The sequence below is a fragment of the Microbacterium sp. X-17 genome, assembly GCF_039615055.1.
The window spans coordinates 1,073,670-1,524,742 of sequence record NZ_JBDHNI010000001.1 but is presented as its reverse complement, the minus strand read 5'-3'; the positions used below and the strand labels follow the sequence as shown (position 1 = coordinate 1,524,742).

The following is a 451,073-nucleotide window of genomic DNA, read 5'->3' as shown; positions in this document are numbered from 1 at the left end:
CATGGGCGGGGACATCATCCCGGACTTCGTGTCGCGCAACGAAGCGGCCGTCTACGACTTCAACAACAACGACGTGCCGGGTTCGACCGACCGCGACCGCTACTACTGGCGCGACGTGGGGACGATCGACTCGTTCTTCGAGGCCCACCAGGACCTCATCTCGGCGCTCCCGGTGTTCAACCTGTACAACGCGGAGTGGCCGATCTTCAGCCAGGTGCTCAACTCGCCGCCGGCGAAGATCGTCCGCGACGGCCGCGGAGCCCTCGGCACCACGATCGACTCGATCGTCTCGCTCGGCTCGGTCATCTCCGGGGCGCACCTGGAGCGCAGCGTGCTCGGCCCGTGGGCCACCGTCGCCTCCGGCGCCAAGGTGATCGACTCGGTCGTGTTCGACCGCGCGCTGATCGAGCCGAACGCGTTCGTCGGCCGGGCCATCCTCGACAAGGACGTGGTCGTGGCGGAGGGCGCGCGGATCGGCGTGGACCCGGAGCGCGACCGCGCCCGCGGCTTCACGGTCACCGAGTCCGGAATCACCGTCGTCGGCAAGGGAGTGCACGTCGTCCCATGACGCACGGACATCCACACGACGGCACCCGTCCCTCGGAGCGTGCCGCCCGCTTCCTCGTCGTCCTCGACGCCGACTCCACCCTGATCCATGACGAGGTGATCGAGCTGCTCGCCGAGGAGGCCGGCTCGCGCACCGAGGTCGCGGAGATCACCGAGCGCGCCATGCGCGGCGAGCTCGACTTCGAGGAGAGCCTGCGCGAGCGGGTCCGGACCCTGGAGGGCCTGCCTGTCTCGGTCTTCGAGCGCGTCGGGGAGCGCATCCGCGTCACCGACGGCGTGCCGGAGCTCATCGCCGGCGTGCAGGCCGCGGGCGGCGAGGTCGGCGTGGTCTCCGGCGGCTTCCACGAGCTGCTCGACCCGCTCGGGGAGCGGCTCGGCCTCGACCACTGGCGGGCCAACCGGCTCGCCGTCGCCGACGGCGTCCTGACCGGCGAGGTGGACGGCCCCGTCGTCGATGCGGCCGCGAAGGCGCAGGCCCTGCTGTTCTGGGCCGCGGAGTCCGGCGTGCACCTGCGTCAGACCGTCGCGATCGGCGACGGCGCCAACGACCTGCGGATGATGGCGGAGGCCGGCCTCGCGGTGGCGTTCAACGCCAAGCCGCGCGTGCGCGAGGAGGCCGACCTCGTGATCGACCGCCAGGACCTGGCGCAGGTGCTGCCGCTGCTCGGCCTCCGCGGCTGAGCCTCGGCCTAGTGGCCCATCCCGAGGCCGCCGTCGACCGGGATGACGGCGCCGGACACATAGCCCGCGTCGTCCCCGGCGACCCAGGTCACCACGCGCGCCACCTCGTTCGGCGAGGCGAAGCGGCCGGCCGGGATGTTGCGCTTGTACTCGGCCTGCTGCGCCTCCGGGAGGGCGGCCGTCATGTCGGTCTCGATGAAGCCGGGGGCGACCACGTTGGCGGTGATCCCGCGGCCGCCGAGCTCGCGCGTGATCGAGCGCGCCATGCCGACGAGGCCGGCCTTGCTGGCGGCGTAGTTGACCTGGCCTGCGGAACCGTACAGGCCCACGACGCTCGAGATGAGCACGATGCGGCCCCAGCGCGCCTTCAGCATGCCCTTGGAGGCGCGCTTGACGACGCGGAACGCGCCGCCCAGGTTGGTCTCCACGACCGAGTCGAACTCCTCGTCGCTCATGCGCATGAGCAGGGTGTCCTTGGTGATGCCGGCGTTCGCCACGACGACCTCGACCGGGCCGAGCTCGGCCTCCACCTGGGTGAAGGCGGCGTCCACGGAGGCCGCGTCGGTGACGTCGGCGCGCACCGTGAGCGCGCCGGCCGGGCCCTCGCCCGAACGCGCCGTCACCGCCACCCTGTGCCCCTGAGCGAGGAACTCCTCGGCGATCGCGTAGCCGATCCCCCGGTTCCCTCCGGTGACGAGCACAGTGCGTGGCGTGGTCATGCAGACGATCCCTTCAATCGAGTTCGGCCCGTGGCGGACCGGTACCAGTTTATGGACGTACTCTGGAGTCAACGCACATGAAGCAGCCACGCCCGTCCATCACCAATCTCCCGCTCTCCCCGGACGAGGAGCGCAAGCGGCGGATGATCAAGTACTCCGTCGCCATGGGGGTCCGTATCGTCTGCCTCATCGTCGCGATCTTCGTCGGCTGGCCGTGGGGTGCGATCCCGCTGATCGGCGCCGTGTTCCTGCCGTACTTCGCTGTGGTGATCGCCAACGTCGGCGCGGAGCCGCATGAAGCGGAAGCACAGCGTCCGGGCAATATCCTGCCGATGGCGCCTCCAGCAGGGGGAGGCCGCCAGGAGTCGGGCGAGCAGCCCACGGACGGGCCGCAGGCGGATACGCACGGCCCGAACGCGCACGAGGAGGATGAGTGATCGGACTGGGCGAACCGGAGGCACTCACCTGCTCCCGCGCCGGCTGCCGTGAGACCGCGTCCTGGCGGATCGAGTGGCGCAACCCGCGCATCCACACCGCCGACCGGGTGAAGGTGTGGCTGGCCTGCGACGAGCACGTGGACTACCTGCGCGACTTCCTCGCGGCGCGGGAGTTCCCGGTCGCTGTCGTGCCCGTCGAGAGGACGACCGCGTGACCGCCGAGCCGTCGACGCCGCAGAAGAAGCCGGTCGGGTGGAGCTTCGCGTTCTCCCGCCGCTGGTTCGGCTACCTGGCGTTCGCGATCGTCTTCGCCATCGCCTGCGGCTTCCTCTCCAACTGGCAGCTCGCGCGCAGCAAGGAGGCCGCGGCCGCCAACGCGCTCATCTCCGCCAACTTCTACTCGCACCCCGTTCCGCTCGACCAGGAGCTGCCGTCGCTGACCGCCTACTCCCCCTCGCAGGAGTGGACGCGCGTCACCGTGACGGGCACCTACGAGAAGGACAAGGAGATCCTGGCGCGCAACCGCCCGTTCAACGGCAGCCCCGGGTTCGAGGTGCTCACCCCGCTGCGGACGGCCGACGGCTCGCTGTTCATCGTGGACCGCGGCTGGGTGCCCACCGGCAACAACACCGACTCCCCCGACCACGTGCCCGCCGCGCCCTCCGGGACCGTGACCGTGATCGCGCGGCTGAAGGCCAGCGAGCCGGCCATCCAGGGCCGCACCGGCGTCGGGATGCAGGTCGGCACCATCCAGCTCTCGGTCGTCAAGCAGAAGCTCGACGGCGCCGACGTCTACACCGGCGCGTACGGGCTGCTCGCGTCGCAGAAGCCGAGCCCCGCGAGCGCGCCGACGCCGACGGTCACCGACCCGCCGACGCAGGACGAGGGGCTGCACTGGTCGTACATGATCCAGTGGATCATCTTCGCCCTGATCGGCTTCTTCGGCCTCGGCTACGCGCTGCGCACCGAGTACCGCAAGCGCAACGAGCACGACCCGGCCGAGCAGGCCCGCGCCGCCGAGCGCGCCCGCCGCCGCGCGCTCAAGCGCAGCGACTCCGACGTGGAGGACGAGCTGCTCGACGCGCGCTGACCCGCGCGGCTACGCCAGGGAGATCAGGTCCAGGTAGTCGCGGTTCCAGTGGTCCTCGACGCCGTCGGGGAGGATGAGGACGCGCTCGGGGTTCAGCGCCTCCACGGCTCCCTCGTCGTGGCTCACGAGCACGACGGCGCCCTCGTAGTGCGCGAGCGCGTCGAGGATCTCCTCGCGGCTGGCCGGGTCGAGGTTGTTCGTCGGCTCGTCCAGCAGCAGCACGTTCGCGCCGGAGACCACGATCATCGCCAGCGCGAGGCGGGTCTTCTCGCCGCCGGAGAGCACGCCGGCCGGCTTGTGCGCGTCGTCGCCGGTGAACAGGAACGAGCCGAGGACTTTCCGGGCCTCGGTCTCGGTGAGCGACGGCGACGACGACACCATGTTCTGCAGCACCGAGCGCTCGACGTCGATCGTCTCGTGCTCCTGCGCGTAGTAGCCGATCCGGAGGCCGTGGCCGGGCTCCACCTGGCCGGTGTCCGGCCGGTCGACGCCCGCGAGCATCCGCAGCAGCGTGGTCTTGCCCGCGCCGTTCAGCCCGAGCACCACCACCTTCGAACCGCGGTCGATCGCGAGGTCCACCGCCGTGAAGATCTCCAGCGAGCCGTAGCTCTTCGACAGGTCGGAGGCCTGCAGCGGCGTCCGTCCGCACGCGGCGGGGGTCGGGAAGCGCAGCTTCGCCACCCGGTCGACCTGACGCACCTCGTCCAGGCCGGCGAGCAGCTTCTCGGCGCGCGCGACCATCTGGTGCGCAGCCGCCGCCTTGGTCGCCTTGGCGCCGAACTTGGCGGCCTGGAGCTGGAGGGCGGACGCCTTCTTCTCGGCGTTGACGCGCTCCTTCTTGCGGCGCTCCTCGTCCGCCGCGCGCTGGCGCTGGTAGTTCTTCCAGCCCATGTTGTAGATGTCGATGACCTGGCGGTTGGCGTCCAGGTAGAAGACGCGGTTGACGGTCTCGCCGACCAGCTCGACGTCGTGCGAGATGACGATGAAGCCGCCGGAGTAGTTCTTGAGGAAGTCCCGCAGCCAGACGATGGAGTCGGCGTCGAGGTGGTTGGTCGGCTCGTCCAGGATCATCGTGCGCGCGTCCGAGAACAGGATGCGCGCCAGCTCGATGCGGCGGCGCTGACCACCCGAGAGGGTCTTCAGCGGCTGGTCGAGGATGCGATCGGGCAGGTTGAGGTTGGAGGCGATGGAGGCCGCCTCGGCCTCGGCGGCGTACCCGCCGTGCATGTGGAACTGCTCCTCCAGCCGGCCGTACTTCTTCATGGCCGCCGCGGAGACCTCCGCGTCGTCGCTCGCCATGTCGTGCGTGGCCTGCTGCATGCCGAGGACGATCGAGCCGAGGCCGCGGGCGTCCAGGATGCGCGTGCGCGCGAGGTCGTCCAGGTTGCCCGAGCGCGGGTCCTGCGGGAGGTAGCCGAGCTCGCCGGAGCGGTCGACCTTGCCGGAGCTCGGCAGCAGGTCGCCGGCGAGCACCTTGGTGAGGGTGGTCTTGCCGGCGCCGTTGCGGCCGACGAGCCCGATCTTGTCGCCGTCGGCCACGCGGAAGCTGACGTCCTCCATCAGCAGGCGGGCGCCGACGCGCAGTTCGAGGTCGTGCACGGCGAGCACAGTGGTGGTCCTAACGTTCGGTGGTCAGACAGAAGTCCCGGCACTCACGTGCCGGGACCTCATCGTCGGAAATCAGATGGCGAAGCCGAGGGCGCGCATCATGTCGCGGCCGTCGTCGGTGATCCGCTCCGGACCCCACGGCGGCATCCACACCCAGTTGATGCGGAACGCCTCCACGATGCCGTCCAGGCTCTCGGCGGTCTGCTCTTCGAGCACGTCGGTGAGCGGGCAACCGGCGCTCGTGAGGGTCATGGAGATGATGAGGGCGTTGTTCTCCTCATCCCAGGCCAGGTCGTAGATGAGGCCCAGGTCGACGACATTGATCCCGAGCTCGGGGTCCATGACGTTCTTGAGCGCCTCTTCGACCTGGTCGAAGAGCGCGGGGCTCAGCGTTTCGGGCATGGTCGGATTCTACGCTTCGGCCAGGTCGACGGCGTCGGCCTTGGCGGGCTCGGGGGCGTCCACGAAGCGGTCGTAGCCCTCCTCCTCCAGGCGCTCGGCGAGCTCGGGGCCGCCCTCCTCGGCCACCCGGCCGGCGACGAAGACGTGTACGAAGTCGGGCTTGATGTAGCGGAGGATGCGCGTGTAGTGCGTGATCAGCATGATGCCGAGGCCGGTGTTGGCCTTGGCGCGGTTCACGCCCTCCGACACGACCTTGAGCGCATCGACGTCGAGGCCGGAGTCGGTCTCGTCCAGCACCGCGAACTTCGGCTTGAGGAGTTCGAGCTGCAGGATCTCGTTGCGCTTCTTCTCGCCGCCCGAGAAGCCCTCGTTGACGTTGCGCTCGGCGAAGGAGGAGTCCATGCGGAGCTGCCCCATCGTCTCGCGGACGTCCTTCACCCAGGTGCGAATGGCAGGAGCCTGGCCGTCGATCGCGGTCTTGGCGGTGCGGAGGAAGTTGGTGTTGGTCACACCGGGGATCTCCACCGGGTACTGCATGGCGAGGAACAGGCCCGCGCGGGCGCGCTCGTCGACAGTCATCGCGAGGACGTCCTCGCCGTCGAGCGTGATGGTGCCGGAGGTGACCGTGTACTTCGGGTGGCCGGCGATCGTGTACGCCAGGGTGGACTTGCCCGAGCCGTTGGGGCCCATGATGGCGTGGATCTCACCCTCGCGGATGGTCAGGTCGACACCGTTGAGGATGGGCTTGGTGCCCTGGTCCGTCTCGACGGTGACGTGCAGGTCGCGGATCTCGAGGACTGACATGTGCTTACTGAATCTCTTTCGTGACGGTCGGGTCGATGTAGACGTCTCCGTCGATGACCTCGACCTGGAAGACGGGGACCGGCTCGTAGGCCGGGAGGTTGAGCGGCTTGCCGGTGATGAGCGAGAACTGGGAGCCGTGCGCCCAGCACTCCAGCGTCTCGCCCTCGATGAAGCCCTCGGCGAGGGAGATCTCGCCGTGCGTGCAGGTATCGCCGATGGCGTGGATGTCGCCGGCCGAGTCCTTGACGACCGCGATCGGCACGCCGTCGACCACCACGCGGGTGGCCTGGTTCTCGACCAGCTCGGCCGCCGAGGCGACGCGGGTGCCCGCCATCAGCTCGCCGCCGTGACGGAGACGGCGAGCTCGGCCTCGATCGCGGCCTGCAGGCGCTCCTGGAGCGCGGGCGAGCCGATCTGCTGGACGATCTCGAACAGGAAGCCGCGGACGACCAGGCGACGGGCCTCGTCCTCCGGGATGCCGCGCGACTGCAGGTAGAAGAGCTGCTCGTCGTCGAAGCGTCCCGTGGCGCTGGCGTGGCCGGCGCCGACGATGTCGCCGGTCTCGATCTCCAGGTTCGGCACCGAGTCGGCGCGGGCGCCGTCGGTGAGCACGAGGTTGCGGTTCTGCTCGTAGGTGTCGGTTCCGACGGCCTTCGGGCCGATCAGCACGTCGCCGATCCACACCGTGCGCGCGCCCTCGCCCTGCAGCGCGCCCTTGTAGGTGACGCGGCTGCGGGTCTCGGGACCGTCGTGGTGCACGTAGACCTGCTGCTCCAGGTGCTGGGAGGCGTCGGCGAAGTAGGCTCCGAGCAGCTCGGCGTCGGCCCGCGCGCCGGCGAGGTGCGCCGACGGGTTGAGCCGGACCACGCCGCCGCCGAGCGTGACGACGACGTGCTTGATGCGCGCGCCCTCGGCCAGCTCGGCGAAGTGCGCCGCGACGTGCAGCGCGTCGTCGTCCCACTCCTGCACCGACACGACCGTGAGATTCGCGTTCGCGCCGAGCAGGAACTCGACGTTCTCGGTCAGGTGTGCCGCGCCGCTGTTCTGCAGGATCAGCGTGGCGTGGGCGCCGGGGGCGACCTCCACCACGGTGTGCGCCGCGCGGGCGGAGCCGCCGAGCGCCGAGCGAGTGAGGGTGGCCTCCTTGACGTCGTCGCCCGTGATGGAGACGAGCAGCGCCTGCTCGAAGTTCGTCCAGGCGTTCGCCGAGGCGCGGTCCTCCGGGATGCCGGCGGCGCCCACCCGGGCGTCGTCGCGGGCGACCCACTCGGCCGTCACGCCGGGAGCGGGGGTCAGGTCGACGACGTACGGCGCGCCGTCCAGCTCACCCGAGATGAGCTCGGCGAGGCGGGCGACCGGCGTGTGCTTCCACATGACCTCGCGGCCGGTCACGTCCGGGAAGTCGGCGACCTGGGTGGAGGTGAACCGCTCGGAGCGGGTCTGGACCGGGACGGGCGCGCGCAGGTGCCGCGGCGCCGGCGCTGGGGTGTCCTGGGTCTGCGTCGGGGTGGTGGGGGTCGTCATATCAGCCGACAGAGCCTTCCATGCCCATCTCGATGAGCTTGTTGAGTTCGAGTGCGTATTCCATCGGGAGCTCGCGAGCGATCGGCTCGATGAAGCCGCGGACGATCATCGCCATGGCCTCGTCCTCCGGGAGCCCCCGGGACATCAGGTAGAACAGCTGCTCCTCGCTCACGCGCGAGACCGTGGCCTCGTGGCCGAGCTGCACGTCGTCCACCCGGATGTCGATCGCCGGGTAGGTGTCGGAGCGCGAGATGGTGTCGACCAGCAGCGCGTCGCAGCGCACCGTGTTGGCGGCGTGGTGGGCGTTGGCGTCCACCCGCACCTCGCCGCGGTAGCCTGCGCGGCCGCCGCCGCGGGCGATCGACTTGGAGACGATCGAGGACTGCGTGTACGGCGCCATGTGGATCATCTTCGCGCCGGCGTCCTGGTGCTGGCCCGGGCCGGCGAAGGCGACGGAGAGCGTCTCGCCCTTGGCGTGCTCGCCCATCAGGTAGATCGACGGGTACTTCATCGTCACCTTGGAGCCGATGTTGCCGTCGATCCACTCCATCGTCGCGCCCTCGGCGGCTGTGGCGCGCTTGGTGACGAGGTTGTAGACGTTGTTCGACCAGTTCTGGATGGTCGTGTAGCGCACGCGGGCGTTCTTCTTGACGATGATCTCGACCACGGCGGAGTGCAGCGAGTCGGACTTGTAGATCGGGGCCGTGCAGCCCTCGATGTAGTGCACGTAGCTGCCCTCGTCGGCGATGATCAGCGTGCGCTCGAACTGGCCCATGTTCTCGGTGTTGATCCGGAAGTAGGCCTGCAGCGGGATCTCGACGTGGACGCCCTTGGGGACGTACACGAACGAGCCGCCGGACCAGACGGCCGTGTTGAGCGCGGCGAACTTGTTGTCGCCGGCCGGGATGACGGTGCCGAAGTACTCCTCGAAGATCTCGGGGTGCTCGCGCAGCGCGGTGTCGGTGTCAAGGAAGATGACGCCCTGCTCCTCCAGGTCCTCGCGGATCTGGTGGTAGACGACCTCGGACTCGTACTGGGCGGCGACCCCGGCGACGAGGCGCTGGCGCTCCGCCTCGGGGATGCCGAGCTTCTCGTAGGTGTTGCGGATGTCCTCCGGCAGGTCCTCCCAGCTCTGGGCCTGCTTCTCGGTGGAGCGGACGAAGTACTTGATGTTGTCGAAGTCGATCTCGGAGAGATCGGCGCCCCAGGTGGGCATCGGCTTGCGCTCGAAGAGCTGGAGGGCCTTGAGGCGGCGCTGCAGCATCCACTCCGGCTCGTTCTTGAGAGCGGAGATGTCCTTGACCACCTCCGGTCCGAGCCCGCGACGCGCGGAAGCGCCTGCCGCATCGGAGTCCGCCCAGCCGAACTCGTACTGCCCGAGGCTCGCGAGTTCCGGTCGGTCGATCAGGATGTCTGACATATCTACCTCTGTTTCCTTCCACTCTCAACCGGATATCAGTCCGGCTCATTCCCCTCGCGGCGCGTGTCTGCCCTGCGCCGAGAGCGTCCTGATTGTGCGGGTGGCTGTGCTGCGACCAGCGCAGCACGTACCTAGACTGATCGAGGACAGGGGCGGCAGTGCCCCGGCCGCAGGCGAGGAAACGCTTGCGGGCACGCGCACTTTCACGCGCGTTTCTCGAACCCACCAATTCTACAGGTGCGGAGCGGTAATAGTAGAGACGCGCCTGCACGTTGGCCGAGTATCGAACAGATCTGAGGAACCCAGGAACTATGAAGCGCATCATCGCGTGGCTGCCCGACCGTGTCGAACGGCGCACCAGGGTCGTCGCCTGGCTGTACCTCGCGGCTCAGGTCCTGCTGGTCACCACGGGCGGAGCGGTGCGGCTCACGGGGAGCGGGCTCGGCTGCCCGACCTGGCCCAAGTGCACGGCGGACTCGATCGTGAACACGCCGGAGATGGGCATTCACGGCGTCATCGAGTTCGGCAACCGGATGCTCGGCGGCGTGCTCGCGATCCTCGCGATCCTCGCCTTCCTGATGGTGGTCAAGCTCCTCCGCACGCGGCGCGACCTGTTCTGGCTCGCCTTCGCCGCGGGCCTCGGCGTGCCGTTCCAGGCCGTCCTCGGCGGGATCACGGTGCTCATCAAGCTCACCTGGTGGGTCGTCGGCCTGCACTTCATCACCTCCATCGTGCTGGTCGCGCTCACGACGGTTTTCCTCGTCCGGGTGTACGCCGTGCCCGGCCCGCGCGTCCGCGCCGTCCCCGGCTGGTACGCGGTCACCGCCTACGTCACGAGCGTGTTCGTCGGCATCACGATCGTCCTCGGAATCGTCACGACCGGCACCGGCCCGCACGCGGGCGACCCGAACACGCCGCGCACCGGCCTGAACCCGGAGCTGATCGAGCACGTCCACTCGTTCCCGGCGTACGCGACCTTCGCCCTGACGCTCGTCCTGGTGGTCGGCGCCTGGCGGATCACCGCGACGCCCGTGCACCGCCTGACGCTCCTGCTGCTCGGGGTGGAGCTCGTGCAGATCGCCGTGGGGCTGATCCAGTCCAACACCGGCCTGCCCGGGATCCTCGTCGGCATCCACATGACCCTGGCGGCAACGCTCGCTTCGGTGATGACCGCGGTGGTCATGTCGCTCACGGCCGCCCGGCGGCCCGAGCCGGTCGAGACCGGCTCAGCGGCGGACGTCGTCGCGGCGTAGCACGCCGGTCAGCGCCTCCCGCTGCTCGTCGCGGAAGTCCACGGCGTGCGGCTGCGCGCCGGCGAAGTCGAAGCCGACCGCGTCGGCCAGTCTCCTACTGGCGTCGTTACCCGGCAGGTACTCCCAGCGCAGCTGGTCGAGGCCGAAGCCGTCCGGCGACAGCGCGTAGTCGCAGACGGCCGTCAGCGCCTCGGTCATCACTCCCCTGCGCCGCGCAGACGGCGTCAGCCAGCAGCCGAGGGAGGCCGATCCCGCCGCCTCGTCCCTGCGCACCTCCACGGCGCCGACGAGCGGGGCGTTATCGCCCTCCCGGATCGCCCACACCGTGAACCGGCCGCTGGCCAGCCCGTGCGGGCAGTAGGAGCGCACGAAGAACTCGGCGTTCTCGATCGTGTACGGCTCCGGCAGCGGCACCCAGCGCAGCAGCTCGGGATCGCGGCACGCCTCCAGGACGGCGGGGATGTCGCTCTCCCGCGGCGCATCGAGGACGAGCCGTTCCGTCCTCAGCGCCTGCACGCTCAAAACGCTAGCAGCGCCACCCACATTCGTCACGAATGGCGTGAAAGTGGCGCCGATTCGCGCCATTCGGCACGAATCGCCAGTGGGTCAGAACCAGAGCAGCGGGTCGATCGCGACGGCGAGGAAAATGAGCGTCAGGTAGGCGATGGAGCCGTGGAACACGCGCATCGGCGAGACATGCTCGTGGCGGATCGCCAGGTTGTAGAGCCGGTGCGACTCGTAGAGGAACCAGCCGCCGGCGCCCAGGGCGACGACGGTGTAGACCAGCCCCATGTGCGCGACCGGGATCAGCAGCAGCGAGCACGCGACCATCGCCCACGCGTACAGGATGACCTGGAGGCCCACGACCGTGCGGCCGCGGACGACGGCGAGCATCGGCACGCCGGCCTCCTTGTAGTCCTCGCGGTACTTCATCGACAGCGGCCAGTAGTGCGGCGGCGTCCAGAGGAAGATGATCCCGAACAGGATGACCGGCGCCCAGGCCAGCGAGCCGGTGACCGCGGCCCAGCCGATGAGCACGGGCATGCAGCCGGCGACGCCGCCCCAGACGATGTTCTGGGCGGTGCGGCGCTTGAGGATGAGCGTGTAGAAGACGACGTACAGCAGGATCGCGCCGACCGACAGCGCCGCCGCCAGCCAGTTCGTGAAGAAGCCGAGCACCAGCACGGAGGCGATGCCGAGCACCCACGCGAAAACGAGGGCCTCGCGGTCGCTCAGCTCGCCGGTGACCAGGGGCCGGCGCTTGGTGCGGCGCATCACGCGGTCGATGTCGCGGTCGATGTAGCAGTTGAACGCGCCGGCGGAGCCCGCCGACATGTAGCCGCCGACCACCGTGGCCAGCACGAGCCAGAGGTTCGGGATGCCGTGCGCGGCGAGGATCATCGTGGGGACGGTCGTGACCAGCAGCAGCTCGACCACGCGCGGCTTGGTGAGGGCGAGGTACGCCTTGGCCTTGCGCGCGACACCGATGCGGGCCGCCGGTTCGACACGGCTCTCTACAGCGACGTCCATTGCTCCTCGGTATTACTGGGATCGTGCGGCCGCGGGACGCCGGTCTCACGAGGTGTCCCGGCGACTGTGCGGATTGTTACAGACCGCGACCAGTCTACGACACCGGTGCAGTTCCGCAGTCTTCCGCGGCGGGCCGCCGCGTGGTAGCGCACAGACCTGCGGGAACACCCCAGGTTTCGTGCGTGTTACCTATACTTGGAGATGCTCGCCAGCCGGGACCCCTTTCCCTCGAAGCCTGTTTGTAGGACTGTGACGGAAGACGTGACCGGCGCCGATGACGTCCACGGCGCGCACTACCTCAACCGGTGCGGGTTACACGACGACCCCACCACCTCTAGGAAGGGTCAGTTTTCACGTGGCAGCTCTGCAGTGGGATCCCATTGACAACAAGGCAGTAGACACGGTCCGCGTCCTCGCGGCCGACGCGGTGGAGAAGGTGGGCAACGGGCATCCCGGCACCGCGATGAGCCTCGCCCCCGCCGCGTACCTGCTCTTCCAGAAGGTCATGCGCCGCGATCCTCACGACGAGCACTGGCTCGGCCGCGACCGCTTCATCCTGTCCGCAGGCCACAGCTCGCTGACCCAGTACATCCAGCTCTACCTCGGCGGCTACGGCCTCGAGCTCGACGACCTCAAGGCGCTCCGCACCTGGGGCTCGCTCACCCCGGGCCACCCCGAGTACCGCCACACCAAGGGCGTCGAGATCACCACCGGCCCGCTCGGCCAGGGCATCTCCTCCTCGGTCGGCTTCGCCTACGCGCAGCGCTTCGAGCGCGGCCTGTTCGACCCGGAGGCCGAGGCGGGCACGAGCCCGTTCGACCACTTCGTCTACGTCATCGCGAGCGACGGCGACCTGGAGGAGGGCATCAGCTCGGAGGCGTCCAGCCTCGCCGGCCACCAGCAGCTCGGCAACCTGATCGCCATCTACGACGCCAACCAGATCTCGATCGAGGACGACACCAACATCGCCTTCACCGAGGACGTCAAGGCGCGCTACGAGGCCTACCACTGGCACGTCCAGGTGGTCGACTGGAAGAAGACCGGCGTCTACGAGGAGGACGTGCAGGAGCTGCACCAGGCCATCGTCAACGCGCAGGAGGTCACCGACAAGCCGTCCCTGATCGTCCTCAAGACGATCATCGGCTGGCCGGCCCCCAAGAAGCAGAACACCGGCAAGATCCACGGGTCCGCCCTGGGCGCCGACGAGCTGCGCGCGGTCAAGGAGGTGCTCGGCTTCGACCCCGACCAGACCTTCGAGGTCGCCGAGGACGTCATCGACCACACCCGCAAGGCCGTCGAGCGCGGCGCGGAGGAGCACGCCGAGTGGCAGAAGGGCTTCGACGCCTGGGCCGCCGCCAACCCGGAGCGCAAGGAGCTCCTCGACCGCCTGCTCTCCGGCGACGTGCCCGCGGGCTTCGAGGAGGCCCTCCCGGTGTTCGAGGCCGGCAAGGACGTCTCGACCCGGGCCGCGAGCGGCAAGGTCATCAACGCCATCGCCGGCGTCATGCCCGAGCTGTGGGGCGGCTCGGCCGACCTCGCCGAGTCCAACAACACCACCATCGAGGGCGCAGCGTCGTTCGTGCCCACCGTGCACTCCACGCACGAGTGGACGGGCAACCCGTACGGCCGCGTGCTGCACTTCGGCATCCGCGAGCACGCCATGGCCGCGATCCTCAACGGCATCGTGCTGCACGGCCCGACCCGGCCGTTCGGCGGCACGTTCCTGATCTTCAGCGACTACCAGCGCCCGGCGATCCGCCTGGCCGCGCTCATGCAGGTGCCGTCGATCTTCGTCTGGACGCACGACTCCGTCGCCCTCGGCGAGGACGGCCCGACGCACCAGCCGATCGAGCAGCTCTCGACCCTCCGCGCCATCCCGCACCTCGACGTCGTCCGCCCGGGCGACGCCAACGAGGTCGCCTACGCGTGGAAGACCATCCTGGAGCGCCGCGGCGGCCCGGCCGGCATCGCGCTGACCCGCCAGAACATCCCGGTGTTCGAGCGCGGCGACGGCGAGGCCACCGGCGACACGCTGGCGTCCGCCAAGAATGTCGCCAAGGGTGCGTACATCCTGGCCGAGGCCCCGGGCGGCACCCCCGACGTGCTGTTCATCGCGACCGGCTCCGAGGTCCAGATCGCGCTGGAGGCCCGCGAGGTCCTCCGCGGCGAGGGCATCAACGCCCGCGTCGTCTCGGCCCCCTGCCTGGAGTGGTTCCACGAGCAGGACGCCGCCTACCAGGAGAAGGTGCTGCCGAAGGACCTCAAGGCCCGCGTCTCCATCGAGGCCGGCCTGGCGCTCGCCTGGGACAAGATCGTCGGCGACCACGGCCGCAGCGTCTCGATCGAGCACTTCGGCGCCTCGGCCGACTACAAGACGCTGTTCCGCGAGTTCGGCATGACCACCGAGCACGCCGTCGCCGCAGCCAAGGAATCGCTCGCGTCGCTCTGAGCGCGGGCACGGAAGAAGAGAAGAAGAAACCACGATGACCGACACCACTTCCACCACCTCCTCCCCCACGGCCGAGCTGTCCGCCGCCGGCGTCAGCATCTGGCTGGACGACCTGTCCCGTGAGCGCATCGCCACGGGCGGCCTCCAGAAGCTGATCGCCGAGCGCAACGTCGTCGGCGTGACCACCAACCCGACGATCTTCGCCGCGGCCCTCTCCAAGGGCGAGGCGTACGACGCCCAGGTGAAGCAGCTCGCCGCCGCCGGTACGAGCGTCGAGGACGCGATCTTCGAGATCACGACCGACGACGTCGCCGACGCCAGCGACATCTTCCACGACGTGTTCGAGGCCAGCAACGGCGTCGACGGCCGCGTCTCCATCGAGGTGGAGCCCGGCCTGGCGCACGACGCGCACGGCACCATCGAGGCGGCCAAGAAGCTCGCCGCCAAGGTGAACAAGCCCAACGTGCTCATCAAGATCCCGGCGACGGTCGAGGGCCTGGAGGCCATCACCGAGACCATCGCGGCGGGCATCAGCGTCAACGTCACGCTGATCTTCAGCCTGGAGCGCTACCGCCAGGTGATCGACGCCTACCTGACCGGCCTGGAGAAGGCCAAGGCCGCGGGCATCGACCTCTCCGGCATCCAGTCGGTCGCGTCGTTCTTCGTGTCCCGCGTGGACACCGAGGTCGACAAGCGCCTGACGGCGATCGGCTCGGATGAGGCCCACGCGCTCAAGAGCAAGGCCGGCGTCGCGAACGCCCGCCTCGCCTACGAGCTGTACGAGCAGGAGTTCGCCACCGACCGCGCCAAGGCCCTCGTGGCCGCGGGCGCGAACGAGCAGCGCCCGCTCTGGGCCTCCACCGGCGTGAAGGACCCGAGCCTGCCCGACACCCTCTACGTCACCGAGCTGGTCGCGCCGAACACGGTCAACACCATGCCCGAGAAGACGCTGGAGGCGACCTTCGACCACGGCCAGATCGCCGGCGACACCGTCACCGGCAACTACGCCGACGCGAAGGCCGTCCTGGACGCGCTGGCCGGCCTCGGCATCTCGTACGACGACGTGACCGCCACCCTCGAGCGCGAGGGCGTCGACAAGTTCAACGTGTCGTGGGGCGAGCTCGTCGAGACCGTCACCAACGCTCTGGAGGCCGCCAAGTGACCTTCCGCATCCACGTGACCGGCGCGGCGGCCGAGGCCGTCGCGTCGGTCGTGCCGCAGCTCGTCGCCGACCGGGTCGCCTCCGGCATCACGGCCCAGGACCCGGCCCTCTGGGGCCCGGCCGCCGAGCCGGAGGCCGCCAAGCGCCTCGGCTGGACCGAGGCCGTCGCGATCTCCCGCCCGCTGGTCGCCGAGATCGTCGCGCTGCGCGAGCAGCTGCACGCCAAGGGCGTCAACCACATCGTCCTCGGCGGCATGGGCGGCTCCTCGCTCGCGCCCGAGGTCATCACCCGCACCGCGGAGGCCGAGCTCACGGTCCTCGACTCGACCGACCCCGGTCAGGTGCTCTCGGCCCTGCGCGACCGCCTGCAGGCGACCGCCGTCGTCATCTCCTCCAAGTCGGGCTCGACCCTGGAGACCGACAGCCAGAAGCGCGTCTACGAGAAGTGGTTCCGCGACGCCGGGATCGACCCGACCGAGCGCATCGTCGTCGTCACCGACCCGGGCTCGCCGCTCGACCAGTCGGCGCGCGAGGCGGGCTACCGCGTCTTCAACGCCGACCCCAACGTGGGCGGCCGCTACTCGGCCCTGACCGCGTTCGGGCTGGTCCCGTCCGGCCTCGCCGGCGTGGACATCTCCGAGCTGCTGGACGAGGCGGAGGCGACGCTCATCGAGCTCGCCGTCGACAACGACGCCAACCCGGGCCTGGTGCTCGGCGCGGCCATCGCCGGCACCAACCCGCTGAAGGACAAGCTGGGCATCGTCGCGGACGGCACCCACATCGTCGGGTTCGCCGACTGGGCCGAGCAGCTCATCGCGGAGTCCACCGGCAAGGAGGGCACCGGCCTGCTCCCCGTCGTGCTCGACACGCTCGCCCCGGAGCTCACGTCGAAGCCGGCGGACCTCCAGGTCGTGCGGCTCGTCGCCAACGCCGAGGCCCGCCACCTGTTCCCGGCCGACCGGCACGAGGGCGAGATCCTCGTCTCCGGCAGCCTGGGCGCGCAGCTCATCGTCTGGGAGTACGCCACCGCCGTCGCGGGCCGGCTGCTCGGGATCAACCCGTTCGACCAGCCCGACGTGGAGGCCGCCAAGGTCGCCGCGCGCGCCCTGCTGGAGAACCGCCCGGAGACCGCCGCGCCCGCCTTCACCGCGGGCGGCGTCGAGGTGCGCACCACCGGGTCGTTCCTCGGCGACGCCTCGACGCTCGACGGCGCGGTGGACGCCCTTCTCGCGCAGCTCGGACCGGACGGCTACGTCTCGGTGCAGGCCTACGTCGACCGCCTGGCGCTGCCGCAGCTCGCGGGCATCCGCGACCTGCTCGCCGCCAAGGCCGGCCGCCCCGTCACGTTCGGCTGGGGCCCGCGCTTCCTGCACTCGACCGGCCAGTTCCACAAGGGCGGCCCGGCCGTCGGCGTGTTCCTGCAGCTCACCGCCGCAGCGCCGGAGGACCTGGAGATCCCGGACCGTCCGTTCACGTTCGGCCAGCTCATCCAGGCCCAGGCCGCCGGCGACGCGAGCGTGCTCGGCGAGCACGGCCGCCCGGTGCTGACCCTGACCCTCTCGAACCCCGAGGCCGATGTGGTCGCGCTGTTCGAGGCCGTCAACTAGAGGAGCCAGATGTCACCGGTGGAGATCACCCCGGAGTTCAACCCCCTGCGGTTGCCCTCCGATCGTCGCCTCAACCGCATCGCGGGGCCGAGCAGCCTCATCATCTTCGGCGTGACGGGTGACCTGTCGCGCAAGAAGCTGATGCCGGCCGTCTACGACCTGGCGAACCGCGGCCTCCTGCCGCCCGGCTTCTCGCTCGTCGGGTTCGCCCGCCGCGACTGGGAGGACCAGGACTTCGAGAAGGTCGTCTACGACGCGGTCAAGCAGTACGCGCGCACCCCGTTCGACGACGACGTCTGGAAGCAGCTCGCCCAGGGCATCCGCTTCGTCTCCGGCGAGTTCGACGACGCCGAGGCGTTCCAGCGGCTCAAGGAGACCGTCGAGAAGCTGGACGTCGAGCGCGGCACGATGGGCAACCACGCGTTCTACCTGTCCATCCCGCCGAAGGCGTTCCCGCTCGTCACCGAGCAGCTCAAGAAGTCGGGGCTGGCCGACCAGTCGGGCACCGGCTGGCGCCGCGTCGTCATCGAGAAGCCCTTCGGCAGCGACCTGAAGACCGCGCGCGAGCTCAACCACGTGGTCGAGTCGGTCTTCCCGCCCGACTCGGTCTTCCGCATCGACCACTACCTCGGCAAGGAGACGGTCCAGAACATCCTGGCGCTGCGCTTCGCGAACGAGCTGTACGAGCCGATCTGGAACGCCAACTACGTCGACCACGTGCAGATCACGATGGCCGAGGACATCGGCGTGGGCGGCCGGGCCGGCTACTACGACGGCATCGGTGCGGCGCGCGACGTCATCCAGAACCACCTGCTGCAGCTCCTCGCCCTCACGGCGATGGAGGAGCCCATCTCGTTCGACGCCGCGGACCTGCGCGCCGAGAAGGAGAAGGTGCTCGCGGCCGTGCGGCTGCCGGAAGACCTGGCGAAGTCGACCGCGCGCGGTCAGTACGGCAGCGGCTGGCAGGGCGGCGAGAAGGTCGTCGGCTTCCTGGAGGAGGACGGGATGAACCCCGAGTCCACCACGGAGACCTACGCGGCCATCAAGCTCGACATCGGCACCCGCCGCTGGGCCGGCGTCCCGTTCTACCTGCGCGCGGGCAAGCGCCTGGGCCGCCGGGTCACCGAGATCGCGGTCGTGTTCAAGCGGGCGCCGCAGCAGCTCTTCGCGGAGTCGCAGACCAGCGCGCTCGGCCAGAACGCGCTCGTCATCCGCGTGCAGCCCGACGAGGGCGTGACCATCCGCTTCGGCTCGAAGGTCCCCGGCGCCGGCATGCAGGTGCGCGACGTGAGCATGGACTTCGGCTACGGCCACGCCTTCACCGAGGCGAGCCCCGAGGCCTACGAGCGACTCATCCTCGACGTCCTGCTGGGCGACCCGCCGCTGTTCCCGCGGCACGAGGAGGTCGAGCTGTCCTGGAAGATCCTCGACCCGATCGAGGAGTTCTGGGCCACGCAGGGCCAGCCCGAGCAGTACCGCCCCGGAACCTGGGGCCCGACTTCCGCCGACGAGCTCCTCGCCCGCGACGGCCGCGTCTGGAGGCGTCCATGATCGTCGATCTGCCCGACACCACGACGAGCAACATCTCGAAGGCGCTCGTCAAGATCCGCGAGGAGGGCGGCGCCGTCGCCCTCGGCCGCGTGCTGACGCTCATCATCGCGACCCACCTCGGCCAGGAGGAGGAGGCCATCGAGGCCGCCAACGACGCCTCCCGCGAGCATCCGATGCGCGTCATCGTGGTCTCGACCGAGGAGGACCGCAGCCACACGGACTCCGGGCGTCTCGACGCCCAGATCCGCGTCGGCGGCGACGCGGGCGCCAGCGAGGTCATCGTGCTCCGCGCCTACGGCGAGACCGCGAGCGACGAGGAGGGGCTGGTCACCGGCCTCCTGCTCCCCGACGCCCCCGTCGTCGTCTGGTGGCCGGGGATCGCGCCCGCGAAGGCGTCGACCTCCCCGCTCGGCCGGATCGCCACGATCCGGATCACCGACGCGTCGGCGCAGCCGAACCCGCAGGAGGCGCTGTTCCACCTCTCGGAGACGTACGCCCCCGGCGACACGGACTTCGCCTGGACGCGGCTCACCCTGTGGCGCGCTCAGCTCGCGGCGGTGCTCGACCAGCCGCCGTACGAGCCGATCACCGCGGTGGATGTCGCCGGCGCTGCCGACTCGCCCTCCACGCTCCTGCTCGCCGCCTGGCTGCGCCTGCAGCTCCAGGTGCCGGTGAAGTACGACCTCGCGTCGCGCGCGATCGGCTCCGGCGGCATCCACGGCGTGAAGATGGAGCGCGCGACCGGCACCATCGAGCTGGAGCGTGAGGTCCCGAACATCGCGCGGCTGTCCCAGCCCGGCCAGCCGACGCACGACCTGTCGCTGCCGCGCCGCAGCCTCCGGGACTGTCTCGCCGAGGAACTGCGTAGGCTGGACCCCGACGACCTGTACGGTGAGGTCATCACGAAGGGTCTCGGGCTGCTCGAGGCCTCCGACGAAGGAGCGGGCGCGACAGCATGACGAACGAACGGCGGGTGCTCGTCCACCCCGACAAGGAAGCACTCGCCGCGTCGGTGGCCGCGCGCTTCCTCACCAAGACGATCGACATCCTCGACGACCTGGGCGCGGCGAACGTCGCGCTGACGGGCGGAACGATGGGCATCGCCGTGCTGGAGGCCGTCAACGGCTCCCCCGCGCGCGACACCATCGACTGGTCGAAGGTGCACTTCTGGTGGTGCGATGAGCGGTTCGTCGAGAAGTCGAGCGAGGAGCGCAACGAGCGCCAGGCGCGCGAGGCGCTCCTCGACCACCTCCCGGTCCCGCCGGAGAACATCCACCCGTTCCCGGCCTCGGACGAGATCCCGGACATCGAGGAGGCCGCGCGCGTCTACGCCGCCGAGCTGGAGGCGTTCGCCCCGGAGGGTGCGGCCTTCCCGAAGTTCGACATCACCTTCCTCGGCGTCGGGCCGGACGGCCACATCGCGTCGCTGTTCCCCGACCGCGCCGGCATCCGCGAGACGGAGGCCACCGTGATCGTGGAGCGCGAGTCGCCGAAGCCGCCGCCGCAGCGGCTCAGCCTCACCCGGCCGGTGCTCAACGCCTCGGACCGGATCTGGCTGGTGCTGTCGGGCAGCGACAAGGCGAGCGCCCTCGGCCTCGCCCTCGCGGGCGCGAGCTACACCGAGGTGCCGGTCGCCGGCGCCAAGGGCCGCAAGCGCACCGTGTTCTTCGTGGACAAGGACGCCTCGGTCGACGTGCCGGAGAACCTCATCGCTCCGAGCTACTGACCACGCAGACACGAAGAAGCCCCGCCGGTCATCGACCGGCGGGGCTTCTTCGTAGGCTCTAGTTGCTGGTGGGCTTGCCGCGGCGGGCGCGGAGCTGGTTGAGGGCGTCTTCGAGCAGCTGCTCCGCCTCCTCCTCCGAGCGGCGCTCCTTCACGTAGGCCAGGTGCGTCTTGTAGGGCTCGGTCTTCGCGACCGACGGCGGGTTCTCCTTGTCGCGACCGGCCGGGAGGCCGGTGGACGGCGAGTCGATCACATCGGGGATCTCCTCGTCGGGCAGGTTCGCCGCGAAATAACGGACGGTCTCGTTGCCGAGGGCGTCCCAGTACGAGACGGCCACGCGCTCGGCGTGGAAACCGCGGTCCTGTTCGCCCATCGGGCCCGCGCCGACGCGCGAGCCACGGATGGCGCTTCCTCCGGATGCCATGCTTCTCCTCTGGTGAAGGCGCGCCGGTTAGGCGCTGAACTTGGTGATGAGCCCGAGGACGACGATGCAGGTGATCCAGATGAGCCCGAGAATGACGGTGATCCTGTTGAGGTTGCGCTCTGCGACGCCCGACGCGCCCAGGTTGGACGTGACACCGCCGCCGAACATGTCGGAGAGGCCGCCGCCGCGTCCCTTGTGCAACAGGATGAGGAGGGTCAGCAGGAGGCTGGTGATCCCCAGCAGTACCTGGAGGATGACCGTGAGAATCTGCACGCTTGACCTTTCGATGCGACCGGGCCGACGCCCGGCAAAACCAACGACCAGTATAACCGCCGAAGGGCGCGGCGGCTCACCGGCGTTCCGGGGAGCCGCCGCGCGCCGTCAGAGTCCGACGTGCTTCTGGTAGCGGATGATGGCCGAGAACTCGGCCACGTCCAGGCTCGCACCGCCGACGAGCGCGCCGTCGACGTTCGGCTCGCGCATGAAGCCGGCGATGTTGCCGGACTTCACCGAGCCGCCGTAGAGGATGCGCGTCTTGGCCGCGACCTCCTCGCCGAGCGTCTCGACGATGACCGCGCGCAGCGCCGCCGCGACCTGCTCGGCCTGCTCCGGCGTCGCCGCCTGACCGGACCCGATGGCCCAGACCGGCTCGTACGCGACCACGAAGTCGGCGGCCGAGTCGACCGACGCCAGGGCGGCGCGCAGCTGGGCGACGGGGACGGCGCTCGCGCCGTGCGTCTCCAGGTCCTCCGCGGTCTCGCCGACGCAGATGATTGGCGCGATGTTGTTCTTGATGGCCTGCGCGACCTTCGCCGCGACCTGCTCGTCGGTCTCGTTGTGCAGCGTGCGCCGCTCCGAGTGGCCGATGATCACGTAGCGCGACTCCAGGGCGGCGAGGAACGACGCCGCGACCTCGCCCGTGTAGGCGCCCGAGTCGTGCTCGGAGACGTCCTGGCCGCCGAACGCGATCGGCAGCTTGTCGGCCGAGATGAGCGTCTGCACGCTGCGCAGGTCGGTGAACGGCGGGAACACGGCGACCTCGACGGCCGAGTAGTCGTGCCCGGCGTCCTTGAGGGTCCACGCCAGCTTCTGGACGACCGCGATCGCCTGCAGGTGGTCGAGGTTCATCTTCCAGTTGCCCGCGATCAGCGGGACCCGCCGCACGGACTCGTTCACTGCTGCCATCCCAGGACCTCCAGACCCGGCAGGTGCTTGCCCTCGAGGAACTCGAGGCTCGCACCGCCGCCGGTAGAAATGTGACCGAACTGATCGTCGGCGAAACCGAGCGCGCGCACGGCGGCCGCGGAGTCTCCCCCGCCGACCACGCTGAGGCCGTCCACCTCGGTGAGCGCCTGCGCGATCGCCTTCGTGCCCGCCGCGAACGGCGCCAGTTCGAAGACGCCCATCGGGCCGTTCCAGAACACCGTGCGGGCGCCGCGGATGTACTCCGAGAACAGCTCGCCGGTCTCCGGGCCGATGTCGAGGCCGAGCCCGGAGGCGCCCCAGTCGGTGTCCTCGATGCCGTCGACCGGGCGCACCACGTGCTCCGCGTCGGCGCCGAACTTCGAGGCCACGACCACGTCGCGCGGCAGGACGATCTGCACGCCGAGCTCCTCGGCTTTCGCCAGGTAGCCCTTCACGGTGTCGAGCTGGTCGGCCTCCAGCAGGCTGGAGCCCACCTTGTGGCCGAGCGCCGCGAGGAAGGTGAAGAGCATGCCGCCGCCGATGAGCAGCGAGTCCACGCGCGGCAGCAGGTGGCCGATCACGCCGAGCTTGTCGGACACCTTGGAGCCGCCCAGCACGACCGCGTACGGCCGCTCGGGGTTCTCGGTGAGCCGGTCGAGCACGTCGAGCTCGGCCGCGATGAGCGTGCCCGCGGCGCTCGGGAGCGCCTTCGCGAGCTCGTACACGCTGGCCTGCTTGCGGTGGACCACGCCGAAGCCGTCCGACACGAAGGCGTCGCCGAACGCGGCGAGCTTGGCGGCGAACGCCGTGCGCTCCGCCTCGTCCTTCGCGGTCTCCCCCGGGTTGAACCGGAGGTTCTCCAGCAGGGCGACGTCGCCGTCCTGCAGGCCGGCGACCGCGGACTCGGCGCCAGCGCCGACGGTGTCCTGCGCGAAGGTCACCGGCTTGCCCAGCAGCTCCGAGAGCCGCTGGGCCACCGGCGCCAGGCTGTACTTCGAGTCGGGCGCGCCCTCCGGGCGGCCCAGGTGGGAGATCACGACCACCTTGGCGCCCTGATTGATCAGGGCGTCCAGGGTGGGAATCGACGCTCGCACGCGGCCGTCGTCCGTGATCTTCCCGTCCTGGAGGGGGACGTTCAGATCACAGCGGACGACGACGCGTTTTCCGGCGAGCGAACCGAGTGAGTCGAGGGTGCGGAGCGTCACGTCGGTTCCGGCCCTTACAGACGCTCGGCGACGTACTCGGTCAGGTCGACCAGACGGTTGGAGTAGCCCCACTCGTTGTCGTACCAGCTGGAGAGCTTGACCTGGTCGCCGATGACGCGCAGCAGACCCGAGTCGAAGATCGACGAGTGCGGGTCGGAGACGATGTCGGAGGAGACGATCTCGTCCTCGGTGTACTTGAGGATGCCCTTGAGCGGACCCTCGGCGGCCTTCTTGTACGCGGCCTTGACCTCGTCGACGGTGACCGGGCGCGAGGCGGTAACGGTCAGGTCGGTGATCGAGCCGGTGGGGACCGGCACGCGCAGCGCGAAGCCGTCGAGCTTGCCCTTGAGCTCCGGGAGGACCAGGCCGATCGCCTTGGCGGCGCCGGTGGAGGTCGGCACGATGTTGATCGCGGCGGCGCGGGCGCGGCGGAGGTCGCTGTGCGGGCCGTCCTGCAGGTTCTGGTCGGCGGTGTAGGCGTGGACCGTGGTCATCAGACCGCGCTCGATGCCGAACTCGTCGTTGAAGACCTTGGCCAGCGGCGCGAGGCAGTTGGTGGTGCACGACGCGTTGGAGATGATGTTGTGCTTCTCCGGGTCGTACAGGTGCTCGTTCACGCCGATGACGAACGTGGCGTCCTCGTCGGTGGCCGGAGCGGAGATGATGACCTTCTTGGCGCCGGCCTCGAGGTGCTTCTTGGCGTCGGCGGCCTTGGTGAAGCGCCCGGTGGACTCGATGACGATGTCCACGCCCAGGTCGCCCCACGGGAGGTTGGCCGGGTCGCGCTCCTCCAGGACCTTGATCGGCTTGCCGTTGACGACGATGCTGTCGCCCTCCAGCTCCACCGTGGCGTCCAGGCGGCCCGTGATCGAGTCGTACTTGAGCAGGTGGGCGAGCGTCTTGTTGTCGGTGAGGTCGTTCACCGCGACGATCTCCAGGTCGCTTCCCTTGGCGAGGGCCGCGCGCAGGTAGTTGCGACCAATGCGACCGAACCCGTTGATTCCGATCTTTACGGACACAGATGTCTCCCGTTGCTTCGTGGGGGCGCCGGGCGGCGCCATGTGGGTGTATTCAGGCGGACGGCGGCGTCCCGGGAAGGCTCTCCCTCCCGGGACGCCCACCCGCTACGACAGTAGCAGCAGACCCGAGGTCTTCTCGCGGGCCTTCACGAACCGGTCGGACACGTCTGCCCAGTTGGTGATGTTCCAGAACGCCTTGACGTAATCCGCCTTGACATTCACGTAGTCGAGGTAGAAGGCGTGCTCCCACATGTCGAGCAGCAGCAGCGGGATGGTGGCCGCAGCGAGGTTGCCCTGGTGGTCGTAGAGCTGCTCGATGATGAGCTTCTGGCCGAGCGAGTCCCACGCGAGGATCGACCAGCCGGAGCCCTGGATGCCGAGCGCCGAGGCGGTGAAGTGGGCGCGGAACTTGTCGAACGAGCCGAAGAACTCGTCGATCGCCGCCGCCAGCTCGCCGGTCGGCTTGTCGCCGCCCTCCGGGGAGAGGTTGTTCCAGAACACGGTGTGGTTGACGTGGCCGGCGAGGTTGAACGCCAGGTCCTTCTGCAGCTTGTTGACGTAGGTCAGGTCGTCGGCGTCGCGCGCCTCCTGCAGCTTGGCGATCGCGGTGTTGGCGCCGTCCACGTACGCCTTGTGGTGCTTGTCGTGGTGCAGCTCCATGATCCGGCCGCTGATGTTCGGCTCCAGGGCCGAGTAGTCGTACGGAAGTTCGGCGAGCGTGTAGTCAGCCATTACTCATCTCCACAGTTGTTCTTCTTCGAGACCCGATTCGGGCGACTTCTTCAGTCTAGTGAGCGCAACCCGGCCGGCTTCGTGTCTCTTCCCGGCCGCAGGCCCATCCGGAAACTACACCTCATCCAGGTCGGCGGGGAGGTTCGCGTCGGTGCCGGGGATGTCCAGCTCGGAGGCCTTCTTGTCGGCCATCGCCAGGAGCCGGCGGATGCGGCCCGCCACGGCGTCCTTCGTCATGGGCGGGTCGGCGTGGTGGCCGAGCTCGTCCAGGCTCGCGTCGCGGTGCGCCAGGCGCAGCTCGCCGGCGTAGCGCAGGTGCTCCGGGACGTCCGGGCCGAGGATCTCCAGGGCGCGCTCGACGCGGGAGCAGGCGGCGACGGCGGCCTGGGCGGAGCGGCGCAGGTTGGCGTCGTCGAAGTTGACCAGGCGGTTGGCGGTCGCGCGCACCTCGCGGCGCTGGCGGAGCTCCTCCCAGTTGGCGACGGTGTCCACCGCGCCCATCACGACCAGCATGGCGCTGATCGCCTCGCCGTCGCGGATGACGACGCGGTGCACGCCGCGCACCTCGCGGGCCTTGGCCGACACGCCGAGGCGGCCCGCGGCGCCGACGAGGGCCATCGCGGCCTCGTTGCCCGGGCAGGTGACCTCCAGTGCGGCGGAGCGGCCCGGGTCGGTCAGCGAGCCGTGCGCGAGGAACGCGCCGCGCCAGACGGCCGCGAGCTCCTCGCGGGAGCCCGTGGTGAGCCGGTTCGGGAGGCCGCGGATCGGGCGGCGGCGGGCGTCCAGCAGGCCGGTCTGGCGGGCGAGCGTCTCGCCGCCCTCCAGCACGCGCACGAGGTACTGGCTGGCGCGGCGGACGCCGGAGGCCGAGATCACGGACACGTCGCTGCGGACGCCGTACAGCTCGGCGAGGTCCTTGCGCACGCGGCGGGCGAGCTCAGGCGTGTCCAGCTCGCTCTCGACCGCGATCCGGCCGCCGATCAGGTGCAGTCCACCGGAGAACCGCAGGATGGTCGCGAGCTCCGCGGCGCGGACGGTCGTCTTGCTGACTTCGACCTTCGTGAGTTCGTCTTTGACGTCGGCGGTGAGAGCCAATCGGATTCCTAACTGTGAAAGACGGCGCGGGTCACGCCGTGAAGTGGGCGGCCGGCATCATTCACGGCCCAGGTCGCGGTGCTTGGTGTTGACCGCGACGCCGGGGAAGCCCCTCAACCGGGTCGCGAGCTCTTCGGCTATCGCGACGGACCGGTGCTTCCCTCCCGTGCAGCCTATCGCGATCATCGCGTGCCGCTTGTTCTCCCGCTGATAGCCGGCGAAGATCGGGCGCATCGCGGCGACGTAGCCGGCGATGAACTCCTCGGCCCCGTCCTGCTGGAGCACGTACTCGCGGACGATCTCGTCCAGCCCGGTGTGCGGGCGCAGTTCGGGGTTCCAGAACGGGTTCGGCAGGAACCGCGCGTCGGCCACCAGGTCGGCGTCCGGCGGGAGGCCGTACTTGAAGCCGAAGCTCATCACCGTCACCTGCACGCCGGCGGTGTCCTCCGCGGCGAAGGTGTCGGTGATGTTGGTGGCGAGCTGGTGGATGTTCAGGTCCGTGGTGTCGACGATGATGTCGCTCGCCTCGCGGATCTCGCGCAGCCGCGCGCGCTCCGCGTCGATGCCGTCGAGGATGGTGCCGTTGCCCTGCAGCGGGTGCGGGCGGCGCACCTGCTCGAAGCGGCGCACGAGCACGGCGTCGGAGGCCTCCAGGAACAGCACGCGCACCTTGGTGCCCTCGCGCAGGCTCTGGATCATCGACTGCAGGTCTTCGAAGAAGTTGCGGCCGCGGACGTCGACCACCGCGGCGATGCGCGGCAGCCCCGACTCGGCGCGGTTCGCCAGCTCGATCAGCGGCCGGAGCATCTGCGGCGGGAGGTTATCGACCACGTACCAGTCGAGGTCTTCGAGGGCGTTGGCGACCGTCGACCGGCCCGCCCCCGACATCCCGGTCACGATCAGCACTTCCTGCTGCTCGGTGTTCGTGTCGACGTCGCTCGCCACGTTGTCTCCTTCTCTGACCGGGTGCGACCAGCCTACCGACTGACCCGCCGGGCCGAGGCGGTTTCCGCCGAACGGTGCGCGTCTGCGCGCACCCCTCCTTCGGGGCGGGTGCGCGTTCAGCCGGCGGCGAGGCGCTCGTGCACGGCCGCCGCAATCGTCGGGCCGACCCCGCGCACCTCCGCGATCTGCTCGGGCGTCGCCTGCCGGAGCTGCGCCACCGAGCCGAAGTGCTTGAGCAGCTCCTTCACGCGCGCAGGCCCCAGGCCCGGGATCTCGCCGAGGACAGTGGAGATGTCGCGCTTGCGCCGGGCCCGCTGGTACGTGATCGCGAAGCGGTGCGCCTCGTCGCGGAGGCGCTGCACCAGGAAGAGCGCGTCGCTGTTGCGCGGCAGGATGACCGGGAAGTCGGAGTCCGGCAGCCAGATCTCCTCCAGCCGCTTGGCGATGCCGGCGAGCTGGATGCCGGTGACGCCGGACTCGTCCAGCGCGCGCTGCGCGGCCGCGACCTGCGGCTGGCCGCCGTCGACGATGAGCAGGTTCGGCGGGTAGGAGAACTTGCGGCGGCGGCGCTCGGCGGCCTCCGCGAGCTCGGCGTCCACGTCGATCCGCGGGTCGTCGCCGTCGCCGTCGCGCTGCTCGATGTCGGGCTGCTCGATGTCGGGCTGTTCGGCGACGTCCGCCTGATCGGCATCGTCCCTGAGGTACGCCAGCCGGCGCGAGATGACCTGGTAGATCGACTCGGTGTCGTCCGTCGACTCGGGGATGCTGAAGCGGCGGTACTGGTCCTTGCGCGGCAGGCCGTCCTCGAACACCACCATCGACGCGACGATGTTCGTGCCGCTGAGGTGCGAGACGTCGAAGCACTCCATGCGCAGCGGGGCCTCCCCCATGCCGAGGGCGTCCTGGATGTCGTTGAGCGCCTTCGACCGGGCGACGAAGTCGGAGCTGCGGCGGGTCTTGTAGAGGATGAGCGCGTTCTTCGCGTTCATCTCCGCGGTCTGCGCCAGCGCGGCCTTGTCGCCGCGCTGGGCGACCCGCAGCTCGACCCGGCCGGTCGACTTGGGGCCGCGACGGACCGGGCCGGCCTCGTCGGCCTCCACGCGGCGCGCCATCAGCCACTGCTCCAGCTCGGTCGCGTCGTCCGGCAGCTCGGGCACGATGATCTCGCGGGGCGGGGCGTCCGTGCCCTCGTAAGCGTTCTGGAGCACGGTCTCGACCAGCTCGCCGAGCGTGATGTCGAGCTCCTTGTCGACCACCCAGGAGCGCACACCGCGGATGCGGCCGCCGCGGACGATGAACTGCTGCACAGCGGCGGCGAGCTCGTCGTGCGCGATGCCGAACGCGTCGAGGTCGACGTTCTCCTGGAGGACGACGGCGCTCTTGCCCATCGCGGCCTCCAGTGCGCCGATCGCGTCGCGATGCCGCGCCGCGGCCTCGTAGTCGAGGGTGCTCGCGGCCTGCTTCATCTTCTCGGTGAGGTCGCGGATGTACTTGGTGTCGTTGCCCGCCATGAACGAGACGAAGTCCTCGGCGAGCTCGCGGTGGTCCTCCGGGCTGATCCGGCCGACGCAGGGTGCGGCGCACTTGCCGATGTCGCCGAGCAGGCAGGGCCTCCCGGTCAGCTCGGCGCGGCGGTAGACGCCGTCCGAGCAGCTCCGCACCGGGAACGCCTTCAGCATGAGGTCGACCGTGTCGCGGATCGCCCAGACCTTCGTGTACGGGCCGAAGTAGCGCGCGTCCTTCAGGTTGCGGTTGCGGGTGACCATGACGCGCGGGATGCGCTCCCCCAGCGTCACCGCCAGGTACGGGTACGACTTGTCGTCGCGGAACTGCACGTTGAACGGCGGGTTGAACTCCTTGATCCAGGTGTATTCGAGCTGGAGGGCCTCGAACTCGCTGGCGACCACCGTCCACTCGACGCTGGCCGCCGTGGTGACCATGCGCCGGGTGCGCTCGTGGAGGCTGCGCAGCGGCTGGAAGTAGTTGCTCAGCCGCGCGCGGAGGTTCTTCGCCTTGCCGACGTAGAGCACCCGCCGGTTCTTGTCGCGGAACCGGTAGACGCCCGGCTGCGTGGGGATCTCGCCGGCCTTGGGGCGGTAGCCGACCGTGTCCGTACTCACAGCGCGATCCTACGCGGCGCCGCGGACACGCTCGCTGCCGAGGGCGCCCTCCCCCTGGAGGATCTCCTTGAGGAAGTAGCCCGTGTGGCTCCCCGGCGTCTCGGCCACCTGCTCGGGCGTCCCGGTCGCGATGACCGTCCCGCCGCCTGCGCCGCCCTCCGGGCCCATGTCGATGATCCAGTCCGCCGACTTGATGACGTCGAGGTTGTGCTCGATGACGATGACCGTGTTGCCCTTGTCGAGCAGGCCGTTCAGCACCAGCAGCAGCTTGCGGACGTCCTCGAAGTGCAGGCCGGTGGTCGGCTCGTCGAGCACGTAGACGCTGCGGCCGTTCGACCGGCGCTGCAGCTCGGTCGCGAGCTTCACGCGCTGCGCCTCGCCGCCGGACAGGGTCGTCGCACTCTGGCCGAGCCGGACGTAGCCGAGGCCGACGTCCACGAGCGTCTGCAGGTAGCGGTGGATCGCCGAGATCGGCCGGAAGAACTCCGCCGCCTCGCTGATCGGCATGTCGAGCACCTCGGCGATGTTCTTGCCCTTGTAGTGCACGGTCAGGGTGTCGCGGTTGTACCGCGCTCCCCCGCAGACCTCGCACGCGACGTAGACGTCGGGCAGGAAGTTCATCTCGATCTTGATCGTGCCGTCACCGGAGCACGCCTCGCAGCGGCCGCCCTTGACGTTGAAGCTGAACCGGCCGGGCAGGTAGCCGCGGGCCTTGGCCTCCGGCGTCTCGGCGAACAGCGTGCGGATGCGGTCGAACACGCCGGTGTAGGTCGCCGGGTTGGAGCGCGGCGTGCGCCCGATCGGCGCCTGGTCGACGTGCACGACCTTGTCGAGGTTCTCCAGGCCGGTCACCGTGCGGTGCTTGCCCGGCAGCTTGCGGGCGCCGTTGAGCTTGTTGGCGAGCACGCGGTACAGGATGTCGTTGACCAGCGAGGACTTGCCCGAGCCGGACACACCGGTGACCGCCACGAACGCGCCGAGCGGGAAGTCGACAGAGACCTTCTTGAGGTTGTTGGCCTCCGCGTCCACCACCCGGATCACGCGCTTCTTGTCGATCTTGCGGCGCTTCTCGGGAATGACGATCTCGCGCCGGCCGGCCAGGTAGTCGCCGGTCAGCGACTCGGTGTTGGCGAGCAGCTCGTCGTAGGAGCCGGAGTGCACGACGTGTCCGCCGTTGACGCCGGCGCCCGGGCCGATGTCGACGATCCAGTCGGCGGTGCGGATGGTGTCCTCGTCGTGCTCGACCACGATCAGCGTGTTGCCGAGGTCGCGCAGCGCGACGAGCGTGTCGATCAGCCGGCGGTTGTCGCGCTGGTGCAAGCCGATGCTCGGCTCGTCCAGCACGTAGAGCACGCCGGTGAGGCCGGACCCGATCTGGGTCGCGAGCCGGATGCGCTGCGCCTCGCCGCCGGACAGCGTCGCCGCGGCCCTGGCGAGGTCGAGGTAGCTCAGGCCGACCTGGATGAGGAAGTCGAGCCGGATCTTGATCTCGCGCAGCACCTGCGCGCCGATCTTCTGCTCGCGCTCGGTCAGGTGCAGCTTCTCCATGAACGCGCGCGCGTCGGAGAGGCTGAGCAGGGACGCGTCCGCGATCGACGCGCCGTGGACGAGCACCGAGAGCACCTCGGGCTTCAGCCGCTTGCCCTGGCAGACCGGGCACGGCACCTCGCGTAGATACTCGGCCCAGCGGGCGCGCTGGGTGTCGGTCTCGGCCTGCATGTACTGGCGCTCGATGTAGGGCACGACGCCCTCGAAGCCGGACGTGTACGACATCTCGCGGCCGTAGCGGTTCTTCCACCGCACCTTGACCTCGAAGTTGTCGCCGCGCAGCACGGCCTCCCTGACGTTCTGCGGGAGCTTCTTCCACGGCGTGCTCAGCGAGAAGCCGAGGTCGCGCGCGAGGCCGTCGAGCAGCTTCTCGTAGTAGTTGAAGAGACCCTTGCCCTGCGTCGTCCACGGGACGATGACGCCCTCGGCGATGCTGAGCGAGTCGTCGCCGAGCAGGAGGTCTTCGTCCACCGACATGCGCGTGCCGAGGCCGGAGCACTCCGGGCAGGCGCCGAACGGCGCGTTGAACGAGAAGGTGCGCGGCTCGATCTCGGTGAGCTGGATGGGGTGGCCGTTGGGGCAGGACAGCTTCTCGCTGAACGACTGCCACGCCGCCGGGCCCTCGCGATCCACGAAGTTGACCTGCACCAGCCCGTCGGTGAGCCGCAGCGCGGTCTCCAGCGAGTCGGTGAGCCGGCTGAGGATGTCCGGCCCCGCCACGAGGCGGTCGACCACGACGGAGATGTCGTGCTTGTACTGCTTCTTGAGCGTCGGCGGCTCGCTGAGCTGGATCTGCTCGCCGTCCACGAGCGCGCGCGAGTAGCCGCTCGCCGCGAGCTCCTTGAAGAGGTCGACGAACTCGCCCTTCTTCTGGGAGATGACGGGGCTGACGACCATGTAGCGCGTGCCCGGCTCCAGCTCCATGAGTTGGTCGGCGATCTGCTGCACCGTCTGGCGCTGGATCTTCTCGCCGCAGACCGGGCAGTGCGGGACGCCAATGCGCGCCCAGAGCAGGCGCATGTAGTCGTAGATCTCGGTGATCGTGCCGACCGTCGACCGCGGGTTGCGGTTGGTGGACTTCTGGTCGATCGACACCGCCGGGCTCAGGCCCTCGATGAAGTCGACGTCCGGCCGGTCGACCTGGCCGAGGAACTGCCGCGCGTACGCCGAGAGCGACTCGACGTAGCGGCGCTGTCCTTCGGCGAAGATCGTGTCGAACGCGAGCGACGACTTGCCCGAGCCGGACAGGCCGGTGAAGACGACCAGGGAGTCGCGCGGGATCTCCAGGTCGACGTTGTGGAGGTTGTGCACCCGAGCCCCGCGGACGCTGAGGTGCGACCCCACGACCTTGCTCGGATTGCCTGCCGAACTCCTGCTACTCAGAGTGCTCACTCGTTCCATTCTCCGCTATTCGCCGTCGCCCCACCCGCGTGTTCGCCCACCGCGCACCGGCACGGTTCCCCCGTCGGAGGCCCTGCCGGCGGGTTCGAAGCTTTGTTCGATTCTAGCAACCCGGACAGGGGATGTGCGACCACGCGCGAGCGTACGCCGGACCACCGACATTCGTACCGGGGGGCGGTGCTCACGCCCGCGGCCGGGCGAGCAGGAGCGACGCGAGCAGCACCACCAGCCCGACGATCGCGCCCCCCGACACCACCGCCAGCCAGGGCGCCGCCGCCGGCCGGGCGACCAGCAGCAGCACGATCGCGACGGCCTGAACCGGGACCTGGATGAGGATCACGCGCCGCAGCGACGGCAGCAGCACCGAGGGCTGCACGCGGGCGGTCGCGGGCAGGACGAGCATCCACGCCGCGAGGACGTGCAGGACGTGCACCGCGGCGATGACGGCGAGCAGCCGGAGGGTGAGCGTCCCCGGCTCCAGGAGCGTGGAGAACGCGAGCACGGCGATGAGGACCCAGGCGACCCGCCACCGCGGGACGGCGAGGGCGACCGCGGTGAGGAGGACGGCCACGCCGGGCCACGGGCCGCTGGGGGCGGTGGTGACGGCGAGCGGGACGGCGACGACGGCGAAGGCGACGCGGAGGGACCAGGCCGGGACGGTGAGGCCGAGGTCGGGGGTGGGAGGGGCCTCGACGCCGCTCATCCCCGCCTCCGAGGCGTCGCCAGCCGCCGCAGCATCGCGTCGCGCTCCGGCGACGTCCACTCCAGCAGCTCCGCTCCCGCCGCGCGCAGCCGGTCCAGGCGCAGCCCGCGCTCAAGGTCCACGACCCGCAGCGCCAGCCGTTCCCGGGCCGGGAGCTCGTCCACGGCGCGCGGCGGCAGCACGTCGACCGCCACCACCCGGTGTCCCGCCGCGCGCCAGGTGAGCGCCAGGCGCATGGCCTGGTCGTCCAGGAACGTGGACATCACGAACACGACCGCTCCCTGCGCGAGCCGCGGCGCCCGGGCGCGCTCGGTCGCCGACCCGTGCGCGGTGGTCAGTTCGACCGCCCGCAGAACCCGGTGCAGGTGTCGTGCGCCGGCGCGCGGCGGCAGCGCACGGCGGGCGTCGGAGAGGTCGTCGAAGCCGACCCGGTCGGACGCGGCGGCGTACGCGCCCGCCAGCGAGACCGCGGCCTCCCGCGCGACGTCGAGGGAGGTCGCCCCCGGCCGCTGGTAGGGCGCCGCCCAGCCGGCGACCGCGCCCGGGACGTCGTCGCGCGCGTCCAGCACGAGCTGCACCGCCGCGTCGGAGGTCGCCGTGGTCCGCCGCACGTAGAGCTCGCCCGGACGCTGCGCGAGGCGGGCGGTCGCCTTCCAGTCGATCCGGCGCAGCCGGTCGCCGGGACGGAAGCGGTCGATGTCCCGGAACTCGCCGCCGTCGCCCGGCCGCGCGGACACGTGGCCGCCGGTCAGTCCGAGCAGGCGCGCGGGCAGCGGGAGGCTGCGGATCCGCTGCGCGGCCGGCCGCACCACGCGCTCCGCGACGGCGGGGACGCCGGGGTGGCCGGTCCACGCGGCGTCCGGACCGATCCCGCGCGCCGCGAGCGACAGGATGCGCTGCGGGCCGGAGTGCGAGACGGCGACGCGGAAGCGCAGCCGGGCAGCCTCCCGGGGCGTCACCACCGCGTCCTCCGGGTGCCGGTCGGTCCGGTGGATGCGCAGGTGCACGCCGTCCAGCCGACCATCCGCCTCCGCGACCGCGTCGACGCGCACGCGGCCGTCCTGGTCGTCGCCGGCGATGGTCACGCGGGCGCGCGCGGCAGCCGAGTCCGGCCGGGACGACCAGCCGAGCACCGCCGTCAGCAGCAGCGGGGCCGCCACCAGCACCAGCTCCAGGCGCGACAGCACGAACGCCGCGACCAGGCACACGGCCGCGACGATCGCGGCCGCGGTCACCGCCGGGCTCAGCGCCCACCCGGAACCGCCGGCCGGCGCCTCCGCCCGCTCGCGTGGGCCGGGCATGCGCGCCCGCGACCACAGCGACATCAGTCCGCGGCCTCCCGTTCGCGAGTCCCGACCGCGGGAGGTCCGGGCACCGAGGACACGACCTCCAGGACCACCTGCGCGGCGCTCACGCCGCTGGTCCACGCCTGAACGGTCAGCGTCAGCCGGTGCGCGAGGACCGGCACGGCGACGCGCTTCACGTCGTCGGGGATGACGAAGTCCCGGCCGGCGAGCACCGCCAGCGCCCGCGCGACCAGGAGGAGGCCCTGCGACCCGCGCGGCGAGGCGCCGACCTCCACGGAACGGTGCCGGCGGGTGGCGGCGGCGAGGCGCACGCAGTACGCGGCGATGTCGGGGTCCACGTCCACGCTCTCCACCCCGGCCTGCATGGCCAGGAGGGTCGCCGCGTCCGTGACCGGCTCGACCGTGGCGACCTCGTGCCGCCGGGCGACACGGGCCAGGAGGACCTGCGTCTCGCCGTCCGCGTCCGGGTAGCCGACGCCGAGCCGCACCATGAACCGGTCGAGCTGCGCCTCCGGGAGGGCGTAGGTCCCCTCCGACTCGATCGGGTTCGCGGTCGCGACGACGTGGAACGGCCGCGGCAGGGGGAAGCTGCGCCCCTCCACGGACACCTGCCCCTCGGCCATCGCCTCCAGCAGCGCCGACTGCGTCTTCGGCGAGGTGCGGTTGATCTCGTCCGCGAGGAACAGCCCCGTGAACACCGGCCCCGGCCGGAACTCGAACTCGGCGGTGGACGGCACGTAGACGAACGAGCCGGTGATGTCGGACGGCAGCAGGTCGGGCGTGCACTGCAGCCGCCGGAAGTCCAGGCCGACGGCGCTCGCGATGCTGCGCGCGGCGAGGGTCTTGCCGAGGCCGGGGACGTCCTCGAACAGCACGTGGCCGCCGGCGAGGACGGTGGCGAGCGCGATGTGCAGGGGCTCGCGCATGCCGACGACGACGGACTCGACCCGGTTCAGGACCTCGGCGCCGAGCCGGGCGACCTCGGTGACGGGGAGCGGGGCTGGGGCGGTGGCGGTGGTGGGCGAGGCGGTGGTGGAGGTTGTGGTGCTGGACGTCGCGGTGCTGGACGTGTCCGGGATCATACGGCTCCTGTCGTGTCTGCGGTAAGCGGGTCGGCGGGGCGAGCGCCGGCGAGCCGTTCGATGCTTTTCGGGTCGTGGGCGGTGGAGGCGCGGGTGGGGTGGCCGTCCGCCACTGAACCGACCGCGGCCAGCGTCTCCAGCCGCGCCAGCGACGCCGCGAACTCCTTCGGGCGCGGGGCCGCAGCGCTGCCCTTGCGCAGCATCGCGGCGGTCCCCTCCCCCAGCAGCCGGACGACCTCCGGCTGGGCGACAGGGTCGTCGAGCCGAACCCCGTACCGGTCGAGCACCTCGGCGGCGAGCCCGCGGAGGCGACGGACCGCCTCGGGCGACACCCTCCCGCCGCGCGCGCCGAGCGACCAGCCGAGCTGCACGACGTCCCGCCGCGCGCCCGCCCGCGGCTGCGGCGACGGGACCGGCCAGGTCACCTCGGCCTGTTCGCCGAGGAGCGACAGCATGGCGCCGAGCGCGAAGACCACGAACCCGAGGCCGACGGAATGCGGCGCGTCCATCCCGAAGAACCAGGCCGCCACCCCGACGATCACGGCCGCGAGCACGCAGCCCACGGCGCGCCGGACCATCCGCGCCCGGGTCATCGGGGCACCCCACCGGCCGCGGCGGTCCCCCACGAGGCGCGCAACGCCTCGATCGCAGCGCGGGCCGCGTCGACGTCTGCCGCGGTCACGGGCGCTTCGCTGAACCGGGCGCGCAGGTACAGATCGAGAAGGTCACCCGCGGCATCCCGGTCGGAGGCGACCCTGGCGAGGACCCGGCGGACGAACTCCCCCGGCGTCTCGGCCGGGAGCCGGTGGACGCCGCTGTCCGCTGCACCCTCCTCCAGCCCGAGCCACGCCCGCTCGATGGCGTCCCGCGGCTCCCGCCCCTCGCCGAGCAGATCGAGGGCGCGGTCGAGGCCGCGGCGCACGCGCTCGGGTCGCGGGTGCGCGGGCGGCTCCGGCGCGACGGAGCCCTCGGTGGAGCCGTCGACGTCGCCGTCGAGGCCGGGGTACTCGGGACGCAGCCTCCGCCGCAGGTACCGGTAGAGCAGCGCGAGCAGGACGACGACGATCAGCGCGATGACGGCGTAAGTCACCCAGGTCAGGTCGATGCGGGTCTCATGCGGGACGTCCTGCGGCGCGGGGGTGCCGGTGGCCCGCTGCTGCTCCCCCGGGTGCGGCTGGAGGTCCGCGGCCGGCGGGGTGAACCGGAGGCCGGTGAACACGGGAGCGCCCTGGAACGCGAGCGCGAGGCCGGAGAGGGCGAGCAGGAGGCCGGCGGCGGTGACCATGCCCCACCGCTGCCGCGTCCGCGTCGCCTTCGAGCCCACTCTGCCACCGTAGCGCGGAGGGAGTAAGAGTGCGCGGAGGGATACCGGTGCGCGTACGCAAACAATCCATTGCGATTCAACCGATCGACCGATACCTTCAACTGCGCCGAGAATGTGCGCCAGGTTCAGCTCAAGGAGGAGCCATGACCGCTGTCCCACCCGCACCACGCCCGTTCCCGGTTCGCGGCCGCGCGGTCGGCATCGTCGGCCTCGTCGGCGCTCTGCTCTTCGGGTTCTACTTCTTCGTGCCGACGCTGTTCCCGAGGATGGAGGCCGTCGTCTACGCGGCCCGGCCCTCCACGTCGGAGATCGTCGCCGTGGGCGCGCAGTATCAGCAGCTGGTCACCTTCGGCACCTGGCTGCAGGCCACCGGTGCCGCCCTGTGCGTCGTGTTCTTCATCGGCGTCCTGTTCCTCACCGCCGCCAATGGGACCGCCCCGGCCTACGTGGTCCTCTTCGGCGGGAGCGTCCTCGTCGCGCTCGTGCTCCTGGAAGGGGTGTTCACCCTGACCTGGGTGAGCGCCTCCACCGCGGGCATCGCCACCAGCGCCCGGGTCGGCTTCGACCTGATGTCGCGGTTCATCCAGGTGTTCCCGCTCGTCCCGGCGCCGGCCGTGTACCTGCCGCTGGGCTACCTCCTGCTCCGCAGCGGCCTGCTGCCACGGTGGCTCGCCTGGGTGGCGGCCGGACTCGGCGCGGCCTTCCTGCTGGTGGGCCTGCTCGAAGTGTTCCTCCCGTTCGCCCAGGCCTTCGCCGCCGGGCTCGCCGGACTCCAGGCGTTCTGGATCATTACGGCGGGCATCGTGCTCATCGCCCGCGGCGAGGCCCGCACGCCACACCCCTCGGCCGCCTCCGCGATCCCGGAGCAGTGACGTCCGGCGGGATGCCGGACCTCAGCCCAGGTGCCCCGCCTTCTCCATCTGCCGCAGGTCCCGCTTCAGGTCCGACAGCTCGTCGCGGAGGCGCGCCGCAAGCTCGAACTTCAGCTCGCCCGCCGCGGCGAGCATCTGCCCGTTCAGGTCGGAGATCAGCGACTCCAGCTCGGCGGCGCCCTGGGCGGCGATGCCGCCGTTGCGCAGGTTCGGCGTCGGGCTCTTGCGGCGCTGCTCCCGGCCGGCGAGCACGCGGGCGGTGTCGGCCTCCTCGCGGGCCAGCACGTCGGTGATGTCGGCGATGCGCTTGCGGAGGGGCGTGGGGTCGATGCCGTTGGCGCGGTTGTACTCGAGCTGGAGCTCGCGGCGGCGGTCGGTCTCCTCGATCGCGTTCTTCATCGAATCCGTCAGCACGTCGGCGTACATGTGCACCTCGCCCGAGACGTTGCGGGCGGCACGGCCGATGGTCTGGATGAGCGACGTCGAGGAGCGGAGGAAGCCCTCCTTGTCGGCGTCGAGGATCGCGACCAGCGACACCTCCGGCAGGTCCAGGCCCTCGCGGAGCAGGTTGATGCCGACCAGCACGTCGTAGACGCCGGCGCGCAGCTCGGTGAGCAGCTCGACGCGGCGGAGGGTGTCGACGTCGGAGTGCAGGTAGCGGACCTTCACGCCGGCCTCGGCGAGGAAGTCGGTGAGCTCCTCCGCCATCTTCTTGGTCAGCGTGGTGACCAGGATGCGCTCGTCGCGTTCGACGCGGACGCGGATCTCCTCAAGCAGGTCGTCGATCTGGCCCTTCGTCGGCTTGACGACGATCTGCGGGTCGACCAGGCCGGTCGGGCGGATGATCTGCTCGACCACGCCGTCCGCGATGTCCATCTCGTACTTGCCGGGCGTCGCCGACAGATACACGGTCTGACCCACCCGGTCCTTGAACTCGTTCCACCGCAGCGGGCGGTTGTCCATGGCGCTCGGGAGCCGGAAGCCGTGCTCCACCAGGGTGCGCTTGCGGGAGGCGTCGCCCTCGTACATCGCGCCGATCTGCGGAACGGTCACGTGGGACTCGTCGATGACGACGAGGAAGTCGTCCGGGAAGTAGTCGAGCAGGCAGTTCGGCGCCTCGCCGGGCTGCCGGCCGTCGATGTGCCGCGAGTAGTTCTCGATGCCGGAGCAGAAGCCGATCTGCTCCATCATCTCCAGGTCGAACTGGGTGCGCATCCGCAGCCGCTGCGCCTCCAGCAGCTTGCCCTCGCGCTCCAGCTCCTGCAGCCGCTCGCGCAGCTCCTCCTGGATGGTGCCGATGGCGCGCTGCATCGTCGCCGGGCTGGCGGCGTAGTGCGTCGCCGGGAACACCGACACCGCGTCCATCTTCTGCAGCACCTCGCCGGTCAGCGGGTGCAGCGAGTACAGCGCCTCGATCTCGTCGCCGAACAGCTCGACGCGGACCGCGTGCTCCTCGTACATCGGGATGATCTCGATGGTGTCGCCGCGCACGCGGAACTTGCCGCGCGAGAAGTCGACGTCGTTGCGCTCGTACTGCATCGCGACGAACCGGCGGATGAGCTGGTCGCGGCCGACGTTCTGGCCGACCTGGAGGGCGACCATCGCCTCCAGGTACTCCTCGGCCGCACCGAGGCCGTAGATGCAGGAGACCGTGGAGACCACGACCACGTCGCGCCGGCTGAGCAGCGAGTTGGTGGTGGAGTGCCGCAGCCGCTCGACCTCCGCGTTGACCGACGAGTCCTTCTCGATGAAGGTGTCCGTCTGCGGGACGTACGCCTCGGGCTGGTAGTAGTCGTAGTACGAGACGAAGTACTCGACCGCGTTGTTGGGCAGCAGCTCGCGGAACTCGTTGGCGAGCTGCGCCGCGAGGGTCTTGTTGTGGGCGAGGACGAGCGTCGGGCGCTGCACCTGCTCGACCAGCCAGGCGGTCGTCGCCGACTTGCCGGTTCCGGTGGCGCCGAGGAGGACGACGTCGGTCTCGCCCGCGTTGATGCGGCCGGCGAGTTCGGCGATGGCTTTGGGCTGGTCGCCGCTGGGCGCGTATTCGCTGACGACCTCGAACGGACGGACGAGACGCGTGGCTTGCATGAGTCCAGTCTAGGAAGGACCACCGACATCGCGGCCCGCTCTCGCTGAGAGCGGAACGGCCGGGCGCGGAACCCGGCGGTCAGGACCGCAGGCTCTCCCAGAGCTCGTCCACCTGCTCGCGGGTCCGGTCGAGCGAGCCGTCGGTGTCGATCACCACGTCCGCGACGGCCAGCCGCTCCTCGTCGGAGGCCTGCGACCCGATCCGGCGCTCGGCCTCCGCCGCGTCCATCCCGCGCAGCCGCACGAGCCGGTCGATGCGGGTGGCGGCGTCCGCGTGCGCGACGACCACGAGGTCGAACGGGTACTCGTTGGCGGACTCGACCAGCAGCGGCACGTCGTACACGACGATCGCCGCGGGATCGGCGGCTCCCGCGGCCTCGAACCGCGCGGTGGACGCCGCGAGCACGGCCGGGTGGGTGATCCCGTTGAGCTTCTGGAGGGCGTCCGCGTCGCCGAACACGATCGCGCCGAGCGCGGGCCGGTCGAGGCTGCCGTCCGCGGCGATGACGCCGTCGCCGAAGGTCCGGGCGATCTCGGCCAGTGCGGGAGTGCCCGGCTCGACGACCTCCCGTGCGATGCGGTCGGCGTCCACGACGACGGCGCCGAGCTCGGCGAGACGGGAGGCGATGGTCGATTTTCCGGAGGCGATCCCGCCCGTGAGTCCGATCAGCTGCACGGCGTCCAGCCTATGCGCACCGGGAGGGCGGCCGTTAACGCCGGAACGGCCGGCCCCCGAAGGGACCGGCCGCTCACGGATGAGACGGGTCTCAGTTGTTGGAGCTGAGCTTCTCGCGCAGGGCGGCGAGGGACTCGTCGTCGGCGAGGGTTCCGCCGTTGCCGGTCTCGCTCGAGTAGGACGAGGAACCGCTGTCGGCGGCCGCCTCCTCGATGCCCTTCGCGACCTGGCGCTTGTGCGCCTCCCAACGAGCCTGGGCGGCGGCGTACTGCTGCTCCCACTCGTCGCGCTGGGTCTCGAAGCCTTCCTTCCACTCGTTGGTCTCCGGGTCGAAGCCCTCGGGGTACTTGTAGTTCCCCTGCTCGTCGTACTCGGTGACCATGCCGTAGAGGGCCGGGTCGAACTCGGTGCCCTCGGGGTCGACGCCCTCGTTCGCCTGCTTGAGGCTGAGCGAGATGCGGCGGCGCTCCAGGTCGATGTCGATGACCTTGACGAAGACCTCTTCGCCGACCGACACGACCTGCTCCGCGAGCTCGACGTGCTTGCCGGAGAGCTCGGAGATGTGCACCAGGCCCTCGATGCCGTCCGCGACGCGGACGAAGGCACCGAACGGAACCAGCTTCGTGACCTTGCCCGGGGCGACCTGACCGATCGCGTGGGTGCGGGCGAAGACCTGCCACGGGTCCTCCTGGGTCGCCTTGAGCGACAGCGAGACGCGCTCGCGGTCCAGGTCGACCTCGAGGATCTCGACGGTGACCTCCTGGCCGACCTCGACGACCTCGGAGGCGTGCTCGATGTGCTTCCACGAGAGCTCGGAGACGTGCACGAGGCCGTCCACGCCGCCCAGGTCGACGAACGCGCCGAAGTTGACGATCGAGGACACGACGCCCTTGCGGACCTGGCCCTTGTGCAGGTTGTTGAGGAACGTGGTGCGGGACTCCGACTGGGTCTGCTCCAGCAGCGCGCGACGCGACAGGACCACGTTGTTGCGGTTCTTGTCGAGCTCGAGGATCTTCGCCTCGATCTCCTGGCCCAGGTACGGGGTCAGGTCGCGGACGCGGCGCAGCTCGATGAGCGACGCCGGGAGGAAGCCGCGGAGGCCGATGTCGACGATCAGGCCGCCCTTGACGACCTCGATCACCGTACCGGTGACCACGCCGTCGGCTTCCTTGATCTTCTCCACGTCGCCCCACGCGCGCTCGTACTGCGCACGCTTCTTGGACAGGATGAGGCGGCCTTCCTTGTCCTCCTTCTGGAGAACGAGCGCCTCGACGGTGTCGCCGACCTCGACGACCTCGCTGGGGTCGACGTCGTGCTTGATGGAAAGCTCGCGGGAGGGGATGACACCCTCGGTCTTGTAGCCGACGTCGAGGAGGACCTCGTCGCGGTCGATCTTGACGACGGTGCCTTCGATCAGGTCTCCGTCGTTGAAGAACTTCAGCGTCTTTTCGACCGCGGCAAGAAAGTCTTCAGCAGAACCGATGTCGTTGACTGCGACCTGCTTCGGTGCCTTGTCGGTCGTTGCGGTTGTCATGTAGTGGATGCTCCGTTATGGACATAAATCAGGCCGAGCGCGAACCTCTGTGGGTGTCTTCCGCGAACGGCAGGCGGATGTGGATGTCACACAAGTGACGGTCTAGTCTACCGACTGGCCTGCGAAAGGGGCAACTCGCGGCCGGCGACGATGTCGCGGAGGGCGGGCTCCAGGTCGGGGAAGGCGAACTCGTAGCCCGCGGCGAGCAGCCGCTCCGGCATCACCCAGCGGCTCTTCAGCACCAGCTCGGTCTCGGTGCGGAGGACCGCGGTGCCGAGCTCCAGCATCCAGCGGAACGCCGGGAGCCCGGCCGGGACGCGCAGCACACGGCGCAGGGTCGCCATCAGGGTGCGGCTGTCCGACGGGTTCGGCGCGGCGATGTTGACCGCGCCGTCGAGCTCGGGATGCTCCCGGAGGAACTCGATCGAGCCGAGCACGTCGGCGATGTGCACCCAGCTGAACCGCTGCCGGCCGCCGCGCGCGCGGAACTCGTGGAAGGTCCCGGCGTTGCGGCGCGCGGTGGTCGCGAACCAGCGGCCGTCGAGCTGCGGTCCGCCGAGGCCCCACTGCGTCAGCCGGATCAGCGGGGTCAGCGCGGAGCCGTCGCCGAGCACGATCGCCATGCGCAGCGCGACGCGGCGCGTGCCGGGCAGCTCTCCCTCCAAGAACTCGGCCTCCCAGGCGCGCGCGACGTTCACCGAGAAGCCGGTGCCGAGCTCGCCGGTGGACTCCGTCATCGGCCGGTCCTCGGCGTGCCGGTAGATCGTGGCGGTGGAGGCGTTGAACCAGACCGGAGGCGGGGCGTCGGAGGCGGCCACGGCCTCCCGCAGCGCCCGCGTGGTCTCCAGCCGCGAGCGGAAGATCTCGGCGCGGTTCGCGTCGCCGTAGCGGCAGTTGACGCTCTTGCCGGCCAGATTGATCAGCACGTCCGCGCCGGTGACGACCCGCCGCAGGGCCTCGGCGTCGCCCCAGCGCGCGTCGGCGCCGTCGCGGCCGACCAGCAGGACCGTCGCGCCGCGGGCGCGGTAGTGCTCCGCCAGATAGCGTCCGATGAAGCCGGACGCGCCGGCGATGACGATGCGCTCGCTCACTCACTCCCCCGATGCGACGGCGGCGCTCCCGACCTGGTATCGGAACGTCCCCGCGTACTGGTACACCCTACCGATCAGCGGGACGCGCACCACGATCGAGACCGCCTGCGCGTCGCGCTCGTCGTCGTACCGCTCGGTGAGCGCGACGACCGGGGCGACCGCGCGCGGGAGGACGAGCCGCAGCCTGCCCAGCCGCACCGCGACCCGGCGGGAGGTCAGCCGCAGGGCGCCGCCGATCACGCGGGCGGAGAACCAGGCTTCGGCGAGCACCGGCGACCCGAGGCGGTCCACGACCATCCAGCCGTCGACGCCGATCTCGTCGCGCATGTCGAACACGCGCCCGCGCAGCTCGAACCGCCGCACCGCGCGCACCGCCGGGCCGCCGTCGTCCGCCAGCACGGGCACGTTCTCGACCGTGAACGGCACGTCCCGCTCCCACACCGGGAACATCACGTGCGCCCGGCCGAACACCGCCAGCACCGGCCACAGCCAGCGCCGGGGCGTGCCGACGGTGTCGAACACGCCCCGGCCCGTGCCGGTGGACCCGGCCGGGATGGCGTCGAAGTAGGCGCGCAGCCGCGGATGGAGCTCCTCGAACGCCGGGCCGAGCACCGCACGGTACGGGGAGGTCATCGCGGCTGCGCGCTCTGGCACTGGTCGCTCAGTCGAGCAGTGCCGACTTCAGCGTGTCCAGGCCGACGCCGCCGATGTCGAGCGCCTTCTTGTGGAACGCCTTGATGTCGAACGCGGCGCCCTCGCGGCGCGCGTACTCGTCGCGGAGCTGCTCCCAGATCCGCTGGCCGATCTTGTACGACGGCGCCTGCCCGGGCCAGCCGAGGTAGCGGTTCACCTCGAACCGGACGAAGCCCTCGTTCATGTTGACGTTGTCGGCCAGGAAGCCGAACGCGTACTCGCCGGTCCACGGGCCGGAGCCGTCCGGGAGCTGCTTCTCCAGGTGCACGCCGATGTCGAGGACGACGCGGGCGGCGCGCATCCGCTGGCCGTCGAGCATCCCGAGCCGGTCGGCCGGGTCGTCCAGGTAGCCGAGCTGCTCCATCAGGCGCTCCGCGTAGAGCGCCCAGCCCTCGGCGTGGCCCGAGGTGCCGGCGATGCGGCGCCAGGAGTTGAGCTGCGCCTTGTTGTAGGTGGCCTGGGCGATCTGGAGGTGGTGGCCGGGGACGCCCTCGTGGTACACGGTGGTCAGCTCGCGCCAGGTGTCGAACTCGGTGACGCCCTCGGGGACGCTCCACCACATCCGGCCGGCGCGCGCGAAGTCATCGCTCGGGCCGGTGTAGTAGATGCCGCCCTCCTGCGTGGGCGCGATCATGCACTCCAGGCGGCGGATCTCCGCGGGGATGTCGAAGTGCGTCTTGCCGAGCTCCTCGATGGCGCGGTCGCTGGTCTCCTGCATCCAGCGCTGAAGGGCGTCGGTGCCGTGCAGCTTGCGGGAGGCGTCGCCGTCCAGGAACGCGATGGCCTCGTGGACCGTCGCGCCGGGCTTGATCTCGCGGGCGATCGACTCCTGCTCGGCGACCATGCGGGCGAGCTCCTCGATGCCCCACTCGTAGGTCTCGTCCAGGTCGACGGTCGCACCGAGGAAGTCGCGCGAGGCGAGGGCGTACAGCTCGCGGCCGACGGCGTCCTTCTCGGGCGCGTGCGCGGCCAGCTCGTCCTGCAGGAAGGCGGCGAGCGTGGCGTAGGCCGCCGCCGACTCCGTGGCGCCCTGGGCCAGGTCGGACTTCAGCGACGCGGGCAGCTCGCCGTTCAGCGGGCGGGCTGAGCCGGTGAAGTCGAAGAAGAAGCCGGTGTCCGCGATTTGCTTCTTGGCCTGCGCGAGCACCTCGCGCACCTGGCGGATCGCGGGGACGTTGCCGGCCGCGATGCCGCTGCGCAGCGTCTCGATGTAGCCGTCCATCGCCGCGGGGAGGTTGTGCAGCCGCTTCGCGACGTTCGCCCAGTCCTCCTCGGTGTCGGTGGGAACGAGGTCGAAGATGTCGCGGAGCTCCTGCGCCGGGGAGGCGATCACGTTGAGGTCGCGCTGGTTGAAGCCCGCCTCGTGCTTCTCGATGGTGAGCTCCAGCTCGCGGGACAGGTCCATCTTGGTGACCCGGTCGATGTCGTCCACCGGCTCGGCGGCCTGGATTTTGGCCAGCGCCTCCCGCACCTTGCCGACGGCCTGCTCGGCGCCGGCCGGCGAGTAGTCCGAGTACTCGCCCTCGCGGCCGGGACGGCCGAGCCAGACGTGGTACTCGGGGTGGAGCTCCAACTGGGTGTCGACCCACTCGTCAGCGATCGTGTCGATCGGAGTCGGTTCGCGCTTCTCTGCGTTCGTCATGGTTCGACCCTATCGAGGGGCCGACTTCCGCTGAAAGATGCGGCGTTCGGCGCGCCCGTTCCTCGCGGCGGTCGAGCTCGTCCTGGAGGGCGACGAAGAAGCGGTGGATCTCGCCGAGGCGCCGGGTGTAGAGCAACACGTCCGCGCCCGGCACCTTCCCGGCCGCGTCGAACTCGATTCGCGTGTGCGTCGCGTCGACGGGCAGGAACCGCAGCTTCGCGTCGAAGAGGAACCACCCGGACGCGAGCTGCGCGAAGGGGTCGAGGAGACTCGTCCCCGTGAGCGCGTCCCGGATGAAGTCCGGGACCTCCTCCACCGGGACGGGAACGACTTCGCTCGGCATCCGGCGCGCCTGGACGGCCTTCTTCGCGTGCCTCCGCGGCTCCAGCTCGCTCATGTCGTGAAGCGTAGTCCGGCGCGCCGCGGCCATCAGTGCGCGGCGGCCTCCCAGTTCGGGCCGCGGCCGATCTGCACGTCCAGCGGGACGCGGAGGGCGGCGGCGCCGGCCATCCGGGTGCGCACGATGGATTCGAGCGCGTCCCACTCGCCGGGAGCGACCTCGAAGATGAGCTCATCGTGCACCTGGAGGAGCATGCGCGAGTTCAGCTTCTGGTCGATCAGGTCGCCGGCGATCCCGAGCATCGCGATCTTCATGATGTCGGCGGCCGAGCCCTGGATGGGCGCGTTGAGCGCCTGGCGCTCGGCGTTCTCGCGCAGCACGCGGTTGGTGGAGGTCAGGTCGGCGAACGGGCGGCGGCGGCCGAAGATCGTCTCGGTGTAGCCGTCGACCCGGGCGATCTCCACGACGCTGCGCAGGTAGTCGCGCACCGCGCCGAAGCGCTCGAAGTAGCCGGCCATCAGGTCGCGCGCCTCCTTCGTCTCGATGCGGAGCTGCTTGGACAGGCCGAAGGGGCTGAGGCCGTAGGCGAGGCCGTACGACATCGCCTTGACCTTGGTGCGCATGAGCGGGGTGACGTCCTCCGGCGCGACGCCGAAGACGCGCGCGCCGACGAAGCGGTGCAGGTCCTCCCCCGCGTTGAATGCCTCGATCAGTCCCGGGTCCTCGGAGAGGTGCGCCATGATGCGCATCTCGATCTGCGAGTAGTCGGCGGTCAGCAGCGTCTCGTAGCCCTCGGCGCTGCGGAACGCCGAGCGGATCTCCCGGCCCTCCTCGGTGCGGATCGGGATGTTCTGGAGGTTGGGATCGTTGGACGAGATGCGGCCGGTGCTGGTGCCGGTCTGGTCGTAGGTGGTGTGGATGCGCTCGTCCCCGTTGACCGAGCGCTCCAGCGTCTCCACGATCTGCTTGAGCTTGGTCGCGTCGCGGTGCTGGAGCAGCAGGTCGAGGAACGGGTGCGGGTTGCTCTCCTGCAGGTCGGCGAGCGACTGCGCGTCGGTGGAGTAGCCGGTCTTGGTGGAGCGGGTCTTCGGCATCCCGAGCTCGTCGAACAGCACCTGCTGGAGCTGCTTCGGCGAGCCGAGGTTCAACTCGTGGCCGACCTCGGCGTAGGCGCGGGCGGCGTAGTCGTTGGCCTTGTCGGTGAGCTGGCCGCGCAGGCGGCGCAGCACCTCGGTGTCGATCGAGACGCCGTCGAGCTCCATCTCGGCCAGGACAGCGACGAGCGGGAGCTCGATGTCGTCCAGCACGGCGCGGGTGCCGGCGTCGAGGGCGATCATCTGGCCCTCGGCTACGCGGCGGATGTACCAGGCCTCGGTCGCCGGGCTCACCGCGTCGTTGATCGGCACGAGCTGGTTCGGGTCGGAGACCGGGAGGGTCTCGCCCAGGACCTCGTAGACCTGCTCGGCCAGCGACTGCGGCGCGGCGCCGGGCTTGACGAGCCAGGAGGCGATCCGGGTGTCGAAGGCGAGGCCGTCGACCACGAAGCCGGCCCGGGCCAGCGCCTTGAACTGCGGCTTGGCGTGGAAGAAGTACTTGGGCGCGCTGCTCGCGAGCCACTCCTCCAGCGCCGTGTAGTCGGGACGGCCGGCGGCCCACGGGACGTAGACGGTGTCGTCGGCGGCGGCGAGGCCGAAGCCGGTGATGCCGGCCGGGCCGGTCTCCAGCTGCACGGCGACCGCGGCGCCGTCGGCGGAGGCCTTCTCCAGCCAGTTGGCGAGCTCCTCGTCCACGAGGGTGCGGACGACCGGGGCGCTCACGGCCCCGACGTCGCCCTCCGAAGGGGCGGCTCCGGCGCCGGTGAAAGTGCCGTCCTCGGCCGCGGCCTTCAGCAGCCGGTCGAGCAGGGTCTTGAACTGGAGGCGCGCGAAGATGTCGCGGACGGCGTTCTCGTTGAGCGGCTTGCGCTCCAGGTCGGCCGGGGCGACCTCCAGCTCCACGTCGTCCAGGAGCTTGTTGAGCCGGCGGTTGCGGAGGGCGTTCTCCTGCTGGTCGCGGAGGTTCTGCCCGACAACGCCCTTGATCTCGTCGGCGTGGGCGACGATGTTCTCGACGGTGCCGTACTGCTGCACCCACTTGACCGCGGTCTTCTCGCCGACCTTGTCGATGCCGATCAGGTTGTCGCTGGTCTCGCCGACCAGCGCCGCGATCTCCGGGTACTGGTGCGGCTCGACGCCGTAGCGCTCCCGCACGGCGGCGGGGTCGTAGATCTTGAGCTCGGAGACGCCGCGGACGTTCGGGTAGAGCAGCGTCACGTCGTCGTTGACGAGCTGGATGGTGTCGCGGTCGCCGGAGACGAGGAGGACGCGGTAGCCCTGCTCGCTGCCCTGGCGCGCGAGCGTGGCGAGGATGTCGTCGGCCTCGAAGTCCTCCTTGGCGATGGTGGTGATGTTCATCGCGTGGAGGGCCTCCTGCAGCAGCGGGATCTGGCCCACGAACTCGGAGGGGGTCTCGTTGCGGGTGCCCTTGTACTCCGGGTACTCGCGCGTGCGGAACGAGTATCGGGAGATGTCGAACGCGACCGCGAGGTGGGTCGGGCGCTGCTGCTGGAGCAGGTTGATCAGCATCGCGATGAAGCCGTGGATGCCGTTCGTGTGCTGCCCTTCGCGGTTGACGAAACTGTCCACGGGGAGCGCGTAGAAGGCCCGGAATGCCAGCGAATGGCCGTCGATGACGAGAAGGGTAGGCTTTTCGGAGTCTGACACCAGGCAAGCCTACAAGGGGCCGGTGACAGTCCAGGACGACGGCCGACGAGGGCGGAGAGGCAGTGAAATGACCGAGGACGCGCTCGCGTACGTGAAGCAGCGGGGGCTCGGCGCCCTCGCCGACAAGATGGGCATCGAGATCGTCGAGTTCACGATCGAGCGGGCCGTGGCGACCATGCCCGTGCTCGGCAACACACAGCCCGCGGACCTGCTGCACGGCGGCGCCTACGTCGTGCTCGGCGAGTCGCTCGGCTCCATGTCGGCGAACCTCTACGCCGGCGAGGGACGGCTGGCGGTGGGCATCGAGATCAACGCCTCGCACACGCGCGCGGCGGTCGACGGCTACGTGACCGGCGTCTGCACGCCCATCCACCTCGGCCGCACGCTGACGACGCACGAGATCGCCGTGACCGACGACCGCGGCCGCCGCTGCTCGACCATCCGCATCACGAACCTTATTAAGGACCTCTAGACAATTCGTGCCGAATGGCGCGAATGCGCCGCCGATTCGCGCCATTCGGCACGAATCGGGGACGTTACTTCTTGGGGGCGAGCTGCTCGATGATCGCCTGGGCGACGTCGTGCATGGTGAGGCGGCGGTCCATCGACGCCTTCTGGATCCAGCGGAACGCGTCCGGCTCGCTGAGGCCCATCTTCTCGTTGAGGAGGCCCTTGGCACGGTCGACCAGCTTGCGGGTCTCGAAGCGCTGCACCATGTCGGAGACCTCGGCCTCCAGCGCGATGATCTGCTGGTAGCGGGCCAGTGCGATCTCGATCGCCGGCAGGAGGTCGTTCGGGGTGAACGGCTTCACCACGTAGGCGAGGGCGCCCGCCTCGGTCGCGCGCTCCACGAGCTCCTTCTGGCTGAACGCGGTCAGCAGCACGACGGGCGCGATGTGGTTCTTGGAGAGGCGCTCGGCCGCCGAGATGCCGTCGAGCTGGGGCATCTTGACGTCCATGATGACCAGGTCGGGGCGCAGCTCGGTGGCCAGCGCGACCGCGGTCTCGCCGTCTCCGGCCTCGCCGACGACCTCGAAACCGTTGTCGCGCAGGGTCTCGACGATGTCGAGCCGGATGAGCGACTCGTCCTCCGCAACGACGACTCGGCGGGGTGCGGTGGGGGTGGTCTCCTGGTCAGTCACGGACAAAAGCCTACGGTATTGTTCAGGTGTTGTTGTGCGCCGCTGTGGCGGAATGGCAGACGCGGAGCACTCAAAATGCTTTGTCCGGAAGGGCGTGTGGGTTCGAGTCCCACCAGCGGCACGCACGCTGGCTACACGCGCGCCCTTTTGTCGGTCCCATCATCTCGAAGGCCGTGCATCTCAGTGAAGTACTGCCAGCACACGCCGGGAAGATCAGGGGCATCCAGCATCGGAGCCACCGCCGCGACCGCATCGGTCAAAGCTCTCCGCGTGCGATCCAGTTCGACGGTGAAATCACTGAGCCGCGGCTCCCACCCTTTCTTCGCAACCGGTTCAGCCGCCCCGACAGCCATGTACGCGCGCCCTCGGTCGGACATCGCGAAGAAGACGGTGTCCGACGAGAGATCGCCGAAGTCGAGCGACCACAGAACGGGAGTCCGTTCCGCGCTCCATGTGGGGACCATCGCCTCCACGAGGTAATTCGTCGCGTATCTCACCGGCTCCATCAACCCGTGAAGGAAGCCATCCGGGCCGTCGTCCTCCCAGAAATCCCACCCCGGGTCGTCCACAGCAAGGGAGTAGGTCCATCCGTGCTCGTTGTGGAACCTGGACATCGGCTGCTCGAGGAACTCCTGGGAACGGATGACGGAGAGGGCGGCCCGCAAAGCATCCGTCCTACCGACGCGCTTCGCCGGCTTGTCCTCCTCGTCGAGGACGGAGACGAGTTCCATCCCGGTGCGCGCGTGAGAACGAGCGAGCACTCGCATCGCGTCCGCGTAGTTGGTGCTTGCTTCGAACTGCGCCCGCTTCACCGCTTCCAGCATCCGCTCGCGATCCCTGATCTTCATCGCGCGCCTCCCCTGACGTACCAGGTCTACGCCCCGGGATTCGCTGAGGCCAGGCCGGGTGCGGAGGCCGTAGGCGCCGTCACCCCGCTCGGCGCAGCCGCAGGGCCAGCACGGGGCACAGCGCCACGGCGTCCTCCGCGGCGTCCAGCTGGTCGCTTCTGACCGGGATGTCGGAGCGCGAGGAGGCCGGCTGACCGACCGCGAACGGGTAGCCCCACTCGTCGCGCGCGATCGTCCCCTCCAGCAACTCGGCGCACAGCCCGCGGCCGTCGCAGCGCGTCCAGTCCACGTGGAGGGTGTGGCGCGCGGTCATCGTGCGCTCCTCAGGCAGCGGCCCTCGGCGTGGGCGTGGATGTCGCGGGCGAAGACGCGCAGAGCGCTGCGGACGAGGCGCGCGGCCCCGTCGGGATGGTGGCACGAGCCGCGGCCGTCGACCGCCTCCGCGAGCCGGGCGAGCTCGGCCGCCGCCTGCGGGGCGAGCCGGCCGGCGGCCAGCTCGGCGAACCGGTCGGCCATCGCCGAGAGCCCGAACAGGCACGGCCCGCACTGCCGGGCGGAGGCCGCGGCCAGCTCCTGGACGATCGCCGCGGTCACCGCCAGACCGCAGCGCTGGGGGCCGAGCACGTGCACGACGCCGGCTCCCGCGGACTCCCCCGGCGCCGCGCCGGTCTCGGAGGGCGCGATCCAGCGACCGTGATACCCGCCGAGGAGCACGCCCGCGGCGAGCCTCGCCTCCCCGCCGGCCCGGGCGACGATGTCCAGCACGGTAGCGTCGGTCGGCACTTCGAACACGCCCTCGGCGGCCACGTCCCCGGTCACCGTGACCAGCCGGGTCCCCGGTCGCTCCGGGTCGCCGACGCTGCGGAACCAGTCGCCGCCGTAGCGGTCCACGAGCGCGAGCTGCGCGAGCGTCTCGACGTTGTGCAGCAGGGTCGGCCGCCCGTCGAGCCCGGACTCCGACAGCCGCCGCGTCCGGTCGAGCGGCACGGCGCGGCCGGTCTGGAGGGCGTTCACCACCGCGCTCGCCTCGCCCGCGACGAAGCCGTCCGCTGCCTCGATCAGCTCGACGCGCCCGGCGTCCGAGCGCTCGGCGACGGCGGCCGCGACCGGGGCGACGGCGGCCGCGTGGAGGTACAGCACGGTCCGCGCGGCGCCGAGGGCCTCCGACGCGGTCAGGAGGCCGTCGAGGACGAGGTGCGGCGCGTTGGCGAGCAGGACGGCGTCCTTCCAGCTCCACGGCTCGCCCTCGGAGCCGTTGCCGATCACGACCGGGGCGCGGCGCCCGGTCGTCGCCGCCAGCTTGCGGAACGCGGGGAACGCGGCGCCGCCACGGCCGGTCAGGCCCGACCGCTCCAGCTCGCGTTCGAGGTCGGCGCGGCGCAGGCCGCGGCGCGGCCCGAACGCGGAGAGGTGGGCGAGGGCGTCGGCCGAATGCCCGGCCGCGAGAAGCCGCGGCGGCGTGGCGGCGGGGTCGGAGACCGGCTGGACGTTGTCGGCGGTCATGGTCATGACGGTCCCCTTCTGCTGAGTGCGGACTCCGTGCGTCGTGCCGCGGCCGTCTCCAGGAACCCGGCGGACACCCGCCAGAGGACCGCCACGAGCACGAACAGCACCGACGCGCCGGCGAGCAGCAGCATCCAGCCGGACATGCCGTCCGTGCCGTCGCCGATCGTGTGCGCCAGCGCCACCGGCCACAGCGCGTAGCTCAGCCAGTGCACGGCCTTGAAGACGCGCAGCCCGAGCCGCCGGCGCAGCAGCGCGGTGATCGTCACCGCGATCAGGAGGTCGACGGCGACGGTGCCGAGGCCGAGCCAGAACGGCAGGTGCGCACCGAGGAACGGCACCAGGATGTCGGTGAGGGTGAGCTTCGCGTAGGAGTCGAGCAGCAGCGTCCCGATGTGGAGGACGAGGAACACGACCGCGAGCAACGACACGTTGCGATGCAGGAGCGTGACGGAGAAGCGCGGCATCCCGGGCAGCGGGCGGCCGGAGCGGGTCACGATCCCGAGCCAGAGCGAGACGGTGAGCAGGAGGAGCGCGACGACGCCGGAGGCCCGGCCGACCGCCCAGAGGACCTCATCCATCAGTTCGCCCCGTCCCGGTCGGCAGGTCGGCGGGCCAGCGCCCGGTGGTGACGATCGAGCCGTCCCTGGCCACCAGCCGCGCGTCGGCGCCGAGGCCGCGCAGCCAGGCGGGAGCCGTCAGCCCGCGCACGACCGACGCCGTGCTCAGCGCGTTGGCGCGGACGCAGGTCGTCGCGGCGACGGTGACCGACCTCCACACGTCGTCGGCCGGGAGCCCGAAGCGCGGGTCGAGGATGTGGTGCCTGGCCTGCCCGTCGCTGCGCCAGCGCCGCTTCTGCGTGCTCGACGTGGCGACGCCGACGCCGTCCGGGATCGCGATCTGCTGGGCCGGGTCGGACGGGAGGTCCTGGACGAGCACCTCCCAGAGCCGACCGGAGGCGCCCGCGGTCGCGATGTCGCCGCCGAGCGAGACCAGGGTGTCCGCTCCCGTCTCCTGCGCGATGCGGCGGGCGATGCGATCGGCCGCGTGCGCCTTCGCGGTCGCGCCGAGGTCGAGGCGGAGGTCGGCGGGGAGGCTCAGCGTGCGCCCGTCGAGCGCGATGCGCTGCCAGCCGGGGCGGCGCGGGCGGGTGACGGTCAGGGTGACGCCGTCTGCGGGGAGCGCCGCGAAGTCACGGTCGTAGCCGAGGCGGTCGAGGTCGCCGCCGAGGGTGGGGTCCACGTCGCCGTCGGTGTCGGCGGCTGCGGCGAGCGCGACCGCGACGAACTCGGCCAGCAGCGGGCTCAGCTCGACGCCGCCGGCGGGACGGTCGCCGCTGTTGAGCCGCGAGAGCTCACTGTCCGCCTCGAACCGGCTGGCCGCCGCGGTGACGGCGGCGAGTTCCGCGTCGGCGATCCCGCGCGCCTGACGGAGCGCCTCCGGGTCGGAGACCACGATGCGGGCCTCGACTCCCCAGATGGCGAAATCGTCGTGGACGAGGTCAGGAGCCGCTGGACTGGCCACTGAACCCACCGCCCTGGCTCTGCTGGATGCCGCTCCCGGAGTTGCTGGAGGAGCCGGAGTCGTCGCTGCTGCTGCCGCTGCCGGACGAGTCGGAGCTGGACGACCCGGAGCCGGAGCCGGACAAGCTGGAGCCCGAGCCGCTCGATCCCGAACTGCCGGTGCCCGAGGTGCTCGTCCCCGTCGTGCCCACGGTCGAGGTCCCGGCGAACAGGAACCCGGAGAGGATGCCCGTCACTGCGAGGCTGGAGATGCCGATCGCGGTGGTGATCCCGACGGCTGTGCGCCGTCCCGCCGAGCGAATGTCCATGTCAGGCCCTCCATCCGGTCCCCGCCCGCCGTCTGCGATGCGGCGTCCCGGGACTGATCACCAGCCTGCGCTCGGTTTCTTTCCGGAACCTTATTCGGGGTGGGAACGGGATATCGGGTCGCTATGAATCAGCTTCGAGCGTGAATCAGCTTCGAGCGCTCAGGGCCGTACTCCCACCACGGCCTGCGCGAACCGCCGCACCCGCTCGCCGAGCCCGGCAATCTGGTCCTCGATCACGCGCGCGGCGTCGAAGCCGACGAACTGCGGAGGCGGCGTGCGCCGCACGTTCTCGGTGCACTCGAACGAGGCGCAGACCAGCGCGCCCACGGTGTCGCCCCGCCTCCCGGCATCCCCCGCCCTGCGTGCCGACCAGAAGTAGACGTCGCGCCGGACGTGAACGTCCTGGCACCAGCCGCACATGGTGGGCGCGTGCGAGCGCATCGAGGCCTCGGACGCGCGCAGCACGATGCCGACCGGTCCGCTCCCGGTCGGGACGACGATGTAGCCGCGCTGCGGGAGCCGGGGATCGCGCCAGCCGAGGTACTCGCGGCGGGCCCAGTCCACCTCGTGCATCCCGGGCGGCAGCGGCAGGTCGGCGGCGTCGGCGCGCGAGCAGTTCACGAACGAGTCGCGGAGTTCCTGCGGGGTCAGGGTGTCCATGTCCACCTCCTGCGTCCCATGCTCGCACAGGTGCTTGACCTTGACCCCGGGGGCACGGCTTAGCCTCCCGGCATGAGCACTCTTGACAGCGTCACCGACGCCTCCTTCGCCTCCGATGTCCTGGAGGCGGAGGGCACCACCCTCGTCGAGTTCTGGGCGCCCTGGTGCGGCCCCTGCCGGGCGGTCACGCCGATCCTGGAGCGGATCGCCGACGAGCACCGCGACGACCTCCGGATCGTGCGCATCAACGCCGACGAGAACCCGCGCTCGTCCGCCGAGTACCACGCGCTCTCGCTGCCGATGATGAAGGTGTTCCAGGGCGGGGAGGTCGTCAAGACCATCGTGGGCGCCAAGCCGAAGCCCGCGATGGAGTTCGAGCTCGCGCCGTACCTGAGCTGACCCGGCCTGGCTTGACGCCGCTCAGGTCAGGTGGTCGAACGCGCCGCTGACCCAGCCGATGTACCGCTCCGCCGACCGCCGCACGGCCTCCCGCGCGTCCTCCGGGATGACGTTGCCCAGGTTGCCGTACATCCGGTCGAACGGCCGGTCGCAGACCAGGTCGGCGACGCGCCGCACCACCGCGGCCGACAGTGGGATGTCGTTGGGGAAGCTCCGCTGGAAGGTCACCCACTTCTGCGACGGCCCGGGGAAGACCGTGTCGCCGCTGAGCACGACCCCGCGGTCCCAGTGCACGATCGCACTGCCGGGGAAGTGCCCGCCGACCGTGCGCAGCAGCACACCGGGCAGCACCTCCTCCTCGCCGCTCCACTCCCGGATGGCCGGGTCCTCCCGCTGCACCCAGTGCCGGTCCGCCGCGTTGACCAGCACCGGCACGCCGCCGAGCAGCCGCGACCAGGAGGTCTGCGCACCGAACATGTGCGGGTGGCTGGTGGCGATCACGGCGGCGCCGCCGAGGTCCTGGACGGCCGTGGCGGTGGCGTCGTCGACGTATCCGGTGGGGTCCCAGAGCAGGTTGCCGTCCGGCGTGCACAGCAGCAGGCCGCGCTGCCCGATGCCGACCCGCGGCTCGCTGCTCAGCCCGTAGAGCCCGGGCTCCAGCTCCGTCACGGTCACGCGCTCGCCCTCGCGCTGGAGGCGCTGCAGGGTGGTCCAGCGCTGGCCGCTCGGCGGGACGTACTGCCGCTCGTCCTCGCAGATCGGGCAGGAGGCCGGTGGCTGCTCCCCCGCGTCCGTCACGATCGGTGTCGTCTCCACAGCGCACGCCGCGCACAACCAGTCCGCCATGCCGGTCAGGTTACCCGCCGTCGCGCCCGCAGGCAGGGACTGGTGGCGGGCTCCGCTGCGCAATAACCTGTGCGCCATGGCGAATCAACCCGTGCTCTTCATCCACGGCCTCTGGCTCCACGCGAGCAGCTGGCAGCCCTGGATCGACCTCTTCACGGCGGAGGGCTACGCCCCCGTCGCTCCCCTGTGGCCCGGCGAGAAGGACACTGTGGAGGCCACCCGCGCGAACCCCGACGACGTCGCCAACTTCGGCATCGACGAGGTCACGGCCCACTTCGCCAAGATCATCGAGGCGATGGACGTCCCTCCGGTCATCATCGGCCACTCCTTCGGGGGCCTGGTCACCGAGAAGCTGATCGGGCAGGGCTACGGCAACGCGGGCGTCGGGATCGACCCGGCCCAGATCAAGGGTGTGCTGCCGCTGCCGTTCCGTCAGTTGAAGGCGTCGTTCCCCGTGCTGGACAACCCGGCCAACATCCACAAGCCGGTCGCCCTCACCGAGGAGCAGTTCAAGTTCGGCTTCGGGAACCAGCTCACCGACGAGGAGTCGAAGGAGCTGTTCGACCGCTGGACCGTCCCCTCGACCGTCCGCCCGATCTTCCAGGCGGCGGCGGCCAACTTCAGCGTCCACTCGCAGGCCGCGGTCGACACCAAGAACGAGGACCGCGGGCCGCTGCTCCTCATCGCGGGCGGCGAGGACAACACGGTCCCGGAGGTGACCGTGGACGCGACCCTCAAGCAGTACCGCGACTCCAACGCCGTGACCGAGCTGATCACCTTCCGCGACCGCGGCCACTCGCTCGTGATCGACCACGGCTGGCGCGACGTGGCCACGGAGATCCTGGTCTGGCTCGGGCAGCAGGGGCTGGAGGACTGAGCCGGTCCGGAATACCGCGCCGGCCGGACGGCTTGCCCTCACTGTGAAACGCATCGGCTTCCTCAGCTTCGGCCACTACCAGGCCGTCCCCGGCTCCGTCGTGCGGACGGCGGCCGACGCCCTCCTGCAGACGGTGGAGCTCGCGGTCGCCGCGGAGGAGGTGGGGGCCGACGGCGCGTTCGTCCGGGTGCACCACTTCGCCCCGCAGCTCGCCTCCCCGTTCCCGCTGCTCGCCGCGATCGGCGCGCGCACCTCGCGCATCGAGATCGGCACCGGCGTCATCGACATGCGGTACGAGAACCCGCTGTACATGGCGGAGTCCGCCGCGGCCGCCGACCTGATCAGCGGGGAGCGCCTCCAGCTCGGCGTCAGCCGCGGATCACCGGAGACCGCGCTCGCCGGCTACGAGTCGTTCGGCTACGTGCCGGGCGAGGGCGAGTCCGACGCCGACATGGCCCGGCGGCACACCGCGATCTTCCGCGCCGCCATCGCGGGCGAGGGGATGGCGAACGCCGACCCGCGGATGACGGGCCAGAGCGGCGGCCTGTCCGTCCAGCCGCTCTCGCCGACCCTCCCGGACCGGATCTGGTGGGGCGCCGGAACCCGGGCGACCGCCGAGTGGACGGCCGAGCAGGGCATGAACCTGATGTCCTCCACCCTGCTCACGGAGGACACCGGCGAGGCGTTCGACAAGCTCCAGGCCGAGCAGATCCAGCGCTACCGCGACACCTGGGCCGAGATGGGCTGGGAGCGCGAGCCGCGTGTGAGCGTCAGCCGCAGCGTCATCCCGATCGTCGACGACGAGTCCCGCCGCTACTTCGGCGCGCGGGCGCAGGTGGAGGGCCGCGACCAGGTCGGCCACCTGGACGGCGGGATCGCGCGCTTCGGCCGCTCCTACATCGGCGAGCCGGAGAAGCTGGTCGCCGAGCTGGCGCAGGACGAGGCGGTGCGGATGGCCGACACCGTGCTCGTGACCGTGCCGAACCAGCTCGGGGTGGACTTCAACGCGCGGCTGCTGGAGGCCGTGGTCGGTGTCGGGCGCGAGCTGGGGTGGCGCGACTGAGACCCGTGTACCCCGAATGCGGCCCTGTGCGATTTTCGGGCACATGAGAGGATCGCTGTGCGGTACACCCGAATTCCGCAGCACAGGCCGTGACGGAATCGTCCGGTCCCATGGAAGGGGTGTGCTTTGCGAACTCGACGATCGGGTGCAGGATTCATCGCGGCCGGGCTGGCGCTCGCCCTCGGCGCGGTCGGGATCGGGGCGGCCGGGCTCGCCTCCGCTCCGGCGAAGGCCGTGACGCTGACCGACGCGTCCACGCCGTCCGCCATCACGGGCATGTGGGCGTGGGGCAACCCGATCGACCCATCCGTGGATGCGCGTGGCGACGGGGAGCCGGCGTTCGAGCCGAAGGCGCTGGCCGCGTTCGCCTCCGCACACAAGCTGCGCACCGTCTACCTCTCCGTGCCGTGGGCGGCCGACCAGGGCCCGTTCGGCGCGTGGCTGCGCTCGGCGGTCACCGCGCTGCACCGCGCCGGCGTGACCACGGTCGGCGCGCTCGGCGGCGACCCGGCGTGGGCGCAGCAGCCCGACCTCGCCGCAACCTGGACCACCGCGGCGCTGAAGGCGGCGCCGTTCGACGCGGTGCAGTTCGACGTCGAGCCGTGGGTGAACGCCACCGACGACCAACTGCCCGGCATCGTGGACCAGCTCGCGACCATGTACGACACCGCCAGAAGCGCCGCCGGGTCCGTCCCGGTGGGTGCAGACCTGCCCTGGTGGCTGGAGGCCAAGCCCACGGCGGACGGCAGCAGCACGCTGTTCCGGACGCTGCTCCCCCACGTGAAGTCGGTCGCCATCGTCGCGTTCTCCGACCACGCCGCCGGCGACGACGGGATCGTCGCGCTGGCCCGGCCGGCGGCGACGGCGGCGGCGAGTGCACGGGTGCCGTTCAGCGTCGGCGTCGAGACGGACTCCCCGGACGTGGCCGGAGGCCCGGCTGCGACGTTCGGGGACGACTCGGCGAGCGTGCTGGAGTCGCAGACGGCGCTGGTGCGCTCGGCGCTCGGCGGCCTCCAGGGCTACAAGGGCGTCACCGTCGAGCACCTGCTCGCCTGGCAGGCGCTGATCGCGCGGGGCTGAGGCCCGCTCAGGCCGCGTCGGCCGCCGCGTACAGCGCGGCGATGTCGATCTTGCCCATGGTGAGCATCGCCGCGTTCGCGCGTCCCGCGCGCTCGCGGTCGGGGTCCTGCTGCAGCTCCAGCAGCGCGCGCGGCACGATCTGCCAGCTCAGGCCCCAGCGGTCCTTCAGCCAGCCGCACGGACCCGGCTCGCCGCCGTCCGCCGTCAGGCCGTCCCAGAGCCGGTCGACCTCCGCCTGGTCCTCGCAGACGACCATGATGGAGGCCGCCTCGGTGAAGGAGTACAGCGGGCCGCCGTCGAGCGCGAGGTACTCGATCCCGCCAAGCTCGAACGTGACGAGGACCGTGCTGCCGTCCTCGCCGAGCCGGTCGACCCGGAGGACACGGGAGTCCGGGATCAGCGAGGCGTAGAACTCCGTCGCCTCCTCGGCCGCGCCGTCGAACCAGAGGAACGTCCTGACCTTCTGCATGCGGGTCATGCTACGCGCGGGCGGTAGCGTAGCGGGATGGGCTACTCCAGTTTCATCGCGATCGGCGACAGCTTCACGGAGGGGGTCGGCGACGACCTCCCGGACGGCCGGCAGCGCGGCTGGGCGGACTTCGTCGCCCTCGGGCTGGCGCTCGCGTCGCCGGAGCCGGTGCGCTACGCGAACCTGGCCATCCGCGGCCGCAAGCTCACCCCGATCCTCACCGAGCAGCTCGATCCGGCCATCGCCCAGCGCCCCGAGCTCGTGAGCCTCAACGGCGGCGGCAACGACATCATGCGCCCCCGGGTCACGATCGCGTCGGTGGCGAAGCAGCTCATCGACGCCGCCGACCGGGTGGCGGCCTCCGGCAGCACGATGCTGCTGCTCAGCGGCGCCAACCCGAGCCGGCACCTCCCGATGGGCGGGCTGCTGCGCAAGCGCGGCGACGAGCTGGCGGTCGCGGTGCGGGCGCTACTGCCGCGCGACGGGGTGCTCTTCGTGGACAACTGGGCCGACGAGTCGCTGGAGGACATCCGCTACTGGTCGGCGGACCGTCTGCACCTCAACGCGCTCGGCCACGCGAAGGTCGCGAGCAACGTGCTGACCGCGCTCGATGTGCCGGTGCCGGCCGAGTGGGGCGTGGACGCGGTGGAGACCGCGGCTCCCGGCGAGCCGTCCCGGCGCACCGCCGACTACTACCGGCGCTACGTGCTGCCGTGGATCGGCCGCCGCCTCACCGGACGCTCGTCCGGGGACGGCCGCGTCGCGAAGATCGCGGAGCTCACCGTGGTGGACCCCACCTCCGCCCACCCGCTCTAGCCCGCGCCGAGGGGCACGTAAACGCCCCTAAAACCGCGTTTTAGGGGCGTTTACGTGCCCTTCGACGGGATGTCAGTCGTTGTCGCCGCCCGTGGTGTCGATGCGGGACGTGCGTGCGCTGCCGCCCCAGCGCCACTCCGCGACGGCCGGGATGTCCTCCCCGTGGTCGCGCGTGTACTGCCGCGCGTGCAGGCGCGCATCCACCATCTCCTGCCGGAACGCCGCCTCCCGCGCCGCCAGCCCCGGCACCCGGTCGAGGACGTCGATCACCAGGTGGTAGCGGTCGAGGTCGTTGAGCATCACCATGTCGAACGGCGTGGTGGTCGTGCCCTCCTCCTTGTAGCCGCGGACGTGGAGGTTGTCGTGCCCGGCCCGGCGGTAGGTGAGGCGGTGGATCAGCCACGGGTAGCCGTGGTAGGCGAAGATCACGGGCTTGTCCGTCGTGAACAGCGCGTCGTACTCGCGGTCGCTCAGCCCGTGCGGGTGCTCGCCCTCGCTCTGCAGCCGCATCAGGTCCACGACGTTCACGACACGCACCGCCAGGTCGGGCAGCCGGCGGCGCAGGATGTCGGCCGCGGCCAGCACCTCCAGCGTCGGGATGTCGCCCGCGCAGCCCAGCACCACGTCCGGCTCCTCGCCCTCCCGCTCGGTCCCGGCCCAGTCGAAGACGCCGATGCCGCGCGTGCAGTGCGCGATCGCGTCCGGCATGCTCAGCCAGTTCGGCGACGGCTGCTTTCCCGCCACCACCACGTTCACGTAGTCGACCGAGCGGAGGCAGTGGTCGTACGTCGACAGCAGCGTGTTGGCGTCGAACGGCAGGTACACCCGGACGATGTCGGCCTTCTTGTTGACGACGTGGTCGATGAAGCCGGGATCCTGGTGCGACGCGCCGTTGTGGTCCTGCCGCCAGACGTGCGAGCTGAGCAGGTAGTTGAGCGACGCGATCGGCCGCCGCCACGGGATGGCGCGCGAGCCCTTCAGCCACTTGGCGTGCTGGTTGAACATCGAGTCGACGATGTGGATGAACGCCTCGTAGGAGGTCAGCACGCCGTGGCGTCCGGTCAGCAGGTAGCCTTCGAGCCAGCCCTGGCACTGGTGCTCGCTCAGCACCTCCATCACGCGGCCGCTCGGCGCGAGGTGGTTGTCGGAGTCGATCGGCCAGTACTCGGCGTTCCACTGCTTGCCGGTGACCTCGTAGACGTCCTGGAGGCGGTTGGAGGCCGTCTCGTCGGGCCCGAACAGCCGGAAGTCGTCCGGGTTCTCGGCCATCACATCCCGAAGCCAGCCGCCGAGCACCTTCGTGGCCTCCGCGACGGTCTCCCCCGGCGCCGGAACGTCCACGGCGTAGTCGCGGAAGTCGGGCAGCCGCAGATCCTGGCGGAGCAGGCCGCCGTTCGCGACCGGGTTGGCGCTCATCCGGCGCCCGCTCTCCGGCGCGTGCGAGGCGATCAGCGGGACGGGCGCACCGGAGGCGTCGAACAGCTCCTCCGGGCGGTACGACAGCAGCCAGTCCTCCAGCAGCCGGGTGTGCGCCTCGGTGTCGCGGGCGTCGGCGAGCGGGACCTGGTGCGAGCGCCAGTTGTTCTCCGCCGGGTGGCCGTCGATCTCCGTCGGGCAGGTCCAGCCCTTGGGCGTGCGGAGGATGAGCATCGGCCAGGCGGGACGGTCGACCAGGTCGCCGGACTCCGCCGCCGCCTTGATCTCGGCGATGCGGTCGAGGATCTCGTCCAGCGTCGCCGCCATCCGCTTGTGCACCTCACGCGGGTCCTCGCCGTCGAACCCGCCGGAGACGAGGTACGGCGTGTAGCCGTAGCCGCGCATCAGCTCCAGCAACTCGGCCTCCGGGATGCGCGCCAGAACCGTCGGGTTGGCGATCTTGTAGCCGTTGAGGTGCAGGATCGGGAGGACGACTCCGTCGGCCTTCGGGTTGAGGAACTTGTTCGAGTGCCAGGCGGTCGCGAGCGGCCCGGTCTCGGCCTCCCCGTCGCCGACCACGGCCGCGACCAGCAGCTTCGGATTGTCGAACGCGGCCCCGTAGGCGTGCGAGAGCGCGTAGCCGAGCTCGCCGCCCTCGTGGATGCTGCCCGGCGTCTCCGGCGCCGCGTGCGACGGGATTCCGCCGGGGAACGAGAACTGCCGGAACAGCTTCCGCAGCCCGTCCTCGCTCCAGTCGATGCCGCTGTAGACCTCGCTGTAGGTGCCGTCCAGGTACGCGGACGCCACGACGCCCGGGCCGCCGTGACCGGGGCCGGCGACGAAGATCGTGTCGAGGTCGCGCTGCCGGATCGCCCGGTTCAGGTGCGCGTAGAGGAAGTTGAGGCCCGGGGTGGTCCCCCAGTGCCCGAGCAGGCGCGGCTTGATGTCGTCGCGCGAGAGCGGACGGCGCAGGAGCGGGTTGTCGAGGAGGTAGATCTGGCCGACCGAGAGGTAGTTGGCCGCGCGCCACCAGGCGTCGAGCTGATCGAGGTCGAAGTCGGAGAGGGCGGATGCTGACACGTTCGAGGAGTCGCTCACGCGGGAATCCTACGAGCGGTCCGCTCCGAAGAACAGGTGTGGAAACCTCCCTCATCGACACCGCCCTCGGACCCGTGACCGTGCGCCACACGCGGGTCGTCTCGGGGACGGCCACCATCCTGCTGCACGGAGCGGCCGGATCGTGGACCACCTGGCTGCCCGCGATCGAGGCGGCGGGCGGCGCGGAGGCGGCCGACGACCTGGTGGTGCCCGACCTCCCGGGCTGGGGCGACTCGCCCGCCGTGACGGCCGAGCTGAACTCGGAGTCGCTCGCCCGGGCGGTCGCGGCGGTCGCCCGGGCGCTCGGCTATCGCCGCTGGCGCGTGGTGGGTCACTCGATGGGCGGCTTCATCGCGCTCGAGCTGGCGGTCCTGGAGCCGAAGGCGACCGTGTCGGTGCTGCTGGTCTCCGCGACGACGCTGGGCGGACGGGGCGACCGGCTGGGGCGCGCCGGACTCGTGGGCGCGGCGCCGTCGCTCGCCCTCATGCTCGCCGGGATGCGGCTGCTCGCGGCGGCCGGAGCGACGGCCGCCCCGTTCGTCCGCTGGCTCGACCGGCGCCGGCTGCTCGGGCTGCTGCTCGCGCCGCTGTTCGCCGGACGCCAGCCGGGTGCCGTGCACGAACTCGCCAGGGATCTCCGGCCCGCCGCGTTCGTGCGCGCCGTGGAGTGCCTGCGCCGCTATCCGGCCGGGGAGCGCTGGTCGACGATCGCGTGCCCCGTCCTGGCCGTGCACGGCGACCACGACCTGTTCTCGCCCGCGGAGGACGACGCGCGCCTCGCGGGGATCATCCCGCGGTTCTCCGCGTTCACGCTCCCCGCGACCGGTCACTTCGGGCACGTGGAGCGGCCGGGGGTCCTCGCCGGTGTCCTCCGCTCGCGCTAGGTTCGTGAGCATGACGGACGAAGTGGTCACGGAATCGGTCGACGCGTCGACCTGGAACGAGCTGGAGACGGTGTTCGGCACCAAGGGCGACCCGGCGGGCTGCTGGTGCCAGTGGTTCAAGCTGAGCCGGGCCGACTGGGACGCCGCGACGCGCGAGGAGACCCGGGACCTGCTGCACGCTCAGGTGGAGGCCGGCTCCCCGGGCGTCATCGCCCGCATCGACGGCGAGCCGGTCGGCTGGGCGGCGGTCGAGCCGTTCTCCGCGTACCCGGCGCTCGGCCGGTCGCCGATCACGCGGCGCCAGGAGGGCGACCCGGAGGATGTCTGGGCGGTCACCTGCTTCGTCGTCCGGCTCGAATACCGCAAGCGCGGCGTCGCCCGCGCGCTGCTGGCCGGCGCGCTCGAACACGCCCGCGAGCGCGGCGCTACCGTCGTGGAGGGCTACCCGGTCGATCCGGAGGTGCGGCCCTCCCTCACCGCCGCTGAGCGCTACCACGGCACGGTGTCGCTGTTCCGCGACGGCGGCTTCGAGGAGGTCCGCCGGCCGAGCGCGACCCGCGCGATCATGCGGAGGACGCTGACCTCCTGACCGCCCGCAGCCGCCCGCCCGGGGAACTAAGCTCGGTCGGGTGAGTTCGCAGCGCAACCGGGTCGTCGTCGGGGCAGGCACCCAGGTCGCCACCGAGGTCAGCATCAACTTCGGGTCCTCGGTCGCGGGGCTGCTCATCCCGATCGTCGGCTCGCTCGTGGTGGTCGCCGTGCGTCAGCTCGTCACGGCGGTCTGCGTCCTCCCCTTCTACCGGCCGAAGCGCGCCGAGCTGACCTGGACCCGGCTCTGGCCGGCGCTCGCGCTCGGCGTGGTGCTGGCCGCGATGAACCTCAGCTTCTACGAGGCGGTCGGCCGGCTCGGGCTCGGGATCGCGGCGACGATCGAGTTCCTCGGCCCGTTCGCACTCGCGCTGGCGGGCTCCCGCCGGTTGCTCGACGCCGGCTGCGCCGTGGCGGCGGCGGGCGGCGTGCTGCTGCTGACGGCGACGGAGGGTGCCGTCGACCCGATCGGCGTCGTGCTCGCGCTGACGGCCGCGGCCTCCTGGGCGGCGTACATCCTGCTGACCAGGCGCGTCGCCACCCGGCTGCCCGGGCTGGAGGGCCTCAGCGTGGCCAGCGTGGTCGCGACGGTGCTCACCGTGCCGCTCGCGCTGATCGTGGTCGACTACAGCCGCATCGACTGGCGCGTCGCCGGCCTGCTGCTCACCGCCGGCATCCTGTCGTCGGCCGTGCCCTACAGCCTGGACACGTTCATCCTCCGGCGGATCACCCCGCGGCTCTACGCGGTCATCACCGCGTTCGGCCCGGTGATCGCGACGATCTTCGGGGTCATCGTGCTGGGCGAGCACTTCGCGTTCGTGCAGCTCATCGGCATCGTCATCGTGTGTCTGGCGGCCGGCATCACGATCGCGACCCAGCGCGACCACCCGCGCTCCGACCTGGAGTCGACCGCCGAGACGATCCCCTGACGCCATCTATCTGACAGGACACGCCGTCTCGCGGGCACGTCAGGCGGCGTGTCCTGTCAGGTAGATCGTCAGGAGAGGACGTCCTTGGTCAGGAACCGGCCGACCGCGAGGGCGCCGAAGACCGCGACGTAGCCGGCCTGCAGCCACAGGTTGGACACGAACGAGTCCCACACCAGGGGCGCGCGCAGGAAGTCGGCGAAGCCGAGCCAGTAGTGGCTGAACAGCCACGGGTGGATGGCGTCGAGCTGCGGGAGCTGGTCCAGCACCTGCGACACCACCGCCAGCACCGCGGTCGCGGCCATCGCGCCGACCGGGACGTCGGTCAGCGTGGACAGGAACAGCCCGATCGCGCACATCCCGAGGAGCGACACCACGATGTAGAGCCCGATCAGCAGCATCCGCACTGCCGCGTCGCCGACACTCACGACCGTTCCCGAGAGCAGTGTCACCGGCCCGATCGGGAACAGCAGCGCGCCGATCAGCGCCCCCGCCAGCGCGACGATCAGCGCCGCGGCGACGCAGAACACGGCGCAGCCGGCGAACTTCACCGCGAGCAGCCGCAGGCGGCCGGCCGGGGCGATCACGAGGTAGCGCAGCGTGCCGTGGCTCGCCTCCCCCGCGATCGTGTCGCCAGCGACGACGCCGATGGTGAGCGGCAGGAACAGCGGGACACACACCACGAGCGCCGTGAACGCGACGAAGAGGCCGTTGCTGGTGATCTGTTCGAGGAAGGCCGGTCCCCTGCCGCCTCCCCGCAACCGCACGGCCACCGCGATGAGGATGGGGACGGCCGCCAGCGCGCCGAGCATCGCCCAGGTGCGCCAGCGCCGGAACATCACCGACAGCTCGGAGCCCAGCAGAGCCCAGCCCGCGGACGGCCGGGCGCGGCGCGCGCCGAGCGACGCCACCGCCGGTGCGGCCGGCGTGGTCGCGACCTCCCCGACCGGGACCGCCTCACTGCTCGACATCGAAGCCCTCCCCGGTCAGCTCCACGAAGCGCTCCTCCAGGCTGGATGACCGGACGACGAAGCCGCGGAGCCGAACGCCCGCTCCGACCAGGCTCGCGGCGAGCTCCTCGACGGCCGGCGAGCCCTCGGTGAGCGCCGCCTCCACGCCGTCGCCGCCGGTCTCCGGCGCGAGCCCGAAGCGGGTGAGCACCTCGGCGGCCGCGGCGCGATCCGGCGTCGTCACGCTCACCCGCGGACCGGAGGCGCTGCGCAGCTCGTCCAGCGAGCCCTGCGCGACCAGCCGGCCGGTGCGCATGATCGCCGCGTGCGTGCAGATCTGCTCGATCTCCGCCAGCAGGTGGCTGGAGACGAACACCGTCGTGCCCTCGTCGGCGAGCGAGCGGACGAGGTTGCGCACCTCCCTCGTGCCCTGCGGGTCCAGGCCGTTGGTCGGCTCGTCCAGCACCAGGAGGTCGCGGTCGGTGAGCAGGGCGCCCGCGATGCCGAGGCGCTGCTTCATGCCGAGCGAGTAAGCGCGGACATGCTTGCCCGCGGCGTGCGTGAGCCCGACGCGGTCGAGCGCGGCGGCAACGCGCGCCGACCGGGTCGCGCCCGGCGCGTACCGGTCGGCGGTGTCGCGCCGGACGAGGTTGGCGGTCCCGGACAGGTAGGGGGCGAACGACGGACCCTCCACCAGCGCGCCGACGCGCGGCAGCACGGTCGCGCCGCGGTCGGGCATCGCCTCCCCGAGGAGGTCGATGGACCCGGCGGACGGCGAGATCAGCCCCAGCAGCATCCGGATGGTCGTGGTCTTGCCCGAGCCGTTCGGCCCGAGGAAGCCGAAGACCGAGCCCTGCGGCACCGACAGGCTGAGCCCGTCCACCACCGCGCGCCCGCGGAAGCGCTTGGTCAGCCCGGTCGTCGCGATGGCGGCGGCGTCGCTCACCGGTCGTCGCTCACTGAGCGGCGGCCTGGAGCGCGGAGACCGGGACGGCGCCCGCGAGCAGCCGGCCGTCCGACGTCACCAGGACCGACACCAGCGAGGTCGACAACGCGCGGCCTCCCCCGACGGATTGCGTGAGCTGGGCGACCAGCGGATCCGCCAGCGCCTGCGCAGGCACCGTGCCGGCGGGGAGGCTGACGATCGTGGCCCAACCGGTGCCCGTGACCGTCGGCTTCGGCCGGTTCGTCCCCGTCGCGTGCTCGCCCGTCTTCGGCGTCTGCTCGGTGACCGTCGCGCCCTTCGGCGGCGTGAACGAGAAGACGCTCGCGTCGGGAGCGCCCGGCGTGAAGTCGCTGAACCCGGCCTGGAACGCCGGCGAGGACGCGCCGCGCGCGGTCACCTGGACCTGAAGCGGGAGGCCGGTCTGGCCGTCCACCGCGATGGACACCGAACCCACCAGGGTGGCGTCGGTGCGCGGCGTCAGCACCAGGTCGTAGGCGTCGCGGTTCGCGACCTTCGTGTTCGCGCCGAGGGTGACCTTCGTGGACGGGTCGACCGCGGCGAGGAACTTCTCGGCCAGCGCCTGTGGCGTCGTGGCCATGGCGCCGGGCGTGGCCGTCGGAGCCGGCGTCGAGCCGCTCTTCTCGTGCGCCGGGATGGTCGCGTGGGTGACCGACTGGTCGCTCGACTGGTAGAGCCAGACGTCCGAGCCGTTCCGGATCACGTCGCGCTCGGCGAGCTGGTCGAGGAGCTGCACGCGCGCCTTGGTCGGGCCGTCGACGTAGACCTTGGCGGTGTGGTCGCCCATCAGCAGCGAGAGCGTGCTGGCGATGGAGCTGTCCGTGCTGGAGGACCCGCCGCCCATCTTCGGGATGCTCGGCAGCCCGAGGTCGGACGTCTGCTCGACCGTGCCGGAGAACGCCTTCGTGTCGCTCGACGCGACCAGCCGGAGGACGTCCTCCGGCGACTTCACGGGCAGGTCCGCCGCACCCGCGGCGAGCGGGATCGCGATCGCGCCCGCGGCGATGGCGGCGGGGACGACGATGGCCGGGAGCCAGCGGATCAGGCGGTGCTTCATAGTGCCGAGGATACGCTCGCGACCCCTCCGCCGACCCTCCGGATTCCATGGGAGAAGCGGAAATCATCCCCTGGTATGACACGCGTGACGACACGCAGAAGGCCCCGCCGAAGCGGGGCCTTCCTCATCCGCCCTAGAGGACGTCGCCTACCTTGTGGACGCGGATGTCGTTGGTGGTTCCGGGGATCCCGGGAGGGGAGCCGGAGATGATGATGACCTTGTCGCCGTTCCCGGCGAGGCCGCCCGACTTCAGGGCCTCGTCCACCTGGGCGACCATCTGGTCGGTGTGGGTGACGCGGTCCACGACGAACGACTCGACGCCCCAGAACAGCGACATCCGGCGGCGCACCGACTCCTCGGGCGTGAACGCCAGGATCGGGATCTTGTTCCGCAGGCGGGCCATCCGGCGGGCCGACTCGCCCGACTCGGTGAACACGCAGAGGTACTTGGCCTCCACGAAGTCGGCGACCTCGACGGCGGCCAGCGTGATCGCGCCCGACTGGGTCCGCGGGCGGGTGCCGAGCGGGAGGATGCGGTCGAGGCCGTGCTCCTCGGTCGAGGTGACGATGCGGGCCATGGTGGCGACGGTGATCGCCGGGTACTCGCCGACGCTCGTCTCGCCCGAGAGCATCACCGCGTCGGCGCCGTCGAGGACGGCGTTGGCGACGTCGGAGGTCTCCGCGCGGGTCGGGACCGGGCTGGAGATCATCGACTCGAGCATCTGGGTGGCGACGATGACCGGCTTGGCCGCGCGGCGGGCCAGCTCGACCGCGCGCTTCTGCACGATCGGGACGGCCTCCAGCGGCAGCTCCACACCGAGGTCGCCGCGGGCGACCATGATGGCGTCGAACGCCTCGATGATCTCCTCCAGCGCCTCGACGGCCTGCGGCTTCTCGATCTTGGCGACGACCGGGACCTTGCGGCCCTCCTCCGCCATGATCTCGTGCACGCGCTCGATGTCGGCGGCGTTGCGCACGAACGAGAGCGCGATGATGTCCGCGCCGAGCTTGAGGCCCCAGCGCAGGTCCGCCTCGTCCTTCTCGGACAGCGCGGGCACGTTGACCGCGACGCCCGGGAGGTTGATGCCCTTGTTGTTGGAGACCGGGCCGGCGACGATGACCTCGGTGGTCACGACGTTGCCCTCGACCTCGACGACGCGCACGCGCACCTTGCCGTCGTCGATCAGCAGGAAGTCGCCCGGCTTGACGTCGTTGGGCAGGCCCTTGAACGTCGTGGAGGAGATCTCCTTGGTGCCGATGATGTCGTCGGTGGTGATCTTGAAGATGTCGCCCTCGGCGAGATCGTAGGGACCCGCCTCGAACTTGCCGAGACGGATCTTGGGACCCTGGAGGTCGACCAGGACCGCGACCGGCTTCCCCGCGTCGTCGGCGGCCTTGCGCACGTTGGCGTAGACCCCTTCGTGCACGTCGTAGCTGCCGTGGCTCAGATTCATCCGAGCGACGTCAACGCCCGCGTCGATGATCGCGCGGATGTTGTCGTAGCTGGAGGTCGCCGGACCGAGGGTCGCGACGATTTTCGCCCTTCTCATGGGTTTCTCAATGCTCCGTGATTCTCGCACCCCTGACGGCGCGTCTCGTGGTGGAGGGGATCAGACGAGGATGCCGCGATCCGTGGGGCGGACCGGCGACGGCAATTCCGTCTCCCCTTCAAGATACCGGTCGACGGCGGCTGCCGCTGCCCGGCCCTCTGCGATGGCCCAGACGATCAGCGACTGCCCGCGGCCCGCGTCGCCGGCGACGAACACGCCGGCCTCGCTGGTCTGGTAGTCGCCGTCGCGGGCCACGTTACCCCGGTCGTCGAACGGGAGGCCGAGCTGGGCGCCCAGGTCCTCCTGCTCCGGACCGGTGAATCCGAGCGCGAGCAGGACGAGGTCCGCGGGGATCTCGCGCTCCGTGCCCGCCTTCGGCACACGGCGGCCGTCGAGGTACTCGGTCTCCGCGACGCGGAGGGCCCTGACCTCGCCGAACTCGTTCGCGAGGAACTCGACGGTGGACGCGAGGTACTCGCGTGCGCCGCCCTCCTCGTGCGCGCTCTGCACCTCGAACAGCGTCGGCGTCATCGGCCACGGCTGGTGCGCCGGGCGCTCCGACGGCGGCTGCTTGCCGATCGCGAGGTTGGTCACGCTCGCAGCGCCCTGACGGTGCGCGGTGCCGATGCAGTCGGCGCCGGTGTCGCCGCCGCCGAGCACGATGACGTGCTTGCCGTCCGCGGTGATCTGGCCGGCGACCTGGTCGCCCGCGCCCGCCTTGTTCTGCTGGACGAGGTACTCCATCGCGTAGTGCACGCCCGCGAGGTCGCGGCCCGGGATCGGGAGGTCGCGCGGCACCATCGCGCCGGTGGCGACCACGACCGCGTCGTAGCGCGCGCGGAGGTCGTCCCAGGCGATGTCGACGCCGATGTTGACGCCGGCGCGGAAGCGGGTGCCCTCGGCCATCATCTGGTTCAGTCGCGCCTCCAGGTGCTTCTTCTCCATCTTGAAGTCCGGGATGCCGTAGCGCAGCAGGCCGCCGATGCGGTCGTCGCGCTCGTACACGGCGACGGTGTGACCGGCGCGGGTGAGCTGCTGGGCCGCGGCGAGCCCGGCGGGGCCGGAGCCGACGACCGCGACGGTCTTGCCGGTGAGGCGCTCCGGCGGGTGCGGCTGCACCCAGCCGTTCTGCCAGGCCTGGTCGATGATCGACACCTCGACCTGCTTGATGGTGACGGCGGGCTGGTTGATGCCGAGCACGCACGACGACTCGCACGGGGCCGGGCAGAGCCGGCCGGTGAACTCCGGGAAGTTGTTGGTCGCGTGCAGGCGCTCGATGGCCTGGCGACCCTCCCCGCGCCACATCAGGTCGTTCCACTCCGGGATGAGGTTGCCGAGCGGGCAGCCCTGGTGGCAGAACGGGATGCCGCAGTCCATGCAGCGCCCGGCCTGGCGGCGGAGCTGGGCCGGGTCGCCGGCCTCGTAGACCTCTTTCCAGTCCATGAGGCGGACGGAGACGGGACGGCGCTTCGGCAGTTCCCGCTCCGTTGTCTTCAAAAAGCCTTTGGGGTCAGCCACCGGTCACCTCCAGAATCCGATTCCACACAACATCGCCGTCGGGGTCGAGTCCCTCGTCGACGGCCTCCTGACGCATCTGCAGCACGGCCGCGTAGTCGCGCGGCAGCACCTTGACGAACTTCGCCACCGTGGCGTCGAAGTCGGCGAGCATCCGCTCGGCCAGAGCCGAGCCGGTCTCGGCGCGGTGCTTCTCCAGCAGGTCGCGAACGATCTCGATGTCGGCGCTGCCGAGCGGCAGCAGCTCCAGCTCGCCGGTCGCCAGCGCCTCGCGGTTGACGCGCTCGCGCTTCAGGTCGTACACGTAGGCCGTGCCGCCGGACATGCCCGCGCCCAGGTTGCGGCCCGTGCCGCCCAGGATGACCGCGAGGCCGCCCGTCATGTACTCCAGCGCGTGGTCGCCCACGCCCTCCACGACCGCCGTCGCGCCCGAGTTGCGGACCAGGAAGCGCTCGCCCACGATGCCGCGGATGAACATGCTGCCCTGCGTCGCGCCGTAGCCGATCACGTTGCCCGCGATGACGTTGCGCTCGGCCGGGAAGACGCTGCCCTGCGGCGGCCGCACGACGATCTGCCCGCCGGACAGGCCCTTGCCGACGTAGTCGTTGGAGTCGCCCTCCAGCCGCAGCGTGATGCCCGCGGGGAGGAACGCGCCCAGCGACTGGCCGGCGGAGCCCGTCAGCGTGATGTCGATCGTGCCGGTCGGGAGGCCGTTCTCGCCGTGGCGGGCCGTGACCTCGTGGCCGAGCATGGTGCCGACGGCGCGCTCGGTGTTGCGGATCGGCAGCGACAGCGAGAGCGACGCGCCCTCCGAGCCGGGGTGAGCGGAGGACAGCACGTCGTGCGCGGCCTGGATGAGCTGGTTGTCGAAGTGCTCGTCCAGCTCGTGGTCCTGGGCGCGGCCGTTCTTGCGCGGCGCGGACTCCGGGAACTCCGGCCCGCGCAGGATCGGCGTGAGGTCGAGGCCGGCCGCCTTCCAGTGCTCGATCGCGCGATCGGCGTCGAGCAGCTCGGCGTGGCCGATCGCCTCGTCCAGGCTGCGGAAGCCGAGCTCGGCGAGGTACTCGCGCACCTCCTGGGCGATGAACTCGAAGAAGTTGACGACGAACTCCGGCTTGCCCGAGAACCGCGAGCGCAGCTCCGGGTTCTGGGTGGCGACGCCGACCGGGCAGGTGTCCAGATGGCAGACGCGCATCATGACGCAGCCGGAGACCACCAGCGGGGCCGTCGCGAAGCCGAACTCCTCGGCCCCCAGGAGCGCGCCGACGATGACGTCGCGGCCGGTCTTGAGCTGGCCGTCCACCTGCACGACGACGCGCTCGCGCATGCCGTTGAGCATGAGCGTCTGCTGCGTCTCGGCGAGGCCCAGCTCCCACGGCGTGCCCGCGTGCTTGAGCGAGTTGACCGGGGACGCGCCCGTGCCGCCGTCGTGGCCGGAGACCAGGATGACGTCGGCCAGTGCCTTCGCCGTCCCGGCCGCGACCGCTCCGATGCCGGACTCGCTCACCAGCTTCACGTGCACCCGCGCCTGCGGGTTCGCGCGCTTCAGGTCGAAGATGAGCTGCTTGAGGTCCTCGATCGAGTAGATGTCGTGGTGCGGCGGCGGCGAGATGAGCCCGACGCCCGCAGTGGCGTGCCGGGTGCGCGCGACCCACGGGTAGACCTTGGTCGGCGGCAGCTGGCCGCCCTCGCCGGGCTTGGCGCCCTGCGCGAGCTTGATCTGGATGTCGTCCGCGTGGGTCAGGTACATCGACGTGACGCCGAACCGGCCGGAGGCGACCTGCTTGATCGCGCTGCGCCGCTCCGGGTCGAGCAGGCGGTCGAGGTCCTCGCCGCCCTCGCCGGTGTTCGACTTCGCGCCGAGGCGGTTCATCGCGATGGCGAGGGTCTCGTGCGCCTCCTTGGAGATGGAGCCGTAGCTCATCGCCCCGGTGGAGAAGCGCTTGACGATGGACTCGACCGGCTCGACCTCGTCGATCGGGACCGCAGGGCGCTCGCCGGTGCGCAGCGCGAACATCCCGCGCAGCGTCATCAGCGACTCGGCCTGGTCGTCCACGAGCTTGGTGTACTCGCGGAAGACGTCGTACCGGCGCGTGCGCGTCGAGTGCTGCAGACGGAACACCGTCTCCGGGTTGAACAGGTGCGGCGAGCCGTCGCGGCGCCACTGGTACTCGCCGCCGGTCTCCAGCCGCTCGTGCGCGAGGATCGCGCCCTCCGGCGGGTAGGCCGCCGTGTGCCGCGCCAGGTTCTCTGCCGCGATGACGTCGATGCCGACGCCGCCGAGCTTGCTCGTGGTGCCCGTGAAGTACTGGTCGACGAACTCCTGGCTGAGGCCGACGGCCTCGAACGCCTGGGCGCCCGCGTACGACGACACGGTGGAGATGCCCATCTTGGACATGATCTTCAGCACGCCCTTGCCGAGCGCCTTGATCACGTTCTTGACGGCCTTCTCCGGCGTGACGTTGGTGATCATCCCGCTGCGGACGAGCTCCTCGCAGGTCTCCATCGCCAGGTACGGGTTGATCGCCGAGGCGCCGTAGCCGATCAGGAGCGCGACGTGGTGCACCTCGCGGACGTCGCCCGCCTCCACGATCAGACCGCACTTCATGCGGTTCTCCGCGCGGATCAGGTGATGGTGCACGGCCGCGAGCATGAGCAGCGACGGGATGGGCGCGAGGTCCTTGGTGGAGTCGCGGTCGCTCAGCACGATGAACTGGGCGCCGGCCTCGATGGCCTCGTCCACCTCGTCGCACATCTCGGCGAGGCGCGCCTGCATGGCGTCGGGCCCGGCGTCGGACCGGTACAGGCCGCGCAGGGTCGTCGTCAGCCGGCTGCCCGGCCGCGGGTCGATGTGCTGGATCTTGGCCAGCTCGTCGTTGTCGATCACCGGGAAGTCGAGGACGACCTGGCGCGCGTGCTCCGGGCCGGCGCTGAGCAGGTTGCGCTCCGGGCCGAGGCCGAGCGCGAGGGAGGTCACGACCTCCTCGCGGATGGAGTCGAGCGGCGGGTTGGTGACCTGCGCGAACTGCTGCGTGAAGTAGTCGAACAGCAGCCGCGGGCGCTCGGAGAGCACGGCGACCGGGGTGTCCGAGCCCATCGCGCCGAGCGGCTCCGCGCCCGTCGTCGCCATCGGCCGGAGCAGGACGCGCACCTCCTCCTCGGTGTAGCCGAAGGTGCGCTGGCGGCGCGTGACGGAGGCCGGGGTGTGCACGATGTGCTCGCGCTCCGGCAGGTCCTTCAGGTTGATCCGGCCCTCGGACAGCCACTCGCCGTACGGGGCCCCGGAGGCGAGCTCCGACTTGATCTCGTCGTCCTCGATCAGGCGGCCGGCGACGGTGTCCACCAGGAACATCCGGCCGGGGCGCAGGCGGCCCTTGCGCACGACGCGGCTCGGCTCGATGTCGAGCACGCCGATCTCGGAGGCCAGCACCACCAGGCCGTCGTTGGTGACGACGTAGCGGCCGGGACGGAGCCCGTTGCGGTCGAGCGTCGCGCCGACGAGCGAGCCGTCCGTGAACACGATCGCGGCCGGGCCGTCCCACGGCTCCATGAGCATCGAGTGGTACTCGTAGAAGTCCCGGCGGACCGGGTCGATCTCGGTCTGGTTCTCCCAGGCCTCCGGCACCATCATCATCACGGCGTGCGGCAGCGACCGCCCGGTGAGCGAGATGAGCTCCACGACCTCGTCGAACGACGCCGAGTCGGAGGCGCCGGGCGTCACGATCGGCAGCACGGGCGACAGGTCGCCGAGGAGTTCGCTCTCCAGCTGCGACTGCCGGGCGCGCATCCAGTTGCGGTTGCCGGAAACCGTGTTGATCTCGCCGTTGTGCGCGATCATCCGGAACGGCTGCGCGAGCGGCCACGACGGGAACGTGTTGGTGGAGTACCGCGAGTGCACCAGGGCGAGCTTGGACGCGAAGCGCTGGTCGGAGAGGTCGGGGTAGAAGGGCTCCAGCTGGAGCGTCGTGACCATGCCCTTGTAGACCATCGTGCGGCTGGACAGCGACGAGAAGTACAGGTCGAGCTCGCGCTCGGCGCGCTTGCGCAGGAAGAACGTCAGCCGGTCCAGCGCTATGCCGGCGACCGGCTCGCCGCGCTCGTCCGTGCGGGTGCTCGCGACGAACAGCTGCTCGATGACGGGCATCGCGTCGCGCGCCAGCGTGCCGAGCTCCTCCGGGCGCACCGGCACCGGACGCCAGCCCAGCACCGTCAGGTCGTGCTCCACGGCGATGGCCTCGACGGCCGCCTTCACGCTCTCGCGGGCGCCGGCCTCGGTCGGCAGGAACGCGTTGCCCACCGCGTAGCGGCCGGCTCCGGGCAGCTCCAGCCCGGAGACCGCGCGCAGGAACGCGTCGGGGATCTGGGTGATGATGCCCGCGCCGTCGCCGGTGCCGGCGTCGGAGCCGACAGCGCCGCGGTGTTCCAGGTGGCGCAGCGCTTCGAGCGCCGCGTCGATGATGTCGTGACCGGCGGTGCCGCGCAGCGTGGCGACCATGGCGAGGCCGCACGCGTCCTTCTCGGCGGCGGGGTCGTAGAGACCCTGTTTGCCGGGAACCGTGCTGAACCGGGAGTGGGGAGGCGTGACCGCCATATTTCGACCGTCCTCACAGTGTCGTGGATGTGGGGAGTGGAGTGCGGGGACGCCTTCGGCCCGATGCTGGGAGGTTCCGCCGCAACTGCGCCGGGCTTGTGTGCGGCCCGGGGGTCGGTGCGGTCAGGTAGTGCTTACGGGATCAGCCTCTACGGGGTGGGTTGTTCTGAGCCGGCGGAGGTCATCCGCGCGACGGGCTTGTGGCCTTGGCTCCGGCGGACGCGGTGGGCTCTCCGTCGCCATCGACGAAGTCCTCGTCGTCCGAGTCCGTGTCGTCAGAGTCTACCTCAGCATCAGGGCGAACCCATTCACGGCCCGTGTGGTACACGCTCGGCTCGAGTCCGGGGTGGCGCCGCGACTGGACGATGAAGATCACGACGCCGAGCACGACCGCGGCGAAGGCGGCCCACACGTTGCTCGGGATGCCGAGGAACGTGAACTCGCTCGGGTCGATGCGGATCGACTCCAGGTAGGAGCGGCCGACGCCGTACCAGATGAGGTAGACGGCGAGCGTCTTGCCCCACTGCAGCCGGAACTTGCGCTCCAGGAACAGGATGACGATGACGCCGATGACGTTCCAGATGATCTCGTAGAGGAACAGCGGCTGGAACAGCGTGTTGTCGGGCAGGCCGACCGGGATGGCCTTGTTGCCCGAGTCGATCTGCAGGCCCCAGGGCAGGTTGGTCGGCAGGCCGAACAGCTCCTGGTTGAAGTAGTTGCCGAGGCGGCCGATCGCCTGGGCCAGCAGCAGCGCAGGCGCCAGGGCGTCGGCGACGCTCCAGAACCGCAGGCCGCTGATGCGGCACGCGATCCAGATGCCGATCGCGCCGCCGATGAGCGCGCCGAAGATGGCGTTGCCGCCCTCCCAGATCGCCCAGACGCTGCCCGGCTGGAACGGGTTCCAGGTGTTGTGCCCCGCGGCGAAGTAGTCGCTGGGGTGCGTGACGACGTGGTAGAGGCGGGCTCCGATGATGCCGAGCACGACGGCCCAGAGCAGGATGTCGAGGATGACGCCCGGCTCCGCGCCGCGCTTGGTGAGGCGGCGGGAGGTCCACATGGCCGCGATCACGATGCCGATCAGGATCATGATCGCGTAGGTCTGAATGCGCCAGTGCAGCCCGAAGATGTCGATCGGGATCTGCTGCCACTCGGGTCCAGGGCTCGGGATGCTGGCGACCCAGCTGCTCATCGTCGCGACCACGCGATGACTACCTTTCGTTTCCGATGGAGTCCGGCGCCGAGTGGCGCACGGCCTCCAGTCTAAGTGGTGGTCGGGGATGCCCCCGACGCGGTCGGATCAGGCCGTCGCGCCCTGGCGCACCGTGCCGCGCGCGAGCTCCGCTGCGACCCGTCCGGCCTCTGCGACTCCCCCGTCGGCCAGGGCCTTCACGAGGGCGGAGCCCACGATCGCGCCGTCCGCGTACTCCAGGACCTCGGCGACCTGCGCCGCGCTGGAGATGCCGAGGCCGACGCAGGTGCTGGTGGCCCCGGCGTCGCGCAGGCGGCCGACCAGCGTGCGGGCCGCGGCGTCGACGTCGGTGCGTGCGCCGGTGATTCCCATCGTGGAGACGGCGTAGACGAAGCCGCGGCTGTGCTCGACGGTCGAACGCAGGCGGGCGTCCGTCGAGGAGGGCGCCGCCAGGAAGACGCGGTCGAGCCCTGCGCGGTCGGAGGCGGCCAGCCAGGCCGCTCCCTCGTCCGGGATCAGGTCGGGCGTGATCAGCCCGGCGCCGCCCGCGGCGACCAGGTCGTCCGCGAACCGGTCGACGCCGTACTGCAGCACCGGGTTCCAGTAGGTCATCACCAGGACCGGCACGTCCACGCGCTGCGTGATCTCGCGCACGGCCGTGAAGCCGTCGCGCAGCCGGAAGCCGTTCGACAGCGCCTGCTGCGTCGCCGCCTGGATGACCGCGCCGTCCATGACGGGGTCGGAGTACGGCAGGCCGAGCTCGATGACGTCGACGCCGTTCTCGGCGAGGGCCACGGCGGCGTCGACGCTGGTCTGCAGGTCGGGGAAGCCGGCCGGGAGGTAGCCGATCAGGGCGCCTGCGGCCTCGGCGTTGCGGCGAGCGATGGTGTCTGCCACGCGGCTCACGACTGCACGGCTCCTTCGTCGATCAGGCCGAAGTAGCGTCCGGCGGTCTCCATGTCCTTGTCGCCGCGGCCGCTCAGGTTCACGAGCACGATGCCGTCCGGGCCGAGCTGCTTGCCGAGCTCCAGGGCGCCGGCCAGCGCGTGCGCCGACTCGATGGCCGGGATGATGCCTTCGGTGCGGCTGAGCAGGCGCAGAGCCTCCATCGCGGCCGCATCCGTCACCGGGCGGTACTCTGCGCGGCCGATCGACGCGAGCCACGAGTGCTCCGGGCCGACTCCGGGGTAGTCGAGCCCGGCGGAGATCGAGTGCGACTCGATGGTCTGGCCGTCCTCGTCCTGCAGCAGCATGCTGCGCGCGCCGTGCAGGACGCCGGGGCGCCCCTTGGTGATGGTCGCGGCGTGCCGCGGGGTCTCCGCGCCCTCGCCGCCGGCCTCGAAGCCGACCAGGCGCACGTCCTCGTCGTCCAGGAACGCGTGGAAGATGCCCATCGCGTTCGAGCCGCCGCCGACGCACGCCGCGACGGCGTCGGGCAGGCGGCCGGTGAGCGCCAACACCTGCTCGCGGGCCTCCTCGCCGATGATCTTCTGAAGGTCGCGCACCATCTCAGGGAACGGGTGCGGGCCCGCGACAGTGCCGAAGATGTAGTTGGTGTCCTCGACGTTCGTCACCCAGTCGCGCATCGCGTCGTTGATCGCGTCCTTGAGAGTGCGCGAGCCGGTCTTGACCGCGATGACCTCGGCGCCGAGCAGGCGCATGCGAGCAACGTTCAGCGCCTGGCGCTCGGTGTCGACCTCGCCCATGTAGATGGTGCAGCTCAGGCCGAACAGAGCCGCGGCCGTCGCGGTCGCGACACCGTGCTGGCCCGCGCCGGTCTCGGCGATCACGCGGGTCTTGCCGATCCGCTTGGTGAGGATGGCCTGGCCGAGCACGTTGTTGATCTTGTGCGAGCCGGTGTGGTTCAGGTCTTCGCGCTTGAGGATGACGCGTGCGCCGCCCGCGTGCTCCGCGAAGCGCGGCACCTCCGTGATGATGCTGGGCCGCCCGGTGTAGCTGCGGTGCAGCTCGTCGAGCTCCGCGTGGAACGCAGGGTCGGCCTTCGCCGCCTCCCACGCCACGGTGAGCTCGTCGAGGGCGGCGACGAGGGACTCGGGCACGAAGCGCCCGCCGAAGTCGCCGAAGTAGGGTCCGTGTTCAGAACGAAGGGACATCAGGCTCCAAGGAACTGGCCGAGCGTGGCGATCGGGTCGCTCGTGACGAGCGCCTCGCCGACGAGCACGACATCCGCGCCCGCCGCCCGGTAGTGCGCGACATCGGCGGCCGACTTCACGGCCGACTCCGCCACGCGGATGACGCCGGACGGGTACCGGTCGGCCAGGCGGCCGAACAGGTCGGGGTCCAGCTCGAACGTCGAGAGGTTGCGCGCGTTGACGCCCACCAGCTTCGCGCCGGTGTCGAACGCGCGGCTCAGCTCGTCCTCGGTGTGCGCCTCCACGAGCGCGGTCATGCCGAGGTCGGTGATGAGGTCGTGGAGCTCCACGAGCCGCTGCTGATCGAGCGCGGCGACGATGAGCAGCACGAGGTCGGCCCCGGCGGCGCGCGCCTCGAGCACCTGGTAGGGCTCGGCGACGAACTCCTTGCGGAGCACCGGGAGGGTCACCGCGGCGCGGACGGCTTCGAGATCCTCGAGCGATCCCTTGAACCGGCGCTCCTCGGTGAGGACGCTGATCGCGCTCGCTCCCCCGGTCTCGTACAGGGAGGCGAGGGCGGCGGGGTCCGGGATCGCGGCGAGGTCGCCGCGCGACGGGCTCGCACGCTTGACCTCGGCGATGATCTTGACCCGCTCGGCGGGCGCGAGCGCCGCGAGCGCGTCGATGGCGGGCTCACGCGCGGCAGCAGCGGCCTCCACGACCGCGAGGGGTCGCTCGGCGCGTCGCCGCTCCGCATCCTCCAGCGCGCCGGCGACGAGGTCGGCGAGCACGGGCTAGTGGCCCTTCGGGGTGTACTTGGAGCCGCCCACTCCATAGCCCGCGCGCTTCATGATCCAGCCGACGATCAGTCCGACGATCGCCAGACCGGCGGAGGCCCACACCACGATCGGCGCGTCGTAGAAGAACGCGATGGCGCCGATGGTGAAGGCGATAAGCATGATGATCACGGCCGTCCACGCCGCCGGCGAATGACCGTGGCCTGGCTCGACTGACTCGGTGCTCATGGGACTCCTGCACGTCGGGTGCGCGTCTCGGCTGCTGTTCAGCCGGCACAGCCCGGAGGCTGCACCACGGCGCGCACGGATTGGTGGATCTGGACCAGTCTAGTGGCTCAGCGGGTGGGGTCGTCGCCGCGACTCAGCTCGTCCCAGCTGTCGATCGCGGAGTCCCGGTCGAGGGAGGTGGGCTCCTCCGGCGCGTCGGATTCGGCGACGGCGCGGGCCTCGCGCTCGTCGCCCTCCTCCGCCTCCGGCTCTCCGGCGTCGCCGTCCAGCCCGGCGAGCGTCTCCTCTGCCGACCGGCCGTCCTCGCCCGCGAACCGGGCCTGGTACTTGCGCGACGGGCCGGGCCAGGCGCGCAGGAAGACGAGGGCCAGCACGCCGGACAGCGCGACCAGCACACCGCCGATGACCGCGAGCCACGGCCAGAACTCGGTGGACGTGCTCTGCACCAGCTTGCGCAGCGAGGCCTCCCCGGCGACGCCCGTCGCGGACGTGATCGCGGCGCTGGCGGCCTGCAGCGGGTCGCCGAGCACGGCGAGGGCCGAGTAGACGAGGGAGACGCCCAGCAGGACGCCGAGCAGCGCCAGCACGATCCGGAACGCCGGGCCGGCGATGGCGAGCGCAGCCGTCAGCGCAAGGCCGGCGAGCGAGAGCGCCGTCAGCGCGGGCGCCGCGGCCGACCCGGCGACGGTGACCGTCCCGGCGTGGTTGGCCACGTCCCGCACCTGGATGGTGAACCAGGTCTGCGTCGCGGAGAGCAGTCCGAGGCCGCTCCCGACCAGGAGGGCGAGGAGCGTCAGGTACTTGATCCGGCGGTTCTCAGTCCGCACCGTGCACCCGTCTCATCCCGTTGGCCACCGCGACCGCGCGCAGCGGCGCCGCGGCCTTGTTCTGCGACTCCTGGAACTCCAGGCGCGGCACCGAGTCGGCGACGAGGCCGCCGCCCGCCTGCACGCGCGCGACGCCGCCCAGGATGGTCGCCGTGCGGATCGCGATGGCAAGATCGGCATCGCCCGCGAAGTCGAAGTAGCCGATCACTCCCCCGTACACGCCGCGCTGCGCGGGCTCCAGCTCGTCGATGATCCGCAGCGCCATCGGCTTCGGGGCGCCGGACAGAGTCCCGGCCGGGAAGGTCGCCCGGAAGACGTCGATCGCGCCGGAGTCCGGCAGCAGGTCGCCCTCCACCGACGAGACGATGTGCATGATGTGGCTGAACCGCTCCACACGCATGAACTCGGTCACCTCGACGCTGCCGGCCTCGCACACCTTCAGGAGGTCGTTGCGGGCCAGGTCGACGAGCATCAGGTGCTCGGCGCGCTCCTTGTCGTCGGCGAGGAGGGAGGCCTCCAGGTCGAGGTCCTCCTCCGGCGTCGCGCCGCGCGGCCGCGAGCCGGCGATGGGGTGCGTGAAGGCGCGGCCCTCCTGCACCTTGACCAGCGCCTCCGGCGAGGAGCCGACGATCTGGTAGGGCTCGCCGTCCGGTCGCTCCAGTGACAGCAGGTACATGTACGGGCTGGGGTTCAGCGCCCGCAGGACGCGGTAGACGTCGAGCGCGGAGGCGGTGCACTCCAGCTCGAAGCGCTGCGAGATGACCACCTGGAAGATGTCGCCGGCCACGATGCGCTCCTTGGCCGTCACGACCGACGCGAGAAAGTCCTCCTCGCGGGTGCGCGACACCGGCTGCGCCGGGGTGCCGAGGTCGACCTCGGCCAGCCACGCCTCGGACGGCTGCGCGAGCTGCCGCTGCATGCGGTCGAGGCGCTGCTGCGCGTCGGTCCAGAGCGCGTCGGCGTCCTGCTCGCCGTCGGCCAGCGCGTTCGCGATGAGCTTGACGGTGCCCGAGCGGTGGTCGATCACCACGAGGTCGGCGGCGAAGGCCATCGCCTGGCCCGGGATGTCGTAGTCCGCGGGCGGGCGCTGCGGCAGCCGCTCCAGCTGGCGCACCGCCTCCCAGCCGATGAAGCCGACGAGCCCGCCGGTCAGCGGAGGCAGGCCGGGGATGCGCGGCGACGACCAGCGCTCGTGCAGCGCCGCGAGGGCGTCGAGCGGCCCGGTCGGCACGGCGGCTCCCAGGGCGCGCTCGGCGGACAGGCCGTAGTCGAGCCAGCGCACGTCGTCGCCGTCCTGCGTGAGCATGCCGAACGACGCGGCGCCCACGAACGAGAAGCGCGACCAGATGCCGCCCTGCTCGGCGGACTCCAGCAGGAAGGTGCCCGGGCGCCCGGCGGCGAGCTTGCGGTAGATGCCGACCGGGGTCTCGCCGTCGGCGAAGAGCTCGCGGACCACGGGCACGACGCGGTGCTCGGCGGCCAGCGCGGCGAACTCGTCGCGCCCCGTCGTGCCGTCTGCGGTCGCGATCACAGGTCGGACCCCATCTCCTTGACCAGCTCGTCGGTCTCCGCCCCGCCCACGACGGGCGCGAGCACGTCGGCGTCGAAGCAGGTGCGGGTGCCGGTGTGGCAGGCCGCGCCCACCTGGTCGACGGTCACGAGCAGGGTGTCGCCGTCGCAGTCGAGCGCGGCGCCCTTGACGTACTGGACGTGCCCGGACGTGTCGCCCTTGCGCCAGTACTCCTGCCGGGAGCGCGACCAGAAGGTGACGCGGCCCTCGGTGAGCGTGCGGCGCACGGCCTCCGCGTCCATCCAGCCCATCATGAGCACCTCGCGGGAGTCCCACTGCTGGATGACGGCGGGCACCAGCCCGGCGTCGGTGAAGCGGATCCGTCCGATCACGTCGTCCATGCCGGTCATGAGCGCACCTCCAAGCCTGCGTGGCGCAGTTCCTGTTTCACGTCCCCGATGGTCAGCTCGCCCGAGTGGAACACGCTGGCGGCGAGCACGGCGTCGGCGCCGGCTTCGATCGCCGGCACGAAGTCCGCCAGGGAGCCCGCGCCGCCCGACGCGATCACCGGGACGGTGCTGATCGCGCGCATCTCCCGGACCAGCTCCAGGTCGAAGCCCTCCTTGGTGCCGTCGGCGTCGATCGAGTTGACCAGCAGCTCACCGGCGCCGAGCTCGATGGCGCGCTCCGCCCAGGCCAGTGCGTCGATCCCGGTCTCGGTGCGGCCGCCGTGCGTGGTCACCACGAAGCCGGAGGGCGTCGCCGCCGAGCGCTTGACGTCGAGCGAGAGCACGAGCACCTGCGCGCCGAAGCGCCGGGCGATCTCCGCCACCAGCTCCGGGCGCGCGATCGCGGCCGAGTTGACGCCGACCTTGTCCGCGCCGCTGCCCAGCAGCTTCGCGACGTCCTCGGTGCTGCGCACCCCGCCGCCGACGGTGAGCGGGATGAAGACCTGCTCGGCCGTCGCGCGCACCACGTCGTAGGTGGTCGCCCGGTCGTCGACCGTGGCCGTGACATCCAGGAAGGTCAGCTCGTCGGCGCCCTGCTCGAAGTACCGGCGCGCCAGCTCGACGGGGTCGCCCTGATCGCGGAGGTTCTGGAAGTTGACGCCCTTGACGACGCGTCCGGCGGCCACGTCGAGACAGGGGATGACCCGGACCGCGACGCTCATCAGATCCGCGCCGCGTGGATCGAGGTGACCAGGATGGCCCGGGCGCCGAGCTCGTAGAGGTCGTCCATCACGTGGTTGGTGCTGTCGCGCTTGATCATCACGCGCACCGCCACCCAGTCGGGCTCGCCGAGCGGCGACACGGTGGGCGACTCCACGCCGGGCGTGAGCGCGACGGCCTGCTCCAGGAGGGCGACCGGGAGGTTGTAGTCGACCAGCACGTACTGACGGGCGACCATCACGCCCTGCAGGCGGCGGAGCAGGGTGTCGACGCCCGCGGCGGGCGAGGGCGAGGAGACCAGCACGGCCTCGGACTCCAGGATGACCGGGCCGAAGATCTCCAGGCCCTGCTTGCGCAGCGTCGAGCCGGTCTCGACCACGTCGGCCACGGCGTCCGCGACGCCGAGCCGCACCGCGGACTCCACGGCGCCGTCGAGCTTGATCAGCGCAGCATCCACGCCGTTCTCGTTGAGGAAGCCGCCGACCAGGCCGGGGTAGCTCGTGGCGACGCGCTTGCCGTCGAGGTCCGCGAGGTCGGTGTATGTGCCGGCTGGGCCGGCGAAGCGGAACGTGGAGGCGGCGAAGTCGAGCGCCGCGATCTCGGCGGCGGGCGATCCCGAGTCGATCAGGAGGTCCCGGCCGGTGATGCCGACGTCGAGCGCGCCGGAGCCGACGTAGGTGGCGATGTCGCGCGGCCGGAGGTAGAAGAACTCCACCCCGTTGCGCGGGTCGGCGACGATGAGCTCCTTGGGGTCGCGACGGCCGTTGTAGCCGGCCTCGTGGAGCATCTGCGCCGCGGTCTCGGAGAGGGAGCCCTTGTTGGGGACGGCGATCTTCAGCATGTGATGTGACTTTCGTGACGTGGGTGACGGAGGAAGGGGTCGTTCGTCACAGATGTCGGTACACGTCGGCCGGAGTCAGGCCTTTCGCGAGCAGCAGCACCTGGAGGTGGTAGAGGAGCTGGGAGATCTCCTCGGCCGTGGCCTCGTCGGACTCGTACTCGGCGGCCATCCAGACCTCGGCGGCCTCCTCCACGATCTTCTTTCCGATGGCGTGCACGCCCGCGTCCAGCTCGCGAACCGTCCCGGATCCCTCCGGGCGGGTCTCGGCCTTCTCGCTGAGCTCGGCGAAGAGGTCGTCGAAGGTTTTCACCGTTACAGCGTACCGGTCGTGGAGCGCGGGTCGGTCCGCGTGACGACTCCGGCGCCCGCGGCGCGAGCGACCGATGTGCTAATGTCAACGGGTTTACGCTGACATATCCCATCTCGATGAGGAGATCCCCATGGTTTCGACCACCTCCCCGCCCACCCGCCGCGCCGGGTTCTGGCCCCTGCTGCTGTGCTGGGTGATCGTCGCGCTCGACGGCTTCGACCTGGTGGTGCTCGGCACCGTCATCCCCACCCTGCTCAGCACGAAGGACCTCGGTTTCGACCCGGCCGCCGCCACGGCGGTCGCCACGGCCGGGCTGGTCGGCGTCGGCGTCGGCGCGCTCACCGTCGGCCCGCTCGCCGACCGCTACGGCAGGAGGCTGTGCCTGCTGCTCTGCGTGACGGTGTTCTCGCTGCTCACCCTCGCCATCGTGATCGCGCCGAACGTGTTCGTGTTCGGGCTGCTCCGCGTGCTCGCCGGCCTGGCGCTGGGCGCGTGCCTGCCGGTGGCCATCGCCTACGTCACCGATCTCATGCCGAGCGAGCGCGCGGGCAAGGCGACGACCCTCACGATGACCGGCTACCATGCCGGCGCCGTCCTCACCGCCCTCCTCGCCATCGCGGTCATCCCGGAGTGGCGCGTGCTGTTCGTCATCGGCGGCGTCGCCGGGCTGGTCACCGTTCCGCTGATCCGCCTCGCCCTGCCCGAGGCCCGTAGGGAGCGCACGGCCGCCCCGCGCCCGACGGTCCGCCGGCTGGTCGAGCGGCGCTACGTCACGATCAGCATCGGCGTCTGGGTGGCGTCCTTCATGGGGCTGCTGCTGGTCTACGGGCTCAACACCTGGCTGCCGCAGCTCATGCGCGACGCCGGCTACGGCTCCACCGACTCGCTCGGGCTGCTGCTGACCCTGAACGCGGGCGCGGTCACCGGCCTGATCGTGGCGGGCATCGTGGCGGACAAGGCCGGCACCAAGCGCGTGGCGGTGACCTGGTTCGCGATCGCGGCCGCGCTGCTGGCCGTCCTCAGCGTGCGGATGGACGAGGTGACGATGCTCTACGCGGCGGTGTTCGTCACGGGCGTGTTCGTGTTCTCGGCGCAGGTGCTGGTCTACGCGTTCATCACCCAGCTCTACCCGCCGGAGATCCGCGGCACCGCGCTCGGCTTCGCCGCGGGCATCGGCCGGCTCGGCGCGATCCTCGGCCCGGCGGTGACCGGCACGCTCGTCACGCTCGGCCTGGCCTACCCCGGCGGGTTCTACGTGTTCGCCGCGACGGCGCTGCTCGGCGCCGCGGCACTGTCGTTCATCCCGGCCCGGGCTCCCGCACCGGCGACGGAGGCCGCACCCGCGCAGGTCTGACCGGTCGGCGGCGCCGCCCTCAGTGGGTGTGCGCCGCCACCGCGGCCCGCAGGCCCGCGATCCGCTCGGCCGGCTCGCCGCGGAAGACGCTCGACCCGGCCACGAACGTGTCGGCGCCGTTCTCGGCCGCGGTCACGATGGTCTCCTCGGTGATCCCACCGTCCACCTGCAGCCAGACGTCGAGGCCGCGGGCCTCCACCGCCTCCCGCAGCGACCGCAGCTTGGGCATGGTCTCGACCATGAACGACTGGCCGCCGAAGCCGGGCTCCACGGTCATCACCAGCACCTGGTCGAACTCCGGCAGCAGGTCGAGGTAGCCGTCGGCGGAGGTGCCGGGCTTGAGCGCGATCCCGGCGCGGGCCCCGATCGCGCGCAGGCGGCGCGCGAGCGCGACCGGATCGGCGGCGGCCTCGGCGTGGAAGGTCACCGAGTAGGCGCCGAGCTCGGCGTAGCCGGGGGCCCAGCGGTCGGGGTCGTCGATCATCAGGTGCACGTCGAGCGGGATCGGGCTGACGTCCTGGATGCGGCCCACCATCTGCGGCCCGAACGTGAGGTTCGGCACGAAGTGGTTGTCCATGACGTCCACGTGCACCAGGTCGGCCGTGGCGATCGTGCCGAGGTCCCGCTCCAGGTTCACGAAGTCGGCCGCCAGGATGCTGGGGTTGATGCGCGTCGCCATGCCTCCAGCCTAGGGTGCGGAGGCGTCGCCGCCCGCCTTCTCCAGCACGGCGATGAACATCGCGTCGGTCAGGTGGCGGTGCGGCCAGAGCTGGACGAGGTCGGGGTCGCCCGCGAGGTCGAGGCGCTCCTCGGCGACGGACTGCACGATGTCGGCCGTGCCCACCGGGCGCAGGGCGCCGCGGTGCCGGTCGAGCGCGTCGGCCACGATCGCACGGGTCTCCGCGACATGCGGCGAGCAGGTGATGTACGCCAGCAGGCCGCCCGGCTTGAGCGCCGCCACCGCGGAGTCCAGGAGCCGCGTCTGCAGGGCGGTCAGCTCGGCCACGTCGCGCGGGGTCTTGCGCCAGCGGGCCTCCGGGCGGCGTCGCAGCGCGCCGAGACCGGTGCACGGCGCGTCGAGCAGGATGCGGTCGAACGACTCCGGCTCCTCCGCGCCGATGCCGACGCCGTCGCGCTCCCAGACCGGGACGTCGAGCGGCACGGCGGCGAGGGCGCGGCGGACCAGCTCGGCCCGGGCGGGCACGACCTCGTTCGCGACCAGGGTCGCACCGCCCGCGAGCGCCTCGGCCGCGAGCAGCGCCGCCTTGCCGCCCGGGCCGGCGCAGAGGTCGAGCCAGCGCTCGCCCGGCTCGACCGGCCGGGCGCGCGTGAGCGCGAGGGCGGCGAGCTGGGAGCCCTCGTCCTGCACGCGCAGCCGGCCCTCCGCCTCGGTGACGAGCCCCTGCGGGTCTCCCCCGCCCGCGGTGAAGCCGACGGGCGAGAACCGGTCCGGGCGTGCGCCCTCCGGCGGGTCGGCGAGGCCGGGGAGCGCCACCAGGTTGACGCGGGGCGCGGTGTTGTCGGCCTCCAGCAGCGCCTCCAGCTCGTCGCCGCGGCCCTCGGACTCCAGCGCGCGGTGGAACGCGCGCACGATCCAGGCCGGGTGCGAGCTGAGCGCGGCGTAGCGCTCGTCCTCGTTCTTCGCGTCGGCGAGGACGCGCGCACGCCACTCTTCGGGCGTCGAGCGGCCGATCTCGCGGAGCACGCCGTTGACGAAGCCGGTGCCGGACCTGCTGCCGACCTGGCGGGCGAGCGCGACCGACTCGTTGACGGCCGCGTGCGACGCCACCCGGGTCGACAGCAGCTGATGCGCGCCGAGCCGCAGCACGTCGAGCAGCGGCGGGTCGATCTTGTCGACGGTGCGGCCGGCGGCGCGGGCGATCACCCGGTCGTAGTAGCCCTGCATGCGCAGGGTTCCGTAGGTCAGCTCGGTGGCGAGCGCGGCGTCGGCCGGCGACAGTCCGGCCCGGGCGATTCGGCCGGGCAGCAGGAGGTTGGCGTAGGCGTCCGACTCGCGGACGGCGGAGATGACGTCGAGAGCGACTGTGCGGGACGGCTGGACGCGGGTGCGCTCGGCGGCGCTGCGGCCGGGCTGGTTGCGGTTGCGGTCGTTGCGGTTGCGATCGTTGCGGTGGCGGTCGTTCATGCCAGCACCGCCTCCCCTCCGGCGCCGCGCCACCAGTCGGCGGCGTCCATGGCGCGCTTGCCCGAGGGCTGCACGGTGAGGAGCTCGAGCGGGGTCGTCCCGGTGCCCACCTCGATGCGCCCCTCCCTCGCGGCGACGACTCCGGCCGGGAGCGACAGCCCGGCGGCCGGGCGCGCGGCGTGGATCTTGAACCGCTCGCCGTCGAGGAGCGCCCAGGCGCCCGGCTCCGGGGTCACGCCGAGCAGTCGGGCGTAGACCTCCTCCACCGGCCGGGTGAGGTCGAGGCGGGCGTCGTCGATCGTGAGCTTCGGCGCGAGCACCGGCTCGCCCGACTGCGGCACGGCCTCGGCGGTGCCGTCCGCCAGGGCGGCGACGGTGTCCACGAGCAGGGGCGCGCCCTCCTGGGCCAGGGCGTCGAGCAGCTCGCCCGCCGTCGCGTCGGCCGGGATCGGGCGGCGGAGCTCCGCGAACACGTCGCCCGCGTCCAGCCCGGCGACGAGCTGGAAGACCGCGGCGCCGGTCTCGGCGTCGCCGGCCATGACGGCGCGCTGGACGGGCGCGGCGCCGCGCCAGCGCGGGAGGAGCGAGAAGTGCAGGTTGACCCAGCCGAGCCGCGGGGTCGAGAGCAGCGGCTCGCGGACCAGGCCGCCGTAGGCGACGATCACGCCGAGGTCGGCCTCCAGGCGGGCGACCTGGTCGGTCACGCCGTCGTCCAGGCGGTTGGCCTTGATGACCGGGAGGTCGAGGGCGGCGGCGGCGTCGGCTACCGGCGACGGGGTCAGCACGCGCTTGCGGCCGAGCGGCGCGTCCTCGCGGGTGATCACGGCGGCGATGTCGAACCGCTCGGCGAGGGCGGTCAGGGAGGGGACGGCGACGGCGGGCGTGCCGGCGAAGACGAGTCGCATGTCAAGGTTCTTTCGGTCTGGTCCAGCCCCCGAGTCTACCCGCGCCCCACACACCCCACCCGTCCGCCGAGGGGCACGTTGTTGTCACTTCCGGGCGCGAAAAGTGACAACAACGTGCCCTTCGCGCGCTCTCTCTTCCGCGCGCACGAGCCGAGGGGCACGTAGACGCCCCTACGCGCGCGGTTTAGGGGCGTTTACGTGCCCCTCGGCGATGAAGAGGTGGGGGTTAGAGGATTTCGGGGTCGTCGAAGCGGACGCGGAGCGTCGGGGCCGGGCGGTAGCCGGGGCGGCCTCCCGGCGCCCGGCGGCGCTGCGTCGCGTTGCGGACGACCGTCGCCCGCACCGCCGCGGCCACGTCGGCGCCCTTCGCGTACTCGAAGCGCAGGATGGCCCTGACCGTCTTCTCGTCCACGCCGGCCGGGCCGAGCACGTCGATCAGCAGGTCCGGGTCGACGGCCTTCAGCACGCTGTCGACCGACTCAGCGGCCCCGGTCACCGAGGCCAGCCGCACCGCGGGCGGGAACCGGAGCTGGCGTCGGTCGGCCAGCTCCTCGCGGGCGAAGTCGACCAGGCGGCCGGTCGCGAAGTCGCGGGCCAGGTCGCCGGAGACGCCGACGAGCACGGTCGGCGCGCCCGCAGCGGCCAGCACCGCGGCGCTCGTCCACCAGCGCAGGCAGTCCTCGGCGACATGCAGGTTCTCCCTGGCCAGCATCCGCTCGCCGTCGAGGAGCAGCACCGCCTGGTAGCCGCCCTCCGCGATCGGCTCGGCGCCGCGCGTGGCGACCACGAGCGCGGGAGCGGGGCCGACGCGCTGCACCGGGTGGTCTCCGTCCGCGAGGATCACGCGCGTGCCCGGGAAGGCGCGGCCCAGCTCCTCGGCCGTCCGGCCGGAGCCCGGTGTCACCATCCGCAGCTTCGTCTGCTCGCAGCGCGTGCAGTGCCAGTCCGTCGCCAGTGCGCCGCACCAGCCGCAGGAGGGCGTCGCCCCCGCCCTGCGCTGCCCGAGCGGACCGGTGCAGCGGGCGCAGCGCGCCGCCTGACCGCAGTTGGCGCAGGACAGCACGGGCAGGTAGCCGGGCCGGGCGACCTGGACAAGCACGGGGCCGCGCGGCCTCCCGCTCTCGCCGCTCAGCGCCTCCCTGGCGGCCCGCCACGCGGACGACGGGATGCGCGCGGCGCGGGCGGCCGGCTCGTCGGCGCTCTGGTTCGCGGTCAGCACGACCTTGCCGGTATAGGCGCGCTCCGGCCCGAGGTCGCGCAGCCAGCCGAGGTCGACCAGCCGCTGCGCCTCGACGCTGCGGACCAGCCCGCTCAGCACGAGCGCGCCGCCCTCCAGCTCCTGCCGGACCAGCGCGGCGTCGCGCGCGTGCACATACGGGCTGAGCGGCTCCGCGAACAGCGGGTCGCTGTCCTCCCACACCGCGACCAGGCCGAGCCGGGCGGCGGGGGCGTAGACCACCGACCGGTTGCCGATGACGATGCGCGGGCCGGACAGCGCGGCGAGGAAGCCCTTGTACCGCTCCGGATTCGACTGGGAGGCGTCGGCGCGGACCACCGCCGACGGCGGCGCGATCGCGGTCAGGGCGGCCGCGAGCTGCTCCAGGTCGCGGTGGTCGGGCACGGCGACGATGGCGGTGCTGCCCGCGCGCCAGGTGGCGGTCGCGAGCGCGGCCAGCGTGACCGCCCACTCCCCGACCCAGGTGCCGTCCGGGAGCCGGCTCAGCCGCGGGATCGGCCGCAGGGCGATGCGCTCCCCCGCCGCGACGGCGGCCTCCAGCACGCCGGCGCCGTAGCCGCGCACCGGGAACGCCGCGGGCTGCGCCTCGGTCGGCGCGGGAGCGGAAGCGCCCGCCTCCCGCGCCGCCAGCCACGCCTTCTCCACGCGCACCATCCGCGGAGGCACGGCGAGCCGGAGGATGTCGCTCGCCGTCCCCGCGCTGCGGTCGGCGAGCCTGCGGGCGAGCCGCCACACCGGCTCGGTGAGCACCGGCACCGGCGACACCACGGCCTCCAGCGGGCTCAGTGCGCCGGAGAAGGCCTCATCGGGCTCGGCGAGCTCCACCAGGTAGCCGTCGGCCACCCGTCCCGCCGAGCGCAGCGGTACGCGCACGCGCACGCCGGGGACCGCCTGCTCCGCGAGCTCGTCGGGGACGCTGTAGTCGAACAGGTGGTCGAGCTGCGGGAGCGGCGAGTCCAGGGCCACCCGGGCGACCGTGGCGGCCGCCGGCACGGCTACAGCCCCGCGGCGGAGCGCAGGTCGTCGACGCGGTCCAGCCGCTCCCAGGTGAAGTCGGGGAGGTCGCGGCCGAAGTGGCCGTAGGTCGCCGTCTGCGCGTAGATCGGCCGGAGCAGGTCGAGGTCGCGCACGATCGCGGCCGGACGCAGGTCGAACACCTCGCGGATGGCGCGGATGATCTTCTCGTCCGAGACGGTGCCGGTGCCGAACGACTCCACATAGAGCCCGACCGGGGCGGCCTTGCCGATCGCGTACGCGATCTGCACTTCGAGGCGGTCGGCGAGGCCCGCCGCGACGGCGTTCTTCGCGACCCAGCGCATCGCGTACGCGGCCGAGCGGTCGACCTTCGACGGGTCCTTGCCGGAGAACGCGCCGCCGCCGTGCCGGCTGGCGCCGCCGTAGGTGTCGACGATGATCTTGCGCCCGGTGAGCCCGGCGTCGCCCTTCGGGCCGCCGATCTCGAACCGGCCGGTCGGGTTGATGAGCGTGCGGATGTGCGTGGTCTCCAGGCCCGCGGCGTGCATGACCGGGGCGATGACCTCCTCCACGACCTCGGCCTGGAGCTGCTCGCTGGAGACGTGCGGCGCGTGCTGCGTCGAGAGCACGACGGTCTCCACGGTGCGCGGCGTGTGGCCCTCGTAGCCGATCGTGACCTGCGTCTTGCCGTCCGGGCGGAGGTAGTCGAGGGTGCCGTCCTTGCGCACGGCAGCGAGGCGCTCGGCGAGCCGGTGCGCCAGCCAGATCGGCAGCGGCATGTACTGCGGCGTCTCGGTGGTGGCGAAGCCGAACATGATGCCCTGGTCGCCCGCGCCCTGCCGGTCGAGGTCGTCCGTGCTCTGCTCGGTGCGCGACTCGAAGGCGTTGTCGACGCCCTGGGCGATGTCCGGCGACTGCGCCCCGATGGAGACGGACACGCCGCACTGGGTGCCGTCGAAGCTCACGTCGGAGGAGTCGTAGCCGATCTCGACGATCTTCTCGCGCACCAGAGCCGGGATCTCGACATAGCCCTTCGTCGTCACCTCGCCGGCCACGTGGACCAGCCCGGTGGTGACCAGCGTCTCGACGGCGACGCGGCTGTGCGGGTCGACCGCGAGGAGCGCGTCCAGGATGCTGTCGGAGATCTGGTCGCAGATCTTGTCGGGGTGTCCTTCGGTGACCGACTCCGACGTGAAGAGGCGCAGATCTGCCATTGTTCTCCTTGATCGCGGCATGGCGGCACGGCCAGGGATGCCGTGGCCCTGGTCGACGACTAGACGACGACGTCCAAGATACGGTCGGCCACCGACAGCTTGCTCCCCGAGGCCTCCATCACTATATCGCCGCCCCTGCGGAGGACCACGACCTCGTTGCTCTCCGTTGCGAAGCCCTGCTCCCAGCCGACCTGGTTGAGGACGAGGAAGTCGCTGCCCTTGGCGGCGAGCTTGGTCCGGCCCAGCTCGATGAGCGTCGACGGGTCGGGCTCGGTCTCGGCGGCGAAGCCGACGACGACCTGGCCCTCGCGCTTGGCGGCGGAGAGCCCGGCGAGGATGTCCGGGTTGGCGACCAGCTCCAGCGTGAGGGTCTGGCCCGCCTCGGACTTCTTGATCTTGGAGTCGCGCGTGACGGCGGGCCGGTAGTCGGCGACCGCGGCGGTCATCACGACCAGGTCCGCGGAGCGCGCCGCCTCGGTGACGGCCTCCTGCAGCTCCAGCGCGGTCTGCACCTGGACCAGCTCGACGCCCTCCGGCGGCTCGACCTCCAGGTGCGCGGCGATGAGCACCACCTCGGCGCCTCGGGCCTGGGCCGCCGCGGCGACGGCGACCCCCTGCCGTCCGCTCGACCGGTTGCCGAGGAAGCGCACGGGATCCAGCGGCTCGCGGGTGCCGCCCGCGGTCACGACGACGCGCTTGCCCGCGAGGTCGACGCCGCCGCGCGGCCGGCGGGAGGCCTCGTTGGCGCGGCGCCGCTCGGAGAGCACCACGACGTCCGCGACCGGCTCCGGCACGGCGGAGACGGCCAGGCGCGGCGAGATGCCGGCGGCGCGTAGCGCGGCGCGCACGATGACGTCCGGCTCCTCCATGCGGCCCGGGCCGGAGTCGGCGCCCGTCAGCTGGCCGGAGGCCGGCCCCACGACGGTGACGCCGCGGCTGCGCAGGGTGGCGACGTTGGCGACGGTGGCGGGATTGCGCCACATCTCGGTGTGCATCGCCGGGGCGACCACGAGCGGGGCCGTGGAGGCCAGCACGGTGTTGCCGAGAAGGTCGTCCGCGATGCCCGCTGCGAGCTTCGCCAGGGTGTTCGCCGTCGCCGGGGCGATGACGATGAGGTCGGCGGACTGGCCGATGGCCACGTGCCGCACCTCGGCGACGCCCTCGTAGAGGTCGGTCGCGACGGGGTTGCGGCTGATCGCCTCCAGGGTCGGACGGCCCACGAACCGCAGCGCGGCCTCCGTCGCCACCACGTGCACCGAGTGCCCTTCGAGCACCAACGCACGGATGACTCCGACCGCTTTATACGCGGCGATGCCGCCGGTCACTCCGACGACGACGGTCAATCGTGGGCTCACGGCGGCATCTCCTCCAGCCAGCGGGACACGGTCCCGGCTGCGGTCGTTCTGTTGCGCTCGGTCGGCGGCTCTCTGTCTGCCGGTGGTGCCGGGAGGTTACTCCGCGGCCAGCGGCTTGATGACGAGCTTGTCCTCGTTGATCTCGTGCAGCGCGACCGAGAGGGGCTTGTCGTCGACGGAGGAGTCGACCAGCGGGCCGACGTTGTCGAACAGGCTGCCCTCGTGCAGGTCGGCGTAGTAGTCGTTGATCTGGCGGGCGCGCTTGGAGGCGAAGATGACCAGCGCGTACTTGGACTCGACGCGGGCCAGGAGGTCGTCGATGGGCGGGTCGATGATGCCGTTGTTGGTGGTCGCCATGTGCGGTAACCCTCTCTGTTGTGCTTCCGCGCCTCGCGGTGTCGAGACGTGGAGAAACTGCGGTAGAGCGCCGGTGCCGGCGCTAACGATTCCGATCTACGGGCGCGACGGCGCCGCGCGGACCTTCATCAAGTCTACGACCTCCCGGGCGGCCTCAGCGACCGTGTGGTTGACCACACGGTAGTCGAACTCGTCCTGGGCGGCCAGTTCCACCTTGGCGGTCTCCAGCCGGCGCTGCTGCTCGGCTGCCTCCTCGGTGCCGCGGCCGATCAGGCGCCTGACCAGCTCATCCCAGGTCGGCGGCAGCAGGAAGATGAGCCGCGCCTCGGGCATGGTCTCGCGCACCTGGCGGGCGCCCTGCAGGTCGATCTCCAGCAGCACGCTCCTGCCCTGCTCCAGCGCCGCCTCGATCGGACCGCGCGGCGTGCCGTAGCGGTAGGCGTTGTGCACGGTGGCGTGCTCCAGGAGCTCGCCCTGCTCGATCATCCGGTCGAACTCGGTGTCGTCGACGAAGTAGTAGTTCACGCCGTCGGCCTCCCCGGGCCGCGGCGCGCGCGTGGTCGCGGAGACCGACAGCAGCACCTCCGGGTAGTTCTCCCGGATGTAGGTGGAGACGGTGCCCTTGCCGACCGCGGTCGGCCCGGCCAGCACGACGAGCTGGTTGCGGCGCCGGCCGGCCTTGTTCTCGCGCTCGATCAGGAACTCGCGGAGCTTCAGCCGCTGGTGCCTGCCGAGGCCGCCGAGCCGCTTCGCGGGCGAGATGGCCAGGCGCTCCAGGGCGTCCTGCATCTTCGTCGTGCCGATCGCGGGCACGCTCAGCAGGAACTCGGTGACCCGCAGCCGGCCCTCCACGCCCTCGGGCGCGGCGGTCGCGTGGTCGAGGACGACCAGCGGCGAGACCTCGCGGGCGGCGATGGCGTTCTTGACGGCGGCTCGCGCGCGGCGAGCGGCGACGGCGGCGGCGGAGGCGGCAGTCCGGTCGACCTCCGGCGGCGCCGGGCGGCGGGAGGCGGTGGTCGGCTCAGCCATGACTGGCGCGCACCTCCTCGGCGCGACGGGAGACGGCCTCGGCCAACCCGTCGGGGCCGGCGGTCAGCAACCCGCGGGACTCGCTCACGATCACCCCGGGCGCGAACGCCCCGAAGAGCGCGCGCACGTCGGACACCCGCGCGCCCTGGTGGCCGAACCCGGGCGCGAGCACCGGGACGGTCGGTGCGACCGAGGTCGCGGTGTCGATCCCGTAGTCCCCCAGCGCGACGGTGGCGCCGAGCACCAGGCCGACCGTGCCGAACGGATGCGGAGGCTGCTCCTGGTTGAACGCGTGCACGTCTTCGATGATCGCACGGGCGACCGTCATCCCGGCACGGGGGCCGCCCTGGAGCACTGCCTGCTGACCCGCTGCCGCCTCCGGGTTGGAGGTCGCGGCGAGCACGAAGAGCCCCTTGTTGGTGAGTTCCGCCAGCTCCATCGATTCGGCCAGCGAACCGACGCCCTGGAACGCCGAGACCGTGAGAGCGTCGGACTCCAGCGGCGATCCGGGCACGAACCAGGACTCCGTGTACGCGGCGACGCTGGTGCCGATGTCACCGCGCTTGGCGTCGGCGATCACCAGCAGCCCGGCGGCGCGGGCGGTGGCGATCACCTCTTCGAGCGCGGCGTACCCCGCCGACCCGTAGAGCTCGAAGAACGCGACCTGCGGCTTGACGATCCCGACCCGGCCGATGGCGGCGTCGACCACGCGCAGCCCGAACTCCCTGGCACCCTCCGCAGTGAAGTCCAAGCCCCACTCCCCGAGGAGCGCCTGGTGCGGGTCGATGCCGACGCACAGGCGGCCGTGCGCGTCGAACGCCGCGGCCAGCCTGTCGCCGAACGACACCGAGGTCCCCGTCACGCGCGCTCGGCCCTCTGCAGCGCGTACTCCTGCAGCGACGTCACCTCGAAGCCCTCGCGCACCGCGTCGAGCGATGCGACAGCGGCGCTCAGCTCCGCGATGGTCGTGAACAGCGGCTTGTCGCCGGCCACCGCCGCCGCGCGGATCTCGTACCCGTCGGCGCGGGCGGAGCGGCCGCTCGGCGTGTTGATGACGACGTCCACCTCGTTGCGCGTGATGAGCCCGACGACCGAGTCCTCCTCCGGCGCCTCGCTGAACTTGCGCACGATCCGCGCCTCGATGCCGTTGCGGTTGAGCACCTCCGCGGTGCCCTCGGTGGCGACGATGTCGTAGCCGAGCTGCTTCAGCCGCAGCACCGGGAGGACGATCGCGCGCTTGTCGCGGTCGGACACCGAGACGAAGACCGTGCCCTCCAGCGGCATGCCGCCGTAGGCCGCGGCCTGGCTCTTGGCGAACGCGGTCGGGAAGTCGCGGTCGATGCCCATGACCTCGCCGGTCGAGCGCATCTCCGGTCCGAGCACCGAGTCCACGATCTTGCCCTCGCGGGTGCGGAACCGCTTGAACGGCAGCACCGCCTCCTTCACGGCGACGGGCGAGTCCATCGGGATGACCGAGCCGTCGGACTCCGGCAGCAGGCCCTCCTCGATCAGGCCGGTGACGGTGTCGCCGACCATGATCCGCGAGGCGGCCTTGGCGAGCGGGATGCCGAGCGCTTTGGAGACGAACGGGACCGTCCGCGACGCCCGCGGGTTGGCTTCCAGCACGTAGAGCACGCCGGCGCCGATCGCGAACTGCACGTTCAGCAGCCCGCGGACGCCGATGCCTTCGGCGATCTTCAGCGTCGCCTCGCGCACCCGGTCGATCTCGCGGCGGCCCAGCGTGATCGGCGGGAGGGTGCAGCTGGAGTCGCCCGAGTGGATGCCGGCCTCCTCGATGTGCTCCATGACGCCGCCGATGTAGAGCCGCTCGCCGTCGTACAGCGCGTCGACATCGATCTCGATCGCGTCGTCCAGGAACCGGTCGACCAGCAGCGGGTGCGCCGGCCCGACGATGCCCTGACCCGCGACCCGCTCGAAGTAGTCCGCGAGCGAGGCGGTGTCGTAGACGATCTCCATGCCGCGGCCGCCGAGCACGAAGCTGGGGCGGACGAGCACCGGGTAGCCGATCTGCTCCGCGGCGTGCGCGGCGCTCGGGAAGTCGATCGCCGTGCCGTTGCGCGGGGCCAGCAGCCCGGCGTTCTCCAGGATGCCGGCGAACAGGCCGCGCTCCTCCGCCAGGTCGATGGCCTCCGGCGTGGTGCCGAGGATCGGGACGCCCGCCGCCTCCAGGCCCTTGGCGAGGCCGAGGGCGGTCTGGCCGCCGAGCTGCACGACGACGCCGACCAGCTCGCCGGTCTGCGACTCGGCGTGGATGACCTCCAGCACGTCCTCCAGCGTCAGCGGCTCGAAGTACAGGCGGTCGGAGGTGTCGTAGTCGGTCGAGACCGTCTCCGGGTTGCAGTTGATCATGATCGTCTCAAACCCGGCGTCGTGCAGCGCGAAGGACGCGTGCACGCAGGAGTAGTCGAACTCGACGCCCTGGCCGATGCGGTTCGGGCCGGAGCCGAGGATGACGACCTTGCGGGTGTCGCTCGGGGCGACCTCCGTCTCCTCGTCGTAGCTGGAGTAGTGGTACGGCGTCAGCGCGGGGAACTCGCCCGCGCAGGTGTCCACCGTCTTGTAGACCGGGCGGACGCCGAGGATGTGCCGCACCTCGCGCACGTCGGCCTCGCCGAAGCCGCGCAGCTCGCCGATCTGGGCGTCCGAGAAGCCGTGGTCCTTCGCGTAGCGGAGGGTGTCGGTGTCGAGCGTCTCGGCGTCGCGCAGCTGCTCGGCGACCTCGTTGATCAGGACGATCTGGTCGATGAACCAGGGGTCGATCTTGGTGGCCTCGAAGACCTGCTCGGGCGTCGCGCCCAGGCGCAGGGCCTGCTGCACGTCCACGATCCGGCCGTCGGTCGGGGTCGCAATCGACTCCAGCAGCTCCTCGACGGTGCGGGACTCCGCGCCCCAGTGGAACGACGAGCCGCGCTTCTCCAGCGAGCGGAGCGCCTTCTGCAGAGCGCTCGTGAAGCTGCGGCCGATCGCCATCGCCTCGCCCACCGACTTCATGGTGGTGGTCAGCGTCGGGTCGGCGGCCGGGAACTTCTCGAACGCGAACCGAGGCACCTTGACCACGACGTAGTCGAGCGTCGGCTCGAAGCTCGCCGGGGTCACCCTGGTGATGTCGTTGGGGATCTCGTCCAGCCGGTAGCCGATGGCGAGCTTCGCGGCGATCTTCGCGATCGGGAAGCCGGTGGCCTTGGACGCGAGCGCCGACGAGCGGGAGACGCGCGGGTTCATCTCGATGACGATGATCCGGCCGTTCTCCGGGTTCACCGCGAACTGGATGTTGCAGCCGCCGGTGTCGACGCCCACCGCGCGGATGATGTCGATGCCGATGTCCCGCAGCTTCTGGTACTCGCGGTCGGTCAGCGTCAGCGCGGGAGCGACCGTGATCGAGTCGCCGGTGTGCACGCCGACCGGGTCGACGTTCTCGATCGAGCAGACGACCACCGTGTTGTCGGAGGTGTCGCGCATCAGCTCGAGCTCGTACTCCTTCCAGCCGAGGATGGACTCCTCCAGGAGCACCTCGCTGGTCGGGCTCTGGTGGATGCCGTCGCCGGCGATGCGGCGCAGGTCCTCCGGCGTGTACGCGAAGCCCGAGCCGAGGCCGCCCATCGTGAACGAGGGACGGACGACGAGCGGGTAGCCGAGGTCCTCGGCGAACTCCAGCGCCTCCTCGACGGTGTGCGCGATGTGCGAGCGCGCCACCTCGGCGCCGGCCTCGACCACGAGCTCCTTGAAGATCTGGCGGTCCTCGCCCTTCTGGATCGCCTCGAACTTGGCGCCGATCAGCTCGACGCCGTACTTCTCCAGGATGCCGTGCTCGTGGAGCTGCATTGCAGCGTTGAGCGCGGTCTGGCCGCCGAGGGTCGGCAGGATCGCGTCCGGCTTCTCCTTGGCGATGATGGTCTCGATGACCTCCCAGGTGATCGGCTCGACGTAGGTGGCGTCGGCGAAGTCCGGGTCGGTCATGATCGTGGCCGGGTTGGAGTTGACCAGGATGACGCGCACGCCCTCCTGCTTGAGCACGCGGCACGCCTGGGTGCCGGAGTAGTCGAACTCGCAGGCCTGGCCGATGACGATCGGGCCGGACCCGATGACCAGGACGGAGTGGATGTCGTCGCGTTTGGGCATCAGTCGGTGCCTTCCTGGGTCTCGTCGGTCGAGCCGGCCTCGCGCTTCTCGATCATCTCGATGAACCGGTCGAACAGATAGTTGGCGTCGTGCGGGCCGGCCGCGGCCTCCGGGTGATACTGGACGCTGAACGCGTCGATGTCGAGGCAGTTGAGGCCCTCCACGACGTTGTCGTTGAGGCTGAAGTGGCTGACCTCCACCGTGCCGAAGCCGGCCGGCGAGTCGAAGGTCGCGTCGATCGGCGCCTTGACCGCGAAGCCGTGGTTCTGCGCGGTGATCTCCACCCGTCCGGTGCGCTTGTCGAGCACCGGCTGGTTGATCCCGCGGTGGCCGAACGGCAGCTTGTAGGTGGTGAGGCCGAGCGCGCGGCCGAGGAGCTGGTTGCCGAAGCAGATGCCGAAGTAGGGCAGACCGGCGCGCAGCGTCTCCTGGAGGAGCGCGACGTGCTTGTCGGAGGCCTGCGGGTCGCCCGGGCCGTTCGAGAAGAACAGCGCGGACGGGTTCAGGCTCAGCACGTGCTCGGCGGTGACCTGCTGCGGGAGGACGTGGACGTCGAGCCCGCGCGCGGCGAGGTTGTCGAGCGTGGACTTCTTGACGCCCAGGTCGAGGACCGCGACCGAGCCGACGCGCTCGCCGACCGCGGGAACCGTGTACGGCTCGACCGTGGAGACCTCGGCCGACAGGTTGCGGCCGGACATCTTCGCGCCGGAGAGCACGAGCTCCAGCTGCTCGGAGTCGCTCAGCCCGAAGTCGTCGCCGGAGAAGATCCCGGCGCGCATCGCGCCCGCCGAGCGGATGTGGCGGGTGACGGCGCGCGTGTCGATGCCGCTGATGCCGACGACGCCCTGCTCCACGAGGTCGTCGTCGAGGCTGCGCTGGGCACGGAAATTGGACACGACCCGGCTGGGCTCGCGGACGACGAAGCCGTCCACCCAGATCCGGCGGGACTCCATGTCCTCGTCGTTCGTGCCGGTGTTGCCGATGTGCGGCGCCGTCATCAGGACGATCTGGCCCGCGTACGACGGGTCGGTGAGGGTCTCCTGGTAGCCGGTCATGCCGGTGGCGAAGACCGCCTCCCCGAGCGTCCGCCCGCGGGACCCGTAGGCCCGGCCCACGTAGCGCTTCCCGTCTTCGAGGACGAGCACGGCAGGTTCTGCTGCGGCCACGTCACACCTCCCAATCTTCGGGGTTAGTACTGTCATTGGTCTCTGCGGGCGTGCCGCCCGGGAGGATGTCTTCGACGGCCGCGGTCAGCAGACCGCGCCCGGCCGGGTCCACGACCCGGAAGTAGCTGTCGGCGGACGCGCCGCCGCTGGTGGTCCAGCCGAGCCGGAGCAGGCCGTCCCGCTCCACGACCCGGTCGATGGTGACCGTCGCCGCGCCGACGCCGGTGAGCGCCGTCGCCGGGATGAACACGGGCGGCTCCCCCGTGACGCGCAGTTGCACGCCGTCCCCGGAGACCTCCACGGTGCCCCGGCCGCGGTACGACAGCCCGGGCAGCGCCAGCCGCTCCAGCGGCTCGCCGGCCTTGGTCGTGGCGACGTAGAGCACCTCGGAGGAGGCCGTCACGGCCGCCACGGTCTCCGGCGCCGGGTAGCCGCCGCCCGCGGGGGCGTCGCGCCGGACGCGACGGCGCCAGCCGACCAGCGCGAGGGCGAGCACGACGATGACGACGAGGAGGATGCCGATGGCCGGCAGGAGCTTATCCACGGGCGGCCTCCAGCTCCTCGACCACGGTGCCGTCGAGCACGGTCGCGTAGCCGCGGTGGAAGGTCGCCACCACCCGGCCCGGCAGCGTCATCGACAGGTAGGGCGAGTTGACGCCCTTGCCCGCGAGGTCGCCGGTCGAGAACTCGCGCGAGGCGGCCGGGTCGTAGAGGAACAGCTCGGCCGGCGCACCGGTCTCCAGCGGGAGGCCGTGGCCGTCCAGCCGGCCGATCCTGGCCGGGGTGGCGGACAGCACGCGGGCGATGTCGGTCCAGCCGAGGAGGCCGTTGTCGACCACCGAGGCCTGCACGACCGAGAGCGCGGACTCCAGCCCGACCATCCCGAACGCGGCGGCGTCCCACTCGCAGTCCTTCGACTCGACGGGGTGCGGCGCGTGGTCGGTCGCGACGATGTCGATCGTCCCGTCCGCCAGTCCCGCGCGCAGCGCCTCCACGTCCTCCGCACGGCGCAGCGGCGGGTTGACCTTGTAGCGGGCGTCGTAGCCGGAGGCCAGCTCCTCGGTCAGCAGCAGGTGGTGCGGCGTCACCTCGGCCGTGACGTCCACGCCCCGGGCCTTGGCCCAGCGGATGACGTCCACCGAGCCGGCGGTCGACACGTGGCAAACGTGCAGGCGTGAGCCGACGTGCTCGGCGAGGAGCACGTCGCGGGCGATGATCGACTCCTCGGCGACGGCCGGCCAGCCGGTCAGGCCCAGCTCGCCGGACAGCGCTCCCTCGTTCATCTGGGCGCCCTCGGTGAGCCGCGGCTCCTGCGCGTGCTGCGCGATCACGCCGCCGAACGCCTTGACGTACTCCAGCGCCCGGCGCATCAGCAGCGGGTCGGAGACGCACTTGCCGTCGTCGGAGAAGACCCGGACCCTGGCGCGGGAGTCGGCCATCGCGCCGAGCTCGGCCAGCCGCTCCCCCGCGAGCCCGACCGTGACGGCGCCGATCGGCTGGACGGTCGCGTAGCCCGCGGCCTCGCCGAGCCGGAGCACCTGCTCCACGACGCCCGCGGTGTCGGCGACCGGGGAGGTGTTCGCCATCGGGAAGACCGCGGTGAAGCCTCCCGCCGCGGCGGCGCGCGTGCCGGTCAGGACCGTCTCGCTCTGCTCGTAGCCGGGCTCGCGCAGGTGCGTGTGCAGGTCGACCAGACCCGGGAGGGCGATCAGGCCGTCCGCGTCGATCACGGTCGCGCCCGCGTCGCCCGCGGCGCTGCCGGTCGCGGCGATCCGGCCGTCGGAGAGCAGGAGGTCGGTTCGCGTGCCGTCGGCCAGAGTCGCGCCGCGGATCAGGTACTTCTGGGTCATCACGCTCTCACTCATCGCACACCGTCATTCGTCTGCTGGTCATCCCTGTCGCCACCGGAGAGCAGCAGATACAGTGCCGCCATTCGCACGGACACGCCGTTGGCGACCTGCTCCCGCACCGTCGACCGCGGCGAGTCGGCGGCGGCCGCCGAGATCTCCAGCCCGCGGTTCATCGGTCCCGGGTGCATCACAATGCTATCGGCCCCGAGCCGGCCCAGCCGTTCGTCGTCCAGCCCCCAGCGCCGCGCGTACTCGCGCTCGGAGGGGAAGTAGGCCGCGTGCATCCGCTCGCCCTGGATGCGCAGCATCATCACGACGTCCGGCCCGGCGTCGATCGCCGCGTCCAGGTCGTAGCCGATCGCAGCCGGCCAGCTCGACACGTCGACCGGCAGCAGCGTAGGCGGCGCGACCAGCGTCACCTGCGCGCCGAGGGTCTGGAGCAGCCAGACGTTGGAGCGGGCGACCCGGGAGTGCAGGATGTCGCCGACGATCGTCACGCTCACGCCGTCGAGGTCGCGCCCGCGCGACGCCTGTCCGTGCAGCCGGCGCCGCATCGTGAAGGCGTCGAGGAGCGCCTGGGTCGGGTGCTCGTGGGTGCCGTCGCCGGCGTTGAGCACTCCCGCGTCGATCCAGCCGCTGGTCGCGAGCGTCTGCGGCGCCCCGGATGCGCTGTGCCGCACGACGACCGCGTCCGCGCCCATCGCCGCGAGCGTCTGCGCGGTGTCCTTCAGGCTCTCGCCCTTGGAGACGCTGGAGCCCTTGGCGGAGAAGTTGATCACGTCCGCCGAGAGCCGCTTCGCCGCCGCCTCGAACGAGATGCGGGTGCGGGTGGAGTCCTCGAAGAAGAGGTTGACGACCGTCTTGCCACGCAGGGTCGGCAGCTTTTTGACCTCGCGCTCCTGCACGTCGGCCATGTCCTCCGCGACGTCGAGCAGGGTGATCGCGTCGTCCCGCGAGAGCGTCTTGGTGCTGAGCAGGTGCCTCATGCCCCGGCCTCCTCGATCGTCACCGACTCCTCGCCGTCGACCTCGTCCAGCCGCACGAAGATGCGCTCGGAGGCCGCCGACGGCAGGTTCTTGCCGACGAAGTCCGCCCGGATCGGCAGCTCGCGGTGCCCGCGGTCGACCAGGACGGCGAGCCGGACGGCCCGCGGCCGACCGAGGTCGCTGAGCGCGTCGAGCGCGGCGCGGATCGTGCGGCCCGAGAAGAGCACATCGTCCACCAGGACGACGGTCCGCCCGTCGATCGACCCCGGCAGCGAGGTCGGCTGCGGCGCCCGGGTGGGATGCCGGGACAGGTCGTCGCGGTACATCGTCACGTCGAGGGCGCCGACGATGTCGTCGGGCGACGCGACCGAGTCCGGCTCGATCCGCTGGATGTTCGCGGCGATCCGCCGGGCGAGGACGACGCCGCGCGTCGGGATGCCCAGGATCACCAGGTCGTTCGTTCCCCGGTTGGACTCCAGGATCTCGTGGGAGATCCGAGTCAACGCCCGGGCGATGTCAGCCTGTTGCAGCACGGTGCGCGCTGTCATGCCGACCTCCTTCCCCGCCTCACAGGACGGCTATTAAAGGATGCCAATTGGATCGAGCCTAGCAGGGACTCCGGCGCTCACCGACCGAGGAAGCTCGCGAACTCCTTCTCGTCGCTGATCGAGCCGGTGTACTGCTTGCCATTCACGAGCACCGTCGGCGTGCCCTGGATATTGTCCAGGACCTTCTTCCCGTCGACCTTTATCGGCCCTGACTGCGACTGCGCTGTGTTCGCCTGCGCCCACGCCTGGTACGGCCCGCTGCGGTCGAGGCAGCCCGAGATGTCGGTGATGCCGTGGTCCGTCGCGAGCTTCGCGAGCTGCTTGTCGGTCAGGCCGCTGGAGTTCTCCTCCGGCTGGTCCGCGAACAGTGCTTGGTAGTACTCCAGCGTGCGCTCCGGGTCGTGCACGGCGACGCAGACCAGCGCCGCCGACGCCCGGGTGGAGTACCCGGTGCCGTTGGACGCGCGGTCCAGGAAGGTCAGCGGGTGCAGGCGGAGCGTGATCGAGCCGTCCTTCACCGCGTTCGCCAGCGTCGTGCCGTTCGACTTCTCGAACGCGCCGCAGACCGGGCACATCGGGTCGAACCACAGGTCGACCTTCTTCGGGCCGGAGCCGGCGGACACGTAGCCGCCGTCGAAGTTCGCGGCGCCGTCGGTGCCCGTGGCGGGCTTCGCCGTCGCGACCGGAACGTTCGAGTTGCCGCCGAGCAGCGAGCAGGACGCGACGCCCGCGGTCACCGCGACCGCGAGCACGGTGGCGGCGACGATCCGGCGGAGCCGGCGCGGCGCGGTCATGCGCGCTGCGGGCGGTTCTGCGCGATCTTCGCGAGCAGGCCGTTCACGAAGCCGGCCGAGTCGTCCGTCGAGAGCACGGTCGCCGCCTCGACGGCCTCCGAGATGGCGACGCCGTCCGGCACCTCGTCGTTGAACAGCAGCTCCCACACGCCGATGCGCAGGATGGCGCGGTCCACGGCGGGCATGCGCGCCAGGGTCCAGCCCTGGGCGTACGTCTCGATCTGCTCGTCGATCTCGTCCTGGTGGTCGATCACGCCGTCCACGATCTCGCGCGCGTACAGCCAGGAGGCCTCACGCGTCGGCTCGTTGGCCGCGCGCTCCGCCTCCGCCGCCAGCGCCTGCGGCAGGGTCAGCTGCCGCAGGTCGGCGCTGAACAGCACATCGAGGGCGCGCTTGCGCGCCTTGGTCCGGGCGCTCACTAGTCGTTGACGCGGCCGAGGTAGTCGCCGGTGCGGGTGTCGACCTTGACCTTGGTGCCGGTCTCCAGGAACAGCGGGACCTGGATCTGGTAGCCGGTCTCCACGGTCGCGGGCTTGGTGCCGCCGGTGGAGCGGTCGCCCTGCAGGCCCGGCTCGGTGTAGGTGATCTCCAGCACGACGGAGGCCGGGAGCTCCACGTAGAGCGGCGAGCCCTCGTGCAGCGCGACGGTCACGTTCTGGTTCTCCAGCATGAAGTTGGCGGCGTCCGCGACGACCGGGCCGGGGATGGTGAGCTGGTCGTAGTCGCTGGTGTCCATGAAGACGAAGTCGGCGCCATCCTGGTACAGGTACTGGTACTCGCGGCGGTCGACGTTGGTGATCTCGATCTTCGCGCCCGCGTTGTAGGTGCGGTCGACGGTCTTGCCGGTCGTGACGTTCTTCAGCTTCGTGCGGACGAACGCTCCACCCTTGCCCGGCTTGACGTGCTGGAACTCGATGACGCTCCAGAGCTGTCCGTCGATGTTGAGGACGATGCCGTTCTTGATGTCAGCGGTCGATGCCATGCGGGAGTTCCATTCGGTTTGCGGAAGTTTCGGGTGGAATCGGCGCCCCTCGCCGTCCACGACAGGCCCCGGCGTACGGAGCCCCAGAAGATTCTAGACGTCAGCGCGCGTTTCGGCGAATGAACGCCAGCGCGAGACGGTACGACTCGAAGCCGAACCCGGCGATCACGCCGGTGGAGACGGCGCTGATGACGCTGGTGTGCCGGAACTCCTCGCGCGCGTGCGGGTTCGACAGGTGCACCTCCACGACGGTGCCCCCGGCCTTCGTCACGAGCGAGACGGCGTCCCGCAGCGCGTACGAGTAATGCGTCCACGCCCCGGCGTTGAGGATGACCGGAGCGCCGGAGTCGGCGGCCTCGTGCAGCCAGCGCAGCAGCTCGCCCTCGACGTCGGTCTGACGGAGGTCGATGTCCAGTTCCGCGGCGTCCGCGGCCAGTTGGGCGCGGAGGTCGGCGAGCGTCCCCGCGCCGTACACGTCCGGCTCGCGGGTGCCGAGCCGGCCGAGGTTGGGACCGTTCAGGACGAGGACGGAAGTCATGCCGCTCACCCTACCGGCGCCTCGCCGTCCGCGAGCGGACGGACGCGCACCGCCGACCAGACATCGTCGACGGCCACGTTGCTGATCGGCCGCCAGCCGAACGCGCCGGCCTCCCGGATGAAGGTGTCGCGGTTGAAGTCGGCCCTGCCGCCCTTCGGGTACAGGAACCAGACGGCGCGGGCGCGGGAGAGCGCGGGCAGCTCGGTGCGGAACTGCGACATCAGCTCGTCGCGCGTGCGCACGAACGTCACGGAGACGGCGGCCTCCTCCGGCGCCACCTCGGTCACGCCGTCCCGCAGAGCGCCGATCACCGCGCGCTCCTCCGCGCCGGCGCCCACGAGGCTCAGGGCGTCGCCCTCCTTGAGGAGCAGCTTCTGCGCGATCGTCTTGGCCATCAGGATCCCACCTCCTGGTAGGCGGCGAACAGCAGGCTCTGGTCGGGACCGGCGAGCACGGTCGGCCGGCCGATGTCGTCCAGCACGATGAACCGGAGCAGGCTGCCGCGCGCCTTCTTGTCGCGCTGCATGCTCGCCAGCAGCGTCTGCCAGCGGCCGAGCGGGTAGCTGATCGGGAGGGTGAGCGACTCCAGGATGCGGCGGTGCCGGTCCACGGCCTCGTCGCTCAGGCGCCCGCTCAGCCGGCCGAGCTCGGCGGCGTACACCATGCCGACGGAGACGGCCGCGCCGTGCCGCCACTGGTAGCGTTCGGCGTGCTCGATCGCGTGGCCCAGCGTGTGGCCGTAGTTGAGGATCTCGCGCAGGCCCTGCTCGGTGAAGTCCTCGCCGACCACCCGCGCCTTGATGCCGATCGACAGCTCGACCAGGCGGCGGAACTCCGGCGACTCCGGGTCGGTGGCGACGTCGACGTCCCGCTCGATGATGTCCAGGATCTCCGGCTCGGCGATGAAGCCGTACTTGACGATCTCGGCGAAGCCCGCGAGCAGCTCGTTCCGGCCGAGGGAGGTGAGCGTGTCGAGGTCGCAGACCACCGCGGTCGGCGCGTAGAAGGCGCCAACGAGGTTCTTGCCCTCTGCGGTGTTGATGCCGGTCTTGCCGCCCACCGCCGCGTCGACCATCCCGAGCACGGTCGTGGGCACCTGGATCAGCTTCACGCCGCGCAGCCAGGTCGCGGCGACGAAGCCGGCCAGGTCGGTGACGGCGCCGCCGCCGAAGCCGATCACCGCGTCCGAGCGGGTGAAGTCGGCCTGGCCCATGATCCCCCAGAGGAAGGAGGCGACCTCGACGCGCTTGGCGGCCTCCGCGTCCGGGACCTCGGCGAGCAGCACCTCGTACGGCCCGAGCAGCGACTCCCGCAGCTCGGCCGCCGCGGCGCCGAGCGTCGGCGGGTGGACGACGAGCACCTTGCTCACCCCGGTGCCGAGGTGCGCGGCGAGGTCGAACCGGAGGCCGCGGCCGATGACGACCGGGTACTGCTCGGACCCGGCGACGAGGATCTCGGTGGGCTGGTCGGTCATTTCTCTCCTTCTTCCACCCAGCGCGCGATCTCCTCCACGATGGTCTCGATCGGCCGGGTGGACGTGTCCGCGGTGTAGTCCGCGAGCGACTGGTACAGCGGGGTGCGGGCCTCGACGAGCCGCGTCCACGACTCCAGGTCGGTGACCAGCGGGCGCTTGCGGTTGGTGATCCGGGCGGCGATGGCCTCGGGCCGCACGGTCAGCAGGACGACGCGGGTCGCGGCCAGGTCGGCCTGCGTGTCCGGGTCGAGCACCGCTCCCCCGCCCAGCGAGACGATGCCGGGCCGGGCGACGGCCTCCGCGACCGCGGCGCGCTCCAGCGCGCGGAAGTACGGCTCGCCGTGCTCCGCGAAGATCTCCGCGATGGCGCCGTGCCCGGCGACCACGACCGCGTCGGTGTCCACGAACGGGAGGCCGAGCCGCTTGGCCAGGCGCTTGCCCAGCCGGGTCTTGCCCGCCGCCGGCGGGCCGATCAGGACGATCGTCACGGTGCTCAGGCGTAGGGCGCGCTGGCGCGCTCCGTCGCCAGGTTCTGCGGGATGGCGTCGAGGTAGCCGTGGAGGTTGCGCGCCGTCTCGGTGACGGAGTCGCCGCCGAACTTCTCCAGCATCGCGTTCGCGAGCACCAGCGCGACCATCGCCTCCGCGACCACGCCGGCCGCGGGGACCGCACAGACGTCGGAGCGCTGGTGGTGTGCAGGGGCGGCCTCGCTCGTGGCGATGTCGATGGTGCGCAGCGCGTGCGGGACGGTCGCGATCGGCTTCATGCCCGCGCGCACGCGCAGCACGCCGCCGGTGCTCATGCCGCCCTCGGTGCCGCCGGCCTTGTCGCTGGTGCGCTGGATGGCGCCCTCCTCGGCCACGAGCTCGTCGTGCGCCTGCGAGCCGCGGCGGGTGGTCGTCAGGAAGCCGTCGCCGACCTCCACGCCCTTGATCGCCTGGATGCCCATGAGCGCGGCCGCGAGCTGCGCGTCGAGGCGGCGGTCCCAGTGCACGTGCGAGCCGAGCCCCGGCGGCAGGCCGTAGGCGAGCACCTCCACGACACCGCCGAGGGTGTCGCCCTCCTTGTGGGCGTCGTCCACCTCGGCGACCATCCGCTCGGAGGTGGCCGGGTCGAAGCAGCGCAGCGGGTCGGCGTCGAGCGTCGCGACGTCGGCGGGCGTGGGCAGCACGGCGTCCTCCGGAACCCGGACCGGGCCGATCGACAGCGTGTGGCTGACCAGTGTGACGCCGAGCTCGGCGAGGAACGAGCGCGCGACGGCGCCGAGCGCGACGCGGGCCGCGGTCTCCCGGGCGCTCGCGCGCTCCAGGACCGGACGGGCCTCGTCGAAGCCGTACTTCTGCATGCCGACGAGGTCGGCGTGGCCAGGGCGGGGACGCGTCAGCGCGGCGCCGCGGCCGGTGGCGAGCTTCTCCGGGTCGACCGGCTCCGGGCTCATCACGTCGACCCACTTGGGCCACTCGGTGTTGCCGATGCGCAGCGCGATCGGGCTGCCGAGGCTCAGACCGTGGCGGACGCCGCCGGAGACCTCCAGCGCGTCCTGCTCGAACTTCATCCGCGCGCCGCGGCCATAGCCCAGCTTGCGGCGGGCGAGATCGGCGCGGACGGCGTCCAGGGAGACGGGGACCCCCGCGGGGAGCCCCTCCAGGACGGCGATGAGTTCGGGGCCGTGGGATTCCCCGGCCGTGAGCCAACGAAGCATGCTTCGATTCTGGCACAGCGGCAAGGGGCCTCCTCCCGGCGTTACGGCCGGCGGCGGCCTCCGGCTACTCCGATTCGCCCTCCACGGAGCCGTCACCCACCGGCGACCCCTCCGCGTCGATGCCGACCGCCGCGAGCATGGCCTCCAGCACGCCCTCCTCGTCCGGCAGCGGCTGCAGCACGTCGCCGGAGACGAAGATGCGCACCTGCAGCAGCGCCTGCTGCGCGAGCATGGCGAGCCCCGAGACGACCCGGCCGCCGACGGCCTGCCAGGCGGTCGCGAGCACGCTCGGCCACGGGTCGTAGGCGACGTCGAGCAGCACGGCCGCGCGGCGCGTCGAGTCGGTGTAGATCGCCTCGGTGGAGGCGCCGCCCGGCAGCGTGCTGATCACGAGCTGCGGCACGTCCAGCGACCGGTCGGCCTGCGCGAACGACCGGATGCGGATCATCAGCCCGAGCTGGTGGGCCAGCGGCTCCAGCCACACGCTCTTCTGCAGGTCACGCACGTGGACGTCGACCCGCTCTGCGCCGAGCTCGGCCGCGGCGACCAGCGCGGAGGCGGCGGTCGCTCCCCCGCCCAGGACGTGCACGTAGCGCGCCTCCTGGAGGCCGGCGGCGGACAGCGCCCGGACGATGCCCGCGACGTCGGTGTTGAAGCCGCTGATGTCATCGCCGTCCAGCAGGACGGTGTTGGCCACGCCGGTCTGGTCCGCGACCCGGTCGGTCTCGGTCAGCAGCGGGATGACGGACTGCTTGAGCGGCATGGTCAGCGACAGGCCGCGCCACTCCTCGCCCAGGCCGTCGAGGAAGGCGGACAGGCCGGCCTCGCTGACGTCCAGCTGGTCGTAGGACCAGTCCAGGCCGAGCGCGGCGTAGGCGGCACGGTGCAGGGCGGGCGACTTCGAGTGGCCGATCGGCGAGCCGAGGACGGCGAGGCGACGGGAGGCGGTGGGGGTGGCAGCAGGCTCCTCCTGCGCGGGCTCCTCCTGCGCGGGTTCCTCCTGCGCAGGCTCCTCCTCCGCAGACGGCTCGTCCGCGGGCTCCTCGTCCTCCAGCGGCTCCTCCTCGTCGGCGGCCCGCTCGGCCTCCGCGATCGCCGCCTCCTCGGCCTCTGCCTCGCGCTCAGCCTCCACCAGCTCCGCGATCAGCTCCTCGGCGGACGCCTCCGACACCCCGTTCTCGACGGCGTCGAGCGACTCCTCCGCAGTCTCGGCCTTCGCCGGCTTCGATCGAGGCGCGCGCGACTTCGCGGCGGGCCGGGGCTTCGGTGCGTCACTCATAGCCGGGGTTGTCCTTCATCCATTGCTGCCATTTCGCGACCGCCGCTTCGTGCTCCGCCTGGGTCGTCGAAAAGATCGTCTCGCCGGTCTTGAGGTTCCAGGTCACGAAGTACATCCACGTCCCGTCCGCCGGGTGGGTCACCGCGTTGAGCGCGAGGTCGCCCGGGTTCGAGATCGGGCCGACCGGAAGGCCGGCGTGCACGTAGGTGTTGTACGGGTTGGCCGCGTCCGCACGCTCGGCGTCGGTGGTCGTGACCCGGTCGGTGTGCCCGGTGCCGTACGCGACGGTCGCGTCGGACTGCAGGTCCCAGCCCTGCGCGAGCCGGTTGAGGAACACGCGCGCGACCTTCGGGTAGTCGTCCTTCAGGCCCGCCTCGCGCTGCACGATCGAGGCGAGGATCACGTCGTTCCAACGGTCGGCGACCGGCACGCCCGCCTGGTCGAGCGCCTGGAAGGACCGGTCGACCATCGTCTTGATCGCATCGTGCGCGGTGATGCCCGGCGGGAAGGTGTAGGTCGCCGGGAACAGGAAGCCCTCCAGCGTCTTCGCCTGGGCCGGCAGCCCGAAGTCGGCCGGGTTGGCGGCGGCCTGCTGCAACTGGGCGAGCGGGATCTTCGTGGCGGTCGCCACGGTCTGCAGCGCGTCCTTCTCCGCCGTGCCCTCGGGGATCACGGCGGTGTTCTGCAACCGGGAGGACGGGTCCTGCAGCGCCGCGAGGGCGGCCTTCGCGCTCATCTGCTTCGCCAGCTTGAAGACGCCGGGCTGCCAGACGATCTGCGGCTCCTGATGCAGCAGCAGCGAGTAGAACGCGGTGTAGCTCTTGGTCACGCCCGCCTTCTGCAGGTTGGTCGCGATCGCGCTGCCGTCGTCGCCCGACTTGATCGTGAACGTCACCGAGCCGGTGCCGTTGCCCGTGTAGTCGTTGTTCTGCGGCATGACCTTCGCCACGAGCGCGGCGACCTGCGGCTGGAACGCCATGAAGCCTCCGGCCGCGAGCCCGCCGAGGACCAGGATGACGACCAGCGTGATGACGAGCCGCTTCAGCCAGCGCCGCTTGCGCTTGGGCGGCTCGTGCGAGAAGTAGTTCTGCTGGCGCCACGCGAGGGGCGAGTCGCCGCGTCCACCGCCGGACGCGTCCGGGCTGTCGGCGCTGTCATCGGCCAGCGACGCGAAGATCGCGTGCGCCGAGTCGTCGAACCGGCCGTGGTCGCCTGCCGCCGCGCCGTGGGCGGCCTCGTGGCGGGCGGACGCGCCGACCGGCTCCCGCTCCGAGCGCGCGGCGTCGACCGGCACGGGACCGGTCACGACAGAGTCGAAGTCCAGCCCGTCCAGGGTCTCGCGGTTCGACGAGGTCTCGGCGGGAGGCGGCGTCCACGGCCCGGGGGTCTGCGGATTGCGGGTGTCGACGACCGACGCCGGCAGGTCCGCGGGAGGCTGCTGAGCCTGCGCCTGCTGCGGGGCCGGCGCCTGCTGCTGGGCCTGCGCAGCCTGGGCCTCCTCGGCCTCCCTGGCCTGGCGCGCCTCGCGCCGGGTCAGCGGCTGCTGCCGGTTCACGGCGGGGAAGACGGGGGGCTCCGGCTTCTCCTGCGGGTTCTGGGACAAACTATGGTCCAATGCTCGGTTCGACGGGGTGGCCCGGCGGACGGCCTGAAGCGCGCTCCGCGTCGAGGGCGTGCTGCAAAATTATCGTGGCGGCCACCTGATCCACCACCGGACGCGCGCTTTTCGAGTTCTTGCCCGACGCCCGGAGCGCCGAGTGGGCCGAGACGGTCGAGAGCCGTTCGTCCACCAATCGCACCGGGACGTCCACCTGGGCGTCGAGCGCTTCCGCGAAGGCGACGGCATCCGCCGTCGACGCGGTGTGCGCACCCGAGAGCGCCAGAGGCAACCCGACGATAATCTCGAAAACTCCGAGTTCGGTCACAATCTCCGCGATCCGGCGCCGATCCGCAGCATCCTCGGAGCGTGCGACCGTCTCCACCGGGGTCGCCAGCATCCCGTGGAGGTCGGACCGGCTCACGCCGATCCGCACCTTCCCGACGTCGATGCCGAGCCGCACGCCGCTGCGCACGCGCTAGCCGATCGCCGAGACCACCGCGGACAGCGCGGCCGGGATCGCCTCGGCGTCCGTGCCGCCGCCCTGGGCGAGGTCGGCCTTGCCGCCGCCCCCTCCGCCGAGCACGCCGGACGCCGTCTTCGCGAGCGCTCCCGCGTTCACGCCGGCGTCCCGCGCGGCCTGGTTGGTCGCCACGATCACGACGGGCTTGCCTGCCGCGCGCGCCGCGAGCGCGACGGCCGCCGCGTCCGAGCCGAGCCGCTCGCGGACGGTCGTCGCCAGCAGGCGGAGGTCGTCGGCGGAGTTGAGGGTGCCCGCATCCTCCGCGACCACGGTCACCGCGCCGCGACGGGTGGCGGAGTCCAGCAGGGCCGGCACCTTGTCGAGCACCGCGCGGGCCTCGAACGCCTGGATGCGCTTCTCGGCCGCCTTGAGGTTCGCCATCAGGTCGGCGATCTTCTCGGGCAGCTGCTCGCGCGGCGTCTTGAGCGCGCCGGAGAGCTGGGACACGATGGTGCGCTCGACCGCGAGGTCCTGGAAGGCCTCCAGGCCGACCAGCGACTCGACACGGCGGTTCGTGGAGCCGACGGACGACTCGCTGACCAGGTTGATCATGCCGATCTCCGCGCTCGTCGCCACGTGCGTGCCCGCGCAGAGCTCGCGCGACCACGGGCCGCCGATGTCGACCACGCGCACGACGTCGCCGTACTTCTCGCCGAACAGCGCCATCGCGCCGAGCGCCTTGGCCTCCGCCAGCGGCAGCTCGCGCGTCGTCACCTGCAGGTTGTCGCGGATCGCGTTGTTGGAGATCTCCTCGATCTCGCTGCGGGTCTCCGGGGACAGCGCCTGGTTCCAGGAGAAGTCGAGGCGCAGGTAGCCGGCCTTGTTGAACGAGCCGGACTGGTGCGCGTTGGGGCCGAGCACCTGGCGCAGCGCCGCGTGGATGATGTGCGTGCCGGAGTGCGCCTGCTTGGCCCCGCGCCGGTACTCCGCGTCCACGAGGCTGGTCGCCGGAGCGCCGACGCCGACCTCGCCGCTGCGGACGAGCACGTTGTGGCTGATCAGGCCCTTCACGGGCTTCTGCACGTCGAGGACGTCGAGCTCGTAGCCCGGGCCGACGATGGTGCCCGCGTCGGCGTCCTGACCGCCGGACTCCGCGTAGAGGGAGGTCGCACCGAGGATGATCTCAGCGACCTGGCCCTCGCGCGCCACGTTCACGGACTGGCCGTCGACGATGAGGCCGAGCACGCTCGACTCCGTCTCCAGGTCGGTGTACCCGGTGAAGACCGTCTCGCCCTGCGCGCGGAACGCGCTGTAGACCGACAGGTCGGCCAGCGCGGTCTTCTTCGCCTTGGCGTCCGCCTTCGCGCGGGCGCGCTGGTCGGCCATGAGCGTGTCGAACGCGGCGCGGTCGACGCTGAGGCCGGCCTCCTCCGCCATCTCCAGGGTCAGGTCGATCGGGAAGCCGTAGGTGTCGTGCAGGAGGAACGCGGTGTCGCCCGCGAGCTGGTCGTTGCCCGAGCCCTTGGTGTTCGCGACGGCCGTGTCGAGGATGCTCGTGCCGGACGCGAGGGTGCGCAGGAAGGTCTCCTCCTCCGCGTAGGCGAGCTGCGACGTGCGCGCGAACTCGGCCTCCACCTCGGGGTACGCCGCCTTCATGGCGTCGCGGGAGGCGGGGAAGAGCTCGGGGAACGTCGCGGTCTCCACGCCCAGCAGGCGCATCGCGCGCACCGTGCGCCGCAGCAGGCGGCGCAGCACGTAGCCGCGGCCCTCGTTGGACGGCGTCACGCCGTCGGTCATCAGCATGAGCGCGCTGCGGACGTGGTCGGCGACCACGCGCAGGCGGACGTCGTCCTCGAGCGCCTCGTTTCCGTACGGCTTGCCGGCCAGCTCCGCCGCGCGGTCGAGGACCGGGCGCACCTGGTCGATCTCGTACATGTTGTCGACGCCCTGCTTGATGAACGCGACGCGCTCGAGGCCCAGGCCGGTGTCGATGTTCTTCTTCGGCAGGTCGCCGAGGATCTCGAAGTCCTTTTTGCCGGCGCCCTCGCCGCGCAGGTACTGCATGAAGACGAGGTTCCAGATCTCGACGTAGCGGTCGTCGTCCGTCGCCGGGCCGCCGTCGATGCCGTACGCGGGGCCGCGGTCGAAGAAGATCTCCGAGCAGGGGCCCGCGGGGCCGGGCTGGCCGGTCGACCAGTAGTTGGTGTCCTTGCCGAGGCCCTGGATGCGCTCGGCGGGGAGGCCGGCGACGCGGGTCCAGATCTCGCGGGCCTCGTCGTCCTCCTCGTACACGGTGACCCACAGGTCCTTCGGGTCGAAGCCGAGGCCGCCCTCGTCCTCGGACAGGGTGAGGAGGTCCCAGGCGAACGTGATCGCCTGCTCCTTGAAGTAGTCGCCGAACGAGAAGTTGCCGCACATCTGGAAGAACGTGCCGTGCCGCGGGGTCTTGCCGACCTCCTCGATGTCCAGCGTGCGGATGCACTTCTGGACGCTGGTCGCGCGCGGGAACGGCGCGGGGACGACGCCCGTCAGATACGGGACGAACGGCACCATCCCGGCCACCGTGAACAGCAGCGACGGGTCGTCGCTGACGAGCGAGGCGGACGGGACGACGGTGTGACCGCGCGTGGCGAAGAAGTCGAGCCAGCGGCGGTGGATTTCAGCAGTCTGCATGGTTTCCGGTCGATCGAGTGTGGAGCGGGGAGACGAGTGTCGGAAGAGGCGTGGGGAGGTCAGTCGCCGTCGATGGCCGAGCGGAGCTCCGCCTCACGCTGACGGTAGCCGTCCGAGACGGCCTCGCCGAAGTCGCGCGCCTTCTTGTCGAGCGTGCCGAAGAACTCGCGACCCTTGGGGGTCTCGTTGACCTTGTGGGCGACGACGAAGCCGACGGCCACGCCGATCAGGAGCCACAGGAAACTCTTCATTGCCGGATCTTCCCTCCCTGGTTGCGCGCGCTCAGCGCACTCGCGCAAGTCTAGTCCGCCTGGCGCCGGGAACGCCGGGAGGCCCCGGGCACCCGGAGGGCGGCGCGGACGGCGGCGCTGAAGCCCGCCAACTTGATCAGCGGACCGCCGACCGTGGCGGCGAACAGCGCCACCAGCGCGGACACGTTGCCCGTGACGTCCGCGACGTTCTTGGTGATCGTGTCGACCCGCGCGAGCTGCTTGTTCGTCTCCTGCAGTGTGGTCGCCGTCTCCTCCAGGATCGGCGTGATGCCGTCGCTGGCCTCCTTGATGGCGTCGCGCGTGGAGTCGAGCACACGGCCGAGCTTCAGCAGCGGAACGGCGATGAATCCGACCAGGACGGCGAACACGGCCGCCGCGATCAGTCCTGCGATGTCGCCTCCGGACATGACGGCCCCCTCCATTCCGTGACGGGCATACGACCCCCAGCGTACGGGAAACCGGTGCCGGATGGACCCGGGAGAACGAGAAACGGGGCCGCGGCCGAAGCCGCGACCCCGTTCTGCGGGAGTCTGTCGCTCGCCTTAGCGGGCGGCGTAGTACTCGACGACGAGCTGCACGTCACACGTGACGGGGACCTCGGCGCGCTTCGGGCGACGCACGAGGCGGGCCTGGAGCTTGTCGATCTCGACATCGAGGTAGGCCGGAACCTTGGGCAGGACGTCGACGTGACCGCCGGCGGCCGCGACCTGGAAGGGCTCGGTGCCCTCGGAGCGGGCCTTGACGTGGATGAGCTGACCCGGCTTCACGCGGAAGGACGGGCGGTCGACGATCTTGCCGTCGACGAGGATGTGGCGGTGAACCACGAACTGGCGGGCCTGCGAGATGGTGCGGGCGAAGCCGGCGCGGAGCACCAGGGCGTCGAGGCGCATCTCGAGGAGCTCGACCAGGTTCTCACCGGTCAGGCCCTGCGTGCGGCGGGCCTCTTCGAACGCGATGCGGATCTGCTTCTCGAGGATGCCGTACTGGGCGCGCAGACGCTGCTTCTCGCGCAGACGAACGGCGTAGTCGGAGTCGGCCTTGCGCTTGGTGCGGCCGTGCTCACCGGGAGCGTACGGGCGCTTCTCCATGTAGCGGGCCGCCTTCGGGGTCAGGGCGATGCCCAGGGCGCGCGACTCGCGGGTCTTGCTGCGGGAACGTGAAGACACGATTTCCTTTCGGTTTTCTCTCTACGAATGTTGGTCGCAGGGCGCTCAGGGGCGCACTGCGCAGGGTCTTTCACCTGCAAGAGAGAGGGATTGACGCCAGGGACGCCCGGCTAAAGGGCCTGTCCCGTCGAAAGCGTGTCCCGGGCAGCCGCACCCTGAACACGCTTCTAGGCCAGACGATTCTAGCAGACCGCGGTCAGCGTCCGCGCACGATGCGGCGCAGCTTCGCCAGGCGCGCGGCGACGTCCCGCTCGTTGCCGTGCTCGGTCGGCGCGTAGTAGGTGGTGTCGGCCAGTTCGTCGGGCAGGTACTGCTGCTGCAGCACGCCGAGCGCGTCGTCGTGCGGGTACTTGTAGCCCTTGCCGTGACCGAGCCGCTTGGCGCCGGGATAGTGCGCGTCGCGGAGGTGCTTGGGCACCCTCCCGATCTTGCCGGCACGCACGTCGGCAATGGCCGCGTCGAGCGCCATGTACGCGGCGTTCGACTTGGGGGCGGTGGCGAGGTGGACGACGGCCTGCGCGAGCGGGATACGTCCCTCCGGCATGCCGATGTACTGCACCGCGTCGGCAGCGGCGATCGCGACGACGAGGGCCTGCGGGTCCGCCATCCCGATGTCCTCCGACGCCGAGACGATGATTCTGCGGGCGATGAATCGCGGGTCCTCCCCCGCCTCGATCATCCGCGCCAGGTAGTGCAGCGCGGCGTCGACGTCCGACCCGCGGACCGACTTGATGAAGGCGCTGATGACGTCGTAGTGCTCGTCGCCGTTGCGGTCGTAGCGCAGCAGGGCGCGGTCGACCGCCTGCGCCACCAGCTCGGCGGTGATGACCGGCTTCTTCTTCGAGGTCGCGGGCGTCACCGACGCGGCGGTGACCGACGCGGCCTCCAGCGCGGTGAGCGCCCGCCTGGCGTCGCCGGACGCGAGCCGGATGAGGGCGGCGCGCGCCTCGTCGTCCACCGTGTACTGGCCGCCGAGCCCACGGTCGTCGGACACCGCCCGGTCGACGACGACGCCGAGGTCCTCGTCGCTCAGCGTCTCCAGCGTGAGCAGGAGCGAGCGCGACAGCAGCGGGGAGATGACGGAGAACGACGGGTTCTCGGTGGTGGCGGCGACCAGGATGACCCAGCCGTTCTCGACGCCGGGCAGGAGGGCGTCCTGCTGCGCCTTGGTGAAGCGGTGGATCTCGTCCAGGAAGAGGACGGTCGAGACGCCGTAGAGGTCGCGGGTGGAGAGCGCCTCGTCCATCACCAGGCGCACGTCCTTCACGCCTGCGGTAACAGCGGACAGCTCCACGAAGCGCCGGCCGGACGAGTGCGCGATGGCCTGCGCCAGCGTGGTCTTGCCGGTGCCGGGAGGACCCCACAGGATGACCGAGACGGAGCCGGACTGCCCGTCCTTGTCGGAGGCCAGCGCGACCAGCGGCGACCCGGGACGCAGCAGATGGCGCTGCCCGGCGACTTCGTCAAGCGACTTCGGCCGCATGCGCACGGCGAGAGGCGTCGCTCCCGTCCGGAGCCCAGGTTGCACGTCGACCACCCGACAAGAGTAGTCGCCGCCACCGACATCGGTGTCCGTCCCGGCGGGGCCGCCACCGGCGCGTGGGTTTGGGCGCTCATAGCCGCGCCGGATAGGGTTCGTGCAGCATCCATCCCGCCGCGCGGCATCCCGTCGGCGCGGTGGCATCAATCCCCCGCTCGACGGCGCCCCCGGAGGACAGACGTGGCACCCAGCAAGCAGAACGACCGCGACGCGCGACAGGCTCGCGAGCGCCTCCGCGCCTACCAGGCGCGGCAGACGGTGCACGAGGAGAAGGTCAAGCGCCGCAAGCGGGACAACTGGGTCGCCGGGATCGCCGTGCTCGTGATCGTCCTGCTCGCGGTCGGCACGCAGCTCCTCTTCTTCGCGAAGCCGTCCGCCACGAGCGCGTCCGCGTCGCCGTCGCCCTCCTCGTCCGCCGTGGCCGGCGTGCCGTCCAAGAGCATCGCCGAGGGCCGCACCTGGACGGGCGACCTCACGATCAACGGCATCAAGCTCGGCGTCTCGCTCGACGGCGCCGCCGCGCCGCAGGCGGTCTCCTCGACCATCTCGCTGGCACAGAAGAAGTTCTACGACGGGCTCACCTGCCACCGCCTCACCAACGGCGGCTTCTACGTGCTGCAGTGCGGCGACCCGAACGGCGACGGCAGCGGAGGCCCCGGCTACTCCTACGGCCCCATCGAGAACGCGCCGAAGGACGACAAGTACCCGGCAGGCACCATCGCGATGGCGCGCCAGAGCGGCAACGCGAACAGCCAGGGCAGCCAGTTCTTCATCGTCTACAAGGACACCACCATCCCGTCCGACTCCGCCGGCGGCTACACCGTCATCGGGAAGATCACCAGCGGTCTGCCCACCCTGATCAGCGACGTCACCGATAAGGGCGTCCAGGGCGGCAGCACCGACGGCAAGCCCGCCGTCGCGACGAAGATCGACAGCTTCACGCTGCAGTGATCCCGGCGTGTGCAATAGGCTGATTCCCAACGTGGCACCGCAAGCAAGGTGAGGCTCTTGGCTACTTCTGAACAGCACCCCTGGGGTCGCGTCGATGAGACCGGCACCGTGTACGTCCGTGAGGGCGATGGCGAGCGCGCCGTCGGCGAGTACCCGGACGGCACTCCCGAGGAGGCGATCTCCTACTTCGAGCGCAAGTACAACGACCTCGCCGGTCAGGTCGGCCTCCTGGAGCAGCGCGCCCGCCGCGGCGCCCCGGCGGCCGACGTCGCCAAGTCGGTCGCGAGCCTGCGCACGTCGGTCGAGGGCGCGAACGCCGTGGGCGACCTCGCGTCGCTGATCACGCGGCTGGACGCCCTCGGCGGCACCGTCGAAGAGCTCACCGAGCAGCAGAGCGCGGAGGCCAAGGCCGCGCTGGAGCAGGCCATCGCCGACCGCACCGCCATCGTGGAGCAGGCGGAGGCCCTCGCCGCCCAGGACCCGGCCCGCACGCAGTGGAAGCAGACCACCGCCGAGCTCGACGCGCTCTTCGCGAGCTGGCAGGCCCACCAGCACGACGGCCCGCGCCTGCCGAAGAACGAGGCCAACGAGCTGTGGAAGCGGTTCCGCGCCGCGCGCTCGACCATCGAGCACAACCGCAAGGCGTTCTTCGCCGACTTGGACAACCAGCACCGCGACGTCCGCGCCCGCAAGAACGCGCTCATCGAGCAGGCCGAGCGCCTCGTGCCGCTCGGCGCCGACGGGGTGCCGGAGTACCGCCGGCTGCTCGACCAGTGGAAGCTGGCCGGCCGCGCAGGCAAGAAGAACGACGACGCCCTGTGGGCGCGGTTCAAGGCGGCGGGCGACGCGATCTACTCGGCCAAGGCCGAGGTCGACGCGCGCGACAACGTCGAGTACGAGGAGAACCTCACGCTCAAGCTCGCCCTGCTGGAGGAGGCGGAGCCGCTTCTGAAGGAGAAGGACCGCGAGACCGCGCGTACCAAGCTGCTCTCCATCCAGGAGCGCTGGGACGCCATCGGCCGCGTGCCGCGCGACCAGGTCCGTCCCATCGAGGACCGCCTGCGCAAGGTCGAGGCGGCCGTGCGCCGGCTGGACGAGGAGCACTGGGAGCGCAACAACCCGGAGAAGAAGGCGCGCTCCGAGGGGCTGGCCAGCCAGCTCAACGCGGCCATCGCCAAGCTGGAGCAGGAGCTCGAAGAGGCCAAGGCCAGCGGCGACTCCGCCAAGGTCAAGGCCGCCCAGGAGGCCCTCGACGCCCGCAAGGTGTGGCTGGACGCGCTCGGCTGACTCCCCGTCGCGGCGGGTTTGTTCTCCACAGCCCGCGTGATCGGATGAGTACTCCACGGATTCGCCGACGGCGCTCCACGAGGCTTGCGGCCGGCGGAGGCTGGACGCATGACAACAGCACTCCCACTCCTCCTCGACCGTGACGTCCTCCCGCTCGCCGAGCTCTTCTCACTCGTGCTCGACGGGCAGCTCTACCGGGTCGGCGACGCGTTCGCCGCGACGGACATCCCCGACACCCCCTCGCTGCGCGCGCACGCGTTCGCGGGGCACCGGCCGGGAAGCGCGGTCGCCGATCGCGGCACCGCGGCCTGGATCCACGGCACCCGTTCGGCGCCGCCGTTGCGACCCCAGGTGTGCGTCGACCGCCGGCGCCGCGGTCGCCTCCCACCCGACTTCGACGCGCACCAGCACCGGCTGGGAGACAGCGAGGTCGTGGAGCTGAGCGGCGTGCGGGTGACGGCGCCGCTGCGCACGGCGGCCGACCTGATGCTGACACTCCCCCGGTTCGGGCCTCCGGAGGCCCTGGAGGTGCGGCATCTGCTCGAACTCGGGCGCGCCTCGCCCGACCGGCTCGCCGCTCACCTCGCCCGGTCGCGGCGGCACGGAGCGACCAGGGCGCTCACCCGGTTGCCCGTTGTCGAGCGGACGGAGCTCCCGGCACCGGTCAGCCGGCGCTGACCCGATACACGTCGTAGACGCCGTCGATCCGGCGCACGGCGTTGAGCACGCGGTCGAGGTGGGTGGTGTCGCCCATCTCGAATACGAAGCGGCTCAGCGCCAGCCGGTTGCTCGACGTCGTGACCGTCGCAGAAAGGATGTTGACATGATGCTCGGACAGCACGCGCGTGACGTCGGAGAGCAGCCCGGAGCGGTCCAGGGCCTCCACCTGGATCTGTACCAGGAAGACGCTCTTCGAGCTCGGCGCCCACTCCACGTCGATCATGCGGTCGGGCTCCTGCAGCAGCGACTGCACGTTGTGGCAGTTCGCCTGGTGCACGGAGACGCCCTGGCCGCGCGTCACGAAGCCGACGATCGGGTCGCCGGGCACCGGCGTGCAGCACTTCGCAAGCTTCACCAGGATGTCGGGCGCACCGCGCACGAGCACGCCGGAGTCGCTGTTGCGCAGCTGCTTGGGCCGGCCCTTGACCGGGATGTCCAGCTCGCCGTCGGACTCGACCTCGCTCTGCAGCGAGGCGACGATCTTCTCGATCACCGACTGCGTCGAGATGTGGCCCTCGCCGACGGAGGCGTACAGCGACGAGACGTCCGGGTGCTTGAGCGAGGACGCGACCTCCACGAGGGCATCCTGCGTCATCAGCTTCTGCAGCGGCAGGTTCTGCTTGCGCATCGCGCGGGCGATGGCGTCCTTGCCCTGCTCGATCGCCTCGTCCCGGCGCTCCTTGGTGAACCACTGGCGGATCTTGTTGCGCGCCCGCGGGCTCTTGACGAAGTTCAGCCAGTCCTGGCTGGGGCCGGAGTCCGGGTTCTTGGAGGTGAAGATCTCCACCACGTCGCCGGTCGAGAGGGTGCTCTCCAACGGCACCAGGCGGCCGTTCACCTTGGCGCCCATCGTGCGGTGGCCGACCTCGGTGTGCACGGCGTACGCGAAGTCGACCGGGGTCGCGCCGGCCGGCAGGCCGATCACACGGCCCTTCGGCGTGAAGACGTAGACCTCTTTCGCGCCGATCTCGAAGCGCAGCGAGTCCAGGAACTCCGACGGGTCGGCCGTCTCGGCCTGCCAGTCGGAGATGTGCGCCAGCCAGGCGAGGTCGGTGTCCACCTTGCCGGGGCCGCCGGTGCTCTTGCCGGTGGTCTGCTCCTTGTACTTCCAGTGCGCGGCGACACCGAACTCGGCCCGCTGGTGCATCTCCTCGGTGCGGATCTGGATCTCGACCGGGCGCCCCTGCGGACCGATCACCGTTGTGTGCAGCGACTGGTACAGGTTGAACTTCGGGGTGGCGATGTAGTCCTTGAAGCGGCCGGGCATCGGCGTCCAGCGCGCGTGGATGGAGCCGAGCACGGCGTAGCAGTCGCGGACCGTGTTGACGAGCACGCGGATGCCGACGAGGTCGTAGATGTCGTCGAACTCGCGGCCGCGCACGACCATCTTCTGGTAGATCGAGTAGTACTGCTTGGGCCGGCCGACCACCTTGCCGCGGATCTTCGCGGTCTTGAGGTCGTCGTTGATCGCGTCGATCACCTGCTGCACGAGCCGCTCGCGCTCGGGGGTGCGCTGCTTCACCAGGCTCTCGATCTCGGCGTAGAGCTTGGGGTACAGCACGGCGAACGAGAGGTCCTCCAGCTCCCACTTGATCGTCTGGATGCCGAGCCGGTGCGCGAGGGGCGCGTAGATCTCCAGCGTCTCCGTCGCCTTGCGGGTGGCGTTGGCCGCCGGGACGAAGCCCCAGGTGCGTGCGTTGTGCAGGCGGTCGGCGAGCTTGATGATCAGTACGCGGATGTCCTTCGACATCGCGACGATCATTTTGCGGACGGTCTCGGCCTGCGCGCTGTCGCCGTACTTGACCTTGTCGAGCTTGGTGACGCCGTCGACCAGCATCGCGATCTCGTCGCCGAACTGGTCGCGGAGCTCGTCCAGCGTGTAGGCCGTGTCCTCCACCGTGTCGTGCAGCAGCGCGGCGGCGATGGTCTTGGCGCCGATCCCGAGGTCCGCGATGATCTGCGCGACGGCGACGGGGTGCGTGATGTACGGCTCGCCGGAGCGGCGCTTCTGGCCGTCGTGGGCGCGCTCGGCGACCGCGTACGCACGCTCGATGAGCGACAGGTCGGCCTTGGGGTGGTGCATGCGCACCGTGCGGATCAGGGTGTCGACGGCGCCGGCGGGCTGGGCGCGGGAGAAGATCCGCGGCACGAGACGGCGCAGCGAGGCGGACTGCGGTGTCGTCGTGTCAACCATCTGCTCGCCTCCTGTCGTCCATTATCGCCGCTGTTCGCGCCTTCCCGTTCACGGGGGCGCGACCGGCGGTCAGGCGGACGCTCCCGGGGGTCGGCCGGGGTCGGAGACCGGGCCGCCGGACGCCTGCCAGGCGAGCATCCCGCCCGCGACGTTCGCCGCGGGATAGTCGGCCTGCAGCAGCGCGTCTGTCACCATGCGCGACCGGCCGCCGACGGCGCAGATCACCAGGATCTGCTCGTCCTCCGGCAGCTCATGCTGTCGCTCGCCGAGCTCGCCCATCGGGATGTGGTGGGCGGCCGGGGCGTGCCCGGACTCCCACTCGTGGTCCTCGCGGACGTCGAGCAGCCAGGCAGCCCCGGCGTCCACGAGCTCGCGCGCACGCACGGCACTCACCTCATCCTCCGACAGGTAGCGACCGCTCATGCGCCGACGCTACTCCGCCGCGACGGCCTCGGTCGCGGCGACCTTGGCCTTCGGGCGCACCGCGCGGACCTTCTGGTCGTGCTTCTTGATCGCGGCCTCGCCCTCGCGGAACTGCGAGTACATCGGCGCGGCCAGGAAGATTGTCGAGTACGTGCCGACGATGATGCCGATGAGCAGCGCGAGCGAGATGTCGCGGAGCGTCGCGGCGCCGAAGGCGTACGCGCCGATGAACAGGATCGACGCCACCGGCAGCACGGCCACGACGGCCGTATTGATCGAGCGGACGAGGGTCTGGTTCACCGCCAGGTTCACCGCCTCCGGGAATGTGCGGCGGGTGAGCTCCAGCTCCTCGCGCGTGTTCTCCCGGATCTTGTCGAACACCACGACCGTGTCGTACAGCGAGTAGCCGAGGATCGTCAGGAAGCCGATCATCGTCGCGGGCGACACCTCGAAGCCGACCAGGGCGTAGATGCCCGCGGTGATGATGAGGTCGTGGAAGAGCGAGATGATCGCGGACGCCGACATCTTCCAGGTGCGGAAGTACAGCGCCATCGCGATGAACGCCAGCAGCAGGAACACCACGAGGCCCTGGATGGACTGCTGCGTCACGTCCGCGCCCCACGAGGGGCCGATGAAGGTCGAGGAGACCTCCGACGACGGGACGCCGTAAGCCGTGGCCAGTGCGTCGGCGACGGCCTTGGTCTGGGTGTCGGAGAGCTGGTCGGTCTGCACCTGGATGGCGTTGTTGCCGACGACGCTGACGTGCGAGACCGCGTTGGGCACGACGCCCGCGACGGCGTTCTGTGCCTTGGTCGTGTCGGTGCTCTGCACCTGGCTGATCTGGAACTGCGATCCGCCGCGGAACTCGATCGAGAAGTTGAACCCGCCCTTGACGATCGGGATCAGGATCGAGAGCGCGACCATCACGATCGCGATGGTGTACCAGATCTTGCGCTTGCCGACGAAGTCGAACGAGCGCGCCCCGGTGTAGAGGTCGTTACCGAACGTGGTGAGGCGGCTGGCCATCAGTTGTCCTTCCCCTCGGTCGATCGATCCGACGACGAGGAGGTCGAGGCGGAGGCGAGCTCCGCCGCCTTGCGCTCGGCGATCGTCTGGCGGCGCGCCGCCTCCCCGCTGGCGCGGGAGGCCTTGCCCGCGCCCACGAGCTCGGGCTGGGGCGCGCGGAACCGGGCGGCGCCGCGGTACACGGCGCCCAGGGCGTCCGGGTCGAGGCCGGAGAGCGGGTGGCCGCTGCTGAAGAAGCGGGTCTTGGCCAGGAGCTGGAGCGTCGGGTGAGTGAACAGCAACACCACGATCACGTCGATGATGGTCGTGAGACCCAGCGTGAACGCGAAGCCGCGCACATTGGCCGCGGCCAGCACGTACAGCACGACGGCCGCGAGGAGGTTGGTCGCCTTGGACGCGTAGATCGTGCGGCGAGCACGGCCCCAGCCGGCCTCCACGGCGGATTCGAGACTGCGCCCGTCGCGCAACTCGTCTCGTATTCGCTCGAAGTAGACGATGAAGGAGTCCGCTGTGAAGCCGATCGCCACGATCAGACCGGCGACGCCCGCGAGCGAGAGCCGGTAGTCGTAGTGCCACGACATCAGCGAGATGGTGAGCCAGGTCAGCGTGCCGGCCACGACGAGCGAGACGATCGTCACGAGGCCGAGCAGGCGGTACTGGAAGAACGTGTAGATCGCGACCAGGATGAGACCGATCAGACCGGCGATCAGGCCGCTGATCAGCTGCGAGGTTCCGAGCGTGGCCGAGATGTCGTCCTGGCTCTGCACCTTGAAGCTGAACGGCAGCGCGCCGAACTTGAGCTGGTCGGCGAGGGTCTTGGCGCTCTGCTCGGTGAAGTTGCCCGAGATCTGCGGCTTGCCGTCGGTGATCACCGCGTTGGTCGTCGGCGCCGAGATGACGCGGCCGTCCAGGACGATCGCGAACTGGTTCTGCGCGCCCTGGAGGGCGTTCAGGCGGGTCGTGACCGCGGCGAACTGCTTGGTGCCGGTGGCGTCGAAGACGATGTTGACCGCCCACTGGCCGGTCGTGACGCCCTGCGAGCTCTGCATCAGGCCGGCGCTCGCGTCGGAGATGTTCTGGCCCTTCACCTCGACCGGGCCGAGCAGGTACTTGACCGTGTTGTTGTCGTCGCAGGTGATCAGCGGCTTGTCCGTCGGAGCGGCGCTGAGGTCCTTGTTCTTGTTCGCCGCGCACGAGAAGGCGTCGTACTCGGCCTGGAGCGCCGGGGTCACCCAGGCCAGGTCACTGCCGTTCGTCGGCGACGTGGACGGCGTCGACTGGAGGCCGGGGGCCGGGGTCGGCGCCGGGGTCGACTTGCCGTCGGCGCCCACGACCTCGTTGGTCGGGCCGCCGGTGAGCAGCACCGGCCGGAAGTCCAGCCGCGCGCTCGCCTTGACGCGGTCGAGCGTCTGCTGGTCGGGCTTGCCCGGCAGCGAGACGACGATGTTGCGCGAGCCCTCGGTGGAGATCTGCGCCTCGGACACGCCGGACGCGTCGATGCGCTGCCGGATGATCGAGACCGCCTGGTCGAGCTGCTGCTGCTGCACCGACTGACCGTTCTCGACCTGCGGCGCGAGGATGATCTGGGTGCCGCCCTCGAGATCGAGGGCGAGCTTGGGCAGCCACGTCGCGTTGCTGAACAGGACGCCGGCCGTGAGGGTCCCGAGGAGGACCACCACGATCACACCGAGCCACGTCAACGAACGCCAGGCCTTTTTGACCGGAGTCGACTTTGCCACCTAGGAACTCAGCTTTCTACGAGCGATCCGCCCACCCTCTCGGTGCGCGGAGCACAGGGATGCTATCAGTCGTCGCTCTTCGCGCCGGGCTTCTTCGGCGCGTCGTCGAGCCGCTCGCCGAATTCCGGAGCGGAGGAGTCGGCCGGGATGGCGTGGTCCTCGTTGAGTTCCGGGCCCGCGACCTCGGTGTCGTCGGTCTCCGCGGTCTTGGGCTCGACCACGCGGGAGAGCACCTGGCGGTGCACCTTCACGACGTGGCCGGGGCTGGTCTCGATGATGGCGGTGTTGTCGTCCTCGTCGACGGACAGCAGGGTGCCGTACAGGCCGAAGTTGGTCATCACCTCGGCGCCGGGCACCATCTTCGAACGGGTCTCCGCCTGCTCCTTCTGCCGCTTGCGGCTGTTGCGGAACATGAAGAAGACGAGGGCCGCCAGAATGACGACCATCACAATGGTCAACGGATCCATGAAGTAAGCCGAACCTTCCGGTGAAGTCAAGGGGGTGTGTGGCGAGTGGCCAGCTTGAATTATAGGTCATCCATCAGGGACGGTTGCTGTGAGTGGCCTTGCGGTACACCCCCAGGTCGCGGGCCGGTCAGCCCGAAGTGCCGCCAGGCCGCAGCTGTCGCGACCCGTCCGCGCGGCGTGCGCGACAGCAGGCCGATGCGGACCAGGAACGGCTCGACTACGGATTCGATGGTCTCCGCCTCCTCGCCGACCGACACCGCGAGGGTGTTGAGCCCGACCGGCCCACCCTCGAAGCGCTCCAGGATGGCGTGCAGGACGGCGCGGTCGAGGCGGTCGAGGCCGAGCGGGTCGACGTCGTACAGCTCCAGCGCGGCCTGCACCGCCGCCACGTCGCCGCGGCCGCCGTGCACGAGCGCGTAGTCGCGGACGCGGCGCAGCAGCCGGTTGGCGATGCGCGGGGTGCCCCGGCAGCGGCCGGCGATCTCTGCCAGCGCCTCGCGGTCGACCTCGAAGTCGAGCATCGTCGCGGCGCGGGTGAGCACCTGTGTCAGCTCGCCCTCGTCGTAGAACTCCAGGTGGGCGGTGAAACCGAAGCGGTCGCGCAGCGGGTTCGGCAGCAGCCCGGAGCGGGTGGTCGCGCCGACGAGGGTGAACGGCGCGAGGTCGAGCGGGATGGACGTGGCGCCCGCGCCCTTGCCGACCATGATGTCGATGCGGAAGTCCTCCATCGCGAGGTAGAGCATCTCCTCCGCCGAGCGCGCCATCCGGTGGATCTCGTCGATGAACAGCACCTCCCCCGGCGTCAGCGAGGACAGCAGCGCGGCGAGGTCGCCGGCGTGCTGGATGGCGGGGCCGCTGGAGAGCCGCAGCGGCCGCTCGCTCTCGTGCGCGACGATCATCGCGAGCGTGGTCTTGCCGAGTCCGGGAGGGCCTGCGAGCAGGATGTGGTCGGCCGTGCGGTCCTGCATCTTCGCGGCCGTCAGCAGGAGCTGGAGCTGGCCCCGGACCTTCGCCTGCCCGACGAACTCCGACAGCGTGCGCGGGCGCAGCGCGCCCTCGAAGGCGAGCTCCGACTCCGACTCCAGCTCCGGCGCGGTGAGGTCGTCGCTCATCGGGCCGCTCCGCTCGCCGCGCCGGCCGGGCCGAGGCGCGCGAGCGAGAGCCGCAGCAGGGCCTGGACGGAGTCGCGCGCGCTCTCGTCGGTCTCGGCGACCACGTCGGACACCGCCTCCGCGGCGATCTTCTCGGGCCAGCCGAGGCCGACCAGGGCGACGATCACGCTGTCGGGGACGGCGGAGGGCGTCCCCGTCGCCTTCACCGCGCGTGCGGGCGCGCGCCGGGCGGCGGCGAGCTTGCCGGTGAGCGAGACGACGATGAGCTTGGCGGTCTTGGGACCGATGCCGGACACCTTGCGGAACGGCGCGTCGTCGTCGGCCGCCACGGCGTCGGCGACCTGGTCGGGGCTGAGCACCGCCAGCACACCGATCGCGGACTTCGGGCCGACTCCGGAGACCCCGTTGAGCAGCTCGAAGACCTGGAGCTGCTCGCTGTCCGCGAAGCCGAACAGCTGGAGGGCGTCCTCCCGGACGATGAGCGAGGTGAAGACGAACGCCTCGTCGCCGACGCGCAGCGAGAGCGCGTGGTCGGGGGTGAGCTGCACGGCGAAGCCGACGCCGCCCACCTCGATCACGGCGGTGCCGCCGCTCGCTGAGAGGACGATGCCGCGGAGGGAGGAGATCACCTGGCCAGCCTACGGGGAACGCCCGACGTCCGGGCGGAGCGCTCGGCGGCGAGCCACGCGGCCTGCGCCGGGGTCTGCGCGGCGCCTCCGGCCGCCGCACCGCCTGCTCCCCCGTCGGCGGCGGGCGAGCCGCGCCAGGCGTGGCAGATCGCGATGGCGAGGGCGTCGGCGGCGTCCGCGGGCTTCGGCGCCTCCGCGAGCCCGAGGATGCGCGCGACCATCGCCTGCACCTGCTTCTTGTCGGCGGAGCCGTACCCGGTGATCGCCGCCTTGACCTCGCTCGGCGTGTGCAGCGCGACGCGGAGGCCACGGCGCGCGGCGGCATGCAGCGCCACCCCGCTCACCTGCGCGACGCCCATCACCGTGCGGAGGTTGTGCTGCGCGAAGACGCGTTCGATCGCCACCACGTCCGGGCGGTGGGCGTCGAGCAGCTCGTCGATCCCGGTGCCGACCGCCAGCAGCCGCTGCTCCAGCGGCATGTCGGCGGGCGTGCGGATGACCGTGACCTCCACCAGGGCGGCCTTGCGGTCGGGACGGACGTCCACGACGCCGACGCCGCAGCGCGTCAGACCCGGGTCGATGCCGAGCACCCGGATCGTCACCGCGGCGCCTTACTCGTCGTCTTCGAGCTGCGCCTGCACCTCGGGCGTGAGGTCGAGGTTCGTGTAGACGTTCTGCACGTCGTCCGAGTCCTCCAGGGCGTCGATGAGGCGGAAGACCTTGCGGGCGAGCTCGGCGTCGGCCTCCACGTTGACCGTGGCGACGAACTCGGCGTCGGCCGAGTCGTAGTCGATGCCGGCCTCCTGCAGCGCGGTGCGCGCGCCGACCAGGTCGGTGGCCTCGGTCAGGACCTCGAAGCTCTCGCCGCGGTCGGTGACCTCCTCGGCTCCCGCGTCGAGGACCGCGGTGAGGACCGTGTCCTCGTCCACGCCGTCCGCGTGCGGGACGACGATGACGCCCTTGCGGTGGAAGTTGTACGCCACGCTGCCGGGGTCGGCCATGGTGCCGCCGTTGCGGGTCATCGCGGTGCGGACCTCGGCGGCGGCGCGGTTCTTGTTGTCGGTGAGGCACTCGATCATGAGGGCGACGCCGCCCGGGCCGTAGCCCTCGTACATGATGGTCGTGTACTCGATCGACTCGCCGGTGAGGCCGGCGCCGCGCTTGATCGCGCGGTCGATGTTGTCGTTGGGGACCGAGGTCTTCTTGGCCTTCTGGACCGCGTCCACCAGGGTCGGGTTGCCGGACAGGTCGGCGCCGCCGGTCTTCGCCGCCACCTCGATGTTCTTGATGAGCTTGGCGAACGACTTCGCGCGGCGGGCGTCGATGACCGCCTTCTTGTGCTTGGTCGTTGCCCACTTGGAATGCCCGGACACTGGTGCTCCCTCGAGTTGCGTTTGAACCTGTCCATAATAATGCCTCGTCGGGAGGCCTCCCGAAGGCGCGACGGCGGGAGGGTTACTGCGCGGCGAGCGCCCGGTGCACCGACGCGACGGCGCTGGCGCCCTCCCCGACCGCCGCGGCGATGCGCTTCATCGAGCCGTGCCGGACGTCTCCCGCGGCGAAGACGCCGGCCAGGCTCGTCTCGAACGGCAGCGGCCCGCGACGGGCGTCGGCGACGGCGGGGAGGTCGACGTCCGTCAGCAGGAAGCCGCTGGCGTCCACCGCCGCGCCGCTCAGCCACGACGCCCGCGGCTCCGCGCCGACGAAGCAGAACAGCGCCGCGGCGGGGACCCGCTCGCTCGCTCCGGTGGCGGACGAGGTGAGCGTGACGGCCTCCAGCTGGTCGCCGCCGTGCAGCGCCGTCGCGTCCGACGAGGCGTGCACCGTGATCCGCTCGTGCGACCGCACCCGGTCGACCAGGTAGCTGGACATCTTGGCCGCGATATCCGGACCGCGCACGACCAGGGCGACGTCGCTGCCCAGCTCGGCGAGGTAGAGCGCGGCCTGCCCGGCGGAGTTCGCGCCGCCCACGACGACCGCGGGCCGGCGCGCGACGGTCCTGGCCTCCAGCTCGGTCGTCGCGAAGAAGATGCTGCCGCCCTCGAAGTCGGCCCAGCGCTCCAGCGGGAGGCGGCGGTAGCGGGCTCCCGTGGCGACGACGATCGTGCGCGCCCGGATGGCGTCGCCCTCCGCCAGCGTCAGCTCGTGGCCGCCCTCCCGCGGCGACAGCGCCGTGACCTCCGCAGGCGCCGACAACCGCACCCCGAACTTCAGCGCCTGCACCAGGCCCAGCTCGGTGATCTCGGCGCCGGAGACGCCGGACGGGAAGCCGAGGTAGTTCTCGATCCGGGAGCTGGCCGCGGCCTGGCCGCCGGGCGCGAGGGCGTCGAGCACCAGGGTCCGCAGGCCCTCGGAGGCGCCGTAGATGCCGGCCGCGAGCCCGGCCGGCCCCGCGCCGACGACGACCAGGTCGAACTCGTCCCCGTCGCGGTAGCGGTACGCCAGGCCGACCGCCTCCGCGAGGGCTAGCGGGGTCGCCGCGGCGAGCACCGCGCCGCGGGACACCACGAGCGGGAGGTCGAGACCGGCGTGCTCGGAGGCCTCCAGCGCGGCGCGGCCCGGCTCGGTCGAGACGTCGATCCAACGGTGCGGCAACTCCATCCGCGCGGCGTAGCGGCGCAGCGCCAGGGCCGCGGCGGAGCCCTCCGTCCCGAAGATCTGGGTCGTCCGGTCGGCGGCGGCCATCAGCAGGCGCCGCCGGGCGCGGAACGCCGCGAGCAGGATCTCCGACAGCTCGCCGTCGTTCGACATGAGCTGCTTGAACGCCGCGTTCGGGATGCGTCGCACGCGGCTCGGCTCGACGATCCGTGCGGTGAGCAGGGAGGCCTGCCCGGTCAGCATGCTCAGCTCGCCGAGGAACTCGCCGGCCTGCCACTCGGCGACGACGCGCGCCCGCGAGTCCGCGGTCGCCTCCCGGACGATGTCGACCCGCCCGGACTCCATGACGAAGAAGTCGAGCCCCTCGTCCCCGGCGAGGAACAGCGTGTCGCCGACGGCGAACTCCTCCGACTCGCCGAGCGCCATCAGCCGGGCGAGGACATCCTGCTCCAGGACGGGGTTGGCCGCGGTGCCGACCGGGACCCGGAACGGCGGCCGCTCGGCAGGAGGCGTCGGCACGCCGCGATCATAGGGGAACGCGGCGTTGCGGTGCCATCCTCAGACCGCCGCGTCCACTGTCAGGCTGCGCTCCGCCACAGCGTGCCCCTTTCGCGCCAATCAGGGGCCGCACCCAGGTGGGCGACGGGAACGGCGCTCACAGCGGGGAAGGTCTTCAGCACCGCCGGAAGCAGCGTCCGCCGGCCGAGCTGGAGTCGGTCGAGGAGGAACTGGACGAGCGTGAGCTGTCCGAAGGTCCGACTCCAATTGCATGCTGCCGCGTCGAGGTCGGGATGGCGTCCGATCCGCGGCAACTTGGGAGAGAGCGTGTGGACGCGGTTGAACAGTCGACCGTGGTGCGCGCAGGTGTTCCGCAGCAGATTGAGGGCCTTGAGCCAGCTCGTCAGCTGCGGACCGGTCAAGCCGCACCGATCGGCGATGTTCTCCTGCGCCTGCCGCGGCGCGAAGCCGTACAGGTAGGTCAGGCTGCCCCAGTCGAGAAGCTCCACCGCGGCCCAGACAGGCAGCCGGCCGCCGTACCTGCGGCGGTGATGAGCGGTGAAATCCTCTCGCGACTGGGAGAGTTCTGCCTCGTAGCCGCGAAGCCAGCGCAGGTACTGATCGCCTCGACGCGCGGTGGGGCCGAGCTTGTTCGGCTCGAGGTGCGCGCACGGGTCGACGCGCCCGAGCTCGTGCCCGAGCATGGCTCGGATCGCCAGTTCGATGCGTGCCAATTCAGCGAAAGTCGCGGCTCGAAGGCGCGCGTCGAATTCGTACAGCGCGACGATGTCGCTCAATCGCGTCCCGGCGCAGAAGTCGTCGTGACGGACGCCAGCGTGGACACGGCGAAACGGGTACCAATAGCCACTGAGTCGGTAGTAGTTGACGCGCCGCAGCAAGGCTGCCGCGGCATCCCGATCCCCGACGTCCATTCCGCGCTCGCGAAGCAATTCGAGCTGCGAATCGTAGGACCGGAACGCCTTCACCTCTTCGCGCAACCGCACCGCCTTAAAAGTGAGGACCGGCCCTGGACCTACCGAGGTAGGCGGAACCGGTCTTGGTGATGCCAGCCTAGTGCAGAACCTCTGAACTGTGCAAGGTGAAATCTGACCGTCTCATGCCTCACTCAGACCGCCGCGTCCACCCGCCCGTTCACCCGCCCGTTCACCCGCGCCCGCACCTTCGCGAGGAAGTACGCATGGAACCGCGTGTCCCCCGTGATCTCCGGGTGGAACGACGTCCCGAGGAGGTCGCCCTGCTCCACCGCCACGACGCGCCCGTCCGGCACGCGGGCGAGCACGGTCGCGCGCTCCCCCACGCTCTCCACGATCGGCGCGCGGATGAACACCGCGTGCACCGGCTCGTCGCCGAGCTGCGGGATGTCGAGGTCGGTCTCGAAGGAGTCCACCTGGGAGCCGAAGGCGTTGCGGCGCACCGCGACGTCGAGGCCGCCGAGGCTCTGCTGGCCGGCGATGCCGTCGACGATCTCGTCCGCGAGCATGATCAGGCCGGCGCAGGTGCCGTACACCGGCAGCCCGGCGGCGATGGCGGCCTTCAGCGGCTCGGCGACGCCGAACGCCCGCGACAGCTTGTCCATGACGCTGGACTCGCCGCCCGGGATGACCAGGCCGTCGATGCTCTCCAGCTCCTCCGCCCGGCGCACGGGGACGGCGTCGGCGCCGAGGCCCCGCAGGACCGCGAGGTGCTCGCGGAAGTCTCCCTGCAGGGCCAGGACGCCGACGCGGGGGCCGGCGGCTGCGTTACCAGCCACGCTCGGCGAGGCGGTGCGGCGCGGCGAGGTCGGAGACGTTGATGCCGACCATCGCCTCGCCGAGGCCGCGGGAGACCTCGGCGATGACCTGCGGGTCGTCGTAGAACGTGGTCGCCTTGACGATCGCGGCGGCGCGCTGCTCCGGGTTGCCGGACTTGAAGATGCCCGAGCCGACGAAGACGCCGTCCGCGCCGAGCTGCATCATCATCGCGGCGTCGGCCGGGGTGGCCACGCCGCCCGCGGTGAACAGCACGACCGGGAGCTTGCCGGTCTCGGCGATCTCGGCGACCAGCTCGTACGGGGCCTGGAGGTCCTTGGCGGCGACGTAGAGCTCGTCGCGGGTCATCGACTTCAGCGCGTTGATCTCGGAGGTGATCTTGCGGATGTGCTTGGTGGCCTCCGAGACGTCGCCGGTGCCGGCCTCGCCCTTCGAGCGGATCATGGCCGCGCCCTCGTTGATGCGGCGCAGCGCCTCACCGAGGTTGGTGGCGCCGCAGACGAACGGCACGGTGAACTGCCACTTGTCGATGTGGTTGACGTAGTCGGCGGGCGAGAGCACCTCGGACTCGTCGATGTAGTCCACGTCGAGCGCCTGCAGCACCTGTGCCTCGACGAAGTGGCCGATGCGGGCCTTCGCCATGACCGGGATGGAGACCTCCGCGATGATCGCCTCGATCAGGTCCGGGTCGCTCATGCGGGCGACGCCGCCCTGTGCGCGGATGTCGGCGGGGACGCGCTCCAGCGCCATGACGGCGACGGCTCCGGCGTCCTCGGCGATGCGGGCCTGCTCCGGCGTGACGACGTCCATGATGACGCCGCCCTTCAGCATCTCGGCCAGGCCGCGCTTGACCCGGCTCGACCCCGTGGCGGTGCCCTGTTCTGTGACTGTCATGATCGCCCTCTCGTGCGGTACGAAAAAAGTTTTGGCCTATGCCGAAGATATCATCACTCGGAGGGCTGGTTAGACTCGACCCCGGGGAGTGGAAGTGGACGAACAGGTCATCACGGGCACGACCGCGGCGGAGATCGCGGCGAGCGTGCGCGCACTGCATGAGCGCGGTGCGCTGCGCCGTGGCGACGCCCTCCCGCCGGTGCGCGAGCTGGCCGCCCGGCTCCAGGTCAACCGCAACACGGCCGTCGCCGCGTACCGGCTGCTGGCGCAGGCGGGCGTGGTCGTGGCGCGCGGACGGGCCGGCACGGTCATCGCGGGCGTGGAGGCCGTCGCGCAGGAGGGCTACGCGGCCGACAGCGTCCTCCGTGACGTCGGAACGGGCAATCCCGATCCCGGCCGCATCCCCGACCTCTCGTCCGCCCTGGCCCGCGCGACCGGGCGGCCGGTGCTCTACGGCGAGCCGGTGATCGACCCGGCACTGGAGGCCATCGCACTCGCCTGGGTGCGGGAGGACCTACCCGACCCCGACCTCCGGATCACCGTGACCAACGGCGCGGTCGACGCCGTCGAGCGACTGCTCGCGCAGGCCCTGCTGCGGGACGACGCGGTCGCGCTGGAGGATCCGTGCTTCCTGGCCAGCATCCACACGGTCCGCCACGGCGGCTACCGCGCGGTGCCCGTGCCGGTGGACGCCGAGGGAATGACCGTGGACGGCCTCCGCGCGGCGCTCGACGCCGGCGTGCGCGCGATCATCTGCACGCCGCGCGCGCAGAACCCGACCGGCGCGACTCTCTCCCCTGCGCGCGCCGCCGCCCTGCGCGCGCTGCTGGCCGATCATCCGTACGTGCTCATCATCGAGGACGACCACTTCTCCATGCTGTCGCAGCGGCCGTACGAGACCCTGATCGGGCCGGGCCACCGCCGCTTCGCGCTGGTCCGCTCGGTCTCGAAGTTCCTCGGTCCGGACATGTGCCTCGCGATCGCCGCGACCGACGCGGAGACCGCCGACCGGCTCGCGTTCCGGTTGAGCCCGGGCACCACCTGGGTTAGTCACATCCTCCAGCGGCTCGTGCTCGCGCAGCTCACCGACGACACGGTGCTGAGCGAGGTCGCGGAGGCCGGGCGGCACTACGCCGCGCGGAACGCGGCGTTCGCGGCACAGCTCAGCTCGCGCGGCCTGCCGACCGAGGCGGCCGACGGGCTCAACCTGTGGGTGGAGCTGCCGGTCGAGGCGCGGATCGTGGCGGAGCGGCTGATGCGGCGCGGCTGGCTGGCGCGGACCGGGGACGAGTTCCTGCTGGGCGGGCGGCCGGCGGCGTCGCACCACCTGCGGTTGACGGTGCACGACCTCAGCGAGGAGGAGGCGGGGCGGCTGGTGGACGATCTGGTGGAGGCTGCGGAGCGCGCAGCGCCCCGGCTCTGATCTGCAAGGATCGAAGGATGCGTATCCTCTCCATCCAGTCCGCTGTCGCCTACGGCCACGTCGGCAACTCCGCCGCCGTGTTCCCGCTCCAGCGAATCGGCGTGAAGGTCCTCCCCGTCTACACCGTGAACTTCTCCAACCACACGGGCTACGGCGCGTGGCGCGGGCCGTTGATCGCGCCGGACGACGTGCGTGCGGTGATCACCGGGATCGAGGAACGCGGCGTTCTCGGGAGCATCGACGCCGTCCTGTCCGGGTATCAGGGCGGCGAGGGCATCGGCGACGTGATCGTGGACGCCGTCGCCCGCGTCAAGGCAGCCAACCCGAACGCCGTGTACGCGTGCGACCCCGTGATGGGCAACGCGAAGTCCGGGTGCTTCGTCGCGCCGGCCATCCCGGAGCTGCTGCGCGACCGCGTCGTGCCGGTCGCCGACATCATCACGCCGAACCAGTTCGAGCTCGGCTACCTGACCGGGACCGAGCCGGGCGACCTGGAGTCCACCCTCGCCTCGGTGGACGCGGCGCGGGCGATGGGGCCGAGAACCGTGCTCGTCACCAGCGTGGAGCGGCCGGACCAGCCGGAGGACACGATCGAGATGCTCGCGGTGGACGACGCGGGCGCGTGGATCGTGCAGACGCCGCGGCTGGGGCTGAAGGCGAACGGGTCGGGCGACGTCACGGCGGCGCTGTTCACGGCGCACTACGTCGCGTCCGGTGACGCGGCCTCCGCGCTCAGCAAGACCGTCTCCAGTGTCTACGACCTGCTCGCGAACACGCTCGCGTCGGGTGAGCGCGAGCTCCGGCTCGTGGAGTCGCAGGAGTCGTACGCGCACCCGCGCGAGCAGTTCACGATCACGCAGGTGCGCTGACCGCGCGCACATTCGTGCCGAATGGCGCGTTTCGCGGCGGCAAATACGCCATTCGGCACGAATCGCGCGCGTCAGTCGGCGTCGTGCGGCCACGCGTTCGCGATGGCGGCGCGCACATCTCCGAGGAGCTGCGGCAGCGCCTTCGTCCGGGCGATGATCGGGAAGAAGTTCGCGTCCTGCGCCCAGCGCGGCACGATGTGCTGGTGGAGGTGCGCGGAGATCCCGGCGCCGGCGACCGCGCCCTGGTTCATCCCGATGTTGAAGCCGTCGTTCCTGGACACGTCGCGGATGACGCGCATCGCCGTCTGCGTGATGCTGCCGATCTCGGCGACCTCCTCCGGCGTCGCCTCATCGTAGAGCGCGATGTGACGGTACGGGCAGACGAGCAGGTGGCCGCTGTTGTACGGGAACAGGTTGAGCAGCGCGTACGCGTGCCGGCCGCGGGCGACGATGAGGGCGTCCTCGTCGCTCAGCGTGGGGGCCACGCAGAACGGGCAGTCGTCGTGGCCCGGGTCGCCCTGCTGGATGTAGACCATCCGGTGCGGCGTCCACAGCCGCTGGAACTCATCGGGCACGCCGACCAGGTAGGAGGGGTCGTCGACGCGGACGGGACCGTCGGTCCCGTCCGCGCCGGCTTCCGGAGCGGAGTCGCTCAGTCGAGCCATGCCGTCTCGACCAGCTCGTGGCTCTCGATGCTCGCGACGATCCGCTCGATCGCCTCGTCCACGGTCACGCCGTTGCGCTGGCTGCCGTCGCGGAAGCGGAAGCTGACCGTCGAGGCCGAGGCGTCCTCCTCGCCGACGATGAGCTGGAAGGGCACCTTGGCCTTGGTGTGGTTGCGGATCTTCTTCTGCATGCGGTCGTCGGAGTGGTCCACCTCGGCGCGCACTCCCCTGGCCTTCAGCCGCGCGATCACGTCGTCCAGGAACGGGCCGTAGGCGTCGGCGACCGGGATGCCGACCACCTGGACCGGCGACAGCCAGACCGGGAAGGCGCCCGCGTAGTGCTCCAGCAGGATCGCGAAGAACCGCTCGATGGACCCGAGCAGCGCCCGGTGGATCATCGCCGGCTGCTTCCGCGTGCCGTCGGCCGCGTTGTACTCCAGCTGGAACAGCTCCGGCTGGTTGAAGTCGAGCTGGACCGTCGAGAGCTGCCAGGTGCGGCCGATCGCGTCGCGCGCCTGCACGGAGATCTTCGGGCCGTAGAACGCCGCTCCGCCCGGGTCGTCCACGAGCTCCAGGCCGGACTCGATCGCCACCTCGCGGAGGGTCTCGGTCGCCGTCTCCCAGCTCTCGTCGCTCCCGACGTACTTCTCCGGATCCTTGGTGGAAAGCTCCAGGTAGAAGTCGGTGAGGCCGTAGCCGCGCAGGGTCTCCAGCACGAACTCCAGCTGGCGCGCGACCTCGTCCTTGATCTGGTCGTCCGTGACGTAGATGTGCGCGTCGTCCTGCGTCAGGCCGCGTACGCGGGTCAGGCCGGAGAGCGTGCCGGACTTCTCGTAGCGGTACACGGTGCCGAACTCCGCGAGCCGCAGCGGCAGCTCGCGGTAGCTGCGCCCGCGCGCCCGGAAGATCAGGTTGTGCATCGGGCAGTTCATCGGCTTGAGGTAGTAGTCCTGCCCCTGCCTGGTGATGTTGCCCTCGGCGTCGCGCTCCTCGTCCAGGTGCATGGGCGGGAACATGCCGTCCTTGTACCAGTTGAGGTGCTGGCTGATCTCGTAGAGGTGCGCCTTGGTGATGTGCGGCGTGTTCACGAGCTCGTAGTCGTTCGCGATGAGCCGCTCGCGCATGAAGTTCTCGATCTCGTTGCGGATGATCCCGCCCTTGGGGTGGAACACCGCCAGGCCCGAGCCGATCTCGTCGGGGAAGCTGAACAGGTCGAGCTCCGCGCCGAGCTTGCGGTGGTCGCGCTTGGCGGCCTCCTCCATGCGGGTCAGGTACGCGCGCAGCTCGTCCTTGCTGGGCCACGCGGTGCCGTAGACGCGTTGCAGCTGCGGGTTCTTCTCCGAGCCGCGCCAGTACGCGGCGGCGACGCGGGTGAGCGCCCAGCCGTTGCCGAGCATGCGGGTGCTCGGGACGTGCGGGCCGCGGCAGAGGTCCTTCCAGACCGTCTCGCCGGTCTTCGGGTCGACGTTGTCGTAGATGGTCAGCTCGCCGGAGCCGACCTCCACGGACTCGTCGCCGCCGCCGGACTCGGCGCCGGAGCCCTTGAGCCCGATCAGCTCCAGCTTGTACGGCTCGCCGGCGAGCTCGGCGCGCGCCTCGTCGTCGGTGACCACCCGACGCATGAAGCGCTGGCCCGCGCGCACGATCCGCGCCATCTCCTTGTCGAGGGCCTTGAGGTCCTCAGGCGTGAACGGCTCGGCGACGTCGAAGTCGTAGTAGAAGCCGTCGGTGATGGGCGGCCCGATGCCGAGCTTGGCCTCCGGGTTGATCGCCTGCACGGCCTGCGCGAGGACGTGCGCGGTGGAGTGGCGGAGGATGTTGAGGCCGTCGGGCGAGTCGATGGTGACCGGCTCGACGGTGTCGGTGGTCGTGACGGTCGTCGCGAGATCCTTCAGCTCACCGTTGACGCGCATCGCGACAACGGAACGGTCGGTGAAGAGCTCGAAGCCGTCGGCCACCTGTCCACTCCTTGAGTCGTATTCCAATGGGATGCGTCAAGCCTAGTCGGCACGAGTGCCCCCTCCCGTCCGGGAGGGGGCACTCGGCACTGCGATGGACGCGCTACTTCGTGATCGCCGCGAAGAAGGAGGCGCCGTTCGGCGTCCCCACCCCGGTGGCGGTGTCGTAGCCCTTGGTGCTGTGGAGCGTCTGGCTCGGCGTCTCCTGCGTCCGCAGGCTGTAGCTGAGGCCGCCCGCGGCGCTCTCGCTGTCGACGTAGTTGACCCGGAGGACGCTCGGCAGCGCCGAGCCGAACATGTCCTTCTGGTCGACGTCGTAGTAGGCCGAGCCTCCGGCCGAGTACGCCCCGTAGATGCGCGGGTTCAGGAACCCGAGCGGAGCGCCGGCGAGCTGGTTGGCGACGGCCGCCATCCCCGCGGTCAGCGGAGCGGCGACGGAGGTGCCGCCGATGCGGTACTCGTCGTAGTACGTCCCGTTGCTGAACGTCTGGGTCTGACCGACGAGCAGGCCCGTGTTCGGGTCGGCCAGGGCGCTGATGTCGGGCACCAGCCTCCCGGACGCCGAGCCGACCGCCGCGGCCTGGTACGACGGCTGCGCGAAGATCTTGCTCACGCCTCCACCGCCACCGCCGTTGAAGTTGCCGGGCAGGGCCGCCGCGAACGTGCCGTCCAGCTCGTACGGCGCGCTCGTGATGTGGTCGGTCGCGGTGGGCTTCACCGCGTCCAGGCCGGTCTGCCAGCCCACCTCGAACGAGCGCTTCCAGCCGTTCTGGTTGAGGGCGGAGGACGGGTCGTCGACCGAGCCGTAGCCGAGGCCGGCCGGAGCGGCGCCGGTCGGGACGACGGAGGCGGACGAGCCGCCGACCGCAGTCACCCACGGGCTGTCGGCGTAGAAATCGACCTGCGGCGAACCGAAGTTGCCGACCTCGTCACCGCTGTCGCCGCTGGAGACGAAGACGCCGATACCGGTCGCCGCCGCCTGGATGAACGTGTTGTTCAGGCTGTTGATGAAGCCCTGCGGCACGGCCTCCCCGGCGAACCCGTAGGAGATGGAGAGGATGCTCGCCAGGTGCTTGTCGACGATGTGGTTGACCGAGGCGTCGAAGTCCTGCCGCGCGTTCGAGGACGCGACGTAGAGCAGGCTCGCGTCCGGCGCCATCGAGTGGATGGCCTCGGCGTCCAGCGTCTCCTCGCCGTAGAAGTCGCCCGGCGTCTGCTTGGGCGTGTCGGGGAGCTTGTAGACCCCCGGTGCCACGATCTGGGTGATCTTCGGGGCGGGCAGGTTGTGCAGGCTGCTGTACTTGGTCACGTCCTGCACGATCGTCGGGCTCGCGGTGGCGCCGACGAAGGCGACCGTCTGGCCGGCTCCCGTCGCGGCGACGGAGTCGAGGCCGTAGAGGCCGCGCACCTGGGCCGGGGTGTAGCCGCACGGGGCGATCGGCTTGCTGCTGGTGCCGTACGCGGGGGCGTTCGGCATCGCGACCGTCTTCTCGCCGTACCAGAGCGAGCACGGCTGGCCGGCGCGGAATCCCGCGGACGGCGCGCCGTGGACCTGGTTCGGGCCGTTGCCGTTCGTGTTGCTCGGCGCGATCAGGTCGGCGCCCTGGTCGAGGCCCGCCACGCTCTCCACGATCCCGTTGAGGGAGGCCGGGATGGTGACCGCGGACTCCGGTGCGCGCAGCGTGGTGCCGTACGCGTCGTACTCCCCGAGAGTGACGCCGAACGCGTTCTGCGCCTGGGCGACGGTGCCCTCGGCGGAGACGTACCGGTTGTTGGACGGCGTGTCCACGATGTTGAAGCCGGCGGACCGCAGGAACTGCTGCACCGCGACCACGCTGGACTGCGCGGGGGCGAACTGCTGGCGGAACTGCTGCGGGGTCAGGTAGTGCCGATAGCTCGCCGAGCCGGGTGTGGACACGGCGAGCGCCGTCGCCGCCGCCTGCGCCTGGTTCTGCCAGGGCAGGTACACCCGCAGGTCGACCGTGTCGGTCGCGGGCGCCGCGGAGCGGAGCGCTTTCGCGTTCGCCCAGGCCGGCTGGCTGCCGGGAAGGGCGTTCCTCCCCGGAGACGCGACGGCGGGTGACGCCGCCACCGCGGCAAAGAGAAGGGCCGCGCCGGTCGTGACGGCTGCGGCCCTGAGGGTTCTGGTTGTCGTGCGCATGGATGTCCTTTCACCAATGCGATGGAAGCGCTGGTAGGCGCACGGCTATCCAACCCCTGTGAACGGGGGTAGACCAAGTATGGTTTTCTGAGAATCCGTTCAGGAAAGGATGGCGGCGTCCGGGACGCTCTCACCCCGGGTCGCGGGCGAGCGGGCGAGCAGCACGAAACCGGGCGCGGCCAGCCCGACGCCGAGCGGCAGCAGCAGGAGGAAGGTCAGGAGGCCTCCCGCGCCGGACACCAGCAGCAGGAGGGTGCCGGCGCCGAGCACGATCGGCATCCACACCGGGAGCCGGCGCGCGAGGATCAGCCCGATGGCGATCAGCACCACGCCGACCGGGAACAGGTAGAAGGCCTGCCACTCCCAGGTCGCCGCCGGCGCGTCCCCGGCCAGCCGGATCACCTGGGCCGCGAGGCCGGGGTGCGCGGGCAGCAGCGAGCCGAGCACCATCCCGAACATCGCGTTGCCTGCGCCGGCGCCCACGGCCCCGATCGTGGCGAGCGCGGCGCCGATGGTGACGAGCGCTCCCCCGCGGGCCGGCGCGAAGCGCATCATGCCGACGAAGGAGAGCGGGAGGAGCAGCACGCCGAACGCGATCATGATCGTGGAGAGCACGTACACGGTCGGCTTGGCGCTGATGTCGCGCAGGAGGGCGGCGGTGGGCTCGTCGGCCGGGACCGTGAGGAGGTGCCCGAGCAGGAGGAGCGCGGGCGTGACGATCATCGTCGTCCCGAGGAGGATGCGGCGGGCGGCGCTGACGCCGGTGCCGCGCGTGTCGGTCATGGTGGTCCCTTCGATGTGGTCGCGCCGGGTGCGCGACGGTGCCGATCCTGCTCCGGGGCGCGTTCCGTCCCCACCGCCCGCAGTCGCGGCGTGGCCCGCCGCCGGACGGACTCACGCCACGCGGTGACGCGGCGGCCGGGTGCGACCCGGGTGGGAGGCCGACCTCGACCTCCGGGGGATCCGGCGGCCCCGCGCCCGGCCTACACTGTTGCCGTGTTCGCCTCAGAGGGGGCCGCACGGCAGGCGACGGTGCCGATGCGGGTACGCGGATCGGTCGCACGCACGGTCGCGCTGGACGGCGCGCTCGCCGCCGTCCTGTCCGCCGGGTCGGTCGTGGAGGTGCTGACCCTCTCAGACAACGTCTACGCGTCCACCGCGAGCCTCCCCGTGCAGCTGGCCGCCGTGGTCCTCGCGGCGGCCCCCCTCGCCATCCGGCGCGTGCGCCCGTTCACGGCGCTGCTCGCGGTCACCGGGATCATGGCGGCCTGCCGCGTCCTCCTGGACACCCCGGTGGTGCTCTGGAGCCTCGCCGTGATCCTGGTCGCGGTCTACAGCGCCGCCCGGCACGCCCGCGACCCGTTGCAGTGGTGGAGCGTCGCCCCTCCGCTCGCGCTGATCGGCGTCTACTCCCTCGTCATCCCGGGCTTCGTCAACGTCAACGATCTGGAGGTGGACCTCACCGTCATCCTCGCGGCCTGGGGCGTCGGCCTGGTGCTGCGGTCGTGGGCGCGCACCCGGCACGCGCTGCGGGAGAGCCTGGCGGAGGTGGAGGCCGCCGAGTCGGCGCGGACGGCGAGCGCGCTGCAGGCCGAGCGCGACCGCATCGCCCGCGAGCTGCACGATGTGGTGGCCCACTGCGTGACCGTGATGGTCGTGCAGTCCGGGTCGGCTCGGCTGTCGCTGCGCGAGGACCCGGCGGCGAGCGAGGAGGCGCTGCGTGCGGTGGAGGCCACGGGACGCGAGGCGCTGGCCGAGATGCGGCGCATGGTGGGCCTGCTGAGCGACGAGCCGGAGCTGCTGGACCCGCAGCCGTCGCTGGCCCAGGCCGCGCGCCTGGTCGCGCGGTTCGCCGAGGCCGGGATGCCGGTCGCCTACGCGGTCGAGGGGATGCCGCGTCCGCTGCCGCCGGGCGTGGACGTGTCCGCGTACCGCATCCTGCAGGAGGGCCTGACGAACGCGGCGGCCCACGCGGCGTCCGCGCCCGTGGCGGCGCTCGTGCGGTACCGGGCCGATGCGGTCGAGGTGGAGGTGGCGAACGGCCCCGGCACGTCCTCGGGGCGCGGGAGCGGCCGGCACGGGCTGGTCGGGATGCGCGAGCGCGCACGGCTGTTCGGCGGGACGCTGGAGGCGGGGCCGACCGCGGACGGCGGGTTCCGGGTGTCCGCGAGCCTGCCCGCCGCCGACGACGGGGTCGCGAGATGAGCTCGCCGGAGGCTGTGCCGGACGGTGAGGACGCCCGCCCCATCCGCGTCCTCATCGTCGACGACCAGGGCCTGGTGCGTGGCGGCCTCCACTCGATCCTGCAGAGCCAGCCCGACATCGCGGTCGTCGGCGAGGCCGCGGACGGCGACCAGGCGATCGAGCAGGTCCGCGCGCACGACCCCGACGTCGTGCTGATGGACCTGCGGATGCCCGTCCTCGACGGCATCGAGGCGACCCGCCGGATCGTCGCCTCCAGCCACGCGCAGGTCGTCGCGCTGACCACCTTCGAGACCGACGAGTACGTGTACGGCGCGCTCCGTGCGGGCGCCGCGGGCTTCCTGCTGAAGGACTCCCCCGCCGAGAGCCTGGCCGACGCGGTCCGGACGGTCCACCGCGGCCAGGCGCTGCTCTCCCCGGCGATCACGCGCCGACTGATGGACGCCTACGCCGCCGCGCCCTCCCCCGCCCTGGTCTCGGAGCTGGACGTGCTGACGCCGCGCGAGCGGGAGGTCCTGATCGCGATCGCCCAGGGCAAGTCGAACGCGGAGACCGCCCGCGCGCTGTTCGTCGGCGAGGCGACGGTGAAGTCGCATGTGACCGGCATCCTCGCCAAGCTGGGGCTGCGCGACCGGGTGCAGGCGGTGGTGTTCGCGTACGAGGCCGGCCTGGTGCGGCCGGGCGGGTGACGGTCGCGTTCACTCCAGCGGGATGTGCCGCCACGTCGGCTCGGCATGGTCCGCGATCGGCAGCTCGCGCAGCACCGGGCGGTCGCCGTACCAGATGAGCGCCCAGAGCGTCCCCTCCCGGCGGTGCCCCTGGGTCGGGTCGTGGAACACGATGGCCCGGCCGCCGGCCCAGGCGACGCCGAGCGCGATCCTGCCCGGCGCGACGTATCTGAGCTTCGCGTAACAGGCGGCGACGGAGCGGCACGTCGCCGGCATCGTCGCCAGTTGCGCGCCGACGGTGAAGGCGAGGAGATCGCGGGTCGGCCCGGAGCGCGCGGTGGAGAGGTGGGCGACTCCGACGCCGAGGGACCAGGCGGTGAGCTGGACGCTGTGCGAGCCGTCGCGGTCCTGCCGGAACAGCGCGGTGCGACCGGTGGGGTCGTGTGCCAGCACGACGCGGTATCCGGCCGGCGCGAACGTCGGTGCGCTCTCGCTGAGCCACGGGCTGCCGGCGGTGATCCGGACGGGGAAGGCCCCGGCGAGGTCGGTCAGCCACAACTCGCCCGGCCGGTCCCCGGTCTGCATCGTGTAGATGACGTGGTGGCCGTCCGGCGCCCACACCGGGTGGGTCGCGCCGTCGGGAGCGAGCCGGCTGCCGTGGTCGAGGCGTCGTTCACCGCGGCCGTCGAGCCCGATGACCCGCACCTCGAAACGGAGGGTCTTGGTCGCACGGCCGAACAGCACATAGCGGCCGTCCGGTGACACGCGGGGGCCGTAGTCGACCGAGAGGTCGGGCGGGTGCGTCAGCTGGCGGACGCGGTGGCTGGCGAAGTCGTAGACGGCGACGTGGGTGGTGGTGCCGGAGTCGCTGACCCGCGACCACACGTACACCCCGACCCCGCGGGTGCTCGCGGACGCGGACCTCGGTGCTCGCAGGGCGGCGACCAGCAGCGCCGCGGCCAGCAGCGCGGCGACGAGGAGGGCGGTGCCGAGCACGGCGGCCAGCATGCTGACCCGCCGCCGGACGACACCACCCCTCCCGCCGCTGTGGCGCATGACTCATCGCAGGCGATCCCCCGCGACCGCCTGGCTCCACACCGGCCGTGGCCGGCTCACGGTTCGGGCCGCGACCCTGACGCACGTCTCCACGAGCAATCACCTGCCCGGGCACCGGAAGCCGATGCCCTGGCACCCGCCGCCCGCATGCACACCCTGCCTCAGGAGGACGGGTCGCGGCAAGCTCTCCGCGCGGGCTGGATGGCAGGTGCGGGATCCGGATGGGTCCGCACGGTGAGGGCGGTTACGGTGGAGCGCATGACCACGATCGAGATCGACGTCCCGACCGCCCTCGACAGCGCCGACCTGGACGCAATCCGCCGGCTGCTCCCCCAGCTCTCCCGCTCCTCCACGTTCGACGAGGAGCGGCTCGTGGCGATGCTGGGCCACCCGGGCACCGACCTCCTGGTCGCCCGCGTGGACGGCGAGGTGGCCGGGATGGCCACGCTGGCGTCGTTCCCCCTCGCGACCGGCTGGCGGGGTCATGTGGACGACGTGGTGGTGGACGACGCGCACCGCGGCCGGGGCATCGCCCGGAGGCTGCTGGAGGCGATCATCCGGCTCGCCGAGGAGCGCGGGTTGCGGACGCTGGACCTGACGTCGCGACCGAGCCGGCAGGCGGCCATCGCGCTGTACGAGTCGGTGGGGTTCGTGCGGCGGGAGTCGACGTTGATGCGGTATGCGGGGGTGCGGGACGAGGCCGGCCCGCATGACGAGGTCCGACACCCGGACCGCTCCGTCTGAAAGCATGCCGGTATGACTCGATCCCTCCACGCCGGCCCTGACGGCATCCCGCACACGGCTCCCTACGACGCGATCGCCGCGGGCTACGCGGAGCTCAACGCGACCAGCCTGCTGAACGAGTTCTACAACCGGCCCGCGCTCGTGGAGCTCGCGGGCGACGTCGCCGGCCGCCGGATCCTGGACGTCGGCTGCGGCTCCGGCCCTATCCTGGCCGACCTCCGCGACCGCGGTGCGACCGTCACCGGCGTGGACGCGAGCGCCGGGATGCTCGAACAGGCACGAGCCAGGCTCGGCACCGGAGCCGACCTGCGCGTCGCCGACCTGGCGGAGCCGCTGCCGTTCGACGACGACACCTTCGACGACGTCATCGCGTCGCAGGTCCTCCACTACCTGAAGGACTGGGGGCCGGCCCTCGCCGAGCTGCATCGCGTCCTGAAGCCAGGCGGACGCCTGATCGTCTCCGAGGAGCATCCCACTGCCCTCTTCCTCGCGGACCGACTGTCCGGCGGCGACCGCGAGTACTTCGGCGTCCACGAGCGGACCGAGGAGTGGACGCTGGGCGGCCGGACCGCCGAACTCACCTTCTGGGACCGCCCGCTGCACGCGATGACCGACGCGTTCGCCGCCGCCGGCTTCCGGATCGCGGCGATCAGCGAGCCGGCTCCCGCACCGGACGCGTTCGACCGCTTCCCGGAGGTCGGGAGGCGCGAGAGCGGGCGCTTCCTCGCGTTCCTGCTCTTCGTGCTGGTGGCGGAGCCGCAGCGATGACGCTGGACGCTTTCGCCGTCATCGCCCTCTTCGCACCGATCGACGTCGGGACGTCCATCGCCCGTTCGGCGTGGCCCGCGCATGTGACGCTGGTCTCGAACTTCGCCGCCGATGCGTCGCCGGGACGGGTGATCGAGGTCGTCCGTGACGCGCTGGTGGATGGCCCACCCGTCTCGGCCCGAATCGCCGGCCGCGCGCTGTTCGGCCCGTCCGGCGACATCCCGGTCCAGCTCGTGGAGCCCGATACCTTCCCGGGCGTGCACGAGGCACTCGCGGAGGCCGTCGAACGCCTCCCGGGCTTCGTCGCCGACGAGCCCGACTATTGGCACGAGGGCTACCGCGAGCACATCACCCTCGGCTTCGCGCCGGACCTGCGGGAGGGCGACACGTTGCCGGTGCGGTGCGTCGCGACGGTGCGGCTCACGGACGAGTACGGGACGATCATCGATGTGGTGGAGGCGGTGCCGGAGTCAGCTCGATGAGAAACGTCCCCCCACCCAGTTCGATCACGACCTCCCGATCCGGGGACGTCCTCGCCGACCGGACGGTGTCGCCCTGCAGGGCCACGATCGCCTGGCGGAAGCCCGGGTCGCCGAAGTGGAGCACGCGGGTCCCGACCACGACGGTCGGCCATTCGGGGATGGTGACGATCGCCCGTCGCTCGCCGAGGAACACCAGCTGCGGGTCGTCCACGTCGAACGTCACACGTTCGAAGGTGGAGCCGTGCAGCTGCTCGATGAGGCGGGCGCTGCCGGCCGACCAGGCCTGGGCGCGTGCCTTGTGGACCGCGTCGCGCCGGGCGAGGCGTCGCGCGACCAGCACGCCGCCGGCGACCAGGGCCGCGCACACGAAGAAGATCGACGCGCCCAACACCCCGTATCCCACGGTCAGAGGGTAGCGCGACGCGCCGCCTCCAGAACGTGGTCTGCCGCGGCGCGGGCGCTGACCGACGCGTCGAATCGCGTCTCCGACACGAAGTCCAGCGGCTGCCAGCCGTGATACCAGCCGCTCATCTCGTCTGCCGTGAACGCCTCCGCCTTGGCCCGCATCGCGTGCCGCCGGACGGTCTCCTCCAACGGGAGGTCCCAGGCGAAGAAGTGCGAACGCGACGCGATCGTGGCGAGCCGTTCGAGCGCGCGCTGGTAGCGCCCGGCGTTCATGATGCCCTCCACCACCACCACGAGTCCGCGGGCGAGCCCCCAGGCGGCGATCGTCCGGAGCAGGTCGATGGTGTCCGCCTCCGCCCTGTCGGCTTCGTTCAGGAGCTGCCTCCGCACGACGTCCTGAGGCACCACGAGGCACTCGCCGGGCTCGAACTCCGCCTGCACCAGGGCCGCAACGGTGGACTTCCCCGAGCCGGAGTTGCCGCGGAGGACGATGAGGACGCCCGCGGGGGTCTCCACGGCCGTCATGCCTGCGCCCCCGCCGCCGCTGCGACCGCCCGCTGCATCCGGGCCGCGACCGCCTGCGCGTCGTCAGCACTGGTGTCGACCACATCACCCTCGATGCCCGCGGAGTCGAGGATCGCCGTCAGCTCCGCCGCGCGAGCGAGGTGCCACGCCAATCCGTCGGGATCGTTCGCGTGCCGCGCGCGCAGCCGACGCTCGATGACCGCGGCGTCGGCGGTCAGCCGCACGAAGGTCGCGCGACCGCCGACCGCGCGCCGGAACCGCTCCGCGTCCTCCCGGGACTCGATGACCCCGGCGACCACGACGAGCTGCGCACCGGCCGCACCGAAGTTCGCCACCAGGGCCGTGAGGTTCGCGAGCTGCAACTCCAGGTTGAACGGGTCGCCGGCCGCGGCGGGACGGAACCGGCGGATCCCGTCGAGGTCGACCACGGCGTGCGGACACGCCTCCCGTTCGCTGATCGCGTCGGCGACGGAGGTCTTGCCGACACCGACCGTGCCGTTCAGGAACACTGCGTGCATCCCGCGATTCTCGCAGGCCGGGAGGCACGCCTCCTCCCGCGCACCTCATTGCGGGCGTGACCGGGCCGGAGATACGAAAAACCCCCGGTCTCCCGGGGGTTTCTGTTGGTGGGCGATACTGGGATCGAACCAGTGACCTCTTCCGTGTCAGGGAAGCGCGCTACCGCTGCGCCAATCGCCCAGAGCCTGAGTGCTCAGGTTCGAGGTGGATACGGGATTCGAACCCGTGTATACGGCTTTGCAGGCCGCTGCCTCGCCTCTCGGCCAATCCACCGAAGCCACAACACGGAAGAACCGTACCGTATTCGAGAGGCCTGGAATCCGAGGAAACCAGGCCGACTCGAGCGGATGACGAGACTCGAACTCGCGACCCTCACCTTGGCAAGGTGATGCGCTACCAACTGCGCTACATCCGCATTTCGCACCCCGGTCTCCCGCGGCACTTGAATGACTTTAGCCGATCCCCGCGCCGATGACCAAACCGGACGCGCCTTCCGGGTGTGTCGCGCACCACCACGCCCGGCGCGCGGGGCCGATGTGCAATCCGGTGCCGCGGTCGGCTAGTATCGAGTCTCGCAGCCGGAATCCCCGGCCGCGAACGCACGGGCGATTGGCGCAGTTGGTAGCGCGCTTCCTTCACACGGAAGAGGTCATCAGTTCGAGTCTGGTATCGCCCACCATCGATGGAACCCCGGTCACGGCCGGGGTTTTCGCGTTCACGGCGTGAACCAGGGGCCCTCGCCGTGCGAGAGCACCGCGATGAGGTACCCCCACGCCAGTCCGATCAGGAGGGCGACCGGGACCCTGACGGCCCGGCGGCGGACCCACGGGATGAACAGCAACGGGATCGCCAGGGCGCCCGCCGCGACGCAGCAGGCGACGATCGCCATCCAGGTGTCGTCGAGGTTCCGGCCCCAGCCTCCACCGGAGCAGCCGCTGATCCCGCACCAGGAGAGCGCGGCGACGATGAACGGGACGACGCAGAACGCGACGACCGCGGGGACGACCCAGACCAGGTGCAGCGCAGGACGCCGCCGCTGACGCTCGGACATCGGGCGCTCAGTACCCGACGACCCCGCTGAAGTCCGGCGTGCCGTCCGGTCGGGCCGGGAGCGGGGTGCCGTTGACGTAGCGGGGCCACTCCAGGCGGTAGCCGCCGGCGGGCGTCAGCACGTTCGGGTACGGGGACGACGGCGCGGGGGCGGCGGCGGGCGCGTACGCGGCGGGCGCCGGAGCAGCGGCCGCGACGGGTGCAGCCGCAGCCGCACGCGGCGCACCCTTCGCCGCCTTCGGCCCGAACAGCGTGTACGTCAACGGGATCAGAATCGTCCCCAGCGCGTCCAGGATCGCGATGGTCGCCACGAGCCGCCAGTACGTGTCCGAGAACGTCGTGTGGTCGAACACCAGCGGCGCGGCGAGCCCCAGCGTGAGCGCGCCGACCAGCACCAGCGTGCACACGGTCACCTTGAACATGATCGGGCCGGTGAAGCGGCGCTGGGTGTTCAGCACCAGGTGGACGTGCAGGAGGCCGAGCCGCACCACGGCGACGAGCGCGATCCAGCCGAAGACGCCCCACGAGGACGTGCCGGGGCCGTCCTCCGGCGGGTAGGAGGGGCTCCCGTCGAACGCCGGCGCCCAGAGCTTCACCAGGCCGTCGAGCAGCAGGAACGCCGACAGGATCACCGACACGGCGCCGAACCACGGCGCTCGGCGGGCGGACACGTCGGCGTCGTACCAGGACACCAGCGAGAAGAACACCAGCAGCGCGATCGTGCCGATCAGCCGCCAGCACGTCTCGTCCCAGGTCCCGATGATCACGGCGTAGACGCCGACCAGCGCTGCGGCGATCAGCGCGCCGACGACGATCCGCGGCAGGAGCTTGCGCACCCAGGCGAAGCGGTCGGTGTCGGGAGGGAGGGCGGCGCCGGTCACATCGGTCATGGCTCGAACGCTAGCGACGGGGCGCCGGGCGCAGAATCCGTGCCAGTACGGTATTCGCGCCGGGCGACGTACAGGACCCCGGTGCGCGCCGGCAGCGAGGGGCCGACGGCCTCCGCCTCGTCCCTCAGCTCGTCCGCGTACTCGTCGCCGAACGTTTCGCGCACCTCGTCCAGGTTCTCCAGCCAGAGCTCGTACATCCGTGCCAGTCGTTCCCGCCACCGGGGTATCTCGATGCGCGACACCACCTGAAGGCCGCCCGCCTCGATGATCGGCCGCCAGTCCGGGACGGAGCGTGGCCGGCCGTCGTCCGCCTCGTCGGCGGTGAACGCGTAGCGGCCTCCCGGTCGCAGGAGGCGGGCGGCCTCCCGCACCGCGGCGATCCGGTCGGACGCGAAGAAGATCGCGTCGGCGCAGAGCACGGCGTCCGCGCAGCCGTCGGGCAGGCCCGTGTCCACCAGGTCGCCGACCAGGAAGCGCGCCCGCCCCTCGCCGACCCACCCGGCCGCGCGTCCGGTCGCCGCGGCGACTCCGACCGGCGACCAGTCGACGCCGATCAGGTCGGCTCCCGTCTCGCGTGCCAGCCAGAGGCTCACCCCGGCCCGCCCGCAGGCGACGTCCACGAGCGTCCCTCCCGCGGGGACCTCCAGCTCCGTCGCGAAGGTCCGGAGCGTCCACAGGGTCGACATCCCGTACGGCTCGACGCCCTCCAGGTAGTCCTCGCCGTCGACCTCGCGCATGATGCGCTCCAGGACGGAGCCGGACGTCGCGACCCGGTAGCCCAGGTCGAACCCGTCCGCGGTGATCTCCGCGGGGATCGGGACGTTCGCCCCCGCGATCTCCGCCTGCCCGGCCATGCGCGCACCTCCTACCGCGGCGGGGATGCGCCCTGGCTCGGATGCGGCAGGTCCCCCACCCGGGCCTGCTCCCGCAGCATCGCCGCCGTCAGCTCGTCCCGCACCCCGGCATACTCCGGCTCCCCGTACACATTGTGCAACTCCTCCGGGTCGCGCTCCAGGTCGTAGAGCTCCCACTCCGGCGGGTACGTGAAGTGGCCCGTCCCCGGAAGTCCGAGGCCGTCGTTGTAGTAGTAGATGAGCTTGTGCGTGCGGGTCCGGTAGCCGTAGTGCGCGGGCGCGCGATGCGAGGCGTCGTCGTGCTCCCAGTAGCGGTAGTACATGCCCTGCGCGGGAGGCGACGACGGGGAGGCCACCAGGTCGCCCCAGAAGCTCCTCCCCTGCATCCGCTGCACGGGCTCCACGCCTGCCGCTTCGAGGATGGACTGCGCCCAGTCGACGTTCGTCACGATCCCGTCGTGCACGGCGCCGGCCTCCACCCGCGACGGGAGGCTGAGCAGCAGCGGCATCCGCAGCGACTCCTCATACATCAGCCGCTTGTCGAACCAGCCGTGGTCGCCGAGGAAGAAGCCCTGGTCGGAGGCGTACATCAGCAGGGTGCCGTCGAACGCGCCGCGCGCATCGAGCCAGTCGATGACGCGGCCGACGTTCTCGTCCACCGCCTGCACGCAGTCGAGGTAGTCCTCCATGAACCGCTGGTACTTCCAGACCGCGGCGTCCTCGTAGCCGAGGCCGTCCGGCGGGGTCGCCTTCAGGTCCTCCAGGGCGAGGTGCTCGGCGATCCGCATGGCGGCCCTCCGCGCCGACGCCGACCGGGTGGCGTAGTCGTCGTCGAAGGTCGCCGGCAGCGGCACGGCCTCGGCGCGGGGACGCGAGCCCTCCCGCGGCTCCCACGGCCGGTGCGGCGCTTTGTGGTAGATCAGCACGCACCACGGGTCGTCGCCCTCCAGCGACTCCAGCCAGTCCAGCGCCAGGTCGGTGATGATGTCGGTCGCGTACCCCGGCACGGTCCGCTCGCCCGCCGCCGACAGGAACAGCGGGTCCCAGTACTCCCCCTGGCCCTCCGAGCCGACCAGCACGTCCCAGTAGTCGAAGCCTTCGGGGTCGTGGCCCGGCCCGTGGCCCATGTGCCACTTGCCGACGATGGCGGTACGGTAGCCCGCCGCCTTCAGCTGCGAGACGAACGTCGGCTGGGAGGCGTCGATCGGCGTCTCCAGGGTGGTCACGCCGTTCACGTGGCTGTACGTGCCGGTCAGGATGCTCGCGCGGCTCGGCGAGCACAGTGAGTTCGTGACGAAGCAGTTGCGGAACAGCACCCCGCGCCGCGCGATCTCGTCGATGCGCGGCGTGGAGTTCACCACCGATCCGTACGCCCCGATCGCGTGGGAGGCGTGATCGTCGGTGAGGATCATCACCACATTCGGCCGGCGCTCGCTCATCGGACCGGGTAACTGCTCTCGTCCAGGCCGCTCATGCTCGGATCGTAACGGACTCCCCCCACGTCGTACATCGACGTCATCCAGTGGTAGAAGTTGTCCCCGCGCTCGACCAGCGCCGTGTAGAGCCGGTGCATCATCCTGGCGCGGACCTCCTCGAACTCGGGATGCTCGTAGCGGTTGTGCAGCTCGTCCGGGTCGGCCTCCAGGTCGTAGAGCTCGTTGACCGACTCCGGGTTCACCACCAGCTTGTAGCGCCGGTCGCGCAGCATCCGCTGCGGGTACGGGAAGTGGTGGCCGTGGAACTCGCACAGCACGTCCTGCTGCCAGTCCACGTCCTCCCCGCCGACCAGCGGCAGCAGGTTGCGGGAGTCCAGCGCGGGGCGCGTGTCGGCCCCGGCGAGCGCGAGGATGGTCGCCGTCGCGTCCGTGAGCGTCACGAACTCGTCGCTGACCTGCCCGGGCGGCATCCCCGGAACGCGGATGATGCCGGCGGTGCGGTAGATGTCCTCGTACATCGCCGGCCCCTTGTCGTGGAGGCGGTGCGCGCCGGTGAACTCGCCGTGGTCGCTGGAGAAGAACACCGCGGTGTCGTCGGCCAGCCCGAGCTCGTCCAGCACGTCGAGCACCCGGCCGAGCTGCCGGTCGATGAGCGTCACGTAGCCCCAGTAGACCGCGATCAGCTTGCGGCTGGTCTCGATCGGGATGGTGTCGAACGTCCAGTGCTTGCTGTAGTTGCGCTGCACCGGCGGCTTGCCGAGGAAGTCCTCCTGCACGGAGGCGGGCAGCTCGATCTGCGCCGGGTCGTACATGTCGAAGAACTCGTCCGGCAGCAGGTACGGCAGGTGCGGCCCGAAGTAGTGTAGCCCCAGGAAGAATGGCGTCCCCTCGGTTCGCTTGCCGTCGGCGAAGTCGCGCAGCATCGCGATCGCCTTCTCGGCGAGGTAGTACTCGAAGGTGGCCTCCTCCGGCTGGTGCAGCCGGGCGGCGAGCAGGTTTCCCGGGCTCCCGTTCGGCAGCACGCCGCGGATCCGGTCGTCGATCGCGTACGGCGGGTAGCCGTGCTGCGCCAGGTAGGCGAGGTAGTCCGGGCTGTCGACCGGGTTGTGCCAGCCGGGCAGCGTCGGGCCCTCGAAGCCGTAGTCCGCCGCGGTCTTGTTCGTGCCGACGTGCCACTTGCCGACCAGCCCGGTGCGGTACCCCTCATCCTGGAGGGCCTGCGCGAAGGTGAACTGACCCTCGCGCAGGTCCTCCAGGTACCCGACGTTCCGCTCGTAGTTGGCGAGCAGACGGTGCCGGAACGGCGCCTGACCGGTCAGCAGGCTCGCGCGCGCCGGGGTGCAGATCGCCGTCGGGGTGTACCACCGGTCGAACCGCGTGCCCGTGGCCGCCAGGCGGTCGAGGGCCGGGGTGCTGATCCGGGTGTTGCCGTAGCAGCCGAGTGTGTCGACCCGGTGCTGGTCGGTCAGCAGGAACAGGATGTTCCGGCGCTGGCCGTCGTGCTGTGGGGCGGTGGAGGTCAATGTCCCGCCTTGGCGTAGAGGTCGGAGGTGTAGTAGTCCTTCGCGCTGCCCGGCTGCTGGAGCGTGCCGGTCGTCGTGAAGTACGTGCCGAAGGTGTCGAGCCACTTGTCGACGTCACCGGACTTGGTGGAGGCCTCCAGCGACGCCGACGAGACGAGCTGGTCGAAGCTGGCGTCCGTGGTCACCTGGGCGACCGGGACGTTGGTCATCTGCGACACGAGGTTGATGGCCTCGGTGCGGTGCGCGAGGCGGTAGTCGTTGGCCTCCTTGAGCACGGCGAGGACGGAGGAGACCAGCTTCGGGTTCTGCGTCGGCAGGTTCTCCCGGGCGACGAACGCGGTGACGAAACGCATGGAGCTGGAGAAGTCGGAGTCCTTGGCCAGCTCGATGATGCCCGGCTGCTGCTTCTTCACGGTGGTGAGCTGCGGGTAGCCGAAGCCGGCCGCGTCGAACTGTCCGGCGGAGAGCGCGGAGGTCAGCGTCGAGTAGTCGAGCGGCGTCGCGTCGATGTCGCTCATGCTCATGCCCGCCTTCTTGAGACCCAGGCGCAGGATCATCTCGCCCGAGGTGCCCTTGGGGTAGGCGACCTTCTTGCCCTTGAGGTCCTTGATCGTCTTGATGCCCTTGCCGGGGAGCGCGACGATGCGGTCCGCGTTGGTGAAGGTGTCGATCGCGACGATCTTGGCCTTGCCGGAGGCGGGCAGCCAGAGCGCGCCGGGGCCGATGTAGCCGAAGTCGAGGCTCCCGGAGGCCATCGCCGTGATCTGCAGCGGGCCGTTGGTGAAGACCTGCGGGTTCACGTTCAGGCAGTGGGCGGCCCACAGGTTCTTGGCCTTGGCGATCGCGAGGAGGCTGGTGCCGTTGAAGTCGCCGATGTAGCCGAAGTTGACGTTCTGGGTGGTCGAGCAGGAGGTCGCGCTCGCGCTGGAGCCGGAGCCGGCGGAGGCCGATCCGGTGCTGCAGGCGGCGAGGGACAGGACGAGCGCTCCGGCGGCGAGGGCGGCGATGCCCAGGCGTGCGGGGATTTTTGGCATGGCGAGACTGCTTTCTGTGAGTCGGGTGGTGCTGGGGTGTGTGTTGGTGCGGTACGGGGCGAGGTCAGCGCTGCGCGGCGACGCTCGCGGTCTCCAGGGCCGGCTGGTGGTACACCGCCCGCCAGACGCGGTTCTTGATCTCCGCGAACTCGGGCGACAACCGGGTCTCCTCTGTGCGGTTCGGCGGGAGGTCGACGTCGATGACCTCGAAGATCCGGCCCGGACGGGCGGCCATGACGACCACGCGGGAGGCCAGGTACACGGCCTCCTCGACGTCGTGCGTCACGAAGAGGACGGTGCGCCGCTCCTCCTGCCAGGTTCGCAGGAGCTGGTCCTGGAGGTTGACCCTGGTCAGCGCGTCCAGGGCGCCGAACGGCTCGTCCATCAGCAGGAGCTGCGGGTTCACGGCATACGCCCGGGCGAGCGCAGTGCGCTGCTTCATGCCGCCCGAGAGCGCCTTGGGGAGCTGGTCGGCGTGCGTCGTCAGTCCGACCAGGTCGATGAAGTGCTGCGCGCGCTCGCGTCGCTCCTCGGCGGGCACTCCCGAGACGCGGAGGCCGAACTCCACGTTCTTGCGGACCGTCAGCCAGGGGAACAGCGCGTACTGCTGGAAGATCACGCCGCGCTCCGGGCCCGGCCCGTCGACCGGCTCACCGTCCACCAGGACCGTGCCGGAGGTCGGCGTCTCCAGCCCGGCGACGATGTTCATCAGGGTGGACTTGCCGCAGCCGGACGGACCGACCAGGGTGACGAACTCGCCGTCCGCGACATCCAGGTCGACCCCGCCGAGCGCGGTGAACTCGCCGCTGCCGAGCGGGAAGACCTTCCGGAGGTCCGTGACGCTGATCTTGGGGGTCATCGGCGTTCCTGCCACGAGGTCACTCTCCGTTCGATGGCCATCAGCAGGCGGTCCATGAGCAGACCGAGCAGGCCGATGAAGATGATGGATACGAAAATCGTCGGCAGGTCGAAGTAGAGCTGCGCCTGCTGCATGCGGAAGCCGAGGCCCTGTTGGGCCGCGATCAGCTCGGAGGCGACGAGCGTCGCCCACGACGAGCCGAGGCCGACGCGCATGCCGACGAAGATGAAGGGCGAGGAGGCCGGGACGATGACGCGCGCGAAGATCGTGCCGTCCTTCGCGCCGAGCACCCGAGCCGCGTTCACCAGCGTGCGGTCGACGCTGACGACGCCCTGATAGGTCGCGACGATCGCGGCGAGGAACGACGCCAGGAAGATGACGAACACCCGCGCGACCTCGCCCGTGCCGAGCACGACGATCGAGAGCGGCAGGATCGCCAGCGGCGGGATCATGCGCACGAACTGCACCCACGGGTGCAGCAGGCCGCGCGCGGTGGTGTACCAGCCCATCAGGAAGCCGACCGGGACGGCCAGCAGCGTCCCGAGCAGGAAGCCGACCAGCACCCGGGCCAGGCTCGCCCCGATGTCGGTGAACAGGATGCCGTTCGACGCCAGGTCGACCGTCTTGGCGACGACCGCCGGCGGGCTGGGCAGGATCGTGAAGAACGACAGCGCCCAGAACACGCCGATGCCGGCGACGATCGAGATTGTCGTCCACGCCCAGGTGGGCACGCGCCTGCGCCTGCCGGGGCGCGCGGGCGGCGCACCGCCCTCCTCCACGGGGAGGCTCTCGGTCGCGAGGGTCGTCATGGTTCTCCTTGCTCGGGGTGCTGGGTCGAGGGTCGGGTGTCAGGCCTGGCGGCGCTCGGCGTCGGCGGGGTCGGGGTCGGGGAGGGCGGCCAGGCTCGCGTAGCCGACCAGGAGGGAGGAACGGTGGAAGGCCGCGGCGATCGCGCCGAGCGCCCCGGCCTCGTCGCGGAGGGTGGAGACCCGCAGCCGGGCGCCGCCTCCGACGAGGAGGGTCTCGCGCGCGAAGGCGTCGCGCGCCGCGTCGAGGAAGCCGGGGAACCGGAGGACGTCCCCGGCGATCACGATGTCGCGCGGGTCCACGACGACCGAGGCCGCCGCGAGCGCGCGCCCGGTCGCCTCCCCCGCCGCGCGAACCACCGCCTCCGCCGCGCTCCCGTCGGGGTCGCCGTCCGCGCGGGCCGCCGCGAGACGCTCCTGGATCGCGGGCACCGAGGCGACCGTCTCCAGGCAGCCGGTCTTACCGCACCAGCACGGGAGGCCATCCGGCTCGACGGTCACGTGGCCGACCTCCCCGGCCGAGCCGGACCCGCCGGAGACCAGCCGACCGGAGACCACGAGGCCGCCGCCGACGCCGTCGCCGAGGCGGGCGTAGAGGAGGCTGTCCGCGTCGTCGGCGCGCCCCCAGACGGCTTCGCCGAGGCCCGCGAGCCGGGTGTTGTTGTCGAGGGTGAGCGGAGCGGAGAAGCGACCGGCGAACCGGCCGCGGATCAGGTCGAGCAGCTCGTCCCTGCCCTGGCCGCGCCAGCGCGGCGGCGTGCGCTGCTCGCCGCGGAAGGCCGTGCTGAGCGGGCCGGGGACGCCGACGCCGATGCCCTCCAGCGCCTGGAGGCCGACCTCCTCGTCGCGGGCCAGGCCTTCGATCAGCGCGAAGGTGGCGTCGATCCGTTCCGACCACGTGGTGTCCCGGTCGTAGGCGCGCTCGCCGGAGACGATGATCTCGTTGGAGGCGTTCACCACGACGACGTGCACGCGGCGGTGGCCGAGGTCGACGCCGAGGAACTGCCCGGACGCGGGGTCGAGCGCCAGCTTGGCGGCGGGCCGGCCGCGACCGCGGGTCTCCTCGTGCGTCGTCCGCTCGACCAGGACGCCGCGGCGCAGCAGCGCAGCCGTGATGTCCGAGAGGGTCGTGCGCGACAGCCCGACGCGCTTCTCCAGCTCCGCACGGGTCAGCGGGCCGTTCTCGCGCAGGGTCGCGAGAATCCGCTCTTCGTGGGTGCGCCGGATCAGCTGCGGCACGTCGTTGGGCTTGTGCACAATCGCAACTGTAAAGACCGTGAATTTTTCCGTCAACGCAACGGCATAAATCAATTTTCACAACATCCTTGACACCGGTCACCACCCGGGAAACCCGGGCGGAAGGAGCCGGAGATATCTATTCGACCGCCCGGTTTCCGGAAGAATTCGCCGGATTTAGCATGTGGCAGCGCCGAGCCTCGGCGCTCTCCGGCGCAGAGTCGCGCCGCTCCTGAACCCGCAGTCCGGGCTCTGCCTGGACGACCCGGGCGGGAGCGTCACCCCGGGGACGCAGCTGCAGATCTACACCTGCAACGGCCTCCCGGCGCAGCAGTTCCCGATCCACTGACGACATTCCACGGGTCTCCGGGCGGCGGACAACCGCCCCCGGGGACCCTGGATGTCACCGACCGGCGCGCGGGAGGTCGCGCAGCGCCGCCACCAGCTGCTCGGTGTCCGGCATCCCGCGCAGCCCTGCCGGCGTCGGGTAGATGCGGCAGGCCAGCTCCCCGATGGGCTCCGCCGGGAAGAGGTCGGCGCCGTCGACCACGATCGTCGGCGAGCCGGCGAACACCGTCCCGGCCAGGTCTGCGGGATCCTCCAGCAGCCGGTACTCCACCGCCGCGTCGATCCCGGCCTCGGCGAGCGCGATCTGCAGCCGCGCGCCGGCCTCCCGCCAGCTCGGGCACTCCTCGATGTGCAGCACCTCGACGCGCACGGCCCTCCGATCCACGTTCTTTCGTCCTTACCTTACGTTCCGTGACGCGACCGGATGCGCTCCGGGCCGCAGTGCCTCATCCTTGGGCGATGAGCTTCGCACCGGCCCGACCCCTGGAGCAGCTCTTCGCGTCCCGGTCGAGCATCAAGTGGCGCCGCTATCCCGCGGACGTCCTTCCGGTCTTCGTCGCCGAGATGGACTTCGACGTCGAGCCGGCCATCCTCGACCGCGTCGCCGAGACGCTCCGCAACTCGGACACCGGCTACCTCGACTCGGCCGGTCCGCTGGCGCCGGCCTTCGCGGACTTCGCCTGGAGCTCGTGGGCGTGGGGCGTCGACCCGGAGTGGGTGCACCTGGCCACCGATGTGACGGTGGGCGTGGTCGAGACCCTGCGGCTGGTGCTGCCGGAGGCCGGTGGCCGCGTGGTGTTGACGCCTCCGGTCTATCCGCCGTTCTTCGAGATGATCGAGGAAGCCGACGCCGTCGCGATCACCGTCCCGCTGCGCGAGGACGCCGGCTGGACGCTCGACCTCGACGGCCTGGAGGCCGCCTTCGCCGCGGGCGCCGACTCCATGCTGCTCTGCAACCCGCAGAACCCGACCGGCCGATGTCACAGCCGCCGCACCCTGGAGGCGCTCGCCCGCCTCGCCGCCCGCTACGGGGTGTTCGTCGTCAGCGACGAGGTGCACGCCCCGCTCGCCCACCCGGGCGCCCGCTTCACGCCGTTCGCGCCCGTCGCCCGGGCCGCCGGCGCCCGCGCCGTCACGGTGACCTCCGCCAGCAAGGCGTGGAACCTCGCCGGGCTCAAGTGCGCGGTCATCGTCGCCGCCGAGCCGGCCACCGCCGACCTGCTCACCCGGCTCCCGGAGGAGCTCGCGGCGCGCACCAGCATCCTCGGCCTCCACGCCAACGTCGCGGCGCTGTCGTGCCTGCGTTGGCGCGACGGCCTGCTCGACCAGCTCGTGACGAACCTCCAGCTGCTGGAGGCCGAACTGGCGGTGCACGCGCCGTCGGTGCGGGTGGTCCGGCCCGACGCCGGCTACCTCGCCTGGCTGGACTTCCGCGAGACCGGGCTCGGTGACGACCCCGCCCGGGTCCTGATCGACACCGGCCGGGTCGCCCTCAACTCCGGTCTCGCGTTCGGCGAGCAGGGCCGCGGCTTCGCCCGGATCAACCTGGCGTGCGACCCGAGCACGGTGGTGGAGGCCGTCCGCCGCATCGCCGCGACCGTCGCCGCCGCGAGCGCGGCGCTGGCGCCCCTCCCCGCGTAATCGCCCTCGCGATTCGGCACGAATGGCGCGAAACCGCGGCGCATTCGCGCCATTCGGCACGAATGTCGCGCGGCGCTACGCCTCGAGCGCGCGCTGGAGGTCCGCGATGATGTCGCGGGGGCTCTCGATCCCGATCGACAACCGCACGAGGCCCGGCGTGATCCCCGCCTCCAGCCGCTCCTCCTCGGTGAGCTTCGCGTGAATGGTGCTGCCCAGGTGGATGGCCAGCGTGCGTACATCCCCGATGTGCGTCATCGGGCTGACCAGCTCCAGCGCGTCGAGGAACCGCTGTGCGGCCTCCCGGCCGCCCGCCAGGTCGATCGAGACGATGGAGCCCGCCCCCTTCGGCAGGTACTTCGCCGCGAGCGCGTGGAACGGGTCGTCCGCCAGTCCCGGATAGAACACCCGCGCCACCTCCGGCCGCCCGGCCAGGAACTCCGCCACCGCCTGCGCGTTCGCCACGTGCCGGTCCATCCGCACCGACAGCGTCTCGATGCCGTGCAGCAGCAGGAACGTGCTCAGCGGCGGCACCGTCGGCCCGTACTCCAGCACGATCACCGCGCGCAGATACGCCAGGTACGCCCCCGCGCCGAACCGCTCCACGAAGGAGGCCACCCCGGGCCGCGGCGGCGCGGTGAGCTGCGGGAAGCGGTCGGCGTGCGCCGCCCAGTCGAACCGGCCGCCGTCGACCACCGCGCCGCCGATCACCGACCCGTGGCCGGACAGCCATTTGGAGGTCGAGTGCACGACGATGTCGGCGCCGTCCTCGATCGGCCGCCAGAGGTACGGCGTCGGCACGGTGTTGTCGACGACCAGCGGGACACCGGCCGCGTGCGCGATCCCGGCCAGCCGCTCGATGTCGACCACCTGGTTGAGCGGGTTCGGCAGCGTCTCCGTGTAGACGGCCTTCGTGTTCGGCCGGAACCGCGCCGCCCACTCCGCGTCGGACGCGTCGTCGGCCACGTACTCGAACGCGATCCCCTGCCGCTTCAGGATGCCGCGGAACATCTCCCGCGTGCCCTCGTACAGCGACCGGGTGGCGAGGATGTGGTCGCCCGCCTCGGCGAGCGCGTTGATCGCCGCGGCGATGGCGGCCTGCCCGCTGGAGACCACGATCCCGTCGACGCCGCCCTCCAGGTCGGCGATGCGCCGCCCCGCGACCGCGTTGGTCGGGTTGTCGTTGCGCGAGTAGGCGCGGTAGCGGCTGCGGCCGGCGAAGCGCTCCTCGCCGTCGTCGAAGTCGTCGAAGACGTACCCGGCGGTCTGGTAGATCGGGGTGACGCGGGCGCGGGTCTCGGCGTCGACCACCGCTCCGGCGTGGATCTGCCGGGTCTCGAAGTCGAGCGGGCGCGAACAGTCGTCAGGCATGCCGACACTGTAGTGACGAAGACCGGGAGGCGTGCACTCGGCGTTCACCGTTCGTCACGGACGCCGCTCAGCTCCAGCCGTACAGCGTGCGCAGCGCGGTGCGGACGGTCGCGAACCGTCGCGCGTCGAGGGCGGCGGCCTCCCGGCGCATCCCGGTCCGGTGCACGCGGAACACCCGGTCGAGCCGGACGAAGCTCGCCCGCCCCTGGCCGTCCCACTCGCCCGCGCCGATCGCCAGGTACTCGGGACGCCCGGGATGCGCCTGGCTGGTCAGCGCGACCGCGATCAGGGCGCCGGAGGGCTCCGCCGCCACCACGAGCACCGGGCGGTCCTTGCCGCGGCCGTCGTTCTCCTCGTACGGCACCCAGGTCCAGACGATCTCGCCCGGGTCGGGCTCGCCGTCCGTCTTCGGGTTGTAGGAGGTGCGCAGGCCCTTCAGCCGGCGCGGGTCGACCTGGACCGTCGCGTCCACGCCCCCACGCCCCGGCTCGACCCCGGCCACGCGCCCGGAGCGCGCAGGCGCGAACCGGGAGGCCGGCCGTTCAGTCTTCCGCGGTACCGGCCGGAACAGTCGTGCGATCGCGTCGAGGAGTCGGCTCACTCGTGGCACGATAGCGGATCCGGGTGAGGCCCACCGTGAAGCGCAGCGCCAGCGCCAGCAGCAGCGACACCAGGAACGAGCCGATCAGCACCGAGAACCCCGCGATCGCCTGGGCCGTGAACAGGTCGAAGTTGCCGCTGTCCACCATCCCGCCGCCCGCCGCGAACAGGCCGAGGTAGAGCAGGCCGACCATGCTGGCGACCGTCACGATCACGATCAGCGCCATCGACGCGCCGAAGCGCGCCCGCGCGGCAAGGTCGACCATCGTCGCGCACGCCACCGCGGCGATGGCGCCGAGCAGCAGCGACCAGCCGACGGTCAGCACCCCGGCCGCCGGGGTGATCGCAACGAGCCCGGAGAAGGCGCCGCACAGCGCGCTCACCGTGGTGGGCCGCCGCAGCAGCACCCGGTCCACGACCATCCAGGCCAGGCAGCCGCCGGCGGAGGCGAGGAACGCGTTGATCGCGATCAGGCCGGTGTAGGAGTCCACGGCCCCCTCCGAGCCGACGACCAGGCCGAGCCAGCCGACCCAGAGCAGCGTCCCGCCGATGGCGATGGCCGGGAAGCTGCGCCGCTCGGGAGGCCGGTGCTCGCCGCGGCCGCACGCCAGGATGACCCCTGCGGCCGCCGCGCCCGCCGCGACGCCGATGGGCAGCGCTCCCCCGAAGTCGATCACGCCGAGCACGCCGGTCGCCCAGCCGTCGTCCAGCGCGAACACCGCGTAGCCGGCCGGGTACAGCACCAGCACCGACCAGAGCACCGTGAAGACGAGCCAGGCGCGCAGCGTGATCCGCGACGCGACGGCGACGCCCACGATCGCGACCGACACCGCGGCCGCCGCGAGGATCGCCCCCGCCTTGGCCAGCGAGTACAGGTCGGGCCGGTGCGACGCCGCCCCGAAGCCGCCGGCGAGGTCGAACGACGGAGCGCCGAGGACGTGCGCCAGCAGCGGCCGTCCGGCGACCATCCCGTAGCCGCCCGCCACACCGAGCAGGATGGTCGCCGCGGTGCCGGTCAGCGCGAACTTCATGGCGCGGGAGGTCGTGGAGCGCCCTCCAAGGCCGCCGACGAAGAACGCGAGGCCGAACGGGACGAGGAGCGTCAGCGCCCCGCACACGAACAGCAGCAGGCTGTCGACCTGCTCGCTCGTCGCGGACATCCCGCTCCCTTCCGCCTCAATGCAAGCATTACCCTAGCCGCCGCGCGCACGCGGAACGGGGCGCCGCCCGCAGGCGGCACCCCGTTCGCGGATGCTCGATGGTGCGTGTCGGTCACACCGTCTCGAGCGAGTAGCCCTCCTCGCCGTGCACGACGGTGTCGACGCCGGCCAGCTCGTCCTCGTTCTTGATCCGGAAGCCCATCGTCTTCTGGATGACCCAGCCGATCGCGTAGGCCAGGACGAAGGAGTAGATCAGGACGCTGAAGGCGCCGATCGCCTGCGCTCCGAGCTGCACCAGGCTCCCGCCGTACCAGAGGCTGGAGAACGGCTTGGTGGCGTCGCCGTCGATGTGGGTGAAGCCGAAGACACCGATCCACAGCGTTCCGATGATGCCGCCGATGAGGTGGATGCCGACCACGTCGAGCGAGTCGTCGAAGCCGAGCTTGAACTTGAGGTCGATCGCGACCGCGCAGACCGCACCGGCGACCAGGCCGAGCAGGATCGCGAAGCCCGGGGTCAGGATGTTACAGGCCGGGGTGATCGCGACCAGGCCGGCGACCGCACCCGACGCCGCACCGATGGAGGTCGGCTTGCCGTCCTTGATCTTCTCGACGATCAGCCAGCCGATGGTCGCGGCGGCCGGGGCGGCGAGCGTGTTGATCCAGGCGATCGCGGCGACACCGTCGACCGCGGCCTCCGACCCGGCGTTGAAGCCGAACCAGCCGAACCACAGCAGCGCGGCGCCGAGGAGCGTCAGCGGCACGTTGTGCGGCTTGCTCATGCCCTTCTGGAACCCGACGCGCTTGCCGAGCACCAGTGCGAGGGCGAGGCCCGCCGCACCGGCGTTGATGTGCACCGCGGTGCCGCCGGCGAAGTCGTTCACGTGGAGAATGGAGGCGATCCAGCCCTGCGACAGGTTGAACACCCAGAACGCGACCGGGAAGTACACGACCGTCACCCAGACGCCGGCGAACACCATCCACGCGCCGAACTTGGCGCGGTCGGCGATGGCGCCGGAGATCAGGGCCACGGTGATGATGGCGAAGGTGGCCTGGAACCCGGCGAAGGCGAGGCCGCCGAGGTCGGGGGTCATCCCGTCCTTGCCCATCAGGCTGGACAGGAACCAGTCCGGCGTGCCGAGCACGTGCGGGATGAGCGGCTTGCCGAACGAGAGCCCGTAGCCGTAGACGACCCAGAGCACGCCGACGATGGCCATCGCGCCGAAGCTCATCATCATCATGGAGACGACGCTCTTCGCGCGGACCATGCCGCCGTAGAAGAATGCGACGCCGGGGGTCATCAGCAGGACGAGGGCGGCGGCGACGAGCAACCACAGGGAGTTCACGGTCCCTGTCGTTGCGTAGTCCGCTGCTGTGTGCAACACCATGCGAGTCTCTACCTCTCTGTGCGACGCCCTGGGATGGGTTCGGACTCATCGGAGCCGGGTCGGGCGCTTCGGGGTGGAGCCAGTCTGATCGCGGGAGGTTTCGGCTGCGGGCTACTCGTGTTTCGCGGGTGTTACGCATCCCTGCGCTGTGTAAACAGTCTGTTTCGCCGCCGTGCGAATGTCCGGGGCGGGCGCAGGGAGGGAGCCCTACTCGTCGTGCGGCGGCAGCTCGCCGGCGGTCAGCGCGATCATGCGCGACACCGAGCGGAGGTACTTCTTGCGGTAGCCGCCGCCCAGCATCTCGTCGTCGAACACCTCGCTGAGCGGGGTCCCGGTCTGGACGATGGGGATCTCCGCGTCGTAGACACGGTCGATGAACGCGACCAGCCGGAGGGCCGCCATCTGGTCGTGGAGCACGTGGACATCGGCGAGGCCGATGACATCGACGCCGTCGAGCATCTTGATGTAGCGCGACGGGTGCACCGTGGCGAGGTGGGTGATGAGGCCGTCGAACGTGTCGCTCGTGGCCGTCTCGCCGCGGGCGGCGAGCGCCGCGAGCATCCGGTCGTACTGTCCGGGGTCGACGCTGACCGCCGCACCCGACGTGTCACGCCGGCGGTAGTCGAGGCCGTCGATGCGCAGGGTCTGGAAGTTGGCGGACAGGGACTGGATCTCGCGCAGGAAGTCGCTCGCGGCGAACCGGCCCTCGCCGAGCGCGTTCGGCGGCGTGTTGCTCGTGGCCGCGATGCGGGTGCCGGAGGCGACCAGCTCGCCCAGCATCCGTGTCATCATCATCGTGTCGCCCGGGTCGTCCAGCTCGAACTCGTCGATGCAGATCAGGGTGGAGCCGCGCAAGAGGTCGACAGCGCCCGCGTAGCCGAGCGCGCCGACCAGGGCGGTGTACTCGATGAAGGTGCCGAAGTACTTGGGTCCGGGCGCCTCGTGCCAGAGCGCGGCGAGGAGGTGGGTCTTGCCGACGCCGAAGCCGCCGTCGAGGTACACGCCCGGCTTCATGGCCTCGACCTTCTTGCGGCTGCGGCTGAACAGCCCGGCCGGGCGCTGCGGCTCCCACGACTTGGCGAACAGCTTGAGCGTGGCCACGGCCTCCGACTGCGACGGGTAGTCGTGGTCCGGACGGTAGGAGTCGAAGGTGGCGTGCTCGAACTGCGACGGCGGCACCAGGCTCGCCGCGATCTCGGCGCCGGTGATCGCCGGCGAGCGGTCCGCGAGGCGGGGCAGGGCTCCGGTCGTCTCGATCGTCATGTGGATGCGCACCTTTGAGTGTGAAGAAGTGTTGACGGGACGTTCGTCACCCGCTGCGGGCCGCGTAGCCTGGACTCCTGGCCCGCGATTTCGCAGGCTCCCAGCCTAACCCGGAGGATCAGCAGCATGGCCATCGCCCCCGACCCCTCGACCGACTTCGCCGGCTACGCGCACCCCGAACGGCTGGTGAGCACCGGCTGGCTGGCCGAGCACCTCGGCGAACCCGGACTGGTCGTGGTGGAGTCCGACGAGGATGTGCTGCTCTACGACACCGGCCACATCCCCGGCTCGGTCAAGATCGACTGGCACACCGACCTCAACGACCCCGTGGTCCGCGACTACGTCAGCCCGGAGCGGTTCGCCGAGCTGCTCGGCGCGAAGGGCATCGCCCGCGACACCACCGTCGTGATCTACGGCGACAAGAACAACTGGTGGGCCGCCTACGCGCTGTGGGTGTTCACCCTGTTCGGCCACGAGGACGTCCGCCTCCTCGATGGCGGCCGGGACAAGTGGATCGCGGAGGGCCGCGAGCTCACCCGCGAGGTGCCGGCGCCCGCCCCGGTCGAGTACCCGGTGGTGGAGCGCGACGACCACACCATCCGCGCCTTCAAGGACGACGTGCTCGCCCACCTGGGACTCGTCCGTTCGGGAAGGGGGGCGCTGATCGACGTCCGCTCCCCCGAGGAGTACAGCGGCGAGCGCACCGAGATCCCCGGCTACCCCACGGAGGGCGCCCTGCGTGCCGGCCACATCCCGTCGGCCGCGTCCGTGCCGTGGGCGCGCGCCGCCGCCCCCGACGCCACCTTCAAGCGCCGCGCCGACCTGGAGGCCATCTACCTCGGTGACGCCGGCCTGAAGCCCGGCGACGAGGTGGTGGCGTACTGCCGCATCGGCGAGCGCTCCAGCCACACCTGGTTCGTGCTCACCCACCTGCTCGGCTTCGAGAACGTCCGCAACTACGACGGCTCGTGGACCGAGTGGGGATCGGCTGTGCGCGTCCCGATCGTCACGGGGACGGAGCCGGGCGAAGTCCCCGCCCGCTGACCCTGCCGACCCCGCACGAAGGTAGCCTTGAAGGATGACCGCCCTCACCGGCACGCTCGCCGAGATCCGCGACGACTTCCAGGCGCTGGAGCAGAACGACCGCCTGCAGCTGCTGCTGGAGTTCTCCGACGAGCTGCCCGACCTCCCGGAGCGCTACCGCGACCACCCCGACCTGCTGGAGCGGGTCGAGGAGTGCCAGGCGCCGGTCTACATCTTCGTGGAGGTGGACGAGCACGACATCGTCCACCTCTTCGCCACGGCCCCCCAGGAGGCCCCCACCACCCGCGGCTTCGCGTCGATCCTCGTCCAGGGCCTCGCCGGGCTCACGGCCGACGAGGTGCTCGCGGTGCCGGACGACTTCCCGAACACCCTCGGTCTCACCCAGGCCGTGTCGCCGCTGCGGCTGCGCGGGATGTCGGCGCTGCTGGGGCGCGCGAAGCGGCAGGTGCGGGCGAAGGTGGCGGCGTAATAGTCAGCGGCGGTAGTCGGCGAACACCCGGCGGCTCTCTCCGTCGAGCGTGACCCGCCCGCCGTACGGCACGATCCACTGCGGCGAGGTGTGCCCGAACGGCACGCCGACGCACACCACCGCCTCCGGGTTGTACTCGGCGACGGTCTCGATGACGGCGTCGCGCTGCGCGTCCCGGAGCCGCCTGCGCTCGGCCGCGTCCGGCCGGTGCTCGAACGTGCTCACCGGAGGCCGCGCCGCGAGGACGCCGGCGAGCGGCGCGAGCAGCCCGCGCTCGCCCAGCGCGCGCAGCGTATAGCGCACCCAGTGCGCGGGCGGCGTCAGCTCGCTCGTCTCCACCAGCAGCACGGCGCGCTCCAGCGCCGACGGCGGGAACGGGAAGCGGTCGGCGAGCAGGATCCAGTCCACGACCTCCAGACAGCCGCCCCACGTCGGGCCGGTGACGCGGCGCGCCGGGCCCGCCCACGCGAAGCCCTCGGTCGGCTCCCGCTCCCCGGTCTCGGTCAGGGCGCGCGGGTCGCCCCAGTCGATCCCGAAGTCCTCCGACTCGCCCGGGTCGGTCAGCTCGGTCGGGTCGCCGCCGAGCAGCGCGGCGCGCAGCGAACGGAGGTGGATGTCGTGCACACGCGGTCCCGGTCCCAGATTCACCTGCGTGCTGCCGCCGTAGAACCCGGCGACGCCCGCCGACCACAGCCAGTTCAGGAGGCTGGTGTTGTCGCTGTAGCCGAGGAACGGCTTCGGGTCGGCCAGCACCGCCTCCCGATCCAGGTGCGGGATCACCCGCACCTGGTCGTCGCCGCCGATGGTCGCCAGCACCGCCCGGATGCCCGGGTCCGCGAAGGCGGCGTTCAGGTCACGCGCCCGCTCCTGCGGCGTCGCGCCGAGCTTCCGGGTGGTCGGGTACTCGACCGGCACCAGCCCGGTCAGCTCCTGAAGCCTCCGCAGCGCCTGCTCGTGCACGGCCGGCCACCTCCCGGGCGCCGCGAACGACGGGGACAGCACGGCCACCCGGTCCCCCGACCGGGCCGCGGGCGGCATGACCGGACGATGCGCGCCCGTCACGCGCGCTCGTCCAGCCACTCCCGCACGGCCGCCGTCCACTTCGCCTCGTCGTAGTTCCAGAGCTTGGTGTGCAGCGCGACCGTGAACGGCACGAACGTCACGATGTCGCTGCGCGCCGCGGCGAGCGCGCGCGAGGCCGTGTCCGGCACGAAGCCGTCGTCCTGGCTGTGCAGGATGAGCATCGGGAGGCTGAGGTCGGCCGCCCGCGCCACGAAGTCCATGCTGCGCAGGTCGATCGGGGCGCCCTGCCCGGTGATCGGCCCGCTCCAGTTGGAGGCGATCAGCCGCATCGCGCCCTGGGCGATCGCGTCGGGGAGGCGCAGCATGTTCGCCTGGAACTCGAGCGTGTCGATCCAGTCGACGACCGGCGACTCCAGCACCACGCCGCTCACCAGGTCGAGGTTCTCCGATCGGGTGACCGTCTGCAGCACCACCGCGCCGCCCATCGACCAGCCCATAAGCACGATCGAGCGCGCGCCGTGGTCGGCGGCGTACCGGATCGCCGCGTCGATGTCGCGCCACTCGGTGCCGCCGAGCCCGTACCGGCGGTCGGCGCTCTCCGGTGCGTCGCCGTCGTTGCGGTAGGAGGCCAGCAGGCAGGTGTACCCGGCGGCGTGGAACGTCGGGACCGCGCGCAAGCCCTCCTGCCGCGTCGCGCCCCAGCCGTGCACCTGCACGACCCAGCGATCACCCTCCGCCGTGTCGTCGGCCGGGAACACCCACGCCGGCGCCTGCCCGAGGTCCGTCTCGATCTCCACGCTCTCCACCGGCAGCCCGAGCTCCTCCGGCTCCAGGTAGTAGTACCCGCTGATCCGCGCGCGTCCGGGCCCGAGCTCGCCGAAGTGGATGCGCTCCAGCTCGCGGACGACGCTGCCGTCCGTGGTCTCCAGGAGGCCGCCCAGCTTGGCGTAGCCCGACTCCGAGCCGAACCACAGCCCGAAGCGCCCCGGCATCGCCGAGTCCGGCGTCCGCTTGAGCGTGATCGTGCCGAGCGCCTCGTCCACGTCGCGGACGAACTCGCGCTGCGGCCGGCGGCGGACGGGCGTGATCACCGTCCTGGCCACCCGCGCCACCGCGTAGGCGGCGGACGCCGCCGCGACCAGCGCGATTCCCCCTGCTATGGCCGCGCCGACGCCGAGCGCCTTCCCGAGTGCCCCGTTCCCGCCCGATCCGCTGCTCGTGCTCGCCATGCCCGACAGCGTAGCCGTGCCCGCGCGCCGCCGCCGTCAGGAGTTCGCCAGGCGGCGTGCCTTACTGTCGCACGCCCCCGAACCCTTCTAGTGTTCGTAGCGTGTCGACACCCACTTCGACCCCGCCGCAGCTGCCCGGGGACCCGCACCAGCCCAGGGAGCCGCACCTGCCCCGGGAGTACGCCTCGGCGCTGGAGTCGATCCGCGCTGCTGCGTCGCGGCCCGAGCTCGTGATCACGGAGATCCCGGCTCCCGCGCAGCTGGCGCCGTACTCCATCGCGCTCGCGGCGGATGTCCGGCCCGCGCGGCACGGCGACGACTCCGACCTCGGCACCGGACGCTTCATCCTGCTCTACGACCCCGACGAGCCGGAGGCCTGGGGCGGCCCGTTCCGCATCGTCTGCTTCGCGCAGGCCCCCCTGGAGACCGACATCGGGCTCGACCCGTTCCTCGCTGATGTGGCGTGGTCGTGGCTGGTCGACGCGCTCGACGCCCGGCACGCCAAGTACACCGCCGCCAGCGGCACCGCGACCAAGATCATCTCCACCGGCTTCGGCGAGCTCGCTGCCCAGGGCGACGGCGCCCAGATCGAGCTGCGCGCCTCCTGGAGCCCGCTGGAGACCGACATCGCCGCCCATGTGGAGGGCTGGGGCGAGCTGCTCTGCATGCTGGCCGGTCTGCCGCCGACGGGCGAAGGGGTGAGCCTGCTGAGCACGAGACGGACACCGCGTGGCTGAACACACCGTCATCGACACCCGCGACGGCTACCGGGAGGCCGTGGACCTCATCGTCGCGGGCGAGGGACCGATCGCGGTCGACGCCGAACGGGCGAGCGGCTTCCGCTACTCGCAGCGCGCGTACCTCATCCAGATGTATCGGCGCGGCTCCGGCACCTTCCTGTTCGACCCTCCCGCTGTCGGCCGGTTCGACGAGCTCAACGAAGCGATCGCCGGCGACGAGTGGGTGCTGCACGCGGCGACCCAGGACCTCACCTGCCTGCGCGAGGTCGGCCTCGACCCGGTCAGCATCTTCGACACCGAGCTGGCCGCGCGCCTGCTCGGGATGCCGCGCGTCGGCCTCGGAACCGTCGTGGAGGAGCTGCTCGGCATCCACCTCGCCAAGGAGCACAGCGCCGCCGACTGGTCGACGCGCCCGCTGCCCGAGCCGTGGCTACAGTACGCTGCGCTCGACGTGGAGCTGCTGCCCGACCTGCGCGACGCGATCGCCGGGCTGCTCGTGGAGGCCGGCAAGACCGACATCGCCCGGCAGGAGTTCGCCGACGAGCTCACCCGCGAGCTCGTCGTCCCGCGCCACGAGCCGTGGCGGCGGCTGTCCGGCATCCACTCGATCCGGGGCCTGCGCAACCTCGCCGCCGCGCGCGAGCTGTGGCTGAGCCGGGACGCGCTCGCCCAGCAGCTCGACGTCGCGCCCGGCCGGCTCGTGCCCGACGCCTCCCTGACCGCCGCCGCCAAGGCGATGCCCGACTCCAAGCGCGCCCTCGCCGCCATGCGCGAGTTCACCGGCCGCGCCAGCCGCACCGAACTGGACCGCTGGTGGAACGCGATCGAGGCCGGCCGCACGACCGACGACCTCCCCGTCCTGCGCGGCACCGGCGACAGCCTCCCGCCGCCACGGGCCTGGGCCGACCGCAACCCGGAGGCCGACGCCCGGCTCAAAGCCGCTCGCGCCGCTCTGACGACCCTGGCCGAGGAGCTCTCGCTCCCGCTGGAGAACCTGCTCACCCCCGACACGCTTCGCCGCGTCGCCTGGGCTCCGCCGGCCGACGTCACCCCGTCGGCCGTCGCCGACGCGCTCGCCCAGCACGGAGCGCGGCGCTGGCAGATTGAGGCAACCTCACAGGCAATCGCCCAGGCGTTTGTGGAAAGCAGCCAAACGCCCGGCGACGCGTCCGAAGCCGCTTCGTAGAAAGAATCAAACGATTCCACTGCGGCGTTCGGGCCTCCTTAGGATCGTCAGCGACCTGATTTGGGAGGCACTGTGGCCGATAGAACGGATGTCGTGTTCGTCGACGGAGTCCGCACTCCGTTTGGACGTGCGGGCGAAAAAGGGCAGTACTGGAACACTCGCGCCGACGACCTGGTCGTCAAGGCCATGATCGGCCTGCTGGAGCGGAATCCGAACGTGCCCAAGGAGCGCATCGACGATGTCGCCATCGCGGCGACGACGCAGCAGGGCGACCAGGGCCTGACCCTGGGCCGCACGGCGGCGCTCCTGGCCGGGCTGCCGAAGTCGGTGCCCGGTTTCGCGATCGACCGGATGTGCGCCGGCGCGATGACCAGCGTCACCACGCTCGGCTCCGGGATCGCGTTCGGCAGCTACGACCTGGTGATCGCCGGCGGTGTGGAGCACATGGGCCGGCACCCGATGGGCTTCGGCGCCGACCCGAACCCGCGCTTCCTCTCGGAGCGCATGGTCGCCGAGGACGCGCTCAACATGGGCATGACCGCCGAGCGCATCCACGACCGGTTCCCCGCGCTCACCAAGGAGCGCTCCGACCGGTTCGCCCTCGGCAGCCAGCAGAAGACCGCCGCCGCGTACGCCGCGGGCAAGCTGCAGCCGGACCTCGTGCCGGTCGCGATCCGCTCCGAGGAGGGGTGGGGCCTCGCCACGCAGGACGAGGGCATGCGCCCGGAGACCACGATGGCGGGACTCGCCACGCTGAAGACCCCGTTCCGCCCGCACGGCCGGGTGACCGCGGGAAACGCGTCGCCGCTGACCGACGGCGCGACCGCGAGCCTGCTGGCGTCCTCCGACGCCGTCAAGGAGTTCGGCCTGACGCCCAAGATGCGCATGGTCAGCTTCGCGTTCGCCGGTGTCGAGCCGGAGATCATGGGCATCGGCCCGGTCCCCTCCACCGAGAAGGCGCTCCGCAAGGCCGGCCTGACCATCGAGGACATCGGCCTGTTCGAGCTGAACGAGGCGTTCGCGATCCAGGTGCTGTCGTTCCTCGACCACTTCGGCATCGACGACGCCGACCCCCGCGTCAACAAGTGGGGCGGCGCGATCGCGATCGGCCACCCGCTCGCCGCGAGCGGCGTGCGCCTGATGATCCAGCTCGCCCGCCAGTTCGAGGAGCACCCGGAGGTCCGCTACGGACTCACCGCGATGTGCGTCGGCCTCGGCCAGGGCGGCACCGTGATCTGGGAGAACCCCCACTACAGCAAGCGCGCGGCGAAGAAGGGCTGAGCACCAGTGACCGACTACAGCACCATCGACTTCTCCCCGCTCGTCGAGCTCACCTCCGACGAGGTCGTCACCCACTCCTACGTGAAGGACGTGCCGCTGCCCAGCGGCAAGACCCTCGCGCTGGTCACGCTCGACAACGGCCGCGACCACACCCGCCCGAACACGATGGGCCCGGCCACGCTCCTGGAGCTCGGCCGCACCTTCGACGCGCTGACCGAGCGCGCCGCGCGCGGCGAGATCGACGCGGTCGCCGTCACCGGCAAGCCGTTCATCCTCGCCGCGGGCGCCGACCTCAGCCGGGTCGGCGACATCCCGAGCGTGGAGGTCGCCAAGCTGCTCCCCCAGCTCGGCCACTACGTGCTCGGCAAGCAGGCGACGTTCGGCGTCCCGTCGTTCGTGTTCACGAACGGCCTCGCGCTCGGCGGCGGCGTGGAGATCGGCCTGAACGCCGACTACCGCACCATCGACCGCAACGCGGCCGCGTTCGCCCTGCCCGAGGTCTTCCTCGGCCTGATCCCGGGCTGGGGCGGCGCGACCATCCTCCCGAACCTGATCGGCATCGAGAACGCCCTCAAGGTCGTCGTCGAGAACCCGCTCAAGCAGAACCGGATGCTGAAGCCGCAGGAGGTCTTCGACCTCGGGATCGCCGACGCGATCTTCGACTCGGCGACCTTCCTGGAGGACTCGCTGCTCTGGGCCGACAAGGTGCTCACCGGCGCGGTCGAGGTCAAGCGGCCGAACGTGCCGGGCAAGGTCGAGCGGATGGTCAAGTGGGACGTCGCCATCGGCGTCGCCCGCAAGATGCTGGAGAGCCGCATCGGCACCGTCCCGAAGTCGCCGTACAAGGCGCTCGACCTCCTGAAGGCCGCCAAGTCGAACGACCGCGCCGCCGGCTTCGAGCTGGAGGACGACGCGCTCGCGGAGCTCATCTCCGGCGACCAGTTCCAGGCCAGCATCTACGCGTTCAACCTGGTGCAGAAGCGCGCCAAGCGGCCCGCGGGCGCGCCGGACAAGGCTCTGGCGAAGAAGGTCACCAAGATCGGCGTCATCGGCGCCGGCTACATGGCCAGCCAGTTCGCGCTGCTGTTCGTCCGCCGGCTGCGGGTGCCCGTGGTCATCACCGACCTCGACCAGGCGCACGTCGACAAGGGCGTGGCGTACATCCACGACGAGATCGGCAAGCTCCAGGAGAAGGGCCGCATCTCCCCCGACGAGGCCAACCGCCTGCGCGCCCTCGTCACCGGGACGACCGACAAGGCCGACTTCGCGGACTGCGACTGGGTCATCGAAGCAGTCTTCGAGGAGCTGACCGTCAAGCAGGACGTCTTCGCGGAGGTCGAGCAGTACCTCTCGGACGAGGCCGTGCTGGCGACCAACACCTCCTCGCTCTCCGTGGAGCAGATCGGCGCCAAGCTGAAGCACCCCGAGCGCCTGGTGGGCTTCCACTTCTTCACCCCGGTCGCGGTCATGCCGCTGATCGAGGTCGTGAAGACGCCGCTCACGGACGACGCCACGCTGTCCACGGCGATGGTCACGGCGGCCGCGCTCAAGAAGAACGCGGTCATCACCGCCGACACCCCCGGGTTCGTCGTGAACCGGGTGCTGGCGAAGATCCTCGGCGAGGCGATGCACGCGGTGGACGACGGCACGCCGTTCGACACCGTGGACAAGGCGTTCGCGCCGCTGGGCCTGCCGATGGCGCCCTCCGTCCTGCTCGACCTGGTCGGCCTGAAGGTCGGCGCGCACGTGCTCGACACGCACCACGCGGCCTTCCCGGACCGGTTCTACCGGAGCGAGAACCTGCACCGCCTGGCGGAGTACGGCACCCTCCTGGAGAAGGACTCCAAAGGCAAGGTGAAGGGCCTCGACAAGGGCGCGGCCAAGATCCTGGCCGGCGGCAAGAACCCCTGGACGGAGCAGGAGATCCTGCGCCGGCTGGAGGACGGCCTCGCCGACGAGATCCACCGCATGCTCGTGGACGACCACGTGGTCGAGGCGCCGGAGGACATCGACCTCTGCATGATCCTCGGCGCGGGCTTCCCGTTCCAGATGGGCGGCATCACGCCGTACCTCGACCGGGTCGGCGCCTCCGAGCGCGTCTTCGGAGACACCTTCCAGCACCCGCCCGTCCGCGGCGTCACCGCCCCCGTGGAGGCCGCCGCCTAACCGGCGAGTACGCCCGAAATCCGGCCGGAACCGCCGAGTACGCAGATTCTTCGCGTACTCGGCGGTTTCGTTTTTTCACCCGCGACGGGTCTTGACCGTGGGGAAAGCGCGTCGTTACGGTTCGTATATCTCACTGGTGTGCGAAATTGGGGGGCCTCGTGACGGATCAGAAGGCAGCGTCGCAGACGGGACTGTCCGCCCCGGTGAAGCTCTCGATGCTCACGATGACCGGCATGGTCGTCGGCAGCATGGTCGGCGCGGGCGTCTTCTCGCTCCCCCGGCGGTTCGCCCAGGAGACCGGGGTCGCCGGCGCCCTCATCGCCTGGTCCATCGCGGGTGCGGGCATGCTCATGCTGGCGTTCGTCTTCCAGCTCCTGGCCAACCGCAAGCCGAAGCTCGACGCCGGTGTCTACGCCTACGCCAAGGCCGGCTTCGGCGAGTACCTCGGCTTCTTCTCCGCGTTCGGCTACTGGGCAAGCGCCGCCGTCGGCCTGGTCTTCTACTGGGTCTTCATCATGTCCACGATCGGGGCGGTCGTCCCGGCGTTCGGGCAACGGCGACACCGTCCTCGCGATCGGGATCTCCTCGGTCGCGCTCTGGGGGTTCTTCCTCCTCATCCGCCGCGGCATCAAGGAGGCCGCGGCGATCAACCGCATCGTCACGGTCGCGAAGATCGTGCCCATCATCATCTTCATCCTGCTCGCGCTGTTCGTGTTCAAACCCGACGTGTTCGCCGCCAACTGGGGCGGCGCGGACTACGCGGGCTCGCTGTTCGACCAGGTGCGCGGCACCATGCTGGTCACCGTCTTCGTCTTCCTCGGCGTGGAGGGCGCGAGCACGTACTCCCGGCACGCCAAGCGCCGGGCGGACGTGGGACGCGCCACGATCCTCGGCTTCGTGAGCGTGTTCGCGGTGTTCGCGTCGGTCACGATCGTGTCCTACGGCGTCCTGCCCATGGGCGAGATCGCCAAGCTCCGCCAGCCGTCGATGGCCGGGGTGCTGGAGGCCGCGGTCGGGCCGTGGGGCGCCTGGTTCGTGAGCATCGGCCTCATCGTGTCGGTGCTCGGCGCCTACCTGGCCTGGTCGCTCATGGCGGCCGAAGTGCTGTTCGTGGCCGCGCAGGACCACGACATGCCGCGGTTCCTGGGCCGGGCGAACAAACAGGACGTGCCGGTGAACGCCCTGCTGCTCACGGCCCTGTTCGTGCAGGCCGTGCTGGTGATCCTCTACTTCGCGCACAACGCGCTGGACCTGGCGCTCGACCTCACCAGCGCCCTCACGCTCATCCCGTTCTTCCTCGCCGCGCTGTACGCGCTCAAGCTCGTGCTGACCAGGGAGAGCTACGTCGAACAGCCGCGCGGCTGGGGCCGCGACCTGGTCGTGACGATCCTCGCGACGGTCTACACGGCGTTCCTGCTGTTCGCGGCCGGCCTGACGTTCGTGCTGCTGTCCTTCATCGTCTACGCGCCGGCGACCATCCTGTTCGTCATGGTGCGCCGGGAGCAGGGCCGGAAGCTCTTCTCCGGCCGCGAGCTGGTGATCCTCGCCGTCTCGGTGCTGGGCGCGATCGCCGGTATCGTCGCCCTCTCGGTCGGCTGGATCACGCTGTGACGACCCACGACGGCCTCGAATCGACCACCACCACGCCCCACACGCAAGGAGAACACTGTGACCGACACGACATTCGGCGTCCACTCGGAGGTCGGGCAGCTGCGGCGGGTGCTCGTCGCCTCGCCCGGGCTCGCGCACCACCGGCTCACGCCGACGAACGCCGACGACCTCCTGTTCGACGACGTGATGTGGGTCGAGAACGCCAAGCGCGACCACGCCGCCTTCGTGGCCGACCTGCGCTCCCACGACGTCGAGGTGCTGGAACTGCACCAGGTGCTCGCCGAGACCGTCGCGCGGCCGGAGGCGCGGGCGTGGCTGCTCGACCGCAAGGTCGTCCCGAACGAGGTCGGGCTGGGGCTCGTGGAGGGCACCCGGGCGTTCCTGGAGTCGCTCCCCGCCGAGCGGCTGGCCGAGTTCCTCATCGGCGGCCTCTCCACCGCCGACCTCCCCGAGGACTACCGCACCGGCTACGTCGCGCTCGCCCGCGAGTCGACGGGCGTGCAGGAGTACCTGATGCCGCCGCTGCCGAACACGCTGTACACGCGCGACACGACGTCGTGGATCTACGGCGGCGTCACCCTCAATCCGCTCTACTGGCCGGCGCGTCACGACGAGACGCTGCTCATGAAGGCGATCTACCTGTTCCACCCGGCGTTCGCGGGCGCGCGGGTGTGGTGGGGCGACCCCGAGCAAGACTGGGGGCAGGCGACCCTGGAGGGCGGCGACGTCATGCCCGTGGGCAACGGAGCCGTGCTCATCGGCATGAGCGAGCGCAGTTCCCGGCAGGCGATCACGCAGACCGCGGCGGCGCTCTTCGCGGCGGGCGCGGCCGAGCAGGTCATCGTCGCCGGCATGCCGAAGCTCCGCTCGGCCATGCACCTCGACACCGTGCTCACGTTCGCCGACCGCGACCTGGTGACGCTGTACCCGGCGATCATGGACCGCGTGCACACCTTCACGCTGCGTCCCGGCACCGGCGCGAACCCCGTCGAGGTCATCGACGAGGACGGTCGCGCGTTCGTGGACGTCGTCGCGGGCGCCCTCGGCCTCCCGAAGCTGCGCGTGATCGAGACCGCCGGAGACAACTACGAGACCGAGCGCCAGCAGTGGGACAGCGGCAACAACGCCGTGGCGCTGCGGCCGGGCGTCGTCTACGCCTACGACCGCAACACCGCCACCAACGACGCGCTGCGCCGGGCGGGCGTCGAGGTCATCCCGGTCGTCGGCGCCGAGCTCGGCCGCGGCCGCGGCGGCGGCCACTGCATGACCTGCCCGCTCCTGCGCGACCCCGTCGACTTCTAGTCGCCGAGGGGCACGTCGTTGTCACTTCTCGCACCGAAAAGCGACAACGACGTGCCCCTCGGCGGCTCGCTCAGACGTCGGCGGCGCAGCGGAAGCCGATGTGCGTGGTCGCGGTGTCGTCGGCCTGCGGCGAGCGCGCCGCCGGGCGGAAGCGCAGGCAGTAGTCCGGCGAGCACAGGTAGGAGCCGCCCTTCAGCACCCGGCGCGGGATGCGCGACCCCGGCTCGGCGCTGGCGGACGCGAGCAGGTTGACGCGCGCGCCGGCGTCCACGGCCTCCTGGCCCGGCACGACGTGGCGGGGCGCGTAGTAGTCGCTCGTCCACTCCCAGGTGTTGCCGATGATGTCGTAGAGGCCGTAGCCGTTCGCCGGATACGAGCCGACCGGCGCCGTCGTCGCGCCGAAGCGGCCCCGGTTGTCGTAGGGGAAGCTCCCGATCCAGGAGTTCGCCTGCGCCTCGCCGCCCGGGTACGCCTCCTCGCCCCAGGCGAAGCGCGCCCCGTCGACCCCGCCGCGCGCCGCGAACTCGTGCTCGGCCTCCGTGGGGAGCCGCTTGCCCGCCCACGCCGCGTACGCGGACGCGTCCTCGAACGCGACCTGCACGACCGGGTGGTCCATCCGGTCGTCGATGCCCGAGTCCACGCCCTCCGGGTGCCGCCAGTGCGCTCCGGGCTCCCAGCGCCACCACTGCCGCCAGTCGCGCAGGTCGACCGGTCCGGCGGACGCGGTGAACACCATCGCGCCGGGCACCAGGTCCTCCGGCGCGACCCCCGGGTAGTCGGCCGGGTCCATCGGGCGCTCGGCCACCGTCACGTAGCCGGTCGCGTCCACGAACCGGGCGAAGTCCGCGTTGGTGACCGCGTACCGGTCGATGAGGTAGCTGTCCACGGTGCGTTCGTGGACCGGCTGCTCGTCCGGGTAGAACTCGTCGCTCCCCATCCGGAAGGTCCCGCCGTCGATGCGCACCATGTCGTCCACACGGCAACGCTACCGCGCCGCCGGTCAGCCGGTGACCAGCACCAGGTCGAGGTAGCCGCGCAGGGCCGCGGCCGCGTCGATCCGCTCGGGGGTGTAGAGCCACTGGAGCTGGATGCCCTCCCACAGCGCCACCACCGTCGCCGCGGCGAGCGCCGGGTCGACGCCCGCGCGGAGCCGACCGGCCGCGGCGAGCGCGGCGAACTCGCGTTCGTAGGACTCCTGCATCCCGGCGTACCGGCCGAGGAAGTAGTCGTGGCCGGGATGCTCGGGCCTGGTCGCCTCGGCGGCGAGGATGCTGTAAAGCGCGATCAGCCCGGGGATGCCCTCGTTGCGCAGGGCCTGGGCGACGATGCTGTCGGGGAACGGGAGGTCGTCGTGCAGCCGGCCGCCCGAGGTGTCGACGTCCCCGCCCAGCTCGTCACGACGTGCGAGCACCGCGAGCAGCAGGTCCTCCTTGCCGCCGAAATGGTGCTGGAGGGTGCTCAACCCGATGCCGGCCGCCGCGGCGATCTCGCGCAGGGAGCTGCCGTGGTAGCCGCGGGTGGCGAACACGCGGTACGCCTCATCCACGATCTGCTGCCGCCGCTCCGCGGACTTCGCGTACGGCCCCCGGCGGCGAGCGGGTTCTTCGGGTACGTCCACGTGCCCGCCTCCAAATTAGGTCAGTCGAACCATTTTCGACTACGGTCGATGCTAGTCCTTCCACGCCGCAGTGACGATCAGGAGTCCCCCGTGCCGTCTCCCGCCCTTCTCGCCGACACCGCACCCTCCTCCGGCGCCCTCGCGCCGCGGTCTTGGCTGCACTCCGACGCGCCGTCGCTCTCGCTGAACGGCGACTGGCGGTTCCGACTCTCCCCCACCGCCGACCTCCCCGACGACGTCGCCCGCACCGACCTGGACGACGCCGGCTGGGACGCCCTCCCCGTCCCGGCGCACTGGGTCCTGCACGGCGACGGCCGGTACGGGCGCCCGATCTACACCAACGTGCAGTACCCGTTCCCGATCGAGCCGCCGTTCGTGCCGGACGAGAACCCGACCGGCGACTACCGGCGCCGCTTCGACCTGCCGGCCGAGTGGCCCGCGGACGCGCGCATCGTGCTGCGCTTCGACGGCGTGGAGTCGCTCTACCGGGTGTGGCTGAACGGCGCGGAGGTCGGCTCGGCGAGCGGCAGCCGGCTCGCCCACGAGTTCGACGTGACCGACCAGGTGCGTGCGGAGGGCAACCTGCTCGCCGTGCGCGTGCATCAGTGGTCGGCCGCGAGCTACTTGGAGGACCAGGACCAGTGGTGGCTGCCCGGCATCTTCCGCGACGTGACGCTCAGCGCGCGGCCCGCAGGGGGGCTGGAGGATGTGTGGCTGCGCACCGCCTTCGCAGACGGCGCGGGGACGGTCCTTCCGGAGGTGACCGCCGCGGAAGCCGCCTTCCCGGTCGTCCTGCGCATTCCCGAGCTGGGCGTGGAGGTCGTCTGGCCGACCCCGGCCGACGTCGCCCCCGTCACGGTCGGCGAGGTGGACCCGTGGACGGCGGAGACCCCGCGGCTCCACGACGCCACCGTCGCCGCGCAGGGCGAGACCGTCTCCCTCCGCCTCGGCTTCCGCACCGTCGAGATCCGCGGCGACCGGTTCCTCGTCAACGGCCGGCGGGTCGTCTTCCACGGGATGAACCGCCACGAGACCCACCCCGAGCGCGGCCGCGTGTTCGACGAGGAGCACGCCCGCGCCGACCTGATCCTGATGAAGCAGTTCAACGTGAACGCCATCCGCACCAGCCACTATCCGCCGCACCCGCGCCTGCTCGACCTCGCCGACGAGCTGGGCTTCTGGGTGATCCTGGAGTGCGACCTGGAGACGCACGGCTTCGAGAAGGCCGGCTGGCGGGACAACCCGAGCGACGACCCGCGCTGGCGCGACGCCTACCTCGACCGCATCCGGCGCACCGTGGAGCGCGACAAGAACCATCCCGCGATCGTGATGTGGTCGCTCGGCAACGAGTCCGGCACCGGCGCGAACCTCGCCGCGATGTCCGCCTGGGCGCACGACCGCGATCCCGGGCGCCCGGTGCACTACGAGGGCGACTACACCGGCGAGTACACCGACGTCTACTCGCGTATGTACTCGTCCATCCCGGAGACCGAGCAGATCGGCACGGACGGCTCGCTCGCGCCGCTGCTCGGCTGCACGCCGGCGCAGGGCGCGCGGCAGCGGACCAAGCCGTTCATCCTCTGCGAGTACGCGCATGCGATGGGCAATGGGCCCGGCGCGCTCGACCAGTACGAGGCGCTCGTGGACGCGCACCCCCGCCTCCACGGCGGCTTCGTGTGGGAGTGGCGCGACCACGGCCTCCTCACCCGCACCGCGGACGGCACCCCCTTCTACGCGTACGGCGGCGACTTCGGGGAGGTCGTCCACGACGGCAACTTCGTGATGGACGGCATGGTGCTCTCGAACGACGTGCCCACCCCCGGCCTGCACGAGTTCAAGGCCGTGGCTCAGCCGGTCGCGCTGACGTTCGACGGCGGCGACCTGGTCGTGACGAACCGGCGGCACAGCGCGAGCACCGCCGACCTGGCGCTGCGCTGGACGGTCGAGCACGACGGGCGCGAGGCGGCCTCCGGGACGCTCGACCTCCCGGTGGTGGAGGCCGGCGAGTCGGTGCGGCTGCCGCTGCCCGCGGTCCCGGTCGCGGAGGATGCCGAGACCTGGCTCACGGTGACGGCGGTGCTCGCCTCCGAATCGGCGTGGGCGCCGGCCGGGCACGTCGTCGCCCGGGCACAGCTCGACCGCTCGGCGCCGCGGCGTCCCCGTCCCACCGCACGGCCCATCGACTGGCGGGAGGCCGAGGGCACGCTCACGCTCGGCCCGGCCTCCTTCGTCCGCGGCCGGCTCGTCTCGCTCGGCGGTCGCGCGGTCGCCGGCCCGAGGCTGGAGCTGTTCCGCGCGCCGACCGACAACGACGAGGGCGCGGCCTACGGCGACCTCGCCGCCAGCGACGCGAGCACCGTCGGCGTCTCCAGTGCGAGCCTCTGGCGGGAGCAGGGCCTCGACCGGCTGACCCACCGGCTGGTCGCGGTGCACGAGGCGGAGGACGCCCTCCGGACGATCACGCGGGTCTCCGCGGCGAACGCCGTGGCCTCCGTCACCGTCGAGACCGTCTGGACGCTGGACGACGGCGAGCTCGACCTCCGTGTGGAGATCGAGCCGTCCTCCGGCTGGCCCAGCGTGTGGCCGCGGATCGGCGTGCGCTTCGACCTCCCCGACCGTGATGGCGTGGTCGAAGGCGCCGAGTGGTTCGGCGCCGGCCCGCTGGAGTCCTACTCCGACAGCACCCGCGCCGCGTACGTCGGCCGGTTCCGCGCCACCGTGGCCGAGCTGAACGTGGAGTACGCCCGCCCGCAGGAGACCGGCCACCGCTCGGCCGTGCGGGAGGTCGACCTGGGCGCGTTCGGCTTCACCGCGCTCCCGGACGGCCGCGGCCGGCTCCCCGGCTTCTCGCTGTCCCGGCACACGCCGCAGCAGGTCGCCGCCGCGGGCCACCCGCACGAGCTGCCGGAGTCGGACACCACCTACCTGTTCGTGGACGCCGCCCAGCACGGCCTCGGCTCCCGCGCGTGCGGGCCGGACGTCTGGCCGGCCTTCGCCCTCCGTCCCGAGGCCCGCACCCTCCGCCTCCGCTTCCGCGCCTGACGCACAGGGGTCGCAACACGCCGCTTCGCGCGGGACGAAGCGGCGTGTTGCGACCCCTCGCTGCCTTACTTGTTGAGGGGGCTCATGTCCGCGTAGCGGTCGCCGACCGGGGCGGCTACGGCGTCGAGGCGCGCGAGCTGCTCGGGGGTGAGGTCGAGGTCGGCGGCGGCGACGTTCTGCTCCAGGTTCTCGACGCGGCGCGTGCCGGGGATGGGCGCGAGGTCGTCGCCGCGCGAGAGCAGCCACGCGAGCGCCACCTGGCCCGGCTTGGCCCCGGCCTCGCGCGCGACCTCGTCGACCTGCTCCACGATGCGGATGTTGGCCTCCAGGTTGTCGCCCTCGAACCGCGGGTTGAAGCGGCGGAAGTCGTCCTCGGCGAGCTGGTCGAGCGAACGGATCGAGCCGGTGAGGAAGCCGCGGCCGAGCGGCGAGTACGGCACGAAGCCGATGCCGAGCTCGCGCACGGTGGGCAGCACCTCCGCCTCCGGGTCGCGCGTCCAGAGCGAGTACTCGGTCTGCACCGCCGTCACCGGGTGCACCGCGTTGGCGCGCACGATGGTCTCCGGAGCGGCCTCGGACAGCCCGTAGTGCCGGATCTTGCCCTCCTCGATCAGCTCCTTCAGCGCGCCGACGGTCTCCTCGATCGGCGTGCCCGGGTCCATCCGGTGCTGATAGTAGAGGTCGATGTGGTCGGTCTGCAGCCGCTTCAGCGAGCCCTCGACCGAGAGCCGGACGTTCTCCGGCGACCCGTCGAGGCCGCGCTCGTTCTTGGACCGGTGCAGGATGGTGCCGAACTTGGTGGCGATGACCACCTTGTCGCGGCGGCCGCCGGCGAAGGCGCGGGCCAGCAGCTCCTCGTTCGTGTACGGGCCGTAGATCTCGGCGGTGTCGAAGAAGGTGACCCCGAGGTCCATGGCCCTATGGATGGTCCGGATCGAGCCGGCGTCGTCGTCGCCGGCGCCGGTGTAGAACGCGCTCATCCCCATGCAGCCGAGGCCGAGTCGCGAGACCTCGAGCTTCTCCGTACCCAGTGTGATCGTCATCAGTGCCATGCCCTCACGATATCCCCGTGTCCCCGGCGGCTGGTACGGTCGCGGCATGGCCCTCACGAAGTACTACGTCGCCTCCTCCATCGACGGCTTCATCGCCGACGTGCACGACCGCATCGAGTGGCTCATGCAGTTCGGCTTCGAGGAGTTCGACGAGCACTACCAGCAGTTCATCTCCGGCATCGGCGCGCTCGTGATGGGCGCGACGACGTACGAGTTCGTGCTCGGCGAGCAGGGGCCGTGGCCGTACCAGGACATCCCCACCTGGGTGGTCACCCACCGCTCGCTGCCGGTTCCGGAGGGCGCGGTCGTCACGTTCTTCTCCGGCGACATCGCCCAGCTCGACGCCGAGCTCCGGGACGCCGCCGACGACCGCGACGTCTGGATGGTCGGCGGCGGGGCGCTCGCGGCCCAGTTCGCCGACCGCGGCCTGATCGACGAGCTGCACATCACCTACGTGCCGGTGCTGGTCGGCGCGGGCAAGCCCCTGCTGCCGGTCGCCGAGGCGTCCCGGCCGCTCGTGCTCTCCGGAACCAAGACCTTCCCGTCCGGCGCCGTCGAGCACGTCTACCGCTTCGCCTGACGCCGGTCAGGCGCGGCGCTTCTTGGCCTCCACGCCCTCGGCGGGCTCGTCCGCGGGCAGCGGGCGGGCGATCGGGATGCGGCTGCCCAGCACCTGCGCGACCAGGTCGCGCGCGATCTTCTGCGGGGTGAGCCCCGCGTCGTCCAGGATCTGGCTGCGCGTGGCGTGGTCGATGAACGCGTCCGGCAGCCCGAGCTCGTCCACCGCGGTGTCGATGCCGGCCTCGCGGAGGTCCTGGCGCACGCGCGTGCCGATCCCGCCGACCCGGATGCCGTCCTCGATCGTCACCACGATGCGGTGGTCGGCGGCCAGGCTCAGGATGCTGCGGGGTACAGGGACGACCCAGCGCGGGTCCACGACGGTCGCGCCGATCCCCTGCGCCGCCAGCCGGTCCGCGACCTTCAAGCCCAGGTCGGCCATCGGCCCCACCGTCACCAGCAGCACGTCCTTGCTGTCCGACTCGCGCAGCACGTCCACGCCGTCCTCCAGGCGCCGGATGGCCGGGATGTCCGGCTGCACGTTCCCCTTCGGGAAGCGCAGCACCGTCGGAGCGTCGTCCACCGCGACCGCCTCCGCCAGCTCCTCGCGGAACCGGGAGCCGTCGCGCGGAGCGGCGAGCCGGATGTTGGGGACCACCTGCAGGATCGCCAGGTCCCAGATGCCGTGGTGGCTCGGCCCGTCCGGCCCGGTGACCCCGGCGCGGTCGAGCACGAACGTCACGCCCGCCTTGTGCAGCGCCACATCCATCAGCACCTGGTCGAACGCCCGGTTGATGAACGTCGCATAGATGGCGACGACCGGGTGGAGGCCGCCGAACGCCAGGCCGGCGGCGCTCGTCGCCGCGTGCTGCTCGGCGATGCCGACATCGTGCACGCGGTCCGGGAACCGCTCGGCGAACTTGTGGAGGCCGGTCGGCCGCAGCATCGCGGCGGTGATGCCGACGAGCTTCGGGTTCTTCTCGGCCAGCGTCACGATCTCGTCCGCGAACACCCCGGTCCAGCTCGGCGCCGTCGAGCTCTCCAGGGCCTCACCGGTCTCCGGGTCGATCTGGCCGACCGCGTGGAACTGGTCGGCGGCGTCGCGCAGCGCCGGCTCGTAGCCGCGGCCCTTCTGGGTGATCGCGTGAACGATGACCGGGGCGCCGTAGTTCTTCGCCTGGCGCAGCGCCTCCTCCATCGCCCCGATGTCGTGGCCGTGCACCGGCCCGATGTACTTGATGTCGAGGTTCGAGTACAGCGACTCGTTGTTGGAGAACCGGCTGAGGAAGCCGTGCAGCCCGCCGCGGACGCCGCGGTACAGCGACTGACCGGGAGAGCCGAGCTTGTCGAAGGCCTTGCGGCTGCTGAGGTACAGGTTGCGGTAGCCGCGCCGGGTGCGCACCGTGTTGAGGAAGCGCGCCATGCCGCCGATCGTCGGCGCGTAGGAGCGGCCGTTGTCGTTGACGATGATGATCAGCCGGCGGTTGTTGTCGTCGGAGATGTTGTTGAGCGCCTCCCACGTCATCCCGCCCGTGAGCGCGCCGTCGCCGACCACCGCGACGACGTGGCGGTCGTTCTGGCCCGTCATCTCGAAGGCGCGCGAGATGCCGTCCGCCCAGCTCAGCGACGACGACGCGTGCGAGCTCTCGACGATGTCGTGCTCGGACTCCGAGCGCTGCGGGTAGCCGGCGAGGCCGCCGCGCTGGCGCAGCCGGGAGAAGTCCTGGCGCCCGGTGAGCAGCTTGTGGACGTACGACTGGTGCCCGGTGTCGAACACGATCGCGTCCCGCGGCGAGTCGAACACCCGGTGGATGGCGATCGTCGTCTCGACCACGCCGAGGTTCGGCCCCAGGTGGCCGCCGGTCTTTGCGACGTTGGCGACCAGGAACGCCCGCACTTCGGCAGCGAGCTGGTCGAGCTCCCGTTCCGTGAGCCGGTCGAGATCACGCGGCCCGTGGATGGTTTCGAGGATGCTCATGGATTTCAGTGTAGAACCGTGTGAATCGGAGGAGGCTCGGAACCGACGATCCCGAGCCTCCCCTTGACAACGGTCTGGTTACACCAGGCTCCGCAGCACGTACTGCAGGATGCCGCCGTTGCGGTAGTAGTCGGCCTCACCTGGCGTGTCGATCCGGACCACCGCGTCGAACTCGACGACCTGCTTGCCGGCGGGCGACTGCTCGGTCGGCTCGGCGACGACGTGCACCGTCTTCGGAGTGCGGCCCTCGTTGAGCTCCTCCAGCCCGGTGATCGAGAACGACTCGGTGCCGTCCAGCCCCAGCGAGTCGGCGTTCTCGCCGGCCGGGAACTGCAGCGGGACGACGCCCATGCCGATCAGGTTCGAGCGGTGGATGCGCTCGAAGCTCTCGGTGATGACGGCGCGCACGCCCAGGAGGCTGGTGCCCTTCGCCGCCCAGTCGCGCGACGAGCCGGAGCCGTACTCCTTGCCGCCGAGCACGACGAGCGGGGTGCCCTGCGCCTGGTAGTTCTGCGACGCGTCGTAGATGAACGACTGCGGGCCGTCGGCCTGCGTGAAGTCACGCGTATAACCGCCCTCGACGCCGTCCAGCAGCTGGTTGCGCAGGCGGATGTTCGCGAACGTTCCGCGGATCATCACCTCGTGGTTGCCGCGGCGCGAGCCGTAGGAGTTGAAGTCCTTGCGGTCGATGCCGTGCTCGTTGAGGTACTGGCCGGCCGGGCTGTCCGCCTTGATGGAGCCGGCGGGCGAGATGTGGTCGGTGGTGACCGAGTCGCCGAGCTTGGCGAGCACGCGCGCGCCGGTGATGTCGGTGACCGGGGTGGTCTCCAGCGTCATCCCGTCGAAGTACGGGGGCTTGCGCACGTAGGTCGACTTCTCGTCCCACTCGAAGACCGAGCCGGTCGGGGTGGCCAGCGACTTCCAGCGCTCGTCGCCCTCGAAGACCGACGCGTACTGGGTGACGAACATGCCCTCGTTGATGGAGGAGTCGATCGTCTGCTGCACCTCGGCGGCGTCCGGCCAGATGTCCTTCAGGAAGATGTCGTTGCCGTCGGAGTCGGTGCCCAGCGGGTCGACCTCGAAGTCGAAGTTCATCGACCCGGCGAGCGCGTACGCGATGACCAGCGGCGGGCTCGCCAGGTAGTTCATCTTCACGTCGGGGTTGATGCGGCCCTCGAAGTTGCGGTTGCCCGAGAGGACGGCCGTGACGGCGAGGTCGCTGTCGTTGACCGCGGCGGAGATCTCGTCCAGCAGCGGGCCCGAGTTGCCGATGCAGGTGGTGCAGCCGTAGCCGACCGTGTAGAAGCCGAGGGCCTCCAGGTCCTTGGTCAGGCCGGCCTTCTCGTAGTAGTCGGTGACGACCTTGGAGCCCGGCGCCAGCGTGGTCTTGACCCACGGCTTGGCCTTGAGACCCTTCGCGGCCGCGTTGCGGGCCAGGAGGCCGGCGGCGAGCATGACCGACGGGTTCGACGTGTTCGTGCACGAGGTGATCGCCGCGATGGCGACCGCACCGTGGTCGATCACGAAGTCCGTGCCGTCCGCCAGCTTCACCGGGGTGGGGCTGGAGGCCGTCTTCGGCGCGTGGCTGTGGTGCGTGTGCACGTGGTGGCTGTGGCCGTCCTCCGGCTGCAGCTCGCCTGGGTCGGAGGCCGGGAAGGACTCCGAGATGGTCAGGTCGACCAGATCGTGCGAGATGTCCGCATAGTCGACCAGGTCCTTCTCGAACTGGGTCTTCGCCGCGCTGAGCTCGATGCGGTCCTGCGGGCGCTTCGGGCCGGCGATCGACGGGACGACCGTCGAGAGGTCGAGCTCCAGGTACTCGGAGAACACCGGCTCGTTGGCCGGGTCGTGCCACAGGCTCTGCGCCTTCGAGTACTCCTCGACCAGGGCGACCTGCTCCTCGCTGCGGCCGGTGAGGCGCAGGTAGTCGAGGGTCACGTCGTCGATCGGGAACATGGCCGCCGTGGAGCCGAACTCCGGGCTCATGTTGCCGATGGTGGCGCGGTTGGCGAGCGGGACCTCCGCGACGCCGGCGCCGTAGAACTCCACGAACTTGCCGACAACGCCGTGCTTGCGCAGCATCTGCGTGATCGTGAGCACGACGTCGGTCGCGGTGACGCCGGTCGGAATGGCGCCGGTGAGCTTGAAGCCGACGACCTTGGGGATGAGCATGGAGACGGGCTGGCCGAGCATGGCCGCCTCCGCCTCGATGCCGCCGACGCCCCAGCCGAGCACGCCGAGGCCGTTGACCATAGTGGTGTGCGAGTCGGTGCCCACGCAGGTGTCGGGGTACGCCTGGAGCTCGCCGCCGACCTCGCGGGTCATCGTGACGCGGGCCAGGTACTCGATGTTCACCTGGTGGACGATGCCGGTTCCCGGCGGGACGACCTTGAAGTCGTCGAACGCGGTCTGGCCCCAGCGCAGGAACTGGTAGCGCTCGCCGTTGCGCTCGTACTCGATGTCGGTGTTGCGCTCCAGCGCGTTCTCGGTGCCGAAGAGGTCGGCGATGACGGAGTGGTCGATGACCATCTCGGCCGGCGCGAGCGGGTTGATCTTGTCCGGGTCGCCGCCGAGCGAGGACACGGCCTCGCGCATGGTGGCCAGGTCGACGATGCAGGGCACGCCGGTGAAGTCCTGCATGATGACGCGGGCCGGGGTGAACTGGATCTCGGTGTCCGGCTCGGCCTGCGGGTCCCAGCCGCCGAGGGCGTTGATGTGGTCGGCGGTGATGTTCGCGCCGTCCTCGGTGCGCAGGAGGTTCTCGAGCAGCACCTTGAGGCTGAACGGGAGCTTCTTGTAGCCGTCGACCGTGTCGATCTTGAAGATCGTGTAGTCCTTCGACCCCACCGTCAGAGTGCTCTTCGCACCGAAACTGTTTACAGCTGACACTGTGCCTTCTCCTTCGTCGGCGAGCGATGTCCCGCGAGCCTCATCCATCTTGGTCGTGCGTCGAAGCCTGTTTCCAGCAAGGTAAGCCTAAGCGGTCGGCTCAGGAAAGTATCTTGACGTCAAGATAAAATCTAGCACGTTCACTCCCGGTCGAACACCAGGCCGCGCCGCCTGGCGAACCGGTAGAACAGCTCGATGCCGGCCGCCCCCACGGCGCCCACCGCGATCCCCCAGAGCAGCGCCGTGTCGAGCGAGAGGTGCATCTCGAAGAAGTTCGCGGTCGCCGGGATGACGCACACCAGCACGAACGCCGCCGCCACCCCGCCGAGCAGGAACCACCGCCACGTCGTGAGCGGCCTGGTGAGCACGCAAAGGATCCAGAGCGACACGCAGAACAGCGCGAGCGTGGTCACGCTGCGCGCCTCGTGCAGCGGGATGGAGCTGTGCAGAGGCGCGTACGCCACCACCGCGGTCAGGCCCGCGATGACACCGGTCGGGATGGAGTACCGGAGGATGCGCGACAGCACGCCCGGCGTGTAGATGCGCTTATTGGGCGCCAGCGCGAGGAAGAAGGAGGGGATGCCGATCGCGAGCGTCGAGACCAGCGTGAGCTGCCGCGGCAGGAACGGGAACGGCCAGAGCACCACCGCGCTGAACAGCGCGAGCAGGATGCCGTAGACCGTCTTCGCCAGGAAGATGTTGGAGACCCGCTCCACGTTGGCGATGACCCGGCGGCCGGAGGCGAGCACGTCCGGCAGCCGGTCGAAGCGGTTGTCGAGCAGCACCAAACGGGAGACGGCCTTGGTCGCCGCCGTCGCCGTCCCCATCGCGATCCCGAGGTTCGCGTCCTTGATCGCCATGGCGTCGTTGACGCCGTCGCCGGTCATCGCCACCGTGCGGCCCTGGCGCTGCAGCAGGCCGACCGCCGTGCGCTTCTGCTCCGGGCTGACCCGGCCGAAGATGCTGGAGCGCTCCAGCGCCGCCTCCAGGTCGTCGTCGGTCGCCAGGGTGGAGGCGTCCACGGCCTCACCCTCCATGTTCAGCGCCCGGGCGATAGCCTCCACCGTGACCGGGTTGTCGCCCGACATCACGACGACGCGGACCGCCTGCTCGCCGAAGTAGCCGAGCGTCTCCGGCGCCTCCGGCCGCAGCGTCTCGCCCAGCACGACCAGCAGTGCCGGCTGCACCCGCACGCCGTCGAGCGGGACGTGCGTGCCGTGCGGGAGCGGGTCGATCGCCTGAGCCAGCGCCAGCGTCCTGCGCCCGGTCGACGCGATCGACGTCGCCCGCCGCAGCGACTCCTCGTGCCCGGCCAGCACGCGCTCGGGAGCGCCGAGCACCCACGCCGTCTCCTCGTCCGCCACGCGCATGACGAGCCCGCTGTACTTGGTGGACGAGCTGAACGGGATGCGCCGCTCGACGCGGAACCGGTCGCTCCGGAAGCCCGTCGACAGGATGCCGGAGGTCGCGTTCCCCGTCTCGTCGGCGCCGAACGCCGCGAGCGCGATCTCCGCCAGCTCGGTCGGGACCTCCCCGATCGGCTCCGTGCCCTCCAGCACCAGCTCGCCGCTGGTGAGCGTCCCGGTCTTGTCGAGGCAGAGCACGTCGACGCGCGCGAGCACCTCCACGGCCGCGAGCTCCTGCACGAGCACCTTGCGCGCGGCGAGCTGGATGGCGGCGACGCCGAACGCGAGGCTGGTCAGCAGCACCAGGCCCTCGGGGATCATCCCGACCACCGCCGCGACCGCGTCCAGCAGCGCGCGCCGCCAGCGCGAGTCGGTGAACAGCGCGTTGAACCCGCCGTACGCGAGCACCCGCCCGATGATCGTCACCAGGATGATCGGGCCGAGGATCCACGACAGGTAGACGAGGATGCGGTTGGTCGCGTCGCGCAGCTCGGAGTGGACGAGCGAGTGCCGGCGGATCTCGCTGGTCAGCTTGCTCGCATAGGAGTCGGCGCCCACCGCCGTGACGATCGCGTAGCCAGTGCCGGTGGCGACGTGCGAGCCGGAGAGCAGTTGGGCGCCCTCGTCCTTGAAGACCGGGTCGGACTCCCCCGTCAGCAGCGACTCGTCCAGCGAGAGCCCGGTGCTCTCGGCCACCACCGCGTCGGCCGGGATCTGGTCCCCCGGACGCAGCACCAGGAGGTCGTCGAGGACCACGTCCTCCAGGGCGATCGCGACCACCGCGCCGTCGCGGCGGACCCGGCTCTCCGGCGCCGCCAGCAGCGCGGCGCGGTCGAGCACGCGCTTGGCCCGCACCTCCTGCACGATGCCGATCAGGGCGTTGACGACGACGACTCCGTAGAAGAAGCCGTCGCGGAGGTCGCCGAGCAGCAGCACGGCGATGAAGCAGCCGGTGAGGATGCCGTTGAACAGCGTGAAGATGTTCTCGCGCAGGATGTCGGAGATCGAGCGCGACCCCGGCTGGCGCTGGAGGTTCACCCGGCCGTCCGCCCGGCGCTCCTGCACCTGCGCGGCGCTCAGGCCTTCCCTGGTCTGCGCGTCGAGCATCCTTCCCCCTCCTGGACGGTCCTGCGCCTAACCGGCGCTGTCGCCTTGCGGCTTCTGCGACTGCGGCTTCTGCGACTGCGGGAACTGCCCCTTCACCACGAACCAGGTGATCAGCAGCAGCGGAGCATAGAGGGGCACGCCCATCAGCAGCTTGGTGAGGGCGAGCGCGCTGGTCGCCGCGTCGGTGTGCGCCAGGTAGAGCGGCACCTGCACGAGCAGCCGCGCGGCGAAGAGCAGGAACCAGAGGAAGGTCAGGGCCTGCATCACGCGGAACTTCGACTTCACCGAGCGCCAGGCGAGCCCGTCGCCCATCAGGTAGCCGGCCGCGAGGCCGATCAGCGGCCAGCGCACCAGGATCGAGATCAGGAGGGCGGCGGCGTAGGCGGCGTTCGTCCAGATCCCGAGGATGAAGTTGTCCTCGCCGCGCCCGGTGATGAGCGCGAAGATCGCCGAGAGCCCGACACCGATCAGGCCGGCGAGGGCCTGTGTTACGGGCGTCTTGCCGACGATGCGCACCACGGTGAACACGACGGCGACCGCGACCGAGATGCCGATCGACAGCGGGACGTTCTGCGTGAACGTGAAGACGATCAGGAAGACCAGGCCCGGGAGGATGGTCTCCAGCAGCCCGCGCACGCCGCCGAGGGCCGCCATCAGAGCGGTGCCCGTCGGCGTCTCGCCGTCGACGAGCTGACCCATGCCCGAACTGCGCGCGGCCTTCGCCAGGGACTCGCCGAGCGTGGAGGCGACCGGGTCGCGCTCCTCGTCGCCGGACTCCGCCCGCTCGGGCTCGTGGTGCTGGTCGGTCACGTCACGGCCACCGCTCACAGCGAGCTGTATCCGCCGTCGCCGGCGGCCGGGGCCGACGGCATGCGCAGCGGGATGAGGTCCCGCGGCGGCATCGGGGTGTTGCCGCGCACCACGACGATGCTGCGGAAGAGGTCCTCCACCAGAGCGGCGGCCTCCGGCTTCACGGCCGCGTCGCCCGCGATCACGCCGCGCAGGAACCAGCGCGGGCCGTCGACGCCGACGAAGCGCGCGACGCGGGTCTCGCCAGGGGCGCCCTGCGGCGGGGCGACGGGGATCTCGGCCACCAGCTCCGGGCCGAACACGCCGTCGCGCTCGCTCACGCGGCCGCCCTGGCGCTGCACCTGCTCGGCGATCTGGCCGCGGATCTCGTTCCACAAGCCGGTGGAGCGGGGAGCCGCGAACGGCTGCACCTGCAGCGTCGAGTTGGCGTAGTCGAGGCCGACGGCGACGACGCGCTGCGACTCCTCCTCGACCTCCAGCCGGAGGTGGAGGCCCTCGCGGGGCAGGATCTTGACGCCGCCGAGGTCGACGTAGGGACGGACCGGGTTCGCCTCGCTGTCGTCGAGGGGACCTTCCGTCTCCCGATCCTCCGGTGCGGACTTGTCCACGTCCTGTGGCTCGGCCTCGCCGGGGGTGTCGATGCTGTCGGTCAAGCGTGTTCTCCTGCCTGCGTGACGGTGTAGCCGGACGAGCCGAAGCCCGCGGTGCCGCGGTGGCTGTCCGGGAGGGCGTCGACGGGGATGAACCGGGCCTGCGCGACCGGCATGACGATCAGCTGCGCGATCCTATCGCCGACGGCGATATCGTACGGCATCGACCTGTCCGTGTTCAGGACGGTCACCTTGATCTCGCCGCGATAGCCGGCGTCCACCGTGCCCGGCGCGTTGACGATGGTGATGCCGTGGCGCATGGCCAGGCCGCTGCGCGGCACGACGAAGCCGAGGTAGCCCTCCGGCAGCGCGATCGAGACCCCGGTCGGGACGGTGTGACGCTCCCCCGGGCCGAGCGTCACCGGCTCGGCCGCGCACAGGTCGGCGCCGGCGTCGCCGGGGTGGGCGTACACGGGAACACGGTCGGCGACGATCGGGACGTCCACGGTTTCTGTCACGTGTCGAGGGTAGTGCACGAAGGATGATCGAATAGTCGTATGGACCTCTACCGAGAACGGCTCTGGGCGACCCCCTGGCTCTTCGTCTCCACCATCCTCGTCGTGCCCGCCGTGATGCTCGTCTTCGCCCCGATCAACTTCGCCGTCGGCGTCGTGCTGGCGATCGTCTTCTACGCCGCGATCGTGATCGCGCTGCTCGCCACCGCACCCGTGATCCGGGTGACCGCGGCCGAGCTGACGGCCGGGAACGCGAAGATCCCGCTGGAGTTCATCGGGGAGCCGCGGGCGTTCACCGGCGAGGAGGCCACGATGGAGCGCGGGCAGCGGCTGGACGCGCGTGCCTGGCTGCTCATCCGCGGCTGGATCAAGCCGGTCGTGAAGGTGCCCGTGCTGGATGTGGACGACCCGGCGCCGTACTGGCTGATCTCAACAAGAAACCCGGACCAGCTGGTCCGGGTTCTCGATGAGGCCCGACGTCCTCTCTAACCCCTCTCGGGGCAGGTCGGCGTCGTAGCGGTGCGGTGCGCTGCTTACGCGGCGCACTCCATGCAGATCGGTCCGAGCTTCGTCTCGTGGTCGATCTGCGAGCGGTGCTTCACCAGGAAGCAGCTCACACAGGTGAACTCATCCGCCTGGGGAGGCAGCACCACGACGTCGAGGTCGAGGTCCGACAGGTCGGCACCGGGGAGCTCGTAGCCGCCCGGGTTGTCGGCGTCTTCGACGTCGACGACACCAGACATCTTGTCCGGAACTCGCTCCTTGAGGGCCTCGATCGACTCGGAGTCGTCCTCGGTCTTCCGCGGTGCGTCGTAATCCGTTGCCATGCCCATCCACTTCTCGTCGTAACGGCCGATTCTCGCAATCGGCGGCCATAGTTTGCATCAATCGCCTGCGAATAGCAAAACCACGCAGGAGCCTCTCAGCGTTTGCTCGGTGTTCAACTTCCGGCACGCCCGCGGTATTCCCCGCAAGTCCCCCGTTCCCGTGGCATTCTGGGCCGGAACGAACGCGAGCTCGGAAGGCATCACAATGCAGGATTTGAAGGTCATCGGGGTCGAGAACGGTGCCATCGTCGCCGTCGGCGACGACGGTGAACGCTTCCGCATCGCCGTCGACGACACGCTGCAGTCGAAGATCCGGCAGGTGCGGCAACAGGCGTCCGCCGAGGTCCCCAAACTGTCACCGCGCGAGATCCAGGCGCACATCCGCTCCGGGATGTCCGCCGACGACGTCGCCGCCGTCACGGGGGCGCCCCTGGACTACGTCCAGCGCTTCGAGGGCCCGATCGTGGCCGAGCGCGAGCACGTCGTCGCGAGCGCCCTCAGCGTGCCGGTGCGCACCGCCGCCGAGGTCGACCCGCTGGGCGAGCCCGACACGTTCGGCTCCGTCATCCGCGACCGCCTCGCCTCCCTCGGCGTGGCCGGCGAGCGCTGGGCGAGCTGGAAGGACGCCGAGACCGGCTGGATCGTGAAGCTCGAGTTCACCGCGGACGAGATCGACCACGACGCCCGCTGGAGCTACGACCTCCGCAAGCACGCGCTCGCCCCGCTCAACTCGGAGGCGACCACGCTCTCCCAGGCCGGCGAGCTGCGCGGCGGCGCCCTCATCCCGCGCCTGCGCGCCGTCCTCCCCAACGAGGGCGAGCCGGACAGCTCCCGCTTCGACAGCGGCGCCTTCACATTCCCCGCCCCGGGCGTCGACCTGCTCGGGCCGGAGGTCACCCAGCCGCTCGAACCGCTGGAGCCGCACGCTCCCGGCCGCGCCAGCAACTCCATCGCGATCTCGGCGATCAAGCGCGCGGACGAGACGCCGCGCGACCTGCACCAGACCGCCGACCTCCTGGAGGCGCTCCGCCGCCGCCGCGGGGAGCGCGAGGCGGCAAACTACGACGAGCCGGCCCCGCAGGCCGACCGTGGCGACCGGAGCGGCCGTCACGAGCAGGTGGAGCAGCCGACGCTCCTCGACCCGATCACGCCGTTCCGGGTCGTCGAGGAGTCGATCACCGTGATCGAGGAGTTCGGCCCGCCGCCCGCGGCGCCGGCCTCCCCGACGCCTCCCCCGCCCGCGCCGCTCTCCACCACGCAGGAGCAGACGCCGGTCGCGTCGGGCCGTCGCAAGGGACGCGCCGCGATGCCGAGCTGGGACGAGATCGTCTTCGGCGCGCGCACGGACGACGACCTGGCCTGAGAACGTCTACGCCGCGGCGCCGAACCGCAGCAGCGGCACCCGCGTCTCCTCGGCCGTGAGCGAGCCGTGCTGGCCGATCATGCTGCGCCCGGTGCGCTGCGGGTCGCGGGAGTCGTAGTAGGCGATGCGCTTCCGGGCGGCCACGAGCACGTCGCCGATCCGCGGAGCGACCTCCGGCGCGACGGACGGGCCGAACCACCCCGCCTCGATCGCCTCGGCGCGGGTCGCGACCCACGAGCGGCCGCCCTCCACCTCGCGCCAGCGCGCCGCCACGTCGTCGGCGCGCGCGCCGTCCTCTGTATAGAGGTGCAGCAGCCGCGGCTCGCCCGCGACCTCCGCGACGCCATCCAGCAGCTCGGGAGCGGTGTCGTAGAGCACGTGCCCGCTCTCGGGGATGTCGATGATGCCGTGATCGGCGGTGACCAGCACGCCCTGGCCGGGGCCGAGGGAGGCCGCGAGCCCGGCGACCTGGGCGTCCAGGGTCTCCAGCTCGGCCGTCCAGCGCGGCGACTCCCAGCCGCGCGCGTGGGCGACCTGGTCCAGCTCGGCGACATAGAGATAGGTGAGCGCGGGCCCGGGCGTGCGGAGCACCTGGCGCGCGGCGTCGAAGCGGTCGGCCATCGTGCGGCCGCCGATGAACTCCGCCCCGCGCAGGACGGCGTGGGTGAAGCCGGACTCCGCGTACGCGGGGACGCCGAGCGCGTAGGAGGCGACGCCGTCGGCCGCGGCCCGCTCGAAGACCGTCGCGGCGCGCTGCCAGGTGGCCGGGTCCATCCGGTCGTCCCAGCCGTTGAGCTGGTTGGTCAGCCGGCCCGCGTCGTCGCGGACGCGGTAGCCGACCAGGCCGTGCTCCCCCGGCGTCGTCCCGGTCGTCAGGGTCGCCAGCGCCGCGGCCGTCGTGGTCGGGAAGCCGGCGTCAATCGTCGTGGTCTTGCCGAGCCGGGAGGCCAGGGTCCTGGCGTGCCCCTCGCGCGCCCGCAGCGCCGCGGCGCCGAGCCCGTCGACCACGACGACGACCACGTGCTGGAGCGGAGGCAGCCCGAGGTCGTTGCCCTCTCCGCGCAGCGCCCCGAGGGAACTCGGCATTACCGTGGCGAGGCTCGCTCGGGTGGTGAACGCGGCCGGTAGCATGGGGGGCATCCGGCCCAGTCTGTCACAGCTGGACGGACGGGAGCCGTCGAACCGGCGCGCCTCCTGCCGCCCCACACACCGAATGCACGAATGACACCAGCAGACGATCAGGCCCCGGCAACCGAACGCATCGAAGACGTCGACGTCACGACCGAGATGCAGGGCTCGTTCCTGGAGTACGCGTACTCCGTCATCTACTCGCGGGCGCTCCCCGACGCGCGCGACGGCCTGAAGCCCGTGCAGCGGCGCATCCTCTACATGATGACCGAGATGGGCCTGCGCCCCGACCGCGGTCACGTCAAGTCGGCACGCGTCACCGGCGAGGTGATGGGAAAACTGCACCCGCACGGCGACAGCGCCATCTACGACGCGCTCGTGCGGATGGCCCAGGACTTCACCCTGCGCGTCCCCCTGGTCGACGGCCACGGCAACTTCGGCTCGCTGGACGACGGCCCGGCCGCGGCCCGCTACACCGAGGCGCGCCTCGCCGCCGCCGCGCTCGCCCTCACCGAGGACCTGGACGAGGACGTCGTCGACTTCGTCCCCAACTACGACAACCAGCTCCTGCAGCCCGACGTGTTGCCCGCCGCGTTCCCGAACCTCCTCGTCAACGGCGCCAGCGGCATCGCGGTCGGCATGGCCACCAACATGGCCCCGCACAACCTCGTGGAGGTCGTCGGCGCCGCCCGCCACCTCCTGGCCAACCCGGAGGCCACCCTCGACGAGCTGATGGACTACGTCCCCGGCCCCGACCTCCCGAGCGGCGGCACCATCGCCGGCCTCTCCGGCGTGCGCGACGCGTACGCGACCGGCCGCGGCAGCTTCAAGATGCGCGCCAAGGTCGGCGTCGAGTCGATCACCGCGCGCAAGAGCGGCCTCGTCGTCACCGAGCTGCCCTACGGGGTCGGCCCGGAGCGCGTGATCGAGAAGATCAAGGACGGCGTCAACGCGAAGAAGCTGAACGGCATCTCCGACGTCACCGACCTCTCCGACCGCCAGCACGGCCTTCGGCTCGTCATCGGCATCAAGACCGGGTTCAGCCCGGAGGCGGTGCTGGAGCAGCTCTACCGGCACACGCCGCTGGAGGAGGGCTTCTCGATCAACAACGTCGCCCTCGTCGCGGGCGGCCCGCAGACCCTCGGACTGCGCGAGCTGCTGCGGGTCTACATCGACCACCGGATCAGCGTCGTCACCCGCCGCTCCCAGTTCCGGCTGGCCCGCCGCAAGGAACGCCTGCACCTGGTCGAGGGCCTCCTCATCGCGATCCTCGACATCGACGAGGTCATCCAGGTCATCCGCACCTCCGACGACACCGACCAGGCGCGCACGCGGCTGCAGCAGGTGTTCGACCTCAGCACGCTGCAGGCCGACTACATCCTGGAGCTGCGGCTGCGCCGGCTGACCAAGTTCTCCCGCATCGAGCTGGAGACCGAGCGCGACCAGCTCCGGGCGGAGATCGCCGAGCTGGAGGAGATCCTCGGCAGCCGCGCGCGCATCGACGCCCTGGTGTCCGACGAGCTGGAGCAGGTCGCGCTGAAGTTCGGCACCCCGCGCCGCACGCTGCTCACCGAGGCCAAGCCGTCCATCGCGGGCGCGGGCTCGCGCAGCAAGGCGATGACGATCCAGCTGGAGGTCGCCGACACCCCGTGCCGCGTCTACCTGTCGACCACCGGCCGCATCCTGCGCGTCGACGCGGGCGCCGGGGAGGGCGAGGGCCTGGACCGCATCCAGCCGCCCGCGCGCCGCAGCAAGCACGACGCGATCCTGTCCCGGCTCGACACCACCAGCCGCAGCGAGATCGGCGCCGTCACCGACCGCGGCCGCCTCATCCGCTTCTCGCCGGTGGATCTCCCGGCCGCCCCGCTCAACTCGGTGCAGCTCGGCGCGGGCGTGAAGGTGGGCGACTACCTCGCGCTGGCCGACCGCAAGGAGCGCGTGCTCGCCCTCGTCTCGCTGGACGCCCCGCGCGCGATTGCGCTCGGCACCCGGCAGGGCGTGGTCAAGCGGGTCACCCCCGGCGACTGGGCGAACAAGCCCGAGTTCGAGGTCATCGCGCTGAAGGCCGGCGACGCCGTCGTCGGCGCTGTGCAATCTGAGGATGACGCCGAGCTGGTCTTCGTCTCCAGCGACTCCCAGCTGCTGCGCTTCTCCGCCGCGTCGGTGCGCCCGCAGGGCCGCGCGGCCGGCGGCATGGCCGGAATCAACCTGGCCGCCGACGCCCGCGTGGTGTTCTTCGGCGCGGTGGAGGCCGCGGAGCGCTCCGACGCGGTGGTCGTCACCATCGCCGTCAGCGACCAGACCCTCCCGGGCGCCGACCCCGGCAGCGGCAAGGTGAGCGACTTCGCCGAGTTCCCGGCGAAGGGCCGCGCCACCGGCGGCGTCCGCTCGCAGCGCTTCCTCAAGGGCGAGACCGAGCTGGCCCTCGCCTGGGTCGGCGCGGCCCCCGCCCTGGCCGTCGGCCCCGACGGCAGCGCCCGCGTCCTCCCCGAGGGCGGCGCCCGCCGCGACGGCTCCGGCACCCCCCTCGACATGGTCGTCGCCTCCCTCGGCCGCCGCCTCGCCTGACCCCGCCAACGGAGGAGCCCCACCCCGGCCCCCGCATCCCCTCCCGTACCAACACCAACACGGCAACGGAGGACGTCCCACCCAACCCGGCTCTGATCTCCTCCGTTGACTGCCGCGCGGCGGGGCCCCGCACCGAAACTCCTCCGTTGCCGACAGCCGCCAGCTGATGTCGGCAACGGAGGAGACTCGCCGCGAGCCACCGCGTGTCGGCAGCTACCGGAGGACTCCCGCCCCGTTCTGGCCCGGATGTCCTCCGTTACCGACGCACCGTCGGAGGGTGCGGCCAACGGAGGAGACCCAAGCCCAACCAGCCCAGGACTCCTCCGTTAGCCGACATCCGGCGGCGCTGCGCTCCGGATGTCCTCCGGTAGCGTCAGGCGTCGATGCGGGCCCTCGACAGGTCGTCGGCGCCCGCGATGATGAACTCCTTGCGTGGGGCCACGTCGTTCCCCATCAGCAGCTCGAACACGCGGTTGGCCGCCTCGGCGTCCGAGACGCGCACCCGTCGCAGCGTGCGGTGGGAGCGGTCCATCGTCGTCGTCGCGAGTTGGTCGGCGTCCATCTCGCCGAGGCCCTTGTAGCGCTGGATGGGCTCCTGGTACTTCCGCCCGCGCTTCTTCAGGTCCGCGAGCACGGCCTGCAACTCGGCCTCCGAGTACGTGTAGATCGTCTCGTTCGGCTTCGAACCGGGGTTGATCGCGACCACCCGGTGCAGCGGAGGCACGGCGGCGAACACCCTGCCCTCCTCGATCATCGGCCGCATGTAGCGGAAGAACAGCGTCAGCAGCAGCGTCCGGATGTGGGCGCCGTCGACGTCCGCGTCCGACATGATGATGACCTTGCCATAGCGCGCCGAGCCGAGCTCGAACGAGCGTCCGGAGCCCGCGCCGATCACCTGGATGATGGCCGCGCATTCCGCGTTGGAGAGCATGTCGGAGACCGACGCCTTCTGCACGTTGAGGATCTTCCCGCGGATCGGCAGCAGCGCCTGGTACTCGCTGTCGCGGGCGCGCCGCGCGGTGCCGAGAGCCGAGTCGCCCTCCACGATGAACAGCTCGCTGTTCGCCACGTCGCTCGACCGGCAGTCCACCAGCTTCGCCGGCAGGGAGGACGTCTCCAGCGCGTTCTTGCGCCGCTGCGTCTCCTTGTGCGCGCGGGCCGAGATGCGGGACTTCATCTCCGCGACGACCTTGTCGAGCACGAGCGCGGACTGCGTCTTGTCGTCGCGCTTGGTCGACGCGAAGCGCTCGGCGAGGGCCTTCTGGATGACGTTGGCCACGATCGTGCGCACCGCCGGCGTGCCGAGGACCTCCTTGGTCTGGCCCTCGAACTGCGGCTCGGGGAGGCGCACGGTCAGCACGGCCGTGAGCCCGGCCATCACGTCGTCCTTCTCCAGCTTGTCCGTGCCCGCCTTCAGCCGGCGCGCGTTCAGCTCCACCTGCTGGCGCAGGAACTTGAGCAGCCCCTGGTCGAAGCCGGTCTGGTGGCTGCCGCCCTTCGGCGTGGCGATGATGTTGACGAAGGAGCGCATCACCGTGTCGTAGCCGGTCCCCCAGCGCAGCGCGATGTCGACCTGGCACTCGCGCTTCAGCTCGGTCGGCACCATCGCGCCGCTCTCGGAGAGCACCGGTACCGTCTCGGTGAAGTGGCCTTCGCCGGTGAGCCGCCAGGTCTCGGTGATCGGGCTGTCCGGCGAGAGGAAGTCCACGAACTCCGAGATGCCGCCGTCGTAGCTGAAGGTGGTCCGCTCGCCCTCGGCCGAGCGCTGGTCGTCGATCGTGATCGCGAGGCCCGGGATGAGGAACGCCGTCTGCCGGGCGCGACCCACCAGGTCCTCGACCGAGAAGTCGGCGCCGGCGGTGAACACCTGGCGGTCCGCCCAGTACCGGATGCGCGTGCCGGTGACGCCCTTGGCCACCTTGCCGGCGACCCGCAGCTCGCTGCCGCTCACGAACGGGGAGAATTTCGCGTCGGGGCTCGGCGCCGCCTTGCCGTCGTCGAACACGCCCGGCTCGCCGCGGTGGAAGGACATCGCCCAGGTCTTGCCGTCGCGGTCGACCTCCACGTCGAGCCGCTCGGAGAGCGCGTTGACGACCGAGGCGCCGACGCCGTGCAGGCCGCCGGAGGCCGCGTACGAGCCGGTGCCGAACTTGCCGCCGGCGTGCAGCTTGGTGAACACGACCTCCACGCCGGTCAGCCCGGTCTTGGGCTCGACGTCGACCGGGATGCCGCGCGCCGTGTCGCGCACCTCCACGCTGTCGTCCGGGTGCAGGATGACCTCGATCGCGGAGCCGTGCCCGGCGAGCGCCTCGTCCACGGAGTTGTCGATGATCTCCCACAGGCAGTGCATGAGGCCGCGGGAGTCGGTGGAGCCGATGTACATGCCTGGGCGCTTGCGGACGGCCTCCAGGCCCTCCAGCACCGAGAGGTGCCTCGCCGAATAGTCCGAGCTCGCCACGAGCGCTCCTTGTGTTCCGTGCAGTCGTTCCGGGTGCGGCGCGCGAGTCCGCGCGCCGTGCATCCTCCAGGTTACGTGCTGCGCCGGGCGATCCCGGTCCCGACACCCACGGGCCCGAAGGCTACGCGTTGAGCGAAATAGCAGCCGATACGAGCCTCGTCTCAGGGATTACGTGGTTCTATAGACGTACCGAGTTCACCGGTTGCGACGGAAAGGAGCATCACATGTCTACTATCACCTCGGAGAACGGTGCGGTTGACGAGCTCGAGTCGGGGCCGCAACTGACGGCCGCGGATCGCTGCGACAGCTGTGGCGCTCAGGCGTACATCCGCGTCGTGGTCAACAACGGCGAACTCCTCTTCTGCGCCCACCACGGCAAGAAGCACCAGGAGAAGCTCTCGCAGATCGCGCACAGCTGGCACGACGAGACGGCTCGTCTCTTCGAAGAGCAGCGCGCCTAGGGTCTCCGCGACTCACGCGAACGGCTGATCGAGCGATGGCAGGAGCCACCGGCGTGCGCAGGCGCGCATTCGTCGACCTCGATGTCATCCGCTCGAACGCCACCACGGCGGCCACCGCGTCGCTCCCCGACTGCACCGCCGATCTCCGCGCGGACGCGTACGGGCACGGGCTCATCCCCGTCGCCCGGGCGCTGACCGACGCGGAGGTCGGCGGTCTTCTCGTCTCCCGGGTTGAGGACGCCGCGGCCATCGCGGACGCGGGCATCCCGCTGCCGGTGACCGTCGGCTTCCCGGCCGGCCGGCACGCCAGCGGCCCGGCCCACCTGCTCGGGCCCGAGGTGCTCGGGCTCACCGACGCTCCCGGGGTCGCCCCGGCCTTGCGCCTCACCGGCGAGATCATCGCGGTGAAGCGCGTCGGCGCCGACCGCGGCGTCTCGTACGGCTACACGTACCGCACCGACCGCCCCAGCACGCTCGTGCTGGTCGCGCTCGGCTACGCCGACGGCATCCTGCGCGTCGCCTCCAACAAGGCGCCCGTGCTGGTCGGCGAGACGACCGGCCGGATCACCGGCCGCATCGCGATGGACCAGTTCGTCGTCGACATCGGCGACGCCGAGGCACAGCCGGGCGACGAGGTGGTCCTGTTCGGCGACCCGTCGCGCGGCGAGCCGTCGTCGCTCGACTGGGAGGCCGCGCTCGGCGTGGCCGCTCCGGTCATCACCAGCAGACTGGGCCGCCGCATCGAGCGGATGTACGGCCACTGGACCAGGCCGGCACAGTCGACGGGGAAGGCGGCGCAGTGACCATCGTGGACGCGATCGCGGAGCCGCTCCCCCGCGCGATCATCGACCTGGCCGCGCTGCGCCGGAACGTCGCGCACCTCACCGCGCTGATCGCCCCCGCCGAGACCATGCTCGCGGTCAAGGCCGACGCCTACGGCCACGGACTGCTGCCGATCGCGGAGGCCGGGCTGGAGGCGGGCGCGACGTCCCTCGCCGTGCTGGAGGTCCCCGCGGGACTCGTGCTGCGCGGCGCGGGGATCACCGTGCCGCTGCTGGCTTGGCTGCACGGCGACGACACCGACTGGCGCGCCGCGATCGAGGCCGACATCGAGCTCGGCATCTCGGCCGTCTGGCAGCTCGACGCCATCGCCGCTGCGGGCGCGGACCGGCCGGCCGTCGTACACCTCAAGGTCGACACCGGCCTCAGCCGCAACGGCGCCACCCGCGAGCAGTGGCCGCACCTGATCGACGCCGCCCTGGAGCTTCAGCGGCAGGGCGTCGTCCGCATCCGCGCGGCCTGGTCGCACCTGGCCGACGCCTCCATCGCCGACGACGAGGCCTCCCTGGCGGAGTTCCGCAGCGCGGTCGCCGAGGCCGAGGAGCGCGGCGCGCGGTTCGAGATCCTGCACCTCGCAGCGAGCTCGGCGGGCATCCGGATGCCGGAGGCCCGCTTCGATCTGGTCCGCTTCGGCATCGCCGCCTACGGCTTCTCCCCGTTCGACGACACCACCGGCGCCGAGCTCGGCTTGGAGCCCGTGATGCGCCTGGAGGCGCCCGTCGTGGAGGTGCACGTCGGCGGCACCACGCACGTCCGGCTCGGGATCGGGTTCGGCGACGGCGTGCCCGTGCTGGGCATCGCCAAGACGTCCGTCCTCCTCGCCGGGCAGCGGTGCCGGGTGATCGCGGTGGACGTCGACACCATGCTCGTGGACGCCGGCTCCGCGCGCGTCGCGGTCGGCGACACCGCCGTCCTCTTCGGATCGGGCCGGGACGGCACGGTCACCGCGGAGAAATACGCGGACTGGGCGGAGACCATCGCGGACGAGATGGTCACCGGCGTCGCGGTGCGCGTCCCCCGCGTCTACGAGAACTAGAGCGCGACGCCGAGACGCGACGCGATCGCCCGCCGCGCGTTCGTGGCGTACCGGTCCACGCGCTCGGTCTGCGCCACCGGCGGCAGCTCCCCGCGCAGCGCGGTCTGCAGCATCCGGTCGGCCAGCACCGGGTTCATCGGGAGGACCGGTCCGTGCAGGTGCGTGCCGATCGCGTTCCCGACCACGACGCCCTCCGTCTTGTCGCCGTTCCCGAAGCCGCTCACCACTTCGCCGAGGGGCACGGCGCCCGCCGCGTCCGCGCTGAACGTCGTCGTGGCCGAGTGGTTCTCGAAGCCCGCGAGGGTGACGCCGTCGGGCATCCGCACGACGACCTCCGCGACGTGACGCCGCGAACCGAGCACGGCGCGGGTCGGGAACACCGCGGCGCCGGCGAGCGTCTCGCCGTCCGGGGTCACTATCTCCTCGCCGAGGAGCTGCCAGCCGCCCGCGATCGCGAGGATCGGCACTCCGGCGTCGCGCCACTGCCGCAGCCGAGGCGCGATCCGGGCCACATCGCCGGCCACGGCGCGCTGGGACGACAGCGGGCCGGACCCGATGTGCACGATGTCGGCGCTGGGCGGCAGTTCTGCGCCGGGAGCGTGCGCCACGATGTCGACGTCCACGCCGCGCCAGCGCGCGCGCTCGGCCAGGGCGAGCACGTTGCCGGCGTCGCCGTTGATCCCGAGCTCGCGCGGATAGAGGTGCAGGATGCGGAGGACGGTCACTTCTCGCCGCCTTCCAGGTCGAGGAAGCCGAGCTGCTTGCGGATCGCCATCATCTGCTCGTAATTGACGATCATCGTCTTGGTGCCGCGCGACGGCTTCGGCAGCGCGAGGAACGCCTGCAGCGCGGGCCGCAGCTCCGGCATCACCTGGTCGACCTCGATGCCGGCGTAGGCGAATCGCGTCGCGAACTGCCAGGCCTTGGTGCCCGAGACGATGTCCACGTGCTCCAGCTTGGAGAGGTCGATGTCGTAGACCCAGGACGGGTCGGGCGTGCCCTCGTCCACCGCGACGAAGACCTGCTCCGGGCTGTGGCTGAGGTAGTCGAGGTTGAGCTGGAGGCTCGGCGGGTTCTTCATCATGATGATCTCGATGTCCTCGTCGCCGACCTTCAGGGTCTCGCCGCGGCCGTAGACCGTGCGCAGCGAGCTCATCGCCGCGACGACGGCCTCCGACTTGAAGCGGTCGCCCAGCACCCGCCGGGCCATCGCGGTCGCGCCGGCGGCGTCCACCGCGTAGTGGAGGCCGCGCGCGGGCAGGCCGATCCGGATGGACTCGCCGCCCATCGTGAGCTGCGCGCTCTGCGTCTCCAGCTTGCTGACGAACACGGCGGGCACCGGGAGGGCGCCGGCCGCGACGCCGGAGAGGTCCGCCACGTTGGCGAGGCCGTTGGGCGAGGACTCGATGATGGCCGGGGCCACCGCGAAGGTCGTCACGTCGCGGCCCGCGGCGGCGAGCTCGGCGCCGACGCGCGCGAGGCTGTCGTCGTCAGCGTTCACCACGACGAACTCGGCCGACCGCTCCGCGATCGTGCGGAGCATCCCGATCACACGGGTGGGCTCGAAGAAGCGGTTGAGCTGGTCGATCTGCACGTTGAGGAGCAGCGAGCCGCGCGGCTTCAGCACCGTCGCGAGGTCCACGCCGTACGCCTCGTCCACCTCGATCACGCCGACATCCCCACGGACGTAGCCGTCGAGCGGCACGTCCGCCAGCAGCGCGGAGGCGATCCCCTGCGGCAGGTTGCCGCCGGACGGGTTCGTGAAGACGTTCAGCCCGTGCTCACGCAGGATCGCGGTGAGCATGTTCGTGGTCGTCGACTTGCCGTTCGAGCCGGAGACGAAGACGACGCCGAGCGGGAGGCGGCTGACAGCACGTTCGAGGAACTTCGGCGCGATCGCGAGCGCGACCCGCCCCGGCACCGCGGAGCCGCCTCCCCGCAGGCGCAGCAGCCAGCGGGCGAGGCGGCCGGCGATGACCGCCAGTCGATAGCGCACCGTTTACTCGAGGTAGTCGCGCAGCGACTGCGAGCGGGACGGGTGGCGCAGCTTCGCCATCGTCTTCGACTCGATCTGCCGGATGCGCTCCCGCGTCACGCCGAAGGTGTCGCCGATCTGGTCGAGCGTCTTCGGCATGCCGTCGCCCAGCCCGAAGCGCATGCGGATGACGCCCGCCTCGCGCTCGGACAGGGAGTCGAGGAGGCTCTCCAGCTGCTTCTGCAGCATGGTGAAGCCGACCGCGTCGGCCGGCACGACCGCCTCGGTGTCCTCGATCAGGTCGCCGAACTCACTGTCGCCGTCCTCACCCAGCGGGGTGTGGAGCGAGATGGGCTCGCGACCGTACTTCTGCACCTCGATGACCTTCTCGGGGGTCATGTCGAGCTCCTTGGAGAGCTCTTCCGGGGTGGGCTCGCGGCCGAGGTCCTGCAGCATCTGCCGCTGGACGCGGGCCAGCTTGTTGATGACCTCCACCATGTGCACCGGGATGCGGATGGTGCGGGCCTGGTCGGCCATCGCGCGGGTGATCGCCTGACGGATCCACCAGGTGGCGTAGGTCGAGAACTTGAAGCCCTTGGTGTAGTCGAACTTCTCGACGGCACGGATCAGACCCAGGTTGCCCTCCTGGATGAGGTCCAGGAACTGCATGCCACGGCCGGTGTAGCGCTTGGCGAGGCTGACCACGAGGCGCAGGTTGGCGCCGAGCAGGTGGCTCTTGGCGCGCTGGCCGTCGCGGGCGACCCAGCGCAGCTCGCGCTCGAGCTCCTTGGGCATGTTCGGGGTGTTCGCGAGCTTGTCCTCCGCGAACAGGCCGGCCTCGATGCGCATCGCGAGCTCGACCTCCTCCGCGGCGTTCAGCAGCGGGACCTTGCCGATCTGCTTGAGGTAGTCCTTGACCGGGTCGGCGGTCGCGCCGGTGATCGTCGTGGAGTACACGGGGACGTCGTCGTCCTCGTCCACGGCGCGCAGCACGAGCGCGTCGGTCGGCAGCGGGGCGTCGGCCGCGGCCTGCACGGCCGCGCTCTCGCCCTTGGGGCCGGACCCCTCGGCGTCGTCCGCCTCCGCGTCGTCGCCCTCGGACTCCTCGGTCTCGTCGGCGTCGGCGGCGTCGTCGGCGGTCTCTGCCGTGTCGTCCTCGTCGATCTCGACCTCGGCGTCCTCGTCGAGCTCCTCGTCGTCGTCGCCCTTGGCCTTGGTGGCGGCCTTCTTGGGCGCGGCCTTCTTCGCCGGCGCCTTGGCCGTCGTCTTCTTCGCTGCCGGCTTGGCGGCCGCAGCGGTCTCCTCGGTCTCCTCGACCGCCTCGGCCTCGCGGGCCTTGGTTGCTGCACGGGTTGCCATCTGCCTACCTTTCATACAAGCGAAGGGCTTTCATGCCGGGGCGGAGGGTCGTGGTGAGCCGACCGTGCGCCCGGACTGAGGTCGCGTGCGGACATTACTAAGACCCATGTCAAGTCTTGGGCTGTCGCGCCGGGCACCATCGAGCGCTCCGACCCCAGGACATGAACGGGTCCAGATATCAATTATTGCACGTTCTCGCCAGGCCCCCGACCATCTCGCCTCCGCCAAACGTCAACAAGTGCAACCCACAGCGGGCCCACTTCTATTCCCTCCTCCTCCGCGAGGCGGCGGCGGGTGCGCCGGCGGGCGCGGACGAGGAAGACGACGCCGAGGCCGATGATCACGTACTGCAGGGCGAACGCCCAGCGGAAGGAGTCCAGGGCGTAGAGACCGGCGACCGTGTGGGCGGTGTTCTGGGCGTCCAGCGCCACGCCGATCAGGAACATCATCACGAAGCTCGCCAGGAAGCCGCCGACGTTCACGATGCCGTTGGCGGAGCCCAGGCTGTGCAGCGGGTTGGAGGTGCGCGCGAAGTCGAAGCCGATCAGCGAGCCGGGCCCGCCGATCCCGATCGCGACCAGCACGAGGATCAGGAGCCAGAGCGGCGGCGTCCCCGGCCACAGCAGCAGGAGCGCCCAGACGATCCCCATCATCCCGACGATCGCGAGCACGAGGTTGCTGCGCCGCAGCGGGAAGCGCGCGGTCAGCAGGCCGAGGATCGGGCCGGCGATCAGCCCCGCCACGACCGACACGATGAGCAACCCGCTCGCCTCCGCCGGGTCGATCCCCAGCGCGAACACCATGAACGGGAGTCCCCACATCAGGCTGAACACCGTGCCGGAGGACTGCGTGGTGAAGTGCGACCAGAACCCGAGCTGCGTCCCCGGCCGGGCGAGGCTGATCCGGAGCTGCCGGATCGACTCGCGCCAGGTCGCCGGGCGCGGGCCCTCGCTCGACCCGACCGGCCGGTCGCGGATGGCGGCGACGATCCCCACGAGCGCGACCACCGACACCGAGGCGGCACTGAGGAACGCGGTCGTCCAGCCGGACTCGTGCAGGAGCAGCGCGAACGGGACGGCGGAGAGCACCTGGCCGAGCTGGCCGATGTTGCCGATCCACTGCGAAAGCTGCGGCACGATCCGCCCGCGGAACCAGGAGTTCACCAGCCGCATGAGCGAGGTGAACACGGTCGCGTCGCCCGCGCCGACCAGGATGCGGCCGACGATCGCCAGCGCTATGGTCGGCGCGAACGCGACCGTCACCTGCCCGACGACCATCAGGGCGGTCCCCGCGATCATCAGCGCCCGCGAGCCGACGCGGTCGATCAGGACGCCGACCGGCACCTGCATCGCCGCGTAGACGATGAGCTGGACGACGGCCATCGACGACAGCACGGCGGCGGAGACGTGGAAGCGCTCGGTCGCGGCGACACCCGCGACGCCGATGCTCGTACGCTGCATGACGGCGACGAGGTAGGCGAAGACCCCGATCCCGAAGATGACCCAGGACCGACGCGAATTCACCACACGATCCTATGCCCGTCGACGGAACGGGACCTTCGCGGAGGCCGCCTCAGCGATCGGTGCGCGGGTTCTCGTCGTCGCCGCGGCGGTCGTCGCCGTGCCGGCGGAACGCCAGGAAGTTCTCCAGCTCGGCCGCGATCTCGTCGGCGCTGGGCAGCTCGCCGTCGCGGTCGGTCAGCGGCGAACGCAGCTGGGTGTCCTCCATGTACGTGTCGTGCCGCTCCTCCAGGGTGCCGACCAGCTTGCCGAGCTCGGCGTTGCCCGCGACCTGCTCGTCGATGTTCGCGACGAACTCGCGGTCCTCCTCGCGGAGGCGGTCGGTCGGGAAGATGAGGCCGGTCGCCGCGCTGATGCTCTCCAGCCCGGCGATGGCCGCGGCGGGGTACTCGGTGTCGGCGAGGTAGTGCGGGATGAGCAGGACGAACCCGGCGATCGGGTACGAGAGCTGCTGCAGCCGGTATTCCAGCAGGTGGAGGGCGTTGCCGGGCACCTGCGTCTGCGGCTTCCAGATCGACATCGCCTCGATCAGGTCACGGCGGTTGCCGCTGACCGTTACGCCGATGGGCCGGGTGTGCGGCACCGGCATCGGGATGGAGTGAACCCAGGTGACGCTCTTGACCGAGAAGCGCTCGATCAGCCCGAGCACGGCCTCCGTGAACGCCTCCCAGCGGAAATCGGGCTCGAACCCGGAGAGCAGGAGGAAGGGCTGGCGCAGCTCGTCGTAGACCAGGTGCAGCTTCAGCGTCGACGGCTGGTAGTCGGCCAGGTGGTCCTGGTCGAAGTAGATGATCGGCCGGCGGGCGCGGTAGTCGAGCAGGATGTCGGCGTCGAACGTCGCCACGACCTCGCTGTCGAGCGTGCCGAGCAGATAGGTGCCGAGCTGGCTGACGCCGGAGCCGGCGTCGGCGAACCCGGTGAGCCCCGCGATCAGCGGCAGGCCCTCCGGCACCGCCAGTGCCGGGTTGAGCTCGTACAGTTCGCCGGGGTCTCGCATAGTTCAACTCTAAGGCCGCACCCCCGGCCGGGTCGCGGCGCACGGCCCCGCTCGCAGCACGCCCACAGCGAACATGCGGCCTCCGCGGTCGTGCGTCGTCGAGCGGTTAGGGTCGAGACATGACGCCTCCCGCCCTCAGCCTCACGCCCGCTCCCTCCTCCTCCGCCGACGTCCTCGTGCTCGCCGCCCGCTCCGGCGCCGACGGCGTCACCGTGCTGTCGGACGCCAGGGACGGACTGCACGGCGAGCTCGCCGCTGTCGGCTTCGGCGGCGGGAAGGACGAGCTGGTCCGGCTCCCCGGCGCTGCGGGCGGTCCCGCCCTCGCCGTCGTCGGCTTGCCGGAGCAGGTGGACGAGGACGCGCTGCGCTACGCGGCGGGCACGGCGATCCGCCAGCTCGCGGGCGTCGGCCACGTCGCGCTCGACCTCCCGGCCGAGGACGACGCCCGGCTCGGCGCGGTGCTGGAGGGCGCGGCCCTCGGCGCGTACGCCTTCACCGAGTACCGCTCCGCGAGCCGCGCGGGCGTCAAGACGCCGGTCGGGACCATCGAGGTGGTCGGCGCGTCGGAGTCCGGCGACGACCTCGTCGCGCGCGCCCTCGCGGTGTCCGGCGCCGCCGCGCTGGTCAAGGACCTCGTCAACACTCCCCCGATCGATCTCTACCCCGCGTCGTTCACCTCGCGGGTCGAGGAGGCCGTGGAGGGCCTGCCCGTCACCGTCGAGGTGTGGGACGAGCGCCGACTGGAGTCCGAGGGCTTCGGCGGCATCCTCGGCGTCGGCCAGGGCTCCGTGCGCCCGCCGCGGCTGGTGAAGGTGGACTACGCGCCCGCCGGTGCGGCGAAGCACCTCGCGCTGGTCGGCAAGGGCATCACCTTCGACTCCGGCGGCCTCTCGCTCAAGCCCGCCTCCGGCATGGTCGGCATGAAGTACGACATGACCGGCGCGGCCACCGTGCTCGCCGTCGCCATCGCCGCGGCGCAGCTCTCGCTGCCGGTGCGCGTGACCGCGTGGCTGTGCCTGGCGGAGAACATGCCGTCCGGCTCGGCCATCCGCCCGAACGACGTGCTGCGCATGCGCGGCGGCCGCACCGTCGAGGTGCTGAACACCGACGCCGAGGGCCGGCTCGTGCTCGCGGACGGCCTGGTCGTCGCGGGCGAGGAGCACCCGGACGCGATCGTGGACGTCGCCACCCTGACCGGCGCCGCGATGGTCGCGCTCGGCACCCGCTACGCCGCGGTCATGGGCTCCGACGACCTGGTGGGCGATGTCCTCGCCGCCGCCAAGGCCTCCGGCGAGCTGCTCTGGCCGATGCCGCTCGCGAGCGAGCTGCGCGCCACGATCAACTCCGACGTCGCCGACATCGCCAACGCCAACCCCGGGGTGACCGCTGGCGGGATGCTGCTGGCCGGCGTGTTCTTGCAGGAGTTCATCGGCCGCACGGGCGAGGAGGACGACGCGCCGCGCATCCCGTGGGCCCACCTCGACATCGCAGGGCCCGCCAAGGGCCCGTCCGCTCCGTACGGCTTCACCGGCAAGGGCCCGTCCGCCGTCAGCGTACGCGCGCTCATCCGGTTGGCCGAGGACTTTTCCCAGAGGTAGTAGGGTCGTATGGGCAGGAAAATCCTGCCCATGCAACGCCTGCCTCGAGCCATCCCTCGGGGCAGGATCGTGTCACGAATCCTGATGCGCGAGGAGTAGCTGGGTGTCTGAGCAGAACTTTGACATTGTGGTGCTCGGCGGTGGGAGTGGAGGCTACGCAGCAGCGCTGCGTGCGGCCGAGCTCGGTTTCACCGTCGGCATGATCGAGAAGGACAAGGTCGGCGGCACCTGCCTGCACCGCGGCTGTATCCCGACCAAGGCGCTGCTGCACGCGGCCGAGGTCGCGGACTACTCGCGGGAGTCGGCCAAGTACGGCATCGTCACCGAGCTCAAGGGCATCGACATCAACGGTGTCACCGAGTACCGCCAGAGCATCATCGCCAAGAAGTACAAGGGCCTCCAGGGCCTGGTGAAGGCCCGCGGCATCACGGTCATCGAGGGCGAGGGCAAGCTCACCTCCCCGACCACCGTGCAGGTCGGCGACGACACCATCACCGGCAAGAACGTCATCCTCGCCACCGGCTCCTACTCGCGCAGCCTCCCCGGCCTGGAGATCGGCGGCCGCGTGATCACCAGCGAGCAGGCCCTCGAGCTCGACTTCGTCCCCAAGAAGGTCGCGGTCCTCGGCGGCGGCGTCATCGGCGTCGAGTTCGCCAGCGTCTGGAAGTCCTTCGGCGCCGAGGTCACCATCATCGAGGCCCTCCCGCACCTGGTCCCCAACGAGGACGAGACCATCAGCAAGTCGCTGGAGCGCGCGTTCCGCCGCCGCGGCATCGACTACCGCCTCGGCGTCCGCTTCTCGGGCGTCACCCAGAACGAGGACGGCGTCGTCGTCTCGCTGGAGGACGGCAGCACCGTCGACGCCGAGCTCCTGCTCGTCGCGGTCGGCCGCGGCCCGCTCACGCAGGGCATGGGCTACGACGAGGTCGGCGTCACGCTCGACCGCGGCTTCGTCATCACCGACGAGCGCCTCGCGACCAACATCCCCGGCGTCTACGCCGTCGGCGACATCGTCCCCGGCCTGCAGCTCGCGCACCGCGGCTTCCAGCAGGGCATCTTCGTGGCCGAGGAGATCGCGGGCCTGAACCCGATCGTCGTCCCCGACGTCAACATCCCGAAGGTCACCTACTGCGACCCGGAGGTCGCCTCGATCGGCCTCAGCGAGGCCAAGGCGGCGGAGCAGTACGGCGCCGACGCGATCACCAGCTACGACTACAGCCTGGCCGGCAACGGCAAGAGCGAGATCATCGGCACGAGCGGCACCGTCAAGGTCGTCCGCGTCAACGACGGCCCGGTCGTCGGTGTGCACATGATCGGTGCCCGTGTCGGCGAGCTCATCGGCGAGGCGCAGCTCGCGGTGAACTGGGAGGCGTACCCGGAGGACATCGCCCCGTTCGTCCACGCGCACCCCACGCAGAACGAGTCGCTCGGCGAGGCCTTCCTGTACCTCGCGGGCAAGCCGCTGCACACCCTGTAAGACGTCCGCCGCAGGAGCGGCTGCAATAAGCTACTGAACGATCAGGTTTTGAAGGAGAGAAGCTCATGAGCGAATCCGTCAGCCTCCCGGCACTCGGCGAGAGTGTCACGGAAGGCACGGTCACCCGCTGGCTGAAGAACGTTGGCGACCGTGTCGAGGTGGACGAGCCCTTGCTCGAAGTCTCGACCGACAAGGTCGACACCGAGATCCCCTCGCCCGTCGCGGGCGTCATCGAGGCGATCCTGGTGCAGGAGGACGAGACGGTCGAGGTGGGCACTGCGCTCGTGACGATCGGCGACGGCTCCGGTGCGGGCGAGGCTCCGGCCGCTGCGCCGGAGGCGGAGGCTGCGCAGGCTGAGGCCGCGCCGGCCGAGGCTGCTCCGGCTCCCGAGGCTGCTCCCGCTGCTGAGGCTGCGCCTGCCGCTCCGGCTCAGGAGGCTCCCGCCCCCGCCGCCGAGGCCGCTCCTGCCGCTCCCGTTCAGGAGGCGCCTGCCGCCGCTCCCGCGCAGGAGGCTCCGGCTCCTGCCGCCGCTCCGGCTCCGGCCGCTGCCCCGGCCCCCGCTGCTGCTCCGGCTCCCGCTGCTGCTCCGGCTCCCGCTGCTGCTCCGGCTCCCGCCGCCGCCGAGGCTCCCACAACGTCGGGCGCGCACGCCGGCACGTCGGGCTACGTGACCCCGATCGTCCGCAAGCTCGCCAACGAGCACGGCGTCGACCTGGCGAACGTGACCGGCACCGGCGTCGGCGGACGCATCCGCAAGGAGGACATCCTCGCGGCCGCCGCTCCGGCCACTGCCGCAGCGGCCGCCGCCGCCGCCGCCGCTCCCGTGGTCGAGGTCTCCCCGCTCCGCGGCACCACGCAGCAGATGTCCCGCCTCCGCAAGGTCGTCGCCGAGCGCGCGGTCATCTCGATGCAGTCGACCGCCCAGCTCACCACCGTGGTCGAGGTCGACGTGACCAAGGTCGCCGCGCTGCGCGACAAGGTGAAGGGCGACTTCCTCGCCAAGACCGGCACGAAGCTCTCCTTCCTGCCGTTCTTCGCCCTCGCGGCCGCCGAGGCGCTGAAGGCCTACCCGGTCATCAACGCCACGGTCGACGGCGACAGCATCGTCTACCCGGACCACGAGAACATCTCGATCGCGGTCGACACCGAGCGCGGCCTGCTGACCCCGGTCATCCGCAACGCGTCGGACCTCGACATCGCCGGCCTCGCCGGTGAGATCGCGGACCTCGCCCAGCGCACCCGTGACAACCACCTGAAGCCGGACGAGCTCGCCGGCGGCACGTTCACGCTGACCAACACGGGTTCGCGCGGCGCGCTGTTCGACACTCCGCTGGTGTTCCTCCCGCAGGTCGCGATCCTGGGCACGGGCATCGTCACCAAGAAGCCGGTCGTGATCACGGCCGACGGCACGGACTCCATCGCGATCCGCTCCACGGTGTACCTCGCCCTGTCGTACGACCACCGGATCGTCGACGGCGCCGACGCGGCCCGCTTCCTCGTCGCGGTGAAGAACCGCCTCGAAGGCGGCGCCTTCGAGGGCAGCCTCGGCATCTGAACCGCCTGACGGACGGCCCGGCTCCCCCACGGAGCCGGGCCGTTCCGCGTTCCCGGGGACGGTGACGCCGCCGAGGGGCACGTAAACGCCCCTAAAACGCCGTCTTGAGGGCGTTTACGTGCCCTTCGACACAGGGAGGCGGCGCGAATCGCGAGCTGGCGGGCGCCAGCGGGCCTCAGGGCGGACCGTCGTGACCCGGGAGCATCAGCAGCACCGCCACGGCCACCAGCGGCGAGCACGCGACGACGACCAGTTTCGGCCGCGCCGCGATCCACTCGCGCGCCACCGCCAGCCCGCGCGCGACCGGTCGGTCGCCCAGCACGTCGAGCACCCGCTCCAGGATGCCGAGGACATCGCGACCGCTTCGCGCCTCCGGGCGTCCGCGCCGATCGGCGTCGAGGCCCGCGTCCGCGACCGGATCGCCGCGCGCCCGTGACTCCGACACATCCGGAGCGCCGCTCACCACCGCGCCCACGGCGGTCGGGTCGGCAGCCCGCAGGACTCCCGCGACCACATCCTCCCAACTCCGGTGCCGCCGGTCGGTGGCCGCCGCGAGGACGGCGTCACCCCCTTCCCCGGCGACAGCGCTACACAGAACGCCTGCCAGATCCGCGAACGCGGCGACGTCCTCCGCCATCGTCGGCTGGTCGAGCTCCCGCAGCCGGCCGACCGCCGTCAGCACGGGGCAGCCATCGTCGCGGAGTCCGATGTCCGCCGGCCGGAGCCGGACGCCACCGCAGCCGGCCCGATGCAGTCCGGAGAGGCCGCGCGCCACTGCGGCGAGCACCGTGACGGCCCCGCCCGCCGTCAGCCCGCGGTCGGCGGGGAGCAGGTCGTGCAGGGTCCCGCCCGCCGGGTGCTCTCGCAACTGCACGCTCATCCCGGCTCGGCTCGCACGCCGGTCACGCGGCGGAGGGAGGGAGCGCGGCAGGTGCGACGACGCGACCCCGCCCCAGGTCAGCCCGACGACGGACGCCACCGTGAGCACCGCCTGCCCTCTGAGCTCGCCTCCCGCGACGACGAGCGACCCCTCGCCACTCGTCTCGCCCGGCTGCCGCCCGAGCACCGTCCATCCTTCCGCGGCCGCGATCGCCGCCGCGCAGCTGCCCGCATCCACGGGTCTCCGTCTCGAAACCATGCCCCCAGTACACGCCACCCGGCCCACTCCCGAGGCCGTCGCCGCCACATCCGTGGACAACCCGATCCCGGTCCGAACCTGTGCAGGACTTCAGCCCCATCCGGCCGCGGTGGACATTTTCTGTACTCAGTCCATTTAGGATGCCTCTATGACGATCTTCGATGTCACCGGACTCGGCGGGCCGCACGTCCCGTACGACGACGGCCTCCGCCAGCAGCGCACCACCCACGCCGACGTGGCCGCGGGGCGCGCGCCCGACACGGTCCTCCTCCTGGAGCACGCCCCGGTCTTCACCGCGGGCAAGCGCACCTCCCCCGACGACCGCCCCACCGACGGCACCCCCGTGATCGACGTCGACCGCGGCGGCAAGATCACCTGGCACGGACCGGGCCAGCTCGTCGGCTATCCGATCCTCCGGCTGGCCGAGCCGATCGACGTCGTGGGCTACGTCCGCTGGCTGGAGGGCGTCCTCATCGAGGTGCTCGCGGAGCTCGGCGTCCCGGGCGAGCGCGTGGAGGGCCGCTCCGGCGTGTGGCTGCCGGGGCACGGCACCACGGACGACGGGAGGCCGGCGGACGAGAAGATCGCCGCCATCGGCATCCGCGTCGCCGAGGGCGTCACGATGCACGGCTTCGCCCTCAACTGCTCGAACAGCCTCGACCCGTACGAGAAGATCGTCGCGTGCGGCATCCGCGACGCCGGCGTGACCACGATCTCGCGCGTGCTCGGCCGCACTGTCACGCCGCAGGAGGTCGCCCCTCTCATCCAGGCCGCCCTCGACCGCGCGCTGGCCGACGCGTCCACCAGCCCGGTCGCCGCCGCCCACCGAACGACCACCACGACCGCGACGGAGGCCGCCGCATGAGCGCAGAACCGCAGGGCCGCCGCATGCTCCGCCTGGAGGTGCGCAACGCCCAAACGCCGATCGAGCGCAAGCCCGCCTGGATCAAGACCAAGGCCAAGATGGGCCCGGAGTACCGCCAACTCCAGAACCTCGTGAAGTCCGAGGAGCTGCACACGGTCTGCCAGGAGGCCGGCTGCCCGAACATCTACGAGTGCTGGGAGGACCGCGAGGCGACCTTCCTGATCGGCGGCTCGCAGTGCACCCGGCGCTGCGACTTCTGCCAGATCGACACCGGCAAGCCGGCCGACTTCGACCGGGACGAGCCGCGCCGCGTGGGCGAGTCCGTCGCGAAGATGGGCCTGCGCTACTCCACGGTCACCGGCGTCGCCCGCGACGACCTCCCGGACGAGGGCTCCTGGCTGTACGCGGAGACCATCCGCGAGATCCACCGCCAGAGCCCCGGCACCGGCGTGGAGATCCTGGTCCCGGACTTCTCCGGCAACCCGGAGTACCTGGGCGAGGTGTTCTCGGCCGCGCCGGAGGTGTTCGCGCACAACGTCGAGACCGTGCCGCGCATCTTCAAGCGCATCCGGCCGGCGTTCCGCTACGAGCGCTCGCTCGACGTCATCACGCAGGGCCGCAGCGCCGGGCTGATCACCAAGTCCAACCTCATCCTCGGGATGGGCGAGGAGCGCGAGGAGATCAGCCAGGCCCTCCAGGACCTCCACGACGCGGGCACCGACATCATCACGATCACGCAGTACCTGCGGCCGAGCCCGCGCCACCTCCCGGTCGCCCGCTGGGTGCACCCGGACGAGTTCGTCGAGCTCAAGCAGGAGGCGGAGGAGATCGGCTTCCTCGGCGTGCTGTCCGGCCCGCTGGTGCGCTCGTCGTACCGCGCCGGCCGCCTGTGGGCGCAGTCGATGGCGGCCAAGGGACGCGAGGTCCCCGCCGAGCTGCAGCACCTCGCCGACGCGTCAGCTGGCTTCGCGCAGGCCGTCTCCTGACGACGATCCCCGCACCGATCCGGGAGGCCGCGCGAACGTCTGAGCGCGGCCTCCCGATCGGCGCTACGCCTGCCGTGAACAGGTCATCCAGGGGCCGGGCGAGCCGGTATCCTTGTACCTATGGCACGTAAGGACAAGTCCACCAAGGAGCCCGGTCGGCTGAAGCAGATGTGGCAGGTCTTGCAGATGACCCGCCGCTACGACGACCGCGCGCTGCTCTACATCGTGGGCGGAATCGTGCTGCCGATCCTCGCGGGCGTCGCGATGGCGGTGTTCCTGTCGGGCGGCAACGTCTTCACGATGGTCCTCTGGATCGTCGCGGGCGTCCTGGCCGGCGTGCTGCTCGGCCTCATCATCCTCGGCCGCCGTGCCGAGCGCGCCGCCTACTCGCAGATCGAGGGCCAGCCGGGCGCCGTCGGCGCCGTCCTGCGCAGCTCGCTCAAGCGCAGCTGGCGCGGCTCTGAGATGCCGATCGCCGTCAACGGCAAGACGCAGGACGCGGTCTACCGTGCCACCGGCCGCGGCGGCGTCGTGCTCATCGGCGAGGGCCCCAAGACCCGCACGCAGCGCATGGTCGACGAGGAGCGCCGCAAGATCAACCGCGTGCTGCCGAACGTGCCCGTCACCATCATCTCGGTGGGCCCGGACGCCGACTCCGTGCCGCTGCACAAGGTCCCGCGCACCCTGGCCAAGATCAAGCCGACCCTCACCAAGGCGGAGGTCATCGCGATCAGCAACCGCCTGGCGTCGCTGGAGAACGCGATGCCGATCCCGAAGGGCGTCGACCCCATGAAGGTGCGGGCCCAGCGCGCCCGCTGACGCCACACCCACGTGCCCCTCGATCGTTAATCGGCGCGGGTGCCGGTGCGGCGGGATGCGATAGCTTCCGTGAGGACGACGAACGCCAGCACCGCGTTGACTCCCCACGCGACGACCGCCGTCGGCAGCAAGCCGGCGACCGGCCACAGTACGGCGACGACCGCCGCGCCGGCCACCAGGGTCAGCGACCAGCGCATCCCGGTCGCCCGGCGGAACAGCAGCAGACCGACGAGGTAAACGATCGCGGAGCCGCACAGCAGCCCGGCCGTCCACGCCGTCGGGAGACCGGACGGACGCTGCAGCACCAGTCCGTCCGCGACCGCGGAGAGCACGATCCCGAGCACCAGCAGCAGCGGGATGTACGTGTACGCGGTCTGCGCGATCATCCCCCGCTCCGTCGCGCGCTCGATGTACGCGCTCCCGCTCTGCTGGCTGTGCGAGAAGTAGAGCAGCCAGAGCAGGACCGTCCCCACGAACGCGGCGAGGAACGCCACCAGATGGACGACGTCGAGCGGCGCGGTCGAGAAGGCGGCGCCGGTGACCACGATCGACTCGCCGAGCGCGATGATCAGGAACAGGCTCACCCGCTCGGCCATGTGCGCGCCGGAGATGTTCCAGCTCGCGAGCGCAGAGCTTCCGAGGCCCGGCGTCCAGAACCGGGTGCGCGGCCCGATGTAGTCGACGGCCAGGGCGATCAGCCAGACCACGAGGCGACCCTCGTCGGGGAGGAAGGCGCCGACCAGCCACAGCGTCCCGGCCACGGCGTGCCACACGATGATGCGCACGAAGTTCACCGCGTGCTCCGGGCGCGACCGGCCGAACGCGAACAGGGTGAACACGCTGCGGCTGAGCTGCATGAGCACGAGGCACACGGCGAACAGCACGGCGCGGTCGCCGAACGCCTCCGGGATCGCGGAGGCCAGCAGCAGGCCGAGCAGCATCAGCACCACGAACAGCGCACGCACCGCGCCGCGCTCCGGGTCGAGCCAGCTCGACGCCCAGGTGGTGAACATCCACACCCACCAGACGACCATCGCCAGCATCACCGCGTGCAGCAGCGTGAGGGCGGACTGCTCGTGGAGGAGGACGTGCGACACCTGGGTGACCGCGAACACGAAGACGAGGTCGAAGAACAGCTCGGTGTACGTCACGCGGTGGGCCCCGGCGGAGTCCGACCGGAGCAGGTCGCGGGCGAAGCCGAAGGCGCGCATGCCAGGAGTGTAGCGGCGCGCAGGGTGCGGCCCGGAGGGCTACGCGCGGATCAGCACCGTGCCGGCGACCTTGTCGTGGAAGCCGCGCTGATCCGAGTCCCACACCAGCGCCGGGATGACGATGCAGAGCAGCACCGTGCGCACCACCGGCCGCCACACGCCGACCCAGCCGCCGGCGACCGCGACCACGCGCATCCCGAAGATCCGGTGGCCGATGCTGCCGCCGATCGTCGGGATGAAGACGACCTGCATCAGCGCGAAGAGCCCGATGTTCGCCCAGGAGTCGTAGTGGAAGAACGCGAACGAGATGAGCGACGCGAGCGCCCAGTCGACGACGATGGCGCCGAGGCGGCGGCCGAGCCTCCCGACCGACCGCGGGCCCGCCTCCGGGAGGCCGAGCCGCTCCCCCGGGTAACGGCTGGGGGCGAGGTCGCCGGAGCGGGAGGGCGGGGTGTTCTGCGGCACCCCTCCAGTTTACCGGCCGGGCCGAGCGCTCCCCGGTCCGGAGCGCTCGTGGGCAGCGCACCGCGTAACATGCCGGAAACATTTGCGTCACCGGAGGGAAACGGCCTCCCCCTAGCGTGTAGCTTGGGCTGCACGCGCAGTCCGTCACCGCAAGCCATTGGGAGTCCTCCGTATGTTCCGTGATTCTTCCGAGGTGCTCAAGTACATCAAGGACACCGACGTCAAGTTCCTTGATATCCGCTTCACCGATCTGCCCGGTGTTCAGCAGCACTTCAACATCCCCGCAGCGACCGTCGACGAGGAGTTCTTCTCGGTCGGCCAGCTGTTCGACGGTTCCTCGATCCGCGGTTTCGCGTCGATCCACGAGTCGGACATGCAGCTGATCCCGGATGTCTCGACCGCGTACATCGACCCGTTCCGTGCCGAGCGCACGCTGATCATGGTGTTCGACATCTACAACCCCCGCAACGGCGAGATCTACGCGAAGGACCCGCGTCAGGTCGCCAAGAAGGCGGAGAAGTACCTCGCCTCCACGGGCATCGCGGACACCGCGTTCTTCGCGCCGGAGGCCGAGTTCTACATCTTCGACGACGTGCGCTACGAGGTGAAGCAGAACTCCAGCTTCTACGCGGTGGACTCCGAGGAGGGCGCCTGGAACTCCGGCCGCGTCGAAGAGGGCGGCAACCTCGGCAACAAGACCCCGTACAAGGGCGGCTACTTCCCGGTGAGCCCGGTCGACAAGCAGGCCGACCTGCGCGACGACATCTCGCTGAAGCTGATCGACGCGGGCCTCATCCTGGAGCGCGCGCACCACGAGGTGGGCACCGGCGGCCAGGCGGAGATCAACTACCGCTTCGACACGATGGTCCACGCGGCGGACGACATCCTGAAGTTCAAGTACATCGTCAAGAACACGGCCGAGCAGTGGGGCAAGACCGCCACGTTCATGCCGAAGCCGCTCTTCGGCGACAACGGCTCGGGCATGCACACCCACCAGTCGCTGTGGAACGACGGCAAGCCGCTGTTCTACGACGAGGCCGGCTACGGCGGCCTGTCCGACATCGCTCGCTGGTACATCGGCGGCCTGCTCAAGCACGCCCCGGCTGTGCTCGCCTTCACGAACCCGACGGTGAACTCGTTCCACCGCCTGGTCCCCGGCTTCGAGGCCCCGGTCAACCTGGTCTACTCGGCCGGCAACCGCTCGGCGTCCATCCGCATCCCGATCACGGGCACCAACCCGAAGGCCAAGCGCATCGAGTTCCGCGCGCCGGACGCCTCGGGCAACCCGTACCTCGCGTTCGCCGCCCAGCTGATGGCGGGCCTCGACGGCATCAAGAACCGCATCGAGCCGCACGAACCGGTCGACAAGGACCTCTACGAGCTCCCGCCCGAGGAGGCCCGCAACATCCCGCAGGTCCCGGCATCGCTCGGCGAGGCGCTCGACGCGCTGGAGGCCGACCACGACTTCCTCACCGCAGGCGGCGTGTTCACCCCGGAGCTCATCGAGACCTGGATCGAGTACAAGCGCGAGAAGGAGATCAAGCCCCTCGCGCAGCGTCCGCACCCGTTCGAGTACGAGCTGTACTACGGGGTGTAGGCAGACGTCGCGTCATGGAAGGGCCGCATCCCGCTCGGGATGCGGCCCTTCCCGCGTGCGGCGGCTGACATCGCCGAACCGGACTGAGCACACATAGTCACCTCGGGTTCACCCGGGGAGAAACGCGACCTCCAGAGTTCTTTCGCTATCATTTCAATCGTGCATTTCATGCTCGTTGGAGTGCCCTGAACTTTGGAGGATCGGTGTCCGCCGCACCAACCGCTCTTCAGCAGCGCGCACGCACGAAGGACCTTACAATCGAGACCGCGCGAGGTCTCGCCTGTATCTTGCTGGTCTTCTACCACACGGTCGGCGCTGACAAGACGCTCGGTCTGACGGTGGACGACGGGAGTGTCCTGCGCTGGGTGACGGACTCGATGGTCTTCCTGCGGATGCCGCTCTTCACCTTCCTCTCCGGCTTCGTCTACGCTATGCGCCCTGCATACTCCGGCTGGGGCGGGTTCATGCGCAAGAAGCTCCGCCGACTCATGGTGCCGATGTTCGTTCTGGGCACGCTCTACATGCTCGTCAAGGTCGTCCTGGGCGACGCGGTGAACAACAGTTACGAACTCCCCCTGTGGCAGTGGCACATCGTCGTGCCGATCGAGCATTTCTGGTTCCTCGAAGCCCTGCTGGTCCTCTTCGCAATGATCGCCGTGATCGACCGCTTCCGACTGGCGGAGACTCGACGTTCCGCATCCGCCTGGCTTGTCGCCGCAGTGGCCTTCAGCGTCGTCGTCGGCCCCTTCGTCGAGAACGTCAAGTTCTTCAGCACGATGGGCACGGTCTATCTCCTCCCGTTCTTCTTCCTCGGCGTCTTCGCCCGCCGGTTCGACTGGCGCGGGTCGCCGGCGGCCGTACAGATCTCCACCGGTGTCGTCGCTGTGGCGCTGATCGGGGTCTCCCAACTCGGTGTCGTCGGCGTGATTCCCGACATTCAGACGCGCTACTCGCTGTCTGCGATCCTCCTCAGCGGCATCGCGTGCCTGGCGCTGCTCTCGACACGCTGGAGCTGGCGCCCCCTCGCGTTCATCGGGAAATACTCGTATGCGATCTTCCTCATGCACGTGTTCGGCTCGGCGGGTTCACGCATCCTCTTCGCCCGGATCGGCGTCGAGAACACCTACGTCCTCCTCGTCATCGGCATGGCGGCCGCCCTCGGCCTGCCGATGATCGTCCAGTGGCTGTGCGGATATTCGCGCGTCCTCCGTCTTCTGGTCCTCGGACAATCGTGGGGAGGCCCGAAGAAGCGTCTCCGATCGGCAGGACATCCGGCCTGAGTCCCGGTTCGTTCGTGCCGACCCACCGGCGGCGTGTGAGGCGGCGCGCCCTACCCGCGATCCGATAACCGGGCGAACGCGGCCCGGACGATTTCCGGAAACCTGCGCCTCACATCACCGATGGGACGCGGCGCAGGCGTCACCGGGACGAAGGCGGTCGTGCCGCAGGGGCGGCACTCCGCGACCTCCGAGTGCACGGATAGGCCGGTGCGGAAGTACGGGTTCGGCGAGACGCGGGTGGGACCTCCGCACTCCGTGCACACCGGGCCGGGTGTGACTGCCACTGTTTCTCCTTCGTCGGTCCACCTCGGGCACGACTGAGTGGGCCCGGCGCTCGCGACTCGCCGCGTCCGGGCCCACTGACGCTTCGGCCTACCCGAAAGGCCGCGCGTTCAGAACCGCGATCGATCTCCGAAAATCGATTGCGGTCGCACACACAATTGTTCCCGGTTCCGTCGGCAAGCCAAGCCCCCAGAGCGGGGGCACCTACCGCTTCCTCGGCGAGGCTGGCGAGCCCCACCCTGCACAGGCACGCCACCGGCCGCACGGGTCCCGACGTGCGCGGTGCGCGTCGCACGGCTACGGTTGTCGCGGGAGTCCGCATCCACAGCAGGACGCCGAGGAGGATCGCATGGCGGAGAGAGACCTGACCGAGGTGCTCGACGAGGTCGGCCGGTCGCTCACCGGGGTCGCATGGATGCGGTTGCGCAGCGACGACCGCGCCGAGTGGTTCGGGCATTTCGTCAGCGGCATCGCGCTCGCGGTCGGGCTCCGGCCGATCGAGCATCTGGACTCCGGGGTGCGCGTCGACGACGCCGGCGTGTTCTCGGCGAAGGTCGTGGTGTTCACCGACAAGACCATCGTGTTCGCCGACGCCACCGGGCGCAGCGCCGATCCCTACGACGTCGCGACGGTCGTCGTCGCCCGGCCGCGCGCCGGACTCTCTCAGCTCACGATCTCGGACGCGAACTCCGCCTTCAAGCGTGACCTGTTCGACCCGTGGCCAGGCGACTTCACGGTCACCGCGGAGTGGTCGTACGGCGCGAAGGTGACCTTCCCGCTGAGCCCGATCGAGACGGACGACCACCGGGCGCGGTTCAGTGCGCTCTACGCCTCGCTGATCGACGCGCTGGGCGAGTAGCCCCCTACTTCACGCAGGGCACTCCCCCGGACGGCAGCGGCGCGGTCGGGTCGGTGTACGTCCCGTTCGGGCCGGGCGGCGTCGACGCGGTCGGCGACGGGGAGGGCGCTGGCGCCGTCGTCGCGGACGGTCCAGAGGGGGTCGTCGCTCCCGGGGTCGCGGTGGGCGTCGCCGTCGCCGTCCCGGGGTTCAGGAGCTGCTGCACCACCGCGTGGATCTGGTCCGGGTCGACGAGGTTGACGTCCTTGCCGTCCTTCACCCCGTAGCCGGTGATCGGCAGGGTCGTGAAGGTGATGTTCCCGCCCGCCAGGTGCTGCGCCTCCGACGCGAAGCTGAGGAGGTCGAAGCCCGAGTCGAGGGCGATGTTCTGCTTGGCGGCGGCGATCAGGGACTCCAGGGTCGCCGGGTTCGCGAAGGTGTCGGCCTTCTTCAGCTTCGTCGCCAGCGAGACGATGAACGCCTGCTGCCGGCGTTCGCGATCGAGGTCGGTGAAGTTCAGCGCCGTGTTGTTCTCGTCGCGGCGCTGCCGGACGAAGCTCACCGCCTGGGACGCGGTCAGCTGCTGGACGCCGGCCTTGAAGTCGGCGCCGGAGTACGGGTCCTGCGTGTCCTGCGCGATACACACGGTGATCGGCTGGACCGCCTGGGCCACCTGGTAGAAGGCGGCCATCGTGACCTCGATGAAGTGGTCGATCCGCACGCCGCCGAGGAAGTCCGACACGGTCTGCAGCTCGGTCTGGCGCGCGAAGGTGCGCGCCTGCTGGTAGGCGTCGGCCTGCGCTACCCCCGCCTTGGTCAGCTCGGTGAGCTTCTGGTCGAGGGCGAGGCCGTACGCCTCCTTGATCTTGGAGGCGGACACGCCGTCCGGGCTCCCGGACAGCGGGGCGTAGTCGTCGCGCGGGATCGAGATGCCCACGGCCTTCTTGCCGCCCGCGGGGATGTGGATGAGCATCAGCACGTTGGCGTTGTAGCCGCCGTCGCCCTGGTTGCCGGCGTGCAGGGCGTTGTAGACGTCGGTCGGGAGGGCGTTCCCGTTCTCGTCCAGGCGACTGTCGAGGCCCATGACGAGGATGTTGCTCTCGGCGACGTTCTTCTTCGTGCCGGCGCCGGGGAGGGTGATGTTCGAGCGGTGCAGGCCGTTCGAGAGGTCCACGTAGGAGTAGGCGGCGAACGCCCCGACGGCGACCGCGACGGCGGCGACCGCACCGGCTACCGAGAGCAGGACCCGCTTGGTCACGGAGGTGCGGGGGCGCTGGGCGTGGGCGACGTTCCGGCGGACAGGCTCGGCGGCGCCGCGGTCACCGGCCGGGAAGGCCGGGTCGGGCAGGCGGGGCGAGGTCATGGTCGGGTCTCCTTGCGGGATTCGGGGGTTGCGGGACTCGCGGTGGAGGCGCTTCGGGGGCCGCCACTGGTCGGGCTCGCGGGTCGAGCGTGCTGCGGGCCTCCCGATCGTCCCACCGAAAACCGCAGTCGCCAGCGGACGCCCGATGAACTCCCAGAAACCGCGGGTGAGCGCGCAGATGAAAAGTGTCGCAGGTTGGCCGCCGGCTGTTCCCTGCCCGTCTGCGCAGCACTAGATTCGGTGGCGCCCGGGCCAACCCCGGCCCGCGCGCCGACGGAAGGATCCGAACATGGCCCGCTACCTCCTCCTCTACCGCGCCGACCCCGAGGCGATGGCCTCGATGCCGGAACCCACCCCCGAGCAGGCCGAGCAGATGAACGCCGCCTGGAACGCCTGGGCTCAGCAGGTCGGCGCCGGGCTGATCGACTTCGGCGCGCCGACGGCCGCCGTCTCCGAGGGGGCCGACCGCAGCGTCGGCGGCTACACCCTCATCGAGGCCGACAGCGCGGACGCCGTCGAGGGCCTGCTCACCGGCCACCCGCACCGTGCGATGGGCGGCACCATCGACGTGTACGAGTTGACGCCCGTTCCTGGGATGTGAGGTGTCCCTCCGGGTCCGCGTGCGTGCTGCGCGGGCCCGGACGGGTGCGGCGTCAGCCGGCCAACGGGGCGATGTCCTCGAACTCGGCGCGGTGCGTGGCGAGGGCGACCTCGATGTCGTGGTGGGCCTGCAGGTTCAGCCAGAACTCGGCCGTGGTCCCGAACGCTCGCGCGAACCGGAGCGCGGTGTCGGGGGTGATGGCCCGCTTTCCGTTCACGATGTCGCCGATGCGCTGCGCCGGGACATGAACAGCCTTCGCGAGCGCGTATTTCGTGAGCCCGAGCGGGGCCATGAACTCCTCGGAGAGGATCTCCCCGGGAGTGATCGGGTCGGTCATGGTCTCCATAGTAATGCAGCGCGTTATTAATGCAAGGCGTTATTGACGCACGGCGTTGTTATTCACCCCGTCGGCGTCGGTCGCTGCGGGAGGCCGTAGAACGCGCGCTCGAACACCGCCCGGGCGCGGCGGGTGACCGCGAGGTAGTCCTCCTCCAGGCGGCTCGCCGAGCCCGGCGGGTACTCCAGGAGGCGGGCGACGCCCTCCAGGGCCACCCGGTCGGCCGGGAGGACGTCGGCGGTCTTGTTGGTCCAGAGCGTCATCGCCGAGCGGGCGCGGGAGGCCAGTAGCCACGCGTCGCGGAGTTTGGCCGCGTCGTCGTCCGCCACCAGGTCGTTGTCGACGGCGACCGCCAGTGCGTCCAGGGTGGACGTCGTGCGCAGCGCCGGGATCGCGGCGGCGTGCTGGAGCTGGATGAGCTGGACGAACCACTCGACGTCGCTCAACGAGCCGCGGCCGAGTTTGAGGTGGCGGGCCGGGTCGGCGCCCTGCGGGAGGCGCTCGTTCTCGACTCTGGCCTTGATGCGCTTGACCTCGCGGACCTCCTGCTCGCCGATCGCCGCCGGGTAGCGGACCTCGTCGGCCACCGTGTCGAAGTCGGCGAGCAGCGCCGCGTCCCCGGCCACGCCGCGGGCGCGCAGCAGCGCCTGGGCCTCCCAGGTCAGCGACCAGCGCTTGTAGTAGGCGCGGTAGGCCTCCAGCGAGCGGACGGGCGGGCCGTTCTTGCCCTCGGGGCGCAGGCCGATGTCGAGGTCGAGCGGGAGGCGGTTGTCCTCCGTCAGCCGGTTGAGGTCGGCGACGATCGCCAGCGCGGCCTTGTGCGCGGCGTCCTGCTCGGCGGCGAGCGGACGGAAGACGTACATCACGTCGAGGTCGGAGCCGAAGCCGAGCTCGCGGCCGCCGAAGCGGCCCATGCCGATGATCGCGAACTCCAGCTCGGCCGCGTCGCCGCGTTCGGCGCGGATCGCGGACAGCACGCCCTCGATCACGTTCTCGTTGACGGCGGTCAGCCCGCGGGCCAGCTCCTCGATCGTCGCGAAGCCGAGGATCGCGGAGAACGCCAGCCGCAGCACCTCGCGGCGGCGGACGGCGCGCAGCGACGCGGCCGCGGTCGCCGCGGACTGGTGCCGTCCGAGGATCGCGGCGGTCTCCTCGCGCAGCACCTCGGCTGTGCGCGGGCGCAGCTCCTCCTCCGACTCCAGCCAGGCGACGGATTCCGGGATGCGGCCGAGCAGCTCGCCGGCGTACCGCGAGCCGGACAGCACCCGGGTGAGCCGCTCGGCGGCGCCGGTGGAGTCGCGCAGCATCTTCAGGTACCAATGCGTGGTCCCCAGGTCCTCGCTGAGCCGGCGGAAGGTCAGGAGGCCGTAGTCGGGGTCCGCTCCGGCTGCGAACCACTGCAGCAGCACGGGCAGCAGGTGGCGCTGGATGGTCGCCCGCCGCGAGACGCCGGCGGTGAGCGCGGCGATGTGCGCGAGGGCGCCGCGCGGGTCGCGGAAGCCGATCGCGGCGAGCCTGGCCTCCGCCTGCTCGCTGGTGAGCCCTGCTCCCCCGGTCAGCCCGGTGTCGTCGGTGGGCATGGCGGCGACGGCGCTGAGCAGCGGGCGGTAGAACAGGCGCTCGTGGAGGCCGCGCACGCGGTGCTTGATCGCGTTCCAGCGCTCCAGAAGCTGCTCGGCGCTCGGCGCCAGCCCGGTCGCGCGGGCCAGGATGCGCACGTCGCCCTCGTCGCGCGGCATCAAGTGGGTGCGGCTGAGGTGGCGCAGCTGGAGGCGGTGCTCCATCAGGCGCAGCGTGCGGTAGTCCTGCGAGAAGGCGGCGGCCTCCTCCCGGCCGATGTAGCCCTGCGCGGCGAGGGCGGCGAGGGCGGACAGCGTGTCGCGCTGCCGCACCCGCTCGTCGGTCTGGCCGTGGACGAGCTGGAGGAGCTGCACGGTGAACTCGACGTCGCGCAGGCCGCCGGGCCCGAGCTTGAGCTGGTAGTGGGTCTCATCGTCGGGGATGTTGTCGGTCACGCGCTCGCGCATCCGCTGCACGGACTCCACGAAGTTCTCGCGCGACGCGCTGCTCCACACCTTCGGCGCGAGCGCCGCGACGTAGCGCTCCCCCAGTTCGAGGTCGCCCGCGAGCGGCCGGGCCTTCAGCAGCGCCTGGAACTCCCAGCCCTTCGCCCAGCGGTCGTAGTAGGCGATGTGCGACTCCAGGGTGCGCACGAGCGCGCCGTCCTTGCCCTCCGGCCGCAGGTTGGGGTCGACCTCCCAGAGGCCGGGCTCGATCGCCGGCTCGTGGATGCCGCGCTGCGTCAGCATCGCCAGCCGCGTGGCGATGTCGACGGCGCGGCCGGAGCTGAGGCCGGCCTCCTCGTCGCCCTCGGTGACGTAGATGACGTCGACGTCACTGACGTAGTTGAGCTCGCGCGCGCCGGCCTTGCCCATGCCGATGATCGCGAACCGGGTCGCGCGCACCTCGGCCTCCGGGAAGCGGCCGGGGCCGGTGCCGATTGTCTGCCGGCGGGCCACGGCGAGGGAGGCCTCCAGGGCGGCGGCGGCGAGGTCGGACAGCGCGGCGGCGACGCCGTCGAACCCGGCGACCGGGTCCTCCTGCTCCAGGTCGTAGCTGGCGAGCTGCACGAGCCGGCGGCGGTAGCGCACGCGGAGGGCCGTGCGCGCGGCGTCGTCCTCCAGCGCGGCGACGCCGTCCACGGCGCCGACGGAGTCGAGCAGGTCGGCGCGCAGCTCGGCTGCGGTCGGCAGCGCAGTGACCGGGTAGTCGAGCGCGCTCAGCTCGGCGGGCTGGCGCAGGAAGAACTCGGCGGCGCCCTCGGACGCGCCGATCACCCGGAACACCCGACGCGCGTCGTTCCGCGACGGCACGTAGCGCGCGGTCTGCACCGGCGCGTGCCGCAGCAGCCGCAGGGCCAGCGCGAGAGCGGTGTCCGGATCGGCGGCGGCCGACAGCGCGGGCAGGAGGTCGTCCACGCCGAAGCCGGTCAGCTCGACCAGCTCGTCCAGTTCGCCGCGGACCGAGCTCAGCCCCACGAAACCGGCGCGAGCCAGCGTCGTGAGGGAGAGCTGCTCGCGGGTCACGTTCGGGTCAGAGGATCTCGAGGTTCGACCGCAGCTCGAACGGCGTGACCTGCGCCCGGTACTCGGCCCACTCGCGCCGCTTGTTCAGCAGCACGTAGTTGAAGACCGACTCGCCGAGCGTCTCGGCGACCAGCTCGGAGTCCTCCATCAGCGAGATCGCGTGGTCCAGGCTGGCCGGGAGCTGGTTGTACCCGAGCGCGCGGCGCTCGGCGTCGGACAGCGCCCAGACGTTGTCCTCGGCCTCCGGCGGCAGTTCGTACTGGCCCTCGATGCCCTTGAGGCCGGCGGCCAGCATCAGCGAGAACGACAGGTACGGGTTCGCGGCGGAGTCGATGGCGCGGTACTCGACGCGCGAGCTCTGGCCCTTGTTGGGCTTGTAGAGCGGGACGCGCACGAGCGCGGAGCGGTTGTTGTGGCCCCAGCAGACGAAGCTCGGCGCCTCGTCGCCGCCCCAGAGCCGCTTGTAGGAGTTGACGAACTGGTTCGTGACGGCCGTGATCTCCGGCGCGTGCTTGAGCAGGCCGGCGATGAACTGCCGCCCGGTCTGCGAGAGCTGGTACTGCGCGCCGGCCTCGAAGAACGCGTTGGTGTCGCCCTCGAACAGCGACATGTGGGTGTGCATGCCCGAACCCGGGTGGCCGGAGAGCGGCTTCGGCATGAAGGTCGCGTACACGCCCTGCTCGATCGCCACCTCCTTGATGACCGTCCGGAACGTCATGATGTTGTCGGCCGTGGTCAGCGCGTCGGCGTAACGGAGGTCGATCTCGTTCTGGCCGGGGCCGGCCTCGTGGTGGCTGAACTCCACCGAGATGCCGAGGTCCTCCAGCATCCGCACCGACCGGCGGCGGAAGTCGTGCGCCGTGCCGCCGGGGACGTTGTCGAAGTAGCCGGCCGAGTCGACGGGCTCCGGGCCCTCGTCGCCGAAGGTGGAGGACTTGAGCAGGTAGAACTCGATCTCCGGGTGCGTGTAGAAGGTGAAGCCGCGGTCGGCCGCCTTCTCCAGCGTGCGCTTGAGCACGTTGCGCGGGTCGGACACCGAGGGCTGGCCGTCGGGCGTCGTGATGTCGCAGAACATGCGGGCGGTCGGGTCGACCTCCCCGCGCCACGGCAGGATCTGGAACGTGGTGGGGTCGGGATGCGCCAGCAGATCGGACTCGAACGCGCGGGTCAGCCCCTCGATCGCGGAGCCGTCGAAGCCGAGGCCCTCGGTGAACGCGCCCTCGACCTCGGCCGGCGCGATCGCCACCGATTTCAGCGTGCCGACCACGTCGGTGAACCACAGCCTCACGAACTTGACGCCGCGCTCCTCGATGGTGCGAAGAACGAAGTCGCGCTGCTTGTCCATCCTGCCCCTTTCGTCGGCCACTCCAGACTAGTGGCTCCGCGGGCGGAAACCCGCCGGATGACCGCGGGTGCCGCGTCACTAGACTGAGGCGCATGAGCGAGCAGTCACCTGTGCCCTCCGTCCACCCCGCCACGCCGTCGATGGAGTCGCTGAAGCGGGTGCGGACCCGCCACTTCCAGTCGGCGAAGGAGGCGGGCGAGCCGTTCACCGGGCTGACCAGCTACGACATGCTGACCGCCCAGATCTTCGACGAGGCGGGCATCGACTTCCTGCTGGTGGGCGACTCGGCCGGCAACAACGTCCTGGGCTACGACACGACGCTCCCGGTCACGGTGGACGACCTGATCCCGCTCACGCGCGCTGTCGCGAAGGCCGTCAAGCGCGCGTTCGTCGTCGCGGACATGCCGTTCGGCTCCTACGAGACCGGGCCGCAGGACGCGCTGCACACCGCCGTGCGCTTCATGAAGGAGACCGGGGCGCACGCGGTCAAGCTGGAGGGCGGCGAGCGCAGCGCCAAGCAGATCCGGCGCATTGTGGACGCCGGCATCCCGGTGATGGCGCACATCGGCTTCACCCCGCAGAGCGAGCACGGGCTCGGCGGCCACCTCGTCCAGGGGCGTGGCGAGGGCGCGGAGCAGATCCTCGCCGACGCGCACGCGGTCGAGGAGGCCGGGGCGTTCGCGGTCGTGATGGAGATGGTGCCGGCGGACGTGGCCCAGCGGGTCACACAGGAGCTGCGCATCCCGACGATCGGCGTCGGCGCCGGCCCGCACGTGGACGGTCAGCTGCTGGTGTGGACGGACTGGGCGGGATTCACGACCGGGCGTATCCCGCGGTTCGTGAAGCAGTACGCGGACCTGAAGGGCGCACTGTCGGAGGCGGCGCGCACGTACAAGTCGGAGGTGCAGGGCGGGGTGTTCCCCGGGCCGGAGCACTCCTTCTAGGCGGTCTCCCCTAGGTCGCCTGGCGGCGCTCGACGCGCCGCCGGTCGTCGGCGTGGGCGTCGCGCAGGGCGGCCAGCGCGCGATCGAGCGTGACCGGACCGGGGTTCACGACGCACACCCAGCCGTAAGAGATCTCCGGGAACTCGCCGGCGGGCTGCGGCGCGGACTCCAGCACTCCGTCGAAGCCCCTGACCTCGGCGAGGACCCGTTCCATCGTCATGACGGCAACGCTACCGACCCTCCTCGGCGTCCTCCTCGGCCCACTTGGCGCTGTTCTCGCGGAGCTTCTCGAGCGCGTGCTCGGCCTCCACGCGGGTGTCGAACGGGCCGACGCGGTTCGGCGCGGGAGAGAGGAAACCCTGCTCGACCTCGCCGGTCTTCATGTTGTACCAGTACTTGTGCTCGGCATCCTGCTCGATGCCGTAGTCGTTCTCGCCGGTCATAAGCTTGATCCTATGCCCAAGGATTCCGCCGGTCACCTGGTTCCGGGACGTGTCACCGCGATGCGCTCCGTCCCGTCGCGCATCCCGCGGCCGGAGTACGTCGGCAAGCAGGGACCGACCCCGTCCGACCGCGGCGACGTGTACTCGCCGCAGGAGATCGAGCTGATCCGGGAGTCCGGCCGGATCGCCGCGCGCGCCATCGAACGGGTCGGCGAGGCGGTGCGCCCCGGCATCACGACCGAGGAGCTGGACGCGATCGGCCACGAGTTCCTCATCGAGCACGACGCCTACCCCTCGACGCTCGGCTACCGCGGCTACCCCAAGTCGATCTGCAGCTCGGTCAACGAGGTGGTCTGCCACGGCATCCCGGACGACACCGTGCTCGCGGACGGCGACATCGTCAACATCGACATCACCGCGTACAGGAACGGCTTCCACGGCGACAGCAACCAGACCTTCATCGTCGGCACGGCGTCGCAGGAGGTCACCCTCCTGGTCGAGCGGACCAGGGAGGCGCTGAACCGCGGCATCAAGGCGGTCGCGCCCGGCCGTCAGGTCAACGTGATCGGCCGCGCCATCGAGTCGTACGCCAAGCGCTTCGGCTACGGGGTGGTGCGCGACTTCACCGGGCACGGGGTCGGCGCGACCTTCCACTCCGGGCTGATCATCCCGCACTACGACGCCGCTCCCGCCTTTGACGACGTGATGGAGGTCGGGATGGTGTTCACCATCGAGCCGATGCTGACGCTGGGCTCGCACGAGTGGGACCTGTGGGCGGACGACTGGACCGTCGTCACCCGCGACCGCAGCATCACGGCGCAGTTCGAGCACACGCTCGTGGTCACCGAGCGGGGCGCGGAGGTCCTGACACTGCCCTGACGGGTGCCGTCATCCCGCCGCCGGGCCTGCTGCCGCCGCGCGTGCCCGCGGGGTAGATTCGAGACCATGAGCGCGCAGAACCACGCAATCGGCATCGACGTCGGCGGAACGGGAATCAAGGGGGCGCTGGTCGACCTCGACAGCGGCGAGCTGGTCAGCGACCGCATCAAGCTCGCGACGCCGGAGGGCGGCAAGCCGGACGACATCGTGGAGACCACGAAGGAGATCGTGGAGAAGCTGGCCGCCGAGGACCCGGACGCGCCGGTCGGGGTGTGCTTCCCGGCGATCGTCAGCCACGGCGTCACGCTCTCGGCGGCCAACGTCTCCAAGAAGTGGATCGGGCTGCACGCGGAGGAGCTGTTCGAGAAGGCGCTGGGCCGCGACATCCACTTCGTCAACGACGCGGACGCGGCGGGCTACGCCGAGACGCGCTTCGGCGCGGCGAAGGGCACCGACGGCCTGGTCATCATGACCACTCTCGGCACCGGCATCGGATCAGCGCTCATCTACGACGGCGTGCTCATCCCGAACGCGGAGCTCGGCCACCTGGAGATCGAGGGCCACGACGCCGAGTCGCGGGCCGCCTACTCGGCGAAGGAGCGCGAGGACCTCTCCTGGGAGAAGTGGGCGAAGCGCCTGCAGAAGTACTACTCGACGCTGGAGTTCCTCTTCACCCCCGACCTTTTCATCGTCGGCGGGGGCGTGTCCAAGAACTACACGGACTTCCTGCCGCTGCTGAACCTCAACACGATGATCGTGCCGGCCACCCACCGCAACAACGCGGGCATCCTGGGGGCGGCCGCCCTCGCCGTGCGGGGCGAGAAGCGCGACGCGGGTGCGCGCGGTCGCTCGGCGGAGGTCGGGATCACGCCCGACAACTAGGCGCGATCACCGGGCGCGTGAGCGATCCGCATGGATCGCGCGCAGGCCCGTTAGAAAAGCGTGAGGACGCTCACCCGCGTCCTCATCCGGGTGTGGACTCTCTCTCGCCCCCGGCCACCCGGCCGGGGTGTCCGGATGGATGGAGAGAGTCGTGCTTGACCTCGTCTACCTTCTCGCCGTCGCAGCGCTGGCCTTCGTCGTCGCGCTCGTCGGCCGGGGGGTCGAGAAACTGTGATCGTCATCACCCTGATCGCCGCGCTGCTCGGCGTCGCGGCGATCGGCTACCTGGTCGTCGCCCTGGTCACGCCGGAGCGGTTCTGACATGGCGGCGTGGTTGTTCGTCGCGCAGCTCGCGACCCTCGTCCTCCTGCTCGCCCTCGCCTACCGCCCGCTCGGCGACTACCTCGCGCGCGTCTTCACGACCGACAGGGACCTCGCCGTCGAGCGCGGCGTCTACCGGCTGATCGGCATCGACCCCCGCGCCGAGCAGTCCTGGCCCGCCTACCTGCGCGGCGTGCTCGCGTTCTCGGTGGTCGGCATCCTGATCGTCTACGGGCTCCAGCGGCTGCAGCAGTTCCTGCCGTACAGCCTCGGCTTCCCCGCGGTGCCGGAGGGGACCGCGTTCAACACCGCCGTCTCGTTCGTGACCAACACGAACTGGCAGTCGTACTCCCCCGACGTGACGCTCGGCTACACGGTGCAGTTCGCGGCGCTCGCGGTGCAGAACTTCGTGTCCGCCGCGGTCGGCATCGCCGTCGCGGTCGCGCTGGTGCGCGGCTTCGCGGCCCGCCGCAGCGGTGGCGCGTTCTCCCAGGCCGGGATCGGCAACTTCTGGGTGGACCTCCTCCGCGGCACGGGCCGCGTCCTCCTGCCCTTGGCGCTGGTCTCGGCCGTCGTGCTCATCGCCGGCGGCGTCATCCAGAACGTTGGCGGCTTCGACACGGTGCACACGATCGCGGGAGCGTCGCAGTCCATCCCGGGCGGGCCGGTGGCCTCCCAGGAGGCGATCAAGCTGCTCGGCACGAACGGCGGCGGCTTCTTCAATGTCAACTCGGCGCACCCGTTCGAGAACCCGACGGCCTGGACCAACCTCGTCGAGATCTTCCTCATGCTCGTCATCCCGTTCTCGCTGCCCCGCACATTCGGCACGATGGTCGGCGACAAGCGCCAGGGTTACGCGATCCTGGCGACGATGGCCTCGCTGTTCCTGGTGTCGCTCGTCGCCATGACGCTCTTCGAGCTGGGCGGGTCGATGGAGGGCAAGGAGACCGTCTTCGGGGTCCTCGGCTCGACACTGTTCAACACGACGTCGACGGTCACCTCCACCGGCGCGGTGAACTCGATGCTCGACAGCTACACACCGCTCGGCGGGATGATGGCGATGATCAACATGATGCTCGGCGAGACCGTGCCGGGCGGCGTCGGGTCGGGGCTGTACGGCATCCTCGTCATCGCGGTCATCGCGGTGTTCCTCGCCGGTCTCATGGTCGGCCGCACGCCGGAGTACCTGGGCAAGAAGCTGGGGCCGCGCGAGATCAAGCTCGCGAGCCTCTACATCCTGACCACCCCGGCGATCGTGCTGCTGGGGACCGGGCTGAGCTTCGCGATCCCGGCGATCCGGGCCGACGTGGAGAAGACCTCCATCCTCAACCCGGGGCTGCACGGCTTCAGCGAGGTGCTCTACGCGTTCACCTCGGCGGCGAACAACAACGGCTCGGCCTTCGCCGGCCTGACGGCGGCCACGCCCTGGTTCAACACGGCGCTCGGCGTCGCGATGTTCCTCGGCCGGTTCGTGCCGATCGTCTTCGTGCTCGCGCTGGCCGGCTCGCTCGCGGCCCAGAACAAGATCCCCGCGACCGCCGGCACGCTCCCCACGCACCGCCCGCTCTTCGTCGGGCTGATGGCCGGCACCATCCTGCTGGTCTCCGCACTCACCTACTTCCCCGTTCTCGCGCTGGGTCCCCTGGCGGAAGGGCTGCACTGACCATGACCACCATCCACTCGACGGCGACCCGCACGGTCGCCACCCCGGCCGGAGCGTTCTCGGCCCGGCAGCTCGTCGCGGCCCTCCCGGGCGCGCTGCGCAAGCTCGACCCGCGCCAGATGTGGCGGAACCCGGTGATGTTCATCGTGGAGGTCGGCGCGGCGCTCACGACGGTGATCGCGATCGCCCAGCCGTTCGTCGGTGCGGGCGGCGCGGGGCCGGCGACGCTCGCCTTCACCTGGAGCATCGCCGTGTGGCTCTGGCTGACCGTGCTGTTCGCCAACCTGGCCGAGTCGGTCGCCGAGGGGCGCGGCAAGGCGCAGGCCGCCACCCTCCGCAAGACACGCTCCACCACCGTGGCGACGCGCGTGGCGCACTACGACGAGGCGCACGATGCGGAGGCGCTGACCGCCGCCACCGAGCAGGTGACCTCCAGCGACCTGCGGCTCGGGGACGTGGTCGTGGTCACGACGGGAGAGCTCATCCCCGGCGACGGCGACGTCATCCGCGGCATCGCGACCGTGGACGAGTCTGCCATCACGGGCGAGTCCGCGCCGGTCGTGCGCGAGTCCGGCGGCGACCGCAGCGCGGTGACCGGCGGCACCCGGGTGCTCTCCGACCGCATCGTGGTGCGGATCACCAGCAAGCCGGGCGAGACCTTCGTCGACCGGATGATCGCGCTCGTGGAGGGCGCTTCCCGGCAGAAGACCCCCAACGAGATCGCGCTCAACATCCTGCTCGCCAGCCTGTCGATCATCTTCGTGATCGTGGTGCTGGTCCTGCAGCCGGTCGCCGGGTACTCGAACGTGTCGCCGACCGTCCCGGTGCTGGTCGCGCTGCTGGTCTGCCTCATCCCGACCACGATCGGCGCGCTCATCTCGGCCATCGGCATCGCCGGCATGGACCGCCTGGTGCAGCACAACGTGCTCGCCATGTCGGGCCGCGCGGTGGAGGCCGCGGGCGACGTGACCACCCTCCTGCTCGACAAGACCGGCACCATCACCTACGGGAACCGCCGGGCCAGCGAGTTCACGGCCGTCGGCGGCGCGAGCGGCGACGAGCTGGTGCGGGCGGCCGCGGAGTCCTCGCTCAGCGACCCGACGCCGGAGGGCGTCTCGGTGGTCGAGCTGGCGGAGACGCTCGGGTACTCGCGGCCGGAGCACATCGACGGCGAGATCGTGCCGTTCACGGCGCAGACCCGGATGAGCGGGCTCGACCTCCCGGACGGCTCGCAGGTGCGGAAGGGTGCGGCGAGCGCCGTCGTCGCCTGGGTGCGCGAGAGCACCGCGCCCTCGGCGGCCGCACTGGAGGAGCTGGACCGTGAGGTCGAGCGCATCTCCCAGGTCGGCGGCACCCCTCTCGCGGTGGCGACGCGCGACGCGACCGGCGCCTCCCGTCTCCTCGGCGTGGTCTACCTCAAGGACATCGTGAAGGAGGGCCTGGCTGAGCGCTTCGCCGACCTTCGGAAGATGGGCATCCGCACCGTCATGGTGACCGGCGACAACCCGCTGACCGCCAAGGCGATCGCGGCAGAGGCCGGCGTGGACGACTTCCTCGCCGAGGCCAAGCCCGAGGACAAGCTCGCGCTCATCCGCCGCGAGCAGGAGGGCGGCGCCCTGGTCGCGATGACCGGCGACGGCACCAACGACGCGCCGGCGCTCGCGCAGGCCGACGTCGGGGTCGCGATGAACACCGGCACGTCGGCGGCGAAGGAGGCCGGCAACATGGTCGACCTCGACTCCGACCCGACCAAGCTGATCGACATCGTCCGGATCGGCAAGCAGCTCCTGATCACCCGCGGCGCGCTCACCACGTTCTCGATCGCGAACGACGTGGCGAAGTACTTCGCGATCATCCCCGCGATGTTCGTCGGGGCCTTCCCCGGCCTCGCCGTGCTCAACGTGATGGGGCTGCACTCGCCCGCCTCCGCGATCCTGTCGGCGGTGATCTTCAACGCGATCGTGATCGTGCTGCTCATCCCGCTCGCCCTGCGCGGCGTGCGCTACCGGCCGTCGGCGGCGTCCTCGCTGCTCGGCCGCAACCTCCTCATCTACGGGCTCGGCGGGATCATCGCCCCGTTCATCGGCATCAAGCTGATCGACCTCGTCGTCGCCCTCCTCCCCGGCTTCTGACCGGCACAGACAGTAAGGAATCGCAGAACAAATGAACCGCCTCCGCGGCGCCTGGCGCCAGTACTGGGTCGCCATCCGCGCCATGATCGTGCTCACCGTCGCGCTCGGCGTCGCCTACACGTTCGTCGTCACCGGGATCGGGCAGCTCGCCTTCCCGGCCCAGGCGAACGGGTCGATGGTCACGCAGGACGGGAAGACCGTCGGCTCGACCCTCATCGGCCAGGCCTTCACCGACGCGAAGGGCAACCCGCTGCCGCAGTGGTTCCAGTCGCGCCCGTCCGCGGCGACGTCGAACGGCCCCGCCGGCTACGACGCGGCGGCGTCCTCCGGCAGCAACCTCGCCACCGGCAACCCAGTTCAGGTGAAGGCTGTGCAGGACCGCACCGCCGCGATCGAGAAGCTGGACGGGGTGCCGGCGTCGGCGATCCCGTCCGACGCAGTGACCGCGTCCGGTTCGGGGCTCGATCCGCACATCTCCCCCGCCTACGCCCTGCTGCAGGTCAAGCGCGTCGCGGAGGCCCGCGGGCTGCCCGAAGCAACGGTGAAGAAGCTGGTCGAGTCTAGGATTCAAGCACGGGACCTCGGCTACCTCGGCGACCCGACCGTGAACGTGCTCCAGCTCAACCTGGCGCTGGCCCGGCTCGGCCGCTGACCGGCCGACAGCGAGAAGGGGATCGAGAGCGAATGGCGCGTGGCCACCTCCGGGTCATGCTCGGCGCGGCGCCCGGCGTCGGCAAGACGTACGCGATGCTCGAGGAGGGCAAGCGGCTGAAGGCGCTCGGCAAGGACGTCGTCGTCGCGGTCGTGGAGACCCACGGCCGCGCCGCCACCGCCGCGATGCTGGAGGGCCTGGAGGTCGTGCCGCGGCGCACGGTCGAGCACCGCGGGGTGGAGCTCACTGAGCTGGACCTGGACGCGGTGCTCGCCCGCGCGCCACAGCTCGCCCTCGTGGATGAGCTCGCCCACACCAACGCGCCCGGCTTGGAGAACGCGAAGCGCTGGGAGGACGTGGACGCGATGCTGGCCGCCGGCATCGACGTGATGTCGACGGTCAACATCCAGCACATCGAGTCCCTGAACGACGTGGTCGAGCAGATCACCGGCGTGCAGCAGCGCGAGACCATCCCGGACGCCGTGCTGCGCCGCGCCGACCAGATCGAGGTGGTCGACCTCGCCCCGCAGGCGCTGCGCGACCGGCTCGCGGAGGGCGTCGTGTACCCGGCGGCGCGGGTGGACGCCGCGCTCTCCAACTACTTCCGGCTCGGCAACCTGACCGCGCTGCGCGAGCTGGCGCTGCTCTGGCTGGCCGACGAGGTGGACAGCGCCCTCCAGCAGTACCGCGCGGAGCACGGCATCGCCGGCAAGTGGGAGGCCCGCGAGCGCGTCGTCGTCGCGCTCACCGGCGGGCCTGAGGGCGAGACGCTGCTGCGCCGAGGCGCCCGGATCGCCGCCCGCTCGGCCGGCGGCGAGCTGCTCGCGGTGCACGTCACCAGCCAGGACGGCCTCCGCGAGGCGACGCCCGGCGCGCTCGCGGCGCAGCGCGCGCTGGTGGAGCAGCTCGGCGGCAGCTACCACCAGGTGGTCGGCAGCGACATCCCGCAGGCGCTGGTCGAGTTCGCGCGCGGCGAGAACGCGACCCAGCTGGTCATCGGCGTCTCGCGGCGCAGCCGGCTCGCGGCGCTGCTGACCGGGCCGGGCATCGGCGCGACGGTGGTCAGGGAGTCCGGCGACATCGACGTGCACATCGTGACGCACTCCCGGGCGGGCGGCCGGTTCTCGCTGCCGCGACCGCGCGGCGGCCTCACGACCCGGCGGCAGGTCTACGGCTTCCTCCTCGCGCTGATCGGCGGCCCGCTGCTGACGCTGGTGCTGGTGAGCATGCGCTCGGGCGAGTCGATGACGGCCGACGTGCTCAGCTACCAGCTGCTGGTGGTGGTCGTGGCGCTGGTCGGCGGGATCTGGCCCGCGCTGTTCGCCGCGCTGCTGTCCGGGCTGACGCTCGACTACTTCTTCGTCGCCCCGCTCTACACGATCACCATCGCGGAGCCTCTGCACCTGCTGGCGCTGATCCTCTACATGGTCATCGCCGCGCTGGTCAGCCTGGTGGTGGACCAGGCGGCACGCCGCACGCGCGCCGCCCAGCGCGCCGCCGCGGAGGCCGAGCTGCTGGCCACGGTCGCCGGCGGCGTCATCCGCGGCGAGGACGCGCTCCAGGCGTTGGTGACCCGCACGCGCGAGGCGTTCGCACTCACCGGGGTGCGCCTCCTGGACGGCGACGAGGTCGTCTCCACCGACGGCGAGCCGGCGGACTCCGCGCACACGCAGCGCATCGCGGTGGGCGACCGCGGCACGCTGGAGCTGTCCGGCCGCGACCTGGAGGCCGCCGACCGCCGCCTGCTCGCGGCGATCGTCGCGCAGCTCGACGCGGCGCTGGAGCACCGCGAGCTCGCCGCGACCGCGAGCGAGCTCGGCCCGCTCGCCGAGGCCGACCGGGTGCGCAGCGCGCTGCTCGCGGCGGTCGGGCACGACCTGCGCCGACCGCTCGCCGCGGCGACGGCCGCCGTCACCACGCTGCGCCAGCGCGATCTGGCGCTCAGCGACGGAGACCGCGAGGCGCTGCTGGAGACCGCGGAGGACAGCCTCGACGGACTCGCCACGCTGGTCACCAACCTCCTCGACGTCAGCCGCGTGCAGGCGGGCGTGCTCGGCGTCTCGCTCGCGCCGACCGAGCTGGAGGACGTCATCCCGGCCGCGCTCGAAGAACTGGGGCTGGGACCGGCGAAGGTGGAGCTGGACCTGGCGGAGACCGTGCCTCCGGTGCTCGCCGACGGCGTGCTGCTGCAGCGCGTGCTCGTGAACCTGCTCGGCAACGCCCTGCGGTTCTCGCCGGACGGCCGGCCGCCCGTGATCGCGGCGAGCGAGTTCGGCGGGACGGTGCAGCTGCGGGTCGTCGACCACGGGCCCGGCATACCCGGCGAGCGCCGCGAGGCCGTCTTCCTGCCGTTCCAGCGGCTCGGCGACACGGACAACGACACCGGGATCGGGCTGGGTCTCGCGCTCTCGAAGGGATTCGCCGAGGGGATGGGCGGCACGCTGGAGGCCGAGGACACCCCGGGAGGCGGCCTCACGATGGTGGTGTCGCTGCCGGCCGCGACCACGCCCGCCGCCCCGACCCCTGCCACCCCGACCACGGAGGAGACGCCATGAGGATCCTGATCGCCGACGACGACCAGCAGATCCTGCGCGCCCTGCGCATCCTCCTCACCGCGCGCGGCTACGAGGTGCTCACCGCCCGCACCGGCGCGGAGGCCCTGACGCAGGCGGTGGAGCACCATCCCGACCTGGTCATGCTCGACCTCGGGATGCCCGAGCTGAACGGCATCGAGGTGATCGAGGGGCTGCGCGGCTGGTCGACCGTCCCGATCCTGGTCGTCTCCGGCCGCACCGGCTCCGCCGACAAGGTGGACGCGCTCGACGCGGGCGCCGACGACTACGTGACCAAGCCGTTCGCGGCCGACGAGCTGCTCGCGCGCATCCGGGCGCTGACGCGGCGCCAGTCCGGCCCGGCCGACGAGCCGGCGGTGCGGTTCGGGGACATCACCGTGGACCTCGCCGCCCACCAGGTGCTGAAGCGCACGGCCGACGGCGAGTCCCCGGTGCGGCTGACGCCGACCGAGTGGGCGATCCTGGAGGTGCTGGTGCGCAATCCGCGCCGGCTGGTCACGCGGCAGGCACTGCTCACGCAGGTCTGGGGTCCGCAGTACACGAACGACACCGGCTACCTGCGCCTGTACCTGGCTCAACTCCGCAAGAAGCTGGAGCCCGTCCCGTCCACCCCGCGCTACCTCCTCACCGAGGCCGGCATGGGCTACCGCTTCACCCCCGACCCCGACTGACCGCCGAGTACGCGATTAATCCATCGAAAAGCGCCGAGTACGCAGACAATTCGCGTGCTCGCGGGTTGGGCGGAACGGGTCGGCCGATACGCCGGGTTCTGTCGTGGACGGCCATCTCTCTCGGGACGACGTCGCCGCCGCCCTCTAGCGGTCTACCCGGGGACGAGACGAGCAGCCTCATGGTCCCCTGTCTGACCTTGCTCCGGGCGAGGTTTACCCAGCCGGCCGAGTCACCCCGGCCGCTGGTGGTCTCTTACACCACCGTTTCACCCTTACCGCGCACTCGCGTGCGAGGCGGTCTGCTTTCTGTTGCACTTTCTCGCGGGTTGCCCCGGGTGGGTGTTACCCACCACCCTGCTCTGCGGAGCCCGGACGTTCCTCGGCGGCCCGCTCGCGCGGACCGACGCGACCGTCTGGCCGACCCATTCCGCGCCCAACACTAGCGCAGCTAGAGCCCGGACTCCTCGTTGCGGATCAGGATCGCGCCGCTGTCCGGGCAGAGCACCACGTCGTCGGCCGCCGCCCGGCGGATCTCCGCGAGGTCGGACTCGGTGAGCTTCACGTTCGAGCCCATCGACACCCCGCGCAGCAGCAGCGCGGCGCCGACGCCGTACCGCGACCGCTGCCGCTCGTAGAGGGCGACCAGGTCGGCGGGGAGCGCCCCGGCGATCGTGGCGCGGTCGCGGGCGAGGGCGTCGCGCTGGGCGCCGACCGTGCCGGCCTCGCCGTCGCGGGAGGCCTCCAGCTCCTTCACTTTGCCCTCCAGCTCATCGCGCTCGGCGTCGATGCCGGACAGGCTCGCCTCCAGTCCCTCCAGGCGCTCCATGACCGTCAGCTCGATCTCCTCCAGGTCGCCCTGGCGCTTGGCGAGCGACGCGAGCTCGGCCTCCAGCGCCTGGACGTCCTTCACCGAGGACGTGTGCTGCAACCGGTCGCTGTCCCTGCGCTTGCGCGCCTCCACGACCTCCACGTCGGACTCGACCCGCTTCAGCTCGGCGCGGGCGTCCTCCACCTCGCCGGTCGCGGCGATCCACCGTGCGCGCAGGGCGTCGACCTCGGGCTGCAGCGCCGCGAGTTCCTTGGCCTGCGGGAGGTTGCGGACGGTGTGGTCGAGCTGGGCGAGCCGGGTGTCGGCGGCCTGCAGCCGGAGGAGCTCGTTCTGGTCGGAGGGGCTGGCTTTCATGCTCTGCTCTCTGCTGGTTCTGTCGTACGTGTCATTGCAGGATCGCGAAATCCCAGGGGTCGGTGCGCAGCTCGCTGACGACGACCTCCACGCCGGGCAGCGCGCGGCGGAGGCTCTCGGCGGCCGTGTCGAGCCACAGCCACTCGCTCGCCCAGTGCGAGACGTCGAGGAGGGCGGGACCGCCGCCGAGGACAGCCTGCTCGCGCGCCTCCGACGCCGGGTGGTGGCGGAGGTCGGCGGTGATATAGACGTCCGCGCCGCGCACGGCGTCGCTGGCCAGCAGCGAGTCGCCTGCGCCGCCGCACACCGCGACGCGCGAGACGGGCTGGTGGTAGTCGCCGGCCGCGCGGACTCCCCCGGCGGTCGGCGGCAGGAGGTCGGCGAGCGCGCGGGCGAGCGCGCCGAGCGTCGTCGGCTCGGCCAGCGTGCCGACCCGGCCGATGCCGGTGACGCCGTCGGGCGCGGGCGCGATCGGCGCTGTGTCGCGGAGGCCGAGGGCGGCGGCCAGGACGGCGCTCGTGCCGTCCGCCACCACGTCGGCGTTGGTGTGCGCCGCGATCAGCGCGCAGTCGTTGCGGATCAGGGTCGCCAGCAGCGAGCCCTTGTAGCGGTCCTCGGCGACGGAGGTCACTCCGCGCAGCAGCAGCGGGTGGTGGGCGATCAGGAGGTCGGCGTCCAGCCCGACGGCTTCGTCGACGGTCGCGGCCACGGCGTCCACCGTGAGGAGGATGCGCTCCACGCTCGCGGCCGGGTCGCCGGAGACGAGCCCCGGCGCGTCCCATCCCTCTGCGCCGGCGATCGGCCAGAGCGATTCGACGACCTCGCAGACGGAACGGAGAGAGTGCGGCACGGAGTAGAGCCTAGCCCTGTCGCCAGCGGAGGAGTTCCGGAGAGCCGCGCCCGCTGTCGGCAGCCAACGGAGGAGATGGGCCGGATTTGGACCCCGATCTCCTCCGTTGCCTGCTTTTGGGGGTGTGGGCGGCGGTGATGTCCTCCGTTGGCTACGGCATCACCACCGCTTCCTGCCGCCGCACCTCGCGGACGCCCGACACCATCGGCGTCACCAGCCCGATGCCGAGCGCGAGCAGCACGCCGACGTTGCTCGCGCCGATCCCGGCGTGCGGGTCGGCGCCGAGCAGCCGGACCAGGTAGCCCTCCCAGGCCAGCCACGGCAGCGGCGAGCTGACGAAGCCGAGCCCGATCGCGCTGGCGACCACGAGCATCGTGAGGTTGGCCCAGCGCCAGTCCGGGTAGACGCCGCCGCGGTTCAGCAGCGAGCCGTGGTGGAAGCGGCGGGTGCGCAGCATCATCTCGCCGGCGAACAGCCCGGCCCACGCGGCGACCGGCACGGACAGCGCGGTCGGGATGCCGCGGATGACCTCGTCCAGCTCGCTCACCGTGAGGGCGAGCACGACGCCCGCGACCGCGATCACGGCGCCGATGACCACCGTGCTCCAGCGCCGGCCGAGCCGCACGCCGAGCGCGTCGAGGGTGAAGCCGCCCGAGTAGATCGTGAGCACAAGCGCCGAGATCAGGCTGAGCCCCACCGCCAGCAGCAGCGGGACCGGGTACCAGGCCGGGAGGCCGAGCCGCACGAACCCTCCCACCGGGTCGCTGGCCAGCTCGGCGGCCAGGCGCGGGTCGGAGGCTGCGAGCAAGCCGCCGTAGGAGACGAGCACGAACGGCGGCACCCCGGCCCCGAACGTCGCCCACAGCATCCCCGCCGCGCCGGAGGACCGCCGGCGCTGGTACCGGGCGACCTCCGCGCTGCTCATCGCCCAGGCCAGCCCGACGTAGCTGAACACGAGCACCGCGCCGGTGACGACGTGCGTCCAGAGCGCGTCGGGGACGGCGAGCGCGCGCGACAGGTCGACGTGCCGCCAGGTCGCCGCGATCGTCACGGCGATCAGCACCGCCGAGGCGATCGTGAGCACGAGCTGCACCCGGGAGACGAGCCCGTAGCCGAAGAAGGCCACGACCCCGGCGGCGGCGATCGTCACGGCCAGCGCGATCGCGGTCGGGATGGCCGCGCTGTGCGCCCAGCCCTCGGAGACGGCCAGCGATCCCGCGGCCGACCCGGCCAGCCAGAGCAGCACGGAGCCCCAGAACAGCTTGGTGACCAGCGCCAGCGCGGTCGGGAGGGCGTTGCCGCGGAGGCCGAAGATGGCGCGCGACACGACCATCGTGGGCTGCCCGCTCCACTTGCCCGCGAGCGTCCCCAGCCCGAGCGGCAGGAACGACAGCGCGACCCCGAACAGCGTCGCGACCAGAAGCTGGCGGAGGCTCAGCCCGAGCAGGAACAGGGTCGCGCCCACGCCCACGCTGATCAGGGAGGAAGTGCCCGCGAACCAGAGCCAGAACAGCCGCGAAGCGTGCCCCGCCCGCCGGTCGAACGGCGTGGGCTCCAGGTCCACGGTCTCCGGCACGAATGCGGGAGGCGCGACAGGGGCGGTGTGCAGCGGGGCGGCGTCCTCGGGCGGGCGGGGCGACGCGACCGGGGTCGGCGTGCTGCGCACGTCGTCGGCGACGTCGTGCTCGGGGGTCGCGGCCGGGGCGACGTCATGGCTGGCCACCGGCGCGGGTTCGGCACCGGCCACCGGCGCGGTGAGCGCCACGGGGAGGGCGACGGGGAGCGGCTGCGAGTCGCGCGGAGCGTACTCCTCGGGCACGAGGCCGAGCGGCTCGACGCGCGGCGCGGGGGTCTCGGGAGCAGGAGGCTGCTGCTGCTCGGAGGTCGAGGTGTCGAGCGCGATCGTCGGGAATTTGGGCGGCGACACGTCCGGCTGCTGCTGGACAGGCTGCTGCGGGGCAGGCTGCTGCGGAGCGGGCTGCGCAGGCGCCGCCGGCTGCGGCACCGCCGCCCCCACCCACGCGCTGTACGTCGGCTGCGGCCCGTCGTCCCGCCGCCGCACCGGGAGGTCGTCGAAGCTGATCAACTGCGTCGGCGGCCCGACCCAGTCGTCCTCCTCGTCCTCGTCCTCCTCCTCGCCGTCGTGCGCCGGCTCCCCCACCAGCGGGATCGCCGCCGTCGCCCGCGCCTGCAGCACGTTCTGCAGATGCTGGATCGCCCCGAACGTGTCGTGGATGCGCAGGTCCGCGTCCACGATCGCCGTGACCTCCGCGTCGCTGAGTGCCGCCGCGTCGTCCGCGTCCGCGGCGGGAGGCGGCCCCGCGACGATGGGGATGGCCGCCGTCGCGCGGTCGACCTCGACCTGGAGCGCGTCGGCGAGCTCGTCGTCGCTGTGGCGTGCTCCGCCCGGCTCCGCGACGCCATTCCGCTTCACGCCATCGGCCCGCTCCATGCTCCGAGCCTACGACCGTAACGCTCAGCGGGTCAGGGGGCATCCTCGCCTCCGGAGAAGTACCATCGTCTCGATGAGCACGCCGATCCCGACTCCGTACGAAGACCTGCTGCGCGACGTCCTCGCGAACGGCAGCCACAAGTCCGACCGCACCGGCACGGGGACGCGCAGCGTGTTCGGCCGCCAGCTCCGGTTCGACCTCGCCGAGGGCTTCCCGCTGATCACCACCAAGCGGGTGCACTTCAAGTCGATCGCCTATGAGCTGCTATGGTTCCTCCGCGGCGAGAGCAACGTCGGCTGGCTGCGCGACAACGGCGTCACGATCTGGGACGAGTGGGCCGACGAGCGCGGCGAGCTCGGCCCGGTCTACGGGGTGCAGTGGAGGTCGTGGCCGGCGCCCGACGGAACCCACATCGACCAGATCCAGCAGGTGATCGACACCCTCCGCGACAACCCGGACTCCCGCCGGATCATCGTCTCCGCCTGGAACGTCGCCGACATCCCGGACATGGCGCTCGCACCGTGCCACGCGTTCTTCCAGTTCTACGTCGCCGACGGCCGGCTCTCCTGCCAGCTCTACCAGCGCAGCGCGGACATGTTCCTCGGCGTCCCCTTCAACATCGCCAGCTACGCGCTCCTCACGATGATGGTCGCCCAGCAGGTCGGCCTGGAGCCCGGCGACTTCATCTGGACCGGCGGCGACTGCCACATCTACGACAACCACGTCGAGCAGGTCACCGAGCAGCTGACCCGCGACCCGTATCCCGCGCCGACGCTGCGGTTCGCGCGGAAGCCGGAGAGCGTCTTCGACTACCGGTTCGAGGACTTCGTGGTGAAGGACTACCAGCACCACCCCGCGATCCGCGCGGCTGTCGCGGTATGAGCCTGGCCCTGATCTGGGCGCAGGCCCACGACCGCGTCATCGGCGCCGGCGGCGTCATGCCGTGGCACCTGCCCGAAGACCTCAAGCACTTCCGAGAGCTGACCGGCGGCGACCCGGTGGTCATGGGACGCCGCACCTGGGAGTCCCTGCCCGAGCGGTTCCGGCCCCTCCCCGGCCGGGCGAACATCGTCGTGACGCGCGACCCGGGCTACGCGGCGCCGGGCGCGACGGTCGTCCACTCGCTCGAAGGCGCACTGAGCGCCGCGGAGGCCGGCACGGTGTGGATCATGGGCGGCGCCCAGCTCTACACGCAGGCGCTGCCGCTCGCGGACCGCGTCGAGGTGACCGAGATCGACCTCGCCGTGGAGGGCGACACGGTCGCCCCCGCACTCGGCCCGGAGTGGCACGGCGACCCCGGCCCGTGGCTGGATGCCGCGAACGGGATGCGCTACCGCTTCGTCCGCTACGAGCGCTAGGCGGATACGAGCGCTAGGTCAGTCCCGCCACCAGGTTCACGGTCGCCGCGACGATGACGGTGCCGAACACGTACGACAGCAGCGTGTGGCGCAGGATGGCCCGCCGCAGGTACGGGCTGGAGATGTTCGTGTCCGACACCTGGAACGTCATCCCCAGTGTGAAGGCGAGGTAGGCGAAGTCGCTGTACTGCGGCGGCTCCTTCTGGTTGAAGTCGACGCCGCCGTCCCGGCGATAGTAGATCCGCGCGTAGCGCAGCGTGTAGAGGGTGTGGACGAGCACCCACGACAGCGCGATGCTCACGATCGCGAGCAGAGCGATGGCGAGCTGCGCGCCGCCCTTGAGGCTGCGCGCCTCCACCAGCACCCACACGACCGCGAAGACGCTGGCCAGCGCCGTGATGATGAGCACCAGGTCCACCGTCCGGCGCCCCGGGTCCTCCAGCCGCGCGTGGCTGCGCGTCTGCTCCGCGTCCATGCGCCAGACCGTCGTCCAGATCCACACGACGTACACGAGGCAGGCCGCCGCCCAGCCGGTGAGGATCGCGTGGTGCACCACCTCGAAGAAGGAGAGGACGACCGCCACCACGACGCCGACCGCCAGGGCGATGTACAGCTTCATCCGGGTGTGCCCGCGGCCGCGCTTCAATTCGTCCGTCACACAACGGATGTTCGCACGTCACGCCAGGGCGTCGACGCCAGCGCGCCGGTACGATCGGATTGTGACCACCGCTCCCGCACCTCTCGCCGACCTCGACACCGAAGCGCTCCGCGCCGCGCACGCCGACTTCGCGCGCGCCTACGACGAGCTGAAGGCCGCCGGCCTCGCCCTCGACATCACGCGCGGCAAGCCGTCCGCCGAGCAGCTCGACCTCTCGAACGACCTCCTGCACCTGCCCGACGGCGCCTACCGGGACGCCGCGGGGACGGACCTGCGCAACTACGGCGGTCCGAACGGCCTCCCCGAGCTGCGCGCGATCTTCGCCGACGCGCTGCGGGTGCCGGTCGGCCAGCTCCTCGCGCTCGGCAACTCCAGCCTCACGGTCATGCACGACACGGTCGCACAGGCGCTGCTGCACGGCGTCCCCGGCGGCGACCTGCCGTGGAGCCACCAGCCGATCAGCTTCCTCGCCCCGGTGCCCGGCTACGACCGGCACTTCACGATCTGCGAGCGCTTCGGCATCCGGATGATCGCCGTGCCGATGAACGACGACGGACCCGACATCGCCACGATCGAGACGCTGCTGGCGACGGACGACAGCATCAAGGGCATGTGGTGCGTGCCGGTGTACTCCAACCCGTCCGGCGCTGTCTACAGCGAGGAGGTCGCGCGCGCCCTGGTGTCGCTGCCCGCCGCCGCCGACTTCCGGCTGTTCTGGGACAACGCCTACGTCGTCCACCACCTGAGCGACGAGCGGCCGGAGCCGATCGACATCCTGGCGCTGGCCGCCGAGGCCGGCAACCCGGACCGCCCGCTGATCTTCGCCTCCACCTCCAAGGTCACGTACCCCGGAGCGGGCGTCGCGTTCATCGGCGGGTCGGAGGCGAACATCGCCTGGTACCAGCACAACTCGGCCGCGCAGAGCATCGGCCCGGACAAGATCAACCAGCTGCGCCACGTCCAGCTCCTGCGCGACGCCGAGGGCCTGGCGGCGCACATGGAGAAGCATCGCGCCATCCTGGAGCCCAAGTTCGCCGCGGTGGACGAGGCCTTCCGCGCGCGGCTGGAGCCGTGGGGCGCCGGCGCCTGGAACGCGCCGCACGGCGGCTACTTCGTCAGCCTGGACGTGCTCGACGGCTGCGCCAAGCGCGCCGTCCAGCTCGCGAAGGAGGCCGGCATCGCGGTGACGCCCGCCGGGGCGACGTTCCCGTACGGCGAGGACCCGCGCGACGCGAACATCCGCATCGCGCCGACCTTCCCTCCGCTGGCGGAGCTGCGCGCGGCCCTCGACGGGCTCTGCACGGCCATCCTGCTCGCCGAGACCGAGGCGCTGCTCGCCGAGCGGAACTGACGTGACGTCCTGGGTCGTCCGCCCCAGCGTGGAGGCCGACTGGACCGCGTACCGCGCGATCCGGCTGGAGATGCTGGAGGACACGCCCATCGCGTTCCTGGAGACGCTGGCCGCGGCCCGGATGCACCCCGACGAGCACTGGCGCAGGCGCGCGGCGAACACGTCGCCGAGCAGCCGGCTGTTCGCCGCGGTCGCGCCGGACGGCCGCTGGCTGGGGACGATGGGCGGCTTCCACGCGTCCGGCTCCCCCGACCCGCACCTGGTCGGCGTCTACGTGACGCCCGCCGCGCGCGGCCGGGAGCAGGGCGTCACCGACGCCCTCCTGGACGCGGTCGTCGACTGGGCGCGCCAGCGCTCCGGCCGCCTGCTGCTGGAGGTCCACGAGCACAACGCGGCCGCGATCCACTACTACGAGCGCCGCGGCTTCGCCTTCACCGGCCGCACGCAGCCGTACCCGCTCGACCGCACCGCCCTCGAACTCGAAATGGCCGCCGACCTCTGACGTCGCGAACGGAGGGCATCCGGCTCCCGCAGCGGCGTGTCGGCAGCCAACGGAGGACTTCGGGGCTCGGTCGGCCGGGATCTCCTCCGTTAGCGACGGGGGCGGAGGCGCCGGGGCGTCGGTAACGGAGGAGATTGGGGGTGGGGAGGGGCGGATGTCCTCCGTTGGCCGACTTTGGGAGGGGCGGCGGGGTGGATGTCCTCCGTTAGCGGCGGAAGCGGAGGGCGAGCTCAGCGAGCAGCCGCGCGCCGTAGCCGGTCGCGCCCTTCGACCGCCACGCGTCGTCGGAGTCGGCGTTCATCGTGCCCGCGATGTCGAGGTGCGCCCATGGGGTCTCGCCGACGAACTCCCGAAGGAACAGCGCGGCCGTCGTCGCGCCCGCGTAGGGACCGCCGACGTTGGCGAGGTCGGCGATGTCGGAGTCCAGCAGCTTGCGGTAGGCGGTCTCCAGCGGGAGCTGCCAGACCTTCTCGTCCGTGCTGCGGGAGGCCGCCACGATCGCGTCGGCCAGCCCCTGGTCGGACGCGAACAGCGCCGCCCTGGCCGGCCCCAGCGCCAGCAGCGCCCCGCCGGTGAGGGTCGCGATGTCCACGACCGCGTCGGGCTCCTCCTCGGTGGCGAGCACGAGGCCGTCCATCAGCACCAGGCGGCCCTCCGCGTCGGTGTTCTTGACCTCCACCGTCGTGCCGCCGCGTGCGATGAGCACGTCGCCCAGCTTGTACGCGGAGCCGGACGGCATGTTGTCCGTGCACATCAGGAACGCCGTGACCATCGTCGTGCAGCCCAGGTCCTGGAGGCTGGTCAGCGCGCCGAAGATCGCGGCGGCGCCGCCCATGTCCATCTTCATCAGCAGGTGCATCGGGTCCGACGGCTTGAGGCTGATGCCGCCGGAGTCGTACATGATGCCCTTGCCGACGAGCGCCAGGTGCCCGGTCGGCTCGCCCTCCGGGAGGTAGCGGAGCCGGATCATCCGTGGCTCCTCCGCACTCCCGGCGTTGACGCCGAGCAGTCCGCCGCAGCCGAGGTCCACGAGCTGCTGCCGGTCGAAGACCTCCACCTCCAGGCCGAAGTCGCCTGCCAGTTCCAGGGCGAGCTCGCCGAAGTCGGTGGCGGTCAGATGGCCGGGCGGGGTGTTGGCGAGGTCGCGGGCGATCGCGGCGCCGCGCGCGGCGAGCCCACCGGCGGGGAGCCCGTCGGCCACGGCCGAGGACGGCGCCTCGTCCACGAGCAGTTCGAGCCGGGTGAGCTCGGTGACCGTCGGCGCCGACTTCAGCTCGGAGTACCGGTAGCGGCCGAGCAGCGCACCCTCCGCCACGACCTGGCCGACGCGCTCGGGAGGGACCGCGCCGGTCGCGGGCAGGCGCAGGCCGAGCGCAGCCGACGACGACGCCGCGCGGGCGAAGGCGGCGGCGAGGTCGCGGATAGTGTCTGCGGTGAGGTCCTCCGGAACGCCGGAGCCGACCGCGTAGAGCAGCGGCGCGGCCTCGGTCGGGATCAGAAGGGTCTGGCCGGGCTTGCCCTCGAACCCGGCGCGCGTGAGCGCGTCCCGGTCGAGGCCGAGGTCGGCGTCGACCGGACCGTCCGTGCCCACCGCGATCCCGATCGCGTCCAGTCCCGGAGCGAAGGAGGTCACGGCCTCGAAGCCGACGACGTGCTCCGGCCGGTATGACGGTACGGGGGTGAACGACGCCGGGATGAGGCTGCGCACCGCCGAAGTCATCTCAGACCTCCCCGAATCCGCTCTCGACCAGGTCGACCAGGGCGTCCACCGCGGCCTCCCCCTCGCTGTCCGGCGACGCGATGGAGGCCGTCGCCCCCGCGGTGAGCCCGAGCGACATCACACCGAGCAGGCTCTTCGCGTCCTTGCCGTTCACGGTCACCTTCACCGGGAAGGTGTTGGCGAGCTTGACGAACTCGGCGGCGGGCCGGGCGTGGAGGCCCTGCGGGTTGCGCACGAGCACCTCGCGCGTGTAGCCGTCGGCGCCCCGAACAGCGGCGGGCGCGTCGGCAGGCGCGGCCGGAGCGGCGGCCGGCGCCGACTCCGCGTCGGCCCACGCCGAGCGCGCGCCCTCCACCGCGGCAGCGACCCCCGCGAGGTCGGCTCCGGTCTCCGCGGCGACGGCCGCGGCGACGCCGCCCTCCACGAAGGGTCCGTCGACGACGCGCACGCGGGCGCGCTCGTCCTCCGGCAGCAGGTCGAGCACGGTCTCCGCGGTCAGCAGCGCCGAGCCCAGGTCGCTGACGACCACGACGCCGGAGCCCTGGTCGGCCTCCCCCACCGCGGTCATCACCTTGCCGAAGCTGGTGCCGATCCCGTCGTCGTCCGTGCCGCCCGCCGCCAGCAGCGTCACCGACGGCGCCATCTGCCCCGCGAGGGCGACCGCGCCGGCGGCGAGCTGCGAGCTGTGCGACACGAAGACGAGCCCGACCTTCCCGGTCATCCCGCCGCCTCTGCGGCCGCCCGCAGGATCAGCGCGGTCGACTGCGCTCCGGGGTCGCGGTGGCCGGCCGAGCGCTCGCCCAGGTAGCTGGCGCGGCCCTTGCGGGCGACCAGCGGAATCGTGGCGTCCGAACCCTGCTCGGCCGCCGCGGCCGCCGCGTCGAGGATCGCCGCCGGGTCGGACCCCGCGGCGAGCGCGGCCGAGGCCGCCTCCACCGCGGGCGTCCAGGCGTCGATCATCGTCTTGTCGCCGGACTCCGCCTTGCCGCGGGACACGATGCCGTCGCGCGCCGCCGTGAGCAGCGCGACGAGGGTCTCCCCGTCGACCGCCGCCGCGTCGCCGACCGGCTCGGCCGCCTTGAGGAAGGCCGTGCCGTACAGCGGGCCGGACGCGCCGCCGACCGTGGAGATCAGGGTCATCGCCACCGAGCGCAGCGCCGCGGACGGCGTCGCGTCGGCGGGCAGCTTACCCAGCGCGTCCACGGACGCGCGCAGCCCGCGGTCCATGTTCTCGCCGTGATCGCCGTCGCCGATCTCCCGGTCGAGCGTGTTCAGCTCACCCTTGTGCTCGCCCACGGTCGTCGCCGCGGCCGAGACCCAGGAGGTGACCCAGTTCGTGTCCAGCGCCATCAGCGCATCCTTCCCTTGTGTCGTATCCGGTCTGTGGAGCGTACGCCGCTCAGACGCCCCAGCGGAGTGCGGCGGTGTGCACCGGCGCGTCCCACAGGGCGGTCAGCTCGTCGTCCAGCTTCAGCACCGAGATCGAGGCGCCCTGCATCTCCAGCGAGGTGACGTAGTTCCCGACCAGCGACCGGCCGAGGACGATCCCCCTCTCGTCAAGGATCTCCGCCGCGCGCCGGAACAGGATGTAGAGCTCCGAGAGCGGCGTGCCGCCCATGCCGTTGACGAACAGCAGCACGGTGTCGCCGGAGGAGAACGGCAGGTCGGTGAGGATGGCGTCCATCATCCGGTCCACCAGCCGGTCGGCCGGCTCCAGCTTGATCCGCTCGCGGCCCGGCTCGCCGTGGATGCCGACGCCGAACTCGATCTCGTCCTCCGGGAGCACGAAGCCGGGCTCGCCCGCGTGCGGGACGGTGCCGTCGGTGAGCGCGAGGCCGATCGAGCGCACGTTGGCGTTGACCTTCTCGGCGACCGCGGTGACGGCGTCGAGGTCGTCGCCCCGGTCGGCCGCCGCTCCGGCGATCTTCTCCACCAGCACGGTGCCCGCGACGCCACGACGGCCCGCGGTGTAGAGGGAGTCCTGGACCGCGACGTCGTCGTTGGTCACGACGGCGCGCACCGTGATGCCCTCCGCGCCCACCAGGTCGGCCGCCGTCTCGAAGTTCAGCACGTCGCCGGTGTAGTTCTTGACGATGTGGAGGACTCCGGCGCCGCCGTCCGCGGCCTTGGTGGCCTCGACGATCGGCATCGGCGTGGGCGAGGTGAAGACCTCACCGGGAACGGCCGCGTCCAGCATGCCCTTCCCCACGAATCCGGCGTGCAGCGGCTCGTGGCCGCTGCCTCCTCCGCTGACCAGGCCGACCTTGCCGCGCACCGGGCCGTCGGCCCGGGAGACGAAGCGGGGGTCCTGCGACACCGTGACGATGTCCGCGTGAGCCCGTCCGAACCCCGCGAGGGACTCGGTCACGACGTCGGGTACGTCGTTGATGAGCTTCTTCATCGAAAACCCTTCCTTCCACTTGCTGTCAGTGCGTCGCCTCGACCCATTCCTCGAGCTTCGCGGCCGCAGCCCCGGAGTCGATCGCCTGGGCGGCGACCGCCATGTGCGAACGGAACCGATCCAGGATGGACACCTGGACCCTCGACGGGTCGGACGCGAGCTCGTAGGACACGAGCCCGGCCGCCGCGTTGAGCAGGACGATGTCGCGCACGGGGCCCTCCTGGCCCGCGAGCACGGCACGCACGACAGCCGCGTTGTACGCGGCGTCCTTCCCGAGCAGGTCCTCGATCCTGGCGCGCGGGATGCCCAGATCGCGCGGGTCGATGTCGTGCTCGGTGACGAGGCCCCTGGAGACCTCCCAGACGTGGCTGTGACCGGTGGTCGACAGCTCGTCGAGGCCGTCGTCGCCGCGGAAGACCAGCGCGGTCGCGCCGCGGGTCTGGAACACGCCGACGATCAGCGGGATGCGGTCGAGCGTCGCGACGCCCACCGCGGACGCCTCGGGACGCGCCGGGTTGCACAGCGGACCGAGGAAGTTGAAAACGGTCGGAACGCCGAGCTGCGACCGCACGGGGCCCGCATTGGCGAAGCCCGGGTGGAAGGCGCTGGCGAACGCGAAGGTGATCCCGGTGCTCCTCAGCACCTCGGCCACCCGCTCCGGCGGCAGTGTCAGGTCGATGCCGAGCGCGGCCAGCACGTCCGACGATCCGGACGACGAGCTGGCGGCCCGGTTGCCGTGCTTGATGACGGGCACCCCGGCGGCCGCGGCGACGATGGAGGCCGTGGTCGAGACGTTCACCGTGCCGAACCGGTCGCCTCCGGTCCCGACGATGTCGAGCGCCATCGGGTCGACGTCGAGCGGGACCGCGTGGTCGAGGATGGCGTCGCGGAAGCCCACGATCTCGTCCACGGTCTCGCCCTTGGCACGCAGCGCGATGAGGAAAGCGGCGAGCTGGGCCTCCGTGGCCTCGCCCGACATGACCTGGTCCATCGCCCACGCCGCGTCCGCCACACTCAGGTCCTCACGGGCCAGAAGGGAGGTGAGCACGGACGACCAGGACTGCTTTTCCGTCATACAGCGATCCTATGGGGAGGCGACACGCCACGGGGAGCCGCCCGTTTGTACCAGGTATCCAGCGGTCCTTTCCCGAATCGAGGCATATTCGTGCCTTTCAGGTGAGAAAACCACGGCTTCTTTTCAGCCATAATGGGATTTGTGACGAGCACCTCCATTTCCCCTGCAACGAGTGCGCCGGCGATCAACCGGCCCAATGTCGTGGCCGTCGGCACGATCGTCTGGCTCGGCTCCGAGGTGATGTTCTTCGCGGGTCTGTTCGCGATCTACTTCACGCTCAAGTCGACGTCGCCCGATCTGTGGGCCGCCGAGACGGCGCACCTCAACGTCCCGTACGCGCTCACGAACACGATCATCCTCGTGCTGAGCTCGGTGACCTGCCAGATGGGCGTGTTCGCCGCCGAGCGGCTCCAGCCGCGGCGCGCGGGCGGGGTGCTGCAGTTCTGGAAGTGGGGCATGGTCGAGTGGTTCGCCCTCTCCTACATCATGGGCGCCATCTTCGTCTCCGGTCAGGTGCTCGAGTACGCCACGCTCGTCTCCGAGGGCATCTCGCTCGACGCCAACGCCTACGGCTCCGCCTTCTATCTGACGACCGGCTTCCACGCCCTCCACGTCACCGGCGGCCTCATCGCCTTCCTCCTCGTCATCGGCCGCGCCTTCGCGGTCAAGACCTTCGGCCACAAAGAGGCCACGAGCGCCATCGTCGTGTCGTACTACTGGCACTTCGTCGACGTCGTGTGGATCGGACTGTTCGCGGTCATCTACATCATCCGATAGATCAACAGGAGCTGACCTCACCTCATGCGTCCCCGCGTCCCCGGCACCCAGAAGTCCCGCGCAGCAGCGCCATCGCGTAACGCGAAGGCCGCGCGCAAGACCGGTCGCCGCCACCCGCTCGCCACCGTCGCCCTGCTCGCCATCGGCCTCGGCCTGACCGGCGGAGCCTACGCCGCGTTCACCACGACCACGGCCTCCGCCGACACCCCGCAGGTCCAGACGGCCTCCAAGTCGTCGGTCTCGCAGGGCGAGAAGCTCTTCCAGGCCAACTGCGCCACCTGCCACGGCATGGACGCCCAGGGCACGGTCAACGCGCCGTCCCTCATCGGCGTCGGCGCCGCCGCGGTCGACTTCCAGGTCGGCACCGGCCGCATGCCCATGCAGATGCAGGGCCCGCAGGCCCAGGAGAAGCCGGTCCAGTTCTCGAACGAAGAGGTCGCGGCCCTGGCCGACTACGTCGCCTCCCTCGCTCCCGGGCCGTCGATCCCCGAGCAGAAGTACCTCGACGGCAAGGGCGACGCCGCCAACGGCGCCCAGCTCTTCCGGATCAACTGCGCGATGTGCCACAACGTCGCCGGCGCCGGTGGAGCCCTCACCGAGGGCAAGTACGCCCCGCCGCTCACCGGTGTGAGCGCCAAGCACATCTACGAGGCCATGGTCACCGGCCCGCAGAACATGCCGGTCTTCAACGACCTGAACATCTCGCCCCAGGGCAAGGCCGACATCATCACGTACCTCAAGTACATCCAGAACAACCCGTCCCCGGGCGGCATCGAGCTCGGCTCGCTCGGCCCGGTGGCCGAGGGACTCTTCCTCTGGATCTTCGGTCTGGGCGCCATCGTGGCGCTGACCGTGTGGATCACGGCGAAGTCCAACTGACCGTCCTGTCGTACTTGTAGAAGCACAGCGTAAGAAGGAGAACAATGGCACAGGACGAGATCGGCGGTCACGAGCTGACGCCCAGTTCGTCGGCCGTCGACGTGCACCGTACCGGCGACCCCGGAACGGCGGTCGTCATCCGCGATGCCGTGGAGAACCCCGGGTTCCCGCCGCATCGGCAGCGGGTGACCGACCTCGACCCCACGAAGGAGCGGCGCGCCGAGCGCACCGTCTACACGCTGTTCTACCTGTCGATCGCGGGCTCCGTCTGGGCGGTCGCCGCCTACATGGCGTTCCCGATCAACGCGAGCGACCCGGGTTCGGTCCGCCTGAACAACCTGTTCATCGGTATCGGCATCACGCTGGCCCTCCTCGCGATCGGCATCGGCGCGGTGCACTGGGGCAAGGCCCTCATGCACGAGAAGGAGGGCGTCGACCTCCGTCACCCCGTGCGCGGCTCCGAGCAGACCACCGAGCGCGCAGCGGAGATCTTCCGCCAGGCCGACGAGGAGTCCGGCTTCAACCGCCGCGTGCTGATCCGCAACAGCCTCATCGGCGCGCTGATCGCCTTCCCGCTCCCCGGCATCATCCTGTTCCGCGGCCTGGCGCCGCAGGGCGTGGACCCGGCGGAGCTGCTGTCGCAGACCATGTGGGCCAAGGGCATCCGCCTCACGCGCGACCCGTCCGGCACGCCGATCAAGGCGTCGGACGTCACGCTCGGCAGCGCCTTCCACGTCATCCCCGAGGGCCTCAACGACGCCCCCGACATGCTGGAGCAGAAGGCCAAGGCGGCCGTCCTGCTCATGCGCCTCAAGCCCGAGGACCTGCACGTGTCCAAGGGCCGCGAGAACTGGAACTACGACGGCATCGTCGCCTACTCCAAGATCTGCACGCACGTCGGGTGCCCTGTGGCGCTCTACGAGCAGCAGACCCACCACCTGCTGTGCCCGTGCCACCAGTCGCAGTTCGACATCACGCACGAGGCGCAGGTCATCTTCGGACCGGCGAAGCGGCCACTGCCGCAGCTGCCGATCACCGTTGACGCCGACGGTTACCTGGTCGCCCGCAGCGACTTCCACGAGCCCGTCGGCCCGAGTTTCTGGGAGCGTCATTGAGCACCTCGACCGCCGCGGCCCCCGCGGCACCCACCACGGCCAAGAGCGGCGGCTTCACCGCTGCCGCCGCCAACTACATCGAGGACCGCACCAGCATCTCGGGCGCGGTCAAGGAGTTCGGGCGCAAGATCTTCCCCGACCACTGGTCCTTCCTGCTCGGTGAGGTCGCCCTCTACAGCTTCATCGTCATCCTGCTGACCGGGACGTTCCTGACGTTCTTCTTCCAGGCGTCGATGGCGGAGGTCGTCTACAACGGCTCCTACGTCCCGCTCAAGGGCATCCACATGTCCGCGGCGATGGAGTCCACCCTCAACATCTCGTTCGAGGTGCGCGGCGGCCTGCTCGTGCGTCAGATCCACCACTGGGCGGCGCTGCTGTTCGTGGCCGCGATCGGCCTGCACATGCTCCGCATCTTCTTCACCGGAGCGTTCCGCAAGCCGCGCGAGCTGAACTGGGTGATCGGCTTCACGCTGTTCATCCTGGCGATGGCCGAGGGCTTCACCGGGTACTCGCTCCCGGACGACCTGCTCTCGGGCAACGGCCTCCGGATCATCGACGGCCTGGTCAAGGGCCTCCCCGTCGTCGGCACCTGGATCTCGTTCCTGCTCTTCGGCGGCGAGTTCCCCGGCACCGCGATCGTCGGACGCCTCTACACACTGCACATCCTGCTGCTGCCCGCGCTGGTCGTCGCGTTCATCGCGCTGCACCTCGTTTTCGTGGTCGTCCACAAGCACACGCAGTACGCCGCTCCCGGCCGCACCCAGGGCAACGTCGTCGGCTACCCGGTCCTGCCGGTGTACGCGGCGAAGGCCGGCGGTTTCTTCTTCATCGTGTTCGGTGTCGTCGCGGCCATGGCGTCGTTCTTCACCATCAACCCGATCTGGAACTACGGCCCGTACGACCCCTCCCCCGTGTCCGCCGGCACCCAGCCGGACTGGTACATCGGCTTCGCGGACGGCGCGCTGCGTCTCGTCCCGCCGGGCTGGGAGTTCGTCTGGCTGAACCGCACTTGGTCGTTCAACATCATCGTCCCGGTCGCCATCCTCGGTCTCTTCATCGTGACCGTGATGATCTACCCCTTCATCGAGGCGTGGGTCACCGGCGACAAGCGCGAGCACCACATCCTGGACCGTCCGCGCAACGCGGCCACCCGCACGGCCATCGGCGCCGCCGGCGTGACCTTCTACGCGGTGTTCTGGGCTGCGGCCTCGTCGGACATCATCGCGACGCACTTCAAGCTCACGATGGAGGGCGTCATCCACACCCTCCAGGCCCTCCTCTTCGTCGGCCCGGTCGTGGCGTACTTCCTCACCAAGCGCATCTGCATCGCGCTGGCGAAGAAGGACCGCTCGATCGCCCTGCACGGCTACGAGACCGGCCGCATCGTGAAGCTCCCCGGCGGCGAGTTCATCGAGGTGCACGAGCAGCTCAGCGACTACGAGCGCTGGCGCCTGATCAGCTACGAGGCGTACGAGCCGCTGATGATCCGCCCGAACAAGCGCGGCAAGATCACGGCGGGCACGCGCATGCGCGCCAGCCTCTCCCGCTGGTTCTTCGAGGACCGCCTGGTCCCGCCGACCCGCGCGGAGCTCGAGTCGGGCCACGGCCACCACTGATCGGTCATGAGGGCGCCGGTGCAGAGACTGCACCGGCGCTTTCGTGTATCCGCCGTCCCCCGCTTTCGACCGTTCTGGAGGCCGCCGTGTCCGACCTGACCCGCCTGGCGTCCTGGCTGCGCTGCCCCGTCTGCGGACAGGACCTGGAGCCTGTCGACCGCCTCACGCTGGGCTGCGCCGCCGGACACCGTCACGACGTCAACAAGCGCGGCTACGTCTCCCTCCTCGGCGGCGGAAGCAAGTTCGTCGGCGACACGGCCGAGATGCTGGACGCGCGCGACACGGTGCTGGAGGGCGGGGCGTACGAGCCGATCGCGTCAGCCGTGGGCGCCGCCGTCGCACCGCCGGAGCGCGTCCTGGACGCGGGCGCCGGCACGGGCTATTACCTGCGCGCGGTACTCGCCGGCTCCCCCGGCGCCGTCGGCCTCGCGATGGACCTCTCCCCCGCGGCCGTCGCCCGCGCCGTGCGCTCGTCGCCCGACGTCGACGGCCTGGTGGCGGACACCTGGCGGCCTCTCCCCGTCCGTTCGGACAGCGTGGACGCGGTGCTGGACGTCTTCGCGCCCCGCAACCTCCCCGAGTTCCACCGCGTCCTCCGGCCGGGCGGGACGCTCGCCGTCGTCGTGCCCCGCGCCGACCACCTCGCGTCGCTGCGAGCGGAGGGCACCATGCTCGACATCCCCTCCGACAAGGCGGAGGACGTCATCGTGGCCGCAGAGCCGCTGTACGCCCCACTGACACGCGAACACGTGTCCTACGAGCTAGCCCTCGACGACGCGCTCCGGGCCGCCCTGGCCGCCATGGGCCCGTCCGCTCGCCACGCCGCCGCGACTCCCGCCGCGACCGACGCGACCACCGTCTCCGTCGACGTCCTCACCTTCACCCCCCGCTGACCCGCGCCACCCGCCCCCGCGGCGTCGCCTGCCGCCCCGCCACCCGCGTCCCCGACGCGTCGCCGCCGCCGCCGCCGCGCAGTCGACAGGGGTCGCAACGCGCCGCCACGCAGGTCGCGAAGCGGCGTGTTGCGACCCCTGAACAAACGATCTGGCAGGACATGCCGCCCACGCGCCGCCCAGGCGGCGTGTTCTGTCAGGTAGATCGCTGCGGGATGTCGGCTGCCTCTCGAACGCGGGGACGCAACACGCCGCCGAGCCGGTCGCGAAGCGGCGTGTTGCGACCCCTGAACAAACGGTCTGACAGGACATGCCGCCTGACGCGCCGCCCAGGCGGCGTGTTCTGTCAGGTGGATCGCGGCGGGACGCCGAAGCGGCGGAGAATGCGCCGCCTCGGGGGACGACGAAGGCCGCCTCCCGGGGGAGACGGCCTTCGTGATGTGCGTGCGGCTCAGCGGGCGAAGTAGCCGCGGTAGTACTCGTAGACCCAGCCGACGATGCAGACGATGCTGAAGGCCACGCCGATGAAGCAGATCCAGAAGCCGACCGCGAGGCCCAGCATGACCAGAGCGGCGCCCATTGCGAGGGCCACCGGCCACCAGCTCCACGGGGAGAAGTGGCCGAGCTCGGGGTCGCCGTCGTCGATGTTCGCGTCGAGGCGGTCCTCCGGCAGCTCACCGCCCTGGGCGGAGTGCGAGCGGCCCACGTAGAACGCGATGAAGGCGGCCAGGATGGCGCTCAGCGTCAGCGCGACGGTGCCGACCCACTCGACCTTCATGTGCATCGGGTCGAGGAGGCTCCACAGCGTGTAGACGATCGCCGAGAGGATGAAGAAGACCGACAGGATCCAGAAGAGGATGGCATTGGCTCTCATGGGTTACTTCACCTTGTTGTTCGAGAGGTCGAGCACGGGGGCGTCCGGGGCGTCCTTGCCGCCGCCGACACCGATCGGGATTCCGGCCTCGGGGTGGTTGAGGTCGAACGCCGGCGACTCGGAGCGGATGCGCGGGATGGACGTGAAGTTGTGGCGCGGCGGCGGGCAGGAGGTCGCCCACTCGAGCGAGCGGCCGTAGCCCCACGGGTCGTTGACCGTGACGCGCGGCGCGTTGCGCGCCGTCAGGTAGACGTTCACGAAGAACGGGATCATCGAGATCGCGAGGATGCCGGCGCCGATCGACGAGACCTGGTTCATCCAGGTGAAGCCGTCCGACGGCAGGTAGGTCGCGTACCGGCGGGGCATGCCCACGACGCCCAGCCAGTGCTGGATGAGGAACGTCGTGTGGAAGCCGATGAACAGCAGCCAGAAGTGCCACTTGCCGAGACGGTCGTTGAGCATCTTGCCCGTCCACTTCGGCCACCAGAAGTAGAAGCCGGCGAACATGGCGAACACGACCGTGCCGAACACGACGTAGTGGAAGTGCGCCACCACGAAGTAGGTGTCGGACACGTGGAAGTCGAGCGGCGGCGACGCGAGGATGACGCCGGTGAGGCCGCCGAAGGTGAAGGTGATCAGGAAGCCGATCGACCACAGCATCGGCGACTCGAACGTCAGCGAGCCGCGCCACATCGTGCCGACCCAGTTGAAGATCTTCACGCCGGTCGGGACCGCGATGAGCATCGTCATCAGCGAGAACCAGGGCAGCAGCACCGAGCCGGTCACGTACATGTGGTGCGCCCACACGGTGACGGACAGCGCCGCGATCGAGATCGTCGCGTAGATGAGTGTCTTGTACCCGAAGATCGGCTTGCGGCTGAACACCGGGAAGATCTCGGACACGATGCCGAAGAACGGCAGCGCGATGATGTACACCTCGGGATGGCCGAAGAACCAGAACAGGTGCTGCCAGAGCAGTGCCCCGCCGTTCGCGGCGTCGTAGATGTGGGCGTCGAACACGCGGTCGGCCGCGAGGGCGAACAGCGCGGCGGCGAGCACCGGGAAGGCCATGAGCACGAGGATCGACGTCACCAGGGTGTTCCAGGTGAAGATCGGCATGCGGAACATGGTCATACCGGGGGCGCGCATCGTGATGATGGTCGTGATGAAGTTCACGGCGCCGAGGATGGTGCCGAAGCCGGAGAGGCCGAGTCCGAGGACCCAGAGGTTGCCGCCGATCCCCGGTGAGAACGTCGTACTCGACAACGGCGCGTAGGCGAACCAGCCGAAGGAGGCCGCACCCTGCGGGGTGAGGAAGCCGGCGACCGCGATCAGCGAGCCGAACGAGTAGAACCAGTACGCCAGCGCGTTCAGACGCGGGAACGCCACGTCGGGGGCGCCGATCTGCAGCGGCATGAGCACGTTGGCGAAGCCGGCGAACAGCGGCGTCGCGAACATCAGCAGCATGATCGTGCCGTGCATCGTGAAGAGCTGGTTGTACTGCTCCTTGGTCTGCACCACCGCGAGACCCGGCTCGAAGAGCTGGGCGCGGATGATGAGGGCCATCACACCGCCGATGAGGAAGTAGATGAACGACGAGATCAGGTACATGTACCCGATCGTCTTGTGGTCCGTCGACGTGATGTAGTTCACGAGGATGTTGCCCTTGCGCTCAACGCCGTTGGCGGTGAGGAGGGTGGGCTTCGGAGCGGGCGCGGTGGTCGCTCCGGGCGCCGGTGCTGTCGTCGTCATGCGTCTGTCCTACTCGTTGCCGGAATCACTCGTTGCCCGTGGGGGCGCCCGTGCCGGGCAGGTTGTTGTTGCGGTCGTACTGGGACCCGAGCTGGCCCGTGAAGCCCTTGTCGCGGAGCGACTGGATGTGGGCGTCGTACTCGCTCTGCGACACGATCTTCACGTTGAAGAGCATCGCCGAGTGGTACTCGCCGCACAGCTCCGCGCACTTGCCGACGAAGGTGCCGGTGCGACCCGTGGTCGAGAAGTACATGTAGTTGGTCTTGCCCGGGATGACGTCCTTCTTGTAGAGGAAGGCCGGAACCCAGAAGGAGTGGATCACGTCGCGCGAGTCGAGCTGGATCGTGATCTTCTTGTTCTCGGGGAGGTAGAGCGTGGGGATCTGGCTCTCCTGCACCGAGCCGGGCGTCGCGTTCGTGTCGCTCGGCTGCGCCTGGATCCCCGGGTCGTACACGTTGTCGGTGACGTAGTTGAAGTCCCACGCCCACTGCTTGGCGTAGACCTGGATCTTGAGGTCGGGGTGCGCGTAGGGCTGCTCGATGGCGTTCTGGTCACGCGCCGTGAAGGCGAAGAAGCCGAGGACCAGGATGAGCGGCACGATCGTGTAGAAGATCTCGATCGGCATGTTGTAGCGGAGCTGGACCGGCAGCCCGGTCTGTCCCTTGCGGCGGCGGTACACGACGACCGCCCAGAGGATGAGACCCCAGACGATGATGCCGACGATGAGCAGAACGATCCAGCTGGTCACCCAGAGGCCGCTGATGCGGTCGGTGTGGTTGGTGACGGGCTGCTGGCCCTCGACGAAGCCCGGCAGGAATCCGTGGAGCTGGGCCTGCGTGCAGCCCGCGAGGACGATGGCAAGTGTCGCTGCGATCGGGATTGCAACCCATCGGAAACGGCGATTGTGACGCACCGGTGACCTTTCGAGAGACTCGGGGACAGTTCACATGCAACTGTATGTGGCGTTCTCTACCCTACTCCGCCGGACACTCGGTTTCGAACACAAAGGGCCGCCCACACGGGGCGGCCCAGAGCTGTTTTCTGTGTTATAGAACGCTCAGTGGAACGAGTCTCCACACGCGCAGGAGCCCGTCGCGTTCGGGTTGTCGATCGTGAAGCCCTGCTTCTGGATGGTGTCCTCGAAGTCGATGGTGGCGCCGTCCAGGTAGGGCACGCTCATCTTGTCGACGATGACCTCCACGCCGTCGAAGTCGACGGTCGCGTCGCCGTCGAGCATGCGCTCGTCGAAGTAGAGCTGGTAGATCAGGCCCGAGCAGCCGCCGGGCTGGACGGCGACGCGCAGACGCAGGTCGTCGCGGCCCTCCTGCTCGAGCAGGCTCCTGACCTTGCCCGCCGCGTTGTCGGTCAGGCCGACGCCGTGGGCCTTGGTCGCGGTCAGCGTTGTGTCGGTCATTGGACTCCTCACACGTGTTTCAGGATTCGATTGCGAAATCTGGGTCGATTGTACGTCCCATTCCCGCGAACTCGCTCAGTTCCTGGCGTCCAGTCGCGCGAGCAGCAGGGCCTCGGCCAGAATCGCCCTCTTGAACACCCCGAGGTGGAGCGACTCGTTCGGGCTGTGGGCGCGGGTGTCGGGGTCCTCCACGCCGGTGACCAGGATCTGCGCCTCCGGGAACTCGCGCACGAGGTCGGCGATGAACGGGATGGACCCGCCGACGCCGGTCTCGACCGCCTCCTTGCCCCACGCGTCGGTCATGGCGCGCTTCGCCTCGGTCGCCGCCCAGCCGGCGGTGTCGACCAGGAAGGCGTCGCCGGTGTCGACGTCGCTGATCTCCACGTGCGCGCCGAAGGGGGCGTGCGCGCGCAGGTGGCGCTCCAGCGCCTCGTAGGCCTCCGTGGCGGCCTGGCCGGGCGCGACCCTCGCGCTCAGCCGCACGGCGACGCTCGGCAGGAGGGTGTTGGAGGCGTCGACGACGCTGGGCGCGTCGATCCCGGTGATCGTGACGGTCGGCTGGGACCACATCCGGGACAGGATCGGGCCGGTGCCGATCGGGGTCACGCCGGGCAGCAGGGCGGCCTCCTCGCGGAACTGCTCCTCGCTCACCGCGGGAGGCTCGGCCGCGTCGTCGTGCGAGCGCATGCCCTCCACCGCGACGGAGCCGTTCTCGTCGTGCAGCGTCGCGAGCAGCGCGACGAGCGCGAGCATCGCGTCGGGAGCCGCGCCGCCGTACATGCCGGAGTGCGACGCGTGCTCCAGCGTCGAGACCGTGAGCTTGAAGGTCACGTTGCCGCGCAGCGACACCGTCAGAGCGGGCGTGTCGATGTCCACGTTGTCGGAGTCGGCGACCACGATCACGTCGGCGGAGAGCGCCGCCTTGTTCTGCTCCAGGAAGTTCGCGAACGAGCGGGAGCCGAACTCCTCCTCGCCCTCGATGAAGACGGCGAGACCGAGGTCGAAGTCGGGACCGAGCGTGTCCACGAGCGCGCGGACGCTGGCGACGTGCGCCATCACGCCGGCCTTGTCGTCGGCGGCGCCGCGGCCGTAGAGCCGGTCGCCGCGCACAGTCGGCTCGAACGGCGGGGTGTCCCAGTTCTCGGCGTCGCCCTGCGGCTGGACGTCGTGGTGGGCGTAGAGGAGGACGGTCGGGCGGCCGTTCTTCGCGGCGCGCGTCGCCAGCACGGCCGGCTGGCCGAGGGTCTCCCCCGCGCCGGTCGACGGCCCGGAGATCGGCGCCTGCTTGATCTCGACGCTCTCGAACGCGCCGGTGTCGCGCAGCAGCTCCGCCACGGTCTCCGCGCTCTTCCGGACGTTGCCGGGATCGTAGGCGGTCCACGAGACCGAGGGGATGCGCACGAGGCGCGAGAGCTCAGCGATGGTCGATGGGAGGCCGGTCTCGACGGAGGAGCGGATGCGATCCTCCACCTCCGGCCGGTCCCCGGCTGCGGATCGGCCGGAAGGAGTCTGCTGGGTGTCTGTCATGCGGGTAATCTTAAACGGACCCCACAAACGAAGGCTCACGCGTTGGCGAAACGACAGAACCCGGCGGACGAGGCGCAGACGCCCGGCCCCGAGACCCCCGAACAGACCACGGCCCGGCTGCAGGGCAAGGGCGCCCCGACGCCCACCCGCCGCGAGCAGGAGGCCGCGCGCAAGCGGCCGCTCGTCCCGACCGACCGCAAGGAGGCGGCCAAGGCGGCCCGTGCGCACCAGGCCGAGGCCCGCGAGAAGGCGCGCGTCGGCATGGCTGCGGGCGACGAGCGCTACCTCACCCAGCGCGACCGCGGGCCGCAGCGCCGGTTCGTGCGCGACTACGTGGACGCCCGGTTCAGCATCGGCGAGTTCCTCATCCCGGTCATGCTCGTGGTGATCGTGCTCAGCTTCCTCCCGTACGCGTTCATGCAGGTCTGGGGCCTCGTGGCGCTGTGGGCGTTCTTCTTCATCGCCGTGGTGGACGGCATCGTCCTCGGCCTCCTGGTGACCAGGAAGGTCGGCGACAAGTTCGGCAAGACCAAGGTGGAGCGCGGTCTCAAGTGGTACGCCGCCATGCGCGCGTTCCAGCTCCGCGTCATGCGCCTCCCGAAGCCGCAGGTCAAGCGCGGCCAGTACCCCGCCTGACGTGACGATCGTCGCAGCGGCGGACGGCTCCGCCCTCGGTAATCCCGGCCCTGCCGGCTGGTCCTGGTACGTCGACGACGAGCACTGGTCGGCCGGCGGCTGGCCGCACGGCACCAACAACATGGGCGAGCTCATGGCGGTCATCGACCTCCTGGAGTCGACCGCGCACGTGGACGACGACCTGCGCATCCTGTGCGACAGCCAGTACGTGATCAACTCGGTCACCAAGTGGATGCCGGGCTGGAAGCGCAAGGGCTGGCGCAAGTCCGACGGCTCCCCCGTGCTCAACCGCGAGCTGCTGGAGCGGCTGGACCGCGCCCTGCACGGCCGGACGTATACGTTCGAGTGGGTCAAGGGCCACGCCGGCCACGACCTGAACGAAGCGGCCGACACGCGCGCCCGCGCGGCGGCGACCGCCTACCGGGACGGCGACGCGATCCCGATCGGCCCGGGCTGGCCGGGCGCTGCGGTGCACGAGCCTGCGCCCGCCCTGGCGGTGGCCGCGCCTGCCTCTCCCGCGCCCGCGGAGACCGTCGAGCTCGACCTCTTCGGCGACCTGTTGTCCGGCTCCGAGACCGACGAGGACGTGGTGACCCGGCTGGAGCGCGAGCTCGTGGAGCCGGCCGTCCGCGCGGACTCCGCCCGGGTCGCCGCGCTGCTGCACCCGGACTTCGAGGAGATCGGCCGTTCCGGGCGGCTGTGGGGCCGCGACGCGATCCTGGAGGCCCTGGCGGGGGAGGACGCCCCTGCGGCCGAGCTCGCCGTGCTGGGCACGGAGCGGATCGGCGCGGACGCCATCCTTCTCACGGCGCGCACGGTGGACGACCGCGGCGCCAGCCTGCGCAGCTCGCTGTGGCTGCGCGTGGGAGGCCGCTGGCGCCTACGCTTCCACCAGGGCACGCCGGAGGCGTAGCAGCCCGCGGTTGATCTGCCGCGCCCACAGCGGGCCGCGGTAGAGGAACGCGGTGTAGCCCTGCACGAGCGTGGCGCCCGCGTCGAGGCGCTGCTGCACGTCCTCCGCGGTCTCCACGCCGCCGACCGAGATGACGCACAGCTCGGCGGGGACGTGCGCGCGGATCAGGCGCAGGACCTCCAGCGAGCGCGCGGCCAGCGGCGCGCCGGAGAGTCCGCCGGCGCCGGCGGCCTCCACCACGGCGGGGTCGGTCACGAGGCCGTCTCGGGAGATCGTGGTGTTCGTCGCGATGATCCCGGCGAGGCCCAGCTCGACGGCGAGGCCCGCGATCTTCTCGACCTGCTCGTCGGTGAGGTCGGGCGCGATCTTGACCAGCAGCGGGGTCTCCCCCGCGACCTCTTTGACGGCGGTGAGCAGCGGGGCCAGCAGCTCCAGCCCCTGGAGTCCGCGCAGGCCGGGCGTGTTGGGCGAGCTGACGTTCACGACGAGGTAGTCGGCGACCGGCGCGAGCGCGCGGGCGCTGGTCAGGTAGTCGCGGGTGGCGTCCTCGACGGCGACCACCCGGCTCTTGCCGATGTTGACGCCGAGCACGGGCCGCTGCCGGGCGCGGCGGACCTTCAGCAGCCGGTTGGCGGCGTCGCCCGCGCCGTGGTTGTTGAAGCCCATCCGGTTGATCACGGCGCGGTCCGGGATGAGCCGGAACAGGCGCGGCCGGTCGTTGCCGGGCTGCGGGAGGGCGGTGATGGTGCCCACCTCGACGTGGCCGAAGCCGAGGTCGCCGAGGCCGACCACCGCCTCGCCGTCCTTGTCGAAGCCGGCGGCGACGCCGAACGGGGACGCGAACCGCAGCCCGAGGGCCTCCACGGCCAGCGACGGATCGGGCGCGGTGAACCGGCGGACGAGGCCGCCGAGACCGAGGGCGGGAAGGGCCCGGATCACCAGGAAGGCGAGGTGGTGCGCGCGCTCCGGGTCGAGCTTCGACAGGACGAGGGAGAAGAGTGTGCGATACATGCCGGTTTGAGAATACCCCGCTCGCGCTCGGCCTCTCGTCAGCTCTGGACGTCAGCCGGCTCGCCGCGGTGCTCGACGCGGAGCTGCTGGATGGCCTCCTCGAAGTCCTCCAGCGAGTCGAACGCCTGGTAGACGCTCGCGAAGCGCAGGTAGGCCACCTCGTCCAGCTCGCGGAGCTCGGGGAGGATGGCGAGCCCGATGTCGTTCGCCTCGATCTGGGAGGCGCCGGTCGAGCGGATGGTCTCCTCCACCTTCTGCGCGAGCACAGCCAGGTCGGAGTCCGTCACCGGCCGACCCTGGCAGGCCTTGCGGACGCCGAGCACGATCTTCTCGCGGCTGAACGGCTCCACCACGCCGCTGCGCTTGATCACGCTGAGGCTCGCGGTCTCCGTCGTGGAGAACCGGCGACCGCACTCCGGGCACTGCCGGCGGCGCCGGATCGAGAGCCCGTCGTCGCTCGTGCGGGAGTCGATGACGCGGGAGTCCGGGTGGCGGCAGAAGGGGCAGAACATGAGGGAAATCCTACCGGTGAATCACGGGAGGACGCCCGGAGGCCGGGTCAGTCGAAGCGGATGGTGACCGCCTCGCCGTGCGCGGGCAGGTCCTCGGCCGACGACAGCGCGACGATCCGGTCGGCCACCTCCCGCAGCGCGTCCCGGTCGTAGCGGATGACCTGCTGCGGCCGCAGGAACGAGTACGCGCCCAGGCCGGGCGAGAACCGGGCCTGGCCGCCGGTCGGGAGGACGTGGTTGGAGCCCGCGAGGTAGTCGCCGAGGCTGACGGGCGCGCTCGGGCCGACGAAGATGGCGCCGGCGTTCTGGATGAGCGCGAGCAGCGCGTCCGGATCGGCCGTCTGCAGTTCGAGGTGCTCCGGGCCGTAGGCGTTGCTGAACGCGGCCGCGGCTGCGAGGTCGTCCACGAGCACGAGCGCCGACTGCTGTCCGGCCAGCGCCGTGTGCACCCGCTCGGCGTGCTTGGTGGCGCCGGCGAGGGTCTCCAGCTCGGCCGCGACCCGCTCGGCGAACGCCGGGCTGTCGGTGACGAGCAGGGAGGCCGCTGCCTCGTCGTGCTCGGCCTGGCTGATCAGGTCGGCGGCGACGAAGCGGGCGTCGGCGGTGTCGTCGGCGATCACGAGGATCTCGGTGGTCCCGGCCTCCGAGTCGATGCCGGCCTGGCCGCGGACGACCCGCTTGGCCGCGGCGACGTAGATGTTTCCGGGGCCGGTGATGACCTGGACCGGGTCGAGCCCGATGTCCTCCACTCCCCAGGCGAGCGCGCCGATCGCGCCGGCGCCGCCCATCGCGTAGACCTCCTCGATGCCGAGGAGGCCGGCCGCGCCGAGGATGACCGGGTGCACCGCGCCCCCGAACGCGCGCTGCGGCGGGCTGGCGAGCGCCACGGAGGCGACGCCCGCGACCTGCGCGGGCACGGCGTTCATCACGACGCTCGACGGGTAGACGGCCTTGCCGCCGGGGACGTACAGTCCAGCGCGCTCCACCGGCTGCCAGCGCTGCACGATGGTCGCGCCCGGCCCGATCCGGGTCTCCGCGGGCGGAGGGACCTGGGCGGCGGTCGCCTCGCGGACGCGGACGATGGCCTCCTCCAGGGCGGCACGGACGTCCGCCGGCAGCGCGGCGACCGCCGCGGCGATCTCGGACGCCGGCACGCGCACCGAGGCGGGCGCGCCGCCGTCGAACTTCGCGGCCTGCTCAGCGAGTGCGGCCGCTCCCCGGGCCCGGACGTCCTCGATCAGCTCGGTCGCGACGCGCACGGCGACCTGGATGTCCACGACGGGACGGGGGACGAGCCGCTCGAAAGCGGCCCGGGTAGGCTGGACTCCGCGGAGATCAATGGTCTGCATCATGACCGGTCAAGCCTATCCGCACCGCCCGCTCCGCTCAGCCCCGACAGCTGCGCGGAATTCCTCACCCCGAACGGCGCTTGATAACTGCGTATGACTGACGCGACTCCCGACCTCTCCGCCTTCCGGCAGGCGTTCCGCCGGCACGCCGCCGGTGTGGCGATCGTCACCGCGCAGACCGCCGACGGCACGCCGGTCGGGTTCACCGCGACCTCGCTCGCGTCGCTGTCGGCCGTCCCGCCGCTCGCGACGTTCAACATGGCGCTGTCGGCGTCGAGCTGGCCGGCGATCGCGGAGACCGACCGGGTGGTCATCCACATGCTCGGCGTGCGGAACAAGGGTGTGGCGGAGATCCTGTCGGACGACAACACCCGGCGGTTCCTCGGCGACCACTGGCGCCGCGGACCGTACGGCCTCCCGGTCATCAACGACGTCACCGCGTGGATGGTCGGCCGCATCGTCGACCGCTTCCCGGTGCACAACAGCGCCGTGGTCGTCGTCCAGATCGAGGACGGCGAGCTCGGCGCCCCCGACGAGCCGCTCCTGTACCACGAGCGCCGCTACCACCGCCCCAGCGAGCTCGACTGACGCGCGATTCGTGCCGAATGGCGCCTTTAGCGCCGCCGAAGGCGCCATTCGGCACGAATGTGGCGCGCTATACCAAGCAGTTGGGGCCGAGGAGGCCTTTGAGTTCGCCGTAGAGGTCGGGCGAGACCTTCACGGGGCGCGGGACCTCGAACACACGCGCGACCTGGCCCTTGACCAGCCGCAGGCGCACCTCGCTGTCCCCGGGATGCCGTGACAGCACCTCCGCGAGCGAGGACACCGTGTCGGTCGTCGCGCGCTGGTCGGCCATCGTGATCATCAGCGTCCCGATGTCGTCGGCCTGGCCGAGGTCGGGCACCATCAGGCTGAACGCGTGCAGGTTCATCCCGTCGTCGCGCATACTGACCCGGCCGCGCACGACGACGATCGAGTCGCCCTGCATCATCGGCGAGAACTCCGTGTACGCCTTGCCCATGAACATGACGGTCATCTCGCCGCCGAAGTCCTCGACCTGGATCATGCCGTACTGGTTGCCTGACGCCTTCGCCACGCGGTGCTGCACGCTCGTGACGAGCCCCGCGATCACGACGGTGTCGCCGTCCTGGACGTTGTCGGAGGCGAGCAGCTCGGCGATCGACGTGCTCGCGAGCTTGGCGAGCTGCAGCTCCAGGCCCGCCAGCGGGTGGTCGGACACATAGAGCCCGAGCATCTCGCGCTCGAACGCCAGCTTGTCGCGCTTCACCCACTCCGGTCGGTCCGGGATGTGGTGCTGGGTCTGGTTCTGCTCGTCCTCGCCCCAGAGGCTGTCGAAGTCGAAGCCGACGTCGCCGTTCGCCTCGCTGCGCTTGATCTTGACCGCGGACTCCACCGCGTCCTCGTGCACCTCCACAAGCGCGCGCCTGGTGTGCCCGAGCGAGTCGAACGCGCCCGCCTTGATCAGCGACTCCACCGTGCGCTTGTTGGCCGCGTGCACAGGGACCTTGCTGAGGAAGTCGTGGAACGACTCGAACCGGCCCTTCTCCTCGCGGGCCGCCCGCACGCCGTCCACGACGTTCGCGCCGACGTTGCGGACCGCGCCCATGCCGAAGCGGATGTCGGTGCCGACCGCGGCGAAGTACAGGTTGGACTCGTTGACGTCCGGCGGGAGCACCTTGATGCCCATCCGGCGGCACTCGTTGAGGTAAAGCGCCATCTTGTCCTTGGAGTCGCCGACGCTGGTCAGCAGCGCGGCCATGTACTCGGCCGGGTAGTGCGCCTTGAGGTACGCCGTCCAGTACGAGATCACGCCGTAGGCGGCCGAGTGCGCTTTGTTGAACGCGTAGTCGGAGAACGGCAGCAGGATCTCCCACAGCTTGCCGACCGCCGCCATCGAGAAGCCGCGGTCGACCATGCCCTGCGAGAAGCCCTCGAACTGCTTGTCCAGCTCGGACTTCTTCTTCTTGCCCATCGCGCGGCGCAGGATGTCGGCCTGTCCGAGCGAGAACCCGGCGACCTTCTGCGCGATGGCCATGACCTGCTCCTGATAGATGATCAGGCCGTAGCTGGTCGAGAGGATCTCCTGCAGCGGCTCCGCCAGCTCCGGATGGATCGGCGTGATGTCCTGCAGGCCGTTCTTGCGCAGCGCGTAGTTCGTGTGCGAGTTCGCGCCCATCGGGCCCGGCCGGTACAGCGCGATGAGCGCCGAGATGTCCTCGAAGTTGTCCGGCTTCATCAGCCGCAGCAGCGAGCGCATCGGGCCGCCGTCGAGCTGGAACACGCCGAGGGTGTCGCCACGGGACAGCAGCTCGTACGCGCCGCGGTCGTCCAGCTCCAACTCCTCCAGCACGAGGTTCTCGCCGCGGTTGTCGCGGATGTTGTCGAGCGCGTCGTTGATGATCGTGAGGTTGCGGAGACCCAGGAAGTCCATCTTGATCAGGCCGAGCGACTCGCAGGCCGGATAGTCGAACTGCGTGACGATCTGGCCGTCCTGCTCGCGCTTCATGATCGGGATGACGTCGATCAGCGGGTCGGACGACATGATCACGCCCGCCGCGTGCACACCCCACTGGCGCTTGAGGTTCTCCAGGCCGAGCGCGGTGTCGAAGACCGTCTTGGCCTCCGGGTCGCTCTCCACGACCGCGCGGATGTCGACGGCCTCCTTGAAGCGCGGGTGCTCCTTGTCGAAGATGCCGGTGAGCGGGATGTCCTTGCCCATGACGGGCGGCGGCATCGCCTTGGTGAGCTTCTCGCCCATCGAGAACGGGAAGCCGAGCACGCGGCCGGAGTCCTTCAGCGCCTGCTTGGCCTTGATGGTGCCGTAGGTGACGATCTGCGCGACGCGCTCCGAGCCGTACTTCTCGGTCACGTACTTGATGACCTCGCCGCGGCGGCGGTCGTCGAAGTCGACGTCGAAGTCGGGCATGGAGACGCGGTCGGGGTTGAGGAACCGCTCGAAGATCAGGCCGTGGCGCAGTGGGTCGAGGTCGGTGATCCGCATGGCGTACGCGGCCATCGAGCCCGCGCCCGAGCCACGGCCCGGCCCGACGCGGATGCCGTTGTTCTTCGACCAGTTGATGAAGTCCGCGACGACGAGGAAGTAGCCGGGGAAGCCCATCTGCGAGATGACGCCGATCTCGTAATCGGCCTGCTTGCGGACGTCCTCGGTGATGCCGCCCGGGTAGCGCTCGTGGAGACCCTTCTCGACCTCCTTGACGAACCAGCTCTGCTCGGTCTCGCCCGCCGGCACCGGGAAGCGCGGCATGTAGTTGGCCGCGGTGTCGAACTTCACATCGACCCGCTCGGCGATCGCGAGCGTGTTGTCGCAGGCGTCCGGGTGGTCGCGGAACAGCTGCCGCATCTCCTCGGGCGTCTTGAGGTAGAACTCGTCGGCGTCGAACTTGAACCGGTTGGGGTCGTCCAGCGTCGAGCCGGACTGGACGCAGAGCAGTGCGGCGTGGCTCTTGGCGTCGGCCGCGTGCGTGTAGTGGAGGTCGTTGGTCGCGACCAGCGGGATGCCGAGCTCCTTGGCGAGCCGGATCAGGTCGCTCATGATCCGGCGCTCGATGCCGAGGCCGTGGTCCATGATCTCGGCGAAGAAGTTCTCCGGGCCGAAGATATCGCGGAACTCCGCGGCGGCCTTCTTGGCCTCCTCGTACTGCCCGAGCCGCAGGCGCGTCTGGACCTCGCCCGACGGGCAGCCCGTGGTGGCGATGATGCCCTTCGAGTAGCGGTTCAGCAGCTCGCGGTCCATGCGCGGCTTGAAGTAGTAGCCCTCGGTGGACGCGTACGACGACAACCGGAACAGGTTGTGCATGCCCTCGGTCGTCGCCGCGAGCATCGTCATGTGCGTGTACGCGCCGGAGCCGGACACGTCGTCGCCGCCGCCGTCGCCCCAGCGCACGCGGGTCTTGTCGGTGCGGTGGGTGCGCGGGGTCAGGTAGGCCTCGGTGCCGATGATCGGCTTGATGCCGGCGTCCGTCGCGGTGCGCCAGAAGTCGAACGCGCCGAACATGTTGCCGTGGTCGGTGATCGCGACGGCGGGCATGCCCTGCTCGACGGCCGCCTCGATGAGCGGCTTGACGCGTGCGGCCCCATCGAGCATCGAGTACTCGCTGTGGACGTGGAGGTGGACGAAGGAGTCGGTCGGCACTATTGCTCCGGGTCGAGGTGAGGGCTTAAGACTACGTCGGACCTACGACGCCCGGAGCACGTCGAGAGCGTGTTGCAGATCCTCCGGGTACGTCGTGGTGAAGGTCACCCACTCCCCCGTCGCCGGGTGGTCGAAGGCGAGCTGGACGGCGTGCAACCACTGCCGGGTGAGGCCGAGCCGCGCAGACAGCGCCGGGTCGGCGCCGTACATCGCGTCGCCCACGCACGGGTGCCGCTGGGCGGCCATGTGCACGCGGATCTGGTGGGTGCGGCCGGTCTCCAGGTGGATCTCCAGCAGGCTCGCCGACGGGAACGCCTCGATGGTCTCGTAGTGCGTCACGGACGGCTTGCCGCCCGCGACGACGGCGAACTTCCAGTCGCTGCGGGGGTGCCGCCCGATCGGCGCGTCGATGGTGCCGGTCAGCGGGTCGGGGTGGCCCTGCACGACCGCGTGGTAGATCTTCTCCACCGTGCGGTCGTGGAAGGCGCGCTTGAGCACGGTGTAGGCGTGCTCGGACTTGGCCACGACCATCAGGCCGCTGGTGCCGGCGTCGAGACGGTGGACGATTCCCGCGCGCTCGGCGGCGCCGGAGGTCGAGATGCGGAAGCCGGCGGCTGCCAGGGCGCCGAGGACGGTCGGGCCCTCCCAGCCGACCGAGGGGTGCGCGGCGACGCCGACCGGCTTGTCGATGACCACGATGTCGTCATCGTCGTGCACGATCGTCAGCTCGGGCACCGCGATGGGCACGATGCGGGCCTCCTCTCGCGGCTGCCAGGAGACCTCCAACCAGGACCCGGCGGTGAGGCGGTCGGACTTGTCCGCCTCGCGGCCGTCGATGGTGACGCCGCCGGCCTCGGCGATCTCGGCGGCGAAGCTGCGCGAGAAGCCGAGGAGCTTGGCGAGGCCCGCGTCGACGCGGGAGCCCTCCAGGCCGTCCGGGATGGGGAGGCTGCGCGACTCCATCAGGGCTGCGGGTTCCGGGGCTCGTGCGCCTCGGCCTGGACGGACGCGTCGTCATCCACAACCTCGTCGTCCTCCTCGGCCGGCCGCCGGCCGTCGAGGCCGATGCCGCGCAGCGAGAGGATGAGGAACAGCGCCATGCTGGAGACGATCGCGACGTCCGCCAGGTTGAAGATGGCGGGCAGCAGCGGGATCTGCAGGAAGTCCACGACGTGCCCGACGCCGAAGCCCGGCTCTCGGAAGAGCCGGTCGGTCAGGTTGCCGAGCAGGCCGCCGAGCAGCAGGCCGAAGAGGATCGCCCATGCCGTCGAGCGGATGCGCGGGGCGTACCAGATGACGAAGCCGAGCACGCCGACGCCGACGATGGAGAAGATCCAGGTCGACCCGCTGCCGATGGAGAAGGCCGCACCCGGGTTCTTGACGAAGTGGAGCTGGAGGAGCTGTCCGAGGACCTGGACCTGCTGGCCCTCGTAGAGGTTCGAGACGACCAGGACCTTGGCGATCTGGTCCAGGAGGTACACGCAGAGCGCGACCACCGCCAGGATCACCAAGGCCCTGATGCTGACCTTGGCCCTCGAAGGGCTAGCCTCCAAAGCCCGGGAAGACCGGAGGCTGGGCGCCCTGGTCCTGGCTGTTGCCGTCGGAGGAGCCCGCGGGCACCGGAGTGGGAGCGTTGCCGCCGAAGGAGGCCGACTGGCTGTCGAGGTCGCGGAGCTGGCCCTCGATGTAGCCCTTCAGGCCCTGGCGGTAGTCGCGCTCGAAGCCGCGGAGCTCGTCGATGCGGCGCTCGAGGCCCGCACGCTCCTGGTCGAGGGCGCTGATCTGGGCGCGCTGCTTGGACTCGGCCTCGGCGACGATGCGGGCGGCGGTGGCGTGCCCCTCGGCGATGAGAGCGTCCCGCTTCTCCACACCCTCGCGCACGTGCTCCTCGTGGAGGCGGCGGGCGAGCTGGAGGAGGTTGTTGGTCGCGTTCGGGTCGTTCGCGTCCGTGGCGCCGGCGGCGAAGCCCGCTGCGGCGCCCGCGGCTGCGGCCGGGGCGGCGGAGGCCTGCTGCTGGGCCTGCGCGGCCTGCTGCTGCGCGGCGGCCAGGCGCTGCTTGAGGTCCTCGTTCTCCTGCTGGAGGCGCTGGACGTCGCCGTTGTCGGCGGCGGGCGCGGGGGCCGCGGCCTGACCGGACCCGCCACTGCGCTGCAGCTCTGCGATGCGCGAGTCGGCGGCCACGAGGCGCTGCTTGAGCTCGTCGCTCTCCTGGGTCAGTCGTCGGAGCTCGACGACCACCTCGTCGAGGAAGTCGTCGACCTCGTCCTGATCGTAGCCCTCACGGAATTTCGTCGGTTGAAACCGCTTGTTGACCACATCTTCCGGAGTCAGCGCCATGAGAAGCCACCTTAGATCTTGAAAAGGACGAACAGTGAGTGCGTTCAGCCAACGCTAGCAAAGTGCACGGCCGCCGCGCACTCCGCCGCACCCGTGGTGCGTCGGCCTCGACCACACTACAACGGCAGCCCAGCCGGGCCCCAACCGACGCTCGCAGTGCGTCAGGTGAAACTGAGGGTCACGTAGAGGCCGATGATGACGACGAGCATGGTGAGGCTCCAGCCGAAGTCGATCGCGACCGGCCCCATCGACAGCGGCGGGATGATCCGGCGGAAGAAGCGGATCGGCGGGTCCGTGACGACGTAGGTCGACTCCGCCAGCACGAGTCCGAAGCCGCGCGGGCGCCATTGCCGCGCGAACGTGCGCACCAGGTCGAGCACGAAGCGGGCCCAGAGGACGAAGAAGTAGATCAGCAGGACGTAGTAGAGCACGTTCGCGATGATCGAGACGACAAACACCCCTCCAGTATGAACGACCGCGTATGCACGAAAGCGCACCGCCCTGCCGGACGGTGCGCTTTCGTAACGAGTGGATCAGGCCTGCGCGAAGAAGGAGGCGTCGACGTCGGCGTCCTGGCCGCCGTGCTCGCCGGAGACGACGACGTGCGACGGCGAGAGCAGGAACACCTTCGGCGTCACCCGCTCGATCTTGCCGTAGAGGCCCTGCGAGAGGCCGCTGGCGAAGTCGATGAGGCGGCGGGCGTCGCCCTCGCTCATCTGCGACAGGTTGATGATCACCGGGATGCCTTCGCGGAAGGACTCGGCGATCGCCTGCGCGTCGCGGTACTGACGGGGGTGGACTGTGAGGATCTCGTTCATTTCCTGTACCGAAACATTCCGTGCGGTGGACGATTTGCGCAGCGGGGTGACCGGAGCGCGGCCGGCCACGGGAGCGACCGGTGCAGGGTGCGGGACGGGCTGGACGGGCGACGGGGCAGGCGCCTCGCGGCGCGGCTGGTGCTGCACCGGGTGCTGCTCCTGGGGCTCGTCGAACTCCAGCTCCTCGTCGGCGAGGCCGAGGTAGACCATCGTCTTCTTCAGCGGGTTGGCCATGCGCTTCCTCCGTGTAGACCGGTGCGCCGACGCCTCGCACGCACTGAATGAACCTTCTTCTCTTTCGAGATTAACGAAGGCTCGGCCGATTCCCGGTAATGGCCGTGCCGATGCGAAGGTGTGTCGCACCGGCGGCGACGGCTTCGCGGTAGTCCTGGGACATCCCGGCCGAGATGGCGGACGCGCCGGGAGCGAGCCGGCGGACCCGCTCGCTGGCGAGGCGCACGCGCTCGAAGGCGCGGGCCGGCTCCTCGTCCAGCGGGGCGACCGCCATGACGCCCAGCAGCCGGAGGCCGCCGGTGTCGAGCACGTGCTCGACCAGCGGCTCCAGGTCGCGGTCGGCGACGCCGCCGCGCGCCGGGTCGTCGGTGAGGTTGAGCTGCACGAACACGTCCACGTCGGGCGCGTCGTCCAGTTTCAGCGCGTCGACCAGCGAGATCCGGTCGAGCGAGTGGATGACGGACGCGTAGCGCCGCACCTGGCGCGCCTTCTTGCTCTGCAGCTGGCCGACGAAGTGCCAGCGCAGGTCGAGGTCGGCGAGCTCCGCCGCCTTCTCCTGCGCCTCCTGGTGCCGGTTCTCCCCCACGTCGCGCACGCCGAGTGCGGCGAGCTCGCGGACGAGCGACGCCGGGTGGAACTTGGTCACCACGATCGTCGTCAGCTCGTCCGGGGAGCGGCCGGCGGCCCGGGCGGCGTCGGCGACGCCCTCCCGGACCGCGGCGAGCCGCTCCGCGAGCGGGCTACTTGAGGAAGTCGGGGATGTCGAGGTCGTCATTCTCGTCGTCGAACGCCGGGTCCTTCTGCGCGGTCTCGGTCACCGGGGTCTCGCCGGTCGCGTGCCACTCGGTGGCCGTGGCCTCGGGCTCGGCGTGCTCGACCGTCGCGGACGAGGTGATCGCCGGCTCCTCCGACCCGGCCTCCACGTAGGTGGACCGACGCGAGTCGGCAGCGGCGGTCTGCACGGACTTCGGCTCGCCGCCGTCGAACCCGGCCGCGATGACCGTGACCCTGACCTCGTCGCCGAGGGTGTCGTCGATGACAGCGCCGAAGATGATGTTGGCCTCGGGGTGGACGGCCTCCTGCACCAGGCGGGCGGCGTCGTTGATCTCGAAGATGCCGAGGTTCGATCCGCCCTGGATGGAGAGCAGCACGCCGTGGGCGCCGTCGATGGAGGCCTCCAGCAGCGGGGAGGCGACCGCCAGCTCCGCGGCCTTGATGGCCCGGTCCGCGCCGCGCGAGGAGCCGATGCCCATGAGCGCCGAGCCCGCGCCCTGCATGACCGACTTCACGTCGGCGAAGTCGAGGTTGATCAGTCCCGGGGTGGTGATGAGGTCGGTGATGCCCTGCACACCGGCGAGGAGCACCTGGTCGGCGGTGGAGAACGCCTCCAGCATGCTGATGCCGCGGTCGCTGATCTCCAGCAGCCGGTCGTTGGGGACGACGATGAGGGTGTCGACCTCTTCCTTGAGCCGCTGCACGCCGGACTCGGCCTGCTGCTGGCGGCGCTTGCCCTCGAACGAGAACGGCTTGGTGACGACACCGATGGTCAGGGCGCCGATCGACTTCGCGATGCGGGCCACGACGGGCGCGCCGCCGGTGCCGGTGCCGCCGCCCTCGCCCGCGGTCACGAAGACCATGTCGGCGCCCGCGAGCGCCTCCTCGATCTCCTCCGCGTGGTCCTCGGCGGCGCGGCGGCCGACCTCGGGGTCGGCTCCGGCGCCGAGGCCGCGGGTGATCTCCCGGCCCACGTCGAGCTTCACGTCGGCGTCGCTCATCAGCAGCGCCTGGGCGTCCGTGTTGATGGCGATGAACTCGACGCCGCGCAGGCCGAGCTCGATCATGCGGTTGACGGCGTTGACGCCGCCGCCGCCGATGCCGACGACCTTGATCACGGCGAGGTAGTTCTGGTTTGCTGTCACTTCCGGCCTCCACGGGAACCTTCAACCTCTAGTCGAGGCTTAAAGTTATGCTGAGTATGCAATTCTCGATTCGACGGTAGGGGCGCTTCGGCCTCTCCCGCCGCAGTTCGCAGGCGTGTCGGCAAATGCGCCGTCAACCCGGTCATCCTGTCGTCACACTGTGCGGCGACGAGACGTCGAAACGGCTCGCCTTGGGCGCGCCCTTGAGCAGCGCGGTGAGGTCGGCGGACTTGAGCGCCGAGTCCTCCGCGCTCCCCCAGACCACGGTCGCGCCGCCCTCGCGGAGGGTGAACGACACGTCGTCCTTCGTCTTCGCCGAGATGGTGTCCACGCGGCTCAGCACGTCGGCGGGCAGCGACGACAGCACCGCGGCGGCGGCGGCGAAGCCGGAGTCGGCGTTCGCGTCGGCCGCGGCCCCCGTCGCGGCGATGATCGGATAGCCGGCCGGCCGGGTCGCGCTGGACGAGATGGGCACCTTCGCCGCGTCCACGAGCACGAAGGCCGTCCCGTGCTGGACAGCGCCGATCGCCTGGCGCTCCACGATGCGCACCACGAGGGTGTCCGGCGGGTGGCTCTCCAGCGTGTAACTGCGGATGAGCGGGAACGCGGCCAGGTCGCTGGAGATCGCGGCCTGGTCGAGCAGCGCGAGCGGCTTGCCGACCTGGTCGCCGAGCTTGGCGGAGATCGCGCCCGCGTCGAGCCGCGAGGCGCCGACGACCTGGATGTGCCGGAGGGCGAGCAGCGGCGAGAGGCCGACCAGGACCACGCCGAGCACGAGCGCGACGGCGACGCCCGCGGCGCCGATCCAGGCCATCCTGCGACGGCGTGAGCGCTTGGTGAACCGGCGCACCTCGCCGCGCTCCACCCGCCGGCGCTCGGCGCGGGCGGCGCGGAGGGCCTTGGAGATCTCGCGGTTGCTCGGCACGCGCCCGGTGAGCGGGAGGCGGTCGGCCATCGTGCGGGATGGGCTGGGCTTCCGCTCGGGCACCGGCTCCTGCGTGCGCACGATCGGGATCGGCTCGGTGATCGTCCCGACCGGCGACGCGGACGCCGCACGGGACGGCTCCGGGCGCGCAGGGGCCGCGGCCTCCGGCGCGGAGGGCGCCGGCGTGCCGGTCTGCCGTGCCGCCGACCGGTCGAACCCCGCTGGACGCTTCACCGCGGCTACTCCCGGACGCGGCGGAGCGAGTCGAGGAGCTGCGGGACGATCCGGTAGACGTCGCCGCAGCCGAGGGTGATGACGAAGTCGCCCTCGCGCGCGATCCGCGCGGTGTGGTCCGCGGCCTCCTGCCAGTCGGCGATGAACGCGACGTGCTCGGGATGCTGGAACCGGTCCGCGACCAGGGCGCCGGTGACGCCGGGCTCGGGGTCCTCGCGCGCGCCGTAGACGTCGAGCACGACGGTCTCGTCGGCGTAGGTCTCCAGCGTCTCGGCGAACTCCTGCGCGAACAGGCGGGTGCGGCTGTAGAGGTGCGGCTGGTGGACCGCGATGATGCGGCCCTCGCCGACCACGGTGCGCGCGGCCGACAGGGCGGCGGCGACCTCGGTCGGGTGGTGGGCGTAGTCGTCGTAGACGCTCACGCCGCCCACGTTGCCGTGCAGCTCGAAGCGGCGCTCCGTGCCCCCGAACTCCGCGATGGCGGCCAGCGCGGCGGCGGGCTCGAAGCCGAGGCCGGTCAGCACGGCGAAGGCGCCGGCGGCGTTGATCGCGTTGTGCTTGCCGGGGACGCGCAGGCGCGCCGAGTACTCGGCGCCGGCGTGGCTCAGCGTGAACGAGACGGGGCCGTCGGTGACGATCGAGTGGACGCGAACGTCGGCGTCCTCCGCCTCTCCGAAGGTGACGACGCGCTTGTCGGGGGCGACCTCCACCAGGCGGCGGTGGACGTGCTGCGCTCCCGCGTCGTCGGAGGACACGACGACGAACTCGTCGGCCTCCCGGGCGAAGGTCACGAAGGCGTCCTCGAACGCCTCCAGCGAGCCGTAGTGGTCGAGGTGGTCGGGGTCCACGTTGGTGATCAGCGCGACCGCCGTGTCGTAGAGCAGGAAGGAGCCGTCGGACTCGTCGGCCTCCACGACGAACAGCTCGCCGGTGCCGGTCTGCGAGCTCTTGCCGAGCGAGGCGATGACACCGCCGTTGACGAAGCTCGGGTCCTCGCCGAGGCCGAGCAGGCCGGTGATGATCATGCCGGTCGAGGTGGTCTTGCCGTGCGCCCCGGCGACGGCGACGAGACGCTTCCTGTTGATCAGCCAGGCCAGCGCCTGCGAGCGGTGCAGCACAGGGATGCCGTTGGCCAGCGCGAGCTGGTACTCGGGGTTGTCCTGCCAGAGCGCGCCGGTGACTACGAGGGTGTCGGCGTCGCCGACGTTCGCCGCGTCGTGGCCGATCGCGATGGTGGCGCCGAGCGCGCGGAGGGCGTCGATGTTGGCCGAGTGCCGGACGTCGGAGCCGGTGACCGTGTGGCCGGACTCCAGGAACAGCCGCGCGATGCCGCTCATGCCCGAGCCGCCGATGCCGACGAAGTGGAGCCTGCCCAACTCGTCGGGGATGGTCGCGTTGAGGTCGGGTTTGATCGTCACAGGTGCTGCTTTCGGTCCACGAGTCGAGTTGACAGGTTACAGGCTACGCGGCGAACCTCAGGATCCGGCCTGGACGCTCCGGTTCAGGGCGCTCCGGATCAGGGCGACCATGCGGTCGGAGCCGTCGCGCACCCCCGTGATCGCGGCCTTGCGCGCCATCTCGGCCACAGCCGGGCGGTCGGCGAGCAGGGGGAGCAGGTGCCCGTCGACCCAGCTGGGCACGAAGTCCGCGTCGTCCACCAGGATGCCGCCGCCGGCCTCCACGACGCCCGCCGCGTTGAAGCGCTGCTCGCCGTTGCCGATCGGGAAGGGCACGTAGACGGCCGGGATGCCGAGGGCGGCGAACTCGCAGACCGTCGCGGCACCCGCGCGGGCGACGGCGAAGTCGGTGAGCGCGAACGCGAGGTCCATGCGGTCGCAGTAGTCGAGCAGCCGGTAGTGCTCGACGCCGGGATCGGTCAGCTCGCCGCGGCCGCCCTGGATGTGGAGCACCTGCCAGCCGGCGGCGGTGAGCTGCGCGGCGCGGTCGGCGATGGTGCCGTTGAGCCGGCGGGCGCCGAGCGAGCCTCCCGTGACCAGGAGGGTCGGCCGGTCGGCGGAGAGCCCGAACTCGGCGAGGGCGGCCGGGCGGGCGGCCTCCCTGTCGAGCTCCTCGATCTCTCGGCGCAGCGGCATCCCGACGAACCGGGCGTGCCGCAGCGGCGTGCCCTCGAACGCGACGCCGACCCACCGGGTGGACCGGGCGCCGAGCCGGTTGGCGAGCCCGGGCCGGGCGTTCGCCTCGTGCAGCGCGTACGGGATGCGCGCGCTGCGGGCCGCCGAGTAGGCGGGCGCGGCCGCGTAGCCGCCGAAGCCGACCACGACGTCGATGCCGCGCTCGCGGATCAGGTCGGTCACTGAGCGCACCGCACGGCGGTACTCCCCCGGGAAGCGCAGCGCCGCGCCGTTCGGGCGGCGCGGGAACGGCAGCTTCGGGATCGTCGCGAGCTCGTAGCCGCGGGCCGGGACGAGCCGCGCCTCCAGCCCCTCCTTCGTGCCGAGGACCACGACCTCAGCGGACGGGTCGTCGCGGCGCAGACGGTCGGCGACGGCGAGCAGCGGGTTGACGTGGCCGGCGGTCCCACCACCGGCCAGGAGGTAGCGGCTCACAGGGCGCTGCCGGCGGCGCGACGGGCGTCGCGTGCGTTCTGGCGGGCGAAGGACATCACGATGCCGATTGCGATCATGGAACTGATCATCGCAGTCCCTCCCGCAGAGATCAGTGGGAGCGGCACGCCGAGCACCGGGATGACGCCGAGCACGACGGCGATGTTCACGAACGCCTGGAAGATCAGCCACACCATGATCGCCGCGGTCGTGACGCGCGGGAAGGTGTCGGTGGAGGCGTGGATGATCCGCAGGAAGACGATGGCGAGCATCACGAACAGCAGCAGCACCACGATCGCGCCGATGAGGCCGAGCTCCTCGCCGATGATGGCGAAGATGAAGTCGGTGTCGGCGGCGGGCAGCCACGACCACTTCGAGTGCGAGTTGCCGAGGCCCACGCCGAACACGCCGCCGGAGGCGAGGGCGTAGAAGCCGTTGTCGATCTGCCAGTTGACGTCCGGGTTCGCGGCGCTCGTGCCGCCGAACAGCGCCGCGATGCGCCCCATCCGGCTGGCGCTCGACATCGCCACGACGACCGCGACGATCGCGACGCCGACGAGGCCGGTGAACAGGTAGCGCAGGCGCACGCCGGCGAAGTAGAGGCCGCCGAGGACGAACGCCGACATGACGATGGTCGTGCCGAGGTCGCCGCCGAGCACGACGACGCCGATGGCGCCGCCCGCGATCGGGAGCACCGGCAGCGCGACGTGCCGCCAGTCGTCCAGGAGGTCCTGCTTGCGGGCCAGGACGACGCCCAGCCAGATGACGAGTGCGATCTTGATCGCCTCCGACGGCTGGCCGACGAACCCGCCGATGCGGATCCAGTTGCGGTTGCCGCCGATCTCCACGCCGAGCGGTGTCACCAGCACCAGGAACTGCAGGAAGCAGGCCGCGCCGAGGATGAACCAGATCGAGCGCTTCCAGAAGGTCATCGGGATGCGCGAGACGATGAACATCAGCGGCAGGCCGATGAGGGCGTACATGCCCTGCGACCAGAACCGCGAGAAGAAGTTGTCGGTGTCGTTGTGCGACTCGACCGCGGACGACGAGAGCACCATGACGAGCCCGAACACGACCATGAAGAGCGTGATGCCGAGCAGCAGGAAGTAGTCGGAGGACTCGCTGTTCATCGCACGGCCGAGCGAGATGCGGGTGGAGAAGCCGCGGGAGTCCGCGGACTGCCCGGGCTGCTCCGGCTGCTCGCGCGGGTCAGGCCCCCGGCGGACGCGAGGCGGGCTCGTCGTCATCCGCCTCACCTCCAAAGAACTCGTTGACGGCCGCCTGGAAGAGGCGCCCGCGCTCGGCGTAGTCGGCGAACTGGTCCATCGACGCCGCCGCCGGTGCGAGCAGGACGGTGTCCCCCTCGCGGGCGAGACCGCCGGCCAGCCGAACCGCCAGCGGCATGACCCCCTCAGTCTCGTCGGCCTCCACCTCCAGCACCGGCAGCCCGGGGGCGTGTCGCTCGAATGCCGCCAGCAGGGCGGCGCGGTCGACCCCGATCAGGACCGCCCCGCGCAGCCGCTCGGCATGCGACGCCACGAGCTGGTCGATGTCGACGCCCTTGAGGAGGCCGCCGACCACCCAGACGACGGACGGGTACGCGCGCAGCGACGCGTCGGCGGCGTGCGGGTTCGTGGCCTTGGAGTCGTCCACCCAGCTCACGCCGGCCTCCACCCGCACCAGCTCGATGCGGTGGGCGTCGAGGCGGAACGCGGTGAGCACGTCGCGGATGACCTGCGGCTCGACGCCGTAGGAGCGGGCGAGGGCGCTGGCGGCGAGGATGTTGGCGACGACGTGGGGGGCGGCGAGGCCGGCCTCCGCCAGCTCGTCGAGGGTGGTCAGCTCGATGGCGCTGTTGCGGCGGTCCTCCAGGAAGGCGCGGTCGCAGAGGATGCCGTCCACGATGCCGAAGTCGCTCGGGCCGGGGATGTCGAGTCCGAAGCCGATGGCGCGGGCGCCCTCGATCACCTCGGCCTCCTCGACCATGCGCAGGGTGTTCTGGTCGGCCCGGTTGTACACGCAGGCGACCTGGGCGTTGTCGTAGACCTTGGCCTTGGCGGCGATATACGCCTCCAGCGAGCCGTGCCAGTCGAGGTGGTCGTCGGCGATGTTCAGGCAGGCGGCCGAATACGGGGAGAGCTCCCCGCCGCGGTTCCGGTTGACCCAGTGGAGCTGGTAGCTCGACAACTCCACCACCAGCACATCGAAGCCCTGCGGGTCGCGGATGGCGTCGAGCACCGGCACCCCGATGTTGCCGCACGGCGCGACGCGGGAACCGCCGGCGAGCAGCATGGTCGCGGTCAGCTGGACGGTCGTGGTCTTGCCGTTGGTGCCGGTGACGCAGATCCAGTCCGCGGGCTCGCCGACCTTGTCGCGCAGCCGCCAGGCCAGCTCGATGTCGCCCCAGACCGTGAGTTCGCTCCGGTCGGCCCAGAGCAGCAGCGGGTGGTCCCAGTGGAAGCCGGGCGAGACGACGACGAGCTCGGGGTCGAACTCCAGGAGCCGCGCGGGCGGCGTGCTGAGGTCCGGCTCCTCCAGCAGCTCGGCGCCGATGACCTCCAGCAGCATGGCGCGCTCGGCGTCGGCGCGGGAGGCCACGACCAGCACCTCGGCGCCCAGCTCCGCGAGCGTGTCGGCGACGGAGAAGCCGGTGACGCCGAGTCCGAACACGGCGACCCGCAGCCCCGACCAGTCGTGGTGCCAGCTGGTGAGCGCCTCCAGACGCTCGCGCGACTCGCTCACGTTGCGAGCCATTCGAGGTAGAACGACCCGACGCCGGCCGCGACGAGGAGGCCGCCGATGATCCAGAACCGGACCACGACCGTCACCTCCGCCCAGCCTTTCAGCTCGAAGTGATGGTGGATCGGGCTCATCAGGAAGATGCGCCTGCCGCGCGTGACCTTGAAGTACGCCCGTTGGACGATCACCGAGCCCGCCTCGATCACGAACAGGCCGCCGATGAGGATCAGCAGCAGCTCGGTGCGGCTGAGGATCGCGAGCGCCGCGACCGCGCCGCCGAGGGCGAGCGAGCCGGTGTCGCCGAGGAAGATCTGCGCGGGCGAGGTGTTCCACCAGAGGAACCCGACCACGGCTCCCACGATCGCCGTCGCGACGATCGCCAGGTCGAACGGATCGCGCACGTCGTAGCACTTGGCGAGGTTCTCGGGATTGAGGTTGGGGCTCGCGCAGGACTGGATCGACTGCCAGAACCCGATGATGATGTACGCGCCGATGGCGAGGATGCTCGCGCCGGAGGCAAGGCCGTCCAGACCGTCCGTGACGTTCACGCCGTTGGAGGTCGCCGCGACCAGGAAGTTGATCCAGATCAGGTAGAGGCCGTACCCGACGAGCACGCCGATCACGCCGAACTTGGTGATCGCGCCGAAGTCGATGGGCAGATCGCGGATGAACGAGACGCTCATCGTCGCGGGCGTGTAGCCGCGCCCGTCCGGGAACCGGACGGCGAGGAACGCCCAGACGGTCGCCACGATCACCTGTCCGGCGACCTTCGCCCAGCCGGTCAGGCCGAGGCTGCGCTCGCGCCGGGTCTTGAGGAAGTCGTCCACGAACCCGACCACGCCGAGGCCGACCATCAGGAACAGCACCAGGAGCGCGGAGACGCTCGTCTCGTCGCCCGTCAGCAGCAGAGCGGTGAAGTAGCCGAACAGCGTGCCGAGGATGACGACGATGCCGCCCATCGTGGCCGTCCCGCGCTTGGCGTGGTGGCTCTGCGGCCCGTCGTCGCGGATGAACTGGCCCCACTGGAGCCGCCGGAAGAGCCGGATGAAGAGCGGCGTCAGGAACAGCGTGAACGCCATCGCCAGCGCGCCGGAGGTCAGAAGGGCTCTCACGAGAAGAATTCTCCCAGTCGGTCGCCGAGGAAGCGCAGCCCCGCCGAGTTGGAGGACTTGACGAGCACCGTGTCCCCGGAGCGGAGCGCCCCGCTGAGATGGTCGAACGCCGCGTCCTGGGTCTCGAAGTACAGGGACTCCCCGTCCCACGAGCCCTCGTTGATGGCGGTGATGTGCATGCGCCGCGCGGACGGGCCGACGATGACGAGCTGGTCGATACCGAGCCGGACGGCGAGCAGGCCGATGCGGTCGTGCTCCTCGCCGGAGAACTCGCCCAGCTCGCTCATCTCGCCGAGGACGGCGATGGTGCGCTCCCCCGGCTCGGCGATCTGGGCCAGCGTCTTGATCGCGGCGGCCATGGAGTCCGGGCTCGCGTTGTACGCGTCGTTGATGACGGTGACGCCGCGGGCGCCGCCCATGACCTCCATCCGCCAGCGCTCGGCGCGCTGGACGGTCTCCAGGGCGCTCACGATCGTGTCGATGTCCACGCCGAGGGTGTGCGCGGCGGCTGCGGCGGCCAGCGCGTTCATGACGTGGTGCTCGCCGAGCACGCGGAACTGCACGGGACGCGACTCCCCCGTGCCCTCGCCGCCGTCGGCCGGCGGGAGGTGCAGCACGAACGACGTGCCGCGCGCGGTCGAGCGCACGTCGGTGGCTCGCACGGCGGCGCGGTCGTCCAGGCCGAACCACAGGACGCGGGCGAGGGTCTTGTCGGCCATCGAGGCGACGCGCGGGTCGTCCAGGTTGAGCACGGCGACGTCGGACTCCAGGAGGTCGCTGACCATCTCGGTCTTGGCGGCGAGGGTCTTCTCGATGCCGCCGAACTCGCCGGCGTGCGCGAGGCCCACCTTGAGGACGATGCCGATGTCGGGCCGGGCCATCCGGACCAGCCGCGCGATCTCCCCGATGCCGCTCGCGCCCATCTCGGCGACGAGGTACTGGGTCTCCTCGGTGACCTCCAGCATCGTGACCGGGGCGCCGACCTCGTTGTTGAACGAGGCGCGCGGGGCGATGGTCGGGCCGAGCCGCTCCAGGATGGCGCGCAGCAGGTTCTTGGTGGTCGTCTTGCCGTTGGAGCCGGTGACGCCGACGATCTTCAGCGTGCCGAGCGCGCGGACGCGGGCGATCACCTCGGTGGCGAGGTCGCCGAGGGCCACGACCGTGTCCTCGACGAGGAGCTGCGGGACCGGCAGGTCGAGGGCGTGGTCGACGACCAGGAGGGCCGCGCCGGCCTCCACGGCCTGCGGGGCGAACAGGTGGCCGTCGGTGACCTCTCCGGGCTTGGCGAAGAAGAGCGTGCCGGGCACGACCTCCCGGGAGTCGGTGGTGGAGAGCCCGGTCACGACGGTCTCCGGGGTCGCCCCGGTGCCGTCGAGTAGGAGCGTACCGCGGGTGGCGGCCGCGACCTCGGCGAGGGTGAGCGCGATCATCAGAGCCACCCGGCCTCTCGGAGCGCGAGCCGTGCGTCGTCGCGGGCGGAGTACGGGAGGCGCTGCCCGGCGACCTCCTGGTAGTCCTCATGGCCGGGACCCGCGTAGAGCACCACGTCGCCGTCGCCGGCGAGCGAGAGCGCCGTGCGGAACGCGGCGCGGGGGTCGGCCACCTCGTAGAGCTCGGCGGCGGGCACGGCGGTGCGCGCGCCGTCGAGCAGCGCGGCGCGGATCAGGGCCGGGTCCTCCGAGCGCGGGTGGAAGTCGGTGATGACCACCGCGTCGGCTCCGCGCGCGGCGATCGCGCCCATGTCGGCGCGCTTGGTGGTGTCGCGGTCGCCGTCGGCGCCGAAGACCATGACGATCCGGCCGTCGGTCACCCGGCGCAGCGCGCCGAGCAGCGACAGGAAGGCGTCGGGCGTGTGCCCGTAGTCGATGAGGACGACCGGGCCGCGGTCGCCCGAGAGGCGCTCGGTGCGGCCGGGGACGTAGGCGTCGATCCCGCCGTCGCGCTCCAGCGCCGCGCCGATGGCGTCGAGGTCGTAGCCGGACTCCACCAGCATGACGATCGCGAGCGCCGCGTTGGCGGCGTTGTAGGCGCCGAGCAGCGGCACGCTGGTCTCCAGGCGGCGGCCGTCCGGGCCGGCGAGCTCGAAGACCGTCTCGGCGATGGTCTCCTCGATCACGGTCAGCGTCCAGTCGGCGTCGACGCCCGGCACGCTCGCGAGCGTGGAGACCGGGATGCGGGACTGCTCGACCAGCGCGCGGCCCCACTCGGAGTCCACCGTGACGACGCCGCGGCGGGCGCGGTCGGGCTGGAACAGCTCCAGCTTGGCCGCGAAGTAGTCGTCCATCGCGGCGTAGTCGTCGAGGTGGTCGTGGCTCAGGTTGGTGAAGCCGACGACGTCGAACTCGATGCCGTCGACGCGGTGCCGGCTGAGCGCCTGCGCGGAGACCTCGACCGCGACCGCGCGGACGCCCTCCTCGCGCATCCGGGCCAGCAGCGCGTGCAGTTCGCTGGCCTCCGGGGTGGTCAGCTTGCTGGTGATCGCGTGCTCGCCGATGCGGCGCTCGGCGGTCGAGGACAGGCCGGCGACCACGCCGAGCTGGCCCAGGATGCCGTAGAGCAGGTAGACGACGCTGGTCTTGCCGTTGGTGCCGGTGACGCCGAACAGCGTGGCCGAGTTCTCGTCGGTGCGGTAGATCCAGGCGGCCACGGCGCCGAGGGCGGCGCGCGGGTCGGGCGTCACGATGACGGGGACGCCCGCGTCGGCTGCGAGCTCCTCGCCCGCCGCGTCGGTCAGGACCGCGACGGCGCCCGCCTCGACGGCGGCGGCGGCGTAGCTCGCGCCGTGCGCGTTCTTGCCGGGCACGCCGACGTACAGGTCGCCCGGCTCGACCGCCGAGCTCGCGAGGGCCGCACCGGTGACCTCGACGGCGTCGAGGTCTCCCCGGACATCCAGCCCGAACTCCGCGACCAGCTGAGCGAGCGGGCGGGCGACGGGATGCTCGGGGCGCAGGGAGGAGGGCGCCGGTCCTGTCACGGGGCTCACTTTCAGTCGGGGGTTCTGGTGTCGGAGACGGTCTCAGGCGACGGCGTCCCGGTCGGGGTTCAGTAGTAGGGCGGGTAGTCTGCCGGGCTCGACGTCGAGGGCTTCACCCGGTAGGTCTTCAGCACCTGGCTCATGATCGTGTGGAACAGCGGAGCGGCGGCAGCCGACGAAGTAATGGTAGTCGGGAACCCGAGGTTGACCGAAACGACGTACTGCGGATCGTCCACCGGAGCGACCCCCATCACCGACACGTAGTAGGACGGCAGATAGCCGCCCTTGCCGTCCGGCTGCTGGGCCGTACCGGTCTTCGCGGCGACGTTGTAGCCGGGGATCTTGAGCTGCTTCGCGAGCTCGCCCTGCGTGGTGACCGACTCCAGCATCCCGAGCGTCGTGCTGGCCGCTTCGGGCGAGACGACCTTCACCGGGGTCGGCTTCGGGGCGTCGGTGACGGTCCCGTCGGCCTGCTTGCAGCCCTCGACCATCGTCAGCGGGATGCGGGTGCCGCCGTTGGCCAGCGCCTGGTAGGCGCTCACCATCTGGAGCTGGGTGGTCGAGACGCCCTGGCCGAACATCGTCGCGTACTTGGTCTGGTCGTCCCAGTCCTTGACCGGGTTCAGGATGCCGGAGGACTGGCCCGGGTACGGCAGGCCGGTGTCGTCGCCGATCCCGAACTTCTTGAGGTAGTCGTACCGGGTCTGGTCGGTGAGCGCGCGGCCGAGCTGCGACATGCCGGTGTTGGACGAGTTCATCAGCACACCGGTGAGGGTCAGCCGCTCCGGCGCGTGATAGCCCGAGTCGTGCAGGTCGGCGCCGTTGCCCGACTTCCACTCGTAGGGCGCGAGCACCTGGCTGGCCGGCGTCGCCTTGCCCTGGTCGATGAGCATGGCGGCGGTGAGCGCCTTGAAGGTCGAGCCGGGCTCGCGCGGGTCGGTGAGCGACTGGAGGCGCCAGTACGACGGGTCGGTGGCGTCGATGTTGTTGGGGTCGAGCGCGGGCCACTGGGCGATCGCCTTGATCTTGCCGGTCTTCGCCTCCGCCACGGTCACGAAGCCGAACTTCGAGCCGGTCGCCGTGACCTGCTGGGCCAGCGTCTGCTCGGCGAACCACTGCAGGTCGCTGTCGACCGTGAGCTCCAGGGTGCCGCCGTCCTTCGCCTTCTGCTGCACGACCGTGCTGCCGGGGATGGCGACCCCGTCCGCGCCCCGTTGGTAGGTCTCCAGGCCGTTCTTGCCGGCCAGGCAGCCGTTCTCGCTCTCCTCCAGGCCGCCGTTGCCGCCCTGTGAGACGTAGCCGATCAGGTTGCCGGCGACGGCGCCGTTCGGGTAGCTGCGCGCCTGCGACTTGCCGAAGGTGAGCCACGGGTACGGCAGCTTGTCGAGCTTGTCGAAGGTGGTCACGTCCATGCCCGACTTGATCAGCACGTACTTGGACTTGGCGTTCGCCTTCAGCGCGTCGTCGAACAGCTTCACCACCGCGTCGCCGCCCTGGCCGGTGATCTCGCCGATCTTGGCGGCGGCCTCCACCATCTTGTCGCGGCCGCCGGCGATCGCGTCGGACGGCGAGGCCTGCGCGGTGTAGGTGTAGATCGTGGTCGCCAGGATCTTGCCGCTCGCGTCGACGATGTCGCCGCGGTTGCCGTAGAGGGTGTTGGAGTCCTCCTTGGCGTTGACCGACGCCTTCTGCAGCTCGTCGGCGCGGACCACCTGGATGTCGACCAGCTTGCCGCCGAGGATGGCGACGAAGGCGGCGACCGCCACGACGGTGAGGGCCGTCCGCCTCCGCAGCATCTTCCTGTTGATCACGCCCCGCGTCCGTCCCGTCGCGTCGTCAGTGCGTCACCGGTGTCGGCAACGCTCCCTGCAACGGTACGGAGGGCTTCGCCGGAGTCGTGGACGCCGCACCTGCGCTTGCGGAACTCCCAGCTTGGGCCGCGCCCGCAGCCGCCGCGGGAGCCCCGGTCACGGTCACCCCGGGCGCCGCCGCGAGCGGCACGCCGTTGAGCTGCGAGTTCGGGACCAGGTTGCCCTGGCCTCCCGTCACGGTGCCGGCCGCGCCGGTCGCCGCGAGGGGCGCGCCGAGGACCGCGCCGTCGGAGAGGCGCAGGTAGGCGGGGTTGCTGTTGCTCACCATGCCGAGCGCGTTCGCGTTGGCGGCGAGGTTCTGCGGCGAGGTCAGCCGGTTGAGGTCCTCCGAGGCGGCCTGGTAGCTGCGCTGGAGCTGCGTCTGCTGGTTCTGCAGCGAGCTGAGCTGGTAGGCGCCCTGGGAGACCCCGATGCTGAGCAGCAGCTGCGCGACCACGATCACGAGCAGCGAGGACACCGCGGTGACGGCGTAGACGGTGCGCGGACGCGCGCGGCGCTGGCTGCGGGTCGACACCACTTCCAGGTGGGAGCGGCGCTCGCGCGCCGGCTGCTCCGGCCGGTCGAGGAGCGGCGAGGGCGCGTCCAGCACGGGCGCGGTGGCCGCCGCGGACGCCGGGACGTGCCACGTCATCGTCGGACGCCTGCGGACGCCGGTCGCTCCGGTCGCTCCGGTCCGCTTGAAAGCTGTGTTGCTCACGAGTCCCTCCTCACTCGTTCGGCCGCGCGCAGGCGCACCGGGGTGGCCCTCGGGTTCGCGGCCTTCTCCTCGTCGTCCGCCAGCTCCGCGCCCCGGATCAGCAGCTTCAGCTGGGGCTTGTGCTCCGGCAGCTCGACGGGGAGCCCCGCCGGTGCGCTGGAGCGCGACCGCGTCTGCAGCTCGCGCTTGACGATGCGGTCCTCCAGCGACTGGTACGACTCCACGACGATGCGGCCGCCCACCGCCAGCGCGTCGATCGCGGCCGGGATGGCGCGCTCCAGCACGGCCAGCTCCTGGTTCACCTCGATGCGCAGCGCCTGGAAGACGCGCTTGGCCGGGTGCCCCTGCCGCTGCACCGCGGCGGGCGTGGCCTTCTGCAGGATGTCGACGAGCTGGCCGGAGCGGACGATCGGCGCGTTCTGCCGCTCCTCCACGATGCGGCGGGCGTAGCGGGCGGCGAGCTTCTCCTCGCCGTAGTCACGGAAGATGCGGCGCAGATCCGCCTCGGAGTAGGTGGCGAGCACGACCTCGGCCGTGAGGTCGCTCGTGCCGTCCATGCGCATGTCCAGCGGCGCGTCCTTGGAGTACGAGAAGCCGCGCTCCACGCGGTCGAGCTGCAGCGAGGACACGCCGAGGTCGAACAGCACGCCGTCGACGCGGTCGATGCCGAGCCCGTCGAGCGCCTCGCGGATGCCGTCGTACACGGTGTGGACGAGGTGCACGCGGTCGCCGAAGCGCGCCAGCCGCTCGCCGGCGATGGCCAGCGCCTCCTGGTCGCGGTCGAGGCCGACCAGGGTGACGCCGGGGAAGCGCTCCAGCACGCCGGCCGAGTGGCCGCCCATGCCGAGGGTCGCGTCCACGAAGACGGCGCCCGGCTCCTGGAGGGCGGGGCCGAGCAGCTCGATGCAGCGTTCGAGGAGGACGGGGGTGTGGATGTCGTCTGTCATGTCCGCACCCGGGAGGATCGGCTCCTGGTTCCGGATCCCCATCCATTCCGACCTGCCACCGGGGAAGTGGTGTCAGGGCGTATGGCTGGGAGTCCGGAACCAGGAGCTAGAACAGTCCCGGGATCACCTCCTCCTCCGTGTTCGCGAATGCCGCCTCCTGCTCGGCGAGGTACGTCTCCCACGCCTCCGCGTCCCAGATCTCGGCGCGGCTGCCCGCACCGATCACGACCAGGTCCCTGTCGAGACCCGCGTACGACCGCAACGAGGTCGGGACGGTGACCCGGTTCTGCTTGTCCGGGACCTCCGCGCTCGCCCCCGAGAGGAAGACGCGCAGGTAGTCGCGGGCCTGCTTGCTGGTCACCGGCGCCTGCCGGATCTTCTCGTGCAGCGATTCGAACTCGCGCTGCGAGAAGACGTAGACGCAGTGCTCCTGACCACGGGTCAGGACGAGTCCCGACGCGAGCTCATCCCGGAATTTGGCCGGCAGGATGATGCGCCCCTTGTCGTCGAGCTTGGGGGCATAGGTGCCGAGGAACATCGGTGCCACCCCCCACTCTCCCGGCCACGGTTGCGGTGTACCTCCACTTTACTCCACTCTCATCCACAAAATCAGCACCATCGGGAATTTTGCCCCGTTTAGGGGTGTTTTGGGCGCGGAATCACGCGGAAGAACGCGGTGGAGGGAAATGGAGGGTGAGAGCACTCCCGGGGAGCGCCGAGCGCACGAAAAAGGGCCGATCCGAAGATCGGCCCGAAAGGCGGGTGCGGAGTGGAGTGCGGTGGAGGGGCTACTGCTGCCCGTCCTGGCGCTTGTCCCAGCGGTCGTTCATGCGGTCCATGAAGCCGGGCTGGCCACGGGTCGGCTTGCCGGACGAGCCGGCGGCCGCTGCGTCGGGGTCGATCGCCACGCGCTTGCCCGGCGCGATGGCCAGGAGCACGCCGCCGAACATCACCACGAATCCGAGGATCCCGACGATGGGGAGCTGGACGAAGACGCCGGTCACGAGGACCGCAACGCCGATGACGGCGACGAGGATTCCGAGCACGATCGACCGGTACGCGGGGCGGGCCCGCTTGCCTCCGACCTTGGCCACGAAGTCCGCGTCGTTCTGGTAGAGACTGCGTTCCATCTCTTCGAGGAGGCGCTGCTCATGTTCTGAAAGCGGCATCCGGATCCCCCTCTTTCTAGCGGGTTCTAGGCGTTGTGTGGCCGATTGTAGCCGCACCACTCTGACTAGGCTATACGTGTGTCAGAAAGCATCCGGTTCGTCGACCTCATCCAGTCAAGAATCGATGGATTCTTCGATACGCGTGCATCCATTCTCGTCTCCATCGCGGATGAACTCGCCCCGATCGCGGCTTTTTCGAGGGATTTTCTCAGCGGCGGGAAGCGTTTCCGGGCGCTGTTCTGCTTCTGGGGCTGGCAGGCGGTGCGGACGGCGGGCGATGAGCCGGGCGACGCCGCCGCCGTGACCGCGGGGGGGCCGCTCGACGCGGTCGTCTCCGTCGCCTCGTCGCTGGAGCTGTTCCACGCCGCCGCACTCGTGCACGACGACCTCATCGACAACTCCGACACCCGCCGCGGCGCACCGTCGGCGCACCGCCGCTTCGAGCGGCTGCACGACCAGGAGGGCTGGCAGGGCTCGGGCGCGACCTTCGGCACCGGGGCGGCGACCCTGCTCGGCGACTACCTCCTCATCCTGAGCGACGAGCTCTTCGACGAGGGCCTGACCCAGACCGTGAGCGCGTCGGCGCGGCGGTCGGCGCGGGCCGAGTTCAATCGGATGCGCCTCGACGTCACCGCGGGCCAGTACCTCGACATCTTCGAGGAGATCGGCTGGGCCGGGCGCCCGGACGCCGACCAGCTCGCCAGGGCCGAGCGCGTCATCGTCTACAAGTCGGCCAAGTACTCCATCGAGTCGCCGCTGCTGATCGGCGCCAGCCTCGCCGGCGCGACGGTCGGCCAGCTCGACGCGCTCCGCCGCTTCGGCCTCCCGCTCGGCATCGCGTACCAGCTCCGCGACGACCTGCTCGGCGTGTTCGGCGACGCGGAGGTCACCGGCAAGCCGAGCGGCGACGACCTGCGCGAGGGCAAGCGCACCGTCCTCATCGCGCTCACCCGGCAGGCCGTCCCCGCCGGCGCGCGGGCGACCCTGGACGAGCTGCTCGGCGACCCCGACCTGACGCCGCAGCAGATCCAGACCCTCCAGATGACGATCCGGGACTCCGGCGCGGTCGAGAAGGTGGAGCGGATGATCGCGGACAACGTCGCGAGCGCGATCGAGGCCCTCGACGAGGCGCCGATCGGCCCGGCGGCGCGCGCCCAGCTGCGCGAACTCGCCGTGACGGTCACCCGTCGGGCGTCCTGACCGGAGTCGGATCAGGCCGGCGCGATCAGGCCAGCGCCTGGGCCACGCGGCGCACCTCGGCCTTGCGGCCGGCGCGCAGCGCCTCGATGGGGGCGGTGCCGAGGCTCTCCTCGTCGGCGAGCAGCCAGTCCACGGCCTCGTCGTCGTCGAAGCCGTTGTCCGCGAGCACGATGAGCGTGCCGTGCAGCTCGCCGAGCGGCTCGCCGTCCCGGAGGAAGAGGGCGGGGACCTTGAGGACGCCGTCGATGCGCTTCGCGGCGAGATGACGGTCCTCGATGAGGCGGCGGACACGGCTGACGCCGAGTCCGAGCTGCTCCACGAGGTCGGGGATGGTGAGCCACTCGGTGGCCTGGACCTGCTCGTTCACAGAGACAAGCGTGCCACGTCCGGCGGCCCTCCACATGATCCAGCGAATGTTACGGTTGTGTTAACTGTTGTCACAGCAGCCACATTGGTTGACTCCTTACTCACAGTGTGTCACCGTGGGCAACGGCTTTGTCACTCATAAGGGGGTCGACCATGTCTCTGAGCGAGAGCACCAACCGGCGGATGCTGGGCACGGTGCCGATCGCGATCGCCGGCTCCATCGCGGTGACGCTGAATCTGCTCGCCCCCGCGCAGGCCGCAACCGGCGAGGTGCGCGACCGCGCGCCGGAGAACCGGGCGCCGGGCACGGACACCATCCGCGCCGCAGCGCAGGAGGCCGTCACGGCCTCCCCCGGCCGGGTCGAGGTCGCGGCCGCCCCCGCCAGCTACCGGGTGCAGTCCGGCGACACCGTCTCCGGGATCGCCGCCCGCTTCGGCATGTCCACCGCCGCGGTGCTTGCGCTCAACGGGCTGAGCTGGAAGAGCCTGATCTTCCCGGGCCAGGTGCTCGCGCTGAGCGGTGCTCCGAAGCCCGCAGCTCCCGCCCCGGCGGCGCCCGCTCCGGCAGCGGCCCCCGCGCCGTCCGGGACGGCATACACCGTCGCGCGCGGCGACACCATCAGCGGCATCGCGGCCAAGTTCGGCCTCCGCACTTCCGCCGTCCTCGCCGCGAACGGCCTGAGCGGCGCGAGCATCATCTACCCGGGCCAGAAGCTCGCCATCCCCGGCATGACCACGGCGGCGGTGAACACGCCCATCGCGGCGCCGGCCCCTGTCGTCAGCGCCCCGGTCGTCACCGCGCCGGCCCCGGCGCCCTCCCCGGTCATCCAGCCGGGCCAGGTCGTCGCACTCAGCGACGAGATGCGGGTGAACGCGCAGCTGATCATCCGCATCGGCCACCAGGAGGGCGTCCCGGCCCAGGGCATCGTGATCGCGCTCGCGGCGGCGGCCCAGGAGTCCGGGCTGAAGAACGTGCGGTACGGCGACCGCGACTCCCTCGGCCTGTTCCAGCAGCGGCCGAGCACCGGCTGGGGGACCCCCGCCCAGGTGCTCGACCCGACCCGTGCGACCCTGGCCTTCTACGGCGGGGCGCACAACCCCAACAAGGGCCACACCCGCGGCCTCCTCGACATCCCCGGCTGGTCGTCGATGACCATCTCGCAGGCCGCCCAGGCGGTGCAGATCTCGGCCTTCCCGACCGCCTATGCGAAGTGGGAGACGTCGGCGCGCGCGTGGCTGGCGCAGCTCGGCTGACGCCGCGCGCCGCGCGAAGGTCACAGCCGGATCACAGCCCCGGCGCACACCGGTGTTTTGCAGGATTCACGGCCGCCCTGTTCCCTAGACTCGATCCGTGACCACGAGCCAGACCGACCCGATGATCGGCCGTCTTATCGACGGCCGCTATCAGGTGCGCTCGCGGATCGCCCGGGGCGGCATGGCGACGGTGTACCTCGCCACCGATCTGCGGCTGGAGCGACGCGTCGCGATCAAGGTCATGCACGGCCACCTCGCCGACGACAACACCTTCAAGAGCCGCTTCGTGCAGGAGGCCCGCTCCGCCGCCCGGCTCGCCCACCCGAACGTGGTCAACGTCTTCGACCAGGGCCAGGACTCCGACATGGCGTACCTGGTCATGGAGTACCTGCCCGGCATCACGCTGCGCGACCTGCTGAAGGACTACGGCAAGCTCACGCCCGAGCAGACCATCGACATCATGGAGGCCGTGCTCAGCGGCCTCGCCGCCGCCCACAAGGCCGGCATCGTGCACCGCGACCTGAAGCCCGAGAACGTCCTCCTCGCCGACGACGGCCGGATCAAGATCGGCGACTTCGGCCTCGCGCGCGCCGCGAGCGCCAACACGGCGACCGGGCAGGCCCTCCTGGGAACGATCGCCTACCTCTCCCCCGAGCTCGTCACCCGCGGCGTCGCCGACGCGCGCAGCGACATCTACGCGCTCGGCATCATGATGTACGAGATGCTCACCGGCACGCAGCCGTTCCACGGCGAGCAGCCGATGCAGATCGCGTACCAGCACGCCAACGACGCCGTCCCGGCGCCGAGCAGCGCCAACCCGGCCGTCCCGCCGGAGCTGGACGAGCTCGTGCTGTGGGCGACCGAGAAGGACCCGGACCGCCGGCCCACCGACGCCCGCGAGATGCTCGACCGGCTCCTGGAGGCCGAGAAGTCGATCCGCGGCGACGCGGTGATGCAGCCCACCATGGTGCTGTCACCCGCCTTCGACATGGCCGACGGCGACACCCAGATCATCAACCCCGCCATCCGGCAGCAGGTCGCGTCGAGCACGCCGACCGCGACGGAGACGCTGACCCAGGCCGCCAAGCGCCGACGCGGCAAGGGCTGGTGGCTGTTCGCGCTCGTGCTGGTGCTGGCGGCGGTCGCCGGAGGAACGGGCTGGTACTTCGGATCGGGTCCCGGCTCGTTCGTGACGGTGCCGAACGTCGTCTCGCAGCCGCCGGCCGCGGCGGCCACGACGCTGACGAACCTAGGCTTCAAGACCGTCCAGACGCAGGAGTACAGCATCACGGTCCCCACCGGGCAGGTGTCCAGCACCGACCCGAAGGCCGGGGCGTCGGCGAACCGCGGCAGCACCATCACGCTCCGCGTCTCGCAGGGCCCGAAGCCGGTGACCATCCCCGCCCTCGCCGGCGCGAGCGTCGACGCGGCGAAGTCCGCGATCACGGGGACCGGGGCGAAGGTCGGCGACGTCGCGCAGCAGTTCGACGCCAAGGTCCCGGCGAACACGGTCATCTCGGCGACCCGCGCCTCCGACGGCAGCGACATCTCCGGGGGCGGCGGCTACTTCCAGGCCGCGGCGGTGAACCTGGTCGTGTCGGTCGGGCCGATCCCGAACGTCTCGGGTAAGTCGGTCTCGTCCGCGACGGCCGCGCTCGAGAAGGTCGGCCTGCACGCCACCGCCGGGCCGCAGAGCTACAGCGACACGATCGACAAGGACGACGTCATCTCCGCCCAGGCGCAGAGCCAGCCGGTGCGCCCCGGCGACACGCTCGCGCTGGAGACCTCCCGCGGGCCCGCCCCGGTGCCGGTGCCCGACGTGGTCGGCCAGACCTGGGACAAGGCGAAGGCGGCGCTGCAGGCGGCGGGCTTCCAGAACATCAAGTACGACCACACCGCGGACGCCCTTCCCATGCTCGCGGTCGTGGCGACCGTCAGCCCCACACCGGGCACCGCGGTGGACAAGAGCTCCACGATCACCGTCACCTTCAAGCCGATCTTCGGCTGACGCTGGATCTCAACGCTCGAGGGGCACGTCGTTGTCACTTTCCGGGCGGAAAAGTGACAACGACGTGCCCCTCGGCGGTCGTTGCGGGGCTGGTCAGCCCTGGCTGAGCTCCTCGGCTACGAGGAAGGCCAGCTCCAGGGACTGCATGTGGTTCAGGCGCGGGTCGCACAGCGACTCGTAGCGGGTCGCGAGGGTCTCCTCGTCGATGTGCTCCGAGCCGCCGAGGCACTCGGTGACATCGTCGCCGGTGAGCTCCACGTGGATGCCGCCCGGGTGCGTGCCCGCGGCGCGGTGCGCCTCGAAGAAGCCCTTGACCTCGTCCACGACGTCGTCGAAGCGCCGCGTCTTGTAGCCGTTCGGCGTCGTCAGGCCGTTGCCGTGCATCGGGTCGGTGACCCACAGCGGGTTGGCGTCGGAGCGCTTGACGGCCTCCAGCAGCGGAGGCAGGGCGTCACGGATCTTGCCGGCGCCCATCCGCGTGATGAAGGTCAACCGGCCCGGCTCGCGGTTCGGGTCGAGTTTCTCGATGAGCTCCAGCATCGTCTCCGGCGTGGTCGTCGGGCCGAGCTTGACGCCGATCGGGTTGCGGACGCGCGACAGGAAGTCGACGTGCGCGCCGTCGAGGTCGCGGGTGCGCTCGCCGATCCAGACGAAGTGCGCCGACGTGTTGTACGGCGTGCCGGTGCGCGAGTCGATGCGGGTCATCGGGCGCTCGTAGTCCATCAGCAGGCCTTCGTGGCTGCTGTAGAACTCGACGCGGGTCAGCTCGTCGAAGTCCGCCCCCGCGGCCTCCATGAACTTGATGGCGCGGTCGATCTCGCGGGCGAGGCCCTCGTAGCGCTGGTTCGCCGGGTTGGCGGCGAAGCCCCTGTTCCAGCTGTGCACCTCGCGCAGGTCGGCGAAGCCACCCTGGGTGAACGCGCGGATCAGGTTCAGCGTGGAGGCCGCCGTGTGGTAGCCCTGGATCAGCCGGCGCGGGTCGGCCGCGCGCGACTCCGGGGTGAAGTCGTAGCCGTTGACGATGTCGCCGCGGTAGGCCGGCAGGGTGATGTCGCCGCGGGTCTCGGTGTCGCTGGAGCGCGGCTTGGCGAACTGCCCGGCCATCCGGCCCATCTTGATGACGGGGACGGACGCGCCGTAGGTCAGCACGACGGCCATCTGCAGCACCGTCTTGACCCGGTTGCGGATCTGGTCGGCGGTCGCCCCGGCGAAGGTCTCGGCGCAGTCGCCGCCCTGCAGCAGGAACGCCTTGCCCTCCGCCGCGCGGGCGAGCCGGGTGCGGAGCTGGTCCACCTCGCCGGCGAACACCAGCGGGGGCAGGGTCGCGATCTCCGCCGACGCCGCCGCTGCGGCCTCCGCGTCCGGCCACTGCGGCTGCTGCTTGATCGGGAGCGTGCGCCAATAGTCCAGGCCCTCGATCACGGAGTCGTCAGCTTTCACGACGGGATCTGTGGTCTGCAGCACTGTTCTGGGTCCGCTCGGTCGGGTGGATTGGGATAACCGAGCCTATCGCGCCGGACGGGCCTCCGGCGCCGCGGGGGCGGATTGTGACGGGACCGCGACCGGCGGCGGGGAGGCCGGGTCGGCGAGCGCCGCGCGCTTCTCCTTGACCGTGCTGGCGTAGACGTCGACGTACTCCTGCTCGCCCAGGGCGTGCAGCGCGTACATGATCTCGTCGGTGACCGAGCGCAGGATGAAGCGGTCGCCCTCCATCCCCTCGAAGCGGGAGAAGTCGAGCGGCTCCCCGATGATGATCCCGATCCGGCCGATCCGCGGGATGCGGCGGCCGATGGGCATGATCTCCGCGGTGTCGATCATCGCCACGGGCACGACGGGGACACCGGCCTCCAGGATCATCCGCGCGACGCCCGTGCGGCCGCGGTACAGCTTGCCGTCGGGGCTGCGGGTGCCCTCCGGGTAGATGCCGAGGATCTCGCCGCGCGCCAGGACCGCGAGGCCGGTGTTGAGCGAGGCCTCGGAGGCCTTGCCTCCCGAGCGGTCGATGGGGAGCTGGCCGGTGGCGTTCATGAACGCCTTGGTCGCCCAGCCCTTCAGCCCGCGCCGGGTGAAGTAGTCGCTCTTGGCGAGGAACGAGACGTGCCGGTCGACGACGATCGGCAGGAAGATCGAGTCGATGAACGACAGGTGGTTGCTGGCCAGGATGACGGCGCCGTCCGCGGGGACGTTCTCCAGCCCCACGACCCAGGGACGGAAGACGCCCCGGAGCAACGGCCCCGCGATCAGGTTCTTCATCAGCCAGTAGAACATCGATCGAAAGCCTAGTGCCCCGCTCCCCTCACCGGGAGGACCGGCTCACGGCACGACGGGCGTCAGAGCGCCGCGTGCAGGCGGGCGAGGTCGGCCGCGCCGACCACCCCGGCGTCGTTGACCAGCTCCGCGATCCTGAACTCGGGCTCCGGGTGGTAGCCGCGCGCTGGGAGGTTCTCCAGGTACGCCTGCCGGATCGGCTCCAGCAGCAGCTCCCCCGCCTGCGCGACGCCGCCGCCGAAGACGAAGAGCTGCGGGTCGAGGATGGCGCCGAGGCTCGCGCAGGCCTGGCCGAGCCAGTCGCCGAGCTGGCGCAGGGCCGCGAGCGCGCCGGGATCGCCCGCCATGATGAGCCCGGAGATGTCGGCGCCGCTCAGCTCGCCCTTCCTGGTGCGGATGTCCGCGAGGGACTGCCCGATGCCGCCCGCGTCGGCGAGCTCGTTGGCCATCCGCTGCAGCGCCCGGCCGGAGCCGTACTGCTCGATGCAGCCGTGCGCGCCGCAGCCGCAGGGCAGACCGCCCGGCACCACTCGCATGTGGCCGATCTCTGCTCCCGCGCCGAAGCCGCCGCGGAACAGCCGGTCGTTGCTGACGATCGCGCCGCCCACGCCGGTGCCGATGGTGAGGATGACCATGTCGCTGACCAGGCGGCCGGCTCCGTAGCGGAACTCCGCCCAGCCCGCGGCGTTGGCGTCGTTCTCGATGAGCACGGGGAGATCGATGCGCTTCTCGAGCTTCTCGCGGAACGGCTCGTGCCGCCAGTTGATGTTCGGCGCGTAGTAGACGGTCGACTGGGCCGCGTCGATGAAGCCGGCGGCGGCGACGCCCGCGCCCGCGATCGGCTCCGGCCCGTCCGACAGCCGCTCGATCATCGCGACGACGGCGTTCTCGATCTCCTCCGGACGCGTGGCGTCGGTCGGCACGCGGTCCTCCCGGACGATCGCGCCGAGCTCGTCGACGACCGCTCCGGCGATCTTGGTCCCGCCGATGTCGATTCCGATGGCATGCACAGGCGGGCCCCTTCCGGATGGGCGTGGGTCGGGCGAAGGTGGGGGTATGCGGACCGGGCCGTCTCGGGAGACTCCCTGCCGCACCATCTAGAGTGTAATCAACCACTGCGAGCCGGAGCGATTCGGCCCGATTACCCGCCCGCCCGGTATCGAGGGAGCTACCGTGAACCAGTTCGAAACCCCCGCAGTCGTCCCTGCCGACCCGGAGGCCAACGCCACGGACCTGCTCGTGCAGCGGGTCGCCGCCTCACCGGACGCCGCGCTGTTCAGCGTCCCGGACGGCGACGCCTGGAAGGACGTCACGGCGGCGGAGTTCCACCGCCAGGTCGTCGCGCTCGCCAAGGGCCTGGTCGCCGCCGGCATCCAGCCAGGCGACATGATCGGCCTGATGTGCAAGACCCGCTACGAGTGGAGCCTGATCGACTTCGCGGTCTGGTTCGCCGGCGCCGTGCTCGTGCCGATCTACGAGACGTCGTCTCCCGCCCAGGTGCAGTGGAACATGTCCGACTCGGGCGCGAAGGCCGTGATCCTGGAGACCGCGGAGATGTTCTCCCGGTTCGACGAGGTGCACGCCGACCTCCCACTCATCCAGGACGTCTGGCAGCTCCACCTCGGTGACCTCGACAAGCTCGCCGCCGCCGGTGTCGACGTCCCGGACGCCGAGATCGAGCGCCGCAGGAACATCGCGCGCGGCGAGGACATCGGCACCCTGATCTACACCTCCGGCTCCACCGGCCGCCCCAAGGGCTGCGTGCTCACGCACTCCAACTTCGTGGAGCTGTCGCGCAACGCCACCGAAGCGCTCGGCGAAGTCCTGGAGGGCGCCTCCACGCTGCTCTTCATCACGACCGCCCACGTGTTCGCCCGGTTCATCGCCGTGCTGTGCGTCACCGCGGGCGTGAAGGTGGGCCACCAGGCCGACACCAAGCAGCTGCTGCCCGCGCTCGCGAGCTTCAAGCCGACCTTCCTGCTCGCGGTCCCGCGCGTGTTCGAGAAGGTCTACAACTCGGCGGAGCAGAAGGCGGAGGCCGGCGGTCGAGGCAAGATCTTCCGCGCCGCTGCGGAGGTCGCCGTCGAGCACTCCAAGGCCGTCGAGGCCGGCTCGGTGCCGTTCGGACTCAAGCTCAAGTTCGCCCTCTACGACCGGCTGGTGTTCTCCAAGCTGCGTGCCGCGATGGGCGGCCGCGTGAAGTACGCCGTCTCCGGCTCCGCGCCGCTGGGCTCGCACCTCGGCCACTTCTTCCACAGCCTCGGCATCAAGATCCTGGAGGGCTACGGCCTCACCGAGACCACGGCGCCCGCGACTGTGAACCGGCCGGACATGTTCAAGATCGGCACCGTCGGCCCGGCGCTCCCCGGCGTGGACCTGCGCCTGGCGGCCGACGGCGAGATCCAGGTCAGGGGCGTGAACGTCTTCAAGGAGTACTGGAAGAACCCGGAGGCGACCGCCGCGGCGTTCGACGACGGCTGGTTCCGCACCGGCGACCTCGGCTCCTTCGACGCCGACGGCTACCTGACCATCACCGGCCGCAAGAAGGAGATCATCGTCACCGCCGGCGGCAAGAACGTCTCCCCCGCGGCGCTGGAGGACCCGATCCGCGCCAACCCGCTGGTCGGCCAGGTGGTCGTCGTCGGCGACCAGAAGCCGTTCATCGCGGCGCTGGTGACCCTCGACACCGAGATGCTGCCGACCTGGCTGGCGAACAACGGCGAGGACAAGGACATGACCCTCGCCGAGGCGTCCGTGAACCCGGCCGTCAACGCCGAGATCCAGCGCGCGATCGACACGGCCAACCAGGGCGTCTCCCGCGCCGAGAGCATCCGCAAGTTCGTCATCCTCGCCACGGAGCTGACGGAGGCCAGCGGCCACCTGACGCCCAAGCTGAGCATCAAGCGCAACGTGATCCTCGCCGACTTCGCCGACGTGATCGACGGCGTCTACAGCGGCAACCCCAGCACCCAGGGCATCTCGCTGGCCCACTAGCCTCCTGATTCGTGCCGAATGGCGCGAATGGCGCCGCCATTCGCGCCATTCGGCACGAATTCTGCGAGGCGACGCGCGAACGCTTCACGATCCTCGAAGAGGTCCCGGGCAGTGACGCGGACGACGCGCCACCCCTCGGCCTCGAGAAGATCGCGCCGCTCGATGTCGACGTGCCACTGTCGCCGATCGACACGATGCCCGTCCCCCTCGTATTCGAAGGCGACTCGCCGGTTCGGGATGCTGAGATCCGGATGCAACACGAGCCGTCCACTGCGGACGTGCACGGGCGCGTTCACTTCCAACCCGCCGTAGCCGCGATCCTCGAGGAACAATCGGAGCAGGCTCTCGGGCCGTGAGTCGGCTCCCGCACGAATGCGCGGCAATGCCCACATCCGGGCGCGGCCCCCTTTCGTGCGGTGCAGGTCGGCCGCAGCTGCGACGAGCTCCACCAGGCCCGTCAGGGGCGGTCGTCCACGCGCGCCGACCAGGTAGTCGCCGACGGCGACGAGGTCCTCACGGGCGAGCACGCCCGAGAGCTGGCACCACACGTGCGCGGGGACGCTGATCGGCAGCCCGTCGACGAGAGCGCCGCGGAGCATCCCGAGACTGTGCCCGACGACGCCCCGGCCTCTCGGCGCAGAGCGCGGGAAGGCGACGGAGACGTGCAGCAGTTCGCTCTCCGGCAGGGCGGGAAGCGGTGCGCCGAGGAGTGCGGCCGCCGTCTGATGACTGAACCATGCGCCGTCGACCATCCGCGGGAGGTATGCGGCGCAGAGCTCGTGGATGCCGGCCGGCTCGGCCGAGAGGTGGATCGCGTGGAACGGATGTCGGAGGTCGCGCGCCCGCAGCCGCGAGCGGGCGACACCTGATCGCCGCGCGTCGGCGGGCGTGAAGGAGACCCCGCGAAGCGAATCGGGGAGAGGTTGTGGAGTACGCATCCTTCATACTCGGGGCGATGCCGTGTGTCGCGCCCCCACTCCCACAAATCTGTGGAGCACCACAGTTATCCCCAGCGCTCCGCGCACGCGCGATTCGTGCCGAATGGCGCGAATAGTGGCGCCATTCGCGCCATTCGGCACAAATGTCGGCGCGTCAGATCGCGTCGCGCCAGGAGTATTGGGGGGCGTAGCCCAGCACCCGGCGGGCCTTGTCGATCGACAGGAGGGTGTCGTTGTTGTCGAGGTCGTCGCGCTTCAGCGGGACGCCGGGGAAGACCTCGGCGACGAGCTCCGCGTTGGGGCGGCTCATCACGGTGTCGGCGGCGGCGATGATGAAGCGGTCGAAGCCGGTGGTGTCCCACTCCAGGGCCTTCTGGATGGCCTGCGCGCCGTCGCGGGCGTCGATGTAGCCCCAGAGGTTCCACTTGCGGCCGCGGGCGTCCGCGTCGTACGACGGGAAGGCTGCGTAGTCGGCCGGCTCCATCACGTTCGAGAAGCGCAGCGCCACGATCTTCAGGGACGGGTCCCAGCGCACCAGCTCGATCGCCATCTGCTCCTCGAGGTGCTTGACCAGGGAGTAGGTGGACTCCGGGCGGGCCGGGTAGTCCTCGTCCACCGGGATGTACGGCGGCGGCACGTCGAACGGGAGGCCGAGCACGGTCTCGCTGGACGCGTAGACGATGTTCTTGATGCCGGCCCGGCGCGCGGCCTGGAAGACGTTGTAGGTGACGCGGATGTTGTTGTGGAAGGTGGCGACGTCGCTCAGGATCGCCGGCGCCGGGATCGCCGCCAGGTGCACGATGGCGTCGAAGCCGCCGTGCGCGTCGTCGACCCCGAGGATCGCGTCGATCGTCTGGCCGTAGTCGGTCAGGTCGACGCGCACGAAGCCGGGGCCGCGCTCCCCCGTCGCGTCCAGGTTGACGACGGTGTGACCCGCCGCGCGTAGTTCGCGCACTACTGTGCGCCCGAGCTTGCCCGATCCTCCGGTGACTGCGATGTCCATGCAGTCGAGTCTACGGACTCAGAACCAGTCGCTCTCCCGGACCTGGCGCATGGCCTCGCGGCGGGTGTCCTTGTCGAGCCGGTCGAGGTACAGCTTGCCGTCGAGGTGGTCGGTCTCGTGCTGTAGCGCCTGCGCCATGACGCCGGTGCCGCTGAGCTCGATCTCCTTGCCGTCCAGGTCGACGCCGCGGACCCGCGCGAACGGGTAGCGGGCGGTCTTGAACCACAGGCCGGGAACGGACAGGCAGCCCTCGTCCACCAGCTCGGGCTCGCCGGAGACCTCCACGAGCTCCGGGTTGAGGATGTAGCCGACCTCGCCGTCCACGTTGTAGCTGAACGCCCGGAGGCCGACGCCGATCTGCGGGGCGGCGACGCCCGCGCGGCCCGGCGGGATGACGCTGTCGATCAGGTCCTCGACCAGGCCGCGGACGCCCTCGTCGATGTCGCCCACGGGCGCGGACGGGGTCTTCAGGACGGGGTCGCCGAACAGGCGGATCTGACGTTCGGTCACGGGGATCTCCTCGGGCGCGGGATGCGCGGGGTGGGACGGGAGCGGATCAGGCGCGCTCGGCGGGCAGGCCCTCCACCACGAGCGCGGCGAGCGCCCGGGCGGACAGCTTGGTCAGGGGCTTGAGGTCCTTCCAGTTGACCACGGAGCCGGCGGCCAGCTGCGGGTCGTACGGGATGCGGACGATCTCGCGTACGCGCGAGCGGAAGTGCGACTCGATCTCCTCGAGCTTCACCAGGTTGGTCGCGTGGGTGGCGGTGTTGAGGGCGACCACGGCATTGCGGACGAGGTCGGTGTAGCCGTTCGCCTCCAGCCAGGTGAGGGTCTCCGACGCCAGGCGGGCCTCGTCGACGCTGCCGCCGGAGACGATCACGATCTCGTCCGCGCGCTGCAGGGTGGCCCGCATCACCGAGTGGACGATGCCGGTGCCGCAGTCGGTCAGCACGATGGAGTAGAACCGGGCGGCCAGGTCGGCGACGACGTTGTAGTCGTTCTCGTCGAACGCCTCGGACAGCATCGGGTCGGTGTCGGAGGCGAGGATGTCGAGCCGGGTCTCGTCGCGCGAGACGAGCGCGGAGAAGTCGGTGAAGCCGCCGATGCTCGCCGCCTTGTGCACGACGTCGCGCACGGTCGCACGGGTCTGCTTGGGGACGCGCTCGGAGAGCGTGCCGCGGTCGGGGTTGGCGTCGACCGCGATGATGCGGTCCTCGCGCGCGTCGGCCAGTGCCATCCCGAGCAGCGTGGTGACGGTGGTCTTGCCGACGCCGCCCTTGCGGGTGAGGACGGGCACGAAGCGCGTGCCGCCCTCGAACTGCTTCTGGATGCGGTGGTCGAGCTCCTTGCGGGCGCGCACCTTGGCGGAGTCGCCCAGGTTCACCGTGCGGAACGTCGTGTTGTAGACGAAGCGCTGCCACGGCCCCTCCGGGCCCGGGCGCGTCTTGCGGTTGACCTCCAGCAGGCGGTCGGCGGTCAGCATCGCGGCCGGCTCGGGCTGCGGCGAGTGCTCGCCGCGGAGGCGGTCGCGGCGCGACTGCGCGTAGGCGTCGTGGCCGGGCAGCGGCACGACGCCGTCGCCGTGCTCGGCGTCCTCCTGCGTCGGCGTCGGGCCGGTCGCCAGCCGCGAGGCGACGATGGCGACCGACATCGTGGTCGGCTCGGTCGGCGACGCGACGAAGCCCGGGTCGACGGGGACGTCGTCGATCGCGACGGCGGCCTCGTCCTCCGGCACCTCCTGCGGCGCAGCGGGAGGCAGGTCGACGGCGATGGTCAGCTTGGTGTCGATGTCGAGGGGGGACGGCCTGAACGCCGGTTCGACGTCCTTGGCGAGGTCGCCGTTCTCCGGCTCCTCGGGCTTGTCTGCCACGCTTGCACTCCTCCTGCCGCTCGACGGCGGCGACTGCGACAGTTTACCGGGCGGCCGCCCGCGTCGACAGCGAGCGGTCCGCGCCGGACGCGCCGCAGCGCTCCCCGCGCGGGCGGAGAGCGCTGCGGACCGTGCCGGTCAGGCGGGGGTGATGACGACCAGGAGGTCGCCCGCGTCCACCTGCTGGGTCTTCGGGATGGCGAGGCGCTCGATCGTGCCGGCGACGGGGGCGGTGATCCCCGCCTCCATCTTCATGGCCTCGATCGACGCGACGGCCTGGCCCGCGGCCACGGTGTCGCCAGGGACCACGTGCAGCGTCACGACGCCGGAGAACGGCGCGGCGACGTGGCCGGGCTTGGCGGAGTCGGCCTTCTCGGCCGCCTTCGTCTCGACCGTGATGCTGCGGTCGCGCACGAACACCGGCCGGAGCTGGCCGTTGAGCGTGGTCATGACCGTGCGCATGCCCTTGTCGTCGGCCTCGCCGATGGCCTCCAGGCCGATGTAGAGCCGCACGCCCTTGCTGAACTCTATGACGTGCTCCTCGACCGGGGAGAGGCCGTAGAGGTAGTCGACCGAGTCGACCACCGACAGGTCCCCGAAGAGCTCCCGCATCTGCTCGTAGATGCGCGTGGGGGCCGGGAAGAGCAGGCGGTTGAGCGTCGCCCGGCGCTCGGCGCTGGAGCCCTCCAGCGCCTCCGCGTCGGCGGCGGGCAGGTCCTCGACGCCGACCTTGACGTTCTTGCCCGCCAGCACCTTGGTGCGGAACGGCTCCGGCCAGCCGCCGGGCAGCTCGCCCAGCTCGCCGGCCATGAAGCCGACGACCGAGTCCGGGATGTCGTAGTTCTGCGGGTTCTCGGCGAAGTCGTCCGGGTCGGCCCGCACGGCCGCGAGGTGGAGGGCGAGGTCGCCGACGACCTTCGACGACGGCGTGACCTTGGGGATGCGGCCGAGGATGCGGTTGGCCGCGGCGTACATGTCCTCGACCAGCTCGAAGTCCTCCGCGAGGCCGAGCGCCTTGGCCTGCTGGCGCAGGTTGGAGAGCTGGCCGCCGGGGATCTCGTGCTTGTAGACACGGCCGGTGGGGCCGGGCAGACCCGACTCGAACGGGCGGTAGACCTGGCGAACGGCCTCCCAGTACGGTTCGAGGTCCTCGACCGCGGTCAGCGAGATGCCGGTGTCGCGCTCGGTGTGGGCCAGGGCCGCGACGAGGGCGGAGGCGCTCGGCTGGCTGGTGGTTCCCGCCATCGGCGCGCTGGCCACGTCGACCGCGTCGGCGCCGGCGCGCGAGGCCGCGAGCAGCGTCGCGAGCTGACCGCCCGGGGTGTCGTGCGTGTGGACGTGGACCGGGAGGTCGAACCGTTCGCGGAACGCCGCCACCAGCTTCTCGGCGGCGGCCGGACGGAGCAGGCCCGCCATGTCCTTGATCGCGAGGATGTGCGCGCCGGACTCCACGATCTGCTCCGCGAGGCGCAGGTAGTAGTCGAGCGTGTAGAGGTTCTCGGCCGGGTCGAGCAGGTCGGCGGTGTAGCAGACCGCGACCTCCGCGATGGACGATCCGGTGGCGAGCACCGACTCGATCGCCGGGCGCATCTGCGACACGTCGTTGAGCGCGTCGAAGATGCGGAAGATGTCGACGCCGGTCGCCGCGGCCTCCCGCACGAACGCGTCGGTCACCTGGGTCGGGTACGGGGTGTAGCCGACGGTGTTGCGGCCGCGCAGCAGCATCTGGATGTTGATGTTCGGCAGCGCCTCGCGCAGCGACGCCAGCCGCTCCCACGGGTCCTCGCCGAGGAAGCGCAGCGCGACGTCGTAGGTCGCGCCGCCCCAGGCCTCCACCGACAGCAGCTCGGGGGTGAGCCGGGCGACGTAGGGTGCGACGGCCAGGAGGTCCTTGGTGCGCACGCGGGTCGCGAGCAGCGACTGGTGCGCGTCCCGGAAGGTGGTCTCGGTGACCGCGAGGGCGGTCTGCGCACGCAGCGCCTCGGCGAAGCCCTTCGGCCCCAGCTCCAGCAGCTTCTGACGCGAGCCGGCGGGCGCGGGCACGCTCAGGTCGAGGCGCGGCAGCTTCTCCACCGGGTCGGCGACCTCCGGGCGCGGGCCGTTCGGCTGGTTGACCGTGACGTCGGCCAGCCAGTTGAGCACCTTGGTGCCGCGGTCCTTCGACTCGCGGCCCTTGAAGAGCTGCGGACGCTCCTCGATGAAGGAGGTGGAGACGTTGCCCGCGATGAAGTCCGGGTCCTCCATGACCGCCTGCAGGAACGGGATGTTCGTGGCGACGCCGCGGACGCGGAACTCCGCCAGCGCACGGCGCGCGCGCAGCACGGCGGCCGGGAAGTCGCGACCCCGGGTGATGAGCTTGGCGAGCATCGAGTCGAAGTGCGGGCTGATCTGGGCGCCCGGGTTGATCGTGCCGCCGTCGAGGCGGATGCCGGCGCCGCCGGGCGAGCGGTACGTCGTGATCTTGCCGGTGTCGGGACGGAACCCGGCGGTCGGGTCCTCCGTGGTGATGCGGCACTGGAGGGCCGCGCCGCGCATCTGCACCGTGTCCTGGCTGAGGCCGAGGTCGGCCAGGGTCTCCCCCGCCGCGATCCGGATCTGCGACTGCACGAGGTCGACGTCGGTGATCTCCTCGGTCACGGTGTGCTCGACCTGGATGCGCGGGTTCATCTCGATGAAGACGTGCTCACCCGCTCGGTCACCCGCGGTGTCGAGCAGGAACTCGACCGTGCCGGCGTTCTCGTAGCCGATGGACTTCGCGAAGGCGATGGCGTCGCGGTAGAGCGACTGGCGGATCTCGTCGGAGAGGTTCGGCGCCGGGGCGATCTCGACCACCTTCTGGTGGCGGCGCTGCACCGAGCAGTCGCGCTCGAACAGGTGGATGGTGTCGCCGGCGGAGTCGGCGAGGATCTGCACCTCGATGTGGCGCGGGCGCAGCACGGCCTGCTCCAGGAACATGGTGGGGTCGCCGAACGCACTGTCGGCCTCGCGCATGGCCTCCTCCAGCGACCCGCGCAGCTCCTCCTTGGTCGCGACGCGGCGCATGCCGCGGCCGCCGCCTCCGGCGACCGCCTTGGCGAAGATCGGGAACCCGATCGCGTCGGCTCCCGCGAGCAGCTCCTCGATGTCGCGCGACGGCGGGGTGGACTTGAGGACCGGGACGCCCGCGGCGATCGCGTGCTCCTTGGCCGTCACCTTGTTGCCGGCCATCTCCAGCACCTCGGCGCGCGGGCCGATGAACGCGATCCCCGCCGCGCGGGCGGCCTCCGCCAGCTCGGGGTTCTCGGAGAGGAAGCCGTACCCGGGGTAGATCGCGTCGGCGCCGGACTCCTTGGCGACCCTGATGATCTCCTGCACATCCAGGTAGGCGCGCACCGGGTGCCCGGGCTCGCCGATCTGGTAGGCCTCGTCCGCCTTCAGCCGGTGCATCGAGTTGCGGTCTTCGTAGGGGAAGACGGCGACCGTGGCGGCGCCCAGTTCGTAGGCGGCGCGGAAGGCCCTGATGGCGATTTCACCGCGGTTGGCAACGAGGATCTTACGGAACATGGGGACCTTTCGAGCAGGGGTCGGCACCACACAGCAAACGGTTAGGTACTCCAAGACTAGTGAAGGTAACGTGGCTGTCGTGCACGTACTCAGCGTTAGTTCCCTCAAGGGCGGTGTCGGAAAGACCACGGTGACACTTGGTCTGGCCTCGGCGGCGTTCGCTAAAGGGCTCCGTACGCTGGTCGTCGACCTCGACCCGCAGTCCGACGTCTCGACCGGCATGGACATCCAGGTCGCCGGTCACCTCAACGTCGCCGACGTGCTCGCCTCCCCCAAGGAGAAGATCGTCCGCGCGGCGATCGCGCCCTCCGGCTGGACCAGGGGACGCCCGGGCAAGGTCGATGTGATGATCGGCAGCCCGTCCGCGATCAACTTCGACGGCCCGCACCCGAGCATCCGCGACATCTGGAAGCTCGAGGAGGCGCTGGCCAACGTCGAGCACGACTACGAGCTGGTGCTGATCGACTGCGCCCCGTCGCTGAATGCGCTCACCCGCACGGCCTGGGCGGCCAGCGACCGCGTCGCGGTCGTGACCGAGCCCGGCCTGTTCTCGGTGGCGGCCGCCGACCGCGCGCTGCGTGCGATCGAGGAGATCCGCCGCGGACTGTCGCCGCGCCTCCAGCCGCTCGGCATCATCGTCAACCGCGCGCGCGTGCAGTCGCTGGAGCACCAGTTCCGCATCAAGGAGCTGCGCGACATGTTCGGCCCGCTGGTGCTCGCGCCCCAGCTCCCCGAGCGCACGTCGCTTCAGCAGGCGCAGGGCGCCGCGAAGCCGCTGCACGTCTGGCCGGGTGAAAGCGCACAGGAAATGGCCCACAACTTCGACCTGCTCCTGGAGCGCGTCCTCCGCACCGCCAAAATCGGCGAGTACGCGGTCGCCGGCAACTAACGCCGCCGAGTACGTCATAAATCGACGAAAAACGGCCGAGTACGCGGATTATCGACGTACTCGACGGTTACGGGTGGGTCAGGAGGCCTTGGACTTGGCGGCTCGGCGGGCGGCGAGCTCGTCGAGGTCGTCGCCCTGGGTGTCGAGCTCGACCAGGGAGGACTCGACCTCGCGGAGGACCTTGCCGACGGCGATGCCGAAGACGCCCTGGCCGCGGCTGACCAGGTCGATGACCTCGTCGTTCGACGTGCACAGGTAGACGCTCGCGCCGTCGCTCATCAGCGTGGTCTGGGCCAGGTCGTTGACGCCCGCCTCGCGGAGCTGGTTGACGGCCGTGCGGATCTGCTGCAGCGAGATGCCGGTGTCGAGGAGGCGCTTGACCAGCTTGAGCACGAGGATGTCGCGGAAGCCGTACAGGCGCTGCGAGCCGGAGCCGGCCGCGCCGCGAACCGTGGGCTCCACGAGGCCGGTGCGCGCCCAGTAGTCGAGCTGGCGGTAGGAGATGCCGGCCGCGCGGGCCGCGACGGCGCCGCGGTAGCCGTTGGCGTCGTCCATCTCGGGGAGGCCGTCGGTGAACAGCAGCCCCAGGTCGTACCGGGCGGCGTCGTTGTCACGACTCAGTTCGCTCATGATGACTGCCCCTCGGTTGACGGATCGTGCGCTTCATGATGAGGCGCTTCAACCACGGTACCCATCCCCCGGTCGCCGGGCAACGACATCCGGAAAACGTCCTCGGCGTGTCGAGCCGGTCAGGGCTGGAGGCGCGTCAGCGCGGCCCGGATGATGCTGCCGCGGACGACGTCCAGCTGGCCTGCGATCTCGCGGGCGAGCTCGGCGGTCTGCGGTCCGGCCGTCACGTCCTTGCGGCGCGCGAGCGGCACGAGAGCCGTCTCGATCAGCCCGATCTCGCGCTCGGCGGCGGCGCGGAAGCCGCGCAGGTGGCGCGGGCCGATGCCGGTGCGGGACAGCTCGGCGAGCGCGCGGAGCACCGTCAGCGTCTCCTCGCCGTAGACCTCGGCCGGCACGACCAGCGACGCGCTGATCGCCTCCTGCAGGAGCTCGGGCGTCGCGCCCGCCTCGCGGAGCAGTTCGTCGCGCTTGAATCGGCGGCCGGCCGGGAGCATCGACGAGCCCTCGCGCGCACCTCCCGGCAGCGGCGGGTTCTCGCCCGCGTCGACCGCGGCGAGGTACTTCTTGATGACCTTGAGCGGGAGGTAGTTGTCCCGCTGCATCGCCAGCACGGTGTGCAGCCGCTCCACGTCGGCGGGCGAGAACTTGCGGTAGCCCGACGCCGTGCGCGACGGCGAGATGAGCCCGCGCTCCTCCAGGAAGCGCAGCTTGGACGACGAGAGGTCCGGGAACTCGGGGGTCAGGCGCGCCAGCACCTGGCCGATCGAGAGCAGTGCGGGCGAGGCCGTGTGCGCCCTCGCTGCTTGCCGGGCCACTGGCTCGTTAGTTCTTCGCCGCGGCGGCGAGGTCTTGGCGCGAGGCGTAGAACGTGAGGCGGAACTTGCCGATCTGGACCTCGGACGAGTCGCTGAGTAGCGCGCTCTCGATGCGCACGCCGTCGTAGTACGTGCCGTTGAGCGAGCCCAGGTCGCGGACCTCGAAGGCCGTGCCGCGGCGGGTGAACTCCGCGTGGCGGCGCGAGACGGTCACGTCGTCGAGGAAGATGTCGGCGTTCGGGTGGCGACCCGCGCTCGTGACGTCGGCGTCGAGGAGGAAACGCGCGCCGGTGTTGGGACCGCGCCGCACGATGAGCAGGGCCGAGCCGGACGGCAGCGCCGCGATCGCCTCCTGCTCCTCGGGGCTGATCTCCCCGTCCATGGGGAACATCTTGGAGATGAACTCCTCGCCGAAGCGCGCGGTCGTGTCCTCGTTCCCCGTCGCGGCTTCGCGCAGGGGGTTCTCGGCGTCGCGGCCGTCGTCATCGGCAGCAGAAGCCCATCCAGGGTAGTTCTCGTCAGGCACCGTCAACCTCCTCGTGGTCAAGCCTATCGGAATGTGGCCCGCTGTCATCGGCCGGAAGGCGGATGACCCGGGCGGTCTCCCGAATGTAGACGATGCCGGCCCACCAGTAGAGGAACGCGCCCCACAGCGCGAAGGCCCAGCCGAGCGGCAACGAGTAAGGCGCGAGCGGGTCGAATGCCTCCCCCAGCATGAGCAGCGGGAGCGCCCAGAACAGGCAGAACGTGGCGACCTTGCCGAGGTGGTGGACCGGCAGCGGGCCGTAGCCATGATTGGCCAGGATCACCCCGAGCACCGCCAGCATGACGTCGCGCGCGAGGATCACCGCCACGAGCCACCAGGGGATGACCTCCCGCCAGGCCAGGCCGACCAGGGCGGCGAAGATGTAGAGGCGGTCGGCGGCGGGGTCGAGGAGCTGCCCGAGCCGGGACACCTGGTTCAGCTTGCGTGCGAGCCAGCCGTCGAGGAAGTCGGTGATGCTGGAGACGACGAGGACGAGGAGGGCGAGAGCGTCCTCCCCCGTGATCACGAACGCCAGGAACACCGGCACCAGAGCGAGCCGGAAGAAGCTGAGGACGTTCGGGATCGTCCACACGCGCGAGCTCACCGCGCCGACTGCATCCACGATTCCACTCTACTGACCGTGGTCCTCCCGTCGAGGGAGGTCTGCGACCCTAGGATGTGGGGCGTGGAGCCCTTCTTCGTGTGCCTTTGGATCCTCGCGGGCGTGTGCGCCGCGACCTGGGTGCTGTCGCTGATCACGGGCGAGCACTCCTGGGTGGACCGCATCTGGTCGGTCGTGCCCGTCGTCTACGTCTGGGTGTTCGCGATCGCGGCCGGACTCCAGGACGCCAGGCTCGACCTGATGGCCGGGCTCGTGACGCTCTGGGGCGGGCGGTTGACCTTCAACTTCGCGCGCAAGGGCGGCTACGCGCCGGGCGGCGAGGACTACCGCTGGGAGGTGCTGCGCGGCCGGATGGGCCGTGGCGCCTTCGCGGTCTTCAATCTGTTCTTCATCGTGATCTACCAGAACGTGCTGCTCCTGCTGATCGCGCTTCCGGCGTGGACCGCGTTCCAGCACAGAACGGCGTTGAACGGATTCGACCTCGTCTGCGCCGTGCTGTTCCTGGTGCTGCTCGCGGGCGAGACGGTCGCCGACCAGCAGCAGTGGGTCTTCCAGAACCGGAAGAGGGCGGAGGTCGCCGCCGGGCGCGAGCCGAGCCCGCGCTTCCTGCAGACCGGGCTGTTCCGCTACTCGCGGCACCCCAACTTCTTCTGCGAGCAGGCACAGTGGTGGGTGGTCTTCCTGTTCGGCTGCGTCGCCGCCGGCTCGCTGCTGCAGTGGACGGTGATCGGGCCGCTGCTGCTCACGGGCCTCTTCATCGGCTCGACGGTCTTCACCGAGAGCATCTCGCGGTCGCGGTACCCCGAGTACGCGGAGTACCAGCGCCGCACGTCGCCGATCGTGCCGTGGTTCCCGCGCCGCGGCGGGGAGGCCGTCACGGCGCGGTCGTGACCGCTCGCGCCGGACGCGGGAAAGCCTCCCGCATGTGGTCGGAGTCGAGGTAGTCGGCCACGCCGATCAGGATGAGGCTGAACACGATCTGCTCGGTCACCATCCAGAACGGGTAGAGGCCGGGGATCGCCGCGATCACGAGCGTGACGACGGGGAAGATCTTCGAGAACAGCCGCAGCCGCGAGTAGGCCCAGTAGTAGCCCTTCTGCGCGCGCCAGGCGAAGTAGAACAGCGTGACGGTCATGCCGAGCACGACGACGGAGCGCATCCAGACCGCGAACGGGACGGGCGCGCCGTCGAGCGTGAGCACCGAGGCGATGACGACGGCGGTGGTGCCGACGAGGAGCTCGGCGACCAGCAGCCAGGCGATGACGACGAATGCGCGGCGCGTCCGCGGGTGGTCGCGCCCCTCCTCCGGGACGGTGTAACCGGCGTGGCGTCCGCCCGCGATCCGGTCGAGCCGTCGGAGCAGTGAATCCATGCATTTACGGTAACCCGACGCGGCTGGGAGCCGCTTCCACCTTTCGATGGATCCAGCGCGTACCGTGGAGTCCATGTCCTGCATCCGCTTCAACACCCCCGCGCAGCGCCAGGCCATGCGCGACCACAGCCCCGCGATGCTGACCGCGGAGGAGGCCGCGGCGCTGCACCCGGCCCCGGAGTTCACGGAGAGCAAGCTGCGGCGGCTGCGGCTGCTGGCGGCGGACCCGAACCCGAAGATCCGGGAGGCCGTCGCCTCCAGCTACAACACGCCCGTCGACCTGTTCGAGGCGCTCGCGAAGGACCCGGACGAGGGCGTGCGCGGCTGCGTCGCGAAGAACGAGGCGACGCCGTGCGACATCCTGCGCGCGCTGGCCGGCGACCGGTCGGAGACGGTGCGCGGCTGGGTCGCGGTGAACTACTACGTTCCGGCCGATGTGATGGAGACGCTGGCGAAGGACCGGAGCAGGACCGTGCGCAGCCTCGTGAAGTGGAAGGCGCAGCTCGCCGAGGAGGAGGGCACCGCGGGCCGGGCGCCGGAGCCCGCGCTGCACCCATGACAGGCCCGGCGATGACGGGCGTCCGCGTCGACGCCTGGGCGTGGGCGGTGCGGCTCTACAAGACCCGCTCGGCGGCCTCCGACGCCTGCAAGGCCGGGCACCTGAAGGTGAACGGCGATCGGGCGAAGCCCTCGCAGCAGGTGAAGGTGGATGACGAGGTGCGCGCCTTCGTCGGCGGCTCGGAGAAGATCTACATCGCGCGAAAGCTGATCGTGAAGCGCGTCGGCGCCGCCGTCGCGGCCGAGTGCTTCGAGGACCGCACGCCTCCCCCGCCGCCGAAGGCCGAGACGCCGTCGGACGTCACGCGGGAGCGCGGGGCCGGCCGCCCGACCAAGCGCGACCGGCGCCTGCTCGACCAGCTCCGGGGCCGCTGATGGCGGTGGCGCGGGTGGGGATCTCCGGGTGGACGTACGCGCCGTGGCGCGGCGTGTTCTACCCGAAGGGCCTGCCGCACCGCGCCGAGCTGGAGTACGCCTCCGAGCGGCTCAACTCGATCGAGCTCAACGGCAGCTTCTACGCGCTGCAGAAGCCCTCCAGCTATCGCAGCTGGGCGGCGAGCACGCCGGACGACTTCGTGTTCTCGGTGAAGGGCGGCCGCTACATCACGCACATCCTGCGCCTGAAGAACGCGCGGACGGCCGTGGCCAACCTGTTCGCCTCCGGCGTGCTGACGCTCGGCCCCAAACTCGGCCCGCTGCTGTGGCAGCTGCCGCCGAACCTGCAGTTCGACGCGGAGGCGCTGGACGCGTTCCTGGGGATGCTGCCGAAGACCACCGCGGAGGCCCGGGCGCTGGCGGCGGACACAACCCTGGAGCAGGACCGGACGGACTACTCCGGCAACGACGACCGGCCGCTCCGGCACGCGGTGGAGGCACGGCACCCGAGCTTCACCGACCCGGCGTTCCCGCGTACGTGCCGCGCGCACGGCGTCGCCGTGGTGCTCGCGGACACGGCCGGGCGCTATCCCGTGCTGCGCGAGACGACGGCCGATTTCGTGTACGTGCGGCTGCACGGCGATGAGGAGCTGTACGCGAGCGGGTACACCGACGAGGCGCTCGACCGCTGGGCCGGCGAGCTGCGGGCGCGGCTGGCCGACGGGCTGGACGTGTACGCCTACTTCGACAACGACCTGAAGGTGCGGGCGCCGTACGACGCGATGGGGTTGCTGGGGCGGCTGCGCTAGCCCGCCAGCACCGACATGACGTTCCCCGCCGGGTCGCGGAACCACGCGATGTCCGGACCGCGGTTCGCCGCGCGGCCGCGCGCGATGCCCTTCTCGTCGGTGTGGAAGGCGTCGTCGTCGTAGATTTTGGTGACGACTCCCTTCGCGTTCAGGTCGTCGACGGCGGCGTCGATGTCGTCCACCGCCAGGTTCAGGATGGTGAAGCTCGCCGGGGTGTGGTCCGGCTTCGGGTAGACGAACACGTGGCCGCCGCTCGGGAGGGCGATATCGAGGTTGCCGCCGGGACCCTCCGTCACGTCCAGGCCGAGGGCGTCGCGGTAGAAGTCGCGGGCGGCGTCGATGTCGTTGACGCTGAAGCCGCTGAAGATGTCGATTGCGTTGACCATGCCGCCCACTCTGCCCTTGCGCGGCGACGCCGTCTAGACGAAGCGCACGGCCTCCTGCAGCCGCGGCCGCAGCTCGAAGGCGCGGTCGACGCTCGCGCGGCCGGCGGCGTCGGCACCGTCGCGGAGGATCTTCGGCAGCAGCGCGCGCCGCACCACCGTCGCGCCGGCCAGCCTCCCGCGCTGCACGACGTCGAGCGGGACCGCGAGGGCGTCGTCCGGGACGACCGCGATCAGGCCGGTGAAGCGCACGCCCGCCTGGCGGCCGAAGCTCTTCGCGGAGTTGTGGAGCTCGTGGAAGGGCTCCTCGTCGTGGGCGATCCCGGGGCCGACGAGCTCGCCCTTCGCCAGCTTGACCGGCGCGCCCCAGTCGGCCGAGCGGATCGCGAACAGGCCGGCGGGGCCGAGGACGATGTGGTCGAGCTTGGCGTCGGTCGCCGGGTGCACGGCCACGTCGTTCCAGATCGTGAAGCCGATGCCGAGGCCGGAGACGGCGCGGGCGGTCGCCTCCTCGGCGAGCGCCTCCGCCAGCAGCAGGCGGATCTCGCGCGGGGCGGAGCGCACCAGCGCGGGATCGTACGGGTCGGCGAGGTCGGTGCCGCGGCCCATCCACTCGCGCATCAGGGTGAGGAAGCGCTCGCGGGCCCGGCCGCCGGGATGACCGTAGCTGCGTGCGCGCACGGTCGGCCCGCGGCCGGACGAGCGGGTGGGGTGCACGGTGGCGCTGAAGCCGCCGCCGCCCGACTCGCCGGAGACGGCGTCCACCACCAGGGACTCGCCGCGGTCGTAGCGCGCGCGGTCCTCCGGGTCGCCGACCTGCTCCCAGGCGAACTGCACGGCCTGGAACGCCTCCGCCGTGCCGCCGGTGTCGGGGTGGGTGAGCCGGGCGAGCCGGCGGTAGGCGCGGCGCAGCTCCTCCTGGCTGACGGTCGCGCTGACGCCGAGCACCTCGTAGGCGCTCGGCGCGGCGGGACTGTCACTCATGGTTCACGAGAGTAGCGGGCGGATCCGCGAATTCGCTCGATTTTGATTGAGGACGGAATGTGACCGCATGCGGTCATAGCCTGGTCTCACACCAACCGGAAGGGCAGGAATCATGACCATCAGCGACTGGCGCATCGAGCTCATCATCGTCCCCGTCACCGACGTGGACCGGGCCAAGGCGTTCTACGTGGACACGCTGGGCTGGAACGCGGACTTCGACCAGCGCGTCTCCGACACGCTCCGGTTCGTGCAGGTGACGCCTCCCGGCTCGGCCTGCTCGATCGCGTTCGGCGAGGGGCTGACCGACATGGCGCCCGGCACGATGAAGGGGCTGCAGATCGTGATCCCGGACGCCGACGCCGCGCTCGAGCACCTGCGCAGCAACGGGATCGAGGCGCAGGGCGTCGATGACCAGCCCTGGGGGCGGTTCGTCACCTACACCGACCCGGACGGGAACGGCTGGACCCTCCAGCAGCTCGTGCCGCAGAACCGCTAACCCAGCGCGTACGCGATCAGCAGCAGGGTCACGACGAACCCGCACGCGTAGTTGATCCAGAGGAAGCGCCGCCAGCCCCGGTTGGCGGCGCTCGCGCGTTCGTCGGGGACCGACCAGTACGGCGCGGCGGTGAGGATGTACGGGACGGCGAGCACAGCGGCGAGCGGCCCCGGCCACACGGTGCCGAGCATCGCGACGCCGGCGGCGGCCCAGGCGAGGACGGCGAGCCGCGTGGTGCGCGCGGCGCCGAGCACGGTCGCGATGGAGGCGATGCCGGCCTCCCGGTCGGGCACGACGTCCTGCACGGCGCCGAAGGCGTGGCTGCCGACGCCCCACAGGAAGAACGCGAGCAGCAGCAGCCAGAGCGCCGGCGTGAAGACGGCGCCGGCGAGCACGAGCCCGTAGAGCGCCGGGCTGACGAAGTGGAAGCTGGACGTCGCCGAGTCGAGGAACGGGACCTCCTTGAACCGCAGCCCCTTCACCGAGTACGCCAGCACGGCGAAGACGCTCGCGGCGAGCACCAGCAAGGACAGCGGCGAGCCGACCGCGATGAAGAAGGCCAGCAACGGCAGGTTCGTCACCGCGGCGGCCACGAGCGTGCGGCGATGGACGGCCGGGTCGAGGAGGGCGCCCTCCGCGCCGCCCTTGCGCGGGTTGCGCAGGTCCGACTCGTAGTCGAACACGTCGTTCACCCCGTACATCGCCAGGTTGTACGGGACGAGGAAGTAGAGGGTGCCGACGACGAGCACGGCGTCCACCCGGCCGGTGGTGACCAGGTACGCCGCGGCGAACGGGAAGGCGGTGTTGATCCAGCTCAGCGGGCGAGAGGCGAGGAGGAGCTGGCGGGCGGCGGACGGGGCGACGGCGGTGGTCATCGGGTGGTCCGATCGTGCGTTCGGGCGTCCGCCGTCGACTCGCGGGTCCGGGTCGGCTCCGCCGGTCTTGGGCGCAGCAGCAGCCAGAGGCCTGGGAGCAGGAGGAGCCCGGCGATCGGATAGGCGAGGTCCTCGACCGGGACCAGGCCCAGGTGCGCACCGGAGATCGCGGAGGCGGCGTAGGTCATCAGGCCGGCGGCGATCATCAGGTTGTCGAAGACGGCCGTGAGCGCCACCAACAGCACACCTGTCACGACGGCCGGGACCCACCAGCGTGCGACCAGGCGGGCCCGGTCCGGTGCGCGCACGAGACCGGCGACCAGCGCGGCCGCGGCGATCGCGAGGAACACTGCGCTGAGGAGCGGGTACGTGCTGAGTACTGGATAAGTCATGGGCGCTCCCTCCGGTCGAGCACCGCGCGCGTCCCGAACAGCGCCACGAGCGTCAAGTAGCAGAGGAACGCCAGGAAGACCGGCTCCTCCAGCGGGAGTTGCGGCGCGAGCTCGATCCCGGTCATGTACGGCGACCGGCCGCGGGCGAAGACGCCGAGCGCGATGCCGAGCACGTCCCAGGCCAGGAAGAAGACCACCCCGGCCGCGAGCACCAGTCCGGCCCTCCGGGCGGCGCCGCCGCGCCAGAAGACCAGCCGGAACCGCCGGTCGAGCAGGACGAGCGCTCCGAGTGCGACCAGCAGGCAGGCGAGGTACACGAGGCTCACGCGACCCGCTCCCCCGCTGTCGCCGGCCGCAGCGGCTCCGGCAGCGGCGCTGCGCTGTCGTCGCCGCGCAGGCGCTTCAGGACGAGCTCGGCGCTGATCAGGCACATCGGCAGGCCGATCCCGGGGATCGTCGACGACCCGGCGTAGAGGAGGCCGTCGACCCGCTTCGAGGCGTTCCCCGGACGGAGGAACGCGCTCTGCCGGAGGGTGTGGGCGAGTCCGAGCGCTCCGCCCATCCAGGCGTTGACGTCGTGCGCGAAGTCGTCGGGCCCGACCGTGCGGCGCACCACGATCCGGTCGGCGAGGTCGGGGATGCCCGCCCAGTCGCCGACCTGCCCGATCGCCGCGTCGACCGTCTTCTCCACGAGCCGGTCGCCGGCGCCGTCGACCCCGCCGCGGCCGATCGAGACATCGGCGGCGACGGGGACCAGCACGAAGAGGTTCTCGGAGCCCTCCGGTGCGACGCCGGGGTCGGTCGCACTCGGCTTGCAGACGTAGAGCGACGCGGGGTCGGGGATGACCGTCCCCCGGCCGAAGCCGCGCTGGGCTCCGTAGATGCGCGCGAAGCCGTCCTCCCAGTCGGTCGTGAAGAAGAGGTTGTGGTGGGTGAGCTGCGGGAGGCGGCCGCGGACGCCGAGCATCGCGAGCACGGCGCCGGGCCCGGGGTCGCGGCGGTCCCAGTGGCGCTCGGGATGCGTGCGCACCGCCGGCGGCAGCAGCTCGGTCTCGGTGTGGTGGAGGTCGGCGGCCGAGACGACGACGTCCGCCTCCGCGACCCGGCGACGTCCCGCGGCGTCGACGTACTCGACGCCGGTCGCGCGCGCCCGCCGTCCGCGTCCCGGCTCCGTTCGGATCGCCGTCACCCGCGCCCCGGTCACCAGCTCCGCGCCCGCGGCCTCGGCGAGCGCCGCGATCCGCCGGATCAGCTCGGTGAAGCCGCCGAGCGGGTAGCGCACGCCGTCGTCCAGGTCGAGGTGGCTCATCAGGTGGTACATGCTGGGCGCCCGGCCGGGCGAGGTGCCGAGGAAGACCGCGGGGTAGCCGAGCAGCTGGCGGAGCCGGGTGTCGCGCACGAAGCCGGCGGCGTAGCGGTCGAGCGGTTCGAGCAGGAGCCGCGCCAGCCTTCCGGCCCGGCGCAGGACGGCGGGGTCCAGCAACGGGCCGGGGGTGGCGAACGTCGCGTAGAGGAAGCGGTCGACCGCCAGGCGGTAGGTCTCGGCCGCGCTCGCCAGGTAGCGGTCGAGCGCAGCGGCGCCGCCGGGCTCCACGCTCTCGAACAGCGCGCGGTTGGCCCGGCCGTCGGCCCGGACGTCCAGCGGAACCTCACCGGACTCCGCGAACAGGCGGTAGCCGGGGTCGAGGGTGACGAGGTCGAGCTGCTCGGCGGCGCTCGTGCCGAGCAGCCGGAAGAAGTGGTCGAACACCTCCGGCATCAGGTACCAGGACGGCCCGGTGTCGAAGCGGAAGCCGTCCGCCTCCCACAGGCCGGCCCGGCCGCCCAGCGCGCCGTTCTGTTCGAGGAGGGTGACCCGGCGGCCGTCGCGCGCGAGCAGCGCCGCGGTGGCGAGCCCGGCGATCCCTCCCCCGACGATGACGACCCGATCGGCGGACATCGGCCGCTCCGTCACCGCAGGGACCCGGTGGACGCACGCAGCAGGATGGCCAGCTTCACGCCGTTCGGCACCCGCACCCGGCGCACCAGCAGCTCGGACGCCGGGGTGCGCCGGATCCGGTCGCTCAGCTCGGAGAACAGGCCGTGGGCGGCGGCGATGGCGCGCCGGCAGTTCTCCGGCAGCTCCGGGATGGCGTCGGCCGCGGCGCCCAGGTCGCAGTCGATGTCCACGACGAGCGCGAGCTTCTGCCGCTCGGTGAGGCGCGCGGGGTCGATCCCGGGGAAGTAGCTGCGGCCGAGCTCGGCGTAGTCGACGGCGAGGTCGCGCAGGAAGTTGATCTTCTGGAACGCCGCACCGAGCCGTCGCGCACCCGCCTCCAGCCGGCGCCGGGTCGCCTCCGGCACGGGCGCGTCGGCGAGGAAGACGGCGAGGCACATCAGGCCGACGACCTCGGCGGACCCGTAGACGTAGGCGCTGAGCTCGTCCGCGGTGAAGTCCACCGGGTCGAGGTCGCGGCGCATGGAGGCGAAGAACGGCCGGGTCAGCTCGGCGCCGAAGCCGGCCGACCGCGCCGTGCGGGCGAAGGCGTGCACGACGACGTTGGCGCTGTAGCCGGTGCGCAGCGCCTGCTCGGTGTCGTCCTCCAGCGCGGCGAGCACCTCCCCGATCTGCTCCACGGTCAGCCCGGCCTCCGCGGCCGCGCCGTCCACGATCTCGTCGGCGACCCGGACGAGCGCGTAGACGTCCTCGACCCGGGGGCGGACGGACGGCGACAGCAGCCGCGTCGCCATCCCGAACGAGGTGGAGTACTCGTGGATGATCGTGGCGGCGCTGCGGTGCGCGGCCTTGCCGTACAGCGTCAGGTCGGTGTCGGAGGCAGGGGCGGAGGGCCCCTCTGGGGAGGTCTCCGACGCCGACGGCTCTGTACGGGTCATGCCGCCCTCCCGACGCAGCCCAGGGCGACGCCGGTCAGCGTCGCGGCGAGCGCGGACGGCAGCAGCGGGGTGTCCAGGGCGGCCACGGCCGCAGCGACGTGGTCGGCCAGAAGCCTCTCCGCGAAGACGCGCGCGCCGCAGCGCTCCAGGCCCGCGGCGAGCTCCGCCGTGTCGTCGGGGCCGAGGTCGTCCCTCCCGAACAGCGGCTCCAGGTCGGGCCACTGCGCGGTGCCGCGGGCGAAGGCGATGAGCGTCGTCTCCTTGCCCTGGCGGAGGTCGCCGACCGCGGTCTTGCCCGTCACCCTCTCGTCGCCGTACACGCCGAGGAGGTCGTCGCCGAGCTGGAAGGCGACGCCGACCAGCCGGCCGTAGCGGGCGAGCACCTCCACGGCCTCGTCGTCCGCGCCCGCGAGCAGGGCACCGGCGGCGAGCGGCCCGGACACCGAGTACTCCGCGGTCTTGTACGCGGTCATCGCGAGGACGTCGGGCAGCCCGTTCGCGGACATCCCGGTCGCCAGTCCGACATCGGCCAGCTCGCCCGCGGCGGTGACGAAGACGGACCGGTCGAACACGTCGAGCAGCCGGGAGCGGGTGGCCTCCTCGACCCTCAGGCGCGCGACGCGCTGGGCGGCGGCGTGCAGCAGCAGGTCGCCGGCGAGGATGGCCGCCGACTCGCCCCAGAGCCGGGCGCGGGGGAACCCGGCTCCCCGGAAGAGAGCGTCGGCGCTGAACTCGCCGGCGACGTTCGGGCGACCGCGACGCACGGTGTCGCCGTCGATCACGTCGTCGTGCAGCAGGAAGGCGCTGTGCAGGAGCTCGAAGGCCAGCGCGGTCTGGACTGCGGCCGTGCGATCTTCCGCCTCGCGGGAGCCGAAGCCGGCCAGGCCGTGGAACGCCGACAGCACGAGGCGGGGCCGGAGCCGTTTGCCGCCGTGGGAGGACTCCCCCACGGCCTGCCACAGGCGCGTGTACTCCGCGCCGTAGGTCGCGGCGTCGCGCTCGCGCGCGCTCAGGAAGGCGGACAGCTCGATCTCGACGGAGCGCAGATCCTCCTCGACGGGGTCGGGGGCTGTGACCTCGTCGTCGCTGCGCTGTTCCGTGAGTTCCGGGCGAAGCTGGGTCATGTCGACCTCCTTTACCTAGCCTGGTTAGCAAATAACTTAGCACGCTTCTTACGAGTGGCAATAGGATGTCCGCATGAGTTCCAAGGACGAGGCCCGGCGCATCTCCGGGTCCCTGATCGACCCGCGCGTCATCGACCCGCGGCAGGAGCTCGTGCGCCACGACGACCTGAGCGACGAGGAGCTGCAGGAGGTCATCGGGGTCCTCGACGCCGTCCGCGGCTGGCGGGAGGCCGAGCAGCGCCTCAGCTTCGAGTCCCGCACCGCGATGCAGCTCAACGAGACCGACATGAAGGCTCTGCGCTACATCATCGCGTCCACGAACGCGAACGTCGCGGTGACCGCGGGCGCGCTCGCCGAGCACCTGCACATCTCGACCGCCTCCGTCACCAAGCTGCTCGACCGGCTGGAGCGCGCCGGCCACATCGTCCGCAAGCCGCACCCCACCGACCGCCGCGCCGTCACCGTCGAGATCACCCCGGAGACGCACCGCCAGGTGCGCCGCACGATGGGCCTCCAGCACGCCCGGCGCTTCGAGGTCGCCCGGGCGCTCAGCCACGAGGAGCGCGAGGTCGTGACGCGGTTCCTCCGGGACCTGAGCGCGACGACGCTCATCACGGCTCCGCCGGAGTGATGCCTTCCCCGGGCTCGGCGCGCGCCGTCCGCTCGGCCTCCACGACGATCCGCTCAGCCATCCCGGCGAAGATGATCCCGTGGAACGGCAGGATCGCCAGCCAGTACAGCCGGCCGGCGAGCCCGTGCGGGAAGAACACGGCGCGCTGGCGGTAACGCGACCCGGCACCGTTCGGCGAGACGCCCAGCTCCAGCCAGGCGAGGCCCGGCACCCGCATCTCGGCGCGCAGCCGCAGCGCCGAGCCGCGCTCGATGGCCTCCACCCGCCACCAGTCGAGGGCGTCGCCGGTCTGCAGGCGGTCGGCGTCGCGCCGGCCGCGGCGCAGGCCGACACCGCCCGCTAGCTTGTCCATCCAGCCGCGCAGCGCCCAGGCGAGCGGGAAGGAGTACCAGCCGCGGTCGCCGCCGATCCCCTCGATCACGCGCCAGACCTCCGCGGGCGGCGCCGTGCTGGTCCGCTCGCGCACGTCGGTGTAGACGGTGTGCCCCGACCAGTCCGGGTCGCTCGGCAGCGGATCGCTGGGCGCGCCGGAGACGGAGGCGTCCTGCCAGCTCGTCTCGACGGTCCCGGCGCGCAGGCGCGCCAGCGCGAGGCGCACGGACACGCGGTAGCCGGTGAGGCCGCCCTCCGGCGGGGCGATGACGGCGTCGATGTCGTGCTCGCGCATCACGCAGTCGTACTGCAGCGACTCGATGATGGGCACGGCGAGCGCCCGCGGGATCGGCGTGACCAGGTTCACCCACTGCGACGCCAGCCACGGCGTGAACACGGGCAGCGACGCGATCGGCCGCTGCCGCAGCCCGGCCTCCAGCGCGTAGCCGTTCATCATCTGCCCGTAGCGCAGGATGTCGGGGCCGCCGATGTCGAAGGCGCGGGACACCGCCGGCGGGAGCTCGGCGGCGGCCAGCAGATAGTGCAGCACGTCGCGCACTGCGATCGGCTGGATGCGGTTGCGCACCCATCGCGGCGCCGGCATGTACGGGAGGACGTCGGTGAGCTGCCGGATCATCTCGAACGACGTCGAGCCGGAGCCGATGACGACACCGGCCTGCAGCACGACGGTCGGCACGCCGGAGTCGAGGAGGATGCGGCCGACGGCCACGCGCGAGCGCAGGTGCCGCGAGAGCGGGCCGTCCGGGTGCAGCGCGCCGAGGTAGACGATCCGGCTCACGCCGGCCTCCGCCGACGCCTCGGCGATGGCCCGCGCGGCGTCCGCCTCCTCCTCGTCGAAGTCGCCGGTCGCACGCATCGAGTGCACCAGGTAGTAGACGATGTCGACCTCGCGCACGGCCTCCTCGACGGACGCCCGGTCGTGCAGGTCGCCCTTCACCACCTCCACCTCCGACGCCCAGGGCACGTCGGTGAGCTTGAGGGGCGACCGCACCAGCACCCGCACCCGGTAGCCGCGCTCCAGGAGGCGCGGCACCAGCCGGCCGCCGATGTAGCCGGTGGCGCCGGTGACGAGGACGCGTCGAGGTTCCACCGTGCGACCATACCCCCGCGCACGAATACCCCCGGCGCACCAGAAAACCGCAGGGCCGTTTCCTCGCGCCGAATGCATGCATTCACCGGGATTCGGGTACGGTTTTCGCATGGGCAAGCTCGTTTACGGCGGTACGACCGAGATCGGATTCGAGGACAGGGTCCTCGCGCACCTGCAGATCGTCGTCGGACTGAAGCTGCGGCGGAAAGAGGGCTTCTTCTTCTCCTGGCGCGACGAGCAGGGCGTCGGCGACGGCCGGAGCGCCATCTGGGTCGACCCGGCCATCCCCCTGCTGTTCCGCTACAGCGGCGGACGGCAGCCCTCGATCAACAAGCAGTGGCTGGAAGCGCTCACGCTGTCCTCCAACAGCGCCCAGGGCCTCCAGCTGACCGAGGAGATCGGCGCGCTCGGCGCCGACGAAGTCAACGCCGACTCGCCTCCCGGCCGCTGATCCGGCACTGCTTGAACGTGTCCCGGCCCACGCCTAGTCTTGGCGGTGAACATGGCAGATGGGAGGCACGCCATGACACCGGAATCAGAAGACCCGCTCGTCGCTGCCGCTCCCGCGGAAGCTCCTGTAGCGGAGACCGTCGCCGCCCCCGCGGACGCGGAGGCCGGTGCGGATGAGGCCGCCCCCGGGGATCGCCCCGGGGACATCCCGTTCGACGAGGCGGTCGCGATCAACGAGAACCCCGAGCTCGGCTGAGCCCGGGGTTCCCGGTAAGACCTCCCTGCGGCTCAGCGCAGGTATTCGAGCAGCTCCGGGCTGCGCAGGCGCTTCAGGCTGCGGGTCTCCAGCTGGCGCACGCGCTCGCGGGTGATGCCGTAGACCGCGCCGACCTCGTCGAGGGTCATCGGCTTGTGCCCGTCGAGGCCGAAGCGCATCCGGACGACCTTGGCGTCGCGCGGCGGCAGCTCACGCAGGCGCTCCTCGAGGTCGCGGTGGCGGAACTCGACCTCCACCGACTCGGACGGGCCGGGGGCGTCGCCGTCCTCGATCAGGTCGCCTAGCTCGGCGCCCTCGTTCTCGCCGACCGGCACGGCCAGCGACACGGTCTCGGAGTCGCTCATGCGGAGCTTGTGCACCTCGGCCGGGGTCAGGTTGGCGGCCTCCGCCATCTCCTCCAGCGTGGGCGTGCGGCCCAGCTCGCCGCCGAGGTCGCGGCGGATGCGGTCCAGCTTGTCGATCTTCTCCACCGTGTGCACCGGGATGCGGATCAGGCGGGCGGTGTCCGCGATGCCGCGCAGGATGGACTGGCGGATCCACCACGTGGCGTAGGTGGAGAACTTGTTGCCGGTGCGGTAGTCGAACTTCTCGACCGCGCGCACCAGGCCGAGGTTGCCCTCCTGGATCAGGTCCATCACCGCCAGGCCGCGGCCGGCGTAACGCTTCGCGATGCTGACGACGAGGCGGAGGTTCGCCTCGATGAAGCGCTCGAACGCGCGCTTGCCGTCGTCGGCCAGGTACTGCAGCTCCCGCTTCTCCCGCGGGGTCAATCCGGGGCGGGTGGCGAGGCGGTCGCCGGCGAGCACGCCGATCTCGATCCGCTTGGCCAGGGCGACTTCCTCGTCCGCCGTCAGCAGGCGGGTCCGTCCGATGGAATTGAGGTAGTCGCGAACTGGATCATTGGTCACTTCGAGCGTCGTCATCGTGTCATCCCATTTCGTCGTGCGCAGGTGTTTTCTGCCTCGATTCGTGAGCCAACGCAATCAGATTGCCCACTCCCCCAACAAGGGGTTGACAAGGGTGGTAGCACTCGCTAGGCGTGTCGCTTGCTTCGGCGCAATTGCTCGTTGTCAAGGGCCTAGCGCGGGAGGAGGACGCTCGTACTGTCACCGGCATGAGCGTGCATTCACCTGATTCCCAGGGTGCCGGGGGCCTCAAGACCATCCGCACCACCATACCCGCGCGGTTGGACCGCCTCCCGTGGTCGCACTTCCACTGGCTCGTCGTCGTCGGGCTCGGGACCGTGTGGATCCTGGACGGGCTCGAAGTCACCATCGTCGGGGCGATCGCGAGCCGCCTGACCGAGAAGGCCTCCGGGCTCGTACTGACCACCCCGCAGGTCGGACTCGCAGCGGCGATCTACGTCGCCGGCGCGTGCGTCGGAGCCCTGGTCTTCGGCTACCTGACCGACCGGTTCGGCCGCAAGAAGCTCTTCATCATCACGCTCGGCCTCTACCTGCTCGCGACCGTGCTCACGGCGTTCTCGGTCGCGCCGTGGATGTTCTTCGTGTTCCGGTTCTTCACCGGCGCGGGCATCGGCGGCGAGTACGCGGCGATCAACTCCGCGATCGACGAGCTCATCCCCGCCCGCCGCCGCGGGATCGTGGACCTCGCCATCAACGGGTCGTACTGGCTCGGGACCGCCTTCGGCGCCGTTCTCACGGTGTTCCTGCTGAACACGGCGATCTTCCCCGCGAACATCGGCTGGCGCATCGCGTTCGGGCTCGGCGCGGTGCTGGGACTGGTCATCCTGCTGGTCCGCAGGAACGTGCCGGAGTCGCCGCGCTGGATGTTCATCCACGGCCGCGACCAGGCCGCCGAGAAGGAGGTCGCCGAGATCGAGCGCGGCATCGAGGAGGAGCGCGGCTCCGACCTGGAGGCCGTGCCCGATGACACGGCGATCGAGATCCGTCAGCGCCGCTCGACCGGGTTCGGGGAGATCATCCGGGTGGGCATCCACCAGTACCCGAAGCGCTCGATCCTCGGGCTGTCGCTGTTCATCGGCCAGGCGTTCCTCTACAACGCGGTCTTCTTCACGTACGCGCTGGTGCTGACGAACCTGCTGAAGGTGCCGGCCGACGTCGCCCCGTGGTCGCTGATCCCGATCGCGATCGGCAACTTCCTCGGGCCGCTGCTGCTCGGCCGGCTGTTCGACTCGGTGGGCCGCCGGTTCATGATCACGCTGTCCTATGTCGGCTCCGGCGTCCTGCTCATCGGCACCGCCCTGCTGTTCTCCGCGGGCGCTCTCGATGCCGTCTGGCTGACGGTCTGCTGGATGGTCGTGTTCTTCTTCGCCTCGGCGGGCGCGAGCGCGGCCTACCTGACGGTGAGCGAGATCTTCCCGATGGAGACCCGCGCGATGGCGATCGCGTTCTTCTACGCGGTCGGCACGGCGGCGGGCGGCATCGTCGGACCGATCCTGTTCGGCCAGCTCATCGGCGGCGGCGTCCAGGCGGTCTCGATCGGGTACTACATCGGCGCCGGGCTGATGATCGCGGCCGGGCTGGTCGAGCTCTTCCTCGGCGTGGACGCGGAGCGGAAGTCGCTGGAGGACGTCGCGGCGCCGCTGTCGGCGGAGACGCCTGCGCAGCCGGCGACGAAGCGGTAGGGGGCGACGCGGCAGGGGTCAGGCCAGCAGCTCCAACAGCGCAGGCTCTGGGGCGCGGCCGCCGCGGGTGTCGATGACCTCCCCGGCCCGGTACCGGTCGAACACGCGCGGGTCGATGTAGCTGTTGCGCGCGATCGTCGGGGTGTTGCCGAGGGCGTCCGCGGCCTCGGCGACGGCGGCCGTCACCCGCTTCGCGCGCTGCGCCTCCTTGTCCGCGACGCCCAGCCCGGCGAGCGCCTGCGCCGCGACGATCGTGCCGTGCAGAGTGCGGAAGTCCTTGGCCGTGAACTCGCCGCCGGTCTGCCGCTGGATGTACTCGTTCAGCGACGCCGGGCGGATCGTGTGCCAGGTGCCGTCCTTCCACGACAGCAGCCGGGAACGCGGCCCGCGCGCGGCCACGATCTCCGCGAGCAGCTCGGCCAGGTCGGCGTCCTCGATCGTGCTCGCCCACTTCTGCGCCGACTTGGCCGGGAAGGTCAGGGTCACCTCATCGCCGTCGATCGCCGCGTGCCGGCAGAGCAGTGTAGTGAGCCCGCGGCTGCCGTTGGCGTGCAGGTACTCCTCGCTGCCGATCCGCAGGGAGCCGAGGTCGATGACGCGGAACGCCGCCGCGAGGATGCGGTCGCGGCCGAACCCCTCCTGTCGCAGGTCCATCGTGACCTTGCGGCGAGCGCCGGGCAGCGTCTCGGCGAGCTGGGCCGCCCGCTCGAACTTGATCCGGTCCTGATGCAGCCGCCACGACTCGTGGTAGAGGTACTGCCGCCTCCCGGCCGCGTCGGTCCCCACCGCCTGGATGTGGCCGCGGGCGTCCGGCGAGATCCAGACGTCCTTCCAGGCGGGCGGGATGACCAGCGAGCGGATGCGCTCCAGCTCGCGCTCGTCCACGATGCGGTTGCCCGCCTCGTCCTCGTACACCGGACCCTTCGCGGAGCCGCGGCGGGCATAGCCGGGCCCGGCGGGGTCGCTGCGGCGCAGGCGTGTCACGCGGGCTTCTTGGCCTTCTTCGCGGGGGCCTTCTTCTCCGCCGTATCCTTCTGCTTCGACGCAGGCTTCTTGGCGTCGGCGGCCTTCGAGGACGCGCCTCCCCTGCTCCGCTCGACGCTGCGCTGCAGCGCCTCCATCAGGTCGATGACCTCGCCGCCGCCCTTCTTCGCCTCCTCCGGCTCCTCGCCGAAGGTGGCGGCCGTGTCGATGCTCTCGCCCTGCTCCAGCTTCGCGTCGATCAGCTTGCGGAGCTCCTCCTGGTACTCGTCGCTGAACTTCTCCGGCTCGAAGTCGCCCGCGAAGCTCTCCATCAGCGCGCTCGACAGCGACAGCTCCCGCTCGGTGATCCGCGGCGTCGTCTCCAGCGAGGGGAACTCGGCCGCCCGGATCTCGTCGTGCCAGAGCATCGTCTGCAGCACCAGGACGTTGCCGCGCACCCGCAGCGCGCCCAGCCGGGTCTTCTGCCGGAGTGCGAAGTTGACGATCGCGGTGCGGTCCTCGTCCTCCAGGGTCTTGCGCAGCAGCGCGTAGGCCTTCAGCGACTTGGAGTCCGGCTCCAGGTAGTAGCTGCGGTCGAACATGATCGGGTCGAGCTGGTCGTTCGGCACGAACTCCACGACGTCGATCTCGCGGCTGCGCTCGGCGGGCAGCGACTCCAGGTCCTCTGGCGTCAGGATGACCGTCCGCTCGCCGTCGTCGTACGCCTTCGCGATGTGCTCGTACGGGATCGTCTTGCCGTCGATCTCGCACACCCGCTTGTACCGGATGCGCCCGCCGTCGGCGTCGTGCACCTGGTGCAGCGCCACGTCGTGGTCCTCGGTCGCGCTGTAGACCTTCACCGGCACATTGACCAGCCCGAAGGTGATCGCTCCTGTCCATATGGCCCTCATGGGACCATCGTGTCCGCGCTTCCGCGGAAAGACAACAGGGGAAGCGGTATCTGCCGCGGGACGGCGCGCGCGCGTACGGTGGCTGCATGGTTGCGGAGGACACCGAGACGGTCTCGATCGACGGCCACCGGCTGCGGCTGACGAACCTCGACAAGGTCATGTACCCGGAGACCGGGACCACGAAGGCCGACGTCATCGGCTACTACAGCGCCATCGCCGAGGTGATGATCCCGCACACGCGCGACCGGATCGCCACCCGGAAGCGCTGGGTGCACGGGGTCGGGACGCCTGAGCATCCCGGCGAGGTGTTCTTCCAGAAGAACCTGGACCCCGCCTCCACCCCGGGCTGGGTGAAGCAGCGCACGATCACGCACAAGACCAGCGCGAACACCTATCCGCTCGTGAACGACCGGGCCACGCTGGTCTGGCTCGCCCAGATCGCGTCGCTGGAGCTGCACGTGCCGCAGTGGCGCGTGGGCCGCGGCGAGACGCGCCACAACCCCGACCGTCTCGTGCTGGATCTGGACCCCGGCGACGGCGCGACCCTCCAGGACTGCGCGGAGGTCGCCCGGCTGGCCCGCGCCATCCTCGCCGACATGGGGCTCGACCCGCTGCCGGTCACCAGCGGGTCGAAGGGCATCCACCTGTACGCGCCGCTCGACGGCTCGCAGACCAGCGACCAGGTCTCCGCGGTCGCGCACGAGCTGGCGCGCGCACTGGAGGCCGACCATCCCGACCTCGTCGTCAGCGACATGAAGAAGGCGCTACGCGCGGGGAAGGTGCTGGTCGACTGGAGCCAGAACAACGGCGCGAAGACCACGATCGCGCCGTACTCGCTGCGCGGGCGGTTCCGGCCGACGGTCGCGGCGCCCCGCACCTGGCGGGAGCTGGCGTCGAAGGACCTGCGGCACCTGGAGTACACGGAGGTGCTGGAGCGGGTGAAGCGGCGGGGCGATCCGTTGGCCGACCTGTCGGCGGGACGCGCGGCAGCCGAGGAGACCGACCGGCTGACGACGTACCGCTCGAAGCGCGACGCCGACAAGACCCCGGAGCCGGTTCCGGAGGTCAGCCCGGACGCCGCCGACGGCCGCTCGTTCGTCATCCAGGAGCACCACGCCCGGCGGCTGCACTGGGACTTCCGCCTCCAGCACGACGGCGTGCTCGTCAGCTGGGCGCTGCCGAAAGGCCCGCCGACCGACCCGAAGCAGAACCACCTCGCCGTGCACGTGGAGGATCACCCGCTGGAGTACGGCACGTTCGCCGGCGACATCCCGCACGGCGAGTACGGCGCGGGCCACGTCGACATCTGGGACCACGGCGAGTACGAGCTGGAGAAGTGGCGCGACGACGAGGTGATCGCGACCCTGCACGGGCAGCCGGACGGCGGGCTCGGCGGCGAGCCGCGGAAGTTCGCGCTCATCGCGACGAAGCAGGGCGGGGACGAGAAGAACTGGCTCATCCACTTGATGAAGGAGGGAGGTGCGGGGAAGGCACCGGCGAAGCCCGATAAGAAGCGAGACCCGAAGCCCATCACCGACACGCCCGTCTCACCCATGCTCGCCACCCTCGGCTCCCGCGCCGACATCCACGACGAGTCGGAATGGGCGTTCGAGATGAAGTGGGACGGCATCCGCGCCATCGCGGTCGTCCGCGACGGCGCCCTGCGCCTGACCACCCGCAACGGCAACGACGTCACCGGCACCTACCCCGACCTCGCCGGGCTGGCCGGCCTCGCGGGCGACCACGACCTGGTCCTCGACGGCGAGATCGTCACGCTGACCCCGAAGGGCCGGCCCGACTTCGGCCTCCTGCAGACCCGGATGGGCCTCACCCGTCCGGCGGAGGTGCGCGCGGCGGCTGAGCGGGCGCCGGCGCACTACTTCGTCTTCGACCTCCTGGAGCTCGACGGGACGGACCTCCGGAAGAAGACCTACGACAAGCGCCGCGCGCTCCTGCAGAACACCCTCCGCCCACCGAAGGACGACCCCGTGCAGGTGCCCCCGGCCTTCGCCGGCGACGTCGACCACGCCATCTCCTCGTCCAAGGAGCTCGGCCTGGAGGGCGTCATGGCCAAGCAGCGCGACGGCACGTACGCGACCGGCCGGCGCTCCCGCACCTGGATCAAGATCAAGCACCACCTCACGCAGGAGGTCGTCATCGGCGGCTGGACCCCCGGCAACGGCCGCCGCGCGAACGGCATCGGCGCGCTGCTGCTCGGCATCCCGGACGGCGACGGCCTGCGCTACGTGGGCAAGGTCGGCACCGGCTTCACCGACGCGATGCTCGACGACCTGGCGAAGAAGCTCGCGGCGCACCCGCGCACGACTCCCCCGCTGGAGGGCGTCCCCTCGCTCGACGCCCGCGGCGCCCACTGGGTGCGGCCGGAGTACGTCGGGGAGGTCGAGTTCGCCGAGTGGACCGGCACCGACCGGCTGCGCCAGCCGTCGTGGCGGGGCCTGCGGCCGGACAAGCGCGTCGACCAGGTGGTCAAGGAGAGCTGACCGGGCGCGCGGTGGGATGTGCTGACCGACGCCCGGGCGGGCGGTAGGATCGTCGTCGTGACCACGCACATCATCGCTGAGCCCCGCACCGAGAACGAGATCGACGACGAGCACGGCGGGCTCGTCCGCAGCCTGAGCGCCACCGTGCCGCCCATGCTCGGCAACCTTCTCGCGACCCTCGTCGTGCTGGTCACCCTCGTGCTCGGCGTGATCAGCCTGGTCGCGACCTGGTCGGGCAACGCGGAGGCCTTCCTCCCGCTCTTCCAGATGACCGTCGCCGGCACCGTCGTCTCGCTCAACGCCCTGTATGCGCGCCGCACCTTCAGCTACGTCATCACGCTGATCGGCGCCATCCTCTGGCTCTGGGTCTCGGTCACCCCGTTCCAGCCGTTCTTCCAGGTCGTCCTCCAGGCCGTCACGGTCACGCTGATGCTGGCCGGCGTCGTCTTCTCGCTCGCTGCGGTGTCGCTCAGCAAGAAGCCGCGCTTCTGAGCGCCGAGCAGACCCCGGGCACCAAGGAGCCCGACGATACGAGCGAGCCCCGGCTCGCCCACGCCCGGCACTTCGTCGACCTCAGCCCGCTGAGGGAGTCGCCGGCGTTCGCCCGGCTCTGGATCGGCGGCGCCGTCTCCGGCATCGGCAGCCAGATGACGATCGTCGCCGTCGGCCTCAACATCTACGACCTCACCCACTCGACACTCGCCGTCTCCCTCGTCGCGCTGTTCGCGCTCGTGCCGATGATCGTCTTCGGGCTGTACGGCGGCGTGCTCGCCGACGCGTTCGACCGGAGGAAGGTCGCGCTCGTGACCGCGATCGTCGCGTGGGCCTCCACCGCCGGGATCGCGCTGCTCGCCTGGCTGCACGTCGAGGTGGTCTGGCCGCTCTACATCCTCACGACGATCAACGCCGTCGCCTCGGTCATGATCGGCGCGACCCGGCAGGCGATCACGCCGCGCCTCCTGCCCGCGCGGCTGCTGCCCGCGGCGAGCGCTCTCGGCGGGATGAGCATGGGCGTGATGGTCACCGTCGGGCCCGCGCTCGCCGGCCTCCTGGTCGCGAGCGTCGGCATCCCGTGGACCTACACGGTCGACGTCATCCTGTTCACCGCGGCGTTCCTCGGCATCTTCACGCTGCCGTCCATCGTGCCGGAGGGCGAGCGGCAGAGCGCGGGGCTGTCCTCCGTGCTGCAGGGGCTGCGGTTCCTGAAGTCGGCGCCGAACCTGTCGATGACCTTCGTGCTCGACATCATCGCGATGACGTTCGGCCAGCCGCGGGCGCTGTTCCCGGCAGTCGGCGCGCTGCTGATCGGCGGCGGCCCGGTGACGGTCGGCATCCTGACCGCCGCCGGCGCGGTCGGCACCCTGGTGTCGAGCGTCTTCTCCGGCCGGCTCGGCGGTGTCAGGTGGCAGGGCCGCGCGGTGGAGCGGGCCATCATCGTCTACGGCGCCGCGATCCTCGGCTTCGGTCTCGTGCTCGCGGTCGTCGCGTTCAGCGGGACGGCCGGCGGCAGCGCCTCGATCGCCGACGCGAACCTCCCGGCGCTGATCGTGGCAACCGTGATGCTCGCGGCCTCGGGCGCGGCCGACAACGTCAGCTCGATCTTCCGGATGACCATCCTGCAGGCGTCGGCGCCCGACGTCATGCGCGGGAGGCTGCAGGGCGTGTTCACCGTCGTGGTGACCGGCGGCCCGCGGCTCGGCGACCTCTACATCGGCGTGCTCGCGCTCACCGGCGCGCTCTGGTTCCCTCCCCTGCTCGGCGGCCTCCTGATCGTGGTGCTCGTCGCGACCATCGTGCGCATCCGCCGCGGCTTCCGCGACTACGACGCCCTAGCCCCCACCCCCTGATCCCGTCCACCCCATCGCCGAGGGGCACGTCGTTGTCACTTTTCGCGCGCGAAAGTGACAACAACGTGCCCCTCGGCGGGGGGTCGGGTGGGAGTGCGGGTCAGCGGGTGCGGATGCGGCGGGCGAGGCGGGGGTAGTCGATGACGAGGCCGTCCTCGTCCACGCCGAGGTCGGCGGTGAAGCCACTGCCGACGCTGCGGTAGCGGACGACCGAGCGCCCGGCTCCGGCGTCGAACGGCTCGGCCGCGCTGTACACCTGCCGGCTCGCGACCACCGCCAGCGACGGCAGGTCCACCCACGCCATCGTGAGCTCGGTCTCCTCCAGCCCCTCCAGCGCCCCCAGCCGGAGGATCGGCATCGTGTTCGTGACCGGGCACAGCGCCAGATCGCAATCGAGCGCGCCGTCCAGGCTCGCGGGATCCGCGATCCCCGGAGCCGCCATCGGCTCGTCGTGGAAGCGGTCGTCGCCGTGCGTGTACGACTCCGCGGCCCAGCGGTCGTGCGCGTCGCGCGTGAGGACGAGCCAGCGGGTGAAACCGCGGCCGTCGACCGCGACCGACAGCCGGGAGGTCACCCAGCCCGGCCCGGTCTCCAGCGCCCAGCTCGTGACGTAGTCCGTCGTGCGGGAGGTGCCGAGGGCGTCCAGCCGGTCGGGCGCGAAGGTGACGACCGCCGCCTCCAGCCGCTCCGGATCCTCGTCGCCGACCCACTCCACGTGCCGCACCGCTCCGCGCATGGCGTCCTCCGTCGCTCGTGCGGCCGCTGAGGAGGCCGCCCGAGCAGCACGATACGCCCCCGGAACGCCCGCGGTCAGGCGGCGATCGGCCGCGCGGGCAGCGGCTCCGGCGCGGGCGGCCCGACGTAGCGCGACGACGGCCGCAGGATCTTGCCGTCCGCCGCCTGCTCCAGGATGTGCGCGGTCCAGCCGACCACGCGCGCCACCGCGAACGTGGGCGTGAACAGCTCGCGCGGGATGCCGCACAGCTCCATCACGATGCCCGCGTAGAACTCGACGTTCGTGTGCAGCCCGCGTCCCGGCTTCAGCTCCTCGAGGAGCTGCTGGACCCGCTCCTCGACCCGCACGGCGAAGTCCACCCGCTCGCCGCCGAAGCCCTGCGCGACCTCCCGCAGCAGCACCGATCGCGGGTCCTCCGTCCGGTAGACCGCGTGGCCGAAACCCATCACCCGGCCGCCCGAGCTCACGGTCTCGGTGATCCACGCGTCGATCCGGTCGGGTGTGCCGATCGCGTCGAGGGTGTCGAGCGCACGGCTGGGCGCACCGCCGTGCAGCGGGCCGGACAGGGCGCCGAGCGCGCCGTCCACCGCGGCCGCGACATCCGCGCCCGTGGACGCGATCACCCGGGCGGTGAAGGTGGAGGCGTTGAAGCCGTGGTCGATCGCGGCGGTCAGGTAGGCGCTGAGCGCGTGCTCGTGCGCGGCGTCCGGCGTGCGCCCGGTGATCAGTCGCAGGTACTCGGCGACGTGGCCGAGGTCGTCGCGCGGCTCCGGCGGCGTCCTGCCCTCCGCGTACGCGTGCAACGAGGCGAGCAGCACGGGCGTGACCGCGGCGACCCGGATCGCGTCGTGCAGCCGGGCGTCGTCGTCCTCGTCGTAGACCGGGCGCATCCCGTCGGCCGCGGCGACCGCGGCGAGCGCCATCCGGAGTCCGGCCAGCCGGTCGTGCGCCGTCAGCCGGGCGATCGCGGGCAGCAGCTCGGCGACCTGCTCCGGGAGGCGGCGCGCCTCGGCGATCCGCGCCCGGAACACCGCCAGCTCCTGCGCGGACGGCAGCTCGCCGAACAGCAGCAGGTACCAGGCGTCCTCGAAGGTCCGCTCGCGCGCCAGGTCGATGGCCGAGTACTGGCGGTAGTGGTAGAACCCCTCCTGCCCGCGCACATCGCCGAGCGCGGTGCTGGCGGCGACGACGTTGGTCAGCCCGCGCGGGACGTCGATGAGGGTGTCGTTCATGCGGTCCATGCCAGTAGTGTGAACGTGGATTGTACGCACGTCAACGTTGATCGGATCAATATGAGCGACCTCCCGCGGCTCACCGCCGAGCAGACCGCCGAGCGCCTCGGCGTCAAACTGGAGACGCTGTACGCCTACGTCGCGCGCGGCCTGCTCACCCGCGAGCGCTCGGCGGCGGGTTCGAGCTTCGACCCGCTGGAGGTGGAGGCCTTCGCCTCGGCGCGCCGCCGCCGCGCGGCCCCGGAGCCCGCGCGCTCGGAGGGCCGCCCGCTGATGGTGGTCGAGACGGACTTCGCGCTGATCGACGACGGCGAGCTGTACTACCGCGGCCGCCCCGCCGCGGAGCTGGCGCGGGAACCGTTCGAGGTCGTCGCGCACTGGGCGCTCACCGGGCGGTGGGACGCGTCGGTGCGGTTCGCGCCCGGCCCCGGGCTGGATGCGGCCCGCCGGGTCGCGGACGCCCTCCCGCCCGGCGCGGGAGACCGCGACCGGCAGCTCGTCGCCGTCACCGCCCTGGCCGCGGCCGACCCGCTCCGCACCTCCCTCGATCCGGAGGCCGTGGCGGGCGCCGCCGAACGGCTGATCGCGGGCATGGTCGCGGTGCTGCCGGTGAAGTCCGCGCCCGAGGGTCCGACACTCGCCGCCGAGCTTTGGTCGCGCCTCTCCCCGCTCCCCGCCTCCCCCGCGGCCCTCCGCACCCTCGACGCGGCCCTCGTCCTCCTCCTCGACCACGACCTCGCCGTCTCCACGCTGGCGGCCCGCGCCGCCGCGTCCGCCCGCGCGACCCCGTACGCCGTGGTCGTGGCCGGCCTCGGCGCCCTCGACTCCCCGCTGCACGGCAACGCCAGCCGCGCCGCCCACCGGATGCTCGCCCGCGTCGCCGCCGGCGAGGAGCCCGCCCGGGTCGTCGCCGACGCCGTGGTCGACGGGCGCGGTCCCGTCCCCGGCTTCGGCCAGCCGCTCTATCCGGCCGGCGACCCGCGCGCGCGGATCCTGCTCGGGATGCTCGCCGCCGTCCCCGGCGCCGAACCCGTGGCGGCGGCCGTCGACGCCCTGGCCGCGCTGCTGCGCGACCGCACGGGCGTCGCTCCGAACGTGGACCTCGCCCTCGCCGCGCTCTCTCTCGCCGCCGGGATGCCCGACGACGCCGGCGAGGTCATCTTCGCCACCGCCCGCACCCCCGGCTGGATCCTCCACGCCCTCTCCGAGTACCGCCAACCCCCACTCCGCCTCCGCCCCCTCGGCCGCTACACCCGCCGAGACGTGACTGATCGCGGGAATCCGCCCCCGGATTTCCGCGATTAGTCACGTCTCGAGCGGTCAGCGGCGGAGGGCTTTGCGGGCCAGGCGGTTGCCGAGGAACTGGGCGAGTTGGACGAGGACGACGATCGTGAGGACCGCGACCCAGGTGACCACCCAGTCGTAGCGCTGGTAGCCGTACGAGATGGCGAAGTCTCCCAGGCCTCCGCCGCCGAGGCTCCCGGCGACGGCGGAGAGGTCCACGATCGCGACGAACACGAACGTGTAGCCCAGGATGAGCGGGCCGAGCGCCTCCGGGATGAGCAGGGTGGAGATGATCCGCCACGGGCTCGACCCCATCGCCCGCGCCGCCTCGATCACTCCGGGGTCGATCGTGACCAGGTTCTGCTCCACAATCCGGGAGATGGCGAACGTCGCCGCGATCGTCATCGGGAAGATCGCCGCGGGCGTGCCGAGGAAGGTCCCCAGCACCGCCTGCGTCAGCGGCGCCACCGCCGTCATGAAGATGATGAACGGGATCGGCCGGACGAAGTTCACCAGCACGTTCAGCACCGCCGACAGCACCCGGTTCTCCAGCAGCCCGCCGGGCCGCGTGGTGTACAGCAGCACGCCGAGCGCCAGCCCGAGCACACCGCCGAGCACGAGCGTCGCCACGACCATCCAGAGCGTCTGCCCGATGGAGGTCAGGTACACCGGCCAGAGCGTCGACCAGTCCGTCATGCCGCGACCTCCTCGACCTCGGTCACCGTGCGCAGCTCCGCGACCAGCGCGTCCACCGCCTCCGGCTCGCCGAGCAGTTCGAGGGTGAGGCTCCCGAACGATCGGCCCTGCAGCGCCGAGATGCCGCCGTAGACGATCTCGAACCGCACGCCGTGCCGCCCGACCGCGTCGGAGAGCACCGCGCCGAGGCGGCCGTCGTCGTGGATGCGCGCCGAGACGATCCGTCCCGCGTGCTTGCCGCGCAGCCGCTCGATGTCGGCCTCCCCCGGCTGGTTGCGCAGCACGGTGCCGACGAAGCGCTGGGAGGTCGCGGTCTGCGGGTTCGAGAACACGTCGAACACGGTCCCGAGCTCGATGATCCGCCCCGCATCGAGCACGGCGACCCGGTCGGCGATCGAGCGGACGACCTCCATCTCGTGCGTGATGACCACGATGGTGACGCCGAGCTCGGCGTTGACCCGCTTGAGCAGGGCCAGTACGCCGGCCGTCGTCTCCGGGTCGAGCGCGCTCGTCGCCTCGTCGGCGAGCAGGATGGCCGGGTTGGTCGCCAGCGCCCGGGCGATCCCGACACGCTGCTTCTGGCCGCCGGAGAGCTGGTCGGGGTACGCCCACGCCTTCTCGGTCAGGCCGACGAAGGCGAGCAGCTCGGTCACCCGCGCCTTCCGCTTGTCCGCCGTCCAGCCCGCGACCTTGAGCGGGTACGCGATGTTCGCGAACACGGTGCGGGAGCGGAACAGGTTGAACTGCTGGAAGATCATCCCGATCCCGGCCCGCACGCTCCGGAGGTCGCGCTCGCGCAGCGCGGTCAGGTCGCGGCCGTCGACCACCACCGAGCCGGAGGTCGCGTGCTCCAGCGCGTTGATGAGCCGCAGCAGCGTGCTCTTGCCCGCGCCGGAGTAGCCGATGATGCCGAAGATCTCGCCGCGCTCGATGGTCAGGTCGATGTCCGCGACGGCGGAGACCGCGGCGTCGCCCGAGCGGAAGCTCTTGGTGACGCCGCGGAACTCGATGAGGGCGCTCACGCCTACTTCGCCGCCTTGATCGACTTCTCCAGCGAACGCAGGATCGCGATCAGGTCGGCCTGCGGCTTCTGCACGAGCACGGCGGTGTTCTTGGAGTCCGCGAGCACCGCGTCCTGGACGGCCTTGGTGTGGTACAGCTCGGCGATCTTGAGGTACGTCGCGTTGTCCTTGTCCTTCGCGCGGGACACGAACGCGTTGATGTACGGCTCGGCCGCGGAGCTCTTCGGGTCGTCGTGGAAGAGCGCCGAGTTCGGGTCGATCCCCGCCGGACCGACGAACGTGTTGTTGATCACGGCAGCGGCAGCGGAGTCGAGCGCGGGAGCGGTCTGGGCGGCGTCCACCGGGATGACCGTCACCTTCGACGCCGCGGCGTCGATGTCGGCGGGCGTGGACAGCGTGTTGCCGCCGTTCTTCAGCTTCAGGAGGCCGGCCTGCTGGAGCACGAGCAGAGCGCGGGCCTGGTTGGTGGGGTCGTTCGGGATTGCGACCTGCGCCCCGGCGGGCAGCTCCTTCAGCGACGTGTACTTCTTGGAGTACAGCGAGAGCGGCACGACGAGCGTGGACGCGAGCGGCACGAGATCCTGGTGGGCCTGCACGTTGTAGTTCGCCAGGAACTGCAGGTGCTGGAAGAGGTTGAGGTCGAGCTGCCCGTCGGCGAGGGCGGGGTTGGCCTGCGTGTAGTCCTTGAAGCCGACGACCTGGATGTCGATACCCTCCTTCGCCGCCGCCTTCTGCAGCACGGGCCAGTACGGCGCGGACTGCTCGGTGGTCCCGATCTTCACCGTGACGGTCTTGCCCGCAGCGTCGGCCGTGCCGCTGTTGTTCGCGTTGACGACGGCGACGACGCCGCCCACGATGGCAAGGACCGCGACGACGGCGATGCCGACGATCCACGGGGTCTTCGAGCGCTTCGGCTTCTCGGGGAGCGCGGGGACGGTTCCGGACGGGGTGGCGTCGGGCATGGCTGTGCCTCTCTTGTGAAGGGGTGGGATGTGCCGGCGGACGGTTGGCGGCACATCGAGCCTTCCAAGCGAGGAGCGGGAGGGCAAACCGCATTCCGAAATATGACGACGCGTGCCCGCACCATCAGATTTTGGATTTAAGGTGCAAACACTCTGGATGGGCGCCGCTGCCTTGGGAAGAATCGGGATACGTGTGCGCCGGAGGCCATTGGGGGACCGCCGGCGCACACCGCAACGCTGCGCTTACGCGGGCTGCGCCGCCGACGCCAGGATGCGCACCATGTTGCCCGACGGGTCGCGGAACGCGCAGTCGCGCGGGCCCCACGGCTGGTCCTTCGGCTCCTGGAGCACCTCTGCGCCGCTGGCGCGCACGCGCTCGAACACGCCGTCGAGGTCGTCCTCCGTGCGGAAGACGACGTTCGTCAGCACGCCCTTGGCGACGAGCTCCTGGATGGCGTCGCCGTCGGACTGCGACCGGCCGGCGTACGGGTCGGACAGCACGATCTCGGTGCCCGGCTGCCCCGCGACGCCGAGGGTGATCCAGTGGTGGCCGCCCGACTCGACGTCGTTGAGGACGTCCAGCCCCAGCGCGTCACGATAGAAGGCGAGGGACTCCTCGGGGTTCGTGACGGTGATGTGCGAGTACTGAAGAGAAATGGTCATACCGTCACTCTAGGAACGCGGCGCCGGCGGCGCTTCTCCATTCCTGCTCGAATGCTCAGCCCGGGATCGGCTTCGACCGCACCGGCCGCGTGCGCTGCTTCGCGATGCAGTTGGGCATCGCGAGCACGGCCCGGTGCTCGCGGGCGCGGTAGCTTGTCGGCGACTCCCCCACCACCTCGGCGAACTTGGAGCTGAACGACCCGAGCGACGTACAGCCGACCGCCATGCACGCCTCGGTCACGGTCATCCCCTCGCGCAGCAGCGCCATCGCGCGCTCGATCCGCCGGGTCATCAGGTAGCTGTAGGGGGTCTCGCCGTAGACGGCCCGGAACCGGCGCGAGAAGTGCGACGGCGACATGAAGGCAGACGCTGCCATCGTCGGGACGTCGAGCGGCTCGGCGTACTCGCGATCGATCTTGTCGCGCGCTCGTCGCAGGATGACGAGCTCCTCCAGTTCCTCCGGGGACACGCCTCCACCGTAGCTCTCAGGCCCGCGCCTCACCAGCGGCTTCACCCGCGGCGACGGCGGGGAGGCGCTGCGAGCGCGGCTCGACCAGCCGGATGAACGCGCTGAGCTCGCCCACCCCGGCCGGCGTCGTCGGCAGGAACTCGGTCAGCTCCGGCGAGTGCACCAGGTACGCCGCCCACTTCGCCCGCGAGATCGCGACGTTGAGCCGGTTCTTCATCAGCAGGAAGGACATCCCGCGCGGCACGTCGGCCGCCGACGACGCGGCGAGGCTGACGATCGCAACGGCGGCCTCCTGGCCCTGGAACTTGTCGACCGTCCCGACCCGCACCTGCGGGAAGCCGGCCGCGTCGAGCAACTCGCGCACCTCGGCGAGCTGCGCGTTGTACGGGGTCACCACGATGACGTCGTCCTGGCCCAGCGGCGCGTCCTCCACGCCCGCGTCGGGGTCGCTCCAAGAGCGGCCGATCAGGTCGTCCACGATGCGGACGACGGCCGCGGCCTCCTCCGGCGAGGCCGTCGCGTTGCCGCTGTGCTCCACCGGGACCGGGTGCAGGCCGGGCTCGACGCCGCCGAGCTCCCGGTCGCGGGCGCTCGGGTAAGCGTGCAGCCTGCCCTCGTACGACAGCCGGGACACCGACTCCGCCAGAGCGGGGTGCATCCGGCGGCTCTCGGCGAGGAAGTAGCCGAGCTCGGCCGGGAGCACGTCGTGGCCGGCGCTCACCCAGCCGAGGGCGGAGCCGTCCACCGGCTCGGGATGGCTGCCCTGGCTCACCTGCGGGAGCTGCTGCGGGTCGCCGAGCAGCAGCAGGTTGCGCGCCGCCACGCCGACCGCGATGGTCGACGCGAGCGAGAACTGGCCTGCCTCGTCGATCACGAGCAGGTCCAGGCTCCCGCGCGGGATGCGCGCGGCGTTGGCGAAGTCCCAGGCCGTGCCGCCGAGGACGTAGCCGCGCCCCTCGCGCTCGGCCGCGAACTCCAGGTGCCCGTTCCGGCGCAACGGCGTGAATCGAGACGTCTTGGCCGAACCGCTCGGCACCTTGCCGACCAGAGCGGGGTCGAGCCCGGTGTCCACGACGCGGTCGAGCAGGTTCTCGACCACCGCGTGCGACTGCGCGACCACGCCGACGCGCCAGCCGTGCGCGGCCACGAGACGGGCGATCACGTGGGCTCCCAGGTAGGACTTGCCGGTCCCGGGAGGCCCCTGCACCGCCAGGTACGAGGAGTCGAGGTCTAGCAGGCTGGCGGTGACGGCGGCGATGCGCCCGCTGCCGTCCTCCGGCCCCTCGGGCGCCAGCGCGCCGGACCGCGTGCGCGGCGGGGTGCGCCGCAGCAGGTCGACGGTGGCGTTCACCGGCCAGCGGTCCTGCTGGCGCGCCGCCAGCAGGTCCGTGCCCCACTCGCGGACCGCTTCGGCGAGCGGGCGCGTGTTGGGCGGCGGCGCCGGGGTGAGCGCCATCGGGAGGTGCGGGTACGCCTCCACGTCCTCCGGCAGCGTCTCGCGCACCAGCACCGAGCCGTCGTCGGCGACCGCGATCACGGCCGCGCTGCGCACCGTGCGCGCGCCGGGCTGAGCGCGCAGCAGCCGGAACGGTCCGGGGTACTCGTAGAGCAGGAACGGCCCGGAGTTCTCACTCACCCGGATCGCGCTGCCCGCGCCCCACTGGCCCGACAGCTGCAGCTCGCGCCGCTCGACCCGCTGGCCCTCGTCCAGATACCAGTCGCGCACTACCTGAACGGACTCCACCACCAGCACGTCGCGGGTGTCGGCCCACTCCTCCACCGGCTGGATGAGCCGGGAGAAGTGGCTCTGCCAGAAGCTCTTCTGCTCGCGCCGGTGGAAGTCGATCGCAGCCGCGGCGAGCGCCACCGCCTCCCGGTCGGGCGTGCGGTGCGGGTCCAGCGGGTCGCCGGCGAACCCGAGCAGGCCGGCGCGCAGCGGGGACTCCTCCGGCGCCGGCTCCGGCTCCTCCAGCGGCGCGGCGCCGATCGGGACGCCGGCCTCGGCGGCGCGGGCGAGCAGCCAGTCGCGGAGGCGGAGCGTGGACACGCAGTCGTAGCGGTTGTAGTCGCCGAGCGCGTCGAGCAGCGGCTGGGCCTCGTCGAAGCGGCCGAGCGCGATCAGGTCGCGCGCGTTCGCGTACTCGGTGATGGAGTCGGCGCCGTTCGTGACCTCGCTCTGCCGCAGCTCGGTGCCCATGTAGAGCGGCTCCAGCTTCTTGATCGAGTACGACCGCGAGCCGACGCGCACCGACTTGCGCACGAGCGGGTACAGGTCGACCATCACGTTGTCGCGCAGCAGGCTGTCCACCTCCTCCTCGCCGACGCCGTGCCGGGCGGAGATCGACAGCAGGTGGGTCTGCTCGTAGGCCGCGTAGTGGTAGATGTGCATGCCGGGATACGCGGCACGGCGCTCGCGGATGAACTCCAGGAAGCGCTCCAGCGCCACGCGCTCCTCGGCGAAGTCGTGCGCCCAGAACGCGGTGAACCTGGCGTCCTGGTCGACCATCCCGAACAGGTAGTCGAGGTTCCAGCGCTCGCCCGCGCCCTCGGTGTAGAGCGGGTCGCCCTCGAAGTCGAAGAAGATGTCGCCGGGGTCGGGCTCGGGGAGGACGGCGAGCACCGGGGCATTGAAGACGCGCACCGGCGGCGGCGCGCCCTCCACGGCCTCCAGCTGCAGCCTGGCCTGCTCGCGCAGCCCGGACAGCGTGCCGTCGGGGATGCCCTCGACCGGCCCCGTGGAGGCGGCGAGCGCGTCGATGGTCGTGATGCCCGCCGCTGCCAGCCGCTCGCGCTGGGTGACGCGCATCCCGGCGACCAGGAGGACGTCGCGGGCGGCGGTGACCTCCGCGTCGCAGGTGTCGCAGCGTCCGCAGACCGTGAACCGCGGGTCGCCCCACTGGACGGGCCCGGGGTCGGCGACGTGCGCGGCGATGATGTCGAGCAGCCGCGCGCGTCGCTTGCGGTAGACCGGCTCGATGTCGGACAGCCGGTGCTCGCTGACGGAGCCGTCGCCCAGCAGCAGCTCGACCGTGCCGTCGACATCCACGCCCGTGCGCCGGAGCTGCTCCGCGTAGGCCGCGAGCTGGAGCAGGGCTGTGACGCGGGCGCTCCGGGCGAGCTTGGAGTCCTGGACCCGGTAGCGGCCATCCGGCAGCCGCACGATGAAGTCGGCGAATCCGACGAACGACCCGTCGAAGAACGTGGCCTGGAAGACGACCTCACTGCCCCGCACGAACGCGTCCGCGGTGAGCCGCACCGCCTCCGCGAGGCTCTCGGCGGTCAGCGACTCGGGCCGCGCGATCTCCGCGACGCCGTCGCCGAACCCCTCGCGGTAGCGCTCCAGGATGTGGTGCTCCTGCTCGTCGCCCAGCCGCGACGAGCGCACGTACATCGGATCCTCGACCTCTTCGGTCTTCTCCAGCCGGCCCAGCTTGACGTCGAGCGTCCGCAGGAAGGCGAACTCGCACTTGGACGCCTCGGTCAGATCGCTGGCGCTGGTGACGATCACACCGTCGAGTAGGAACACACCGCTACGCTATCGGCCGCCGCCGACATCGCCGCCCGTGCCCGCGCCTCAGCCCTTCGCGGCCGCCTTCATCGCGCGCTTGTGCTCGCGCACCTTGGTGAGCGACTCCGGGGAGACGATGTCGGCCACCGAGCGGTAGCCCTCCGCGCCGTAGTCGCCCGCGGCCTCCCGCCAGCCCGGCGCCTGGAGGCCCTTCTGCTTGCCGAGCAGCGCCAGGAAGATCCGCGCCTTCTGGTCGCCGAACCCGGGCAGCGCCTTCAGCCGGCGCAGCACCTCCGCGCCGCTCGGGTCGCCCTGCGTCCAGATCGCCGCGGTGTCGCCGCCCCAGTCCTCCACGATCGCGGCGGACAGCGACTGCAGCCGGCCGGCCATCGAGCCGGGGAAGCGGTGCACCGACGGCGGCTGCTTCATCACCGCGACCAGCTCGTCCGGGTCGAGCGCGGCGATCCCCGCCGGGTCGAGCGAGCCGAGGCGGTCGCGCAGCTTCGCGGGGCCGGTGAACGCGGTCTCCATCGCGATCTGCTGGTCGAGCATCATCCCGACGAGCAGGGCGAACGGGGACTGGTCGAGGAGGGCGTCGGCTGCAGCGTCGCCGGTGATCGTGATGGGCATGGACTCATGCTCCCATCCGGCTCAGGCGACGAGCAACAGCACGCCCGCGACCGCCGACAGCAGCGCGAGCAGGAGGGCGACGCCCAGCAGCACGGCGTGCACCCGGAGGAAGGCCGTCGCGCGGCCGGCGGCGTCCCTGGCGCGCTGGTCGGACCGGACCCGGGCGAAGAAGCGCGGCCAGGCGATCACGTTGAAGACGGCGTTGAGGAACAGGACGAGAGCGGCGAAGACGGTCATGGTCCCACCAGCGTAGGCGGAACCGGCCGGCCGAACCGCTCGGCGATCAGCTCCAGCAGGGCGCGGGCCGCCGCTCCGGGGCGGGGATGCGCGAGCACGCTCAGCCGCCACTCCACGCCGGGCGTCAACGGGCGCAGGACCACGCCCTCCACCCGGTTGACCGTGAGCTCGGGGAGGGCGCCGACGCCGAGTCCCGCGGCCACGAACCGCGGGATCTCGCCCAGGTCGGACACCTCGGTCGCGACCTCGCGGGCGAGCCCCGCCGCGGCGAGCGCCCGGTCGAGCGCGACCCGGTTGCCGAAGCCCTCGCGCGCGTCCACCCAGCGCTCGGCGGCCAGCTCGGCGAGCGGGACGGCGGCGCGGCCCGCGAGCGGATGCCCCTCCGGGAGGACCGCCACGAACGGCACGTCGGCGAGCGGCAGCGCGATGGCGCCGGGCACCGGGTCGGGGAGGCCGTAGAAGGCGACGTCCAGCCGCCCCTGCCGGACGTCGTCCGCCAGCCCGGTGGAACCGCTCGGCGACGGCCCGAGCCGGAGGTCGACCCCGGGGTGCCTGCGGCGGAACTCGCCCATGATCCCGGGGAGGTCGATGGAGGTCAGGTTGGTGAAGATCCCGACGCGCACCACCCCGCGCAGCGCCCCGTCGCCCGCGGCGAGGTCGCGCAGCCGCTCGATGGACTGGAGGCCGGCGCGGGCCTCGGCGAGCGCGGCCTCCCCCGCGCCGGTGAGCGCGACCCCGTGCGCGTCGCGCTCGAACAGCCGTGCGCCGAGCTCGCGCTCCAGGGCAGCGACCCCGGCCGAGACGGTCGACTGGGCGGCGAAGACGCGCGCCGCCGCGCGGGTGAAGTTGAGCTCCTCGGCGACGGCGACGAAGTATTCGAGCTGGCGGGTGTCCATGCCCACCATCCTTTCGATCGTTCTGTCCGATCGCAAGGATTGATTGCTTTCGTTGGACACGATCGTGCGCCCGGGCGGAGGATGTGGGCATGTCGATGAAAGCCCCTGCCTCCCACCCGACCCCTGCGGCGACGCGCCCGGATACGCGTCCCTGGCGCCTCCGCCACGGCGCGGGATTCTGGATCATCGCCGCGGCCTTCCTCGCCGTCATGGCGTTCTCGACCATCCCGACGCCCCTGTACGCGCTGTACCAGCAGCGGGACGGCTTCCCGACCTGGATCGTCACGGTGATCTTCGCCGCGTACGCGGTCGGCGTGATCGCGAGCCTGTTCCTGATCGGCCACCTGAGCGACTGGGCCGGCCGGCGCCGGATGGTGCTGGTCGCGATCGTGCTGGAGCTCGTGGCGGCGGCGCTGTTCCTGGTCTGGAACGACGTGAGCGGCCTCATCGTCGCGCGCTTCCTCTCCGGCGTCGGCGTCGGTGCGCTCACCGCGAGCGCGACGGCCCACCTCGGCGAGCTGCGCTCGGTCGCCCGCCCGGACGAGGGGCCGCGCCTGGCGAGCACGGTCTCCACGGTCGTCAACACCGGCGGCCTGGCGCTCGGGCCGCTGATCGGCGGGGTGTTCGCGCAGTTCCTGCCCGCGCCGCTGCTGCTGCCGTACGCCGTGTTCCTGGTGATCCTGGCCGGCGCCGCGCTGGCGGTCGCGCTGGTGCCGGAGACGGTGGAGCGCGCGGAGGAGCGTCCCGCCTACCGCCCGCAGCGCATCTCGGTGCCCGCGGCCTCCCGCGGCGCGTTCTCGGCCGCCGCCGCCGCGGCGTTCGCGGGCTTCGCGGTCTTCGGGCTGTTCACGTCGCTCGCGCCGAGCGTGCTCGCCGGGACCTTCCACGTCGCGTCGCACCTCGTGGCCGGGGTGGTGCCGTTCTCGGTCTTCGCGGCGTCGGCGGTCTCCCAGATCGTGTTCGCCCCGCTGCGGTCGCGCACGGCGCTGATCGTGGCGACAGCGCTCGTCGCGGTCGGGCTCGCGGGGCTGGCGGTCGGCGTGCTGGGCGACTCGCTGCCGGTGTTCCTGATCGCGGGCGTGCTGGCCGGCGCCGGGGTCGGGCTGCTGTTCCGGGCGTCCATCCTCGTGGCCGGCTCGCTCGCGGCGCCCGAGCGTCGCGGGGAGGTGCTGGCGGCGATCTTCCTCGTCGCCTACATCGGGCTGGCCCTGCCGGTCCTCCTGGTCGGCGTCGCGCTCATCCTGTGGCCGCTCGTCCCGGTGCTCGTCGCCTTCGTCGCGATCATCGCCGTCCTCGCGGTCGTCGCCGCCCTCCGCATGCTCCCCACCGCCCCCTGACCCCGCCCCCAAACCGTCGAGTACGCGATAAATCGGGAGAAAACCGCCGAGTACGCGGATAATCTGCGTACTCGGCGGTTGGAGCCCGGTCAGGGGGCGGCGGTGAGCTGCACGCGGAGGGAGTCGACCCGGGTCGCGATCGCGTCGTCGGCGGCCCAGCGCTGCGCCAGCCGGGACAGGATGGCGTTCAGCTCCTCGGCCGTCAGCCCGGCGGCGAGCGTGAGCCGCACCACCAGCTCGTCCCCGGCGAGGCGGTAGCCCGGGTCGCCCGCCGCCAGCTCCACGTCGAGCACGCCGAGCTCGGATCCGATCGACGCCCGGAACGCCGCCAGCACGACGGGGTCGCGGTCGCTCGGCAGCCACGACTGGCCCTGCGCGAGCGCCCAGACCGCCGGGCGCCGCAGCACGAACTCGGTCTCGGAGGTGGGGTCGAGCACCAGGAGCTCGGTCTCCTCCGACGCGGCCGCGAGGGCCGCGCGCGGACCGGCCGCAGGCACCGGTCGCGCCTCCGGGTTCCAGGCCTGCATCGCCGTCACCGACGAGAAGACGGGGAGCACGCGGCGACCATCCGGAGCCGCGACGGTGACGATGGACAGCTCCTGCGTCTTATCGACCGCGAGTCCGGCGTCGCTTACGCCCTCCTCCCCCAGCTCGGCGACGAGCGGGATGAGGACGCGCACCGCGCGGACGGCGTCCACCACGGCCTCCGCGCCGACCTCCCCCGCGCGGAACGCGGCGAGCGCGCCGAGCAGCTCGGGCGGCGCCGACCCGTCGTCGTCGCCGAAGGGGTTGTCGTCGAACTCGCGCCCCTCCCACGGCTGGCCCGCGGAGTCACCGGCGGAGGCGGTGAACCCGGCGAGCGTCGCCGCGAACCCGGCCAGCCGGCCGGCGCCGGTGGAGGTGGGGCCGGGTGGAGTCGCGGAGGCGTCGCGCGGTTCCGGAGCGCCAGCCCAGCCTTCGCCCGGCTCCACGCCCTCCGTCGGCTCAGACGCCGGCGACATCCAACGCCTCCGCCAGGGTGAACGCCCCGGCGTAGAGCGCCTTGCCGACGATCGCGCCCTCCAGGCCCAGCGGCACCAGCTCGCGCAGCGCGGCGATGTCGTCGAGGCTGGAGATGCCGCCGGATGCCACCACCGGGCGCTCGGTGCGCTCCATCACCTGGCGCAGCAGCTCGATGTTCGGGCCCTTGAGGGTGCCGTCCTTGGTCACGTCCGTCACGACGTAACGGGCGCACCCGGCGTCCTCCAGCCGCGCCAGCACGTCCCACAGGTCGCCGCCGTCGCGCGTCCAGCCGCGGGCCGCGAGCGTCGTCCCGCGCACGTCCAGCCCGACCGCGATCGCCTCGCCGTAGCGGCCGATCACGTTCGCCGCCCACTCGGGGTTCTCCAGCGCGGCCGTGCCGAGGTTGACCCGGGTCGCGCCGATCGCCAGCGCGTGCTCCAGCGACGCGTCGTCCCGGATGCCGCCCGACAGCTCGATGTTGACGCCCTTGGTCTGGTGGATGACCTTCTTCAGGAGGTCGCGGTTGTCGCCCCGGCCGAACGCGGCGTCCAGGTCGACCAGGTGGATCCACTCGGCGCCGGCGTCCACCCATTCGGCGGCCGCGTCGACCGGGTCGCCGTAGCTGGTCTCGCTGCCGGCCTCGCCCTGCGTCAGCCGCACGGCCTTGCCGTCGGCGACGTCGACGGCGGGCAGCAGGACCAGCTTGGGCGTGTTCGTGAGTTCGCTCATGTCGTGTGTTTCCTCTGTCGGGGTCGTTCGGGTCCGCGTCGCGGAGGGAGTTCGTCGCTAGAGCGAGCCGATCCAGTTGCGCAGGAGTCTCAGCCCGGCCTCGCCGGACTTCTCCGGGTGGAACTGGGTCGCGCTGAGCGGCCCGTTCTCCACCGCGGCGATGAAGCGCGAGCCGTGCTCGGCCCAGGTCACCCGCGGCTGCGGGAACGGTCCGGTGGCCTCCAGCGTCCAGTCCTGCGCGGCGTACGAGTGGACGAAGTAGAAGCGCTCGTCGCGGATGCCGTCGAAGAGCACGGAGTCCTCCGGCGCCTCGACCGTGTTCCAGCCCATGTGCGGGACGACGTCCGCGCGGAGCAGGTCCACGGTCCCCGGCCACTCGCCCAGCCCCTCGGCTTCGGTCCCGTGCTCGACGCTGCGCTCGAACAGCACCTGCATGCCGACGCAGACGCCGATCACCGGCCGGCCGCCGGCGAGCCTGCGGTCGATGACCTCGTCCCCGTGCGAGCGGCGCAACGCGTCCGCGACCGCGGCGAACGCGCCCACGCCCGGGACGAACAGGCCGTCGGCCTCCTGCGCACGTCGGCGGTTGCCGGTGAGCTCCACGTTCGCCCCGGCGGCCTCCAGCGCCTTGACCGCGGAGTGGACGTTGCCTGTGCCGTAGTCGAAGACGACGACGTCGGGTGCGCTCACAGCGCGCCCTTGGTGGACGGGATGCCGGACACCAGCGGATCGAGCGCCTTCGCCTGCCGGAACGCGCGCGCGAACGCCTTGAACTCGGCCTCCGCGATGTGGTGCGGGTCGCGGCCGCCGACCACCGTGACGTGCACGGTCAGCCCGGCGTTGAACGCGATCGCCTCGAAGACGTGCCGCACCATCGACCCGGTGAAGTGCCCGCCGATCAGGTGGAACTCGAACCCAGCCGGCTCGCCGCCGTGCACCAGGTAGGGACGGCCGGAGATGTCGACCACCGCCTGCACGAGCGCCTCGTCGAGCGGGACGAGCGCGTCGCCGTAGCGGGAGATGCCGTCCTTGTCGCCGAGCGCCTTCCTGATGGCCTGGCCGAGCACGATCGCGACGTCCTCCACGGTGTGGTGCACGTCGATGTCGGTGTCGCCGCTCGCCCGCACCGTCAGATCGGTGAGCGAGTGCTTGGCGAACGCGGTCAGCAGGTGGTCGTAGAACGGGACCGACGTGTGGATGTCGGACGCGCCGGTGCCGTCGAGGTCGAGGCTGAGCTCGATGCTCGACTCACTGGTCGCGCGCTGAAGCTGGGCGGTCCGATTCGTCATGACTGCGAGCTTACCGATTGGGCGGAGGCTGCCACGGCTCCGGTCGGGCGGCCGAGCGCACGCAGCGCCTCCAGGAATGCCGTCGTCTCGGTCTCGGTGCCGGCGGTGACGCGCAGGTGGTTCGGGATGCCGACGTCGCGGATGAGCACGCCACGCTCCAGCAGCGCCTCGAACACCGCGTGCGGATCGTCCACGCCGCCGAACAGCACGAAGTTGCTGCCGCTGCGGTGCGGGAGATAGCCGAGCTCCGCCAGCTCCACCACGAGCCGGTCGCGCTGCGCCCGGATCTCGCCGACCATCGCGAGCATCTCGTCCGAGTGGGCGAGCGCCCCGAGCGCGGCGGCCTGCGTGATCGCGGACAGGTGGTACGGGAGCCGCACCAGCCGAAGCGCGTCGACCACGGCGGGATCGGCGGCCAGGTAGCCGACGCGCGCCCCCGCGAACGCGAACGCCTTGCTCATCGTGCGCGAGATCAGCAGTCGCTCGCGCCCCGGGAGCAGCGTGAGAGCGGACGGCTCGCCCTCCGGCATGAACTCGGCGTACGCCTCGTCCACGATCACGATGCCGCGCGCCGCGGCATAGACGGCCTCGATCGTGTCGAGCGAGAGCGGTGTCCCCGTCGGGTTGTTCGGCGAGCAGAGGATGACGATGTCCGGATCGTGCTCCCGCACGGCCGCCGCCGCCGTCTCCGCCGACAGCTCGAAGTCGGCGTCGCGCCCGGCCGCGATCCAGCTCGTCCCGGTGCCGGACGCCAACAGCGGATACATGGAGTACGTGGGAGCGAACCCGAGGAGGCTGCGCCCCGGCCCACCGAAGGCCTGAAGTATGTGCTGCAACACCTCATTGGACCCGTTGGCGGCCCAGACCTGTTCGGCCGTCAGCCCGTGCCCGAGGTAGCGAGCGAACGCTTCCCGCAACTCGGTGAACTCCCGGTCCGGGTAACGGTTCACCCCCGTCACCGCGACCGCGACCCGCGCAACGATATCCGCGGCGACATCCTCCGGCACCGGATGCGTGTTCTCATTCACGTTCAACGCGACGGGCACAACCTTCTGCGGCGCCCCATACGGCGTGCGCCCACGCAGGTCATCACGGATCGGAAGATCGGAAAGGGAGGTCACCCCTCAATGCTAACCAGCCACACTGAACGCTCCTGCCGTGTGACGCCCCGCGGCACCCCCGTCACACCGTCCCGCAAAAAGGAAAACGCACCCCAATCTCCTGCCGAACCCCCAACCACAGGAGATTCTGCAGCGTGTCGCGCGATTTCTCCTTCATGCGGTGGGCCAGGTGGCGGCGGGGCCGACCAGGCTGACGGCGGCGGCGGCCCGCCCTCTACTTCCCGTCGTACTGCGTCGGAATCGCCAGCTGCTGCCCCGGCGTCACCACAGCCGACGACAGCCCGTTCAGGTTCACCAGCTCCGCGATCACATCACGCGGGTCCGCGTTCGGCGCGATCCGCGACGCCACCGACCACAGCGAGTCCCCCGACTGCACCGTCACGTAGTGGAAGGTCACGTGCGCCTGCTCCCCCGTGGCCGCGGCACCTCCGCCGTTGAGCGCGAACACCATGGCCCCGATCACGATCGGCAGCGCGACGAGCATCGTCAGCACGGCTCGCCCGCGCCGCGTGAGCCGCAGCCGAACACGTCCAGCCGCCTGCACTCCACTCACCTGGGCGCCAGCCACCGGGGCGCTGTTCATCCCAACGTTGTGCATAACCACTGCGCTCATGTCGTGACCTCCAAAGGCTCCGGTCGAAGCTCTGTTCCGAATATATCTTCGAATGTTCGAGACCGCAATCCTCCTCCGGCCGAAAAAACTGGCATGTATTTCGAGACACACTCGAACACATGTTTGTCGGGCAGCCGTACTGTGGATACAGTTTCGATTGTCTGGACGTAAGACAACCAGGCACCACCGACATTCGGTTCCTCCGGGTGTCGGCGACGGTCACGAAGGGACGAGCGTGTCGAACGAGAACCAGGCTCCGCGCACGCGGCGCCGTAAGAACCTCAGCGAGAAGCAACTCGCCATCCTCGACGTGATCCAGCGTTCCGTGAGCACGCGGGGCTACCCGCCGAGCATGCGCGAGATCGGCGACGCCGTCGGCCTCTCCAGCCTCTCGTCCGTCACCCACCAGCTCAACCAGCTGGAGCTGAGCGGCTACCTGCGCCGCGACCCGAACCGGCCGCGCGCGCTGGAGATCCTCATCGACGTCCCGTCGGCCACGCCCGACTTCGAGAGCCAGACCCCGGTCGGCGACGCCGCGATGGTCCCGCTGGTCGGCCGCATCGCCGCCGGCGTCCCGATCACCGCCGAGCAGCAGGTGGAGGAGGTCTTCCCCCTTCCCCGCCAGCTCGTCGGCAACGGCGAGCTCTTCATGCTCAAGGTGGTCGGCGAGTCGATGATCGACGCCGCCATCTGTGACGGCGACTGGGTGGTCGTCCGGGCGCAGAACACCGCGGAGAACGGCGACATCGTCGCGGCCATGCTGGACGAGGAGGCCACGGTCAAGGTGTTCCGCCAGCGCGACGGCCACACCTGGCTGCTCCCCCGCAACTCGAACTTCGAGCCGATCCTGGGCGACTTCTCGACCATCCTCGGCAAGGTCGTCGCCGTCCTCCGCACCGTCTGACACACGCCGCGATTCGTGCCGAATGGCGCGTTAGCCGCGGCCGGAGTCGCCATTCGGCACAAATCGCGGCGCGGTCACGCCCACCCCAACTCCTGGAGGCGGGCGTCGTCCAGGCCGAAGTAGTGGCCGATCTCGTGGACGAGGGTGATGCGCACGCGGGCGCGGAGCTGCTCGACCGTCTCGCAGCTCGCCTCGAGGTTGTTCCGGAACAGCGTGATCCGGTCCGGGAGCTCGCCGAACCCGTAGACCCCGCGCCGGGTCAGCGGATGCCCGGTGTACAGCCCGTACAGCCGCGGCCGCGCGCCCGGCGGCTGGTCCTGGATGATGATCGCCACGTTCTCCAGCGGCCGCACCATGTCGTCCGGCAGGCCGTCGAAGACGTCGTCCACCAGCCGCTCGAACTCGTCGTCCGCAATGCGCACCATGCGCTCATCATCCCCGAACCGACGAAGGCCGCGCTGCCCCGTCCGCGCACAGCGGAAAGGACAGCGCGGCCGAGCCGGCAGGGGCGATCAGGCCGTGACGCCCACGCGCTCCCGGACGTCGCGCGTCGCCGCGAGGATGTTGCGCAGCGACGCCACCGTCTCGTCGTAGCCGCGCGTCTTGAGCCCGCAGTCCGGGTTCACCCAGAGCTGACGGCCCGGGATCGCACTGAGCGCGGTCTCCAGCAGCTCGGTGACCTCGGCGACCGACGGCACGCGCGGCGAGTGGATGTCGTAGACGCCCGGGCCGATGCCGTGCTCGAAGCCGGAGCGCTGGATGTCGTGGACGACCTCCATCCGGCTGCGCGCGGCCTCGATGCTGGTCACGTCCGCGTCCAGGTTGCGGATCGCGTCGATGACCACGCCGAACTCCGAGTAGCAGAGGTGCGTGTGGATCTGCGTCGCGTCCGCCACCCCGGAGGTCGCGAGCCGGAACGACCCCACCGACCAGTCCAGGTAGGCGGCCTGGTCGGCGCGCTTGAGCGGCAGCAGCTCGCGCAACGCCGGCTCGTCCACCTGCACGACGCGGATGCCCGCGGCCTCCAGGTCGGCGATCTCGTCGCGCAGCGCGAGCGCCACCTGGCGCGCGGTCTCGCCGAGCGGCTGGTCGTCGCGGACGAACGACCAGGCGAGGATCGTGACCGGCCCGGTCAGCATTCCTTTGACCGGCTTCTCGGTCAGCGTCTGGGTGTAGGTCGACCAGTCCACCGTGATCGGCTTCGGCCGGGACACATCGCCCCACAGGATCGACGGGCGCGTGCAGCGCGACCCGTACGACTGCACCCAGCCGTTGCGGGTGACCGCGAACCCGTCCAGGTTCTCGGCGAAGTACTGCACCATGTCGTTGCGCTCCGGCTCGCCGTGCACGATGACGTCGAGGCCGATCTCCTCCTGGAGGTCGACGACCCGCTTGATCTCGGCCTGCATGCGGCCGAGGTACTCCGCCTCGTCGATGACGCCCGCGACGAGCTGGGCGCGCGAGCGTCGGATGTCCGCGGTCTGCGGGAACGACCCGATCGTGGTGGTCGGCAGGAACGGCAGGTGCAGCGCCTCGTCCTGCGCCGCCTGCCGCGCGTTGTACTCGCCGCGGCGGAAGTCCGCCCGGGTCAGCGCGGCCTCCCGCGAGCGCACGGCGTCGACGCGCACGCCCGGGGCGGAGGCACGGTCGGCAAGCGCCGCCGTCGCCGCCGTGAGCTCGTCCTGCACGGCCTCGTGGCCGTCCACGATGCCGCGCGCCAGCACCGCGACCTGACCGACCTTCTGGTCGGCGAACGCGAGCCAGGTCTTCAGGCGCGCGTCGAGGTCCGGCTCGTCGTCCACGTCGTGCGGGACGTGCTGCAGGGAGGTGGAGGTCGACACCGCGACGTCCGGGCTCAGCGAGAGCAGCTCGGTCAGCGTCCCGAAGGCCGCCTCCAGGTCGCCGCGCCAGATGTTGTGGCCGTCGATCACGCCGCCGACGAGCGTCTTGCCGGCCAGCGCGGTGCGGGTGGCGGCGTCGAGCCCGACCGGGATGCTCCCCCGCACCAGGTCGAGGGAGATCGCCTCCACCGGCGACACGGCGAGCGCGGGGAGGGCATCGTCCAGGCTGCCGTACGGCGCCGCCACGAAGATCGCGGGCCGCTCGGCCGCACCGCCCAGCTCGGCGTACGCGGCACGGACCGCCTCCAGCACCTCGGTGCGCGGCTCCTCGATGCTCTCGGAGACGAGCGCGGGCTCGTCGAGCTGTACCCACGGCGCGCCGGCGGCGGCCAGGCGGCCCAGCAGCTCGCGGTAGACCGGCAGGAGGTCGGCGAGGCGCGACAGCGGACGGAAGCCTTCCGGCGCCTCGTCGCTCGGCTTGCTCAGCAGCAGGAAGGTCACCGGGCCGACGATCACCGGGCGGGTGACGAACCCGGCGGCGCGGGCCTCCTCGAACTCGCGCACGATGCGGTCGGACGCGAGCCGGAAGGCCGTCTCCGGGCCGAGCTCCGGCACGAGGTAGTGGTAGTTGGAGTCGAACCACTTGGTCATCTCCAGCGGGGCCTTTTCGCCCTCGCCGCGGGCGATCGTGAAGTAGCCGGCCAGGTCGACCGAGCCGTCCGCCGCGGCGAGGTCGGCGAACCGGGACGGGATCGCGCCGACGGTCACGGCGGCGTCGAGCACCTGGTCGTAGAAGCTGAAGCTCTCCGGGATCGCGGCGTCGTCGCGGCCGAGGCCGAGCGCGGCGAGCCGCTCCCGGGTGGTCGCGCGCAGCCCGGCGGCCGTGGCCTCCAGCTCCTCGGCGGTGGTCTGCCCGGCCCAGAACGCCTCGACGGCCTTCTTGAGCTCACGGCGCCGGCCGATGCGCGGGTAGCCGATGATGGTGCCCACCGGGAAGGCGGTACGGGTGGTGGTGTCGGTCATGCGGGGTCGCCTGCTTTCTGCGAGGGGGTGGAGGTGGTGGATGAGGTCGGGTCCAGCAGCCCCACCCTCTCGAGGACCGAGAGGACGGCGGCGTGCTGGTTGAACGTGTAGAGGTGGATGCCGGGGGCGCCCCCGTCGAGCAGCCGCTGCGCCAGGCGCGCGGTCCACTCGATGCCGAGCTCGCGCCTGCCCTCCTCGTCCGGCTCGACCTCCAGCTGGATGGCGAGGTCGCTCGGGAGGTCCTCGCCGCTGAGCTCCAGCATCCGCGCCAGGCGCGCGGGCGAGGTGACCGGCATGATGCCGGGGAGGATCGGGAAGGTCACGCCCGCGTCCTTGGCCTTCTGCGCGAACGAGAGGTAGTCCTCCGCGTGGAAGAAGAGCTGCGTGATCCCGAGGTTCGCGCCCGCCGCCTGCTTGGAGAGGAGGGCGTCGATGTCCTGCGACACGGTGCGGGACGGGTGCCCGTGCGGGAACGCCGCCACCGCGATCTGCACGTGCTCGCGGTGCGAGAGCACGGCCTGCGCCCGCAGTCCCGGGACGGGGAGCGCGTCGTAGGGGACGCGCTCGGCCTGCACCCGGTGGATGAGCTGCACGAGCTCCGCGGAGCTCTTGATGTCGCCCAGGCCGTCGTCCCCGGGCGCGAGGCCCGCGGGCGGGTCGCCGCGCACGGCCAGGAACCGCCGGATGCCGGCGTCCAGGAACTCCCGGATCAGCCGGTTCGCCTCGGAGTGCGTGGACCCGACGCAGGTCAGGTGCGCCATCGGGCTGACGTCGGTCTGCTCCAGGATGTAGCGCAGCACCTCCAGCGACGACGAGCGCGACGAGCCGTTCGCTCCGTAGGTCACCGAGATGAAGTCGGGACCGGCGGCGGCGAGGCGGTCGATCGTCGCGGGCAGCGCGGCCGCGGCGCGTTCATTGCGCGGCGGATACAGCTCGAATGAGAACCGCGCGTCGGTACAGTCCATGATTCCTCGGGTGTCGATCAGCGTCACAGGCGGGCTCCTCCGGTCGACGTCGGGAACGTCGAATGGGAGGGGCGGGCGGGTGCCGGGCTCGGCTGTCGCACCACGTCAGCGGTCGCCCGCTTCGGTTGTGTAGGCACAGTAACAACGACGAAGGCCGGGCGGAAGCCGCTGCGTCATCTAGTGACACAGTGGTTCCGCCCGGCCTCCTTAACCGGTGCTCGCCCGCTCTAGACGGCGAACGGCTCGAACACGGCCTGGTACTCCGGCATGATCCTGGCGCGCACGCGCGTGCCGTCCTCCACGTACTCGGTCGACAGCACCCGGCCGCGCTCGTGCAGCGCCGACACCAGATCGCCGCGGTCGTACGGGACGACCAGCTCCACCTCGACGGACGGGTCCGGCAGCAGCCGCGCGATCGCCGCGAGCACCTCGTCGATGCCCTCCCCGGTCCGAGCGGACGCGAAGATCGCGCCCGGCTCCAGTCCGCGCAGGACGAGCCGGTCGTCGGCCGGGATGAGGTCGGCCTTGTTGAACACCACGATCTCCGGGATGTCCCTGGCGCCGACCTCGCCGATCACGTCCCGGACCGTCGCGAGCTGCGACGCCGGGTCGGGGTGGGAGCCGTCGACCACGTGCAGGATGACGTCGGAGTCGGCGACCTCCTCCAGCGTCGAGCGGAACGCCTCCACGAGCTGGTGCGGCAGGTTGCGCACGAAGCCGACCGTGTCGGCCAGCGTGTAGAGGCGGCCGTCGGCGGTCACCGAGCGGCGCACGGTCGCGTCCAGCGTCGCGAACAGGGCGTTCTCGACGAGCACGCCCGCCTTGGTCACCCGGTTCAGGAGGCTGGACTTGCCCGCGTTCGTGTACCCGGCGATCGCCACGGAGGGCACCGAGTTGCGGTTGCGGTTCGCCCGCTTGGCCTCGCGCGCGGGCTTGAACCCGGCGATCTGCTTGCGCAGCTTCGCCATCCGCGAGTGGATGCGGCGCCGGTCGAGCTCGATCTTCGTCTCACCGGGTCCGCGCGAGCCCATGCCGGCACCCGCCCCGCCCACCTGGCCACCGGCCTGGCGGGACATCGACTCGCCCCAGCCGCGGAGGCGCGGGAGCAGGTACTCGAGCTGCGCGAGCTCGACCTGCGCCTTGCCCTCGCGGCTCTTGGCGTGCTGGCTGAAGATGTCGAGGATGACGGCCGTGCGGTCGACCACCTTCACCTTCACCACGTCCTCCAGCGCGCGCCGCTGACTGGGCGCAAGCTCGGTGTCGGCGATGACGGTGTCCGCGCCGAGCGCCCGGACGACCCCGGCCAGCTCCTCCGCCTTGCCGCGGCCGAGGTAGGTGCTGGGGTCGGGATGCGGCCGCCGCTGCAGGAGGCCGTCGAGCACCGCGGCGCCCGCGGTCTCGGCGAGGGCGGCGAGCTCGCGCAGCGAGTTCTCTGCGTCCTGCAGCGAGCCCTGCGAGTACACGCCGATGAGCACGACGTTCTCCAGGCGGAGCTGCCGGTACTCGACCTCGGTGACGTCCTCCAGCTCGGTCGAGAGCCCGGAGACACGGCGGAGCGCCGCACGCTCCTCGCGCTCGTACTGCTCGCCGTCGTGGCCGTCGCCGTCGGTGTCGCTGGACTGGAGCGCCTGGGCTCCGGAGCCGAACAGCGTCACGGTGGCGCGGTTCTGCTGGGTGGCGAGCACGCGCGCGACGACGTCGTCGACGGTGTGGTCTGCGGCGTGTCCGGCGGTCACTTCCGCGGTCTGCTCTTCGAAATCTGTTCGTTCGGTCATTCACTGTCCCCTGATCCAGGTGGGGTACACCCTAGTCTGTCTGTTCTGCCGTGTTTGTCTGATGGTCCGCGTCCTGTACGGTCCTCTATATGGCCAGCGGAGATCACTACTTCTCACCCGCTCCCGAGAGCGAATTGAACCTGCGGCCGTTCACCGCACGCCTGGCGGGCCAGACGTACGAACTGGTGACGGCGAACGGGATCTTCAGCCCCGAGCGCATCGACATGGGTACGCGAGTGCTCCTCGACCATGTCCCCTCCGCGCCGCCCGGAGGTCAGTTCCTCGACCTCGGCTGCGGCTGGGGGCCTCTGGCTCTCACACTTGCTCTCGAATCCCCTCATGCGACCGTCTGGGCGGTCGACGTCAACACCCGAGCGCTGGACGTGGTGCGCCGGAATGCGCAGAAGCTCGGTCTGACAAATGTTAACCCCGTGACGCCGGATGATGTTCCCGAGACGCTGGAATTCACCACGATCTGGTCCAACCCGCCCATCCGGGTCGGCAAGAACGAGCTGCACGACATCCTGCAGCGCTGGCTGCCGCGACTGGAGCCGGGCTCGGACGCCTGGCTGGTCGTGCAGCGCAACCTCGGCAGCGACTCGCTGCAGCGCTGGATCCAGGCGACCATGCCCGAGCTGACGACGACGCGCGCCGCAATCTCCAAGGGCTACCGCGTCCTCCGCACCCGCAAGCCGGCCGCCGCCTGACGCCTCAGGCGAGTTCGAGCGTGCCGGTGTAGACCAGCTCGGCCGGGCCGGAGAGGGCGACGTGCTCGCCGTCCTCCGTCGGGAACATCCGCACCCCCACCGTGCCGCCCGGGACCTCCACGCGCCACTGGTCGGGCGCGCCGGAGCCGGCCCAGTGCCGCACGGCCAGCGCCGCCGCGGCCGCGCCGGTGCCGCAGGAGAGCGTCTCGCCGCTCCCACGCTCGTGCACGCGCATCCGGATGCGGCCGACGCCGTCGCGCACCAGCGGCTCCTGCGGAACGACGAACTCGACGTTGGCGCCGTCCTCGGGCTCCGGCTCGATGTGCGGGATGTACGTGAGGTCGGCGGCCTCCAGCTCGGACTCGTCGGCGACCGCGACGACCACGTGCGGGTTGCCCATGTCAATGCCGAGCCCGGGGCGCGCGACCGGCAGCTCCTTGGCGCGCACCAGCGGCTCGCCGCCGTCGAGGCTCCACCGGCCGAGGTCGACCTGGAACCCTGTGAGGTTGCGCTGGACGTCGCGCACGCCGGAGCGGGTGCCGATCGGGAGGGTGTCTCCGTCGGCGAGCTCGGCGAGCCCGGACGCCAGCAGGTAGCGCACGTAGACGCGGATGCCGTTGCCGCACATCTCGGCGATGGACCCGTCGGCGTTGTAGTAGTCCATGAACCACTCTGCGCCGTCGTCCTCCGCGAGCGCCTCTGCGCCCTCCGGCAGGTGCGTGGAGCGGACCGCGCGGATCACGCCGTCCGCGCCGATCCCGTAGTGCCGGTCGCAGATCGCGGCGATCTGCTGCGGCGTCAGCGGCTGGCGCCCGTCCGGGTCGGAATAGAGCACGAAGTCGTTGCCGGTCCCCTGACCCTTGGTGAAGTGGAGCGTCGCCATCGCACCAGCCTATCGGCCGCCGGCTCAGTGGGTGCCGAGCGCGTCCAGGGCGGTGGCCGTCAGGTCCGGCTCGTCGTAGTCGAGCCAGTGGATGCCGGCGTAGCGCTTGAACCAGCTCACCTGCCGGCGCGCGTACCGCCGCGTGAGCTGCTGCGTCGCCGCAACCGCCTCCGCACGGGTCAGCTCGCCCTTCACCTCCGCGAGCGCCTGGGCGTATCCGATCGCGCGGCGGGCGGTCACCCCGTCCTCCAGGCCGAGCGGGATCAGCCGCCGAACCTCGTCGGTGAGCCCGTCGCGCCACATCCGCTCGACGCGCGCGTCCAGCCGGAGGACGAGCTCCTCGCGCGGCGCGGCGAGCCCGATCACGACGGTCGGCCGCCAGTACTGCGGCTCGTCCGGGAGGGCGCCGCTGACGGACTGCCCGGTGAGCTCGGCGACCTCCAGCGCGCGGACGATCCTGCGTCCGTTGGACGAGCCGATGCGCTGCGCGGCCTCCGGATCGACCTCGACCAGGCGCCGGAACAGCATCCCCGGCCCCTGTGCCGCGAGTTCAGCCTCCAGCCGCGCCCGGAGCTCGGGGTCGGTCCCCGGGAACCGGAAGTCGAAGATCACACTGGACACGTACAGCCCGGACCCGCCGACGAGGATGGGCGTCGCCCCGCGCCCGAGGATCTCCTCGATGACCCGCCGCGCCTCCGGCTGGTAGCGCGCGACGGTCGCCTCCTCGGTCACGTCGAGGACGTCGAACAGGTGGTGCGGGACGCCGCGCCACTCGGCCTGAGGGAGCTTGGCGGTGCCGATGTCCATGCCGCGGTAGAACTGCATCGCGTCCGCGTTGACGACCTCGGCGGCGCGGCCGCGCTCGCGCAGGGCCTCCGCGAGGGCGAGCGAGAGCTCGGTCTTGCCGGTGCCGGTGGCGCCGACGATGGCGACGATGGAGAGGGCGGGCGCGCTCAGCGCTGGCCGTCCGACGGGTCGTAGATCGGCATCGTGCCGACGCCCGGGGAGGTCAGCGGGTCGCGCGGGCGCAGCGTGGGCAGCCCGAGCGACACCCGGCCGGCCGCCTGCGCGCCGTCGCCGTGGGACGGCACCGCGCACGACTCGGCCTCCGCGCGGTCCCACGCGTCGCCCGCACGGGTGCGGCGGATGGCGAGGGGTGCGCCGTCGGCGCTGTCCGCGATCAGGTAGTGCGGCGCCGCCTGCGTGACCCGCACGGTGACCACGTCGCCGGGGCGCGGGACGTCCGAACCCTCCGGCAGCTCGAAGTGGACGAGGCGGCTGTCTCGCGCCCGGCCGCTCAAGCGGTGGGTGTCGGCGTCCTTGCGGCCCTCGCCGTTGGCGACCAGCAGTTCGACCTCACGCCCGATCAGGCGCTCGTTCTCCTCCAGGGAGATGCGCTCCTGCAGCGCGATCAGGCGGTCGTAGCGCTCCTGCACGACCTCCTTCGGAATCTGGTCGGCCATGTCGGCCGCCGGCGTCCCCGGGCGGATCGAGTACTGGAACGTGAACGCCGAGGCGAAGCGCGCCGCCTCGACCACGCGCATCGTCTCCAGGAAGTCCTCCTCGGTCTCACCCGGGAAGCCCACGATGATGTCCGTGCTGATCGCCGCGTCCGGCAGCTTGGCGCGAACGCGGTCGAGGATGCCGAGGAACTTCTCCGACCGGTACGAGCGGCGCATCGACTTGAGGATGCGGTCCGAGCCGGACTGCAGCGGCATGTGGAGCTGCGGCATCACGTTCGGCGTCTCCGCCATCGCGTCGATGACGTCGTCCGTGAACGCGGCCGGGTGCGGGCTGGTGAAGCGGATGCGCTCCAGACCGTCGATCTCCCCCGCCGCACGCAGCAGCTTGCTGAAGGCCTGGCGGTCGCCGAACTCGACGCCGTAGGAGTTCACGTTCTGGCCGAGCAGGGTGACCTCGATGGCGCCGTCCTCGACCAGCGTGCCGATCTCGGCGAGGATGTCGCCGGGCCGGCGGTCCTTCTCCTTGCCGCGCAGCGACGGCACGATGCAGAAGGTGCAGGTGTTGTTGCAGCCGACCGAGATGGACACCCAGCCCGAGTACGAGGAGTCGCGCTTGGTGGGCAGCGTGGACGGGAAGGTCTCCAGCGACTCCAGGATCTCGATCTCGGCTGCGTCGTTGTGCCGCGCGCGTTCGAGCAGGCCGGGCAGCGAGCCCATGTTGTGGGTGCCGAAGACCACGTCGACCCAGGGCGCCTTCTCGAGGATGACGTTCTTGTCCTTCTGGGCGAGGCAGCCGCCGACGGCGATCTGCATCCCCGCGTGACGGCGCTTGACGCCGGCGAGGTGGCCGAGGTTGCCGTAGAGCTTGTTGTCGGCGTTCTCGCGGACCGCGCAGGTGTTGATCACCACGATGTCCGCCTCCGCGCCGTCCGCCGGGACGTAGCCGGCGGCCTCCAGCGAGCCGCTGAGCCGCTCGGAGTCGTGCACGTTCATCTGGCAGCCGAAGGTGCGCACCTCGTACGTCCGCGGACGGCCGTCCTCGGTGAGGGCGGCCGGCGACGGCTCGAAGACGCGGGAGTGCTCGGCGGTGCTCAACTGGGCGGTCCTCAACTGGGCGGTGCTCGACTCGATGGTGCTCATGATGCGTACGATTCTACGTTCGACCGGGACCGGAATCGAACGACCGCCCGACCCCCGTTCGCGCCTATTGGAATCGCACTCCGCCGCGCCGCCCACGTGTGGCGAACGCCGCGTCCATCGCCTGCCGGACCACCGTGGAGTCGTAGCCCTTGCGCGCGAGGAACGCGTGCAGCCGCCGCCGCGCGGTCTCGTCGTCGTAGGACGAGAGCTGCCCGATCCGCTTGACGGCCAGCTCGGTCGCTCGCTCCACCTCGTCCTCGTCCGCGATGTCGGCGAGCGCCTCCTCGATCAGCTCGGGAGCGATGTGCCGCCGCTTCAGGTCGAGCTCGATCGCCGATCGCCCCAGTCCCTTCCGGCTGTGCTGCGTGAACGCCAGCGACGCCGCGAGCGACGCGTCGTCGATCACGCCCATCGCCGCGAGCCGATCGAGTTCGGGACCGAACACCTCCGGCGCGATCTCCCGCTTGGTGAGCAACTGCTCCAGTTCCCACCGCGACATCCCCCGCCGCGCGAGCTGCCGGATCGTGAGCCCCGACGCCTTCCGCGTCAGCCGCTCGGTCTCCTCGTCGTCCACGGACGCCATGCCGGTATCAAGCGCGGTCGTCGGGTCCGGCGAAGCACTGGCGTCGACCGCCCTGGACCGCCGAACAGGCTCACCCGCCCACGTGTTGTTCCACCGCTCGGACGCCTCATCGGAACCCGCAGCCGCCGACTCCTGCGCCCCCGGAAGCGCAGCCACCGGCCGCACCACGCTCGGCTCACCCGAACGCTCCCGTCGCGCCGACGACGCACGACGCAACGGCGTCACCGGAGCCACATGATCGACCCCGTCGCCCCCCGCACCCGAAGACTCAGAAGGAAACCTCACGACCACAACAGCCCCCTCCTCATTCTTCTCCCACTGATGCCAGTGCCGTCGTCAGCGCCGCCCGACTCCCGCCGAGCCGCGCCCTCACGCCCCCTTACGAGCCTGCAGTTTCTTCTCCAACGAGTCCACGTTGTCCGCCGGCGCCGCAGCCGCGTTCGGGTCCGCGATGACACCGAGCTTGATGAGGATCTTGTGCTCGATCTCCGCGGCGACGTCGGCGTTCGCGATGAGGAAGTTGCGCGAGTTCTCCTTACCCTGGCCGAGCTGGTCGCCCTCGTAGGTGTACCAGGCGCCCGACTTCTTGACGATGCCGTGCTCCACGCCGAAGTCGAGGAGGCTGCCCTCGCGCGAGATGCCGACGCCGTAGAGGATGTCGAACTCCGCCTGCTTGAAGGGCGGCGCCATCTTGTTCTTGACGACCTTGACGCGGGTGCGGTTTCCGACCGCCTCGGTGCCGTCCTTCAGGGTCTCGATGCGGCGGATGTCGAGTCGCACCGACGCGTAGAACTTGAGCGCCTTACCACCGGCGGTGGTCTCGGGGCTTCCGAAGAACACGCCGATCTTCTCGCGCAGCTGGTTGATGAAGATCATCGTGGTGTTCGTCTGGTTGAGCCCACCGGTGAGCTTGCGGAGCGCCTGCGACATGAGGCGCGCCTGGAGGCCGACGTGCGAGTCGCCCATCTCGCCCTCGATCTCCGCCCGCGGCACGAGCGCGGCCACGGAGTCGATCACGATCAGGTCGATGGAGCCGGAGCGCACGAGCATGTCGGCGATCTCCAGCGCCTGCTCACCCGTGTCGGGCTGCGACACGAGGAGGGCGTCGATGTCGACGCCGAGCTTGCGGGCGTACTCCGGGTCGAGCGCGTGCTCGGCGTCGATGAAGGCCGCGATGCCGCCGGCCCGCTGGGCGTTGGCGATGGCGTGCAGGGTCAGCGTGGTCTTACCGGAGGACTCCGGACCGTAGATCTCGACGATGCGGCCACGGGGCAGACCCCCGATGCCGAGGGCGACATCCAGAGCGATCGACCCGGTGGGGACGACCTCGACGGGGGCGCGCTCGTCGCTGCCCAGTCGCATGACCGAGCCCTTGCCGAACTGACGGTCGATCTGGGCGAGCGCGGTCTCGAGCGCCTTCTCGCGGTCTGCGGGTGATGGCATTGCGGTTCTCCTTCGTGGGCTTCGCTGACGAGTTCGACTGTATGGCCGACCGCCGACACTCCGGGTGTCGATCGACGGATCCGTGGACAACTCGTTTTCGATTGCTGCCTGTGCAGGAGTCTAGTCAGTTCCGAACATATCTTCGAGCGCGCTCACCGGCGTGTCGTCAGCGTTTCGGGGCGGGCATCCCGGCGCCGTACCAGTGCGACTGGGGCACGCCGGTCTCGCGGCAGAGCGCGAGCCACACCTCGCGCGCCGGGATGCCGGCCTTCAGCGCCTCCTGGGCCGTGCGTCCGCCGAGCTCGCCGAGCACGAGGTCGGTCAGCAGCGCCTGCCCGTAGCCCGAGCCGAACTCGTCGGTGACGGCGCGCTGGAACTCGCTCAACTTCATGGATTCACCTTAAACGAGGGGACGCCCCGCATCGTGCGGGGCGCCCTCGGAAATGTCGTGGATGTTCAGCGGGAGACGAGGTTCGCGTCCATGGCGGAGACGAAGTCGTCGGGGATGGTGTCGGGGATGACCGGCTCGAGGCCTTCGAGCACCGCGATGCGGTCGCCGACCTCGCGCATGATGACGGAGACCGGGGTCTCCAGAGCGTCGGCGACCGAGGCGAGGATCTCGCTCGACGCCTCCTTCTGACCGCGCTCAACCTCGCTGAGGTAGCCGAGGGCGACACTCGCCTTGCTCGCGACCTGGCGGAGGGTGCGGCCCTTCTGCAGGCGGAAGTCCCTGAGCACGTCGCCGATTTCCTGACGTACAAGAATCATTTCGGAGCCTCCTTCTTCTACCCTGCCGACGTATCGAATGGATGCCAACTGTACCGCATCCATGTCAGTCACGATATCCGCGACGACTGGGCTTTCGTTGTGAATGCAAGGAGTTGTAACCAGACGGAAACACCAGCTATTCCCTGGGCTGCGGCGGAGTCCGGAACCGCCCCCGAAGAGGTGTCAGCGCTCGGCGATCCCGAGCTCCACGGCCAGTTCGCGCACCGCCCGCGCGACCGTCTGCGAGCGGATCGACTGCCGCTCCCCCGCGAGCCGCAGCTCGACCGAACGGACTCCCGCCGCCGACGCGACACCGACGTAGACCGTGCCCACCGGGCGTCCGCCCTGGGCGTCGGGGCCGGCCACACCGGTCGTCGAGACGCCGAGGTCGGCGGGACGCCCGTCGACGGCGAGCCGCTCCCGCACCCCGGCCGCGAGCTGGCGCGCGACCTCCGGGTCGACCGGCCCCTCCCGCAGCAGGAGGTCGGCGTCCACCCCGAGCAGCGTGTGCTTGAGCTCGGTCGCGTACACGACCGCCGCGCCGAGCACGACCGCCGAGGCGCCGGGGACGCGGGTCAGCTCCGCCGCGAGCCCACCCCCGGTCAGCGACTCCGCGACGGCGATCGTCTGCCGGCGCTCGATGAGCGTGCGCACCACCCGGAAGGTGAGGTCGGCGGCGGCGACGTCGTCAGGCCCCGGCACGCTTGGCCCTCCGGCCGCGGTAGGCCTGCCAGAGATAGTCGAAGCCGGTCACGACGGTCAGGATCACGGCGGCGGTCATCAGGATGCCGTTCACCCAGAAGATCCAGTCGCCGAAGATCGTCCACAGCGGGAACAGCGCGAACGAGATGGCCACCGACTGCACGATGGTCTTGATCTTCCCGCCGCGGGACGCCGCGATGACGCCCTGCCGGATGACCACGAACCGGTAGACCGTGATCCCGATCTCGCGCACGAGGATGACGATGGTGACCCACCAGGGCAGCTCGTTCAGGATCGACAGCGACACCAGCGCCCCGCCGGTCAGCACCTTGTCGGCGATCGGGTCGAGCAGCTTGCCGAGGTCGGTGACCAGGTTGTTGCGCCGGGCGATCGCGCCGTCCACCCCGTCGGTGGCGATGGCGAGCACGAACAGCACCGCCGCCGTCCAGCGCAGCGGGCCGTCCTGGCCGTCGTCGGCGAGCAGCATCCAGACGAACACCGGCGCGAGGAGGATGCGCACCACCGTGATCAGGTTGGGCACGTTCCAGTTGCTCGCACGGTTCGTGCTGCCGTCCGCCGCGGCAGGCGGAGGCGTGTCGGGCACCGACATGCGGTCTACTCCCTGCCGGTCAGCTGCCAGGCGTCCTCGTCCGAGTCGCCGTCCTCTTCAGGATAGCCCTGGGTCATCTCCGCGACGGGGTCGGCTCCGTACCGGTCGCCGTCGTCGTGTGCCTCCGGGGCCGGCTGTCCTGCCTGCGCGGGCGCGGCAGCCGGACGCGACGGCGGCTCCTCCCCGCGCAGGCGCGCCAGCACCTGCGGGAGCTGCTCCGCCGTCGCGAGCACGTCGCGGGCCTTCGAGCCCTCGGACGGCCCGACGATCTCGCGGGACTCCAGGAGGTCCATGAGCCGTCCGGCCTTGGCGAACCCGACCCGCAGCTTGCGCTGGAGCATCGAGGTGGAGCCGAACTGGGACGACACGACGAGCTCGGCCGCCGCGAGCAGCAGCTCCAGGTCGTCGCCGATGTCGGAGTCGATCTGCTTCTTCTCGGCTGCCGCCGTGACGTCCTGCCGGTACTCCGGCCGCGCCTGGCGGGTGACGTGGTCCACGACCTTCTGGATCTCGTCCTCGTTCACCCACGCGCCCTGCACGCGCAGCGCCTTGGAGGCGCCCATCGGCAGGAACAGTGCGTCGCCCTGGCCGATGAGCTTGTCGGCGCCCGGCTGGTCGAGGATGACGCGCGAGTCGGTGACGCTGGTCACGGCGAACGCGAGGCGGGACGGGACGTTGGCCTTGATGAGACCAGTGACGACATCCACCGACGGGCGCTGCGTCGCGAGCACCAGGTGGATGCCGGACGCGCGCGCGAGCTGGGTGATGCGGACGATGGAGTCCTCGACGTCGCGCGGGGCGACCATCATCAGGTCGGCGAGCTCGTCGACGACCACGAGGAGGTACGGGTACGGCTTGAGCTTGCGCTCGCTGCCCTCCGGGAGCACGATCTCGTTGTTGACGACCGCCTTGTTGAAGTCGTCGATGTGCCGGAAGCCGAAGCTCGCCAGGTCGTCGTAGCGCATGTCCATCTCTTTGACGACCCACTGCAGCGCCTCCGCGGCCTTCTTCGGGTTCGTGATGATGGGCGTGATGAGGTGCGGGACGCCGCCGTAGATCGTCAGCTCGACGCGCTTCGGGTCGACGAGCACCATGCGGACCTCCGACGGCTTCGCGCGCATCAGGAGGCTGGTGATCATCGAGTTGACGAAGCTCGACTTTCCGGAGCCGGTCGAGCCGGCCACCAGGAGGTGCGGCATCTTCGCGAGGTTCGCGACCACGAACCCGCCGCCGACGTCCTTGCCCACGCCGATGGTCATCGGGTGGACGCTCTTGGCGGCCGCCGGGGAGCGCAGGATGTCGCCCAGCGAGACGATCTCGCGGTCGCTGTTCGGGATCTCGATGCCGATGGCGGACTTGCCCGGGATGGGCGAGAGGATGCGGACCTCGTTGCTCGCGACCGCGTACGAGAGGTTCTTGCTGAGCGCCGTGACGCGCTCCACCTTCACGCCGGGGCCGAGCTCGATCTCGTACTGCGTCACTGTCGGGCCGCGGGAGTAGCCGGTCACCTTGGCGTCGACGCCGAACTGGGTCAGCACCTCGGTAATCGCGGCGACGATCTCCTCGTTCGCGCTGGAACGGGTCTTCGCTGGCGTGCCCGCCGCGAGCATGGAGGCCGAGGGGAGGTTGTAGGGCGCGGTCGGCTGAGCGTCGCCCTCGTCGACCGCGACGGTCTCGTCGAAGTCGTCGGCGCCCGCCTGGAAGCCCGGCAGCACGGCGGGCGCGGTCAGCACGAGCGGCGCCGCGGCGGCGGTCGGCGGCAGCTCCCCGGTGAAGCGCTGCAGCACGGTCTCCGCGTTGGCCAGCTCGCTGAGCACCTCGGTGTTGTAGTGATCGCTCGCCGGGTCGGGCTCCAGAGCGGAGGCGAACTCGCCCTTGCCGCGCGCCGGGGCGCCGAACACCTCGGTGAGGTCGGCCGGGGCTTCGTAGTCCGGGTCCTCCTCGCGCTGGGACTTGTTGCGCCGCCACCAGGGCAGCGCGGTCTCGCCCTCCGGCTCGTCCAGCCCGTCGAGCTCGACCTGATCGGTGCGCTGGTTCTTGCGCTCGTCCCTGGCCTCCTGGCGCTCCTCCTCCGTGGGAAGCTGCGCGCCGAACAGGTAGGCGTACAGCTCGCGGATGCGCGCGGGCAGCTTGTTGGGCGGCGTCTTGGTGATGATGAAGAGGCTGAGGATCAGCAGCAGGATGATGACCGCCGCGGCCCCGTACGGCGTGATCAGCCAGGACAGCGGGGCGGCGATGAGCCAGCCGAGCATCCCGCCGGCCTGCGCCAGCGCGGCGACGCCGTCGGTGGGCGACGGGTGGTGGCTGAACAGATGGCAGAGCCCGGAGACCATCAGCAGCAGGATGCCGAGGCCGATCCCGATGCGGGTGTTGTCGTGCACGGAGCTGGGATGCCGGAACAGCCAGGCCGCGAAGACCACCATGATCACCGGGAGGGCGAACGAGACCCGGCCGAACAGGAGCCCGAACGTCCAGGAGTCGAGGGTGCGGGCCACCTGGTCGTTGATCAGGAACCACTCCACGACGACCCCGGCGATGGCGAGCAGCACCAGGAAGAAGGGGAACCCGTCGCGGCGCTCCTCCTTGCTCAGCTTCTCCGGCCCGAGCGCCCGGAACGCGCCACCGGTGAGGTGCGCCAGGCCCATCCAGGCGCGGGCGAGCGGACTCGGCGCGTCGTCGGCGGCCGGGTACGCGACGGTCTTCTGGTTCTGCGTCTTCGTCGGGGTCTTGGCGGCCGTCTTGCGCGCCGTCGAGCCGCCGCGACCGGACCCCCGGGCGGACGAAGTCGACTTGGTGCTCGTAGCCATAGGTTCAACGCTACTTCGGACCCCCGGCAGGGGGACGGATCACGCGCTGATATTGGGGAAAATCGGCGGTGGGGCGGGAGGTGTGAGGGACAGCTCAACAGCGCTTCCCGTCGTCAGTCGCGGTGGAGGGCTTCGGCGAAGATCTGGAGGTGCGTGCTCAGCACCTCCCGGCAGCTGCTGGCCCACTCGGCAGCGGCGCGTGCGTGCTGGCGTCGCTGGTCGCTCAGACGCTCGTCACCGGCGTTCTCGCCCTCGATCCGGATGATCGAGTCCTGGCATTGAAAGATCGCCTCGAGCAGAACGCCGGCCGACAGCTCCGGGTCGTAGCCGTCTGCGAACAGGCGCAGCCGCCGCGCTTGATCTACAACCGGCACGTTGCCCACGGCATAGATGCACCAGGTCCATCCCGCATACCCGACGTCCTCCATCGGGTCACCGGGATGGACGCTGTCCCAGTCGATCAGCGCCACCGGCATCCCCTCCGACATGACCACGTTGAACGGACCCGGGTCACCGTGGACCAGACACTCGGCTCCCGACGCGAGTGGGATGCCGCGGCTGAACTCGTGAAGTTCGCGCAGGATTCCTCCGAAGGCCGCATAACAGCGCTCGTCACGCTGCGAGGGGTGATCGGTGGTCGCCCCGGGGATGTAGGAGAAGGTGTCGCGGCCCTCTGCGTCGATGCCGAGGTAGGTGGGCGCCCAGGCGACGCCAGCCGTGTTCAGGGTGCGAAGAACCTCGCTCGCGAAGGTCGAACGATGGCCACGCGGGCGTCGGACGGTTTGGCCTGCTTTGACGACGCCGTCGGTCGTGTTGCCGCCGGCCAGCAACTCCTCCATCAGCCCCCGATCCTCGCCACGAGCAGATCAACCGGCTCAGCGCACCGCGCGCACCATCGTGTCGGCCGTGGCGCGCGACTGCACTGTCACATACCCCTCGCTCACGTAGAGCCGCTGGGCGAAGTTGCCGTGGTCGACACTCAGACTGAGGCGCGCCGCGCCGGAGGAGGCCGCGACGCGTCCGAGCTCCTGCAGCAGCGCGCGGCCGACGCCCTGCGCGCGCCACTGCGCGTTGACGCCGAGGGTCAGCTCGGGCACGCCGACGGCGACGAACCCCTTGCCGGGCTGGTCCGCCGGGAACAGCCGGGCCCAGCAGGCTCCGACGGCGGCGCCGTGCGCGTCCTCCGCCACGCAGCCGAAGTCCCCCGGCCGCTTCCAGCCGGCGACGTAGCGCAGGACGGTCGGGTCCTCCAGGACCGCGACGCGGGGACGGGCGCGGGAGACGTTCCAGTTCGCGGCCTCCACCAGCATGTCGGAGAGGACGCGCGCGTCCTCCCCGTTCGCCGGGCGGATCCGGAACCCTGTCATGGCTGAACGCTACTCGCCGGCGTGTTTCGTGCGGGTTACAGCGGCGGCCGTCAGTAGCGGATGGCGTCGATCACCTTGACGCGCACGGCCACGAGAGCCGGCAGCAGTCCCGCGAGCGCCCCCACCGCCGTCGCGGCCACCAGCCCGATCACGGCGGCCTCGACCGGGAACGGCGGCATGTCCGCGATCATCCCGTCGCCGAGACGCTCCTCCACCCACGGGTTCTTCACGACCAGGACCGAGAGCGCGACGCCCGCCGCCCCGGCCACGACTGTGGCCACGACGCTCTCCATCATCACCGCGAAGAACACGCGGGCGCCGGTCGCCCCGAAGCTGCGCCGCACCCCGATCTCCCGGATGCGGTGCCGCACCGTCACCATCGCGATGTTGACGAGCCCGAGCGCGCCGAGCAGCAGGATGAGCACGGCGATGCCGCCGACGCCCAGCTTGAGGGGAAGGAGGGGGTCAGAGTCCTCGTAGGCGAGGTAGTCGCTGCGATCGACGTTCACCATGCCTTTGCCGAGCGCCTGGTCGAACTCGGCGGTGATGGCTGCGACCAGTGGCTTCGCGACTTCCGGAGGCACCCACGCCTCCAGATACGGCGGCCCGAGGTGGGCGACCCCCAACCGGTCGACGCCGGAGTTCAGCATGATCGCCGTCGCGTCGTCGGGCGACTCCGGCGTCGTCACGATCCCGACGACGACCGCGGTGACCTTGCTGTCGCCCTTCAGGACGGTCGCGGTGGGGTGAGTGGCCAGCGCGGGCGAGCCGAGCCGCCGCCAGAACGCCTCGTTGACGATGATCGGCGGCGCGAGCAGTTGCTCGTCCGCCGACCGGAACCAGCGCCCCTCCTTCACGACGGTGCGGTGCATCGTCGCGTGGTCCAGATCGACCGTCCGGGCCGGCACCGACGTCACGCCGTCGCGGAACTGCACCGAGAGCGATGCGTCTCCCACCTTCGAGGCGTAACGGATGTCGTGACGCTTCAGGATGGTGGACCAGGCCTCGTCGACGCGCTCCTGGCTCGCGGCGTCCTCCCCGGACGGATGGACCGCGATCATGGCGGGACGACCGCCCCAGCGCTCGTTGCCCTCCCGCATCCGCTGCTCGACGATGCTCGCGAGCCCGACGACCGAGCTGAGCGCGCACACGGCGACTCCGACCCCGATCAGGGACAACAGCACGCGGGTGCGGTGGATGCGCACCTCCTGCCACGCCTCGACGATCGCGCCCCACAACGCGGCGAGCGCGTTCATGCCGTCACCGCCGAGCTCGCGGCGTGCAGGCGTCCGGCGTCGAGCCGGTAGCCGACCTCCGAGCGCGCGGCCACGGCCGGGTCGTGAGTGATGAGGACCAGGGCGGCGTCGTTCTCGGCGGCGACCTCCTCCAGGAGGTCGATGACGCTTGTGCCGGTCTCGACGTCGAGCGCCCCGGTCGGCTCGTCGGCGAGGATCAGCCGCGGCCCGCGCACGAGCGCCCGGGCGATCGCGACGCGCTGCTGTTCCCCGCCGGAGAGCACCTCGGGGAGGGAGCCGAGGCGGTGGCCGAGCCCGACGCGTTCGAGCATCTCGGTGGCGATGAGTCTGCGTTTCCAGAACCGCCGGCCGGTCGCATAGAGCAGCGGCGTCATCACGTTCTCGAGCGCCGTCCGGCCGGACAGCAGGTTGAACTGCTGGAAGACGAACACGACGTCGGCGCCGCGGCGCCGGTCGCGCTCGCGCCCGCCGATCCGCTCGACCGGGACGCCCTCGAACTCGAACTCCCCGCTGCTCGGAGAGTCGAGGAGGCCGAGGATGTTGAGCAGGGTCGACTTGCCCGACCCGGAGCGCCCGACGACCGACACCCGCTCCCCCGCCGCCACGACGAGGTCGACGCCGTGGAGGATGGTGAGCGGCTCGGCGTCGGGGACCTGCACCGTCTTGGTGACACCGCTCAGGCGGAGCAGCGCGCTCACCCTCGCGCGTCCGGGCCGGTGCAGACCATGCCGTTGCCGCTCGGCACGCAGCCGCCCTCAGGGGTCTGCGCGCCCGGCACGAACTGGAGCACGGAGTCGCCCTCCTTCAGCCCCTGCGTCACCTCGACGGAGGTGCCATCGGTGAGGCCGAGGGCGACCTCCACCTCGGCAGGGTCGCCGCCCTTCTCGTTCGGGACGTAGACGACACCCTTCTCCGCGGAGCCCTTGACGGCCGTGGTGGGCACGGTGAGCACGTTCTCGGAGCGGCCGGCGGAGATCGTGAGGTCGGCGCTCAGCCCGGCGAACACCGTGACCTCAGCAGGGACGGCGCAGCGCACGGTCGTGGTGGAGGTGCTGCCTCCGCCGGACCCGCCCTTTCCCGGCTCCGGGTTCGGGGCGGCGTTCGTCGCGGTCGCCGGCGGTGTCGTGATGGTCAGCCCGGTGCAGGTGAACGGGGCCGGACCGCCCTTGAGCGTGACGGTCGCCTCGCTCGGCCGGTTGATCAGGCGGTATTGCTGCTCGGCCGGAAGCGTGGCCGACACCGAGAAGGTCGGCGGCGCGACCGAGCCGACCGTGTCGCCGATCGCGACGCTCTGGCCCGCGAGCACCGAGAGCTCGCTCAGCACGCCCGCGATCGGCGCCGTGACCTCCGTGTAGCTGATGGCGGGCTTCCGCTCCGTGACGGTCTGCGAGCCGTCCGGCCCGGTCTCGACGACCGGGTCGCGCGGCGTCTCGACCTTGATGTCGAAGAGCACGGCGCCGGCCTCGACAGGCGAGCCGACCGTGGCCTGGACCTTGTTGACGGTTCCGGCCGCGGTCGCGCGCGCCGGGACGGCGTCGTCGGCCACGACCGACCCGGTCACCGTCACGTCGTTGACGATCGTGCCGGTCGTCACGGCGGCGACCGGATCGGTCAGCCGGCCGGTCGGCGTCGCCGGATCGGCGGCGGTGGACTCCCCGCTCGGGAAGAACGCCAGCTTCACCAGCGCGACGGCGATCGCCGCGACAAGCGCGATTCGGATGACCGGGAAGACCCAGCGTCGCATGACCCCCACATGCAGCCTTTCGTTCGCGTGCGCCGACCCCCGGCGTCACGTGACTTCCATCTTACATGTAGGGGGTGATACTCCGGACTAGGCCTCGATGACGAGCGGGACGATCATCGGCCGGCGACGGTAGCTGGTGTTCACCCAGCGCCCGACCGTGCGACGGACCACCTGCGAGAGCGCGTGCGAGTCGCGGACGCCGTTGTGGGCTGCGTCGGCGAGCGCCGCCGCGATCTTCGGCTTGACGGCGTCGAACACTGCGTCGTCCTCGGCGAACCCGCGGGCGTGGATCTCGGGGCCGGTGACGATGCGGCCGCTGGCGGCCTCCACGACCACGATGATCGAGATGAAGCCCTCCTCGCCGAGGATCCTGCGGTCCTTGAGGTCGGCGTCCGTGATCTCGCCGACGCTGGAGCCGTCCACATAGACGAAACCGAGGTCGAGCTGGCCGACGACGCGCGCGACGCCGTCGCGGAGGTCGATGACCGTGCCGTCCTCCGCGATGATCGTGTTCTCCTCCGGCACGCCGGTGTCCATCGCGAGCCGCGCGTTGGCGACCAGGTGGCGGTACTCGCCGTGCACGGGCATGACGTTGCGCGGCTTCAGGATGTTGTAGCAGTAGAGCAGCTCGCCCGCGGCCGCGTGGCCGGAGACGTGGACCTTGGCGTTGCCCTTGTGGACGACGTTGGCGCCGAGCTTCGTCAGCCCGTCGATGACCCGGTAGACCGCGTTCTCGTTGCCCGGGATGAGGCTGGAGGCCAGGATCACGGTGTCGCCGTGGCCGACCTCGATCTGGTGGTCGAGGTTCGCCATCCGCGCGAGCACGGCCATCGGCTCGCCCTGGGAGCCGGTCGACATGTAGACGATCTCGTCGTCCGGGAGGTCGGCGGCCTTCTTGTAGTCGATGAGCACGCCTTCCGGCACCTTGAGGTAGCCGAGCTCGGCGGCGATGGTCATGTTGCGCACCATCGAGCGGCCGAGCAGCGCGACGCGGCGGCCATTGGCGGCGGCGGCGTCGAGGACCTGCTGCACGCGGTGCACGTGGCTGGAGAAGCTCGCGACGATCACCCGGCGCGGAGCGCGTGCGATCACGTTGTCGAGCACCGGGCCGATGGAGCGCTCCAGCGGGGTGAAGCCCGGAACGTCGGCGTTGGTGGAGTCGGCCATGAACAGGTCGACGCCCCGCTCGCCCAGGCGGGCGAAGGCGCGCAGGTCGGTGATCCGGTCGTCCAGCGGGAGCTGGTCCATCTTGAAGTCACCCGTGTGCAGCACCGTGCCCGCGGGCGTGGTGATGGCGACGGCGAGCGCGTCGGGGATGGAGTGGTTGACCGCGACGAACTCCAGGTCGAAGGGGCCGAGCTGCTCGGTGCGGCCCTCCTTGACCGTGAGCGTGTACGGCTGGATGCGGTGCTCCTTGAGCTTCGCCTCCACGAGCGCGAGGGTGAGGCCGGAGCCGATCAGCGGGATGTCGGCGCGCAGCTTGAGGAGGTACGGCACCGCGCCGATGTGGTCCTCGTGGCCGTGCGTCAGCACCACGCCGAGCACGTCGTCGAGGCGGTCGCGGACCGGGGCGAAGTCGGGCAGGATCAGGTCGACGCCCGGCTGGTCCTGCTCGGGGAACAGGACGCCGCAGTCGACGATGAGGAGCTTGCCTTCGTATTCGAAGACGGTCATGTTGCGGCCGATCTCGCCGAGACCGCCGGTGGGGATGATTCGGAGCGTTCCCGGTTCGAGTGCCGGGGGCGCGGAGACGAGGTTGGGCATCTGCCCTCCAATGTTCAGGTGTGTACGTGCGTCCGGGCGTCGTGCCCGGGGTGGAACCGGCCGCGGTGCGGCCCTAGCGTGTGGCGCCGGCGATCTTGGGCAGCGCGCCGCCGGCGGCGGCATTGCGATCGGGGCGGAAGTTGCGGAAGTCGGCGCCCGGGATGTCGCGGACGAGGTCGAGCTCGTCCTCGATCTGGGCGGCCTCCCACTCCTCCGGGCCGACCAGCGGGAGGCGGACGCGCGGGCTGGAGATGCGCCCGAGCCCGTGCAGGATGTACTTGGCCGCGACGGTGCCGGGGACGTGCGTCATGACGGCGCGGACCAGCGGCTCCAGCTTCTGGTGGGCGGCCGTGGCGGTGGCCAGGTCGCCGGCGTTGACCGCGTCCACGATCTGGCGGTACGGGGTCGCGGTGATGTTGGCCGTGACGCCGATGAGGCCCGTGGCGCCGATCGCCAGGTGCGGGAGGACGTTGGCGTCGTCGCCCGAGAAGTACATGAGGTCGGTCTGGTTGAGCACCCGGCTGACCTCGCTGAAGTCGCCCTTCGCATCCTTGATGGCGAGCACGTTGGGGTGCTTGGCGATGCGCAGGATGGTCTCGTACTTGATCGGGACGCCGGTGCGGCCCGGGATGTCGTAGAGGATGACCGGCAGGTCGGTGGAGTCCGCGATCATGCGGAAGTGGGTGAGGATGCCGGCCTGCGTCGGCTTGTTGTAGTACGGCGTGACGATCATGACGCCGTCCGCGCCGGCCTTCTCGCTCTGCTTGTAGAGCTGGATCGCGTGCGCGGTCTCGTTGGAGCCGCCGCCGGTGATGATCTTGGCCCGGCCGCCCGCGACCTCCTTGCCGACCTCGACCAGGCGCAGCTTCTCGGCGTCGGTGAGGGTGGAGGTCTCTCCCGTGGTGCCGGTGACGACGATGCCGTCGGCGCCGGCGACGATCACGTCGTCCATGTGCTTCTCCACGCCGGCCCAGTCGACCTCGCCGTCGGCGGTGAAGGGCGTGACCAGGGCGACGAGCACCTGGCCGAAGGGATTAGCGGGAGCAGCCATGGGATCAAGGCTATCGGGTCGGGCCAGGCGACCGCCTCCCCGCCGGCCGATCTGTGGAGAGCTCGTGCTGCGGCGGGGTCTGTGGAGGACAACCTCCGTCATGTTCGTTCACACTGCCTTCAGAGGACCGCACAGCGCGCGTATCGTCACGCTCACCATGTCCGCACCCTCCGCCCTCCTCGTCCTGCTCGGACTGGTCGCCGTCGCCACGGCGGCCGGCGTCCTCTGGCGCGCCCGCACCGGCCGGGTCCGCTCGACGCGGGCCGACCGCGTGACCGCCGCCGAGGTGGGTGCATCCGGGCTCGGCTCCCGCGCGACGCTCGTCCAGTTCTCCACCGCCTTCTGCGCCCAGTGCCCGTCGACCGCGCGCGTGCTGCACGGCGTCGCGGGCGAGCACGACGGCGTCGAGCACCTCGACGTCGACCTGACCGTCCGTCCGGAGCTCGCCCGCAGGTTCGGCGTGCTGCAGACCCCGACCACCCTGCTGCTCGACGCCCGCGGCACCGTCCGCGGCCGCATCGCCGGGGCCGCGCGGCCCGGCGACGTGCGCAGCGCCCTCGACCGCATCCTGACGGAGTGACCATGACCGACGCCCCGAAGTCCCCCGCCACCGGCATCGACCCGCGCTCGCCGCGCTTCGGTGCCGCGATCACGGCCGTCCTGCTGCTGATCGACCTCTTCCTCGCCCTCACCGGCGCGACCGTCGCCGCCGCGGTGCTGCTGCTCCTGATCGCCGCCCTGTTCGCCTGGGGAGCGTTCGCCGGCGTGCGCCGCCATCCGTACGGCCTGCTGTACCGCGTCGCGGTTCGCCCCCGGCTAGCGCCGCCGACCGAGCTGGAGGACCCGGCCCCGCCGACGTTCGCGCAGGCCGTCGGGCTGGTGGTCACCGGCCTCGGCCTCCTCCTGTTCGTTCTCGGCGTGCCCGCCGCACTGCCGATCGCGGCCGCTCTGGCGTTCGTCGCGGCCTTCCTGAACGCCGTGTTCGGGTACTGCCTGGGCTGCCAGATCTACCTGCTGCTCGTGCGGGCCGGCGTCATCCGGAGGCGGGCGACAACGGCCTGAGGACCGAAACCGGGAATCCCCCGGACGGGGGTCGACGCGTCGGACCCCGCAAGTAGTCTGGTCGGACCGCGCGCATTCAGTGGCGGGAACAATCAGGAGGTCTCATGGCAGTCACCAGCGAATCCACCACGGTCTGGACCGGCGATCTGAAGTCCGGTTCGGGGACGGTCTCGCTCGACTCGTCGGGAGCGGCGACGCTCTCGGTGAACTGGAAGGCGCGCTCGGAGGGCGGAGCGGAGACCTCCACGCCGGAGGAGCTGCTGGGCGCCGCCCACTCCGCCTGCTTCTCGATGGCGTTCTCGAACGTCCTCGCGGCCTTCGGCACCGCGCCGGAGAGCATCCGCACCACTGCCGCGGTGACCTTCGACCCCGCGGAGGGCATCACCGGCAGCCACCTCCTGGTCGAGGCGACCGTTCCGGGGCTCGGCGAGGAGGACTTCCAGCGCCTGGCCGACGAGGCCAAGCGCACCTGCCCGGTCTCGCGGGCGCTCGTCGGCATCCCGATCACGCTCGAAGCCACGCTGGCCTGAGCCGGACGGGACCTGAGTCCATGCGCGTGCTCGTGGCCGGCGCGTCCGGTATGATCGGCACCGAGCTCGTCCGCGCGCTCCGGGCGGAGGGCCACGACGCCCTCCGCCTGGTGCGACGGGAGCCCGCCGCCGCGGACGAACGCGCGTGGGCACCCTCGGCGCGGAGCATCGACCTGCGGCTGCTGGACGACGCGGACGCCGTGGTGAACCTCTCGGGGGCCTCCCTCAACCGGCTGCCCTGGACGGCCGCGCACAAGCGCCGCATCCTCGACTCCCGCCTGGCCGCGACCGGCACCCTCGCGGACGGGATGCGCCAGGCCGCGAACCCGCCCGGCGTCTTCCTCAGCGGCGCGGCGGTCGGGTACTACGGCGACCGGCCGGGGCAGACCCTGACCGAGGACTCCGCCAAGGGCACCGGGTTCCTCTCGGACGTGGTGGAGGCCTGGGAGACCGCGGCGCACCTCGCGCCCACCGGGACCCGCGTCGTCACCCTCCGCACCGGCGTCGTCGTCGGGCCCGGCGGCGCGATGGCGCCGTTGCTGCCGCTGGCGAAGCTCGGGCTCCTCGGACCGATCGCGGGAGGCCGGCAGCACTGGCCCTGGGTGAGCCTGCACGACGAGGCGGCCGCGATCGTCCACCTGCTGACCTCCGGCCTGAGCGGGCCGGTGAATCTCGTCGGCCCGGAGCCCGCCACCGCCGCCGAGGTGCTGCGCGCGCTGGCGACGGCGGTGCACCGGCCGTACGGCCTCCCGCTGCCGCGGCCGGTCGTGACCCTCGCGCTCGGCGAGGCCGGTCGCGAGCTGCTGCTCGCGGATCAGCGGGTGCTGCCGCAGCGACTGCTCGCCGACGGGTTCGCGTTCCGCGACGCGACCGTGCAGGAGGCGATGGCGCGGCTGGTGGAGCGGGCCTAGCGGGCCGCGCGCTCCTGCGTCCGGTACAGCCCGATCGCCTGCCGGAGTGCGGCGCGCGCCCGGCGGCGGTCGCCGCTCGCGTCGTAGGCGAGCCCCAGCCGGAACCACGCCCGCCAGCTCTCCGGCGACGCCTCCACCTCCGCCTTGAACTGCGGGAACTCCGCGTCGGCGGCGTCCCGCAGCGGACGGCCGGAGGCACGGTGCGGGAGGTCGTCCACCGGCAGCGTCCCCTCGGCCGCCATCAGCTTGACCAGCTTCTCGGTGCGCAGGCCGAACAGCAGCTCCCGGATGAGCGCCCAGGCGGCGACGAGCCCGATCACGATCAGGGCGACGCTCATCGCGATGCCGACAGCCGACCCGGAGGCGAACAGCAGCACGGCGCGCTGGAAGACCAGCACGAGGTACACGACGAGCAGCAGCGCCATGAACAGCGCCGAGAGACGGTTGCGCATCGGGAGGCCTACACCTCGCGGACGGTCGGGCGCGGCGGCTCCCCGTCCGGCTCGGAGATGCCGAGGTCGACCAGCTTGTCCAGGCCGACGAGCACGCCGGTGGTCGTCGCGGCGGCGCGCAGGGCGAGCAGGATGCCGGTCTCGTAGGCCTCCTGCCCCACCGCGTCATGGCGGATGGTGAGGGTCTCCCCCGCCCCGCCGAAGATCACCTGCTGCTGAGCGGAGACACCGCGCATCCGGAGGCTGTGGATCGGCACGCTGCCGACCTGCTGGCCGCGCGCCCGCTGGTCGGTGTGCGGCGCGTCCACCGGGCCGCGCTGGAGGCGGGCGGCCGCGATCAGCTCGGCGGTCCGCACCGCGGTGCCGGAGGGCGAGTCGACCTTGCCCGGGCCGTGCGTCTCCACGATCTCGATCGAGTCGAAGAACCGGGCGGCGACGGTCGCGAACGCGGTGCCGAGCGCGGAGCCCAGGGAGAAGTTCGGGATGACGACGGCGCCGGCGCCCTCGTGCTCGGCGACCCGGCGCTCCAGCTCCAGGATGCGGTCGGCCGACCAGCCGGAGGTCCCGACCAGCACGTTCAGGCCGTGGTCGACGGCGAACGCCACGATCCCGGGGCTGACCTGCGGGAGCGTCATGTCCACCAGCACGTCGGCGCCGAGCATGGCGTCGAGCGGGGTGCGGGAGTCGAGGGCGGCCACCAGCTCCAGGTCGTCGGCCGCCTCGATGAGACGGACCGCCACGGATCCGAGCTTGCCGGTCGCCCCGGCCACGGCCACGCGAATAGTCACCCGTCCACCCTACCCGCGCACATTCGGCACGAATGCCGGATAACGCGCCGCCGAACGCGACATTCGGCACGAATCGCCGCCGGTTACGCTGGGACGATGGTGTCCTTTGCCGATGTCTCCGTCACCGACGCGACCGCCCACCGGATGCTCGCGGACTACTTCGCCGAGCGCGCGAAGACCTTCCCCGCGTCCCAGGGCGCGTACCGCACGACCTTCCCCGACCCCGGCCAGTTCGTGCCGCCGGCGGGCGTCTTCCTGCTGGCGTACGACGACGGGGAGGCCGGCTGCGGCGGCATCCGGGAGCTGACCGTCCCGCTGTCGGAGACCGACGACGGCGAGCAGATCGTCCGCTACGAGATCAAGCACCTCTGGGTCGCGCCCGCGCACCGCGGTCAGGGCCTCGGCCGCGCCATCCTCGCCGAGCTGGAGCACCGGGCGCGCGGCTTCGGCGCGACCGAAGTCGTCCTCGACACCAATGCGAGCCTGGAGGCCGCCGGCGGCCTCTACCGCTCGCACGGCTACGAGAGCATCCAGCCGTACAACGACAACCCGAACGCGACCGACTGGTTCCGCAAGCGGCTCGGCCCGAACGTCACGCCGGCCGGCTAGACCGGCTGCAGCTCCGGGAGGCCGGTGCGCAGCTCGACCGGCAGGTGGCCGAGGTCGTTGTGCACCACCAGCACCGGCGGCTTCGCCGAGCGCACGCGGATGATGGTGAGACCGCAATTGGCCTGGTTGAGGCCGAGCCAGCGCCAGGCCGGCGCGTCGAACACGTGCCGGACGAACCAGCCGATCACGAAGTTGTGCGTCACCAGCAGGTCGTGCCTGTCGCCCATCGCGGGCGTCAGGAACTCGTTGACCGCGTCATCCATCTGGGCGCGGCCGGCGTCGATCTCGGCCTCCGTGACGGAGCCGAAGAACGACTCGAACGCCTTGGGCATGTCGGGCGTCGGCCCGGACGGGATGCAGTCGAACAGCAGGCTGGACGGCTCCGGGACCACGGCGGGCATCCGCTCGGCGATGATGGAGGCCGTCTGCTCCGCTCGCACCAGCGGCGAGTGGTACATGCCGGTGAGCGGGAGGCCGCTCAGCCGGTCCGCGATGAGCTGCGCCTGGCGCTTGCCGCGCGGCGAGAGCGGTCCGTCGGGCAGGCCGTGCTCGGCGTCCTGCTGCTCGCCGTGGCGCACGAGGTAGAGGTAATGGGGCACCGGTAGACCTTTCGATGTAACGGGAAGGGAGAGGCGGTCAGGCAACGAGGCCCGCGAAGACGTCGTCGTCGACGCCACCCACCGCGGAGATCGAGACCGGGCGGTCGGCCAGGTCACGTGCGAGTTCTTGGACGTCACCGGCGGTGACGAGGTGCAGCCGCCGGAGGCTCTCGTCGAGGTCGGCGAACTCCCCCAGGCTGATCTCGGCGCGGCCGAGCCGCGACATCCGGGTGTCGGAGTCCTCCAGCGCGAGCGCCGCGCCGCCGGAGAGCTGGCCGACCGCGCGACGGAGCTCGTCCGCCGACACCCCGCCGTCGGCGAGGCGGTGCAGCTCGGAGAGCATCAGCTCCGCGACCTGCCTGGCCTTCGCCGGGGCGCAGGCGGAGAACAGCCCGAAGACGCCGGCGTCGGAGTAGGAGCCGGAGAACGAGTAGACGGCGTAGGCCAGGCCGCGCTTCTCGCGGACCTCCTGGAACAGCCGGCTCGACATCCCGCCGCCGAGGATGGAGTTGAGCACGCTCATCGTGGTGCGGCGCTCGTCGGTCGCGACGATGCCGGGCATGCCGATGATGAGGTTCGCCTGCTCGATCGGCCGCGAGACGGTCACGACCGAGGCGCCGCGCTCGACGGCCGCGGCCACGGTCGGACGGCGGTCGACCGGTGCGGCCTCCTCGTCCCGGTCCCAGCCCGCAGCGTCGAGCGCACGCCGCACGCCCGCCACGAGCACGTCGTGGTCGACCGCGCCCGCGGCCGTCACGACCAGGTCGCGCGGCCGGTAGTTGGCCCGGTAGTGGCTCCAGACCGCGTCGCGGGTCGCGGCGCGGATGGTGTCGGGACGGCCGCCGATCGGACGCCCGAGCGGATGGCCGCCGAGCACCGCGGTGAAGAGACGCTCGTTGGCGACGTCGGAGGGGTCGTCCTCCGCCATCGACAGCTCTTCGAGGATGACGCCGCGCTCGTTCTCGAACTCAGTGGGGTCGAGCACCGAGGACGTGAGCATGTCGCCGATGACCTCCACCGCCATCGGGAGGTCGCGGTCCTGCACCTTGGCGTAGTAGCAGGTGTACTCCTTGGCCGTCATGGCGTTGTGCTCGCCGCCGACCGAGTCGAAGGACACCGCGATGTCGAGGGCGGTGCGCGTGCGCGTGCCCTTGAACAGGAGGTGCTCGAGGAAGTGCGTGGAGCCGAGGCTGCCCGCCACATCGGCGACCTCGTCCCGCGAGCCGACGGCCACCCAGTAGCCGAGGGTGGCGCTGCGCGCGCCGGGCACCTGCTCGCTCAGGATGCGGACGCCGTTGGGCAGGATCGTGCGGCGGACGAGGGCCTCGCCGGAAGCGGCGAAAGCGAGATCGGCCAGACCGAGCGGGAGGTCGACTGCGCTGTTCATCCCCTCCACCCTACGCCAGCGCCCGAACGATCGCGGAGACTGGGAAATTGAGGACAAACAGACTGGTCTGTCTACCGCTATACTGAAGTGACCACCCCGACCGGTCGTCCCCCCTCGGACCGGTCGGGGGGTTCTCAGAGACGAGCGGAGGCCGAGCCTCCCGGAGAGAGGAGACGACCAGATGGTCGTAAGTGCCCGCGCCACCATCCGGCCGCCCGCACCGTCGAAGATCAAGATCCTCGCGACCGCTGACGAACTCTTCTACGAGGAGGGCATCCACACCGTCGGCGTCGACCGCATCATCGCGGGCGCCCGGGTGACGAAGGCGACCTTCTACAAGCACTTCCGCTCCAAGGACCTCCTGATCATCGCCTACGTCGAGGGCCGTGACCGCCAGGTGCGCGACTGGTTCGCCGAGAAGGAGGCGGAGCTCTCCGACCCGACGGCGATCGCCCGCGCGCTCGTGGACTCCATCAACGCCGAGGCGGTGCGTCCCGGCTTCCGCGGCGACCCGTTCATCAACGCGGCCGCGCAGTTCGCCGACGAGACCCACCCCGTGCGTGTCGCCGTGACGGCACACAGGGACTGGTACGCCAAGCACATCGAGGAGCTGTTCCGCCAGATCGGTCACCCGCGTCCGGGCGACGCGGCGGACGACCTCATCCTCGCGCGCGACGGGGCCCTGGCCGGGGGTTACGTGGGCGACCCGATCGCGGCGGGCGCTGCGTTGCATCGCGCGCTGGACCACATCCTCGCCGAGGCGTAGGCGGTAGCTAACGGAGGACATCGGGCGCGCCACGCCGCTGGGTGTCGGCTAACGGAGGAGATCCGGCCCGGGATCGGGCGGAAGTCCTCCGTTGGCGGCGTGCTAGCCGAGGAGTTCGGGCCGGATCGGGGTGGATGTCCTCCGTTGCCTACGGCCTAGCGGAGGAGATCGGGCCCGGATTGGGGCCGGAGTCCTCCGTTGGCTGCGCGTGGCGCGGAATGGAGGTGGAAGTCCTCCGTTGCCTGCGCGCCGATGCGCGGGTTATTCGGCGGCGGGGATCGCGGAAGCCCTCCGTTGCCGCGCGAGCGGAGGACGTCGGGCGCGACACGCCGCCCGGTGTCGGCTCGCGGAGGAGATCGGGCCCGGGATCGGGCGGAAGTCCTCCGTTGGCGACGTGCTAGCGGAGGAGATTCGGTGGGATCGGCGCCGGAGTCCTCCGTTGCCGACGCGGCGAGCGGAGGAGATCCGGCCGGGATCGGGGCGGGAGTCCTCCGGTAGCCGACATCGGGCGGCGTGTCGCCGGCAAACTCCTCCGTTGGTTACGGGCGGGGCGGGTGCCTACGGGCGAGCGGGGCTACTCGGAGACGCGGTCGAGGTCGAGCATCTGGGCTCGGGTGAGGCGGATGCCGGCGGCGGCCATCAGGCCGTCGACCTGTTCGGGGCGGCTGGCGCTCGCCACCGGGGCCACGATGGTGCGCTTGGCCAGCAGCCAGGCGATCGCGACGCTCGCCGCAGACACGCCGTGCTCGGCGGCGATGCGGTCGAGCACCGCCAGGACGCGCATGCCCTTGCGGTTGACGTAGGCCGATGCGCGCACGCTGCGGGCGTCCGCGCTCAGGTCGGACTTCGAGCGGTACTTGCCGGTGAGGAAGCCGTTGGCCAGCGCGTAGTACGGCATCACGGCCAAGCCCTGGGCGGCGGCGACGATGCGCAGCGCGCTCTCGAACTCGGCGCGGTGCATGAGGTTGTACTGGGTCTGGATGGCGACGAACTTCGGCAGGCCGGCCGACGCCAGCACGCGCGCCTCGATGAGGCGGTCCGCGCTGAAGTTGGACGCGCCGAGGTAGCGGACCTTGCCCGTCTCGATGAGCCACTCCGCGGTCGCGAGGCTGTCCTCCAGCGGCACCTCGGTGTCGTCGTCGTGGAAGTACAGCAGGTCGATGTGGTCGGTCTGCAGGCGTTCGAGGGAGGCCTCCACGGCGCGCACGATGCTCACCGAGCCGAGGCCCGGGTTCTCGTGGTGGCGGCCGACCTTGGTCGCGACAACCATGTCGTCGCGGTTGCGGCGCTCGTGCATCCACTTGCCGATGAGCACCTCGCTGCGGCCGCCGACGTAGCTGTCGGCGGTGTCGATGAAGTCGCCGCCGCGCGACGCGAAGCGGTCGAGGATCGCCAGGGACGTGTCGCCGTCGGCGGTCCAGCCGAAGACGCTCGCGCCGAGCGACAGCGGGTAGACCGCGAGGTCGCTCTCGCCGATGCGGCGCGGGGCGATGATCGAGAGCGGGCCGGTGCGCTCCAGGCCCGAGTCGATGTCGAGGGGTCCGCCGGTGTCGGTGGACGGCTCGGAGAAGGTCGGGGCCGGCAGCGTGGGAGCGGGCTCGGCGGGCCGGGGCGAGGTGGTCGCGGGCGCCGGAACCGACGTGCCCTCGGCGTCCGACGCGACCGCGGCGGCGGGGGTGCGGAGGCCGACGCTCTCCAGCAGGCGCAAGGGAAGGAGCTGTGGCATCTCATCCCCCTTCCAGTCGTTCGAGCGGGTGTTCACGCTGCCGACCGATTCGTGGCTCGAATCGATTCGAGGGTGCTCTTCTCTGGAACGTTAAGGGCAGAGTACGGCATGCCGCCGACACGGCACGACCAAACCGGTGAACGGCGCAGAAATCGTTCATCACAGTTTCATCACAGCGTGCTGGTCGCCCTCCTGAGCACCGATCGGGCGTGCGAAAGGACCGGACCGTCGACCATCCTGCCGTTGTGGCGGAACACTCCCCCGCCTGCCGCCCTGGCCGCCTCCAGCAGTTCGACGGCCTCCGCCACCTGGGCCTCGTCCGGGCGGTACGCGGCACGCACGGTCTCCACCTGCGAGGGGTGGATGCACGCGGTCGCGGCGAACCCGACGGCGACCGCGTCCTCGGCCTCCGCCGCGAGCCCGTCGAGGTCGGCGATGTCCAGGTGGACCGTGTCCACGGCCGGTTCCCCGGCGGCTCCGGCGGCGAGCAGCACCGCCGAGCGCGCGTGCGCCGCCACATCGCGGTAGCGGCCGTCCGCGTGCCGGCTCGACGTTCCGCCGAGCGAGGCGACCAGGTCCTCCGCCCCCCACATCAGCGCGACGACCCCGTCCGCGGCCGCGAGCTCCCCCGCCGCCAGCACTCCGGCCGCGGTCTCGCACAGGGCGATCACGTGGAGGCCGGCCAGGGCGGTGAGGTCGGCTGCGCGCTCGGCCTTCGGCAGCATCACGGCCGTGTACGGCGTGAGCGAGAGGGCCGCGAGGTCGGCGGCCTGGTCGTCGGTGCCCGCCGGATTGACCCGCACGATCACCCGCGACGGGTCCAGGTCGGACGCGGCGAGCGCCTCCCGGGCCGCCGGCCGGCGCGCGGGGTCGACGGCGTCCTCCAGGTCGAGGATGACCGCGTCCGACCGCTCCAGCGCCTTGGCGTACCGGTCGGGCCGGTCCGCCGGGCAGAACAGCAGCGCGGGACCCCACGGGAACGGCGTCATACGTCGCTCGTCACGAGGTGCGCGTCGCGGCACCACACCATGACCTGGCGGGTCGCGGTGGCGACGACGACGCCGTCCTGATTGCGGCCGGTGTGCTCCAGCGTCACGATCCCCTGGCCGGCGCGGGAGGCAGACAGCCGCTTGGCCGTCACCGTCGTCTCCGAGTAGAGCGTGTCGCCGTGGTAGAGCGGGTGCGGGAAGGAGACCTCGGAGAAGCCGAGGTTGGCGACGATCGTGCCCTGCGTGAGCTGGGCGACCGAGGCGCCGACGATCGTCGCGAGCGTCCACATCGAGTTCATCAGCCGGGTGCCGAACGGCTGGCGAGCCGACCACGCGGCGTCCAGGTGCAGCGCCTGCGTGTTCATCGTGAGGGTGGTGAAGAGGACGTTGTCGGCCTCCGTCACGGTGCGTCCCGGGCGGTGCAGGTAGCGGGTCTCCAGCTCGAACTCCTCGTAGTAGAGGCCGCGCTGCTCGACTTCTTTCACGACGCCGCCTCCAGCTCCACCGCGAACGGAGCGCCCGTCGCGGCCACGACCTCCTCGACGGTCACGCCCGGCGCGGTCTCGCGCAGCACGAGCCCGTCCGGGGTCACGTCGATCACGGCGAGGTCGGTGATGATGCGGTCGACGCAGCCGGTGCCGGTGAGCGGGAGGCTGCACTCGGCGAGGATCTTGGGCCGGCCCTCCTTGTCGACGTGCTCCATCATCACGATCAGCCGCTTGGCGCCGAAGACGAGGTCCATCGCGCCGCCCATGCCCTTGACCATCTTGCCGGGGATCATCCAGTTGGCCAGGTCGCCGGAGGCCGAGACCTCCATCGCGCCGAGAACGGCGACGTCGACGTGGCCGCCGCGGACCATCCCGAACGACAGCGACGAGTCGAAGTAGGCCGCGCCGCGCTTGACGGTGACGGTCTCCTTGCCCGCGTTGATGAGGTCGGGGTCCACGTCGGCGTCGGCCGGGTACGGGCCGACCCCGAGCACGCCGTTCTCGGAGTGCAGGATGACCTCGACGCCCTCCGGGATGTAGTTCGGGATGAGCGTCGGCATGCCGATGCCGAGGTTGACGTACTGGCCGTTCTCCAACTCCTGCGCTACGCGGGCGGCGAGCTCGGTGCGGGTGAGGCTCATCGGGCGCTCCCTTCCTGGGCCGCGGCGACCGTGCGCCGCTCGATCCGCTTCTCGACGTCGGGCGCGTGCACGACGCGCTGGACGAAGATCCCGGGCAGGTGCACCTCCCCCGGTGCGAGCTCGCCGGGCTCGACCAGCTCCTCCACCTCGGCGATGGTGATGCCGCCGGCCATCGCGGCGAGCGGGTTGAAGTTCATCGCCGCCGCGTGGAACACGAGGTTGCCGTGCCGGTCGCCCTTCGCGGCGTGGACGAGCGCGAAGTCGGGGCGCAGCGAGCGCTCCAGCACGTAGGAGGCGCCGTCGAACTCGCGCACCTCCTTCGGCTCGCTCGCGACCGCGACCGAGCCGTCCTCGTTGTAGCGCCGAGGGAGGCCACCGAGCGCGATCTGCGTGCCGACGCCGGCCGGGGTGTAGAACGCCGGGATGCCCGCGCCGCCAGCCCGCAGCTTCTCGGCGAGCGTGCCCTGCGGGGTCAGCTCGACCTCCAGCTCGCCGGAGAGGAACTGCCGGGCGAACTCCTTGTTCTCGCCGACGTACGAGCTGATCATCTTGCGGATGCGGCGCTGGGCGAGCAGGAGGCCGAGCCCCCAGTCGTCCACGCCGCAGTTGTTGCTGACCACTTCGAGGTCGGTCGTCCCGGCCTCCAGCAGCGCCTGGATGAGCGCGCTCGGAATGCCGCACAGCCCGAAGCCGCCGACCGCCAGCGAGCTCCCGCTCGGGATGTCGGCCACGGCCTCCGCCGCGCTCCCCACCGTCTTGTCGATCACGCCACCACTCCCCTCTCTCCAACTACCGAGTACGCGAAAAGTACCGCCGAAACCGCCGAGTCGCCAGATAATCCGCGTACTCGGCGGCTTGCGACGGGTCAGGAGTCGAAGCCGAGGGAACGGGCGATGATCATGAGCTGGACCTCGGTGGTGCCCTCGCCGACCTCCAGGATCTTCGAGTCGCGGTAGTGGCGGGCGACCGGGTTCTCGTTGAGGAAGCCGTAGCCGCCGAAGATCTGGGTCGCGTCGCGCGCGTTGTCCATCGCGGCCTCGCTGCCGACGAGCTTGGCGATGGAGGCCTCCATCTTGAACGGCTTGCCCGCCATCAGCTTGAACGCGGCGTCGTAGTACGCCAGCCGCGCCGCGTGCACCCGGGCCTGCATCCGCGCGATCTTGAAGGCGACGTACTGGTTGGAGCCGATGGAGCGGCCGAAGACGTTGCGCGACTTGGCGTAGCGCACCGCCTCGTCCAGGCAGCCCTGCGCGGCGCCGGTGCAGAGGGCGGCGAAGGCGACCCGGCCCTCGTCGAGGGTCTGGAGGAAGTTGGCGTAGCCGCGGCCGCGCTCGCCGAGGAGATTGGCCTCCGGGACGTGCACATCGGTGAGCGTCAGCGGGTGGGTGTCGGAGGTGTGCCAGCCGACCTTGTCGTAGACCGGCTCGGCGACGAAGCCGGGTGTGCCGGTCGGGACGATGATCGCCGAGAGCTCCTTCTTGACCGAGCCGTCCGCGCGCCGCTCCTCGCCGGTCACGGCGGTGATGGTGACGAGCTTGGTGATCTCGGAGCCGGAGTTGGTGATGAACTGCTTGGTGCCGTTCAGGATCCACTCGCCGTCGCGCAGGATCGCCGTGGTCTTGGTGCCACCCGCGTCCGAGCCGGCGTCGGCCTCGGTCAGGCCGAACCCGGCGAGCGCCTCGCCGCGCGCCAGCATCGGCAGCCACTCCTGCTTCTGCTCCTCGGTGCCGTTGCGGAAGATCGGCATCGCGCCGAGGCCGATGCCGGCCTCCAGTGTCACGCCGATGGACTGGTCCACCCGGCCGAGCTGCTCGACCGCGAGGCAGAGCGAGAGGTAGTCCTTGCCCTGGCCGCCGTACTCGACGGGGAACGGGAGGCCGAACAGGCCCATCCGGCCCATCTCGGCGATGATGTCGTACGGGAGGCTGCGCTTGGTGTCGTACTCGTACGCGGCGGGCGCGACGACGGTGTCGGCGAAGTCCCGGACCTGGTCGCGGAGCCGGCGCTGCTCGTCGGTGAGCTCGAAGCCGGCGACGTCGAGGTCGGCCGGGCGTGACATCTGCATGGTCATCGGAGATTCCTGTCTGTTGTGGTGACGGTTCCTGCCGCGGCGTGCTCGCCGTGGGATGGGGCGGCCGATTCTGTCGGCTCGGGGGTGTCCGCCGGGGTGGGCGGGACGTTCGGGGTGGTGTCGGCGGACGCCTCTGCCGCATCCACGACGGCGACGAGCTGGTCGAGCTTGACCAGGTCGCCCGGCGCGACCTTCACCGTCACGGTGCCGGCGATGGGGGCGACCAGGCGGTGCTCCATCTTCATCGCCTCCACCACGGCCAGCGTGTCGCCGGGCTCCACGACGGCGCCGGACGTGACGGGGACGGCCACGACGGTGCCGGGCATCGGCGAGCGGACCTCGGGATGCGCGGCCGCCTCGCCGCGCTCGCGGGCGGCGAGCGCCGCTGCCAGCCGCTCGGCGGGAGTGCGCAGCCGCAGGGCGCGCGAGCGGCCCCCGTGCGCGAGCCAGACGGTGGCTCCGTCGCGAGCCGTGTCGAAGCGGGTGACCACGCCGTCGAGGTCGAGCACGACGGAGTCAGGCTCGCCGGCCGCGCCGGACTGCACCGCGACCCGGGCGGTGTGCTCGCGCAGCTCGCCGTCGGGTCCCGGCAGGGTCACCCGGTCGCCGTCCACCCGCACGGTCGTCCCGTCCACGTCGTAGCGGACGGGCCGTGCGGAGCCGAGCCGCCAGCCGCTGGGGGCGCCCCACAGCGCGCCGACGCCCCCCGGGGTCGCGGTCTCCCGCTCCCGGTGCGCGAGAAGCCCCGCAGCGGCGAGCTCGGCGGCGGAGGCCGGGACCGGCTCCAGTGCGGAGAAGCGCCGGTCGATCAGCGTGGTGTCCATGCTGCCCACGCGGACCTCGTCGTCGGCCAGGAGGTCGCGCAGCCAGGCGATGTTGTTCACGAGCCCGAGCACGGCGGTGTCGGCGAGGGCGCGGTCGAGTCGCGCCAGCGCGCCGGCGCGGTCGGGCGCCCAGGCGATGACCTTCGCGAGCATCGGGTCGTAGTCGGTCATGACGCGCGTCCCGGCCGCCAGTCCGCTGTCGACGCGGACGCCCTCCCCGGTCGGCTCGCGCAGTGCGAGCACCGCGCCGTCGCCCGGCAGGAAGTCGCGCTCCGGGTTCTCCGCGTACACGCGCGCCTCGACGGCGTGGCCCGAGAGCCGGATGTCGTCCTGCACGAAGCCCAGCGGCTCCCCCGCGGCGACGCGGAGCTGCCACTCGACCAGGTCCACGCCCGTCACCAGCTCGGTGACCGGGTGCTCGACCTGCAGTCGGGTGTTCATCTCCATGAAGAAGAACTCGTCCGGTCGCTCGGCGGAGACCAGGAACTCGACCGTTCCGGCTCCGACGTAGCCGACGCTCCCGGCCACCCGGCAGGCGGCCTCGCCGATCCGGGCGCGGGTCGCGGCGTCGAGCAGCGGCGACGGCGCCTCCTCGACCACCTTCTGGTGGCGGCGCTGGAGGGAGCACTCGCGCTCGCCGAGGTGGACCACCGCGCCGTGCCGGTCGGCGATGATCTGCACCTCGATGTGCCGGGGCGACTCCACCAGCCGCTCCAGGAACAGCGTGTCGTCGCCGAAGGCCGCGGCCGCGACACGACGGGCCGCGCGCAGCGCCTCCGGGAGGTCGGCGGCGGCGTGCACCGCCTGCATCCCCTTGCCGCCGCCGCCCGCGGAGGGCTTGACCAGCACGGGATAGCCGATGTCGTCGGCCGCCGCGACGAGCTCGTCGTCGGCGAGGCCGGGCTCCGCGATGCCGGGGATGGTCGGCACGCCCGAGCGGCCGACCTCCTGCTTGGCGGAGATCTTGTCGCCCATGACCTCCAGCGCGTGCACGCCGGGGCCGACGAACACGATGCCCGCGGCCTCGCAGGCGTCGGCGAGGGCGGCGTTCTCGGAGAGGAAGCCGTAGCCGGGGTGCACCGCGGCGGCTGCCGTGCGGCGCGCGGCGTCGATGATGGCCTCGACGGAGAGGTAGCTGTCGCGCGCGGGCGCGGGCCCGATGCGGACCGCCGTGTCCGCGAGCCGGACGTGCGGGGCGTCGCGGTCCGCGTCGCTGAAGACGGCCACCGAGCGGATCCCGAGACGGCGCAGCGTGCGGATGACGCGGCAGGCGATCTCGCCGCGATTGGCCACCAGGACGGACTCGAACGGAACAGAGGAGAAGTCGGTCATCGTCGTCACATCCGGAAGAGGCCGAAGGCCGTGTCGGGCAGCGGGGCGCGGGAGCAGACGTCGAGCGCCAGCCCCAGCACCGTGCGGGTGTCCGCGGGGTCGATCACACCGTCGTCCCACAGCCGGGCGGTGGAGTAGTAGGGATTGCCCTGGTCCTCGTACTGCGCGGCGATCGGCGCCCGGAAGGCCGCCTCGTCCTCGGTGCTCCACTCCTCGCCGCGAGCGTCCAGCTGGTCGCGCTTGACGGTGGCGAGCACGCTGGCCGCCTGCTGGCCGCCCATGACGGAGATGCGGGAGGCCGGCCACATCCAGAGGAACCGCGGCGAGTAGGCCCTGCCGCACATCGAGTAGTTGCCCGCGCCGAAGGAGCCGCCGATCACGACGGTGAGCTTGGGCACCCGGGTGGTCGCGACCGCGGTCACCATCTTGGCGCCGTTCTTGGCGATGCCGCCGGCCTCGTAGTCGCGGCCCACCATGAAGCCGGAGATGTTCTGCAGGAACACCAGCGGGATGCCGCGCTGGTCGCACAGCTCGATGAAGTGCGCGCCCTTGAGCGCCGACTCGCTGAACAGCACGCCGTTGTTGGCGACGATGCCGACCGGGTGGCCGTGGATGTGAGCGAAGCCGGTCACCAGCGTGGTGCCGTAATCCGGCTTGAACTCGCTGAACTCCCCCGCGTCCACCAGCCGGGAGATGACCTCGTGCACGTCGTAGGGCGCCTGCACGTCGACCGGGACGACGCCGTAGAGCTCCTCCTGGTCGGCGATCGCGGCGCGGGTGGCCAGCACCTCCCACGCCGGTGCGGCGGGCTGCGGGAGGGTGGCGACGATCTCGCGGACGATCCCGAGCGCGTGCTCGTCGTCCTCCGCGAGGTGGTCGACGACGCCGGAGGTGCGCGCGTGGAGGTCGCCGCCGCCGAGCTCCTCCGCCGTCACGATCTCGCCGATCGCGGCCTTCACCAGCGGAGGACCGCCGAGGAAGATGGTGCCCTGGTTGCGGACGATGACCGTCTCGTCGCTCATGGCCGGGACGTACGCGCCGCCGGCGGTGCACGAGCCGAGCACCGCGGCGATCTGCGGGATCTTCGCCGCCGAGAGCCGGGACTGGTTGTAGAAGATCCGGCCGAAGTGGTCGCGGTCGGGGAAGACCTCGTCCTGCATCGGCAGGAAGGCGCCGCCCGAGTCGACCAGGTAGACGCACGGGAGGTGGTTCTCCAGCGCGATCTCCTGCGCGCGCAGGTGCTTCTTGACGGTCATCGGGTAGTAGGTGCCGCCCTTCACCGTCGCGTCGTTGCAGACGATCATCACGTGGCGGCCCTCGACCAGGCCGATGCCGGCGATGACGCCCGCGGCCGGGCTCTCGTCGCCGTACATCCCCGTCGCGGCCAGCGGGGCGATCTCCAGGAACGGGCTGCCCTCGTCCAGCAGCGCGTCGATGCGGTCGCGCGGCAGCAGCTTGCCGCGGGCGACGTGGCGCTCGCGGGCGCGCTCGGGGCCGCCGGCCGCGGCGACGGCGAGGCGCTCGCGGAGGTCGGCCACCAGCGCGCGCTGGGCGGCGTCGTTCCCCTCCGGCGCGCCGGCGGTGCTCTGGTCGGGCATCGTGCTCAGGGCAGGCATCGTGCTCCCGTGTCCTCATCGACATGAGTTAGTGGTCACTAACTCGAATTTAGGTTAGTGTTCGTTAACCCGAATGTCCAGCCCCGCACCTGGGAGTCCGAGAGAGATGACCGAGACCGTACCGGCCGACCCGCTCGCTCGGCCGACGCAGCGCAGTCAGGCGAAGGCCGACCGGCGCGCAGCGCTGCTGGAGGCCGCTGCAGGCAAATTCGCCGAGCGCGGCTTCAACGGCGTCTCGATCGAAGACCTGGGCGCCGCCGCCGGAGTCAGCGGCCCGGCCGTCTACCGGCACTTCGCGTCCAAGCAGGCCGTGCTCGCCGCCCTGCTGGTCGGTGTCAGCGAGAACCTGCTCGACGGCGGCGCCGCGGTCGAGCGGGAGGCCGCCGACCCCGCGGGCGCGCTGCGCGGGCTCATCGCGTTCCATGTGGACTTCGCGCTCACCGAGGCCGACACCATCCGCGTGCAGGACCGCGACCTCGACGCCCTCGCCCCGGAGGACCGCCGCGCGGTGCGCACCCTGCAGCGCCGCTACATCGAGCTGTGGATGCGCGTCCTCGGCGAGCTTCACCCGTCGCTCGCCGCCGACGAGCTGCGCCTGCGCGTGCAGGCGACCTTCGGGCTGATCAACTCCACCCCGCACTCCGCGCGCGCCGGCGCCGCCCACACGACCGACGCGTCGGTGCGCCCGGTGCTCGAACGGATGGCCTGGGCGGCGCTGACCTCGCGTTGACACCGCGCCGGCCTTCCCTGACCTCGGGACGACCCGAACCGCCTCTTCGGTACGACACCCGCGTCGGCTAGAGTCCGATCACGCGCCGGGCGACGCCCCCGGCCGATCCGAGGGGAGGCGACGTGGGCGACGACACTCCCCGGCTGAGGTTGCACCATCGGGTGCTGCGGACGCTCGGAGTCACCCTCGCCGTGCTGCTCGTCCTCGTCCTCCTCGCGGGCGGGCTCGCGGTGTGGACGGTCACCCTCTCGTTCCCGCAGACCTCCGGCTCGCTGCACGTCAACGGCCTGAGCGCGCCGGTGACCGTGACGCGCGACTCCGCGGGCGTCCCGCAGATCACCGCGCGCACCGCCGACGACCTCTTCCGCGCGCAGGGCTACGTGCACGCGCAGGACAGGTTCTGGGAGATGGACTTCCGCCGCCACGTCACCGCCGGGCGGCTCTCCGAACTGTTCGGGGCGAGCCAGCTCCCCACGGACACCTTCATCCGCACGCTCGGCTGGCGGGACGTCGCCGAGCAGGAGGTGCAGAAGCTCGACAAGACGTCGCTGCGCTACTACCAGGACTACGCCGACGGCGTGAACGCCTACCTGAACACGCACTCCGGCCCGCAGCTGTCGCTGGAGTACGCGATCCTCGGCATCCAGAACCCGGACTACCACCCGGAGCAGTGGACGCCGGCCGACTCGGTGGCCTGGCTCAAGGCGATGGCCTGGGACCTCCGGTCCAACCTGGAGGACGAGATCGACCGGGCGCTCCTGGCGACCAAGCTGACGCCCCAGCAGATCGCGGAGCTGCACCCCGCCTACGACTACAGCGCGCACCCGACGATCACGGCGCTCGGCGGCGGCACGCCCGCCACGATGACCCCGGACGCCGCCCCGGCAGGCTCGAAGGCGCCGGCCTCCGCGGCTGGCGACGCGGATGCGACGGCTGCGCTCGCCGGCGTGCCCACCGCCCAGTACCAGAACCGGCTGGAGCAGGTGGCCTCCAGCCTCGACGCGGTCCCGACCCTGATGGGACCGGCCGGCGACGACATCGGCTCGAACTCCTGGGTCGTCGCCGGATCCCACACCGCGAGCGGGAAGCCGCTGCTCGCCAACGACCCGCACCTCGGCGCGGTCATGCCCTCCGTCTGGTACCAGGTCGGTCTGCACTGCGCGGTGGTCGACGCGCAGTGCCCGTTCGACGTCGCCGGCTTCAGCTTCTCCGGTCTCCCCGGGGTGATCATCGGCCACAACGACCGGATCGCGTGGGGGTTCACCAACCTCGGGCCGGACGTGGCCGACCTCTATGTCGAGAAGGTCACCGGGAACACGTACGAGTACGACGGCGCGCAGGTGCCGCTGACCGTCCGGCACGAGACGATCGCGGTCGCGGGAGGCCCGGACGTCCGGATCACGGTCCGCTCGACCCGGCACGGCCCCATCATCACCGACCTCAGCGATGGCTACGGCGTCATCGCGAAGGACCAGGCCGGGAAGCTCGGCGTCCCCGCCCAGGAGTTCCAGCTCTCGCTGGAGTGGACCGCACTCACCCCCGGCCCGACCGCCGGGGCGATCTTCGCCTTCGACACCGCGCACGACTGGGCGAGCTTCCGCGCCGCCGCTGCGTCCTTCCAGGTGCCGTCGCAGAACCTCCTCTACGCCGACGTGGACGGCAACATCGGCTACCAGGCGCCCGGCCTCATCCCGGTGCGCGCGAAAGGCGACGGGACCGTCCCGGTGCCCGGCTGGACCAGCGAGTACGGCTGGGTCGGGACGATCCCGTACGACCAGCTCCCGAGCGTGCTGAACCCGCCGAGCGGGTACATCGTGACGGCCAACAACGCCGCCGTCGGCCCGCAGTTCCCGGCGATGATCACGCAGGACTGGGACGCCGGCTACCGCGCCAACCAGATCCAGCTCCGCCTGACGAAACTGCTGGAAGCGGGGCACAAAGTCACCTCGAAGGACATGTCCGCCATCCAGGCCGACACCTACGATGCCAACGCGGCGACGCTCACTCCCCTGCTCGTCGCGGTCGGCGCGAAGACCGACCCGACGTCCGGCGTGGCCAAGGGCGCGGCCCTGCTGCGCGGCTGGAACTACCACGACGACGGCGACAGTGCCGCGGCGGCCTACTTCGCGGTGTTCTGGAAGAACCTGCTGGCCGACGCGTTAGGCCGCAAGCTCCCGGCCGACGCGCAACCGACCGGCGGCGACCGCTGGTTCCAGGTGGTCCAGGCGCTCGTGAAGCAGCCGGACTCGGCGTGGTGGGCGGACAGCAAGCTCGGGACCCTCGACCGGGACGACATGATCGAGTACGCGGCCAACCAGGCGTGGAAGGAGACGCAGAGCACGCTCGGCGGCGACCCGAAGAGCTGGCGCTGGGACCGCCTGCACACCCTGGAGCTCACCAACGCGTCGTTCGGGTCGTCCGGCGTCCCTCCGATCGAGTGGCTGTTCAACCGCGGGCCATACCCGCTCGGCGGCGGGTCGAGCGTCGTGGACGCGACCGGCTGGGACGCCTCCGACGGCTACCAGGTCGACCGGGCGCCGTCGATGCGGATGGTGGTCGACCTCGCCGACTTCGACCGCAGCACCTGGATCAACCTCACCGGCGCATCAGGGCACGCGTTCGACGCCCACTACGCCGACCAGGCGCGGCTGTGGGCGGTCGGCCAGACCCGGCCGTGGCCGTTCTCGGCGAAGGCCGTGCGGGCGGCGGCCGATCAGACGCTCACGCTGACGCCGTAGCGTCGCGCTCCGCTCAGCGGGCGTTCGGCCAGCTGCGCTCGCCGTCGCCGACGTAGAGCTGCTGCGGGCGGCCGATCTTGGTGCTCGGGTCCTGCGTCATCTCGCGCCAGTGGGCGATCCAGCCCGGGAGGCGGCCGATGGCGAACAGGACGGTGAACATCCGGGTCGGGAAGCCCATCGCCTTGTAGATCACCCCGGTGTAGAAGTCGACGTTCGGGTAGAGGCGGCGGTCCACGAAGTACTGGTCCGCGAGCGCGACCTCTTCGAGCTCCTTCGCGATGTCGAGCAGCGGGTCGTGCACGCCGAGGGCGGCGAGCACCTCGTCGGCCGACTGCTTGACGAGCCGGGCGCGCGGGTCGAAGTTCTTGTAGACGCGGTGCCCGAAGCCCATCAGCTTGACGCCGGACTCCTTGTTCTTGACCCGCTCCACGAACTTCTGGACGCTCTCGCCCGAGTCGCGGATGTCCGCGAGCATCTGCAGGACGGCCTCGTTGGCGCCGCCGTGCAGCGGGCCGTAGAGGGCGTTGATGCCGGCCGAGACCGAGGCGAACAGGTTCGCCTGGGTGGAGCCGACCAGCCGCACCGTCGAGGTGGAGGCGTTCTGCTCGTGGTCCTCGTGCAGGATCAGCAGGCGCTCCAGCGCGCGCGAGAGGACCGGGTTCACCTCGTACGGCTCCGCGAGGGTGCCGAAGTTGAGCCGCAGGAAGTTGTCCACGAAGCTCAGCGAGTTGTCCGGGTAGAGGAACGCCTGGCCGATGCTCTTCTTGTGCGCGTACGCCGCGATGACCGGCAGCTTGGCGAGGAGGCGGATGGTGGAGAGCTCCACCTGCTCCGGGTCGCTGACGCTGAGCGAGTCCTGGTAGAAGGTCGACAGGGCCGAGACCGCGCTGGAGAGCACCGACATCGGGTGGGCGTCGTGCGGGAGGGCGCTGAAGAAGCGGCGCAGGTCCTCGTGCAGCAGCGTGTGGCGGCGGATGCGCTCGTCGAAGTCCGCGAGCTCGGCCGGCGTCGGCAGCTCGCCGTGGATGAGCAGCCAGGCGACCTCCAGGAACGTCGAGTTCTCGGCGACCTGCTCGATCGGGTAGCCGCGGTAGCGCAGGATGCCCGCGTCGCCGTCGATATAGGTGATCGCCGAGCGCGTGGCGGCGGTGTTGACGAAGCCGTAGTCGAGGCTGGTGAGCCCGGTCTGCCTGGTCAGGCTGGAGAGGTCGATGCTCGACGCGCCCTGCGTGCTCGGCAGGATCGGGAACTCCGCGACGCCGCCGGGGTAGCTCAGGCGGGCGGTGGCCGCCTCCTGGGCGGGGCCGCGCTGCTCCGCCTGCGGCTGCGCGACGGTCCGATCGGTGCCGGCCTGCTCGGTGCCGAGTCCGCTCACAACGCCTCCTGAGTGGTTTGGGGATGCTTCGCGTGCCGATCGTGTCGGCGACGCAGTGAAGCCGTGCTGGTACAGCCTAGCCAACCCACGCGACAACTGTCGCATCGGGCAAAGCCTGGGGAGGTCCTTTAGAGGGTCTCTCCAAAGGCGCGCAAGCGGGAGGCCGCGGCCGCGATCCGCTCGTCCGTGGCCGTGAGCGACAGGCGCACGTGCTCCGCATTGTGGTCGCCGTAGAAGACGCCGGGACCGGCCAGGATGCCGAGGTCGGCGAGCCGGCCGATGCTCTCCCAGGCGTCGCGTCCCTCGGTCGCCCAGAGGTAGAGTCCGGCCTCGCTGCTGTCGATGCGGAAGCCCGCGGCCTCCAGCGCGGGCTTCAGCAGCGCGCGCCGCGCCCGGTAGCGCTCGCGCTGCGCGGCCACGTGCGCGTCGTCGCCGAGCGCGACGACCATCGCGGCCTGCAGCGGCGACGGCAGCATGAGCCCGGCGTGCTTGCGCACCGTGGTGAGGCGCGCGATCAGTGCGCGGTCGCCCGCGACGAACGCGGCCCGGTAGCCGGCGAGGTTGGACTGCTTGCTCAGCGAGTAGACGGCGAGCACGCCGCCGCGGTCGTCGCCGACCACCCGCGGGTCGAGCACGCTGGGGGTCGGTGCGGCGTCCCACGGCGCGTCCCAGCCGAGCTCGGCGTAGCACTCGTCACCCGCGACGACCGCGCCCAGCTCACGGGCCCGTGTCACCGCTGCCCGGAGCTCGTCCACCGACAGCACGCGGCCGTCCGGGTTGCCCGGGCTGTTCAGCCAGACCAGGCGGGTGTTCTCGGGCCACTCGGCCGGATCATCGCTCGCCACGGCCTCCGCGCCGGCGAAGGCCGCGCCGATCGCGTAGGTCGGGTACGCGGCGCGGGGATGCACGACGGCATCCCCCTCGCCCAGGCCGAGGAAGAAGGGCAGGAAGGCGACGAGCTCCTTGGAGCCGATGGTCGGGAGGACGTCCTCCGGTGCGAGGCCGGGCACGCCGCGCCGGCGCTCGAACCACGCGGCGATGGCCTCGCGCAACGCCGGCGTCCCGACGGTCTGCGGGTAGGCGTGCGCGTCGGTCGCGTGCGCGAGCGCGTCGCGGATCAGCGCGGGCGTCGGGTCGACCGGCGAGCCGATCGAGAGGTCCACGATCCCGGAGGCGTCGCCGAAGGGCACGGCTTCCCTGGCGCGCGCCGCGTACGGCGCCATCAGGTCCCAGGGGTAGTCCGGCAGCTCCCCGAGCGCCACGTCAGTGCGCCTGCGGAGGCAGGGCGGCGATGAGGGCGTGGTCCTTCGCGATCACGCCGACCTTGGCGGCGCCGCCGGGCGAGCCGATGTCGTCGAAGAACTCCACGTTGGCCTTGTAGTAGTCGGCCCACTCCTCCGGGAGGTCATCTTCGTAGTAGATCGCCTCGACCGGGCAGACCGGCTCGCAGGCGCCGCAATCGACGCATTCGTCGGGGTGGATGTACAGCGAGCGCTCGCCCTCGTAGATGCAGTCGACGGGGCACTCGTCGATGCAGGCGCGGTCTTTCACATCGACGCACGGGAGGGCGATGACGTAGGTCACTGTGCTTCGGGTTCCCTTCGGACGGCGGGTGGCTGTCCCTCTAGCTTAGGCCGTTCCGGCCCGGCCCGCGGCGCGCTTCACGTCCGGCCAGGACACGACGACGGCGGCGATGAGGATCGGCCCGACCAGCCAGATCTGCCCCCACAGGTTGTTCGGGATGAGCACCGAGCCGCCCGCGCTCTGCTGGGTGAACACGAGGATGACGGCGATCGCCCCGAGCGCCGCGCACAGCGCGGGCCAGCGGGAGTCGGCCAGCAGCCGCAGGCCGACCAGCAGCGCGGTGAAGCAGAGCAGCGAGCCGATCAGCCCGAGCGGGATCGTGACGCCCCAGGTGACCGTGAGCTGGTGCGCGACCGTTCCGATCCCGCCGATGGCCGCTCCCGCGAGGACCAGGAGGACGGCGTAGAGGATCCGGCGCAGCATGCTCGAATCCTAGCTGGACACATCGCCCGGACGTGTTCTAGAGTCGAAAAGGTAAGGTTAGCCTTACCAACATCACCCACCTCCACTCGAAGGTCCTCTGTGCTCGCGAACTATCTGATCGGCCTCCGCGAAGGCCTCGAAATGGCGCTCATCGTCACCATCCTCGTCGCGTACGTGGTCAAGGTCGGACGCACGGACGTCCTCTCGAAGCTGTGGATCGGCGTGGGCGTCGCGCTCGTCGTCCCGCTCGGGATCGGTGCGCTGCTCACCTGGGGCCCGTACGGGCTCAGCTTCGAGGCGCAGGAGATCGTCGGAGGCACGCTGTCGCTGATCGCGGTCGGCTTCGTCACCTGGATGATCTTCTGGATGGGCAAGACCGCCCGCAGCATGAAGTCCACCCTCCAGAACCGGCTCGACTCCGTGCTCGTGGGCACGGGCTGGGGCGTCGTGATCCTCGCCATGCTGAGCGTGGGGCGCGAGGGCATCGAGACGGCGCTGTTCGTCTGGGCGACGGTCGCCAGCATCGGCGGCGGCTGGGAGCCGGTGATCGGCGCGGTCCTCGGTCTCGTCACGGCCGCGGTGCTGGGCTTCCTGCTCTACCGCGGAATGGTCAGGATCAACCTGGGCTCGTTCTTCACGTGGACCGGCGCGTTCCTCATCCTCGTGGCGGGCGGCGTGCTCGCCTACGGCATCGGCGACCTGCAGGAGGCGGGCGTCATCCCCGGCGCCGGCATCCACGCCTACGACATCAGCGGCCTCATCCCGTCGTCGAGCTGGTACGGCACCGCGCTCGCGGGCATCCTCAACTTCAACCCGTCGCCGACCTGGGCGCAGGTCATCGCCTGGGCCGGGTACATCGTCGTCGTGTCGTTCTTCTACGTGCGGCAGCATCGCGCGTCGCACACGCGACCGGCCGCCGCTCCCGCGCCGTCCGCCCCCGCGCCGCGGACGCCCGTCCACTCCTGACCCGCGGCCCCGCCGCACGCATCCACCAGAGCAGAAAGCACAGCATCGCCATGCCCCGACTCCGTCAGCTCGCCCCCGTCGCCGGCTCCCTGGCCGCCGCAGCGGCCGTCGCGCTCGCCCTCACCGGCTGCGTCCCCAACAAGGCCGTGGCCGAGGCGGAGGCCATCCAGGTCACGCTCACGGACTCCTCCTGCGCAGTGAAGACCGCCACCGCTCCCGCCGGCCCGATCACCTTCCAGGTCACCAACACGGGCTCCGACGTCAACGAGTTCGAGGTGCTCGCGAAGGACAAGCTGCGGATCGCCGGCGAGAAGGAGAACATCGGGCCGGGCACCAGAGTCAACTACGTCGTCCAGCTCGCCGAGGGCAGCTACTTCACCGCCTGCAAGAAGGGGATGGTGGGCAACCCGAGCTCGCTCGCGGCGTTCACGGTCACCAAGGGTTCGGGCGACACCAAGTCCGTCAGCGAGAGCAAGCAGGTCGCGCAGGCCGTGACCAACTACGTCTCCTACGTCAAGGATCAGACCGGGCAGCTGCTGACGGCGACGAAGACGTTCGCCGCCGCCTACGAGGCCGGCGACGACGCGGCCGCCCGCGCCCAGTACCCAGCAGCCCGGACGTTCTACGAGCGGATCGAGCCGACCGCCGAGCAATTCGGCGACATCGACCCGGCACTCGACCTCCGCGAGGCCGACCTGGAGCAGGGCCAGGAGTGGACCGGCTGGCACCGCATCGAGAAGGACCTGTGGGCGCCCGCCGGCTTCACGGCCTCCGACCCCGCCGCCCGGAAGACCCTCGGCGACCGGCTCGTCGCCGATACCCAGCGGCTCTACGACCTCGTCTCCGCGAAGGACTTCACCCTCACCCTCGACCAGATCTCCAACGGCGCCGCCAGCCTCATGGAGGAGGTCTCGCGCACCAAGATCACGGGCGAGGAGGAGACCTTCTCGCACACGGACCTGTGGGACTTCCAGGCCAACGTGGAGGGCGCCGAGGTGGCGTACGGCAACGTGCGCGCGGTCCTGCTGGAGAAGGGCGCGACCGGGAAGGCCACGGCGAAGAAGCTGGACGCCGAGTTCGCCACGATCGACTCGCTCCTCGCGCAGCACAAGGAGGGCGACGGGTTCGTCAGCTACACGCAGCTCTCGACTCCGCAGGTCAAGGAGCTCCAGGACTCGGTCAACGCCCTGAGCGAGCCGCTGTCCCAGCTCACCTCGATCCTGGTCAAGTAGGGCCGTGGAAGACCAGGTGAGCTCCGGAGGCCTGTCCCGGCGCGGGATGCTCGGCCTCGCCGGCGCGGCGGTCGGCGCGGGCGTCGTCGGGTTCGGTGCGGGCGCGGCGGTGGGCCACGCCGTCACCTCCTCCCCCGCCGGCGCGACCTACCCGTTCTACGGCGCGAACCAGGCCGGCATCGTCACGCCCGCCCAGGACCGCCTGCACTTCGCCGCGTTCGACGTCGCCGCGGGGCTCGACCGGGACGGGCTGATCGAGCTGCTGCAGGACTGGACCGTCGCGGCCGCACGGATGACGCAGGGCAGGCCGGCCGGGAAGTACGGCCCGGCCTCCGGCCCGTCCGACGCTCCCCCGGACGACACCGGCGAGGCGCTCGACCTCCCGCCCGGCGGCCTCACACTCACATTCGGCTTCGGCCCGACGCTGTTCACGGCCGCCGACGGGACCGACCGGTTCGGGATCGCCGGCAAGCGCCCGGCCGCGCTGGTCGACCTCCCGCACTTCCCCGGCGACGCGCTGCTCGACAGCCTCACCGGCGGCGACCTGTGCGTGCAGGCCTGCAGCGAGGACCCGCAGGTAGCAGTGCACGCCATCCGCAACCTGTCCCGCATCGCGTTCGGCCGCGCCGTCATCCGCTGGTCGCAGCTCGGCTTCGGCCGCACCTCGTCCACCTCGCGCAGCCAGACCACGCCGCGCAACCTGTTCGGCTTCAAGGACGGCACCGCGAACATCAAGGCGGAGGACTCCGCGGTCGTGGAGGATCAGGTCTGGGCCGACCGCGGCGACGGCGCAGCGTGGATGCACGGCGGCTCGTACCTCGTGGCGCGCAAGATCCGCATGGTCATCGAGACCTGGGACCGCCAGCAGCTCGGCGAGCAGGAGCGCATCGTCGGGCGGGACAAGGGCGAGGGCGCGCCGCTCTCCGGCGGCACCGAGTTCAGCGAGCCGAACTTCCTCGCGCTGTCACCGGCCGGCGGCACGAAGATCGACCCCGACTCGCACGTCCGGCTCGCGCACCCCACGATGAACGGCGGCGCGCAGCTCCTGCGCCGCGGCTACAACTTCGTGGACGGCAACGACGACCTGGGCCGGCTGAACGCGGGACTGTTCTTCATCGCGTTCCAGCGCGACCCGCGGAAGCAGTTCATCCCCATCCAGAACCGGCTCGCGAAGAACGACCTGATGAACGAGTACCTCAAGCACGTCGGCTCCGCCGTGTTCGCGGTGCCACCCGGAGCGCGCGAGGGGTCCTACATCGGTGCCCCGCTCTTCGTCTGACGACATTCGCGCCGAATGGCGCGAATACCGCCGCAATTCGCGCCATTCGGCACGAATCTGCTGGGCTACGGCGTCGCGGTGGGCGTCGGCGTCTCGACGGCGGCGCGCGACACGGAGTAGTTGGCCACCCAGCCGTTGCTCGCGGCGTCACTGACGACGACGAGGACGCCGAACTCGCTGTTCGAGAACGTCCCGGTGCCGCCGCCGTCCGGACCCTGGGCGCCGAAGCCGCCGTCGAAACCCGCGTCCGCGAGCTGCTTCGCGATGTCCTGGTACGCCGAGGCGCCTGGCACCTTGATGGTGACGTTCCACACCTTGCCGTGGCCGCTGCCGACGCCGGCGCCGAAGACGACAGCGCCCTTCGCCAGCGGCACGGCCTTCGGGAAGTCCGCCGGGACCTTGTTGCCGCCCAGATCGACGTTGCCGCCGGTGACGTCCTTCACGACGGTCTGGAAGCTGCAGCCCGCTAGCGCCGGCGCGACCCCCACGAGGAGGAGGGCCGCGACCGGCAACGCGAGCAGGCGGGAGCGTCTCATGAGTCGATTATGCGCGCCGCGGAGCCGCGAGTGACGCTTACGCGTCCTGGCGCTTGAGCCGCGACGCGGCGCGGCCGCGGGCGGTCGCGTCGAGCTCGACCTTGCGGATGCGCACGGCCTCCGGGGTGACCTCCACGCACTCGTCCTCGCGGGCGAACTCCAGGCACTCCTCCAGCGTGAGCTGGCGGGACGGCGTCATCGACTCGAACGTGTCGGCCGTGGAGGAGCGCATGTTGGTGAGCTTCTTCTCCTTGGTGATGTTCACGTCCATGTCGTCGGCGCGCGAGTTCTCGCCGATGACCATGCCCTCGTAGACCTCCTCGGTCGGGTTCACGAAGAAGGTCATCCGCTCCTGGAGCGCGATGATGGCGAACGGGGTGACCACGCCGGAGCGGTCGGCCACGATCGAGCCGTTGCTGCGGGTGACGATCTGCCCGGCCCACTCGTCGTAGCCGTGCGAGATCGCGTTCGCGATGCCCGTGCCGCGGCTGATGGTGAGGAACTCGGTGCGGAAGCCGATCAGGCCGCGCGAGGGGACGATGAACTCCATGCGCACCCAGCCGGTGCCGTGGTTCGCCATGTTCTCCATGCGGCCCTTGCGCGCCGCGAGCAGCTGGGTGATCGCGCCGAGGTACTCCTCCGGCACGTCGATGGTCAGGTGCTCGAACGGCTCGAACGTCTTGCCGTCCACCTTCTTGGTGACCACCTGCGGCTTGCCGACGGTCAGCTCGTAGCCCTCACGGCGCATCTGCTCGACCAGGATGGCCAGCGCCAGCTCGCCGCGGCCCTGCACCTCCCACGCGTCGGGGCGGCCGATGTCGAGCACGCGCAGCGACACGTTACCGATCAGCTCGCGGTCGAGGCGGTCCTTGACCATCCGCGCGGTCAGCTTGTGGCCCTTGACCTTGCCGACCAGCGGGGAGGTGTTGGTGCCGATCGTCATCGAGATCGCGGGGTCGTCCACGTGGATGAGCGGCAGCGGGCGGATGTCGTCCGGGTCGGCCAGCGTGTCGCCGATCATGATGTCGGCGAAGCCCGCCACCGCGACGATGTCGCCGGGGCCGGCGCTCTCGGCCGGGTAGCGGTCGAGCGCCTTGGTGATCATCAGCTCGGTCACGCGCACGTTGTGCACGTCGCCGTCGTGACGCACCCAGGCCACGGTCTGGCCCTTGCGGAGCGTGCCGTTGAAGATGCGCAGCAGGGCGAGACGGCCGAGGAACGGCGAGGCGTCCAGGTTGGTGACGTGCGCCTGAAGCGGGGCCTCCGGGTCGTAGGTCGGGGCCGGGATGTGCTCCAGGATGGCCTCGAACAGCGGCTCCAGGTCTTCGTTGTCGGGCAGCTCGCCGTTCTCCGGCTTGTTGAGGCTCGCCGCGCCGTTGCGCCCGGAGGCGTAGACGACGGGGACGTCGAGGATCGCGTCCAGGTCGAGGTCGGGCACGTCGTCGGCGAGGTCGCTCGCGAGACCGAGCAGGAGGTCCTGGCTCTCGTGCACGACCTCCTCGATGCGCGCGTCCGGACGGTCGGTCTTGTTGACCAGCAGGATGACGGGGAGCTTGGCCTCCAGCGCCTTGCGCAGCACGAACCGGGTTTGCGGCAGCGGGCCCTCGGACGCGTCCACCAGCAGGACGACGCCGTCGACCATCGACAGGCCGCGCTCGACCTCGCCGCCGAAGTCGGCGTGGCCGGGGGTGTCGATCACGTTGATGGTGATCGGGCCGTTGGCGGCGTGCTTGCCCTTGTAGGAGATCGCCGTGTTCTTGGCGAGGATCGTGATGCCCTTCTCACGCTCCAGCTCGTTGGAGTCCATCGCACGCTCTTCGACGTGCTCGTGGTCGCCGAACGAGTTGGTCTGCCGCAGCATGGCGTCGACCAGCGTGGTCTTGCCGTGGTCGACGTGGGCGACGATCGCGACATTGCGCAGATCGTCGCGGTGGGCGACGGCGTTCTCGGACATGCGTGAGGGCTCGACTCTCGTCAGAAGGAAGAAGGGGAACGGTCCATTCTATCCCAGCGGCCGGGCGCCTCCGTTTACGGCCGATGACCGAGCGGGATGGCCGCACCGGGGACGGCGTCGAGCAGGGCACGCGTGTACTCCTCGCGCGGTGCCGCGAACACCTCCGCCGTCGAACCCTGCTCCACCAGCCTGCCTTTCCGCATCACGCAGACGTCGTCCGCGATCCGGCGCACCACGCCGAGGTCGTGCGTGATGAACAGATAGCTCAGCGACAGGTCGTCCTGCAGCTCGGCGAGGAGGTCGAGCACCTGCGCCTGCACCAGCACGTCGAGCGCCGACACCGCCTCGTCGAGCACCACGATGTCGGGGTTCAGAGCCAGCGCCCTGGCGATGGCGACGCGCTGACGCTGGCCGCCGGAGAGCTCGTTCGGGTAGCGCGCGGCGAAGGCGTCGGGCAGCGCAACGCGGTCCAGCAGCTCCGCGACGCGCCGCCGACGGGACGCCCGGTCGCCGACCCGGTGCACCGCGAGCGGCTCCGCGATGCTGGCGCCGACGCTGCGGAGCGGGTCAAGCGAGCCGTACGGGTCCTGGAACACCGGCTGCATCCGGCGGCGGAGGGCGAAGACCTCCCGGGCGCCCAGGCCGCCGGTGTCCTGGCCGTCGATCGCGATACGGCCTCCCGTGGGCTCCTCCAGGCGCAGGATCAGCTTCGCGACAGTGGACTTGCCGGAGCCCGACTCGCCGACGAGGGCGGTGGTGGTGCCCCGCGGCACCGCGAAGCTCACACCGTCCACAGCCGTGAGGGCCGACGACCGGAGGCCGCGGCCGCGCACCGGATAGACCTTCGTGAGGCCGCTGACCGCGATCGCCGGGGTCGCCTCGGCTGCCGCCGCCAGACGCCGGTCCGTCGTGCGCAGCGGCCCGGCGGCGACGCTGGGGACGGCCTTCACCAGCCGGCGGGTGTACGGATGTGCCGGGCGCTGCAGCACCTCTCGGCTCGGTCCGGCCTCCACGACGCGGCCCTGGTGCATCACCACGACCCGGTCGGCGCGCTCGGCCGCGAGCCCGAGGTCGTGCGTGATCAGGAGCACGGTGGTGCCGAGCTCCCGGGTGAGCGTGCCGAGGTGGTCCAGGATGCCGCGCTGCACCGTCACGTCGAGGGCGGAGGTCGGCTCGTCGGCGATCAGGAGCTTCGGGTCGCCGGAGAGGCCGATGCCGATCAGCGCGCGCTGGCGCATTCCGCCGGAGAACTGGTGCGGGTACTGCCGGAGCCGGGTCCCCGCGTCGGCGAGCCCGGCGCGCTCCAGCACCTCGATCGCTGCGGCGCGGACCGCTCGGCGGCCGGTGGCGACGCCGTTCGCCCGGATGGCCTCCTCGACCTGGAAGCCGACGCTCCAGACCGGGTTCAGACTCGACATCGGGTCCTGCGGCACGAAGCCGATCTGCCGCCCGCGGACGGCCTCCAGCTCCCGCCGGCCGAGCGTCGTGAGCTCTACGCCGTCGAGCACGATCGACCCGCCGAGCACGCGGCCGGCGCCGGGCAGGAGCCCGACGATCGCCTGCGCGGTGGTGGATTTGCCCGAGCCGGACTCCCCCACGATCGCGACCGTCTCCCCCCGATGGATGGTGAGGTCCACGCCGTCGACCGCGGTGGTCACGCCGCCGCGCGTGGGAAACCCCACCCGGAGGCCGGACACCACCAGCAGCGGGCTCGCGCCGGTCTCATTCGATGCCGCGCTCACCGGCGTGCCCTCGCCTTCGGGTCGAGCGCGTCCCTGACCACCTCGCCGAGCATGATGAAGCTCAGCACGGTGACCGAGAGCGCCAGGGACGGGTAGACGAGCGTCTGCGGCGCGGTCCGGAGGTCGTTCTGCGCCTGGCTGATGTCGTTGCCCCACGACATCACGTCGCTCGGCAGCCCGACGCCGAGGAACGACAGGGTCGCCTCCGCCACGATCGAGCCCGCGAGCGACAGCGTGGTCACCACGATGACCGGCGCGATCGAGTTGGGCAGCACGTGGCGCAGCAGGATGCGGAACCGGGACAGCCCGATCGCCGTCGCGGCCAGCACGTGGTCGGCCGTCCGGACGCGGAGCACCTCCGCCCGGAGCACCCTCGCGGTCGCGGGCCAGGCGAAGACGCCGATGGCGAGCGAGATGACCCAGACGTTCGCGAACTTCGCGAACACCGACATAATCACGACGGCCGCCAGGATGTACGGGATCGAGAAGAAGATGTCGCCGACGCGCGAGAGCACCGCGTCGATCCAGCCGCCGTAGAAACCGGCCAGCGCGCCGAACACGACGCCGAGGACCGCCATCAGCGCGGTCGAGAGCACACCGACCGCGAGCGACTTCCCCGTGCCGTGGACGATGCGCGCGTAGATGTCGCAGCCCTGCTTGGTGAAGCCGAGCGGGTGGCCGGGCGCGGGGCCGCCGTTGCTGTTCCCCAGCAGGCAGTCGTTGTTCGGCGCGGCCTGCGCGAAGAGCCCGGGGAACAGGGCCACGGCGGTGATCAGCGCGATCAGGACGACCGAGCACCAGAACATCGGCCGGCGCCGCAGGTCGTCCCAGGCGTCCGACCAGAGCGTGGCGGCGCGGGCGGACGGCTCGTCACGACGCATGGCGGATCCTCGGGTCGAGCAGCGCGTAGAGAAGGTCGACCAGCAGCGTGACGACGAGATACAGCAGCACCATGACCGTCACGAAGGAGACCACCGTCGGCCCCTCCCCGCGGATGATCGCCTGGTAGAGCGTACGCCCGACGCCCGGGACGTTGAAGATGCCCTCCGTCACCGTCGCCCCCACGAGCATCACGCCGAAGTCCGCCGCGAGGAACGTGACCACCGGGATGAGCGAGTTGCGCAGCACGTGGACCGGCACGATCCGGCGACGGCTCAACCCCTTGGCCGCCGCGACCCGCACGAAGTCCATCCCGTTCGTGTCGATGACGGACGAGCGGGTGAGCCGCACGATCTGCGCGAAGCTGATCGCCGCCATCGCCACCGCGGGGAGGATGAGGTCCTGGAGCGGCGCCCCCGGGCCGGCGGTCGGCCGCGCCCAGCCGAGCCAGATCCCGAACACGTACTGCAGCACGAACGCGATCACGAAGATGGGGGCCGAGATGAGCAGCAGGCTCACCACGAGCGCGCTCGCGTCGAAGACCCGGCCCTTCCGCAGCCCGCTCACCAGCCCGACCGCGATGCCGAACACCATCTCGATCGCGAGCGCGAGCAGCGCGAGCCGCAGCGTGACCGGGAACGTACGCGCCAGGATCTCGCTCACCGGCTCGCCGGAGAACGACGTGCCGAAGTCGCCCCGCAGGATACCGCCGAGGTAGTTCAGATACTGGACGAGGAACGGCTGGTCGAGGAGGTAGCGGCTGCGCAGCTCCGCGAGCACGGCCGGGCTCGGCGTCCGGTCGCCGAACAGCGCCACGATGGGGTCCCCCGGCATGGCGAACACCATGAAGTAGATCAGCAGCGTGGTGCCCAGCAGGACGGGGACGGCCTGCAGGAGCCGGAAGCCGAGGAACCGGACCATCGGCGCTAGGACGCGGAGCTCTTGGTGATCTGCTCGTAGAGCGGGACGGAGTTCCACCCGAACGTGACGTGCTCGACGGAGGCGCTGGAGCCGCCGGTGACGTTCTGGTACCAGAGCGGGATGGCCGGCAGGTCGCGCAGCAGGAGCTCCTGCGCAGCGCGGAAGTCGGCGTTCGCGGCCTTCACGTCCGACTCGGCGAGGCCTTTGGAGAGCAGAGCGTCGAACTCCGGGTTCGTGTAATCGGTGTCGTTGGACAGCGCGCCCGTGCCGTACACCGGCCGGAGGAAGGTCAGCAGCCCCGGGTAGTCGCCCTGCCAGCCCTGGCGGAACGCCGAGTCGATGGTGCGATCGGTGACCGCGGTGCGGAGCAGTGCGAACGTCGGCGAGGCCTCGCCTTTCGCCTCGATCCCGAGCGTGTTCTTGAGGTTGTTCGCGACCGCGTCGACCCAGCCCTGGTGGCCGCCGTCGGCGTTGTAGGCGATGGTGAACGTCCCCGTCCACGGCGCGATCGCGTCGGCCTCCGCCCAGAGCTGCTTGGCCCTCTTCGCGTCGTGGTCGAGCACGCCGGAGCCGTCGAGCTTTCCGGACCAGCCGGGGATCGCCGGTGACGTGAAGTCTTTGGCGGGAGTCCGCGTGCCGTCGAAGATGACCTTCGTGATCTGCGGCCGGTCGATCGCCAGCGAGATGGCCTGGCGACGCAGCCTCCCCTCCTCGCCCGCGAAGTGCGCGATCCGCTCCGGGATCGCGAAGTTCTGGAACACCGCGGCCGGCTGGTTGATCGCCCGGCCGTCGAGGTCCTTCTCGAAGGTCGAGATCGCCGCGTCGGGGATCGCGTCGAGGACATCGAGCGTACCCGACCTCAGGTCGGCGTACGCGGAGTCCAGCGACGAGTAGAACACGAAGCGGAGCCCGCCGTTCTTCGCCTTCCGCGGGCCGGTGTACGCGGGGTTGGCGACGAGGTCGATGCTCTCGTCGTGCTTCCAGGCCTTCGCGCTCGCGAGCGTGTACGGACCGTTCCCGATCGGGTGCGCGCCGAAGGCCGCCATGTCGTCATAGGCGACGCTGGGCAGCGGATAGAACGCGGAGAACCCGAGCCGGAGCGGGAAGTCGGACACGGGGGTCTTCAGCGCGACGGTGAACTGCGTGTCGCTGACGACGGTGAGGCCGCTGAGCTCGCTGTCCGTCTCGGCGGAGAAGCCCTCGATGTCCTCGAAGAACGAGTTCAGGAGCTGCGCGTTGCTCTTCTTCGCCCCGTAGTTCCACGCGTCCACGAAGGAGCGGGAGGTCACCTTCTCGCCGTTGCTGAAGGTGCGGTCGCCCGCGATCGTGATGGTGAAATGCTGGGAGTCGGAGGTCTCGATCGACTCGGCGACGTCGTTGACCGGCTTCCCGTCGGCCTGGTAGGCGAGCAGCCCCGAGAAGACGGAGTCGATGATCTTGCCCCCGCCCGCCTCGTTCGTGTTGGTCGGGATGAGCGGATTCTGCGGCTCGCTGCCGTTCGCGACGACGACGGCGGTCGCGTCCGCCTTCGACGCGGTGTCGGGGCTGCTGCAGGCGGTGAGGGCGAGGACGCCGGCCGCCGCGAGGGCGGCCGCGGATCGGCCGAGAAGTCTGATGGACACGAATTCCTCCTGTGCGGGGTCGACTTCAGACCTTAGGGTTCCGCGGCTGGCGTTGCAAGTTTTTCTTGTTACATTGGCATTTATTATCCAGTGCGTTACGATCGCTTCGTGCGAATCGCAACTCCCTTCCGCAGATCCGCGGCGTTCAGTGCAATGGCGCTCGCGGCCCTGTCGGTCGGGTTTCCCGGCGGCCCTGGCGCTCCATCCCTCCAGCGGGCCGAAAGGCCCTCTGTCAGCGAGAGGCAGACGGTGGGATGCGGCGCGGGGGTCGTCGAAGTGTCATGGCACAGCCCGGTCGCAAGCCGGCTCGTGATCTTCGAGAACAACACCACAGCCGCGACGAGCACGATCATCGTTCCGGCGCCTCCCGGCGAGCACTCCTATGTCAGCGGTCTCCGCACGCTCACGTGGGCGATCGTGGACGATCAGGGGAGCGTGCTGCCCGTGGAGGCCCGCGCGGGATGCGCGGCGTATCACTGACCAGCGCCGCTCGAGCGAACCGGGAGCGGGGACGAACGAAAGGGCGGCGTTGCCAAGCAACGCCGCCCTTCTGAACGATTGTGCGAGCTTTACAGCCCCTGCGCCACCGGCGGCTCCGGCTCCTGCGGCAGCCCCTCGTTGACCGGCACGACCCCTTCGTCCGACCCCGCGGCCAGCAGTTCAAGCCGCAGCGCACGGCGGGCGCGCTGCTGCTCCGGGTCGGGCAGCGGCACCGCGGCGAGGAGGCGCTGCGTGTACGCCTCCTTCGGGTAGCGGAGGATCTCGTCGCGCGTTCCGACCTCGACCAGGGCGCCGTGGTGCATCACCGCGATGCGGTCGGCCAGGACGTCGATGACGGCCAGGTCGTGGGTGATGAACAGGCACGCGAAGTTCATCTCGCGCTGGAGTTGCTGCATCAGCTCCAGCACGCGGGCCTGCACCGACACGTCGAGCGCGGAGGTCGGCTCGTCCGCGATCAGGACCTGCGGCTTCAGCGACAGCGCGCGGGCGATGCCGACGCGCTGCTTCTGGCCGCCGGACAGCTCGTGCGGGAAGCGGCTGCGGTAGGCACGCGGCAGCTCGACGCTGTCCAGGAGGCGGTCGACCTCCTTCGCCAGGCCGGCGCCCTTGAGGCCCTTCGCCAGGCGGAGCGGCTCGCCGATCGAGTCGGCGATCTGGAGGCGCGGGTTCAGCGACGACGACGGGTCCTGGAACACGATGCCGACATTGCGGTGGAGCTTGCGGATCTCGTCCCGGCCGGCGTTGCTGATGTCCTGGTCCGCGACCACGAGGCGGCCCGAGTGGATCGGCAGGAGGCCGATCGCGGCGCGGCCGAGCGTCGTCTTGCCGGAGCCCGACTCGCCCACCAGGCCGACGACCTCGCCCTCGTGGATTTTGAGGTCGATGTCGGTCGCCGCGCGGAACGCGGGGACCCGGCCGTGCTTCGGGTACTCGATCGCGACCTTCTGGAAGTCGACGACGACCTTGCGCTTGTCCATCTCCGCCTCTTCGGCGGCCGCGGCGGCGATGCGCTCGTTGACGCGGATGCGCTCGGCGTACTCCTCGTCCGGGTTCTCGGTGCCGGCGGCGAGGGCGGCGGTCGTGTCGATCTCCTCGTCCTCGCGCTGGCCGAGGTGCGGCACGGCGTCGAGCAGGGCGATCGTGTACGGGTGCTGCGGAGCGTCGAAGACCTCCTTGACCGTGCCTGTCTCGACGATGTCGCCCTTGCGCATCACGACGATGTTGTCGGCCAGGTCGGCGACGACGCCCATGTCGTGCGTGATCAGGAGGATCGCGCTGTCCAGGCGGTCGCGGAGGCTGCGGATGAGCTCCAGGATCTCGGCCTGCACCGTCACGTCGAGCGCGGTGGTCGGCTCGTCCGCGATCAGCAGCTTCGGGTCGCAGGAGATCGACTGGGCGATCATCGCGCGCTGGCGCTGGCCGCCGGAGAGCTGGTGCGGGTAGGAGTTGAACGCCTTCACGGGGTCGGGCAGCTCGACCATGTCGAGCAGCTCCAGGGCGCGCTCCTTGGCCTCGTGCGGCGACATGCCGAAGTGGATGCGCAGCGTCTCGACGATCTGGAAGCCGACCGTGTAGACGGGGTTCAGCGCCGTCATCGGCTCCTGGAAGATCACCGCGACCTGGCGTCCGCGCACCCGGCGCATCTGCGGCGGGGTCAGGCCGGTGAGCTCGCGCCCCTCCAGCTTGATCGAGCCGCGGACGCGGGAGTTCTCGGGCAGGAGGTCGAGGATCGCCATCGAGCTCGCACTCTTGCCGGAGCCGGACTCGCCGACGATCGCGAGCACCTCGCCCGCCTTGATCTTGTAGTTCAGCTTCTTGGCCGCGGGCACCCAGACGTTGTCCACGCCGAAGTCGACGGACAGGTCGGTGACCTCGAGCACGGGGGCGCCGACGACGACCCCGGCCCCGCCGGTGGTGTTCTCGGTCATGATTCGTGGTTCCTTTCGGGGGCGCGCTCGGGCGTGGTGGAGACGGTGCGGGATGAGAGCATGGACCCATGCCCTACGTCTCCCCCGCCGAGCGCGAGGTTTTCGTGTCCCGGTTCAACCGGGTCCTTGCCGTTCTGATCTGGGCGGCCGCTGCCGCCCTCATCGTCGGCCTTCTGGTGAGCGTGCACGATGAGCGCCTGCTCTACGTCGTTCCGTGCGCGCTGTTCGCGTTCATCGGCTGGGCGCTGCTCTGGCGTCCGCGCCTGACGGTCGCCGACGAGGGCATCGAGGTGATCAACGTCACCCGCACCGTCGACATCCCGTGGCAGGCGCTCATCCACGTGGACACCAAGTACGCGCTCACCCTCTACACGCCAGGGCACAAGTTCCCGGTGTGGTCCGCGCCCGCTCCCGGTACGGCGCGCACGCTGCGCGCCACCCGCCGGGAGACCACGGGCCGCGTCGGCAAGCCGAACGTCGCGGACAGCGTGCGCCGTCCGGGCGACCTGCTCTCGACCGAGTCCGGAGCGGCGGCCGAAGTCGTGCGCCGTCGCTGGCTTCAGCTCCAGCAGAGCGGCGCGGTCGACAGCGGCCTCGCGGACGAGACGCCCGTGACGGTCCGCTGGCACATCGTGTCGCTCGCCGTGCTGGCCGCGCTGGCGGTCGGCACGCTCGCCGCCCTGCTGGTGGCCTGAGGAGGCCACCAGCAGCGCAGCGCGGGCGGGTGTCACAGCACGTCCTCCGCGAGGGCCGCGCCCGTGCGGGGTCCCGACTCGCCGTCCTCGCCGGGCTCCGGCTCCTCCTCGCGCATCTTGCGGAGGTTGAACCGGCGGTGGCGCGGGTCGAACGCGTCGCGCAGACCGTCGCCGACGAAGTTGACCAGCAGCGCAAGCGTCACGATGAACGAACCCGGCCACCAGAACAGCCACGGACGGGTCTGGAACGCGGACTCGTTCGAGCTGATCAGCAGTCCGAGCGAGACGTCCGGCGGCCGGATGCCGTAGCCGAGGAACGACAACGCGGTCTCCAGCAGGATGGCCGAGGCCATGATCAGGGTCGAGGCCACGATGACGACGCCGATGGCGTTCGGCAGGACGTGCTTGAAGATGATCCGCGTGTCCGAGGCGCCGGCGACGCGGGCCGCCTCCACGAACTCCCGCTCGCGCAGCGACAGGAACTCGCCGCGCACCAGACGCGCAATGCCCATCCACGAGAAGAAGCCGAGCATCAGGGCGAGGAAGAACGCGCCCAGGCCGCCGAAGATGTGACCGACGACCGAGCCGATGACCAGCGCCGGGATCACGATGAAGACGTCGGTGATGCGCATCAGGATCGCGTCGACCACACCGCGGAAGTAGCCCGCGATGGCGCCGACGACGACGCCCACGACGCTCGCGATGAGGCCGAGGACGACCATCACCAGCACCGAGTTCTGGATGCCGCGCATCGTCAGGGCGAAGTAGTCCTTGCCGATGCGGTCCTGGCCGAACGGGTGCTCCCAGGTCGGGGCCCCCTGCTGGACCTGGTTGTTCAGCTCGACGTAGTTGTACTTCCACCAGCCGGGGATCGGCCCGAGGCCGATCGCGGAGATGGAGAACAGCACGATGAGGATGAACAGGATCGCGCTGGCGACGGCGACCTTGTTGGACAGGAAGCGCTTCCAGATCAGCTTCCCCTGGCTGACGGGCGGGGAGCTCGGCTCCTGCAGCTCGTCGGCGATGACGGTTTCAGTGGTGGACATCAGCGGACCCTCACTCTCGGGTCGAGTGCGGCGTAGGACAGGTCGGCGAGGAAGTTGAACAGGATCGCCATGATCGCGATGACCAGGAAGTACGCCATCACCGGGTTCAGGTCGCCGCGCGACAGGCCCAGGTTGAACAGGGAGCCCATGCCCGGGATCGCGAACACCTTCTCGGTGATGATCGCACCACCGAGCAGCGCGCCCACATCGAAGGCGACGAGGGTCGTGATTGGGATGAGCATGTTGCGGAACGCGTGGCGGACCACGACCGTCCGCTCCGGCAGGCCCTTGGCGCGCGCGGTGCGGATGAAGTCCTGGCCGAGCACCTCCAGCATGCCCGCGCGCGAGTACCGGGTGTACGACGCGAACGAGATCAGCAGCAGCGCGATCGTCGGGAGGGCGAGGTGCGTGAACGTGTCGAGACCCGTCACCCACATGTCCCCGCTCAGACCCGGCGTGGAGGAGCCGACGGTCGCGATCGGGCGCCCGTTGGTGTCCTGGAAGTACGTCGGCCACGCCTGCATGAAGCGGTCCACGATGATCAGGAACCCGGACACGATGGTCACGATGACGGCGACCCGCATGTTCTGGCCGCGGTCGTAGCCGCCGACGAGCCAGCCGATCAGGAGGCTGACGCCGATCGCGACGATCGCCAGGATCGCGATCGTGGCGGGGGTCGAGATGTTGAACAGCCACTGCAGCCCGAAGTAGCAGACCAGCGCGACGGCGCCGGCGATGCTCGCGGAGATCAGCGCGCGGCGGTTCTGCAGGCCGGCGGTCAGCGCGGTGGCGCCGATGACCGTCCCGGCGATCAGGATGATCATCACGACCGGGCCGAGGCCCGGGTGCAGGAACCAGTTGGTGACGCTCATCAGCAGCAGCACGCCCGCGGTCGCGACGCCGGAGACGCCGAACGTGACCGCGCGCCTGCGCATGTCGCCGCCGATCAGCGACTGCCAGATGAGTCCGGCCACCACCCCGATCAGGATCGCGACCCACCAGGGGATCGTCGGGTTCGCCAGGAAGTTGTTGAAGCCGATGGCCACGAACTCCTTGAGGAGGACGGCCACGAGGAACGCCGGGAGCGAGTACAGGAAGAAGCTGAGGAACGTGACGACGTTGTCGAGTCCGCTGTACTGCCGCAGGGCGGTGACGATGCCGATGGTGACACCGAGGAGGATCGCGAGGATGAGCGCGACGGTGACCAGCTGAACGGTCGAGGTGAGCGCCTGCGGGAGGATGTCCACCACCTTCGCGTTCGAGATGGTCGACCCCAGGTCGCACGAGTTGGCGAACGGGATCAGGCACTTGGCCGCGCCTCCCAGCCAGAGCAGCCACCGCAGGGGCGGGACCACGTCGAGCTGGAGGAGCTGGATGCGCGCGTTGATGAGCTGCGTCTTATTGGGGCTGTTGCTGCTTCGCAGATCCTGGAGCGGGTCGGCGCTGTACGCGACCAGCATGTACATCAGGAACGAGGCGGCGATGATGATGAGCACTGAGACAAGGAGACGTCTCAGGATGAAACTCGCCATAGGTTCAAAACCTTCACTTGCAGGGCGCGCCATATCGGGTATCGGCGAGGGGGCTCGCCTGGCGCGGATCGGGGAACGGTCGGATCACGACCGCCGAATACATGATAACGGGGCGTCGACTCGAAGCCGACGCCCCGTCGCAGCGGAGTGCCCGGGGGTCACCCGGGCACTCTCACTGTCGAGCGTTACTTCGCGGTCGAGGACTTGACGGTCCACTCCCAGAAGTTCCAGAACGGGCCGTTCTGGTTGCCCATGTACTTCACGCCGTCCACGCGAGCGTTGGCGCCGAAGACACCCGGGAGCTGGAACAGCGGCAGACCGTAGCCCTGCGAGAAGGCGGTCTTGTCGATGTTCTTCTCCAGCGAGGTCAGCTTGCTGGTGTCCAGAGTGGTCTGGGTCGCCAGGGCGTCGGAGTTCGCCGCGGAGAAGCGGTTGTAGTTGCCGCCACCGTTGGTGGTGAACAGCTGCGGGATCTGCGAGGTGCCGGCGCCCGGGCTGATCCAGCCGAAGAGCGACGCGTCGTAGTTACCGCCCGGGAGGAGCTTGCTCCAGTCCGGCGAGCCGGCGTCGACGACCTTGAAGCCGGCCTTGGCGGCGGACGCCGAGATGGCCTGGAACTCGTCGACACGGTTCGGGTTGTTCGTGTTGTACAGGATGCGGACGGTGGGGGTCGCACCGGCGAGCAGCGCCTTGGCGCCCGCGATATCCACCTTGTCGTACGCGGAGGACCCGTTGTTCTTGACCGAGTCGCCGTACATCGGCTGCTGGTTCGGCAGCCAGATCTGCGAGTTCAGGACCTTGGCCTTCGGGTTCACCGGGGTGACGATCGAGTCGAGGATCTGCTGACGCGGGATCGTCTTCAGGAAGGCCTCACGGACCTTCGGGTCGGCGAAGACCTGCGAACCGAAGTTCAGGTCGAGGTGGTCGTACGACGCCTGGTCGCCGGTCAGGACCTTCGCGCTGGTCTGCTTGAGGGCAGTCAGCGTGTCGGCCGAGGCCTGCGGGTTGATGATGTCGACCTCACCGTTCTGAAGAGCGGTGACCTGGGCGTTCGCGTCAGGGATGATGCGGAACACGATCTTGTCCACGGACGGCTTGAGGCCGCCGTCGTAGTACTTGTTCTGCGTCATGGTGAGCGACTGGCCCGGGGTCCACGACGACACGACGAACGGGCCGGAGGAGACCAGCAGGTCGGGGTCGGTCGGGAACGCGGTCACGTCGTAGCCGGTGTTGACGAACTTGGCCGCCTTCTCCAGCGTCGCGTTCGGGGCGACCGGAGCGTCCGGGTTGCCCTTCGGCAGCGTCTTCAGCAGCTTGGTCAGGTCGGCGGCCGAGGACAGGCCCGCCTTCTTGGCCACGATGTGCGCCGGCTGTGCGATCGGGTTGACGAGCTCCCAGTCCACGTACGGGGTGGAGTACTTCAAGGTGATCGACGTGTTGTTGTCGCCGACGGTCGGGTAGTCGGTCGAGTCGATGCCCGCCGTCGAACCCGCGATCGAGAAGTACTGGGTGCCGCTGGTCACGTTGCCCTGGTCGTCGAACTTCGCGGAGTCGTAGTGACCGGAGGCGATGGCCCAGGCGAGGATCATGTCGTCAGCGGTGACGGGCTGGCCGTCGGACCACTTGTCGTTCTTGTTCAGGGTGTACTTGACCGTCAGCGGGTTGTCCGAGAGCTTCTCGAACTTGCCGAACTTGTTGTCGTGGACGATCTTGTAGTTGTTGTCGATGTACTGGAAGCCAGTACCGTACGACCCGTCCAGGTAACCGACCTGGCCGTTGGTGTCCAGGTTGCCCTGCGGGGTCTGCGAGTTGAACGAGGTGAAGTCGTTCACGACAGCGACCGTCACGGTGCCGCCCTTGGCTGCGGACGAGGTCCCCGTGCTGCCGGTCGTGGTGCAGGCAGACAGAGCGAGCGCTGCAACGCCGGCGACGGCGACGGCGCTGACCGCGTACCTGACCTTTCTTCCCTTGATGTGCAATGTTCCTCCTGTGCGAAGTGTGCGGTAGCACGGGCGTGCGAGAGCCCCGAGCCCCGCGGGATAAGACTGACCCTAAGTACCGTTGAGGGTGAATGCAAAATGGGGCTGGAAAACGTTACACAGTGGTAACTCAGTCGGTGGATTATTGCGTCCACGCCACGGATTCGGTGGTCCACGAGCGTGAAACGCAAGAAACCGTGCAGTTCCCCCGTTTCAGGGGCCGGATTCACGGACGCGTGTGTTCTCCGCCGAGGCCGCTCGGGCCTGGCAGGATGCACATATGAGCACTGAAGCGGTCCGGACGGGTCGAACCACGCCCGTTCCACCCACCTGGACCGGCGAGACGCCCGTCGATCGAGCGGAACGGCCCCGGCTGTGGTGGGAGGTCGCGATCGTCCTCGGGCTGTCGCTCGGCCAGTCGGCGGTCTACTCGATCGTCACGATCATCGACCGCTCCACGCAGAGCACTCCCCTGTCGAACCAGACCGCGCAGGTGAACCCGTCGCAGTCCAGCCGGCAGGTCTTCGACTTCCTCTACCAGTTCCTCGACAACGCGTTCCCGCTGTTCGCGGTCGCGCTGGTGATCTTCCTGCTCTGGCAGCCGGGCCGCACCGGGTTCCGCCGGATCGGCTTCGACCTGAGCCGGCCGGGCCGCGACCTCGGCGGCGGCCTCCTGCTGTTCCTGGTGATCGGCGTGCCCGGCATCCTGTTCTACGCGCTCGGCCGGGTGCTCGGCCTGACGGTGCAGGTGCAGGCGTCGCCGCTCGACACGCACTGGTGGACGGTGCCGATCCTCGTCTTCGCGGCGCTTCGGGCCGGCCTCCAGGAGGAGGTGATCGTGGTCGGCTACCTGTTCACCCGGCTGCGCCAGCTCGGCTGGAGCAAGTGGTGGATCATCGTGGCCGCCGCCCTGCTCCGCGGCAGCTACCACCTGTACCAGGGCTTCGGGCCGTTCGTGGGCAACGCGATCATGGGCGTCGTCTTCGGCTGGTGCTACACCCGCTGGGGCCGGGTGATGCCGCTGGTGGTCGCGCACGTCATCATCGACATCGTCTCGTTCGTCGGCTACCCGCTGGCCGTCGCGCTGTTTCCGCACATCTTCGGTTAGTCCTTCTCGTGGAAGCTCTCGATCTCACGCGCGTGACGCGATTGCAGCTCCCGGTAGTCCTCGTCGAGGCAAGCGACCACCGCGCCGGCCGCGCGCACGTTCTCGTCGGCCTCCTGCGAGACCTCCGCGTACACCGCTCTCAAGCGGGGGTCGTCCGTCGCGCCGAATCGGGAGGCGAGCTCGAAGAAGCCCTCCTCCAGCGATCGCATCCTCGACCGGTAGTAGGAGACGTACTCGTCGGCCTGCTCGATGCGGCGGAGCGCGGTCGCGCTCTCCTCGCGCTGCGCTTCCTCCAGCTCGCCCCGGGTGCGGTGCTCGTTCTGCGTCATGGTGTGATGCTCTCCACGCCGCGGGCGTAGTCGTTGTTCGCCGCGATGCGCGCGAGACCCGTCGTCACCTTCTCCTCGACCGCCCCGGAGAGGGCCGCAGCGACGTCGGCGCCGCGCAGGGTGACGTTCACCGCGGTGACGGCTCCCTCCATGGCCACCCAGTTGCCGCCCTTCACGATCGCGTACTGCGCGTGGACCATCGGCGGAAGGGCCGCGTCGAGCATCCTCTTCGCCGCCTCGTGGACGGCGCCGTCGATCGCGTGGATCGTCGAGTCCACTGTGTTCGTCACATCCTTCACCGCATCGTCGATGAGGTCGCCAAGCCACGACATCACGAACCTCCCATCGGCCCGAGCGCGTAGGCCTGAGCCCACCGCGAATCCTGTGCGGCGGCGTTCTCGACGGTTTTCATCACCCCGTGCGAGATGCGCCGCACGATGTCGATGTGATCGTCCACGAGGGCGTTCACAGCCACGACCGCCGACTCGTCGATGTTCTTCTCCACCTGAAGCTCGTGCGCTCGCACGCACTCCTCGATGTCCGCCTCGGTCACCAACGGGTACAGCTGGGCGGCGGCGGTCTTCACGTTCGTGAGCGCCGAGGCCATCGCGGGAACGAGTCCGTTGTTCACATCCTTGATCGTCCCGAGCTGCCATGCGACACCGCCGACGCTGGATGCCAGTCCCAGCGCCGCCGCCGTGTCCACGGCGACGACGAGACCGGACAACACCGCGCCCGCGGTGACCGCACTCACCCCGTTGACGACTGACACCACCCCGTGGAGAGCCCGGAGCGTCTGTCCTTGACCGGGACTGGCGATGTCCGCCAGCTCGGCCAGCTCTTCGATGGTCAGGCCCTCCCCGCCCAGTCCGAGCATGGCCCCGAAGGGATCGAAGTCGAACGCGTCGCCCAGGTCGTGATGCTCGATCACGCCCTTCCACAATTCGTCATCGACGAACACGCCGGCGCCCGTCCCGTGCCCGAGGAAGTTCCCGATCAGATCGAACCGGTTCACATAGTTGGTCAGCGGAGGCCGACCGTGCTTGCGCTCCGCCCGGACCCACTCCTTCGCCTGCGGGGACAGCACGTCCCACGGGTCGGGCGCGTTGAAGGTGGTCGACGACCAGTGGTTCTCCGCGGCGACATACAGGGCGAGGAACCCGCCGAGCGAATGCCCCACCGTCTCGATCCGCGCCGCCGAGTGCCCCTCCGCCGCGAGCCTCTTCTTGACCTTTTCCGCGAACTTCTCGGCCTCGGCGACCTGGGTGCCCTCCCCCGTCCGGCGGCCCACCACCGAGACCAGGTCCGCGACGACGTCGGCGCGGTCGTCGGGGTTCGTGCCGGCGAACGCGATGAAGACCTGGGAGTGGTCGGGGAGCCCGTCGATGACCGGGACGACGGCCATGCCTTGGAAGCCGGTGGTGGGGTCGGTGGCGGTGTCGTAGACCTGGAACACTTGCTTGCCGTTGCCGGGAGCCGACACGGCGTGCCCCGTCTCCAGAGGCGGATTTCGCTGCAAGGGATCGACCTGGTAGACGTCGTTCGCAATCGCTTTGTAGTCCTCGGCCGTGGTCATTCGATGACCTCCGACGAACCGTCGCTGTAGGTCACTATCACCGGCACTTGCGTCCAGTCGGGCGGAACGCTTGGTAGCGGCTCGTTCGAGATAGACAAGAGGCCCAGAATCGCTTGATATTCGCTGCCGCCGACCGTGACGACCGCGTTGGCTCCCCAACCAGCGCCGAGCCCGGGTTTCCCGCCGTCCTGGGTGAATCTGATCTTCTCGATACCCCGCCTCGATTCGAGGAAGAGTTCTGCCGCCTTCCTCTGATTTGCGAGGTTGGTCTCCATATTCACTTCATCGCCTCCAAAAGTGCAGCCGCCCAAACTCAGTGCAAGCGCGGAAATAATGACGGCGACCAAGGGACGCGTGCGCGCCGCCGTCACTCGATCACCTCGGATGACTCATCGCTGTAGATCACAGTCACGGGTGCAGGCGCTGTCGCAGGAGGGATGGTTGGCAACGGGTTGCCTACCCGGGAGTACTTCTCGGTACCCAAAATCTCGTTGTAATCCTCACCGTTGACCGTGACCACAGCATTGACGGCCCACGGCGCCCCGAAGCCCGACAACCCGCCCTCCTGCGTGAACCTGATCTTCTCCACACCACCCTGCGTCTCCAGGAAGGCGATGGCCGCCTTCCTCTGATTCGCGAGATTGGTCTCCATGCGCACCTCATCGCGTTCACCAGTGCAGCCGCTCACGGTCAACACGAGCGCGGCCGCGATCATCACCATCCGGCTTCGCGCGAGTGCCCCCGTCATGAGCATCAGGCTAACACTGCCAGTATGGAATCACACCCGTTAGCATTTATTACCTGACGCTTTGCAAGCATTTCCGCGCGCAAAACGAAACCGCCGAGTCACGAACGATTCGTGACTCGGCGGTTTCGAGCGGTACCCGGGGATGCGACTACGCGAACGCCTCTGGCGGCGGGCACGCGCAGAACAGGTTGCGGTCTCCATACGCCTGGTCGATGCGGCGCACCGGCGGCCAGTACTTGTTGCGGACCAGCGTCGGCACCGGGTAGACGGCCTGCTCGCGGCTGTACGCGTGGTCCCAGGTGGAGGTCGCGACCGACTCCGCCGTGTGCGGCGCGTTGCGCAGCGGGTTGTCGTCGGCCGGCCAGTCGCCCGCTGCGACCGCGTCGGCCTCGGCCTTGATCGCGATCATCGCGGTGACGAAGCGGTCGAGCTCCGCGAGGTCCTCGCTCTCGGTCGGCTCCACCATCAGGGTGCCCGCGACCGGGAACGACATGGTCGGCGCGTGGAAGCCGTAGTCGATGAGGCGCTTGGCCACGTCGTCCACGGTCACGCCGGTGGCCTCGGTGAGCGGGCGGACGTCGAGGATGCACTCGTGCGCCACGAGGCCGTTGTCCCCCGCGTACAGCACCGGGAAGTGCTCGCGCAGCTTCGCGGCGATGTAGTTGGCCGACAGCACCGCGGCGCCGGTGGCGTCCGCGAGGCCCTGCGCGCCCATCATCCGGACGTAGGCCCAGGAGATCGGGAGGATGCTCGGGCTGCCGTACGGGGCCGCGGAGACCGGGCCGCCGCCGTGCTCGATGCGCCCGTCCGGTCCGTCCGCGCCCACGAGCACGTGCGTCGCGTCCTGCGCGAGCGGGTGGCCGGGCAGGAACGGTGCGAGGTGCGCCTTCGCCGCCACCGGGCCGACACCGGGGCCGCCGCCGCCGTGCGGGATGCAGAAGGTCTTGTGCAGGTTCAGGTGGCTGACGTCGCCGCCGAAGTCGCCGAACCGGGCGTAGCCCAGCAGCGCGTTCAGGTTGGCGCCGTCGACATAGACCTGTCCCCCGGCCGCGTGCACGGCGGAGGTGATCGCGACGACCTCGTGCTCGTAAACGCCGTGCGTCGACGGGTAGGTGATCATCAGCGCAGCGAGGGTGTCGGCGTTCGCGGCGATCTTCGCGCGCAGGTCGTCGAGGTCGACGTTGCCGAGGTCATCGGTCGCGACCACGACGACGCTCATGCCGGCGAGCACCGCGGAGGCGGCATTGGTGCCGTGGGCCGACTGCGGGATGAGGCAGACAGTGCGCTGGTCGTCGCCGCGCGAGCGGTGGTAGCCGCGGATGGCGAGGAGGCCGGCGAGCTCACCCTGGCTGCCCGCGTTCGGCTGCAGCGAGACGGTGTCGTAGCCGGTGACGTCCGCGAGCCAGCCTTCGAGCTGGTCGATGAGCTCCAGAGAGCCTGCGACGTCCGCCGCGGGGGCGAACGGGTGCAGGGCGGCGAACTCGGGCCAGGTGACGGCCTCCATCTCGGTCGCCGCGTTGAGCTTCATGGTGCACGATCCCAGCGGGATCATGCCGCGGTCGAGCGCGTAGTCGCGGTCCTGCAGCCGGCGGAGGTAGCGCATCATCGCCGTCTCCGAGTGGTGCGTGGAGAACACCGGGTGCGTGAGGAAGTCCGACGTGCGGGTGAGCGCGGAGTCGAAGGAGGGCTCGGAGCCGAACACGAGCGCAGCGTCGCCCTCCACTGTTCCGCCGAGCACCTCGATGAGGTCGCCGAGCGGGAAGACGCCGTCGCGCAGGTCGGCGGAGGTCTCCTCGTCCACGCTCAGCGAGACCAGGCCGGCGTCGACGGCGTGCAGCAGGAGGCCGCGCTCGTGGGCGCGCGCGACGACCGTGGCCGCGTCGTCCACCTCGACCACGAGGGTGTCGAAGAACGAGCGGGAGCGGACCTCCACCCCGGCGGCGCGCAGCGCGTCGGCGACGGCGACGGCGGAGAGGTGCACGTGGCGGCCGATCGCGCGCAGGCCGGACGGGCCGTGGTAGACCGCGTACATCGCGGCCATGACGGCGAGCAGCACCTGGGCGGTGCAGATGTTGGAGGTCGCCTTCTCGCGGCGGATGTGCTGCTCGCGGGTCTGCAGCGTGAGCCGGTAGGCGGGCTTGCCGATCGCGTCCTGCGAGACGCCGACCAGTCGGCCGGGGAGCTGGCGCTCCAGGCCCTTGCGGACGGCCATGTAGCCGGCGTGCGGGCCGCCGAAGCCCATCGGGACGCCGAAGCGCTGGCTGGTGCCCACCGCGACGTCCGCGCCCAGCTCGCCCGGCGAGGTGAGCTGCGTGAGGGCCAGGAGGTCGGCGGCGGCCACGACGACCGCGCCGGCGGACTTCGCGGCGGCGATCACCGCCGACGGGTCCCAGACCCGGCCGGAGGCGCCGGGGTACTGCACGAACAGGCCGAAGGCCTCCTGCAGCTCCGGGGCGTCGGCGGGCGTGGCGGCGAGGTCGAGCACGACTAGCTCGATGCCGACGGCCTCGGCGCGGTTGCGCAGCAGCGCCAGGGTCTGCGGGAAGGTGTCGGCGTCCACGACGAACTTCGCGCCCGCGGCCTTGGAGGCGCGGCGGGCGAGCAGCATGCCCTCCACGACGGCCGTGCCCTCGTCCAGCATCGACGCGTTGGCGGTGTCCAGCCCGGTCAGGTCGGAGACCATCGTCTGGAAATTGATGAGCGCCTCCAGGCGCCCCTGCGAGATCTCCGGCTGGTACGGCGTGTACGCGGTGTACCAGCCCGGGTTCTCCAGGACGTTGCGCTTGATCACGGCGGGGGTGATCGTGCCGTAGTAGCCGAGGCCGATCAGGCTGCGGTTCACGGTGTTGCGCGCGGCGAGCGCCCGCAGCTCGCGGAGGGCCGCACGCTCGCTGATCGCAGCGGGCAGCGCCGAGACGCGCCCCGGCGCGATGCGGATGGAGTCCGGCACGGCGGCGGAGACGAGGGCCTCCACCGATTCGTAGCCGAGGGCGGACAGCATGGTGCGCTGCGCGTCCCCGTCGGTGCCGATGTGACGCGTCTGGAACTGGTCGCTCATGTCTAGCGGTTGCCTTACTCGCCCGTGAGGGCCTTGTACTCGTCGTAGGAGAGGAGGCCGTCGGGGAGGGCGCTGAAGGTCACCTTGATGAGCCAGCCCTCGCCGAACGGGTCGCTGTTGACCAGTTCGGGCGCGTCGACCACGGCCTGGTTGGCCTCGGCGACGGTGCCGTCCACCGGGGCGAACAGCTCGCCGACCGACTTGGTGGACTCGATCTCGCCGACCACGCGGCCGACGGCGACGTCGCTGCCCTCCGCGGGGAGCTCGACGAACACGACGTCGCCCAGCTTCTCGGCCGCGTAGCTCGTGATGCCGACGGTCGCGGTGTCGCCGTCGACCAGGAGCCACTCGTGCTCTGCGGTGTACTTCAGGTCCTGCTCTGCGGCCATGTCAGTGCTTCTTTCTGCTGTAGAAGGGGAGGGCGGTGACGGTGAAGGGGAGGCTGGTGCCGCGCACGTCGACGTGCAGCTCGGTGCCGGGCCGGGCGAAGCGCGGCGCGACGTAGGCCATCGCGATCGGGACGCCGATGGTCGGAGAGAGGGCGCCGGAGGTCACGACCCCGACCTCCTCGTCGGCGCCGTCGACGGCGGGGGCGACGACGGGATAGCCCGCGCGGGCGGCGCGCTTGCCGTGGCCCATGAGGCCGACGAGCACGCGCGCCTCGGCGTCGGGGCCCTCCTCGCTCGCGGCGCGGCCGACGAAGTCGGTGTCCTTGGCGAGGTTGACGACGCGGCCGAGTCCGGCCTGCGCGGGCATCGTGTCGAGGCCGAGCTCGTGGCCGTACAGCGGCATGCCGGCCTCCAGGCGCAGCGTGTCCCGGCTGGCGAGACCCGCGGGCACGAGGCCCTGGGCGGCGCCTGCCTCCAGGAGCGCGTCCCAGAGGGCGCGCGCGTTGTCCGGGGCGGTGTAGAGCTCGAAGCCGTCCTCGCCGGTGTAGCCGGTGCGGGCGACGAGCACCGGGTGCGTCTCGAACTCGGCCGGGATGCTCCAGTAGTACTTGAGGTCGGTGACGCGCTGGGCGAAGTCGTCGTCCGCGAGGTGGAAGCCGGGGGTGGCGAGCACGACGCTGAGCGCCGCGGGACCCTGCACGGCGATGAGCGCGATGTCGTCGCTCTCGTCGTAGACCTCGACGTCGAACGGGGCGGTGCGGTCGCGCAGCTCCTCGGCCACTGCCTCCCGGTTGGAGGCGTTGGCGACCACCATGTAGCGGTCGTCGCCGGTGCGGTAGACGACGAGGTCGTCGAGGATGCCGCCGGCGCGGGAGAGCAGCATGCTGTACTTCGCCTGGTCGAGCGCGAGCGACGACAGCTTGCCGGCGAGGGCGTAGTCGAGCGCCTGGCCGGCCTCCGGGCCGATGAGGACGATCTCGCCCATGTGAGACAGGTCGAAGAGCCCGGCCGCGGTGCGGACCGCGTGGTGCTCGGCGAGGTCGCTGGAGTAGCGGACCGGCATCTGCCAGCCGGCGAAGTCGGTGAAGGACGCGCCCGCGGCGGTGTGGGCGTCGTGCAGCGGGGAGGTGCGCTCCGTCGCAGCGGTCCCTGCGTCGTTGGTCTGGCTGTCGTGCGAGCTCATGAGTTCTCCGTTCGCCGGCCGTCGCCGGAGGGATGAACGGTAGCGCGCGGCGCGCTCCGTGTGAAGAACTCCCCCTCTGTCATCCGGCCTGAGAGTTTCACCGCGACCGCCTGGAGGCGATCGCGGCTTTCACCGTGGGCGAGGGCGCGCGCGGTGTGCGCCGCCCTGCTTTTCAGAGTGGCCAGTCCGATGCGGTACGCGTACCTGAGAGATTGTCGGGGAGGATTGCTCCTTCGGTGCCGCCCGCTCGCGCGCTCGGCTCTCCCGCATCGGCCTGAATGGCCCGGTATTCAGTTGACTGGGCCAGCATAACGGACGGATGGGCCGCCGCGCTGCGCGCGACGACCCATCCGGGCGGGGTGCCTACGGGACTGCGATATCGGTCGCGCCGCCGGTGATCTGCGTCCAGGTGCCGCCGATGCCGTACTTGACCGCGACGCCTCCGTCGGTGGAGAGATACATCATGGTGGGACCGCGACCCGGGTCGGAGTTGATCACCAGTTCCTTCGCGTGGCTGACGACGCCCACCCAGGGCGCGTACAACGTGCCCGATTTGACGATCGCGTCGCCGTTGGTTTGGACAGCGCCCACGGTCGGTCCCGTCGACGGATCGCTCGCCACGGCGATCGACGTCACGCCGGACGTCAGGGTGACCCACGGCGCCGGGATGCCGGTCTTCGCCCAGACGACGCCCGTCGCGGAGAGAGCGACGAAGGTCGGACCGTTGACGGCGTCACTGGCGACGGCCACGCGTACGGCCGGGCTCACCACAGGAACCCACGGGCCTGAACCCACCGTAGAGTAAAAGCATTTTCGATATCAATTCCACTACGCAGGGCTGAATTTTGCGTTCTGGTCACCATGACACTAAGATGGTCCGCAACTTAGGGTCACGGTGACCTTTAGTCGGACGGGAGGCCCGCGATGGCCGAGCACGAACGCGCGAGTGCGATGCTCGCCGTGTCGACGGTCATCTTCGCGCTGCGCTCCGACGAGCTGACCGGCGGTCGTGCCCAGGTCTGGCTGCCGCTCGTGCGGCGCATCCGGGCGCCGTTCGAGGGATGCTGGGCGCTGCCGGGCGGACCGCTCCGGGTGGGCGAGGACCTCGCCTTCGCGGCCTCCCGCACTCTCGGCGACACGACCGGCCTCTCGCCGCGCTACCTGGAGCAGCTCTACACCTTCGGCGACGCGGTGCGCTCCCCCGGCGACGAGCGCGTGGTCTCCATCGTCTACTGGGCGCTCGTCGGCAGCGCGGAGGCGGAGGCCGCGACCTCCGGCGAGAACGTCGGCTGGTTCTCGGCCGACGACCTGCCGGAGCTGGCCTTCGACCACCAGCTGATCGTCGAGTACGCGCTCTGGCGGCTGCGCACCAAGATGGAGTACTCCCGGATCGCGCACGCGTTCCTCGGCGAGCGCTTCACCCTCGCCCAGCTGCGCGAGGTGCACGAGGCGGTGCTCGGGCGCCCGCTCGACCCGGCCAACTTCCGGCGGACCATCGAGTCCTCCGGCGCCGTCGTCGCCACGGGCGACTACCTGACCGGCACGCGGCACCGGCCGCCCCGGCTCTACCGCTACAACGACTCGATCGACCTCGCCGACGCGGGGCCGCTCCCCCGGCAGCAGCCGCCCTTCGGGCTGCGCCAACCCCGTCCCACCCCGGAAAGCGAGCAGTCATGACCATCGCATCGGTCGACACCACCATCCAGCTCATCTCGAGCGGCAGCATCGACGGCGCCACCTGCGCCCCGGAGCTCGTCGACGCGCCCTGGCTGTTCGACTCCGCTCCCCCCTCGTACGGTCCCGGCGCGTCGCAGGACGACCCGATCCCGGCGTTCGCGCCGAAGCAGGGCGAGCTGCCCGAGGAATACCGCACCGCGTCGAAGGAGGAGCTGGCCGAGCGCATCCGCGCCGCCAAGGCGACCCTCGGCGACCGCGTCGCGGTGATGGGCCACTTCTACCAGCGCGACGAGGTCGTGCAGTTCGCGGACTTCGTGGGCGACTCCTTCCAGCTCGCCAACTTCGCGAAGGCGCGCCCGGAGGCCGAGACCATCGTCTTCTGCGGCGTGCACTTCATGGCGGAGACCGCGGACATCGTGTCGCGGCCCGAGCAGAACGTCATCCTCCCGAACCTCGCCGCGGGCTGCTCGATGGCCGACATGGCCGACATCGACTCGGTGCAGGAGTGCTGGGAGGCGCTGGAGGAGCTGTACGGCACCGAGCCGGACGCCGACGGCCGGGTGCCGGTCATCCCGGTCACGTACATGAACTCCTCGGCGGCGCTCAAGGCGTTCTGCGGCGAGCACGGCGGCATCGTCTGCACGTCGTCCAACGCGGCGACCGTGCTGCAGTGGGCGTTCGAGCGCGGGCAGCGGGTGCTGTTCTTCCCGGACCAGCACCTCGGCCGCAACACCGCCAAGGCGATGGGCGTCCCGGTCGAGCGGATGCCGCTGTGGAACCCGCGCAAGCCGCTCGGCGGCAACGACGAGGCGTCCCTCGGCGAGGCGCAGGTCATCCTGTGGCACGGCTTCTGCTCGGTGCACAAGCGGTTCACGGTCGGCCAGATCGAGCACGCCCGCGCCGAGTTCCCCGGCGTCCGCGTGATCGTGCACCCCGAGTGCCCGATGGAGGTCGTGGACGCCGCCGACGAATACGGCTCGACCGACTACATCGTCAAGGCGATCCAGGCGGCGCGCGCGGGCTCCACCTTCGCCATCGGAACCGAGATCAACCTGGTGCAGCGGCTGGCGGCGGAGTACCCGCAGCACACCATCTTCTGCCTCGACTCGGTGGTCTGCCCGTGCTCGACCATGTACCGCATCCACCCCGGCTACCTCGCCTGGGTGCTGGAGGGCCTGGTGCGCGGCGAGGTCGTGAACCAGGTGCGCGTGGCCGACGAGGTCGCCGCGCCCGCCCGGGTGGCCCTGGAGCGCATGCTCGCCGCCCGGCCGGACACCACGATGGCGGCCTGACATGGCCCGCGTCGTCGTCGTCGGGAGCGGGATCGCCGGGCTCGTCGCCGCGCTGCGCGCCGCCGAGCGCCATGACGTGACGATCGTGACCAAGGGCGGTGTCGAGGACGGCAGCACCCGGTACGCGCAGGGCGGGATCGCCGCCGCGGTGTTTTCCGACGACAGCGTCGCCGACCACGTGGCGGACACGCTGCGCGCCGGCGCCGGGCTCAACGTGGTGGAGGCCGTGGAGGCGCTCTGCGGCGACGGGCCGGCACGGGTGCGCGAGCTGATCGCACTGGGCGTCGCCTTCGACCGCGACGGGAAGGGCCTCGCCCGCGGGCTGGAGGCCGCGCACTCCAGCGCGCGCGTGCTGCACGCGGGCGGCGACGCGACCGGCGCCGAGATCGAGCGGGCGCTGGACGCGGCCGTGCGCGCCGCCGGCATCCGCGTCGTGACCGGGGCCTTCCTCCGCGACGTGCTCGTGACGGACGGCGCGGCCTCCGGGGTCGCGCTGCGGCTGGCGGACGGAACCGACGTCGAGCTCGACGCCGACGCGGCGATCCTCGCGACGGGCGGCTGGGGGCAGCTCTACGCGCACACGACGAACCCGGAGATCGCGACCGGCGACGGGGTCGCGGCCGCCTACCGGGCGGGCGCGCTGCTGGCCGACCTGGAGTTCACGCAGTTCCACCCGACCGCGCTGCGGCTCCCGGCGGCGGACGGCGGCTCGCGCACGTTCCTGGTGTCGGAGGCCGTGCGCGGCGAGGGCGCGGTGCTCCGCAACGCGCGCGGCGAGCGGTTCATGCTGGACGTGCACCCCGACGCGGAGCTCGCGCCGCGCGACGTGGTCGCCCGCGGGATCGCCGTGGAGATGGCGGCGCAGGACGGCCTCCCTGTCGTGCTCGACGCGACGGCGCTCGGCGCGGACTTCCTGGCGCGCCGCTTCCCGACCATCGACGCCGCGTGCCGCGCGGCCGGGATCGACTGGTCCCGCGAGCCGGTCCCCGTGACGCCCGCCGCGCACTACGCGATGGGCGGCGTCGCCACCGACGTCCACGGCCGGACGAGCCTCCCCGGGCTGTTCGCGGTCGGGGAGGTTGCCTGCACCGGGGCGCACGGCGCCAACCGGCTGGCCTCCAACTCGCTGCTGGAAGGTCTGGTGTTCGCCCATCGCGCGGCCGAGGCGATCGGTGAGGCGTGGCCGGAGCCGCCCGCGTGGGTCGCCGAGCCGAGCCGCGCCGCATCGGCTGCGACGGAGCCGACGGAGGGCGACGAGCCGTTCGACCGCGCGCGCCTGCAGTCCCTCCTCTGGACCGGCGCCGGCCTGCACCGCGACCGCGCCGGTCTCGAACGCGCCGCCCGCGCGCTGGCCGCCCTGCGCGAGCCTGCGCCCGGCGAGGACGCCAACCTACTGCAGCTCGGCCGCCTCGTCGTCGCGTCCGCCCTGTCGCGCGAGGAGTCGCGCGGCGCCCACTTCCGTTCCGACTTCCCGCTGCCGGCGGCGGGCACGCCCCGCCACACGGTGCTCGCTCCGCTGTCCGTTCCTACCGAGGTGACCGTTCCATGCTGACCCGCCAGACCATCCACGACGTCGTCCGAGCCGCTCTCGCGGAGGATGCGCCGTGGGGAGACCTGACCAGCGAGCTGCTCATTCCCGAAACGGCATATGCCACCGCGCGGCTCTCCGCGCGGGAGCCCGGCACGTTCTCGGGAGGTGCGGTGTTCGCCGCGGCGATGACGCTGACGGACCCGGCCATCGAGGTCGACCTGGCCGTCGCGGACGGCGACGCGTTCGAGGCGGGCGACACGCTCGCGACAGTGAGCGGCCCCGCTCGCTCGGTGCTGCAGGGCGAGCGTGTCGCGCTGAACTTCGTCCAGCGGATGTCGGGGATCGCGACCCTCACGGCGTCGTTCGTCGCCGAGGTGGCGCACACCTCCGCCCGCATCGTGGACACCCGCAAGACCACGCCGGGCCTGCGCGCCTTCGAGCGTCACGCCGTGCGCAGCGGCGGCGGCCACAACCACCGCTACTCGCTCTCCGACGCCGTGATGGCCAAGGACAACCACCTCGCGATCCTCACCGCGCAGTCCGGGCTGTCGGTCACGGACGCCCTCCGCCGGGTGCGCTCGGAGCTCTCGCACACCACGCACCTGGAGGTCGAGGTGGACCGCATCGACCAGATCGAGCCGGTGCTCGCGGCCGGGGTGGACACGATCATGCTCGACAACTTCACCCTGGACGAGCTGCGCGAGGGCGTCGCGATCGTCGGCGGCCGGGCGATCGTGGAGGCCAGCGGCAACGTCAGCCTCGCCACCGTGCGCGACATCGCGGAGACCGGGGTGGACGTCATCTCGTCCGGCGCGCTCACCCACAGCGTCCGCTCGCTCGACCTCGGCCTGGACGTGGTGCTGGAGAACGCATGACCTCCGCCCTCTACCTCGACGCCGCCGCGACCTCCGCGGTGCGCCGGGAAGTCCTGGAGGCGATGTGGCCGTACCTCACCGGCGACTTCGGCAACCCGTCGAGCCACCACGCGGTCGGCGAGTCGGCGGCGCGTGCGCTGGCCGCCGCGCGCGCGACGGTCGCCGAGTGGCTCGGCTGCCGGGCGTCGGAGGTCGTCTTCACCTCGGGCGGCACCGAGGCGGACAACCTCGCGATCAAGGGGATCGCGCTGGGCGCGCCGCGCGGCCGGCACCTCGTGACGACGCCGATCGAGCACGAGGCGGTGTTGGCCTCCGTCGACTACCTGGTGCGCGTGCACGGGTTCGCGGCGACGTACCTCCCGGTCGGACGGGACGGGCTGGTCTCCCGCGACGAGTTCGCCGCGGCGCTGCGGCCGGACACGACGCTCGCCAGCGTGATGCTCGCCAACAACGAGGTGGGTACGATCCAGCCGGTCGCGGAGCTGGCGGCGCTGGCCCACGCGCAGGGCGTGCCGTTCCACACCGACGCGGTGCAGGCGGCGGGCTGGCTCCCGCTCGACGTGCGCGCGCTCGGCGTCGACGCGCTCAGTGTCTCCGGGCACAAGATCGGCGCGCCCAAAGGGATCGGGGCCCTGTATGTGCGGGGCAGACTCCCGCTCGAACCGGTGCTGCACGGCGGCGGGCAGGAGCGCGGACGCCGCTCCGGCACCGAGAACGTGGCGGGCGCGGTCGCGCTGGCCACGGCCGCCCGGCTCGCGCTGCGCGACCGGGAGGCCAACGCCGCCCGCGCCACGGCGGCGCGCGACGCGTTCACGGCCGCGGTGCTGGCGCAGACCTCCGGGGCGGAGCTGACCGGCCACGCTTCGTCCCGTCTGCCGGGAACGGCCTCCTTCGTCTTCCCCGGCACCAACGGCGAGACGGTGCTGCTGGAGCTGGAGCGGCGCGGGATCGTGTCCTCCAGCGGCTCCGCGTGCGCGGCCGGCAGCGAGGAGGCGTCGCACGTGCTGCTCGCGCTCGGCTACGACGAGGACGTGGCGCGCACGGCGGTGCGGTTCTCGTGGGGGCCCGAGGTGACGGAGGACGCCCTCGTCGCCGTCGCGCCCGCTGTCGCGGAGGCCGTCCGCGAGGTGCGCGGCCTCGCCCCCTGACACGACATTCGTGCCGAATGGCGCTTCTCGTCGCCGCATTCGCGCCATTCGGCACGAATCCTGTGCGTCGGTTACGCGGAGAGTGAACGCGGGCCCGAGTTCACCTGTTCGAAACCCACGATGTCGGGGGTCGTGGATAGTGTGGACCGGTGACTGAGAAGACCTCACCTGCGGCCGCCGACGCCATCGACACCGGAGCGCTCGGTGAGTCCCGGGCGGACGCGGCCCAGCCGCGCATCGCGCCGCGCGACCAGCGTGTGATCTGGCTGCTGCTCGCGGCCACGTTCGTCGTGATCCTCAACGAGACGATCATGAGCGTCGCCATCCCCAAGCTGATGGACGACCTCCACATCGACGCGCTCGCCGCGCAGTGGCTCTCCACCGCGTTCATGCTGACGATGGCCGTGGTCATCCCGATCACCGGCTTCCTGCTGCAGCGGTTCACCACCCGGCAGGTCTTTATCGCCGCGATGGCGCTGTTCTCGCTCGGCACGCTGGTCGCCGCCCTCGCGCCGGGGTTCAGCATCCTCGTCGTCGCGCGCGTGATCCAGGCCTGCGGCACGGCGATCATGCTGCCGCTGCTGATGACCACGCTGATGACGCTGGTCCCGCCGGCGCTGCGCGGACGCACGATGGGCAACGTCTCGATCGTCATCTCGGTCGCGCCGGCGATCGGCCCGACCATCTCGGGCGTCATCCTCAACTTCCTGGCCTGGCGCTGGATCTTCCTGATCGTGCTGCCGATCGCGCTCGTCATGCTGCTGATCGGCATGAAGTTCGTCGAGAACGTCACCGAGACCCGCAAGAGCCGGGTGGACATCCTCTCGGTCATCCTGTCGGCGTTCGGCTTCGGCGGGCTCGTGTACGGGCTGACGCTGAGCGGCGAGACCGGACCGGCCGCGGCCGGCAACGGGCCGATGCTGTGGGGCTCGCTCGCGGTCGGCGTCGTGGCGCTCGCGGCGTTCATCACGCGCCAGCTCCTCCTGCAGCGCAAGGACCGCGCGCTGCTCGACCTCCGGACGTTCCGCAGCCCGATCTTCACGGCCGCGATCGTGCTCATGGCGATCACCACGGCGTCGCTGTTCGGCGTGATCATCGTCCTCCCGCTCTACCTGCAGCACGTGCTGCACCTCGACGTGCTCGGCACCGGGCTGCTCCTGCTCCCGGGCGGCCTGGTGATGGGCCTCGCGGCGCCGTTCGTCGGCCGGCTGTACGACCGGATCGGCCCGCGTCCGCTGGTGATACCGGGGGCGATCCTGGTGAGCCTGGTGATGTGGGGGCTGACGATGGTGACGGAGACCACCCCGATCTACCTCGTGCTCATCGCGCACATCACGATGAGCCTCGGCCTGGCGCTGATGTTCACGCCGCTGTTCACGGCCGGCCTCGGCGCGGTCCCCCCGCACCTGTACTCGCACGGCAGCGCCATCCTCGGCACGATCCAGCAGGTCGGCGGCGCGGCGGGCACGGCGCTGCTGGTGGCGGTGCTGTCGGCGCAGACCGCGGCCCTCGCGGCAGGTGGGGCGTCGCTGGACGCGGCCACGGCGGGAGGCATCCGCGCGGCGTTCTTCGCGGCGGCGATCATCTCGCTGTTCGGGGTCGTCGGCTCGTTCTTCATCAGCAAGCCCGCCGACGCCCCCTCCGAGGCCGCCTTCGCGCACTGACACCACCGCCGAGGGGCACGTCGTTGTCACTTTCGCGCGCGAAAAGTGACAACGACGTGCCCCTCGGCAGAGGAATGGCGGCTCTGGCACGGCCGCTGCGGCGGTGAGAGCATGGAGGCCGCGCCCCAACGACCTCGGGCGACGCGAGGAGGCAGCCGTGACCATCATCCAGACCCCCGAACCCGGGGACGCGACCGGCGACGTCGCCGAGATCTACGCGAAGGACGAGCGCGACCTCGGCTACGTGGCCGAGTACACGCGCGTGATGGCGTTCAACCCGGAGGCGTACCGCGCTTGGGAGCAGCTGGTCCGGGCGATCATCGCCCAGCTCGGCGTGCGGCGCTTCGAGCTCGTCACCCTCGCCGCCGCCGAGGGCACGCACTCCCAGCACTGCCGTCTCGCACACGGCCGCAAAACCCTCGCGGTCATGGACGCCGACGACGTGGAGGCCGTCGCCCGCGACTTCCACGACGCCGGCCTGAGCGAGGCCGAGGTCGCGATGATGGACTACGCGAAGCGGGTCAGCGAGGACTCCTCGGCGATGACGGACGCCGACGCGCTGCGCCTGCGCGAGCTCGGCTTCACCGATCGCGAGATCGTCGACATCACGCTGGCCGCCGCGGCGCGCAACTACTTCAGCCGCGCCATCCAGGCGCTGGGCGTGTCGGTGGAGGTCCCGCCCGGGATCAGCGACGGCCTCCGCGACGCACTGCTGGCGCCGCTGTGAGCGCCGAGGAGGTCCCGCCGGTCGAGCGGGAGATCGTGCAGGACGTCACGCTCGCCAACCCGCGCCCGGTCGGCCCCATCCAGACCCGCCGCATCACGATGCAGCCCGATGTCGTGGGCGGCCTCCACCTCCACAACGGCCCGGTGGTCGGCTCGATCGAGCGCGGCTCGGCCCTCTACCAGGTCGAAGGCGGGGCCGTGGTCACGTTGGAGGCCGGCGACACCTTCTACGAGGAGGAGGGCGCCCGCATCGCCCGGTTCGACGCCGGCCCCGAGGGGGTCGTGTTCCTCGCCCACTTCCCGGTCGGCACCCACGAGGAGCCGACCCTCACGATGCTGTAGGAGGCCCGCCATGGTCTATCGCGTCAAGCGCGTCTACGACCCGCCCGCCGTCGAGGACGGCCTCCGCGTGCTGGTCGACCGGCTGTGGCCGCGCGGCCTCACGAAGGAGAAGGCCAAGGTGGACCTCTGGCTCAAGGACGTCGCGCCCTCCACCGAGCTGCGCCGCTGGTTCCACCACGAGTCCCCGCTGTTCGACGAGTTCACGGCCCGCTACGACGCCGAACTCGACGCGAACCCGGCGGTGGCCCAGCTGCGCGAGCTGGGCGACACGCATCCGGTCGTCACGCTGCTGGTCGGCGCGCGCGACCCGGAACTGAATCAGGGGGTGGTGCTCGAGAGATATCTCGAACACCACCCCCGGTGACGGCAACCACAGCCGTCGACGCCGGCCACGCCCGGTTCAGACGGCCGGCGCCAGCTCCTCCTCGCGCTCCGCCTCGTCCACCAGGAACCAGGTGTACGCGGGGATGGTCAGGAAGGTCGGGAACTCCTCCGCGAGCGACACCTCGGCCAGCAGCTCGGCCGCGTCGTCGAAGCGGTCCGGCACTCCCGCGGTGCGCGATGCGGCGCTGAGCCGCATGCACTCCTCGGCCAGGATCCCGGCCACCAGCGCACGGTCGACCGGCGTCCCCTCGGCGGTGACGACCCGGTTCTCGATCCACTGCCGCAGCAGCGAGCGGGAGATCTCCGCGGTCGCGGCGTCCTCCATCAGCCCGTCGATCGCGACGGCGCCGGTGCCCCGCAGCCACGCCTCGATGTAGCGGAGGGCGACGGAGACGTTCGAGCGCACGCCCGCGTCGGTGACCGTGCCGCCGGCGGTCGTGACGTCGAGCAGATCGGCGGCCGTGACGTGGACGTCCTCGCGCAGGCGGGTGACCTGGTTCGGCCGGTCGCCGAGCACCGCGTCGAACTCGGCGAGCGCCGTCGGGATCAGGTCGGGATGGGCGACCCAGGTCCCGTCGAAGCCGTCGCCGGCCTCCCGGCGCTTGTCGTCCGCGACCTGCGCGAGGGCGCGCTCGGTCGCCTCGGCGTCGCGGCGGTTCGGGATGAAGGCGCTCATCCCGCCGATCGCGTGGGCGCCGCGCTTGTGGCACGTCGCGACCAGCAGCTCGGTGTACGCGCGCATGAACGGGACGGTCATCGTGATGCCGCTGCGGTCGCCGAACGCGAAGCGCTTTCCGCGGCCGAGGAACGTCTTGATGATCGAGAAGATGTAGTCCCAGCGGCCGGCGTTGAGGCCGGCGCAGTGGTCGCGCAGCTCGTAGAGGATCTCCTCCATCTCGAACGCGGCCGGGATGGTCTCGATCAGGACCGTCGCCCGCACCGTGCCGACCGGCATCCCGATCCGCTGCTGGGCGAAGACGAAGATGTCGTTCCACAGCCGCGCCTCCAGGTGTGACTCCAGCTTGGGCAGGTAGAAGTACGGCCCGCGGCCCGACGCGACCAGCTCCTCGGCGTTGTGCCAGAAGTACAGGCCGAAGTCGGTGAGGGAGGCGCTGGCCGGGGCGGTGCGCCCTGCCCGGTCGGTGAAGGCGAGGTGCTTCTCGACCAGGTGCCAGCCGCGCGGCCGCATCACGATGGTGGGCGTGTGCTCGTGCGGGGTGGTGACCCGGTAGTCCTTACCCTCGGGGCTGGTGAAGGCGAGCTGCCCGCGGACCGCGTCGTGCAGGGTGCGCTGGCCGCCGACGACGTTCGCCCAGGTGGGGCTGGTGGCGTCCTCCTGGTCGGCGAGCCAGACCCTGGCTCCCGAGTTGAGGGCGTTGATGGCCATCTTCGGGTCGGTGGGGCCGGTGATCTCCACGCGGCGGTCCTCCAGGCCGGGGCCGGCGCCGGCGACGCGCCAGTGCGGGTCCTCGCGGATTGCCTCGGTGGCGGAGAGGAAGCGCGGGTCGCGGCCGTTGCCTGCCTGCTCGCGACGGAGCTGGCGCTCCAGCAGGAGCTCCTGGCGGCGCGCGGCGAAGGCCTGGTGCAGGTGGTCGACGAAGGCGAGCGCCTCCGGGGTCAGGATGTCGTCGGTCCCGTCGACGCGGGGACCGGTGATCTCGATCATGGTCGTTGTCCTTTCGTCCGTGTCCGCAGCGCGGATCAGAACTGGTGCTGTTCGGTGGAGCCGACGAGGGCGAGCGTGGCGCTGTCGGGGTTGAGCGCGGTCGCGATGCGGTCGAAGTAGCCGGTGCCGACCTCCCGCTGGTGACGGGTGGCGGTGTAGCCGGAGCTCTCGGAGGCGAATTCGGCCTCCTGGAGGTCCACGTACGCGCTCATCTGCCGGTCGGCGTAGTCCTTGGCGAGCGTGAACATGGAGTAGTTGAGGGCGTGGAAGCCCGCGAGGGTGATGAACTGGAACGCGTAGCCCATCGCCGCCAGCTCGCGCTGGAACCGGGCGATCGTCTCGTCGTCCAGGTGCTTGCGCCAGTTGAACGACGGCGAGCAGTTGTAGGCCAGCTTCTTGCCGGGGAACTGAGCGTGCACGGCCTCGGCGAACCGGCGGGCGAGCTCCAGGTCGGGCTCGGCCGACTCCACCCAGAGCAGGTCGGCGTACGGCGCGTAGGCCAGGCCGCGGGCGATGACCGGCTCGATGCCGTTCTGCACGTCGTAGAAACCCTCCGCGGTCCGCGTGCCGGTGAGGAACGGCCGGTCGCGCTCGTCGTGGTCGCTAGTCAGCAGGGTGGCGGCGAGCGAGTCGGTGCGGGCGATCACGATGGTGGGGACGCCGGCGACGTCGGCCGCCAGCCGTGCGGCGTTCAGGGTGCGGATGTGCTGCCCGGTCGGGATGAGCACCTTGCCGCCCATGTGGCCGCACTTCTTCTCGCTGGCGAGCTGGTCCTCCCAGTGCACGCCCGCCGCTCCCGCCTGGATCATCCCGTGCATCAGCTCGTAGGCGTTGAGCGGGCCGCCGAAGCCGGCCTCCGCGTCGGCGACGATGGGCGCCATCCAGTCGGGCACCGGGCCGTCGGTGCCCTCGACCTGGCCCGCGCGCAGCAGCGCGTTGTTGATGCGGCGGACCACCGCGGGGACCGAGTTGGCCGGGTACAGGCTCTGGTCGGGGTAGGTCTGGCCGGACAGGTTGGCGTCGGCCGCGACCTGCCAGCCGGAGAGGTAGATGGCTTCCAGGCCCGCACGGACCTGCTGGACGGCCTGGTTGCCGGTGAGCGCGCCGAGCGCGGCGACCCACTTCGGGTCCTCCCCCGCGCCGTCGCGCTGGATGAGCTCCCAGAGCTTCTCGGCGCCGCGGCGGGCGAGGGTCTGCTCCTCGCGCACCGGGCCGCGGAGCGCCACCACGTCCTCGGCCGTGTAGTCGCGGCGGATGCCGGACCAGCGCGGGTCGGCGTCCCACTCGAGGCGGAGCTCGGCGGCGGTCTGCGTGGTGTCGCCGGGGCGGGCTGCGGGGTTCATGGTGACCTCCATCGGTCGGATCGTTTGACACGATCGTGGCCCGGCCGCAACAGGTCCGGAGAAGATCCGTCGACAGAAATTCGCGGGTTCTTCTGTTTGCTAGAACTTCGCCGGAGTGTCACCATGGCCTGCATGACCGACACCGCTGTCAGGATCGACGACGAGCCGACCGGGGCCGACGCGCTCACCCTCGGCCGGCGCGTGCGCGCGTTCCGCCTGGAGAAGGCCATGACCCTGGAGGCGCTCGCCACCGCGATCGACCGGGCGCCCTCGCAGGTGTCCGCGATCGAGAACGGCAACAGGGAGCCGCGCCTCGCCCAGCTGCGCGCCATCGCGGCCGCCCTGGGCGTGACGGTGGACGACCTCCTCGCCCCCGACGCCCCCGACGAGCGCGCCGCCCTGGAGATCGCGGTCGAGCGGGCCCAGCGCGGACCCGTGTTCGGCGCCCTCGGCATCGACCAGGTGCGGGTGTCCAAGTCCGTCCCCGACGCGACGTTGCGGGCGATCCTGGCCCTGCACCAGGAGGTCGCCCGGCTGCACAAGGAACGCGCGGCGACCCCGGAGGAGGCCCGCCGCGCCAACGCCGAGCTGCGCGCCACGATGCGCGCCCGTGACAACTACTTCGCCGACCTGGAGGCCATCGCCGCCGACCTGCTCGGCGCGGTCGGGCACACTGGCGGCCCGGTCTCGCACCAGACCGTCGCGGACATGGCCGACCGGCTCGGCTTCTCGCTGCACTACGTCGGCGACCTCCCGCACTCCACCCGGTCGGTGACCGACAAGCGCAACGGCCGCATCTACCTGCCGACCGAGCAGTCGGCCTCCCGGGACTCCCGCTCCCCCATCCTGCAGGCCTTCGCCTCCCAGCTACTCGGTCACGACGAGCCGGGAAATTACGCCGACTTTCTGCGCCAGCGCGTGGAGACCAACTACCTCACCGCCGCGCTCCTGCTGCCCGAGAGGGACGCGGTGGCGTTCCTGACCGAGGCCAAGAACTTCCGCCGCATCTCGATGGAGGACCTCCGCGACGCGTTCGCGGTGTCGTACGAGACGGCCTGCCACCGGTTCACCAACCTGGCGACCGCGCGGCTCGGCATCCCGGTGCACTTCATGAAAGTGCACGAGTCCGGGACGATCATCAAGGCTTACGAGAACGACTCGGTGGCGTTCCCGTCCGACGCGCTGGGCGCGATCGAGGGGACGCCGGTCTGCCGGAGCTGGACGGCCCGCACGGTCTTCGACGTCGCCGACCGGTTCAGCCCGTACTACCAGTACACGGACACCCCGCGCGGGACGTTCTGGTGCACCTCCCGGATCGAGAAGGCGAAGGAGGGCGACTACTCGGTGAGCGTGGGCGTTCCGTTCGCGCACGTGAAGTGGTTCCGCGGGCGCGAGACGACCCACCGCGCGGTGTCGCGCTGCCCGGACGAGTCGTGCTGCCGCCGGCCGTCGGGTGCGCTGGCCGACCGCTGGGAGAGGATGGCGTGGCCGGCGGCCCGCACGCCGACGTCGCTGCTCGCGGCGCTGCCCACGGGCACCTTCCCCGGCGTCGACTCCACGGAGGTCTACGACTTCCTGGAGCGCCACGCCCCCGCCTAACCATCAGCCGAGGGGCACGTCGTTGTCACTTTTCACCGCGAAAAGTGACAACGACGTGCCCTTCGGCGTCAGTGGAGGTCAGTCCAGGACGAGTTCGCGGAGGGCGACGCCGTAGGGGGCGAGCGCCAGCTCGCCGCCGGGCTCCCCGCTCAGCGTGCGCAGCTCGCCCGCCACCTCCGGCCGCACGGTGACCGCCGTCGCGTGCTGCGACACGAACACCGCGAAGCGCCGTCCGTCGTCGTGCACGAGCGTGTCCACGAAGACCCGCGGGTCGTCGAGCCGCACGTCACGCTCCACGTCGGCCACCGCCGCGAGCGCGTCGTACAGCCGCCACGTCTCCTCCGGGTTGCTGCGCGCCCGGGCGGACGCGAAGTACTCCAGCGGGTACGTCGACAGCACCGCGCGGCCCGCGCCGTGCTCCTTCACCACGATCGCCGGGCGGCCGTGCGCGTCCACCGCGACGACGGTCCCGGAGGTCGCCCGCACCGGCAGGAAGGTCCGGCCGTTCTCGTTCCCGGCCGCAGGGACGCTCAGCACGGCCCCTGCCGGAAGCGACCCGAAGTCCGCGACGAACCGGATCGTCGCCGCCTCGTCGGTCACCGGCTCGGCCAGCCCGTACGCGCTCTGCGCTCGGACGCCGAAGAGCGCCTCCGTGTTCGTCCACCACGGCCCGCGCTGCACACCGCTGTCGCCGTGCGAGTACGACGCGTACACGGTCGCCCCGTCCCGCGCCAGCTCCTCCAGCTGCAGCCACGAGGTCGCGCAGAGCTGCTTGACCGAGGGCAGCAGGTACAGGCCGTAGCCGATCGGGAGACCGCCGTCCTCCCGCTCGCGCACCACCGCGACCGGGATGTGCGCCTCGTGCGCCGCCAGGTACGACTGCTCGCCGGTCGCGACGATGTGTGCGCGCTCGGTCTCGTTCGTGAACGGGTAGTCCGCCTCCAGGTGCGACGGCACGACGATCGCGGCGTCCACCGGCGTGCGCTTCACGTTCGGGAGGTCGATCGCGGCGAGGTCGGCGGCGAACCGGGCGAGCTCACGCAGCGGCGGCTTGGGCGCGCCGTGCCGGTCGGTGATGCCGAAGTGCATCTCGAACGGGTGGTGCGAGTAGGGCCGCTGGTCGGCGAGGTCGTCGTAGTCGGTGTTGTTCCACGCGATCCAGCCCGTCGCCCCGGCGAGCAGCGTCGTGTAGAGCAGCTGCCGGTAGTAGGAGGCCGCGCCCTCGTCGGAGACGAAGTCGCTGGTGAGGCCGAACTCCTCCATGATCACCGGGAGGCCGACCCCGGCCAGCTCGGCGATGTATGCCGCCTTGAGGTGCTGGCGGGTCTGGTCGGTCTCCATCCGGTAGACGTGCGGGCCGACGAAGTCGGTGAACCGGGCGAGGTCGCGCACCGAGAACCCGTTGTCGTGCCCGGTGGTCTCGATGCCCCACGACCCGTCGCCGACCGCGACCGGCTGGGTGCCGCCGCCCGCGCGGACGGCGTCGACCAGCATGGAGGCCCAGGCGTCCACGATCGGCCGCGGCGCCTCCCCGCCGTAGATCGGCACCTCGTTGGTCAGCAGCCAGCCGGCCACGGCCGGGTGCGCGGCGAACCGCGCGGTCAGCTCCCGCACGTACCAGGCCTGCCGCCCGACGAACCAGACGTCGCGGTAGAGGTCGCGCCCCTCCCGCCACACAGGATCCCAGTTCTCGCCGGACATGTGCCCGACCAGGAAGGTCGGCACGGTCGTCATCCCGGTCTCCGTGTGGGCGTCCAGGAAGTCGGCGAAGTTCGCCAAGCACTGCTCGTCCAGCGTGTCCGGGGTCGGGTGGAAGTCGGGCCAGTAGAAGAACGACCGGGTCATGTTCAGGCCGTGGTCGGCCAGCACACGCAGCTCCTGACGGATGACTGCGGGGTCGTAGCGCTTCCACATGAGCGGTCCGCCGGTGCGCGACCAGAAGTTCGCTCCGAGCCAGACCACAGGCGTTCCGTCGACGGTGAGAAGGGGGGACGGGCGGTCCATGATTCCTTTCGAGGTGGTGCGCAGGCTACTTGACGGCGCCGGCAGTGAGGCCGGCGACGAAGCTCCGCTGCAGGATGAGGAACGCGACCACGATCGGGATCGACACGACGAGCGAGGCCGCCATGATCTGGTTCCAGTACACGTTGGTCTGCGTCGAGTACAGCTGGAGGCCGACCGCGAGCGTCCGGTTCTCGTCCGTCGTCATCACGGAGGCGAACAGCACTTCGCCCCAGCTCGTCATGAACGAGTAGATCGCGACCGCAATGAGGCCGGGCTTGGCAGCGGGCAGCACGACGTGCCAGAGCGCGCCCATCGGCCCGGAGCCGTCGACCATCGCCGCCTCGTCCAGGTCGCGCGGGATGCCGTCGAAGTAGCCGGCGAGCATCCAGATCGCGAACGGCAGGGCGAACGTCAGGTAGGTGATCACCAGGCCCCAGCGCGTGCCGACGAGCTGGATGCCGACCGCTTGGTTGATGTTCACGAAGATGAGGAACAGCGGCAGCAGGAACAGCACGCCGGGGAACATCTGCGTGGACAGCACCGTCGTGGTGAACACGCCGCGGCCCTTGAACCGGTAGCGCGACACCGCGTAGGCGGCGAACACGGCGATGATCAGGCTCAGGATGGTCGCCGCGCTCGCCACGATGACGCTGTTGATGAAGTACGACGCCAGCGGCACCGTCGACCACATGTCGATGAACGGCTGGAAGGTGATGTTCGTCGGCCACCAGGTGAAGGCGCCCTGCACATCCGACAGCGGCTTCACGGACGAGGTGATCATCACGTAGAGCGGCACCGCCGTGAACAGCGTCAGGAAGACGACGACGACCCAGCGGAAGACTTTGGACGAGACGGTCTCACGCATTGCGGTTCCTCCGGTTGAGCACGATCAGGTAGATGCCGGACACGATGAGCAGGAAGATCAGCAGCAGCACGCTCATCGCGGCGCCCGACCCGAAGTTCCAGGTCAGGAACGAGGCGTTGTAGATGTGGAACGAGATCAGGTCGCCCGCCGCGGGTTGGGCGTTGCCGAACAGCACATACGGCGTGTTGAAGTCGTTGAACGTCCACAGGAACATCACCAGCAGCAGCACGGCGTTGACAGGCCGCAGCATCGGGAGGGTGATCGACCTCCACTGCCGGAACGGCTTCGCGCCGTCGACGGCCGAGGCCTCGTAGACCTCGTCCGGGATGGACTGGAGGCCGGCCATCAGCATCAGGAACGCGAACGGCCAGAGCCGCCAGATCGCGACGATGACGATCGACCAGAACGCGTTGTCGCCGATCAGCCAGAACGGCTTCTGACCGGGGAGGCCGAGGTTGTCGAACAGGAAGTGGTTGACCGCCCCGGTGTCCTTCTGGAGCATGAACTTCCATGTGATGATGCCGGCGTAGAGCGGCAGCGCGTACGGCACGAGGAACAGGGTGCGGAAGAACCCGCGCCCGCGGAACCGGCCCTGCAGCGCGACGGCCGCCGCCATCCCGAGCGCCCAGGAGAGCCCGACCACGAGGATGGTGAAGCTGCAGGTGATGAGGAACGAGGTCAGCAGGCCGGCGCCGATGGACGTGTTGAAGTCCAGCGCGACCTGGTAGTTCTTGAGGCCGACGAACGGCGCCTCGCTCCAGTTGGCGATGAAGAACTTGGTGAGCTGCAGGAAGCTGATCCAGATCCCGGTGAGCATCGGGATGACGTGGATGAGCAGCTCGAAGAGGATGGCCGGCGCCAGCAGCACCAGCGGAAGCCACCAGCCCTTGGGGCGCTTGCGGCGGGTCTTCGCCGGGGCCGGCGCCTCGGCGGGGCTGGTCCGGACGGATGTCGTCGTCGACATGGAACTCCTTCGGTGGGTGCGGCGGCCGGGCGGGAGGAGGCTCCCGCCCGGCCCGGGGGGGGGGGGGCGAGACCCCCAACGGCAGCCTAAACAGGGACAG

The 451,073-nt window shown here is 71.1% G+C and carries 424 protein-coding genes, 5 tRNA genes, 1 other RNA gene, 1 pseudogene and 1 riboswitch (1 of these 432 only partly in view); of the genes and pseudogenes, 130 read left to right on the top strand and 301 right to left on the bottom strand.

Going from position 1 to position 451,073, the window contains the following annotated elements:
• On the top strand, nt 1–568 hold the 3' portion of the coding sequence (locus ABCS02_RS07440) for a glucose-1-phosphate adenylyltransferase (protein ID WP_345834947.1). Its footprint begins 677 nt before the window's first position; only the last 568 of its 1,245 coding nucleotides appear in the window; the start codon falls outside the window, past its left edge; it ends in the stop codon at nt 566–568.
• Nucleotides 565–1,248, top strand: coding sequence for a phosphoserine phosphatase SerB (serB, locus tag ABCS02_RS07435; RefSeq protein ID WP_345834946.1), 684 nt, complete (start codon nt 565–567; stop codon nt 1,246–1,248). The genes ABCS02_RS07440 and serB overlap by 4 nt, the downstream gene beginning before the upstream one ends.
• A gap of 8 nt (nt 1,249–1,256) precedes the next feature.
• On the opposite strand, the gene fabG is transcribed toward serB, so the two are convergent.
• Nucleotides 1,257–1,967 carry a 3-oxoacyl-ACP reductase FabG gene (gene fabG / locus ABCS02_RS07430; protein WP_345834945.1) on the bottom strand — a complete coding sequence of 237 codons (711 nt, stop codon included), beginning with the start codon at nt 1,965–1,967 and terminating at the stop codon, nt 1,257–1,259.
• 77 nt (nt 1,968–2,044) lie between these two features.
• Between fabG and ABCS02_RS07425 the strand changes: the two genes are divergently transcribed.
• Genes ABCS02_RS07425 through ABCS02_RS07415 form a run of 3 tightly spaced genes read left to right on the top strand, consistent with a single transcriptional unit; the run spans nt 2,045 to nt 3,494 of the window.
• Nucleotides 2,045–2,404, top strand: coding sequence for a DUF3099 domain-containing protein (locus ABCS02_RS07425; protein WP_345834944.1), 360 nt, complete (start codon nt 2,045–2,047; stop codon nt 2,402–2,404).
• The gene (locus tag ABCS02_RS07420) at nt 2,401–2,619 is read left to right on the top strand and encodes a hypothetical protein (protein WP_345834943.1); all 219 of its coding nucleotides are present in this window, start codon (nt 2,401–2,403) and stop codon (nt 2,617–2,619) included. The genes ABCS02_RS07425 and ABCS02_RS07420 overlap by 4 nt, the downstream gene beginning before the upstream one ends.
• The gene (locus tag ABCS02_RS07415; RefSeq protein WP_345834942.1) at nt 2,616–3,494 is read left to right on the top strand and encodes an SURF1 family cytochrome oxidase biogenesis protein; all 879 of its coding nucleotides are present in this window, start codon (nt 2,616–2,618) and stop codon (nt 3,492–3,494) included. Before ABCS02_RS07420 ends, ABCS02_RS07415 begins: the two co-directional genes overlap by 4 nt.
• 9 nt (nt 3,495–3,503) lie before the next feature.
• Here the strand turns inward: ABCS02_RS07415 and abc-f are convergent, their stop codons facing one another.
• From abc-f to sufB, 6 genes are all read right to left on the bottom strand, one after another.
• Complete coding sequence (gene abc-f, locus ABCS02_RS07410; protein WP_345834941.1) at nt 3,504–5,102, bottom strand: ribosomal protection-like ABC-F family protein; 1,599 nt, start codon at nt 5,100–5,102, stop codon at nt 3,504–3,506.
• A gap of 72 nt (nt 5,103–5,174) precedes the next feature.
• A complete protein-coding gene (locus ABCS02_RS07405) occupies nt 5,175–5,504 on the bottom strand; it encodes a metal-sulfur cluster assembly factor (protein ID WP_345834940.1) in 330 nt (109 codons plus the stop codon).
• Nucleotides 5,505–5,513: 9 nt separating this feature from the next.
• Complete coding sequence (gene sufC / locus ABCS02_RS07400; RefSeq protein WP_345834939.1) at nt 5,514–6,308, bottom strand: Fe-S cluster assembly ATPase SufC; 795 nt, start codon at nt 6,306–6,308, stop codon at nt 5,514–5,516.
• Nucleotides 6,309–6,312: 4 nt separating this feature from the next.
• Nucleotides 6,313–6,642, bottom strand: coding sequence for a non-heme iron oxygenase ferredoxin subunit (locus ABCS02_RS07395; RefSeq protein WP_345834938.1), 330 nt, complete (start codon nt 6,640–6,642; stop codon nt 6,313–6,315).
• Complete coding sequence (gene sufD / locus ABCS02_RS07390) at nt 6,642–7,832, bottom strand: Fe-S cluster assembly protein SufD (RefSeq protein WP_345834937.1); 1,191 nt, start codon at nt 7,830–7,832, stop codon at nt 6,642–6,644. The genes ABCS02_RS07395 and sufD overlap by 1 nt, the downstream gene beginning before the upstream one ends.
• Nucleotide 7,833: 1 nt before the next feature.
• Entirely contained in the window at nt 7,834–9,252 is a 1,419-nt protein-coding gene (gene sufB / locus ABCS02_RS07385) for a Fe-S cluster assembly protein SufB (RefSeq protein WP_345834936.1), read from the bottom strand.
• Nucleotides 9,253–9,563: 311 nt separating this feature from the next.
• Between sufB and ABCS02_RS07380 the strand changes: the two genes are divergently transcribed.
• Nucleotides 9,564–10,505, top strand: a complete 942-nt coding sequence (locus ABCS02_RS07380; protein WP_345834935.1) for a COX15/CtaA family protein — start codon at nt 9,564–9,566, stop codon at nt 10,503–10,505.
• On the opposite strand, the gene ABCS02_RS07375 is transcribed toward ABCS02_RS07380, so the two are convergent.
• Together ABCS02_RS07375 and ABCS02_RS07370 are read right to left on the bottom strand one after the other, a co-directional pair.
• A complete protein-coding gene (locus ABCS02_RS07375) occupies nt 10,479–11,021 on the bottom strand; it encodes a GNAT family protein (protein ID WP_345834934.1) in 543 nt (180 codons plus the stop codon). The two genes, ABCS02_RS07380 and ABCS02_RS07375, sit on opposite strands and share 27 nt — an antisense overlap.
• 90 nt (nt 11,022–11,111) lie before the next feature.
• The gene (locus ABCS02_RS07370) at nt 11,112–12,035 is read right to left on the bottom strand and encodes a heme o synthase (protein WP_345834933.1); all 924 of its coding nucleotides are present in this window, start codon (nt 12,033–12,035) and stop codon (nt 11,112–11,114) included.
• A 355-nt stretch (nt 12,036–12,390) separates the two neighbouring features.
• Here ABCS02_RS07370 and tkt point away from each other — a divergent pair, with 355 nt between their 5' ends.
• The 6 genes from tkt to pgl are packed head-to-tail and all read left to right on the top strand — an operon-like array spanning nt 12,391 to nt 20,530.
• On the top strand, nt 12,391–14,484 hold the full coding sequence (gene tkt, locus ABCS02_RS07365; protein WP_345834932.1) for a transketolase: 2,094 nt from the start codon (nt 12,391–12,393) through the stop codon (nt 14,482–14,484).
• Between the two features lie 34 nt (nt 14,485–14,518).
• Nucleotides 14,519–15,646: a transaldolase gene (gene tal / locus ABCS02_RS07360; RefSeq protein WP_345834931.1), complete on the top strand. Its 1,128-nt coding sequence runs from the start codon at nt 14,519–14,521 to the stop codon at nt 15,644–15,646.
• Nucleotides 15,643–17,253 carry a glucose-6-phosphate isomerase gene (locus ABCS02_RS07355; protein ID WP_345834930.1) on the top strand — a complete coding sequence of 537 codons (1,611 nt, stop codon included), beginning with the start codon at nt 15,643–15,645 and terminating at the stop codon, nt 17,251–17,253. Before tal ends, ABCS02_RS07355 begins: the two co-directional genes overlap by 4 nt.
• A gap of 9 nt (nt 17,254–17,262) precedes the next feature.
• The gene (gene zwf / locus ABCS02_RS07350) at nt 17,263–18,804 is read left to right on the top strand and encodes a glucose-6-phosphate dehydrogenase (protein ID WP_345834929.1); all 1,542 of its coding nucleotides are present in this window, start codon (nt 17,263–17,265) and stop codon (nt 18,802–18,804) included.
• The gene (locus ABCS02_RS07345; protein WP_345834928.1) at nt 18,801–19,763 is read left to right on the top strand and encodes a glucose-6-phosphate dehydrogenase assembly protein OpcA; all 963 of its coding nucleotides are present in this window, start codon (nt 18,801–18,803) and stop codon (nt 19,761–19,763) included. Before zwf ends, ABCS02_RS07345 begins: the two co-directional genes overlap by 4 nt.
• Entirely contained in the window at nt 19,760–20,530 is a 771-nt protein-coding gene (gene pgl, locus ABCS02_RS07340; RefSeq protein ID WP_345834927.1) for a 6-phosphogluconolactonase, read from the top strand. Before ABCS02_RS07345 ends, pgl begins: the two co-directional genes overlap by 4 nt.
• A gap of 58 nt (nt 20,531–20,588) precedes the next feature.
• Here pgl and ABCS02_RS07335 read toward each other — a convergent pair whose 3' ends face one another.
• The 15 genes from ABCS02_RS07335 to ABCS02_RS07265 all read right to left on the bottom strand — a co-directional run bounded on the left by ABCS02_RS07335 (nt 20,589) and on the right by ABCS02_RS07265 (nt 36,620).
• Nucleotides 20,589–20,954, bottom strand: coding sequence for an RNA polymerase-binding protein RbpA (locus tag ABCS02_RS07335; RefSeq protein WP_345834926.1), 366 nt, complete (start codon nt 20,952–20,954; stop codon nt 20,589–20,591).
• Nucleotides 20,955–20,981: 27 nt separating this feature from the next.
• The gene (secG, locus tag ABCS02_RS07330; protein ID WP_179605831.1) at nt 20,982–21,227 is read right to left on the bottom strand and encodes a preprotein translocase subunit SecG; all 246 of its coding nucleotides are present in this window, start codon (nt 21,225–21,227) and stop codon (nt 20,982–20,984) included.
• Between the two features lie 108 nt (nt 21,228–21,335).
• Nucleotides 21,336–22,139: a triose-phosphate isomerase gene (gene tpiA, locus ABCS02_RS07325; RefSeq protein ID WP_345834925.1), complete on the bottom strand. Its 804-nt coding sequence runs from the start codon at nt 22,137–22,139 to the stop codon at nt 21,336–21,338.
• Nucleotides 22,127–23,344: a phosphoglycerate kinase gene (locus ABCS02_RS07320; protein ID WP_345834924.1), complete on the bottom strand. Its 1,218-nt coding sequence runs from the start codon at nt 23,342–23,344 to the stop codon at nt 22,127–22,129. Before ABCS02_RS07320 ends, tpiA begins: the two co-directional genes overlap by 13 nt.
• 14 nt (nt 23,345–23,358) lie before the next feature.
• Complete coding sequence (gap, locus tag ABCS02_RS07315) at nt 23,359–24,363, bottom strand: type I glyceraldehyde-3-phosphate dehydrogenase (RefSeq protein WP_345834923.1); 1,005 nt, start codon at nt 24,361–24,363, stop codon at nt 23,359–23,361.
• 105 nt (nt 24,364–24,468) lie between these two features.
• On the bottom strand, nt 24,469–25,095 hold the full coding sequence (locus tag ABCS02_RS07310) for a superoxide dismutase (RefSeq protein WP_345834922.1): 627 nt from the start codon (nt 25,093–25,095) through the stop codon (nt 24,469–24,471).
• 114 nt (nt 25,096–25,209) lie between these two features.
• A complete protein-coding gene (gene whiA, locus ABCS02_RS07305) occupies nt 25,210–26,190 on the bottom strand; it encodes a DNA-binding protein WhiA (RefSeq protein ID WP_345834921.1) in 981 nt (326 codons plus the stop codon).
• A gap of 57 nt (nt 26,191–26,247) precedes the next feature.
• On the bottom strand, nt 26,248–27,135 hold the full coding sequence (rapZ, locus tag ABCS02_RS07300; RefSeq protein ID WP_345834920.1) for an RNase adapter RapZ: 888 nt from the start codon (nt 27,133–27,135) through the stop codon (nt 26,248–26,250).
• 116 nt (nt 27,136–27,251) lie between these two features.
• The gene (gene uvrC / locus ABCS02_RS07295; RefSeq protein WP_345834919.1) at nt 27,252–29,255 is read right to left on the bottom strand and encodes an excinuclease ABC subunit UvrC; all 2,004 of its coding nucleotides are present in this window, start codon (nt 29,253–29,255) and stop codon (nt 27,252–27,254) included.
• Between the two features lie 9 nt (nt 29,256–29,264).
• On the bottom strand, nt 29,265–32,186 hold the full coding sequence (uvrA, locus tag ABCS02_RS07290) for an excinuclease ABC subunit UvrA (protein WP_345835191.1): 2,922 nt from the start codon (nt 32,184–32,186) through the stop codon (nt 29,265–29,267).
• Between the two features lie 199 nt (nt 32,187–32,385).
• Nucleotides 32,386–32,907 carry a hypothetical protein gene (locus ABCS02_RS07285; RefSeq protein WP_345834918.1) on the bottom strand — a complete coding sequence of 174 codons (522 nt, stop codon included), beginning with the start codon at nt 32,905–32,907 and terminating at the stop codon, nt 32,386–32,388.
• Nucleotides 32,904–34,208 (bottom strand): DUF58 domain-containing protein, encoded by a 1,305-nt coding sequence (locus tag ABCS02_RS07280; protein ID WP_345834917.1) that lies wholly within the window; start codon nt 34,206–34,208, stop codon nt 32,904–32,906. Before ABCS02_RS07280 ends, ABCS02_RS07285 begins: the two co-directional genes overlap by 4 nt.
• Nucleotides 34,209–34,231: 23 nt before the next feature.
• On the bottom strand, nt 34,232–35,296 hold the full coding sequence (locus ABCS02_RS07275; RefSeq protein ID WP_345834916.1) for a MoxR family ATPase: 1,065 nt from the start codon (nt 35,294–35,296) through the stop codon (nt 34,232–34,234).
• On the bottom strand, nt 35,293–35,889 hold the full coding sequence (locus ABCS02_RS07270) for a hypothetical protein (RefSeq protein ID WP_345834915.1): 597 nt from the start codon (nt 35,887–35,889) through the stop codon (nt 35,293–35,295). Before ABCS02_RS07270 ends, ABCS02_RS07275 begins: the two co-directional genes overlap by 4 nt.
• Entirely contained in the window at nt 35,886–36,620 is a 735-nt protein-coding gene (locus ABCS02_RS07265; RefSeq protein WP_345834914.1) for a DUF4129 domain-containing protein, read from the bottom strand. The genes ABCS02_RS07270 and ABCS02_RS07265 overlap by 4 nt, the downstream gene beginning before the upstream one ends.
• Before the next feature lie 143 nt (nt 36,621–36,763).
• Here ABCS02_RS07265 and ABCS02_RS07260 point away from each other — a divergent pair, with 143 nt between their 5' ends.
• Nucleotides 36,764–37,492, top strand: a complete 729-nt coding sequence (locus ABCS02_RS07260) for a hypothetical protein (RefSeq protein WP_345834913.1) — start codon at nt 36,764–36,766, stop codon at nt 37,490–37,492.
• A gap of 21 nt (nt 37,493–37,513) precedes the next feature.
• Here the strand turns inward: ABCS02_RS07260 and uvrB are convergent, their stop codons facing one another.
• From uvrB to polA, 8 genes are all read right to left on the bottom strand, one after another.
• The gene (gene uvrB / locus ABCS02_RS07255) at nt 37,514–39,580 is read right to left on the bottom strand and encodes an excinuclease ABC subunit UvrB (protein WP_345834912.1); all 2,067 of its coding nucleotides are present in this window, start codon (nt 39,578–39,580) and stop codon (nt 37,514–37,516) included.
• A gap of 79 nt (nt 39,581–39,659) precedes the next feature.
• Nucleotides 39,660–40,256 carry a dephospho-CoA kinase gene (gene coaE / locus ABCS02_RS07250; RefSeq protein ID WP_345834911.1) on the bottom strand — a complete coding sequence of 199 codons (597 nt, stop codon included), beginning with the start codon at nt 40,254–40,256 and terminating at the stop codon, nt 39,660–39,662.
• A 91-nt stretch (nt 40,257–40,347) separates the two neighbouring features.
• Nucleotides 40,348–41,790, bottom strand: a complete 1,443-nt coding sequence (rpsA, locus tag ABCS02_RS07245) for a 30S ribosomal protein S1 (protein ID WP_345834910.1) — start codon at nt 41,788–41,790, stop codon at nt 40,348–40,350.
• Between the two features lie 107 nt (nt 41,791–41,897).
• On the bottom strand, nt 41,898–42,881 hold the full coding sequence (locus tag ABCS02_RS07240; protein ID WP_345834909.1) for a DUF1731 domain-containing protein: 984 nt from the start codon (nt 42,879–42,881) through the stop codon (nt 41,898–41,900).
• Nucleotides 42,882–43,535 carry a DUF4166 domain-containing protein gene (locus ABCS02_RS07235; RefSeq protein ID WP_345834908.1) on the bottom strand — a complete coding sequence of 218 codons (654 nt, stop codon included), beginning with the start codon at nt 43,533–43,535 and terminating at the stop codon, nt 42,882–42,884.
• Nucleotides 43,536–43,542: 7 nt separating this feature from the next.
• Complete coding sequence (locus ABCS02_RS07230) at nt 43,543–45,216, bottom strand: DUF885 domain-containing protein (RefSeq protein ID WP_345834907.1); 1,674 nt, start codon at nt 45,214–45,216, stop codon at nt 43,543–43,545.
• Nucleotides 45,167–45,613, bottom strand: coding sequence for a hypothetical protein (locus ABCS02_RS07225; protein WP_345834906.1), 447 nt, complete (start codon nt 45,611–45,613; stop codon nt 45,167–45,169). The genes ABCS02_RS07230 and ABCS02_RS07225 overlap by 50 nt, the downstream gene beginning before the upstream one ends.
• 32 nt (nt 45,614–45,645) lie before the next feature.
• A complete protein-coding gene (gene polA, locus ABCS02_RS07220) occupies nt 45,646–48,318 on the bottom strand; it encodes a DNA polymerase I (protein ID WP_345834905.1) in 2,673 nt (890 codons plus the stop codon).
• Between the two features lie 67 nt (nt 48,319–48,385).
• Here polA and ABCS02_RS07215 point away from each other — a divergent pair, with 67 nt between their 5' ends.
• Nucleotides 48,386–48,790, top strand: a complete 405-nt coding sequence (locus ABCS02_RS07215; RefSeq protein ID WP_345834904.1) for a hotdog fold thioesterase — start codon at nt 48,386–48,388, stop codon at nt 48,788–48,790.
• A 64-nt stretch (nt 48,791–48,854) separates the two neighbouring features.
• Here ABCS02_RS07215 and ABCS02_RS07210 read toward each other — a convergent pair whose 3' ends face one another.
• Entirely contained in the window at nt 48,855–49,460 is a 606-nt protein-coding gene (locus tag ABCS02_RS07210; protein WP_345834903.1) for a response regulator, read from the bottom strand.
• A gap of 38 nt (nt 49,461–49,498) precedes the next feature.
• Between ABCS02_RS07210 and ABCS02_RS07205 the strand changes: the two genes are divergently transcribed.
• Nucleotides 49,499–49,581: transfer RNA gene (locus ABCS02_RS07205), tRNA-Leu, on the top strand.
• Nucleotides 49,582–49,591: 10 nt separating this feature from the next.
• On the opposite strand, the gene ABCS02_RS07200 is transcribed toward ABCS02_RS07205, so the two are convergent.
• The 7 genes from ABCS02_RS07200 to ABCS02_RS07170 all read right to left on the bottom strand — a co-directional run bounded on the left by ABCS02_RS07200 (nt 49,592) and on the right by ABCS02_RS07170 (nt 54,302).
• Nucleotides 49,592–50,308: a hypothetical protein gene (locus ABCS02_RS07200; protein ID WP_345834902.1), complete on the bottom strand. Its 717-nt coding sequence runs from the start codon at nt 50,306–50,308 to the stop codon at nt 49,592–49,594.
• A 79-nt stretch (nt 50,309–50,387) separates the two neighbouring features.
• Nucleotides 50,388–50,621, bottom strand: coding sequence for a ferredoxin (locus tag ABCS02_RS07195; RefSeq protein WP_345834901.1), 234 nt, complete (start codon nt 50,619–50,621; stop codon nt 50,388–50,390).
• Nucleotides 50,618–51,817, bottom strand: a complete 1,200-nt coding sequence (locus ABCS02_RS07190; RefSeq protein WP_345834900.1) for an NADH-ubiquinone oxidoreductase-F iron-sulfur binding region domain-containing protein — start codon at nt 51,815–51,817, stop codon at nt 50,618–50,620. Before ABCS02_RS07190 ends, ABCS02_RS07195 begins: the two co-directional genes overlap by 4 nt.
• Nucleotides 51,814–52,392 (bottom strand): ferric reductase-like transmembrane domain-containing protein, encoded by a 579-nt coding sequence (locus tag ABCS02_RS07185; RefSeq protein ID WP_345834899.1) that lies wholly within the window; start codon nt 52,390–52,392, stop codon nt 51,814–51,816. The genes ABCS02_RS07190 and ABCS02_RS07185 overlap by 4 nt, the downstream gene beginning before the upstream one ends.
• Nucleotides 52,385–53,335: an FAD:protein FMN transferase gene (locus tag ABCS02_RS07180; RefSeq protein WP_345834898.1), complete on the bottom strand. Its 951-nt coding sequence runs from the start codon at nt 53,333–53,335 to the stop codon at nt 52,385–52,387. Before ABCS02_RS07180 ends, ABCS02_RS07185 begins: the two co-directional genes overlap by 8 nt.
• Entirely contained in the window at nt 53,313–53,642 is a 330-nt protein-coding gene (locus ABCS02_RS07175) for a hypothetical protein (protein ID WP_345834897.1), read from the bottom strand. The genes ABCS02_RS07180 and ABCS02_RS07175 overlap by 23 nt, the downstream gene beginning before the upstream one ends.
• A 159-nt stretch (nt 53,643–53,801) precedes the next feature.
• The gene (locus tag ABCS02_RS07170; protein ID WP_345834896.1) at nt 53,802–54,302 is read right to left on the bottom strand and encodes an FBP domain-containing protein; all 501 of its coding nucleotides are present in this window, start codon (nt 54,300–54,302) and stop codon (nt 53,802–53,804) included.
• Nucleotides 54,303–54,374: 72 nt separating this feature from the next.
• On the opposite strand from ABCS02_RS07170, the gene ABCS02_RS07165 reads away from it, so the two are divergent.
• Entirely contained in the window at nt 54,375–54,701 is a 327-nt protein-coding gene (locus tag ABCS02_RS07165) for a thioredoxin domain-containing protein (protein WP_345834895.1), read from the top strand.
• A gap of 21 nt (nt 54,702–54,722) precedes the next feature.
• Here the strand turns inward: ABCS02_RS07165 and ABCS02_RS07160 are convergent, their stop codons facing one another.
• Nucleotides 54,723–55,547, bottom strand: a complete 825-nt coding sequence (locus tag ABCS02_RS07160) for a hydrolase (protein ID WP_345834894.1) — start codon at nt 55,545–55,547, stop codon at nt 54,723–54,725.
• Nucleotides 55,548–55,623: 76 nt separating this feature from the next.
• Between ABCS02_RS07160 and ABCS02_RS07155 the strand changes: the two genes are divergently transcribed.
• The 3 genes from ABCS02_RS07155 (at nt 55,624) to ABCS02_RS07145 (ending at nt 58,567) form a co-directional block, all read left to right on the top strand.
• Nucleotides 55,624–56,424: an alpha/beta hydrolase gene (locus ABCS02_RS07155; protein ID WP_345834893.1), complete on the top strand. Its 801-nt coding sequence runs from the start codon at nt 55,624–55,626 to the stop codon at nt 56,422–56,424.
• Nucleotides 56,425–56,467: 43 nt separating this feature from the next.
• On the top strand, nt 56,468–57,487 hold the full coding sequence (locus tag ABCS02_RS07150; RefSeq protein WP_345834892.1) for an LLM class flavin-dependent oxidoreductase: 1,020 nt from the start codon (nt 56,468–56,470) through the stop codon (nt 57,485–57,487).
• 126 nt (nt 57,488–57,613) lie between these two features.
• Nucleotides 57,614–58,567 (top strand): hypothetical protein, encoded by a 954-nt coding sequence (locus ABCS02_RS07145; protein ID WP_345834891.1) that lies wholly within the window; start codon nt 57,614–57,616, stop codon nt 58,565–58,567.
• Between the two features lie 7 nt (nt 58,568–58,574).
• On the opposite strand, the gene ABCS02_RS07140 is transcribed toward ABCS02_RS07145, so the two are convergent.
• Nucleotides 58,575–59,036, bottom strand: coding sequence for a VOC family protein (locus tag ABCS02_RS07140; RefSeq protein WP_345834890.1), 462 nt, complete (start codon nt 59,034–59,036; stop codon nt 58,575–58,577).
• A 36-nt stretch (nt 59,037–59,072) separates the two neighbouring features.
• On the opposite strand from ABCS02_RS07140, the gene ABCS02_RS07135 reads away from it, so the two are divergent.
• On the top strand, nt 59,073–59,852 hold the full coding sequence (locus tag ABCS02_RS07135; protein WP_345834889.1) for an SGNH/GDSL hydrolase family protein: 780 nt from the start codon (nt 59,073–59,075) through the stop codon (nt 59,850–59,852).
• A 72-nt stretch (nt 59,853–59,924) separates the two neighbouring features.
• Here ABCS02_RS07135 and ABCS02_RS07130 read toward each other — a convergent pair whose 3' ends face one another.
• A complete protein-coding gene (locus tag ABCS02_RS07130; protein WP_345834888.1) occupies nt 59,925–62,366 on the bottom strand; it encodes a phosphoketolase family protein in 2,442 nt (813 codons plus the stop codon).
• Between the two features lie 38 nt (nt 62,367–62,404).
• Between ABCS02_RS07130 and ABCS02_RS07125 the strand changes: the two genes are divergently transcribed.
• From ABCS02_RS07125 to ABCS02_RS07115, 3 genes are read left to right on the top strand one after another with little or no spacing between them, the layout of a single operon-like run.
• Nucleotides 62,405–63,250 carry an alpha/beta hydrolase gene (locus tag ABCS02_RS07125; RefSeq protein WP_345834887.1) on the top strand — a complete coding sequence of 282 codons (846 nt, stop codon included), beginning with the start codon at nt 62,405–62,407 and terminating at the stop codon, nt 63,248–63,250.
• A 10-nt stretch (nt 63,251–63,260) separates the two neighbouring features.
• Entirely contained in the window at nt 63,261–63,839 is a 579-nt protein-coding gene (locus ABCS02_RS07120) for a GNAT family N-acetyltransferase (protein ID WP_345834886.1), read from the top strand.
• Nucleotides 63,840–63,879: 40 nt separating this feature from the next.
• A complete protein-coding gene (locus ABCS02_RS07115) occupies nt 63,880–64,767 on the top strand; it encodes an EamA family transporter (RefSeq protein ID WP_345834885.1) in 888 nt (295 codons plus the stop codon).
• 68 nt (nt 64,768–64,835) lie between these two features.
• Here ABCS02_RS07115 and ABCS02_RS07110 read toward each other — a convergent pair whose 3' ends face one another.
• The 17 genes from ABCS02_RS07110 to ABCS02_RS07030 form a co-directional block, all read right to left on the bottom strand.
• Nucleotides 64,836–65,735 (bottom strand): ABC transporter permease, encoded by a 900-nt coding sequence (locus ABCS02_RS07110; RefSeq protein ID WP_345834884.1) that lies wholly within the window; start codon nt 65,733–65,735, stop codon nt 64,836–64,838.
• Nucleotides 65,722–66,660, bottom strand: a complete 939-nt coding sequence (locus tag ABCS02_RS07105; protein WP_345834883.1) for an ABC transporter ATP-binding protein — start codon at nt 66,658–66,660, stop codon at nt 65,722–65,724. Before ABCS02_RS07105 ends, ABCS02_RS07110 begins: the two co-directional genes overlap by 14 nt.
• Before the next feature lie 10 nt (nt 66,661–66,670).
• Nucleotides 66,671–67,735 carry a DUF2092 domain-containing protein gene (locus ABCS02_RS07100; RefSeq protein ID WP_345834882.1) on the bottom strand — a complete coding sequence of 355 codons (1,065 nt, stop codon included), beginning with the start codon at nt 67,733–67,735 and terminating at the stop codon, nt 66,671–66,673.
• A gap of 133 nt (nt 67,736–67,868) precedes the next feature.
• Nucleotides 67,869–69,284: a pyruvate kinase gene (pyk, locus tag ABCS02_RS07095; RefSeq protein ID WP_345834881.1), complete on the bottom strand. Its 1,416-nt coding sequence runs from the start codon at nt 69,282–69,284 to the stop codon at nt 67,869–67,871.
• Between the two features lie 60 nt (nt 69,285–69,344).
• Complete coding sequence (locus tag ABCS02_RS07090) at nt 69,345–70,802, bottom strand: glutamate synthase subunit beta (RefSeq protein ID WP_345834880.1); 1,458 nt, start codon at nt 70,800–70,802, stop codon at nt 69,345–69,347.
• Nucleotides 70,795–75,390, bottom strand: coding sequence for a glutamate synthase large subunit (gene gltB / locus ABCS02_RS07085; protein WP_345834879.1), 4,596 nt, complete (start codon nt 75,388–75,390; stop codon nt 70,795–70,797). The genes ABCS02_RS07090 and gltB overlap by 8 nt, the downstream gene beginning before the upstream one ends.
• A gap of 181 nt (nt 75,391–75,571) precedes the next feature.
• Nucleotides 75,572–76,579, bottom strand: coding sequence for a prolipoprotein diacylglyceryl transferase (gene lgt / locus ABCS02_RS07080; protein ID WP_345834878.1), 1,008 nt, complete (start codon nt 76,577–76,579; stop codon nt 75,572–75,574).
• Between the two features lie 108 nt (nt 76,580–76,687).
• Nucleotides 76,688–77,485 (bottom strand): tryptophan synthase subunit alpha, encoded by a 798-nt coding sequence (trpA, locus tag ABCS02_RS07075; protein WP_345834877.1) that lies wholly within the window; start codon nt 77,483–77,485, stop codon nt 76,688–76,690.
• The gene (trpB, locus tag ABCS02_RS07070) at nt 77,482–78,693 is read right to left on the bottom strand and encodes a tryptophan synthase subunit beta (RefSeq protein WP_345834876.1); all 1,212 of its coding nucleotides are present in this window, start codon (nt 78,691–78,693) and stop codon (nt 77,482–77,484) included. Before trpB ends, trpA begins: the two co-directional genes overlap by 4 nt.
• Nucleotides 78,693–79,463, bottom strand: coding sequence for an indole-3-glycerol phosphate synthase TrpC (trpC, locus tag ABCS02_RS07065; RefSeq protein WP_345834875.1), 771 nt, complete (start codon nt 79,461–79,463; stop codon nt 78,693–78,695). Before trpC ends, trpB begins: the two co-directional genes overlap by 1 nt.
• A 3-nt stretch (nt 79,464–79,466) precedes the next feature.
• Nucleotides 79,467–79,697 carry a DUF6704 family protein gene (locus tag ABCS02_RS07060; protein ID WP_345834874.1) on the bottom strand — a complete coding sequence of 77 codons (231 nt, stop codon included), beginning with the start codon at nt 79,695–79,697 and terminating at the stop codon, nt 79,467–79,469.
• Between the two features lie 107 nt (nt 79,698–79,804).
• Nucleotides 79,805–80,524, bottom strand: coding sequence for a Trp biosynthesis-associated membrane protein (locus ABCS02_RS07055; protein ID WP_345834873.1), 720 nt, complete (start codon nt 80,522–80,524; stop codon nt 79,805–79,807).
• Entirely contained in the window at nt 80,514–82,055 is a 1,542-nt protein-coding gene (locus ABCS02_RS07050; RefSeq protein WP_345834872.1) for an anthranilate synthase component I, read from the bottom strand. Before ABCS02_RS07050 ends, ABCS02_RS07055 begins: the two co-directional genes overlap by 11 nt.
• Nucleotides 82,052–82,444 carry a phosphoribosyl-AMP cyclohydrolase gene (gene hisI / locus ABCS02_RS07045; RefSeq protein ID WP_345834871.1) on the bottom strand — a complete coding sequence of 131 codons (393 nt, stop codon included), beginning with the start codon at nt 82,442–82,444 and terminating at the stop codon, nt 82,052–82,054. Before hisI ends, ABCS02_RS07050 begins: the two co-directional genes overlap by 4 nt.
• Entirely contained in the window at nt 82,441–83,205 is a 765-nt protein-coding gene (gene hisF / locus ABCS02_RS07040; protein ID WP_345834870.1) for an imidazole glycerol phosphate synthase subunit HisF, read from the bottom strand. Before hisF ends, hisI begins: the two co-directional genes overlap by 4 nt.
• Nucleotides 83,205–84,044, bottom strand: coding sequence for an ATP phosphoribosyltransferase (hisG, locus tag ABCS02_RS07035; protein ID WP_345834869.1), 840 nt, complete (start codon nt 84,042–84,044; stop codon nt 83,205–83,207). The genes hisF and hisG overlap by 1 nt, the downstream gene beginning before the upstream one ends.
• A gap of 46 nt (nt 84,045–84,090) precedes the next feature.
• Entirely contained in the window at nt 84,091–84,354 is a 264-nt protein-coding gene (locus ABCS02_RS07030) for a phosphoribosyl-ATP diphosphatase (RefSeq protein ID WP_179605777.1), read from the bottom strand.
• A 130-nt stretch (nt 84,355–84,484) separates the two neighbouring features.
• Here ABCS02_RS07030 and ABCS02_RS07025 point away from each other — a divergent pair, with 130 nt between their 5' ends.
• Nucleotides 84,485–85,708, top strand: coding sequence for an aromatic acid/H+ symport family MFS transporter (locus ABCS02_RS07025; RefSeq protein ID WP_345834868.1), 1,224 nt, complete (start codon nt 84,485–84,487; stop codon nt 85,706–85,708).
• A gap of 19 nt (nt 85,709–85,727) precedes the next feature.
• On the opposite strand, the gene rpe is transcribed toward ABCS02_RS07025, so the two are convergent.
• The 31 genes from rpe to ABCS02_RS06870 form a co-directional block, all read right to left on the bottom strand.
• Nucleotides 85,728–86,387 (bottom strand): ribulose-phosphate 3-epimerase, encoded by a 660-nt coding sequence (gene rpe, locus ABCS02_RS07020; RefSeq protein WP_345834867.1) that lies wholly within the window; start codon nt 86,385–86,387, stop codon nt 85,728–85,730.
• 9 nt (nt 86,388–86,396) lie between these two features.
• On the bottom strand, nt 86,397–87,854 hold the full coding sequence (locus tag ABCS02_RS07015; protein WP_345834866.1) for a transcription antitermination factor NusB: 1,458 nt from the start codon (nt 87,852–87,854) through the stop codon (nt 86,397–86,399).
• Nucleotides 87,851–88,759, bottom strand: coding sequence for a methionyl-tRNA formyltransferase (fmt, locus tag ABCS02_RS07010; protein WP_345834865.1), 909 nt, complete (start codon nt 88,757–88,759; stop codon nt 87,851–87,853). The genes ABCS02_RS07015 and fmt overlap by 4 nt, the downstream gene beginning before the upstream one ends.
• A 226-nt stretch (nt 88,760–88,985) precedes the next feature.
• Complete coding sequence (locus ABCS02_RS07005) at nt 88,986–90,989, bottom strand: primosomal protein N' (RefSeq protein ID WP_345834864.1); 2,004 nt, start codon at nt 90,987–90,989, stop codon at nt 88,986–88,988.
• 2 nt (nt 90,990–90,991) lie between these two features.
• The gene (gene metK / locus ABCS02_RS07000; protein ID WP_345834863.1) at nt 90,992–92,185 is read right to left on the bottom strand and encodes a methionine adenosyltransferase; all 1,194 of its coding nucleotides are present in this window, start codon (nt 92,183–92,185) and stop codon (nt 90,992–90,994) included.
• A gap of 59 nt (nt 92,186–92,244) precedes the next feature.
• On the bottom strand, nt 92,245–93,528 hold the full coding sequence (locus tag ABCS02_RS06995; protein ID WP_345835190.1) for a bifunctional phosphopantothenoylcysteine decarboxylase/phosphopantothenate synthase: 1,284 nt from the start codon (nt 93,526–93,528) through the stop codon (nt 92,245–92,247).
• 108 nt (nt 93,529–93,636) lie between these two features.
• Nucleotides 93,637–93,897 carry a DNA-directed RNA polymerase subunit omega gene (rpoZ, locus tag ABCS02_RS06990; protein WP_185277257.1) on the bottom strand — a complete coding sequence of 87 codons (261 nt, stop codon included), beginning with the start codon at nt 93,895–93,897 and terminating at the stop codon, nt 93,637–93,639.
• A 96-nt stretch (nt 93,898–93,993) separates the two neighbouring features.
• Nucleotides 93,994–94,926 (bottom strand): guanylate kinase, encoded by a 933-nt coding sequence (gene gmk, locus ABCS02_RS06985; RefSeq protein WP_345834862.1) that lies wholly within the window; start codon nt 94,924–94,926, stop codon nt 93,994–93,996.
• Entirely contained in the window at nt 94,919–95,788 is an 870-nt protein-coding gene (gene pyrF, locus ABCS02_RS06980) for an orotidine-5'-phosphate decarboxylase (protein ID WP_345834861.1), read from the bottom strand. The genes gmk and pyrF overlap by 8 nt, the downstream gene beginning before the upstream one ends.
• Nucleotides 95,785–99,066, bottom strand: a complete 3,282-nt coding sequence (carB, locus tag ABCS02_RS06975; RefSeq protein WP_345834860.1) for a carbamoyl-phosphate synthase large subunit — start codon at nt 99,064–99,066, stop codon at nt 95,785–95,787. The genes pyrF and carB overlap by 4 nt, the downstream gene beginning before the upstream one ends.
• Nucleotides 99,066–100,268, bottom strand: a complete 1,203-nt coding sequence (gene carA / locus ABCS02_RS06970; RefSeq protein ID WP_345834859.1) for a glutamine-hydrolyzing carbamoyl-phosphate synthase small subunit — start codon at nt 100,266–100,268, stop codon at nt 99,066–99,068. Before carA ends, carB begins: the two co-directional genes overlap by 1 nt.
• Nucleotides 100,234–100,776 carry a hypothetical protein gene (locus ABCS02_RS06965; RefSeq protein WP_345834858.1) on the bottom strand — a complete coding sequence of 181 codons (543 nt, stop codon included), beginning with the start codon at nt 100,774–100,776 and terminating at the stop codon, nt 100,234–100,236. Before ABCS02_RS06965 ends, carA begins: the two co-directional genes overlap by 35 nt.
• Nucleotides 100,769–102,082: a dihydroorotase gene (locus tag ABCS02_RS06960; protein ID WP_345835189.1), complete on the bottom strand. Its 1,314-nt coding sequence runs from the start codon at nt 102,080–102,082 to the stop codon at nt 100,769–100,771. The genes ABCS02_RS06965 and ABCS02_RS06960 overlap by 8 nt, the downstream gene beginning before the upstream one ends.
• A gap of 11 nt (nt 102,083–102,093) precedes the next feature.
• The gene (locus ABCS02_RS06955; protein WP_345834857.1) at nt 102,094–103,068 is read right to left on the bottom strand and encodes an aspartate carbamoyltransferase catalytic subunit; all 975 of its coding nucleotides are present in this window, start codon (nt 103,066–103,068) and stop codon (nt 102,094–102,096) included.
• Entirely contained in the window at nt 103,065–103,616 is a 552-nt protein-coding gene (gene pyrR / locus ABCS02_RS06950) for a bifunctional pyr operon transcriptional regulator/uracil phosphoribosyltransferase PyrR (RefSeq protein ID WP_345834856.1), read from the bottom strand. The genes ABCS02_RS06955 and pyrR overlap by 4 nt, the downstream gene beginning before the upstream one ends.
• A 77-nt stretch (nt 103,617–103,693) precedes the next feature.
• Nucleotides 103,694–104,410, bottom strand: a complete 717-nt coding sequence (locus ABCS02_RS06945; RefSeq protein WP_345834855.1) for a thioredoxin domain-containing protein — start codon at nt 104,408–104,410, stop codon at nt 103,694–103,696.
• A complete protein-coding gene (gene nusB / locus ABCS02_RS06940) occupies nt 104,407–104,829 on the bottom strand; it encodes a transcription antitermination factor NusB (protein WP_208039424.1) in 423 nt (140 codons plus the stop codon). Before nusB ends, ABCS02_RS06945 begins: the two co-directional genes overlap by 4 nt.
• Nucleotides 104,829–105,392, bottom strand: coding sequence for an elongation factor P (gene efp, locus ABCS02_RS06935; protein ID WP_345834854.1), 564 nt, complete (start codon nt 105,390–105,392; stop codon nt 104,829–104,831). Before efp ends, nusB begins: the two co-directional genes overlap by 1 nt.
• A 100-nt stretch (nt 105,393–105,492) precedes the next feature.
• Nucleotides 105,493–105,930: a type II 3-dehydroquinate dehydratase gene (locus ABCS02_RS06930; protein ID WP_345834853.1), complete on the bottom strand. Its 438-nt coding sequence runs from the start codon at nt 105,928–105,930 to the stop codon at nt 105,493–105,495.
• Between the two features lie 5 nt (nt 105,931–105,935).
• A complete protein-coding gene (locus tag ABCS02_RS06925; RefSeq protein ID WP_345834852.1) occupies nt 105,936–106,325 on the bottom strand; it encodes a hypothetical protein in 390 nt (129 codons plus the stop codon).
• Nucleotides 106,325–107,404 (bottom strand): 3-dehydroquinate synthase, encoded by a 1,080-nt coding sequence (aroB, locus tag ABCS02_RS06920; RefSeq protein WP_345834851.1) that lies wholly within the window; start codon nt 107,402–107,404, stop codon nt 106,325–106,327. Before aroB ends, ABCS02_RS06925 begins: the two co-directional genes overlap by 1 nt.
• Nucleotides 107,401–107,892 (bottom strand): shikimate kinase, encoded by a 492-nt coding sequence (locus ABCS02_RS06915; RefSeq protein WP_345834850.1) that lies wholly within the window; start codon nt 107,890–107,892, stop codon nt 107,401–107,403. Before ABCS02_RS06915 ends, aroB begins: the two co-directional genes overlap by 4 nt.
• Before the next feature lie 5 nt (nt 107,893–107,897).
• Complete coding sequence (gene aroC / locus ABCS02_RS06910) at nt 107,898–109,106, bottom strand: chorismate synthase (protein WP_345834849.1); 1,209 nt, start codon at nt 109,104–109,106, stop codon at nt 107,898–107,900.
• A gap of 64 nt (nt 109,107–109,170) precedes the next feature.
• Nucleotides 109,171–110,385, bottom strand: a complete 1,215-nt coding sequence (locus tag ABCS02_RS06905) for a shikimate dehydrogenase (RefSeq protein ID WP_345834848.1) — start codon at nt 110,383–110,385, stop codon at nt 109,171–109,173.
• Entirely contained in the window at nt 110,378–111,988 is a 1,611-nt protein-coding gene (gene mltG / locus ABCS02_RS06900) for an endolytic transglycosylase MltG (protein ID WP_345834847.1), read from the bottom strand. Before mltG ends, ABCS02_RS06905 begins: the two co-directional genes overlap by 8 nt.
• A 1-nt stretch (nt 111,989) precedes the next feature.
• Nucleotides 111,990–112,457, bottom strand: a complete 468-nt coding sequence (gene ruvX / locus ABCS02_RS06895; RefSeq protein WP_345834846.1) for a Holliday junction resolvase RuvX — start codon at nt 112,455–112,457, stop codon at nt 111,990–111,992.
• A gap of 3 nt (nt 112,458–112,460) precedes the next feature.
• Entirely contained in the window at nt 112,461–115,118 is a 2,658-nt protein-coding gene (gene alaS / locus ABCS02_RS06890; protein WP_345834845.1) for an alanine--tRNA ligase, read from the bottom strand.
• Nucleotides 115,119–115,177: 59 nt separating this feature from the next.
• On the bottom strand, nt 115,178–115,369 hold the full coding sequence (locus ABCS02_RS06885) for a hypothetical protein (protein WP_345834844.1): 192 nt from the start codon (nt 115,367–115,369) through the stop codon (nt 115,178–115,180).
• A gap of 50 nt (nt 115,370–115,419) precedes the next feature.
• Entirely contained in the window at nt 115,420–115,797 is a 378-nt protein-coding gene (locus ABCS02_RS06880; RefSeq protein ID WP_345834843.1) for a DUF948 domain-containing protein, read from the bottom strand.
• Between the two features lie 135 nt (nt 115,798–115,932).
• Entirely contained in the window at nt 115,933–116,559 is a 627-nt protein-coding gene (gene rpsD / locus ABCS02_RS06875; RefSeq protein ID WP_343063666.1) for a 30S ribosomal protein S4, read from the bottom strand.
• Between the two features lie 193 nt (nt 116,560–116,752).
• Entirely contained in the window at nt 116,753–118,093 is a 1,341-nt protein-coding gene (locus tag ABCS02_RS06870) for a replication-associated recombination protein A (protein ID WP_345834842.1), read from the bottom strand.
• 183 nt (nt 118,094–118,276) lie between these two features.
• Between ABCS02_RS06870 and ABCS02_RS06865 the strand changes: the two genes are divergently transcribed.
• The 3 genes from ABCS02_RS06865 to ABCS02_RS06855 all read left to right on the top strand — a co-directional run bounded on the left by ABCS02_RS06865 (nt 118,277) and on the right by ABCS02_RS06855 (nt 121,012).
• Nucleotides 118,277–119,047, top strand: a complete 771-nt coding sequence (locus ABCS02_RS06865) for a peptidylprolyl isomerase (RefSeq protein ID WP_345834841.1) — start codon at nt 118,277–118,279, stop codon at nt 119,045–119,047.
• A gap of 57 nt (nt 119,048–119,104) precedes the next feature.
• Complete coding sequence (locus ABCS02_RS06860; protein WP_345834840.1) at nt 119,105–120,334, top strand: DUF349 domain-containing protein; 1,230 nt, start codon at nt 119,105–119,107, stop codon at nt 120,332–120,334.
• Nucleotides 120,335–120,442: 108 nt separating this feature from the next.
• Nucleotides 120,443–121,012 carry a hypothetical protein gene (locus ABCS02_RS06855; RefSeq protein WP_345834839.1) on the top strand — a complete coding sequence of 190 codons (570 nt, stop codon included), beginning with the start codon at nt 120,443–120,445 and terminating at the stop codon, nt 121,010–121,012.
• Here ABCS02_RS06855 and ABCS02_RS06850 read toward each other — a convergent pair.
• The 13 genes from ABCS02_RS06850 to pdxS form a co-directional block, all read right to left on the bottom strand.
• Nucleotides 120,999–123,248, bottom strand: a complete 2,250-nt coding sequence (locus tag ABCS02_RS06850) for a bifunctional (p)ppGpp synthetase/guanosine-3',5'-bis(diphosphate) 3'-pyrophosphohydrolase (protein ID WP_345834838.1) — start codon at nt 123,246–123,248, stop codon at nt 120,999–121,001. The two genes, ABCS02_RS06855 and ABCS02_RS06850, sit on opposite strands and share 14 nt — an antisense overlap.
• A gap of 69 nt (nt 123,249–123,317) precedes the next feature.
• Entirely contained in the window at nt 123,318–123,671 is a 354-nt protein-coding gene (locus ABCS02_RS06845; protein WP_345834836.1) for a rhodanese-like domain-containing protein, read from the bottom strand.
• 9 nt (nt 123,672–123,680) lie between these two features.
• Nucleotides 123,681–124,697 (bottom strand): protein translocase subunit SecF, encoded by a 1,017-nt coding sequence (gene secF, locus ABCS02_RS06840; RefSeq protein ID WP_345834835.1) that lies wholly within the window; start codon nt 124,695–124,697, stop codon nt 123,681–123,683.
• Nucleotides 124,697–126,436 carry a protein translocase subunit SecD gene (secD, locus tag ABCS02_RS06835; RefSeq protein WP_345834834.1) on the bottom strand — a complete coding sequence of 580 codons (1,740 nt, stop codon included), beginning with the start codon at nt 126,434–126,436 and terminating at the stop codon, nt 124,697–124,699. Before secD ends, secF begins: the two co-directional genes overlap by 1 nt.
• A gap of 65 nt (nt 126,437–126,501) precedes the next feature.
• On the bottom strand, nt 126,502–126,903 hold the full coding sequence (yajC, locus tag ABCS02_RS06830; protein ID WP_345834833.1) for a preprotein translocase subunit YajC: 402 nt from the start codon (nt 126,901–126,903) through the stop codon (nt 126,502–126,504).
• A 59-nt stretch (nt 126,904–126,962) separates the two neighbouring features.
• A complete protein-coding gene (gene ruvB / locus ABCS02_RS06825) occupies nt 126,963–128,015 on the bottom strand; it encodes a Holliday junction branch migration DNA helicase RuvB (protein ID WP_345834832.1) in 1,053 nt (350 codons plus the stop codon).
• A complete protein-coding gene (gene ruvA / locus ABCS02_RS06820) occupies nt 128,012–128,644 on the bottom strand; it encodes a Holliday junction branch migration protein RuvA (protein WP_345834831.1) in 633 nt (210 codons plus the stop codon). Before ruvA ends, ruvB begins: the two co-directional genes overlap by 4 nt.
• The gene (gene ruvC / locus ABCS02_RS06815; RefSeq protein WP_345835188.1) at nt 128,641–129,240 is read right to left on the bottom strand and encodes a crossover junction endodeoxyribonuclease RuvC; all 600 of its coding nucleotides are present in this window, start codon (nt 129,238–129,240) and stop codon (nt 128,641–128,643) included. Before ruvC ends, ruvA begins: the two co-directional genes overlap by 4 nt.
• 15 nt (nt 129,241–129,255) lie before the next feature.
• Nucleotides 129,256–130,017 (bottom strand): YebC/PmpR family DNA-binding transcriptional regulator, encoded by a 762-nt coding sequence (locus ABCS02_RS06810; RefSeq protein ID WP_345834830.1) that lies wholly within the window; start codon nt 130,015–130,017, stop codon nt 129,256–129,258.
• An 82-nt stretch (nt 130,018–130,099) separates the two neighbouring features.
• On the bottom strand, nt 130,100–131,761 hold the full coding sequence (locus tag ABCS02_RS06805; protein ID WP_345834829.1) for an FAD-dependent oxidoreductase: 1,662 nt from the start codon (nt 131,759–131,761) through the stop codon (nt 130,100–130,102).
• A 59-nt stretch (nt 131,762–131,820) separates the two neighbouring features.
• Entirely contained in the window at nt 131,821–132,744 is a 924-nt protein-coding gene (locus tag ABCS02_RS06800; RefSeq protein ID WP_345834828.1) for an Abi family protein, read from the bottom strand.
• Nucleotides 132,745–132,866: 122 nt separating this feature from the next.
• Complete coding sequence (pdxT, locus tag ABCS02_RS06795) at nt 132,867–133,511, bottom strand: pyridoxal 5'-phosphate synthase glutaminase subunit PdxT (RefSeq protein WP_345834827.1); 645 nt, start codon at nt 133,509–133,511, stop codon at nt 132,867–132,869.
• Complete coding sequence (pdxS, locus tag ABCS02_RS06790; RefSeq protein WP_185277226.1) at nt 133,501–134,403, bottom strand: pyridoxal 5'-phosphate synthase lyase subunit PdxS; 903 nt, start codon at nt 134,401–134,403, stop codon at nt 133,501–133,503. The genes pdxT and pdxS overlap by 11 nt, the downstream gene beginning before the upstream one ends.
• A 94-nt stretch (nt 134,404–134,497) precedes the next feature.
• Between pdxS and ABCS02_RS06785 the strand changes: the two genes are divergently transcribed.
• Nucleotides 134,498–135,826 carry an aminotransferase class I/II-fold pyridoxal phosphate-dependent enzyme gene (locus ABCS02_RS06785; protein WP_345834826.1) on the top strand — a complete coding sequence of 443 codons (1,329 nt, stop codon included), beginning with the start codon at nt 134,498–134,500 and terminating at the stop codon, nt 135,824–135,826.
• Nucleotides 135,827–135,843: 17 nt separating this feature from the next.
• Complete coding sequence (pdxY, locus tag ABCS02_RS06780; protein WP_345834825.1) at nt 135,844–136,695, top strand: pyridoxal kinase PdxY; 852 nt, start codon at nt 135,844–135,846, stop codon at nt 136,693–136,695.
• A 71-nt stretch (nt 136,696–136,766) separates the two neighbouring features.
• Here the strand turns inward: pdxY and ABCS02_RS06775 are convergent, their stop codons facing one another.
• From ABCS02_RS06775 to ABCS02_RS06760, 4 genes are all read right to left on the bottom strand, one after another.
• Nucleotides 136,767–137,360: an HIT domain-containing protein gene (locus ABCS02_RS06775; RefSeq protein ID WP_345834824.1), complete on the bottom strand. Its 594-nt coding sequence runs from the start codon at nt 137,358–137,360 to the stop codon at nt 136,767–136,769.
• Nucleotides 137,348–139,318: a threonine--tRNA ligase gene (thrS, locus tag ABCS02_RS06770; RefSeq protein WP_345834823.1), complete on the bottom strand. Its 1,971-nt coding sequence runs from the start codon at nt 139,316–139,318 to the stop codon at nt 137,348–137,350. Before thrS ends, ABCS02_RS06775 begins: the two co-directional genes overlap by 13 nt.
• 103 nt (nt 139,319–139,421) lie before the next feature.
• Nucleotides 139,422–141,479, bottom strand: coding sequence for a S53 family peptidase (locus ABCS02_RS06765; protein WP_345834822.1), 2,058 nt, complete (start codon nt 141,477–141,479; stop codon nt 139,422–139,424).
• 99 nt (nt 141,480–141,578) lie between these two features.
• A complete protein-coding gene (locus ABCS02_RS06760; RefSeq protein ID WP_345834821.1) occupies nt 141,579–142,262 on the bottom strand; it encodes a hypothetical protein in 684 nt (227 codons plus the stop codon).
• Nucleotides 142,263–142,475: 213 nt separating this feature from the next.
• Here ABCS02_RS06760 and ABCS02_RS06755 point away from each other — a divergent pair, with 213 nt between their 5' ends.
• Nucleotides 142,476–143,684, top strand: coding sequence for a histidine kinase (locus tag ABCS02_RS06755; protein ID WP_345834820.1), 1,209 nt, complete (start codon nt 142,476–142,478; stop codon nt 143,682–143,684).
• Nucleotides 143,681–144,370 carry a response regulator transcription factor gene (locus ABCS02_RS06750; RefSeq protein WP_345834819.1) on the top strand — a complete coding sequence of 230 codons (690 nt, stop codon included), beginning with the start codon at nt 143,681–143,683 and terminating at the stop codon, nt 144,368–144,370. The genes ABCS02_RS06755 and ABCS02_RS06750 overlap by 4 nt, the downstream gene beginning before the upstream one ends.
• A 9-nt stretch (nt 144,371–144,379) precedes the next feature.
• On the opposite strand, the gene ABCS02_RS06745 is transcribed toward ABCS02_RS06750, so the two are convergent.
• On the bottom strand, nt 144,380–145,357 hold the full coding sequence (locus ABCS02_RS06745) for a hypothetical protein (RefSeq protein WP_345834818.1): 978 nt from the start codon (nt 145,355–145,357) through the stop codon (nt 144,380–144,382).
• Nucleotides 145,358–145,663: 306 nt separating this feature from the next.
• Here ABCS02_RS06745 and ABCS02_RS06740 point away from each other — a divergent pair, with 306 nt between their 5' ends.
• Genes ABCS02_RS06740 through ABCS02_RS06730 form a run of 3 tightly spaced genes read left to right on the top strand, consistent with a single transcriptional unit; the run spans nt 145,664 to nt 147,399 of the window.
• Nucleotides 145,664–146,149 (top strand): GNAT family N-acetyltransferase, encoded by a 486-nt coding sequence (locus tag ABCS02_RS06740; RefSeq protein ID WP_345834817.1) that lies wholly within the window; start codon nt 145,664–145,666, stop codon nt 146,147–146,149.
• A 12-nt stretch (nt 146,150–146,161) separates the two neighbouring features.
• Nucleotides 146,162–146,917, top strand: a complete 756-nt coding sequence (locus ABCS02_RS06735) for a class I SAM-dependent methyltransferase (protein WP_345834816.1) — start codon at nt 146,162–146,164, stop codon at nt 146,915–146,917.
• Nucleotides 146,914–147,399, top strand: a complete 486-nt coding sequence (locus ABCS02_RS06730) for a 2'-5' RNA ligase family protein (protein WP_345834815.1) — start codon at nt 146,914–146,916, stop codon at nt 147,397–147,399. The genes ABCS02_RS06735 and ABCS02_RS06730 overlap by 4 nt, the downstream gene beginning before the upstream one ends.
• On the opposite strand, the gene ABCS02_RS06725 is transcribed toward ABCS02_RS06730, so the two are convergent.
• From ABCS02_RS06725 to ABCS02_RS06700, 6 genes are all read right to left on the bottom strand, one after another.
• Nucleotides 147,359–147,802, bottom strand: a complete 444-nt coding sequence (locus ABCS02_RS06725; RefSeq protein WP_345834814.1) for a hypothetical protein — start codon at nt 147,800–147,802, stop codon at nt 147,359–147,361. The genes ABCS02_RS06730 and ABCS02_RS06725 overlap by 41 nt on opposite strands.
• A 2-nt stretch (nt 147,803–147,804) precedes the next feature.
• Nucleotides 147,805–148,329, bottom strand: coding sequence for an AAA family ATPase (locus ABCS02_RS06720; RefSeq protein WP_345834813.1), 525 nt, complete (start codon nt 148,327–148,329; stop codon nt 147,805–147,807).
• Nucleotides 148,326–148,847 carry an AAA family ATPase gene (locus ABCS02_RS06715; protein ID WP_345834812.1) on the bottom strand — a complete coding sequence of 174 codons (522 nt, stop codon included), beginning with the start codon at nt 148,845–148,847 and terminating at the stop codon, nt 148,326–148,328. Before ABCS02_RS06715 ends, ABCS02_RS06720 begins: the two co-directional genes overlap by 4 nt.
• 106 nt (nt 148,848–148,953) lie before the next feature.
• Nucleotides 148,954–149,028 (bottom strand) — tRNA-Val (locus tag ABCS02_RS06710).
• Between the two features lie 22 nt (nt 149,029–149,050).
• Nucleotides 149,051–149,121 (bottom strand) — tRNA-Cys (locus ABCS02_RS06705).
• A gap of 69 nt (nt 149,122–149,190) precedes the next feature.
• Nucleotides 149,191–149,263, bottom strand: a tRNA-Gly gene (locus ABCS02_RS06700).
• Nucleotides 149,264–149,451: 188 nt separating this feature from the next.
• Here ABCS02_RS06700 and ABCS02_RS06695 point away from each other — a divergent pair.
• Nucleotides 149,452–149,527: transfer RNA gene (locus ABCS02_RS06695), tRNA-Val, on the top strand.
• A gap of 36 nt (nt 149,528–149,563) precedes the next feature.
• Here the strand turns inward: ABCS02_RS06695 and ABCS02_RS06690 are convergent.
• The 9 genes from ABCS02_RS06690 to ABCS02_RS06650 all read right to left on the bottom strand — a co-directional run bounded on the left by ABCS02_RS06690 (nt 149,564) and on the right by ABCS02_RS06650 (nt 158,557).
• The gene (locus ABCS02_RS06690) at nt 149,564–149,899 is read right to left on the bottom strand and encodes a hypothetical protein (protein WP_345834811.1); all 336 of its coding nucleotides are present in this window, start codon (nt 149,897–149,899) and stop codon (nt 149,564–149,566) included.
• 7 nt (nt 149,900–149,906) lie between these two features.
• Complete coding sequence (locus ABCS02_RS06685; protein ID WP_345834810.1) at nt 149,907–150,788, bottom strand: hypothetical protein; 882 nt, start codon at nt 150,786–150,788, stop codon at nt 149,907–149,909.
• Nucleotides 150,785–151,642 carry a class I SAM-dependent methyltransferase gene (locus ABCS02_RS06680; protein ID WP_345834809.1) on the bottom strand — a complete coding sequence of 286 codons (858 nt, stop codon included), beginning with the start codon at nt 151,640–151,642 and terminating at the stop codon, nt 150,785–150,787. Before ABCS02_RS06680 ends, ABCS02_RS06685 begins: the two co-directional genes overlap by 4 nt.
• Nucleotides 151,643–151,653: 11 nt before the next feature.
• Nucleotides 151,654–153,054, bottom strand: coding sequence for a sulfatase (locus tag ABCS02_RS06675; protein ID WP_345834807.1), 1,401 nt, complete (start codon nt 153,052–153,054; stop codon nt 151,654–151,656).
• A gap of 23 nt (nt 153,055–153,077) precedes the next feature.
• On the bottom strand, nt 153,078–154,601 hold the full coding sequence (locus tag ABCS02_RS06670) for a sulfatase-like hydrolase/transferase (protein ID WP_345834806.1): 1,524 nt from the start codon (nt 154,599–154,601) through the stop codon (nt 153,078–153,080).
• Nucleotides 154,598–155,635: an aliphatic sulfonate ABC transporter substrate-binding protein gene (locus ABCS02_RS06665; RefSeq protein WP_345834805.1), complete on the bottom strand. Its 1,038-nt coding sequence runs from the start codon at nt 155,633–155,635 to the stop codon at nt 154,598–154,600. Before ABCS02_RS06665 ends, ABCS02_RS06670 begins: the two co-directional genes overlap by 4 nt.
• A gap of 64 nt (nt 155,636–155,699) precedes the next feature.
• Nucleotides 155,700–156,494: an ABC transporter ATP-binding protein gene (locus ABCS02_RS06660; RefSeq protein WP_345834804.1), complete on the bottom strand. Its 795-nt coding sequence runs from the start codon at nt 156,492–156,494 to the stop codon at nt 155,700–155,702.
• On the bottom strand, nt 156,491–157,303 hold the full coding sequence (locus ABCS02_RS06655; protein WP_345834803.1) for an ABC transporter permease: 813 nt from the start codon (nt 157,301–157,303) through the stop codon (nt 156,491–156,493). The genes ABCS02_RS06660 and ABCS02_RS06655 overlap by 4 nt, the downstream gene beginning before the upstream one ends.
• 39 nt (nt 157,304–157,342) lie before the next feature.
• The gene (locus ABCS02_RS06650; RefSeq protein WP_345834802.1) at nt 157,343–158,557 is read right to left on the bottom strand and encodes an ROK family protein; all 1,215 of its coding nucleotides are present in this window, start codon (nt 158,555–158,557) and stop codon (nt 157,343–157,345) included.
• A gap of 163 nt (nt 158,558–158,720) precedes the next feature.
• On the opposite strand from ABCS02_RS06650, the gene ABCS02_RS06645 reads away from it, so the two are divergent.
• Nucleotides 158,721–158,885: an RICIN domain-containing protein gene (locus tag ABCS02_RS06645; RefSeq protein ID WP_345834801.1), complete on the top strand. Its 165-nt coding sequence runs from the start codon at nt 158,721–158,723 to the stop codon at nt 158,883–158,885.
• Nucleotides 158,886–158,939: 54 nt separating this feature from the next.
• Here ABCS02_RS06645 and ABCS02_RS06640 read toward each other — a convergent pair whose 3' ends face one another.
• Nucleotides 158,940–159,269: a thioredoxin family protein gene (locus ABCS02_RS06640; RefSeq protein WP_345834800.1), complete on the bottom strand. Its 330-nt coding sequence runs from the start codon at nt 159,267–159,269 to the stop codon at nt 158,940–158,942.
• A gap of 74 nt (nt 159,270–159,343) precedes the next feature.
• Here ABCS02_RS06640 and ABCS02_RS06635 point away from each other — a divergent pair, with 74 nt between their 5' ends.
• Nucleotides 159,344–160,525, top strand: coding sequence for an aminotransferase class I/II-fold pyridoxal phosphate-dependent enzyme (locus ABCS02_RS06635; RefSeq protein WP_345834799.1), 1,182 nt, complete (start codon nt 159,344–159,346; stop codon nt 160,523–160,525).
• 75 nt (nt 160,526–160,600) lie between these two features.
• Here the strand turns inward: ABCS02_RS06635 and ABCS02_RS06630 are convergent, their stop codons facing one another.
• From ABCS02_RS06630 to zapE, 5 genes are all read right to left on the bottom strand, one after another.
• On the bottom strand, nt 160,601–161,893 hold the full coding sequence (locus tag ABCS02_RS06630; RefSeq protein ID WP_345834798.1) for a PLP-dependent transferase: 1,293 nt from the start codon (nt 161,891–161,893) through the stop codon (nt 160,601–160,603).
• Nucleotides 161,894–161,960: 67 nt separating this feature from the next.
• Nucleotides 161,961–162,365 carry a type II toxin-antitoxin system PemK/MazF family toxin gene (locus ABCS02_RS06625; RefSeq protein ID WP_345834797.1) on the bottom strand — a complete coding sequence of 135 codons (405 nt, stop codon included), beginning with the start codon at nt 162,363–162,365 and terminating at the stop codon, nt 161,961–161,963.
• A 70-nt stretch (nt 162,366–162,435) separates the two neighbouring features.
• Complete coding sequence (locus ABCS02_RS06620; RefSeq protein ID WP_345834796.1) at nt 162,436–163,653, bottom strand: ammonium transporter; 1,218 nt, start codon at nt 163,651–163,653, stop codon at nt 162,436–162,438.
• Between the two features lie 112 nt (nt 163,654–163,765).
• The gene (locus tag ABCS02_RS06615) at nt 163,766–165,040 is read right to left on the bottom strand and encodes an ammonium transporter (protein ID WP_345834795.1); all 1,275 of its coding nucleotides are present in this window, start codon (nt 165,038–165,040) and stop codon (nt 163,766–163,768) included.
• Between the two features lie 207 nt (nt 165,041–165,247).
• Nucleotides 165,248–166,303: a cell division protein ZapE gene (zapE, locus tag ABCS02_RS06610; protein ID WP_345834794.1), complete on the bottom strand. Its 1,056-nt coding sequence runs from the start codon at nt 166,301–166,303 to the stop codon at nt 165,248–165,250.
• Between the two features lie 126 nt (nt 166,304–166,429).
• Between zapE and ABCS02_RS06605 the strand changes: the two genes are divergently transcribed.
• Nucleotides 166,430–167,347: a sulfurtransferase gene (locus ABCS02_RS06605; protein ID WP_345834793.1), complete on the top strand. Its 918-nt coding sequence runs from the start codon at nt 166,430–166,432 to the stop codon at nt 167,345–167,347.
• Nucleotides 167,348–167,381: 34 nt separating this feature from the next.
• Nucleotides 167,382–167,816, top strand: a complete 435-nt coding sequence (locus ABCS02_RS06600) for a SufE family protein (RefSeq protein ID WP_345834792.1) — start codon at nt 167,382–167,384, stop codon at nt 167,814–167,816.
• Between the two features lie 3 nt (nt 167,817–167,819).
• Here ABCS02_RS06600 and ABCS02_RS06595 read toward each other — a convergent pair whose 3' ends face one another.
• Complete coding sequence (locus ABCS02_RS06595; protein ID WP_345835187.1) at nt 167,820–168,854, bottom strand: S66 peptidase family protein; 1,035 nt, start codon at nt 168,852–168,854, stop codon at nt 167,820–167,822.
• A 20-nt stretch (nt 168,855–168,874) separates the two neighbouring features.
• Nucleotides 168,875–170,068 (bottom strand): alpha/beta fold hydrolase, encoded by a 1,194-nt coding sequence (locus ABCS02_RS06590; protein ID WP_345834791.1) that lies wholly within the window; start codon nt 170,066–170,068, stop codon nt 168,875–168,877.
• A gap of 167 nt (nt 170,069–170,235) precedes the next feature.
• On the opposite strand from ABCS02_RS06590, the gene ABCS02_RS06585 reads away from it, so the two are divergent.
• From ABCS02_RS06585 to ABCS02_RS06555, 7 genes and pseudogenes are all read left to right on the top strand, one after another.
• Nucleotides 170,236–170,805 (top strand): DUF3000 domain-containing protein, encoded by a 570-nt coding sequence (locus tag ABCS02_RS06585; RefSeq protein ID WP_345835186.1) that lies wholly within the window; start codon nt 170,236–170,238, stop codon nt 170,803–170,805.
• Nucleotides 170,798–171,994 carry an HRDC domain-containing protein gene (locus ABCS02_RS06580; protein WP_345834790.1) on the top strand — a complete coding sequence of 399 codons (1,197 nt, stop codon included), beginning with the start codon at nt 170,798–170,800 and terminating at the stop codon, nt 171,992–171,994. The genes ABCS02_RS06585 and ABCS02_RS06580 overlap by 8 nt, the downstream gene beginning before the upstream one ends.
• A 72-nt stretch (nt 171,995–172,066) precedes the next feature.
• Nucleotides 172,067–173,275: a thiolase family protein gene (locus ABCS02_RS06575; protein ID WP_345834789.1), complete on the top strand. Its 1,209-nt coding sequence runs from the start codon at nt 172,067–172,069 to the stop codon at nt 173,273–173,275.
• A gap of 6 nt (nt 173,276–173,281) precedes the next feature.
• Nucleotides 173,282–175,441 (top strand): 3-hydroxyacyl-CoA dehydrogenase NAD-binding domain-containing protein, encoded by a 2,160-nt coding sequence (locus ABCS02_RS06570; protein ID WP_345834788.1) that lies wholly within the window; start codon nt 173,282–173,284, stop codon nt 175,439–175,441.
• Between the two features lie 215 nt (nt 175,442–175,656).
• Nucleotides 175,657–175,920: pseudogene (locus ABCS02_RS06565) on the top strand (amino acid permease); the annotation flags it as partial.
• Entirely contained in the window at nt 175,847–177,052 is a 1,206-nt protein-coding gene (locus ABCS02_RS06560; RefSeq protein WP_345834787.1) for an amino acid permease, read from the top strand. The pseudogene ABCS02_RS06565 and the gene ABCS02_RS06560, both read left to right, overlap by 74 nt.
• Before the next feature lie 57 nt (nt 177,053–177,109).
• Nucleotides 177,110–178,354: an arginine deiminase gene (locus ABCS02_RS06555; protein ID WP_345834786.1), complete on the top strand. Its 1,245-nt coding sequence runs from the start codon at nt 177,110–177,112 to the stop codon at nt 178,352–178,354.
• A gap of 70 nt (nt 178,355–178,424) precedes the next feature.
• Here ABCS02_RS06555 and ABCS02_RS06550 read toward each other — a convergent pair whose 3' ends face one another.
• Complete coding sequence (locus ABCS02_RS06550) at nt 178,425–179,321, bottom strand: formylglycine-generating enzyme family protein (protein WP_345835185.1); 897 nt, start codon at nt 179,319–179,321, stop codon at nt 178,425–178,427.
• A 33-nt stretch (nt 179,322–179,354) separates the two neighbouring features.
• The gene (locus ABCS02_RS06545; protein ID WP_345834785.1) at nt 179,355–179,972 is read right to left on the bottom strand and encodes a helix-turn-helix domain-containing protein; all 618 of its coding nucleotides are present in this window, start codon (nt 179,970–179,972) and stop codon (nt 179,355–179,357) included.
• A 90-nt stretch (nt 179,973–180,062) separates the two neighbouring features.
• Here ABCS02_RS06545 and ABCS02_RS06540 point away from each other — a divergent pair, with 90 nt between their 5' ends.
• On the top strand, nt 180,063–183,014 hold the full coding sequence (locus ABCS02_RS06540; RefSeq protein WP_345834784.1) for a glycoside hydrolase family 2 TIM barrel-domain containing protein: 2,952 nt from the start codon (nt 180,063–180,065) through the stop codon (nt 183,012–183,014).
• A gap of 65 nt (nt 183,015–183,079) precedes the next feature.
• Here the strand turns inward: ABCS02_RS06540 and ABCS02_RS06535 are convergent, their stop codons facing one another.
• Nucleotides 183,080–184,066 (bottom strand): aldo/keto reductase, encoded by a 987-nt coding sequence (locus tag ABCS02_RS06535; protein WP_345834783.1) that lies wholly within the window; start codon nt 184,064–184,066, stop codon nt 183,080–183,082.
• Nucleotides 184,067–184,112: 46 nt separating this feature from the next.
• On the opposite strand from ABCS02_RS06535, the gene ABCS02_RS06530 reads away from it, so the two are divergent.
• The gene (locus ABCS02_RS06530; RefSeq protein ID WP_345834782.1) at nt 184,113–184,646 is read left to right on the top strand and encodes a dihydrofolate reductase family protein; all 534 of its coding nucleotides are present in this window, start codon (nt 184,113–184,115) and stop codon (nt 184,644–184,646) included.
• A 6-nt stretch (nt 184,647–184,652) separates the two neighbouring features.
• On the opposite strand, the gene dxs is transcribed toward ABCS02_RS06530, so the two are convergent.
• The 6 genes from dxs to dut all read right to left on the bottom strand — a co-directional run bounded on the left by dxs (nt 184,653) and on the right by dut (nt 193,922).
• Entirely contained in the window at nt 184,653–186,602 is a 1,950-nt protein-coding gene (dxs, locus tag ABCS02_RS06525) for a 1-deoxy-D-xylulose-5-phosphate synthase (protein WP_345834781.1), read from the bottom strand.
• A 78-nt stretch (nt 186,603–186,680) separates the two neighbouring features.
• Entirely contained in the window at nt 186,681–189,539 is a 2,859-nt protein-coding gene (acnA, locus tag ABCS02_RS06520) for an aconitate hydratase AcnA (RefSeq protein ID WP_345834780.1), read from the bottom strand.
• A gap of 92 nt (nt 189,540–189,631) precedes the next feature.
• Nucleotides 189,632–192,004 carry an HAD-IC family P-type ATPase gene (locus ABCS02_RS06515; protein ID WP_345834779.1) on the bottom strand — a complete coding sequence of 791 codons (2,373 nt, stop codon included), beginning with the start codon at nt 192,002–192,004 and terminating at the stop codon, nt 189,632–189,634.
• A 27-nt stretch (nt 192,005–192,031) separates the two neighbouring features.
• A complete protein-coding gene (locus tag ABCS02_RS06510) occupies nt 192,032–192,832 on the bottom strand; it encodes a DUF3159 domain-containing protein (protein ID WP_345834778.1) in 801 nt (266 codons plus the stop codon).
• Nucleotides 192,829–193,467: a DUF3710 domain-containing protein gene (locus ABCS02_RS06505; RefSeq protein WP_345834777.1), complete on the bottom strand. Its 639-nt coding sequence runs from the start codon at nt 193,465–193,467 to the stop codon at nt 192,829–192,831. The genes ABCS02_RS06510 and ABCS02_RS06505 overlap by 4 nt, the downstream gene beginning before the upstream one ends.
• Nucleotides 193,464–193,922 carry a dUTP diphosphatase gene (gene dut, locus ABCS02_RS06500; RefSeq protein WP_345834776.1) on the bottom strand — a complete coding sequence of 153 codons (459 nt, stop codon included), beginning with the start codon at nt 193,920–193,922 and terminating at the stop codon, nt 193,464–193,466. The genes ABCS02_RS06505 and dut overlap by 4 nt, the downstream gene beginning before the upstream one ends.
• A gap of 39 nt (nt 193,923–193,961) precedes the next feature.
• Here dut and ABCS02_RS06495 point away from each other — a divergent pair, with 39 nt between their 5' ends.
• Nucleotides 193,962–194,408, top strand: coding sequence for a DUF3093 domain-containing protein (locus ABCS02_RS06495; RefSeq protein WP_345834775.1), 447 nt, complete (start codon nt 193,962–193,964; stop codon nt 194,406–194,408).
• A gap of 44 nt (nt 194,409–194,452) precedes the next feature.
• On the opposite strand, the gene ABCS02_RS06490 is transcribed toward ABCS02_RS06495, so the two are convergent.
• The gene (locus ABCS02_RS06490; RefSeq protein WP_179605681.1) at nt 194,453–194,746 is read right to left on the bottom strand and encodes a DUF4193 domain-containing protein; all 294 of its coding nucleotides are present in this window, start codon (nt 194,744–194,746) and stop codon (nt 194,453–194,455) included.
• 205 nt (nt 194,747–194,951) lie between these two features.
• Between ABCS02_RS06490 and sepH the strand changes: the two genes are divergently transcribed.
• On the top strand, nt 194,952–196,109 hold the full coding sequence (sepH, locus tag ABCS02_RS06485) for a septation protein SepH (RefSeq protein WP_345834774.1): 1,158 nt from the start codon (nt 194,952–194,954) through the stop codon (nt 196,107–196,109).
• A gap of 6 nt (nt 196,110–196,115) precedes the next feature.
• Here the strand turns inward: sepH and ABCS02_RS06480 are convergent, their stop codons facing one another.
• Entirely contained in the window at nt 196,116–197,240 is a 1,125-nt protein-coding gene (locus ABCS02_RS06480; protein WP_345835184.1) for an alkaline phosphatase family protein, read from the bottom strand.
• Between the two features lie 90 nt (nt 197,241–197,330).
• On the opposite strand from ABCS02_RS06480, the gene ABCS02_RS06475 reads away from it, so the two are divergent.
• A complete protein-coding gene (locus ABCS02_RS06475; RefSeq protein WP_345834773.1) occupies nt 197,331–199,805 on the top strand; it encodes a DNA topoisomerase IV subunit A in 2,475 nt (824 codons plus the stop codon).
• Nucleotides 199,806–200,178: 373 nt separating this feature from the next.
• On the opposite strand, the gene ABCS02_RS06470 is transcribed toward ABCS02_RS06475, so the two are convergent.
• Nucleotides 200,179–202,263, bottom strand: a complete 2,085-nt coding sequence (locus ABCS02_RS06470) for a DNA topoisomerase IV subunit B (protein ID WP_345834772.1) — start codon at nt 202,261–202,263, stop codon at nt 200,179–200,181.
• A 224-nt stretch (nt 202,264–202,487) separates the two neighbouring features.
• Between ABCS02_RS06470 and ABCS02_RS06465 the strand changes: the two genes are divergently transcribed.
• From ABCS02_RS06465 to ABCS02_RS06455, 3 genes are read left to right on the top strand one after another with little or no spacing between them, the layout of a single operon-like run.
• Entirely contained in the window at nt 202,488–202,724 is a 237-nt protein-coding gene (locus ABCS02_RS06465; RefSeq protein WP_055915732.1) for a hypothetical protein, read from the top strand.
• Between the two features lie 53 nt (nt 202,725–202,777).
• A complete protein-coding gene (locus tag ABCS02_RS06460) occupies nt 202,778–203,527 on the top strand; it encodes an alanine racemase C-terminal domain-containing protein (RefSeq protein WP_345834771.1) in 750 nt (249 codons plus the stop codon).
• Nucleotides 203,524–204,600 carry an alanine racemase gene (locus ABCS02_RS06455; RefSeq protein ID WP_345834770.1) on the top strand — a complete coding sequence of 359 codons (1,077 nt, stop codon included), beginning with the start codon at nt 203,524–203,526 and terminating at the stop codon, nt 204,598–204,600. Before ABCS02_RS06460 ends, ABCS02_RS06455 begins: the two co-directional genes overlap by 4 nt.
• Here ABCS02_RS06455 and ABCS02_RS06450 read toward each other — a convergent pair.
• From ABCS02_RS06450 to ABCS02_RS06430, 5 genes are all read right to left on the bottom strand, one after another.
• The gene (locus ABCS02_RS06450; protein ID WP_345834769.1) at nt 204,597–205,325 is read right to left on the bottom strand and encodes a cobyric acid synthase; all 729 of its coding nucleotides are present in this window, start codon (nt 205,323–205,325) and stop codon (nt 204,597–204,599) included. The two genes, ABCS02_RS06455 and ABCS02_RS06450, sit on opposite strands and share 4 nt — an antisense overlap.
• Nucleotides 205,322–206,596 (bottom strand): MurT ligase domain-containing protein, encoded by a 1,275-nt coding sequence (locus ABCS02_RS06445; protein WP_345834768.1) that lies wholly within the window; start codon nt 206,594–206,596, stop codon nt 205,322–205,324. Before ABCS02_RS06445 ends, ABCS02_RS06450 begins: the two co-directional genes overlap by 4 nt.
• A 3-nt stretch (nt 206,597–206,599) precedes the next feature.
• Nucleotides 206,600–207,934: an RNA polymerase sigma factor gene (locus ABCS02_RS06440; RefSeq protein WP_345834767.1), complete on the bottom strand. Its 1,335-nt coding sequence runs from the start codon at nt 207,932–207,934 to the stop codon at nt 206,600–206,602.
• 182 nt (nt 207,935–208,116) lie between these two features.
• A complete protein-coding gene (locus ABCS02_RS06435; protein ID WP_345834766.1) occupies nt 208,117–209,457 on the bottom strand; it encodes an MFS transporter in 1,341 nt (446 codons plus the stop codon).
• A gap of 49 nt (nt 209,458–209,506) precedes the next feature.
• A complete protein-coding gene (locus tag ABCS02_RS06430) occupies nt 209,507–210,451 on the bottom strand; it encodes a PAC2 family protein (RefSeq protein WP_345834765.1) in 945 nt (314 codons plus the stop codon).
• A gap of 119 nt (nt 210,452–210,570) precedes the next feature.
• On the opposite strand from ABCS02_RS06430, the gene ABCS02_RS06425 reads away from it, so the two are divergent.
• The 3 genes from ABCS02_RS06425 (at nt 210,571) to sucB (ending at nt 215,082) form a co-directional block, all read left to right on the top strand.
• Nucleotides 210,571–212,049, top strand: a complete 1,479-nt coding sequence (locus ABCS02_RS06425) for a leucyl aminopeptidase (protein WP_345834764.1) — start codon at nt 210,571–210,573, stop codon at nt 212,047–212,049.
• A 103-nt stretch (nt 212,050–212,152) separates the two neighbouring features.
• Complete coding sequence (gene lpdA / locus ABCS02_RS06420) at nt 212,153–213,526, top strand: dihydrolipoyl dehydrogenase (RefSeq protein WP_345834763.1); 1,374 nt, start codon at nt 212,153–212,155, stop codon at nt 213,524–213,526.
• Nucleotides 213,527–213,591: 65 nt separating this feature from the next.
• Nucleotides 213,592–215,082 carry a 2-oxoglutarate dehydrogenase, E2 component, dihydrolipoamide succinyltransferase gene (sucB, locus tag ABCS02_RS06415; RefSeq protein WP_345834762.1) on the top strand — a complete coding sequence of 497 codons (1,491 nt, stop codon included), beginning with the start codon at nt 213,592–213,594 and terminating at the stop codon, nt 215,080–215,082.
• A gap of 175 nt (nt 215,083–215,257) precedes the next feature.
• Here sucB and ABCS02_RS06410 read toward each other — a convergent pair whose 3' ends face one another.
• The gene (locus ABCS02_RS06410) at nt 215,258–216,199 is read right to left on the bottom strand and encodes a hypothetical protein (protein ID WP_345834761.1); all 942 of its coding nucleotides are present in this window, start codon (nt 216,197–216,199) and stop codon (nt 215,258–215,260) included.
• A 169-nt stretch (nt 216,200–216,368) separates the two neighbouring features.
• Here ABCS02_RS06410 and lipB point away from each other — a divergent pair, with 169 nt between their 5' ends.
• From lipB to ABCS02_RS06395, 3 genes are all read left to right on the top strand, one after another.
• A complete protein-coding gene (gene lipB / locus ABCS02_RS06405; RefSeq protein ID WP_345834760.1) occupies nt 216,369–217,085 on the top strand; it encodes a lipoyl(octanoyl) transferase LipB in 717 nt (238 codons plus the stop codon).
• Complete coding sequence (gene lipA / locus ABCS02_RS06400) at nt 217,082–218,071, top strand: lipoyl synthase (RefSeq protein WP_345834759.1); 990 nt, start codon at nt 217,082–217,084, stop codon at nt 218,069–218,071. Before lipB ends, lipA begins: the two co-directional genes overlap by 4 nt.
• Nucleotides 218,072–218,191: 120 nt before the next feature.
• Nucleotides 218,192–218,890 carry a DUF4191 domain-containing protein gene (locus ABCS02_RS06395; protein WP_345834758.1) on the top strand — a complete coding sequence of 233 codons (699 nt, stop codon included), beginning with the start codon at nt 218,192–218,194 and terminating at the stop codon, nt 218,888–218,890.
• Nucleotides 218,891–218,916: 26 nt separating this feature from the next.
• On the opposite strand, the gene ABCS02_RS06390 is transcribed toward ABCS02_RS06395, so the two are convergent.
• Both ABCS02_RS06390 and ABCS02_RS06385 read right to left on the bottom strand, forming a co-directional pair.
• Nucleotides 218,917–220,101, bottom strand: coding sequence for a low temperature requirement protein A (locus ABCS02_RS06390; RefSeq protein WP_345834757.1), 1,185 nt, complete (start codon nt 220,099–220,101; stop codon nt 218,917–218,919).
• Between the two features lie 39 nt (nt 220,102–220,140).
• Nucleotides 220,141–220,566, bottom strand: coding sequence for an RDD family protein (locus tag ABCS02_RS06385; RefSeq protein ID WP_345834754.1), 426 nt, complete (start codon nt 220,564–220,566; stop codon nt 220,141–220,143).
• A 172-nt stretch (nt 220,567–220,738) separates the two neighbouring features.
• Between ABCS02_RS06385 and glnA (ABCS02_RS06380) the strand changes: the two genes are divergently transcribed.
• The 3 genes from glnA (ABCS02_RS06380) to ABCS02_RS06370 all read left to right on the top strand — a co-directional run bounded on the left by glnA (ABCS02_RS06380) (nt 220,739) and on the right by ABCS02_RS06370 (nt 224,584).
• A complete protein-coding gene (gene glnA / locus ABCS02_RS06380) occupies nt 220,739–222,163 on the top strand; it encodes a type I glutamate--ammonia ligase (protein ID WP_345834753.1) in 1,425 nt (474 codons plus the stop codon).
• A 203-nt stretch (nt 222,164–222,366) separates the two neighbouring features.
• Nucleotides 222,367–223,443: an acyltransferase gene (locus tag ABCS02_RS06375; protein ID WP_345834752.1), complete on the top strand. Its 1,077-nt coding sequence runs from the start codon at nt 222,367–222,369 to the stop codon at nt 223,441–223,443.
• A 631-nt stretch (nt 223,444–224,074) separates the two neighbouring features.
• Nucleotides 224,075–224,584 (top strand): hypothetical protein, encoded by a 510-nt coding sequence (locus ABCS02_RS06370; RefSeq protein ID WP_345834751.1) that lies wholly within the window; start codon nt 224,075–224,077, stop codon nt 224,582–224,584.
• 4 nt (nt 224,585–224,588) lie between these two features.
• On the opposite strand, the gene ABCS02_RS06365 is transcribed toward ABCS02_RS06370, so the two are convergent.
• Nucleotides 224,589–225,926 (bottom strand): LCP family protein, encoded by a 1,338-nt coding sequence (locus ABCS02_RS06365; RefSeq protein ID WP_345834750.1) that lies wholly within the window; start codon nt 225,924–225,926, stop codon nt 224,589–224,591.
• Between the two features lie 289 nt (nt 225,927–226,215).
• Between ABCS02_RS06365 and ABCS02_RS06360 the strand changes: the two genes are divergently transcribed.
• A complete protein-coding gene (locus ABCS02_RS06360) occupies nt 226,216–226,527 on the top strand; it encodes a YciI family protein (RefSeq protein ID WP_345834749.1) in 312 nt (103 codons plus the stop codon).
• A 52-nt stretch (nt 226,528–226,579) separates the two neighbouring features.
• On the opposite strand, the gene ABCS02_RS06355 is transcribed toward ABCS02_RS06360, so the two are convergent.
• From ABCS02_RS06355 to glnA (ABCS02_RS06345), 3 genes are all read right to left on the bottom strand, one after another.
• Complete coding sequence (locus ABCS02_RS06355) at nt 226,580–226,864, bottom strand: HigA family addiction module antitoxin (protein WP_345834748.1); 285 nt, start codon at nt 226,862–226,864, stop codon at nt 226,580–226,582.
• Between the two features lie 62 nt (nt 226,865–226,926).
• Nucleotides 226,927–229,950 (bottom strand): bifunctional [glutamine synthetase] adenylyltransferase/[glutamine synthetase]-adenylyl-L-tyrosine phosphorylase, encoded by a 3,024-nt coding sequence (locus tag ABCS02_RS06350; RefSeq protein WP_345834747.1) that lies wholly within the window; start codon nt 229,948–229,950, stop codon nt 226,927–226,929.
• Between the two features lie 7 nt (nt 229,951–229,957).
• The gene (glnA, locus tag ABCS02_RS06345; protein WP_345834746.1) at nt 229,958–231,295 is read right to left on the bottom strand and encodes a type I glutamate--ammonia ligase; all 1,338 of its coding nucleotides are present in this window, start codon (nt 231,293–231,295) and stop codon (nt 229,958–229,960) included.
• Nucleotides 231,296–231,387: 92 nt separating this feature from the next.
• On the opposite strand from glnA (ABCS02_RS06345), the gene panB reads away from it, so the two are divergent.
• On the top strand, nt 231,388–232,239 hold the full coding sequence (panB, locus tag ABCS02_RS06340; RefSeq protein ID WP_345834745.1) for a 3-methyl-2-oxobutanoate hydroxymethyltransferase: 852 nt from the start codon (nt 231,388–231,390) through the stop codon (nt 232,237–232,239).
• 10 nt (nt 232,240–232,249) lie between these two features.
• Here panB and ABCS02_RS06335 read toward each other — a convergent pair whose 3' ends face one another.
• Together ABCS02_RS06335 and ABCS02_RS06330 are read right to left on the bottom strand one after the other, a co-directional pair.
• Nucleotides 232,250–232,459 (bottom strand): DUF6194 family protein, encoded by a 210-nt coding sequence (locus ABCS02_RS06335; RefSeq protein ID WP_345834744.1) that lies wholly within the window; start codon nt 232,457–232,459, stop codon nt 232,250–232,252.
• 10 nt (nt 232,460–232,469) lie between these two features.
• Complete coding sequence (locus ABCS02_RS06330; RefSeq protein WP_345834743.1) at nt 232,470–232,682, bottom strand: SPOR domain-containing protein; 213 nt, start codon at nt 232,680–232,682, stop codon at nt 232,470–232,472.
• Nucleotides 232,683–232,694: 12 nt separating this feature from the next.
• Here ABCS02_RS06330 and map point away from each other — a divergent pair, with 12 nt between their 5' ends.
• The 8 genes from map to ABCS02_RS06290 all read left to right on the top strand — a co-directional run bounded on the left by map (nt 232,695) and on the right by ABCS02_RS06290 (nt 242,455).
• Nucleotides 232,695–233,561, top strand: a complete 867-nt coding sequence (map, locus tag ABCS02_RS06325) for a type I methionyl aminopeptidase (protein ID WP_345834742.1) — start codon at nt 232,695–232,697, stop codon at nt 233,559–233,561.
• Nucleotides 233,562–233,627: 66 nt separating this feature from the next.
• Nucleotides 233,628–234,443 carry an ROK family protein gene (locus ABCS02_RS06320; RefSeq protein ID WP_345834741.1) on the top strand — a complete coding sequence of 272 codons (816 nt, stop codon included), beginning with the start codon at nt 233,628–233,630 and terminating at the stop codon, nt 234,441–234,443.
• 231 nt (nt 234,444–234,674) lie between these two features.
• Nucleotides 234,675–234,764 (top strand): potassium-transporting ATPase subunit F, encoded by a 90-nt coding sequence (locus ABCS02_RS06315; protein WP_345834740.1) that lies wholly within the window; start codon nt 234,675–234,677, stop codon nt 234,762–234,764.
• 1 nt (nt 234,765) lies between these two features.
• Complete coding sequence (gene kdpA / locus ABCS02_RS06310; protein WP_345834739.1) at nt 234,766–236,427, top strand: potassium-transporting ATPase subunit KdpA; 1,662 nt, start codon at nt 234,766–234,768, stop codon at nt 236,425–236,427.
• A 2-nt stretch (nt 236,428–236,429) separates the two neighbouring features.
• Nucleotides 236,430–238,559 carry a potassium-transporting ATPase subunit KdpB gene (kdpB, locus tag ABCS02_RS06305; RefSeq protein ID WP_345834738.1) on the top strand — a complete coding sequence of 710 codons (2,130 nt, stop codon included), beginning with the start codon at nt 236,430–236,432 and terminating at the stop codon, nt 238,557–238,559.
• A gap of 31 nt (nt 238,560–238,590) precedes the next feature.
• Complete coding sequence (gene kdpC / locus ABCS02_RS06300) at nt 238,591–239,211, top strand: potassium-transporting ATPase subunit KdpC (protein WP_345834737.1); 621 nt, start codon at nt 238,591–238,593, stop codon at nt 239,209–239,211.
• Nucleotides 239,212–239,243: 32 nt separating this feature from the next.
• Nucleotides 239,244–241,766: a DUF4118 domain-containing protein gene (locus ABCS02_RS06295; RefSeq protein ID WP_345834736.1), complete on the top strand. Its 2,523-nt coding sequence runs from the start codon at nt 239,244–239,246 to the stop codon at nt 241,764–241,766.
• Nucleotides 241,763–242,455, top strand: a complete 693-nt coding sequence (locus tag ABCS02_RS06290) for a response regulator (RefSeq protein ID WP_345834735.1) — start codon at nt 241,763–241,765, stop codon at nt 242,453–242,455. The genes ABCS02_RS06295 and ABCS02_RS06290 overlap by 4 nt, the downstream gene beginning before the upstream one ends.
• A gap of 71 nt (nt 242,456–242,526) precedes the next feature.
• On the opposite strand, the gene rnpB is transcribed toward ABCS02_RS06290, so the two are convergent.
• The 4 genes from rnpB to ABCS02_RS06270 form a co-directional block, all read right to left on the bottom strand.
• Nucleotides 242,527–242,880, bottom strand: an RNA gene (gene rnpB, locus ABCS02_RS06285) — RNase P RNA component class A.
• A 23-nt stretch (nt 242,881–242,903) separates the two neighbouring features.
• The gene (locus tag ABCS02_RS06280; RefSeq protein WP_345834734.1) at nt 242,904–243,638 is read right to left on the bottom strand and encodes a DUF2730 family protein; all 735 of its coding nucleotides are present in this window, start codon (nt 243,636–243,638) and stop codon (nt 242,904–242,906) included.
• A gap of 31 nt (nt 243,639–243,669) precedes the next feature.
• Complete coding sequence (locus ABCS02_RS06275) at nt 243,670–244,488, bottom strand: Nif3-like dinuclear metal center hexameric protein (RefSeq protein WP_345834733.1); 819 nt, start codon at nt 244,486–244,488, stop codon at nt 243,670–243,672.
• Nucleotides 244,489–244,639: 151 nt separating this feature from the next.
• Nucleotides 244,640–246,940, bottom strand: coding sequence for a cytosine permease (locus tag ABCS02_RS06270; protein ID WP_345834732.1), 2,301 nt, complete (start codon nt 246,938–246,940; stop codon nt 244,640–244,642).
• A gap of 73 nt (nt 246,941–247,013) precedes the next feature.
• Here ABCS02_RS06270 and ABCS02_RS06265 point away from each other — a divergent pair, with 73 nt between their 5' ends.
• Both ABCS02_RS06265 and ABCS02_RS06260 read left to right on the top strand, forming a co-directional pair.
• Entirely contained in the window at nt 247,014–247,823 is an 810-nt protein-coding gene (locus tag ABCS02_RS06265; protein ID WP_345834731.1) for a thymidylate synthase, read from the top strand.
• Nucleotides 247,820–248,299: a dihydrofolate reductase gene (locus ABCS02_RS06260; protein ID WP_345834730.1), complete on the top strand. Its 480-nt coding sequence runs from the start codon at nt 247,820–247,822 to the stop codon at nt 248,297–248,299. Before ABCS02_RS06265 ends, ABCS02_RS06260 begins: the two co-directional genes overlap by 4 nt.
• A 13-nt stretch (nt 248,300–248,312) precedes the next feature.
• Here ABCS02_RS06260 and ABCS02_RS06255 read toward each other — a convergent pair whose 3' ends face one another.
• On the bottom strand, nt 248,313–248,957 hold the full coding sequence (locus tag ABCS02_RS06255) for a DUF1345 domain-containing protein (RefSeq protein WP_345834729.1): 645 nt from the start codon (nt 248,955–248,957) through the stop codon (nt 248,313–248,315).
• Nucleotides 248,958–249,018: 61 nt separating this feature from the next.
• Between ABCS02_RS06255 and ABCS02_RS06250 the strand changes: the two genes are divergently transcribed.
• Nucleotides 249,019–250,308, top strand: a complete 1,290-nt coding sequence (locus ABCS02_RS06250) for an aminotransferase class I/II-fold pyridoxal phosphate-dependent enzyme (protein WP_345834728.1) — start codon at nt 249,019–249,021, stop codon at nt 250,306–250,308.
• A 1-nt stretch (nt 250,309) separates the two neighbouring features.
• A complete protein-coding gene (locus ABCS02_RS06245) occupies nt 250,310–250,810 on the top strand; it encodes a GNAT family N-acetyltransferase (RefSeq protein ID WP_345834727.1) in 501 nt (166 codons plus the stop codon).
• A 205-nt stretch (nt 250,811–251,015) separates the two neighbouring features.
• On the opposite strand, the gene ABCS02_RS06240 is transcribed toward ABCS02_RS06245, so the two are convergent.
• The 5 genes from ABCS02_RS06240 to trpD are packed head-to-tail and all read right to left on the bottom strand — an operon-like array spanning nt 251,016 to nt 256,006.
• Nucleotides 251,016–252,530: a leucyl aminopeptidase gene (locus ABCS02_RS06240; RefSeq protein WP_345834726.1), complete on the bottom strand. Its 1,515-nt coding sequence runs from the start codon at nt 252,528–252,530 to the stop codon at nt 251,016–251,018.
• 1 nt (nt 252,531) lies between these two features.
• Nucleotides 252,532–253,251, bottom strand: a complete 720-nt coding sequence (gene dhaM, locus ABCS02_RS06235; RefSeq protein WP_345834725.1) for a dihydroxyacetone kinase phosphoryl donor subunit DhaM — start codon at nt 253,249–253,251, stop codon at nt 252,532–252,534.
• On the bottom strand, nt 253,248–253,880 hold the full coding sequence (gene dhaL / locus ABCS02_RS06230; protein ID WP_345834724.1) for a dihydroxyacetone kinase subunit DhaL: 633 nt from the start codon (nt 253,878–253,880) through the stop codon (nt 253,248–253,250). Before dhaL ends, dhaM begins: the two co-directional genes overlap by 4 nt.
• Nucleotides 253,881–253,929: 49 nt before the next feature.
• Entirely contained in the window at nt 253,930–254,931 is a 1,002-nt protein-coding gene (gene dhaK, locus ABCS02_RS06225; RefSeq protein WP_345834723.1) for a dihydroxyacetone kinase subunit DhaK, read from the bottom strand.
• Nucleotides 254,932–254,956: 25 nt separating this feature from the next.
• Nucleotides 254,957–256,006: an anthranilate phosphoribosyltransferase gene (gene trpD, locus ABCS02_RS06220; RefSeq protein WP_345834722.1), complete on the bottom strand. Its 1,050-nt coding sequence runs from the start codon at nt 256,004–256,006 to the stop codon at nt 254,957–254,959.
• Between the two features lie 132 nt (nt 256,007–256,138).
• Here trpD and ABCS02_RS06215 point away from each other — a divergent pair, with 132 nt between their 5' ends.
• From ABCS02_RS06215 to ABCS02_RS06195, 5 genes are all read left to right on the top strand, one after another.
• Nucleotides 256,139–256,783, top strand: coding sequence for a heme-copper oxidase subunit III (locus tag ABCS02_RS06215; protein ID WP_345834721.1), 645 nt, complete (start codon nt 256,139–256,141; stop codon nt 256,781–256,783).
• Between the two features lie 24 nt (nt 256,784–256,807).
• On the top strand, nt 256,808–257,662 hold the full coding sequence (locus ABCS02_RS06210; protein ID WP_345834720.1) for a c-type cytochrome: 855 nt from the start codon (nt 256,808–256,810) through the stop codon (nt 257,660–257,662).
• Nucleotides 257,663–257,706: 44 nt separating this feature from the next.
• Nucleotides 257,707–258,777, top strand: a complete 1,071-nt coding sequence (locus ABCS02_RS06205) for a Rieske 2Fe-2S domain-containing protein (protein WP_345834719.1) — start codon at nt 257,707–257,709, stop codon at nt 258,775–258,777.
• On the top strand, nt 258,774–260,393 hold the full coding sequence (locus ABCS02_RS06200) for a ubiquinol-cytochrome c reductase cytochrome b subunit (RefSeq protein WP_345834718.1): 1,620 nt from the start codon (nt 258,774–258,776) through the stop codon (nt 260,391–260,393). The genes ABCS02_RS06205 and ABCS02_RS06200 overlap by 4 nt, the downstream gene beginning before the upstream one ends.
• An 86-nt stretch (nt 260,394–260,479) precedes the next feature.
• Nucleotides 260,480–261,286 (top strand): methyltransferase domain-containing protein, encoded by an 807-nt coding sequence (locus ABCS02_RS06195; RefSeq protein WP_345834717.1) that lies wholly within the window; start codon nt 260,480–260,482, stop codon nt 261,284–261,286.
• Between the two features lie 451 nt (nt 261,287–261,737).
• Here the strand turns inward: ABCS02_RS06195 and ABCS02_RS06190 are convergent, their stop codons facing one another.
• The 5 genes from ABCS02_RS06190 to ABCS02_RS06170 form a co-directional block, all read right to left on the bottom strand.
• The gene (locus ABCS02_RS06190) at nt 261,738–262,160 is read right to left on the bottom strand and encodes a cytochrome c oxidase subunit 4 (protein WP_345834716.1); all 423 of its coding nucleotides are present in this window, start codon (nt 262,158–262,160) and stop codon (nt 261,738–261,740) included.
• A 3-nt stretch (nt 262,161–262,163) separates the two neighbouring features.
• A complete protein-coding gene (ctaD, locus tag ABCS02_RS06185) occupies nt 262,164–263,912 on the bottom strand; it encodes a cytochrome c oxidase subunit I (RefSeq protein WP_345834714.1) in 1,749 nt (582 codons plus the stop codon).
• A 25-nt stretch (nt 263,913–263,937) separates the two neighbouring features.
• Nucleotides 263,938–264,825, bottom strand: coding sequence for a cytochrome c oxidase subunit II (gene coxB / locus ABCS02_RS06180; protein ID WP_345834713.1), 888 nt, complete (start codon nt 264,823–264,825; stop codon nt 263,938–263,940).
• Between the two features lie 144 nt (nt 264,826–264,969).
• Nucleotides 264,970–265,326 carry an iron-sulfur cluster insertion protein ErpA gene (gene erpA, locus ABCS02_RS06175; RefSeq protein ID WP_345834712.1) on the bottom strand — a complete coding sequence of 119 codons (357 nt, stop codon included), beginning with the start codon at nt 265,324–265,326 and terminating at the stop codon, nt 264,970–264,972.
• 75 nt (nt 265,327–265,401) lie between these two features.
• A complete protein-coding gene (locus tag ABCS02_RS06170) occupies nt 265,402–266,853 on the bottom strand; it encodes a dipeptidase (protein WP_345834711.1) in 1,452 nt (483 codons plus the stop codon).
• A gap of 42 nt (nt 266,854–266,895) precedes the next feature.
• On the opposite strand from ABCS02_RS06170, the gene ABCS02_RS06165 reads away from it, so the two are divergent.
• A complete protein-coding gene (locus tag ABCS02_RS06165; RefSeq protein WP_345834710.1) occupies nt 266,896–267,489 on the top strand; it encodes a DUF3043 domain-containing protein in 594 nt (197 codons plus the stop codon).
• A gap of 1 nt (nt 267,490) precedes the next feature.
• Nucleotides 267,491–268,402 carry a ribonuclease HI family protein gene (locus ABCS02_RS06160; RefSeq protein WP_345834709.1) on the top strand — a complete coding sequence of 304 codons (912 nt, stop codon included), beginning with the start codon at nt 267,491–267,493 and terminating at the stop codon, nt 268,400–268,402.
• Here the strand turns inward: ABCS02_RS06160 and ABCS02_RS06155 are convergent.
• Genes ABCS02_RS06155 through hisD form a run of 3 tightly spaced genes read right to left on the bottom strand, consistent with a single transcriptional unit; the run spans nt 268,370 to nt 271,277 of the window.
• Complete coding sequence (locus ABCS02_RS06155; protein ID WP_345834708.1) at nt 268,370–269,413, bottom strand: quinone-dependent dihydroorotate dehydrogenase; 1,044 nt, start codon at nt 269,411–269,413, stop codon at nt 268,370–268,372. The two genes, ABCS02_RS06160 and ABCS02_RS06155, sit on opposite strands and share 33 nt — an antisense overlap.
• A gap of 38 nt (nt 269,414–269,451) precedes the next feature.
• Nucleotides 269,452–269,925 carry a transcriptional regulator NrdR gene (nrdR, locus tag ABCS02_RS06150; protein WP_345834707.1) on the bottom strand — a complete coding sequence of 158 codons (474 nt, stop codon included), beginning with the start codon at nt 269,923–269,925 and terminating at the stop codon, nt 269,452–269,454.
• Between the two features lie 47 nt (nt 269,926–269,972).
• Nucleotides 269,973–271,277: a histidinol dehydrogenase gene (hisD, locus tag ABCS02_RS06145; RefSeq protein ID WP_345834706.1), complete on the bottom strand. Its 1,305-nt coding sequence runs from the start codon at nt 271,275–271,277 to the stop codon at nt 269,973–269,975.
• A gap of 90 nt (nt 271,278–271,367) precedes the next feature.
• Here hisD and ABCS02_RS06140 point away from each other — a divergent pair, with 90 nt between their 5' ends.
• Nucleotides 271,368–271,862 carry a flavin reductase family protein gene (locus ABCS02_RS06140; RefSeq protein ID WP_345834705.1) on the top strand — a complete coding sequence of 165 codons (495 nt, stop codon included), beginning with the start codon at nt 271,368–271,370 and terminating at the stop codon, nt 271,860–271,862.
• A gap of 67 nt (nt 271,863–271,929) precedes the next feature.
• On the opposite strand, the gene dnaE is transcribed toward ABCS02_RS06140, so the two are convergent.
• The 21 genes from dnaE to ABCS02_RS06035 all read right to left on the bottom strand — a co-directional run bounded on the left by dnaE (nt 271,930) and on the right by ABCS02_RS06035 (nt 295,988).
• On the bottom strand, nt 271,930–275,451 hold the full coding sequence (gene dnaE / locus ABCS02_RS06135) for a DNA polymerase III subunit alpha (RefSeq protein WP_345835183.1): 3,522 nt from the start codon (nt 275,449–275,451) through the stop codon (nt 271,930–271,932).
• Nucleotides 275,452–275,490: 39 nt separating this feature from the next.
• The gene (locus ABCS02_RS06130) at nt 275,491–276,411 is read right to left on the bottom strand and encodes an RluA family pseudouridine synthase (RefSeq protein ID WP_345834704.1); all 921 of its coding nucleotides are present in this window, start codon (nt 276,409–276,411) and stop codon (nt 275,491–275,493) included.
• Nucleotides 276,411–276,956 (bottom strand): signal peptidase II, encoded by a 546-nt coding sequence (lspA, locus tag ABCS02_RS06125; RefSeq protein WP_345835182.1) that lies wholly within the window; start codon nt 276,954–276,956, stop codon nt 276,411–276,413. The genes ABCS02_RS06130 and lspA overlap by 1 nt, the downstream gene beginning before the upstream one ends.
• A 34-nt stretch (nt 276,957–276,990) precedes the next feature.
• On the bottom strand, nt 276,991–277,785 hold the full coding sequence (locus ABCS02_RS06120) for a DivIVA domain-containing protein (RefSeq protein ID WP_345834703.1): 795 nt from the start codon (nt 277,783–277,785) through the stop codon (nt 276,991–276,993).
• Nucleotides 277,786–277,946: 161 nt separating this feature from the next.
• On the bottom strand, nt 277,947–278,243 hold the full coding sequence (locus ABCS02_RS06115) for a YggT family protein (RefSeq protein ID WP_345834702.1): 297 nt from the start codon (nt 278,241–278,243) through the stop codon (nt 277,947–277,949).
• A 75-nt stretch (nt 278,244–278,318) separates the two neighbouring features.
• Complete coding sequence (gene sepF / locus ABCS02_RS06110; protein WP_345834701.1) at nt 278,319–278,837, bottom strand: cell division protein SepF; 519 nt, start codon at nt 278,835–278,837, stop codon at nt 278,319–278,321.
• A 70-nt stretch (nt 278,838–278,907) separates the two neighbouring features.
• Nucleotides 278,908–279,612, bottom strand: coding sequence for a YggS family pyridoxal phosphate-dependent enzyme (locus ABCS02_RS06105; RefSeq protein WP_345834700.1), 705 nt, complete (start codon nt 279,610–279,612; stop codon nt 278,908–278,910).
• A complete protein-coding gene (gene ftsZ / locus ABCS02_RS06100) occupies nt 279,578–280,756 on the bottom strand; it encodes a cell division protein FtsZ (protein ID WP_345834699.1) in 1,179 nt (392 codons plus the stop codon). The genes ABCS02_RS06105 and ftsZ overlap by 35 nt, the downstream gene beginning before the upstream one ends.
• Nucleotides 280,757–280,898: 142 nt before the next feature.
• Nucleotides 280,899–281,915 carry an FtsQ-type POTRA domain-containing protein gene (locus ABCS02_RS06095; RefSeq protein WP_345834698.1) on the bottom strand — a complete coding sequence of 339 codons (1,017 nt, stop codon included), beginning with the start codon at nt 281,913–281,915 and terminating at the stop codon, nt 280,899–280,901.
• 5 nt (nt 281,916–281,920) lie between these two features.
• Nucleotides 281,921–283,333, bottom strand: a complete 1,413-nt coding sequence (gene murC, locus ABCS02_RS06090; RefSeq protein WP_345834697.1) for a UDP-N-acetylmuramate--L-alanine ligase — start codon at nt 283,331–283,333, stop codon at nt 281,921–281,923.
• A gap of 57 nt (nt 283,334–283,390) precedes the next feature.
• Complete coding sequence (locus ABCS02_RS06085) at nt 283,391–284,482, bottom strand: UDP-N-acetylglucosamine--N-acetylmuramyl-(pentapeptide) pyrophosphoryl-undecaprenol N-acetylglucosamine transferase (protein ID WP_345834696.1); 1,092 nt, start codon at nt 284,480–284,482, stop codon at nt 283,391–283,393.
• The gene (gene ftsW, locus ABCS02_RS06080) at nt 284,479–285,726 is read right to left on the bottom strand and encodes a putative lipid II flippase FtsW (protein WP_345834695.1); all 1,248 of its coding nucleotides are present in this window, start codon (nt 285,724–285,726) and stop codon (nt 284,479–284,481) included. Before ftsW ends, ABCS02_RS06085 begins: the two co-directional genes overlap by 4 nt.
• Nucleotides 285,689–287,221, bottom strand: a complete 1,533-nt coding sequence (gene murD, locus ABCS02_RS06075; protein ID WP_345834694.1) for a UDP-N-acetylmuramoyl-L-alanine--D-glutamate ligase — start codon at nt 287,219–287,221, stop codon at nt 285,689–285,691. Before murD ends, ftsW begins: the two co-directional genes overlap by 38 nt.
• Complete coding sequence (gene mraY, locus ABCS02_RS06070; RefSeq protein WP_345834693.1) at nt 287,218–288,330, bottom strand: phospho-N-acetylmuramoyl-pentapeptide-transferase; 1,113 nt, start codon at nt 288,328–288,330, stop codon at nt 287,218–287,220. Before mraY ends, murD begins: the two co-directional genes overlap by 4 nt.
• A complete protein-coding gene (murF, locus tag ABCS02_RS06065; protein ID WP_345835181.1) occupies nt 288,327–289,760 on the bottom strand; it encodes a UDP-N-acetylmuramoyl-tripeptide--D-alanyl-D-alanine ligase in 1,434 nt (477 codons plus the stop codon). The genes mraY and murF overlap by 4 nt, the downstream gene beginning before the upstream one ends.
• Nucleotides 289,760–291,304: a UDP-N-acetylmuramoyl-L-alanyl-D-glutamate--2,6-diaminopimelate ligase gene (locus tag ABCS02_RS06060; RefSeq protein WP_345834692.1), complete on the bottom strand. Its 1,545-nt coding sequence runs from the start codon at nt 291,302–291,304 to the stop codon at nt 289,760–289,762. Before ABCS02_RS06060 ends, murF begins: the two co-directional genes overlap by 1 nt.
• A gap of 68 nt (nt 291,305–291,372) precedes the next feature.
• Nucleotides 291,373–293,115, bottom strand: a complete 1,743-nt coding sequence (locus ABCS02_RS06055) for a penicillin-binding protein 2 (protein ID WP_345834691.1) — start codon at nt 293,113–293,115, stop codon at nt 291,373–291,375.
• A 25-nt stretch (nt 293,116–293,140) separates the two neighbouring features.
• A complete protein-coding gene (locus ABCS02_RS06050; RefSeq protein WP_345834690.1) occupies nt 293,141–293,872 on the bottom strand; it encodes a hypothetical protein in 732 nt (243 codons plus the stop codon).
• Nucleotides 293,869–294,819 (bottom strand): 16S rRNA (cytosine(1402)-N(4))-methyltransferase RsmH, encoded by a 951-nt coding sequence (rsmH, locus tag ABCS02_RS06045; protein ID WP_345834689.1) that lies wholly within the window; start codon nt 294,817–294,819, stop codon nt 293,869–293,871. The genes ABCS02_RS06050 and rsmH overlap by 4 nt, the downstream gene beginning before the upstream one ends.
• A 106-nt stretch (nt 294,820–294,925) precedes the next feature.
• Entirely contained in the window at nt 294,926–295,357 is a 432-nt protein-coding gene (gene mraZ, locus ABCS02_RS06040) for a division/cell wall cluster transcriptional repressor MraZ (RefSeq protein WP_345835180.1), read from the bottom strand.
• 250 nt (nt 295,358–295,607) lie between these two features.
• Nucleotides 295,608–295,988, bottom strand: a complete 381-nt coding sequence (locus tag ABCS02_RS06035) for a DUF3040 domain-containing protein (RefSeq protein WP_179605608.1) — start codon at nt 295,986–295,988, stop codon at nt 295,608–295,610.
• A 78-nt stretch (nt 295,989–296,066) separates the two neighbouring features.
• Here ABCS02_RS06035 and ABCS02_RS06030 point away from each other — a divergent pair, with 78 nt between their 5' ends.
• A complete protein-coding gene (locus ABCS02_RS06030) occupies nt 296,067–297,188 on the top strand; it encodes a polyprenyl synthetase family protein (RefSeq protein WP_345834688.1) in 1,122 nt (373 codons plus the stop codon).
• 25 nt (nt 297,189–297,213) lie between these two features.
• Here the strand turns inward: ABCS02_RS06030 and ABCS02_RS06025 are convergent, their stop codons facing one another.
• Nucleotides 297,214–297,591, bottom strand: a complete 378-nt coding sequence (locus ABCS02_RS06025) for an Rv2175c family DNA-binding protein (RefSeq protein ID WP_345834687.1) — start codon at nt 297,589–297,591, stop codon at nt 297,214–297,216.
• A gap of 116 nt (nt 297,592–297,707) precedes the next feature.
• Between ABCS02_RS06025 and ABCS02_RS06020 the strand changes: the two genes are divergently transcribed.
• Entirely contained in the window at nt 297,708–298,808 is a 1,101-nt protein-coding gene (locus tag ABCS02_RS06020; protein ID WP_345834686.1) for a LysM peptidoglycan-binding domain-containing protein, read from the top strand.
• A 97-nt stretch (nt 298,809–298,905) separates the two neighbouring features.
• Nucleotides 298,906–300,816 carry a Stk1 family PASTA domain-containing Ser/Thr kinase gene (gene pknB / locus ABCS02_RS06015; RefSeq protein ID WP_345834685.1) on the top strand — a complete coding sequence of 637 codons (1,911 nt, stop codon included), beginning with the start codon at nt 298,906–298,908 and terminating at the stop codon, nt 300,814–300,816.
• A 93-nt stretch (nt 300,817–300,909) separates the two neighbouring features.
• Here the strand turns inward: pknB and ABCS02_RS06010 are convergent, their stop codons facing one another.
• The 3 genes from ABCS02_RS06010 to ABCS02_RS06000 form a co-directional block, all read right to left on the bottom strand.
• Entirely contained in the window at nt 300,910–302,238 is a 1,329-nt protein-coding gene (locus ABCS02_RS06010; RefSeq protein WP_345835179.1) for a 3-deoxy-7-phosphoheptulonate synthase class II, read from the bottom strand.
• 84 nt (nt 302,239–302,322) lie between these two features.
• Complete coding sequence (locus ABCS02_RS06005) at nt 302,323–303,084, bottom strand: lysophospholipid acyltransferase family protein (protein WP_345834684.1); 762 nt, start codon at nt 303,082–303,084, stop codon at nt 302,323–302,325.
• Nucleotides 303,085–303,146: 62 nt separating this feature from the next.
• Nucleotides 303,147–304,094, bottom strand: coding sequence for an ROK family glucokinase (locus ABCS02_RS06000; RefSeq protein WP_345834683.1), 948 nt, complete (start codon nt 304,092–304,094; stop codon nt 303,147–303,149).
• Between the two features lie 163 nt (nt 304,095–304,257).
• Between ABCS02_RS06000 and ABCS02_RS05995 the strand changes: the two genes are divergently transcribed.
• Nucleotides 304,258–306,078 (top strand): AMP-binding protein, encoded by a 1,821-nt coding sequence (locus tag ABCS02_RS05995; protein ID WP_345834682.1) that lies wholly within the window; start codon nt 304,258–304,260, stop codon nt 306,076–306,078.
• Here ABCS02_RS05995 and ABCS02_RS05990 read toward each other — a convergent pair.
• The 5 genes from ABCS02_RS05990 to ABCS02_RS05970 all read right to left on the bottom strand — a co-directional run bounded on the left by ABCS02_RS05990 (nt 306,075) and on the right by ABCS02_RS05970 (nt 313,432).
• Complete coding sequence (locus ABCS02_RS05990; RefSeq protein WP_345834681.1) at nt 306,075–306,830, bottom strand: hypothetical protein; 756 nt, start codon at nt 306,828–306,830, stop codon at nt 306,075–306,077. The two genes, ABCS02_RS05995 and ABCS02_RS05990, sit on opposite strands and share 4 nt — an antisense overlap.
• A 340-nt stretch (nt 306,831–307,170) precedes the next feature.
• Nucleotides 307,171–308,019, bottom strand: coding sequence for an NAD(P)-dependent oxidoreductase (locus tag ABCS02_RS05985; protein ID WP_345834680.1), 849 nt, complete (start codon nt 308,017–308,019; stop codon nt 307,171–307,173).
• An 18-nt stretch (nt 308,020–308,037) separates the two neighbouring features.
• On the bottom strand, nt 308,038–308,529 hold the full coding sequence (gene def, locus ABCS02_RS05980) for a peptide deformylase (RefSeq protein WP_345834679.1): 492 nt from the start codon (nt 308,527–308,529) through the stop codon (nt 308,038–308,040).
• Nucleotides 308,530–308,575: 46 nt separating this feature from the next.
• Nucleotides 308,576–309,889 carry a MinD/ParA family protein gene (locus ABCS02_RS05975; RefSeq protein ID WP_345834678.1) on the bottom strand — a complete coding sequence of 438 codons (1,314 nt, stop codon included), beginning with the start codon at nt 309,887–309,889 and terminating at the stop codon, nt 308,576–308,578.
• A 138-nt stretch (nt 309,890–310,027) separates the two neighbouring features.
• Nucleotides 310,028–313,432, bottom strand: coding sequence for a pyruvate carboxylase (locus tag ABCS02_RS05970; protein ID WP_345834677.1), 3,405 nt, complete (start codon nt 313,430–313,432; stop codon nt 310,028–310,030).
• A gap of 79 nt (nt 313,433–313,511) precedes the next feature.
• Here ABCS02_RS05970 and ABCS02_RS05965 point away from each other — a divergent pair, with 79 nt between their 5' ends.
• Nucleotides 313,512–314,321, top strand: a complete 810-nt coding sequence (locus ABCS02_RS05965; RefSeq protein WP_345834676.1) for a ParA family protein — start codon at nt 313,512–313,514, stop codon at nt 314,319–314,321.
• 78 nt (nt 314,322–314,399) lie between these two features.
• On the opposite strand, the gene ABCS02_RS05960 is transcribed toward ABCS02_RS05965, so the two are convergent.
• The 4 genes from ABCS02_RS05960 to ABCS02_RS05945 form a co-directional block, all read right to left on the bottom strand.
• Nucleotides 314,400–314,951 carry a MerR family transcriptional regulator gene (locus ABCS02_RS05960; protein WP_345834675.1) on the bottom strand — a complete coding sequence of 184 codons (552 nt, stop codon included), beginning with the start codon at nt 314,949–314,951 and terminating at the stop codon, nt 314,400–314,402.
• 119 nt (nt 314,952–315,070) lie between these two features.
• Nucleotides 315,071–315,766, bottom strand: a complete 696-nt coding sequence (locus ABCS02_RS05955) for a MerR family transcriptional regulator (protein ID WP_345834673.1) — start codon at nt 315,764–315,766, stop codon at nt 315,071–315,073.
• A gap of 7 nt (nt 315,767–315,773) precedes the next feature.
• On the bottom strand, nt 315,774–316,292 hold the full coding sequence (locus tag ABCS02_RS05950; protein WP_345834672.1) for an FHA domain-containing protein: 519 nt from the start codon (nt 316,290–316,292) through the stop codon (nt 315,774–315,776).
• Entirely contained in the window at nt 316,285–316,914 is a 630-nt protein-coding gene (locus ABCS02_RS05945) for a CDP-alcohol phosphatidyltransferase family protein (RefSeq protein WP_345834671.1), read from the bottom strand. Before ABCS02_RS05945 ends, ABCS02_RS05950 begins: the two co-directional genes overlap by 8 nt.
• Before the next feature lie 63 nt (nt 316,915–316,977).
• Between ABCS02_RS05945 and ABCS02_RS05940 the strand changes: the two genes are divergently transcribed.
• Nucleotides 316,978–317,805, top strand: a complete 828-nt coding sequence (locus ABCS02_RS05940) for a DUF1295 domain-containing protein (protein WP_345834670.1) — start codon at nt 316,978–316,980, stop codon at nt 317,803–317,805.
• Here ABCS02_RS05940 and ABCS02_RS05935 read toward each other — a convergent pair.
• Nucleotides 317,789–318,286, bottom strand: coding sequence for a hypothetical protein (locus ABCS02_RS05935; protein ID WP_345834669.1), 498 nt, complete (start codon nt 318,284–318,286; stop codon nt 317,789–317,791). The two genes, ABCS02_RS05940 and ABCS02_RS05935, sit on opposite strands and share 17 nt — an antisense overlap.
• A 73-nt stretch (nt 318,287–318,359) precedes the next feature.
• Between ABCS02_RS05935 and ABCS02_RS05930 the strand changes: the two genes are divergently transcribed.
• Genes ABCS02_RS05930 through ABCS02_RS05920 form a run of 3 tightly spaced genes read left to right on the top strand, consistent with a single transcriptional unit; the run spans nt 318,360 to nt 320,028 of the window.
• Nucleotides 318,360–318,845 carry a hypothetical protein gene (locus tag ABCS02_RS05930; RefSeq protein WP_345834668.1) on the top strand — a complete coding sequence of 162 codons (486 nt, stop codon included), beginning with the start codon at nt 318,360–318,362 and terminating at the stop codon, nt 318,843–318,845.
• 11 nt (nt 318,846–318,856) lie between these two features.
• The gene (locus ABCS02_RS05925; RefSeq protein WP_345834667.1) at nt 318,857–319,219 is read left to right on the top strand and encodes a S4 domain-containing protein; all 363 of its coding nucleotides are present in this window, start codon (nt 318,857–318,859) and stop codon (nt 319,217–319,219) included.
• Nucleotides 319,219–320,028 (top strand): DUF72 domain-containing protein, encoded by an 810-nt coding sequence (locus ABCS02_RS05920; RefSeq protein WP_345834666.1) that lies wholly within the window; start codon nt 319,219–319,221, stop codon nt 320,026–320,028. The genes ABCS02_RS05925 and ABCS02_RS05920 overlap by 1 nt, the downstream gene beginning before the upstream one ends.
• Here ABCS02_RS05920 and ABCS02_RS05915 read toward each other — a convergent pair.
• Together ABCS02_RS05915 and ABCS02_RS05910 are read right to left on the bottom strand one after the other, a co-directional pair.
• Nucleotides 320,025–320,414, bottom strand: coding sequence for a VOC family protein (locus ABCS02_RS05915; protein ID WP_345834665.1), 390 nt, complete (start codon nt 320,412–320,414; stop codon nt 320,025–320,027). The genes ABCS02_RS05920 and ABCS02_RS05915 overlap by 4 nt on opposite strands.
• Before the next feature lie 33 nt (nt 320,415–320,447).
• Nucleotides 320,448–321,395 (bottom strand): DnaJ domain-containing protein, encoded by a 948-nt coding sequence (locus ABCS02_RS05910; protein ID WP_345834664.1) that lies wholly within the window; start codon nt 321,393–321,395, stop codon nt 320,448–320,450.
• Between the two features lie 112 nt (nt 321,396–321,507).
• On the opposite strand from ABCS02_RS05910, the gene ABCS02_RS05905 reads away from it, so the two are divergent.
• Nucleotides 321,508–321,891: a glyoxalase superfamily protein gene (locus ABCS02_RS05905; protein ID WP_345834663.1), complete on the top strand. Its 384-nt coding sequence runs from the start codon at nt 321,508–321,510 to the stop codon at nt 321,889–321,891.
• Here the strand turns inward: ABCS02_RS05905 and ABCS02_RS05900 are convergent.
• From ABCS02_RS05900 to ABCS02_RS05875, 6 genes are read right to left on the bottom strand one after another with little or no spacing between them, the layout of a single operon-like run.
• Entirely contained in the window at nt 321,888–322,766 is an 879-nt protein-coding gene (locus tag ABCS02_RS05900; protein WP_345834662.1) for a prenyltransferase, read from the bottom strand. The genes ABCS02_RS05905 and ABCS02_RS05900 overlap by 4 nt on opposite strands.
• Nucleotides 322,763–323,158 carry a lycopene cyclase domain-containing protein gene (locus ABCS02_RS05895; protein WP_345834661.1) on the bottom strand — a complete coding sequence of 132 codons (396 nt, stop codon included), beginning with the start codon at nt 323,156–323,158 and terminating at the stop codon, nt 322,763–322,765. The genes ABCS02_RS05900 and ABCS02_RS05895 overlap by 4 nt, the downstream gene beginning before the upstream one ends.
• Complete coding sequence (locus ABCS02_RS05890; RefSeq protein ID WP_345834660.1) at nt 323,155–323,484, bottom strand: lycopene cyclase domain-containing protein; 330 nt, start codon at nt 323,482–323,484, stop codon at nt 323,155–323,157. Before ABCS02_RS05890 ends, ABCS02_RS05895 begins: the two co-directional genes overlap by 4 nt.
• Nucleotides 323,481–325,097 carry a phytoene desaturase family protein gene (gene crtI / locus ABCS02_RS05885; protein ID WP_345834659.1) on the bottom strand — a complete coding sequence of 539 codons (1,617 nt, stop codon included), beginning with the start codon at nt 325,095–325,097 and terminating at the stop codon, nt 323,481–323,483. The genes ABCS02_RS05890 and crtI overlap by 4 nt, the downstream gene beginning before the upstream one ends.
• A gap of 11 nt (nt 325,098–325,108) precedes the next feature.
• Nucleotides 325,109–326,032 carry a squalene/phytoene synthase family protein gene (locus ABCS02_RS05880; RefSeq protein ID WP_345834658.1) on the bottom strand — a complete coding sequence of 308 codons (924 nt, stop codon included), beginning with the start codon at nt 326,030–326,032 and terminating at the stop codon, nt 325,109–325,111.
• The gene (locus ABCS02_RS05875; RefSeq protein WP_345834657.1) at nt 326,029–327,156 is read right to left on the bottom strand and encodes a polyprenyl synthetase family protein; all 1,128 of its coding nucleotides are present in this window, start codon (nt 327,154–327,156) and stop codon (nt 326,029–326,031) included. The genes ABCS02_RS05880 and ABCS02_RS05875 overlap by 4 nt, the downstream gene beginning before the upstream one ends.
• A 73-nt stretch (nt 327,157–327,229) precedes the next feature.
• On the opposite strand from ABCS02_RS05875, the gene ABCS02_RS05870 reads away from it, so the two are divergent.
• Nucleotides 327,230–327,787, top strand: coding sequence for a MarR family transcriptional regulator (locus ABCS02_RS05870; RefSeq protein WP_345834656.1), 558 nt, complete (start codon nt 327,230–327,232; stop codon nt 327,785–327,787).
• Here ABCS02_RS05870 and ABCS02_RS05865 read toward each other — a convergent pair.
• Nucleotides 327,768–329,270, bottom strand: coding sequence for an SDR family oxidoreductase (locus ABCS02_RS05865; RefSeq protein WP_345834655.1), 1,503 nt, complete (start codon nt 329,268–329,270; stop codon nt 327,768–327,770). The genes ABCS02_RS05870 and ABCS02_RS05865 overlap by 20 nt on opposite strands.
• Before the next feature lie 109 nt (nt 329,271–329,379).
• Between ABCS02_RS05865 and ABCS02_RS05860 the strand changes: the two genes are divergently transcribed.
• Together ABCS02_RS05860 and ABCS02_RS05855 are read left to right on the top strand one after the other, a co-directional pair.
• Nucleotides 329,380–329,721: an ATP-dependent DNA ligase gene (locus ABCS02_RS05860; protein ID WP_345834654.1), complete on the top strand. Its 342-nt coding sequence runs from the start codon at nt 329,380–329,382 to the stop codon at nt 329,719–329,721.
• A 72-nt stretch (nt 329,722–329,793) separates the two neighbouring features.
• Entirely contained in the window at nt 329,794–329,976 is a 183-nt protein-coding gene (locus ABCS02_RS05855; protein WP_345834653.1) for a hypothetical protein, read from the top strand.
• Between the two features lie 32 nt (nt 329,977–330,008).
• Here the strand turns inward: ABCS02_RS05855 and ABCS02_RS05850 are convergent, their stop codons facing one another.
• On the bottom strand, nt 330,009–330,920 hold the full coding sequence (locus ABCS02_RS05850; protein ID WP_345834652.1) for a sigma-70 family RNA polymerase sigma factor: 912 nt from the start codon (nt 330,918–330,920) through the stop codon (nt 330,009–330,011).
• A 263-nt stretch (nt 330,921–331,183) separates the two neighbouring features.
• Between ABCS02_RS05850 and ABCS02_RS05845 the strand changes: the two genes are divergently transcribed.
• Nucleotides 331,184–332,605: an MFS transporter gene (locus tag ABCS02_RS05845; protein WP_345835178.1), complete on the top strand. Its 1,422-nt coding sequence runs from the start codon at nt 331,184–331,186 to the stop codon at nt 332,603–332,605.
• Nucleotides 332,606–332,623: 18 nt separating this feature from the next.
• Here the strand turns inward: ABCS02_RS05845 and ABCS02_RS05840 are convergent, their stop codons facing one another.
• On the bottom strand, nt 332,624–333,589 hold the full coding sequence (locus ABCS02_RS05840; RefSeq protein ID WP_345834651.1) for a DNA topoisomerase IB: 966 nt from the start codon (nt 333,587–333,589) through the stop codon (nt 332,624–332,626).
• The gene (locus ABCS02_RS05835) at nt 333,586–334,479 is read right to left on the bottom strand and encodes a Ku protein (RefSeq protein WP_345834650.1); all 894 of its coding nucleotides are present in this window, start codon (nt 334,477–334,479) and stop codon (nt 333,586–333,588) included. Before ABCS02_RS05835 ends, ABCS02_RS05840 begins: the two co-directional genes overlap by 4 nt.
• 86 nt (nt 334,480–334,565) lie before the next feature.
• Here ABCS02_RS05835 and ABCS02_RS05830 point away from each other — a divergent pair, with 86 nt between their 5' ends.
• The 3 genes from ABCS02_RS05830 (at nt 334,566) to ABCS02_RS05820 (ending at nt 338,827) form a co-directional block, all read left to right on the top strand.
• The gene (locus ABCS02_RS05830; RefSeq protein ID WP_345834649.1) at nt 334,566–336,980 is read left to right on the top strand and encodes an ATP-dependent DNA ligase; all 2,415 of its coding nucleotides are present in this window, start codon (nt 334,566–334,568) and stop codon (nt 336,978–336,980) included.
• Nucleotides 336,981–337,037: 57 nt separating this feature from the next.
• Complete coding sequence (locus tag ABCS02_RS05825) at nt 337,038–337,472, top strand: hypothetical protein (RefSeq protein WP_345834648.1); 435 nt, start codon at nt 337,038–337,040, stop codon at nt 337,470–337,472.
• 89 nt (nt 337,473–337,561) lie between these two features.
• Complete coding sequence (locus ABCS02_RS05820; protein WP_345835177.1) at nt 337,562–338,827, top strand: MFS transporter; 1,266 nt, start codon at nt 337,562–337,564, stop codon at nt 338,825–338,827.
• A gap of 100 nt (nt 338,828–338,927) precedes the next feature.
• On the opposite strand, the gene ABCS02_RS05815 is transcribed toward ABCS02_RS05820, so the two are convergent.
• Entirely contained in the window at nt 338,928–339,563 is a 636-nt protein-coding gene (locus tag ABCS02_RS05815) for a putative glycolipid-binding domain-containing protein (RefSeq protein WP_345834647.1), read from the bottom strand.
• A gap of 74 nt (nt 339,564–339,637) precedes the next feature.
• Nucleotides 339,638–340,804, bottom strand: coding sequence for a citrate synthase (locus ABCS02_RS05810; protein WP_345834646.1), 1,167 nt, complete (start codon nt 340,802–340,804; stop codon nt 339,638–339,640).
• A gap of 51 nt (nt 340,805–340,855) precedes the next feature.
• On the opposite strand from ABCS02_RS05810, the gene ABCS02_RS05805 reads away from it, so the two are divergent.
• A complete protein-coding gene (locus tag ABCS02_RS05805; protein WP_345834645.1) occupies nt 340,856–342,100 on the top strand; it encodes a citrate/2-methylcitrate synthase in 1,245 nt (414 codons plus the stop codon).
• Between the two features lie 15 nt (nt 342,101–342,115).
• Here ABCS02_RS05805 and ABCS02_RS05800 read toward each other — a convergent pair whose 3' ends face one another.
• The 9 genes from ABCS02_RS05800 to ABCS02_RS05760 all read right to left on the bottom strand — a co-directional run bounded on the left by ABCS02_RS05800 (nt 342,116) and on the right by ABCS02_RS05760 (nt 351,162).
• The gene (locus tag ABCS02_RS05800; RefSeq protein ID WP_345834644.1) at nt 342,116–342,775 is read right to left on the bottom strand and encodes a methionine ABC transporter permease; all 660 of its coding nucleotides are present in this window, start codon (nt 342,773–342,775) and stop codon (nt 342,116–342,118) included.
• Entirely contained in the window at nt 342,772–343,797 is a 1,026-nt protein-coding gene (locus ABCS02_RS05795) for a methionine ABC transporter ATP-binding protein (protein WP_345834643.1), read from the bottom strand. Before ABCS02_RS05795 ends, ABCS02_RS05800 begins: the two co-directional genes overlap by 4 nt.
• Nucleotides 343,798–343,799: 2 nt before the next feature.
• Nucleotides 343,800–344,759, bottom strand: a complete 960-nt coding sequence (locus ABCS02_RS05790; RefSeq protein ID WP_345834642.1) for a MetQ/NlpA family ABC transporter substrate-binding protein — start codon at nt 344,757–344,759, stop codon at nt 343,800–343,802.
• A gap of 243 nt (nt 344,760–345,002) precedes the next feature.
• A complete protein-coding gene (locus tag ABCS02_RS05785; RefSeq protein WP_345834641.1) occupies nt 345,003–345,422 on the bottom strand; it encodes a VOC family protein in 420 nt (139 codons plus the stop codon).
• 55 nt (nt 345,423–345,477) lie between these two features.
• Nucleotides 345,478–345,891, bottom strand: coding sequence for a helix-turn-helix transcriptional regulator (locus tag ABCS02_RS05780; protein WP_185277043.1), 414 nt, complete (start codon nt 345,889–345,891; stop codon nt 345,478–345,480).
• A 16-nt stretch (nt 345,892–345,907) separates the two neighbouring features.
• Nucleotides 345,908–349,417 carry a TM0106 family RecB-like putative nuclease gene (locus tag ABCS02_RS05775; RefSeq protein WP_345834640.1) on the bottom strand — a complete coding sequence of 1,170 codons (3,510 nt, stop codon included), beginning with the start codon at nt 349,415–349,417 and terminating at the stop codon, nt 345,908–345,910.
• Nucleotides 349,418–349,465: 48 nt separating this feature from the next.
• A complete protein-coding gene (locus tag ABCS02_RS05770) occupies nt 349,466–350,029 on the bottom strand; it encodes an HhH-GPD-type base excision DNA repair protein (protein WP_345834639.1) in 564 nt (187 codons plus the stop codon).
• A 21-nt stretch (nt 350,030–350,050) separates the two neighbouring features.
• The gene (locus ABCS02_RS05765; protein WP_345834638.1) at nt 350,051–350,266 is read right to left on the bottom strand and encodes a hypothetical protein; all 216 of its coding nucleotides are present in this window, start codon (nt 350,264–350,266) and stop codon (nt 350,051–350,053) included.
• Nucleotides 350,263–351,162: a LysR family transcriptional regulator gene (locus tag ABCS02_RS05760; RefSeq protein ID WP_345834637.1), complete on the bottom strand. Its 900-nt coding sequence runs from the start codon at nt 351,160–351,162 to the stop codon at nt 350,263–350,265. Before ABCS02_RS05760 ends, ABCS02_RS05765 begins: the two co-directional genes overlap by 4 nt.
• Nucleotides 351,163–351,251: 89 nt before the next feature.
• Here ABCS02_RS05760 and ABCS02_RS05755 point away from each other — a divergent pair, with 89 nt between their 5' ends.
• The gene (locus tag ABCS02_RS05755) at nt 351,252–352,499 is read left to right on the top strand and encodes an MFS transporter (protein WP_345834636.1); all 1,248 of its coding nucleotides are present in this window, start codon (nt 351,252–351,254) and stop codon (nt 352,497–352,499) included.
• Nucleotides 352,500–352,588: 89 nt separating this feature from the next.
• On the opposite strand, the gene ABCS02_RS05750 is transcribed toward ABCS02_RS05755, so the two are convergent.
• From ABCS02_RS05750 to ABCS02_RS05725, 6 genes are all read right to left on the bottom strand, one after another.
• Nucleotides 352,589–353,500: an SseB family protein gene (locus ABCS02_RS05750; protein WP_345834635.1), complete on the bottom strand. Its 912-nt coding sequence runs from the start codon at nt 353,498–353,500 to the stop codon at nt 352,589–352,591.
• Nucleotides 353,484–354,230: a bifunctional 1-(5-phosphoribosyl)-5-((5-phosphoribosylamino)methylideneamino)imidazole-4-carboxamide isomerase/phosphoribosylanthranilate isomerase PriA gene (priA, locus tag ABCS02_RS05745; protein ID WP_345834634.1), complete on the bottom strand. Its 747-nt coding sequence runs from the start codon at nt 354,228–354,230 to the stop codon at nt 353,484–353,486. The genes ABCS02_RS05750 and priA overlap by 17 nt, the downstream gene beginning before the upstream one ends.
• Before the next feature lie 57 nt (nt 354,231–354,287).
• Entirely contained in the window at nt 354,288–354,920 is a 633-nt protein-coding gene (gene hisH / locus ABCS02_RS05740) for an imidazole glycerol phosphate synthase subunit HisH (RefSeq protein ID WP_345834633.1), read from the bottom strand.
• On the bottom strand, nt 354,917–355,519 hold the full coding sequence (gene hisB / locus ABCS02_RS05735) for an imidazoleglycerol-phosphate dehydratase HisB (RefSeq protein ID WP_345834632.1): 603 nt from the start codon (nt 355,517–355,519) through the stop codon (nt 354,917–354,919). Before hisB ends, hisH begins: the two co-directional genes overlap by 4 nt.
• Nucleotides 355,516–356,640 carry a histidinol-phosphate transaminase gene (locus ABCS02_RS05730; protein ID WP_345834631.1) on the bottom strand — a complete coding sequence of 375 codons (1,125 nt, stop codon included), beginning with the start codon at nt 356,638–356,640 and terminating at the stop codon, nt 355,516–355,518. Before ABCS02_RS05730 ends, hisB begins: the two co-directional genes overlap by 4 nt.
• A gap of 214 nt (nt 356,641–356,854) precedes the next feature.
• Entirely contained in the window at nt 356,855–357,223 is a 369-nt protein-coding gene (locus tag ABCS02_RS05725) for a LysM peptidoglycan-binding domain-containing protein (RefSeq protein ID WP_345835176.1), read from the bottom strand.
• A 265-nt stretch (nt 357,224–357,488) separates the two neighbouring features.
• On the opposite strand from ABCS02_RS05725, the gene lexA reads away from it, so the two are divergent.
• Complete coding sequence (gene lexA, locus ABCS02_RS05720) at nt 357,489–358,157, top strand: transcriptional repressor LexA (protein WP_345834630.1); 669 nt, start codon at nt 357,489–357,491, stop codon at nt 358,155–358,157.
• A gap of 74 nt (nt 358,158–358,231) precedes the next feature.
• Here lexA and ABCS02_RS05715 read toward each other — a convergent pair whose 3' ends face one another.
• From ABCS02_RS05715 to hflX, 4 genes are all read right to left on the bottom strand, one after another.
• Complete coding sequence (locus ABCS02_RS05715; RefSeq protein ID WP_345834629.1) at nt 358,232–358,582, bottom strand: metallopeptidase family protein; 351 nt, start codon at nt 358,580–358,582, stop codon at nt 358,232–358,234.
• Nucleotides 358,583–358,669: 87 nt separating this feature from the next.
• Nucleotides 358,670–361,021, bottom strand: a complete 2,352-nt coding sequence (gene metE / locus ABCS02_RS05710; RefSeq protein WP_345834628.1) for a 5-methyltetrahydropteroyltriglutamate--homocysteine S-methyltransferase — start codon at nt 361,019–361,021, stop codon at nt 358,670–358,672.
• The gene (locus ABCS02_RS05705) at nt 361,018–362,013 is read right to left on the bottom strand and encodes a methylenetetrahydrofolate reductase (RefSeq protein WP_345834627.1); all 996 of its coding nucleotides are present in this window, start codon (nt 362,011–362,013) and stop codon (nt 361,018–361,020) included. Before ABCS02_RS05705 ends, metE begins: the two co-directional genes overlap by 4 nt.
• A 200-nt stretch (nt 362,014–362,213) precedes the next feature.
• Complete coding sequence (hflX, locus tag ABCS02_RS05700) at nt 362,214–363,761, bottom strand: GTPase HflX (RefSeq protein WP_345834626.1); 1,548 nt, start codon at nt 363,759–363,761, stop codon at nt 362,214–362,216.
• An 89-nt stretch (nt 363,762–363,850) separates the two neighbouring features.
• Between hflX and ABCS02_RS05695 the strand changes: the two genes are divergently transcribed.
• A complete protein-coding gene (locus ABCS02_RS05695) occupies nt 363,851–364,468 on the top strand; it encodes a methyltransferase (RefSeq protein ID WP_345834625.1) in 618 nt (205 codons plus the stop codon).
• Between the two features lie 4 nt (nt 364,469–364,472).
• On the opposite strand, the gene dapF is transcribed toward ABCS02_RS05695, so the two are convergent.
• The 17 genes from dapF to dapA form a co-directional block, all read right to left on the bottom strand.
• A complete protein-coding gene (gene dapF, locus ABCS02_RS05690; protein WP_345834624.1) occupies nt 364,473–365,351 on the bottom strand; it encodes a diaminopimelate epimerase in 879 nt (292 codons plus the stop codon).
• 24 nt (nt 365,352–365,375) lie between these two features.
• Entirely contained in the window at nt 365,376–366,308 is a 933-nt protein-coding gene (gene miaA / locus ABCS02_RS05685; protein ID WP_345835175.1) for a tRNA (adenosine(37)-N6)-dimethylallyltransferase MiaA, read from the bottom strand.
• Nucleotides 366,305–367,954, bottom strand: a complete 1,650-nt coding sequence (miaB, locus tag ABCS02_RS05680; protein WP_345834623.1) for a tRNA (N6-isopentenyl adenosine(37)-C2)-methylthiotransferase MiaB — start codon at nt 367,952–367,954, stop codon at nt 366,305–366,307. The genes miaA and miaB overlap by 4 nt, the downstream gene beginning before the upstream one ends.
• A gap of 64 nt (nt 367,955–368,018) precedes the next feature.
• Nucleotides 368,019–368,537, bottom strand: coding sequence for a regulatory protein RecX (locus ABCS02_RS05675; RefSeq protein WP_345834622.1), 519 nt, complete (start codon nt 368,535–368,537; stop codon nt 368,019–368,021).
• A gap of 369 nt (nt 368,538–368,906) precedes the next feature.
• A complete protein-coding gene (recA, locus tag ABCS02_RS05670; protein WP_345834621.1) occupies nt 368,907–369,980 on the bottom strand; it encodes a recombinase RecA in 1,074 nt (357 codons plus the stop codon).
• Nucleotides 369,981–370,146: 166 nt separating this feature from the next.
• Nucleotides 370,147–370,371, bottom strand: coding sequence for a DUF3046 domain-containing protein (locus ABCS02_RS05665; protein WP_345834620.1), 225 nt, complete (start codon nt 370,369–370,371; stop codon nt 370,147–370,149).
• Nucleotides 370,372–370,436: 65 nt separating this feature from the next.
• Nucleotides 370,437–370,748 carry a helix-turn-helix transcriptional regulator gene (locus tag ABCS02_RS05660; protein WP_345834619.1) on the bottom strand — a complete coding sequence of 104 codons (312 nt, stop codon included), beginning with the start codon at nt 370,746–370,748 and terminating at the stop codon, nt 370,437–370,439.
• Between the two features lie 183 nt (nt 370,749–370,931).
• The gene (locus ABCS02_RS05655; RefSeq protein ID WP_345835174.1) at nt 370,932–371,405 is read right to left on the bottom strand and encodes a nicotinamide-nucleotide amidohydrolase family protein; all 474 of its coding nucleotides are present in this window, start codon (nt 371,403–371,405) and stop codon (nt 370,932–370,934) included.
• Between the two features lie 31 nt (nt 371,406–371,436).
• Nucleotides 371,437–372,060: a CDP-diacylglycerol--glycerol-3-phosphate 3-phosphatidyltransferase gene (gene pgsA / locus ABCS02_RS05650; protein ID WP_345834618.1), complete on the bottom strand. Its 624-nt coding sequence runs from the start codon at nt 372,058–372,060 to the stop codon at nt 371,437–371,439.
• 5 nt (nt 372,061–372,065) lie between these two features.
• A complete protein-coding gene (locus tag ABCS02_RS05645; RefSeq protein WP_345834617.1) occupies nt 372,066–374,867 on the bottom strand; it encodes a DNA translocase FtsK in 2,802 nt (933 codons plus the stop codon).
• Nucleotides 374,868–374,980: 113 nt separating this feature from the next.
• Nucleotides 374,981–375,706: a phosphotransferase gene (locus ABCS02_RS05640; protein WP_345834616.1), complete on the bottom strand. Its 726-nt coding sequence runs from the start codon at nt 375,704–375,706 to the stop codon at nt 374,981–374,983.
• Between the two features lie 36 nt (nt 375,707–375,742).
• Complete coding sequence (locus tag ABCS02_RS05635) at nt 375,743–376,234, bottom strand: GNAT family N-acetyltransferase (protein WP_345834615.1); 492 nt, start codon at nt 376,232–376,234, stop codon at nt 375,743–375,745.
• 50 nt (nt 376,235–376,284) lie between these two features.
• Complete coding sequence (locus ABCS02_RS05630) at nt 376,285–377,490, bottom strand: ABC transporter permease (RefSeq protein WP_345834614.1); 1,206 nt, start codon at nt 377,488–377,490, stop codon at nt 376,285–376,287.
• Entirely contained in the window at nt 377,487–378,188 is a 702-nt protein-coding gene (locus ABCS02_RS05625; RefSeq protein WP_345834613.1) for an ABC transporter ATP-binding protein, read from the bottom strand. The genes ABCS02_RS05630 and ABCS02_RS05625 overlap by 4 nt, the downstream gene beginning before the upstream one ends.
• Nucleotides 378,185–379,234 carry an efflux RND transporter periplasmic adaptor subunit gene (locus tag ABCS02_RS05620; protein ID WP_345834612.1) on the bottom strand — a complete coding sequence of 350 codons (1,050 nt, stop codon included), beginning with the start codon at nt 379,232–379,234 and terminating at the stop codon, nt 378,185–378,187. The genes ABCS02_RS05625 and ABCS02_RS05620 overlap by 4 nt, the downstream gene beginning before the upstream one ends.
• Before the next feature lie 87 nt (nt 379,235–379,321).
• Complete coding sequence (locus ABCS02_RS05615) at nt 379,322–380,998, bottom strand: ribonuclease J (RefSeq protein ID WP_345834611.1); 1,677 nt, start codon at nt 380,996–380,998, stop codon at nt 379,322–379,324.
• Nucleotides 380,999–381,071: 73 nt separating this feature from the next.
• Nucleotides 381,072–382,049: a 4-hydroxy-tetrahydrodipicolinate synthase gene (gene dapA / locus ABCS02_RS05610; RefSeq protein WP_345834610.1), complete on the bottom strand. Its 978-nt coding sequence runs from the start codon at nt 382,047–382,049 to the stop codon at nt 381,072–381,074.
• A gap of 157 nt (nt 382,050–382,206) precedes the next feature.
• Here dapA and ABCS02_RS05605 point away from each other — a divergent pair, with 157 nt between their 5' ends.
• The 4 genes from ABCS02_RS05605 to ABCS02_RS05590 all read left to right on the top strand — a co-directional run bounded on the left by ABCS02_RS05605 (nt 382,207) and on the right by ABCS02_RS05590 (nt 384,552).
• Nucleotides 382,207–382,629: a thioredoxin family protein gene (locus ABCS02_RS05605; protein ID WP_345834609.1), complete on the top strand. Its 423-nt coding sequence runs from the start codon at nt 382,207–382,209 to the stop codon at nt 382,627–382,629.
• A gap of 2 nt (nt 382,630–382,631) precedes the next feature.
• The gene (locus ABCS02_RS05600) at nt 382,632–383,111 is read left to right on the top strand and encodes a DUF4395 domain-containing protein (RefSeq protein WP_345834608.1); all 480 of its coding nucleotides are present in this window, start codon (nt 382,632–382,634) and stop codon (nt 383,109–383,111) included.
• A gap of 104 nt (nt 383,112–383,215) precedes the next feature.
• Nucleotides 383,216–383,641 (top strand): OsmC family peroxiredoxin, encoded by a 426-nt coding sequence (locus ABCS02_RS05595; RefSeq protein WP_345834607.1) that lies wholly within the window; start codon nt 383,216–383,218, stop codon nt 383,639–383,641.
• 20 nt (nt 383,642–383,661) lie between these two features.
• The gene (locus ABCS02_RS05590; protein ID WP_345834606.1) at nt 383,662–384,552 is read left to right on the top strand and encodes a TIGR01777 family oxidoreductase; all 891 of its coding nucleotides are present in this window, start codon (nt 383,662–383,664) and stop codon (nt 384,550–384,552) included.
• Here ABCS02_RS05590 and ABCS02_RS05585 read toward each other — a convergent pair.
• Together ABCS02_RS05585 and dapB are read right to left on the bottom strand one after the other, a co-directional pair.
• Entirely contained in the window at nt 384,549–385,004 is a 456-nt protein-coding gene (locus ABCS02_RS05585; RefSeq protein ID WP_345834605.1) for a hypothetical protein, read from the bottom strand. The two genes, ABCS02_RS05590 and ABCS02_RS05585, sit on opposite strands and share 4 nt — an antisense overlap.
• 8 nt (nt 385,005–385,012) lie before the next feature.
• Complete coding sequence (gene dapB / locus ABCS02_RS05580) at nt 385,013–385,792, bottom strand: 4-hydroxy-tetrahydrodipicolinate reductase (protein WP_345834604.1); 780 nt, start codon at nt 385,790–385,792, stop codon at nt 385,013–385,015.
• 96 nt (nt 385,793–385,888) lie between these two features.
• On the opposite strand from dapB, the gene ABCS02_RS05575 reads away from it, so the two are divergent.
• The gene (locus ABCS02_RS05575) at nt 385,889–386,401 is read left to right on the top strand and encodes a GNAT family N-acetyltransferase (protein WP_345834603.1); all 513 of its coding nucleotides are present in this window, start codon (nt 385,889–385,891) and stop codon (nt 386,399–386,401) included.
• On the opposite strand, the gene ABCS02_RS05570 is transcribed toward ABCS02_RS05575, so the two are convergent.
• Together ABCS02_RS05570 and ABCS02_RS05565 are read right to left on the bottom strand one after the other, a co-directional pair.
• Complete coding sequence (locus ABCS02_RS05570; RefSeq protein ID WP_345834602.1) at nt 386,398–387,000, bottom strand: histidine phosphatase family protein; 603 nt, start codon at nt 386,998–387,000, stop codon at nt 386,398–386,400. The genes ABCS02_RS05575 and ABCS02_RS05570 overlap by 4 nt on opposite strands.
• Nucleotides 387,001–387,037: 37 nt before the next feature.
• Complete coding sequence (locus ABCS02_RS05565) at nt 387,038–388,387, bottom strand: pitrilysin family protein (RefSeq protein WP_345834601.1); 1,350 nt, start codon at nt 388,385–388,387, stop codon at nt 387,038–387,040.
• 181 nt (nt 388,388–388,568) lie between these two features.
• Between ABCS02_RS05565 and ABCS02_RS05560 the strand changes: the two genes are divergently transcribed.
• Nucleotides 388,569–389,153, top strand: a complete 585-nt coding sequence (locus ABCS02_RS05560) for a TetR/AcrR family transcriptional regulator (RefSeq protein WP_345834600.1) — start codon at nt 388,569–388,571, stop codon at nt 389,151–389,153.
• A 574-nt stretch (nt 389,154–389,727) separates the two neighbouring features.
• On the opposite strand, the gene ABCS02_RS05555 is transcribed toward ABCS02_RS05560, so the two are convergent.
• From ABCS02_RS05555 to ABCS02_RS05520, 8 genes are all read right to left on the bottom strand, one after another.
• Nucleotides 389,728–390,879 (bottom strand): aldo/keto reductase, encoded by a 1,152-nt coding sequence (locus ABCS02_RS05555; RefSeq protein WP_345834599.1) that lies wholly within the window; start codon nt 390,877–390,879, stop codon nt 389,728–389,730.
• 170 nt (nt 390,880–391,049) lie between these two features.
• Entirely contained in the window at nt 391,050–391,868 is an 819-nt protein-coding gene (locus ABCS02_RS05550; protein WP_345834598.1) for a CoA ester lyase, read from the bottom strand.
• Nucleotides 391,865–392,353 (bottom strand): MaoC family dehydratase, encoded by a 489-nt coding sequence (locus ABCS02_RS05545; protein ID WP_345834597.1) that lies wholly within the window; start codon nt 392,351–392,353, stop codon nt 391,865–391,867. Before ABCS02_RS05545 ends, ABCS02_RS05550 begins: the two co-directional genes overlap by 4 nt.
• A complete protein-coding gene (locus ABCS02_RS05540) occupies nt 392,350–392,997 on the bottom strand; it encodes a CoA transferase subunit B (protein ID WP_345834596.1) in 648 nt (215 codons plus the stop codon). The genes ABCS02_RS05545 and ABCS02_RS05540 overlap by 4 nt, the downstream gene beginning before the upstream one ends.
• Entirely contained in the window at nt 392,994–393,764 is a 771-nt protein-coding gene (locus ABCS02_RS05535; RefSeq protein WP_345834595.1) for a CoA transferase subunit A, read from the bottom strand. Before ABCS02_RS05535 ends, ABCS02_RS05540 begins: the two co-directional genes overlap by 4 nt.
• Before the next feature lie 98 nt (nt 393,765–393,862).
• Nucleotides 393,863–395,068 carry an acyl-CoA dehydrogenase family protein gene (locus ABCS02_RS05530; RefSeq protein ID WP_345834594.1) on the bottom strand — a complete coding sequence of 402 codons (1,206 nt, stop codon included), beginning with the start codon at nt 395,066–395,068 and terminating at the stop codon, nt 393,863–393,865.
• Nucleotides 395,065–397,224 carry a biotin carboxylase N-terminal domain-containing protein gene (locus tag ABCS02_RS05525; protein WP_345834593.1) on the bottom strand — a complete coding sequence of 720 codons (2,160 nt, stop codon included), beginning with the start codon at nt 397,222–397,224 and terminating at the stop codon, nt 395,065–395,067. Before ABCS02_RS05525 ends, ABCS02_RS05530 begins: the two co-directional genes overlap by 4 nt.
• Before the next feature lie 5 nt (nt 397,225–397,229).
• Complete coding sequence (locus ABCS02_RS05520; protein ID WP_345834592.1) at nt 397,230–398,840, bottom strand: carboxyl transferase domain-containing protein; 1,611 nt, start codon at nt 398,838–398,840, stop codon at nt 397,230–397,232.
• A gap of 106 nt (nt 398,841–398,946) precedes the next feature.
• Between ABCS02_RS05520 and ABCS02_RS05515 the strand changes: the two genes are divergently transcribed.
• Nucleotides 398,947–399,570 carry a TetR/AcrR family transcriptional regulator gene (locus ABCS02_RS05515; RefSeq protein ID WP_345834591.1) on the top strand — a complete coding sequence of 208 codons (624 nt, stop codon included), beginning with the start codon at nt 398,947–398,949 and terminating at the stop codon, nt 399,568–399,570.
• A gap of 122 nt (nt 399,571–399,692) precedes the next feature.
• Nucleotides 399,693–402,308 (top strand): penicillin acylase family protein, encoded by a 2,616-nt coding sequence (locus ABCS02_RS05510; protein ID WP_345834590.1) that lies wholly within the window; start codon nt 399,693–399,695, stop codon nt 402,306–402,308.
• 13 nt (nt 402,309–402,321) lie between these two features.
• Here the strand turns inward: ABCS02_RS05510 and ABCS02_RS05505 are convergent, their stop codons facing one another.
• From ABCS02_RS05505 to ABCS02_RS05490, 4 genes are all read right to left on the bottom strand, one after another.
• Nucleotides 402,322–403,584, bottom strand: coding sequence for a citrate synthase (locus ABCS02_RS05505; RefSeq protein ID WP_345835173.1), 1,263 nt, complete (start codon nt 403,582–403,584; stop codon nt 402,322–402,324).
• 227 nt (nt 403,585–403,811) lie between these two features.
• Nucleotides 403,812–404,945 carry a succinyldiaminopimelate transaminase gene (dapC, locus tag ABCS02_RS05500; protein ID WP_345834589.1) on the bottom strand — a complete coding sequence of 378 codons (1,134 nt, stop codon included), beginning with the start codon at nt 404,943–404,945 and terminating at the stop codon, nt 403,812–403,814.
• Between the two features lies 1 nt (nt 404,946).
• Nucleotides 404,947–405,267, bottom strand: coding sequence for a ferredoxin (fdxA, locus tag ABCS02_RS05495; RefSeq protein ID WP_345834588.1), 321 nt, complete (start codon nt 405,265–405,267; stop codon nt 404,947–404,949).
• Nucleotides 405,268–405,312: 45 nt separating this feature from the next.
• Entirely contained in the window at nt 405,313–405,690 is a 378-nt protein-coding gene (locus ABCS02_RS05490) for a hypothetical protein (RefSeq protein ID WP_345834587.1), read from the bottom strand.
• Between the two features lie 99 nt (nt 405,691–405,789).
• On the opposite strand from ABCS02_RS05490, the gene efeU reads away from it, so the two are divergent.
• The 3 genes from efeU to efeB are packed head-to-tail and all read left to right on the top strand — an operon-like array spanning nt 405,790 to nt 409,167.
• Nucleotides 405,790–406,656: an iron uptake transporter permease EfeU gene (gene efeU, locus ABCS02_RS05485; RefSeq protein WP_345834586.1), complete on the top strand. Its 867-nt coding sequence runs from the start codon at nt 405,790–405,792 to the stop codon at nt 406,654–406,656.
• A gap of 50 nt (nt 406,657–406,706) precedes the next feature.
• Complete coding sequence (gene efeO, locus ABCS02_RS05480) at nt 406,707–407,888, top strand: iron uptake system protein EfeO (RefSeq protein WP_345834585.1); 1,182 nt, start codon at nt 406,707–406,709, stop codon at nt 407,886–407,888.
• Nucleotides 407,889–407,892: 4 nt separating this feature from the next.
• Entirely contained in the window at nt 407,893–409,167 is a 1,275-nt protein-coding gene (gene efeB, locus ABCS02_RS05475; protein WP_345834584.1) for an iron uptake transporter deferrochelatase/peroxidase subunit, read from the top strand.
• Nucleotides 409,168–409,232: 65 nt separating this feature from the next.
• Here the strand turns inward: efeB and ABCS02_RS05470 are convergent, their stop codons facing one another.
• The 6 genes from ABCS02_RS05470 to ABCS02_RS05445 all read right to left on the bottom strand — a co-directional run bounded on the left by ABCS02_RS05470 (nt 409,233) and on the right by ABCS02_RS05445 (nt 416,821).
• Nucleotides 409,233–409,703, bottom strand: coding sequence for a hypothetical protein (locus tag ABCS02_RS05470; RefSeq protein ID WP_345834583.1), 471 nt, complete (start codon nt 409,701–409,703; stop codon nt 409,233–409,235).
• 37 nt (nt 409,704–409,740) lie between these two features.
• Nucleotides 409,741–411,657, bottom strand: a complete 1,917-nt coding sequence (gene typA / locus ABCS02_RS05465) for a translational GTPase TypA (protein WP_345834582.1) — start codon at nt 411,655–411,657, stop codon at nt 409,741–409,743.
• A gap of 74 nt (nt 411,658–411,731) precedes the next feature.
• Complete coding sequence (locus ABCS02_RS05460; protein ID WP_345834581.1) at nt 411,732–413,399, bottom strand: ABC transporter ATP-binding protein; 1,668 nt, start codon at nt 413,397–413,399, stop codon at nt 411,732–411,734.
• The gene (locus tag ABCS02_RS05455) at nt 413,396–414,280 is read right to left on the bottom strand and encodes an ABC transporter permease (RefSeq protein WP_345834580.1); all 885 of its coding nucleotides are present in this window, start codon (nt 414,278–414,280) and stop codon (nt 413,396–413,398) included. The genes ABCS02_RS05460 and ABCS02_RS05455 overlap by 4 nt, the downstream gene beginning before the upstream one ends.
• Nucleotides 414,270–415,199, bottom strand: a complete 930-nt coding sequence (locus ABCS02_RS05450) for an ABC transporter permease (protein ID WP_345834579.1) — start codon at nt 415,197–415,199, stop codon at nt 414,270–414,272. Before ABCS02_RS05450 ends, ABCS02_RS05455 begins: the two co-directional genes overlap by 11 nt.
• Before the next feature lie 5 nt (nt 415,200–415,204).
• Nucleotides 415,205–416,821 carry an ABC transporter substrate-binding protein gene (locus ABCS02_RS05445; RefSeq protein WP_345834578.1) on the bottom strand — a complete coding sequence of 539 codons (1,617 nt, stop codon included), beginning with the start codon at nt 416,819–416,821 and terminating at the stop codon, nt 415,205–415,207.
• A 276-nt stretch (nt 416,822–417,097) separates the two neighbouring features.
• Here ABCS02_RS05445 and ABCS02_RS05440 point away from each other — a divergent pair, with 276 nt between their 5' ends.
• The gene (locus ABCS02_RS05440; RefSeq protein ID WP_345834577.1) at nt 417,098–417,301 is read left to right on the top strand and encodes a hypothetical protein; all 204 of its coding nucleotides are present in this window, start codon (nt 417,098–417,100) and stop codon (nt 417,299–417,301) included.
• Nucleotides 417,302–417,390: 89 nt separating this feature from the next.
• Here the strand turns inward: ABCS02_RS05440 and ABCS02_RS05435 are convergent, their stop codons facing one another.
• Entirely contained in the window at nt 417,391–419,250 is a 1,860-nt protein-coding gene (locus ABCS02_RS05435; RefSeq protein ID WP_345834576.1) for an ABC transporter ATP-binding protein, read from the bottom strand.
• Between the two features lie 68 nt (nt 419,251–419,318).
• On the opposite strand from ABCS02_RS05435, the gene ABCS02_RS05430 reads away from it, so the two are divergent.
• Complete coding sequence (locus ABCS02_RS05430) at nt 419,319–419,945, top strand: PH domain-containing protein (protein ID WP_345834575.1); 627 nt, start codon at nt 419,319–419,321, stop codon at nt 419,943–419,945.
• Nucleotides 419,946–419,977: 32 nt separating this feature from the next.
• Here ABCS02_RS05430 and ABCS02_RS05425 read toward each other — a convergent pair whose 3' ends face one another.
• The 3 genes from ABCS02_RS05425 to ABCS02_RS05415 all read right to left on the bottom strand — a co-directional run bounded on the left by ABCS02_RS05425 (nt 419,978) and on the right by ABCS02_RS05415 (nt 424,502).
• Nucleotides 419,978–420,991: an ABC transporter permease gene (locus ABCS02_RS05425; protein ID WP_345834574.1), complete on the bottom strand. Its 1,014-nt coding sequence runs from the start codon at nt 420,989–420,991 to the stop codon at nt 419,978–419,980.
• Nucleotides 420,991–422,523: an ABC transporter permease gene (locus tag ABCS02_RS05420; RefSeq protein ID WP_345834573.1), complete on the bottom strand. Its 1,533-nt coding sequence runs from the start codon at nt 422,521–422,523 to the stop codon at nt 420,991–420,993. Before ABCS02_RS05420 ends, ABCS02_RS05425 begins: the two co-directional genes overlap by 1 nt.
• 185 nt (nt 422,524–422,708) lie before the next feature.
• Nucleotides 422,709–424,502: an ABC transporter family substrate-binding protein gene (locus ABCS02_RS05415; RefSeq protein WP_345834572.1), complete on the bottom strand. Its 1,794-nt coding sequence runs from the start codon at nt 424,500–424,502 to the stop codon at nt 422,709–422,711.
• 280 nt (nt 424,503–424,782) lie between these two features.
• Here ABCS02_RS05415 and ABCS02_RS05410 point away from each other — a divergent pair, with 280 nt between their 5' ends.
• Nucleotides 424,783–425,610, top strand: coding sequence for a CPBP family intramembrane glutamic endopeptidase (locus tag ABCS02_RS05410; protein ID WP_345834571.1), 828 nt, complete (start codon nt 424,783–424,785; stop codon nt 425,608–425,610).
• Here ABCS02_RS05410 and ABCS02_RS05405 read toward each other — a convergent pair.
• From ABCS02_RS05405 to ABCS02_RS05365, 9 genes are all read right to left on the bottom strand, one after another.
• Nucleotides 425,607–425,939, bottom strand: a complete 333-nt coding sequence (locus tag ABCS02_RS05405; RefSeq protein WP_345834570.1) for a hypothetical protein — start codon at nt 425,937–425,939, stop codon at nt 425,607–425,609. The genes ABCS02_RS05410 and ABCS02_RS05405 overlap by 4 nt on opposite strands.
• Nucleotides 425,936–426,271, bottom strand: coding sequence for a hypothetical protein (locus tag ABCS02_RS05400; RefSeq protein ID WP_345834569.1), 336 nt, complete (start codon nt 426,269–426,271; stop codon nt 425,936–425,938). The genes ABCS02_RS05405 and ABCS02_RS05400 overlap by 4 nt, the downstream gene beginning before the upstream one ends.
• Complete coding sequence (locus ABCS02_RS05395; protein WP_345834568.1) at nt 426,271–427,515, bottom strand: hypothetical protein; 1,245 nt, start codon at nt 427,513–427,515, stop codon at nt 426,271–426,273. Before ABCS02_RS05395 ends, ABCS02_RS05400 begins: the two co-directional genes overlap by 1 nt.
• The gene (locus ABCS02_RS05390; protein ID WP_345834567.1) at nt 427,512–427,886 is read right to left on the bottom strand and encodes a hypothetical protein; all 375 of its coding nucleotides are present in this window, start codon (nt 427,884–427,886) and stop codon (nt 427,512–427,514) included. The genes ABCS02_RS05395 and ABCS02_RS05390 overlap by 4 nt, the downstream gene beginning before the upstream one ends.
• Nucleotides 427,883–428,263, bottom strand: a complete 381-nt coding sequence (locus ABCS02_RS05385; protein WP_345834566.1) for a hypothetical protein — start codon at nt 428,261–428,263, stop codon at nt 427,883–427,885. Before ABCS02_RS05385 ends, ABCS02_RS05390 begins: the two co-directional genes overlap by 4 nt.
• 148 nt (nt 428,264–428,411) lie before the next feature.
• Nucleotides 428,412–431,321, bottom strand: coding sequence for an aminomethyl-transferring glycine dehydrogenase (gcvP, locus tag ABCS02_RS05380; RefSeq protein ID WP_345834565.1), 2,910 nt, complete (start codon nt 431,319–431,321; stop codon nt 428,412–428,414).
• A 14-nt stretch (nt 431,322–431,335) separates the two neighbouring features.
• Nucleotides 431,336–431,710, bottom strand: a complete 375-nt coding sequence (gene gcvH / locus ABCS02_RS05375) for a glycine cleavage system protein GcvH (protein WP_345834564.1) — start codon at nt 431,708–431,710, stop codon at nt 431,336–431,338.
• A 1-nt stretch (nt 431,711) separates the two neighbouring features.
• Entirely contained in the window at nt 431,712–432,893 is a 1,182-nt protein-coding gene (gene gcvT / locus ABCS02_RS05370; RefSeq protein ID WP_345834563.1) for a glycine cleavage system aminomethyltransferase GcvT, read from the bottom strand.
• Between the two features lie 182 nt (nt 432,894–433,075).
• Nucleotides 433,076–433,170: riboswitch (glycine riboswitch) on the bottom strand.
• 86 nt (nt 433,171–433,256) lie between these two features.
• Entirely contained in the window at nt 433,257–433,661 is a 405-nt protein-coding gene (locus ABCS02_RS05365) for a hypothetical protein (protein ID WP_345834562.1), read from the bottom strand.
• Between the two features lie 156 nt (nt 433,662–433,817).
• On the opposite strand from ABCS02_RS05365, the gene ABCS02_RS05360 reads away from it, so the two are divergent.
• The 9 genes from ABCS02_RS05360 (at nt 433,818) to ABCS02_RS05320 (ending at nt 442,512) form a co-directional block, all read left to right on the top strand.
• Entirely contained in the window at nt 433,818–434,570 is a 753-nt protein-coding gene (locus tag ABCS02_RS05360) for an NUDIX domain-containing protein (RefSeq protein ID WP_345834561.1), read from the top strand.
• Complete coding sequence (gene nadA, locus ABCS02_RS05355) at nt 434,567–435,862, top strand: quinolinate synthase NadA (protein WP_345834560.1); 1,296 nt, start codon at nt 434,567–434,569, stop codon at nt 435,860–435,862. Before ABCS02_RS05360 ends, nadA begins: the two co-directional genes overlap by 4 nt.
• 1 nt (nt 435,863) lies before the next feature.
• A complete protein-coding gene (gene nadB, locus ABCS02_RS05350) occupies nt 435,864–437,414 on the top strand; it encodes an L-aspartate oxidase (RefSeq protein ID WP_345834559.1) in 1,551 nt (516 codons plus the stop codon).
• Nucleotides 437,408–438,268, top strand: a complete 861-nt coding sequence (gene nadC, locus ABCS02_RS05345; RefSeq protein ID WP_345834558.1) for a carboxylating nicotinate-nucleotide diphosphorylase — start codon at nt 437,408–437,410, stop codon at nt 438,266–438,268. The genes nadB and nadC overlap by 7 nt, the downstream gene beginning before the upstream one ends.
• Nucleotides 438,265–439,416: a cysteine desulfurase family protein gene (locus ABCS02_RS05340; RefSeq protein WP_345834557.1), complete on the top strand. Its 1,152-nt coding sequence runs from the start codon at nt 438,265–438,267 to the stop codon at nt 439,414–439,416. The genes nadC and ABCS02_RS05340 overlap by 4 nt, the downstream gene beginning before the upstream one ends.
• A gap of 149 nt (nt 439,417–439,565) precedes the next feature.
• Nucleotides 439,566–441,080 (top strand): MDR family MFS transporter, encoded by a 1,515-nt coding sequence (locus ABCS02_RS05335; RefSeq protein WP_345834556.1) that lies wholly within the window; start codon nt 439,566–439,568, stop codon nt 441,078–441,080.
• A 157-nt stretch (nt 441,081–441,237) separates the two neighbouring features.
• Nucleotides 441,238–441,807, top strand: a complete 570-nt coding sequence (locus tag ABCS02_RS05330) for a peroxidase-related enzyme (RefSeq protein ID WP_345834555.1) — start codon at nt 441,238–441,240, stop codon at nt 441,805–441,807.
• Nucleotides 441,804–442,148, top strand: a complete 345-nt coding sequence (locus ABCS02_RS05325) for a hypothetical protein (protein WP_345834554.1) — start codon at nt 441,804–441,806, stop codon at nt 442,146–442,148. Before ABCS02_RS05330 ends, ABCS02_RS05325 begins: the two co-directional genes overlap by 4 nt.
• A 10-nt stretch (nt 442,149–442,158) precedes the next feature.
• The gene (locus tag ABCS02_RS05320) at nt 442,159–442,512 is read left to right on the top strand and encodes a DUF488 family protein (protein WP_345834553.1); all 354 of its coding nucleotides are present in this window, start codon (nt 442,159–442,161) and stop codon (nt 442,510–442,512) included.
• A gap of 36 nt (nt 442,513–442,548) precedes the next feature.
• Here ABCS02_RS05320 and aceB read toward each other — a convergent pair whose 3' ends face one another.
• Nucleotides 442,549–444,198, bottom strand: a complete 1,650-nt coding sequence (gene aceB / locus ABCS02_RS05315; protein WP_345834552.1) for a malate synthase A — start codon at nt 444,196–444,198, stop codon at nt 442,549–442,551.
• A 35-nt stretch (nt 444,199–444,233) separates the two neighbouring features.
• Nucleotides 444,234–445,553: an isocitrate lyase gene (aceA, locus tag ABCS02_RS05310; protein ID WP_345834551.1), complete on the bottom strand. Its 1,320-nt coding sequence runs from the start codon at nt 445,551–445,553 to the stop codon at nt 444,234–444,236.
• A 120-nt stretch (nt 445,554–445,673) separates the two neighbouring features.
• Between aceA and ABCS02_RS05305 the strand changes: the two genes are divergently transcribed.
• Complete coding sequence (locus ABCS02_RS05305; protein ID WP_345834550.1) at nt 445,674–447,140, top strand: helix-turn-helix domain-containing protein; 1,467 nt, start codon at nt 445,674–445,676, stop codon at nt 447,138–447,140.
• A gap of 78 nt (nt 447,141–447,218) precedes the next feature.
• On the opposite strand, the gene ABCS02_RS05300 is transcribed toward ABCS02_RS05305, so the two are convergent.
• From ABCS02_RS05300 to ABCS02_RS05290, 3 genes are read right to left on the bottom strand one after another with little or no spacing between them, the layout of a single operon-like run.
• Nucleotides 447,219–449,144 carry a cellulase family glycosylhydrolase gene (locus ABCS02_RS05300; protein ID WP_345834549.1) on the bottom strand — a complete coding sequence of 642 codons (1,926 nt, stop codon included), beginning with the start codon at nt 449,142–449,144 and terminating at the stop codon, nt 447,219–447,221.
• 25 nt (nt 449,145–449,169) lie between these two features.
• Nucleotides 449,170–450,009, bottom strand: a complete 840-nt coding sequence (locus ABCS02_RS05295; protein ID WP_345834548.1) for a carbohydrate ABC transporter permease — start codon at nt 450,007–450,009, stop codon at nt 449,170–449,172.
• Nucleotides 450,002–450,973, bottom strand: a complete 972-nt coding sequence (locus tag ABCS02_RS05290) for a sugar ABC transporter permease (RefSeq protein ID WP_345834547.1) — start codon at nt 450,971–450,973, stop codon at nt 450,002–450,004. The genes ABCS02_RS05295 and ABCS02_RS05290 overlap by 8 nt, the downstream gene beginning before the upstream one ends.
• Between the last annotated feature and the right edge of the window lie 100 nt (nt 450,974–451,073).

Excerpts from the sequence above, each read along its gene's own strand:
- serB (WP_345834946.1), top strand. The coding sequence starts at position 565 with ATGACGCACGGACATCCACACGACGGCACCCGTCCCTCGGAGCGTGCC.
- fabG (WP_345834945.1), bottom strand. The coding sequence starts at position 1,967 with ATGACCACGCCACGCACTGTGCTCGTCACCGGAGGGAACCGGGGGATC.
- ABCS02_RS07425 (WP_345834944.1), top strand. The coding sequence starts at position 2,045 with ATGAAGCAGCCACGCCCGTCCATCACCAATCTCCCGCTCTCCCCGGAC.
- ABCS02_RS07405 (WP_345834940.1), bottom strand. The coding sequence starts at position 5,504 with ATGCCCGAAACGCTGAGCCCCGCGCTCTTCGACCAGGTCGAAGAGGCG.
- sufC (WP_345834939.1), bottom strand. The coding sequence starts at position 6,308 with ATGTCAGTCCTCGAGATCCGCGACCTGCACGTCACCGTCGAGACGGAC.
- ABCS02_RS07395 (WP_345834938.1), bottom strand. The coding sequence starts at position 6,642 with ATGGCGGGCACCCGCGTCGCCTCGGCGGCCGAGCTGGTCGAGAACCAG.
- sufD (WP_345834937.1), bottom strand. The coding sequence starts at position 7,832 with ATGACGACCCCCACCACCCCGACGCAGACCCAGGACACCCCAGCGCCG.
- sufB (WP_345834936.1), bottom strand. The coding sequence starts at position 9,252 with ATGTCAGACATCCTGATCGACCGACCGGAACTCGCGAGCCTCGGGCAG.
- ABCS02_RS07380 (WP_345834935.1), top strand. The coding sequence starts at position 9,564 with ATGAAGCGCATCATCGCGTGGCTGCCCGACCGTGTCGAACGGCGCACC.
- ABCS02_RS07370 (WP_345834933.1), bottom strand. The coding sequence starts at position 12,035 with ATGGACGTCGCTGTAGAGAGCCGTGTCGAACCGGCGGCCCGCATCGGT.
- tal (WP_345834931.1), top strand. The coding sequence starts at position 14,519 with ATGACCGACACCACTTCCACCACCTCCTCCCCCACGGCCGAGCTGTCC.
- zwf (WP_345834929.1), top strand. The coding sequence starts at position 17,263 with ATGTCACCGGTGGAGATCACCCCGGAGTTCAACCCCCTGCGGTTGCCC.
- ABCS02_RS07345 (WP_345834928.1), top strand. The coding sequence starts at position 18,801 with ATGATCGTCGATCTGCCCGACACCACGACGAGCAACATCTCGAAGGCG.
- pgl (WP_345834927.1), top strand. The coding sequence starts at position 19,760 with ATGACGAACGAACGGCGGGTGCTCGTCCACCCCGACAAGGAAGCACTC.
- ABCS02_RS07335 (WP_345834926.1), bottom strand. The coding sequence starts at position 20,954 with ATGGCATCCGGAGGAAGCGCCATCCGTGGCTCGCGCGTCGGCGCGGGC.
- tpiA (WP_345834925.1), bottom strand. The coding sequence starts at position 22,139 with ATGGCAGCAGTGAACGAGTCCGTGCGGCGGGTCCCGCTGATCGCGGGC.
- ABCS02_RS07310 (WP_345834922.1), bottom strand. The coding sequence starts at position 25,095 with ATGGCTGACTACACGCTCGCCGAACTTCCGTACGACTACTCGGCCCTG.
- ABCS02_RS07285 (WP_345834918.1), bottom strand. The coding sequence starts at position 32,907 with ATGAGCGGCGTCGAGGCCCCTCCCACCCCCGACCTCGGCCTCACCGTC.
- ABCS02_RS07280 (WP_345834917.1), bottom strand. The coding sequence starts at position 34,208 with ATGCCCGGCCCACGCGAGCGGGCGGAGGCGCCGGCCGGCGGTTCCGGG.
- ABCS02_RS07275 (WP_345834916.1), bottom strand. The coding sequence starts at position 35,296 with ATGATCCCGGACACGTCCAGCACCGCGACGTCCAGCACCACAACCTCC.
- ABCS02_RS07270 (WP_345834915.1), bottom strand. The coding sequence starts at position 35,889 with ATGACCCGGGCGCGGATGGTCCGGCGCGCCGTGGGCTGCGTGCTCGCG.
- ABCS02_RS07260 (WP_345834913.1), top strand. The coding sequence starts at position 36,764 with ATGACCGCTGTCCCACCCGCACCACGCCCGTTCCCGGTTCGCGGCCGC.
- uvrB (WP_345834912.1), bottom strand. The coding sequence starts at position 39,580 with ATGCAAGCCACGCGTCTCGTCCGTCCGTTCGAGGTCGTCAGCGAATAC.
- rpsA (WP_345834910.1), bottom strand. The coding sequence starts at position 41,790 with ATGACAACCGCAACGACCGACAAGGCACCGAAGCAGGTCGCAGTCAAC.
- ABCS02_RS07230 (WP_345834907.1), bottom strand. The coding sequence starts at position 45,216 with ATGACGAACGCAGAGAAGCGCGAACCGACTCCGATCGACACGATCGCT.
- ABCS02_RS07225 (WP_345834906.1), bottom strand. The coding sequence starts at position 45,613 with ATGAGCGAGCTGGAGCCGCGGAGGCACGCGAAGAAGGCCGTCCAGGCG.
- ABCS02_RS07215 (WP_345834904.1), top strand. The coding sequence starts at position 48,386 with ATGACCGAGGACGCGCTCGCGTACGTGAAGCAGCGGGGGCTCGGCGCC.
- ABCS02_RS07200 (WP_345834902.1), bottom strand. The coding sequence starts at position 50,308 with ATGAAGATCAGGGATCGCGAGCGGATGCTGGAAGCGGTGAAGCGGGCG.
- ABCS02_RS07195 (WP_345834901.1), bottom strand. The coding sequence starts at position 50,621 with ATGACCGCGCGCCACACCCTCCACGTGGACTGGACGCGCTGCGACGGC.
- ABCS02_RS07190 (WP_345834900.1), bottom strand. The coding sequence starts at position 51,817 with ATGACCATGACCGCCGACAACGTCCAGCCGGTCTCCGACCCCGCCGCC.
- ABCS02_RS07185 (WP_345834899.1), bottom strand. The coding sequence starts at position 52,392 with ATGGATGAGGTCCTCTGGGCGGTCGGCCGGGCCTCCGGCGTCGTCGCG.
- ABCS02_RS07175 (WP_345834897.1), bottom strand. The coding sequence starts at position 53,642 with ATGGACATTCGCTCGGCGGGACGGCGCACAGCCGTCGGGATCACCACC.
- ABCS02_RS07170 (WP_345834896.1), bottom strand. The coding sequence starts at position 54,302 with ATGGACACCCTGACCCCGCAGGAACTCCGCGACTCGTTCGTGAACTGC.
- ABCS02_RS07165 (WP_345834895.1), top strand. The coding sequence starts at position 54,375 with ATGAGCACTCTTGACAGCGTCACCGACGCCTCCTTCGCCTCCGATGTC.
- ABCS02_RS07160 (WP_345834894.1), bottom strand. The coding sequence starts at position 55,547 with ATGGCGGACTGGTTGTGCGCGGCGTGCGCTGTGGAGACGACACCGATC.
- ABCS02_RS07155 (WP_345834893.1), top strand. The coding sequence starts at position 55,624 with ATGGCGAATCAACCCGTGCTCTTCATCCACGGCCTCTGGCTCCACGCG.
- ABCS02_RS07140 (WP_345834890.1), bottom strand. The coding sequence starts at position 59,036 with ATGCAGAAGGTCAGGACGTTCCTCTGGTTCGACGGCGCGGCCGAGGAG.
- ABCS02_RS07135 (WP_345834889.1), top strand. The coding sequence starts at position 59,073 with ATGGGCTACTCCAGTTTCATCGCGATCGGCGACAGCTTCACGGAGGGG.
- ABCS02_RS07120 (WP_345834886.1), top strand. The coding sequence starts at position 63,261 with ATGACGGACGAAGTGGTCACGGAATCGGTCGACGCGTCGACCTGGAAC.
- ABCS02_RS07110 (WP_345834884.1), bottom strand. The coding sequence starts at position 65,735 with ATGTCGAGCAGTGAGGCGGTCCCGGTCGGGGAGGTCGCGACCACGCCG.
- ABCS02_RS07100 (WP_345834882.1), bottom strand. The coding sequence starts at position 67,735 with ATGAAGCACCGCCTGATCCGCTGGCTCCCGGCCATCGTCGTCCCCGCC.
- pyk (WP_345834881.1), bottom strand. The coding sequence starts at position 69,284 with ATGAGAAGGGCGAAAATCGTCGCGACCCTCGGTCCGGCGACCTCCAGC.
- gltB (WP_345834879.1), bottom strand. The coding sequence starts at position 75,390 with ATGGCGGTCACGCCTCCCCACTCCCGGTTCAGCACGGTTCCCGGCAAA.
- lgt (WP_345834878.1), bottom strand. The coding sequence starts at position 76,579 with ATGAGCAGCTGGGTCGCCAGCATCCCGAGCCCTGGACCCGAGTGGCAG.
- trpB (WP_345834876.1), bottom strand. The coding sequence starts at position 78,693 with ATGTCCCTTCGTTCTGAACACGGACCCTACTTCGGCGACTTCGGCGGG.
- ABCS02_RS07060 (WP_345834874.1), bottom strand. The coding sequence starts at position 79,697 with ATGAGCACCGAGTCAGTCGAGCCAGGCCACGGTCATTCGCCGGCGGCG.
- hisI (WP_345834871.1), bottom strand. The coding sequence starts at position 82,444 with ATGACCGGCATGGACGACGTGATCGGACGGATCCGCTTCACCGACGCC.
- hisF (WP_345834870.1), bottom strand. The coding sequence starts at position 83,205 with ATGAGCGTCGCGGTCCGGGTCATCCCCTGTCTCGACGTGGCCGCCGGA.
- hisG (WP_345834869.1), bottom strand. The coding sequence starts at position 84,044 with ATGCTGAAGATCGCCGTCCCCAACAAGGGCTCCCTCTCCGAGACCGCG.
- ABCS02_RS07025 (WP_345834868.1), top strand. The coding sequence starts at position 84,485 with ATGGTTTCGACCACCTCCCCGCCCACCCGCCGCGCCGGGTTCTGGCCC.
- rpe (WP_345834867.1), bottom strand. The coding sequence starts at position 86,387 with ATGGCGACGCGCATCAACCCCAGCATCCTGGCGGCCGACTTCGTGAAC.
- ABCS02_RS07015 (WP_345834866.1), bottom strand. The coding sequence starts at position 87,854 with ATGAACGACCGCCACCGCAACGATCGCAACCGCAACGACCGCAACCGC.
- fmt (WP_345834865.1), bottom strand. The coding sequence starts at position 88,759 with ATGCGACTCGTCTTCGCCGGCACGCCCGCCGTCGCCGTCCCCTCCCTG.
- metK (WP_345834863.1), bottom strand. The coding sequence starts at position 92,185 with ATGGCAGATCTGCGCCTCTTCACGTCGGAGTCGGTCACCGAAGGACAC.
- rpoZ (WP_185277257.1), bottom strand. The coding sequence starts at position 93,897 with ATGGCGACCACCAACAACGGCATCATCGACCCGCCCATCGACGACCTC.
- gmk (WP_345834862.1), bottom strand. The coding sequence starts at position 94,926 with ATGGCTGAGCCGACCACCGCCTCCCGCCGCCCGGCGCCGCCGGAGGTC.
- carB (WP_345834860.1), bottom strand. The coding sequence starts at position 99,066 with ATGCCCAAACGCGACGACATCCACTCCGTCCTGGTCATCGGGTCCGGC.
- carA (WP_345834859.1), bottom strand. The coding sequence starts at position 100,268 with ATGACAGTACTAACCCCGAAGATTGGGAGGTGTGACGTGGCCGCAGCA.
- ABCS02_RS06960 (WP_345835189.1), bottom strand. The coding sequence starts at position 102,082 with ATGACCCAGAAGTACCTGATCCGCGGCGCGACTCTGGCCGACGGCACG.
- ABCS02_RS06955 (WP_345834857.1), bottom strand. The coding sequence starts at position 103,068 with ATGAGGCACCTGCTCAGCACCAAGACGCTCTCGCGGGACGACGCGATC.
- pyrR (WP_345834856.1), bottom strand. The coding sequence starts at position 103,616 with ATGACAGCGCGCACCGTGCTGCAACAGGCTGACATCGCCCGGGCGTTG.
- ABCS02_RS06945 (WP_345834855.1), bottom strand. The coding sequence starts at position 104,410 with ATGACCGCGCCGCGCCGGCTCCGCCGGATCGTCGCCGCCACCGTGCTC.
- efp (WP_345834854.1), bottom strand. The coding sequence starts at position 105,392 with ATGGCATCGACCGCTGACATCAAGAACGGCATCGTCCTCAACATCGAC.
- ABCS02_RS06930 (WP_345834853.1), bottom strand. The coding sequence starts at position 105,930 with ATGACTTCCGTCCTCGTCCTGAACGGTCCCAACCTCGGCCGGCTCGGC.
- ABCS02_RS06925 (WP_345834852.1), bottom strand. The coding sequence starts at position 106,325 with ATGGCCAAGACGATCGCGCAGAAGCTGCTCCTCAAGGAGGGCGACGCC.
- aroB (WP_345834851.1), bottom strand. The coding sequence starts at position 107,404 with ATGACCGACCAGCCCACCGAGATCCTCGTCGCCGGGTCCGAGCAGTAC.
- aroC (WP_345834849.1), bottom strand. The coding sequence starts at position 109,106 with ATGCTTCGTTGGCTCACGGCCGGGGAATCCCACGGCCCCGAACTCATC.
- ABCS02_RS06905 (WP_345834848.1), bottom strand. The coding sequence starts at position 110,385 with ATGAGTGACGCACCGAAGCCCCGGCCCGCCGCGAAGTCGCGCGCGCCT.
- alaS (WP_345834845.1), bottom strand. The coding sequence starts at position 115,118 with ATGCAGACTGCTGAAATCCACCGCCGCTGGCTCGACTTCTTCGCCACG.
- ABCS02_RS06885 (WP_345834844.1), bottom strand. The coding sequence starts at position 115,369 with ATGAAGAGTTTCCTGTGGCTCCTGATCGGCGTGGCCGTCGGCTTCGTC.
- ABCS02_RS06880 (WP_345834843.1), bottom strand. The coding sequence starts at position 115,797 with ATGTCCGGAGGCGACATCGCAGGACTGATCGCGGCGGCCGTGTTCGCC.
- ABCS02_RS06855 (WP_345834839.1), top strand. The coding sequence starts at position 120,443 with ATGACAACAGCACTCCCACTCCTCCTCGACCGTGACGTCCTCCCGCTC.
- ABCS02_RS06850 (WP_345834838.1), bottom strand. The coding sequence starts at position 123,248 with ATGGTTGACACGACGACACCGCAGTCCGCCTCGCTGCGCCGTCTCGTG.
- ABCS02_RS06845 (WP_345834836.1), bottom strand. The coding sequence starts at position 123,671 with ATGAGCGGTCGCTACCTGTCGGAGGATGAGGTGAGTGCCGTGCGTGCG.
- secF (WP_345834835.1), bottom strand. The coding sequence starts at position 124,697 with ATGGCCAGCCGCCTCACCACGTTCGGTAACGACCTCTACACCGGGGCG.
- yajC (WP_345834833.1), bottom strand. The coding sequence starts at position 126,903 with ATGGATCCGTTGACCATTGTGATGGTCGTCATTCTGGCGGCCCTCGTC.
- ruvB (WP_345834832.1), bottom strand. The coding sequence starts at position 128,015 with ATGAGCGACGACCTCACCGCGCCGGAGCTGGAGTCGGAGTCGGAGCTC.
- pdxS (WP_185277226.1), bottom strand. The coding sequence starts at position 134,403 with ATGACAGTCACAGAACAGGGCACCGCCACGGGGTCGAGCCGGGTCAAG.
- pdxY (WP_345834825.1), top strand. The coding sequence starts at position 135,844 with ATGCGTATCCTCTCCATCCAGTCCGCTGTCGCCTACGGCCACGTCGGC.
- ABCS02_RS06775 (WP_345834824.1), bottom strand. The coding sequence starts at position 137,360 with ATGGCTCGACTGAGCGACTCCGCTCCGGAAGCCGGCGCGGACGGGACC.
- ABCS02_RS06765 (WP_345834822.1), bottom strand. The coding sequence starts at position 141,479 with ATGCGCACGACAACCAGAACCCTCAGGGCCGCAGCCGTCACGACCGGC.
- ABCS02_RS06760 (WP_345834821.1), bottom strand. The coding sequence starts at position 142,262 with ATGACCGACACGCGCGGCACCGGCGTCAGCGCCGCCCGCCGCATCCTC.
- ABCS02_RS06750 (WP_345834819.1), top strand. The coding sequence starts at position 143,681 with ATGAGCTCGCCGGAGGCTGTGCCGGACGGTGAGGACGCCCGCCCCATC.
- ABCS02_RS06745 (WP_345834818.1), bottom strand. The coding sequence starts at position 145,357 with ATGCTGGCCGCCGTGCTCGGCACCGCCCTCCTCGTCGCCGCGCTGCTG.
- ABCS02_RS06740 (WP_345834817.1), top strand. The coding sequence starts at position 145,664 with ATGACCACGATCGAGATCGACGTCCCGACCGCCCTCGACAGCGCCGAC.
- ABCS02_RS06735 (WP_345834816.1), top strand. The coding sequence starts at position 146,162 with ATGACTCGATCCCTCCACGCCGGCCCTGACGGCATCCCGCACACGGCT.
- ABCS02_RS06730 (WP_345834815.1), top strand. The coding sequence starts at position 146,914 with ATGACGCTGGACGCTTTCGCCGTCATCGCCCTCTTCGCACCGATCGAC.
- ABCS02_RS06720 (WP_345834813.1), bottom strand. The coding sequence starts at position 148,329 with ATGACGGCCGTGGAGACCCCCGCGGGCGTCCTCATCGTCCTCCGCGGC.
- ABCS02_RS06715 (WP_345834812.1), bottom strand. The coding sequence starts at position 148,847 with ATGCACGCAGTGTTCCTGAACGGCACGGTCGGTGTCGGCAAGACCTCC.
- ABCS02_RS06690 (WP_345834811.1), bottom strand. The coding sequence starts at position 149,899 with ATGTCCGAGCGTCAGCGGCGGCGTCCTGCGCTGCACCTGGTCTGGGTC.
- ABCS02_RS06685 (WP_345834810.1), bottom strand. The coding sequence starts at position 150,788 with ATGACCGATGTGACCGGCGCCGCCCTCCCTCCCGACACCGACCGCTTC.
- ABCS02_RS06680 (WP_345834809.1), bottom strand. The coding sequence starts at position 151,642 with ATGGCCGGGCAGGCGGAGATCGCGGGGGCGAACGTCCCGATCCCCGCG.
- ABCS02_RS06675 (WP_345834807.1), bottom strand. The coding sequence starts at position 153,054 with ATGATCCTCACCGACGATCACGCCTCCCACGCGATCGGGGCGTACGGA.
- ABCS02_RS06665 (WP_345834805.1), bottom strand. The coding sequence starts at position 155,635 with ATGCCAAAAATCCCCGCACGCCTGGGCATCGCCGCCCTCGCCGCCGGA.
- ABCS02_RS06660 (WP_345834804.1), bottom strand. The coding sequence starts at position 156,494 with ATGACCCCCAAGATCAGCGTCACGGACCTCCGGAAGGTCTTCCCGCTC.
- ABCS02_RS06655 (WP_345834803.1), bottom strand. The coding sequence starts at position 157,303 with ATGACGACCCTCGCGACCGAGAGCCTCCCCGTGGAGGAGGGCGGTGCG.
- ABCS02_RS06635 (WP_345834799.1), top strand. The coding sequence starts at position 159,344 with ATGAGCTTCGCACCGGCCCGACCCCTGGAGCAGCTCTTCGCGTCCCGG.
- ABCS02_RS06630 (WP_345834798.1), bottom strand. The coding sequence starts at position 161,893 with ATGCCTGACGACTGTTCGCGCCCGCTCGACTTCGAGACCCGGCAGATC.
- ABCS02_RS06620 (WP_345834796.1), bottom strand. The coding sequence starts at position 163,653 with ATGTCCGCGACGAGCGAGCAGGTCGACAGCCTGCTGCTGTTCGTGTGC.
- ABCS02_RS06615 (WP_345834795.1), bottom strand. The coding sequence starts at position 165,040 with ATGGTGTTGCACACAGCAGCGGACTACGCAACGACAGGGACCGTGAAC.
- zapE (WP_345834794.1), bottom strand. The coding sequence starts at position 166,303 with ATGACGATCGAGACGACCGGAGCCCTGCCCCGCCTCGCGGACCGCTCG.
- ABCS02_RS06605 (WP_345834793.1), top strand. The coding sequence starts at position 166,430 with ATGGCCATCGCCCCCGACCCCTCGACCGACTTCGCCGGCTACGCGCAC.
- ABCS02_RS06600 (WP_345834792.1), top strand. The coding sequence starts at position 167,382 with ATGACCGCCCTCACCGGCACGCTCGCCGAGATCCGCGACGACTTCCAG.
- ABCS02_RS06595 (WP_345835187.1), bottom strand. The coding sequence starts at position 168,854 with ATGCCGCCCGCGGCCCGGTCGGGGGACCGGGTGGCCGTGCTGTCCCCG.
- ABCS02_RS06590 (WP_345834791.1), bottom strand. The coding sequence starts at position 170,068 with ATGGCGAGCACGAGCAGCGGATCGGGCGGGAACGGGGCACTCGGGAAG.
- ABCS02_RS06550 (WP_345835185.1), bottom strand. The coding sequence starts at position 179,321 with ATGGTGCGCATCGACGGCGGGACCTTCCGGATGGGGAGCGACGAGTTC.
- ABCS02_RS06535 (WP_345834783.1), bottom strand. The coding sequence starts at position 184,066 with ATGGCACTGATGACGATCACACTGGGTACGGAGAAGCTCGAGGTCTCG.
- ABCS02_RS06530 (WP_345834782.1), top strand. The coding sequence starts at position 184,113 with ATGGCCCTCACGAAGTACTACGTCGCCTCCTCCATCGACGGCTTCATC.
- dxs (WP_345834781.1), bottom strand. The coding sequence starts at position 186,602 with ATGAGCATCCTCGAAACCATCCACGGGCCGCGTGATCTCGACCGGCTC.
- acnA (WP_345834780.1), bottom strand. The coding sequence starts at position 189,539 with ATGGATGAGGCTCGCGGGACATCGCTCGCCGACGAAGGAGAAGGCACA.
- ABCS02_RS06515 (WP_345834779.1), bottom strand. The coding sequence starts at position 192,004 with ATGCTCGACGCGCAGACCAGGGAAGGCCTGAGCGCCGCGCAGGTGCAG.
- ABCS02_RS06495 (WP_345834775.1), top strand. The coding sequence starts at position 193,962 with ATGGACCTCTACCGAGAACGGCTCTGGGCGACCCCCTGGCTCTTCGTC.
- ABCS02_RS06490 (WP_179605681.1), bottom strand. The coding sequence starts at position 194,746 with ATGGCAACGGATTACGACGCACCGCGGAAGACCGAGGACGACTCCGAG.
- sepH (WP_345834774.1), top strand. The coding sequence starts at position 194,952 with ATGCAGGATTTGAAGGTCATCGGGGTCGAGAACGGTGCCATCGTCGCC.
- ABCS02_RS06480 (WP_345835184.1), bottom strand. The coding sequence starts at position 197,240 with ATGCTACCGGCCGCGTTCACCACCCGAGCGAGCCTCGCCACGGTAATG.
- ABCS02_RS06475 (WP_345834773.1), top strand. The coding sequence starts at position 197,331 with ATGACACCAGCAGACGATCAGGCCCCGGCAACCGAACGCATCGAAGAC.
- ABCS02_RS06465 (WP_055915732.1), top strand. The coding sequence starts at position 202,488 with ATGTCTACTATCACCTCGGAGAACGGTGCGGTTGACGAGCTCGAGTCG.
- ABCS02_RS06440 (WP_345834767.1), bottom strand. The coding sequence starts at position 207,934 with ATGGCAACCCGTGCAGCAACCAAGGCCCGCGAGGCCGAGGCGGTCGAG.
- ABCS02_RS06430 (WP_345834765.1), bottom strand. The coding sequence starts at position 210,451 with ATGCGAGACCCCGGCGAACTGTACGAGCTCAACCCGGCACTGGCGGTG.
- ABCS02_RS06425 (WP_345834764.1), top strand. The coding sequence starts at position 210,571 with ATGACGCCTCCCGCCCTCAGCCTCACGCCCGCTCCCTCCTCCTCCGCC.
- sucB (WP_345834762.1), top strand. The coding sequence starts at position 213,592 with ATGAGCGAATCCGTCAGCCTCCCGGCACTCGGCGAGAGTGTCACGGAA.
- lipB (WP_345834760.1), top strand. The coding sequence starts at position 216,369 with ATGACGATCTTCGATGTCACCGGACTCGGCGGGCCGCACGTCCCGTAC.
- lipA (WP_345834759.1), top strand. The coding sequence starts at position 217,082 with ATGAGCGCAGAACCGCAGGGCCGCCGCATGCTCCGCCTGGAGGTGCGC.
- ABCS02_RS06395 (WP_345834758.1), top strand. The coding sequence starts at position 218,192 with ATGGCACGTAAGGACAAGTCCACCAAGGAGCCCGGTCGGCTGAAGCAG.
- ABCS02_RS06390 (WP_345834757.1), bottom strand. The coding sequence starts at position 220,101 with ATGCGCGCCTTCGGCTTCGCCCGCGACCTGCTCCGGTCGGACTCCGCC.
- glnA (WP_345834753.1), top strand. The coding sequence starts at position 220,739 with ATGTTCCGTGATTCTTCCGAGGTGCTCAAGTACATCAAGGACACCGAC.
- ABCS02_RS06370 (WP_345834751.1), top strand. The coding sequence starts at position 224,075 with ATGGCGGAGAGAGACCTGACCGAGGTGCTCGACGAGGTCGGCCGGTCG.
- ABCS02_RS06365 (WP_345834750.1), bottom strand. The coding sequence starts at position 225,926 with ATGACCTCGCCCCGCCTGCCCGACCCGGCCTTCCCGGCCGGTGACCGC.
- ABCS02_RS06360 (WP_345834749.1), top strand. The coding sequence starts at position 226,216 with ATGGCCCGCTACCTCCTCCTCTACCGCGCCGACCCCGAGGCGATGGCC.
- ABCS02_RS06355 (WP_345834748.1), bottom strand. The coding sequence starts at position 226,864 with ATGACCGACCCGATCACTCCCGGGGAGATCCTCTCCGAGGAGTTCATG.
- glnA (WP_345834746.1), bottom strand. The coding sequence starts at position 231,295 with ATGGACAAGCAGCGCGACTTCGTTCTTCGCACCATCGAGGAGCGCGGC.
- panB (WP_345834745.1), top strand. The coding sequence starts at position 231,388 with ATGAGCGAGCAGTCACCTGTGCCCTCCGTCCACCCCGCCACGCCGTCG.
- ABCS02_RS06335 (WP_345834744.1), bottom strand. The coding sequence starts at position 232,459 with ATGACGATGGAACGGGTCCTCGCCGAGGTCAGGGGCTTCGACGGAGTG.
- ABCS02_RS06330 (WP_345834743.1), bottom strand. The coding sequence starts at position 232,682 with ATGACCGGCGAGAACGACTACGGCATCGAGCAGGATGCCGAGCACAAG.
- map (WP_345834742.1), top strand. The coding sequence starts at position 232,695 with ATGCCCAAGGATTCCGCCGGTCACCTGGTTCCGGGACGTGTCACCGCG.
- ABCS02_RS06320 (WP_345834741.1), top strand. The coding sequence starts at position 233,628 with ATGAGCGCGCAGAACCACGCAATCGGCATCGACGTCGGCGGAACGGGA.
- kdpA (WP_345834739.1), top strand. The coding sequence starts at position 234,766 with ATGGCGGCGTGGTTGTTCGTCGCGCAGCTCGCGACCCTCGTCCTCCTG.
- kdpB (WP_345834738.1), top strand. The coding sequence starts at position 236,430 with ATGACCACCATCCACTCGACGGCGACCCGCACGGTCGCCACCCCGGCC.
- kdpC (WP_345834737.1), top strand. The coding sequence starts at position 238,591 with ATGAACCGCCTCCGCGGCGCCTGGCGCCAGTACTGGGTCGCCATCCGC.
- ABCS02_RS06295 (WP_345834736.1), top strand. The coding sequence starts at position 239,244 with ATGGCGCGTGGCCACCTCCGGGTCATGCTCGGCGCGGCGCCCGGCGTC.
- ABCS02_RS06290 (WP_345834735.1), top strand. The coding sequence starts at position 241,763 with ATGAGGATCCTGATCGCCGACGACGACCAGCAGATCCTGCGCGCCCTG.
- ABCS02_RS06280 (WP_345834734.1), bottom strand. The coding sequence starts at position 243,638 with ATGAAAGCCAGCCCCTCCGACCAGAACGAGCTCCTCCGGCTGCAGGCC.
- ABCS02_RS06270 (WP_345834732.1), bottom strand. The coding sequence starts at position 246,940 with ATGGAGCGGGCCGATGGCGTGAAGCGGAATGGCGTCGCGGAGCCGGGC.
- ABCS02_RS06265 (WP_345834731.1), top strand. The coding sequence starts at position 247,014 with ATGAGCACGCCGATCCCGACTCCGTACGAAGACCTGCTGCGCGACGTC.
- ABCS02_RS06260 (WP_345834730.1), top strand. The coding sequence starts at position 247,820 with ATGAGCCTGGCCCTGATCTGGGCGCAGGCCCACGACCGCGTCATCGGC.
- ABCS02_RS06240 (WP_345834726.1), bottom strand. The coding sequence starts at position 252,530 with ATGACTTCGGCGGTGCGCAGCCTCATCCCGGCGTCGTTCACCCCCGTA.
- dhaM (WP_345834725.1), bottom strand. The coding sequence starts at position 253,251 with ATGACCGGGAAGGTCGGGCTCGTCTTCGTGTCGCACAGCTCGCAGCTC.
- dhaL (WP_345834724.1), bottom strand. The coding sequence starts at position 253,880 with ATGGCGCTGGACACGAACTGGGTCACCTCCTGGGTCTCGGCCGCGGCG.
- dhaK (WP_345834723.1), bottom strand. The coding sequence starts at position 254,931 with ATGAAGAAGCTCATCAACGACGTACCCGACGTCGTGACCGAGTCCCTC.
- trpD (WP_345834722.1), bottom strand. The coding sequence starts at position 256,006 with ATGACGGAAAAGCAGTCCTGGTCGTCCGTGCTCACCTCCCTTCTGGCC.
- ABCS02_RS06215 (WP_345834721.1), top strand. The coding sequence starts at position 256,139 with ATGGGATTTGTGACGAGCACCTCCATTTCCCCTGCAACGAGTGCGCCG.
- ABCS02_RS06210 (WP_345834720.1), top strand. The coding sequence starts at position 256,808 with ATGCGTCCCCGCGTCCCCGGCACCCAGAAGTCCCGCGCAGCAGCGCCA.
- ABCS02_RS06205 (WP_345834719.1), top strand. The coding sequence starts at position 257,707 with ATGGCACAGGACGAGATCGGCGGTCACGAGCTGACGCCCAGTTCGTCG.
- ABCS02_RS06190 (WP_345834716.1), bottom strand. The coding sequence starts at position 262,160 with ATGAGAGCCAATGCCATCCTCTTCTGGATCCTGTCGGTCTTCTTCATC.
- ctaD (WP_345834714.1), bottom strand. The coding sequence starts at position 263,912 with ATGACGACGACAGCACCGGCGCCCGGAGCGACCACCGCGCCCGCTCCG.
- erpA (WP_345834712.1), bottom strand. The coding sequence starts at position 265,326 with ATGACCGACACAACGCTGACCGCGACCAAGGCCCACGGCGTCGGCCTG.
- ABCS02_RS06170 (WP_345834711.1), bottom strand. The coding sequence starts at position 266,853 with ATGACAGACACCCAGCAGACTCCTTCCGGCCGATCCGCAGCCGGGGAC.
- ABCS02_RS06155 (WP_345834708.1), bottom strand. The coding sequence starts at position 269,413 with ATGTATCGCACACTCTTCTCCCTCGTCCTGTCGAAGCTCGACCCGGAG.
- nrdR (WP_345834707.1), bottom strand. The coding sequence starts at position 269,925 with ATGTTCTGCCCCTTCTGCCGCCACCCGGACTCCCGCGTCATCGACTCC.
- hisD (WP_345834706.1), bottom strand. The coding sequence starts at position 271,277 with ATGATGCAGACCATTGATCTCCGCGGAGTCCAGCCTACCCGGGCCGCT.
- ABCS02_RS06140 (WP_345834705.1), top strand. The coding sequence starts at position 271,368 with ATGACTGACGCGACTCCCGACCTCTCCGCCTTCCGGCAGGCGTTCCGC.
- ABCS02_RS06130 (WP_345834704.1), bottom strand. The coding sequence starts at position 276,411 with ATGGAGTCGCGCAGCCTCCCCATCCCGGACGGCCTGGAGGGCTCCCGC.
- ABCS02_RS06120 (WP_345834703.1), bottom strand. The coding sequence starts at position 277,785 with ATGGCGCTGACTCCGGAAGATGTGGTCAACAAGCGGTTTCAACCGACG.
- sepF (WP_345834701.1), bottom strand. The coding sequence starts at position 278,837 with ATGGCCAACCCGCTGAAGAAGACGATGGTCTACCTCGGCCTCGCCGAC.
- ABCS02_RS06105 (WP_345834700.1), bottom strand. The coding sequence starts at position 279,612 with ATGACGACCTCGACATCCCCGACTTCCTCAAGTAGCCCGCTCGCGGAG.
- ftsW (WP_345834695.1), bottom strand. The coding sequence starts at position 285,726 with ATGACGACGAGCCCGCCTCGCGTCCGCCGGGGGCCTGACCCGCGCGAG.
- murF (WP_345835181.1), bottom strand. The coding sequence starts at position 289,760 with ATGATCGCGCTCACCCTCGCCGAGGTCGCGGCCGCCACCCGCGGTACG.
- rsmH (WP_345834689.1), bottom strand. The coding sequence starts at position 294,819 with ATGACAGACGACATCCACACCCCCGTCCTCCTCGAACGCTGCATCGAG.
- mraZ (WP_345835180.1), bottom strand. The coding sequence starts at position 295,357 with ATGTTCCTCGGCACCTATGCCCCCAAGCTCGACGACAAGGGGCGCATC.
- ABCS02_RS06035 (WP_179605608.1), bottom strand. The coding sequence starts at position 295,988 with ATGCCGCTTTCAGAACATGAGCAGCGCCTCCTCGAAGAGATGGAACGC.
- ABCS02_RS06025 (WP_345834687.1), bottom strand. The coding sequence starts at position 297,591 with ATGTGGAGGGCCGCCGGACGTGGCACGCTTGTCTCTGTGAACGAGCAG.
- ABCS02_RS06020 (WP_345834686.1), top strand. The coding sequence starts at position 297,708 with ATGTCTCTGAGCGAGAGCACCAACCGGCGGATGCTGGGCACGGTGCCG.
- ABCS02_RS06005 (WP_345834684.1), bottom strand. The coding sequence starts at position 303,084 with ATGTTCTACTGGCTGATGAAGAACCTGATCGCGGGGCCGTTGCTCCGG.
- ABCS02_RS05990 (WP_345834681.1), bottom strand. The coding sequence starts at position 306,830 with ATGGTCGACGGCGCATGGTTCAGTCATCAGACGGCGGCCGCACTCCTC.
- ABCS02_RS05985 (WP_345834680.1), bottom strand. The coding sequence starts at position 308,019 with ATGGACATCGCAGTCACCGGAGGATCGGGCAAGCTCGGGCGCACAGTA.
- ABCS02_RS05970 (WP_345834677.1), bottom strand. The coding sequence starts at position 313,432 with ATGTTCCGTAAGATCCTCGTTGCCAACCGCGGTGAAATCGCCATCAGG.
- ABCS02_RS05960 (WP_345834675.1), bottom strand. The coding sequence starts at position 314,951 with ATGAGCGAACTGAGTCGTGACAACGACGCCGCCCGGTACGACCTGGGG.
- ABCS02_RS05935 (WP_345834669.1), bottom strand. The coding sequence starts at position 318,286 with ATGGATTCACTGCTCCGACGGCTCGACCGGATCGCGGGCGGACGCCAC.
- ABCS02_RS05930 (WP_345834668.1), top strand. The coding sequence starts at position 318,360 with ATGTCCTGCATCCGCTTCAACACCCCCGCGCAGCGCCAGGCCATGCGC.
- ABCS02_RS05925 (WP_345834667.1), top strand. The coding sequence starts at position 318,857 with ATGACGGGCGTCCGCGTCGACGCCTGGGCGTGGGCGGTGCGGCTCTAC.
- ABCS02_RS05920 (WP_345834666.1), top strand. The coding sequence starts at position 319,219 with ATGGCGGTGGCGCGGGTGGGGATCTCCGGGTGGACGTACGCGCCGTGG.
- ABCS02_RS05915 (WP_345834665.1), bottom strand. The coding sequence starts at position 320,414 with ATGGTCAACGCAATCGACATCTTCAGCGGCTTCAGCGTCAACGACATC.
- ABCS02_RS05910 (WP_345834664.1), bottom strand. The coding sequence starts at position 321,395 with ATGAGTGACAGTCCCGCCGCGCCGAGCGCCTACGAGGTGCTCGGCGTC.
- ABCS02_RS05905 (WP_345834663.1), top strand. The coding sequence starts at position 321,508 with ATGACCATCAGCGACTGGCGCATCGAGCTCATCATCGTCCCCGTCACC.
- ABCS02_RS05900 (WP_345834662.1), bottom strand. The coding sequence starts at position 322,766 with ATGACCACCGCCGTCGCCCCGTCCGCCGCCCGCCAGCTCCTCCTCGCC.
- ABCS02_RS05895 (WP_345834661.1), bottom strand. The coding sequence starts at position 323,158 with ATGACTTATCCAGTACTCAGCACGTACCCGCTCCTCAGCGCAGTGTTC.
- crtI (WP_345834659.1), bottom strand. The coding sequence starts at position 325,097 with ATGTCCGCCGATCGGGTCGTCATCGTCGGGGGAGGGATCGCCGGGCTC.
- ABCS02_RS05880 (WP_345834658.1), bottom strand. The coding sequence starts at position 326,032 with ATGACCCGTACAGAGCCGTCGGCGTCGGAGACCTCCCCAGAGGGGCCC.
- ABCS02_RS05875 (WP_345834657.1), bottom strand. The coding sequence starts at position 327,156 with ATGACCCAGCTTCGCCCGGAACTCACGGAACAGCGCAGCGACGACGAG.
- ABCS02_RS05870 (WP_345834656.1), top strand. The coding sequence starts at position 327,230 with ATGAGTTCCAAGGACGAGGCCCGGCGCATCTCCGGGTCCCTGATCGAC.
- ABCS02_RS05860 (WP_345834654.1), top strand. The coding sequence starts at position 329,380 with ATGGGCAAGCTCGTTTACGGCGGTACGACCGAGATCGGATTCGAGGAC.
- ABCS02_RS05855 (WP_345834653.1), top strand. The coding sequence starts at position 329,794 with ATGACACCGGAATCAGAAGACCCGCTCGTCGCTGCCGCTCCCGCGGAA.
- ABCS02_RS05850 (WP_345834652.1), bottom strand. The coding sequence starts at position 330,920 with ATGACGACGCTCGAAGTGACCAATGATCCAGTTCGCGACTACCTCAAT.
- ABCS02_RS05835 (WP_345834650.1), bottom strand. The coding sequence starts at position 334,479 with ATGAGGGCCATATGGACAGGAGCGATCACCTTCGGGCTGGTCAATGTG.
- ABCS02_RS05830 (WP_345834649.1), top strand. The coding sequence starts at position 334,566 with ATGGTTGCGGAGGACACCGAGACGGTCTCGATCGACGGCCACCGGCTG.
- ABCS02_RS05815 (WP_345834647.1), bottom strand. The coding sequence starts at position 339,563 with ATGCGCGGAGCGGTGCGGCACGTGGAGTGGGTCGGCGACGAGGATCCG.
- ABCS02_RS05810 (WP_345834646.1), bottom strand. The coding sequence starts at position 340,804 with ATGGACCGCATGAACGACACCCTCATCGACGTCCCGCGCGGGCTGACC.
- ABCS02_RS05805 (WP_345834645.1), top strand. The coding sequence starts at position 340,856 with ATGAGCGACCTCCCGCGGCTCACCGCCGAGCAGACCGCCGAGCGCCTC.
- ABCS02_RS05800 (WP_345834644.1), bottom strand. The coding sequence starts at position 342,775 with ATGACGGACTGGTCGACGCTCTGGCCGGTGTACCTGACCTCCATCGGG.
- ABCS02_RS05790 (WP_345834642.1), bottom strand. The coding sequence starts at position 344,759 with ATGCCCGACGCCACCCCGTCCGGAACCGTCCCCGCGCTCCCCGAGAAG.
- ABCS02_RS05785 (WP_345834641.1), bottom strand. The coding sequence starts at position 345,422 with ATGACCATTTCTCTTCAGTACTCGCACATCACCGTCACGAACCCCGAG.
- ABCS02_RS05770 (WP_345834639.1), bottom strand. The coding sequence starts at position 350,029 with ATGCCCATCACGATCACCGGCGACGCTGCAGCCGACGCCCTCCTCGAC.
- ABCS02_RS05765 (WP_345834638.1), bottom strand. The coding sequence starts at position 350,266 with ATGACCGTCTTCGCCGCTCTCGTCCTGTTCCTCAACGCCGTCTTCAAC.
- ABCS02_RS05760 (WP_345834637.1), bottom strand. The coding sequence starts at position 351,162 with ATGGACACCCGCCAGCTCGAATACTTCGTCGCCGTCGCCGAGGAGCTC.
- ABCS02_RS05755 (WP_345834636.1), top strand. The coding sequence starts at position 351,252 with ATGTCGATGAAAGCCCCTGCCTCCCACCCGACCCCTGCGGCGACGCGC.
- ABCS02_RS05750 (WP_345834635.1), bottom strand. The coding sequence starts at position 353,500 with ATGTCGCCGGCGTCTGAGCCGACGGAGGGCGTGGAGCCGGGCGAAGGC.
- priA (WP_345834634.1), bottom strand. The coding sequence starts at position 354,230 with ATGAGCGAACTCACGAACACGCCCAAGCTGGTCCTGCTGCCCGCCGTC.
- hisB (WP_345834632.1), bottom strand. The coding sequence starts at position 355,519 with ATGACGAATCGGACCGCCCAGCTTCAGCGCGCGACCAGTGAGTCGAGC.
- ABCS02_RS05725 (WP_345835176.1), bottom strand. The coding sequence starts at position 357,223 with ATGAACAGCGCCCCGGTGGCTGGCGCCCAGGTGAGTGGAGTGCAGGCG.
- ABCS02_RS05715 (WP_345834629.1), bottom strand. The coding sequence starts at position 358,582 with ATGGTGCGCATTGCGGACGACGAGTTCGAGCGGCTGGTGGACGACGTC.
- metE (WP_345834628.1), bottom strand. The coding sequence starts at position 361,021 with ATGACCGACACCACCACCCGTACCGCCTTCCCGGTGGGCACCATCATC.
- hflX (WP_345834626.1), bottom strand. The coding sequence starts at position 363,761 with ATGACCGAACGAACAGATTTCGAAGAGCAGACCGCGGAAGTGACCGCC.
- ABCS02_RS05695 (WP_345834625.1), top strand. The coding sequence starts at position 363,851 with ATGGCCAGCGGAGATCACTACTTCTCACCCGCTCCCGAGAGCGAATTG.
- dapF (WP_345834624.1), bottom strand. The coding sequence starts at position 365,351 with ATGGCGACGCTCCACTTCACCAAGGGTCAGGGGACCGGCAACGACTTC.
- miaB (WP_345834623.1), bottom strand. The coding sequence starts at position 367,954 with ATGAGCACCATCGAGTCGAGCACCGCCCAGTTGAGGACCGCCCAGTTG.
- ABCS02_RS05675 (WP_345834622.1), bottom strand. The coding sequence starts at position 368,537 with ATGGCGTCCGTGGACGACGAGGAGACCGAGCGGCTGACGCGGAAGGCG.
- recA (WP_345834621.1), bottom strand. The coding sequence starts at position 369,980 with ATGCCATCACCCGCAGACCGCGAGAAGGCGCTCGAGACCGCGCTCGCC.
- ABCS02_RS05665 (WP_345834620.1), bottom strand. The coding sequence starts at position 370,371 with ATGAAGTTGAGCGAGTTCCAGCGCGCCGTCACCGACGAGTTCGGCTCG.
- ABCS02_RS05660 (WP_345834619.1), bottom strand. The coding sequence starts at position 370,748 with ATGATTCTTGTACGTCAGGAAATCGGCGACGTGCTCAGGGACTTCCGC.
- pgsA (WP_345834618.1), bottom strand. The coding sequence starts at position 372,060 with ATGTCGGTGCCCGACACGCCTCCGCCTGCCGCGGCGGACGGCAGCACG.
- ABCS02_RS05645 (WP_345834617.1), bottom strand. The coding sequence starts at position 374,867 with ATGGCTACGAGCACCAAGTCGACTTCGTCCGCCCGGGGGTCCGGTCGC.
- ABCS02_RS05640 (WP_345834616.1), bottom strand. The coding sequence starts at position 375,706 with ATGGAGGAGTTGCTGGCCGGCGGCAACACGACCGACGGCGTCGTCAAA.
- ABCS02_RS05635 (WP_345834615.1), bottom strand. The coding sequence starts at position 376,234 with ATGACAGGGTTCCGGATCCGCCCGGCGAACGGGGAGGACGCGCGCGTC.
- ABCS02_RS05630 (WP_345834614.1), bottom strand. The coding sequence starts at position 377,490 with ATGAACGCGCTCGCCGCGTTGTGGGGCGCGATCGTCGAGGCGTGGCAG.
- ABCS02_RS05620 (WP_345834612.1), bottom strand. The coding sequence starts at position 379,234 with ATGCGACGCTGGGTCTTCCCGGTCATCCGAATCGCGCTTGTCGCGGCG.
- ABCS02_RS05615 (WP_345834611.1), bottom strand. The coding sequence starts at position 380,998 with ATGCCCAACCTCGTCTCCGCGCCCCCGGCACTCGAACCGGGAACGCTC.
- dapA (WP_345834610.1), bottom strand. The coding sequence starts at position 382,049 with ATGGCTGCTCCCGCTAATCCCTTCGGCCAGGTGCTCGTCGCCCTGGTC.
- ABCS02_RS05605 (WP_345834609.1), top strand. The coding sequence starts at position 382,207 with ATGTCCGCACCCTCCGCCCTCCTCGTCCTGCTCGGACTGGTCGCCGTC.
- ABCS02_RS05600 (WP_345834608.1), top strand. The coding sequence starts at position 382,632 with ATGACCGACGCCCCGAAGTCCCCCGCCACCGGCATCGACCCGCGCTCG.
- ABCS02_RS05595 (WP_345834607.1), top strand. The coding sequence starts at position 383,216 with ATGGCAGTCACCAGCGAATCCACCACGGTCTGGACCGGCGATCTGAAG.
- ABCS02_RS05590 (WP_345834606.1), top strand. The coding sequence starts at position 383,662 with ATGCGCGTGCTCGTGGCCGGCGCGTCCGGTATGATCGGCACCGAGCTC.
- ABCS02_RS05585 (WP_345834605.1), bottom strand. The coding sequence starts at position 385,004 with ATGCGCAACCGTCTCTCGGCGCTGTTCATGGCGCTGCTGCTCGTCGTG.
- ABCS02_RS05575 (WP_345834603.1), top strand. The coding sequence starts at position 385,889 with ATGGTGTCCTTTGCCGATGTCTCCGTCACCGACGCGACCGCCCACCGG.
- ABCS02_RS05565 (WP_345834601.1), bottom strand. The coding sequence starts at position 388,387 with ATGAACAGCGCAGTCGACCTCCCGCTCGGTCTGGCCGATCTCGCTTTC.
- ABCS02_RS05560 (WP_345834600.1), top strand. The coding sequence starts at position 388,569 with ATGGTCGTAAGTGCCCGCGCCACCATCCGGCCGCCCGCACCGTCGAAG.
- ABCS02_RS05555 (WP_345834599.1), bottom strand. The coding sequence starts at position 390,879 with ATGCCACAGCTCCTTCCCTTGCGCCTGCTGGAGAGCGTCGGCCTCCGC.
- ABCS02_RS05550 (WP_345834598.1), bottom strand. The coding sequence starts at position 391,868 with ATGACGCCGTTCCCGTGGGGTCCCGCGCTGCTGTTCTGCCCGGCGGAC.
- ABCS02_RS05540 (WP_345834596.1), bottom strand. The coding sequence starts at position 392,997 with ATGAGCCTCACCCGCACCGAGCTCGCCGCCCGCGTAGCGCAGGAGTTG.
- ABCS02_RS05530 (WP_345834594.1), bottom strand. The coding sequence starts at position 395,068 with ATGACCATGCAGATGTCACGCCCGGCCGACCTCGACGTCGCCGGCTTC.
- ABCS02_RS05525 (WP_345834593.1), bottom strand. The coding sequence starts at position 397,224 with ATGACCGACTTCTCCTCTGTTCCGTTCGAGTCCGTCCTGGTGGCCAAT.
- ABCS02_RS05520 (WP_345834592.1), bottom strand. The coding sequence starts at position 398,840 with ATGCCTGCCCTGAGCACGATGCCCGACCAGAGCACCGCCGGCGCGCCG.
- ABCS02_RS05515 (WP_345834591.1), top strand. The coding sequence starts at position 398,947 with ATGACCGAGACCGTACCGGCCGACCCGCTCGCTCGGCCGACGCAGCGC.
- ABCS02_RS05490 (WP_345834587.1), bottom strand. The coding sequence starts at position 405,690 with ATGCTGCGCCGGATCCTCTACGCCGTCCTCCTGGTCCTCGCGGGAGCG.
- efeO (WP_345834585.1), top strand. The coding sequence starts at position 406,707 with ATGCCCCGACTCCGTCAGCTCGCCCCCGTCGCCGGCTCCCTGGCCGCC.
- ABCS02_RS05470 (WP_345834583.1), bottom strand. The coding sequence starts at position 409,703 with ATGAGACGCTCCCGCCTGCTCGCGTTGCCGGTCGCGGCCCTCCTCCTC.
- typA (WP_345834582.1), bottom strand. The coding sequence starts at position 411,657 with ATGTCCGAGAACGCCGTCGCCCACCGCGACGATCTGCGCAATGTCGCG.
- ABCS02_RS05455 (WP_345834580.1), bottom strand. The coding sequence starts at position 414,280 with ATGCGTCGTGACGAGCCGTCCGCCCGCGCCGCCACGCTCTGGTCGGAC.
- ABCS02_RS05450 (WP_345834579.1), bottom strand. The coding sequence starts at position 415,199 with ATGGTCCGGTTCCTCGGCTTCCGGCTCCTGCAGGCCGTCCCCGTCCTG.
- ABCS02_RS05435 (WP_345834576.1), bottom strand. The coding sequence starts at position 419,250 with ATGACCGAGAACACCACCGGCGGGGCCGGGGTCGTCGTCGGCGCCCCC.
- ABCS02_RS05430 (WP_345834575.1), top strand. The coding sequence starts at position 419,319 with ATGCCCTACGTCTCCCCCGCCGAGCGCGAGGTTTTCGTGTCCCGGTTC.
- ABCS02_RS05425 (WP_345834574.1), bottom strand. The coding sequence starts at position 420,991 with ATGTCCACCACTGAAACCGTCATCGCCGACGAGCTGCAGGAGCCGAGC.
- ABCS02_RS05420 (WP_345834573.1), bottom strand. The coding sequence starts at position 422,523 with ATGGCGAGTTTCATCCTGAGACGTCTCCTTGTCTCAGTGCTCATCATC.
- ABCS02_RS05410 (WP_345834571.1), top strand. The coding sequence starts at position 424,783 with ATGAGCACTGAAGCGGTCCGGACGGGTCGAACCACGCCCGTTCCACCC.
- ABCS02_RS05405 (WP_345834570.1), bottom strand. The coding sequence starts at position 425,939 with ATGACGCAGAACGAGCACCGCACCCGGGGCGAGCTGGAGGAAGCGCAG.
- ABCS02_RS05400 (WP_345834569.1), bottom strand. The coding sequence starts at position 426,271 with ATGTCGTGGCTTGGCGACCTCATCGACGATGCGGTGAAGGATGTGACG.
- ABCS02_RS05395 (WP_345834568.1), bottom strand. The coding sequence starts at position 427,515 with ATGACCACGGCCGAGGACTACAAAGCGATTGCGAACGACGTCTACCAG.
- ABCS02_RS05385 (WP_345834566.1), bottom strand. The coding sequence starts at position 428,263 with ATGACGGGGGCACTCGCGCGAAGCCGGATGGTGATGATCGCGGCCGCG.
- gcvP (WP_345834565.1), bottom strand. The coding sequence starts at position 431,321 with ATGAGCGACCAGTTCCAGACGCGTCACATCGGCACCGACGGGGACGCG.
- gcvH (WP_345834564.1), bottom strand. The coding sequence starts at position 431,710 with ATGGCCGCAGAGCAGGACCTGAAGTACACCGCAGAGCACGAGTGGCTC.
- gcvT (WP_345834563.1), bottom strand. The coding sequence starts at position 432,893 with ATGAGCTCGCACGACAGCCAGACCAACGACGCAGGGACCGCTGCGACG.
- ABCS02_RS05360 (WP_345834561.1), top strand. The coding sequence starts at position 433,818 with ATGGCCGAGCACGAACGCGCGAGTGCGATGCTCGCCGTGTCGACGGTC.
- nadA (WP_345834560.1), top strand. The coding sequence starts at position 434,567 with ATGACCATCGCATCGGTCGACACCACCATCCAGCTCATCTCGAGCGGC.
- nadB (WP_345834559.1), top strand. The coding sequence starts at position 435,864 with ATGGCCCGCGTCGTCGTCGTCGGGAGCGGGATCGCCGGGCTCGTCGCC.
- nadC (WP_345834558.1), top strand. The coding sequence starts at position 437,408 with ATGCTGACCCGCCAGACCATCCACGACGTCGTCCGAGCCGCTCTCGCG.
- ABCS02_RS05340 (WP_345834557.1), top strand. The coding sequence starts at position 438,265 with ATGACCTCCGCCCTCTACCTCGACGCCGCCGCGACCTCCGCGGTGCGC.
- ABCS02_RS05320 (WP_345834553.1), top strand. The coding sequence starts at position 442,159 with ATGGTCTATCGCGTCAAGCGCGTCTACGACCCGCCCGCCGTCGAGGAC.
- aceB (WP_345834552.1), bottom strand. The coding sequence starts at position 444,198 with ATGATCGAGATCACCGGTCCCCGCGTCGACGGGACCGACGACATCCTG.
- aceA (WP_345834551.1), bottom strand. The coding sequence starts at position 445,553 with ATGGAGGTCACCATGAACCCCGCAGCCCGCCCCGGCGACACCACGCAG.
- ABCS02_RS05305 (WP_345834550.1), top strand. The coding sequence starts at position 445,674 with ATGACCGACACCGCTGTCAGGATCGACGACGAGCCGACCGGGGCCGAC.
- ABCS02_RS05300 (WP_345834549.1), bottom strand. The coding sequence starts at position 449,144 with ATGGACCGCCCGTCCCCCCTTCTCACCGTCGACGGAACGCCTGTGGTC.
- ABCS02_RS05295 (WP_345834548.1), bottom strand. The coding sequence starts at position 450,009 with ATGCGTGAGACCGTCTCGTCCAAAGTCTTCCGCTGGGTCGTCGTCGTC.
- ABCS02_RS05290 (WP_345834547.1), bottom strand. The coding sequence starts at position 450,973 with ATGTCGACGACGACATCCGTCCGGACCAGCCCCGCCGAGGCGCCGGCC.